Genomic DNA, 362453 nt, shown 5'->3' with positions numbered 1-362453 from the left:
GCCCACCCGCCCACTGACCGGAGCGGGCCAGCACAAGCGCGTCGGGCTGATCGCCCGGCCCGGTCCAATGCCCACGCAGGAACGGGTGATTGCCGGCCATCAGAAGAAGGTGGATGTGCACGCCGAGGGCGAAGAGATCAGATGGCTTGTCCCGCGCGGTGGTCGACAGATTCACTCCGGCCAATTCTGGAGCGGTGAATTCGGGACGCCCGACTCCACACAGGTACTGGTGCCCGTTCTGATCCGCGAACTGGATGGAGTCACAGTCGACAAGGGTCACTCGGGTGGTGTCATTGACCAGGATGTTGCGTTCTTGAAAGTCCCCGATGACCGCATCGACTTGATGCACCGCCTCCACCGCCACACAGAGATTCGCGGCCACGGTGATGAGGTGGTGCCAACTGGCGTGCGGCGTCCACTGGGGTGCTGAGGGAAGGGGCTTCATTCGGTCAGCCGGGTTGCTCAACGTGTGGATTTCCACCGCGTTGGTGGTGTCGATCCGCGCCATGACGTAACCCACCGTGCCGTCGTCCCCACTGACGAGGTGCCGGGGCCACGTCAGTACGACGAATCCGTCTGCCTGCACCGCCCCGGGAGGAGGCGATGCAGTCATCGCGGCGACTTTGGCACGCTTGGCGGCAAGATCTTTCAGGTCGGTGTGGAACACCTTGACCACCCACTCGGGGTGACCAAGGACCTCGCAGATCACGCCCTCGCCTGCTCGGGCCAGGACCGCCCCCAACGTGAGCACCGAGCCGTCCTCGAGCCGCAGCACTGCCATCGCACCCCTACCCGTCCAGCCGCACCGCGACGGTCCGGGCTGTTGCGTCCTTCCTCACCGACACGGGAGGCCCGTGCGCCCGGAAGCGTAGTACCCCGAGTCGATCTTGCCGGTGAAGTCGGGACCCGGCAGCCTCCATAGGAACGCGCACACGAAATTCATACGTTCGGCCGACAAGCTTCGGGCACCCGCCTTCGCGACTTCCATGGCCGCCCGACGCCCCGCCACTTGACTACGAGGTCATCCGTTCCGGTGAAGGCGCCGATCGAGGATCCCGATCTCGTTCTGCATAGACGAATGCAGCCCTCGTCAGCACGGAGGCGTCACCGAACTGAGAGTGCCGGTCTCGATGTCAACGTCGGCGATGTAATCGCCACTGGGAGTCCTGTACCAAAGGTCGTCGAAGCCACCTGGGATGTTGAAGCTGAAGAACCCCTTGACCGGCTGGCCATGAACCGAGCACTGAAGGTCCACATTGACTCCGGCCTCCCACCACTGTGGACTACCCGAAGTCGGACTGTACTGCGAGGCCAGATTCGGTGCAGTTGTGCGCTGGGTTCTCGTCTTGACCAGTCCGGTGTTCTGCGTTATCGGAGCAGACGCCTGCGGCGCGGGGGCCGCTTGCGGTGCGGGGGCCGGCTGCGGTGCCGGGGCTGCTTGAGGAGCCGGATCGGCCTCGACTCGACGGCAGTTCCACGACCAAGCCCACTTTGGATTACTGACATAAGCCTCGGCGGGCGCGCCATACTGCTGGACGCATACGGCGTTCATATCCACGCCGCCCCCATCCATGAGCAGCGGCGTGTGCCCACACCGCCACGAATAGGGATCGAAGGCGTTCGTTGGTTGTCCAGCGCCTAAGACGTTCAATCCCAACTTCGCGTTACACCACTTGATGACCACTTGCTGGTCGACGCCGCCGAGTTCAATCGTCTTGGCTGATGCCGGTTGGGCGGAAGCAACACCAATGGCCGTCAGCACACACAGCGTTGTCATTGATACACGCGCGGCAAACTTCAGCATGTGACCCTTTCGGTTGATCGTTGTCCAATGTGGCGGTCCAGGTGGTAAGCCCGTGACCAAGAAATGCCTCGACCCGACTCCTTTCGGTCTCCGTCACCACTCTGGGTGTTTTATATCCGACCACTTCGCAACCGGCTCGGGGAATCCTTAGAACATCACTGCGATGGTCTCGGTTTTCATATGAACGGACTACAGCAAGAGTCGATCAACCAATCGTTCGCGCCACGACCATCGTCGAGCCGAGGGGCCACGGTACGCACAGACTCCCCGAAAACGTGGCCGCGCAGCTTTCGTACGTTTGGGCGACACCATCTCAGCGGCGACTTCGTTACGGTCATCGGAAGCGCTTGCCTCCAATCGCGCTCACAAGTCAAACAATTCGGCTAAGGATGGGCAACATGTTGATCGAAATTGGTCAGGTGCGCGACAACTCAGTGGCCGGTCGCGCCCGCTCCTTACACCGAGTGTCGCTGCGCTCAGCGTTGATGGTCGGCGTCGCCGCGCTCGGGATTGTCGCCGCGCTCCCAGACGCGGTGGCCCCAACCCGATCGGAGTTGTCGGCGACGGCCGCAGCGAGTGTCGCTGCACCGCTGCGGGTTTCTTCCCATGACGTCGAATTGATGGCCTACATCCCGGGCTGGACCGACGCTATGATCGCAATCGACGAGATCTCGATCGCAGCGGAACCTGTCGTTACGAACACCGTAAATACTCTTGCGAGTATCGGCAATTCGATTCCGGTCGTCAATGTGTTTGCGCGGCAGGCATATATCATCTACAACTACGTGATCTGGCCCATCGTCTGGCTGCCGACGAGTTGCGGTGTGCTCTTCCTGGGGACATTGGACGTCGGCTACCTGAATCACTGGATATCCGTTACGGCACAACTGTTCGCGGGCTTCGTTCAGGCAGAAGCGAACTACTTCCTCTACGGCGGCTGGAACCCGTTTGCCGCGGCGGCAGCGTCAGCGTTGGTTAAGGCACGCACCGCCGCCGGCGACGAAACTGATTCCGGCAAGACCCCTAGCGGACACCAGGCGAAGCCGAGTGGGTCGGGTCTCGGCAAGTCACGTCGCGGTGCGGCGCCGATCAGCGATCTCAAAGATCCCTCGGAGTCGACGACGGACACCGGCACAGAGTCGACTAAAGTCGTTGCCGCAGAAGTTGGATCAAGCACCGCCGACGTATCAGGTGCAACCGGCGGTACGGCGCAGGTCGATAACCCAACGCAGACGAAGAACGCCGGCAGCTCCCGCGCCGCGTCGGGCAAGCGCGGTCCGGGCACGTCGTCATCTAGCGCCTCGTCCCACGTGGGAGGCCACAAGGCCGGTACCGGCCATCCTGCGCGGCGAAGCGGACCGGCCAACTAGGGCGCCGCGGGCCGATACTTTTCGTGCACGGCCTCACGCACGCAGGACCGCCAAACCCTCCTGAACGAGAGTTGCCGTCAGCACCTTTTGCGCGTCGTAGAGATTCAGCGCGACCAGCCCGCGGCCGCGCGCGGCGGCCGGAGAGCGCGATTCCAGCAGGTTCCACTCGCCGGCGTCGATCGGGCGGTGAAACCAGATCGACGAGTCGGTGGTGGCGGTGCGGTGGCTGCGGTCGGTCATCGTGTGGCCGTGTACCTGTAGCACCGGGTCGATGCCGTAGATGTCGGTGACATAGACCGCCGCGCACTGCTGCAGCCACTGCTGTGCGCCCAACGGGGCGGTGATCCGCCACCACAGTCGGCGGACGAATTCGCTTGTGCTCCAGTCATCCTCGTAACGGATGTCGATCTCGTCGAGTGGTAGCGACGGGGCGGGCCCAATCGGTCCGGTAGCCGGCAACTGGTCGGGTTCGTGCTGCGTTGTCGCGTGGGCGGCGTGTTCGGGCCCGTCGGCCGCGATGGAGAACGAGACGGTGGCGGTGGTCAGTAATCGTTTGTCTTGCCGCGCAAGTACCCGTCGCGAGGCCGCAGTGCGGCCGTCGTAGACCCGTTCGACGTCGTAGTGCACCGGCGAACCGGCGTCGCCGCCGCGCAGGAACTGTACGTGCAGACTCGTCGGCGACGCGCCGTTGTCGATGGTGTGGCAGGCCGCAGCCATGGCCTGCGCGGCGAGATGTCCGCCGTAGGCCCGCTTCTCGGCCGGTCCGCTCTCGGCGCCGACGAAGGCGCCGTTGGTATCGCGAGTGACGTCGAGCAGCCGGGCGAGCACGCTCATGGCTACTCGGTTCCCGTTGTGACAGTGCCCGATTCGACCAGCGCGGCGATCTCCTCGGCACTGAGGCCGAGTTCGGTCAACACGGCGGTGGTGTCGTCGCCGAGTGCGGGCGCCGGCTGGGCCCTGACGTGTTCGCCGTCCACCGACATCGGCAGCCCGGGTGCCAGGTAGCTGCCGATCCTGGGTTGGGTCAGCATCGTGAACAACGGGTTGGCCGTCACCCGGGGATCCTGCGCGACTTCGGCGAAATCCAGGTAGCGGTCCCACAGCACCGAGCTCTTCGACAGCGCGGCGGTCACCTCGTCGGCGGTGTGCCTGGCGAACCACGGCGCGAACAGCCCACTGAGCACGGCGCGATGCTCGTAGCGCTGGCCCTCGTTGTTGAAGTCGGCGCCCAGTGCTTCGGCAACGGCTGCAACGGCTTTGGTGGTTCCGGTGAGGTCGGCAAGGTCGCGGAAGTGCCGGTTGGTCAACGCCACCAGCATGAAGGTCGCGCCGTCGCTGCTGGTGTAGTCCTGACCGTACTGCCCGTAGATGGCGTTGCCCAGGCGCGGGCGCTGCGTGCCGTTGACCATCGGCTCGGTGATGAAACCGAGATTGGCAGCGGTGGCCAGCGCGACGTCGTCCAGCGGCAGCCGGATGCGGCTGCCCGCTCCGGTGGCGTCGCGGCGTCGCAGCGCCACCAGGATCGCCAGCGCCGCATACAGACCGCAGCTGACGTCCCAGGCCGGCAGCACGTGGTTCACCGGGCCGCTCTGCGCGGGTGAGCCGGTGATCAACGGAAATCCGGTGGCCGCGTTGACCGTATAGTCCACCCCGGTGGAGCCGTCCCCGCGACCGACCACCTCCAGGTGAATCAGGTCAGGGCACTGAGCACTCAGCTCGTCGTAGGAATGCCACTGCCGCCCAGCAACATTGGTGATCAGAACGCCGGCATCGGCGATCAGCCGGGCCACCAGCTGCTGGCCCTCCTCGGACCGCATGTCGGCAGCCACCGACCGCTTGCTCTTGTTGAGCCCGGCCCAATAGATGCTGGTCCCTGTTTCGGTCAGCGGCCAGCGCTTGTAGTCCGCGGCACCGCCGACCGGGTCGACCCGGATGACTTCGGCGCCGAGCTGCGCCAGCGTCATCCCGGCCAGCGGTACGGCCACGAAGCTGGAGATCTCGACGATGCGGACGCCGGTTAACGGCTGTTCAGGTGATGCGGTCACCCGAAGAGTATGGCGGGTGACCTGCTCACCACACTCCGACGGGCACGCCAAGACAGAACAAGAACAAGCCGAGCAGAATCCAGCCGGCAGCCTGCCAGATGGGCCAGACTCCCTCGGCACGCCAGACTCGGTAGGTCTGAACGAATGCCCCGATCCCGCCGAGGAACAACGTGACCGGCACCAGGATGCCCGCGATCAGCGAATGCCAGATCACGGTCGCGGCGAATGCCACTGCGGCGACCGCGACCACGGAAACCACATAGATCACCGCCGCGCGGAAGGCCGCCGGATCGTGCCAGCGCTTTTCCACATCGTTGCGGTCCATGGTCATATCGCCTCCATTCCCAGCCTAGGTGGAGATACCCATCGATTGAGCACTCACGCTCGATGATCAGGCGAAATATGCGGCGCCAGCGCTCAACCAACGCGCTTGGGATAATCAGCCTATGCGTCTGCTGCTGATGGCCGACACTCACATCCCGAAACGCGCCCGCGACCTGCCCGAACCGGTATGGCGTGAGGTCGAGCGCGCCGACGTCGTCATCCACGCCGGTGACTGGGTCGATGCCGGCCTGCTCGACACACTGTCGGCGCGAGCCAGCCGTCTGGTCGCGTGCTGGGGCAACAACGACGGCCCGGAGCTTCGGGCCCGGCTGCCCGAGCGCGCCGACGTGACGCTGGACGGCCTGCTCTTCACCGTCGTCCACGAGACCGGCGCCGCATCCGGGCGGGAAGCCCGGATGGCCCAGCAGTACCCGGGCACCGACGTGCTGGTGTTCGGCCACAGCCACATCCCATGGGACACCACCGCGCGGACCGGGCTGCGGCTGTTGAACCCGGGCTCGCCCACGGACCGGCGCCGCCAACCGTTCTGCACGTACATGACCGCGGTGACCCGGCCCGGAGTACTGGTCGACGTGCGACAACACCGAATCGAGAAGACTTAGCTCTGCAACAGAGCTAATCTGGCGGGGTGGACATTCGCACCGATCTCGTCGCCGAACTGTTCGGCACCGTCGGCAGGTTCCGTCGCACGGTCCGCAGAGTCGCCGGGATCTCGTTCGTCACCGCCGGGCTGACCGAGTCCCAGGCCGAACTGTTGCGACTGGTCGGCCGGCAGCCGGGCATCTCGGTCAGTGCGGCAGCCGCCGAACTCGGGCTGGCCGCCAACACCGCCTCCACGCTGGTGTCCAAACTGTCGGCCGACGGACTGCTAGTGCGCACACCGGACCCCGCCGATCGCCGGGTGGGCCGCCTCGAACTCACCGCACCCGCGCAGAAGATCGCCGACGAATCCCGGGCGGCCCGCCGAGCGGCGCTGGCCGAGGCGCTCGACGAACTCGCCGACGATGACGCCGAGGCGCTGGCCGCCGGGATGCGGGTGCTGCGCGAGGTCACCACCAAGCTGCGGGAGAAGAGGCCATGAGCGTGCCCGCGATCGACTGCCGGAACCTGACCCACCGCTATGGCGACTTCACCGCCGTCGACGATCTGACGCTGCACGTCGATACCGGGGAAACCCTTGGCCTGCTGGGTCCGAACGGCGCAGGCAAGACCACCGTGGTGCGGCTGTTGACCACGTTGGCCCCTATCCAGCACGGGCAGGTCCACATCTTCGGACTCGATGCGCGGCGCGACACCATGGACATCCGTTACAACCTCGGCTATGTGCCACAACAGCTTTCGATCGAACCGGCCCTGACCGGCAGACAGAACGTGGATTGGTTCGCCCGGCTTTACGACGTTCCGCGCTCAGCCCGCAAACAGCGGGTCGAGCAGGCGCTGGAGGCCATGCAACTGCTCGACGTCGCCGACCGGCTGGCCAGCACCTATTCCGGCGGGATGGTGCGCCGCCTCGAACTAGCCCAAGCGCTGGTCAACCAGCCGTCGCTGCTGATCCTCGACGAGCCCACCGTGGGCTTGGATCCCATTGCCCGCGACAGTGTCTGGTCGCAGGTGGCCAGCATGCAAGAGCAGTTCGGTATGACGGTGCTGCTGACCACCCACTACATGGAGGAAGCCGACGTGCTCTGCGACCGGGTCGCGCTGATGCACCGCGGCCGGTTGCGGGCGGTCGGCACCCCTACCGAACTCAAGACCAGGGTCGGCCCAGAAGCGAGCCTGGAAGACGTCTTTCGGCATTACGCCGGAAGCGGACTCGAGGAGGCGGCAGATCACAACGGTCTTGGCACGGTCCGCGCCGGAAGAAAGGCGGCGCGCGATGCCGGTTGAGTCCGCCGCCACACCTCGTCTGGTGCGGGCGCCCCGCGGCTGGCGACGGGTGCCCAGCCTGGCCGGCCGGATGGAGACGTTCGCGTGGGTCGAGCTGCAGAAGCTGCGCCACGACCGCACCGAGCTGCTCACCCGGATGGTGCAGCCGGCCCTGTGGCTGTTGATCTTTGGCACCACCTTCAATCGGTTGCACGTCATCGACACCGGTTCGGTTCCCTACCTTGCGTTCCTGGCACCGGGGATCATCGCGCAGTCGGCGCTGTTCATCTCGATCTTCTACGGTATCCAGATCGTCTGGGATCGCGACGCCGGCATCCTGGCCAAGCTCATGGTGACGCCGTCCCCGGCGTCGGCGTTGGTGACGGGCAAGTCGTTCGCCGCCGGCGTGCGCTCGGTCGCACAGGTGGTCGGCGTGCTGGTGCTGGCCTACATCATGGGTATCCACATGACGCACAACCCGTTACGCATTCTGGCGGCGATGGGTGTGGTGATGCTCGGGTCGGCATTCTTCGCCTGCCTGTCGATGGCGCTGGCCGGGATGGTGCGCAACCGCGACCGCCTGATGGGCATCGGCCAGGCGATCACGATGCCGTTGTTCTTCGCGTCTAACGCGCTGTACCCGGTATCGGTCATGCCCGAATGGCTGCGCTGGCTGTCCCGCGTGAATCCGCTGAGCTACGAAGTGGATTCCCTGCGGCTACTGCTGGTGGGAATCCCCTCGGCGCATCCATGGCTGGACCTGGGTGTGCTGGCCCTGTCGGCGGTTCTCGGCATCGCCGCCGCATCGGTGCTGCTGCGGCGGCTAGTGCGCTAGTTCGTCGAAGCGGAACACGGCGAGTCTGCCTGCCAGCGCCTCGAATTCATCGGGTGTGCCGTGGCGTACCAGGCCGGAGCGTTTGGCGAATGCGACACCGACGGGTACCGAGCCGGGGAAGGCGCGCAGCACCGGCTTGGATTCCTCGGCACTCAGCTCCACGATCGCGACCGCACGAGAACGCCTGCCGCGGCTCAATGTTCCGGCGCCGGCGGCCCTGGCATTGCTGGCCCAGTCCGAGCCCGGATAGCCGGCCACGGTGTAGAGCCCGCCGTCGTACTCGAACGGTGTCATCGGTGCGTGCCGCGGCTTGCCGGACTTGCGGCCGGGAACGGTCAGCACGTAGGCGGGTCCGGTGTGCAGGCCCAGTTTCTGCACGGCCATCATGAAGCGGTTCATCGGATTGAGCCAGCGGGGAGGACGAGGATCGGTCATCGTGCACCCTCGGCCGTGAACAGCTGAGTGTTCTCGTTGACCCACTGGGCGAATGACGTGGCGGGGCGATCGAGGATCTTCTCTACGTCGTGGGTCACCAGGGCAGGCGACGTCAGCGTCGCCGCCTGCATCGCGATATAGGAGTCGGCAAACTGTTCGGGAAACCCGTTGCCGATGAAGCGTTCCCGCACCAGCTCGACCGGCACCTCCTGATAGCGCAGGGGGCGGTGCAGCACCTCCCCGATGACCGCGACGAGTTCGACATTGGTGAGCGATTGCGGTCCGGTCAGTGGAACCCGCTGACCCACAAGGTCGTCAGTGAGCAGGGCGTGCGCGGCGACAGCGGCGATGTCCGATTCCACGATCGGCGCGGACGAAGCCTGCGCATACGGCCCGGCGATAACGTCACCGGCATGCATCTGCGCCGCCCACATCCCGGGGAAGTTCGTGGCGAACACCGACGGACGCAGGCTGACCCACCGCATGCCCGATCCGACAGCGAGTTGTTCGCACTCCCGGTTCCGGTCGCCCCGATACCGGGACGGCTGACGACTGTCGTCATCGTCAGCATTGATCGCTGACAGCGCCACCACCTTCGCAACACCGTGACGCCGGGCCGCCGTCACCACGTCGGCCAGTGCGGGGCCCAGCGCGCGGGAATTGAGGAACACCGACGACGCCCCCGCCAATGCATCGATCGCATCTGGCACTTCCTCGGCGCCCGGCGATAGTCCTCCCGGGCGCCTTGTGACTGCACGGACGTGAGCACCCGCCTTCACCAATAGGTCGACGAGCGGCCGGCCCACATTGCCGGTCGCTCCGGTTATCACGATGGCCATTTCAAATCCTTTCGGTCGATTACCAACAAGGACGGGATGGTCTTCTGGAAAGTGACGAGCGGCGGCGGTAACTTTTTTCCATGCCGATTCGTCGTAGATGACATGAACGATTCGATCGATGGCCTGCTGCGGGCCCATCGCCCGTATCTGATCAACCTCGCCTACCAGATGGTCGGCGATATCGGCGATGCGGAAGACCTTGTGCAGGAGGCCTTTCTACGGCTGTCGACGGCCGGCGCGGAGATCGACGACGCCCGCGGCTGGTTGACGGTGGTCACCAGCAGACTGTGCCTCGATCAGGTTCGCTCGGCCCGGCATCGGCGGGTGAGCACCGCTGAACCCGAACTGCTGGAACGCCGGCCGCCGGTCAACCACCGCGCGGCGCAGGATCCGAGTGAGCGGGTCACCCTCGACGACGAGGTGCACGACGCACTGTTCGAGGTTCTCGGCAGGCTCAGCGCCCCCGAGCGGGTGGCGTTCGTGCTCCACGACGTCTTCGCAGTGCCGTTCGACGAGATCGCCGAGACCGTCGGCCGGCCCACCGCGACCTGCCGTCAACTGGCCCGACGCGCACGCATGAAGATCCACGCCGCCGCACCCGTCACCGCCGTCGTCGACGAGACCGAGCATCATCTGGTCACCGAACGATTCATCGAGGCCTGCGCGGGTGGCGATCTCGAAGCCTTGACCGCGGTGCTGGCCCCCGACGTCTGGGGCGTGGGCACGGTCCTGGCCGATCCGGCACCGCCGCCGCAGATCAATCACGGGCGGAAGGCGGTGGGCACCAACCTGCTGCGCTACCTCACCGGTGCCACGCTGGTCAGCGGTCCGGTCGGGCGGCCCGTCGCGCTGGCATTCAGCGAGCGACGCCTGTTCGCCGTCGTGGTGCTGACGATCCAGGACGGTCTGGTCGTCAAGATCGAGGCCACCGCCGATCCGTCAGCGCGCTGATGTAATCCAAACGGGCGACGCGTTGTTCATCACCTGTGTCATGCATTTGGTCGGCAGACGTTCTTTCTCACCCGCCAGATAGTTGTCTCATGACCGAAGGCGGTCTGAAAGAGACACTGACACAGGAGAATTCACATGAACAACACTATCGGCCGCAGCCGTTCCTTCATCCTCGGATCGGTCGTCGCAGGCGCACTGACTGTCTCCGCGCTGGGCATGGCCGGCACGGCCGCCGCAGCACCCGGCGGCGGCTCCAACGCCCAGGACACCGTCGACCGCCTGAGCAGCCAGGGCTACAACGTCGCACTCAATCACAACGGCGGATTCTCGAACGTGCCGCTCTCCGAGTGTGTCGTCAACGGGATCCACGGCTTGATCAGCGGCGTGGCACAGGGTCAGCCGCTGCCGCCCGAACAGCAGGGCGCCCAGACCGTCTACGTCGACGTCAACTGCTCCACCAACGCATAGCCTGCACACGCCCAAGCGCCCGCCCGGAATCTCCGGCCGGGCGTGACGGCGTGCGCGTGTCAGTGCACAGCGCACACAAGACCGCCCTCCCGTTCTCCGGGAGGGCGGTCTGATGGGTTGTCGAACTAGACGCCGGGTTGCTGGAAGTTGGCGGCGGCCTTGGGATCCAGCAGCGACGGGTGGTGCCGGTGCCACCAGTAACCGGGGCTGGCCTCAGTGGCGGGCTTGGCGTGGACCTGCGGGGTGGCGACAATGCCCGGCTGCGGGGCGACCTCGGCCGCGCTGGCGGCGCCGGCCAGTCCGAGTGCTCCGCCGATGATGCCTGCGGACAGGATCGGCAGCGCCAGATAGCGTGCGACGGTGTTCTTCATAGTGAATTCTCCTGTGTGAGTGGATATTTCAGACCGTTTTCGGTCATGCGATAACTATCGCCGCGGGACAGCGCGCGGTCTGTCACGCAAAAGCACGTACGGGGGGATGAAGGTGGTGTCGTCCGTTTGGACGACACCGGCGCCGGGCTGGTTACACTCCCGGTGTGCGCGCACACGGCAGCCCGCCGAAGCGGCCAGGTCGCTTCTGGGTGAGCCTGGTCGTCCCGCCCATGCCCGCCGACGTCGGGACCAGCGAGGCTGTCCGCGCGATCTTCTTCAAGTTCGAGAGCCAGGCGCAGCGGTTGCGGGCGATCCTGCGGCTGCTGCTGGTGGCCGTCATGGTGCTGGTCGTCGTCTCCTCGACCCCGCGGTCGTCGTGGCCCGCGCAGCTGTCGTTGGTCACCGGCTATGCGGTGCTGGCCGTGCTGGCGGCTTGGGTCCGGCTGCAGCAGCATCCGCGCACCGCCCGGCTGCGCGCGCTGGAACCGATGATGCCGATCGACATCGCGGCGATCTGTGTGCTGCAGTTGCTCTCCCCCGGCAGCTATCTGATGCTGGGGCTGCTCGCGTTCCTGCCGTTCTTCATCGCCACCCAGGCCGGGCAACGCGCCGCGATCATGTCGGTCGCCGCGATCGTCGGCGCGGCGATCGCCGTGCTGGCCGATCCGCTGTTCCGCCGGCAGATGTCGGCACCGGAGATCGCCGCGCTTCTCGTCATGCTCGCGCTGCTGTGCCTGTGCTCGTACACGGTGTCGCGAGTGCAGCAGCGCCGGCTGGCCAGCATCGCCGAGCTGACCGCAAGCCGGGCGATGCTGCTGAACGACGTCATGACCGCTGAGGAGCGCGAACGCCGGCGGGTCGCCGAAGCCCTGCACGACGGCCCGCTGCAGACCCTGCTGGCCGCCCGCCAGGATCTGCGCGACGCGATCCGCCCGAACCCCGACCTGTCCGGGGTGGCGCGGGCCAGCGAGCTGCTCACCGACGTCGCGCGGGAACTACGGCAGACCACCCGCGAGTTGCATCCCTCGGTGCTCGAAGAGGGCGGGCTGGAACACGCCGTCCGCGGTCTGCTCGACGCGCTGGCCGAGCGGACCGGCGTCGTCGTCGACTGCTCGATCGACTATCCGCACCCCCACGCCGAGGACGCGATGGTCTACGGCGTCACCCGCGAGCTGCTCACCAACGTGGCCCGCCACGCGAACGCCGACCGGGTGTGGCTGACGTTGCGCGACGACGGCCACACGGTGACACTCGAGGTTCGCGACGACGGCGTCGGCATCGATCCGTCGGTGGTGTCGAGGCGCGTCGCCGAGGGGCACATCGGGCTTGCCTCGCAGCGCTCCCGTGTCGAGTCCCTGCGGGGCACTTGGGAATTCCGGCCCGTCGAGCGCGGCACCTGGGTGCGGGTGCGGTTGCCGCTACGCGATCACCAGGAGGTGCGGTGAGCAGTTCAGAGCGACGCATTCGGGTGGTGGTCGGCGACGACCACCCGGTCTATCGCGAGGGCATCGTGCGCGCGCTGAACAACAGCGGCCGCACCGAGGTCGTCGAGGCGGTCGGTGACGGGCAGGCCGCACTCGCCGCGATCCAGCAGCACCAGCCCGACGTCGCGCTGCTGGACTACAAGATGCCCGGCCTCGACGGCATCGCCGTCGCCCATGCGGTCACGCGAGACGGTCTGCCCACCCGGGTGCTGCTGCTGTCGGCGACCACCGACGGCCCGGTCGTCTACCGCGCGATCCAGGACGGCGCCGCCGGTTATCTGTCCAAGGAGTCCGACCGCGACGAGATCGTGGCCGCGGTCGCGGCCTGCGCCCGCGGCGAGAAGGTGCTGCCGCCGGAACTCGTCACCAGCCTGGCGACCCAGGTGCACCGGCAGGCCCAGTACCAGGGTCCCGTGCTCAGTGAGCGGGAGCGCGAGATCCTGCGATTGATCGCCGACGGCAAGTCGGTACCGGACATGGCCAAGGATCTGTTCCTCGCCCAGACCACGATCAAGACCCATATCCGGCGGCTCTACGAGAAGCTCGGGGTGTCCGACCGCGGCGCCGCCGTGGCCTACGCGATGCGGAATCAGCTGCTCGAATAACGCCCTGTCATCCATTCGTACGACAGCGATTCATCCGGCGGATAGCACGTTCGGGCGCTCCCGGGCGCCGGTGCCGCGAACCAGGCTGATCGTCATGACAACCACACTTCGCACCCCCGCAATCACCCACCTCACTCACCGCGCCAAGTACGTCACCGAAGCCGTCGGGACGTTCGTCCTGGTGTTCACCGTCGGAGCCAGCTCGCTGGGCGGCTCCCCGCTCGCACCGGTCGCCATCGGCGCCGCGCTGATGGCGATGATCTACGCCGGCGGGCACATCTCCGGCGCGCACTACAACCCGGCCGTCACGCTCGCTGTCCTGGTGCGTGGCCGGATCACCGCCCGCGAGGCGCTCGGCTACGTCGCTTCCCAGATCGTCGGCGGGATCGTCGCCGCCGCAGCCGTTACCGGCGTGATGCCTGCCGGGCCTGCGCATCCGCTGGCCTTGTCCGGACACGCCATGGTGGTGGCCGCCGTCGCCGAGCTGGTGTTCACCTTCGTGCTCTGCTACGTGGTGTTGAACGTCGCCACCAGCAAGGACCACCCCGACAATTCGTTCTACGGCCTGGCCATCGGCTTCACCGTGGCCGCCGGGGCCGTCGCGGTCGGCGCCCTCTCCGGCGGGGTGTTCAACCCCGCGGTCGGGATCGCCGGTCTGTGCCTCGGGATGTTCACCGGCCCAGTCGTGTTCGTCTACCTGGTCGTACAGCTCCTCGCGGCGGTGGCCGCGGGTACGGCCTTCCGCTTCCTCAACCCCTCAGATAAGTAACCGACCCTCCCCCGCGCCGGGCGTGACTCCAGAGTCACGCTCGGCACGCAACTTAAGTAGGCGACTACCCAGGCCGGGTTCGTTGCGCCGTGCTCCAATGCTCATCTGAACCAGTTATTGCTTTTTGGCGCGCCTACACCGCCTTCTGTGACGGTTGGCCTCACCGAGGAGAACATGATGAGTCCGGCACCCGCCCAGCTGAACTACAACCTGAACAGCACGTGGACGTGGGGATTCCCCTGCGACAACCCGACCAGGCATACCGCCATTTTCAAGCTGGGCAGAGGCTGGGTGTATGCCCCGAACATCAGCCCATACGCCGGTTGCCCGTGCATCAACTACAACGCCCCCGCGGGCACGATCACCAACGGCTACATCGTGGCGAAAGGGAATTACGTCAGGTGTGCCGGTCTTGACGGGCCTGAGAGGGCAGCCGGTGCAGGCGCGGTGACTGCTCCACCACCCGCCCAACTCACCTACGATCTGAACAGCACTTGGACCTGGGGCAAGCGCGAGGGCGACGCGACTTATGTCGCCGTTTTCAGGCTGGGCACCGCCTGGGTGTATGCCCCGAACATCAGCCCATACGCCGGTTGCCCGTGCATCAACTACAGCGCCCGGGCGGGCACGATCACCAACGGCTACATCGCGGCAAAAGGGAATTACGTCAGGTGTGCCGGTATCTGACGGGCCTGGCCTGACAGCGCGGCCAGGGAATCCCCATCGTCAATCCTGCAGTCGGCGGGACAGGCCGGTGGCGCGCGCCGCCCGGCGCGCAACGGCCGCACGCAGCTGATCGGCCGAGCCCACCACCCGGACCTTGGTCCTGGCCCTGGTCACCGCGGTGTACAGCAGTTCACGGGTGAGCAGCCGCGAATCCGTCGGCGGCAGAAGCACAGTCACCTCACCGACCTGGCTGCCCTGGCTTTTGTGAATGGTCATCGCGTGCATGGTCTCGATATCGGCCAGCCGGCTGGTCGCCAGCTCAGCCGGGCCATCAGCACCGGCCATCGCCGCCCGCAGCACCCCGTCGCGCAACACCGCCACCCCGATATCACCGTTGTAGAGCCGCAGCCCGTAGTCATTGGCCGTGACCAGCACCGGCCGACCCGCATACCACGAAGCCCACTGCGGCACATCGGTTTCCTCGGCCAGCCAGCGCTCGACCTGACGGTTCCAGTACGCCACGCCATGCGGGCCGCGGCGATGCGCACACAACAACCGGTGTTCCTCCAGCGTCGCCAGCGCAGCCGGCCCATCGCCGAGCACCGCAGCCTCCCGCAGGCGAAGCGCATGCGGCACAAGCACACTGCGCAGTGCCACAGCTGGGTCTTCGGTGTCGACCCACTCGATGTGCTCGCCACCGGCGTTCAGCACGTCGATGGCACGGGTGGCGTCGCCCACCCGGATCGCCGACGCCAGCGCACCGATCGAGGGACCGAACCGGTGCGCGCGAATGAGCTTGACCACCGGTGCATCCCCACGCGCACTCAGTCCCTCGACCAGATCGGCCAGCACCGCACCGGCCTCCACCGAGGCCAGTTGGTCGGCGTCTCCCACCGGAAGCAGCCGAGAATCCGGCCGGACGGCCTCGACCAGGCGGGCCATCATCGTCAGCGACACCATCGAGGTCTCGTCGACGACGATCACATCGTGCGGCAGCCGGTTGGCCCGGTGGTGCCGAAACCGGGCCGACGTCCGCGGCAACGGCCCGAGCAGCCGATGCAATGTGGTGGCGCGCAGGCCCTGCAGCCGCGCCTGGTCGACCGAATCCAGCTCATCGATTTCGGCTTGCACCGCCTCCTGGAGGCGGGCGGCAGCCTTGCCGGTCGGTGCGGCCAGCGCGATCCGCGGCCGTGGCTTGCCGGCCAGCTCAGCCTGTTCGGCCAACAGCGCCAGCAGCCGGGCCACCGTGGTGGTCTTGCCGGTGCCCGGTCCTCCGGTGAGGACCGTCAGCCCCTGGGACAGCGCGACCTCGGCTGCCCGGCGCTGTTCCTCGTAGCCGGACGGGAAAAGCCGTGCGATGTCGGGTAATCGGTGTTGCGGCCGGGCGGCGGCCAGAGCCAGCACGTCGGCGGCGACCTGTCGTTCCTCCAGCCAGTACCGGTCGAAGTAGAGCAGACCCTCCTCGAGATGCAGTACCGCCGGCGAGCTGAGCAGCGGGCTGGCCGCCACGGCCGCCAGCCATTCGTCCGGCGCCGGCCAGGGCAGGTCGTCGATCTCGACCTGGGTCGGCACCGCCGTCAGCTCCACGCACACCGATCCGCCCCGGACCGCGCGCACCACGAACGCGATCGCCAGGGCCACTCGCTCATCTGTCTCACTGCCCAGTGCTGTCAGTCGTTGCGCGACAAGAACATCGGCGGCTTCAATGGCACCGGCATCGTTGAAGATCCGCAGCAGGCCGGCAGCCTCCGCGCAACGGCGCCAATCGGCGGCGTCGACAACGTCTACCGTCACGCCGCCACCTGCCTACCGTCGAGCAGATCTGACACCGCCGCCACCAGGGCGGCCGGCGGACGCCAGCTGAATACCCCGGCAGGGTGACCGTCGGCGGTCGGGGTGTCCGGACCGCACATGCCGCGCACGAACAGGTACAGGATTCCGCCCAGATGCCTATCGGGGTCGTAACCGGGCTGACGCCACCGCAGGAACCGGTGCAGCACCACGCTGTAGAGCAGTGCCTGTAGCGGATAGTCCGAATGCAGCATGGCCTCGGCCATCCTGGCCCGGCCGTAATCGGCTGCCGAGAGCGGACGATCGCCCTCGCCGAGCCAGTTGGTCTTGTAGTCGACTACCAGGTAGCGATGCCCTGACGTCCTGTCGGGCACCCGCAGCACCACGTCGACCGAGCCGGAGAGATACCCGCGCAACGACTGGCCGCCCAGTGCACCACCGGTGAGCCGGTCGGCGTACGACGCCAGCGGGTCGTCGGGCGGGAGATGCTCACGCAGCAGCCGGCCGACGTCGGCCAGCCGGATCTGAGGCCGGCCGACCGCCATGTCACCACCGGCCAGCGGGAATTCGAAGTCCATCTCGCACAACCGGTCCCGTAACCCGATCTGGCGCAGGGTGATCCCGTCGGCCAGCGGGCCGAGCGACGTGTCGTGCATGGGTACCAGCGCGGCGGCCAGTTCCTCGGCCGCGACATCGACCGGCCACCACACCGCGTGCTGTTCGATGCGGGTCTGCAGTTCCCCGGCCAGATCGGCGGCCAGCGGGTCGGCGGTCTCCAGCACCGCGTGCACCAGGCTACCGAACGTGGCTCCCGTCGGGAGATCCGCCATCGGCGAGGGCACATCAGCTCCGGCCGGCGGTGCGCTCACCGCGATGTCGCCGACCTCGTCGTCGAGTTGGACGACCTCGGGCTCGCTGCTCACGCCGGCGGTCTCGGCCGCCCGGATCAACCCGGAGTACGACGTCCGCCGCCAGGTGGTGTCGATACTGCGGTGGAAATGCCTGGCGGCGAGGTCATCTCGACGTTCGATGCCGGCCAGCTCGGCCGCCGGGGCGATCACCGACTCTTCGAGCACAGGCCCGCCCGCTGTTTCCCATTCCCGAAGCAGCTCCACCGCGTCGGCGTCCTCGATCCGTTCCGGGTCGCATCGGTCCGGCACCGACGCCTGCCCCGGGCGGCGGCCGCGCAGCAGCCGCGACAGTCCCCCGTTCGGCTCGTCCCACGACGGTGCCCACCACGCCACCACCTGGGATTGGGCCCGGGTCATCGCGACGTAGGTGAGACGCGTCTCCTCGCCCGCGGCTTCCCGCCTGCCCAGGGTCTGCGCGGTCATCAGCTCGGAGCTCTGGTCACCGCCGACGTGCAGACAGCGCCGCTCCTCGACATGGAACCGGACCAGATCCTCGCTGCGCACATAGCGATTGAACGTGAAGGGTAGGTAGACGATCGGGAACTGCAGACCCTTGCTCACCCACACCGTCATGATCTGCACTGCCGCCGCGTCGCTGTCCAGGCGGCGGCTGCGTTCCGGGGCGCCGCTGCGTTCGTCGCGCTGGGTGCGCAGCCAGTCGCGCAATGCGGTGAGACTGAAGCGCTCCCGATGCGTCACATCGTGCAGGAGCTGGGTGACGTGCGCGAGATCGGTCATATTGCGTTCGCCGCCGGCCCACGACAGTACCCGCCGTCCCATCCCCGCCAGCTGCGCGGCCTCGAACACCGCCGCCACCCCGGCCTCCCGCGCGTGATCGGCCCACTGCCGCAAGGTGTCCGCGATCTGATCGGTGAGCGCATCGCCGCCGTCGGTAAGGTCTTCGGCGGTCTTCCCGAAGAACATCGTGGTGGCCGCGGCGCGCACCAGGCCGGGACGGTGCAGCTGGTCGAAGGCTTCCAACAGCGTCAGCCAGTCGTCGGCGGCCGCAGACTTGAGCACATCGGTGTCACCCGTGTAGACGGCGGGCACACCGGCGTTGGCCAGCGCGTCGAAGCAGGCGCGCGCATCGGCATGACTCTCGGTGATGACCGCGATGTGATGGGCCTGCAGTGGCTCGCCGTCGAACGTGGCGCTGCCGGCCAGCAGCCCGGAGATGTCGGTAGCCAGGTCGGCGGCGATGTGCTGGCGCAGCGTGTCCATCCGGATCGTCCGGGTTCCGCGCTGCCCGAACGTTTCCCGGCTGACCACCCGTAGCCGGAACGGCTCGTTGTGCGGTGCGCCCGCCAGCCGGTGACCGCGGTGATGGGCGTTGACGTCGAGGACCTTGATATCCGGGTGGCCGAGTTCGGCGCCGCCGAGCACGACCTGCAGGCGGTCGACCAATGCCGAATCGCTTCGCCAGTTGACGCCGAGGGTGTGTCGCTGCCCCGCGGTCTTTGCGGCGTGCAGGTAGGTGAAGATGTCGCCACCGCGGAACGCGTAGATCGCCTGTTTGGGATCACCGATGAGGATCAGCGTCGAGTTCCCGCTGAAGGCCCGTTCGATGACCTGCCATTGCACCGGGTCGGTGTCCTGGAACTCGTCGACCATCACCACCGACCACCGCTGATGCATCCGGGTGGCGGCCGGCGAGCCGGGCACCTCCAGCGCGTCGGCCAACCGGCTGAGCAGGTCGTCGTAGCTCAGGATCCCGCGCCGGCGTTTGCGCCGATCCAGCTCGGCCAGAACATCATTGGCGAACTCGACCCGTACAGCCGGCTGCGAGCCCGGCGGTGGATCCAGCGGCCGCAACTCGGTGCACGGGTTGGCGACGACCTCGCGGGCCAGCTTGAGCGCGTCGGAACGGCTGATCGGTGGCCGCTCGCGCTCCTGCCCGAAGTGCCGCAGGTACAGGTCGTCGACGATCTCGCCCACCAGGTCGTCGAGGCTTTCGGCCAACGTCACTTGGGAATCGGTATCCCCGGCGACTCCAAGGGATTTCAGTACCAGATGGCAGAACTGGTGGGTGGTGGCGATCGTCGCGGCATCGAAGCCGGCCAGCGCATCGCGCAACCGCCGCCGCCGTTCGGCAAGTTCGCCGGCGTCACCGGTGGTCAGCAGGCGCACGACATCGTTGTCGTCGGCCGGCCTCGGGTCGTCGAATCCGCGCAGGGCGAGCTGCAACGCCTCGCGGACCCGCTCCCGCAGTTCCTGAGTGGCCGCCCGGCTGAAGGTGATCAGCAGCATCTGGTCGAGACTCGCGCGGCCCTCGGCGATGTAGCGGGTCACCAGCGCGGCGAGGGTGAACGTCTTACCCGTCCCGGCGCTGGCCTCCAGCACTGTCGTCGTACCCGCGGCGGGAAGTGGTCCCAGTAGATCGAACTCGTGCATCAGGCACCGTCCTCTGCGCGCAGCAAGGGCGCCCACAGTCGCGCCGCGTATGCGCCCAGCCGGGTCGTCTCGCCATCGGCTTCCTCACCCGGCCGTACCGGCGTCAACAGCGGATCGAGATCCGGTTCACGGCCCCAGACCCGTTCGATGGCCCGGTCATCACGCTCGTAGCGCCACTTCGACCAGGCCTCGCTGCGCGGGTCCTGACCGCTGACCCTGGCCACCGCCCAGGCATGAGATGTCTTGATCGGCAACGGGATCGGCTCCCGGCGGCCGGCGTCGTAGACCGCCACCAGATCGCGAAGCACGGCGACCGGATCGTCCTGCGGCGAACCCAGCACCCGTTCGGCCACGGCGTTACGCCGCCGCTGGCGGCCGATGCACACCGCCAACCAGTGCCCGGGGAAGACCGCGGCCAGGGCCAGCATCGGGATCCAGGCGCGCAGCAGATGCTGGGCGTCGAGCTTGGAGAACGTGACCTCCACCAGGCGCTTGCCGAACACTTCGGGGACAGTTCCGGTGAGGCGACGACCCTCGCCCAGGTCGACGTCGACATCGAAGGCCTGCGGTGTGCCGATGCGGTAGGCCAGCGCTGCTCTGGCCAATTCGGTTGCCTGGTCGCGTAATTCACCGGCAGTTCGCCAGCCCAGCCGGCCCGGCGGCAGCGCGCCCCTGCGCCATTCCGCTTGGCCGGCGCGTTCGGGATCCATCCCCGCGAGCATGTCGGTGAGCATCCGCTGGCCCACCGTCCACTGCTGCAGGTTGTCGATCTCGACCGGCATGGCGTCCTCGACCCCTTCGACCTCCCACGGCAGGGTCACGTCGAGTGCGGTGAAGAAGCCCTTCACCGGGTTGGCGAAGAACTTCAGTAGATCAGCCAGCGTCACGTCGTCGGGTGGCGGGGCGGGCAGCGGCTTGGCCAGCAGGTCAGGTTGTTCCCGCCGCTGGCTGCCGGTGATCGAGGCAGCGGCAAGCACGCTCGAGTCGAACGTGAACGGCTCGCCGGGCACGCCGAGCGCGCCCGGCGTCACGTTGCGAACATCGAAGGGCTGCAACGGGTGCCGGACCAGGATCTCATCGCGGACGGGTTCCTCGGTGGTCCGGTCCAGGGCGTCGAGCAGCTCGGCCAGCGGCACCGCCGGCGGGCGGGGCTGACCGGAGTATTCGTTGGCGCCGGTGTAGGTGATGACGAGCTTGTCGGTGGCCGCACCGATCGCGTCGAGTAGCAACTGCCGATCTTCGGAGCGGATGTCACGCTCGCCGGTCATCGGGTCGCGGGCCAGCGCGTCATCACCGTCGACCACTCCGATTCTCGGGAACACGGTGTCGTCCAACCCGACCAGACACACCACCCGATGCGGCACCGAGCGCATCGGGACCATGGTGCACACCGTCAGCGTGCCGGTGCGGAAGTTGGCCCGGGTGGGGCGTCCGGACAGATGGCGACCCAGCAGGGCGGTGACGTCCGGCAGCCGCATTCCGACGTCGGCGCGCGGACCGGCCGTCGTCAGTACGTCGCCGAATTCGCGCTGCAGCTGGCTGGTCTGCCAGCCGTCGTCCCCGGCGGTCCGGGTCAACAGGCCGACGCCGTCCTGAAGTCCGGTCAGCCACTGCGCCAACGGTCGGACCCCGCTGAGGGATTCGACGGTGCGCGCAAGGCGCGCCACGTACTCGGCGAGCCGGCCGGCCAGCTCCACGCTGTTGCTGCCGACGTCGTCCAGCGGCAGGGTGACGCCCAGCCAGTCCTTCGAGTCGTCGGACATGGCGACCCCGGCCAGCACCCGGTCGAGGCCGAAGCGCCAGGTGTTCTGGATGAACGGGATCCCGAAGGGCGCGCGGTGCTCCTGGTCGAAACCCCACCGGATGTTCGACTGTTGCACCCAGCGGGTGATGGTCTCCAGATCGTCGTCACTGAACGCGAATCGCGCCCGGACCGGCTCCAGGTGGGCGAAGTCGAGGACTTCGGTGGCGGTGACCCGGCTGCCGGCCAGCGTCAGCAGTTTGGCCGCCACCTGCAGCAGCGGGTTGGTCTGGATCAGGGCTCGGTCGGCCAGCCGCACCCGCAGCTGGTGGGCCGGATGGGCGCCGGGTACGACATCGCCGAGTCCGAAGTCCGCCACGATCAGCGGGGCGTAGGTGTCGATATCGGGGCACATCACCAGGATGTCGCGGGGTTCCAGGGTGCGGTCCTCGGCGAGCAGACCGAGCAGCACCTCACGCAGGACGTCGACCTGACGCGCCGGTCCATGGCAGCTGTGCACCTGCACCGAGCGATCTGCAGGTGTATGCGAGCGCCCCTGTGGCCGTGTGGCATTCGCGGCGATGTCGGCTTGCAGCCAGCCGAGCAGCGTATCCGGCTGTTGGCCGGCACCGAGGAATTCGTCGGTGGCGACGTCGGTGGGCAGGCTTCGCTGGAGCTCGCGAACATCGCGGCCGAGGGTGGCCAGCAGCGGATGCACGGCCAGCCGATGGCTGGTGTCGTCGCGACGGGGGATCGTCCCGCGCAGATCGCGCAGCTCGGCCCACAGTGCAGCACTGGGGTGCGGCAGCCACAGATGCACGTCGTGGTGTCGGGCCAGCGCCCCGACGAGTTCGATCTCGGTGCTGGGCAATCGGGTGTGCCCGAACAACGATATCCGCACCGGCAGTCCGGTTCCCGATTCCCGCAGCCGGGCAAGGGTTTTAGCGTGCCGGATGTGCGGGGGATCGACGCCGATCGTATCGACCAGCACCCGCCATAGGTATGGCTGCCAGCGCAGGTCGTCGTCCAGGCCAGCTGGGTCACCGGCCAACCAGTCCTCGAGGAGCTGCGGACGCTGCCGCGCATAGGAGGAGAAGAGCCCGGCCAGCCGGCGGGCGACCGAGTAGCGCCTGCCCTGGCGAAGGTCCTTCTCCTCACCGTCCACAAAGTGGCCGAGGTGGGTGGCCAACGTGCGGCACCACGGCTCGTCGAGGCTGGCGTCGATGACCTCGAGCAGGGGCCACGCCATCGCGTCGGCCGACCACGGATCGTCGTCGCCGGTTCCGGCGATCTCACTGATGAGCGATGCCGGTGACCGGAACGACACCCCCGCGCAGACACCCCCGCCGGCGTCAGTGCCGCCGAGAATGTGCGAGAGCCGCTGGCTGAGCCAACGCTCGACCCCGCGGGCGGGCACCACGACGAGTTCGTCGGCGAACGGGTCGGATTGGGGGGTGGCCAGCAGCATGCCGAGACCGTCGGCGAGCAGGTCGGTGCGCTCGGCTCGGTGCAGGTGCAGGGCCATCGGGATTACCGTAGCCGCGCCGGCGGACATCGTGTGTCCAGCTCCTAGACGCCCCCGCGCGCTTTGTCCAGAGCATGGACACAGCAAAGAGAACTTTTGGCCGGTTTCTGCCGAAATGCGTGACATACGTGTCCCCTTCAGCAAAGCTGTGTTCTCTCACCGAGAAAGGGCAGAGCAATGAATGCTGCGGCAGGCCACAGCGGGGATGTGGCTACGGGCTCCCACGGCGGTACCCAGCGCGGAGGACGTCATCGCCGGCGCAGGCAACCCTACGGCTGGCTGGGCGTCAGTGCGCTCAGCCTGGGCGTCGGCGCAGCTCTGGCGACCGGCTCGGGCGTTGCACATGCCGATACCACCCCTGGCACTGGTGCCGGGCCCACCAGCGGCCAAGCTGGCGACCCCGCGCCCGGTAACTCGACTGCGAGCGGCCACACCGGTCGGCAGGCACAGAAGCCGGGCGTTGCCAACGGCTCCTCGATGAAGAGGCCGTCCGCTGGCTCACCTCGTGCGCTAACTGCCGCGGCCGCCACCCGGCCGACGCCTGGCAACAGGTTGTCGGTAGTGTACGGCTCCACACCGGCAGGGGTCATTCCCTCGGTCAGCAACACCTCGTCTGAATCGCCCACCCATTCCGACGGTCCGATCGCCGACCCGGTGAGCTCGCCCGCCGGCGCTCCTCCGGCAACGCAGGCCCTGGCCGCGGGGATCGCGAATCCCACGAAGACTCCAACGGCGGCGTCTGTCCCGCCGAACCTGATCCGCCTTCCGGCGCTTCCTACCCCGGCGCAGGTGTTGCGCGCATTGGGATTCGTGCCGGGTGGCCCGTCGGCACCGATTGGTAATCCGATCCAGGATCTGCTCTGGGGGTTATACCGGCAGATTCAGTCGCTGCTGGGACTCAGCACCCCACCCACCAGACCAAGTCTCTCGATCTCCGATACCACCGTCGCCGAGGGCAACGCCGGCACGAGCAGCGCCACCTTCACCGTCACCGTTTCCAAATCATCGACCACACCGGTCACCGTCAACTACGCCACCTCGAACGGCACCGCCACCGCCGGCGCCGACTTCACCACCGCCACCGGCACCCTGACCTTCAACCCCGGCGTCACCTCCCAATCCGTCACCGTCAAGATCACCGGCGACACCGCCGTCGAAGCAGCCGAAACCTTCACCGTCGCCCTGTCCAGTCCCACCGGGGCCACCATCGCCCGCGGCACCGCCACCGCCACCATCACCAACGACGACGTCGCAACGACCCCGGGACTCAGCATCTCCGACGGGTCGGCGACCGAGCCGGGTTCGACGGGCATAGCGGCGGGATTCCTGCATACCTCTGGCAACCAGATTCTGGATTCGCAGGGCCAGCCGGTGCAGATCTCCGGGGTCAACTGGTTCGGCGCTGAGGGCTCCAACGGCGTGCCGGACGGGCTGTGGACCCGCAACTACAAAGACATGATCGATCAGATGTCGGCCCAGGGATTCAACACGATTCGGATCCCGTATTCCAGCGAGATGCTGCACACCTCCGCGGCGCCGTCGGGCATCAACTACGCCTTGAACCCCGACCTGCAGGGACTGTCACGCATCGAGGTACTCGATGCGATCATCGACTACGCCGGACAAGACGGGATGCGGGTCATCCTCGACCATCACCGCAGTACCGCCGGCGCCGGCACGAGCGAGAACGGCCTTTGGTACAACAGTCAGTACTCCGAAGACCAGTGGGTCGCCGACTGGCAGATGCTGGCGAATCGCTACAAGGACAACCCGACGGTGATCGGTTTCGACCTGCACAACGAGCCCTACAACGGCACCTGGGGCGGCGGCGGTTCGAACGATTGGGCGCGCGCCGCGGAGCGGGCCGGAAACGCTGTGCTGCAGGAGAATCCGGATCTGTTGATCTTCGTCGAGGGCGTGGGTACCTATCAGGGACAAAGCTACTGGTGGGGCGGCAACCTGATGGGGGTCAAGGACCGGCCGATCGTGCTAGACGTACCCGGCCGGGTCGTCTACTCCCCGCACGACTATCCGAACTCCGTCTACGCCCAACCTTGGTTCCAGTCAGCCAACTTCGGCGCCAACCTGCCCAACGTGTTCCGCAACGCCTGGGGCTACATCTACGAGGACAACATCGCGCCGATCTACGTCGGCGAGTTCGGCACCAAACTCCAGGACCCCAAAGACGTGGTCTGGTTTGAGGCTCTCACGTCCTACCTGTCGGGCGATTTCGACAACAACGGCACGATCGACATCGCGGCCGGCACCGAGGACTTGAGCTGGACATTCTGGTCGTGGAACCCGAATTCCGGTGATACCGGCGGCATTCTGGCCGACGACTGGAAGACGATCAACCAGAACAAGATGGCCTACCTGACGCCGATCGAGTTCACCGGAGGAAGCGGCACATCGGTGGCGTCGTTCGTGGTGACGCTGGCCGCGCCGGCCGACCAGACAGTGACGGTGCACTATGCGACCTCAAACGACACTGCGACGGCAGGCCTTGACTACATCTCCGTAGCGGGCACTGTCACCTTTGCCCCGGGCGAAACCCAGAAGATCATCACGGTGCCCGTGAAAAGTGATTCGCTGGCGGAGAACAACGAGACCTTCCACATCATGCTGTCGAATCCGTCGGGAGCAACCCTCACCGACGCGATGGGCATGGGAACCATCCTCGACCGCCCGGTCGGCACGAGCACCGGCGGTGGTACGTCGACGCCGCCCACCGACCCGGACCCCGAGATGCCGATGCCCGATCCCACCGAGAGCGAATACACCGACATCATGACGTTCGGCATGTTCCACGGCAGCGACCACACCGGGATGAACGCGCTGGAGGGCGGCCGGACCGCCATCACCACCGAAGCACTGGTCGCCTACAACAACCAGCGCCAATTCGCCGGACTGGCGCCGGTGACCCTCGATGACGTCGGGAATTGGGCGTTCGCGAACAAGTTGACCAACAACGAGCAAGCGTGGAATCAAGATCTACAGGGCGTCGGGCTGTACTACGCGATGCAGGGCGCCAAAGTGGGGTGGATCGCCGACGACAAGTTCGACCCGCAGATCGTCGCCGACATCGAGCGAACGGCGCGCCTCGGCTCGGCAGCAGACGTCATGGCCATGGTGGCCGAATACGGTCATGACGGTTTCGCGCAGTACCTGATGGACACCGGTGGTGAGACGGCATTCATCGACACGTTGAAGATGGAGCCACATTACGGCGGATGGATGCACGACCGGGCCAACGGCCGGCTCGTCCTCGAGGTTTCGGCCACCGCCCATGACGTGAACCACCTCACGGTGCTCAGTCACGATCAGACGCAACCATTCATGAACGACACCTGGGACTGGCCGCAATGGCCGGCGCTCGATGTCTCGCACAAGCGGGTGATCGAGTACTTCCAGAGCATGGTCGCCCTCGGAGATCCGCTGGGGAACAACCTGACTGCGCTCGACGCAGTGCCTGCTGTGTCGCTCTGAGGTCGACCTCGCCGCGGATGAGCAGTCAGCGCAAAGGGCGCTACCCGACCAACCGTGCGATCGAGCGCATCGGAATATGCAGCCAGGTCGGCCGGTGCCGCGCCTCGTACGCCGCCTCGTACACCGCTTTGTCCAGCTCGTAGGCAGCGAGCACCGCAGCGGAATCGCGTGGGTCGGCCTCGGATTCGGCCGCGTACCCGTCGCAGAACGACGCGCAGTTGCGGTCGACCCACTCCTTGGCGCGGGCGGCAAGCTGCCGGTCGTCGGACTGGTCGATCAGCTGTTGATAGGCCGCGTATTCGAACGAGCGCAGCATGCCGGCGATATCGCGCAACGTGGAGTCGGGCTTTCGCCGCTCGTCCAGCGGCTGACCCGGCTCGCCCTCGAAGTCGATCAGCAGCCAACGGTCCGGCGTCCGCAGCGCCTGACCCAGATGCAGGTCTCCGTGCACGCGCTGCACGGTCACCGGCTCGTCGGCCAGCTTCGCGAAGCGCTCCTCGATGGCGGGCCGATACTCCTCGAGCTCGGGCACCGCGGCGGCGGCGGTCGCCAGCCGCTCCCGCATCACGTCGACGGGCAGCACCGCCGTCGAGGTGCCCAACTCCTGGGCCAGGGTGGCGTGCACCGACGCCACCGCCTCCCCCAATCGGTATGCCTCCCCGGCGAAGTCACCGCCGACCTCGTATGCGTACAGGTCACCCTCTGCATACAGGTCGCGGGTGCTCGCGGTGGCCATCTGCCAGCCCTCCGCCGAGTTCGCGGCGTAGGTCGTCACCATGCCGAGCGGGCACGGCTGGCCGCCTTCATCCGTCTCGAACGATCCGAGAAGCCTTGCCACGTGCGGGTTTCCGGCTCGTCCCAACGCCCGGTTGAGTTCGATGTCCGGGTTGATCCCGATCGAGACCCGGCGGAACAGTTTGAAGATCACCTGGTCGTCGAACACTACGCTGGTATTGCTCTGCTCGGCGCCGGAGACTCGCGGCGCAGCCTCGACCGGGAGCGTGACGTCGGGTTCCTTGGTGAACGTGATCCTGCCGATGGTCGCGCCCGAGTCGATCAGCGACAGCAGGAACTGCGCGGACGACGGGTCGTAGAGCCCGTCATAGGCGGTGTGGGCATCGTCGGACCCGATCGTGGCCACCGTGTCGTACTCCGCCACCGGCGCCGAATCCCATTGGACCACCACCTGATAGCGCTCCGCCGAACCGTCGGTGTAGGTGACGTCGAGCAAGACCAGATCCAGCTGCGGCCGCAGCGAAAACACCTCGGCGGTCTCGGCCGAGGACAGCGTGCGACTACGACCGGCGTACCACCGCTGGCTGGGTAACCATTCGGTCCACGGCAGGTTCACCGGTGAAGTCATTGCGTCTCCTCCGACGGGCTGAGCCTGAACCAGTAGAACCCGTGCCCCGGCAGCGTCAGCAGATAGGGCAGCTGGCCGATCCGCGGGAATGCCACGTGCCCCGTCAACTCCACCGGTGTGTAGGAGTTCCAATGCTGCAGATTCAACTCGATCGGCTGCGGAAAACGGGACAGATTGTTCACACACAGCATAGTGTCGCCGCCCTCGATCTCGCGCACATACGTCAAGACCGAGGGGTTGGAGCCGCTCAGTTCGCGGAACGTGCCGGTGGCGAATGCGTCGTAGCGCCGGCGTACCGCCAGCATGGTGCGCGTCCAGCTCAGCAGCGACGTCGAACTGTCGCGTTGCGCTTCGACGTTCACCGACTGGTAGCCATAGATCGCATCCTGGTTCGGCGGCAGGTACAGCCGGCCCGGGTTGGCGGTGGAGAATCCGGCGTTGCGATCCGGGGTCCACTGCATGGGTGTGCGGACGGCGTCGCGGTCGCCCAACCAGATGATGTCGCCCATCCCGATCTCGTCGCCGTAATACAGCACCGGCGAACCGGGCAGCGACAACAGCAACGCGGTGAACAACTCCATCTGGTTGCGGTCGTTCTCCAGCAGGGGTGCCAGCCGCCGCCGGATCCCCACATTCGCTTTCATCCGTGGGTCTTTGGCGTACTCGGCGTACATGTAGTCACGCTCTTCGTCGGTGACCATCTCCAGCGTCAGCTCATCATGGTTGCGCAGGAAAATGCCCCACTGCGCCATCTCGGGGATCTCCGGGGTCTGCGACAGGATCTCCGAGATGGGGAAGCGGGATTCGCGGCGCACCGCCATGAAGATGCGCGGCATCAGCGGGAAGTGGAATGCCATGTGGCATTCGTCCCCGCCGGTGGCCGGGTCGCCGAAGTACTCGACGACGTCGGCGGGCCACTGATTGGCCTCGGCCAACAGCACCCGGCCGGGATACTCGTCGTCGATCACCTTGCGGCAGTGCTTGAGGAACGCATGTGTCTCCGGCAGGTTCTCGCAGTTGGTGCCCTCCCGCGCGTAGAGATAGGGCACGGCGTCCAGCCGGAAACCGTCGATCCCGAGATCGAGCCAGAACCGGAGCACATCGATCATCGCCTCTTGGACAGCGGGGCTGTCGTAATTCAGGTCGGGCTGATGGCTGAAGAACCGGTGCCAGTAGAACTGTTTGCGCACCGGGTCGTAGGTCCAGTTGGACTCCTCGGTGTCGATGAAGATGATCCGCGCGTCGGAGTACTTGTCGTCGGTGTCGCTCCACATGTAGAAGTCGCCATACGGGCCGTCCGGATTGTGCCGCGACTCCTGAAACCATTCGTGGCTGTCGGAGGTGTGGTTCATCACCAGGTCGGTGATGACGCGAATGCCCCGGCGGTGCGCGGCGTCGAGCAGTGCGACGAAGTCGTCGACAGTACCGAACTCCGGCAGCACCTTGTAGAAGTCACGGATGTCGTAGCCGCCGTCGCGCAGCGGTGAATCGTAGAACGGCGGCAACCACAGGCAGTCCACACCGAGCCATTGCAGGTAGTCGAGCTGTTCGATCAGGCCGCGCAGATCGCCGATGCCATCGGAGTTCGAGTCGTAGAAAGCCCGGACCAGCACCTCGTAAAAGACCGCACTCTTGAACCAGACGCGATCGGCGGGCAGGGCGTGCGCCTGCCCGAAGTCCTCCGCGGAGGGGTGTTCGACGACACCGCCCTCGACGTGGCTGCCGTCTGTCGGATCGTTGCTCAACTCCATCTCAGTTCCACTACCCCACACTGGCCGAACCGAATCGTCACCCGACGTCTTTGTCGTCGCCAACCGTTGTAGTAGCCCCGTCGAGCGCAGGCAAGCTGACCGTCGAAAACGCTTGGAGCAGTGACGTTTTACTCCGTCCCCGTCTCGCGGACGCGGACGACGACCTTGCCCTTGGCGGTGCGATTCTCCAGCGAGGCGACGGCGGCAGCCGCCTGATCCAGCGGATAGACCTCGGGCTGCGGTGCCGCGAGCTTGCCGGAGGTGAGCAGTTCGGCCAGACCGGCCCATTGCTCGGTGAGCGCACCGGGATGTGACATCGTCCAGGCTCCCCAGCCGACCCCGACGACGTCGATGTTGTTCAGCAACAGCCGGTTGACCTTGACGGTCGGGATCTCACCGCCGGTGAAGCCGACGACCAGCAACCGGCCCGCCGGAGCCAGCGAGCGCAGCGAGTCGGTGAAGCGGTCGCCGCCGACCGGGTCCATCACGATGTCCACGCCCTTGCCACCGGTCAGCTCGGCGACCGCGTCCTTGAACCCGTCGGCCAGCACGACGTCGGTGGCACCGTTGGCCCGCGCGGTATCCGCCTTGTCCTGCGAACTCACCACTGCGATCACCCGGCTGGCCCCCAGTGCCGGGGCCAGCCGCAGGGTCGAGGTGCCGATCCCGCCGGCCGCGCCGTGCACCAGGATCGTCTCCCCGGCGGCCAGCCGAGCGCGCACGGTCAGCGCGAAATACACAGTCAGGTCGTTGAACAGCAGCCCGGCGCCGGCCTCGAAGCTCACATGGTCGGGCAGCGGGAACACCCGCTCTGCGGTGAGCTCGACGGTCTCGGCCATCGCGCCGGTGATCATGGTCAGGCCGACGACCCGGTCGCCCGCCTTGACCGGGGCGCCGGCGGGCGCCGAGCGCACAACGCCGGCAATCTCGGCGCCGAGGGTGAACGGCAACTCCGGCTTGTACTGGTAGAGCCCGCGGGTCAGCAGGGCATCGGGGAAGGCCACGCCGGCGGCGTGGACGTCGACCAGAATCGTCCCTTCACCTGATGGTTCGTCGATCTCGACCAGCTGCACCGACTCCGGGCCGGCCAGCTCGGTCACCCTTATCGCCCGCATCGCACCTCTATCGCTCGTTCGACATCACTCGTTCGGATAACTGATGGCGAGCAGCTCGACCTGCAGTTCGCCGCGTGGCGTCGAGTAGGTGACGATCTCGCCGGCTCGTCGCCCGAACAACGCTAAGCCCAGCGGACTGTCGGAGGTCAGGGTGGTGTCCTCTTCGCCGGCCGGAGTCTCCTCGAGGAAGTGGACGATCCGCATCTGGATCGGCGCGTCGCCGGGGAATCGCACCGTCACCGTCGTGCCATTGGGCAGCTGGCCCGGGCTGTCGGCATTGCCACCGGCCAGTAGCCAGGTCAGCCGGTTGATCTGCTCGTCGATACCGGCCAGATCCTCGGAGCGCTGCAATGCATCGGCGGCGTCCCCCCGATCGCCGACGGTGTCGGCGTCTCCCTGCAGTTCGGCACGCAGCTGGTCGGCGCGACGACGCAGGTCGGCCAGCTCCTCGGTGATCCGGTCGCGTTCCTCGCCGGTGAAATTCTTCGATCCGCTGTCCTCGCTCATGCCCGTCAAAGTACCTGTGTCCACCTTCCGACGGTTCAGAACTGGGAGCGCCGATCCCCCCGGCGACCTCGCTCTCATATCTGCCTCGATATGCGCTAGCCGACGAGCGACGGCACCACCAGCACTTCTGTCTGCTCGATGCCGACAGCCACCCGAACGCCGGGTGACAGGTCGGCGGCATGCACGCTGGGGCTCTGTGCGATCAGCCGGGTTCCGTCGTCAAAGATGCAGTGCACCAACGAGATCGCGCCGAGAAAGGATACCGATACGACGCCGGCGGTACCATCGGGATCGGCGGTCACTCGCACCGACTCCGGACGAACCAGGGCGACACCCGCGCCCGTGGCAATCGATCCTGACGCCGTCGGCAGTGAGGTGCCGATGCCCTGGAGCGCTGCACGCCCGCCGGCCACCTGTGCGGCCACTTTGTTGTTCAGGCCCACGAACTCGGCGACGAACGGGGTGGCGGGATGGGCGTAGACGTCGGCGGGGGCGGCAATCTGTTCCAGACGGCCCTGATTCATCACGCCGACCCGGTCGGCGACCGCCAGCGCCTCCTCCTGGTCGTGGGTGACGAACAGCGTCGTCGTGCCGACTTCGAGTTGCACGCGCCGGATCTCGTCGCGCAGCTGTGCCCGCACCTTGGCGTCGAGCGCGCTCAACGGCTCATCGAGCAGCAGCACGCGGGGCGCGATGGCCAACGCACGGGCCAACGCCACCCGCTGCTGCTGACCGCCGGAGAGCTGGCTGGCGTACTTCTGCTTATGCGCCGACAACCCCACCAGATCCAGCATGTCGGCGGCCAGCGCAGTGCGGCCGGCCTTGCTCTTACCACGGATCTTGAGCCCGAATGCGACGTTGTCCAGAACCGTCAGATGCGGAAAGAGGCTGTACGCCTGGAACACCATGCCCATGTCGCGCTTGTTGGGTGGCACGTCGGTGATGTCGTTGCCGCCGACAGCGACCCGCCCCGAAGTCGGGTCGTCCAGTCCCGCCAGAATGCGCAGCGCGGTGGTCTTGCCACAGCCCGACGGGCCGAGCAGGGCGACCATCTCACCGGGCTGCAGGTGTAGCGTCAGCCCGTCCAGGGCCCGAACCGTTCCGTAAACCCTTGTCACATCGGCGAAATCCACGGCCACTCCGGTCATGAGCGCGCCCTTCGGCGGGTCACCAGCGCGAGGACGAGCAGCAGCACGAAGCCGAAAACCAGGGTCGCCAGCGATGCCGCCACCGACGTCGGGCCGTCACTCTTGCCGATCGCGACGATCACCACCTGCAGGTTCTGATATCCGCTCAGCGACGCGACGGTGTACTCGCCGAGCACCACGGCGATCGAGATGAACGCCGCCGACAGGATGCCCGACCAGATGTTGGGCACCACGACCCGCAGGATCGTCGTAATCCAGCCCGCACCGAGCGAACGCGCCGCCTCGGCAAGGGTTTTCAGGTCGATGGCGGACAGCGCACCGTCGATCGACCGGTAGGCGAACGGCAACACCAACACCACGTAGACGAACGTCAGGGTCAGTGCGGACTCGCCGAGGAGGTACACCACCCACAGATAGACGTTGCGCAGCCCGACGACGATCACCAGCGCGGGAATGGTAAGCGGCAGCAGGCAGAGGAATTCGACCGGGCGCCTGCCCCAGGGGGCGCGCAGCCGGACCCAGATCATCGTCGGGACCAGGATCGCCAGCATCAGCGCGACGGTGAACACCGCCAGCAACAGCGAGACGACAATCGCCTGATACAACGTCTCGTTGGCCACCAGGTTCTTCCACGCCGCCGCGGTGCGCCCGCCGTGGATCAGGTCTCGGGTGCTGAAGTCGGCCATCGCGTACAACGGGAAGAGAAAGAACACCCCGAACAAGGCCAGCAGCAGCCCGCGCCCGACCCGCGTGACTTTCACTGCAGCCACCTCGACGTCCGCCGCACCAACAGGTTGTAGGCGACCATCACGACGGCGACCACGACCACCATCTCCAGCGCCAGCGCGTAAGCGAACCCGGACTGGCCGAGCACCACCTCAGAGGTCAGTGCCGTGCGGATCAGCAGCGGTACGATCGGGCTGCCCTGACTGATCAGTGCGGCGGCAGTGGCATAGGCGGCAAATGCGTTGGCGAACAACAGCAATGCTGAACCGAGGAACGCGGGCGTCAACAGCGGAGCGCCCACCTCGCGCCAGTAGGCCCAGCGGGAGGCGCCCAGACTGACTGCGGCCTCCCGCCATTCCGCACGCAGGCCTTCCAGCGCCGGGGTGAACACGATCACCATCAGCGGGATCTGGAAGTAGGTGTAGACCAGGATCAGACCGCGCAGCGAGTAGAGCCAGCCGTCGCCGGCCAGGTTGAACCCGAACCGATCGGACACCCAGAGGGTGAGCACGCCGTTGAGACCGATGGTGGCCAGGAATGCGAATGCCAAAGCAACCCCACCGAATTGGGCCAGTACGCTGCACAGCGCGAGCACCATCCGGCGCAGCGGCGAGGTGGGCGCACTGGTGACCACCAGCCAGGCCAGCACCGCACCGAGGATTGCGCCGATCACGGCGGTGCTCGCCGACAGCAGCACGCTCTTGCCCAGCGCAGTCAATGCGGTTTCGGAGAACAACAGCCCGATGCGCTGCAGTGAGAACACCCCGTCGAGATAGAACGCGGACACCACCACCGTCACCGTCGGGATGATCAGGAAGATCGTGACGAACACTGCGAAAGGGAGCAGCGGAAGGCTTTCGCGCACACGCCGGCCCACGGTGCCTGCCGCCACGACGTCAGCCGATCGCCTTGGCCCAGTTCTCGGCCAGATACTTGGTGGCGGCGTCCGTCTGCGCCTGGGTCAAGATGACCGGCGTTCCGCTCACCGGAGGTAGCTTCTCGTAGGCGGCGGCGTCGATGGTGCCGGCCTTGACCATCGCATCAGCGCGCACTGGCCGCGCACCGCCGGCCAGGAACAGGTTCTGCCCCTGGTCGCTGAACAAGAACTCCTGCCACAGCCGCGCTGCCGCCGGGTGCGGGGCATCTTTGTTGATCGCCTGGAAGTAGTAGCCGCCCAATACCGCGCCCTGCGGCACGAACACCTTCCAGCTCGGCAGCTTCTTGGTCTCAGCGGCGTTTAGGTAATCCCAGTCGATGACGACGGGAGTCTGGCCGGACTCGATGGTTGCCGGCGTCGGGTCGACGGGAAGGAAATTCCCGGCCTGCTTGAGCTTGGTGAAGAACGCGACACCGGGAGCGACGTCGTCGGCCGAGCCGCCCTGGGACAACGCCACCATCGCCACACCGGAGAACGCGGCGCCGGCCTGGGTGGGATCGCCGTTGAGCGCCACTTTGCCCTTGTACTCCGGCTTCAGCAGGTCGTTGACGGAGCTCATGTCGGGGACCTTGGCCGAGTCGTAGCCGATTGACATGTACCCGCCGTAATCGTTGACCCAGGTGCCGTTCGGGTCCTTCATGGCGTCCGGGATGCCCTCGAAGGTCGCGACCTTGTACGGCGCGAACATCGCCTGATTGGCCAATGCGACCGACTGCCCCAGATCGAAGACATCGGGTGCGGTGCTGCGGCCCTTCTGCTGATTGGCGGCGTTGATCTCGTCCTGGCTGGCGGCGTCGGGTTGGGCCGAGTTGACCTTGATGCCGTACTTGTCGCCGAACGCCTTGATGATGGCACCGTAGTTGGCCCAGTCCGGTGGCAGCGCGATGACGTTGAGTTCGCCTTCCTTCTTGGCCGCGGCGATCAGCCCGTCCATGCCGCCGAAGTCCGTCGCGGATGTCGCCGAGGCGGCTGCCACTCCGGAGCCGGTCTTGGTGTCGCCGCTGTTCTTCTCCGGCGGTGCGCAGGCGGCGGCGACCACGGCGACGGTCGCGACGGCGGCGATCAGGCGTGCGTTCTTCATGACCGAAACCTTCTTATGCACAGGAAGCGATGCGGTAGCGCCGCGGCGACCACGGCGTTTCGCGAAGGTGAACGGGATCGTCACGATGCTGCGACATTACCGCCGGGTTGATCCCGATTTCGACCCATTGAGCGGATTCGGCAATGTCACTTGCGATCTCGTCCGAGGTAGTGTCCACCCGTGGTATCCCGCGATCATGGTGACCCGGGCGATGCGCCCTCGGTTCCGCCGCCGCTGACCGACATCGCCGACGCGACCCGCCCCTCGGCGGCCGAGGAGGCACGCAGCATCGCCGCGTCGACCAACACCGCGACGCTGGCCTCCCTGACCGCCACCGGCGATCCGTGGGCCTCGTTCGTCACCTACGGACTGCTCGGCGGAGCGCCGGTGCTCTGCGTCTCCAACATGGCCGAGCACGGCCGCAACCTGGCCGGCGATCCCCGCGCCAGCCTGGCCATCGTCGCGCCGACCACCGAGTCCGACCCGCTGGCCAGCGGACGGATCACACTGGCCGGGGTCGCCGAGCACCCGACCGGCGACGAGCTGGCTGCGGCACGCGACGCCCACCTGGCAGCCGTGACGGCCGCGAAGTACTACATCGACTACTCCGACTTCACCGTGTGGGTGCTGCGCGTGCACCGGGTGCGCTGGGTGGGCGGCTACGGCCGGATGGATTCGGCGACCGCGGCCGACTACACCGCGGCCGCACCGGACCCGGTTCGCCCGAACGCCGCCGGCGCGCTCGCGCATCTCAACGCCGATCACGCCGATTCCCTGGTGGGGATGGCCCGGTCGCTGGGCGGTTACCCCGATACGACGGCAGCGGTGTGCACCGGCATCGATCGCTACGGGCTCGACCTTCGCGTCGAGACTCCACGCGGCATGGGCTACACCCGAGTCGGCTTCGGCGCGCCGCTGTCATCGGCCGACGAATTGCGCGCGGCTTCAGTCGATCTGGTCGAGCGGGCCCGGGCTCGTCTGGGCTAGCCGCCGAGCTCGGCGACGGCCATGTCGAGGGCGGCGGCCTGTTCGACCAGTTCACGATCCGACAGCTGTTCTCTGCCGGCTTGTTCGATCAGTTCCTCTCGGGTGATGACCTGCAGCGCCCCGCGATAGTCGTCGGTGTCCAACGCGGCCGGGTCGATGACGTCGACGCGCCCTTCGATAAGGACCAATACCGTGTCGATCTCGCTGTCGAGCAGTTGGCGGACGTTGTCGGCGGTGATCATCGGGTTCCTCCGTTCGGCGGGCTGGAGCGTAGCGACTCGGGGATCGATTCTGCCCACGTCTCTACCCATCATGCGGGCAGATTTCGGTTCACCGCCAGGCCGAGGAACGCCGCGATCGTGACCATCAGGACCGCGAGGCGCAGCCAAGCCGTGCCTGCCGGTGCGCTCACCGTCTGATACCCGACCTGCTGCAGCACCGACCCATAGCTTCGATTGAGCTCATCGATATTGGTGGCGGTGTAGCTCTGTCCCCCGGACAGCTCGGCGATCCGCTTCATCTGGCGGTCATCCGACGGCACCGGGATGGCGTCGTCTTTCAGCGTGACGACCCCGGCCTTCGTGCCGAACGTGATGGTCGAGATCGGTACGCCTTGGTCCTTGGCGGCCCGCGCCGCGGTGAACGCCCCGCGTGGATTGTCGGGGTTGGCCGGCTTGTTCTCCCCGCCGTCGGACAGCAGGACGATCCGCGCCGGCGGCGGGGTGGCATCACCGGCGGTGAGCACAGTGGTGACGGTCTGGATGGACTCGAGTGCGGTGAACAGGGCCTCGCCGGTGGCGGTGGAGTTGTCCGGCTGGAGTTTGTCCAGCGCGGTGACGGTGGCGCCGTGATCCGGCGTCGGCGAGACCAGAAGGTTCACATTGCCGCCGAACGACACCAGGCCCAGGTTCACCCCAGGGGTCAGCTGCTGGGCGAACGTCTTGGCCGCATCCTGTGCGGCCCGTAACCGGGTCGGCGAAACATCCTTGGCCTGCATGGATTGTGAGACGTCGATGACCAGCATCACCACCGCGCGGTTGCGAGGGATGTGCACCTGGTGGGTCGGGCCGGCCAGCGCGAAGACCAGGAGCACCAGAGCGACGGCGGCGAACGCAGTCGGCAAGTGCCGCAAGCGATGTGGACGCTTCGGCGCGAGGCCGCCAAGGGCGGCGGGACCGCTGAATTGGCGCAGCCTGCGCCGGCGCTGAATCTGCACGAGCGCGTACAGCGCGATCAACGCGACAGGCACCAACGTCAGCACCAGCAGGTCCGGACGCGCCAGACCGGCCAGAGTCAACGACCCGACGCCGGGCACTGTCATCAGGCTCAAGCCTTTCCTCAGGAACTCTGGTTAACGTGACCTTTGTACCGGCGGAAGTTGAGAGGAGACCGCACCGGCTGTGAGTTCGCTGTCACTTTCCGGCTTCACCACCCCGTGGTTGTTCTTGTACCTGTTGATCATTGGCGTGGCCATAGTGGTCTACGTCCTGCTCCGGCGGGTGCGAACCAGGCGGGTGCTGCGCTTCGCCAACATGGCGCTGCTGGAACAGGTTGCCGCCGGCCGGAAACCGCGCCGGTGGCGACACGTGCCGGCCGCCTTACTGGTGGCGGCACTGGCATTGTTGACCACCGCGATGGCGGGCCCGACCCGCGATGTGCGCATTCCCCGCAATCGCGCGGTGGTGATGCTGGTCGTCGACGTTTCGGAGTCGATGGCGGCAACGGATGTGGCGCCCAGCCGAATCGAGGCTGCCCGCGCGGCGGGCAAACACTTCGCCGAGCTGCTCACGCCGGGGATCAATCTCGGCCTGGTCAAGTTCTCTTCGGGCGCAACGCTATTGGTTGCACCCACGATCGACCACGACCAGGTCAAGCAGGCGATCGACAAGCTGGTGCCCGAACCGCGCACCGCCACCGGAGAGGGCATATTCACTGCGCTGCAGGCGATCGCCACCACCGGCGCGGTGATGGGCGGCGGAGACGGGCCGCCCCCGGCTCGCATCGTGCTCGAGTCCGACGGTAAGGAGACGGTGCCGCCCGACCTGGAGTCACCGCGGGGCGCTTTCACCGCCGCACGCGCGGCCAAAGAACAAGGCGTACCGATCTCGACGATTTCGTTCGGCACGCCGGACGGGATTGTCGAGGTGGACGGGCAGTCGATTCCAGTCCCGACCGACGACGCATCACTTGCCAGAATCGCCGATCTCAGTGGCGGACAGGCTTTCCGGGCCGAGAGCCTCGGCGAGCTGAACCGGGTGTACTCGACCCTCGACGAGCAGATCGGCTATCAGGTGGTCCGCGGTGACGCCAGCGCAGGTTGGGTGGCCCTCGGCGCGCTGGCCCTGGCGTTGTCGATCGGTGCCGGCATCCTGGTGAACCGACGGCTGCCCTCCTGACGCGATTCCAAGGACATTCCCAGGAGTCAACCAGCGGCGGCCTGGGTGCTGACCGAATCCACCGGCCGCGTCATCGTCGCGCGCCGGTGGACGACCGCAACGCCGCCGTCTGCAGGCGCGTTGGCGATCCCGCGCGAGTGATAGGCCTCGCCCGGTGCGCCGGTAGGCTCAAAGATGAACTCGCGCAGCAATGTTCGTAACGTGACTCGCATCTCCATATTGGCGAATGCGGCGCCGATGCACCGGCGGATGCCGCCACCGAAGGGGATCCAGGTGTAATTGTCCGGCGGGTTGTCGATGAACCGGTCCGGATCGAATACCGACGGGTTGTCGAACCGCTCGCGGTTCGAGTGCGCGGCGGCGATGCTGACGATGATCACGTGTTTCTCGGGAATCACCCACTCGCCCAGCCTCATTCGCTGCAGCGTCAGCCGGGACGTACCGTCGATGACGGGCCGCGCTCGCTGCACCTCCCAGATCGTCGCCTGCTGCAATTCGGAGCCGCCGGCGTCGACCTCCTCACTCAGCCGGGCCAGCAGCTGAGGATGCCGGCGGACCCGTTCGACCAGCCAGGCCAACGTGGTCGCAGTCGTCTCGTGGCCTGCGCTGAGCAGGGTCAGCAGCTCGTCGGCGATGTGACGGTCGGAGATCGCGGATCCATCTTCATAGCGCGCCCGCAGCATCAGCGAGAGCACATCTGGGCGCTCGTCGAATGCGGGGTCACTGCGGGCGTCGGCGATCAGTGAGTCGACGATCTCGTCGTAGCGGCGCCGATAGCGCGCCATCGTGCCGCCCGGGCTACGCGGACCGAAATCGCGCCGGAAGAACTTCGGCAGGACCGCCATCCGGGATCCGACCACCACCTGCTTGGGGAGCAGCTCGCGCAGTTCGTCGAATGCCGCACCCTCGGCACCGAACACCGCGCGCAGGATGGCATTGAGCGTGATGTGCATCATCGACGGCAGCGTCGGGAATTCGGCACCCTCTGGCCAGCCGGCGATCTCGCGCATCACCTCTTCTTCGACGATGGCCTCGTAGCCCTGCATGCGCTTGCCGTGAAAGGGCGGCACCAGTAGTTTGCGCCGCTCGCGATGTTCGTCGCCGTCGAGGCTGAACGTGGAGCCCGGGCCGAGCACCTCGCCCAGATTGGTCGCCCGGCCGACCAGATCGCCGCCGGTGGTGAAGAGATCCTTGACCAGGGACGGCTCGCTGATCAGCACGGCCTTGCCGAAGATCGGCAGGTTCAACGTCACCGCTGACCCATAGCGCCGGGTCAGACCGCCGACCGACGCCCGCCGGGAGGTGAAGAACTGCAGGCCCTGAATCAGCTTGGGGGTGCGCGGACCGGGTGGAAGTCGAATCGGATCGCTCGTCACCTGCGCCATCGTGCTCATCCCTTCGCTGCGGTACGCCGATGTACCGACCACGGTACGCCGATGTACCGAACGGCACAACGCCGGTCCGGAGGATCCGCCGCAGTACTGTTGGCTCATCAGGGCGCCATACCAATGCCCAAGAGGAGTGATCACTGATGTCTGGCACCGACGAGCGGCAGTCCCTTTCGGAGGCCGGTGAGGAGAAGGGCTGGCAGCGCCGGGAGAGCGACCGCGTCGACATCTACCTGCGTGACCGGTACCGCATCAGGGTGATCTGGCAGGGCTCCGACGCCATCAGCGGTGCGTCGTTCTTCGACAACGAGATGTACGAGGCCTACACCCGCGATCTGGCCAAAGTCCGCACCTGGCTCAAGAAGTAGCCGCACGCGGCGGCCCGAGAAGTGCGATGGCGCCGTCGACCGCCTCGTCGGTGACATCGCTCATCCGGCCACCGCTTTCGACCGTCACCGCCGTCAGCTCCCGCAATCCGCCGATCAGCATCAGCGCCCGCTGACGGGACACCATCGGGATGCCGGCGGCCCGAAGTTCCTCGGTATCGGACAGGGTCCGGACCATCGCGATGAACGCCTCGGTCACTTCCCGCTGCAACTCCCGGGCGGCCATCCCGAGCGCCGGGACGTCGCGGATCCAGCTCAACATCACCGCGGGCTGCGACTCCGCGTTGGCGACCCACGCCTGCACCGCCTGCCTGATCTGTGACTCCCACGGCGCCGCCGGGTCCACGGCCGACGAGATGGTCTCGACGGCGCGGCGGTTGGTGTCGGCGAGCAACGCCACCAGACACGCTTCCCGGTCGGAGAAGTACTCATAGAAAGTGCGCCGGGACGTCCTGGCGCGACGCACGATTTCGGCGACCGTGGTGGCGGAGTAGCCCACATCGGTGATCGATGCGGCCAGCGCGTCGACGAGTCGCTGGCGCGGGTCCGCAACCGGTGCCGTGGATGCCGCCGTCTCGGCCGACGCAGGCGACTTCACCGTTTGTACACCCCGCCTTCCCCTTCGCCTGCAGATGGTACTGCCGTACCTGGCACTAAAATCGAAGTTCATGTCGGACATCGGTTTCTCCCGGTTTGTCGCGATCGGCGACAGCCAGACCGAAGGCCTGTGGGACGGCGACGACACCGTCGGTGTGCTCGGATTCGCCGACCGGCTCGCGGCCCTTCTGGACTCCCGCTACCCCGGGTTGCTGTACGCCAACCTCGCCATCCGGGGCAAGCGCGTCATCGACGTTCTCGACAACCAGCTGCCCCGCGCACTGGCGATGGAACCCGATCTGGTCACGGTCTGCGTCGGCATGAACGACGTGACGCGGCCGGGCCGGACCTTCACCAAGGCGATGGCCGACCTCGAGACCGTCTACCAGCGGCTCGCGGATTCGGGCGCGACGGTGGTGACCACGACGTTTCCTGACGTCGCCAAGATGCTGCCGGTGGGTCGGCTGATCGGCTCGCGCATCCTGCAGGTCAACGCCGTCATCCAGGGTGCGGCGCAGCGACACGGCTTCGGGCTGGTCGACCTCTACAACGCCGAAGCGATGCGCGAGCCGTCGATCTGGAGTCACGACCGCATGCACGCCTCGACCACGGGCCACATCCTGTTCGCTGAGGCTGCCGCCGAGGCGCTGAAACTTCCCGGCAGCAACCATGATTGGGCGCAGCCCAGCGGCGAAGCGGTCCAGGACAGCTTCGCTGAGCGGATGTACGCACAAGCCCAGTGGACCCGGAGTCTGCTCATCCCCTGGATTTGGCGTCACGCGCGCGGCCGGTCGTCCGGTGATGGCAGGGAACCGAAAATCGGTGAATTGCAGCCGGTTTCGGAGCTCCTACGCGGAGCGCACCAAACCGCGTAAATCCCCCGCGGTGTGACCCCCGTCACGTGGCCTGCCGGGTCACGAGATCATCACTGTATCGATTGGTCTGAAAGCCCTGACGCCCTCGGCGTGCATGGGATAGTGGCAGCACGAACGACTGGCGATCTGCAGGTGAACTGCTGTCGGTGGAGGGAACGCCATGACCGGTGGGGCGGGGGCCTGATGAGTGACGATAAGTCCGCGCCGCCGAGCTGGTTCGAGACCAAGACCCGGCACTGGCAGTACGCGCCGCCGTTGAAGACGGCCTTCGCGGTGACAGCGGTCGTGGTCACAGTGATCGTGGTGGCCGTTTTGATGCAGTTCCGCGGCGATTTCACCCCCAAGACCCAGTTGACGCTGATCTCCCAGCGGGCCGGTTTGGTCATGGACCCCGGGTCGAAGGTGACCTACAACGGAGTGCAGATCGGCCGCGTCACCGGGGTCGACCCGATCGTCCGCGACGGCACGACCAAGGCCAAGCTGTCGCTGGACGTCGAACCCAAATACATCCCGCTGATTCCGGCCAACGCCATTGCGGAGGTCAAGGCCAGCACCGTGTTCGGCAACAAGTACGTGTCCTTCCGCAGCCCCCCGAATCCGACCGCGCAGCGCATCTCCAGTAAGGACGTGCTTGACGTATCGCACGTGACGACGGAGTTCAACACGTTGTTCGAGACATTGACGTCGATCTCGGAGAAGGTCGATCCGGTCAAGCTGAACCTGACGCTGTCCGCGGCGGCCGAGGCGCTCGACGGTCTGGGTACCAAGTTCGGGCAGTCGATCGTCAACGGCAATGCGGTCCTCGATGACATCAATCCGCAGATGCCGCAGATTCGCAGCAACATTCAGCAGCTCTCGAAGCTGGCCGATGTCTACACCAAGGCCAGCCCGGATCTGTGGGACTTCCTCGATCATGCGGTGACGACCGCGCGCACGTTGAACGAGCAGCAGAAGGATCTCGACGCCGCGCTGCTGGCCTCGACCGGGTTCGGCAATACCGGCGCCGACATCTTCGAGCGCGGTGGCCCCTACTTCGTGCGCGGCCAGGCCGACCTGATCCCCACCGCCAAACTGCTGGACACCTACAGCCCCGCAATCCTGTGCACCATCCGCAATTACGCGACCTCGAACGCCAAGGACAGCGCCGGCGGCAACGGCTACTCGATCGACTTCCACATCGGGCTGACGGGTGCACCCAATCCCTACGTGTATCCCGACAACCTGCCGCGGGTGAACGCCAAGGGCGGTCCGGGCGGCGCGCCCGGCTGCTGGCAGGAAGTCAACCGCAACTTCTGGCCGGCACCGTTCCTGGTGGCCGATTACGGCGCATCGCTGGCGCCGTACAACCACTTCGAGCTCGGCCAGCCGATCCTGACCGAGTACGTCTGGGGACGTCAGGTCGGCGAGAACACCATCAACCCCTGAGGTTCAGCACCCCGGCCAGTTCCCGCAGTGCCGGGCGGGGATCCCAGCTGGGATCGCCGTCGCCGAGTACCTGGACCACCACATGGTCGGCGCCGGCGTCCAAGTGCGCGGTCACCGCCGCGGCCGCCTGTTCGACCGAGCCCTGTCCGACGATGCGGCCGGCCAGCCGGTCCGAGCCGCCGCGCACCAGATCGGATTCGTCGAAGCCCTGCCGCAGCCAGGAGTTGCGGTAGTTCGGCAGTCCCGAATAGACCTCGAGATGCAGATGCGCGCGGCGAAGCTGTTCCTCGGCGCTCTCACCGACGACGACGGCCTGCTCGGACACGATCCACTTGTCCGGCCCCAGGATCTCCCGGGTGGTGGCGGTCTGTTCGGGCAGCACGAGATACGGATGGGCCCCGTCGGCGTGGGTGCCGGACAGCTCGATCATCTTGGGGCCGAGCGCGGCAAGCAGACGAGTGGGGCGCCCCGAACCCGGCTCCACGAACTCCGGCAGCCCGGCCATCCGGTCCAGGTAGCCGCGCATGGTGGCCAACGGCTTCTGGTAGGTCCCGCCGAGCATGTTCTCCACCAGCGGCCCGTGGCTGACGCCAAGACCGAGGACGAACCGGCCTGGGAAGCTGGCCGTCAGGCTGCGTCCGCCACCTTCGGCGATCGTCGCCAGCCGGGCATGGATATTCGCGATGCCGGTGCCCAGGACCAAGCGCTTCGTGCCGGCCAGGAAGATCGCCGACTGCACCATGGCGTCCTTGAGACCGACCTCGGGGATGAACAGCGAGCCGTAGCCGAGCTCTTCGATTTCCTGGGCGACCTCGACCGCCGCGGGCATCGGCCAACTCTCGCTGGCCCACCACACGCCGATACGGGACGGGAAGTCGACGGTCGGGCGCTCAGTCACGGGCCACTCCTGGTTCAGTCGTCAGCAAGCCATTCGATTCGCAATGTGTCACCTGTCAGCATGGCGATCGAACTTCGGAGCTGTTCCGGGGGGGTGGGTGGCGGCAGCGGCTCGTGCGGGCCGACGCGGAACGCGTCGACCATCAGCGCGGCGAATCTGCGCCACGCCTGGGGCGCATGTTCGCGGGTGGCCTCGAGCACGCCGGCGTCGGCCAGCAACATCACCACGATGTCGCCGACACCGATGTCCGGCCGCAGGGTGCCATCCTGTTGAGCGCGCACGATCACCCGGCCGAGCTTGTCGATCGCCTCGGTCGCGCGCTGCTCGATCACCGAGCTGGCCGGGAACGCGGTCGTGAGTAGGGCGCGCAACCCGGGGTCGGACGCCTGGAGTTCGCAGACCTCGTAGACGAGGTCACGGAAGCCGTCCCAAGCCACCGGGTTACCCAGGGCCTTGTCGACCGCGTCCTCATACGAGGTCATATTGCGTTCGAAGGCCGCGATGGCCAGGTCGGTGCGGGTCGGGAAACGCCGGTAGAGCGTCGCCACGCCGACGCCTGCCGCGCGGGCCACGTCTTCCAATGGGACGGACAAACCCTGCTCAGCAAACAGCCGAGCGGCCGCGGTCACGATCCGCTCCCGGTTGCGTTCAGCGTCGGCCCGCAGTGGCCTGGATCGCTCAGCACCCCGATGTGCGCCAGGAATCACCACCCCAGGGTACTCCCAGAAGTGGAGGGTTGCCACCAGTTCCGGTTAGGGTTGTGAGCAAGAAGTGGTGGAAATCCTCCACTTATCGAAAGGAGTCGAACCGTGGCCATCACCACAGTTCAGCGACCCGCGCACGCGCGTCACGCACGGCCGAAGCAGGGCATCCGCGGGAATCCGATGTGGATTCTCGCGGCCGTATCGGTCGGCGTCATCATGGTCGGCCTCGACGCATCCGTCGTCGCCATCGCCAATCCCCGCATCGCCACCGACCTCAACGCGTCGCTGTCGGACCTGCAGTGGATCACCGACGCCTATCTCCTTAGCTTGGCGTCGCTGTTGATTTTCGGCGGCAAACTCGGCGACATGTTCGGCCGGCGCCTGGTCTTCCTGGTGGGCGTGGTGGGCTTCGCGGTCACCTCGGTGGGAATCGGTGTCATCGGCACGGTCGCCGGGGTGATCACGATGCGCGCGCTGCAGGGGGTGTTCGGCGCGCTCCTGATGCCCAGCACGCTCGCGATCATCCGCGACGCCTTCCCGCCGCACAAGCTCAACACCGCGATCGGGATCTGGGGTGCCGCGACCGGAGTGTCCGTGGCCGCCGGGCCTGTCCTGGGCGGGGTTCTGGTCGAACACCTCAGCTGGGAGTCCGTCTTCTACATCAACGTGCCGATCGCGGTGGTCGCCGTGGTCATCGGCGCAGTCGCGATCGTCGAAAGCCGCAGCGACGAGCAGGGCCGGCTGGACGTGGGCGGCATCCTGACCCTGTCCGGCAGCCTGTTTCTTCTGGTGTACGGCCTGATCAAGGCTCCCGAGTGGGGCTGGCTGGACCCGCAGACCGTCGCCTTCCTGATCGGCGGCGCGGTGCTGATGGGTGCTTTCGTGATCGTCGAGCGGCACGCAAAAGACCCGATGCTGCCGCTGCGATTGTTTGCCAACCCGTCGCTGTCGATCGGCGCCGCCGTGGTCACCATCAACTTCTTCGCATTGTTTGGCGCCCTGTTCTTCATGACGCTGTACCTGCAGAATCTGCAGGGCTGGAGTCCGGTGGAAACCGGTGTCCGAACCCTGCCGCTGTCCGCGGCCATGATGGTGATGGCCCCGCTCTCGGGTGTCGTCACCGAGCGGTTCGGTCCGCGCCCGGCGATGGTCTCCGGGCTGCTGGGTGTCGCAGGCGGCCTGGCATTGCTGAGCCAGTTGCACGCCGATTCGGGGTACAGCGCGATGTGGCCGGCCTTCGCCTTGCTGGGCGCCGGCGTGGGCCTGGTGCTGACCGCGAGCTCGGAGGCCATCGTCGGCAACGCTCCGGTCGACGACGCCGGGGTGGCCGGCGGGGTGCAGAGCACGTCGGTTCAGCTGGGTGCCGTGCTGGGCACCACGATCCTGGGGTCGGTGCTGTCCAGCAAGGTCGGCTCCACCCTGGTCGACAAGCTGACTACCGCGGGCACTCCCGCGCCCGTCGCTGAAAAACTCACTCCAGCCAAGGAATTGGTGTCGAAGGGATTGGCTCCGTCGATCCCCGGCGCCCCGCCGCAGCTCACCGCCGCGATCGCCAGCGGCAGCCACGAGGCCTTCATGGCCGGCCTGCAGCTGTCGATGTGGGTGGGAGCCGGCGCTGCCGCCGTCGGCGCGGTGCTGGCGGTGTTCGTCCGACGAGGCGAGACATAGGCCAAACCGGCGGTTGGCGCCGTGGCAGACTAGAACGCGTTCTAGTTCAGGCCACGCAGAGGAGCGCCGATGAGCAGCGACGTCAGCTTCGACCTTTCGTCGGTGTTCCGTACCGTCGCGCAGACCCTGCCGGATCGCGAGGCGCTGATCTGGCGCGACCACCGCTGGACCTACGCGCAGTTGGATGCCCGAATCGACGGCGTCGCGCACTACCTGGTTTCACAGGGGCTGGGCTGCCACACCGAGCGTGACCAGCTCGCCCCGCACCAGTCCGGTCAGGATCACCTCGGCCTGTACCTGCGCAACGGCAACCAGTATCTCGAGGCGATGGTCGCCGGCTACCGGGCCCGAGTCGCGCCGTTCAACGTCAACTACCGGTACGTCGAGGAAGAGCTCCTCTACCTGTTGACCGATTCGGCGGCCAAGGCTCTGGTGTACGGCGCCGAGTTCGCCCCGTGCGTCGCCGCCATCCGCGACCGGCTGCCCGAGCTGCAGGTGCTGATCCAGGTCGCCGACGCGAGCGGCAACGAACTGCTGCCGGGTGCGGTGGACTACGAGTCGATCGTCACCACCGGAGCCCCGGCCGGCGGGATGCCCACCCCCAGTGGCGACGACCTCTACATCCTCTACACCGGCGGCACGACCGGCATGCCCAAGGGTGTGCTGTGGCGTCAGCACGACATCTTCATGTCGGCGATGGGCGGCCGGCCGTTCGGATCCGACACGTCGCTGGCGTCCTACGAGGAGCTGGCCGAGCAGGCCCGAACCAATGCCGGCTTCCGGTCGATCCTGATGATCCCGCCGCTGATGCACGGGGCAGCGCAGTGGGCCGCGTTCAACATGTTCAGCACCGGCGGCTGGATGGTGCTGCCCGACGACGTCGACCGCCTCAACGCCCCTGCGGTGATGAAGCTCGCCGAACGTGAACGGGTACTGAGCATTCCGGTGGTCGGCGATGCCATCGCCCGTCCGCTGCTCGACGAGATCGAGACCGGCAAGTACGACCTGTCCGGCTTGGTGACGATCACCAACGGTGGTGCACCGCTGTCGCCGACGGTGCGGGAGCGGCTGTTGGCCGCGCTGCCCAACCTGATGGTGCTCGACGCCGTCGGTGCCTCCGAGACGGGAATGCAGATGACGACGATGGCGGCCAAGGGCGTCGAGCAGAAGGCGGCGACCTTCACTCCTCAGCACGACACCGCCATCATCTCAGCGGATTTCAGCCAGGTCCTCCAACCCGGCGACGGCGAGGGCTGGCTGGCCCGGCGCGCGTACGTGCCGCTGGGTTACCTGGGCGATGCGGAGAAGTCGGCGCGTACCTTCCCGACGATCGACGGCGTCCGCTGGTCGGTGCCCGGTGACCGGGCCCGGTTCCTGGACGACGGCCAGATCGAGCTGCTGGGCCGCGATTCGGTGACGATCAACTCCGGCGGGGAGAAGATCTTCGCCGAAGAGGTCGAGCGCGCGGTCGCCAGCCACCCGGCGGTCTATGACGTGGTCGTGGCCGGGCGGCCGTCCGAACGGTGGGGCAGCGAGGTGGTGGCGATCGTGCAGTTCGCCGAGGGCCGCAGTGCCACCGACGATGAACTCACGGCCGCCTGCCGCGCCCACATCGCGCAGTACAAGCTGCCGAAGGCCTTCATCCGCACCGAGAAGGTCCTGCGCTCACCCGCGGGCAAGGCCGATTACCGCTGGGCCAAGGAGCTGGCCGTCGAAAGCCTTGGCGCACAAGGCTAGTCCCCGAGTCGCTGCGCTCTCCCCCTGGCCTGCGGCGGGGGGTGCCCCCAACCCGCCGGGCGCTAGACCTTCATGTAGCCCTTGTCGGCCGGGATCTGCGCGGCGGTCAACAGTGCCGAAGCGTCGCTGGCCAGGAACAGCACGACTTCGCTGACCTGATTCGGCGCGATCAGCGACTCGGTGGGCAGCGCACCCGGCGAGAAGCTGTACACGTAGTGCGGGTGCTTCTCGAACATCGAGTACATCGACAGGTCGTTGCCCAGCGCGGTGTCGACCCCGTAGGTGTGCACCGAGTTGACCCGGATGCCATACTCCCCAAGCTCCAGCGCCAACGAATTCGCCAGTCCCACAACGCCGAACTTGCTGGCGCAGTAGTGCCCCGCGCCGGGGACGGCTTTGATCCCGGCAGAGGAGCTGATCGCGATGATCGACCCGCCGTTGCCGGCTTCGATCATGGCCGGGACGCAGGCCTGCACGGTGTTGAAGAACCCGGTCAGGTTGATGTCGATGATCTCCTGCCACATCTCGGGAGCGATCTCCCAGGCGCGGCCCCAGCTCATCACCCCGGCATTGGCGACGACGACATCCAGGCGGCCGAATTGTTCGATGGCACTGGCTATTACCCGCCTCTGCCCGTCATGATCGCGCACGTCGACCCGCTCGGCGCTGATCTTGACCCCCTCGTCCTCGACCAGGCGGACCGTTTCGGCGAGGTCTTCCGGAGTCGCCGGTGCGTAGCCGATGTGGTTGCCCACCGGCCCGCACGCGTCGATGGTCACGATGTCGGCGCCGGCCCGGGCCAGCCGAACACAATGCGCACGGCCCTGCCCCCGGGCCCCGCCTGTCACGTACGCGACTTTGCCCGCCAGCGGGCGATCGTTGGTCACCGGCTCACCATACGTTCGCCCGGCTCGTGGATGGTCAGGAATGCGACAAGTCGATCAGGTCGGCCCGAACCGGGCCTCACCATCGGGTACGTGGTACCAGCCGGACGCGGCCTGCGTCCCGCCGTCGACATGCAGTGTCTGGCCGGTGATATAGCGGGACATGTCGGAGGCGAGAAAGACTGCCACCGAGGCGATTTCGTCGACATCGCCCAGGCGGCCCAGCGGGACGGCCTGGCTGAGCTCCGGGCTGATCCCGTCGGGTGACAGCGCCAACAGACCCTCGGTGACGGTGATGTCGGGGGCGATGGCGTTGACGCGAATGTTGTGCGGTGCCAACTCGAAGGCCGCGGTCCTGGTGTAGTTGATCACCCCGGCCTTCGCCGCGGAGTAGGCGGCGTAACCGGGTGCGGCGCGCACACCCTCGATCGAGGTCAGCGAGATGACGCTGCCGCCGCGCCCGTCGGCCACCAGCTGCCGGGCAACCCGCTGAGTGCACAGCAGCACATGGCGAAGGTTGGCCTTGTACAAGGCGTCCCAGCCGTTTTCGGTCGTGTCGAGTAGCGGCGAGGAGAACACCCCACCGGCATTGTTGACCAGGATGTCGACCGGACCGAGTTCGTCGCGGGTGCGCTCCAGCGCGGCGTCGACCTGCTCGCCGTCACGGACGTCGGCGACGATCCCGAGCACCCCGAGCTCGGCTGCAGTGGCCGCGCAGGTGGTCGCGTCACGCTCCCAGATCGCGACCTTCGCCCCGAATTGCGTGAGCCCCGCGGCAATTCCGCGCCCGATCCCGGTTCCGCCTCCGGTCACGACCGCCACCCGATCGGTCAGCAGGATGTCCGACGGCGCGATGGCCACTAGCCGGTCCGCGACGGGTTGAGCACGTCGTCGGCAAAGCGGGCTATGCCGTCCAGGGCTTCCCGGGTGCGCCGCCACGGCATGACGATCATCCGGTCGATACCCGCGTCGGCCGCACGGTGCACGTCCCCTGGCGAATCGGCGGGCGCCGACGTGGTGACCTCCGGCTTGCCGTCGCGGCCATGCTCGGCCCACAGCGCCGAGAGCTTCCGCACCGACCCGGGGATCTGATCGAGGGTGTGGTTCATCGGAATCCAGCCCACCCCGAAACGCGCCACCCGTCGCAACGCGGGCAGGCCGTCACCGCCGACGTGGATCGGTGGGCCACCCGGCTGAACGGGCTTGGGTTCGAAGGCGACGGCATCGAAGTCGAAGAAGCGGCCGTGGTGAGAAATGGTCGGCTCGGTCCACAACGCGCGACACACCTCGAGTGCCTCGTCGACACGGGCACCGCGGGTGCTGAAGTCCAACCCGGCGGCGTCCCACTCTTCACGCAGCCAGCTCGCGCCGATGCCGAAGTCGAACCGGCCGCCCGAAACGATGTCCAGCGTGGTGGCGGCGCGCGCGCTGACGAACGGATGCCGCAGCCCGATGTTGTAGACGTAGGTGCCCATCCGGATCGTGCTGGTCTGGCCGGCCAGGTACGACAGGTAGGCGATCGCGTCGTACATCGGCGTCTGCGACGGGATCGGCGGATGGCTGTCGCCGTGGTGGGGGCTGCCCGACATGTTGGCGGGCAGCACGAGGTGCTCGGGCAACCAGACCGACTCGTAGCCCAGCTCCTCGGCCCGGACGGTCAGTTCGCGCCATAGGCCGGGGTGAACGCCACCCAGCGGAATCCCGAACTTCACAGCGCGGATGTTACGCAGGCCGGGCCCCCTTCGAAAGTGCAACTCTCAATTTCGGAGAGCGTGATTCTGCGAGGGGGTCCCAGTAGCGTTTGGGCCTATGACGACGGCGAGCAGGTGGAAGATCCGCTACGCCTCCGCGCTCGTCTTGGCCCAGATCCTCGCGGCCGTCGAATTGACCGCGCTGGTGTTGCCGCTGCGCCATGATCTGGTCGACGCCGCCGAGACGGTGTTCGGGACCGACACCCTAGTCGCCGCCCTCATCCTGTCGGTCCTCGGTTTCGCCAGCACCATCGTCTATGCCGTCGTGGTCGTCGACCGCAAGCTGCGCTGGTTCACTGCCGGCGAGCAGCCCGACGCCGTCGACCTCCTGTTCGTGCGCCGGTTTCTGCGCAACCAGTCCGCGTTTCTGACGACCATCTGGGCGGTCAGCGGCACGGCACTGTTCGTCATCAACCGCGACGGCGGCGCGGTTGCCGCCTGGCTGATCGGGATGTCGGTGCTGTTGGGTGTCACCACGTCGACCGGCGCGGCGCTGCTGTTCATCCAGCGGCCGATGCGTCCGATCACCGCCGCGGCGACCGTCAACCTGACCGGCCGCGACACCGCACCGGGGGTGCTGTCGCGGCTGCTGCTGATGTGGCTGATGAGCAGCGCGCTGCCGACCATCGGCATCGCGGTCGTGGTCATCATGCGATCCAACGGCTGGATCATCCAGAAGTCCGCGTCGCTGGAGATCCCGGTGATCGTGCTGGCGGTGATCTCTATTTTCGTCGGACTGCGCGGGATGGCGATCGTCGCGGTGTCGATCTCCGATCCGGTCCACGATCTCGTCGCTGCCATGGCCGGAGTCGAGCGCGGCGACATGACCGCCCGGGTCGACGTCTACGAACGCTCCGAAATCGGTCGGCTGCAAAGCGGTTTCAATCGGATGGTCGCCGGGCTTGCCGAACGCGACCGGCTGCGCGATCTCTTCGGCCGCCACGTCGGGACGGACGTGGCCATCCGCGCCGTCAGCGACGCCGGCGCGCTCACCGGCGAGGTGCGCGAGGCCGCCGTCCTGTTCGTCGATCTCGTCGGCTCGACCCAGCTGGCCCAAAGCCGTTCCCCGGCTGAGGTGGCCGAGGTGCTCAACCACTTCTTCCAGATCGTGGTGGCCGCGGTAGACGAGCGCCACGGACTGATCAACAAGTTCCAGGGCGACGCGGTGCTGGCGGTCTTCGGTGCACCGCTGCCCAGTGCACACGCCGCGGCCGACGCACTGGCGACGGCCCGCGCGCTGACCGTCGCGTTGCGCCGGCTGCCCGTGGTGGACTTCGGGATCGGAGTGTCCGCCGGCCCGGTGTTCGCTGGGAACATCGGCGCCGAGCATCGCTACGAGTACACCGTCATCGGCGACGCGGTCAACGAGGCTGCGCGACTGGCGGATCGGGCCAAGAACTTCGACGCCAGGGCGCTCTGCTCGGAGGTGGCGCTGCGTAAAGCGGGCGCGGGCGAACGTGCGCACTGGACCGAATGTGCCTCGGAGGTGCTGCGCGGCCGGCTCGAGCCCACCCGGATGTCGGTGCCCACCAGCTGAATTCCACCGACCCCTTGTGCGCCTGCCGCGATTGGGTGAATTGTTGTCAGGCAGGAGGTCTGTCATGGCTGACAAGACAAACTCTTCAGTGGCCGCCCGCTCGGCTCCCCTCGCGGACAGTCCGGCCGCCATCCGCAACGTCGTGCTCGTCGGCCCGTCCGGCGCAGGTAAGACCACCCTTGTTGAGGGGCTCCTGGTCACCGCCGGAGTGCTGTCGCGACCGGGTTCGGTGGTCGACGGCACCACGGTGTGCGACTTCGACGACGCGGCCATCCGCCAACAACGGTCGGTCGGTCTCGCACTGGCGCCCATCCCGCACGACGGCATCAAGGTCAACCTGATCGACACCCCCGGCTACGCCGATTTCGTCGGCGAACTGCGCGCTGGGTTGCGGGCAGCCGAGTGCGCGCTGTTCGTCATCGCCGCCAACGAAGGCATCGACGAGGCGACCCGTGCGCTGTGGCACGAGTGCGACGACGTGGCAATGCCGCGGGCGGTGGCGATCACCAAACTCGATCATGCGCGCGCCAACTACCGCACCGCGCTTGCGGCCGCGCAGGAAGCATTCGGGGAGAAGGTGCTGCCGCTCTACCTGCCGACCGAGCACGGGTTGGTGGGGTTGCTGTCGGGCAGCCAGTACGACTACCGCGACAGCACCCGAACCGTGCATCCGCCGGACGACACCTACGCCGAGGCGATCGAGGAGCACCGGGGCGCCCTGATCGAAGGCATCATCGAGGAGTCCGAGGACGAATCCCTGATGGAGCGCTACCTCGGGGGCGAGGCGATCGACGAGGCCGCCCTCGTCGAGGACTTGGAGAAAGCCGTCGCGCGCGGCTCCTTCTTCCCCGTCATCCCGGTGTGCGCCGCCACCGGCGTCGGCACCTACGAACTGCTCGAGGTTGCGTCCCGCGGCTTCCCCTCACCGCCCGAACACGTTCTGCCCGAGGTCTACAACCCGCACGGCGTGGCTCGCCCCGGCTTGTCGTGCGATCCCGACGGCCCACTGCTCGCCGAGGTGGTCAAGACGACGTCGGACCCCTACGTCGGCAGGGTCAGCCTGGTCCGGGTGTTCTCCGGCACCATCAGGCCCGACACCACGGTCCATGTGTCGGGCCATTTTTCGGCCTTCTTCGAGGCGAATACCCATGCCGATCACGACGAGGACGAGCGCATCGGCACGCTGTCGTTCCCACTGGGCAAACAGCAGCGTCCCGCCGGCCAGGTGGTGGCCGGTGACATCTGCGCAATCGGCAAACTGAGTCACGCCGAGACCGGAGACACGTTGTCCGACAAGGCCGATCCGCTACTGCTCAAGCCATGGACCATGCCGGAGCCGCTGCTGCCGGTCGCGATCCAGGCCCGCGCCAAGACCGACGAGGACAAGCTGTCGGTCGGGTTGCAGCGGCTGGCGGCCGAGGACCCGACGCTGCGGATCGAACAGAACCCGGAGACCCACCAGATCGTGCTGTGGTGCATGGGCGAGGCGCATTCCGGTGTGGCTCTCGAGGCGCTGGCGAACCGCTACGGCGTCAACGTCGACACCGTCGAGGTGCGCATCCCGTTACGCGAGACGTTCGGCGGCTCGGCCAAAGGTCACGGGCGCCACGTCAAGCAGTCCGGCGGGCACGGCCAGTACGCGGTGTGCGATATCGAGGTGGAACCACTGCCGGAGGGTGGCGGCTTCGAGTTCGTCGACAAGGTCGTGGGCGGCGCCGTGCCCCGGCAGTTCATCCCCAGCGTCGAGAAGGGGGTGCGTGCCCAGATGGAGAAGGGCGTACACGCCGGCTATCCGGTCGTCGACATTCGGGTCACGCTGGTCGACGGCAAGGCGCACAGTGTGGACTCCTCCGACATGGCCTTCCAGATGGCCGGTGCCCTCGCGTTACGGGAGGCCGCCGCCGAGACCCGGATCAACCTGCTGGAGCCCGTCGACGAGGTCGTCATCGAGGTGCCCGACGATCTCGTCGGCGCGGTGATGGGTGACCTGTCCGGGCGCCGCGGCCGGGTACTGGGCACCGAGCAGGCCGGGGCGAACCACACTGTCATCCGGGCAGAGGTACCTCAGGTGGAGCTGACCCGGTACGCCATCGATCTGCGCAGCCTGACCCACGGCGCCGCGTCGTTCACCCGATCCTTCGCCCGCTACGAGGCGATGCCGGAGGCAGCCGCCGCGAAGGTGCAGGCCTGAAAGTCGACGGCCGCGCGGTAACGTCATTCTCATGACCGCGCCTCGCTCGCTTCGGGAGTTGTTCGACCAGCTCGGCCTGCAGGTGGTGGAGTCGACCGACGACACCGTCGTCATGGAAATGCCCGTGGACGAACGCACCACCAACACCGCCGGCGGGCTGCAGGGCGGGTTGATCGCCACCATGGCCGACGTGGCCGCGGGGCAACTCGCTTCCCGGGCCACCCCGTTCGGCTTCGGCATCGCCACCACCGACCTGTTCGTGCGCTACCTGCGGCCGATCAAGGTCGGCCCCGCCCGCGCGGTCGCCAAGATCCTGCGCACCGGCAAGCGCTCGGTGGTGGTGCAGGTGGACATCCACCGCGGCAACGACAACGAACTGGGCGCCACCGCGACGATCAACTTCGCCGCGGTCTGAGGCGCGCCGACTCAGGCGATACCCGCGCCGGGCCGGACCGTGAGACTCTGCGAGACCGCACCGATCGGGCCGGTCTCGTCGTGAATGATGCTGTGCGTCAATCCGATTCCGCTCGGACCGATCGAGACCGCGGTGTCGAAGCCCACCCACTCGCCGACCGGTTCGGCGAAGAAGTGCGCGGTGAGATCGAGGTTCGGGAACGCCACCTCGCGCGGATCCACCCGGACCGTCATGCCGTTGGCGATGTCCAGCAGCCCGGCAACTCGGGCCAGTGAGCTCACCGGTTCGCCGTCGAGCAGCGGCACCCCGCTGCGCACCCAGTAGACGGCCCGCCCCGGTTCGGTCTGGGCCCGCCGCACCTCGGCCGACGCGATGAACCCGCCCGGCCACACCGAACTCGGATTCCAGTCCGGCATGTCCTCGACCGGCGGGATCGGCACCAGGCCGCTGCCGTGCAACGCCGAGGTCTCGTACTGCTTCATCAGCCACGCCCGCGCCAGGACCACCGCTCGGCCCTGATGAGCCAGCGTGGCTTCGACGAGTTCGATCGTGCGCCCCGGCCGCAGCACCCGGACATCGACGTCCTCGACGACGTCGACCGGGACCGGACCCAGGATGTCGTAGCTGAGCCGCCCGATCACCAGATCCCCCTGGCCGCGGTTGTCGCGGTCGGTCTCGATGGCGTGCGCGAGCAGTCCGAAGGACGGTGCAATGTGCTGTTCGGCGAGGTTCCACGCGCCGCCGGCATGCTCGTTGGCCCGGAAGGAACGCTCGGACACCCGGCTGAAGTACGACATCCGCGCGACGGTACCGCCGGGTGGATTCAGCCCGGCCCTGGCGTCGGCCGATTATGTATGGTTGCATACATAGGCATGACGAGCCCTCGCGAGCGGATGGTCGCCTCAGCCGCCCTGTTGATCCGCGAACGCGGAGCGCAGTCGACGGCGATCGCGGACGTACTGGCCCACAGCGGGGCGCCGCGCGGCTCGGCCTATCACTATTTCCCCGGCGGCCGCACCCAGTTGGTGTGCGAGGCCGTCGACTACGTCGCCGACTTCGTCGCGGCCCGCTTGGCCAAAGCGGGCAACAGCGTCGAGATGCTCGACGGGTTGACCCGCTTCTACCGCAAGAACCTGATCGAGACCGACTACCGCGCCGGCTGTCCGGTCCTGGCCGTCGCCATCGAATCCGGCGACCCCGACAAGGCGAACCCGGCGATCGAGCGGGCTGCGTCGGCGTTCTCCCGCTGGAACGAGCTGATCGCGACCCAGCTGATGGCCGACGGAATCGCCAGGAACCGTGCCGAAGACCTCGCGGTGTCGGTGACCGCGGCCTTGGAGGGCGCGATCGTGCTCGCCCGCGCAACCCGCGACACCGAGCCGCTCGACGCCGTCCACCGACTGATGCGCGAGCTGCTCGAAACCGAATTGGCCGCCCAGGAAGGAAGTCCCGATGTCCGCTGACTGGCAACCCACCGCCTGCATCCTGTGCGAGTGCAACTGCGGAATCGTGGTGCAGACCGAGGGCAGGACGTTGGCCCGCATCCGCGGCGACAAGGACAACCCCGCCTCGCAGGGCTACACCTGCAACAAGGCGCTGCGTCTGGACCATTATCAGAACAACCGCGCCCGGCTCACCTCGCCGATGCGTCGCAGGTCCGACGGCAGCTACGAGGAAATCGACTGGGACACAGCGATAACCGAGATCGCGGCAGGTTTCCAGCGCATCGCCGACACCCATGGCGGGGAGAAGATCTTCTACTACGGCGGCGGCGGCCAGGGAAACCACCTCGGCGGCGCGTACAGCAGCTCCTTCCTCAAACTGCTCGGCTCGCGCTACCGGTCCAATGCGCTGGCCCAGGAGAAGACCGGCGAGAACTGGGTGGACGTCCAGTTGTACGGCGGGCATACCCGCGGCGAGTTCGAGCACGCCGAAGTGTCGGTGTTCGTCGGCAAGAACCCGTGGATGTCACAGAGCTTCCCGCGGGCCCGCACCGTGCTCAACGACATCGCCAAGGATCCCACCCGCTCGATGGTGGTCATCGACCCGGTGATCACCGACACCGCGAAGATGGCGGACTTCCACCTGCGGGTGAAACCGGGTACCGACGCCTGGTGCCTGGCCGCGCTGGCCGGCGTCCTCGTGCAGGAAAATCTTTGCAACGAAGCCTTTCTCGCCGATCACGTAGACGGCGCCGAGGTAGTCCGAGAGGTGCTGCAGACGATCCCGGTCGACGAGTACGCCCGTCGCAGCGGCATCGACGCAGAGTTGGTGCGCGCGGCCGCGCGACGCATCGCAGCCGCCGACTCCGTCGCGGTCTTCGAGGATCTCGGGGTGCAGCAGGCGCCGAACAGCACTCTGTGCTCGTACCTCAACAAGCTACTGTGGATCCTCACCGGAAGTTTCGCCAAACGTGGTGGGCAACATCTACATTCGTCGTTCGCGCCACTGTTCAGCCTCAGTGGCGTCGGACGCTCCCCGGTGACGGGCGCGCCGATCATCGCGGGCCTGGTGCCGTCCAACGTTGTGCCTCAAGAGATCCTGACCGATCACCCGGACCGGTTCCGGGCCATGCTCGTCGAAAGCGCCAACCCCGCCCACTCCGTCGCCGACTCCACGAACTGCCGCGCCGCGTTCGAGTCGCTGGAGCTGCTGGTGGTGATCGACGTGGCGATGACGGAGACGGCACGGCTGGCCCACTACGTGCTGCCCGCCGCAAGCCAGTTCGAGAAGCCAGAGGCGACGTTCTTCAATTTCGAGTTCCCGCGCAACGAGTTCCACTTGCGCCACCCGCTGTTCGAGCCGGTGGAAGGCACCCTGCCCGAGCCCGAGATCTGGGCGCGACTGGTGCGCGCGCTCGGAGTCATCAGCGATGACGACCTGCGTCCGCTGCGTGAGGCGGCCAAGCTGGGGCGCGAGGCCTACACGCAGGCGTTCTTCACCGAGCTGGCCGGTAACCCCGCGCTGGGCAAGGTGCTACCGCACGTGCTCTACGAGACGCTCGGCCCGACCCTGCCCGACCGGCTTGCCGGCGCGGCCGCGCTATGGGGACTGGCCCAGAAAGCCTTCGTCGCCTACCCGGACGCGGTACGCCGCGCCGGCCACGCCGACGGCAACGCGCTCTTCGACGCGATCCTGACCAGCAAGTCGGGGGTGACGTTCAGCGTGCACGAGTATGCCGACGACTGGGCGCTGATGGGTCACGCCGATCGCAAGATCAAGCTGGTGATCCCGGAGATGCTCGACGACATCCGAGCGCTCAGTGCGGCCGCGCCGGAACTGACCAGCCCGGAGTTCCCGATCGTGTTGTCCGCCGGGGAGCGGCGCGCCTTCACCGCCAACGACATCCTGCGGGATCCGTCGTGGCGCAAGCGTGACGCCGACGGCGCGCTGCGGGTCAGCGTCGAAGATGCCCAGACCCTCGGCCTCGTCGACGGCGGGCGCGCCCGAATCACGACGGCCGCGGGCAGCGCCGAGACCGTCGTCGAGGTCAGCGAGACCATGCTGCCGGGACACGCATCGCTGCCCAACGGTTTCGGTCTCGACTTCGTCGACGCCGACGGGCATACCCACATCCCCGGAATCGCGCCGAATACGCTGACCTCCACCGACTGGCGCGATCCCTACGCCGGGACGCCGTGGCACAAGCACGTCCCGGCGCGCATCGAGGCGGTGCAGGCGGAGCTCCTCACGACCGGCTGAGCCGTTGCCCGCCCAGCGGACAATCAAATAAATTGATTGATTTACTGCGTCCGGTGTTGTTCACTGAGACTTGTGACTGCGGCTGATACGTCGGATGTGCCCGAGTTCCCGATGAGTCGCGCTGCGGGGCTGCCGTTCGCGCCGCCGCCAGAGTCGTTGGCAGTCAACCAATCCGCCCAGATGGCCCGGGTGCGGATCTGGGATGGCAGCACGCCGTGGTTGATCACCGGATACGAGGCGATCCGCGCGTTGTTCGCCGACGGCCGGGCCAGCGTCGACGACCGCAAAGACGGCTATCCGCACTGGAACGAGGGGATGAAGTCGACGGTCCACCGACGTCCCCGTTCGGTGTTCACCTCCGATGCCGAGGAACACACCTTCTATCGCCGCATGCTGTCCAAGCCGTTCACGTTCCGGCGGGTCGAAGCCCTGCGCGAGGCCGTGCAGAAGATCACCGACGAGCACATCGACGCCATCCTGGCCGGACCACAGCCCGCCGATCTGGTCAGCGCGCTGGCTCTGCCGGTGCCGTCACTGGTGATCAGCCATCTGCTCGGGGTGCCCTACGAGGACGCGGACTTCTTCCAGGAGCAGTCCAACATGGGCATGGCCCGCGATGCCACCGCCGAGGACGCCGCGAAAGGTGCTGGCGCACTGGCGAGATACCTCAAGGCGCTGCTCGAGAAGAAGATGGACGATCCCGCCGAAGACCTGGTGTCCGACCTCGCCGAACGGGTGAAGGCCGAAGAGATCTCCCTGAAAGAGGCGGCCCAGCTCGCCACCGGAGTCTTGATCGCCGGGCACGAGACGACTGCCGGTCAGATTTCCGTCAGCATCGCGGCACTCTTCGACAACCCCGAGCAGTTGGCGATGCTGCGCGACACCGAGGACCCGAAGGTCGTCGCGGTCGCCGTCGAGGAACTGCTGCGGTACTGCAGCATCATCCAGACCGGCCAGCGGCGCATCGCGACCGAGGACATCGAGGTGGGCGGGGACCTCATCCGGGCCGGTGAAGGCATCATCCTCGATGTCGCGCCGGCCAACTGGGACCCGCGCCAGTTCCCGCAGCCCGACCAGCTCAAGCTCGATCGCGAGGACGGACCCAACGTCGCGCTCGGCTACGGCCGGCATTCGTGCGTCGGCGGCCAACTGGCCCGGATGGAACTGCAGATCGTGCTGCCCACGCTGTTCCGGCGCATCCCCACGCTGCAACCGGTGGGGCCGGTCGCCGAGTTGCCGTTCAAGCACGACGCGCTGGCCTACGGCATGCACGAACTGCCGGTGACGTGGTGAACCGCCCCGACCTGACGCTGGCGGTGCCGGACCTGTCCGGCAAGCACGTCGTCGTCACGGGGGCGAACAGCGGACTGGGCTTCGGGCTGGCGAAGCGGCTCGCGGCGGCGGGCGCCGACGTCGTGATGGCGGTGCGCAGCAGCACCAAGGGCGAAGCCGCGGCCGCTCAGATCCGGCAGGCGAACCCGGCGGCACGGCTGACCGTCGAGATGATCGACCTGGCCTCGCTGGCCAGTGTCGAAGCCTTCGCCGAGGGGCTGACCAGGCAGGGCAGGCCGATCGACGTGTTGATCGCCAACGCCGGTGTGATGACCCCGCCGACCCGCCAGGAGACCGGCGACGGGTTCGAATTACAGTTCGGCGCCAATCATTTGGGGCACTTCGCACTGACCGGACGGCTGCTGCCACTCTTGCGCGGCGGCCGTGTGGTGACGGTCAGCAGCATCGCGGCCACGCAGCGGAACCTACGCTTCGATGACGTCAATGCCACCGGTGGATACAAGGCGATGTACTCCTACGGGGTCGCGAAGCTCGCACAGTTGATGTTCGCCTTCGAGCTCGAACGGCGCAGCCGGGCCGGCGGGTGGGGGGTCACCTCCAATGCCGCCCATCCCGGCCTGAGTAAGACCAATCTGCTCAGCGGCGCATCATACGGCCTCGACAAGCCCACGCTGACCAGTAGGCTCACTCAGGCGACCTGGCGTCTGCTGCCGTTCATGTGGCTCGAGGTGGACGAGGGGATCAAGCCCACGCTCTACGCTGCGGTCTCGTCGGATGCTGCCGGGGCGACCTACTACGGGCCCCGCGGCCTGTACGAAACCGCCGGCGGCGGCGTCACCTTCGCCAAACTGAACAGACTCGCCCTCGATGTGGACGAGTGTGGTCGACTGTGGCAACAGTCGGAAAACCTCACCGGAGTGACCTATCCGGCCGTCGAGCCCGCATGTTGACCCGGTATCGCATGGCCGTGGTGTGCCAGACAGTCACCGAGGCCGTCGCACACGCCGGCGGATTGCTCTGCGATCGATCGCTAACCGGTTGGGATGTACGGGTTTTCGCGACACGCAACGACGATGGTATCGACAACGACCTCGCCTTACGGATCCTCGGCGCCGCACGCGCTGAGAGCCTGTCTGAAGAACCTGCCGCAGACACGTTGTTGCGCGCGATCGCGGTGTCAGAAAGCCTCTACCGTGACGACCCCGTGGTCCGACGCTGGGTCGACGAAGCCATCGGCGAGCCTCTCATCGAGGTGCTGGCGTGGGATAGCCGGGGGAAAGATATGCGGCACGTGAGTATCCCCGTCAGCCGCGCGGCTGTCGTCTTCGTCGATCACGCTCGTGCGGCAGTCGGCTGCGACACCGGGCCGTCAGCCTCAGAGCCGTACTGCCAGTGGCGGACCGGGCGGATTCGTCAACCATTGCCGCGACCGAATGTGCTCACCACGGTGAACGGGGGGTAGACCGTCATGGCTGGTCGGGTCGACGGAATGGTCGCATTCATCTCGGGGGCCGCCCGCGGGCAGGGCCGCAGCCACGCGGTGCGACTGGCCCAAGAAGGCGCCGACATCATCGCGATCGATATCTGCCGCGCGATCCCTGATGTGGTGTACCCGCCGTCGAGCCCGGCTGACCTGGCGCAGACCGCCGACCTCGTCCGGGGCCTGGGACGGCGGATCGTGACAGCCGAAGTGGACGTGCGCGACTACGACGCGCTGACGGCCGCCGTCGACACCGGCGTGGACCAGCTGGGCCGGCTGGACATCGTGGTGGCCAACGCGGGCATCGGCAACGCCGGAAACCGACTCCACAAGCTCGGAGAGCACATCTGGAAAGATATGATCGACATCAACCTGACCGGAGTCTGGCACACAGTGAAAGCCGCTGTACCCCACATTCTTTCCGGCGGACGTGGCGGGTCGATCATCCTGACCAGCTCGGTGGGGGGCATGAAAGCCATGGCACACACCGGGCACTACATCGCCGCTAAACACGGTGTCGTCGGCCTCATGCGCACCTTCGCGGTCGAACTCGGCCAGCACTCGATCCGAGTCAACTCAGTGCACCCCACGCAGGTGAACACCCCGATGGCGCTGAATGACGCCACCTTCCGGCTATTCGCGCCCCACAAGGAGAATCCAGGTCCGGAAGACTTTGCCCCGGTCTCCCAGATGATGCATACACTGCCCACGCCTTGGGTGGAGCCCGAGGACATCAGCAATGCCGTTCTGTTCCTCGCCAGTGCCGAATCTCGTTATGTCACAGGAGTTCAACTCCCCATTGACGCGGGCGCTTTACTCAAGTAACAAATCCATACATCAACCAATGAGGAGTGGTAATGCCTGAATTCGACTATGAAGAGATGAAAAGGGAAGCGGCGCAGTACATCAAGTTCGAAAAGGACCGTGAGAACCGGATCGCTTACATCACCTTCGATCGCCCGGATGCCCAGAACGCGACGTCGCTGGGCATGCGTCAGCTCTACGCCGACCTGATCCACAAGTGCAATGTCGACGACGACGTCAAGGTCGTCGTGATCCGCGGCGAGGGGCAGGATTTCGGTAGCGGCGGCGACCTGCCCGAGCAGCGGGGCATGATCGAGAACCCCAGCATGCCGCTGCTGCATGAACTGGCCATCAACGACGACGACGTCAAGTACCCACCCGGCGGGTCTTACCGCTACCTGTCCACGGTGACCGACTTCTACGCTAAAGCCCGCGCGGGCAACCGGCCGCTGCAGGAGCTGCGCAAGGTCAGCATCATCGAAGCCAAGGGCTACTGCTACGGCTGGCATTTCTACCAGGCCGGCGACGCCGACCTGGTGGTCTCCTCCGACGATGCGCTCTTCGGGCATCCCGCCTTCCGGTATGTGGGCTGGGGGCCGCGGCTGTGGTGGTGGGCCGAGACCATGGGCCTGCGCAAGTTCTCCGAAATGCTTTTCACCGGACGGCCGTTCAGCGCCAAGGAGATGTACGACTGTGGTTTCGTCAACAGCGTCGTGCCGCGCGAGGATCTGGAGGCCGAGACGCTCAAGTATGCGCTGGCCTGCTCGAAATCCAGGCCCACCGACACCGTCGCGGTGCAGAAGACGTTCTTGGAGCTGTACAAACAGCACAAAGGCGAGTACTTCGGCAGCCTGCTCACCGGCATGGTCGAGGGCATGCTGCCGATGATCACCAACGACGTGGCGAACACGGTCGACCTCACCGAGGGCACCTTCGAAAAGGGTCTGAACAATGTGGTGAAGGACAACGACATGAACTTCCCGCCGGAATGGCGGCTGAGCCGGTCCGGCCGCGCCAAGCCTTGACCGAGCAGGCTGACGTGTCGGCGCTGACCGGGTTCCGGATCATCGAACTGGCCGAGGGCGTGGCCGGCGAGTACTGCGGCAAGCTGCTCGCCGACCTCGGCGCCGAGGTGATCAAGGTGGAGCGGCCCGGGCGTGGTAGTCCCACCCGAGCCATGGCTCCCCTGCTGGACGTCGGGCCCGTTCCCGAACGCAGCGGGCTGTTCGCGTATCTGAACACCAACAAGCGTTCGGTCACCCCGGCCGCGCCGGCCGCGCGCAAGCTTGTGGCCGGTGCTGATGCCGTCATCGATGACCACGACCCGGTCACGGCCGAACAGCTCAGTGCCGACCATCCCGGCGTCGTGGTCTGCTCCATCACCCCGTTCGGCGCGGGAGCTCCTCCCGAACTGCAGAACAGTCGAAGCATCAATGTGTTCCAGGCCGGCGGCTGGGGTCATCACACGCCCAGCCATCCCGATCCGGCCAGGCCCCCGCTGAAAGGGCCGGGCCGCTACACCACCGACTACGAGGCCGGCTTGGATGCCGCGCTGTGCGTCATGTCAGCACTGTTTCGTCAAATGCACAGCGGTGACGGCGAATTCATCGACATCTCACAGCACGCCGTGCAGGTCGCCCGGGCGGACTGCATCCTGGGCCGGTTCATCACCGGTGAGGTGTCGCCGGAGAACACCCGCGACGACTACGACCAGCAGGGCCCCGCTTCGATGTTCGCCTGCGCCGACGGGTTCGTCTACCTCTACATGACCAGCCGCAGTCACTGGCTGGCACTCGAGGAGTTGCTCGGCCACGCCGACTGGCTCGACGCGTTCGAGGACGACTGGCTGGAATTCTCGGTCACCGCGGACAAGGTCGCGACGTTCCGACAGCACTTCGCCGCATGGGTTTCGGCGAAGCCGCGGGAAGCCACCGCGGAAGCCGCGCAGCGACTGGGCCTGCCCCTGGTTCCGGTCAACAACGCGTCCGATCTGCTGCGCTCACCGCAATACCGGCACCGCGGGTTCTTCACTGACGTGACCCACCCGGTGCTCGGCACTTCGGCCTACCCTGGGCCGCCGTACCTTCTCACTGCCTCGCCGGCTCAGATCGGCAGCCCCGCACCGAGACTCGGCGAGCACACCGCGGACGTTCTGGACATCATCGGGAAGTCGCGCGATCGCCTCGGCCGGCGAGCTTCACAGCTCAAGCCGCCGGCGAGGCGGAGAGGCGGCCCGCTCGAAGGCGTACGCGTGGTCGAACTGACGAAGGTCTGGGCCGGTCCCTATGCGGGAAAACTGTTGGCGCTGCTGGGCGCCGAGGTGATCAAGGTGGAGTGTGCCGCGCTTCCCGAAGAGATGCGGGCCTACGGCGGGACCGACATCAACCATGCGCCCTACTTCCTGAGCATCAACCCCGAAATCCTCAGCGTCGACCTCGACATCAAGACACCGGCCGGGATGGCCGCGATGCGGGATCTGGTGGCCGGCAGCGATATCGTGCTCAACAATCTGCGCCCCGGCGCCATGGAGCGACAGGGCTTGGGCTACTCCGACCTGGCGGCGATCAAGCCCGACATCATCTCGGTGTCGATCAAGATGTGGGGCAACGACGGCCCGTTGGGCTATCAGACCGGCTACGCGCCGTCATTCTCGTCGCTGGCGGGCTTGGCGGCACTGGTCGGGTACGCGGATGGTCCACCGCTGGGTGCCAACATGCGCTACGGCGACTCCACTGTCGGCGCCGCGGCCGCGGTCGGCGCGATTGCCGCGCTGTTGCACCGGGAGCGGACCGGTCAGGGCCAGTTCGTGGACGTCTCGGCGGTCGAGGTGCTCTCGTCGATGGTCGGTGACCGACTGGCCGAACACGCCATGACCGGTGCCCAACTAGCACCGGACGGCAATCGGCATCCTGATTTCGCGCCGCACGGCTGCTATCCGTGCGCTGAACAGCAGTGGATCAGCATCGCCGTCGGCACGGACGACGAATGGCACCGGTTGTGTCGGGAACTCGGTGCAACCGACCTCTCCGCCGACCCCCGCTACGCCACCGCCGACGACCGGCAGCTCAACCTCGACTCTCTCGACACCGCGATCGCAGCGTGCACCGTCAACCGGGAGGCCGACGAGTTGGCGCACCGGTTGCGGGCTGCGGGTGTCGCGGCCACCAAGAGCGCGTCGGCCGTGGAGGTCATCGGGGACGCACTGCTGTGGGAACGCGGCACCTACCGGTTCGTCTCCGACCATCTCGAAGGCCAGCGACCGATCCTCGGGGCGTCCTGGCGGCTGTCGCGGTCCCCGGTCACGGTCGAGCGCGGCGCACCGGATCTCGGCGAGGACAATGACTATGTGCTCAACGAGATCCTGGACGCCGGCCATCGAACGGCGCCCGCGACGTGACCGCCACGTTGGCAGGCACTGTGGCCTTGGTGACCGGCGCCAGCAGTGGCATCGGTGAGGCAACGGCGCGCGCGCTGGCCGCCGACGGCGCCAAGATCGCCCTGCTGGCGCGGCGAGCCGAGCGCCTCGAACAACTCCAGTCCGATATCCAGGCCGCCGGCGGTGAAGCGCTGGTGGTTGCCGCCGACGTAACCGTCGCCGATCAGGTGCAGCGGGCGGTCGATGCGACCGTTGCCGCGTGGGGCCGCCTCGACACACTGGTCAACAACGCCGGTCTGATGCGGATGGGCGAAGCCGTCGACGCACCGCTGGCGGACTGGGACGACCTGGTGTCGGTCAACATCCAGGGCGTCCTGTACACCACGCGCGCAGCCCTGCCGCACTTGGTGGCGGCGGCAGGCGATTCGCCTCGCGGGGTCGCCGACGTCGTCACCATCAGTTCGACGGCCGGCTGGGTGGCCCGTCCCGGCACGGCGGTCTACTCGTTGACGAAGTTCGGGGTCAACGCCTTCAGCGAGGGGCTGCGCCAGGAGTTGATCGACAAGCGGGTAAGGGTCGGGATCGTCGGACCGGGCACCGTCGACACCGAGATCGGTGACCACCTCCCGGCGTCGGACCGGGCCGCCATGGATGAACGGACCGCCGGCATGACGAAGCTGCGGTCCGAGGACATCGCCGATGCGGTGCACTACATGGTCACCCGCGACCGCCGGGTCGCCGTCAACCAGATCCTGGTACGCGCGGCCGAGCAGACCTGGTAGTGGCCGACCCGATCATCGGCGACGACACTGCCGTCGAGTTGCCCACGCATCCCACGGCATTCGCAGCCGCGGGCACTCGGTTCCTGACAACCGCGTTTCACGCCTACGGGTCCCTCTCGCCGGACAACATCGTCACCCGCGTCACCGAGTGGAACGAGGTGGGCGGCGGAAGCACCGGCCGCAAGGCACTGTTGTCCGTGGAGTACGCCCGGCCCGAACCAGCCTTGCCCGCCGACCTTTTCGTCAAATTCTCCCGCGACCTCGACGACCCGCTACGCGACGTCGGCCGCACCCAGATGCAGCCCGAGGTGCGCTTCGCCGAGCTCGCGCGCCACCCTGGCTTCCCCATCAGGGTGCCCGCCACCGTGTTCGCCGACTACCACTCCGGCACCGGCACCGGAGTCCTCATCACCGAACGAATCCCGTTCGGTACCAATGGCGTCGAGCCGCAGCACCACAAATGCCTGGACTACGAGATGCCCGCGGCGACAGAGCATTACCACACACTGGTGAGCTCACTGGCCGTGCTCGCCGGCTGGCATCGAGGCGGGGCAGCGGACGACGTGGCCGACCGGTTTCCGGTCGATCTGCAGGCCGCCACCGTCGGTGATCGGCCCCCGCTTCGGGAGGACAGGCTGGCTCGCCAGCTGACCCGACTCACCGAGTTCGCCGTTACCCACCCCGGCCTGCTGCCCGCCAATGTTCGCGCCCCAGAGTTTCTTTCCAGCCTCACCGGCCAGGTCCCGCTCATCGTCGCCAGTGAGTCCGTGCTGTGGCGCCGGTTGGCTGCCAGCGCGGACCACATCGCGCTGTGCCATTGGAACGCCAACGTCGACAATGCCTGGTTCTGGCGCGACGAGGCGGGCCGGCTACGGTGTGGCCTGCTGGACTGGGGCTGTGTCAGCCAGCTGAACGTCGCGATGGCATTGTGGGGTGCACTGTCGGCAGCCGAAACAAGGTTGTGGGACCAGTCTTTCGATGACCTGGTTGCCCTGTTCGCCCACGAATACCACGCGGCAGGCGGACCGTCGATCGACTGCGCCGAGCTGACTGCTCAGGTGCTGCAGTATGCGGCGATCATGGGCGCGACGTGGCTGTTCGACGTTCCCGGCCTGATCCGCGCCCGCCTCGGCGGCCCGGCCAGCACGATGACGCGATTCGACCCGGCCATCAAGGGAGACGAAATGATCCGGGCGCCGCTGCAGATGCTGACCAACGTGCTCAACCTGTGGCATACCCGCGACGTCGGCGCGCTACTGGCCGCCCTGCACTGAGGTCAGCACCACCGGCCCGTCTTCGGTGACATGCACGGCATCGCGGGTGAACACCGCCCCGACGCCTTCCTGCCACACGTAGCCGGTGACAGCGAGCACCATGCCCGCTTCCAGCGTCGCGGCGGCGACCGACCGGGCCAGGTCGGCGGACACAACCGGGGAGTCGAACCCCATGCCGAGGCCGTGCGCGACCGGCATCGGCGGCAGCGCCTCCCCGGCCTCTCGGTAAACGTCCAGCAGACCAGTCGCCGGTGCCCCCGGCCGGCAGGCGGCAAACAACCTTTCCGTCAACGACTTCGAGCGGCCGAACAGCGCGGCCGCACCGGATGGCTCGTCGCCGGCGACCGCGGTGCGACCGACCTCGCCGACGTAACCGCCGGCGAGCGCCCCGGCCGCAAAGGCCACCAGGTCGCCGGCTCGGATGCGGCCGTCGTCGGAGGCTTGGCGCCACGGGTGGTCGCGCGAGGTGACCCATGCCCCGTTCTGGGTGGCGGGTGTGCTGACCCCAACCATGGTCATGGCTTCCATCAGCGCGCCGACCAGCGACGGCTCGCGGCTACCGGGTGCGAGCTCACGCAGGGCCGCCGCCAGCGCGGTGCCTGCGACGTCGACGGCCAGCCGCAATGCGACGATCTCGTCGTCGGTCTTGATCCGACGGGCCGCGCGCATCGCCGGCTCGCCGTCCACCAGTTCGGCGTTCGGGAAGGCCTGCGGCAACAACTGGGCGAATGTCGGTGACAACGCATCGGTTCCGACCCGTCGTGCGCCAGCCGACGCGGGCAGACTTCTGAGCACATCGGTCAGGGTGAACGGGCTCCAGGACAGACCGTAGAGCCGGTCGCGGCCGATCTCGTCGGGCACACCCTCGTCCCACGTGCTGTTGAGGTGCACCTCACCGGTGGCCCGCTCCAGCACGCAGATCGGGCCGAACGGCCGTGTGCCGGCGACCCACAACTGCGGTGTGCCGCTCACGTACCGCACATTGGCCTGCCGGCCCAGCACCAGCAGGTCCAGGTCGTGTATTGCCATCTGCTCCAGCGCCCGCTCGCGCCGGGCGATGCGTAGTGCCCGATCGTCGGGCAGTGTCTCAGTCGCCATAGGGCGTGTACGGGTAGTCGGTCAACGATTGGTAACCGTCTTCGGTGATGATCACGATCTCCTCGCTGCGATAGCCGCCGGTGCCGTCTTGGTAGACCACCGGTTCGAGCACCAATATCATTCCCTCGGGGAACACAAAGTTGTCATCGAACTCCTCGCCGAGATCGGTTCCGATCATGGGTGTTTCGGCCGGGTAGGTGCCGATGCCGTGCCCCAGATAGAAATGCGGTAGCCACGGCTTGCTGCCGCCGTTGGCAGCGATGGCCGCGCGGGCCAGGTCGCCCGACGTGGCGCCGGCTCTGGTCACGGCCAGCACCGCGTCCAGGATGTGTCGCCACTGTCGGTACTGGTCCTGCTGTTGTGGCGTGGGTTGGTCGCCGACGATCCAGGTGCGGCCGAAGTCCGAGCAGTAGCCGCCGTAGGTGATGCTGACGTCCGTCCACAGCACATCCCCGAGTTCGAGCGCCCGTTCGGTGGGCAAGAGCGGCAGTGCCAGGTCGCCGTGGGTGGTCCATACGCCCTCGGCGCGAGTCATCGGCATGACCTGCCAGATCGCTTCCAGCATGTTGGAGGTCGCACCCAATTCAAAAGCGCGGCGGACGAATTCCGCGGACAGGTCGAGCTGGCGCACGCCGGGGGCCAGCGACTTCTGGACATCGACGACGGCTTCTTCGGTGATTCTGCAGGCCCGGCGAATGGACGCCATCTCATCGGGTGTCTTGACCAGTTGGGCACCGGCCAGCACCGCGGCAGCGTCGATCGAGGTGTTGGCGAACAGCCTGCTGCCGGATCCCCGCATCGCCCCGGTCAATTCGTCGACGGCGACGACGGCGCCGGGCGGGATCAGTCCTTCGACAGTCTTGACGAATCCTTCGACTCCGTCGTCGAATTCGAGATACGCCGCGCGATGGCGGTGGTCTGCGGGGACCTGAAACTCGGCGGAGGCACCCTCCCGGAACGGCAGAAACACGTGCGGGTGTTCATCGTCGACCAGCACGATCGCCACCGGTCGTTCGATGTGCGACAGCCCGGCGTCCAGCAGCGGCCAGCTAGCCCCGGTGGCGTAGCTGACGTGTCCGTTCATCAGCAGGACCAGCGCATCAACACCGTTGTCTGCCATGGCGGTACGGATGCGGGCACCGATCTCGCGGTACATCCGCCCGCGGTCGGGCTCGTCGGGGATGGTGAACCCGCTCATGCGACCCCCAGGAAGTTCTTGATGTTGCCGCTGACCACTTTGGCGGCATTCTCCGGCCCGAGCGCGGCCACCACAGCCGACAGGGACTGCTCGGAATAGCCGAACGTGCTCTCGTTGTGCGGGTAATCGCTGGACCACATCACCTTGTCCACACCGATCTCTTCGATCAGTCGCAGGCCAAGCGGGTCGACCATGAACGAGGCTGACATGTGGGCGTCCCAGTAGTGGCGGATGTCGTGGTGCGGTGGGTGATCGAGCATGTGCCGATAGGAGGCCAGCACGTGTTCGCCGTCCTGCAGCGCCGACGGTACCCAGGCGATGCCGCCCTCGAACCAGCCCACCTTCAGGCCGGGATGCTTGTCCAGGATGCCGGAGAAGATGTAGCGCGCGAACATGTCCCGAAACGAATCGATGTTGATCATCATCGCCACCGCGACGCTGCCGAACTCGCACGGGCTCTTCGGGGGCGTCTCGCCGATGTGGTGGGTGACCGGCAACCCGGCTTCCTCGATCGCGTCCCACACCGGGATCATCGCGGTCGAGCCGTAGTCGATCACCACGCCGTCGTCGTCCACGCCTGGGTAGAGCGGCATCAGAAACGTCTTGAGACCAAGGGCCTTCAGCTCGTCGAGCGTTCGCTTGGCACCGGCGGGATCCCACCAGTTGATCAGCCCGACCCCGTAGAAGTGGCCGTTCGAGCGCTCCTGAATGTCGGCCACGTACTCGTTGTAGATCCGGAAGATCCGTTCGCGCAGCACCTTGTCGGGGTAATGAAATAGGGCCAGCACAGCGTTCGGAAATGCCAGTTCCTTGTCCACACCGTCGTCGGCGAGTTCGTGGATCCTGGTGTCGATGTCGGCGGCACCGGTCGCCGCGCCGGGCAGGTCGTCGTATTGCATCAGCACCGCGCTGAAATCACCGACCACGAACGACTGGCCCTTGAGGCCCACCATGTAGGCGCCGTCCTCGTACCAGATCCGGGGCGCCTCGTCCTTCAGGTCGTCGGGGAACTTGTCGTAGAAGATGTCCGCCGCCACCGAGAGGTGATTGTCGGCGGAGAAGATCTCGGTGCCCGCGGGCAGCCCGATGTCTTCGCGGCTACCGCGGGCGTGGCCGCGGCGGTTCTTCGGCGCCCCGAATCCAGCCGGGGGGTAGTGCAGCTTCGTTGGTAGTGACATCGATGTCCCTTCGGGCTGATGTGCGGGCTAGAGAATGCCGAGCAATCTCATGTCGTCGACGTACTTGGCGATGAGTTCACGCGAGATGCTGGGGATCTGGTGCCCCGCGGATTCGACGGCGGCGCGGAACCGTGCGGCGGGCACCGGCGAGCCGGGGACCGCTGCAGCGGGGTGGCGGTACACGTCGAGCACCGTCAGAACCGATTGCTGCCTGGAGCGTTCGGGCAGCGCCTGCATGGCGGTCTCGAACCGGCTCAGCCATTCGGTGTAGTCGTCGATGCGGCGCACCGGGAATCCGCTGTCGGTGAGCCAGTCGACGAAGGTGTCCAGGGACACCCCGTCGTCATGCGGGTTGGTGGTGTTGTAGGTCTGGAACGCATCTCCGCCCAGGGTTCCCACCGCGGCGATCGCGCCGGCCAGGAAGTCGACCGGAAGTCCCTCATAGTGGGCGCGGGTGCCGCCGACGTAGAACGACGCCGGTGCGACACCGGTGGCGATCACGCTGTACAGCAGCCGGGTGAAGATGTCCGGCACATTCAGCTGGCCGTCGTAGCGACTGTCGGCCAGGATCATGCCCGGCCGGAAGACCGCGACGGGCAGGCGGCACAGGTCGTGGGCTTCCCGCAGCAACACCTCACTGGCCCACTTGCTGACGCCATAACCGTTGGCGTAGCCGTCACTCAGAGGCACCACCGGGACGTCGAGGCGAATATCGGCGTCCTCGCCGACAATGTGGTCGGTGACCGCCGTGACGCCCATCGTCGAGATGTAATGGATGGTCTTGAGTTTCGCGGTCAACGCCAGCCGGATCAGCTCGGCGGTGCCTGCCACGTTGGCGGCGAACAACTGGTCGTAGGGCAGCACGTGGTTGACGTGTGCGGCCGGATGCACGATCAGGTCGACGGATTCGGCCAGCCGCGCCCAGGTGGCGTCGTCGAGACCCCATCCCGGTTCACCGATGTCGGCGGCGATGACCTCCAGGTGACGGTCGGCCAGCGCGCGGAATCGTTGGAGCAGCACCGGATCGGATTCCAGCGCGGCTTCGACGCGGGCACGAGCACCCGCGGCATCGGCGCCGCGGGCCAGGTAGATCACTGTTCCGCCGGCGTCGACCATGCGCTGAAGCCATTCCAGGCCCAGGAATCGTCCGAGGAATCCCGTCACCCCGGTCACCAGGACGGACTGGATCTCCGCGGTCGGGCGCGGCAATGTGGTCGTCGCCGAGAGTATTTCGGCGTCGATGAATTTGTCCAGTGTCAGATCGGCGGCGCGGATCTCGCGGGCGCCCGCACCGTGCACCGAACCGAAGGTCATCTTCGAGTCGGAGTTGCGTTGCCGCTCGATGAATGCCGCCAGTCCGGTGAGGCTGCCGGTCGGATCGGTGACCACCCCGACCGGTATCTCGGCACCGACGATATCGGCCAGCAGGCGTGAGATCGCCAGCGCCGACAGGGAGTCACCGCCGAGGTCGATGAAACGAGCGTTCGGGTCGATGTCCTCGGGCGAGAGTCCCAAGGTGGCCTGCACCGCCCGCGCGACCACCTCGGAAACCGGTAGGGCGGAGCCTTCGGCCCGTAAGGCGCGTAGCTGCCGGGCCTGGTTGTCGGCCAACTCCGCGTAGCGCTGTTCCAGACGGGGCCCGTAGCGGTCTTTGAGCTTGGGCCGCAGGAACTTTCCGACTCCCGAGAGCAGTCCGTTCTCCAGGCTGAACGGCTCCGTCTCGATGAGGAAGTCCCGCGGGATCTCGTAGCTGTTCAGCTGGTTCTCGTGGGCGATCTCCAGCAGCGAGTCCGTGATCGCCGACGTCGACGATGCCGGGTCGGTCGGCACCACGATGCCGAGCAGGAAGGCGCGTTCACTGGTGCCGTAGAGGTAGATCTGCCGGACCAGTGGACTCTTGGTGTACAGCGCCTCGAGCCGGGCGACCGCGACGAATTCGCCCTGGGACAGTTTGATGACGTTGTTGCGCCGATCCACGAACCGCAGTTTGTCCGGCGCCACCTCGGCCATGATGTCGCCGGTCCGGTAATAGCCATCCGCGTCGTACATCGTGGCGGTCAGGTCGGGGCGTTTGTAGTAGCCGGCCATGAACCGTTCCGACTTCACCAGCAGTTCGCCTCGCGGAAAAGGCTTGTCGGTGTTGAAGTAGCCGAGTTCGGGCACGTCGTCGAGCTTGTAGTCGATGACCGGCGGACGCAGTACGTGCTCGTCGGCCAACAGCATGCCACCGGCGATCTCGGTCGAGGAGTAGCCGATCATCAGGTGCTGATCGAGCACGGACTCCATGAAGTCCTTGATCTCCGGGGACAGCGCGGCCGAGCCGCAGCCGCAGGCCAGCACCCGGCCGCCGAGGACTCGCTCGCGCAGGTCTGCACGCAGCCGCTCCCCTGCTTCGGCGGCGTCGGCACCGGCGATCGTCGCCTTGTCCAGCTCGCCGAGGTAGTGGTGGTAGAACATCTCGCACACCCGCGGCACCAGACTCAGGGTGGTCGGCCGGGCCGCGGCCAGGTCGTCGAACAGGGTGGACAGATCGCTGCTGGCGGCGAAGTAGCTCGTCCCACCGTTGGCCAGCGTCATCAGTACGTAGCCGTAGCCGATGAGGTGGCTCATCGGCATGTAGCTGAGTGTGATCACCGGCTGGTCCGATTGCGCCAACCAAGAACCGATACAGAGGCTTTCGGTCAGCATCGCACCCTTGGGAGTGCCGGTGGTGCCCGAGGTGTAGAACACCCACGCCAGCGGGTCGTCGCCATCCGCCGCGATGTGCAGTGGTGCCGGGGGTAGGTCAGCCGCGGCGTCGACGATGGTGTCGAGCACCTCGATCGTCAGCGCGCTGCCGGCGTCGGTCAGCCGCTGCGCGGACGCGTCGAAGCGGGCCCGATGGTTGTCATCGCGTGGCTCGTAGTCGAACACGATGAGCCGTTGCGGGGCGACCCCGGCCAGCAAGGCTTCCACCGCCGTATCCAGGGATTCGATGCTGGCCAACAGAATCCGTGGCCGTGTCTCGGTGAGGATCGGTGCATGCTGGGCGGCCGGCGCGCTGGTCTGCAGTGGTACCACCACCGCGCCGAGGTGGATGCAGGCCAGTTCGATGACCGCGTAGTCGATGCTGGCGAACCCGAGGACACAGACGAAATCCCCTGTCATCAAACGGTGTTCGCGGTGGTGGTACCAATCGGCGGCGACCGCACGAACGCGGTTCCACAACTGGCGGTAGCTCGTGGTGACGAAGTCGGGAAGGAAGCGCAAGCTGGTGTGCCCGGCTGCCGGGTCGGTGTGCAATTCCCTGGCGCGCGCACCCAGGGCAGGCCGGTCGGCGTAACCCTCCATGACGGTGGCCATCACCTGAGCGATCCGCAGACCCGGCTGGCGAGCGGCGGCGGCGACAGCGTCGTCGGGCTTGGTGGTGGCGAACCGAGTGTCGTCGGCGTAGAGCCGTTCACGCCTGCGGGCTATCCGATCCCACTGGTCCTGTTGCGCACCCGGATCCTTGACATCGCTGCGGCCGACGAAAGCCATGGCTTCACACCTTCATTGGATCGGCACCGAGGCGGATCGGTGGTCAGACGGTAATCGAGGCGTCCACATCGCGGTCCGGCCGCGTCGAGGCGGCACTGTCGAGCCGAGCCGGCGGCGCTTCCCACAGTCCGACGAGTGCGGTGATCAACTCCTCGGCGACCACCGACCAGTTCGAACTGACCGAGGGCTTGCCGACCGCCAGCTCACCCTCGATTTCGGCGCAGGTATGCATGAGCAGATTCGAAGCCATCATCCAGCGGCCCAGACGCACCCGTTTCGGTCGTTCCGGGAGGCACCGGTTGATGCCGCGGACCGTCTTGAGCATCAGCTCCGATGTCAACGCGCCGGCGACCACCAGATCCCGATAGGTAGGGTCGGCCATCGCCTGGGCTGCGAAACGCGCATACGACGTGGGCGTGCCGAGTGCCTCGAGATGTTCGGTGAAGGGATAGACCAGGACCCCGATCCAGTCCCGCAATTCCTTGGTCCCGGAGATCTCGGTCAACTTGCGCATCCGGATCTCGTCGATGGCGACGCGGTGCCTGGCCTCGATCGCGCGCAGCAGATCGGCACGGGAACCGAAGTGATAGCAGGCGGCCGCGTTGTTGCCCTGCCCGGCGGCCTCACTGATCTGGCGGTTCGACACCGCATGCATGCCGTGCTCGGCGAAGAGGCGCTCGGCGGCCACCAGCAGCGCGTCGCGCGTGACAGACGATCGGTCAGTGCGCTGGTCTTTGGCGGGGCTCACCGTTGTAAGTGAACACCACAGGTCAAAGTAAATCAAGGAATTTATTTAGATACCGGCCGCTCCGCGCCGCCGGTTGTGTCACCATCGCAATCGATGATGAGTTCACCTCAGCTCGACCACTCGGGAGAGCAGACCGTCGAGGTCTGCGGAGGCAACGTTGTCTATGAAATCATCGGATCCGCAGGTGATTTCATCGTCCTGACCCCTGGCGGTCGGTTCAGCAAGGACATCCCCGGGCTGCGCCCGCTGGCCGAGGCTCTGGCCGACGGTGGCTACCGGGTGCTGCTGTGGGACCGGCCGAACTGCGGGAAGTCCGACATTCAGCTGTTCGGCGAGTCCGAGTCGCATATGCGGGCGGCCGTCCTCAACGAGCTGATCACCGCACTGGGCATCGGTCCGTGCATCCTCGCCGGCGGATCGGGCGGGGCCCGCGATTCCATGGTGACCGCGATCCGCTATCCGAAGCAGGTGACCCGGCTGGTGCTGTGGAACATCGTCGGCGGGATCTTCGGCACGTTCGTCCTCGGTCACGTCTACGCCATGCCCAGCATCCTCGCCGTACGTGGTCGGGGCATGGCCGGCGTGCTGGATGTCAAGGACTGGCGAGAGTGCATCGCGGCCAATCCGGCCAACCGGGACCGGCTGCTGGCCTTCACCGCCGACGAGTTCGGAAACATCATGTTGCGCTGGCTGGGCGCGTTCATCACCAAGCCGGGGCAGACCATCCCCGGCGTCGACGACACTCTCTTCACCGATCTCGCCGTCCCGACCCTGATCATCCGCGGCGGGGAGAACGACCTCAACCACCCCAAACGCACATCCCTGGAAGTTCAGTGCCTGATCAGCGGATCCGAGCTGATCGACCCACCCTGGCCGGAGGACGCCTGGGAGCGGGCGTCGGAAGCCATGGCGCAGGGAAAGTCCCCGCGGTTCAACCTGTTCGACACCTGGGTGCAGGCAGCGCCCAGCATCCTGGAGTTTCTTGGAAGGCGCAGCACATGACGGACACCCTCGCCTACGACCCCTACGACGTCGCGCTCAATGCCGACCCCTATCCCACGTTCGCCAAGATCAGGGAAACCGCCCCGCTCTACTACAACGCCGTGCACGAGTTCTACGCCCTGAGCCGGTATGCCGATGTCGACGCCGCACTCCACGACCACGAGACGTTCAGTTCCGCCAGGGGCGCGATCCTGGAGATCATCAAGTCCGGCATGGAGATTCCGTCGGGCACGCTGATCTTCGAGGACCCGCCGATCCACAATATTCACCGAAAGCTGCTGTCCCGGATCTTCACCCCGCGCAAGGTCGCCGATCTCGAGCCCCGGATCCGGGAGTTCACCGCCCGCTGTCTGGATCCTCTGGTCGGCGCCGGACGCTTCGACTTCGTCAAGGATCTGGGCGCGCAGATGCCGATGCGGGTGATCGGCATGCTGCTCGGCATTCCCGAAGAAGAGCAGCAACACGTTGTGGATCATGGCGATTCGACTCTGCGGACCGAGCGCGGGCGCCCGATGACGGAGAACCCGAACGGGACCATCGCCACCGGCGAGGTGTTCGCCGAGTTCATCGACTGGCGCACCGAACATCCGTCCGACGACATCATGACCGATCTGCTGACCGCCGAGTTCGCCGACGAGACCGGCACCGTGCGACGCTTGCGGCGCGACGAGCTGCTGCTATACCTACAGGTGATCGCGACCGCGGGTGCGGAGACAACGACGCGGCTGATCGGCTGGGCGGGCAAGGTGCTCGCCGAGCATCCCGACCAGCGCCGTGACCTCGTCAACGACCGGACGCTGCTGCCCGCAGCCGTCGAAGAGCTGGTGCGCTGGGAGCCGCCCGCGCCCCACATCAGCCGGTACGTCACCCGCGACCTTGAGTACTACGGGCAGAAGGTGCCTGCCGGCAGCCCGATGATGCTCTTGATCGGTGCAGCCAACCGCGATCCGCGGACGTTCGGTCCGGACAGTGAATGCTTCAACGTGCATCGACCACAGCACCAACACCTGGGATTCGGCCTCGGCACCCACTTCTGCCTCGGCAATGCGCTCGCCAGGCTGGAGGGCCGGATTGCGCTCGACGAGATTCTCGACCGGTTTCCGGAATGGGACGTCGACCTCACCGAAGCCGAACTCAGCCCGACGTCGACAGTGCGTGGCTGGGAGTCCATGCCCGCGACAGTCGGCTGAGCTATACCTGAACCGGGATGTTGTTCCAGCCCCACTGAAAACTCGACGGTGGCCGGTGCGCCTCGTCGTCGAGGATGCGATAGTCAGGGACACGGCGCAGCCATTCCTGCAACATCACCGCGATCTCCAGCCGCGCCAAGTGATAGCCCAGGCAGAAATGCTGACCGCGGCCGAACGCGAGTGACCGCTGGATCGGTCGGTTCCAGATGAACGTCTCCGGCTCGGGAAACTCCCGCTCGTCGCGGTTGGCCGAGGCCAGAAGCGTGATGATCCGCTGACCCGGCTGGATCGTAGTTTCGTGAATGGTGAAGGGCTTGCGTACCGTTCGGGCAAACCACTGCGCCGGCGCGCAGTAGCGGATGATCTCCTCACGGACCACCGGAACATTGGCCGCCGGGTCCGCCCGCACCGCCGCCAGTTGCTCGGGGTTGCGGCTCAGCTCCCACAATCCGTGGGCGACGATCTTCGGCACGGTCTCCGTGCCGCCGATGAAGACACCCAGCATCTGGACGGCCACTTCACTGTCGGTCAGTGCCGACCCGTCGGGCAACCGGTAGGCCAGTAGGTTCTCGACGATCGGCAGCGGACCGGCGAACGTGCCCGCCCGCACCTGCTGCACGATCGGAATCAGGTACTCCAGGTAGCCGGGCCTGGCGTTGGCGACCTCGACTCCGCTGCCGGGCTCCGCCAGGCTGCCCGCGTTGACGGTGCCCAGCACGTCGGCGGCCGAATCGGTTGGCAAACCGACCAATTCGCACACCACCGAGGCCGCGACGATACCGCCGTACTCCTGGGTGAGGTCGAATGCGCCGCGGGGCAGCAGTTCGTCGAGGCGTTGGTTGGCCAGCTCGCGGATGCGGTCCTGCCAGCCACTGACCGATTTCGGCCGAAACTGGCTCGCCGTGCACCGCCGCACGTCGTCGTAGAGCGGGGCATCGAAGTTGGCGTGAAACGGCAACGGGTGCAACGGCGGGTCGGCGACCGGCCCGTCGTTGCGATGCGCCAGCACCGCGGCGGCAGGCAGTGTCCCTTCGGATGCGACGAAGGTGCCGTCATTGACGGCGAGCACTTGCCAGACGTCGTCGAACCGGGACAATGCGTAGGTGTCGAGTTCGTCGACGTAGTACACCGGGTGATGATCACGCAGCGTTTGGTAGAACGGCCGCGGGTCGGCCATCACCGCCGGATCGAACGGGCTATACGAAAAGTCTTGCATCACAACCATTATCGGAGCGGGGACGGCGGTAGAGCCTGCAGGATGGAGTCCTCCCAGCCGTCGCGCAGGGCCGGAGCGACGCTCATCCAGGTGACGATCTCGGCCGGCGGGCTGTCCTTCCACGACGGGTAGTGATTCTCGAAGCAGTCCCAGTCGCCGTCGAGCGCCCAGTAGTGGATGACCTCGTTGAAGCGGAACGTGGTGATGAACGACCCCAGCCAGCGCTTGCCCGTCGACTCCGACCACGGGACATACAGGCGTTCCAGCTCACGGATGTAGTCGTCCTGGCGGCCGGGTTTGGTCTGCATGATCTCCTGGATCACCAGTCCGGCACCGAATTTCGCGTCCTTCAGCTCGGCAAGCGTGCGGTTGCTGCGACCGGCGTACATGATCCGGCCCTCCCCCGATGCGCCGACTCCGGCGAGGTAGTCGGACCACCGCACGAACGCCTCTCGGTGGCTGCCGCCGGGGGCCTGCGCCTTCCCGATGCGGGCGTAGTCGGCGAAGGCGTCGATCTCCCAGATGATCGTGACCTGTGGCCAGTGACCGTTGTAGGGCGTGGTCTCCCAGATCGAGAACAGCCGCGCCCCAAGGTCTTCCATCATCGGGTGGTAGATGCTGGTGAACTGCTCGGTGAACGCCTCACTGCGTTCGGAGCCCAGCGAGATCGTCTCGTGCAAGTACAGCAGGGTGTGGCTGAAGAACTTCTTCACCGATCAGTCCTCGACCAAGCTCAGTGCCGCAGCAGGACATTGGGTGACCGCCTGCTGCATCCGCACCCGGTCCGACTCCGGACGTTCGTCACCGTGGATGCGGACGCTGCCGTCGTCGTCGACTTCGAACACATCCTCGGCGATGGTCTCGCAGATTCCGTGCCCGGTGCACTTGCCGAGATCTACTTCAATGCGCATGAACTGCCCCGAGCTCACCGGACGAACGCCGGGAGCCGCTTGATCCCGTGCACGAAACTGCTCAGCAGGTAGTCGGGCTCACCCAGCTCGACGTCGACCCGGAACAGCAGCTCGCGGAACAGATTCCGCAGTTCGGTGCGGGCGAGCTGGTTGCCGAGGCAGAAGTGCGGGCCACCACCGCCGAAGCCGAGGTGCGGGTTGGGCGTACGCCCCAGGTCGAACTTCTCCGGGTGGTCGAAGGCTTCTTCGTCCCGGTTGGCCGAGCAGTAGAACAGCCCGACCTTGTCCCCGGCCCCCAGCTGCTGGCCGGCCAGTTCGGTGTCTTCCTTGACCACCCGGGCGAACTGCAGCACCGGGGTGGCCCAGCGGATGAACTCCTCCACCGCAGGGCCGATCCGGCCGTCGAAGTCGGCCATCAGCCAGGCACGCTGCTCAGGGTTCGCGGCCAGGGCCAACATGGCGTGCGTCGTGGTCTGTTTGGTGGTGTCGTTGCCTGCCGACGCGAGCAGGATCAGGAACGCCCCGATCTCCTCGTCGGTGAGCCGGTGGCCGTCGATCTCGACGTTGACGATGCTGGTCATCAGATCGTCGCCGGGGTGGCGGCGGCGGAACTTGGCCAGCTCGATTCCGGTACCGGCGAGCAGGAACATCTCGTTGACGGTCGCCTCGGCCCGCTCCTCGATGGTGGCGTACTCGTCGTCGCTCATGGAAAAGAGCTTCTCGGCGGCCTTGGCCACGGCCTCGCGATCGGAGTTGGGCACCCCGAGCATTTCGGAGATAGTCATCATCGGTAGCCGCGCCGAGCACGCGGCGACGAAGTCCACCTCGCCGGCTCCGACAAGTTCGTCCACCACGGTGGCGGCGTTCTTGCTCACCTGTTCGTCGATCTGGGCGACGTGGCGCGGGGTGAACGCCGAACTGATCAGTCTGCGATACCTAGTGTGCTGGGGCGGGTCCATCATCAGGAAGAACGTCGCGATTCGCTGGATGTCGGCGGGCATCGGGTCCAGCGCGATGCCCTCGGCCGAGCTGAACAGCTCCGGGTGCAGGCTGGCGTGGACGATATCGGCCCGGCGGGTCAGTGCCCAGTAGCCAGGCTCTTCCATCGGGAACAGGGACGGAAACGGCTCGTGCCAGGTAAGCCCGTCGGTCGCCCGCAATGCGGCGAAGGTCTGGTCGCGGACGTCGAAGGGCTGGCCCCAGAATTGCCGCGACGTGATGTCGTGAGGGCTGTACTCACGTTGGTCCCCGGACACGTGCCCAGCGTGACACTTTGCCCAGAATTTGTAAAGACAGTGTTTTCGGTCTCTGATGTGTGAAGTCCGCGTGACACCCAGGCCCAGACCTGTAATCCTGTACACGTGAGCCAGGCGCCGGCAGGCAGTACCGCGATACCCGACGAGGACGAGTCCTCCTCGCGGCGCCGCATCCTCAACGCGACCGCCGAGGTGATGGCGCGGAACGGCCAGACCAAGCTCAGCCTCTCGGAGGTCGCTCTGCAGGCCGGCGTCTCCCGGCCCACGCTCTACCGCTGGTTCGCTTCCAAGACCGAGTTGCTCGATGCGTTCGGCGCCTACGAGCGCGAGATGTTCGACACCGGTATCAGCCGCGCCACGGCAGGGCTGCGCGGCACCGACAAGCTGGACGCCGCACTGCAGTTCATCGTCTCTTATCAGCAGACCTACTCCGGTGTACGGCTCATCGACATCGAGCCCGAGGTCGTACTCGCTCAGCTGTCGCGGATCCTGCCGCTCATGCGGTCGCGGCTGGAGCGGTTGTTGAGCGGGCCGAACGCCGAGATCAAGGCGGCCACCGCAATTCGGATCGCCGTGTCGCACTATGTGGTCCGCAGTGACGACGCCGACCAGTTTCTGGCGCAGCTGCGCCACGCCGTCGGCATCAAGCAGTGACCGTTCCCCTCGACATCGGGATCTACGTCCCGCAGATGGGCTTCAGCTTCGCCGAGGTGCTGCACCGCGCGCAGCGATGCGAGGAACTCGGCATCGGTTCGTTGTGGCTCTACGACCACATGTACGGTCCCGGCGTCCCGGGCATCGACTCGCTGGAAGCGTGGACGCTGGCTACTGCCGTGCTCAGCAGGACCGACCGGCTGCGCGTCGGACATATGGTGTTGTGCAACCAGTTCCGGCACCCGGCCGTGCTGGCCAAGATGGCGACGACGCTGGATCAGATCAGCGGCGGCCGGCTGGAGTTGGGCATCGGCAGCGGCTCGATCGAGGACGAGCACCAGCGGCTCGGATTGGACTGGGGCTCGTTCGCGGAGCGGTCGGAGCGGCTACGGGAAACGCTTCAGATCCTGACCCAGGCGTTCGCCGAGCAACGGATCGACTTCGCCGGAAAGCATTACACGATCCGCGACATGCCCATTCGGCCGGGGCCCGCGCAACAACCGCGACCGCCGCTCGTGGTCGGCGGTTCCGGGGAGAAGTACACGCTGCCGTTGGTGGCCCGGTACGCCGACGTGTGGAACGTGCCCACCTACGCGCTCGGCGAGATGGAGCACAAGCTGGCGGTGCTGCGCGCGCTCTGCGAGGACATCGGACGTGACCCGGCGACCATCGTGATGTCGGTGGAGGCCGTGCTGGCGATCGCTGCTGACGAAGCCGCCCTTGCCGACGTCCGGCGATTGGCCGAAAAGCGGTTCGGCGGACCCGGATTCGGTCTGCACGACGGTGGGCTGATCGGTACACCGCAGGCGATCGTCGATCGGCTCGGTCAGCTGCGCGAGATGGGCTTCGGCCAGGTGGTGCTGTTCACCCACGACCGGGCCTCGGATGCGTCGTTGGAGTTGCTCGCCGGCGAGGTTCTGCCGCAGCTCTGAGCCCCCGTCGCGCACAATGCTTTTCGAATATTCGACTGTTGACAGTGGTGGGCCGGCACCTTAGCGTGACCGTCATGAGCCACCCTCTGCAAGGGCGCCGTGCAGTGGTCACCGGTGCTGCCAGCGGTCTGGGCGCGGCAGCGGTGCGGGCGCTGTCCGGTGCGGGCGCTCAGGTAGTCGCCACCTATCACCAGACCGAGCCGACCGGCGAGTCAGAGGCGACCTGGGTTCAGTGCGACGCCCGGGATGCGGCCTCGGTCGAGGCGATGGTCGACACCGCGGTGGCGGCCATGGGCGGAGTGGACGTGCTGGTCAATGCGGCTGGGCTCTGGCAACAGGGCGTCCCCGGGAGCATCAGCGCCGACGACATCGACTTCCTGCTCGCCACCAACATCAAGACCACGATCCTGACCAACCAGGCCGCGCACGCGGTGATGCTCCAATCGGGTGGCCGCATCATCAACTTCGGTTCGGCCGAGGCGGTGATGGGCAGTCCGATCTCGGCGGTATACGCCGCGACCAAGGGTGCGGTGGCGGCCTGGACCCGCTCGGCGGCCAAGGCCTGGGCGTCCGACAACGTGACGGTCAATGCGCTGGCGCCGGCGATGCAGACCCGGGGCGCGGACCGGTTGCGCGAATTCCTCGGCCCTGACGCGGCGCCGTTCATCGATCAGCAGATCAAGGCCACCATCCCGCTGGGCGGCGCGCTCGGCGATCCCGACCGCGACCTCGGCCCGGTGCTGGTCTTCCTGGCCGGTGAGGGTTCGCACTTCATCACCGGTCAGCTGCTCGCCGTGGACGGCGGGCTGGTCATGCTCGGCGGCTAGGCAGCACCGGGCCGTCGTCGAGCTTCTCGGTGACACCGAGCTCGGCCAGCCCGAGCTGGGTGAGCGGCGAGATACCGTGCGCGTTGAGCACGAACCGCTCGTCGTCGCTCGCCCCGCTGTCGTAGAGCATCGACCCGATCAGGCAGATCACCGCCATCTTGAAGGCGTTCAGCGCCCGATACCACGGCCGGTTGCGCGGGATGATCCCGCTGGCGGCCTGGTAATGCGCCAGGAATTCGTCGATGCCGATCGCCGCGGGGTGGCTGGTGATCCCGACCGGCTGCATCCACAGCAGTTCCATCCAGCCGACGTCGGTCAGGGGGTCGCCGATATCGGTGAGTTCCCAGTCGAACAGCGCGCTGACCTCATCGCCGACGAATGCGAAGTTGCCAGGCTTCGCATCGCCGTGCACCAGCGTGACGGTCGGATATTGCTCGGGCTTGCCGGCCCGTAGCTCCGCGAGCAGGCGCTCCAGCGCGGGTAGCGGACCGCGCTGCACCCGGTGCATCTCGTCGGCCCAGTGCGCGATCTCGCGGTCGAGATGATCGCACCCGTCGCCCAGCCACTCCAGCCCGGCGGCCGCCAGGTCGACGGTGTGCACCGCGGCGAGCTGCTCGGCCATGCCTTCGCACATCCTTCGGATCCCGGCGTCGGTGACGCGCTCGGGCGCCTGCATCTCGTAGACATCGCCGGGCACCCGTCCCATGACGAGGAAGGGACGGCCGAGTACGTCGCCGGAGTCCTCCAGCCACAACACCTTCGGTGCGCGAACCGCGGTGCCGGACAGCGCCGACAAAATCCGGAACTGGCGCGGCAGATCGTACGGTTCCAGCAGCGCCGGCGGTCGCGGCCGCAGCCGCAGCACCACGTCGGTGGTTTCGGCGGCCACGATCGTGAAGGTCAGCATCTCGGCCGAGTGGCCGAAGTCGACGCGGTCGAGTCCCTCGACACGAACGTCGCCGGGGATCTGGGTGCACAGCCACGACGTCAGCCGCTCGGCCAGGTCGGGGATCGCGCTCGTCATCAGTTGTAGGAGACCTTGTGATCGGATTCGGCGGTCAGGCCCAACTCTGGCCACACCCCGCCGATAAGGCTCTCCATGATTCCGTAGCCGACGGCATCGCCGTCGCGAACCCGGATCGGAGTGTCGCGGAATTGGCCCAGCAGGCGCAGATTCTCGTCGGACCAGCAGTCCGCGATGTATTCACCGTCCACGTGCATCGGCCCCTTCCACGAGCCGTGCTTGTGGTCCTTCCAGGGGCCGTATCCTCCGGTCTTGAGGAAGAACCCCGACTCGCCGAGCGCCTCGACTTCGATGACACGCTCCGCACCGGATTCCATCGTCATCAACAGTTCGCCACCCGTGACGAAGCGCGTTCTGGTGTCGTAGTTGATCTTCGGGACCACCCGGCGAACTCGGGCCTGGGTGCCGTCGGCGTCGTTGAGGTAGGCGGAGCTGTACTCCCACGGACCTTCGACGATGAAAATTGCCGTCTCGTAGTAGGTTCCGTCCGGCCGTTGGAAGAACGCCGGCGACCACTTCATCCCGCCCCGGACGCCGGCGGGTGGCTTGGGCGACGGGATAAGGTCGTCCGACGGTGAGCCGATTGCCTGCCGGACGCCCCATGAGTGGTCACGCATGCCGAACCATTCGTCGGGCCGGATCTCGTGGGTCACCCCGTCGACGGTGACGGTGCCCGTCGCCCACCCGCCCTGGTGGTAGCGGATGACGTCGACGTCCACGCGGCCGGTGTTCCGGTTGCGCACCAGGTTGCGTTCCTCGAAGAACGGCGGCGTCACGCCGGAGAGCACGACATCGAACGAGATCGGTTGCACGTCGTTGGGTTCGAGCCGAAACCGCATCTGGCGCAACGGTTCGACGATTTCGAGGTGAATCGGGCCCACACCGAGTGCTTCTGGAGCGGATCGCAATTCGCGGCTACCCCGCACCGTCCATTGTTCGCGCCCACGGGAGACTCCGGCGAATCCGTCGATGATGCCGCGGTTCTGGTACTTGCCGAGCCCGAAGTCCAGCTGAAGTGAACCATCGGTGCGGGCGATCGACGCCCAGATCTTCTCGGTCCAGGCCAGGTCCGCCTGCGACAGCGTCGCGAACGTGTCGACGATCTGGTGATTGAGTCCCTCGTCGGCGCCCAACAGCGGGCCGATGTCCTTGATTGACACTGATTTACCTTCCTTGCGCTGGGCCGTACCATCTGCCGGATGGGGACAATGACTCGTCGGTGGGGCGGCGACCGGGCGCTGCTCGATGACGGCGAGGCCCGGCAGCGCTTGCTCGAATCCGCGAGCCGCTGCATCGTGCGCCGTGGCAACACTCAGATCCGGATGGCCGAGGTCGCTGAAGAGGCCGGGGTGGTCCGCTCCACGGTGTACCGCTACTTCGCGTCGCGCGACGACCTCCTGCTGGCGCTACTGCTCCAGCGGATCGACAGCGCGCTGGCCGACCATGTCGGCGCGCTGCAACGACCCGAGGACGCCACAGCGTCGCTTCAGGAACTGGTGCTGGCTCCGGTCCAATCGGTGGTCGGCGATCCACTGAACGAGGCGTTGATGTCCGGGGAGAGCACGGCGCTGACGACCGCGCTCGAGATCGGCTCCGAGCAGATCGTGGATGTGATCCTGCGGCACTACGGCCCGCTGTTCGAGCGCTGGCAGGGCGATGGACAGCTGCATGCCGACCTGGACCCGCGAGAGACCGCCCGCTGGCTGCACACGACGGCGTTGTTCCTGGTCGCGCCCACCTGGCGGCACCGGCCGGCGGACGCCAAACGCCGCTTCGTCGAGCAGTACCTGCTCCGCGCCCTCGTGCCATAGATCGGACAATAGTCGGGGATTGTCCGATCTGTGTTCGATGCGCTAACTTTCTCCCGATGAGCACCGGTGCCCTGACCATCCCCGCCGACGTCGGCGATCTGACGGCGTCGTGGTTCAGCCGGGCGCTCGGTGAATCGGTGGCCGCGGTCGACGTACTCGACGCCCATTCCGGCACCACCGGCCGAGCCCGCGTACGGCTGCAGAGCGACGCCCTGCCCCAGACACTGTTCGTCAAACTGCAGCCCTTCGCCCCCGAGCAACGGACCTTCCTGCGCCAGGTCGGGCTCGGTGTGGCCGAGGCACGTCTGTACGCCAACCTCGGAAGTGAACTGCCGGTGCGGATTCCACGGGTCTGGCACGCCGCCTACGACGGGGATGACGGCTCGTTCGTCATGGTGCTCGAAGACCTCGAAGCAGCCGGGTGCCGGTTTCCCAGTCCGGACGACGACGGCATCCTCGATGTCGCCCGGTCAGCGATGACCGAGATGGCCGTCCTGCACGCGACGTACCGGGGCCGCGAGATCCCTTGGCTGGCAACACCGGAAGGTATGCGGCGCAAGCCCGACGACCCCAAGACCGCCGCGCGGCGCACACACTTCATCCGGCTGGCGCTCGACCAGTTCGGCGACGAGATGGGGCCGGCATTCCGGCGCCTGGCGCAGCTGTACATCGAGCGGTCGGGCGACATCGTCGGGCTGTTCGGCGAAGGCGAGCTGACGCTGATTCACGGTGACACCCACAGCGGCAACCTGTTCGTCGACGACGGACGCACCGGCTTCTACGACTGGGCGGTCGTCGGCCGTGGACCCGGGATGCGGGATGTCGCGTACTTCCTGTGCAATTCGCTGCCCACCGAGGTCCGCCGAGCCGAGCAGGACGCCCTCCTGTCGCGCTACCGATCCGCACTGGCCGAGCGTGGGTGCGCACTCGACGAGCGCACGGCCGCCGATCAGTACCGGTTGTTCTCGGTGTACTCCTGGATCGCGGCGGTCTCGACCGCAGCGGTGGGATCGCAATGGCAGCCGATCGAGATCGCGCGCGCGGCAATGATTCTCACGACGACGGCGGTCGAAGACCTCGGCGCGGTGGAGCTGCTCGAGGAGCGACTGTAGACCGTCGAGTGTGCGCCCTGGTACGCCGCCGACGGCGTGTCGCGTACGAAACCGCACGCTCGGCGAATTCGGGCTAGCGCCGGGCGAAGTCCGGCGCGTGCTCTGGCCGCACGCCCACCCCGACCAGATAGGCCGGAATCACCGAGAGCACCGGCCATCGCTGGATCAACTTCGTTGCCGCTGCCGGCGGATTCGCGATCTCCCCGCGCAGGATCGGCGCCACCAGCTGACGGTGCAGCACCCGCTGCATCGCCTGGGTGATCGCGGCTGGGGGCAGTCGGCGCCTGCGCACTGCTGCCAGGTCGCGATCGGAGACGAGGCCGCGGCGCAGCGGGCCGGCCAACAGCGTCGCGGCGCCCACGGCATCCTGGACGGCGACGTTGATGCCGACGCCGCCGACCGGGGACATGGCGTGCGCGGCGTCGCCGATGCACAACAGGCCGTCGGAGTGCCAACGTTCCAGCCGGTTCAGCCGCACGTCGAGGAATTTCACGTCGTCGAGTGAGGTGAGGCTGTCGGTATCGGCTTCCGGAATCAGTTCGGCGAGTTCGGCTTTGAGGGCATCGAGGCCGCGCGCCCGAAGCTGTTGATCGGTGCCCTTCGGAATCAGGTAGCCGATCTGGAAGTAACCTTCCCTCGGAATCATGATCAGCATCCGGCCCGGGCCGGTCCGCGGAATCAGCGTGTACTGGCCGTCGGCTTCGCGCGGGAGCCGGAACCACCACACATCGAACGGCACCGGGAATTCCCGCGCGGTCAGACCGGCGCTCTGCCGCACGATGGACGACCGTCCGTCACACGCCACCGTGAGGTCCGCCCGCAGCTCGCCGTCCCCGTCCGGGGAGGTGTACCGCACGCCGCACACCCGCCCGCCGCTGCGCAGCAGCCCGGTCACCTCGTGACACATCCGTAGGCTGTACGTCGGCTCGGCCTGGCCCGCCTCGGCGAGCAGGTTCAGCAGATCCCACTGCGGCACCATCGCCACATACGGATGCGGCGTGCGCAACCGGCGGAAGTCGACCATCGTCACCTGGTGCCCGTCGATGGGGAATTCCGCGTGATCGACCTTGCTGTGCGACAACATCGCGAACCGCTGGCCCAAACCGAGTTCGTCGAGCAGTCGCAGCGTCGTGGGATGCACTGTGTCACCGCGGAAATCACGCAGGAAGTCACCGTGCTTCTCCAGCACCGTGACCTCGACACCGGCTCTGGCCAATAGCAATCCGAGCACCATGCCGGCGGGGCCGCCGCCGACGATCGCACATGTCGTGGAGTCGGTCATGGCCTCACCTTAGACCTGGATTCGCGATCCGATCAGGATCGTCTGGTCACCCGGTAGCCCGAAATACCCGACTGAGTCGGCAGCCATGAACGACGTCGCGATGAAGATCCGCTTGCGCCACGGCGCCATCGTCGGTTGGTCCCCCGGAATCAACTCGATCTTGGACAGGAAGTACGACAGGTTGGCGCAGTCGACCGGGCCGCCGATCCGCTCCGGGTCCACCATCCGCAGTGCGGCCGGAACATCCGGGCGCTCCATATAACCGAATTGGGCTGCCACATAGTAGATGCCGTCATCGGGGTCGCCGAGATCGTCGACGGTGATGCGTTCCTCGTCGGGCACGCGCGGCAGCGGTGGCACGACGATCGACAGGATGAGCACCCGCTCATGCACGACGTGGTTATGGTCGACATTGGCCCGCATCGACAACGGTGCCGTCTCGTTCTCCCGGTTGAGGAAAATCGCCGTCCCGGGGACGCGGGGATACGGCGGTTTGTGGGTGTTGATCTCCTCGATGAAGGGCAGTAGTGGCCCCTCGGCCTTGTTGCGCGCCGCGGACACGACCGCGCTGCCCCGCTGCCAGGTGATCAGCACCGTGAAGGTCACCAGCCCGATCAGCAGCGGCAGCCACGCCCCGTGGACGAGCTTGGTCAGGTTGGCGGCCAGGAACATCAGATCCACGGTCAGCAGCGCTCCCCCGCCGATGATCACCATCCACAACGGCCAGCGCCAGCGGGTGTGCGCGATGTACAGGAACAGCAGGGTGGTGATCGTGATCGTGCCGGTGACCGCCATTCCGTAGGCGTAACCCAGCGCCGCCGAACTGCGGAAGGCGAACACCAGGATCAGTACGGCCACCATCAGCATGCCGTTGATCCAGGGCACATAGATCTGGCCGATCGACGATGCCGAGGTGTGCGCGATCCGCAGCCGGGGCAGGTATCCGAGTTGGGCTGCCTGCGAGGCCACCGAGTAGGCGCCCGTGATGACCGCCTGGGAGGCGATCACCGTCGCCGCCATGGCCAGGATTGCCATCGGCAGTTCCCAGCCGGCCGGCACCAGCAGGAAGAACGGGGCGTTCACCACGCTCTGGTTGCCGAGCAGCAGGGCGCCCTGACCGAGGTAATTGAGCACCAGCGCGGGCAGTACCAGGCCGAGCCATCCCCAGGTGATCGCCTTGCGGCCGAAGTGGCCCATGTCGGCGTAAAGGGCCTCGGCGCCGGTGACCGACAGGACGACGGCGGCAAGCGCGAAGAATGCGATGTGGAAGTGGCTGAAGATGAATTCCAGTGCGTACGTCGGGGACAGCGCCTTGAGGATCTGCGGGTGGCCGATGATGCCGCGCACTCCGCAGGCGCCGATCACCACGAACCAGACGATCATCACCGGGCCGAAGAATTTCCCGACCGCGGCGGTCCCGCGGCGCTGCACGGCGAACAGGCCGACGATGATGACGGCCGTGATCGGCACCACCAGTTCCGACAGCGAGGGGTCGACGACTTTCAGGCCTTCCACCGCCGAGAGCACCGAGATGGCGGGTGTGATCATACTGTCACCGAAAAATAGTGCAGCACCCAGGATTCCGAGCGCCGATAGGGCGCTGATGACGCGCGGGCTGGACCGGCGGCCCAGCCGGCGCACCAGGGTGATGAGGGCCATGACGCCGCCCTCACCCTCGTTGTCGGCGCGCATGACCAGCGTGACGTAGGTCAGCGTGACGATGATCATCACCGACCAGAAGATCAGCGACACCACCCCGTAGACGTTGGCGCGACTGATCGGCACGGGGTGCGGGTCGCCGGGGTTGAACAGGGTCTGGACGGTGTAGATCGGGCTGGTACCGATATCGCCGAACACCACTCCGAGGGCACCGACGATCACCCCGGTTCGGGCTTTACTCGCCGCCGAGTGCACCGGCACTGCGAAGTCTGTGCTCACAGGTCAGTCCTTTTGATCGGTCCGCCCGGCGTCGATCCCCGGCGACGTGGAGGCCAATGGTAGCTGTCAGGATGCTGTGCCGACGTACGGTAGAGCCGATGCGCATAGCCCTGTTCGCGACCTGTTTGGCCGACGCGATGTTCCCTGCTGCCGCTATCGCGACCGTCGAGCTGCTGGAGCGGCTGGGCCACCACGTGGTCTTCCCGCCCGGGCAGACCTGCTGCGGCCAGATGCACGTCAACACCGGCTATCTCGGGCAGGCCACCGAGTTGGTGCGCCACCACGTGGACGTCTTCGAAGACAGCGGTTGCGACGTGGTCGTGGCACCGTCGGGCTCGTGTGTCGGCTCGGTGCGCCACCAGCATGCGATGGTGGCCCGCCGCGCCGGCGACGACGTGCTCGCCCAGCGCGCGGAGCTGATCGCGGCCCGCACCTACGAGCTGTCCGAACTGCTTGTGGACGTACTCGGCGTGACCGATGTCGGCGCCTACTACCCGCACCGGGTCACCTATCACCCCACCTGCCATTCGCTGCGACTGCTGCGGGTCGGGGACAAACCGCTGCAATTGCTGCGCCGGGTGCGGGGGCTGACGTTGGTGGAGCTGGTCGAGGCCGAAACGTGTTGCGGATTCGGCGGCACGTTCGCGATCAAGAACGCCGACACCTCCACGGCGATGCTGGCCGACAAGATGTCGGCGGTGATCGCCTCGCGCGCGGAAGTGTGCACCGCCGGGGACAGTTCGTGCCTGATGCACATCGGCGGCGGGCTGAGCCGCCTGCGCTCGGCGGTACGCACCGTGCACCTGGCCGAGATCCTCGCCTCGACCGAGGCACGCTGATGTCGGATCCATCCCCGGGCACCGGCAATCTGCGTGGCAGCCAATCGTTTCCAGAGGCGGCACGACGCGAACTGGCCAACGCCCAGATGCGCCGCAATGTCGGGCATGCCACCCGCACGATCCGCACCAAACGCCTTGCCGCAGTGGCTGAATGCGCGGACTGGGAGCAGCTGCGCGCCGCGGGCAGCGCACTCAAAGCCGATGTGATGGCCCGGCTCCCGGAGTTGCTCGAAGAGCTGGAAGCCAATGTGACCGCCCGCGGCGGGGTGGTGCACTGGGCGCGCGACGCGGGTGAGGCCAATCGGATCGTTGCCGGTTTGATCCGGGGCGCCGGCGCGGACGAGGTGGTCAAGGTCAAGTCGATGGCCACCCAGGAGATCGGCCTCAACGAGCATCTGGCGGCCGAGGGCATCGCGGCGATCGAGACCGATCTGGCCGAACTGATCGTCCAACTCGGCCACGACACCGGAAGCCACATTCTGGTGCCGGCCATCCACCGCAACCGGGCCGAGATTCGCGAGATCTTCGCCCGCGAGATGCCCGGCGCCGGCGAACTGACCGACGAGCCGCGGGTGCTGGCCATGGCGGCCCGCGCCCACCTGCGCCGAAAGTTCCTCTCCGCCAGGGTCGCAGTCAGCGGCGCCAACTTCGGTATCGCCGAAACCGGCACCCTGGCCGTCGTCGAATCCGAAGGCAACGGCCGGATGTGTGTGACGCTGCCGCAGACGTTGATCACGGTGATGGGCATCGAGAAAGTGGTGCCGCGATTCACCGATCTCGAGGTGTTCATGCAGCTGCTGCCGCGCTCGTCGACCGCCGAACGGATGAACCCGTACACCTCGATGTGGACCGGCGTGCACCCCGGCGACGGCCCGCAGGAATTCCATCTGGTGCTCCTGGACAACGGCCGCACCGCCGTACTCGGCGATCCGGTCGGCCGCGCTGCGCTGCACTGCATTCGGTGCAGCGCCTGCCTCAACGTGTGTCCGGTGTACGAACGCACCGGCGGGCACGCCTACGGCTCCACCTACCCGGGCCCGATCGGCGCGATCCTGAGCCCGCAGCTGACCGGGACGCACGGGCACGACGACCCCAACGCCTCACTGCCGTATGCCTCGTCGCTGTGCGGCGCGTGCTTCGATGCCTGCCCGGTACGCATCGACATCCCAGCGATTCTGGTGCACCTGCGCGCCGCCCAGGTGGACGCGCACCGGGCATGGGGCCAGGACCTGGCGATGCGGGCAGCCGCGTGGGCGATGGCCACGCCGGGCAGGTTCGGCGCCGCCGAGAAACTGCTGTCGATCGGCCGGCTGGCGGCCGGCGCCGACCACCGGATCACCGCGCTGCCCTGGCCCGCCTCGCGCTGGACCACCAGCCGCGACGTCCCGGCCCCGCCCGCGGAGACATTTCGGCAGTGGTGGGCGCGCACCCACGGCGAGGCATCCCGATGACTGAGACTCGGCGCATCGTCCTGGACCGGATCCGCGGGGCGCTGGCTGCCGCCCCGCCGGCGCCCCTTCATGTGCCCCGCGACTACGACCGCGCACCCGCACGCGGGCCCGGCGACCCCGAGCGCTTCGCTGAACGGGTGGCCGAATACCGGGCACGCGTGCTGCGCGTCGGCGACGACGACGCGATCGCGGCCACCATCGCCCCGCTGATCGATCCGGGCGCCAGGGTCGCAGTCCCGGCCGGCCTGCCCCGGCACTGGGTCCATGGAATCCGTACAGTCACCGACGATCCCGAAAACCCGTTGCCGGTAACCGAACTCGACCAGGCCGACGCCGTCGTCACCGGCTGCGCGCTGGGCATCGCCGTCACCGGCACGATCGTGCTCAACGCCGGCCCGACGCAAGGTCGGCGCGCGCTCACCCTCGTCCCCGACCACCACATCTGTGTGGTCTTCACCGACCAGATCGTCGACACCGTGCCCCAGGCATTCGCCGCGCTCGACCCGAGCCACCCGCTGACCTTCATCTCCGGACCGAGCGCCACCAGCGATATCGAACTCAACCGGGTCGAAGGCGTACACGGCCCGCGCACCCTCGACGTGCTACTGGTCAACGGATGACATTGCAGATTCCGCTCGATTCAGGTGACCACACCGCTTAGATTTTTGGTCGGAGTACCTCGATGACCCGGACGAAGGGAGCCCGCCCGTGCGGACGTTGGCGATAGGCGTTGCGCTCGCGGCGGCGGCGGTGACATTGGCTCCGCCCGCTTCCGCGGAATTGTGGCCAGGCAACTACAACTTCATCATCCCGGACCGCCGCGACTTTCACACGTGGGCCTGGGCGGCCAACCCCTGCCCCGGCGAGATCGTGTTCAACCCGACCTGCGTGCGCGTCTCGGCCAACCCGATGCCGATCGCCAAGGCCTATCCCTGGTACGGCATTGCGACGCTGAACAACGGGCAGTACACGATGACCGTCGACAATCCCGACGGCCTGCGCTGCGGCGACATCTACTACGGCCCGGTCATCCCGACCCGCGACGTCTTCACCTGGGATGCCAAGACGCTGTCGGGCACGATGCAGTCGTCATTCGACGCCGGTTGTGACGGAGCCCCCGGCGGCACGTTCACCTACCCGTTCTGGCTGACCCGGCTGTAGGGCTGGCTCAGCCGGTGATCAGCTGTCCGTACTGACCGACCAACTCTGCTGTGCGCCAGTAGATCAGCAGCGCGAACACCACCAGCACGGCCGCACAGACCCCGCCCTGCACCAGGTTGCGGCGCTCTCGCGGGGCGTAGACGAAGACCGCGGCAATCAGCGCGCCGGTGACCAGGCCGCCAATATGGCCCTGCCAACTGATCGACGGCACAGTGAACGTCAGGATCAGGTTGGCCACGATGATCGCAACGAGCCAGCGCATGTCCAGCCTGAGGTGCTTCGCCAGCACGAACGTCGCACCGAACAGGCCGAAGATCGCCCCGGAGGCTCCCGCCGTTGCGGCGCCGATCGGGGCAAGCCAGTACACCAGTACCGATCCGCCCAGCGCACTGAGCGCGTAGAGCGCACCGAATCGCAGCCGGCCCAGCCAGGACTCCAGCGGGGGTCCGATCACGTACAGCGCCCACATGTTGAACAGCAGATGCAGTGCGCCGTAGTGCATGAACGCCGACGTCACCAGGCGGTAGTACTCGCCGCCGGCAACGCCGGGCGCCCACAGCACGAGTTCGCGTTCCAGATTCTTCGACATCATCTGTAGCACGAACATCACCACGTTGATGGCGATCAGCCCGTAGGTGACCAGCGGCTGGCCGGAGCGGCTGACCCCACCGGCGGCGGTGCGGATCGGGCGCACACTCTGCGCACCCTGGGCCACACAGTCCACGCACTGATGGCCGACCGCGGCGCTGCGCATGCACTCGGGGCAGACGGGTCGCTGACAGCGAGCGCAACTCACGTACGTCGGCCGGTCGGGATGGCGGTAGCAGGTCGGTGTTCCCGCCGGAGTTTGCGGTGTGTAGGGAGTGCTCATAGTTCTGCCACCGAAGATACTGTGCCGCGCAAGCGGCACAGCGGTCAGCGCACGCCGCGCAGTACTTTGCCCGGACGTGCCCCGGTGTCGCCGCCGTGGCGGCGGGTGACGACACCGCTGACCACCGTCGCGTCATAACCGCTCGCACCCTGCATCAGCCGGTTCCCGCCGGCCGGCAGGTCGTAGGCCATCAGCGGCACGCCGAGGGTCAGCGCATCGAGGTCGATGACGTTGACGTCGGCCTTCTTGCCGACGCTGAGCACTCCCCGGTCGGTCAGGCCGAACAGGGTGGCGGTGTCGAGGGTCTGCTTGCGCACGACGTACTCGATCGGGAACTTCGGTCCGCGCCGGCGGTCCCGGGCCCAGTGGGTGAGCATGAACGTCGGATACGACGCGTCACAGATCAGTCCGCAGTGGGCACCGCCGTCGGACAGCCCGGACACCGCCGCGCGGTGCGTCATCATCTCGTAGATCGCGTCGTGGTTGCCCTCGACGTAGTTGAAGAACGGCATCATCAGCATCGCCGTGCCGTCGGACTCCAGCATCAGGTCGTACATCGTGGCCAGCGGATCCTCGCCGCGGGCTCGCGCGATCGCACCGACGGTCTTGTCCGGGGTCGGCTCGTAGTCCGGCGGGTCACCGATGGCGTAGATGCCGTCGGCGCTGTGCTGGATCATCGCGTAGAGCGCGTCGAACAGCGGAAGTGGCTGCGGCGGCAGGTCGATGTCGGCCAAGATCGCGGCCCGCACCGCCGGATCCGCGAGCCGGGCGCGCAGCTCCTGCGGATTCAGTTCCGCCTTCAACTTCCGGAATGTGGGCCGGTGGGTGAAGGCGTGATAGCCGGAGAACCCGAACAACATTCCGAACGGACGGGCGGCAAATTGGGGGTGCACACGGATTCCGTCGTCCAGCGCGTGCCCGGCGACGTCGAGCTGCTTTTTCCACAGATCCGGGGCTGACTGCGTCTGCACCATCGCGAATGACAGCGGCCGGTCGATCTCGGCCGCGAGCCGGACCATCCAGTCGAGTTCACGCATGGGGCCGTCGAGGCTTTCCCCCGCGGTTCCCGCGGGCGCCACCTCGAAGACGGCCTGTCCGCCACGGGCCATGGCCCGGCCCAGCGCGAACAGCTCGTCCTCGGCGGCATACGTGCCGGGTACCGGTTCGCCGTCAATGGCGCGGTGGGCCTCGGTCCGCGACGTCGAAAAGCCCAGCGCTCCCGCTTCGATCGCTTCCTGGACGATGCGCGCCATGGCGGCGATGTCATCGGCAGTGGCGGCCTCGTTGCGGGCGCCGCGGTCGCCCATCGCGTACCCGCGGACCGCGCCGTGGGCGATCTGGGTTCCGAAATCGACTGCGAGCGACTGCTTTTCGACGGCGTCGAGGTACTCCGGGAAACTCTCCCAGCCCCATTTGATGCCTTCGGTCAGTGCCGTGCCCGGGATGTCCTCGACACCCTCCATCAGCTCGATGAGCCATTGCTCGCGACCCGGCTGCACGGGCGCGAAGCCCACGCCGCAGTTGCCGCTGACGACGGTCGTCACACCGTGCTGGCTGCTCGGCTCGAGCAGACCGTCCCAGCTGATCTGCCCGTCGTAGTGAGTGTGGATGTCGACGAAACCGGGGGTGACCACCTTGCCGGTGGCGTCGATCGTCTCGGCGGACTCGCCCTGCAACCCGCTGTCGTCGCCGCCGCGGCGGCGGACCTCGACGATCTTGCCGTCCTTGATGCCGATATCGGCTCGGAAAGGCTTGTCGCCGGTGCCGTCTACGACAGTGCCACCAGTGATCGTCAGGTCGTACATGTGTCCTCCTCGACGGGCTAATCTCCCCGGGTCGCTGCGCTCCTGCCCCCAGATACGCCGTGAGTCAGAGTAATCCTGGTCACGCGCCACCGGTAGACACAATTTCAAAACTGTCTTCCGGGTGGTCCGAGAGTTGGCTGCGGATTCAATTGTTAGTGACGTAAATATTTGCCATATCTGCACGGCCGCGTCCCATTTCCGGGACAAGTGGATCGGGCTTGAAGTGCAGGTATAGGTCTTAGAAACAATTAATGGTCGCGCAACGAAATCCGTAGTAGATTTCCACCAGGTTGAGTTCACAGCCGCCCGGAGATGCCAATGCGCGAGGGCCATAGAACTCTCGCAGCGAAGTCTCGACTCGAACTTCAGCTTTGCACTCCGTCAGCACTGCAGAACCAAAAATCGACGAAGTGAGGCGCGATGTCTGTAGCCACCGCCGCGGCACCCCTGGCTCTGACCCGGTTGGGTCGTGACCGCACGGATCGGGGGCTGTTCCGGGCCAGAGAGCTCAGCGCAACCACCGTGCTCGTCGCCGCCGTCGGCGAGATCGATGCATCAAACTCCGGCGAACTGCTCGACTATGTCGACGCGCTCCTGCCGAGCTACGACCAGCTGGTCCTGGATCTGTCGCGGCTGAGCTTCTTCGGAACCGACGGCTACTCGACGCTGCACACCATCGCTGCGCGCTGCTCGCAGCGCGGAATCGACTGGGTGCTGGTCCCCGGCCCAGAAGTCACCCGGGCGCTGCGCGTCTGCGATCCCGACGGGCAGTTCAAGACCGAGAGCAACATCGTCTCGGCGACAGCCGCGCTGGCCCGCGGGCCACACACCCACCTGCAGCTTGCCCCGCTGCCCAAGTAGTCCCGGCGCCGGTTCCTAGACTGGCCGATATCGGTCAGTTCAATCGGAAGCGGGCAGCCAATGGCCACACACGGTCGCAATCTCAACGATCTCGTGACGCGGTTCTGGACCATCGCCGCACCGCTCTACGATCACCCCGGCCTTCAGCAGTGGGTCTACCGTCCCGCCCAGGACGAGGTGATCGACGAGCTGCGGGCGCACGGTGCCCGCAAGATCGCTGATATCGCATGTGGCACAGGCATTCTCGCGGCACGTATCGCCGAGGAACTCGAGCCGGACGAGGTATACGGCGTGGACATGTCCGATGGCATGCTGCGGCAGGCCGAGGCGCGCTCACCGCGGGTGGACTGGCGCAAGGGTCCGGCCGAACAACTGCCCTTCGACGACGGGGTCCTCGATGCCGTCGTCTCGACGTCGGCGTTCCACTTTTTCGACCAGCCGGCGGCCATGCGCGAGTTCCACCGGGTGCTGGCACCGGGCGGTCTGGCGGCGGTCGCGACGATCAGCCCGCCCCAGCTGCCGCTGCTGGGGCGGCTGACCAACTCCCCGTCCAGCGCCGCGCACAACCCGTCGGCGCAAGAGATGCGCACCCTGTTCACCGATGCCGGCTTCACTCTCGTCGACCAGCGCCGGGTGGACCGGCCGCTGTGGACCAAGGGCGTCTGGGACCTCATCACCATCGGGACAAAGCCCTAACCGGTCGACCGTGCGCCGATAGTCTTGGCCACCATGGCCATCGAGCTGCTCGCCCCCAGTGTCGAAATCGGTCTGGTCACCACCAACCTGGAACCGATGGTCGAGTTCTACGAGAACTTCCTCGGACTGCCGTTCCAGCTCGACCTCGATTTCCCCGGCGGCACGATGAAGCGCTACCTGATCGGCGACAACACCCTCAAGCTGGTCACCTACGACCAGCCGCCGCCCGCGCAGCTCACGCCTGGCGGCGGGCGGGCGCAGACCGGGGTGCGTTACCTGTCCCTGGTGGTCGCAAACGTCACAGACGCCGCCGAGCAGGTGCAAGCCGCCGGCTACGAGATCACCGAACCGCTCGTCGAATTCGCCGCGATGCCGGGGATCGGCTATTTCTTCGTCGCCGACCCCGACGGCAACTGGGTCGAACTCGCCGGACCGATCTGACCGATTACTCTTCGGTCGTCAGCCAACTCAGCGCGGAGGAGCCCCATGGCCATCGATCTACTCGCAAAGAACATCGAAGTCGGTTTGGTGACCACCAACCTCGATGCCATGGTCGAGTTCTACGAGAACTTCCTCGGCCTGCCCTTCACCGGCGACCTCGACTTCCCCGGCGGCACCATGAAGCGTTACGCGATCGGTGACAACGTGCTCAAGCTGATCACTCTCGACGAGCCCCCGGCCGCACCCGCGACGCCGGGCGGCGGACCCGCCGCGGCCGGTATCCGCTACTACACCGTTGTGGTGGCCAGCACGACCAAGGCCGCCGAGCAGGTGAAGGCCGCGGGGTACGAAATCGCGCAGGAACTGGCCGAGTTCGCGCCCGTCCCCGGCATGGGATGGATGTTCGTCGCCGACCCGGACGGCAACTGGGTCGAGCTCGTCGGACCGCTGTGATCCGCGGGAGTCGTACCCTGGGCTAGTGCCCGAGCTACATCCCGACGTCGCGGTCCTCGCTCCCCTGCTGGGCACCTGGGCCGGCGCCGGCGCCGGCGAGTACCCGACCATCGACTCGTTCGGCTACCGCGAGGAGATCACCCTCGGCCATGTCGGCAAACCGTTCCTGACCTATTCGCAGCGGACCCGCGCCAGCGACGACGGGCGGCCCCTGCACGCCGAGACCGGCTATCTGCGGGTGCCTTCGCCCGGGCGGATCGAACTGGTCGTGGCGCACCCCACCGGGGTCACCGAGATCGACGAGGGCACGCTGTCCGTCGAGCGCCACGGTCTGACCATAGAGGTGGCGTCGACGTCGATCGGGCTGACCGGCTCCGCGAAAAGCGTTACTGCCCTGAGCCGTTCATTCCGCCTGGACGGAGACCGGCTGACCTATAGCGTCTCGATGGCCGCGGTCGGCGTGCCCCTCACCCACCATCTCGCCGCGACGCTGCGCAGGCAGCTCGGGTGAACTACTCCCCCGCGCGCGAGGGACGCATCCGCGTCCCGACCGACCTCGATGCCGTCACCGATGTCGGCGCCGAAGACCATGGCGACTTCTCGGCGGTCACCGCCGAGCGGATCTGGCAGTCGGTGCGGCACTGGTACGCCGCGGGTATGCACCCGGCCATTCAGCTGTGCCTGCGGCACAACGGAAAAGTGGTGCTCAACCGCGCGATCGGCCACGGCTGGGGCAACGGACCCGCCGACCCCGACGACGCCGAGAAACTGCCCGTCACCGTTGCCACCCCGTTCTGCGTGTACTCCGCTGCCAAGGCGATCAGCACGACGGTGGTGCACATGCTCGTCGAGCAGGGCCACTTCTCACTCGACGACCGGGTCTGCGACTACCTGCCGAACTACACCAGCCACGGCAAGGACCGCACCACCATCCGGCACGTCATCACCCATAGCGCCGGGGTGCCGTTCGCGACGGGCCCGCGCCCGAATCTCAAGCGGATGAACGAAAGCGATTACGCCCGCGAGAAACTCGCTGAACTCAAGCCCATCCACCGACCCGGGTTGATGCACATCTACCACGGCCTGACCTGGGGACCGCTGGTCCGCGAGATCGTCTCGGCAGCCACCGGCCGCAACATCCGCGACATCCTGGCCCAGCAGATCCTCGATCCGCTCGAATTCCGGTGGACGAATTACGGTGTGGCCGAACAGGATGTGCCCCTCGTCGCGCCCAGCCATGTGACAGGCAAACCGCTGCCGGCTCCGCTGGCGGCTGCGTTCCGCACCGCCGTCGGCGGTACGCCTGCGCAGATCATCCCGTTCTCCAACACGCCGCTCTTCCTCACCGGCGTCATCCCGTCGTCCAGCACCGTCTCGACGGCGGACGAATTGTCCCGGTTTGCCGAAATCCTGCGCCGCGGTGGCGAACTCGACGGGGTCCGGATCATGCGGGAAGACACGCTGCGAGCGGCGGTGGCACCGGCCCGGCGCCTGCGCCCGGATGTCGCCACCGGGCTGGCACCGATCCGCTGGGGCACCGGGTACATGCTGGGCTCCACGCGGTTTGGGCCGTTCGGGCGCAACGCACCCGGCGCCTTCGGCCACACCGGGCTGACCAACGTCGTGGTGTGGGCGGATCCGGACCGGCAACTGTCGGTCGGACTGATCAGCAGCGGCAAGCCCGGAGCGCACCGGGAAGCCGGCCGCTACACCGCAGTGCTCGACCACATCAACGCTGAAATCCCGCGCACTCGAAGCTGAATTGTGCCCATCCGGCACGGCTGGGTGAATTGTGCCCGCCTCGCGGTGCGGATAGCGTAGCGGCCATGGGTGACTCGCTGCTTCAGCAGCAACTCGACGAGGTGCGCGCCCTGCTTCAGCGGGCGCGGGAGTTGTTCGGCACCAATCCTGTTGCACCACCGGAGGTCATCGCGCCCGAATCCACCGGGGATCGGTAGTCAGGCGCTTTCGGGCCGCAGCCGGTGGTGCGCCAGCGCCTCGGAGGCGAGCTTGAGCTCGCGGCTGCCGGCGATGTCATCCGACGGCGTGTGGCCGGCGGCCACGATTTCGGCGCGAACCTGCATCAACGCCTTGAGATACGACACGTCGGCGGTCAGCAGGATCGCCTGCGCCAAGGTCTGCGCATCGGCGTCCAGTGCCGGTTCGGCCAGCGTCACGCTGTGCAGGTATCCGCCCCGGCACGACCGGAACAGGATGTGCCCGCTGGGATGAACTGCGTCGAACTCCGGATCCGGTGCGGTCATGGACCGTCCTCGGTGATGCGGCCGAGCTCGGCGGCGGCGGCAGTGTCCTGGTGCTCCCAGATGTCGGCGGCGTGCCGCAGGTTGGTCGCGAGCGCGGCATGGGCAGCCGCCTGCTGCTCGTAGCACGCCCGGCGCTGGTCCAGAAGTTCACGCCCGGCGTCGCGGAGCTCGCCGAAGATAGGGCCGAGCGAGTCGAGGCTGGCCAGGATGTCGCCGTGCCGGGACGGGACCGTGCTGAGCTGCTCGGCGGTGTCCTGGTGGTCGCGCGCCGCCCTGCGCAGTTCGTCGGGCACCACGTGGATGCGCTCGGCCATATCACTCTCCTATCGGCGGGTCGGCCGTTACCGCGGGCCGGGTCGGTGTCGGTTGGTCTGTGTTCGGTGTCGTCGTAGCGGTGCCCGGTTCCGGCGGATGCTCCCACCCTAGGAAGCTCGGCCCGGTGACGCTGGCAATGGGTTGGATCTGATTGTTGAACACGGCTTTACCGTTGCCCAGCGCCAGCGCGTGCCGATCGGTCAGCATCCCGATATCGCCGGGGATGAGCCGGGTGGACTCGACGGGGTGCGGTACCGCGCTGCCGGGCGCCGGAATCGTGATGCCCTGCTGCCGGAACGCCTCGGGGATGGGTGTGCCGGCGACCGCGGCGGTGATCGCGGCGGCCAGCCGGGGACTCGGCGCGGTCACGGTTTCTCCGTTGGGTAAGTGCACGACCGTCGAATCCGCCGAGGTCAGGGCGGTGGGCTCCGCCTCCGCGCGGCCATCCTTGTCTTCGACGTCCGGCTCTTCCCCGATCTCGTCGAGAGGTTCGTCGAGCAGCGGGTCGTCGAACAGGTCGTCACCGGTGGGTAGCCGTGGCGGTGTCGGGTTGTCGGCCGTCGGCGGCGCCGGCGCCGGGCCCGGCAGCGGACTGCTGCCGGGTGGGGGCATCGCGGCCATCGGCGGGATCACGGGTGCGGGCATGGGTTGGCCGCCCGAACTCGGGTCCGGCGGCAGTGCGTCGAGATCGTCGGACAGCAGCGCATCGTCGAGAGGGTCGAACCCGACATCGGCCGCAGCGGCGATCGCGGGCGGTCGCGCCTGGGCGGGCGGCGCGACCGGCTTCGGGCCGGCGACTTGTTCGTCGGTGGTGTCCGGGGTGGCACCCCCGTACAGCGATGCCAGGGCGGCGGCCAGCGAGGCCTTCGATGTGTCGTCCAGGCCCGCGGTTTCCACCACGTCCTTGATATCGCGGAGCTTCCCGATCAAAAAGCGCTGGAACGCGCGTGCGCCGGCCGGGGTGTCGAGATCGGTGCGGGTGGCGACGGCCGTCTCGATATCGTCTTGCAGGGCGTCGAGCGCCGCGGCGCCGGCGGCGTGTGTGGTGTGCGCGTTGAGCACCGCGGTGATGACCTGCAGGTCGAGCTGTGCGCTCACCGAATTCTGCAGGGCCAGAGAGGTTTCTGCGGTGCGAATGGCCTCGGCCGCACGCCCCTCCCCCACTCCCGGGCTCGGCGCCGGATCGAACGCCTGACGGTGCTGAGCGCGAATCTTGGCCACCACGTTGTCGATTGCGTTCGTCGAGATGACAGTGACCGGGCTGGTGACGGTCGCGAGATCCGCGTCGGACAGCCCGGCCATCCACGCCCGGGTGTCGCCGGTGGCGGCGCCGACGCGCGCTATCGCGTCGAGCAAGTCTTGGTAGCTTGCCACCGGTGCCCTTTCATGCCGGCGACTGTATCCAGTCAGTCCAACGCCCGACAATTCACCTCGTCACGGCGATGTGGACGGCGCCCGGTATCGGCCCAGAAGTTGCTGTAGTACAGCCACTTTCGCGTCGGCATCGGCGCGTGCTGTCGTCAGGATGTCGCTGATCTCTTGTTGCTTGGCGAGCAGGAACCGGGCGAACTCACGCCCTTCGGACGGTGCCGTTATGGTGCGCGCAGCGACGGCGGCGTCGATCTCGGCGCGGACGGCGTCGAGCTTGCGAATGGCCTCCGCTGCGCAAGCGTGTGCACTCGCGACGACCCCGGCGAGTTCGGCGTCGGCCTCGGCGAGTTCACGATCGCGGGTGGCGAGCAGAGCCCGGGCGGACGCCACCCCCAACGCTCCCGCGGACTCGGTCATGCGTCGACGGTACTCAGCGGAAATTCGGCGAACAACTCACTACGCGGGTCGGCGGATGGCGACTTGGTCGCCCATCCGGCTGATCTGCACGTTGGCCCCGGCGTTCGGGGCTTCCACGACCATGCCGTTGCCGATCGCCATCTGGACATGTCCCGCGTGCGGGAACACCAGATCGCCGGGCCGTACCTGCGACCGCGACACCGGCACGCCGTCGTTGATCTGGTCGTAGGTGGTGCGATCCAGATGCACACCGGCCTGCGCATAAGCCCACTGCACCAGGCCTGAGCAGTCGAAACGATCCGGTCCGGTGGCGCCCCACACGTAGGGGCAGCCCAACCGGGACAACGCGGCCCGCACTGCGAGAGCCGCGCGCGAATTCGGCGCCGGTACCCGTCGGCGACCTCGGCGATACCGCAACGCACGCAACAGTGCCAGCCGTCGCCGCGCCCGCCGGCGGGCGGCGAGAACGTGTGCGTGCTGAGCCCGCAACCGCGCGGCCCGCCGGCGCATCAGCTCGCGCTGGGCCACCGGATTGTCTGGAGCCGAAGCGGCATCGGCACGGGCGGCGTCGAGCACCGCGAGAGTCTGCCCGTGCGCGTCGCGGTGATCACGCTGGGCACGGGCCAGGATCGCCGACAGCTCGGCGTCGACGCGGCGAGCGGCTCCGAGATCCTCGCTGTGCCGCCCGGCGGCCTGGCGGTACGTCGCGGGCAGCCCGTCGTTCTGAACCGGCGACGGCGCGGAAGTCGTTTCCAGCACCGGCATTTCGCGCAGCCCACTGAACAGTGCGTGAGCACGGCTCAGAATGTCGAGGTCGGAGGCGGTCACGATTGATCCTCGACGAATGCCCGGACCCGCGGCAGCGCGCCGGGTGGAATGGCCCCGCGATTGCGGATGTCCCAGATCTGCTCGACCCCGACGCCGAGCATTGTCGCGATCACCGATTCCGGGAGATCCGAGCGCGCGCACGCCTGGTCGAAGCGGGCGCTGATGCTGCCGGGCATTCGGGCCAGCAGACCGGTGCGGATTGCTTCCAGCGATTTCAGGTGGGTCATCAGGCGGTCCGCTGATTCGGCGCCGGCGTTGACTGCGACGCGCCACGAGTTGGCGGCCAGCAGTTCCGCCTTCACGCATTGCTCGATCACGGATTGAATATACGTTTCATATTCGTTTGACGTCTCCGCTGGCAGCCGGGCTATCAACGAGTTCAGCGATTCCAGGTGCGCCTCGGCGTGCGCTTCGAGGACATCGGCATCGCTGTGGCGGTTGACGACGATGCCGGCCGCGGCTCGTGGCCGGGCTGACTCGGTCGGCGCGGTGGCCAGGATCTGGGCGATTTCGGCGTTCGGATCGTCGGAGACGACGAGCCTTGAGTACGTCCCCGGCGGCAGTCCGAGCCCGTTTTCAACCTTCTGAACAGTGCCTTTGTGGGGCTTGCGGGCGCCGCGCTCGAGAAAACTCAAGCCCATGATGCTGACGCCGGTGTTCGCGGCCAGATCGGCCAGTGACCAGTCCCGAGCCTCACGCAATGTCCGGATGGCTGCGCCTGCCGCCTCGCGACTCACCAACGGCTCCCAGCCATATACGGAGCGTACACAGCATCGCCTGTTTATACGTTTTCTTCTACGTTTCTCTTGCGATCGCCCCTCGTCGGATATACGCTTTCGTCATTGAATCCCGCCAAGGAGGCCCCGATGAACCACCGCCCTTGCTCGCTCGAGCCTGATCTCTGGTTCGGCTACGCAGACGACGACGCCAGTGACGGCGCGGCCAAGGCCCGCGTCTACGAGCAATCCGCCACCCGCGCCAGGACGATCTGCCTGCGCCGGTGCCCGCTGGCCCAGCAACGCGCGTGCGCGCGGGCCGCGGTCGAAGGTGGCGAGGAGTACGGCGTGTGGGCCGGCGTGAAGCTGCCCGGGGGTCAGTACCGCAAGCGGCACCAACTGGCCCGCGCCCACGAAGTCCTACAGCGCATTGCCGACGGCGAGCTCAATCCGCGCGAGCTCCCGGAGAGCGCCGAACTACTGGCCCGCAGCGAAGCGCTGCCCACTCAGGTGGCCACCGTCGTCCACCTTCCGCTCGGCCGGCCGCGCAACGCGGCCTGACCCGCTAGCCCGCTTCAGCGTCTATCCGGCCGAGCCGGATATGCTTGCAGCAGCTCGTTTTTGGAGGTTTTCGTCCACCTCACGCTGCCAGATGTCGTAGGCGTGCGTGGTGTCGACCTCCAGCTCGAACCGGTTGGTCATATCCGGGGTGACGTCGGCGACGTCGACGTAGAACTGTTCGTACCAACGCCGGTACTGGTACAACGCGCCGTCTTCCTCGCACAGCAGCGGGTTTTCGATCCGCGTTTTGTGCTTCCAGATCTCGACGTCCTGCAGGAAGCCGACTTCGTAGATCTTCGAATACGATTGGGCGAGCTTGGCCGCCTTCTCCTCTGACAATCCGGGCATATTCTGCACCGAGACGCCGAACTGCAGCATGAACGAGTTCTGGCTGATCGGGTAGTGGCAGTTGATCAGCACCGACTCCACGGTGAAATCCGGTCCGAGGTCGTTGTGCAACCAGTTGATCATGTACGACGGCCCGAAGTAGGTGGCCTCGGAGCGCAGCTTGGTGCCCTCCCACAAGCGCTCGGGATGCTCGGTGAAGTCTTGGCGGCCTTTGGATTCCATGAACTGGCTGGCGGTGTGGCCTTCGAAGACGTTCTTGAAGTAAGTGGGGTAGGCGTAGTGGATGTAGAAGAAGTGGGCCATGTCGACGTTGTTGTCGACGATCTCGCGGCAGTGCGCCCCCTCGATGATCATCGAGTTCCACGCCCACTTCGACCACTGCCCCTCGTCGTACCCCTCGATCGTCGGCGGCGTGAGTTCCGGTGTCGGCTCACCCCTTTCGGGGTCGTGCCACACCAGCAGCTGTCCGTTGACCTCGATGGTCTGCCACTTGCGGGTCCGCGCGAGTTTGGGAACCCGGCGGGCGTAGGGGATTTCGACGCAGCGTCCGGTCGCGCCGTTCCAGCGCCAGTCGTGGAACGCGCAGGCCAGGTTGTCGCCCTTGATCGTGCCCATCGCCAGGTCGGCGCCCAGATGCCGGCAGTAGCCGTCGAGCACCTGGATGTCGCCGCTGGAATCGGCGTAGACCACGAGCTTGCTGCCGAACGCTTCGATGCCGTGCGGCTTGCCGTCACGGAAATCGTCGGCCAGGCCCAGGCAGTGCCAACCGCGTGCGAAGCGAGTCATCGGCGTGCCGGGGTCGATCTCCCGGATATCGGTCATGTGGCGCATCCTTTTCGCTCTGGACTGCGGGGCACCCAGCACCAATTTAAGCACGAGTGCTTAAATCTGCCTAGCGTCCATCTAGAATTGTCGCCGTGGACCGCGGCGCTCGAGCTCGAGAAGAGCTGCTCGACGCCGCCGAGCGGCTGATCGCCGAACACGGCTTCGAGGTGCCACTGCGCGACATTGCCAAGGCGGCCGGGCAACGCAACAACTCGGCGGTCAACTATTACTTCCGCACCCGGCAAGACCTCATCGACGCCGTGGTGGCCCGCCGCCTGGTCCCGATGGAAGTCGAGCGACAGGCCCTGCTGGACCGCATGTCCGACGAGCAGATGGCCGACGCCCACGCGGTACTGCGGATCCTGGTCGGACCGTTCTTCCACAGCGAGGGCACCCACTACGCCCGGTTCCTCGAAGTGGTGCGGATCCGGCTGAACAGGGAGCCCCAGAGCCCCGCGGAGTCGGCCTGGCCGAGCATCCTCGACGCGCTGGCCAGGCTGGTTCCCCTCAAAGAGCGCAGTGCCAGGGAGAATCGGGTCAGCGCCGTCGCCACCACGATGTTCGCGCTACTGGCCGACCATGAGCGGCAGGTCGAGGCCCGCGAGGGTCTTCCTCGGCAGGACAGCCGCGACGAGATCGTGACCATGTTGGCCGCGATGCTGACCGCCGCGCCGGTGGCTGCGGCGGCGACTCGCTGACTGCGGCAATTGCCGTCGGGGGAGTGGCAGCCGGGTATAGAACTGTGTCCGTGAAGATCGTCGTCGTGGTCGCCATTGTCGGGCTGATCACGCTTCTGGTGGCGATCCTGACCGACAACACGTTCGTGGCGGCGGGCGTCGTCGTGTTGGCGGCCTTGGGCATCCTGTTGCTGCTGCGCGACTGGCGCGCCGATCGCCGGCCGGCCGAGGCTCCGCCCGAGCCCGTCGAGGTTGCCGAGCCCGAGGCGGAGACCATCGCCATCCCCATCAGCCCGGAGCTGTTCGCGCCGGACATCTCCACCGACGGCCGCGGCCCGTCGTCGGACGCGCGCGCGGACTAGCTGTATTCGAATGTCGGACCCCCGACCTAGCGTGGGTCCATGACGACGTACTGGATCAACACCGTCAGCGCCGACCACGTGCAGCGTGGTGTCGCCGGCGGCTTCACTCAGGCCAATCATGGTAAGCCGCACATGCTGCGCAAGATGGCCCGTGGCGACTGGATCGTTTTCTACTCGCCGAAAACCGCTCTCGAACACGGAGAGTCCCTGCAGGCGTTCACCGCGATCGGCCGGGTCACCGACGACGAGCCGTACCAGGATGATCCCTCGGGCCCGTCGCGTCGCAGGATGGAATTCCTGCCCTGTACGGCGACACCCATCCGGCCCTTGCTCGATCAACTGGAGTTCATCGTCGACCCGCGGCACTGGGGCTACAAGTTCCGCTTCGGTGTGTTCCGCATCGAAGAGCGGGACTTCCTGCTCATCCGCTCGGCGATGACTCAGCCGCTCGCAGCCTGAGGTACAGGCTGGGCGAGTATGCTCGGGGATGGTGAGTAACCTCGAAGCCTCCCCGCGCGAAGTTGCCTGTGGTGCAACGACATTCGACGATGTCGAGGTGCTATCGCCTCGGGAGGTGCCGCTGGGCGGCCCGCGTGCCCTCCCGGTCCGGCGGACGTTGCCGCAGCATCAGCGCTCACTGATCGGCGCCTGGTGTTTCGCCGACCACTACGGCCCTCAGGACCTGCGTCAGTCCGCGGGCATGGATGTGCCGCCGCACCCGCACACCGGTCTGCAGACCGTCAGCTGGTTGTTCCGCGGCCAGATCGAGCACCGCGACAGCGCGGGCGTGCACCAGCTGATCGACCCCGGAGAGCTGAACCTGATGACCGCCGGAGCTGGTATCTGCCACTCGGAGGTGTCGACATCACAGACCACCGTCCTGCACGGCGTGCAGCTGTGGGTGGCCCTGCCGGATTCCGACCGCAACACTGCGCGCAACTTCGATCATTATGTGCCCGAGCCGATTTCGCGCGGCGACGCCACTGTCCGGGTGTTTCTCGGTGAACTGGCCGGCGACCGCTCGCCGGTGCACACCTTCACGCCGCTGCTGGGCGCCCAGGTCGATCTGGCGGCGGGGTGCACGTTGGAGCTCGACGTTGATCGTGGTTTCGAGCACGGGGTGTTGCTGGATCTCGGCCGGGTCGAAGCGGCGGGCCGGACGCTGGCCCCCGGTGAGCTGGCTTATCTGGGGCCTGGGGCGTCATCCCTGTGCTTGCGCAACCCAACCGGGATGGCGGCCCGGGTAGTGCTGCTCGGCGGGGCGCCGTTCGCCGAGGAACTGCTGATGTGGTGGAACTTCGTCGGCCGCAGCCACGACGAGATCGTCACCTACCGCCAATTGTGGCAGGACAGCGATGCCCGGTTCGGCGCTGTCAGTGGGTACACCGGTTCCGTGCCGCGGTTACCGGCACCCGCCATGCCCGCCACCCGACTGCGGCCCCGCCGCCGAACCTGAAGGAGTTCAGATGGCCACCGACAAGACCGGCGCACCGGCCACCGTCACCGCAGGCACAGACCAGTTCACGATCGCTGTCGACGGCAACCAGGTGGGTCTGGTGGACTTCGTCGATCACGACGGTCAACGGATCTTTCTGCACACCGAGGTCGACGACGCCTACGAGGGGCGTGGATTGGCCGGCATTCTGGTGTCCGAGGCGCTGGCCGCGACCCGTGCCGCCGGGTTACGCATCGTCGCGGTGTGCCCGATGATCGCCGGCTACCTCGACAAACACCACGACTTCGACGACATCCTCGATCCGCTCACCTCCGACACCAAGCGTTTCCTGCAGACGGTGCAAGACGGATAGCTCACCTAACATCCGCTATCGTGTGGGCTCGTGACACGTCCGGCGTATCTGGTCTCCGACGGCGACGTGCTGTTGCCCAGCGCGACGTGTCAAGGCCCGTGGGGCGCGACGATCAGCGGGCACGTCGTCGGCGGCATCCTGGCCCGCTCACTGGAGCAGGTGGGCAGCGGCTCCGAGCTCGTGCCGGCCCGCTTGACGGTCGACCTGCTGCGGCCCACTGCCATCGCACCGCTGCACGTCCGCACCACCGTGCGGCGCGACGGCCGCCGTATCCGGCTGGTGGATGCCGAACTCATGCAGAACGACGTCGTCGTATCCCGGGCCAGTGCGGTGTTCCTGCGCCGCGGCGAGCACCCGGCCGGTGACATCTGGTCGTCGCCGGTTGCGATGCCGCCGTTGCCGGCGGATCCCGGTCCGCTGCCCGAAGACTTGATGATGTTCGTCTGGGGCTATGGGGGAGACGGCGGATCCACTGGCGCGATGGCCTTCGCCGAATGGGGTGACGCCGCCGGCCCCAAATACGCCTGGATCCGGCAGGTGCGCCCGCTTGTCGAAGGTGAGGTCACCAGCCCGTTCGTCACCGTGGCGATGGCAGCCGACGCTGCCAGTGCGACATCCCATTGGGGCACAGGCGGTTTGCGCTACATCAACGCCGACTACACCCTGACGCTGGTCCGCGAGCCGGTCGGGGAGTACATCGGTTTGGCGGCGACGAGTCATACCAGTCAGGACGGCGTGGCCGCCGGAGCGGCAACGGTCTTCGACGCGCAGGGACCGATCGGCAACGCCACCACCGTCGGCTTGGCCAACCCCGTGGAGTCGTTCCGTCCCAGGGCGTAGAAAGGTCCGATGAGAAGGTTCGTCGACATCTCGGTCCCGCTGCAGGCCGGCATCGCCTCGGATCCGCCCGGCCACCTGCCGGAGATCGACTACTACGACCACAAGCAGACCGCCGCCGAAGTGGTTTCGTTCTTCCCCGGCGCGACCGTCGACGATCTCCCCGACGGCGAGGGGTGGGCCATCGAGCGGGTGCGGATCACCACCCACAACGGCACACATCTCGATGCCCCGTACCACTATGCGTCGACGATGGACGGTGGCAGGCGCGCCATCACCATCGACGAGGTCCCGCTGGAGTGGTGCCTGCAACCGGCGGTCAAACTCGACTTCCGCCACTTCCCGGACGGCTACGTGGTGACCGCCGCCGACGTCGAAGCCGAACTCGCCCGCATCGGACATACGCTGGCCCCGTTGGAGATCGTGCTCGTCAACACAAGTGCGGGCACCCGCTACGGGCAGCCCGACTACGTCGGCACGGGCTGCGGCATGGGCCGCGACGCCACGCTGTACCTGCTCGAGCAGGGTGTACGGCTCACCGGCACCGACGCCTGGAGCTGGGATGCGCCGTTCTCCTACACCGCGCAGCGATACGCGCAAGACCACGACCCGTCGATCATCTGGGAAGGCCATCGAGCCGGCCGCACCATCGGCTACTCACACATCGAAAAATTGCACAACCTGGAATCGTTGCCGGCCAACGGATTCGAGGTGTCCTGCTTTCCCGTGAAGGTTCACGCCGCGTCGGCCGGGTGGACGCGCGCGGTCGCGATCTTCGACGACTAGGGCCAGGGCCCGCCCACCGGCGGACCGCCGCCGCGCGGCGACTGGTTCTGCAGGATGCCCAGGCAGGTGCCCATCGATTTGCCCGGGATACACGGGATTCCGCCGACGCTCGGCACACCGTTGGCCACAAAGCACTGGCCGGTGATGGGGTCGGATAGATGCCCGATCGGGCAAGCGCTCGCGGGGGCGGCCACAACCACCGGGGCGGCCACGAAGAGCGCGCCACACGCCGCGGCCAGCAACACCCTGGCAATGCCCACCATGGCTGTGAGCTTACTGCGAGCCGCCGGGTCAGGCGACCACGATCGGCCGCCCGAAGGTGGTTCGCATGCCGGGGGAGTAGAGCACCCGCAGCAGTTCCCCGGCGGTGCCTACGCCGGCGGCGGCGACCAGCTCGTCGTCGAGATCGAGGAGCTGTGCCGACCGAAGCGGCCACGGATCGTGCTCGTTGGGCATCCACAGCGTCCGGCCCGCCCGGCGAGTGTGGGCACCCCAGCGAGCGGTCAGCCAGGTCTCCAACGGAGTCGGCGCCACGGGCTCGCCGATCCGGACGGTGACCCGGCTGCGCAATCCACGCTGCGGCCAGCGCCGCACGCTGGCGTAGCTGATCACATCGCCCGAGCGGGTGACCCGCATCCGCGCCCACGTGTAGGGCACACCGATGGTGAGCCGGACGGCCGGCACCACCGCCAGCCGTGCGGTTTCCAGCGATCGGAACAGCACGCCGTGGCGGCCCGCCGCGTCGACGGAATACAGCCGCACGTTGGTCTCGGCGAAAGCGCCGAAGTAGGGCAGCGCCGGAGTGGTGCCCACCTTCGTGTGGCCCATCCGGAACGGGATCAGCCCCACGTAGGTCACACCGTCGAAGACATCCGGGCGGGTGCCGGGCGGGTACAGGTGCGCGACGTCATCGGGACGCACCGGCCAGTGCAGGAACGTCAGATCCAACCAGCGCTGGTCGAACCAGACCGGCCCGCCCAGCGGTGGGGCGGCAACGGGGAAGCCTGCCAGCGGATCCGCGCCTTGCGGACTCATTCGTATTCCAGGTCCAATACCGGCGTGGGCCGCCGGAATCCGCGGGTGACCACCAGCAGCCAGACGAATCCGATTGCCAGCCAGATCAATCCGATGGTCAGCGCTGTCCCCGATAGGCTCGTCCACAGCCACGCGGTGAGCAGGAATCCGATCAGCGGCGCGATCAGGTTGAGCAGGATGTTCCGTTCCCGCATGTCGACGAAATAGTGCTTGATCACCGACAGGTTCACCACCGAGAAAGCCACCAGGGCACCGAAACTGACGACCGACGCGAGGATCGCCAGATCGATCCAGATGGCGAGCAGCGAGATTACGCTGACCGTGAGAATGGCGTACACCGGGGTGCTGTATTTGGCGGACACGTGCCCGAACACCTTGCGTGGCAGGATGCCGTCGCGGCCCATCGCGTAGAGGATGCGCGCCACCGAAGCCTGCGAAGTCAGTGCCGAACCGAGGGCGCCGGCCACATAGGCCGCGGTGAAGAACGTGTTGACGAACGCTCCGCCCGCGGCCAGCATCACGTCGGTGGAACCTGTGTCCACGTCGGCGAATTTGTTGGACGGGAAGACCAGCTGCGAGACATAGGACAGCAGGATGAAGATGATCCCCGAGACGATGGTTGCGATCATGATCGCTTGCGGCACCGTGCGTTTGGCGTCGCGTGCCTCCTCGGACAGCGTGGAGACCGCGTCGAAACCGAGGAACGACAGACACAGGATTGCCGCGCCGGCCAGGATCGGATTCATGCCGCCCGCGGTGCCGTCGCCGGTGAAGGGCGCCAGCAGGTCGACGGTGCCGTAGCCGGTGGTCTTGGCGATTGCGAGCGCGACGAACACCACGATGAAGATCGCCTGGATGGCAATGATGAGGAAGTTGGCCCGCGCGACGGACACGATGCCGACGATGTTGAGCACCGTGACGATCGCTATCGAGACGACGACGATCACCCATGCGGGCAGCGCGGGCAGCGCCGCATTCAGGTAGAGCCCGATGACCAGGTAGTTCAGCATCGGCAGGAACAGGTAGTCCAGCAGCAGCGACCACCCGGCCAGGAAGCCGACCGGTGCCCCGAACGTGCGCTGCGTGTAGGTGTATGCCGAGCCGGCAACCGGGATGGCGGCCGCCATCCGCGCGTAGGACAGCGCGGTGAACACCATGGTGATGAGCGTGACGATATAGGCCAGCGGCAGCCGGCCGCCCGAGGTTTCGGTGACGATGCCGTAGGTGGTGAACACCGTCAACGGCACCATGTAGACCAACCCGAACAGCACCAGCGACGGCAGGCCCAGCGCTCGTTTCAAGTGCCCCTCGTGCGGGCCGGTGATGTACTCCGCGGTCATGAACGTACCCTTCCGTCGTCGGCTCGGTAGGCCTGCGCACCGAGCAGGTAGGTGGCGCGGATGCCCACGCCCGGCAGGTCCAGCGCCGGTGTGTTCCGCGGATCGTGCTGCAGCCAGACAAAGTCGGCACTGGCGCCGGGAGTGATTTTCCCCCAGCTATTTTCGGCGAAAGCCTGATAGGCGACGGCGGCGGTGTACGACGACAGCGCACGCTCGATCGGCACGATCTCGTGCGGTGTCCAGCCGCCTTCGGGGTCCCCATCGGCGGTGCGCCGTGACGTCGCCACCGCGATACCGTCCAACGGCGCGCCCGAGGACACCGGCCAGTCCGACCCGAAGGCCAGCGCGGCGCCGGAGCTGTTCAGGGTTTGCATCTGGTATTGCCGGTCGGCGCGTTCGGCGCCGAGCCGGGGGATGGTCAGCACCGTCATCAGCGCATCCATCTGAGCCCACAGCGGCTGCATATTGGGGATGACGTCGAGCGCGGCGAACCGCCCGATGTCGGTGTCGTCCACCAACTGTACGTGCGCGATCACCGGCCGACGGTCCCGAGTTCCGTTGCGCTGCTGCGCATATTCGATCGCGTCAAGCGCCTGGCGGACGGCGGCGTCACCGATGGCGTGGATGTGGATCTGCAGCCCGAGCTCGTCGACCCGGCGGACCGCTTCGGCCAGCGAGTCCCCCTCCCAGTTGCGCATGCCCAGGTTGTCCCCCGAGTCGCTTCGCTCCTGCCCCCTGGAGTGTGAGTGCAGCCCTGAGCAATACGGGGCCAGCAGCGCCCCGGTCTCGTTCTCGACGACGCCGTCGGCGAAGAACTTGACGGTCTGCGCGGTCAGCAGGGGTGAGCCGGCTTCCTCGACCAATCGCCGCGATGCCGCGAATTGCGCCATCTGCGTGTCGAAATGGCGGGGATCGGCGTACAGCGCGAGGTTGAACCGCATTCGCAGGGCGCCCTGGCGTGCCGCCGCGACATAGGTGGCGACGTCATCGGGTTCGACCCAGGCGTCCTGCACCCACGTCACGCCGCGGGCCAGGTAGTAGTCGGCCGCGGTACCGAGCGCGGCGATGCGCTGGCTCTCGTCGCGGGGCGGCATCACCGCCATCACCAGATCGGTTGCGCCCCATTCCCGTAACGTGCCCAGCACGGACCCATCGGGCCGGTGCGGGATCTCACCGAGTACCGGGTCCGGGGTGTCGGGGGTGATGCCGGCGCGCTCGATGGCGGCGGTGTTGCACCACAGGGTGTGGTAGTCCCAGGCCCGCAGCACCACGGGCCGGTCCGGCACTGCCGCATCCAGCCAGCGGGCGTCGAACAGCCCGCCGGGCGCCAGGCTGCCGTCATACGAGGCACCGACGATCCACTCCTCGTCGGGATGCTCCTCGGCGTACACCTTGACCGCCGTGACGATTTCGTCGATCGTGCCGCACCCGCGGACCCGGGGTCCGACGGACTCGAGTCCGCCGTAGAGCGGATGGGCGTGGCCGTCGCCGAACGAGGGCATCAGGAAGCCGCCGTCGAGATCGACCAGCTCGCAATCCATTCCGGCGGCCAGCTCCCGGGCCTGCGCGCCCAACGCACGCACCGCGCCGTCGATGACCAGAACCGCGTCCGAGTCGCTGCCCGTGCCGGTCCAGATCACACCGCCGGTGAACAACGTCGCGCTCATTTGACGACCGCCGTGGCTGCGTGGCCGGCGCCGTAGGGCTCGTCGATGACGACCGGGCGGGTGAGCGTCCCGTAGGTGTCCGGACGGCGGGTCAGCAGGAAGGGAAACAGCTCCAGCCAGTCGCGGCGCTGGTCGAGGTCGAGATCGGCGACCAGGACGGCTTCTTCGTCGCGCGGAGCCTGGACGAGCACCCTGCCGTAGGGGTCGGAGATGAACGACGAGCCGTAGAATGTCACCTTGCCCTCGTCGCCAACTCGGTTGGGCACCACCATGAACAGGCCGCTGTTGATGCCGTTGGCGACGATGACCTGTTGCCACAGCGGGCGGGTGTCGAAATCGGGAAACACGGGTTCGGAGCCGATGGCGGTCGGGTAGACGACGAGCTCGGCGCCGGCCAGCGAGTAGCTGCGGGCGACCTCGGGGAACCATTCGTCCCAGCAGGTCGGCATGCCGAGGCGGACGTCGAGGCCGTCGGGTGCGTAGACGGGGTACGGGTCGGTGCCCGGCCCGGGCCGGAAATAGGTGTCCTCGTAGTAGCCCGCCGAGATCGGGATGTGCAGCTTGCGGGTGCGTCCGACGAGTTCGCCTGCGGGGGAGACCAGGATCGCGGTGTTGTAGCCCAGGCCGTCGGCCTGGTCGGGCGTCTTCTCGTAGAGCGAGGCGTGCACGAAGATGCCGTTGTCCCGCGCGGCAGTGGCCGCCAGTTCGAACGTGGGGCCGTTGTCCAGCTCTTCGGCCAGCGCGCTCGGGTTGGCCCCGGCCGGGGTGTCCGCGGGGTAGCGCAGCAGGGTGATCTCGGGCAGGAATACCACGGACGCGCCCGCCCCGGCGGCGCTGTCGATTCCGGCCTTCAGCGCGCCGACGAGCTCGCCGCGGTCGGGGCGCCACCGGTGCTGGACCAGTCCCACCCGCAGCGGCGGGCGGCGAGAGGGGCCCGAGCGGGACAGCGGCTCGGGCGCCGGCGCGGTCAGGGTGATCATCGAACTCCTAAAACGAATCTGTTTCGTTTTAGTGTGAACTGGCTCATACTTCTTCGCAAGAGGAGAGGGGACATTCATGGGCCGTCCGCCGACGCCGCTACTGTCCACCGACCGGATCGCGTCTGCCGCGATGGAGCTCGTGGTCGCCACCGGCGGCTTCACCATGCCGGATTTGGCAAGGAAACTGCAGGTCAGTCCGTCTTCGTTGTACAACCACGTGACCGGGCGCGACCAGATCGTCGAGCTCCTGCGCGAACGCGCGATGTCCGAAGTCCAGTTGCCGGACGACGAACCCGACCGTCCGTGGGCCGACGTGGTCGCCGACATCCTGCGCTCGTACCGGCGCAGCTACGCCCGCTATCCGCGGCTCATCCCGCTGCTGACGGCGTATCCGGTGAACAGCACCCACGCGATCCACATGTACAACGTTCTCGCAGCGACGTTGAAGCGGGCTGGCTTCGGCGCGGCCGACATGTTGCGGGTGATCACGTTGATGGACTGCTTCGTGCTCGGGTCCGCGTTGGACGTGGCCGCCCCCGAAGAACCGTGGCAAGCCGGCGACGAGGTGGGCCCGGAGTTCGCAGCAGCGCTGGCGACCGGAGTCGGTAAGGCGGACCGAGCCGACGACGCCTTCGAATTCGGGTTGGCCGTGCTGCTGCGCGGTCTCAGATGAGGTAGATCACCAACACCGACGCGACGAGCAACCCCAGCCAGGCGTCCGTGGCCAGCTTGAGCCAGCGCGGCGCGTTGCGGACCTCCATGAAGGTCCGGATGATCAAGCGGGCCTTGATGACTGCCAGCCCCAGCACCACACACGTGACAGCGATGCTGGCCGAGGCGACGCCCCGGGAATGCGCGGGGGCCAGCCACCATGACCCCAGGGTGATGGCCACCAGGACCAGCCAGGTCCGCGTGATCGTCCGCTCGTTGGTCACCTCACGTCACCTCATCACATACAGCAGGGCGAAGATGATCACCCACAGCAGATCGACCATGTGCCAATACGTCGCGCCGGACTCCACCATCCACGCCCGGCGCCGCCCCGGCGCGCGCAGTTCACGCACCAGCACACCCAGCACGATGAGTCCGATCATGACGTGGACCAGGTGTACGCCGGTGATGACGTAGTAGAACGAGTAGAACATGTCCGAATTGGTCTGCCCTGCAACGATTTCGCGGTACCACTCCGAGCACTTCAACACCATGAAGGCGGTCCCGCAGGCGGCCCCGCCCCACAGTAGCCGGACCGCCCTGTCGTGATCACCGGCACGCACGCACAACACCGCCCGCGCCACGAACCACGAACTGGTCAGCAGGATCACGGTGTTGACGACACCGATCGTGATGTGGAGATGCTGCTGGGCGGCCAGGAACGCCGTCGGGTTCATCGTGCGGTAGATCATGAACACGATGAAGTAGCCGCCGAAGATGACGAGGTCACCGAGGACCATCACCCACATGTGCCCGTCACCGGGCAGGTGGGCCTCGCGCTGCGGCGCCTGTTCCGAAACCGTCACGCCAACTCCTAGTCCAACGCCGGCTCGTCGGCGGGCTCAGCGTCAGCTGCTTTGCGCAGCAAGATGATCAGTGCGACCAGCCAGACGGAGAACACCACCACCGCCCACCAGAATGCGATCGAGCCGTTCCACGCGAACGGCCCCGACGAGAAGACGAACATCTGAGTGGCGATCACCTCCGTGATGATCTGCCAGATCGAGACGTAGGCAAACCAGGTGGGGAAGATCCTGTTGCGGTCGTAGAGAATGGCGATCGACAGCACGAGGTAGGCCGCCGAGAAGCAGCCCAAAGAGCCGTTGTACGAGAGCATTCCGACGTCGTAGAGCAGGCTGATCAGCTCGGGGTCGCGGTCGGGCCGGAACGCCGCGGTCAGGAAGCACACCGTTACCAACAGGAATCCGGGCAGCGCTCCGACGGCCATTCCGCCGAGGTAGCCGTAGGCGAACACCGAGCCCACCGACATGCGCTTCATTTGGTAGACCACCAGCCCGTTGGTCATCGCGGCGCCGCCGAGCAGGACCAGCAGGACCGCGAATCCGATCTGGATGGTCAGATGATGCTCGGTGAAGAAGGCGACCTTGCCCGCGGCGGTGACGTCGGGCCGCGGCGGCGGCGTGACCCGGGTCAGCAGGCAGATGATGATCCCGAACACCGAGTACCAAGCCGGGAAGAACCACGTCATCCACCGGACGTCGCGCTTGCCGCCGTCGGCGGTCGTCGGTGAAAACTGTCCGGGGGTAAGGACACTCACGCCGCCACTACTCCGTCGTCGACAGCCTGCCGGTATACCGCCCTGCGCAACACGAAGAACATCACGATGACGAACGCCGCGTACGCGCCGTTGCGCACCCAGAACGACCACCACCCGTCCCAGGCCAGCGGGCCGGTCTGGAAGACCGCCGCTCCCGCGGCGGGCGCCATCACCACGGCGATGACCAATGACATATGTCCGACCCACCGAGGGAAGACCGGATCGGTGCGGTCATCGAAGTACACCGCCACAGCCAGCAAGACGAACTGCGAGACGACCATGCCGACCGGCGCGATGAACACTATCCAGGCGAGATCGTTGAGCAGCTGGATGAGTTCAGGATCGCGCTCGGGCCGGAACGCCGCGACCAGAAAGAAGACGTTGGACAGCGCGAAGATCGTGGCACCGCTGACGACCGCCGTCAGAAAGCAGTAGGCGAAGACGTGACTTTGGCCCTTCATCCGTTTCATCTGCACGACGATCACCATGAGCAGCGGCACGATCATGATGCCGCACAGGTTGAATGTCACCTGGCTCAGCCGGATCCAGGCGGTGTGGTCGGCGTAGAAGGACGCCACTTGTTCGGCGTCCATCGTCGGGGACGTCGGCGGCCAGAAACCGGGAAAGACCAGGGCCGCGATCAGGAGAACGACGCCAGCCGCCGGTCCGGTCCACAGACTCACCCACTGCGCCTTGATGTTTCCGGCCTTCGGCAGGTCTTGTGCCTGCTCGAGGATCTGCATGGTCCGTCCTCCGAACTGAGTCAACTCAGATATCTGCCACACGCTAACATTATTTGAGTGGAGTCAGTTTTGTGTTGACGGACAAGCCGGCCCGCAAGGGCGTACAGACGCGCGAGCGGCTACTCGAGGCCGCGTTGGTCGAGTTCAAACGCGCCGGAATGGCGGCGGCGGACACCGGAGCGATCGCGTCGGCCGCGGGTGTCGCTCATGGCACCTTCTTCTTCCACTTCCCTACCAAAGAACACGTTCTGCTCGAGCTGGAGAAGCGCGAGGAGGACCGGATGGCCGCCGAGCTCACCCGTTCGTTCGGCAAGCCGCACACCGTGCGGGACACCCTCGCCGAGTGCTTCCGGGTACTGGAGAAGTTGGAGCGTCGGCTCGGTAACCGCTTGTTCAAAGATTTTCTGGCCCTGCACTTCTCGACGAGCCGCCCGCCGGCGGAGGAATCCCAGAATCACCCGGTGATCGTCGCCGTGGTCTCCGAACTCGGGCGCGCACGAGATCGTGGTGAGATCCCCGCCGACGTCGACGTCATGCACAACGGGGTGTCGTTCCTCGTCGGCCTGTACGCGCTGCTGATCACGATGCCCGGCGCCCGGCAGATTCGCCGGCCGGTCATCGATGAATACCTCACGACCTACATGTACGGGTTGCGGGCCACCTAGGCCTTGCCGTTGCGTTCCCTGTGCTTGCACCCGGGCCAGCAGCACGGGCGGCGCATGCCGTCCTCCAGCTCTTCCTGCGTGCGGCGGATGCGGCGCTCCCGGGTCTTCTCCTGCTTGGCATCTTCGACCCAGCAGATGAACTCGTTGCGGGCCAGGGGAGTGATGTCCTTCCACGCGGCGAGCGCGGTGTCGTTGCCGAGCAGCGCCGTGCGCAAATCTGTCGGCAGCTTGTGCACCACCCCACCGGGGACCGATTGCGTGCTCATGCAAACAGGTTAGCCAGTCCTACCTCGCAGCGGTCTACCCCGGGCTGCACCACAGGTTTTAAGCTGGATTTATTTTCGCCCGGCGTCGATGTTTCGCCCCCCTGCCGATTTGCTCCGGCTACGGTGAACCAGGTGCGGGGAGGGGCGGCGCGGTGACCGACGCGCGGGCTTCCGGCCAGGGCAACCTGGCCGGCGGACCGTTCGCGCGATGGTGGCGGCTGCCGGATCAATTCGAGTGGCTATCCGGATACTTGAGGGCTCGTGGCTTGGAGTTACCAACCCGAGTGCTGATGGGGCTCATCTCGGCGGCCTTGATTCTGATGGGTGCGGCCACGCCGACGATGCGCAACGTCCCGCCGGTGTGGGCGTGGACGTTCGGCGGCGCGGCAGTGCTCACCGGCATCACCTACAGCGCGCTGTGGCTGCGCGGGTGGCCGAGCCGGGGTCAATCACTGAGGATGGCGGTCCTCGGCAGCATGCTCATCGGTGTCGGCTGCGTGATGCAGACCTACCCGATGGTCGCGTTGATGGGCTGCACCGGCATGGCCGTCATTGGCGGCTACGCCGCGTTCTTCCACAACTCCAAGGCGATTACGTTCACCGTCGTCATCGGTATCGCCGTCGGCGCTTTCTGTGCCTCCCGGGTGATCCACGACTACGGCTGGGCGGTTGCCAGCGCCGGCTGGTGGTTGGTCGTCGAGCTCAACCTCGCCGTCCCGCTGGCGATCCAAGCGGTGATGCGCACCATGGGCGCCGATGTGGTGCGCTCCGACCAAGACCCACTGACCGGTGTCCTGAACCGGCGGGCCTTCTACGAGCGGGCAACGACGTTGTTGACGTCACCGGGCCACGACTTACACCTCACCGTCGTGATGATCGACCTCGACAAGTTCAAGAAACTCAACGACGTATACGGCCACCTCGCCGGCGATCAGGCATTGACCGCAGTGGGCTGGGCGCTACGCGAGACCAGTACCAGTTCAGCCATCATCGGGCGCTTCGGCGGCGAGGAGTTCATCGTCATCGACGCCGTTCCCGCCGAGCTCGCCGAACGGCTGCCGTCACAACTGTGCACGGCGATCGCCGCGCTGCCGCATCCGGTCACCGCGAGCGTCGGCGCGGCGGTCGTCCGGTGGGGCTGCGGTTCGGCGATGGATGATCTGATCCGGTCGGCCGATGCCGCCATGTACGCGGCGAAGCGCGCCGGCGGCAATCAAACCCGGATCTGCCGACCCGCCAGAATCGACCGCTGAGCGGTCTCAACATGCGCAGTCGGCGGACATGGCCGATTCTTGGTAAGCATGTCGGCTCCGACCACGAAGAAACAGCACACGCGAGCACATGCCGTCGACGAGGTGCTGCCCATCCCGAAACTGGCCACCTACGGCTTCCAGCACGTGGTGGCCTTCTACGCCGGCGCGGTGTTGGTCCCGATCATCATCGCCGGCGCGATCAAGTTGCCCCAGGAGGAGCTGGTCAAGCTCATCACGGCCGACCTGTTCACCTGCGGAATCGCCTCGATCATTCAGGCTGTCGGGTTCTGGAAGGTGGGTGTGCGGCTTCCCCTGCTGCAAGGTGTCACGTTCGCCGGGGTGTCGCCGATCATCGCGATCGGTCTGGCCCACGGCGGCGGCTCGGCCAGCCTGCTCTACGTCTATGGCGCGGTGATCGTGGCCGGCGTGTTCACGTTCCTCATCGCGCCGATCTTCATCAAGCTGCTGCGCTTCTTCCCACCGGTGGTCACCGGGACGCTGATCACGATCATCGGGTTGTGTCTGGTTCCGGTCGGTGCCGGTGACGCGGTGACCAACCCGCACACCGGCGAACACGACCCCACCAATATTCGATGGTTCCTCTACGCGCTGGGCACGATTGCCATCATCGTGGCGATCCAGCGCCTATTCCGCGGCTTCGTGGCGACGATCGCCGTGTTGCTCGGACTCGTGATCGGCTGCGCAGTGGCCTATGCGCTCGGCGATATGAATTTCGGCAAAGTGGGCCAGGCCGAGGTCGTCGGCTTCACCCAGCCGTTCCTGTTCGGGATGCCCAAGTTCGACATCGTCGCGTGCCTGACGATGATCATCGTGCTGCTCATCACCGCGGTCGAATCGACCGGATCGACCATCGCAACCGGCGAGATCGTCGGCAAGCGGATCAAGGCCTCCGACATCGGCAACGTGCTGCGGGCCGACGGCCTCGCCACGGTGATCGGCGGCATCTTCAACTCGTTTCCCTACACCGCGTTCTCGGAGAATGTCGGTCTGGTCCGGCTGACCGGCGTCAAGAGCCGGTGGGTGGTGGCCGCCGCCGGGGTCATCATGATCATCCTGGGCTTCCTGCCGAAGGTCGCCGCCATCGTCTCCTCGATCCCCAACCCGGTTCTGGGCGGCGCAGCGCTGACGCTGTTCGCCACCGTCGCCGTCGTCGGCATCCAAACCCTCGGCAAGGTGGACTTCACCGACCATCGCAACCTGATCATCGTGACCACCAGCCTCGCGCTGGCATTGTGGGTGACGTCGTATCCCGATATCGCCAAGGCCATGCCCCAGGGGATTGACCTGATCTTCGGCAGCGGTATCAGCATCGGCGCCGTCGCCGCGATTCTGCTCAATGTTGTGTTCTTCCATACCGGTTCGCGTGGCCCGCGAGTCGCAGGTGGCGGCTCGATAACCCTGGACGAGGTGAACACGATGACCAAGGAACGGTTCACCGAGGTGTTCGGTCACGTCGTTCAGGATGTGCCGTGGGCAATCGAGCGCGCGTTTGAACAGCGACCGTTTGCCGACACCAAAGCCCTGCGCGAGGCGTTCCAGGACGCGGTGCTGACCGGTTCCTCAGAACAGCAGCTCGAATTACTCAACAACTTCAACGATCTGGGCGCCGAGGACGAAAGCGGGCATGCACTCGCCGTCGACCACGTGGCTCTGTCGAACCTCGATGAGGACGACCACAACGATGTCGTCGAGCTGGCGACCGCCTACCGCGACCATTTCGGCTTCCCGCTCATCATCTGCGCGCGGGAAACCGAGCACTTCGACCGGGTGCTGCGCAACGGCTGGTCCCGGATGGACAACTCCGATGCCGCCGAAAAGGCCTTTGCACTGATCGAAGTCGCCAAAATCGCCAACTATCGGTTCACCGACCTGGTGGCCGATGCCAACCCGATAGCCGCAGCCCGGTTCAGCCGGCTCGACGAACTTACGTGAGGGCAATCGGGCTCGAAGGCTTCAACCGGGCTTCCGAGCGCCAGCAGATGCACCTGTTGTTCGAGGTGTGCACCTCGCCCATCTGGGCGCGACGGGTCTTGGCCGGCTCCCCGTTCCCCGATGTCGACGCGCTCCTGGATCGCGCCGACCGGGTGCTGGCCGAACTGCCCGATGCCGAGATCGACGCCGCACTCGACGGCCATCCGCGGATCGGCGCCCGGCCTGACAATCCGTCTTCAGCGCGCGAGCAGGCGGCGGTCGCCACCGCGGGCGACGACATCCGGGCCGAATTGGCCACGCGGAATGCCGAATACGAGGACCGCTTCGGTTACGTCTATCTCGTCTGCGCCAGTGGCCGCTCGGCCGAGGAGCTGCTGGCCATTCTCACCGAGCGACTCCAGAATGACCCGGACACCGAGCGCCGGGTCATGCGCAGCGAACTCGGCAAGATCAACCGACTGCGGCTGCAGCGGTTGTTGAGCGAGCCTGCCGAATAATGAGCTCATGAGCCTTTCCACGCATGTCCTCAACGCTGTCACCGGAACACCCGCGGTCGCCGTCGACGTGACGCTCACCGATGCCCATGGTGCCGTGCTGGCATCGGGGCGCACCGACGACGACGGCCGGATCGATTCGCTCGGAGGAGAATTGGGCGAAGGCTGCTATCGAATCAGCTTCGACACCGGCAGCTACTTCGCGGCTGACGGAATCACCACGTTCTACCCCGAGGTCACCGTCGCCTTCGAGATCAGGGATGCCGCGGCGCACCATCACGTCCCCTTGTTGCTGTCGCCGTACTCCTACTCAACCTATCGAGGGAGCTGAACAGTGAAGGTGGTCGTCATCGGCGCCGGAATGGGCGGCATGAGTGCGGCAATCGCATTGCGCCAGATCGGGATCGAGACCGAAGTCTATGAGCGCGTCACCGAGAACAAACCGGTGGGTGCGGCGATCTCGGTGTGGTCCAATGGCGTCAAATGCCTCAATTACCTGGGGCTGGAACAGCAGACCGCGCGACTCGGCGGAATCGTCGACACGATGAGTTACGTCGAGGCCCGCACTGGCGAGACGATGTGCCGCTTCTCGATGCAACCGCTGATCGACCAGGTGGGCCAGCGGCCCTATCCGATCGCACGCGCGGAACTGCAGTCAATGCTGATGGAGGCTTACGGCATCGACGAGATCAACTTCGGCATGAAGATGGTCAGCATCGCCGACGGTGTGGACGCCGCAACCGCGACCTTCGCCGACGGGACCACGGTCAGCGCCGACATCATCATCGGTGCCGACGGCGCCAGCTCCATCACCCGCGAATACGTTCTGGGTGGGCCCGTCACCCGGCGCTACGCCGGTTACGTCAACTACAACGGTCTCGTTGACATCGACGAGCGGATCAGTCCCGCCACCGAGTGGACCGTCTATGTCGGTGACGGAAAACGGGTGTCGGCGATGCCGGTGGCCGACGGACGGTTCTACTTCTTCTTCGACGTCGTCGAACCACAGGGCGTCTCGTACGAAAAGGGCAGTGCGCGTGAGGTTCTACGATCACATTTCGCGGACTGGGCCCCCGGCGTGCAGGTCCTGATCGACCAGCTCGACCCGATGACGACCAACCGGGTGGAGATCTTGGATCTCGACCCGTTCGACACGTGGGTCAAAGGCCGGGTGGCCCTGCTCGGCGACGCCGCACACAACACGACCCCCGACATCGGCCAGGGCGGGTGTTCGGCCATGGAAGACGCCATCGCTCTGCAATGGGCGCTGCGCGACCTCCCCGACGATGTCCACGGCGCGCTGGCGGCCTATGCAAAGGCGCGGGTCGAACGGGCCGGCGACCTGGTGCTGCGGGCTCGCAAACGGTGCGACCTGATGCACGCCAAAGATCCTGCGGCGACCGCGGCCTGGTATTCCGATCTGCGAAAAGAGGATGGCACCAACGTTATTCGCGGGATTGTCGGCAACATCCTCGGTGGCCCACTCACTCCTGCGAGTTGACCCGCCGACCGCGCACATAGACCTCGGTGATCGACGCCTCGCGCATGCCGGTCAGCAGTGTGAACGCCAGCCGCTCCGCATCATGGGGATCGATGGCGGCCAACACGCCCGGCAACACGACCTGTTGTTGAGGATCGACCACCAGGAAGTCGGCCTCCTTACCGGCGTCCAGGTTGCCGGTCCGGTCCTCCAGACCCAGTGCCCGTGCCCCGGCGAGGGTCGCGGTGAACAACAGCTCTGCTGCAGGTACCGACAATCCGGCGTCACCGGGCTCGGAGATGTGCACCTTGAAACAGTCGTTGGCGACCCGGGAGATCAGCCATTCGTCGCCGCCGGAGACATCGGTACCCAATGCGACGGTCACCCCACTACCGGTCGTGCGTCGCCACGGCATGGTGCCCGATCCGAGGAACAACTGGGACGTCGGGCAATGCGCGATGGACGTTTCGGTTTGGGCCATCCGGGCCAACTCCTCGTCGGTGCAGTGCACGGCGTGTGCAAGGACACTGCGGGGACCCAGCAGTGACTTGCCTGCCGGTGTCGGCCCCGTCCCGAACCGGCCGTCATAGGTGTCGAGGTAGGAACGCACGCCGTAGGCAGTCCGCACCGCCGCGACTTCATCGACGTTCTCCGAAATATGGGTGTGGAAGTACACGCCGCGCCCACGCACCGAGTCGTAGAGCTCGCCGAGCGAATGCAACGTGCGGGCCGTCACCGACAGCGCGAATCGGGGAACCACGGCCACATGAACCAGCGCGGTCGAGGGGTCACCGGTGTCGCACGCATGCCAACGGGCTATTTCGGCTTCTGTCAAGGCAATCGCGGCGTGCTCATCGGTGATCAGCTCGATCGCCGAATCCGGACCCACGGTCTGGATTCCACGGCCCGAGACGGTACGTAATCCGACACGCAACGACTCCTCGAAGAGCGCGTCCTGAGCGTGTGGAAACGCCGAGCCGAAGACCATCGCGGCGGTGGTGCCGACATCGATTCTGCGCCGACAGAAGTCGCGCGCCGCTGTCACTGCGTGGTCCGGATCCGAGAGCCGACTTTCGGCGGGGAAGACACAGCGCTCCAGCCAGTCGAGGAGTTGGCCACCACCATGCGCATTGGTGCAATAGGTCTGGGGGAAGTGGATGTGGGTGTCGACAAATCCAGGCAGCAGAAAGCCGGGCCGGCAGTCCACTACCTCGGCTCCTGCTGGCATACCGGAGAATTCGCCGCTGTACACGATCCGGCCGTCGGCATCGACCACCAGTACGCCGTCCGGGTGACTCACCAGATGATCACGTGCCTGGGCCAGTCGCGGTGCACCGCCGATGTGGAGCAGATGTCCCCGAAATGCGCGCATCAGCAATTGTCACCGCTGCCGGCGTGCAGCGCAGTGCGTGAACGTGCGCGACGCCCGCGCGGAGATTACGGTCGTTTGATGGACCTGATCAGCGTCGAGACGGTGAGCATTCCTGCCAGCCGTGCTGACCTGTCGGCCTTGCAGCGTGGCGACGCGATCCTGGCCGGGGGAACCTGGCTGTTCTCCCAGCCACAGCCGCACGTTCGCCGCCTGGTGGACATCACGCGCCTCGGCTGGGAGCCAATCGCTCTGAGTGACAGCGGGATCGAGCTCGCCGCAACATGCACATTATCTGAAATCTCGGCATTGTCCGACCAGCTTGCTCGCAGCCATCCCGACTGGGTGGCAGCGCCGCTGCTACATCAATGCTGTTCTGCGTTGCTGGCTTCGTTCAAGATCTGGCGGATCGCGACGATCGGCGGAAACATCTGTCTGTCGTTTCCAGCCGGCGCGATGATCTCGCTGGTATCCGCGCTGGACGGCACCTTGACCGTGTGGCGGCCCGACGGGAGCGAATACCAGCTTGCCATAACCGAATTCGTCACCGGCTCGGCGGACAACGTGCTCGCTCCCGGCGAGGTCTTGCGCGCTGTCCGGCTGCCCGGTTCCGCACTGCGAGGCCGCACCGCGTTTCGCAAGATCGCGCCGTCGTCTCTGGGCCGGTCCAGCGTCGTAGTTATCGGCAGACGCGACGCTGAGCAGGACGGTGGCGCGTTTGTCCTGTCCGTCACGGCCGCTACCGTTCGGCCCTTCGTGTTCGAGTTTCCCGGCGTCCCCGACGCGGAAACTGTTGGCGCCGCGTGCGCGGCCATTCCCGACGATGCGTGGACCAGCGATGTTCACGGCGACCCCGACTGGCGAGCCGCAGTCACCTCGGTGCTGGCTGAGCAAGTGCGAAACGAACTGTCATGAAGTTCACCGTCAACGATCGCGAATACTCCGACGACCCCACACCTGGCCAGTGCCTTCGTACCTATCTGCGGGAGCGCGGCCACTTCGAGGTCAAGAAGGGTTGCGACGCCGGCGACTGCGGCGCCTGCACCGTGCTTCTCGACGGAGACGCGGTGCATTCGTGCGTGTATCCGGCCTTCCGCGCGGCGGGCCGTACCGTCACCACCGCCGCCGGGCTGGGCACACCCGACAACCTGCATCCAACGCAACGCGCCTTCGTCGAATCCGCCGGTTTCCAGTGCGGGTTCTGCACGGCCGGCATGGTCACCACTGCCTCGACGCTGACTGAAGACCAGCTCGCGGAGCTGCCCCAGCATCTGAAAGGCAACCTGTGCCGCTGTACCGGCTATCGCGCAATCACCGATGCGCTGGCGGGCAAGGTCAACATCGACAAACCGGACGGGGGTGACGCCGGCCGTTCCATCGGCGCTCCCGCCGGGCCGCGCGTGGTGACCGGAACCGAGCAGTACACCATGGACTTTGCGCCAGAAGGTCTGCTGCACATCGCCGTACTCGGGAGCCCGGTGGCGCACGCCCGGATCGTGGCGATCGACACCACCGCCGCGTCGGCTATACCCGGCGTGCACCTGGTCCTCACCCATCTGGACAGCCCCGAGGTGGCGTTCTCGGTTGCCCGGCACGAATCCCGTACCGACGATCCCGACGACACCTACGTCCTCGACGATGTCGTCCGATTCGTCGGCCAGCGGGTGGCCGCCGTGGTCGCTGACAGCGCAGCAATCGCTGAAAAGGCCTGCGGTGCAATTATTGTCGACTATCAAGAGTTGCCGGCGGTTTTCGATCCCGAAGAGGCTCGCGCACCGGGAGCGCCGTTGGTGCACGGCGAGAAGGGCAGTCAAGCGCGCATCGCCGACCCGTCCCGCAATGTTGTCGCCGAGTTGCACGGCGGCACCGGCGATGTCGATGCCGGGGTGGCGGCAGCGATTGCATCGGGTGGCGCGGTGGTGCGGGGGAGATGGCGCACCCAGCGAGTCCAGCACGCCCACCTCGAAACCCACGGCTGCACCGGCTGGCGTGATGACCAGGGCCGCTTGGTGATTCGGACCAGTTCCCAGGTGCCATTCCTGGTTCGCGACGAGCTGTGCCATGTCTTCGGCCTGGACCGCGCGTCGGTGCATGTACTGACCAAGCGGGTCGGAGGCGGCTTCGGCGCCAAGCAGGAGATGTTGTGCGAGGACATCGTCGCACTGGCGGTGTTGCGACTGGGGCGGCCCGTGCGTTATGAGTTCAGCCGGTCCGACCAGTTCACCATGGCACCCTGCCGGCACCCCTTCCGGGTCGACGTGACCGTCGCGGCCGACGCGGCCGGACGGCTGACAGCGCTGGGGATCGACGTGCTGACCGACGCCGGGGCGTACGGGAACCACAGCCCCGGCTCGATGTTCCACGGCTGTAGTGAATCGGTCTCGGTCTATCGGTGTGCGAACAAGCGAGTGGACGCCCAGTCGGTGTACACCAACAACCTTCCCTCGGGTGCCTTCCGCGGATACGGGCTCGGCCAGGTGATCTTCGCGGTGGAGTCGGCCCTCGACATGCTCGCCCGCCGGTTGGGCGTCGACGCCTTCGAACTCCGTCGCCGCAACGTGGTGGTGCCCGGCGACCCCTTCGTGGATGCCCACGATCACAACGACGACCTCGTCTTCGGCAGCTACGGGCTGGATCAGTGCCTCGACCTCGCACAGGGGGCCCTCTCGAGCACCGGCGGTCTGGAGCCTCCGGAGGGCAGCCAGTGGCGGGTCGGCGAGGGTATGGCACTGGCGATGATCGCTACGCTCCCGCCGCGTGGCCACTTCGCCGAAGCCGAGATCTCCGTTGACCCCGACGGCGTCTACACCCTGGCCGTGGGAACCGCCGAGTTCGGCAACGGCACGACCACGGTGCACGCCCAACTCGCGGCGGCCGCACTGAGCACCGCCGCCGACCGCGTCGTCATCCGCCAATCCGACACCGACGCAGTCGGTTACGACACCGGGGCGTTCGGCTCCGCCGGCACCGTCGTAGCCGGGCGGGCTGTTCTCGACGCCTGCGAGGACTTGCGCGCCTTGTTGATCTCGGCCGCGGCGGAGTTGACCGGCGCCCCCAGGGCCTCGTGCACTCTGAGCCAGCACGGAGTCCAGTGCGGCGACGAGTTCGTGGACTTCGCCCGCCTGCCGGCCGGCCTGACCGGGCGCGGCCGTCATGACGGGGATCCGCGCTCGGTGGCGTTCAACGTCCAGGCCTTCCGGGTGGCAGTGAACATCCAGACGGGCCAGGTTGTGATTCTGCGCTCGATACAGGCGGCCGACGCCGGGGTGGTGTTGAACGCCGAGCAGTGCCGCGGCCAGGTGGAAGGCGGCGTGGCACAGGCCATCGGGTCGTCCCTCTACGAAGAGGTTCAGATCGGACCCGACGGCGCCGTCGTCAACCCGGCACTGCGTGACTACCACATCCCACAGCTGGCCGACGTGCCGGTCACCGAGGTCCTTTTCGCCGACACCTACGACGAACTCGGGCCGATGGGCGCGAAGTCGATGAGCGAGTCTCCGTACAACCCGGTGGCACCGGCACTGGCCAATGCGATCGCGGACGCCTGCGGGGCGCGGTTGTACCGGCTGCCGATGACGCCGGCTCGGGTCTGGCGGGCAATCGCCGGACGGGACGTGGATTAAGCGCCCTGGGCAGACACCGGTGACCTAATCTTCAAGGCTGTGGCTGGTTCGAGCGAACGGCGGCTGTCGCTTCGGACACTGATCTTCTGTTGTGTCGGGGTCATCGCGCTGGTTTTCGTCGCGACGATGGCCGCCTCGATAGAGGGCCGGATGTCCGTCGCGCGCGCCGTCCACAACTTGAGCGATCGGCTCATCCCGATCCGGTCTCAGACCGCTGAATTGAGCCGCGCGTACGTCGACCAAGAAACCGGGCAGCGGGCATTTCTGCTGACCGGCAACACGGTCGCGCTCGAACTGTACGAGGCGGGTGCCGCCACCGCGAATCGCCTTGTCCCCGAACTTCATCGAGAGCTTGCCGGGATGCCCGCTGCCGACCGGCTCCTCACCCTGTACGAGGACGAGCTGGCCGCCGCAGCGCTCTGGAACACTCGGGCGGCCGCCCCTCAGATCGCCGCGCTCCGCGCCGGGCAGGTCGCGCGCGCCCAACTCGATCAGATGGTGCTCGAGGCGAAGATCCTGTTCGACAAGCTCCGCGAACGGTTCCGCGCTCTCAATGCTCAGATCGACATCCTGATCGACGCGGAAATTCGACACATCCATTCGGTGCTGCGGACCGCGAACATCAGCCAGTACGTGGCGATAGGCCTTCTGGCGGCCGCGGTGATCGGCTCCGTCATCACCGTACGGCGGATGCTCACCCAACCGGTGTCCCGACTGGTCGACACCGTCCGCGCGGTGGCCGACGGTGACTACGACCAACCCATCAGCCGCGGCGGTCCCCGGGAGATCGCGGAAATCTCGGCCGCCGTGGACGACATGCGCAACCGGCTGAGAGAACTCGCGCGGTTCGACAGCGTGACAGGTCTGGTCAACCGCGCCGAGACATTGGCGCGTTTGGACGCGGCGCTGAACTCCCCCCGGTCGCCCGGATCCATGGTGGGCGTTCTGTATTGCGACATCGATCACTTCAAACAGATCAACGACACCTGCGGGCATGCCGTCGGCGACGCCGTGCTGTCGACGATCGCCGCCCGGATGCGCGAGTGCGTCCACCTGGACGACACGGTCGGGCGCATCGGCGGTGACGAACTGCTGATCGTGTTGCCGAGCGCGCGCAGTCCCGAAGAGGTCGTCGAGATCGGCGAACGGATCCGCCGGCTGGCCGCCGAACCGATCCATCAGTTCGGTCTGACGGTGCAGACGACGCTGAGCATCGGAGCCACCTCATCGGTTCCGGGCGAGGCGAGCGTCGCGGTCATGGCCCGAGCCGACGCGGCGATGTACCAGGCCAAGCAAGCCGGTCGCAATGCCGTCGCGGCTCCCGACGCCGACCGCGAACTGGGCTCAGCCACCCACCGCTGAGCGTCTGCCGTCCGGGCTCGGCAAAATTGGTACTGCAAGTTACGGAACGACGTCCCGAGGGAACGGGGTTCACACATGCTTCGGTGGGGAGCGCTGCCAACCCGGCACGCCGACCAATACGACTGGATCAGCGTCTATCTGCATGAACGGAACCAGCAGGGGCTCTGGCGCACGCTGATCGTCACGGCGACATTCGCTCTGGCCGGGTCGACCGCGTCGATGATCAAGAGCCCGGAAGGGCCGAGCGGGCGGATACCGGTCACCGTCTGTGTCGTCGCAGCCGCGTTGGCGGTCGCGGCTGTGGTGCCGTTCCTGCTTCGTTGGCCGACGCGCCGGCAGTCGCTGCTGTTCTCCTTCATCTGTAGCGCGACCATTGCCGCCGCCGCGCTGTCCTACTCGAACGCCTACGTCGGGCTGATGGGGTGCGCGACGTTCGCCGTGATCGGTGGCTTCGTCGCCTATTTCCACACCGCCCATGAGGTGATGGCCAATGGTGCGGTAGCCGCGGTCTGCGCGGTGGTCCTGGCTGCCCGCCTCGTCGTCTCGACGGGCGACCTCTATTTGACGGCCGCTGCGGTGTCGATCGTGGCAACGCTCAACGTCGGCCTGCCGTTCGGTGTCTTGTCACTGGCCCAGACGCTGCGCGTCGATCTGCGCAGTTCTGGCCGCGATCCCCTGACCGGCTTACACAATCGGCGGTCGTTCCAACAATCGGCCTACGAGCTGATCATGCGTCCCGCGACCGACGGCAGCCGGCTGATGGTCATCGTGATCGACCTGGACAGCTTCAAGAAGCTGAACGACACCGAGGGCCACGCGGCCGGCGACGCGGCGCTGATCCAAATCAGCGAAGCTCTTGCCGACAACTGTGGGCTCTCCGCCATCATCGGCAGGTCCGGCGGAGAGGAATTTGTCATCGTCGACGTCGGCCACCCCGACCCGCCGGAAGTCGTCGCGGAACGGCTGCGGCATGCGATCGCCGAGCTGCCGGTGCCGGTGACCGCCAGCGTCGGCACCGCCTGCGCCCCGCTGGACAACGGCTCCCAGCCGAACCTGCGGCTGCTCGACGAGCTCATCGAGGCCGCCGATGCCGCGATGTACCGGGCGAAACGCGCCGGCGGGAACCAGGTGTCGCACTCCGCCGATATCCGATGACAGCCGGACCTACTGGCACAACGAACAGAAAAACCCCGGCCAATGACCGGGGTGATCTGTCGCAATTGTGGGCGGATCTCAACTCCAGGTCAGAGTGCCAATCCGGTGCCGGGGTCGTCCATCCGCTGCTTCGGGCTCCCGCGGACCATGCCAACGAACATTGCACGACACGATTGCCGCACTTCATAACTTTCAAAAGTTATGATTCCGTCGCATACAAGGCACTTGCTGCCCATAGTTATGCATAATCGTGGGGTGGACACGCGCGCCATACTCGCCGGCGGCGAGAGCCTGACAATCGAATTCAAGTCGGACATCAACGATAGAGATCTAGCGAAGGCGGTCGCCTGCCTCGCAAACGGTGACGGCGGCGTACTCATTGTCGGTGTCGAAGATGACGGGACTGTGGTCGGCGCTGCCCCGCGGCATGGCACCAACACCGATCCCGCCCGAGTCGCCGCGTACATACAAGCCAATACCGAGCCCGCGCTTGCCGTCGATGTCAGCGTCGAGCTTGTCGACAACCGCGAGATCATTCGCATCGACATCCCCCGCGCGGACCCGGGCCCGATCGGCACCAAGCTCGGCGTCTTCACCAGGCGAGTGATCGATACGACCGGGAAGCCAGCCTGCGTCCCGATGACAGCACATGAGATCGTCAGTATGGGCATGGTGATGCGTGGGCAGGACTTCGCCGCAGCAGTGGCGCGCGGTGCGGTCTTCAACGACTTGGACTCCAACGAATTTGACCGCTTCCGCAGGCTTTGTCATGCCGCCGGTGACGACCTGGGTGAACTTTCTGACGTCGACATACTGCGAGCACTCGGTCTCGTTCCGCTCAACGATCCGCTGAGCCTGGGAGCGGTTCTGTTGTTCGGAACCGAAGATGCCGTACGCCGTTGGGTGCCCAACGCGGAGTTTCTATTTCAGGATCTACGCCCCGGCAATAGTTCTGCCAACGTCCGCATTGTTGCTCCGCTGCTACGAGCGGCCGAAGCCTTGCGAGACCTCATCGATCAGCGCAACAGCGTCACCGAACTCATGGCGGGCATACATCGCGTAGAGATTTCGCTCATCCCCTCCGTGACACGCCGGGAAGCGGTCGCGAATGCTCTGGTGCACCGCGACTACGCGGCGCTCGGGCCTACCGTTGTGCAAGTCACGGCCACTGAGTTCGTCGTGTCGAATCCCGGTGGCTTCCCTCCCGGCGTCACTATCGCGAACATCCTTGACCAGTCCCGCCCCCGCAGTCCGCTACTCGCTGCCGCATTCAAGCGAGCCGGCCTAGTCGAACGCCGAGGCAAGGGCGTCAATGACATGTTTGAGCAACAACTGCGTGCCGGCCGCGACGTCCCCGATTACTCGCGAAGCAATGCCGAGTCAGTCGTAGTCACGGTGCCTCTCGGACATGCCGACCTCGACTTGGTGAGATTTCTCCTGTCCTGGGAAAACCAGCGCCAGCAGCCGCTGAGTCTGGATGAGCTGCGCATAGTCCACGAGGTGAAGTCGTCGGGGTCTGCCACGAGCCCCGAGGTCGCCGAGGCCCTCAATTTGATTCCGGCGACGGCGAAGAGCCTCTTCGGCCGGCTCGTCGAAGCTGGAATCCTGGAAGCTCGTGGGGTGGGACGAAGCCGCCGGTTCCACCTCACTGCACGCTTCTACGACTTGGCGCAGGACCGCAATGCCTACGTTCGTGTCAAAGGGGCTGACCCCCTGCAACAGGAGCGGATGGTCCTCGATTACGTCAGCGCGTACGGATCGATCAATCGGAGCCAAGCCGCCCTGCTCTGCCAGACGACTCCGGTACAAGCGCGCGCAACGTTGAAGCGACTGGTCGACGACGGGCGCCTAACTCTCCGGGGCGAACGCCGCGGGGCTCGCTACGTTCTGACCGACTCACAAGGCTCTTGACCCGAGAACTGGTCTGAGTTGTCAGGGATTTGCCGACAGAAGGTCCCCTACGCCCTGCTGAATCCACATCACTTCGGCCAACCCCACCAAACACGAAGGTCACGAACCAAATCTGGTTCGTGACCTCATGCGTCGCAGTTCGTAGAACCACACATTGTGGGCGAAGGGGGACTTGAACCCCCACGTCCCGAAGGACACTGGCACCTGAAGCCAGCGCGTCTGCCATTCCGCCACTCGCCCGAAACAACCGGGGGAGCGTATCACGGCCCGGGGGGTGCACCCCAACTCGCGACCGCGGCCCCGACCAGGGGAGCGACCGTCGTCACACCCCTGCCGCCGAGGCCCTGACCAGGTGTAACGGGATTCTCAGAATCTTCATGGTGACGGGGCGACGACCTGGGCCGATACCATCAGGGGACGGCATGCGCCGCCACGACACGCGGCGGACTCGAGGTAGGCGGTGAGATGAGTAACCAGAGAGGTCTGGTTCAACGCATCGAGCGCAGACTCGAGAACACCGTGGGCGACGCCTTCGCCCGGGTGTTCGGCGGATCAATCGCACCTGCGGAGGTAGAAGCCGCCTTGCGGCGGGAAGCCTCCGCTGGTGTACAGACGCTCTCCCGCGAACGTTTTTTGGCCCCCAATGAATACGTCATTACGCTCAGTGCATCTGACTTCGAGAAGGTCAGCGCCGATCGCGATCTCACCACGGACACTTTTGCCAAACACTTGGGCGGATACATCCGAGATCAGGGGTGGCAAACGTATGGTGATGTGGTTGTCAGGTTCGAGCAGTCGCCGAGCCTGCACACCGGCCAATACCGTGCGCGCGGCGTCGTCAATCCTGACGCCGACCCCCACCCGTTCCACGCCAGCACCGCCCCGCCACAATCGAACCAGGCGTACACCGCAGAACCAGGAGTACCAGCGATGAGCGACAACCCCACCTACCGCGGCGACCAGGGTCAGGGGCGGCCCGGCGACGACTATTACGACGACCGCTACCCGCGCCCGGACGAGCAGCGCCCCGCCGCCCCCGAGGGGCGCGGCCCCTATCCACCTGAGCAAGGCGGCTATCCCGACCAGGGCGGCTACGGCCAGCGCCAGGGCTACCCCGATCAGGGCGGCTACGCCTACGGCGCCGGTTACGAACAGCGCCCGCCGGCCGACCGCGGCTACGGCCAACCTCCCGGCGGCCAGGGTCAGGGCTACGACCAGGGCTACCGTCAGGGTCCGCCCCCCGGATACGGCGGCGGCTACGGTCCGCCGCAAGGCGGCGGCTATCCGCCCCAAGCCCCGCCGTCCAGCGATTACGACTACGGCCGCGGACCGGGCCGGCACGAGGACGCCGGCTACGGCCGGCCCGAGCCCCGGCCCGGCTACCCCGAACAGGGCGGCTACGAGCAAGGCGGCTACGGCCAGCCTGCCGGCGGCTACGGCCGTCCGGACTATGGCCAGCCCGACTACGGCCGCGGCTACGAGCAGGGCGGCTACGCCGAGCCTGCCGGCCGCGACTACGACTACGGCCAGCCCGCCGGCGGTGGCTACGGCGGATACGCCCAGCCGCCGGCGCAGGGCGAGTACCCGTCGACCGGGCATGCCGTCACCCTGCAACTCGACGACGGCAGCGGCCGGACCTACCAGCTGCGCGAAGGCGCCAACGTCATCGGCCGCGGCCAGGATGCCCAGTTCCGGTTGCCCGACACCGGCGTCTCGCGCCGGCATCTGGAGATCCGGTGGGACGGCCAGGTCGCACTGCTGTCCGACCTGAATTCCACCAACGGAACCACGGTGAACAATGCACCGGTGCAGGAGTGGCAGCTGGCCGACGGGGATGTCATCCGGCTGGGTCATTCCGAGATCATCGTCCGCGTTCACTGAGGTCGGCGGGGCCGCAGCTTGGTTGAGGCGGGAGTGGCTTCACCCGCACACCTACCGGCGTCCAAGTATCGTGACGGTGCCGAAGTCGGCCCGGTGCCTGCTGGTATCGCGGGAACGGTAAGCGGGGCACGAGGACGGAGAGGACGCCGGATGCAGGGACTGGTACTGCAGCTGACGCGCGCCGGCTTCCTGCTGTTGCTGTGGCTGTTCATCTGGTCTGTGCTGCGCATCCTGCGCAACGACATCTATGCGCCCACCGGCGCCGTGATGGTGCGCCGGGGCCTGGCGCTGCGCGGCACACTACTGCCGTCGCGCCAGCAGCGGCACGCCGCGCGCTACCTGGTCGTCACCGACGGAGCTCTGGCCGGCACCCGAATCACCCTGGGTAGCCAGCCGGTGCTGATCGGCCGCGCCGATGACTCGACGCTGGTGCTCACCGACGATTACGCCTCCACCCGCCACGCCCGGCTCTCCCAGCGCGGTTCCGACTGGTACGTGGAAGACCTAGGATCGACCAACGGCACATACCTCGACAGGGCGAAGGTGACAACGGCAGTACGCGTTCCGATCGGCACGCCGGTGCACATCGGCAAGACGGTAATCGAGCTGCGCCCGTGACCCTTGTCCTGCGTTACGCCGCCCGCAGCGACCGCGGCCTGGTGCGCGCCAACAACGAAGACTCGGTCTACGCCGGCGCGCGACTGCTCGCACTGGCCGACGGCATGGGCGGGCACGCCGCCGGTGAGGTGGCCTCCCAGCTGGTGATCGCCGCGTTGGCCCATCTCGACGACGACGAGCCCGGCGGCGACCTGTTGAGCAAGCTCGACGGGGCGGTGCGCGAAGGCAACTCGGCCATCGCCGCGCACGTCGAGCTGGAGCCCGAGCTTGAGGGTATGGGCACCACGCTGACCGCAATCCTGTTCGCGGGCAACAGACTTGGGCTTGTCCACATCGGCGACTCGCGCGGCTATCTGTTGCGCGACGGCGAACTCTCGCAGATCACCAAGGACGACACCTTTGTGCAGACCCTCGTCGACGAGGGCCGCATCACCGCCGAGGAAGCGCACAGCCACCCGCAGCGCTCGCTGATCATGCGGGCGCTGACCGGGCATGAGGTGGAGCCGACGCTGATCATGCGGGAAGCCAAAGAAGGCGACCGCTATCTGCTGTGCTCCGACGGGCTGTCCGATCCGGTCAGCCAGGAGACCATCCTGGAGGCCCTGCAGATCCCGGATGTCGCCGAGAGCGCCGACCGGCTGATCGAGCTGGCCCTTCGCGGCGGCGGCCCGGACAACGTGACCGTGGTGGTCGCCGACGTCGTCGACCACGACTACGGCGGCCAGACGCAGCCGATCCTGGCCGGGGCGGTCTCCGGGGACGACGACAACGCCGCACCGCCGAACACCGCGGCTGGTCGTGCGTCGGCCATCACGGCACGGCCCCCGGCCGCCAAACGCGTAGTGGCCGAACCCGAACCGCCGGCCAAGCCGCGCTCACGCCGGCGGATGATCATCGCCGCCGCGGTGATCCTGTTGTTGGCGCTGGCCGGGCTGGCGGTCGGCCGCCAGATCATTCGCAGCAACTATTACGTCAGTGCCCATGACGGCACGGTGGCGATCATGCGCGGTATCGAGGGTTCGATCCTGAGCATCCCGCTGCAGGAGCCGTACCTGCTGGGCTGCCTCAACGACCGCAACGAGCTGTCCCAGATCAGCTACGGCCAGCCCACCGAATCGCTGGGCTGCCAATTGATGCGGCTGCAGGACCTGCGTCCTTCCGAACGCGCGCAAGTGACGGCGGGGCTTCCGGCCGGCAGCCTCGACGACGCGATCGGACAGCTGCGCGAGCTCGCCCACAGCTCGCTACTGCCACCGTGCGCGCCGCCGCCGACGAGCACACCGGCCCCCACCCCGGCACCGACGCCCACTCCGACCGCGGCTCCGAGCGCACCTCCCGCGCCGGGGCCGTCGCCCACCTCGGCCCAGACCTCGGTCCCACCGGTTCCGCCGGTCGTGAGCGCCAAGCCGCCCTCGGCCCCTGCCCCGACTCCGAGTGAAAGTGGCACCGCCACAACCGCACCCACGGTCACGCAACTGCCCGCAGCGCCGCAGAAGCCGGGCACCGACTGCCGGGCGGCGGCATGAGCGACGCTTGCGGAGCGAATCGATGGCAGGCATGCCGTGGCCGAGCCTGCGAGGAAACGGCGTGAGCACCCAACCGCAGGCACCCGTCACGCTGGTACCGGCAATGCCGACCCGCCGCAATGCCGAGCTGCTGCTGCTCTGCTTCGCCACCCTGATCACCGTCGTCGCGCTGCTGATCGTCGAGGCGAACCAAGAGCAGGGCATCAGCTGGGATCTGGCGAGCTCCACGCTGGCCTTCCTCACCCTGTTCGTCTGCGCACACCTGGCCATCCGGCGCTTCGCGCCCTACGCCGACCCGGTACTGCTACCGGTTGTCGCGCTGCTCAACGGCCTTGGCCTGGTGATGATTCACCGCCTCGACCTGATCGGCGGCGCGCTGACGTCACAGCGGGGCCCCAGCGAAGAACAGCAGATGCTGTGGACGCTCGTCGGCGTCGTCGGCTTCTCACTGGTCGTGGTGTTCCTCAAGGACCACCGCATCCTGGCCCGCTACGGGTACACCTTCGGGTTGGCCGGCCTTGTGCTGCTGGCGATTCCGGCTCTGCTGCCTGCTCGCTTCTCCGAGACCAACGGCGCCAAGATCTGGATTCGCTTCCCGGGCTTCAGCATTCAGCCCGCCGAGTTCTCCAAGATCCTGCTGCTGATCTTCTTCGCTGCCGTGCTGGTTGCCAAGCGCAATGTGTTCACCAGCGCCGGCAAGCACGTCCTCGGCGCGGACCTGCCGCGGCCCCGGGACCTGGCGCCGCTGCTGGCGGCCTGGATCATCTCCATCGGCGTCATGGTGTTCGAGAAGGATCTGGGTACCTCGCTGCTGCTGTACTCCTCGTTCCTGGTGATGGTCTACATCGCCACCGACCGGTTCAGCTGGGTGGTGATCGGCCTGAGCCTGTTCGCCGCGGGCAGCGTGGCGGCCTACTACCTGTTCGATCACGTCCAGGTCCGGGTGCAGACCTGGCTGGACCCGTTCGGCGACCCCGAGGGCGCCGGCTATCAAATGGTGCAGTCCCAGTTCAGCTTTGCCACCGGCGGCATCTTCGGCACCGGCCTGGGCAACGGGCAACCGGGAACCGTGCCCGCGGCCTCCACCGACTTCATCACCGCCGCGGTCGGTGAGGAGCTGGGGCTGGTCGGGTTGGCCGGCGTGCTCATGCTGTACACCATCGTGATCGTGCGGGGCCTGCGCACCGCGATCGCGGTGCGGGACAGCTTCGGCAAGCTGCTGGCCGCCGGGCTCGCCTCGACACTGGCGATCCAGTTGTTCATCGTCGTCGGCGGCGTCACCGGGCTGATCCCGCTGACCGGCCTGACCACCCCGTGGATGTCCTATGGCGGCTCGTCACTGGTGGCGAACTATCTGCTGCTGGCCATCCTGGTCAAGATCTCGCACGCCGCCCGGCGCCCGATCATGGCCAGCCCGCACACATCGATCGCGGCCTCCAGCACCGAGGTGATCGAGCGGGTATGAACACCTCACTGCGCCGTATATCGGTGATGATCATGGCGTTGATCGTGCTGCTGTTGCTCAACGCGACGATCACCCAGGTCTTCCGCGCCGACGGTCTGCGCGCCGACCCGCGCAACCAGCGCGTCCTGCTCGACGAGTACTCGCGCCAGCGGGGCCAGATCACCGCGGGCGGACAGCTGCTGGCGTATTCGGTGTCCACCAACGGGCACTACCGGTTCCTCCGGGTATACCCGAATCCCTATGTCTACGCACCGATTACGGGCTTCTACTCGCTGCGCTACTCGAGCACCGGCCTCGAGCGCGCCGAGGACGGCATCCTCAACGGCTCGGATCAGCGCCTGTTCGGGCGACGGCTGGCCGACTTCTTCACCGGCCGCGACCCGCGTGGCGGCAACGTCGACACGACGATCGTGCCGCGGATTCAGCAGGCCGCCTGGGAGGCGATGCAGCAGGGCTGCACCGGCGGTTGCCGCGGTTCGGTGGTGGCACTGGAGCCGTCCACCGGCAAGGTCCTGGCGATGGTGTCCTCCCCGTCGTACGACCCCAACCTGCTGGCCACCCACGACACCGAGGAGCAGGGCACCGCCTGGCAGCAGCTGCGCGACGATCCGGCCTCGCCACTGACCAACCGGGCCATCTCCGAGACGTTCCCGCCGGGGTCCACCTTCAAGGTCATCACCACCGCGGCGGCACTGCAGTCCGGGGTGACCGATACCGATCAGCTCACCAGTGCGCCGCAGATCCAACTGCCGAACAGCACGGCCACCCTGGAGAACTACGGCGGAACACCGTGCGGCAGCGGCCCGACCGCCACACTGCGGGAGGCCTTCGCCCGCTCGTGCAATACAGCTTTCGTCGAACTGGGTATCCGGGTCGGTGCCGACGCCCTGCGCAGCGCCGCGCAGGCGTTCGGGTTCGACAGCCCGCCGGCACCGATCCCGCTGCAGGTCGCGGAGTCGACGATCGGCCCGGTGTCCGACGCCGCCGCGCTGGGAATGTCGAGCATGGGTCAGAAAGACGTGGCGGTGACACCCTTGCAGAACGCGTTGGTCGCGGCGGCGATCGCCAACTCCGGTGTGATGATGCAGCCGTATCTGGTGGACAGCCTCAAGGGGCCGGATTTGTCCAACATCAGCACCACGGCCCCGCAGGAGCAGCGGCGCGCCGTCTCTGCGCAGGTCGCGGCTAAACTGACAGATTTGATGGTCGGCGCCGAGCAGATGACCCAGCAGAAAGGGGCGATTCCCGGCGTGCAGATCGCATCGAAGACGGGTACCGCCGAGCACGGTACCGACCCACGAAACACCCCTCCACATGCCTGGTACATCGCATTCGCACCCGCACAGAGCCCCAAGGTGGCGGTGTCGGTGCTGATCGAGAACGGCGGCGACCGGCTCTCGGCCACCGGCGGTGCGCTGGCGGCCCCGGTGGGGCGGGCAACCATCGCGGCGGCTCTGCAGGGGGCGGCATGAAGGCCCCGCAGGCGAGCGAAGCGAGGCAAGCCATGAGCCCCCGCAGGCGAGCGAAGCGAGGCAAGCCATGAGCCCCCGCGTAGGAGTGACGCTGTCGGGCCGGTACCGGCTGCAGCGACTGATCGCCACCGGCGGTATGGGCCAGGTGTGGGAAGCCGTCGACAGTCGGCTGGGGCGCCGGGTCGCCGTCAAGGTGCTCAAGCAGGAGTTCACCTCCGACCCCGAGTTCGTCGAACGGTTCCGGGCCGAGGCCCGCACCGTCGCCATGCTCAACCACCCCGGCATCGCCGCCGTGCACGACTACGGCGAAACCGAGATGGAGGGCGAGGGCCGTACCGCCTACCTGGTGATGGAACTGGTCAACGGCGAGCCGCTGAACTCGGTGATCAAGCGGACCGGCCGGTTGTCGTTGCGGCACGCGCTGGACATGCTCGAGCAGACCGGCCGCGCACTGCAGGTGGCCCACGCCGCCGGCCTGGTGCACCGCGACGTCAAGCCCGGCAACATCCTCATCACGCCGGCCGGTCAGGTGAAGCTCACCGACTTCGGCATCGCCAAGGCCGTCGACGCCGCCCCCGTCACACAGACCGGAATGGTGATGGGCACCGCCCAGTACATCGCCCCCGAGCAGGCCCTCGGTCACGACGCCACCGCCGCCAGTGACGTCTACTCGCTGGGAGTTGTTGGCTACGAAGCGGTTTCGGGCAAGCGGCCGTTCATCGGCGACGGCGCCCTGACCGTGGCCATGAAGCACATCAAGGAGACCCCGGCGCCGCTGCCTGCCGACCTGCCACCCAACGTGCGCGAACTCATCGAGATCACCCTGGTGAAGAACCCGGGCATGCGGTACCGCAACGGCGGCCAGTTCGCCGACGCGACCGCAGCGGTGCGCGCCGGGCGCCGCCCGCCACGGCCCAATTCCGCACCGACCATCCGCGCGACACCGGCCGCGATCCCGGGCAGTTCGCCCCGGATGCCGGCCGCTCCCGCCACCGGGACGCGCCCCCGCGCCAACACCGGCAGCCATCGCCCGCCGGCACCGCGGCGCACGTTCTCCTCGGGTCAGCGTGCGCTGCTGTGGGCCGCCGGCGTGCTGGGTGCGCTGGCGATCATCAGCGCCATCCTGATCGTGCTCGCGGACAAGGACCGCAAGGACAACAAACCCGTCGAGCAGACCGTCACCGACACGGTCACCCCGCCGAGCCAGGTCGCTCCGAGCGGTTGGACGGAAGGCCCGCTCGCCGGTAATCCTGGAGGACAGATCGGTCCAATCCGATTCACGTCGGCCAGCGTGGCTATTGCTCCTCTGACCGAGCCGGATCGACACGACGAGAAACCGCGATGACCACCCCACAGCACCTGTCAGACCGCTATGAGCTGGGCGAGATCCTCGGCTTCGGTGGCATGTCCGAGGTACACATGGCCCGCGACACCCGGCTGCACCGGGACGTCGCGGTCAAGGTGCTGCGCGCCGATCTGGCCCGGGATCCGAGCTTCTATCTGCGGTTTCGCCGGGAGGCACAGAATGCCGCGGCGCTGAATCATCCCGCCATCGTCGCCGTCTACGACACCGGTGAGGCCGATACCGGTAACGGTCCGTTGCCCTACATCGTGATGGAGTACGTCGACGGGGTCACACTGCGCGACATCGTGCACACCGACGGTCCCATGCCGTACCGCCGGGCCATCGAGGTCATCGCCGACGCTTGCCAGGCGCTGAACTTCAGCCACCAGCACGGCATCATCCACCGCGACGTCAAACCGGCGAACATCATGATCTCCAAGACCGGCGCAGTGAAGGTGATGGACTTCGGTATCGCCCGCGCGCTCGCCGACGCCAACAACGTCACGCAGACCGCGGCGGTGATCGGCACCGCGCAATACCTGTCCCCGGAGCAGGCGCGCGGCGAAAAGGTCGATGCCCGCTCGGATGTCTATTCGCTGGGCTGCGTGCTCTACGAACTGCTGACCGGCGAGCCGCCGTTCGTGGGCGATTCACCGGTGGCGGTGGCGTATCAGCATGTCCGCGAAGACCCGGTGCCGCCCTCACAGAAGCATTCGGGCATCTCACCGGAGCTCGACGCCGTCGTGCTCAAGGCGCTGGCCAAGAACCCGGACAACCGCTACCAGACGGCCGCCGAGATGCGTACGGATTTGGTCCGGGTGCACAACGGGGAAGCCCCCGAGGCGCCCAAGGTGCTCAGCGCCGCCGAGCGGACCTCGATGCTCAATGCGCCGGTGGCACCGTCGCGCGGCGACGACACCGACGAGATCCCGCGGCCTGGCCGCATGGTCGAGAGCGATCGAGCGGCCGGCGGGTCGATCGGCCGGTGGCTGATCGCGGTCGCCATCCTGGCCATCCTGACCGTGGTGGTGACGATCGGGATCAACATGGTCAGCGGAAACCCCCGCAATGTGCAGATCCCCGACGTGCGCGGGCAGGCACAGGCCGACGCGATCGCCGCCCTGCAGAACAAGGGTTTCAAAATTCACACTGTCCAAAAGCCCGACAACACCGTGCTGCCGGACAAAGTCATCGACACCGATCCGCCGGCCGACTCGATGGCCGCTGCCGGTGACGACATCGCGATCAATGTGTCGACCGGCCCCAAGCAGGTGGAGGTGCCGGACTGCACGGCGTTGTCGGCCGCCGATTGCACCCAGAAGCTCAAGGACGCCGGATTCACCAAGTTCAAGCAGGCCAACTCGCCCTCCAAGCCCGAGGACAAGGACCGAGTGATGTCCACCGTTCCGCCGGCCAACCAGCTGTCGGCGGTCACGAACGAGATCACGATCGTCATCGGGTCCGGGCCGCAGAACGCCGAGGTTCCGGTGGTCGCCGGGCAGACCATCGACGTGGCGCAGAAGATTCTCACCGCGTCCGGCTTCCTGAACACCGTGCCGGTGCCCACCGACAGCCCCGAGCCGGCTGGTCAGGTGGTCGGCACCGATCCGGCCAACGGGCAGACCGTGCCCCAGGACACCCCGATCCAGATCAAGGTGTCCAAGGGCAACCAGTTCGTCATGCCCGACCTGCGGGGGATGTTCTGGGACGCGGCCGAGCCGCGCTTGCGCGGGCTGGGCTGGACCGGTGTGCTCGACAAGGGCGGCGATGTGCAGAACAGCGGTCAGCGGTCCAATGCGGTCGTGAGCCAGAGCCCCTCGCCGGGCAGCGGTGTGGACTTCGGGGCGACGATCACGCTCAGCTTTGCGTCGTAGTGCTCAGCGCGGGCTCGCTGCGGTCCTGCCCGCCGAGTGCGTGCCTCACCGTGTCGGCGACCTCCTGCTCGAGCCGACGCACCAGGGCTTCCTCGGGCGCCTGTCCGCAGTAGCCGAGCCAGTTGGCCAGCATCCGGTGGCCGCCCTCGGTCAGGATCGACTCCGGGTGGAACTGCACACCGTGGATGGGCAGCTCGACGTGGCGGACGGCCATGATGACGCCGCTCTTGGTGCGTCCGGTCACCTCGAGCTCGGCCGGTACCGTCTCGGGCAGGATCGTCAGCGAGTGGTAGCGAGTCGCCGTGAAGGGATTCGGAAGTCCTTGTAGCACACCATCATTCGTGTGATACACGGTGCTGGTCTTGCCGTGCAACAGCTCTGGCGCACGGTCGACCGTCCCGCCGAAAGCCACGCCGATCGCCTGGTGGCCCAGGCATACGCCCAGCAGTGGCGTGGCCGCGGCGGCGCAGGCACGGACCAGCGGGATCGAGGCGCCCGCCCGCTCCGGTGTGCCCGGGCCCGGGCTCAGCAGTACCCCGTCGAATTCGGCGGCGACAGCGTTGATCTCGGCCTCTCCGCCTAAACGTGCGTCGTCGTTGCGCCAGACCTGCGCGTCCACCCCAAGCTGGCCCAAGTACTGGACCAGGTTGAACACAAAGCTGTCGTAATTGTCGACGACCAAGACTTTCACCAGGTCAGGTTACCTGGGGCGGGTCAGCTCAGTAACCGACCGGACCGACCGGCTGGGCGTAGCGCATCCGCACCGGCCCGGTGTAGCCGGCGACCGTGATGTCGTCGTGGGCTTGCTCGCTGTAGCCCAGCCCGAACCGCACGACGTACTGCTTGTACAAGGTGACCAGGGGAGCGGCGGCCAGGGCCGCCCGCATGGCGTTGGCGTCGCCGATGGCGGTGACGGTGTACGGCGGGCTGTAAGTGCGCCCGTTGAGCAGCAGGGTGTTGCCGACACAGCGGGGTGCCGAAGTCCCGATGATGCGTTGGTCTTGCATCTGGATCGCCTCGGCTCCGGCGCTCCACAGCGCGTTGAGGACGGCCTGGATGTCTTGCTGGTGGACCACCAGATCGTCGGGGGAGGCGTCGCGGGGGAAGCGCCCGTTGGCGTCGCGCTGGGCGTCCGACAGCGTGACTATGAGCCCGGCGCCATGCACCGGCTCCAGTCCGGCCTCACCGGCGAGCTCATCGGCTCGGGCCAGCATGGCGGCCAATGCGGGACCGGCCGCGGCGCCGTGGGTGGAGTCGACCTGAGCGGCCAGCCCGTCCCGCTGTGCGTTGAGGCGGTCGACGGAGTTCTGGGCGTCGTGGACAAGGTCGACGAGTCGCGGTGAGTCGGCTCGCCGGATCTCGCTGCCACCGGAAACACCGTGGGTGGCGGCCAACAGGACGCCCGCCGACAGGCACACGATCGGGACGCCGAACCGCCACGGCGAGCGCCTGGCGCCCGTCGTCGCTGGTGCCGGAGTTGTCGGGTCGCGGCGCCGCTGCGTTAATCTCATAGTCGATCTGCGCACCATCGTCGCAGAAGATCCCGGCCCGAAGGTACCCATGCCCAAGTCCAAGGTTCGCAAGAAGACCGACTTCACCGTCAACCCGGTGAGCCGCACTCCGGTCAAGGTGAAGGCCGGACCGTCGAGCGTGTGGTTCGTCGTGCTGTTCATCAGCCTGATGCTGATCGGGCTGGCATGGCTTCTGGTGTTCCAGCTGGCCGCCTCCGGATTGGACGTTCCCACCGCGCTGGAGTGGATGGCCAAGCTGGGCCCGTGGAACTATGCGATCGCCTTCGCGTTCATGATCACCGGATTGTTGCTGACCATGCGGTGGCGTTGATCGCGGCGAATGCCTTGGCAGATTCGTGCTGTGCGTACACCGTTTCAAGTCTGGCAACCTTCTGGTCACCCAATCACACGCGTGTGATTCATCCCCATTGTTGATAGCGCTTGTGGATAACTGCATCGGCCACGGTAGACGCCCCCGGGGACGCCGTGCAGCAAACTAGTTGGGGCCCCAAAATCGGGGCCGTCGCAGGTCTTGGCATCGTCGGCATCGTGATGGCTATCGGATGTGTGACCGTGGTCACAGACCCGCCCGGCCGATTCCTCACCGGGATTGCTGCGGTGGGACTGTTGGCCTTCGCATTCGGATCATGGCGAGCCAGACCCAAGCTGGCTATCGCCGGTGACGCGCTGGTGTATCGCGGGTGGTTCGGGTCGCAGACGTTGCAGCGCCCCGACATCGCGCTGATCCGGATCACCGAGTTCCGCCGCATCGGCCGCAAGACGCGATTATTGGAGATCGAAACGACCACCGACCGGCTGATCGTGCTCAGCAGGTGGGACCTGGGCACCGACCCGCTCAGTGTTCTGGACGCGCTGACCGCGGCAGGATTCGCAGGTCGCTGATCGGGAGAACCGAGAGCGAAATCCCGGCGGAGTTTCCGCTCTCGGTTCTGACTCGAAGCTAGGAGATGGTGACGGATTCGATGACGACGGCGTCGTTGGGACGGTCGTTGCGATCGGTGGCCGTGGTGGCGATCGCGTCGACGACCTTCTGCGACTCCGGGTCGACGACCTCACCGAAAATGGTGTGCCGGCGATTCAGGTGCGGAGTCTTGCCGACGGTGATGAAGAACTGGGAGCCGTTGGTGCCGGGGCCGGCGTTGGCCATGGCCAGCAGGTAGGGCTTGTCGAACTGGAGCTCCGGGTGGAACTCGTCGGCGAACTTGTAGCCCGGTCCACCGCGGCCGGTGCCTGTCGGGTCGCCGCCCTGGATCATGAAGCCGTCGATGACGCGGTGGAAGACAGCGCCGTCGTAGAACGGTCCGGAGGTGCTGCCCGAAGCGTTCTGCGTCGAGTACTCCTTGGTGCCCTGAGCCAGGCCGACGAAGTTGGCGACGGTCTTGGGGGCGTGGTTACCGAACAGCGCGATCTTGATGTCGCCGCGGTTGGTGTGCAGGGTCGCGGTCCCGGTTGCAATGGAGCTAGTCACGGGATCTGAGTCTGCCATCACCGTCGAGTGCCCCAACTCGCGGCCACCCCCCGGGGCGCTGTGGCAGTGTTGATGCCACCACTAACTGCCGGTGTCGGGAGGACCCAGATGGCCCGCAGGACTGAATCCAAACTCACGTCACGCGAACGACTTAACCGCGGACTGCACTACACGGCGGTCGGCCCGGTGGATATCACCCGGGGCGCGGTCGGTGTCAGCGCGCATGGCGTCGAATCGGCGGCGAGCGCGATCAAGCGGCGTGCGCACGAGGCGCGCGCCCTGCAACGCGAACTCGGCACCGAGGCTGAGGCGGTCAAGCAGGTCGTCGCGGAACTGCCCCACCTCATGCACGAGGCCCGCAAGTCTGCGCATCGGCGTCGCCGCCGGCTGTTCGTGTTCGGCTTCCTCGGTCTCACCGTGGTCGGCGGGGCCGTCGCGGTGGTGCTCGCGCGGCGCAACCGCACCCCGGAGCCGTCGGCGTTGCCGCCCAGCGTCGACGTCACGCCCAAGATCTAGCTGTACGTAGCCCCGGGGCCCCGGCAGCCTCCAACAGCGCCTGTTTGCGACGACGTCGGGCTCGAGGTTGCTGATTACGCAAATATCCCAGGAATCGGGCTGTCATTTGGCCCTGCAAGAGCCCACCCGCAGTGCATCATGTTTGTCATGAGTTGGGGGGGCCTGTCACGCCGCAAAGTGAAGTGCGGGATTTGTAGTCACGAGCAGACGATTTTTGTCGACCGGGAGACCTTCACCTGTCGGCGGTGCAAGAAGACGTTGCCCCGCCGCCTCGCGGTGCCCGCCACTCACTGACGCGCGCGACGCGCTGATTGTGGAGCCTAGGAGATTCGAACTCCTGACATCTGCCTTGCAAAGGCAGCGCTCTACCAACTGAGCTAAGGCCCCTCGTGTCTAGTCGAGGGTGTGCCAGACTTCGCCGCGGCGGCGCAGAATGACCGCGGCGCCCGCGACCAACACCGCCAGCAGCAGTGCAATCCGCACGGGCGCCCTTCCCGTCGACCAGGACATCGTGGGCCTAGGAGGACTCGAACCTCCGACCTCTTCGTTATCAGCGAAGCGCTCTAACCGCCTGAGCTATAGGCCCGTATTCGCATACGACCGAGCGACGAGATTACCGCACGGGAGGCACTGCACCCAAACCGGTGAACGCAGCGCTAGTCCCGGTCGGCCAGCGTGACCTCGATACCGCCGACGATGTCGGTGGACAGGTTGTAGACGAACGCACCGACGGTCGCCATCGCCGTCAGCAGCACGATGTTCACCAGACCGATCAGCGCCGCTCCGCCGAAGATCGTCCCGCTGGACACCAGCTCGCCGCCACCACCGCTGGTGGCCAGCACCAGGTCGCCCACGTTGCTGTTGAGCTTGGTCCACACGCCCATCATGCCGAGCACCAGATACAGAATGGCCACCGCGACCATCCACACGAAGAACAGTGCCACCGACAGCAGCAGCGACACTTTCAGGGCACTCCACGGATCGATGTGGCGGATCTGCATACTGGCCCGCACCGGACCGCGAGATCGGTTGGCGGCCACCTGAACCCGCCCCATCGCCCCGGCCGGGCGGGCCGGCTGCTCCGGGGCGGCGGGGGTGCGTGGCTTCTGCACCGTCGGCTTGGGCGGCGCCGACCCCGAGAGGTCGGGGAGCTCACTGGCGTATGCCTCCGGGCGCGCGCCCTCCGTGCGTTGCTCGGTGCGTTGCTCGGTGCGTTGCTCCGGACGATTCTGTGGCGCTTCGCTGTCGGGTCGCGGCGGCGGCGGTCCGGGTACGCCCGACATATCGGGCGCGGCCGAGCCGGTGATGAACCGGTTCACCCGGGCCTCGACACTCGACGACGAACCTGCCGGCGGACGGGCCTGCCCTTCGCCGGCCGGTCGTTGTGGCGCACCGCCTTGTCGCGCCCGTGTCGCACCGCGCTGCCAGGGCGGAACCTCGCCGGATCCACCGTTAGCACCCGGTCCGGGTTGGCCCGGCTCGTTCGGTGCGCTCACCGCCACTCCTTAACTGTCCGCGTCGCCGCTCGACTCGTCGGATGCAGCGTCCAGCTCGGCCACTTCCTCCGTGCTGTCCTGCTCCTCGGCATTGCGGGCAATGGCTAACAGTGTGTCGCCCTCGCCCAGGTTCATCAAGCGAACGCCCTTTGTCTGGCGCCCGGCCTTGCGGACCTGTCGAGCAGCGGTGCGGATGACGCCGCCGCTCGAGGTGATGGCATACAGCTCACTGTCTTCATCGACCACCAATGCGCCAACAAGACTGCCACGCCGCCGGTCGTATTGAATGGTCAGGATGCCTTTACCGCCGCGGCCCTGAGTCGTGTACTCCTCGATGGCGGTGCGTTTGGCATAACCGCCCGCGGTCGCCACCAGCAGATACGTCCCCTCACGCACGACGTTGAGCGACAACAGCCGGTCGTCCTCGTTGAACCGCATACCCTGCACGCCCGAGGTGGCCCGGCCCATCGGCCGCAACGCCTCGTCGGTGGCCGAGAACCGGATGGACTGGCCGTTGGCCGAAACCAGCAGCAGATCCTCCTCGGCCGAGCACAGCACCGCGCCGACCAACTCGTCGCCTTCGCGCAGGTTCACCGCGACGATGCCGCCCGAGCGGTTCGAGTCGAAGTCGGTCAGCCTGGACTTCTTGACCAGGCCGTTCTTGGTGGCCAACACCAGATACGGCGCATCCTCGTAGCTCTTGATCTGAATGACCTGGGCGATGCGCTCTTCGGGTTGGAACGCCAGCAGGTTGGCGACGTGCTGACCGCGCGCCGTCCGCGACGCCTCCGGCAGCTCGTAGGCCTTGGCCCGATAGACCCGTCCCTGTGTGGTGAAGAACAGGATCCAGTCGTGCGTGGACGAGACGAAGAAGTGCGCGACGATGTCGTCCTGCTTGAGGCCGGCGCCCTGCACACCCTTACCGCCGCGCTTCTGGCTGCGGTACAGGTCGGTCTTGGTCCGCTTGGCGTAACCGGTTTCGGTGATCGTGACGACGACGTCCTCGCGGGCGATCAGGTCTTCATCGGACACCTCGCCGTCGGAGGCAACGATCCGGGTGCGCCGGTCGTCGCCGTACTTGTCGGCGAGCTCCTTGAGCTCGTCGCGCACGATCGCGCGCTGACGTTCCGGCTTGGCCAGGATGTCTTCCAGGTCCGCGATCTCGGCTTCGATTTTGGCCAGGTCGTCGACGATGCGCTGACGCTCCAGGGCGGCCAGCCGGCGCAGCTGCATGTCGAGGATGGCCTGGGCCTGGATCTCGTCGACGTCGAGCAACTCCATCAAGCCCACCCGGGCGACGTCAGCACTCTCCGAGGCCCGGATCAAAGCGATGACCTCGTCGAGGGCGTCGAGGGCCTTGACCAGACCGCGCAGGATGTGGGCCCGCTCGTTGGCCTTGCGCAACCGGTAGGTGGTGCGCCGGACGATCACGTCGAGTTGGTGGGCGACGTAGTAGCGGATCATCTGGTCCAGGCGCAGCGTCCTGGGCACGCCGTCGACGATCGACAGCATGTTCGCGCCGAAGCTGGTCTGCAGCTGGGTGTGCTTGTAGAGGTTGTTCAGCACCACCTTGGCCACGGCGTCGCGCTTGATCTCGACGACGATGCGCAGACCCACCCGGTCACTGGACTGGTCCTCGATGTTGCTGATGCCGGTGAGCTTGCCGTCGCGAACCTGCTCGGCGATCGAGGTGATGAAGTTGTCGTGGTTGACCTGATAGGGCAACTCGGTGATGACGATCGACGTGCGGCCCCGCGAATCTTCTTCGATCTCAACCACACCGCGCATCCGGATCGAACCGCGGCCGGTGGTGTAGGCGTCGTGGATGCCGGAGGATCCGACGATCAGACCCGAGGTGGGGAAGTCCGGACCCTTGACCCGCTCGCAGACCGCGGCCAGCGTGGTCTCTTCGTCGGCCTCGTGGTTCTCCAGGCACCAATAGACGGCCTCGGCCAGCTCCCGCAGGTTGTGTGGCGGGATGTTGGTGGCCATACCGACGGCGATACCGCCCGAACCGTTGGCCAGCAGGTTGGGGAAACGGCTGGGCAGAACGGTCGGTTCTTGCACACGGCCGTCGTAGTTCGGAATGAAATCGACTGTCTCCTCGTCGATTTCGCGCAGCATCTCCATGGCCAGCGGGGTCAGCCGGGCCTCGGTGTACCTCATGGCGGCCGCCGGGTCGTTACCCGGCGAGCCGAAGTTGCCCTGGCCGTCGACCAGGGGGTACCGCAGCGACCACGGCTGGGCCATGCGCACCAGGGTGTCGTAGATCGACGAGTCACCGTGCGGGTGATAGTTACCCATCGTCTCGGCAACGGAGCGTGCCGATTTCGCGTGCCCGCGATCCGGGCGGAAGCCGGAGTCGAACATCGCGTAGAGCACGCGGCGGTGCACCGGCTTGAGACCGTCGCGCACCTCCGGCAGCGCGCGCCCGACGATCACGCTCATCGCGTAATCGATGTAGCTGCGCTGCATCTCCTGCTGGATGTCGACCGGTTCGATCCGGTCGCCGGCTTCATCGCCTGGGGGCAACGTGGTATCAGTCATGCGATTCCTCTTTGTGCTTAGGCGAGGTTAAACGTCAAGAAAGCGAACGTCTTTGGCGTTTCGGGTAATGAAGCTGCGGCGAGCTTCGACGTCTTCGCCCATCAGGATCGAGAACAGCTCGTCGGCCGCCGCGGCGTCGTCCAGCGTGACCTGCCGGAGCACCCGGACCGAGGGATCCATGGTGGTTTCCCACAGCTCCTTGGCGTCCATCTCACCCAGACCCTTGTAACGCTGGATACCGTCGTCGACGTTGATTCGCTTGCCGGCCGCCTTACCCGCTTCGAGCAGGCCGTCGCGTTCCCGATCGGAGTAGGCGAATTCGGGATCGCTGCGCTGCCACTTCAGCTTGTACAGCGGGGGCTGCGCCAAGAAGATGTGTCCGTTCTCGACCAACGGCTTCATGAACCGGAACAACAGGGTCAACAGCAGTGTCGAAATATGTTGTCCGTCAACGTCGGCGTCGGCCATCAGCACGATCTTGTGATAGCGCAGCTTCTCGATGTCGAACTCGTCGTGAATCCCTGTTCCCAGCGCGGTGATGATCGCCTGCACTTCGGTGTTCTTCAGAACCCGGTCGATCCGGGCCTTCTCGACGTTGATGATCTTGCCGCGCAACGGCAGGATCGCCTGGAACATCGAGTCGCGGCCGCTCTTCGCCGAGCCACCAGCCGAATCACCCTCCACCACATACAGTTCGGACAGTCGCGGATCTGTGGAGCGGCAGTCGGCGAGCTTGCCGGGCAGACCGCCGATGTCCGTTGCACTCTTGCGCCGCACCAGTTCTCGGGCCTTGCGCGCGGCGATGCGGGCCTGCGCCGACGACACCGCCTTGTTCACGACGGTCTTGGCCTCGGTCGGGTTCGCCTCGAACCAGTGCGTGAGCTGTTCGTTGCAGATCTTCTGCACGAACGACTTCACTTCGGTATTACCGAGTTTGGTCTTGGTCTGACCCTCGAACTGCGGCTGGGAGACCTTCACCGAGATCACCGCGGCCAAGCCCTCGCGGATGTCGTCGCCGGTGAGGTTCGCATCCTTTTCCTTGAGCAGCTTCTTGTCCTTGGCGTACTTGTTGACCACCGTGGTCAGCGCGGCGCGGAAGCCTTCTTCGTGAGTGCCGCCCTCGTGGGTGTTGATCGTGTTTGCGAACGTGTGCACCGATTCCGAGTAGCCGGCGTTCCACTGCATCGCAATCTCGACCTCGTGGCCCTCACCCTTGCCGTCGAAGTCGATGACGCTGGGCTGGATCGCATTCTTCGTGCGGTTGATGTGCTTGACGAAATCGACAAGGCCGCCGGGGTAGTGGAACACCCGGTGCTTGACCTTGTGGGTTCCCGCAGCGGTCTCGGCCGCCTTCTCTTCTGCGGACTTCGGCGCTTCGGCGGTGTCGCTGACGACCTCGTCCACCACCTGTTCGGCGGTGACGCGCTCGTCGGTCAACTCGATCGTGAGGCCCTTGTTGAGGAAGGCCATCTCCTGCAGCCGGCGGGCGATCGTCTCGAAGTCATAGGTCGTCGTCTCGAAGATGTCGGGATCAGCCCAGAACCGGATGGTGGTGCCGGTCTTCTTCGTCTTCTCGCCCTGGCGCAGGGTGCCTGGCACCGACTTGTCGTAGGTCTGGAACCACTCGTAACCGTCGGTGCGGACGTCGGCTTCGAGCCGGCTGGAAAGCGCGTTGACCACCGAGACACCCACGCCGTGCAGACCGCCCGACACCTGGTAGGCGCCCTCTTCGAACTTTCCGCCGGCGTGCAGCACCGTCATGACCACATCGATGGTCGGGATCCCGGTGGAGTGCATGGCGACCGGGATACCGCGCCCGTCGTCGGTCACCTCGACTCCGCCGTCTTCGAGGATGCGCACTGACACGGTGGTGGCAAAACCCGCCATCGCCTCGTCGACCGAGTTGTCGACGACCTCCCAGACCAGGTGGTGAAGTCCTCGTTCACCGGTCGAGCCGATATACATGCCCGGGCGTTTGCGAACCGCCTCCAGGCCTTCGAGGACTTTGATCGAGTCGGCACCGTACTGTTCGTTGGCAGCCACTAGCGGGACGCTCTCCTTGGGATTCGCAAGCACACGATTCGTGACCGCGCGCGGGGTTCGATTCAGTCTACCGGTTGGTGCTCTTCGGACTGATTCTGTAGCCGCGTTTCTACACAGCTAGTTGCGCCGTGCACGGAATTTCTCGGATCGGCATACGTCCTGACGCTCGGCACCCAAATCAGCGGGCGTCTCGTGGCCGTCAGCCGACTGTGGTAAAGGGGCCTCAGCCGTAGGTGTCGCGCGGGCCCCGCCCAGAGATATGTAGTGGACCCTTGCGCCACGACGGTGCCACCGGCCCGGTGATCCTCAACGACTTCACGACGCCGTCACCGACCGCGGCGGCGATCTTGGCCAGCAGTTGCGACTGAACCATCCGCAGTTGGGTCGCCCAGGCCGTCGATTCGGCCGCCACACTCAGCACGCCATCCCGCAGGGCGGTCGGCTCGGCATGTTCGGCGATCTGCTCGCCGACCACCGTCGCCCACTGCGCGAACACCGCACCCTCGGCAACCTTGCTCGTCCAGCCGCGGGACTTGGCCAGGTCGTTGGCGGCGGTCCCGAAGGTCTGGGGGTCGCGACGATCCGGGCCCGGCCCAGACCAGGTGCGGCGGCTGCCCCGATCCGCACCGTGGCGCGCGCCGGGGGAGCGACGGCCCCGGCCTACTTCTTTACCCTGACTGCGCGCCGCACCGCGGGCTTCTTCAAGGGTGCGACGGACCAGGTCCATTCCGGTCAGACCGGCCAGGTGTTCCGGTGGCCCGGTCGGTTCGACGTCTTCGTCCTGGGGGTCGGTCATGAGGTCACCTCCGACATCCGGCCGTTGTCGTCATCACGCAGCGTAATCCCGATCCGGGTGGCATCCCAGTCTGTCGGGATGTCCTCTGCGACCGCGGCGGTGATCAGCACCTGCTCGGCATCGGCGGCCACACCGGCCAGCGCTCGGCGGCGAGCGTTGTCCAATTCGGCGAACACGTCGTCGAGGATCAACACCGGCTCACTGCCCTCGGTACGTAACAGTTCATAGGACGCCAACCGCAATGCCAGTGCCATGGACCATGATTCGCCGTGACTGGCGAACCCCTTGGCCGGCTGGTCACCGAGCCTCAATTCCACATCATCGCGATGCGGCCCGACCAGGCACACGCCCCGTTCCAGTTCCGCGGACCGCCGCGCGGCCAGTCCCGCCAGCAGCGCTGCCTCCAGATACTCGACGTCCTGGCCGGCGTCGGCGCCCAGGTCGACGCTACTGCGGTAGGCAATCGCCGCCGGCCTCGATGCGGGCGCTAGCAATTGATATGCCTTCTCCACTTCCGGAGCCAGCAGATTGGTGAGTTCGATGCGGGCGGCCATCAACTCCGCGCCGTGCGCGGCCAGGTGACCGTCCCACACGTCGAGGGTCTCGAGTACACCGACATCACCCCGAAACCGTGCTCCGGCAGCAGATTTCAATAGAGCAGTGCGTTGCTTGAGCACCTTTTCGTAGTCCGCACGAATCGCGGCGACTCGGGGCCTGCGCACCGACGCCAGCTCATCGAGATACCGGCGCCGTTCCCCTGGATCGCCACGCACCAGCGCAAGGTCCTCGGGTGCGAACAGCACCGCGCGCACCGCGCCGAGCACCTCCCGGGTACTGCGGACCGGAGACCGGTTCAGCCGCGCCTTGTTGGCTCGTCCCGCCGCGATCTCGATATCGACCGCGAGCTCGCGTCCCTCATTGACCACGATCGTCGAGATCACGGCACGCTCGGCACCGGCTCGGATCAGCGGGGCATCGGTAGCCACCCGGTGCGACCCGAGCGTCGCGCAATACCACAGCGCCTCAACAAGATTCGTTTTGCCGAAGCCGTTCTGTCCGACGAAGACCGTCCGGCCCGGGGCCAACTCGAGTTCGACGTGTTGCCACGACCGAAAGTCGCGTAGCGCCAAGTGCCGAACGTACATCGAGCCTCGTTATCCAGACACCGAAACCCGCTTGACGGCGTGTCCACCAAACTGGTTGCGCAATGCCGAGACGGCTTTCATCGTCGGCGAATCTTCTTGCCGCGAAGCGAACCTCGCGAACAACGACGCGGCGATCACCGGCATCGGAACCCGGTGGCGAATCGCCTCCTCGACGGTCCAGCGACCCTCTCCGGAGTCCTCGGTGTAACCCGAGATCGCGTCGAAGGACGGGTCTTCGGCCAACGCCTTGGCCAACAGCTGCTGTAGCCACGACCGCACCACGGTGCCGTTGGTCCACGCCTGGATGACGGCCTGGGTGTCCTTGATCAGAGGTTCGGCGGCGAGCAATTCGTAGCCTTCAGCGTAGGCCATCATCAGTCCGTACTCGATGCCGTTGTGCACCATCTTGGCGTAATGGCCGGCACCGACCGGGCCCGCGTGGACGAAACCGTCGGCCAGATCACCGGCGGGACGCAGCGTCTCGAAGATCGGCATCACCCGGGCGACGTCCTCGTCGCTACCGCCGACCATCAGGCCATAGCCCTCCGTCAGGCCCCAGATTCCGCCGGAGACACCCGCGTCGACAAATGAAATCCCTTTTGCAGCAAGCATTTCGGCGTGCTTACCGTCTTCGGTGTACTTCGAGTTACCACCGTCGACCACCAGATCACCGGGACTGAGCACCTCGGCCAGCTCGGTGATCGTGTCGTCGGTGATCGGGCCGGAGGGCACCATGACCCACACCACGCGGGGAGCGCTCAGCGCCTCGGCCAGGCCGGCCAGGCTGGGTACGTCGGTGACCTCTGGTCTGGGGTCATACCCGACGACGTCATGATCACCCTGGCGCAGCCGTTCGCGCATGTTGAAGCCCATTTTTCCAAGACCGACCAAACCCAACTGCATGTGTGCCTCTCTAGGTCTGCGGTCCGGATCAACCGGGTAGCCGGACCGGCATCAACAGATATACGTAGTCGGTCTGAACGGCAGGGAACGGCCCGGTGCCTTCTACCTGTTCTTCGCCATTGGCCGGCCGCAGCACCGCGGGCCGGCTCGGGGTGGTGAAACCGAACGTCACGCGATCGGAATGCAGCGAGCCGAGGCCATCGGTCAGATACGTGGGATTGAAGGCGATCGTCAGCGGTTCGCCGGCGAATTCGACCGGCAGGTCTTCCTCGGCGCGGCCGACATCGTCGGCACCTGCCGACAGTTTCAGCGCCCCGTCACCGAACTCCATCCGCACCTGGGCACCACGATCGGCGACAAGCGCCACACGTTTGATCGCATCGGTCAGTTCGGCCACGCCCATGGTCGCCACGGCCGTGTGCTCGGCGGGCAGCAGCTGACGGAATTTCGGAAACTCCGCGTCGAGCAGGCGCGTGGTGCTGCGCTTGCCGCCGCTGCGGATACCGAGCAAGCCCTCTTTACCGACCGCCGATCCGGCGCCGAGCGCCAGGTGCACCTCGGCACCGGACGTGCCGGCCTTCGCGGCTTCGGCCAAGGTTTTGGCCGGCACCAGCACCGCGGCTTCCAGGCTCGGCGATGACGTGGACCACGTCAGCTCACGCACCGCCAACCGGAACCGGTCGGTGGCCGCCAAAACCACTGTCTCACCGGAAATCTCCACCCGAATCCCGGTCAGCATCGGCAAGGTGTCATCACGTCCGGCTGCCACGGCGACCTGGCCGATGGCCTCGCCGAACAGGTCGGCCGAGATGACACCGGTTTCCTCGGGCAACTCCGGCAACGCCGGATAATCCTCGACCGCCATGGTCGGCAGCGAGAATCGGGCGCTTCCGCACGTCAGCGCCACCCGGGTGCCCTCGACGCTGACATCGACCGGCTTGGCGGGAAGCGCCCTGGTGATATCGGACAACAGCCGTCCGGACACCAAAACGCTTCCCGGAGAGGCTATTTCAGCAGGGACACGCACTTCGGCCGAGACTTCGTAATCGAAGCCGGAGATGGTCAAACCTTCATCAGAGCCGGTGAGCAACACGCCGGCCAGCACCGGCACGGTCGGGCGAGTCGGCAGATTACGAGCAACCCAGGCCACCGCATCGGCGAAGTCCTCCCGCACCAGGCGGAACTTCAAGTCGGAGCCAACCGTCGTAGTTGCCACGTGCACACAGTCCCTTCATCACCCAATAACTCCGACCAGCGTCCACCCCGTGGGTACAGCACGGGCCGGCGTGATCTGTGAGCGACAGCCGCAGAACGGCAGTCAGAAGAACAACCGTAGAGCGTCGGGCGCCATCTTGAAAGCTAATCGATCGGGGTGACAACAGCACCGCGACACCGAGCCTGACGTCCTGTGAACCGGCTGCTCCCCAATGCTGTCTTCAAAGAAGAAATGGAAGAGAGATAACGGCAACAGTAATAGGGCCTGTGCAACCTGTGCACCGACCGGTCGATCGCCTGCTCCGGTGCGGTGACGGCATGTGCATCAGTTGTGTATGACTGTCGGCGAATCACAGGGCGCGTGTGCACAGCCGCGAGTTGTTGTTTGTCATTCGGGTACTTCGGCGGAGTTGGCCGGTGTTGTCCACAACGGTGTGCACAAGCCGGGAGTGTGACCACTGGTACGACAGTGACCAAAGTTTTTTTGGGGAGATGACCGAAAAAGTGGGATTTCAGCGCTTGGAACGCTGGCGGATCCGGGTCGTGAGCTCCTTGACGTGATCGAAGACCTCACGCCGATGGGCCATTTCGCCACGAATCTTCTTCTCGGCGTACATGACTGTGGTGTGGTCACGGCCGAACGCCTGCCCGATCTTGGGCAGCGACAGATCAGTGAGCTCGCGGCACAGATACATGGCGATCTGCCGGGACTGGGCCAGTGCGCGGGTTTTTCCGGGCCCTCGCAGTTCCTCGACGGTGGTGTCGAAGTACTCGGCGGTGGCGGCCATGATGGCCGCGGTGCTGATCTGCATGGTGCCGGCGTCGGCGATGAGATCCCGCAGCACGATCTCGGCGAGCGCTTTGTCGATCGGAGTCTTGTTCAGCGAGGCGAAGGCGGTGACGCGGATCAGCGCGCCCTCGAGCTCGCGGATATTGCGCTCGATACTGCTGGCGATGAGTTCCAGAACATCGTCGGGAACATCGAGGCGCTCCATCTGAGCCTTCTTACGAAGGATGGCGATGCGCGTCTCCAACTCCGGCGGCTGTACGTCGGTGATCAATCCCCATTCGAACCTGGTGCGCAACCGGTCTTCAAGTGTCGCCAGCTGTTTCGGCGGCCGGTCGGAGGAGATGACGATCTGCTTGTTGGCGTTGTGCAACGTGTTGAAGGTATGGAAGAACTCTTCCTGGATACCTTCTTTGCCTTCGATGAACTGGATGTCGTCGACCAGCAGCACGTCGATGTCGCGGTAGCTGCGCTTGAACGCCACCTTGCGGTCGTCGCGCAGCGAGTTGATGAAGTCGTTGGTGAACTCTTCGGTCGAGACGTACTTCACCCGCATCCCGGGGAACAGCCGCTGGGCGTAATTGCCGGCCGCGTGGAGCAGGTGGGTCTTACCCAGACCGGATTCGCCCCAGATGAACAACGGGTTGTAGGCACGCGCCGGCGCTTCGGCGATCGCGAGTGCGGCGGCGTGCGCGAACCGGTTGGACGCGCCGATGACGAAGGTGTCAAAGGTGTAGCGCCGATTGAGACTGATGCCCGGCGCCTCAGCGGACGGGTTGCTGCGCGGACGTTCGATGAAATAGCTCGGCCAGGTTTCGTGCGCACTGGCCAACGCTTCGCGGTCCTCGTCGACCTCGTCCAGGTCGGCGTCGACAGCCGGCACCTCCGGGGCCGCGATGTCCTCTTCTGCTTCCAGATCGGGCGGGGCGATCCGTACACCGAGTTCGACCCGCTGCCCGAGCCGGCGGCTGAGGGCGTCGACGATCTGGGTCCGCAGGTGCCGTTCGATCTCATTCTGGACGAAACTGCTCGGCACCGACAGCAGGGCGAAACCCTCGGCGATGGTGAGCGGCTGGACCAGTTTGAGCCAGGCGCGTTGTTGCGGAGTCAGCGGTGCATCGCCGCCAGTGCCATTACTGAGGCGTGAGTCCGCAGTTCCGTCGCCGTTCAGCTCGGCGACCACCGAGCTCCACACCGTGGCGAACGCTGAACCGGGATCTTCGGTCAACGACAGATCCCCCTGGTCCGATCGGGCAAATTCCAAAAAGCAAAGAAGACGACGACAGATCTGTCCACATAGTTATCCACAGGTGTGGACAGGACAGTCGTCCTCGTCTTGCAGCTTATCGGCGCAGGAACTCGGGCCGGCAGTTAATCCGAGCAATCGGTGTCGTCTGGACTTCCGCCGGCCTGTGCCCCCGCTAGTTGATTGGCGCGCCGCCCGGTACTGAAGCGGCTTTGGCAGAAGCTAACAGTTTTCCGGGCGGGTGCCAACCGTTCTGCAACATTCCGATCACGTTGGTATAACGGCGCGGGAGCCGACGGTGACGGTTGTGACGGCTGTGTCTTGGTTGTCCTGGAACCGGCGTGATCCGGGCGGTGATCGAGCGCACGACAAGGCGGTTTGACCAGGGGAAGTGAGGTCAGTACCCTCGAACAGTCGCCCGTACGTGGCGATACGGCTGCGACCGGGATTCGGGACCGCGCCGGTTTCGAGCGAGACCAGAGCTTACCAACGGCAGTCGCGCTCGTCTGGGTACACACGCAAGCGTGTACACCGGACGGCGACCGCCATACGACGAGGAGATATAGCCGTGGCCAAGGGCAAGCGGACCTTCCAGCCGAACAACCGGCGCCGGGCGCGGGTTCATGGCTTCCGTCTGCGTATGCGCACCCGTGCCGGGCGCGCGATCGTGACGGGCCGGCGCCGCAAGGGGCGCCGTTCACTGACTGCCTGATCCACGAGATCAGGCGGCGTGCTCCCGGCTCAGTTCCGGATGACACGGTCTGCGGAGTTCGGCGCCACCATCAAGCACGGGGTGCGAGCGGCGCAGCCGGACATCGTCGTGCACGCGCGGCGTGAGTCCGACGGTGGCCCCCGGATCGGTCTGGTCGTCGCCAAATCCGTCGGCAACGCCGTGCAACGGCATCAGGTGTCCCGACGGCTTCGGCATGTGGCCAGGGCGGTCCTCCCGGAACTCACTTCTGCCGACCGGGTGGTGATCCGTGCGTTGCCCACCAGTCGGCACGCGGTTTCGGCCCGGCTCGAACAGCAGCTGCGAACCGGCGTTCGTCGCGCCCACGATTTGATGGAGAAGGCTCGGTGACCCACCTTCCGGTCCGGGCGCTGGTCTTCCTCATCGAGCTCTATCGCCACACCATCTCGCCACTGCGATTGCCGACGTGCCGGTTCACCCCGACGTGTAGTCAGTACGCCGTGGATGCGTTGACCGAGTACGGGTTGATCCGGGGGAGTTGGCTCACCCTGATCCGGCTGGGGAAGTGCGGACCGTGGCATCGGGGAGGATGGGATCCAATACCTGAGCGGTGCCCGCAGGCGCCCGGGGCCGATGTCGAATACGACAGCAGGAGCATGAATGTTTAACTGGTTCAGCCTGGACGTCATCTACTACCCGGTGTCGGGGATCATGTGGCTCTGGTACAAGCTGTTCGCGTCGTTCCTCGGCCCGAGTAATTTCTTCGCCTGGGCGCTGTCGGTGATGTTCCTGGTGTTCAGCCTCCGCGCACTGCTCTACAAGCCGTTCGTCCGCCAGATCCGGACCACCCGGCAGATGCAGGAGCTGCAGCCACAGATCAAGGCGCTGCAGAAGAAGTACGGCAAGGACCGCCAGCGGATGGCGCTGGAGATGCAGAAGCTTCAGCGCGAGCACGGGTTCAACCCGATCCTCGGCTGTCTGCCGATGCTGGCGCAGATCCCGGTGTTCCTCGGGCTGTTCCACGTGCTGCGGTCGTTCAACCGGACGCAGGGCGGCTTCGGTCAGATCCAGCTGAGTGTCGAGCAGAACCGCGCCACCGGCAACTACTTCTTCAGTCCGACCGATGTGGCGAACTTCCTCGACGCCCACCTGTTTGGAGCGCCACTGGGCGCGACCATGATCCAGCAACACGGGCTCGACGCGTTCACCGAATTCAACCGCGGCGCCGTCATCGCGGTCGGCGTGCCGATCATGATCCTGGCCGGCATCGCGACCTACTTCAACAGCCGCGCGTCGGTCGCGCGCCAGAGCCCAGAGGCCGCAGCCAACCCGCAGACCGCGATGATGAACAAGCTCGCGCTGTACGTCTTCCCGCTCGGCGTGGTGGTTGGTGGACCGTTCCTGCCGCTCGCGATCATCATGTACTGGCTTGCCAACAACATCTGGACCTTCGGTCAGCAGCACTACGTGTTCGGCAAGATCGAGAAGGAAGAAGAGGCGAAGAAGGAGGAGGCGCTGGCTCGCCGTGCGGCGAACGCACCGGCGCCGGGCGCCAAGCCGACCAAGCCGAAGAAGACTGCCGCGCCGGCCACCAACGGGTCGTCGGCTGCCGACGAGGACGACGCGGTTATTGCCGACGCGGACACCGGTTCCGATTCGGGGTCGGAGAAGCCAGCCGATGGCGGCACGGCGAACCGCACACCGCGCCCGGGAGCGCGGCCCAAGAAACGTAGGCGTTGACCGGAGATCGCTCCGGCGAAAGAGGGAGAGACACATGGCGGAAGCAGATATCACCGACGTGACGGAATCTGACGTAGAGGTCCGTGAGGGCGTGGACGGCCAGTCGGAAAAGGGTGACGACTTGGAGGAGCGCCTCGTCGCCGAGGGCGAGATCGCCGGCGACTACCTGGAGGAGCTGCTCGACCTGTTGGACTTCGATGGCGACATCGATCTCGACGTCGAGGGCAACCGCGCGATCGTGAGCATCGACGGTGGCGAGGACCTGTCGAAGTTGGTCGGACGTAAGGGCGAGGTCCTCGACGCGTTGCAGGAGCTGACCCGGCTGGCCGTGCACCAGAAGACGGGGGAGCGCAGTCGGCTGATGCTGGACATCGCGAACTGGCGGCGTCGTCGTCGCGAGGAACTGAGCGCGCTGGGTGAAAAGGTGGCCCACCGCGTGCTCGAGACTGGCGATCGTGAAGAGTTGGCACCGATGACGCCGTTCGAGCGCAAGATCGTGCACGACGCCGTTGCGGGTGTCGAAGGCGTGCACAGCGAGAGTGAGGGTGTGGAGCCCTCACGCCGCGTCGTCGTCCTGAAGGGCTGAAGTTACATCGATGTAGTTCTAGCTTCGGCGGCCGAGAAGACCGGAGGATGTTTCACGTGAAACATGGCGTTGCGCCCCCACCTCCGACGGCCGCCGAAGTCGTTTTCGGAGACCGGGTCAGCCTGGCTCAGCGCTACGCGGATCTACTCGCCGGCCCGGGTGTCGAGCGGGGATTGATCGGTCCACGCGAAGTAGACCGGTTGTGGGAGCGGCACATCCTCAACAGCGCTGCGGTGGCGGAACTCATCGAACCGGACGAGCGGGTCCTCGATATCGGGAGTGGGGCCGGCCTACCCGGCTTGCCGATCGCGATCGCCCGCCCCGATGTCCAGGTTGTCCTCATTGAGCCGATGCTCCGCCGGACCGAGTTCCTCGAGGAGACGGTGACGGCGCTCGGCCTCCCGGTGGAGATTGTCCGGGGCCGGGCAGAGGAGCCGGATGTTCGCTCTCGAGCTGGGGGAGCGGACGTGGTCGTCTCCCGGGCAGTCGCTTCGCTCGACAAGCTGACCCGGTGGAGCCTCCCACTGCTTCGTCCAGGCGGTCGCATGCTTGCCATGAAGGGCGAGCGGGCCGAGGACGAAGTAGTCGAGGGGCGGCGCGGCATGGCGTCGTTAGGCGCAACCGATGTGAGGGTGATGAGATGTGGCGAGAGCTATTCGGAACCACCCGTGACCGTGGTGATCGCGGTGCGGGGGGAGCGAGCGCCAGGCGGGAAACGGGCCACGCGAACGTCCGAGAAAAGAGGATCATGACTGTCCCACTGAACCCCGATTCTGCCGGGACCGCGGACGCCGATGTTTCACGTGAAACATGGAACACGCCCGATGACTTCGAGACACCGATCGGCGCCGCGGCTGAACGCGCGATGCAGGTTCTCCACACGGTCGCCGGTCAGCTGCCTCGACCGGGCCGCCGCCGCGTGTTCACGGTCGCCAACCAGAAGGGCGGCGTGGGGAAGACGACGACCGCGGTGAACCTCGCCGCCGCCCTCGCGGTTCAAGGACTGAAGACCTTGGTGATCGATCTCGATCCGCAGGGCAATGCCAGCACCGCACTCGGGATCGCCGATCGGCAGTCCGGCACGCCGTCGTCGTACGAAGTTCTCCTCGGCGAGATTCCGCTACAGGCCGCGATTCGGCAGAGCCCACACAGTCCTCGGCTGTTCTGCGTGCCGGCGACGATCGACCTGGCCGGCGCAGAGATCGAACTCGTCAGCATGGTCGCCCGAGAGAACCGGTTGCGCAACGCGCTGGCCGCACTCGATGACTCCGACTTCGACTACGTTTTCATCGACTGCCCGCCGTCACTGGGACTGCTCACCATCAACGCGCTCGTCGCGGCGCCCGAGGTGTTGATCCCGATCCAGTGCGAGTACTACGCGCTCGAGGGTGTTTCACAGTTGATGAGGAACATCGAGATGGTGCGTGCCCACCTCAACCCGCAACTGACCGTGTCGACCGTTGTCCTCACGATGTACGACGGCCGGACAAAGCTGGCCGACCAGGTCGCCTCCGAGGTGCGCCGGTTCTTCGGTGACAAAGTGTTGGGGACCGTGATCCCGCGAAGCGTCAAGGTGTCGGAAGCGCCCGGCTACAGCATGACAATCATCGATTACGATCCCGGCTCACGCGGTGCGATGAGCTATATCGACGCCAGTAAAGAGCTCGCGCAGCGGGCGACCCCGGCATAAGTGGAGGCACACATGTCATCGAAGAGCAAAGGCGGCCTCGGTCGCGGGCTGGCATCGCTGATCCCGACCGGGCCCGCGGACGGCGGTCCGCGGCTGGGTGACGCGGCGGCCGACGTGGTGATCGGAGGAGCCCCGCTGAACGTCGACGGCGTGGGAGCGATCTACCGGGAGATCGACCCCTCGGCCATCGAGCCGAATCCGCGGCAGCCGCGCCAGGTCTTCGATGAGGAGGCACTCGCCGAACTCGTGCACTCCATTCGCGAGTTCGGCCTCATGCAGCCGATCGTCGTGCGCGCGGTTCCGAAGTCGGCCCCGGGAGCGCCCACGCGCTACCAACTGGTGATGGGGGAGCGGCGCTGGCGCGCTGCCCAGGAGGCAGGTCTGGCGACCATCCCGGCGATCGTGCGGGAGACCGCCGAGGACAACCTGTTGCGTGACGCACTGCTGGAGAACATCCACCGAGTTCAGCTGAACCCGTTGGAAGAAGCGGCCGCCTACCAACAGCTGCTCGAAGAGTTCGAAGTCACCCACGATGAACTGGCTGCGCGCATCGGCCGGTCACGTCCGGTCATCACCAACATGATTCGGTTGCTGCGGTTACCGATCGCCGTACAGCGGCGGGTGGCTGCCGGCGTGCTCTCGGCCGGGCATGCGCGGGCACTCTTGTCCCTCGAGGGCGGGCCGGAAGCTCAGGAGGAGCTGGCCGCGCGCATCATCGCGGAGGGGTTGTCGGTGCGGGCCACCGAGGAGGCGGTCACCCTCGCGAATCGGTCGGAGGCCAAGGCGCCGACGGCCCCCCGCCGCAAGCCGATTCAGATGCCCGGGCTCCAGGATGTCGCCGAGCGGCTGTCGAGCACCTTCGACACTCGGGTGACGGTGAGCCTCGGCAAGCGTAAAGGCAAGATCGTCGTCGAGTTTGGCTCCGTCGACGATCTACAGCGCATTGTCGACATGATGAACCGGCCTGGAGCCTGAAAATCTAGGTGCGGCGATACCGGCTAGTTCCGTCACTGTGACGCCAACCTCGGCCCGCGTTCGCTGCCGAATCCGTCGAGCGAGGAATCACCCAGTGCACCAACACTTTTCGCTAGTCAGGGGCTGCGACCCCGGTAGCCGGGGCACCACTGGCACGTTCGGTGTCGGCTCTCCTATTCTGGAGGGGCTGTTGTGCGCGTTTGCACCGTGTGAAAGCCGGGGAGGCTAGTGTCCGTTCGCATCATGCCGCTGCGGCTCGAGGCGTTCGAGCAATTGCCGAAGCATGCCCGCCGGTGTGTGTTCTGGGAACTCGACCCCGCGACGCTCAGCGCCGGGGATTACCTTCCCGACCCCGAGTTCGAGAAGGAAGCGTGGCTGTCGATGGTCATGCTGGAGTGGGGCTCCTGCGGTCAGGTCGCCACCAAGGCGCCGGCCGACGGAACGGAGTCCGATGACGAGGAACCGTGCCTCGGCTACGTGCTCTATGCGCCCCCGCGTGCGGTACCGCGTGCGGGCCGCTTCCCGACCGGACCGGTCAGTGCGGACGCAGTGCTGCTGACGTCGATGGGCATCGAGCCCGGCCAGAGCGACGGGCTGACGCACTCCTTGATCAGCCAAGTGGTCACCGAACTCGTCCGCCGCGGTGTGCGGGCGTTGGAGGCGTTCGGCCGCACCGCCGACGCCACCGAACTACTCGATGTCGATGCCGCTGATCCCGAGATGCGCCAGGCCATCGAAGCGCTGGGGGACTGCTCCTTCGACCAGTGCATGATCGGTGCCGACTTTCTGATCGACGTGGGGTTCACCGTCGTCGCCCCGCACCAGTACTTCCCCCGTTTGCGGCTCGAACTCGACAAGGGACTGGGCTGGAAGGCCGAAGTCGAAGCAGCGTTGGAGAGGTTGCTCAAGAGCGCCCAGCTGCAAGAGCCGGTTGGCGCCGGCGCGGAGGTTCGGAGCTGACGATCTAGAGAGCTGGACGGGCCTGTTCTACCGACAGCTCGTGGGCCAGCAGTTCAGCGAAGGTGAAAGTGCCTGTGGGGCGGTCGTTCTTGCCCAACAGATAGAGGCGCTTGACGGCGGCCAGGATGCCCTCGGCAATGGAGTCGCGAGCCTGGTTGGTCACGAGCATCGAGCGGTCCCGTGGGTTGGTGATATAGCCGACGTCGACCTGAACGGTGGGCATTCTGGTCAGCCGCAACAGGTCCCAGGTTCGGCCGTGGGTGCGGCAATCACGTAAGCCGGTGCGCGCCACCACTTCTCGCTGAATAAAGTCGGCGAGGTTGCGGCCTATCGTGGACACCGAGCCGTGCGAGCTGCCGAAGTAGAACGACGCCACGCCGTTGGCCGATGCACTGGGCTGGGTCTCACAGCGCAGGCTGATCATCAGATCCGCGCCGACGGTGTTGGCGGTGGCAGCACGCTCGGCGTCCAGCGGGCTGCGACTGGCCGGCCGGGACAGGAAGGTCTCCATGCCGATCGCCGTCATCCGGCCTTCCAGCCGACTTGCCAAGTCCCACAGGATGTCTGCTTCACTGATCGGTCCGCCGGGGCCGTTGGTGATCAGCCCGTGGTCGTCGCCGCCGCGGCCCGGATCGATGATGATCCGCTTCCCCGAGAGCCGGGGTCCCGAACGGCGGACCAACTCTTCTTCGCGGATGGCGTGCAGCGAGCCGCCGGTGACCCGCGAACCGAGAAAATACAAGGAGCGCAACGTCTCCGGGCCACAGATGCCGTCGGCGGCCATTCCGTACTCGCGCTGGTAGGACATCAGCGCGTTGTGCGTCTGCAAGCCGAAGTAACCGTCCACCAACGCGGTGTAGAAGCCGAGTTCCTGCAGCTTGGACTGCAGCGTGGCCACATCGTCGCCGTACATGGGGGCACCGAACTGATGAACCAGGGTTCGGGCCCCGAGCCGGTAGGAAGCTTCCTTCAGAGCACGGTAGGTGGCCTCGCCGACGATCCCGTCGACGAGCAGCCCGCGACGCTGTTGAAAGTCGCGTACCGCGTGGTCGAGGTCGGCGTCGAACAGGTCGGCCGCCACGTGCCTTCCGGTGGTGAAATTCTCGTCGGGGTTGTCCACCAGGCCCAGGGCAGCCAACGCAGCGCGGATTTCGACGACGGCGCTGCTGCGGTCACCGCGGCGCAAGACATCATCTCGGCCGCTCCGGTTCCAGGAGGCATCGCCCCCGGCACCGTGGCGAAGACTCGACATACAGGGCCCTTCGGTCACCGTTTGTCAGCTAGCTATCTCAAGCCCTGACGATTGCACACAGGCTAGGAGGCATTCTCTCAGAAGCCTGCCGCATTCCGGAAAACGGCAGGCGACGCCGCCTGTAACGGAATCGTCTCGGTCCGGTCGGCTCGACGATGCCGCCGAGGAGCGAGGCGGGGGGAGGACCGAGACAATTGGTCGGGGCTAGACGATGTCGGCGATCTCGCGCAGCAGGGCCGCCTTGCCCTTGGCGCCGACGATCCGCTTCACCGGCTGACCGTCCTTGAACAGGATCATCGTCGGAATCGAGACCACCTGGAAGTCGCGGGCGGTCGCCGGGTTGGCGTCGACGTCGAGCTTGGCCACCGTCAGTGCGCCGGCCTTTTCGGTGGCGATCTCCTCGAGGACGGGGGCGACCATGCGGCACGGGCCGCACCAGGTGGCCCAAAAGTCAACGAGCACAGGGGTATTGCTGGAAAGGACGTCCTGGCTGAAGGAATCGTCGGAGACCGTTACGGTCGCGCCGCCGTCGCTCATTGATGTGCTCCAATCATCTCGGTGTTTGCAGTGTCGTCGGCATCGGCCAGCCAGCGCTCGGCATCGATCGCGGCCGAACAGCCCATTCCCGCGGCGGTGATGGCCTGCCGGTAGGTGTGGTCCACCAGATCGCCGGCGGCGAACACACCGTCCAGCGACGTCGCCGTGGTGCGGTCGCGAACCAGCACGTAACCCTCCGGATCGAGGTCCACGGCACCGCGCACCAGCTCGGAGCGTGGATCGTGGCCGATCGCGACGAACACACCCGTCACTGGCAGGGTGGATTCCTCGCCGGTGAGCACGTTGTGCACGCGCAGGCCCGACACGGTGGTGTCGCCTTCGACGGCGTCGACGGCGGTGTTGGTCAGGAAGGTGATCTTCTCGTTCTCGCGGGCGCGCTCGAGCATGATCTTTGAGGCCCGGAACTCGTCGCGGCGGTGCACCAGGGTGACGCTGCGGGCGAAGCGAGTAAGGAACGTCGCCTCTTCCATGGCCGAGTCGCCACCGCCGATGACGGCGATGTCCTGGTCTTTGAAGAAGAAGCCGTCGCAGGTCGCACAGGCGCTGACACCGCGGCCCAGCAGCTCCTGCTCGCCGGGAACACCGAGGTAGCGGGCCGCGGCACCCATCGCGAGGATGATCGAACGGGCGAGGTAAGTCTCGCCGTCGCCGGTCACCACCTTCTTGACGGGGCCGTCCAGCTCGACCGACTCGACGTCTTCCATCCGCAGGTCGGCACCGAAGCGCAGGGCCTGCTCGCGCATCTCGTCCATCAATTCCGGACCGGTGATGCCCGAACGGAAGCCGGGAAAGTTCTCCACCTCGGTGGTGGTCATCAACGCGCCGCCGAAGGAGGTGCCTTCGAAGACCAGGGGATTCAGCTGTGCGCGGGCGGTGTAGATGGCCGCGGTGTAGCCGGCGGGGCCTGATCCGATGACGATGACGTCATGAACTGGGTTGGCGCTCATACCAGCCTTTCTGCCCGGTCCCGGGCTGCAGGCAAATCACCTGCACGTCGGGTGCCTTATGGGCACCAGGTCAAACAACAGGGTAGGCCGCGCTGTTCCCGGCCGTGCACTATGGGCGGCGCACGGTCGTGTCGGCGATCAAACCGGTGTTCACCGAGCTGCATGTTGCAGCGACGGTCACCCCGATGATCACGTCGGGTTCGTCGCCGGGCAACACCAGGACGACGGCCGGCACGCCGTCGACCTGCAGCGTCGTGGCGCCCAGCACTTGCAGCGAACCGGGATAGCCCAGCGCGCTCAGGCATGCGGCCCGGCGTTTGGGGTCGGCGAGTGGACCGAAGTCCGGGCTGCGGGCGATCAGGCCGTTGAGCTCGCGGCTGGATATCGGCATCTTGGGCGTGACGGTGATCATGCTGGCGCTGGTCAGGGTGCTGGTGGTGGGGCCGGACGACCCGAGCAGCGCCGCGGTCCCGACGCCGACGGCCGTCAGGACGGCCGCGGCGCCGACAGCGGCCGCGATGAGGCGGCCTCGCCGGATGCCTGGGTGTCGGGAGTGGGCGGCCGGGCCGGTGGACGCCGGGTCGACGGTATGCGATGGCTCCACCCGACCAGTGTGCCCCCCGGGGAGTATCAGGCCAGTAGCCCGGCCAGCCGGGCCCGGCCACGCGCGCAGCGGCTCTTGACAGTGCCCTCGGCTACACCGAGCAGTGCCGCGGCGTCGGCCACCGAATAACCGTGCATATCGACCGCCAGCACCGCCGCCCGCTGCTCGGCGGGCAGTCGCATCAACGCGCGGCGCACCACCAGCACGGTGTCCACCTGAGATGTCCGATCCGCGACCGCGGTGTCGTCGCTGAGCGGCGTCGTCGGTTGTGTGCGGCGCAGCCGGTCCAGGCAGGCGTTGATGACGATGCGGTGCAGCCAGCTGCCCACGGCGGCGTCGTGCCGGAACGAGGCGGCTCCGCGGTGCGCGGCCAGCATGGCGTCCTGCATCGCGTCGGCGGCGTCTTCCGGGTTGCGGGTGGTTCGGCGCGCCAGCCGGTACAGCCGGCGCTCGTGGCGGCCGATCAACTCCTCGAATGCGTAGCGGTCGCCGGCGACGTGGGCGGCCAGCAGATCGGCGTCGCTGCGAACGACGGTCGGACCGAGAAAGCTGAGCATGGCCGCACGGTATTGAAACCGCCGTATCCAGGCACTTCACCCGGAGCGAACCCTGTTGAGAACCTAGGAGGCGGCCTTGACGGTCAGCCCAGAGATCTCGGTCTTGTTCTTGCCGTCGGTGGTGCCCATCGTGGAGATCCACACGACCAGATACGAGGTCGGCTCCTTGGCATTGACCTGAATCGTGTTGGCGCCCGGCTGCAGTGAGGTGGCCTGGGCCAGCACCGTGGTGTCGTCGAGGGTGGTCGGATTGGCGGACGACGCTGAGCGGATCTGCACCTGGGTGCCGGTGCTGGGCACGGTCAGCGACACGCTGCCGACGGTGGTCGGCTGCGGCAGCTGCAACAGCAATCCGACCCCGTTCTTGAAGTTGGGGAACGGATTGGGGTCGGTGTAGGTGTCCGTCGGCCAGCCGGTACCGGGGCCACCACTGACAGCCAGGTCCGCCTTGTCCGGGTTATCGGCACCGCCGCCCGGTGAAAAGACGGTCACCCTAACGGGTTTGACGGTACTACCGCTGGCCGCGCTGTCCTGAGTCTGCGATGTCGACGGGTTCAGGCCGAGCTGATCACCCTTGAGGCCGCCGCCCACGTCACCGAAGATGCTGCTGAGCACGGAAGCCAGCACGATCAGGGCGATCACCAGGATGCCGGCGCCGACCCCCACGCCGATCAGCAGATTGCGCTTGCGCCGAGCCGCCGCTTCGGCGTCGGGTGCGGCCTCGGCCGCAGTTGGCAGCGGGCCGACGGGTTCGACGGGCTCGATCAGGTCGGTGCGATCGGCCACCGCAGTGGCCTGTTGCAACAGATTCAAAAGTGTTGGGGCCGAGCGGATACCGCCACCAGCCTGCACCGAGCGGGCAGCCGCAGCCGAGATCTGGAAGGGGATCGCGCCGTCGACCGCGCGAGGCTCCAGCGGAACACCGGCGGGGTCGGTTTCGGCCGGCTGCAACCCGCTGGGCGCGCCCTTCTCCGGCAGCGGCCAGCGATCGACCAGCAGGGCATACAACGCCGCACCGATCCCGCGGATGTCGTCCTCGGGGGTGGCGTTGGGCATCGTCGCGGGAAACGCCAGCGCGACATCACCTTCGATGCTGACTCGCACCCGGCTCGGGTGGTCGATGGACAGCGCCACGCCCTGGCTGTGGGCGGCATCGGCGGCGGCGGCCAGCGATTGGACAGCCCGTGCGCCGCCGATGGCCGACGGCGAGGTGTCGGCCACCTCCTTCAACGACCCGCCGCGGATCCACTCCGAGACCACCAAGCCACCGGAACCGGTGTTGGCGACATCGAGCACCCTGGCGATGCCCGGCCGCTCGACACGGCTGAGTTTCAGTGTGCGGGAAAGGATTTCCTGCACCTGCTCGTCAGTCATGGTGCGGTCGGGATCGACGAACGTCAGTGCGACCTGCCGGTCCAGCGCGGTGTCCAGCGCCTGCCAGAACTGCAGCCCGGGCGGGCCGCCGTGGGAGACCAGCAGCCGGTAACGCCCGCCGGCGATGCTGGCGCCGGGAATGAGGTGGCTCTCGTCATCGTCGGCGGTGGATTCCAGGGCCGCTTCGGTCCCGCCCTCAGCCGGCGGAACCGCCGGTGCGACCGTGCCGACCTGGACCTCGGCGGGCACATCTGGCTGGAAGTCGCCGGCTGCCTGGCGAGGGATCTTCGTGGTCGCGTCGCCGGTGTGATCGGCGGGAGGCATGCCCGAGGGTCGGTCGTCCACCTCCGGTCCTTTCCCCGTCGCGTCCGCGGTTCCATACGAATTGCTGTGCTCAGGGTACGTGACCGGGGTCCGGACCTGCGGCCGGTCGAGCGCAGCGACGGCTGTGGCGACAACCGGCGGGGTCCGGGTGATGCGGCGTTTGACCGCGCCCCAGGCGGCGATCGCGTCCGGAACCCGCGCGGCCAGCATCACTGCGCCGAGGATCGGCAGCATGATCAGGCCGAGTACCAGCAGCCGCAGCAGCGATCCGACGCCGCCGCCATGCTCGGTCAGTGCCCGCAGGCCCAGCAGTCGGTCGACGACGTAGGCGATCAACCCGGCGAGCAGCGATGCGGCCGTGGTGACCAGGATCGTGCGACTCACCTCGAGGTCGAGCAGTGTGCCCCGCGGCGGCTTGAGTGCCCGGTGCAGGAGCAGATAACCCAGAATCGCTCCGGCCAGGAATCCGATGCCGTTGGCCAGGCCCAGGTAGCCGGCGACCAGTTCCTTGTCTTCGGTCAGATGCGGTGCCACCAACGATGCCGCGATCTTGACGGCGGTGATCGCAATGATGATGACGATGGGCGTCCACGGTTGTTCGCGGGCGTAGAACACCCGCAGCTGCAGCAGCACCAGCGCGTAGGGGATCAGCGTGAACGCCGAGAGGCTGATTGCTATCCCGAGGTAGTTCGCGTCGACCTCGCCGAACTTGCCGTAGGCGAACAACGCGCTACCCATCGCCGGGCCGCCGACCGTCATGAACGCCACGATCGGAATGAGCGTCACCATCGTCAGCCGCGTGGCCAGTGACAGGTCGGCCAGCACCGCCGGACCGTTGTCGGCGGCCGCGTTGCGGCTCAGTCGCGGCATCACGACCGTCAGCACGGTGACGCCGATGATGCCGAACGGCAGCATCAGCACCAGCCAGGTGTAGTTGTAGATCGCCGGGCCCGACGCGGCCGCCGTACTGGCGATCTGGTTGACCACCACCAGGCCGATCTGGCTGATCAGCACGTAGAGCACCATGGCGCCGGCCATGGTGCCGAACCGCTTGAGCCGATCGTCGATGCCCCACAGCGGACGCAGGCTGATCCGTTCGGCGCGGATCGCGACCAGCAGCACCGCCGCCTGGGCCACCACGCCCAGCGTCGTCCCGATCCCCAGGACCAGTAGCTTGGCGTTGCCCATTTCGACCGGATCGACCGAGAGCGGGCCCGGCACAAGGAGATACAGGCCGAGTGTGGCGATTGCGACGACGTTGTTGACCACCGGAGCCCAGGCCGGCGGCCCGAACACGTTGCGGTTGTTCAGGATCGCCATGAAAACCGAGGACAGCCCGTAGAAGATCACTTGCGGCAGAAGCAAATACGCGAACGCGGTGGTCAGTGGCTGGTTCACTTGCGGGTCGTGGCCGAGCATCAACCGCACGAGCAACGGCGCCGCGGCCACCGACACGATGGTGGCCACCAGCAGCAGCGTGGTGGCCAGCGTGACCAGTCGCCGTACGAAGGCCTCGCCGCCGTCGGCGTCGTCGCGTTCGGCGCGGGCCAGTACCGGGACGAAGATCGCGGTGAACGTCGCCTCCAGCACCAGGGCCGCAATCAGGTTCGGCAGCTGATTGGCCACCGTGAACGCACTGGACAGGGCGGCGCCCAGAATCGCGGCCAGCAGCACGATCCGGGTGAATCCGGTGATGCGGCTGACGAGGGTGGCCAATGCCATCCCCCAGGAGCGCGAGACCACCGCGGCGTCGGAAAGCTCGGCGACGGGCCGCCGCGGCGGCGTCATCCGCGACCCTCGGCGCGGGCCCGCCGGGGGCGGTCGAGGTCGGCAGGGTCGGGCTGGCCGCGGAACCGGTGGTAGAGCCGGCGTCCGACGAGCAGCGCCAGCACCGTGCCACCGACCAGGGTGATCGCGAACAACACCTTGCCGTAGGCGTTGGAATGCACCGAGAGGCGAACCGGCTCACCGAGCTGGAGCCCGTCGGGGGTGCGCAGGGTGACGTCGACGGCGACCCGCTGCGTGAAGTGCACCTCGATGGGAACCCGCAGCGGGAGGTAGCCCGGAGGCACCTCCTGCTCGCCGAGATCGGTCACCGTCATTCCCGGTGGAGCGTCGACCTGCAGGCGCACCCGGATCGGCACGGCCAGGTCGTTGCGCACCGCCAGCGGCAGCGGGCTGTGCTCGGTGGCCAGCGTGTAGGAGCCGCCGGGGTTGACGATCGTCACGGCCCCGAACAGGTCGTTGATGGTGGCGCCGACCGCCCCGAGGCGATGCCGGGCCAGATCGTTGCGCTCCTCGGGCGGCTCGGTCTGGCTCAGCGCGCGGAGCATGTCCTCACGCAGCGGGGCCGTGTACTGCTGGCCGGTCAGGCCGGTGCGCGGGTCGGTGGTCAGCGCGGCGGTCAGGCCCCACAGCCGGCCGACCTGGCCGGCGATCGTCGTGATGACATCGTCGTCGAACTGGCCGCGGCCGGCACCGGACAGTTCGGCGCCGGGACTAGCGGGGGCCACCGCCGTCGACTGCGCGATCAGCGCATCCAACGGGCGGGCCACGGCCAGCCCGGAGCGGATCGTGGTGGCCAGTGCGGTGAGCATCGACTGCGCGTCGCTGGGCTGCGGGCTCCACTTCAACGGCGGCAGCAGGATCTGGTCGCGCGGTTCTGCCTCCGGCTGCAGCGCCCGCCACAGCATCGACGAGACGGCATCCTGGCGCCGGGCGACCGTCGAGTCGTGATCGACCGGAACGTCGAGCGACGAATCCAGATAGGTGGGCAGGTCGGGATCGGTGCCGACGGCGGCCAGCGCGGCGCCCACGGCCGGATCGAACGGCGCCATCACCACCTGCGGTGACAACCGGCGCGGTGTCACGTCGGCGATCATCGGCTCTCCGGTCGAGGAGTCCTGCGCGGAGCAGTCAGCGGCCGCGATCGCCACCGTCGGACCCTGGGCGTTGAGCAGGTCCACCGCGGGTGCGGTCAACGGCCCGTTACCCAGGATCGTCGCGCCGCGGAGGGACGTCACGCCCAGGATCTGATCGACGATGTCGCCGGCGGTGCCGGTCGCCGCGGATTTGAGCCCGGCGTCACCGACCCGCTCGAGCGCGCCGAGATCGGCCTGCGCGTAGGGGGTGGCGGCAACGCACATCCGCTGGGCCATCCCGCGAAGCTTGTCCAGCCAGGCCACCGCGGCGGCCTGCCCGGTGCCAGGGTGGGCGGCAGCGCCCAACCCGTCGGGTGCGTCGGCGACGACGTAGCCAGCGGTCATCGCGTTGACCGTCACCAACAGGTCGGGGTCGACGGCCAGGCACAGCGCGCGGGCGGTGTCACCGCCGGGATCCACGGCGGGGCTGGTGGCGAACTCGACCGCCGACAGCAGGGTGTCCAGCCGGCCCCCCGGGGCCAGTGACACCGCCAGGTCGTCGTTCATCAGCCGAACCGGCGTGGTGCCGCCGGGGACCCCGGGCGCCAGCCGCGGCTTGTCGGCCAGCGGCCAGAGCATCGTCACCTGGACCGGTTTGGTGGTGTCGGGGGGCACGACGTCGGCCACGGTGTCGGCCGCCGGGTCGGCCGCCTCGGGCGGAACCCCGAGAACCGGCAGCAGGAACCGGGCGTCGTCGAGCCGGGCGGCGTCGCCGTAGTCCGGTGTGCCGTTGATGTTCACCAACAGCGGGTACACCCCGGGCCGGTCGATGCCCAGTGATGGCGTGGTGCGCGAGCGGATCGGATAACTGAAGCTGAACCCGACGGCTTGGCCGCGCTGCATCTCGGGGGCGACCTGGTTGAATTCGCCGACGGGCTGGAACTGGTCGTTGGCGCCGTCGAGATTGGTGCGCAGTCCCGCCGAGGAGGTCACCGCACCGGCGTGTTCGAGGCGCGCGACGACGTCGCGCACCGGTCGGTCACCGACGTTGGTGACGGTGCCGGTGACGGTCACGGTCGGCTCACTGGTGGTGGTGATCAGGTCCGGCGACACGCTGTCGATGCGGACCTGAAGGAACGGCGTCGACCCGGGTTCGCCCGCGGCAGCGGGCGCGATCGTTGGCATCGCGAGCAAGGCAAGCACACCGAGGATCACCAGGACCCGGGGCAGAATGCCGACCCGCCTCGGCATGGTCACGTTCCCGGTCCGCAGCCGTTCGTCCGCGGGCCGGATTGACGCGGCCCGGCGTCGTCGGAACGACGGTTGCGGGTGTGCGAATGCGTTTGGGGGCGGCGGCGCGGTGACGTGCGCGGCAGTGGCGGCAGTGCGGCGACACCGTCGGACTGCAGCAGTTGGATCAGCTCCCCGGCGACCTCGGCGAGGCGGCGTTCGTCGGCGTAGGCCAGCCGCTTCGCGAGTTCCCCGACGGGCACCCAGGCCACCTCGGTGACTTCGACGTCTTCGTCGCACAGTTCACCGCCGGAGAACTGCATGAGGTAGTGGTGCACGGTCTTGTGCACGCGGCGGCCCTCGGTGACGAACCAGTAGTCGATGCTGCCGAGCGCGGCCAGAACCTGACCGCGGATACCGGTTTCCTCGGCGACCTCGCGGATGGCGGTTTCTTCCGCCGTCTCACCTTGTTCGATGTGTCCCTTGGGCAGTGACCACAACATCCGGCCCCGCCGGTCGACCCGGCCGATCAATGCGGCGACCTGAGATTCGGGCGGGCCATCGATACCGTCGATGACGAGGCCGCCCGCGGAGGTCTCGTGCACGGTACGCAGCCGGGCCGGTGCGCGCCGCGACGATCGGGGCCGCCCGGGTTTGCCCGGCCGCGGCTGGCCGTTGCCGCTGTTGGCGGCCGGGGGAGGGACTGCAGTGCCGGCGGTTTCGGTGGTGGCGGTCTCCGCTGCGGCGGGATTTGCCGGACCAGCCGCGCGACGGCCGCGGCGCCGGCCCCGGCGCCGTCGTGGTTTGGCCTGTTCGCCGTCCGACACCCAAGCGATAGTAGCTGGCACGGGATGGCCCACCGGCCACACTCGCCGGTAGCGGCTCGCTTGTCTGCCGCCGGGGACGACTAGGCTCACCCCACGTGTCCGAAGCCACGCACGACGTCGAGCTGCTCGCCCGGGCGCTCGTCGCCCTCAACCGACACGGTGAGGTGCTGCGCGGAATCGGTGGCCTGTTCGCTGCCGCGGGACACGAGCTCTACCTCGTCGGCGGCAGTGTGCGCGACGCCGTCCTCGGCAGGCTCACCGCCGACCTCGACTTCACCACCGACGCCCGGCCCGATGTCGTCCAGCGCATCGTGCGGTCCTGGGCCGACGCGCTATGGGACACCGGCATCGATTTCGGCACGATTGGCGTCGGCAAGGGCAACGACCGCCTCGAGATCACCACCTTCCGCGCCGACAGCTACGACCAGGTGTCGCGCAACCCACAGGTGAAATACGGCGACCGGCTCGAGGACGATCTGGTGCGCCGCGATTTCACCGTCAACGCGATGGCGGTGCGCATCTCCGCCGACGGCCCCGGCGACTTCATCGACCCGCTCGGTGGTCTCACCGCGTTGCGGCAGCGCGTCCTCGATACCCCGGCCGCGCCCGAGGTGTCGTTCGGTGACGACCCGCTGCGGATGCTGCGCGCCGCACGTTTCGTCTCTCAGTTGCAGTTCGACGTGTCCGACCGGGTGCGCCGCGCGATCGTCGAGATGGCCCCGCAACTGGAGCGGATCACCGTCGAGCGGGTGGCCGTCGAGCTCGACAAGCTGCTGCTGGGTGTCGACCCGGTGGCCGGTCTCGACCTGATGGTGCAGACCGGTATGGGTGACGTGGTGCTGCCCGAGATCGGCGGCATGCAGATGGCGATCGACGAACACCATCAGCACAAGGACGTCTACCAGCATTCCCTGACGGTGCTGCGGCAGGCCATGGCCTTGGAGGAGCAGCCGGATCTCGTCCTGCGGTGGGCGGCGCTGCTGCACGACATCGGCAAGCCCGCCACCCGCCGCCACGAGGCGGACGGCGGCGTGAGCTTTCACCACCACGAGGTGGTCGGCGCCAAGATGGTCCGTAAGCGGATGCGGGCACTGAAGTACTCCAAGCAGATGGTCGACGACGTCTCGCAGCTGGTGTATCTGCATCTGCGGTTCCACGGATACGGCGACGGCAAGTGGACCGATTCGGCGGTGCGGCGCTACGTCGCCGACGCCGGACCGCTACTTCCCAAGCTGCACAAGCTCGTTCGCGCCGATTGCACAACACGCAACAAGCGGCGGGCGGCCCGGCTGCAGGCCAATTACGACCAGCTCGAGACACGCATCGCCGAGCTGGCCGCCAAGGAGGACCTGGCTCGGGTTCGCCCGGATCTCGACGGCAACGAGATCATGCGGCTGCTCGGTATCCCGGCCGGTCCACAAGTCGGACAGGCCTGGAATTTCCTCAAGGAGCTGCGGCTGGACCGCGGGCCGCTGTCCCACGACGAGGCCGTTGCCGAATTGCTCGCCTGGTGGAACGCGAAGGACGACCCGAACGTCTAAGCCGGGTATGGATTATTGCCTGGGATCCGGCGACGGAACGGCGACGATGTTCAGCGGCCACGCGAGCGTGGACATCGACGGCGACGGAGAGCTCGACGGGGTGCGCCTCGACATCGACGGGGACGGCGTCATCGATGATGCACTGGCCGATTTCGACGACGACGGCCTGGCCGACCATGCCGCTTTCGATCTCGACGACGACGGCACGGCCGAAGCCCTGTACACCGACGACGGATCCGGCTCTTGGGCGCTGACGCCCGCTGGCCCGGGCGGGCCGCTGCGCTGGTTCGGCCTCGACGGTATCGAGCACACCGCAAGTGGCGCAATCGATTTCGACGGTGACGGTCGGACCGACCGGCTGGTGGACGTCGACCGCGATGGGTTGGCCGACCGGGCGTTGCACGCCGCTCCAGACGGCAGCTACGACGCCGGCTACGTCGACACCGACGGCGACGGCAGCTGGGACGTCACCTTGGTCGACACCGACGGTGACGGTGCTTCCGACGACGCCGGCCCGGTGTGATCGCCGACCGCCGGAACGATACAAACCCCACCGGATTCGAGGAGTTCACGCGCGGCTTCCCACCGCAGCGGCTGGTGGTAGAGGAAGCCCTGGCCCACGTGCGCCCCGAGATCCAGGAGGGTGTCGCGTTCGGCCATCGTCTCGATACCTTCCACGACGAGGTCGAGGGCCAGCGCGCTGGCCAACGACACCACCGACTGCACGACGGCGCGTTGTTTGGCGTCGCCTTCGTCGAGAGCCGCGGCGAACGAGCGGTCGAGTTTGATCTGGTCGACCGGCAGGGTGCGCAGCTGGGTCAGCGACGAGTAGCCGGTGCCGAAGTCGTCGAGGGACACGCTCACCCCGGCGTCCCGGAGCCGGGCCAGGGTGGGATGGGCCACCCGCAGGTCGACGAGCGCGTGCTCGGTGAGTTCGATGATCAGCGATTGCGGTGGCAGCCCGGCAGTTTCGAGCAGATGCAGGACCTCCTCGGCGAACCCGGGTTCACGCACCTGGCGGGGTGACACGTTGACCGCCATCGTCAGGTCGAGCGCCAAGCCGTCGGCCCGCCACCGGGCCAGGGTCTGGATGGTCTCCCGCAGCACCCATCGGCCGATCTCGACGATCATGCCGTTGTCTTCGGCCAGCGGAATGAACGCACCGGGAGACAGCACCGGCAGTCCGGGACGGTGCCACTGCAACAGCATCTCGAAGCCGATCACGATGCCGCTGTCGAGCATGACGATCGGCTGGGCACGCAACCGCAACTGGTCGCGTTCCACCGCGTGCCGCAGCGCCGAGTCGAGGTCGAGGCGCTGGGCGACCTCGGCTTCGAGACTGGAATCGAAGACGTTGATGTGGCTGCCGTCGGTGAGCTTCGCCCGGTACATGGCCACGTCGGCTTCGCGCATCAGCTCGGCGCCCGACACCGTCGATTCGTCGGCGAACGTGATCCCGATGCTGGCGTCGACGAACGCCTCCTTGCCATCGATCGTGTACGGCGCACTGAGCGTGGCGCGGATTCGCTCGGCCAGTGCGATGGCCTGAGCCCGGTCGGGCAGTTCGGGGCAGAGCACCACGAACTCGTCGCCGCCGAGGCGGGCCACCGTGTCGGTGTCCCTGATCGTTCCTGACAAGCGCCGCGCCGCCTCGATGAGCAACTCGTCACCACCGGCGTGACCGATGGAGTCGTTGACCATCTTGAAGCGGTCGAGGTCGCAGAACAGCAGTGCCAGCGGTGTGCCGCGGCGGCGGGCCAGCAGCAGGCTCTGCGACAGCCGGGTCAGCAGCAGGCTGCGGTTGGCCAGCCCGGTCAGCGCATCATGGCTGGCCTGGTAGGACAGCCGCCGCGCGGAGGCATCGCGCTCGAGTGCCAGCGTCACCAGATCGCGGCAGCGCACCAGGGCGGTATGGGCAAGGTCGTCGAGGGACTGTGGATCCCCGAACACCTCGAGCATCCCGGCGGCGTCCGCGGTGTCGTTGACCGCGGCGGTCCAGGCGGGCGCCGCCGATACGTCCGCACCCATCGGGTAGACGACAGACCGCGGGCCCAGCGCGATGCGGACGGCTGGAGCCCCGGAGACTTCGGCGGCCAGCTGGACGATCTGGCGCAGCACCGACGGCACCGGATCGGCGGTGGCGATCCGCTCGAGGATGCGGGCCTGCCCGCGTTCGAGTGCGGAGACCCGGTCGAGGCGGTCTTCGGTCTTGCGCAGCGCTTCCCGCTCCTCGTCGAAAGCCTTTCGGGCGGTGCGATATTGGCGTACCACGTTGGCCGCGACCCACCACAGCAAGGCCGCGGCGAGCACCAGCGCGGCGATGAGCATGGTCAGCTGGACGACCCCGCCACGGAGCAGCCCCTGTTCGGCGAGGCGATCGACACGGTGCAGTCCGGTCGGACTGCCCGCGGCCAGTGCGTGGGTCGCCTCGGAGAGCACCTCGGCCTTGGGCAGGATGGCGTCGGTCCACTGCGCCCGCTCGCCGGGGGGCAGCACACCCGATGGCGCCTCCGCGACCACACTGTCCAATGCGGTTAGCGCCCAACGGTATTCGGGCGTGGTGGCGTCGGCCGCGCTCATTCCGTTGGCGGCGATCACGCCGAGGCGCTGCGCGAGCAGGGCACGGGCCACCTGTACATCACGCCGGGGGACGACGCCGAGCAGGTACTGCTGGGCTTGTTCGACATAGGTGAGCGAATCGCGCACGGTGAAGAACGTGTTGGTGCTGACGGCTTCGCTGCGCGCGCTGGGGTCGGTCAATGCGCGCTGCTGCGCCGAGGATTGGATTCCGACCACCACCAACGCCATCAGCAGCAGTACGAGGACTCCGGCCACGACCTGTTGACCGCGGTTGAGGGTGAGCCGCGGACTGGGCGGGCTGAGCCACTGGTCGCTGATCACGAACCGGGCCCGGCCGGCGCCTTGACGATGATCGAGGCGAGGCTCCAGTTCCACGCGTCGAGGACCGACGACAGCGGGGTGTCGTCGGGGAAGACGATCCGGATCGGCCCGCCCTGGTCGTAGGGGATCGGTGCGCCGTTGCGGTCGGTGGCGATCAGCGCGCGCGACTCGATCATCGGCTTGGCGGTGCTGATGTAGTGGTAGTCGTCGAGCCCGACGGTATCGATGGTGGCGGTGTCCGGAATTCCGGCCTTGCTCAGAACGGCGGCCAGGGGAACGCCACTGTAGGTCTCCCGCCGTTTGACGAAGGGTTCGTCGAGGGTGACGGTGGCGCTGCCAAGGGCGTTGAGCGTGTCGAGGGTCAGCGACAGCGGCGTACTACCGCCGGTGACCGTGAGGACCGGCTCGAGTGCTGTGGGAGGGTCGATCGCTCCGATGCCGTACGGGTTGGGTGTCGGCGACGCTGCGGCACTCGGCACGGGGGCAGGGGCGGGGGCGGATGTGCAGGCGGCCGGTCCCAGGAGGCTCACCGTCCCCGCCGCGACGGCGGCAAGGAGGCGGGTGCGCATGAAGGGCGATGATACTGCCCAGGGCAACCTTTTTCCGCCTTCGTCAAAATGCGTTGGACACGCTCAATGGCACGCGACGCCAACCAATAGCAAATAACTAAGTAGATCTAGGTGTTATGTCTGGGGTGCGTTATCTACCCCGGCCGGGTGGCCCGGCGAAAGCTTGAGCGATTTCCAGCCACTTCGCGGCGTCGGCGCCGGTACCGACGACGTCGAGTTCAGCAAGGGGGCGTCGCTGCGTGACCAGGAAACAGAAGTCGAGTGCCGAGCCGGTGACCCGCTGGGCGGCGTCGCCGGGTCCCCACGTCCAGTGGCTGCCGTCAGGCGCGGTCAGGTCGACGTAGAACGGTTCGGCAGGCGGGGTCAGCTCGTGCACGGTGAACGCGAAGTCGCGGGTGCGCACACCCAGATGGGCGATCGACTTGAGCCGGGCCGACGGTGCAATCGGTGCCCCGAGTGCGTCGGCGACGTCGAGACCGTGCGCCCAGGTCTCCATCAACCGCGCGGTCGCCATGGATGCCGCACTCATCGGCGGCCCGAACCACACCAGCTTGCGCCCTTCGGCCACCCCGCGCAGTGCGGAGTGCAGGTGTGTGCGCGTCTCGCGCCACTGTGCGAGCAGCTGATCGGGCGGGGTGAGCGCCAACTCCTCGGCTGCTTTGTCGACGAAGCCCAGCGGGTCGGCGGCCGCGGCGGTGAGTTGTTCGCCGAAGGCCGCCTCGTCGGTGATCGACATCAGCGAGGCTCGGTCGGTCCACATCAGGTGGGCGATCTGGTGGGCGATGGTCCAGCCGGGCGCCGGGGTGGGCCGGGCCCAGCCGGCCGGGTCCAGCGGCGCGACCAGGGCGTCGAGGGCGTCGCTTTCGTCGCGCAGGTCGTCGACGATCGGGTCTGCGGCAGTCATGAATTGAACCTAGAGGGTCGGCCTGCGGCGACCGACCATGGCGTGCGCGGCCAGCCCGAGCAGATAGATCGCCGAGCCGGCCAATGCCAGGGCCGGTGAGTGGCCGTCGGCGGGGATCACCAAAGCCGACACCATGGTCGCCACGATGAATGACACCCAGAACACCGAGTCCTGCGCGGCGAAGACGTGCCCGCGCAGGGCGTCGTCGACGTCGATCTGCATCGCGACGTCGGCACACAGCTTGACCATCTGCCCGGCCAGCCCCACCAGGAATCCGCACACGATCATCACCGCCAACTGCAGTGTCGCGCCGGCCAATTGGACGATCGCCGCGCACACCAGAGCGCCGTTGGCGGTTGCGTAACGGCCCCACCGCTTGATCGACAGCGGGGCGAGGATGTTGGCCAGGAACGCGCCGCTGCCGGTGGCGGCGACGAAGACGACGGCGGTGCCCAGGCTCCCGACGGCCGGACTATCGCTGTGCCGCACGATCACCAGTACCAGCAGCGTGTTGATCCCGAACACCATGCGGTGGCTGGCAAGGCCGGACAACGTGGCCGCGACGGTCGGTGTGTTCAACACGGTGCGGGCGCCGTACAACCACCCGGTGGCCACCGTGTAGAACACCGAGCCGTGCACGGCGCGTGCGGTGTCGTCGGGTCCCAACTGATGCGGGGGAAAGCGCAACGACAGCACGAACGAGATCGCGACGGGAACGGCCACCAGGAGCATGATCGTCGCGGCGCCGGTGTCACCGGAACCGAAGAGCCAGCGGGGCAGCAGCATGAAATTCGCACCGAGGAAGGTGGCGGTGGCTCCGGTCGCGGTGGCGACCGAGTTCATCGTCACGACCTGGTGACGCGGCACGACGTGCGGCAGCGCCGCCGAGAGCCCGGAAGTCACGAACCGGCTGAATCCGTTGACGATCAGGGCGCCGCACAGCACCGTCAAATCGGTGGCCCCGACGGCGAGCAGCACCGCGACCCCGATCACCAGCACCAGCCGCGCGAGGTTGGCCACGACGAGCACCGCTCGGCGGTCCCAGCGGTCGAGCAGCGCGCCGGCGAACGGGCCGACGAGTGAGTACGGCAGGAACAGCACAGCGAATGAGGCCGCCACCGCCCACGGGCTGGCGGCGCGCTCGGGGTTGAACAGCAGGCCACCGGCCAAGCCCGCCTGAAACAGCCCGTCACCGAACTGACTGGCGGTCCGGAGCTCCAGCAGCCGCCAAAACTCCGGCAGGCTGCGCACCGATCGCCATAGCGAACCAGGTGCGCGGCTGTCGACCATCGGACCAACAGTACAAATATCCAGACGTGCCTGTTACCGCAGCAATACCTCCGTGATGCCATGATGGTGGGGTGTCACAGCACGAGGACCCCGAAGACTTCGTCGCGCCCGCGGCGAACCGGGTGCGACCGGGAACCCTGCTGTTGGCCAACACCGATCTGCTGGAGCCGACGTTTCGGCGCAGCGTGATTTATGTCGTCGAGCACAACGACGGCGGCACGCTGGGTGTGGTGCTCAACCGACCGAGCGAGACCGCCGTCTACAACGTGTTGCCGCAGTGGGCGAAGCTCGCGGCCAAGCCCAAGACCATGTTCATCGGCGGCCCGGTCAAGCGAGATGCCGCGCTGTGCCTGGGCACGCTGCGGGTGGGCACCGATCCGCAGGGCATGCCCGGGCTGCGCCACGTGGCGGGCCGGATGGTGATGGTGGACCTGGACGCCGACCCGGATCTGATCGCCCCCGCTGTCGAGGGAGTGCGCATCTTCGCCGGCTACTCGGGCTGGACCATCGGTCAGTTGGAGGGCGAGATCGAACGCGACGACTGGATCGTGTTGTCCGCGTTGCCTTCTGACGTTCTGGTCGAGCAGCGGGTAGATCTGTGGTCGCGGGTCCTGCGCCGCCAGCCGCTCCCGCTGTCGCTGCTGGCGACCCACCCGATCGACGTCAGCCGGAACTGATCTGCGGGGCGGCGGGCGGGTCGGCCGGCGACAGCACCCGCCCTCGTCAGGTCGTCGCGAGGCTCACTTGCAGGACAACGTGCAGCTGGCGCAGCTCCCCGCGCAGCTGGCTTCGGCTTCCCGCCGAGCCGCATAGCGAGCGCCCTGCCAGGAGCCGGCGGCGACGGTTCCCACCGCCCCGAGCACGCAGACGATCACGACGGTCAGCGCGGTGTGCGCCGGTGCGGCCAGAGCGGCCGACCCGCCCGCGGCCAGCATCACGGCCGCGGCCAGTTGGGTCGGCGCTACCGCCCGGAGCACCTGTCCGGTGACGTCGGCAGCGGGCGGCCGGGTCAGCGTCCAGACTCCCGAGCCACCGATCAGGACGGCCATACCCAGGCACACCACACCGACGACGAGCATGGGGCCACAATACGAGCCCGGGTTCAGCGCTGCTGAGCGGGCACCGCGCCGAGGGGAGTGGCGGCGGGCACCGCGGCCGGCACCGATGCGTCGGCGGGCGGTGCTGCCGCGGGTGCGGGTGCGGGAGCCGGCGCAGGTGCGGCGGTCGGGGACGAGACCCGGAAGCCGTTGACGATCGCGTCGGTTGCGTCGGCGGTGGCGACGACCTGGTTGGCCGCGGTGGTCACATACAGCGACACCAGGTAGTGGTCGGGTCCGGACGCGACGATGACGTGGCGGCGCGAGGTGTTCAGCGTCATGTCGTTCTCGCGGTAGGTGCCCTCGATGAGCGACGACGGGAAGCCGCCGAAGTCTGCCATCGAAGCGTCGGTCGCCTGCCAGTTGAACAGCTCCTGGCTATCCAGATAGCCGTGCGTGATCGCTTCCTTCGGGTCGAACTCGCCGACGAGCTGGTAGACCTTCAACTGGGCGTTGGAGGTATACAGCCCATCGCCGCCGAGGCGATCGGCCAGCACGGTGAACGCGTCGGGAACGTTCGGGTCGGGGACCACGCTCCAGCCACGCGGCATCGGCAGCACGAGGTTGAGCGCAGTGAAGCCGGCCGCCTTCTGCGGCTCCATCTTGACGCCCTTGTCCTTGAAGTAGTCGGCCAGCGTGCCGGACGCGGCAGGCACCAGGGTCTCCGGGGCGGCGGCCGGGACAGCCGGGGCCACGGCCTGCGGGACCGCGGCAACCTGGCCGGCCACCGGTACGGACGCGGGCTGGGCGGCCGGGGCGGCGTTGGCGGCGGCGGCCTCGGGGGCCACGGTGACGGTCTGGGTGATGGTGACGGGGGTCGGCGGCATCGGCAGTACGGGATCGGCGGACGCGCTGGCGCCGGTCAAGCCCGTGAACCCGAGTACGGCCGCCGTACCTGCGGCCACACCACCAATAGCCACCCGCCAGTTACGGGCATTCGTCATCATCGCAGCTGTCCTTCTCCACACGGTCGGGCCAGGTGAGACCCCTCGATAGGCGCCGACTGTAAGCACGCGCCGAGGGTCGTGGATAGGTCTGGAACCGAGCTGGAATCAACCTTCGACAGGACTGCAACGGAACCGATACCGGGCCGTTGTCTGTGGTGCGACGGGGGTCACACACCGCCATCGCCGGGGCGGCGGCCAGAGTGGCCCTTATACCCTGTTTGACGTGACCGAATCGCCGACCGCCGCAGCCACGGGCCCCGACGGCTCCGACAGCGACGTGCCGCGGCACCGCTACACCGCCGAGCTGGCCGGGCGGATCGAGCGGGACTGGCAGCAGAACTGGCAGCAGTGGGGCACCTTCAACGTGCCCAACCCGGTCGGCTCGCTGGCGCCGACCGACGGCTCGGCGGTCCCCGAGGACAAGATGTTCGTCCAGGACATGTTCCCCTACCCGTCGGGGGAGGGCCTGCACGTCGGGCACCCGCTGGGCTACATCGCCACTGACGTCTACGCGCGCTACTTCCGGATGACCGGCCGTAATGTGCTGCACGCGTTGGGCTTCGACGCGTTCGGATTGCCCGCCGAGCAATACGCCATTCAGACAGGCACGCACCCGCGCACCCGCACCGAAGCCAATATCGTCAACTTTCGCCGCCAGCTGGGCCGGCTGGGTCTCGGGCATGACCAGCGGCGCAGCTTCTCGACCACGGATGTCGACTTCTACAAGTGGACGCAGTGGATCTTCCTGCAGATCTACAACGCCTGGTTCGACATCGAGCAGAACAAGGCGCGGCCGATCGCCGAGCTGGTGGCCGAATTCGACTCCCGCGCGCGCACTCTCGACGACGGCCGGGATTGGTCGACGTTGTCGGCGCAGGAGCGGGCCGACGTCGTCGACGGCTATCGCCTGGTATACCTGTCCGATTCGCTGGTGAACTGGTGTCCAGGGCTGGGCACGGTGCTGGCCAACGAGGAGGTCACCTCCGAGGGCCGCAGCGAGCGGGGCAACTTCCCGGTGTTCCGCAAACGGTTGCGGCAGTGGATGATGCGTATCACCGCCTACTCCGACCGGTTGCTCGACGACCTGGATATGCTGGACTGGCCGGACAAGGTCAAGGCCATGCAGCGCAACTGGATCGGCCGCTCCACCGGTGCGTCGGTGCTCTTCGGCGTCAACGGTACCGACATCGAGGTCTTCACCACCCGGCCCGACACCCTCTTCGGCGCCACCTATCTGGTGCTGGCCCCCGAACACGAACTGGTCGACACCCTGGTCGCCGAGCAGTGGCCCGATGGTGTGGACGCGCGGTGGACCTTCGGTGCGGCAACTCCGGCCGAGGCGGTGGCGGCCTACCGTCGCTCGATCGCGGCGAAGTCCGACCTGGAGCGCCAGGAGAACAAGACGAAGACCGGGGTGTTCCTCGGGACGTTTGCCACCAATCCGGCCAACGGACAACAGGTCCCGGTCTTCATCGCGGACTACGTTCTGGCCGGTTACGGTACCGGCGCGATCATGGCGGTTCCCGGGCACGACCAGCGGGACTGGGAGTTCGCGACGGAGTTCGGGCTGCCGATTGTGGAAGTTATTCGGCGGGCAGGAGCGCAGCGACCGGGGGATGACACAGTCGGCGGCGATATCTCGGAGGCCGCCTACTCCGGTGACGGTGCGCTGGTGAACTCGCAATACCTCGACGGGTTGGGCGTTGCCGACGCCAAGAAGGCGATCACCGAACGGCTGGAGGCCGACGGCCGTGGCCGCGCCCGTGTCGAATACAAGCTTCGGGACTGGCTTTTCGCGCGGCAGCGGTATTGGGGCGAACCGTTCCCGATCGTCTATGACGCCGACGGCCGTGCCCACCCGTTGCCCGACGCCGCGCTGCCGGTCGAACTGCCCGACGTGGCTGACTACGCGCCGGTGGTGGTCGACCCCGAGGATGCCGACAGCGAGCCGTCGCCGCCGCTGAACAAGGCGACCGAGTGGGTGCACGTCGAGCTGGACCTCGGCGACGGCCTGCGACCCTACACCCGGGACACGAACGTGATGCCGCAGTGGGCGGGGAGCTCTTGGTACGAGTTGCGCTACACCGACCCGCACAACTCAGAAGAGTTCTGCGCCAAGGAGAATGAGGCGTACTGGATGGGCCCGCGCCCGGCTGAGCATGGTGCGGCCGATCCCGGTGGCGTCGACCTCTACGTCGGTGGTGTCGAGCACGCGGTGTTGCATCTGCTGTATTGCCGGTTCTGGCACAAGGTTCTTCACGACCTCGGCCACGTCTCCTCGCGGGAGCCGTACCGCCGCTTGGTGAATCAGGGCTACATCCAGGCGTTCGCCTACACCGACTCCCGCGGCGCCTACGTCCCTGCGGCCGAGGTGGTCGAGCGCGACGGAAAGTTCTTCCTGCCGGGCGCCGACGGCGAGATAGAGGTGTTCCAGGAGTTCGGCAAGATCGGAAAGAGCCTGAAGAACTCGATCTCCCCGGACGAGATCTGCGACAGCTACGGTGCCGACACGCTGCGGGTCTACGAGATGTCGATGGGACCACTGGACGCCTCGCGGCCGTGGGCGACCAAGGACGTCGTCGGCGCGCATCGGTTCCTGCAGCGGGTGTGGCGGCTGGTGGTCGACGAATCCACCGGCGAGGCAAGGGTTTCCGAGCCCGAAGCCCTCGACGAGGAGACGCTGCGGGTATTGCACCGCACGATCGCCGGGGTGTCGGACGACTACGCGAGCCTGCGGAACAACACTGCTGCCGCCAAGCTGATCGAGTACACCAACCATCTCACCAAGGAAGGCATCAGCGCCCGCGCGGCGCTGGAACCACTGGTGCTGATGGTGGCGCCGCTTTCGCCGCACCTTGCCGAGGAGTTGTGGAAGCGGCTCGGCCACCCGAAGTCGTTGGCGCACGGGCCATTCCCGGTGGCCGACCCGCAGTATCTGGTGACCGACACCGTCGAGTATCCGGTGCAGGTCAACGGCAAGGTGCGCGGCAAGATCACGGTTGCGGCCGACGCCGACAAAGCGGCGCTGGAGGCAAGCGCGCTGGCCGACGAGAAGGTGCAGGCGTTCCTGGCCGGTGCCACCCCGAAGAAGGTCATCGTGGTGCCCGGCCGCCTGGTCAACCTCGTCGTCTAGCGATCTCGGCGCGAAAACGGCCGCTGAGCGAACGAAAACGCGCCGAAATCACTGCCCGCGGGGCCGGACCACCACCTGGTGGGTGTGTGCGTCGGGCGGGGTGGCGATCACGTCGGCGACGACGCGGGCCACCGTCGAGGCCTTGAGGTACTTCGCGGGGTCGTACTCGCCGCCTTCGTAGGCGACCAGGTCTTCCTGCATCTCGGTGGCGACCCGACCGGGGTGCACGCTGGTGACCCGAAGGAGCGGTTCGTCGGCGCGCAGTGAGTCGGCGAACGCGCGCTGGGCGAACTTGCTCGCGGAGTACGCCGCCAGCCCGGGCGACGCGTTCAGTCCGGCGCCGGAGTTGATGAAGACGACGTGTCCGCGGGCCGCCCGCAGCGCGGGCAACAACGCCAGCGTGAGCGCGACGGGGCCGGTCACGTTCACCTCGAAGCAGGCCCGCCACTGTTCGGGTATCGACTCGTCGAACCGCCCGGGATGCGAGACGCCCGCGTTGTGGACCAGCACATCCAGCTCGGTCAACGGCTCGGCGGCGGCCTCGATCGCCTCCGGGTCGGTGAGATCCAAGGGCCAGGTGGGCGCGCCGAGGCGGGCGGCGAGAGCGTCGAGCCGGGTGGACGGCCGGCCCGCCAGCAGCAGCGTGTGGGTCGGCGCCAGAGCCTCGGCGATAGCGGATCCGATGCCGCCGGCGGCGCCGGTGATCAGTGCTGTTGGCATCTGGCTTACCTTACCGACCTGCGATTCTCACCTTCACGCCGCAGAATGAACGCGTGGCATTCGACCCGAGTTTCGGCCCGACGCAGCTGGCGGCCCGCGCGGCCTACCTGCTGCGCGGCAACGACCTGGGCGTGATGACCTCCGCGGCCCCCCTGCTCTACCCGCATATGTGGAGCTGGGACGCCGCGTTCGTCGCCGTCGGTCTGGCCCCGCTGAGTGTGGAGCGCGCGGTCGTCGAGCTCGACACGCTGCTGTCGGCGCAGTGGATCAACGGGATGATCCCGCACATCGTCTTCGCCAACGGGGTCGACGGGTACTTCCCGGGCCCGGCCCGCTGGGCCACCTCGGCGCTGGCGGCCAACGCCCCGCGCACCCGGCACACCTCGGGCATCACGCAGCCGCCGGTGCATGCGATCGCGGTGCAGCGCATCCTCGATCGGGCGCGCACCAGGGGCCGCTCGACCCGGGCTGTCGCCGAAGCATTTCTGGACCGGCGGTGGGCGGATCTGGTGCGCTGGCATCGCTGGCTGGCCGAGGCCCGCGATCAGGACCAGCACGGGCGCATCACGCTCTATCACGGCTGGGAGTCCGGGATGGACAACTCCCCGCGGTGGGATTCGGCCTATGCCAACGTGATTCCCGGCGTCATCCCGGAGTACCAACGCGAGGACAACCACATCGTCACCGACGCCAGCCAGCGTCCGTCCGACACCGAGTACGACCGGTATCTGTGGCTGCTCGAAGAGATGAAATCGGTTCGCTACGACGATGATCTGCTGCCGAAGGTGATGAGCTTCGCGGTCGAGGACGTGTTCGTGTCGGCAATTTTCTCGGTGGCGTGCGATGTGCTGGCCAATATCGGCGAGGACTACAAGCGGCCGCATGCCGATGTGCGCGACCTGTATTCGTGGGCCGAACGGTTCCGTGCCGGAGTCGTCGAGACGACGGACGGAAGAACAGGTGCGGCACGGGATTTCGATGTCAGAGCAGACAAGTGGATTGCGACGGAGACGGCCGCACAGTTCGCACCGCTGTTGTGCGGCGGCCTGCCGCACGATCGCGAACGGGCGCTGCTGCGCATCCTGGAGGGTCCGCGGTTCTGCGGGCATCCCGATCTGAAGTACTCGGTGATCCCGTCGACGTCACCGGTTTCCAAGGACTTCCGGCCCCGCGAGTACTGGCGCGGTCCGGTCTGGCCGGTGCTGACGTGGTTGTTCTCGTGGGCGTTCGCCCGGCGCGGATGGTCGGAGCGGTCTCTGCTGCTTCGCCAGGAGGGTCTGCGGCAGGCCAGCGACGGCACCTTCGCCGAGTATTACGAACCGTTCACCGGCGAGCCACTCGGCAGCATGCAACAGTCCTGGACCGCTGCCGCGGTCCTGGACTGGCTCGGATAGTCCCGGGTCGCTTGGCTCCGGCTAGCTCTCGGCCTGCTCCGCCAACCGCTCCAGCGGTCCCAGCGCGGTGGCCAACGTCTGTCGCTCTTCGTCGGTCAGCTTCGACAGCAGCGCCGCAAGATTCGCCCGCCGCACGGCCAGCGCTTCGCGGTGCTGCACCAAGCCCTGCGGGGTGACCTCGACCAGGACGGCGCGCAGGTCTGAAGGGTCCCGCGAACGCTTGACCAGGCCGAGCTTCTCCAGGCGACGGATCGCCACGGTGGTGGTGGGGGTGCGCACCCGTTCCCGCGCCGCCAGCTCGGTCATCCGGATCGGACCCTGATCCAGCAGGGTCAACAGGATGGACAGCTGGGCGAGCGTGAGGTCCGCGCCGGCAGTGGTGGCCTTGGTGTCGCCGCGGCGCAGGACCGAAAACAGCTTCGAAAGGACCCGTTGCAGGTCACCGGACAGGTCGGTGACCTGCGGCTCGGCCTCAATCATAGTTCGCTAGTCTAACCTGTGCGTGCCTGTCAACCACGCGATACGCCGTTTTCGCGAACGCAATTACAGAACTTGCGACAGGAAGCGCTGTAGCCGATCGGTTTCGGCGGCGGCGAAGATCTTCTCCGGTGGCCCGGATTCGACGACCTTGCCGTGGTCCATGAACACGACGGCATCCGCCGTCGATTGCGCGAAGCCCATCTCATGGGTGACCACCACCATCGTCATCCCGTCCGATCCGAGTTCGGCGATGAGCGCCAGGATTCCCTTGACCAGTTCGGGATCCAGCGCCGAGGTGGCCTCGTCGAAGAACATCACCTGCGGAGCCATCGCCAGTGCCCGGGCGATCGCGACCCGCTGCTGCTGGCCGCCGGACAGCGTCGCCGGCCGGACGTCGGCCTTGTGCCGCAAGCCGACCCGTTCGAGTTGGGCCAGTGCCAGCTCCCGGGATTCCTCGCTCCCCAACCCTTTGAGCTTGCGGGGTGCCAGCGCGACGTTGTCGACCACGCTGCGATGCGGGAAAAGGTTGAACTGCTGGAACACCATGCCGATGCGCTGACGAAGCTGGTCGGGATCGTCGCGCAGCACCGACTTTCCGTCGAGAAGGATGTCGCCGCGATCGGGTTCGTAAAGCCGGTTCAGAGTGCGCAGCAGCGTCGACTTGCCCGATCCGGACGGGCCGATCACCGCCGACGTGCTACCGGCAGGCACGTCGAGGTCGACCCCGCGCAGCACCGCGTTGCCCCCCAGGGTCAGGTGAATATCGTTGGCCGCCAACGAGACCGACGCCATCACACCATCTCCTGGCTCGTGGTGCCGGGCTCCAGCGGGTCCTCGTCGGCGACAGTGCGCCCTCGGCGCAGCCGGGCGTCGATGAAGTTCACCAGGTGCGTCAGCGGGATCGTCAGCAACAGGTAGAACAGTCCGGCGGCCACCAACGGCGACAGGTTTCCGGTCTGGGCGTTGAGATCCCGGCCGACCTGGAACAGTTCGCGCTGGCTGGCTACCAGTCCGAGGAAGTACACCAGCGACGAGGCTTTCAGCAGCGAGATGAATTGATTCACCAACGCGGGCAGCACTCGTCGGACGCCCTGCGGTATGACCACCAACCGCATCGAGGAGGAGTAGCTGAACCCCAGTGCGCGGGAGGCTTCCATCTGCCCGGCGTCCACACTCTGGATGCCGGAACGGAAGATCTCGCCGATGTAGGCCGCCGCCATCAGCCCGAGCGCGGCGATGCCCAGTGGATACGGGTCGTTTCCGGTCAGCTGACCGACCACCGGCCCGATGCCCAGACCGATCAGCAGGATGATGACGACTTCCGGCAGCCCGCGGAAGATGTCGGTGTAGACCCGGGCCGGCCAGCGCAGCCAGCGCGAGCGCGAGATCCCGGCCACGGCCAGTCCCATGCCGAGCACCAGCCCGATGACGGCGGCACTGACCGTCAGCAGCAGCGTGTTGGGCAGCCCCGTGGTCAGCAGATAGGGGATGGCTTTCTTGTACAGCTCCCAATCCAGGAAGGACTCGCGCAGCTGGGTCAGAACCGATTTCGGTTCCCGGGCCGGTTCGGCGGGTTCCTCGTGGGCGGCGGCGATCGCGGCGAAGTCGGGCAGCTGCGGTAGCGGTGCGGCTTTGGATCCCGGCTTCCAGCCCGGCGGCAACGCCCGCGGCACCCACTCGGAGTACAGCCGCGACCAGGTGCCGTCGGCGATCACGGCGTCCAGGCCGGCGTTGAGCGCGTCGATCAGCGGCTTGTTCTCGTTCGCGACGGCGTAAGCGACGAAATTGTCCAAACTGAAAGTGTTTTCGACAATCTGCGCGGGATCGCCAGGGCGCACGGTGCCCAGCGCCTGCTGTGACGGAGCCACCCACGCGTCGATCTGGCGGGTCTTCAGGCTGGCGTAGACGGTGTTGTAGTCGGGGAACTTCACCGGCTGCAGATGCAGCGTGTCGATCAGATAGGCCTCCTGCACGGTGCCCTGCACGACGCCGATGCGTTGGCCGGGTCCGAGTTTGTCGAATCCGGTGATCGCCGAGCCGGACGGTACGACCAACGAGAAGTAGCCGAAGTCGTAGCCGTTGGTGAAGCCGACGGTTTTGCGGCGCGCATCCGTGGTGGTGATCGATGACGACCCGACGTCGAAGCGTCGCGACGCCACCTGGGCCAGCAGCCCGGAGAATTCGGTGCCGACGAACGTGATCTTCAGGCCGAGCTTGTCGGCGATCGCGCGAAGGAGTTCGTTGTCGAATCCGGTGAACTGGCCTCCTGCGTCGATGCAGATGCTGGGCGGCGCATCGGACAGTGTGCCGACGGTCAGTGTGCCCGGCGTGATCAGCCCGAGCGCATCGCGGTTGATCGCGGTCAGCGGTTCGGTGGTGGCCGTGGTGTATTTGTCCTCTGCCGGCCCTTTGGCGGCGGCCGCCAAGTTGGTGGGCAAGGCGCTGGCCGACTCGACTCCCGGTGGTGCGCACTGGTCGGCGCCCGCGGGCGCAGCGGCCACCAGACCGGCGAGCATCAGCAGGACCGCGAACAGCGCCGCCAGCCGACCCGAATGAAAAGTCATCACTAGCAAGGTACTGCGGACAGCGCGCCGGGCACGGCTTGCGATCAAACGGAATCCAACTCGGCGAACACTCCGCGGCGGCGTAGCTCCAGGGTCAGCACGTCGGCCATCAGGTCGGTGCGGTCCAGGCAGGTTTGGCGTGCGGCGGCGGGGTGGCGGCCGCAGATCGCGGCGTACTCGTTCTCGGCGAGCGGCATCAATTGGGCCGGAGCGTCCGGATGGGTGGCCCAGAACTCTTGCGGCATGAAGCTGCGCGATGCGCTGACCGCCGCCTTCAGGCGCGGGCCGGCGTATTCGTCGACGACGATGTCCCGAAACAGGTTGGCGCTCTCGAGGTAGTCCCGTGGGCTGGTCGCACCGCGCATCATCGCCATCGTCTGATCGAGGGCTTCCAGAACCGGGGGCCGAGGAGTGGTCGCAGCCCGGGCGGACACCGCACCGGTCAACAGACCGTGTACTTCGTGGTGCTCGCGCAGGACATCGGCATCGAAGCGGTGGACGAACGCACCACGGTGGTAGCGCGTCTCCAGGATCCCGTCGTGTTCGAGCTGCACCAGGGCTTCCTGCACGGGGACCCGGCTCAAACCGAGGGTGGCCGCAATCCCATTACGGTCCACTCGATCACCGGACCGCAGTCGGCCGGTGAGAAGCAGGTCGAGCACATGTGCGACGACCAGATCCTTCTCTTTGACCCCATAGCGTTTGGGCATCGTTCTCTCCGCGCCGTCTCGGACACGCATTTGGTGGGTAATCCTCCACGGTTTCCGGCGGAGATCTCGCCGAATCTCCCGTAACGAGACTGTGAGTCTCGTTACGCTCCGGAGATGACGACGACGGAACTGCCCGAGACGTATTACGCGGACACCCCGATGCTGAGTGGGCGTGCCGCGGCCGTGGAGTATCTGCGCACTCCGGGACCGGTCTACAAGGTCGGCTCCATGTGGTTGATCACCAGTTATGAGGGCGTGCGGTACGCGCAGAAGCATCCCGACCTGTTCTCGTCGGCGAGAGCTTTCGACGGGATCGTCAACGCGATCCAGATGATTCCGATCGCGATCGATCCACCCAAGCACGCCGACTACCGGCGGGTGCTCGACCCGATGTTCGGACCCAAACGGATGGAGGCGATGGACGCCGACCTGCGCGCGCAGTTGCGGGGGCACATCGATGCGTTCGCTCCGCTGGGCCGCTGCGACGTGGTGGCGGACCTGTCCTACAAATTCCCCACCCAGGCGATCCTGACCCTGTTCGGGCTGCCGCTGGAGCACTTGCCGAAGTTCCTCGAATGGGTGACCGGCATCATCAAGGGCTCCGATATCGCGTCATTGGGCCAGAACCAGCCGCAGCACGTGATCGATTGCGCCATGGGCCTTTTCGGTTTCCTCGCCGAGCAGATCGAGATCAAACGCAGCCACCGCGGCGACGACATGCTCAGCAATATCCTGGCACTCGACGGTGACGACGCCTGGACTGACGCCGAGCTTCTGGGGTTGTGCTTCTTGATCATCCTGGCCGGGCTGGACACCGTCACCGGGGCCATCGGCTTCTCGTTGCTCACCCTGGCCAACGACCCGGCGCTGCGCCACCGGTTGATCGATGATCCGGCACTGGTCCCGCCGTTCGTCGAAGAGATGCTCCGCCTGGAAGGTCCGGTGCCCGGCGTACCGCGCGTCACCACCGCCGACGTCGAGGTCGAGGGCGTGACGATCCCGGCGAACTCGCAAGTCATGCTGATGCTGTTCACCGCCAATCGGGAGGGTCCGCACGCACACGAGATGGACCTGACCGCGAAGGCCACCCACCTCGGATTCGGTGGTGGTATCCACCGCTGCCTGGGCTCGCACCTGGCCCGCCGTGAACTGCGGTTGACCATCGAGGAGTTCCACGCCCGCATCCCGGACTACCGGCAGGCCGGCGAAGCCACCGTGCTGTGGCCCGCCGGCACTTTCGGCCTCGAGTCGCTGCCGCTGGAGTTCGATCCCTGCTAGCCCGCCGTCAGCGGTTGTCGCGCCATCCGATCAGCGCCTCGGCTGCGGCGAGGTTGTAGTCGGGGCCGTCGCAACCGACGGTCAACAGGGTCACGCCCAACCCGGCCAGCGCCTCGGCATTGGCGACGATCGTGGCGGCGTCGCGGCCTTCCACTCCCGAGGACCGTTCGATCTGCCCCGGCTCGCGCCCGACATCCTTGCAGTGCCGGTCGAGCACCTCGGCCTTACCGGGGTACGTCTCGGCGTTGGTGAATCCGTGCCAGATGTCGCCGTGCTCGGCGACCAGGCGCAAGGTCTTCTTCTCACCCTGACCGCCGATCAGGATCGGGATGTCGCGCGTCGGCGCCGGATTCAGCTTGGCGAGGCGGGATTTGATGCGCGGCAGCGCCGCGGCGAGATCGTCGAGGCGGCTCCCCACAGTGCCGAAGTCGTAGCCGTACTCGTCGTAGTCCTTCTGCTTCCAGCCCGAGCCGATGCCGAGGATCAGCCGGCCGCCCGAGATGTGGTCGACGGTGCGGGCCATATCGGCCAGCAACTCCGGATTGCGGTACGAGTTACAGGAGACCAGGGCGCCGATCTCGACGCGGGACGTCTGCTCGGCCCAGGCGCCCAGCATGGTCCAGCACTCGTAGTGCGCACCTTCGGGGTCACCGTAGAGCGGGAAGAAGTGGTCCCAGTTGAAGACGACGTCGACGCCGATGTCTTCACAGCGACGCACGGCGTCGCGCATCTGGTGGTAATCAGTCGAATGCTGCGGCTGCAGTTGCACGCCGATGCGAATGGGAAAGGTCACGCCTCAACCGTACGTCGGTGGGCCAATTGCCTCACTCCTCCTCCGTCTCGTTCCTCGACGGCATCGTCGATTCGGCGGCTAGACGCCGATATTCCCGCCGTCCTTCCACACCGCCACGATCGACGGGCGCGCGGTGCCGTTGCCGCCCGCCGGCCAGTGGGACAGCGGGTCGTCGATGCTGTTGTCGTCGTGCTCACCGGGGTGCTGCACCGAGACGGTGACGAGGTCGTCGAGCACGATCGGCCCACAGGTTTCCGCTCCGATCGGGACCGTCAGGAACTGCCGTGTCTCGCCACGATTGGGCCCGTCGAGCGCGACGGCGAACAGTCCGTCGTTGGAGGACAGGGCATTTCCGTCGGTGGAGATCCACAGGTTGCCGTGCTTGTCGAAGGCGAGGTTGTCCGGGCAGGAAATCGGGCTGACCTTCGATTTGTCGAAGCCGCCGAAGTAGGTGTCGGCGGCCGCGGGATCCCCGCAGACCAGCAGCAGGTCCCAGGTGAAGGTGGTGCCGGCATGGTCGTCGGTGATCTCGAGGACCTGCCCGTTCTTGTTGTCGTTGCGGGGATTGGCTGCGTCGGCAGCAGGCTTGCCGGCGGCTCCGCGCTCGTTGTTGTTGGTCAGCGCGACGTAGAGCTTGCCGCTGCTGGGGTTGGCCTCGAAATCTTCTGGCCGGTCCATCTTGGTCGCGCCGGCCTTGTCGGCGGCGAACCGGGTGAACACCGCGACCTCCTGTGGCGTCATACCGTCGACCAACGACTCCGCCGCCCCGCCCGGCCCCGAGCGCAGCAGCGGGAGCCAGGTCCCCGAGCCGCGGAATCCACCGTCTGGCAGCGTGCCCGAACCGTCGATCTTGCCGGCCGGGATGTCGGTGGCGAGCTTGGCGACGTAGAGCGTGCCCTCGTCGAGGATCGTCATGTTGGCGGCCATCGCGGCCGCGTCCCGACCGGGCTGAATCTTCTTGGCCGACACGAACTTGTACATGTAGTCGAAGCGTTCGTCGTCGCCGCTGTAGGCCACCACTGTTCCGTCAGGTGTGACGTAGATGTTGGCGGCCTCGTGTTTGAACCGGCCCATCGCGGAGTGCTTGACTGCCGCCGACTGCGGATCCCACGGGTTGATTTCGACGACGTAGCCGAAGCGGTTGACCTCGTTGGGGCTCTTGGTGGGGTCCCAGCGCGGGTCGAATGTCTCCCAAAGCCGCTCGCTGGGTTTGGTTTTGATGCCGTAACGCTTCCACCGGTCGGCGTCGATCGGGGTCGGGGCCTGCGCGCCGTCGGCCGATCCGAAGTAGGAGTTGAAGTTCTCTTCTCCGGAAAGCACTGTGCCCCAGGGTGTGACGCCGCCGGAGCAGTTGTTGATGGTGCCGAGAACAGTCCGCCCGGTCGGGTCGGCGGCGGTCTTGACGAACTCGCTGCCCGCGGCAGGCCCGACGAGGGTGAACGGTGAGTCGGCGGTGAGTCGGCGGTTGTAGGCGCCCAGCACCGGCTTGAGTCCCTCGGCAGTGCGTTCGACCTCGACGACGGTCAGACCGTGCGCGGCGACGGCGGTGTCGAACTGTTCACGGGTGGGGTGCTTTTCGTCGTAGCCGGGGAACATGAACCGCTCGGTGGTGTACTCGTGGTTGACGACGAGCAGGTAGTGGCCCGGTTTCCCGTCGATCGGCAGCAGGCCGGCGAAGTCGTTGTTGAAGCCGAATTGCTGACGCTGTGCCGCGGCGGTCTGCTTGGCGACGTCGAAGGCGGGGGCGCCGGGCAGGACCGGGTCACCCCAGCTGATCACCACGGCCTGTTGGTAGCCCTGCGGGATGACGACGGCGTCCTCGATATTGGGTGCGACGGCGGTGAAATTCATGCCTGTCGGCGGTGTTGACGGCGCCGCCGACGTCGTGGACGAGGCAGTGGGCTTGGTGTCACCGGCGCAGGCCGCCAATGTCGAGCCGGCGCCGACCGCCAGTACCGCCACGCCCGCGGCCTTTAGCGCCGAGCGCCGCGATACCGCCTCGCGGACAAGGTCGCCGAAGTATTCGTTGTCGCTGGTGTTGGGTGCTGGGTGCGCGCAGGCGTCACCGCATCGGTAGCGGCAGGTGATCCGTTGCCGCGCGGAGCGTCCGTCGTGATTGATCAACAAATTGAGCGAAACCAGGGCCATGCGGCGAAAATATGGCAGCCCGGGAATCAGCTGTGAATCGTCTGGGAATCAGCCGATGAACAACAGGCAAACTCAGCCGCCGAGCACGTCGCGCAGGATCTGGACCAGCGCGCGGGGCTGGTCGCCCTGGACCGAGTGACCGGAGTCGGGCACCACGATCACTCGCTGGAAACCCGGTGCCGTGCGGGCGAATTCGTCGGCGTCGTCATCGTTGACGAAGAACGAGTTGGCGCCGCGCACCAGCGTCGTGGGAACCGCCAGGCCCGGCACGTCGTCCCACAGGCCTTCGAAGCCGTCGCCCTTGCGGAAAGTGTCGTACCGCCACGTCCAGGTGCCGTCGTCGAGCTGCTTGGAGTTGTGGAATACACCGCGGCGCAAGGAGTCTCGGTCACGGTGTGGCGCGGCGGCGATGGTCACGTCGAGCATGGCCTGAAAGCTCGGGAAGGTGCGGTCGCCCTGGACCAGCGCGACGGTGCCCATCTGCGCCTTGGTCATCTCTTCGTGCCGTTCGGGCGCGGACGGGGTGACGTCGACCAGGACCAGCTTGCGGACCAGATCGGGCGCGGTCGTCGCGAGTCGCAACGCCGTCAGCCCGCCCAGTGACATGCCGACCACCAGGTCGGCGTCGCTCGCGAGCTCGCGCACCACCGGTTCGATCAACTCGGCGCCCCGCTTAGGGCCGTAGTCGCCGTCTTCCCGCCAGGCCGAGCGGCCATGCCCGGGCAGGTCGACCGCGAGCGCGGGTACGCCGAGGCCGAGGATGACGGTGTCCCAGGTGTGTGCGTTCTGGCCGCCGCCGTGCAGGAACACCACTCGCACGGGATCGACACCCCAGCGCACTGCGCTGACGGGCCCGCGCTCGATGCGCTCCACCGTGGGCAGCGAATCGCTCACTCCGGCTTGGGCGGCGTTCTCGGGGAGCAGCGCGAACTCGTCAAGTCCGATCAGTTGTTCGTCGGAGATCACGCCGTCCATCTAACGCGAAAGTGCGGCCAGATCGCGATGGGGCGTCCCATTCGGATCTGACCGCACTCTCCATGCGGCAATTACTCGCCGGCGATGAACTCCTCGAGCTGCGTCCGGGCGATGTCGTCGGGCAGCTGCTTGGGCGGGCTCTTCATCAGGTAGGCCGAGGCCGGGATGATCGGGCCGCCGATGCCGCGGTCCTTGGCGATCTTGGCCGCACGCACGGCGTCGATGATGATGCCTGCCGAGTTCGGCGAATCCCACACCTCGAGCTTGTATTCCAGGTTCAGTGGCACGTCGCCGAAGGCGCGGCCTTCGAGGCGGACGTAGGCCCACTTGCGGTCGTCGAGCCACGCGACGTGATCCGACGGGCCGATGTGGACGTTCTTGTCCTCGACCTTGCCGGCCAGCGAGCCGGTGAGGTTGGACGTGACGGCCTGGGTCTTGGAAACCTTCTTGGACTCCAGGCGCTCGCGCTCGAGCATGTTCTTGAAGTCCATGTTGCCGCCGACGTTCAGCTGGTAGGTGCGGTCGAGCGTGACGCCGCGGTCCTCGAACAGCTTGGCCATCACGCGGTGGGTGATGGTCGCACCGACCTGGCTCTTGATGTCGTCGCCGACGATCGGCACACCGGCGTCGGTGAACTTCTTGGCCCACACCGGATCCGAGGCGATGAACACCGGCAGCGCGTTGACGAACGCGACCTTGGCGTCGATGGCGCACTGGGCGTAGAACTTGTCGGCTTCATCGGAGCCCACCGGCAGGTAGGAGACCAGCACGTCGACCTTGTTGTCTTTCAGGATCTTGACCACGTCGACCGGCTGTTCGTCAGAGATCTCGATGGTCTCGGCGTAGTACTTGCCGATGCCGTCCAGGGTCGGGCCGCGCTGCACGACGACATCGGTCGGCGGCACGTCGGCGATCTTGATCGTGTTGTTCTCGGAAGCGAAGATCGCCTCGGACAGGTCGAACCCGACCTTCTTGGCGTCGACGTCGAAGGCGGCGACGAACTTCACGTCGCGCACGTGGTACGGGCCGAGCTTCACGTGCATCAGGCCGGGAACGGTGGCGTTGGCGTCGGCGTCCTTGTAGTACTGCACGCCCTGGACCAGTGAGGACGCGCAGTTGCCGACACCGACGATGGCGACCCGCACATCTGTCGACGCTCCGTTGTGCTCCGTCATGGACGTTCTCCTAACTCCGTACTTCTGCTGGCTGTTGTTCAGGTACTTCGGTGGCCGCGTCAGGCCTGGTCTGGGTGACTCTGGGCCACCCGCTCAGCGGCGATGAGCTCGTTGAGCCACTTGACTTCCCGCTCGCTGGACTCCAGGCCCAGCTGATGCAGTTGTTTGGTGTAGCGATCGAACGAATTGCTCGCTCGGGCGATGGCCTCCCGAAGACCCTCGCGACGCTCTTCCACCTGGCGGCGGCGGCCTTCCAGGATCCGCATCCGTGCCTCGGCCGGTGTGCGGTTGAAGAACGCAAGATGCACACCGAAGCCGTCGTCGGTGTAGTTCTGCGGACCGGTGTCGGCCACCAGCTCGGCGAAGCGCTGACGCCCGGCATCGGTCAGTTGGTACACCCGGCGGGCGCGGCGCAACACCGTCGTCCCTGCGGGCGCGGTGTCCTCGACGATCAACCCGTCGGTCTGCATCCGGCGCAACGCCGGGTACAGCGAGCCATAAGAAAAGGCGCGAAATGCCCCCAACAGACCCGTCAGTCGTTTGCGCAGTTCGTAGCCGTGCATCGGCGACTCGAGCAGAAGGCCCAAGATGGCTAGCTCCAACATCGGGTCACCTCCTTTGCTCGACCGTCACAGCGCTTCGACACCTCCAGCGATAGTATCGGAGCGATATATTCAGCGCTACTTGGACGCCGACGATCCAGGTGATTGCCGCTGGGGCACCCGCCGCGAAACCCGCAGGCTACGGGTAGTTGATCTGCTTGACCGAGCCGTCGGGATAGAGCTGGATGTAGCCGCTGCCATAGTCGCTCGAGACGTAGATCTCGGCGGTGACCGTGCCGGCGGCCGTCGGGTCGCGGCTGGGCTCGATGATCAGATAGGTGCTCTTGACGTCGCCGGGCTTCATGTTCAGCGTCTCCGGCGCCCCCCGCAGCACGCCGACGACGGCCTTGGCGTCGAACTTGCTCAGATCCACCAGCGTGACGTCGGACCCGGCCGCCGAGGTGGACGGATCGCCCCAGCCGCCGCGGTAGGTGTAGTTGAGCTCCCGACGCTCGTCGCTGGGATCGGGTCGGGTCAACGACGCGTACTCGGGGTAGATGACCAGCCGGTTGCCATCTGTGTCGCCGAACTTCTTCTTCATCTGCTCGAGCAGTCCGGTCAGCCCGCCCAGCGAGTGCAGCTGCCGCGGCGGGGTCAGCACGACGGGTGCCACGCCGTCGGGTTTGGCGCCCGGGTCCGAGGTGAAATTCAGCGGCGATGGTGTGTTGCCGTACAGCCCCCAGCCGATACCGATACCCAGGACGATCAGCACACCCATGATGGCCAGCCGGATACCCCAGCTGCCCCCTGCGCCGGCCGACTGCAGCCGCGGCTTCTTCAGCGTGGGCAGCTGCACCGGCGCGTTGGCGGTCTGCAGATCCCCGACCAGGGAACGCAGATCACCCAGCGTCGTCGCGGTGGTCGCGGCCTTCACCCGCTGCTGGTGCTCGCTCATCGACAGTTGCCCCTCGGACAGCGCGGTGTCCAGGATCTGGCAGGTGTCGTTGCGGTCAGAGTCCTTGGCACGCGTGCTGGCCGTCTGGGAAGTCGCCACGGCGATGATCGTAAGAGTTCGATGCCCAACGGCGCAGACCAGGCGCACAATCTGCTCCACGCGCCAGGCGGTTGACCGCCGGGTCCCACATCGCCGACGTACTCTGGTGATCGTGCGATTGCAGCGACAGGTGGTGGACTACGCCCTCCGGCGACGCTCCCTGCTGGCCGAGGTGTACTCGGGCCGGACCGGCGTGACCGAGGTCTGTGACGCCAATCCCTATCTGTTGCGCGCCGCGAAATTTCACGGCAAACCCAGTTCGGTGATGTGCCCGATCTGCCGCAAGGAGCCGCTGACATTGGTGTCCTGGGTGTTCGGCGATCACCTCGGCGCGGTGTCCGGCTCGGCCCGCACCGCCGAGGAGCTGGTGCTGCTGGCAACCAAATTCGACGAATTTTCGGTACACGTGGTGGAGGTATGTCGCACCTGCGAATGGAATCACTTGGTCAAGTCCTATGTGCTCGGAGCGCCGCGTCCCACCAACGGGACGCGCGGTCGCCGGGGCACCCAGTCGGCGCGCTCGGGCGCGCGTACGGCCAGTGAATAGCGAAGGGCGTCACGACCGGCCTGGCACTGACAACCGCACGGGATCAGGGCGTGCTGATGCGTCCGATCATCCCGAGTCGCCGACGACCAAGTTTCCGGTGGCCAGGCCCGCTGATTCCGCCGGTCCGACCCGGAGCGCACCGCGCCGACAGGTGCCCCCGGACGACAGGCTGACGTCGATCATCGAGCCGGTGCGTGACGACACCGTGCCGCTGCGCGACCCGATCGACGTGGTCAAGGCCGCCCTCGAAGGCACAGCCCCGCCGAAGCTTCCGCCGCCGCCACCACGACCGCCGCGCACCGGCGGACCGGCCGGCCCGCCGCCGAAGCCGCCGACCTTCTCCCAGCAGATCAGCTGGAAGTGGGTGCGCCGTTCGCTGTACCTCGCGGTGGTCCTGATGGTGGTGCTGCCGCTGATCACCTTCGGCATGGCGTACCTGATCGTCAAGGTGCCTCAGCCCGGCGACCTGCGGACCAACCAGGTGTCGACAATCCTGGCCAGCGACGGCTCGGAGCTCGCGAAAATCGTTCCGCCGGAAGGTAACCGGGTCGACGTCAACATCGACCAGATACCGGTACAGGTGCGCAACGCGGTGATGGCCGCCGAGGACCGCGATTTCTACAGCAACCCGGGGTTTTCACTCTCGGGCTTCGCCCGTGCGCTGAAGAACAATCTCACCGGGGGCGACTTGCAGGGCGCCTCGACGATCACCCAGCAGTACGTGAAGAACGCCCTCGTCGGCGATGCCCGCTCGGGTATCGGCGGTGTGGTGCGTAAGGCCAAGGAGCTGGTCATCTCGACGAAGATGTCCAGTGAGTGGTCCAAAGACCAAGTGCTGCAGGCATATCTGAACATCATCTATTTCGGTCGCGGGGCGTACGGCATCTCGGCGGCGTCGAAGGCCTACTTCGACAAGCCGGTCGAGCAGTTGAACGTTGCCGAGGGCGCATTGCTGGCGGCGCTGATCCAGCGGCCGTCGACGCTGGATCCGGCCGTCGATCCCGAGGGTGCGGTCAGCCGGTGGAACTGGGTGCTCGACGGCATGGTGTCGATCGGTGCGCTGTCCAAAGAGGAACGCGCAGCACAGGTCTTCCCGGCGACGGTGCCACCCGATCAGGCCCGCGCGGCCAGCGTCACCACCGGGCCCAACGGATTGATCGAACGCCAGGTCACCAAGGAACTGCTCGATCTGTTCAACATCGACGAGCAGACGCTGAACACCCAGGGCCTGCAGATCACCACGACGATCGACCCGCAGGCGCAGCAAGCCGCCGAGGACGCGGTGTCGAAGTATCTCGACGGGCAGATGCCGGATATGCGGTCAGCGGTGGTGTCGATCGACCCGAAGACCGGTGGTGTGAAGGCCTACTACGGCGGATCCGACGCCCAGGGCTTCGATTTCGCTCAGGCCGGGTTGCCGACGGGGTCGTCGTTCAAGGTGTTCGCGTTGGTGGCGGCCCTCGAACAGGGCATCGGGCTTGGCTATCAGGTGGACAGCTCCCCGGTCACGCTCAACGGCATCACGATCACCAACGTCGAGGGCGAGGGTTGCGGCGTCTGCAATATCGCCGAGGCTCTCAAACGATCGCTGAACACGTCGTATTACCGGCTGATGCTCAAGCTGGAGAACGGCCCGAGCGACGTCGCCGATGCCGCGCACAGCGCGGGAATCGCGGAGAGCTTCCCGGGCGTGGACCACACCCTGTCCGAAGACGGCAAGGGCGGACCGCCGAATAACGGTATTGTGCTGGGCCAGTACCAGTCTCGGGTCTTGGACATGGCCTCGGCGTACGCGACCCTGGCGAACTCCGGTGTCTACCACAAGCCGCATTTCGTGCAGAAGGTCGTGAACTCGCGCGGCGAGGTGCTCTTCGATGCCAGTACCTCGGACGACAGCGGAGAGCAGCGCATCCCGAAAGCGGTGGCCGACAACGTGACTGCGGCCATGCAGCCGATCGCGGGCTGGTCCAACGGGCACAACCTGGCCGGCGGGCGCGCATCGGCGGCCAAGACCGGAACCAACCAGCTCGGTGACACCGGCGCCAACCGGGACGCGTGGATGGTCGGTTACACCCCGTCGTTGTCGACGGCCGTGTGGGTCGGCACCACCGACGGCACCCAGCCCCTGGTGAACAAGGGCGGTGGGCCGGTGTACGGCTCGGGCATTCCGTCCGACATCTGGAAAGCGACGATGGACGGCGCCCTCAAGGGCACTGACAACGAGACGTTCCCCAAGCCGACCGAGATCGGCGGCTACGCCGGTGTGCCGGCCGCCCCACCCCCTCCGCCGAAGCCGTCGACGACCGAGACGGTCATCCAGCCGAGTATCGAAGTCGCGCCGGGCATCACGATTCCGCTCGGCCCGCCGACGACGATCACCGTGCCCGTCGGGCCGCCGCCTCCTCCCGGGGTACCGGGTGCGCCGGAGCAGCCGCTGCCGGTCGGTGGTGACGCAGGCGCACCCCTCCCGCCGCCACCTCCGCCGCCGTGATCGACGGCGAGAGCCATGATCCTTCGGCCGACCGGCCGGCCAGCGCGCCGGCCGGCGGTTTCTTAGTGGGCTCGGGTCGCGCCACCATCTCGCCGCAACCGCTGGCAGACGACCTTCGCAGTGCCGACGACCGCGACAAGCCCAGCCGCAACGACGCTTTGGGCGCTGCGCTCTCGGAGGTGGTTGGCGGACCGGTGGGCCGGCACGCGCTGATCGGCCGTACCCGGGTGTTCACCCCGCTGCGGGTGATGTTCCTGATGGCACTGGTGGTGCTGGCGCTGGGGTGGTCCACCAAGGCGCCGTGTTTGCAGACCGTCGGGAGCGGGCCGCCCGATCAACGGGTGGCGAATTGGCAGAACCAACGCGCCTATTTCGAACTGTGCTACTCCGACACCGTGCCGCTCTACGGTGCGGAGCTGTTGAGCCAGGGGCGTTTTCCGTACAAGTCGAGCTGGATCGAGACGGACTCCAGCGGCCGGCCGCAGTTCCGCTACGACGGCAAGCCCGCGATTCGCTACATGGAATATCCGGTACTGACCGGGGTCTACCAGTACGTGTCGATGGCGCTGGCCAAGACCTACACCGCGGCGGCCAAGATGATGTCGCTGCCGGTGATCGCCGAAGTGGTGATGTTCTTCAACTTCGCGGCGTTCGGCCTCGCCCTGGCCTGGCTGACGACGGTGTGGGCGACCTCGTGGCTGGCGGGCCGACGGGTCTGGGACGCCGCGCTGGTGGCGGCGTCACCGGTGCTGGTCTTCCAGATCTTCACCAATTTCGACGCGCTGGCAACGGCTTTGGCGATCGGCGGCCTGCTGGCCTGGGCGCGACGAAGGCCGGTACTGGCCGGAATTCTGATCGGCCTCGGGGTGGCCGCCAAGCTGTATCCCGCACTGTTGTTGCTGCCGATCGTGGTGCTCGCAATCCGTAGCGACCGGATGCCCGAGGCCGCCAAGACAGTGGTGGCCGCGGTCGGCGCGTGGTTCGCCGTCAATCTGCCGGTGATGGCGTTGTTCCCGCGCGGGTGGTCGGAGTTCTTCCGGCTCAACTCCCGTCGCGGTGACGACATGGACTCGCTGTACAACGTGGTGAAGTCGTTCACCGGCTGGGACGGCTTCGACAAGAATCTCGGATTCTGGGAGCCGCCGGTGATCCTCAACATCGTCGTCGCGGTGCTGTTCCTGTTGTGCTGCGCGGCGATCGCCTACATCGCCCTGACCGCACCGCAGCGGCCGCGGGTGGCGCAACTGGCGTTCCTGACGGTGGCGGCGTTCCTGTTGGTGAACAAGGTGTGGAGCCCCCAGTTCTCGCTGTGGCTGGTGCCGCTGGCGGTGCTCGCTTTGCCGCACCGCCGAATCTTGTTGGCGTGGATGACCGTTGACATGCTGGTGTGGGTGCCGCGGATGTACTACCTGTACGGCGAGGCGAACAAGGGCCTGCCCGAGCAGTGGTTCACCGCGACGGTGTTGCTGCGCGATATCGCGGTGATCGGGCTGATCGTGTTGGTGGTGCGCCAGATCTACCGGCCCGACCTGGATCTGGTGCGCTGGAACGGCCGGGTGGACGATCCGGCCGGGGGAGTGTTCGACCGCGCTGAAGATGCTCCCCCGCAATGGTTTCCGCGATGGCTGCGCCCGCGGGTGGCGGCTCTCGATCCGCCCGAACAGCAAGAGGCACCGGATGCAAGTCGCGATAGCACTGTTCCCGCGTAACACCGCACTGGACGCGATCGGCCCCTACGAGGTGCTGCAGCGGGTCCCGTCCATTGACGTCGTATTCGTCGGGCATCAGCGCGGGGAGGTCCGCAGCGACAACGGCATGCTCGGGCTGACCTGCGACGCCACCTTCGACGAGGTCACCACACCGGATGTCCTGGTCTTCCCGGGCGGGATCGGCACCCGCACTCTCGTCGAGGACACCGCCGTGCTCGACTGGATTCGCCAGGTGCACCGCCACACCGTGTTCACCACGTCGGTGTGCACCGGCAGCCTGCTGCTCGCCGCGGCGGGCCTGCTGACCGGGCTGACCGCCGCCACCCATTGGCGCGCCACCGAACTGCTGGAATCGTTCGGCGCGGTCTACACCCCGGACCGGGTCGTCGAGCACCTGCCGGAGCGCATCATCACCGCAGCGGGGGTGTCCAGCGGCATCGACATGGCATTGCGACTGGTCGAGCTACTGGTGGGGCCTGAGGCCGCGCAGGCCAGCCAGCTGATGATCGAGTACGACCCCCAGCCGCCGTTCGACGCGGGAGATCTGAGCAAAGCCTCTGCTGCGACCGTGCAGCTGGCCTTGGAGTACTACGGCCAGCGGAGCTGATTTCGCTGTTCAGCCTGTGCTCCGGTAACCTAGCCGGGTTGCCGACGCAGGCGACCCTTCTGCCACGGATACGCCGTGGCCGCTACGACCATAGGAGGTGATGAGGTTCCCATGCGTCCATACGAAATCATGGTCATCCTTGACCCCACTCTCGACGAGCGCACCGTAGCTCCGTCCCTGGATACGTTCTTGAACGTCGTCCGCACTGACGGCGGTTCGGTCGACAAGGTCGACATCTGGGGTAGGCGCCGCCTGGCGTACGAGATCGCCAAGCATGCCGAGGGCATTTATGCCGTCGTCGATGTGAAGGCCGAACCGGCCACCGTGTCCGAGCTCGACCGTCAGCTCAACCTGAACGAGTCGGTGCTGCGGACCAAGGTGATGCGGACCGATAAGCACTAAGCCACACCCGTGGATAAAGCTCGCCGCGCGTCGGAGCTGTTACGTAGGCTCGCGGTGAATCCATCCGCCTATGCCAGGAGGACCTTGTGGCCGGTGACACGACCATCACCGTCGTCGGAAATCTGACCGCCGACCCCGAACTTCGGTTCACCCCGTCCGGTGCTGCCGTCGCCAACTTCACGGTGGCGTCGACACCGCGCACGTTCGACCGTCAGACCAACGAGTGGAAAGACGGCGAGGCGCTGTTCCTGCGCTGCAACATCTGGCGTGAGGCGGCCGAGAACGTGGCCGAGAGCCTCACCCGGGGTTCTCGGGTGATCGTTCAGGGCCGGCTCAAGCAGCGGTCCTTCGAAACCCGCGAGGGTGAGAAGCGCACCGTCGTGGAGCTCGAGGTCGACGAGATCGGCCCGTCGCTGCGGTATGCCACCGCCAAGGTCAACAAGGCCTCGCGCAGTGGTGGCGGGGGCGGCGGCTTCGGCGGCGGCAGTGGTGGCGGCGGCGGGAATTCCCGGCCGGCGGCGGCCAGCGAGTCGGGCAACGACGATCCGTGGGGCAGTGCCCCGGCGTCGGGGTCGTTCGCCGGCGGCGACGACGAACCGCCTTTCTGAGATAGAAACCTTTGTGCGCCAATGGCGCGCCATCTGAAGAACGAAAGAGATTGACCCATGGCCAAGACCAACAAGCGGCGTCCGGCACCGGAAAAGCCGGTCAAGACCCGCAAGTGCGTGTTCTGCTCCAAGAAGGGGCAGGACATCGACTACAAGGACACCCAGCTGCTGCGTACCTACATCAGCGAGCGCGGCAAGATCCGTGCCCGCCGGGTGACCGGTAACTGCGTGCAGCACCAGCGCGACATCGCGATCGCGGTCAAGAACGCGCGTGAGGTTGCCCTGCTTCCGTTCACGTCGGCGGCACGGTAGAGAACGGACGTATCGAGATGAAGCTGATCCTGACCGCTGAGGTCGACCACCTCGGCGCTGCCGGTGACACCGTCGAGGTGAAGGACGGGTACGGCCGCAACTACCTGCTGCCTCGCGGCCTGGCCATCACGGCCTCGCGCGGTGCGCAGAAGCAAGCCGACGAGATCCGCCGTGCCCGCGAGATCAAGACCGTGCGTGACCGCGAGCACGCTGACGAGATCAAGGCCGCGATCGCGGGCCTGGGCTCGATCCAGCTGCCGGTGAAGTCCTCCACGGAGGGCAAGCTGTTCGGCTCGGTGACCGCCAACGACATCGTCACGGCGATCAAGAAGGCCGGCGGCCCCAACTTGGACAAGCGCACCGTGCAGCTGCCCAAGGCTCACATCAAGGCGACCGGTGCCCACACCGTCGGCGTGCAGCTGCACCCCGAGGTGAAGGTCGACGTGACCGTCGACGTCGTCGCACAAAGTTAGCCATACGCGTCAATTCCCCGGGTGGCGACCTTTCGAGGTCGCTCCCGGGGAATTGCTGCATTTCTGGCGAACACATTCCGGTGGGCCCGGCTCAGCTAATCTAACCAGCCGTTAACCTTGTGCATAACCTCCGGCAACACAACACGCCCGAGATCGCAACCGGGGCCGACACGCCGGGGAACTTGCCATCCACAACACCCACCAGGGCCTATCCTGCTCTCAGCTGGGCAGATGGCACCAAATTGATCCATGATCCACAGGTTTTCCCCAAGGCCTCAACACCACCTTCCCCAGCTATCCACAAACCACTAACAGGTTGATGAACAGGCTCGGTTTGCGAGGGCTCCAGCAACGTCTAGCGTGAGCCGTCGGCGGTGCTGGTCATCACCGTCGCGGCGAGTACTTGTCGGGGGTGTGGGGTAGACCTCCGACTAAGCGTCGAACTGACGTTCGACAGTTATCAGGCGGAGGTGGGGATTACCCGATGGCGGTCGTTGACGATCTCGGACAGACCGGGATGGATAGTCCTCCTCCTTCGGAGGACTTCGGTCGCCAGCCTCCGCAAGACCTTGCTGCCGAGCAGTCGGTGTTGGGCGGCATGCTGCTGTCCAAGGACGCCATCGCCGACGTCCTGGAGCGGCTGCGCCCGGGCGACTTCTACCGGCCCGCCCACCAGAACGTCTACGACGCGATCTTGGACCTCTACGGCCGCGGGGAGCCCGCGGACGCGGTCACCGTGGCGGCCGAGCTGGACCGGCGCGGTCTGTTGCGCCGCATCGGCGGGGCACCGTATCTGCACACGCTGATCTCGACGGTGCCCACGGCGGCCAATGCCGGGTACTACGCGGGCATCGTCGCCGAGAAGGCGCTGCTGCGTCGGCTGGTGGAGGCCGGCACGCGGGTGGTGCAGTACGGCTATGCCGGGGCTGAGGGCGCCGACGTCAACGAGATCGTGGACCGCGCGCAGTCGGAGATCTACGACGTCACCGAGCGACGGACGGCCGAGGATTTCCTTCCGCTGGAAGATCTGCTCCAGCCGACGATGGACGAGATCGACGCGATCGCGTCGCAGGGCGGCATCTCTAAGGGTGTGCCGACGGGTTTCACCGAACTCGACGAGCTGACCAATGGCCTGCATCCCGGTCAGATGATCGTGGTGGCGGCCAGGCCGGGTATGGGCAAGGCGCTGGGTCTGGACACGCCGCTGCCGACGCCGACGGGCTGGACCACGATGGGCGAGGTCAAGGTCGGCGACTACCTGATGGACGCCGAGGGGTGCCCCACGCGGGTGGTTGCGGCGACGGATGTCATGGTCGGCCGACCGTGCTATGAGGTCGAATTCTCCGACGGCACAGTGCTGATCGCGGATGCCGAGCACCAGTGGCCGACTGCCCGCGGGATCTGCACCACCATGACATTGTGCGCGGGCGCGGATGTGGTGACGGCGGCTGCGGCGCGGCAGCTTGTCGGAGCCGGCGGTCCGGTACGTGCTGCGTTCGGAGTTGCAGACGTTCGTCGCATCGACAGCGTGCCCGTGCGGTGCGTGGAAGTCGACAACGAGGACCACCTATATCTGGCCGGGCACGCGATGATCCCGACCCACAACTCCACGCTTGGGCTCGACTTCATGCGGTCGTGCTCGATCAAGCACCGACTGCCCAGCATCGTGTTCTCGCTGGAAATGAGCAAGTCCGAGATCGTCATGCGGCTGCTCTCGGCAGAGGCGAAGATCAAGCTGGCTGACATGCGGTCGGGCCGGATGACCGACGACGACTGGACACGGTTGGCGCGCCGGATGAGCGAAATCAGCGAAGCGCCTTTGTATATCGACGATTCGCCGAACCTGACGATGATGGAGATCCGCGCGAAGGCTCGCCGGCTGCATCAGAAGGCGGGCCTGCGTCTGATCGTGCTCGACTACCTGCAGCTGATGACGTCCGGTAAGAAAGTCGAGTCACGGCAGCAGGAAGTGTCCGAATTCTCCAGGCAGATCAAGCTTTTGGCGAAAGAGCTGGAAGTCCCGGTGGTCGCGATGAGCCAGCTGAACCGCGGTCCTGAGCAGCGAACCGACAAGAAGCCAATGTTAGCTGATCTAAGGGAAAGCGGTTCAATAGAGCAAGATGCGGACATGGTGATTTTGCTGCATCGGCCCGATGCCTTCGAGACCGACGACCCGCGCGGTGGTGAAGCCGACCTGATTGTCGCGAAACACCGTGCAGGGCCGACGCGTACTGTGACCGTCGCGCACCAACTGCATTTGTCGCGGTTCACGAACATGGCGCGCTAGCTGGCGGCAGGTATTCGCGCTGGGGCCCACGGAATATGTCGACAGAGCCTCGATCCGGAGATATCCGGCGGTCCGGACTCCTAAGATCCGATCCGAGGGAATCTGATGTGCCATTGGGCGATTCAGCCCGACTACGCCTCGCCCAAACTCGGCCGGTAGTCAGCCACCTCGGCCTCGGCGGCAAGCAACGCGCCCAGCTCACCCTCCTGCTGGGCAACGAATACGCCGATTACCTGCCGGCATACCTCCGGCACGCTCACCCCACGCATATCCGCAATGCGTTTCAGCCCGACCAGCATTGACGTAGACACGTGAAACTGCACAGTGAACTGACCGCACGAACCATCCTCAGGCGGCAGCCCCGGGCCCACGACCACAGGTTCATCCACCCCGTACTCGCCCAGCTCAGCACCCCGAGCTCGCTCAACAACCCCACCACCACCACCAACGCCGTCGGCCGGCTCCGGGAACTCCTCATGACTGAACAAACCCATTCCGCCCACGCTAGACCTCGCAGCATTCCCAGGTCGCCAACTAAGCGGCTAGTCTCGCCGCGATAACGCTGACGTCAGCGCCCATGGGGCTGGCCGCGCGTTGTCAGTGGCATGGCGTTTCAGGCGCGGGTGATTCACCAGGGGCACGAGACGTGAGAGTCACAGGCCGAGTTCAGACAAGCTCGGATGATCCGCTGGCCGTGGCGCATTCGTGTCCCAGAAGAACTTGCGTTGTCCCTCCTCGATCCGCACATCATTGATGCTGGCGTGGCGGTGTGTCATCAGGCCGTGCTCGTTGTATAGCCAATTCTCGTTGCCGTAGGCGCGGAACCATTGACCCGAGTCGTCGTGGTACTCGTAGGCGAAGCGGACCGCAATGCGGTCTTCGCTGTGCGCCCACAGTTCCTTGATGAGGCGGTACTCGTGTTCACGGTCCCACTTGTCGCTCAAGAATTCGATGATCTGTGCACGGCCTGTCACGAACACCGATCGGTTGCGCCAGACGCTGTCGGCCGAATAGCCCTGTGCTACGCGCTGGGGGTCGCGGCTATTCCAGGCATCTTCAGCCAGCCTGGCCTTCAGCGCAGCTGTTTCGTCAGTGAACGGCGGAACTGGAGGTTTGACGTCGATTGCAGAAGGCATGGTCATCGTCGTTGTCTTTCTCTCGGAGAGCGGATCGGTCGCCGACGTCGGCGTCGACGCCGAACCTATGTAGACGGGTCTGTCTACATAGACGGTAAGGTAGCGCATGTGGACAGACCTGTCCACTCAGGGTTGGGCACGGGTGGACAGAGTTGTCTACGATGATGGTGTGAGCATCGCCCAGACTCTGGATCCGCAGATCGACGTGCCGAACCTCCCGGCCCGGGAACGGATACTGGCCACCGCGTACCGGCTCTTCTACCGCGAGGGAATTCGCGCCACGGGCGTCGACAAGGTGATAGCCGAAGCCGGTGTCACCAAGGTGACGTTCTATCGTCACTTTCCCAGCAAAGACGCACTAATCCTGGAGTTCTTGGACGTGCGGCACCGGCGCTGGATGGACTGGTTTGTCGACGCGCTCGATCGCCATGCTGCCGGCAATCGTCGCCGGCCGGCGGTGGTATCGGCGATCGAAGAATGGCTGACCTCGGACTCGTTTCGTGGATGCGCGTTCATCAACAGTGTCAACGAGATTGGCGCCGAGCTGCCCGTTGTCCACGCCATCACGGCTCGGCATAAGGCCGATATGGTCGCGGCCATCAAGGCGACACTTCCGCCCGGTGCGGGCCGAATACGCACGGCACAAGCGCTCGGCCTGGCGATCGATGGCGCCATCGTGCAAGCGCAGTATCAGCGCGATGCCACATCCGCGGTGAAAGCACTCGCCACAATCGCGTCAACGCTGCTGCCGCCGAATGACTAACGCACCGGTTTGATCGGTCCGCGCAACGATGCCGGCTGCGGGTACTGAGCAGTCGTCAGCCGGGCATGGTTCCGAATCCCTGCATCCCCCTTGTGAACTCGAACGGCTCGTCATCGGCAAAGGTATCGGTCGAGAAGTTGCACCAGATCTCCACAGAACGTTCTGTTCACACCGCTGAGCGCATGGCCATGTACGGCACGGGGAAGGTACTTCGGAAGTGGGCATGACCGTGAGGATTTCGAGCATGGACATGGCGTGAGAACGGCGCCATCAACGCAGTTCAGTGGTGTGCGAGTGGACACGAACGTTGAGAAGCCACCGGCCGGCCGCGCAGTCATTGCGCGAAAGTTGGCTGCGTCACCGACGCGATGAGAAGCTGCGATCGGGTCAGTCCAGCAACGCAAGCCCAATGTCCCACAGTCGTGCAGCGTTGTTGCGGTCAAGGGCGTACGGAGCAACGCCGCCGCTGAAGTCACTCGGTCGCTCCACGACGACGGGTGCCTCGTTGCAGTCTTCGAAGTAGCGACCACTGATCCCGTCGAGCAGCGGTGACGCCGCCAACAGTACTGAGGTTGCAGCACCCTGCTCGACGGTCTTACGGCGGTCGACGGGGGTCTGCAAGCCACCGGTGTGCTTCTGTAGGTTGGTCGCGATCGCACCGGGATTGAGTGCGTTGGCGACAATCTGGTCGTCTGCCCAGCGTTCGGTCAAACCGACCGCGAGGAGCACGTCAGCCGTCTTGGACTGTCCGTATGCCGTCCACGGGTCGTAGGGCCTGAAGCGGTAGTCGAGATCATCGAAGACCACCGGTGAGAACAAGTGTCCGCTGGAGCTGACCGATACGACACGCGCGCCGCCAGCCGATCTCAGCGCGGGGTACAGCAGCAGTGTCAGTGCGAAATGACCGAGATAGTTGGTGGCGAACTGCAGTTCGCGACCCTCCGGTGTCCGGTTCAGTTCAGGTAGCGCCATGATGCCGGCGTTGTTGATCAACATGTGAACTGGTTCGGGTGCGAATCGGTCGGCGAAATTGCTGACGGACTGGGGATCGGCGATGTCGAGGAGCGCCGGTATGACCGCGTCGTTTCCGGTGGACGCGGCGATCTGGGCGGCGATCCGACGGCCGGCATCGATCCGGCGGGCGCCGAGGACGACGGTGGCACCGGCCGCTGCCAGGGCGCGCGCTGTCTCCACGCCGATGCCGGAGGTGGCGCCGGTGACGATGGCACGGCGCCCGGCGAGGTCGAGTTCCGCGAGGACCTCGGCGGCGGTCGAGCTGAACCCGAACGGAGTAGATAGCAGTGTCATCGAGCCTCGCTGTCACTCGCCGGTGGAGTTGCGCTGCGCATCGACGCGACGACATCGTCGGTCCAGACGACTCCGTGGGCAAGGAAGGCGTAGTTGACGAGTGCGGCCTGGTAGCCGTCGCCCCATTCGGGGTGGCGAGGGCCCGCGATGGCGTCGCGGACGACGTACACCTCAAAGCCTTGCTCGAGGAGGTCGCGGAGGTGCGATTCGACGCACATGTTGGCGAGCATCCCGCCCAGGAGGACCTTGTTGATGCGTCTCTTCCGGAGCTGCAGGACGAGGTCGTTGGTCTGCGGTCCGAAGACCTTGTGCGGGCTCACGACGACCGTACGGGGGTCCTCGATGTAGGGCTTGAACTCGTCGAGCCAGTCGGCTCCGGAACCGACGAGCCCGTCCAGGTTCAGTGGGCCTGGTCGGTCGAAGGTGCCGGTGCGCAGTTCGTCGGCCTCCAGCGCACCGTTGAACAGCCAGCGGTGATCGGTGGGGTAGAAGTAGTGCGGTGAGATGAACATCCCGAATGACGAGGCTCGCGCGGCTTCGAAGATGGCGAGCATGTGCGCGACCGTGTCGTTCTCGGTGACACTGGCTCCCGTTGCCGCCCAGTTGATTCCGCTTGGACTCAGGACGTCGTTCTGCGGATCGATGAATACCACGGCGGTGTCGGCTGGGTTCCAGTTCATCGGAATGTCCTTCTTCGTGCGTCGGGGAGCGGGCGTCGGTGTGATCGATGATCCCGCTGACGGCTGCTGGTGTCGTCAGGGTCACCTGCCAACGTGGAGTCCGGATGCCCTGCGTGCTCGATACCTGCTAGCCGGTAAACACCGTGCTCGCCGGGCGGGTAGCACGGCTGGCTAGTGGCCTGGCAGCACAATGACTTTCCCGGTGGAGGTGCCGTTCTCGACGAGCGCGTAGGCGTCGTTGACCTCGTCGAGGGGGAAGGTGGCCGAATGCAGTCGCGGGGTCAGCTTTCCGCTGTCGGCCAGCGCGGCGGCGTGCGCGAGAATGTGGCCGTGGTGCTCGCGGCCACGCCCTGTCAACAACGGCAACAGCGTGAACACGCCGGAATAGGTGGCGCCCCGGAAAGACAAGGGAGCCAAGCTGTGTGCGCCCCAGCCCAGTGCGCTGACGACATGGCCGGTGTAGCGCTTGACGGCTGTGAACGAGGCATCCAGTGTGGCACCGCCGACGTTGTCGACGATGATGTCGAAGCCTTCGCCGCCGGTGTACTCCTCGACGTACTGATCAACGGTGCGATCCGTGTAGTCGATGGCCGTTGCTCCTGTCCGACGGATCGTCTCCAGGCTGGCGGGGTTGCCGCCCGTGGCGAAGACATGTGCGCCGCGCGCGAGGGCGAGCTGCACGGCGAGGAAACCGACTCCGCCCGCACCCCCATGGATGAGCACTTGCTGGTCGGTGGTGACGCCGGCGCGGTCGACGAGTCCTTCCCAGGACGTGATGAAACCCAGCGGTAGGGCAGCGGCCTGCTCCATGGTCAGATTCGCGGGTTTGTGCGCGATCAACCGTGGATCGACTGCGACGAGTTCGGCCAGCGACCCCGGCACGCCACCGACTCCGCCGGTCATGCCGAACACTTCGTCGCCGACTCGGAACTGGTCGACCTCGCCCCCGACGGCCTCGACGACGCCGGCCATGTCGATACCGAGAACTGCTGGTGGCGTCATCTTGGCGTGTGCGCCGTCCCCGCGGCGGATCTTGGTATCGAGCGGGTTGACCCCACTTGCTTCGACCCGGATCAGGACCTCGCCGGGCCCGGGCGCGGGGTCGGGGAGTTCGTCGATATGTAACGGAGTGTTGTAAGCGGTCAGGACTGCTGCGCGCATGATGTCTCCTCGGATTCAGCTGTCATCTTCACCCCGGCGATGCCGACTCCGATGGGATTCATTCGGTGATCTCCTCGTCGTCGTGGAAAGTCAGGACGAGGCGGCCACGGACGCCGCCCCGTTCGATGGCGCGGTGTGCCTCGGCGGCCTCGGCAGCGCGATAGGTTCGTGCCACCCGCAGGGTGACCTTGTTCTGCTCGGCCAATGCCCGCAGGCTGTCGAGCTTGTCGGTCGCATGGGTGTAGTCGGGCACCCACACATCTTGGATGGTGATGCCCCGCTCGGGATGCAGTGCGGAGGTGCCACGTTCACCGGGGCGACGGACGATCGCGATCTGGCCGCGATCGCGCAGCGCCGGGAGAACCTCGTCGCCCTGCAGAGCGGTGTCGACGACCGCGGCCACCCCTTCGGGGTGCCGCTGTCGGATGCGTTGTCCGACACCGGGCCCGCGCGCGACGATCTCGTCGGCGCCGAGGGTGGTGATGAGTTGCTCGTCGGCCGGTGCGGCATCGGCGATGATGTGTAGCCCGTCGGCCTTGGCGAGTTGGACGACGTAGCCGCCGACGGCACCCGCGGCACCGGTGACGGCAAGGGTCTGACCGGGTTGAAGACCCAACACGTCGAGAGCACGGCGGGCGGTCAGACCATTCATCGGCAGCGTCGCGGCCTCGACATGGCTGGATCCGGCGGGCGCGGTGGTGGCCTGGTCCGCGTCGACGACGACGAACCCGGCGTAGGCACCGCCGGATGCATCGATCGGCATCATGATCGCCATGACCCGGTCACCGATGGCGAGTCCTGTCGAGGTGTCGGGACCGATCTCGTCGACCAACCCGGCGACCTCCATGCCCGGTCGGTACGGCGGGGACAACGTGCTCGAACGTAAGGCCTCGTCGATGTCGCCGACCCGCAGCAGTACATCGGCCGGGTTGACCGTCGCCGCGTACACCCTGATGCGGATCTGACCGGGGCCGGCGTGGGGTTCGTCCATGTCCACTTCTCGAAGAACCTCTGGACCGCCGTATTCGGTGACCACCACTGCCTGCATCGCCACTCCCTTGATCTGGGGATACATCCCCACTTAATGCAACGTAGCATCAAACGGGGATGCATCCCCAGATATTCCGCGTCCTACCGAAGGAGGCCCGGTGCGTGCTGACGCCGAACGCAATCGTGCTGCCGCATTGGCGGCCGCCGAAGCCGCATATGCCGAGGACGGGATCAACGTTGCGCTGAATGAGATCGCGAGACGCGCCAATATCGGCAATGCCACGTTGTACCGGCACTTTCCGACCCGCGAGGCGCTGCTGGCGGAGGTCTACAGCTCCCACCTGGAGCGTTACTGCGCGTTGGCTGAAGAGGCCGCTCAAGCGGAGGATCCGGTGATTGCCCTGCGGGACTGCATCGTCGCGACCTGCGCGCTGCAAGCTGAAAACCGGGGCCTGGCGGATCTGCTGGCATCGCTGCAGCCGGTGTCCCCACACGTCGAACAACTCCGGGCCCGCCACTGCCGCGCCGTCGCCGCGCTGTTTGAACGTGCGGTCGGCAGCGGGAAGATCCGGGCCGATGCGGGGCCATCCGATCTGGCGGTGCTCTTGATCGCCAACGCAGGATTGATCCATCGCACCGTCGAACATGCTCCACGGTCCAGTGCCCGGTTGGTGGCTCTCTGGTTGGGCGGCATCCTGTGTGGGGCAGTCCCGGTACCGACGCCAGCGGCCCCTTCGGACCCCGAGATCCGCCGAGCGCTCCACGATTGAGAGGCAGCGGGTTCCGCCGAGGCAACCGCACCCCACTGGGGCTGGCGGCGGATCAGGGCTCAGAACGCCCGCAGGTTGTCCCGCAGCAGCGCGTGTGAGTAGCTCGTCCGGGTCAGACCCCTCGCCTGCAGTGCTGGCACGAGTCCGTCGCAGATCTCGATGATCCGGTGACGCGTCAGCGAGCCGCCATCCCCTGGGATCAGGAAGCCGTCGCCGCCGACCTCCTCCATCGCCGCCGCCATGATGTCGGCAACCTGGTCCGGCGTACCGACGGCCTCGAACGAGGTGGCGCCGCCGCCCGATTGTGCCTCCATGCACTGGCGCAGCGTCTTGCCGGTTCCCCACTGGGCAAACCCAGCGAGTGATCCCTGTTCGCCGCGCGTGACGAAGTAAGGGACCGGCTGGTCGAGATCCATCTTGGTGAAGTCCGCGTAGAAGTTCGAGCTCAATGCCTTGAGCCGTGCCGGGATCTCCTCCTCGCTCATGGGTTTGATCTTGGCTCGTGCCTCCGCCTCGGTCTCGCCGAGGATCGGGGAGAACAGGAACATCACCTTGACGTCGTCAGGATCGCGCCCAGCGGCGGCGGCCTGCTTGCGGATGTCCGCCCGGTACTCCTTCATCCCCTCGACTCCGGTCGCCCAGGCGATGATCGCATCAGCGTGCTTGGCGGCGAAGGCACGTCCCGCGGGGGACCCACCGGCTTGCAGATAGACGGGGCGCCCCTGCGGTGAGCGGACGCACGTCAGGGGACCGCGCGATTTGAAGTGCTTGCCCACGAAGTCGACATCATGGACCTTGCTGGGATCGATGTAGATCCCCTTCTCGCGATCGCGCACGATCGCTCCCGGTTCCCAGCTGTCGCACAGAGCGTTCACGAGTTCTACGAACTCATCGGCGATCTCATAGCGTAAGTCGTGCTCCGGCATCTCATCGAGGCCGTAGTTTTGGGCCGCTTCGTCCTTGGCGCTGGTGACCACGTTCCAGCCGAAGCGCCCACTTGTGAGCGAGTCCATGGTGGAGGCCAGGCGCGCCAGCGCATACGGGTGGTAGAACGTCGTGGACATGGTCGCGACGATGCCCAGTTGCCGGGTGAGCGCGCCGACCTTCGCGGCCAGCGGCACCGGATCCTGCTTCGGACAGGAGTCTCCGTTCTCCAGGGCGCGAGCCGTGGTGCCTTCCAGGCCGCGCGGGATCCCGACGGTGTCTTCCAGCATCAGGAAGTCGAAGCAGGCCCGCTCGAGCGCCTGGGCCAGTTCGACGTAGAAGTCCCCGGTGAACGGAACCCCCTCCGAGAGCGTGTAGGGAGTCTTCCACTCGTTGGCCTGGAATGTCTGGAACCATCCGAGGTGGAACGGTTTTGCTGGCATCTGTCCTCATTAGCGCGATGGAACTGTCAGCGAAATCCAATCGCGGCGGCGTGTCCGCCGTGTTTCCCCCGCGTCTCGCTCGAATTAGGCGGATAGGTCGCAAGTCGGGCCGCAGACAATCTCAGAGCATGCTTGAGGACCGCCGGCGGCGGGTCGATTGTCCCGACTGTGACGAGCTCGACACACCGCGGTCTGCGCAGTCGCCGACTTACCGTTGCCTCCGAGATCGTGAGTAACGGAGTGGATTTCGTCGGTTCGAGCCGAGCGGACGCCATCGTAGTGAGATTTGTCGGCGTCGACGCCGAGTGCTGGCGGAATCGCCTTCTGCTTCAGCGCGTCCGGCACGCCAGGAGTGGCTGAGGCGGGGCCCGACGGTTGACCGCCCCTCTGGCCGCGCTCGTCGCCTATGGGTGGGGCCTCGATTGGGGCGACCGTCTAATCGGGGAAGTCAGCTCCGCGAGAGAGGGTCTCGTTGGCCCGAATATCGACCAAGGTCCGTTCGAGCTCATCGATCACGGCCCCGTAGCCGCCGTTGCCCAAAACGAGTCGTCGGGGAGACGGATCTTGGGCCATCGCCCGGTTGTACCCGTCCATCTCGACGAATGCGGAACGGACCTCCGGCAGCATGTCGTGGTACTCCGGAAGCGGCTCTGCGACAGGCTCGTTGGGCGGCGACCTCGGCGCGCAGCGTCTGGGTGACGGCAGCCGTTCGTTGGGCAGCGCAAAGGACACCGCGGTATTGCGGCCCAACAGACGCCCACTTCTCGGAGTGCTCATCGGACCGGTGATTGCGAACCGGATACACGAAGTCGCCCTGAACTGCCACCGATAAATCCCGATGTCATCGCAAGCCTCGTCCGCCAACAGGCACGATGGAGGACGTGGACGTCTTGGTGGTCGGTGCGGGACCCGCCGGTATGGCGTTGGCATCGGCGTGCGGTCAGCTCGGGATGACGGTCGGTCTAGTGGATCCGAATCCTGAGCGTCCATGGGTGGCGACGTACGGGATGTGGGCTCAGGAGCTGCCCGCCGGCCTGCCGGGGTCGGTGGTTGCCGCGCGGGCCGCAGGCGGGGCCATCGCGCTCACCGCGCACCGCCTGGGGTGGGAGTACGTGATCCTCGATGTCGACGCGCTACGCGCGCACTTCCACGACCGGTCCATCGGGGTCACCACCTACACCGGGCGCGCCGTCCAATCGCCGGAGCGCGGTGTGGTGGTGCTGGCCGACGGTTCGTCCCTGCGCGCTTCGGTCGTCGTCGATGCGGCGGGCCGCTGGCGCCCGTTGGATCCTCGCCAGACCGGCCGCGCATCTGCCGAGCAGACGGCCTATGGCGTGATCCTTGATGCGGAGTCGGTGTCCCCGCTGGTGGCCCCCGGGGAGGCGTTGTTCATGGACTGGCGCGCACACCACGGCGAGGCAGGGTGGCCGACGTTCGTCTACGTTGTTCCGCTGGGCGGCGGCAGGGTGCTGGTGGAAGAGACCTCACTGGCGCGCCGGCCCGGACTGCCGCTGGCCACCCTGCGCCGCCGGCTTCACGCGAGACTCGCCCACCACGGCATCACGGCACCGAAAGACGCACTCACGGAGAAGGTTTCATTCCCGGTCGACCAGCCCCGGCACGCCGGACAAGGCGTACTCGGGTTCGGCGCGGCCGCGCCGTTGATACATCCGGCAAGCGGATTCAGCGTGGCCGCGTCGCTACAGCTGGCGCCCCAGGTGGCGCGCGCGCTCGCAGAGCATCTCCCGGCCCATCCGGATCGAGCGCTCAGGGCCGCACAGGAAGCAGTCTGGCCGGCCGCCGCACGGGTGATTCACCGTGTCCGACGCATCGGCTTGGAGGCGCTCTTGCGTATGCCCGCCGCCGAGGTGCCCGGTTTCTTCGAACAATTCTTCGCGCTGCCAGACTCGCACCGATGGGCCTATCTCACTGGCCGCGACGACATCGGCGGCACCGTTGCGGCAATGACAAGCCTGTTTCGTGAATCGGACTGGCGAATGCGGCGGCACCTTGTCCTTCCCGCACTCATGCGTCCGCTGACAACGAATGACCCGTCGCCAAACTGACAACGGACGTTGCCAGAAAGTCCCCACCCGCGATAACGTCGCCTCATGACGGTGACCGGCGAGCGTCCAGAGATCCTCCTCGAGGAGGTCGACTTCAATCGGCGCGACCACCCCGACCGGCCGTTGCGGCCCATCCCACCTGGTCGCGACCACTTCGCCGACCAATGGCGCTACATGCGCGAGTTCATCTTCGGCGAGTGGATCGACATCGAGAAGGAACTCGAACCCAGCGACCTCACGCGCATCCGCGACGACTACTTCTGGCAGCGCGACGACCTCATGGACGGCGCTGTCGACGCGTTCGAGCGCCTCGGCCACGAGCAGGGTCGCGCGCTCTTCGAACAGGCGTTGACCCACGGCATCGACACACTCGAGGATCCCCCGATCGAGTTCGTCGAGCTCTTCGAGCATCTGGACAACCTGCCCGCCCAGTTCGACCTCGTTGCCGCCGAACGCGGCCGCATGCTGGCGATGTCGAGCACGTTTGCCGCCACAACCATCATCCGCGGATGGGCGTTCTACGAGACCGCGATGACCGGCGACATCTCCGCGGCCACCGGCGCCACCGGACGATTCGCCGACGACGGCCCCCGCCGCTTCATCGAAACCGCAAGGGTATTCGCCGAATTCACGCTCCCAGAGATCTTCGACCGCCGATCGGACGCGTTCCAGGACGTGGTACGGGTGCGGCTGATGCACGCACTGGCCAGTAAAGGATTGCGGAAGAAGTGGGGCGACGAGGTCTACCTCAAGTTCGGCGAACCCATCCCCGTCACGTCGCTGCTGGGGTTCGGCAGCGGGATGCTGCTCGGCCGCCTCGTCGACCACGCCTTCGGGCGCAAGCTCACGAAACAACAGCTCGAGGACCTCGCCGAGTACTCGTCCTTTTCCGGACGGCTCTGGGGAGCCCCCGAAGCGCTGCACTCGGCCAACGGCATCGAGCTGATCAAGTCGTTGAATTATGTTCTCGCCAGGGGCGGCAACCCGTCCCCGTGGCGGGCCCAACTCGTCGACGCCATTGCCGGTCCCGTGCACCTGACCACCCTGACGGACGCGCTTCCGGCCCCGATAAAGAAAGTGGTCGCCCGGCACGTCAACCAGATCACGGCCAGCGTCGCCCTAGCGCCGGCGGGAGTCGTGTTCGGGTACCAGCAGATCGAGGCCATGGTGGCAGGCACGCTGTTCGAGCCCCTCGGATACAACTTCGAACGCCGGGTGCGAATCTTCACCAACCTCACCAAAATCAACGTCGGCATCGCCAGGGTTGCCGACCGGCTGCCGTGGTCCAACCCCATCCGCGAACGCCGGAAGAAGAGCGGCGCGGCCGCGCGCGAGCGGGTCGCGATGCTGAACAAGATCGCGCGCGGCAAGCACATCCCGCTGACCTTCAGCCACCACGACCGCTCGACAGCGGGCGAGGGCTTCACCGGCTAGCCTTCCGGCGTCGCGCCCGTCCTGGCCCGTACTACGATCGAGAAACATGACGGACGGAGCATCCCAACCTGCGTCGGCGCAGGGGCAGGTCGGCGAGATTCCCCCGCTCGATCCGGTTGGCTCTGGAATTCTTCCCCCGGTCGAGGACCGGGTGCGCCGGCGATTTTCGTTGCTCGAGCGGTTCGCACCCTGGTTGGGATCACGGTGGGCAGTCGAATTATGGTGCACCCCACCGGTTCTCGAGTCGAGCTTGCGTATGCCACCCGGTGTGTCTCCAGGCAGGCCGATAGAAGCCTATTGGGACGGGCATCGGGTCGTTGGTGAGGAGTGGGGCCAGGGCCCGCCGATATATCTGGTGCACGGCTGGGGCGGGCAGCGCCCGCATTTGGCGATGTTCGTCAAACCGCTGGTAGAGGCCGGGTATCGGGTCGTCGCGTTCGACTTGCCCAGCCACAACGAATCCGATCCAGGTGAGCTCGCTCCCGGGCGCACCACAGCCACCGAGTGTGCCGACGCGATTGCGGCCATGATCGACACCCATGGGCCCGCCCATGCGGTCGTCGCTCACTCACTTGGCGCGAACGCGACGGCATTGGCGGCCGCAGACGGCGCACCGGTGGGACGCCTGGTCTTCTTCGCGCCCATGGCCGATTTTCCGCTCTATCTTGACCTGTTCGCCGCGCGTCATGGCTTCGGCCGCCGTATTCGCGCGGGCCTACACCGTCGCCTGGAAAAACGCATCGCCATGCCGCTGCATGAGACCAATATGACCCGAGTCGGTCGGCGAGCCAACTACCCCCCGCTGCTTCTCATCCACGACCCCGACGACCCGGACAGCCCGTATGCCGCCACTGCACAACTGGCCGCGTCATGGCGAGGCGCACGACTACTGACCACCAAAGGACTCGGCCGGCTGGCGCATTACCGAGTCCTGCGCCACCGCCCTGCGATCAGCGCCGGGGTGGAATTCATCGGCGACCAACCGGCCAAGTAGACATCGACGGACACAGTTCGTAGCCTGTCGAGGGCCCGTAAGGCCATATCAGACCTCCCGACAGCAAGGATCGCGGTGCGCCACACACTCCGGCGAACAGCGGTCAGTGTCGCGACCGGACTCATGGTGCTAGCCGCCTCGATAGTGCAGCCGGTCTGGGCCGACCCGGCGTCTGATGCATTGGCCCAGCTCAACGAGCTGTCCCGTGAGGCGGTGCAGACGCGCGAGGCCGTGACCGCTGCGCAGCGCGATGTCGACCGCACGCTGGCCGACCAGGCCGCGGCCGAGGAGCGCCATCTCGGGGATCTGACAGCCTTCGGCGCGGCGAACGCCGAGCTTGCGCCGCATCAAGCGGTGCTCGATCGACTCGCGGCGAGCACGTACATGAGTGGAGGTACCGGCCAGTTCGTCGCGGTGCTGACCGCAGCCTCTCCGCAAGATCTGATCGACCGGCTGTCATTGCAGAATGCGATCGCCGGTATGACGGCCGATCAGATGAAAGTCGTCAGGGCGGCGAGAGATCGTGCCGCTGCCGCCGCCGAGGTATCAGAGGCATCGGCTGCCGAGGCTCGTGCCGCGGCCGAGCGGGCTGCATCGGTACGCGCAGATCTGCAGGCCAAATGGAGGGACTTGCAGCGCCAGATCCTCGCCGCCGAGGCGCAGTACGCGGCGCTGACACCGCAGCAGCAGGCGATGGTCGACACCGCGGCGGCAGCTGTCCAGGCGGCACAACCGCTCGGCGACGTAGCCCCTCCTCCTCCCGCGGCGATGCCTGTCGACATCCCGGAGGCATTGCCGGTCGGAGTCGCGAATGAGGCTGGGCTGCAAGCCAACACCGTCACTGCGGCCCGCGCCATCAGTGCGCAGTTCCCCCAGATCGCCGAGATCGATGGTGTCCGGCCCGATCCGAAACCGTGGCATCCGAGAGGCCTGGCGATCGATGTGATGATCCCGAATCCCGGTACCCCCGAAGGGATAGCGCTCGGGGATGCGATTCTCGCGTTCGTCATGAGCAACGCGGGCAGATTCGGCTTGCAGGATGCGATCTGGCGCGGCACGTACTACACGCCGGGTGGGCCCGCAGGATCGGGCTACGGTCACTTCGACCACGTGCACGTCACCACGACGCCACGGGGCTGACCGACCAACCGGCTAGACCGCCGGGGTCACGTCGCTCCCGGAGCCCTTGATCGATGCCTTCGCGCGGCTTTCGGCACGCACGGACCGCTTGCCGCGCACGTAGCCCGTCGCGGAGATCGCCGCCGATACCAGGGTGTTCTCGCCCTTGACGAACGGGTGGAAGCCGACGCCAGCTCCGCCCCGGCCCTTAACCGGGATATCGGCGACTTCGGTTACCTTCCAACCCTTTTCGGACACCGACAGGATGGCCTCGCCGTTGCCGCACGACACCGGCAGCGCGGCGACCACCTCATCACCGTCGCCGGCGAGCTTCACGCCGGCCACCCCGTTGCCCGCCGCGCCCTGCGGGTTCACCGCAGCCGGGTCGATCCGCAGAATCTTGCCGCGCCGCGTCACCAGCGCCAGGTGGTAGCCGGCCGGGAGTACCCCCGATCTCAGGAGCCCGGTGATGTCCGGTGCCACCGGAATGTCGCGGGTCTTGTACGGCAGGCCGCTTCCGGTGGTGAACTTCACCCGCCCGTCGGTCCACACCGCCCAACCGAGTCCGGAGGTGAGCAGTTCGCCGTGGCTGTCGGAGAACACCCCACGATCGTCCAGGCGCCAGGCGGCGTTGACTTTTCGTTCACGCGGGCCATCCTCGTCCGCGCTCGACGTCACCGGAACCGCCTCGGCGTCCAGCACGGTCCGCCGATCGAACTCCGGCCCCTTGAACAGCTTCGCGGTCTCGACGAGTTCGGAGTCGATCACCTTCCGGCGTGCGTCCGGATTGGACACCAGCTCGGTCAATTCGGCGAACTCGGCGTCGAGCTTCTCGGCTTCGGCGCGCAGCTCGATCACATCGAGCTTGGTGAGTCGCCGAAGCTGCAGTGCCAGAACGTAATCGGCCTGAACGGCGTCGATCGCGAACCGATCCTGCAATCCCTGGCGCGCTTCGTCGACGGTGTCGGAACTCCGGATGACGGCAACCGCCGCGTCGATATCGAGGTGGATGGTCATCAGGCCGGCGACCAGATGCCGGCGCGCGGTGACCTTCTCCAACCGATACTCACTGCGGTGCAACACCACCGAGTCCCGCAGATGCAGGAAGGCCGATATCAGCTCGCGTACCGACCACCAGCGCGGCACCCGGTTCTCGTCGAGCGCGACCAGGCTGGCCGCGAATGTCGATTCCAGCGGAGTCAGCGCCAGCAGCTGCTCGCGGATCTGATCGGCACTGTGACCACGTTTGGCGGTCACCACGATGCGCAGCCCGTTGCGGCGGTCGGTGAGGTCCGACATATCCGCGACACCGGACATTTCACCGGACTCCACCAGGGCCCGGATCCGTTCCTGCACAGTATTGCTCGCGACACCGGGCGGCAATTCGGTGATGACACAGTTCTTGCCGTCGACGGTCACCGTGCCGCGCACCGTGAAGGCGCCCCGGCCGGTGGTGATGTAGTCCCGCAGCCCGGCGGTGCCGACCACGGTGGCTCCGCATCCCCAGTCGGGGCCGGGGATCAGTTTCACCAGCCTGTCGTCGGTCATGTTCGGCGTCTTCAGCAGCGCCCGGCAGGCGGCCATGATCTCGCGGGGGTTGTGCGCGGGGACCTTCGTGGCCCATCCCTCGGCGATGCCGACCGCGCCGTTGCACAACAGCACCGGCCACTGCGCCGGCAGCATGGTCGGCTCGGTCCATTCGCCGTCGAACGTCGCCACCATCGGCACGGCGTGGTCGTCGAGTTCGGCGGTCAGTGCCGCACCGGGCGCCGACAGCCGCATCTCGGTATAGCGGTCGGCGGCCGGGATGTCGCCTTGAATGCGGGGGAACGCCCCTTGTCCGTCAATGACTTTCACGCGCTGGAACTCGGCAGCCATCAGCGCCGCGGCCCCGTACATGGACGCACCGCCGTGGGGGTGCAGGTTGCCGGTGACCGCCGAGCAGACCTTCGAAGACTTCTGCGGCTTGTTGCCCGGCAGCAGCCTCGAGTCGTGCATCTGGTAGAGCAGACGCCGCTGGCCCGGCTTGAGGCCGTCGAACGCCGACGGTATGGCGCGGTCGCTGACGCTGTAGAGCGCGAACGTCAGCTGGTAGTGGTTCCAGTAGTCGTCGGCGCTCTGATCGAGGACCAGATCGGCGTTCTGCTCTGGAATGTCCAGGGTGGCGGTCACGTGATACTCCTAGTCGAGGTCCAGCGCAGAGGTGTCAACACGGGAGGCCACATCGGCCATCCACGTGCGACGGCCCTCGGGCGGTCCGCCGAACAACGTGTGGTGCAGCTTCTTCTCGTCGTCGTCGAGATGGACCCGAATCACGGTGCGGCGCTGAGGATCCAGCACGGTGTTCCAGAAGTCGTCGGCATCCATCTCACCGAGACCCTTGTTGCGCTGCACCTCGACCCGCTTCTTGGAAGTCGCCTTCAGCTGCGCGACGGCGGCGTCGCGCTCGGACTCGTCCTGACAGTAGATCCGCTCGTCACCGTTCTTCACCACGAACAGCGGCGGCAGCGTCACATAGACCATCCCCGCTTCGACCAGCGGGCGGTAGAAGTCCAGGAACATCGAGATCAGGCTCGAGTTGATGTTGCCGCCGTCGGGGTCGGCGTCGGAGGCGAACAAGATCCGGTCGTAACGGCACAACTCGGGATCGCAGTGATCGCGCACACCGCATCCCAGGATGCGTTCGATGGAATCGAATTCGTCCTTGGCCCGCGCCTTGCTCAGGGCGAAGCCATAGACATTGGGCGGCTTGCCTTTCAGCGGGAAAGCGGCCTGGAATGTGGCGTCGCGCGCCGCTTTGATGGTGCCGAGCGCCGAGTCGCCCTCGCACAGGAACAGCTCTGCTCCGGAGCCACGCCCGGTTTCCCTGCTGGGCAGCAGTTTGGGGGGTAGCGACAGATTCGTGCCGAGCCCCTTGGCCTTGGATGCCGCCCGCGACCGCGCTTTGGCGCCTTCGGCGCTGCGCCGCGCCCTGGCGAACTCGAGTGCCAGCTTCGTCCACAGCGACACGGCATCGCCGTTGGCCGGGTTGGCCGCCCAGACGGTGACGCTGCGTGCCACGTCCGGCGCCATCGCCATGTTCAGCGACCGTGACGACACCGCCGTTTTGGCCTGGGAGTCCCACGACACATCGGGGGCGCGGGTGTCGACCGCCAGTGCGGTGACTGCCGCGAAATCCTGTGGCTCGGGCCCTTCTTCGCCTTTGGCCAGGCCCAGGTCGCGGATGCGGGAGGCGCGGTCGGCGAGCGCGTCGGACAATCCCTTGACCGCTGCGGTCAGATGAGACCCTCCGCCCGGGGTGCGCACGGTGTTGCAGAACGCGGCCACCGTCGCGGGCTCGGCCGGCCCCGCCGTCAGCGACCACCGGAACGGGGTGGGGCCGCGGCCGGTGGTGTACTCGCCGCGACCCTCCACGACAGCCCGCGCGACGGGCACCGGCGTGTCGGCCGCGGTGCACATGAGCTCCAGCAGTGCCTCGGTGCCCCAGGGACCCGTGAACGGGGTGAGCAACGCCGGCGGAATCTCGTCGCCGGGCCAGCCGTCGTCGACGACGATCAGGTGCACACCGGGAGACATCCGCGCCGCCGCATGGGCTCGAAGCAGCACCTCGCCGATGTCCACAGTGGAGTCCGGCACGACGGCCGGGTCGAACAGGATGCGCACTTCTGTGCCGTGCGCGTCGGGCTTGCGGTTCCCGGTGCCGCGCAGCTTCTGCGCGTCGTTGCGGGTGAAGGGTGCGTTGGGGTCGAAGTCCTTGCCCTCGAACACGCCGGGATAGCCGCCGCCGAAGCTCTGCAGATAGGTCTTCCCGTCCCGGTGCACCGAGACGTCGGTACGGGCGGAGATGAAGACCGCGGCCGCAGCCCCGATTCCGTTCAGTCCGGCCCCGGTGCTGGCGGCGTCGGTGTGTGCGGAGAACTTGCCGCCGGCCCGCGCGGTACCCAGCGTCTTGACGATGCCGTTCTTCCCGGTCGCCGCATCGGTGTCGACTGGCAGGCCACGACCGTCGTCGGCAACGCTGACCGAGCCGTCGGAGTGCAGCGTGATGGTGACGCATGACCCGCCGTGGCTGGGATCGGCCACCTCTTCCACGGCGTTGTCGATCAGCTCGCGCAGGGCGGTGTTCAGGATGTCCAGGCCGAGGTTCACCGCTGGCCGCAGGCGGGTGTGCTGGACATCGTCGAGTTCGGTGATGTCAGCGGCCGTGTAACTCACGTCTCGTCCTTTCCATCGGATTGGGCGCCGGTGGAATGGTAGTCCGTCGGTCCGACTTTCTGGTGTAGCCGCAGGTGGGAGCCCGTTGTCCCTGAACGCCGTGTCGCGCGGCAAGGCGGGATGCGAATGCTGTTTCCCGCCAATGGCTACCCGTGTCGTATCGAGTACCCCACCAGCGCCGCTGCGCGCATTTGGAGTACTCAACTACGTGCTATTCCACGCACCGTCCGAATTAGCCTCGAATCAGCTCCGTCACGAACGGACGCTGGTTGGGGATGATGAGCATGACGAGCGCCACGCCGAACGACTTGATCTGTCCCGTCCGTGAGACGCCCGAGGACGACGGCCGCACCCCGGAGCAGGGCATCGCGCTGTGCCTCTCGGGCGGCGGTTACCGGGCGATGGTCTTCCACGTCGGGGTGCTCTGGCGGCTCAACGAGGTCGGCATGCTGCCCAAGCTGGACCGGATCTCCTCGGTCTCCGGCGGGTCGATCACCGCGGGCGTGCTCGCGAAGAACTGGGACAAGCTGGCGTGGGAAGGCAACGTCGCCAGCAACTTTGACGAACTCGTCGTCGCCCCCGTCCGCCGGATGAGCAAGACAGGCATCGACGTCAAGGCGGTTCTGGAGGGAATCCTGCACTTTGGTGATTCCGTCTCCGACCGCGTCGCCGCCGCCTACCGCAAGCACCTGTTCGGAAACACCAGTCTGCAGCAACTGCCGGACAAACCGCGGTTCATCTTCAACTCGACCAACCTGGAATCCGGTGTCCTGCTGCGATTCAGCAAGCCCTATCTCGGCGACTACCGCGTCGGCCGGATCATGAACCCCGACCTGCAGCTGGCGGTCGCGGTAGCAGCATCGTCGGCATTTCCGCCGGTCCTCTCGCCGTGCACGCTGAACCTCAAGGGCCAGGTCTGGAACGACCAGGACGACAACGAACTCACCAAGCCGGGTTTCCGCGACGAGATCAAGGTGACCGACGGCGGCGTCTACGACAACCTCGGTCTGGAGACCGCGTGGAAGAGGTATACGACGATCATCGTGAGCGACGCCGGCGGCCAACTCGCCGACGACGAGGATCCGCCGTCCGACCCTCTGCGCCAGACCGCACGCGTGCTCAATCTCATCGACAACCAGGTGCGCGCGCTGCGCAAACGCCAGGTCGTCGAATCCTTCAAATCCGGTCTGCGACAAGGCATGTACATCGGCATCCGCAGCCGGGTCGCCAAGTTCTCCGGTGCCGTGCTTCCTGCAGACCCCGAACGGACCGACAAACTTGCCGAGGTCAAGACTCGTCTTGCCCCGATGTCCGATGCGGTTCAAGAGCGAATGATCAACTGGGGCTACCTCATCTGTGATGCGGGCCTTCGGACACACATGCCCAGCGAACTGACCGATCCGACGGAAACCAAGGTTCCCTATCCCAACGAGGGGGTGTGACGTGCCCGGGGACACGTTGCAAGCCGAAGAGATTCCGCAGGCGTTGGTCGAGTACATCTTGTTGGGCAGCGGCGATAGCCGGCGCCACATGCAGGATTCGCCGATCTTGGGTGACGTGTGGATCGCCTATGCCCAACACCCCAATGAACCGATCGACCTGCTCATCACCTCGCACAAAGACACGACGGCCAATGACCTTGCCGCGGAGATATTCCGTCAGCTGCGCGGCACCCGCCAGGCGGCGGGCCGCAACGACCCGAGGGTGGCGGCGGTACAGAACTATGTGGCCGCCCGGCTGTACTTCGATGAAGTGATTCGCATCCTCATGCCGATGACCAAGTGGTGGCTGGAACCTCGCACGCTCAGCGAGCGTGACGAGTACCTGGAACCGGACAAGACGGAGGGTGATCGGGGACGAAAGAAAATCGAGAAGACCGTCGATGATGTTCGCGCGCTGGTCAAGGCGTGGGCCCTGAATTCGCGATCGGGCCTCGCGCGTAATCGCCGGACTGCGTTCGAACGCTTTGTCGCCCTGTGTGTTCTGGTCCTGATGGTGCAGCAGCCGCCACGAGCGACCCAGCGCACGTCGATGGCGCTGATGCACGCGCAAGCGACCTGGGCCAGAGTCCAGGCCAGGAGCACCAAGGCAGAGCTTGCAGACACCAGCGAAGCCGAACTGGAAGACCTCGTGCTCGACTTGCTCCGGTTCATGGAACCCGCGAACGAACCGAAGGTTTGGCAGATCGCACTGAACCGACCGGCGTCCACGGCGATCGCCAAGTCGGTCCCGGCGGTCAAGGCCGACGCGGCGCGGCGGGTATTCGACATCGACTGTGGTGCCATCAGTTGGGCCGTCATCGACGCGGGTATCGATACCGACCACGCGGCGTTCGACAAGAAGAAGATTCTCAGGACCTACGACTTCACCTACTACCGTGAGATCGTCGACCTCGGCAACGTCGATGACGCGGTGCGGAAAGACAATCTGGCGGCCATCAAGCTCGCCCGGGGAAATACGCTGCCTGCCGGCGCCGACAACATGCTCAAACAGATCGCCAAGGCGGCCGAGAAGGGCGAGCCGTCTCGCCGTGACCTGATCAAGAGGTTCCTGGATCTCGGGGACGAGCCACCGGAGCCCACCAGTGAGCACGGGACGCACGTTGCCGGCATCATCGGCGCCGTCGACGACACGGTCGAACCCAACGTCACCGGTATGTGCCCGGGCATCGGCCTGTACGACTTCCGCATCATCGGATCCGACAAGGAGGACACCGAATTCGCGGTCATCGCGGCACTCCAGTTCATCCGGCTCACCAATGAGGCCGCGGGTGACATGCAGATCCACGGCGTCAACATGAGCCTGTCGATCGAGCAGGACGTCCGCAACTACGCATGCGGGGCGACGCCGGTGTGCATGGAAGCCGAACGGCTCGTCGATAGCGGCGTGGTGGTCGTCGCGGCCGCCGGAAATCTGGGTTATCAGAACATCGTCCTTGCAGATCAGCGCTTGATGAACTACATGGCGTTCAGCATCACCGATCCGGGCAACGCGGATCGCGTGATCACCGTCGGATCCACCCATCACTATGCGCCGTTCACCTATGGAGTCAGCTACTTCTCCAGCCGCGGACCCACCGGCGACGGGCGGCTCAAACCGGATCTCGTCGCACCCGGCGAGCGCATCTACGCCCCGGTGCTGGGTGGCTATTGGGATTATCTGGACGGCACAAGCATGGCCGCACCCCACGTCAGCGGCGCGGCCGCGCTGCTCATGGCGCGCTATCCAGAGCTCATCGGGAAACCGGACAAGATCAAGAAGATTCTGTGCGAGACGGCAACGGATCTCGGACGCGAGCGCAACTTCCAAGGTCACGGACTGCTCGATGTGCTTCGTGCACTACAAAGCCAATGAGGGTGAATTCACATGGCCAACCACGTTTTCAGCCTTGAGGTCCTGCCCGCCAAGAAGGGCGACTGCCTGCTTCTGAGATATGGACCCAAGGCCAACGGTAAGCAGAAGCTGGCGTTGATCGACGGCGGCCCCGGCGGCGTCTACACCCAGCACCTGGGCCCCCGGCTCGAGGCCCTGCGCGGCGAGCGGGGTATCCGCGACGACGAGCCGATGGTGCTCGATTGGGTCATGCTCAGTCACGTTGACGATGACCACGCCAACGGGCTGGTGAAATTCACCGAAGAACTCAAAGTGCTCAACCCCAACCACTTCGTCAAGCCAGTCCAGTTATTTCACAACGCATTTGACAAGATCATCGGCAACGATGCGGCCGAGCTGAAGCGACTGACGCGCAGCGGTTTCGGCACGGCGGCAATCAGCGGCGACATCCCCGTCGACGTCGTTCCGGAGGACGCCAAGGTGAGTGCCGCGACCTTCACCGACGCACTGATGGTGCTCGCGGGTATCGAACAGGGCATCAACCTGGCCGACAATGCGAAGGTGCTCAAGATCAAGCACAACGTCGACGGCAAGGGCGGCCTGATCGTCGCGAAGTCTGACGGCAAGGCGATCGAACTCGACGGTGGACTGACCCTGAGCGTCATCGGCCCGATGATCGAAGACGTCGAGGCGCTGCAGGCTGAGTATCGAAAGTGGCTGGAAGAGCAGAAGAAGAAGCCGAAGCCGCCGTCGGCGGCACTGGCCGCATATGTCGACGAATCGGTGCCGAATCTGTCCAGCATCGTGGTGCTCGCCGAGTTTGGGGGCAAGAAGATCCTGTTCACCGGCGACGCCCGCGGTGACAAGATCCTCGAAGGTATGAAGCTCGTCGGAATGGGCGACACGCTGCACGTCGATGTGCTCAAAGGACAGCACCACGGCAGCGAAAACAACGTCACCCAAGAGTTTTTCGAGCGCATCACCGCCGACCACTACGTGTTCTCCGGAAACGGCGAACACGGCAATCCCGAGCGGGAGACCCTCGACATGTTGCGTCAGGCTCGACCGGGCGCCGACTACAAGATCTATCTCACCTACGAGATCGAGGAGATAGACGCCGGCCGCAAGAAGGACTGGGAGACCAAGCAGAAGCGGGCGAAGAGCGCCGGCCGCAATCCCGGACCCAACTGGTCAGCGGCCAAACAGGGCCTCGTCTCGTTCTTCGAAAAGCACCCCGACATGGCTAAGCGGGTCGTCCCGTTGCAGGGTGACGCGCCGCGGCACCGGATTGATCTACTGGCAGCTCTCTGAGCGGCCGTCACGGGCCCCCGTAGGTGAACGGACAAGGGTCGGGCCCGCACTTGTGATACGCCGGGTTCGTCCTGTCCGAGGCGAGTACCAGAAACACTGCGACGACTGCCACGAAGATCGCCGCGACGACACCCAGCACGATCCAATCGCCGGGGGTCAGGGGCCGCTTCTTCATCTATGGAATTGTGTCGCGCCGACGGTGCGCAGTCCAGAACGCACAGCGCAGGGCATGGAATCCTGCGTATTGCGGTTGTCTCCGCCTGGCTGATCGACGGCTTCGCGTCGTGATCCAGGCGGTAGGTTGGTTCGGTGGCATTCGTGCACCGCGGCGCAACACTTCGCCCGACAAAGCCGGAGATCGTCCGTCAGTGGCTCGCGGGAGCCGACTGGTTCGATGGCGAACCCGAGACAGACTCGGCGGCCCCGCCGCTCTCGTACAGATTTGACGATCCCGCTGGAAAAGTCGGCATCGAGGCGCTGCTCGTCCCATACGCGGGGCGCTACATCCACCTGCCGCTGACCTATCGTGAAGCGCCGCTGGCGGGTGCCGAGGGCTGGCTGATCACCACAATGGAACACTCCGCGCTGGGCCGGCGGTGGATCTATGACGGAGTGGGGGATCCGGTACTGGCCGCGGCGTTCGTCAACTCGATCGTCGGCGGCACATCCTCTGCCACGCTGGAATTCGATACCGGCGACGAAAGACAGACCGCTTCGACCTCAGTTCACGCGCAGGGAACGGGATCTGGGCCGATACCAACGCGTTCAGATGTGCTGTCCGTCGAGCGGTCCGGACCCATCTCGACGGTGCACACCACCGCGGGCGTCCTGCGCATTCCGCATCTCCTTGACCCGTCTGCGCGAGTTTCGTCGATGTCTTTGGTGGGTGATGGTGACGCGTTGGGCACCGACCTGCTTCTGGCCGAGTTCCTTCCAGGCTGACGGCCGGCCGTCAACACAACCTCTGCGTCGAGGAGACCGATGAGTGCGACAACCCAGGTGAGGCAGAAGCTGCAACGAGTCGGCGAAGCCGGCCGCGCGATCAAGCGGCTGATCGACACCGGCTTCCTCGATCTGACCGACCTGAAATCCTTGGTCGAGGTCGCCAAGTATTCACGGATCTACGGCCCTCAGGCCACGATGGCGATCCTGGGTCGTCGCCGGTACGCGAGCCTGCCCGCGATCGTTGACGAGCGCGGTTCGCTGACCTACGAGCAGGTCGACGACCAGTCGTGGGCGCTGGCACACGGGCTGCGGAAGTTAGGTGTCAGCCAAGGCGCAGTGGTCGGTGTGCTGTGTCGGGACCACCGAGGTCTGGTCTTGGCGATGGCGGCCTGCGGCAAGCTCGGCGCGCGAATGGTGCTGATGAACACCGGCTTCGCCAAACCGCAGTTCGCCGAGGTCTGCGAACGCGAGAAGGTCACCGTCGTCCTCCACGACAGCGAGTTCCTCGGCCTGCTCGACGCATTACCCGCCGAGCTTCCCCGCGTGCTGACCTGGGTCGACGACGGCACCGAATTACCCGCCCATGCGCACACCCTGGACGACATCGTGGCGACGAACTCGTCTGAACCGCTGCCGCCCCCGAGCAAATCTGGCGGATCGGTCATCCTGACCAGTGGGACCACCGGTCTGCCCAAGGGCGCCCCGCGCGACTCGGTGAAGCCACTGGCGACCGCGCAGATCATTGATCGAATCCCCTTCCCGCGCAAGGGAACCATGGCCGTCATGTCGCCGATTTTTCACAGCACGGGGTGGGCCACGTACACGGTGGGCGCCGCCCTGGGCAACCAGATCGTCACCACCCGACGGTTCAACGCGGAGCGCACCCTGGCGCTGATCGCTGATCACCGGGCCGACATGCTCGTCGCGGTCCCGACGATGCTGCACCGCATCGTCGAACTCGGTGCCGACGTGATCGCGAAGTACGACACATCTTCTTTGAAGGTGATCCTGGTCGCGGGGTCGGCGCTGAGCCCCGATCTGTCGGAACGGGTGCAGAACGTGTTCGGCGACGTGCTCTACAACATGTACGGCTCCACCGAGTGCGCGATCGCCTCAGTGGCTACCCCCCGAGAACTGCGCGCCGCACCGGGAACCGCAGGCCGTGCGCCGGTGACCTGCGAGGTGGTGCTCTACGACGAGCATGATCAGCGGGTGACGGGCAGCAACCGGCGCGGGCGGATCTTCGTGCGCAACGGCGCACCGTTCGCCGGCTATACCGACGGCCGGCACAAACAGATCATCGACGGCTACATGTCCACCGGCGACATGGGTCATTTCACCGACGACGGACTGTTGTTCGTCGACGGCCGCGACGACGACATGATCGTGTCTGGCGGCGAGAACGTATTCCCTCAGGAGGTGGAGAACCTGCTGGAGTCCCGGGACGACGTCGCCGAAGTCGCGGTGGTTGGAGTGGATGACGACGAGTTTGGAAAACGGCTGCGCGCCTTCATCGTTCCCGAGCCGGGCGCCGAACTCGACGCGGCGGGAATCAAGGAGTTCGTCAAGCACAACCTGGCGCGCCACAAGGTGCCTCGTGATGTGGTCTTCGTCGACGATCTGCCGCGCAACGCGACCGGCAAGCTGCTCCGGCGGGTGTTGGTGGAGATGACCGTCGAGCCCTGATCCGGCAAGGCCCCGATTGTGGGCAGGCTCTCGACGGCCTCGGGTGAAAAGGTCGCCAAGTATCGCGACTGAACGCCCAGCTAAGTGTTGTAGAGTCCGGTCCGGTACCGTACGGTCAACTAAGTTGATAAGCCGACCTAGGAAAATGGCACGACCGTCAGCGCCTGTCGCCGCTCACGAAAGGGTCACGGATGCAGCGGGTTTCGATCGGACGTCGACTGAGCAAGCGCTGGATGCTGCTGGTGGCCCTGGTGGTGGTAGCCGTGGCGGGTTTCGCCGTCTACCGCCTGCACGGGATCTTCGGCTCCCACGACGTCACCTCGACACCCAGCGGCGCCGGCAACGACATCGTCCCGTTCAACCCGAAGCACGTGGTCATGGAGGTTTTCGGGCCGCCGGGGACGGTCGCGACGATCACCTACACCGACGTTGACGCTCAACCCCAGCGCGCGGACAACGTCACCCTGCCGTGGGCCTACGACACCACCACCACGCAACCGGCGGTCTTCGTCAACGTCTCCGCCCAGGGCGACAGTGACTCGATCGGCTGCCGCATCAAGATCGACGACGTCGTCAAGGACGAACGCACGGTGAACACCCTGAACGCCTTCACCTACTGTCTGGACAAGTCCGGATGACCCAGCGAGTCGCGGACTTCATCCGCCGATTTTCGGTCGTCATCGCGCTGTTCTGGCTGGGCCTCGCGGTCGTCACCAACGTGTTCGTGCCGCAGTTGGAGACTGTCGCCGAAAAGCACAACGTGTCACTGAGTCCGCAGGATTCGCCGTCGTTGCAGGCCGCCAAACGGATCGGCAAGGTGTTCGGCGAGTTCGACTCCGACAGTTCGGCGATGATTGTCCTGGAAGGTGACCAGCCGCTCGGCGCGCAGGCCCACCACTACTACGACGGCCTGATCAAGAAGCTTCAGCAGGACACCGCACACGTCCAGCACATCCAGGATTTCTGGGGCGACCCCCTCACCGCCGCGGGCTCACAGAGTGCCGACGGCAAGGCGGCCCTGGTGCAGCTGTACCTGGCAGGCAACCAAGGTGAGTCGCTGGCCAACGAGTCGGTCGACTCGGTGCGCGACATCGTCAACAGCAACCCGCCGCCGCCCGGCCTCAAGGCCTACGTCACCGGCGCGGCGCCCCTGGTCACCGATCAGTTCGAGGTCGGCCGCCACGGCACCCTGAAAACCACCCTGATCACCATCGGCGTCATCGCGGTGATGTTGTTCTTCCTCTACCGCCGGCTCACCACCGTCTTCTTCGTCATCTTTACCGTGATGATCGAGCTGACCGCGTCGCGAGGGTCGGTCGCCGTGCTCGCCAACGCCGGCGTCATCGAGCTGTCGACGTATTCGACGAACTTGTTGACGCTCTTGGTGATCGCCGCCGGAACCGACTATGCGATATTCCTTCTCGGGCGCTTCCACGAAGCCCGCTACGCCGGGCGGGACCGGGTATCGGCGTACTACACGATGTATCACGGCACCTCGCACATCATTCTGGGCTCGGGCCTGACGATCGCCGGTGCGGTGTTGTGTCTGATGTTCACCCGGCTGCCGTACTTCAACAGCCTGGGTGTGCCGGCAGGTATCGGCGTCTTGGTCGCCGTCGTCGCGGCGCTGAGCCTGGCGCCGGCCTTGTTGCTCATCGGCCGCCACTTCGGATTGTTCGAACCCGCGCGCCCCATGCGGACCCAGGGCTGGCGGCGCATCGGCACAGCCATCGTGCGCTGGCCCGGGCCCATCCTGGTGGTGACCGTCGCCATCGCCCTGATCGGTTTGATTGCCCTGCCGGCCTACAAGACCAGTTACGACGCCCGCGGGTATATGCCGGCCAACGCTCCGGCCAACGTCGGCTACACCGCGGCCGAACGGCACTTCTCGCAGGCCCGGCTCAATCCCGAACTGCTGATGATCGAAACCGACCACGACCTGCGCAACTCCACCGACATGATCCTGCTCGAGCGAGTCGCAAAAGCCGTGTTCCACAGCGACGGCATTGCGCAGGTGCAGTCGATCACCCGGCCGCTGGGCACCCCGTTGGACCACACCTCGATACCGTTCCAGGTCAGCGCGGGCAGCCTCGGGCAGATCAACAATCTGCCATTCCAGCAGGCCCGCAGCGCGGATCTGCTCAAGCAGGTCGGCGTCATCAACACCTCGATCGACGTTCTGCGCCAGCAGTATGCGCTGCAGCAACAGTCCGGCGAAGTCACCGACGAACAGACCAAAGCGTTCCAGGCCACCGTCGCCACCGCCCAGGACCTGCGCGACAAGATCGCCAACTTCGACGACTTCTTCCGGCCGCTGCGCAACTACTTCTATTGGGAACCGCACTGCTACGACATTCCCGTCTGCGCGGCGTTGCGCTCGCTGTTCGACGCTCTCGACGGTATCGACGCGCTGACCGATCAGCTCGGCAACGTCGCGGGCAGCATCGCGAAACTCGATGCACTGCAACCGAAGCTGCTCGCCTTGATCCCGCCACAGATCCAGACTCAAGAGACCAACCGAGACCTGACGCTGACCAACTACGCCACCAACTCGGGCATCAACGACCAGGCACAGGCGGCGCTGCAGAATTCGACCGCCCTGGGCCAGGCGTACGACGCGTCGAAGACCGACGACACGTTCTACCTACCGCCCGAGGCGTTCACCAATCCTGAATTCCAGCGTGGGCTCAAGCTATTCCTCTCACCAGACGGCAAAGCCGCCCGGATGATCATCACCCATGACGGCGACCCCGCTACGCCCGAAGGCATCTCGCATATCGACTCGATCCGTCATGCCGCACAGGAAGCCGTCAAGGGCACGCCGCTCGCCGGGTCCAAGATCTATCTGGCCGGAACCGCGGCCACCTACAAGGACATTCAAGACGGGGCCAAATACGACCTGATGATCGCCGGGATCGCGGCGCTCAGCCTGATCCTGCTCGTCATGATGTTCATCACCCGTAGCATCGTCGCCGCCTTCGTGATCGTCGGCACCGTGGCACTGTCGTTGGGTGCGTCGTTCGGGCTGTCCGTCCTGATCTGGCAGGACATTTTTGGCATTCATCTGTTCTGGATTGTGTTGGCGCTGGCCATCATTCTGTTGCTCGCCGTGGGATCGGATTACAACCTGCTGTTGATATCCCGATTCCAGGAGGAGATCCACGCCGGGTTGAACACCGGCATCATCCGGGCGATGGCCGGTTCCGGAGCGGTGGTGACGGCGGCCGGGCTGGTGTTCGCGGCGACGATGGCATCGTTCATCTTCGCCGACTTGCGGATTCTCGGTCAGATCGGCACGACGATCGCCCTCGGTCTGCTGTTCGACACCCTCATCGTTCGGTCGTTCATGACCCCGGCAGTCGCAGCCCTACTCGGCCGGTGGTTCTGGTGGCCGCTCAAGGTGCGGCCCCGCCCCGCCAGTTCGATGCTTCGTCCGTATGGAACACGGCAATCCGTGCGTCAGTTACTGCTATGGGAAGACGGCGACGCGATCGCCAAAACACAAACGGGAGGAGAGACCACGTGAATCTCGGCCCTTGGGGTGATCTCACGATTCTGGCTGCCGTCATGGCGATCGTCTTTGCCGCGTGCGTCTTCGTCTACATCAGCAGGCTGGAGCGACGGGCCTCCCACCCGCTGGGCGACCAAGTAGGCGCACACAAGGCTGTTCTGGCGAAAGTCCGTAAGCGCGAACCACTTACGCGAGACGAATTCGACTATGCCAGCGAGCTGGTAGCCGATGCGCGGTCGCCACTGGCTTACGCGATTCCTGCGGCCCTGTTCACCATGGGGTTCTTCTACGTGGTGGGCTGCCTGTTCATGCTGCACCTCGACGGCGGCAACCCATCGTTTCGGACCTTCATCGGCGGCATCCCGATGCTCACTTCGATGAACATGGCCGCTCAGCTGCGTCGTGTTGCGAGCATGAAGCGCAAGCTGCAGGAGATCCCCGTGCTGGATGACGAGTCGACGGACCAGCTCACTACCGTTGGTAGCGCATGACTTTCGTCGCCACTGCTGGCTAGAGCCGGTCGTATCGGTGTTGCCGGATCTCGTACATGGCGCGGTCTGCGAGGTCGAGCACCGTGTCGACCGTGCGCCCGTCGCCGGGGCGGTGGGCTGCGCGGCCGATCGTCAGGCCGACCGAGACCTGGGTACCCTCGCCGAGGGTGACGGGCTTGCGGTCGAGGTCATGCGTGATCTGGTCAGCCAGGCGCGTCAGCTCCGACTCGTCGACCGACTCGGTGATGACCAGGAATTCGTCGCCGCCCCACCGGGCGACCATGTTCCCGTCACCGACGGCTTCGCGCAGGCGGCAGGCCACCTCGACCAGCAATCGATCCCCCGCGCGGTGTCCGTGCTGATCGTTGACGGCTTTGAATCGCTCGATATCGCAGAACAAGATCCCGTAGCCCGCGTCACTCGCTTCGAGCTGTTCGAGGCGGTTCCAGCCCGCCGACCGGTTGGCGATCGCGGTGAGTGGATCGGTGGTCGCTTGACGGGCCAGGTCGGCCTCCCGGATCCGGTCGGCGGTCACATCGACGATCTGAGAGACGAAGTAGCGCGGCCGGTCTCGCGGGGCGTGCACGATGACGACGGTGAGGGCACCCCACACGATGCTGCCGTCCGACGCGATGTATCGCTTGTCGATTCGGTAGGAGCGCCGGCGGCCTTCCACGCATTCCCGCAGCAGGGCCACGTCGGCGTCCAGATCGTCCGGATGGGTGATCTCCTGAAATGTGAGTTCGGCCAACTCCCATTTGCTGTATCCGAGCATGGCACGCAACGCTCGATTGGTGCGCAGGAACGACCCGTCGAGTCCGACGACGGCCATACCGATGGGCGAGTGGGCAAGGGCCAGCTCGAATCGCCGCTCTCCGAGCAGGTCCACTTCGGTGCGAAGCAGGTCGGCAGGCTCAGCGGTGAATTCGGCAGGCGCGAACCCGTGGCCGAGGGGCCGTGGGCGACTGAGGTAGAAACCTTGAACTGCCGTGATCCCGACGGCGCCGACGGTGTCGAGTTCGCCTTGGCTCTCAACGCCTTCGGCGATCACGGTGGCGCCCATCTGCCCTGCAAGCTCGGCGATGGCATGCGCCAGCCGCCGCCGGGCATCGTCGACGTCGATGTGGCGGGTGATCGACTGGTCGATCTTGACGAACTCGGGGCTCAACTCGAGAACATGTGAGAACGAGGAGAATCCGGCACCGACGTCGTCGACGGCGATCCGGACACCCCGTGACCGGCATGGCTCCAGCGCTTCCTCGAGTGCGCCGTAATCCAGGACGGCGTCATGCTCGGTGAGTTCCAGCACGATTCGGGATGCGTCGACGTCGGCGAGCATCTGGGCCCACGGAGCCACCAGCGCCGCGCCCGGCGAGAGGTTCATCGCGACGAAGATGTCCTCCGGGAGCCGCGGCACCAGCGAGATGACCCGGGCCAGGATGGCCGTCTCGAGCTCGATTCCCAAACCCAACAACGCCGCCTGTGCCAGGAACGCGTCGGGACGGAAGGGTGCGTGCGGAAAGCGGGCGAGCGCTTCGACACCCATCACCTTGCCGGACGTTATGTCGTGGACAGGTTGGAATACCACTTCGAAGTCGCGCTGATACACCACCTTTCGGATCGCCGCGCGCTGCGCCGCCGTGGTGTCGGGCCCCTTGTCCGGGGATGCGATAAGTGTCCCGATCAGTTCGGCGATCTGCTTGACGACGCGCAGGTCGATGTCGGCAAGATAGGGCTTGGCGTGACGGCTGACCGCGCATACCATCCCGATCGTCGCACCGGCGGGGCTGAGCACCGGCACACCCACATAGGCACCGAGATTCCAATCGCCGGTGACCGGCAGTGCGGCGGTTGTCTGATTGGCCGCCGTGTCCGGAATGATCGCGGGAAGCCGGCCGTCGATGACCCGCACGCAATACGAGCCCGACAGCGAGGATCGGTCACCCGTCGAGAGATTCACCGCCTGGGTATCGCCGTCGAGAATCTCCATCGTTTGCATGCCGTCGCGAAAGGAGGACAGCCACGCGGTATCGAGCCCCAGCCGCGTCCGCAGCAGGCTCAGCAGGGTGCCGATGAGCTCGACGGGAATCTCCGCCCCGTCGTCTGAGGCAGGCTCGCCGTCCCCCTCGAACCGCATAGCCACTAGTAGACCGCACGGCCAGCCACTCTGCACTGGAATGCCGGGGCCGGTGCGACTGTTGGGTGCTAGGCGACTTTCGCCGACTTGGTGGCAACGATCCATGGAGGGTGTGCGCGAGCGGTCCTCGGCTGCTTTTCGCCACCGGTTGGGCGGCGAACCATTTCACGGCGCTCCTCCCGGTGCTGGCGCGAAGCGAAGGGTTGGGAAGGGCCTCGCTCGACGGTGCATTCGGCGTCGGTGTGGGGGTGGCGATGAGCGCGGGTGCCGCATGGCGCGCCGATCTCGGTGGCGGATCCGGTTCGGTATTGGCCGGTGTCTCACTGAGTGCCGGATTCGGTTGTGGCCCTGTCGTTTCTGCGCTCATCGCGCAGTTCAGCCCGGCCCCGGTCCAGGTGCCAGCGGTCCACTGCCCGGGGCCGCCGGCGCGCTGGCCGCGGCAATCGGATTCGGTACTGTCACCTACCCGGCTGCGCGGCACGCTGACCAGCGTCTTCTGGGCCGGCACCTAGCTGGGTTTCGGTCTGCCCGTGCTGTTGGTCACGATCGAGCCCGACGTCGGCATCACCGCACCGATGGTCGTGCTCGGGCCGCGGCGGCCGCGGTCGCCGTCCCGCGCGCAATCACAGCGAAACACGCTGCTGCACAGACTGTTCCGGAGCGTGCCACTGACCACGCGCAGCGAAGAAAGACGCTCCCCGAAGAGGGCACGCCCGTGCTGCACATCAAGTACAGGCAGGAAGGACGCTACGATCCCTCGATTGCTGAATTCGCGAACTTCGCGATCGGCGTCCTCAGGAGGGCTGACCGAGCGCACAATTGTGGGACAAACTGGTTCACGGGGATCCAGGGGGGGTGGAAGTCGGCGTGCTTGTTCCGGACGAGGCGGGGGAGCTATCAGTGGACCCCGCAGTGGGCGATGATGTCGAGCCGGCGCCCACGGCAGCTGACAGCAAACAAACCGTCTTGGTTGTCGACGACGATGCGCGGCTGCGCGACCTGCTGTGCACGGTCCTGACCCCGCTGGATTGCGACCTCATGCAGGCTGGTTCGGGCGAAGAAGCGCTCACCACGCTGCTGCAGTGCAAAGTCGCCGTGATCGTTCTGGACATCAATATGCCCGGGATGGGGGGATTCGAGACCGCGCAGCTCATCCGGGAAGCAGATGAACTGGCGTCGACGCCCATCATCTTTCTCACCGGTCAGGCGGACGATAAGGATCTCAATCGCGGCTACGACCTCGGAGCTGTCGACTATCTGCTCAAGCCGGTCTCCTCGGCGGTGCTGTACGCGAAAGTCAAAGCATTGTTGGAGCTGGACCGGTCCTTCGCCCGCCTGCGCACCGAGGCTGCGCGTCTGCACGAGCAGCAGCTGCAGATTGCCCGGGCCGCCGAGAGCCGCCAGCGAGATGAGCTGGCATTCACCCGGCGGAGGGAACGGCTGACCAACATCTTCTCCGAGGCCAGCATCGACCTGGTGTCCCTGGAGAAGACGATCGTCACCGAGCTGGGCCAGATGTTCGATGCGGAGTGCCTCTTGCGTCTACCCGGTCCAAACGGTGACTGGCATGACTCGTTCTCCTACACAGAGCCGGGCCGACGGTCAGAGCTGATGCAGGCATGGCTTGTCGAGCAGGCGACCGGCACGGTACAAACTCCGATGCCTGGCGAGGCCATCCTGGTCCAGGAGTTGACGGCCCGCAGTGAACGCGTCGGCATTCTGTGCCTCGGCCGGCCCGATGGCCCCGCCTTCTCGGAGGTCGACTCCGCCAGATTCCGCGGCACGTCTGTGGCAGCCGCACTCGCAATCTCCAATGCGACGCTATACCGGCTCCAGACCGAGTATGCCGCCGTCATGCAGGCCACCGGTGACGCGATCCTCGCCGTCGATGTCTCAGGTGCCATCCGCAGTTGCAACAAGGCCGCAACCGCCCTGTTCAGTGGGCACTCCGACACGTTGATCGGCCGGTCGATCCTGGATTTTGCCGTCGACGCTCACCGAGAGCGGTTGCACGGGCAGCTGGCCGTCACCCTGGCAACCCAGCAGGAAGTGTCGCTCGAGATGACATTCGCCGCCGGCACTCGCCGTCCGGTGGATGTCGCGATCACGTTGTCGCCGATCGGCGACTCCGTCGATTTGCACGTCGCGGTGGTGGTTCACGACTTGACGGAGATCAAGCAAGCCCAGCTGGTGATCAGTCATCTGGCCAGCCACGACCCGCTCACCGATCTGGCCAATCGGCGCCAGCTCAACGAGCGACTCGCGCTGCTCTCCCGTCAGCAGGACGGGAAACTCGCGGCGCTGCTGTACATGGATGTCAACAGGTTCAAGGCGGTCAACGACACCTACGGTCACGACACCGGGGATGAACTGCTCGTCGAAATTGCGACCCGCCTTCGGTCGGCGGCCGGCAATGACGCGCTGGTCTGCCGAATCGGCGGCGACGAGTTCATCGTCCTGCTCGAAGACGTGCCGTCGACCGGCGCCGCCGTCGCGGCAGGCAACCGGATCCTCGACCGGGTACAGGAAGCACCGGTGCGATGTAAGAACGTCACCCTGAATCCGTCTTTGAGCATGGGTATTTCGTGTCTTGGCGCGAGCGCTCGTTCGCCCGAGGAGTTGTTGTCGCAGGCAGATATGGCCATGTTCGAGTCGAAGAAGAATCGACTGGATACGGGTGTGCTCTACACCGATCTGATCGGGTCGCGGCATCAGGGCGAGGTGGATCTGCGATCGGAGGTGGCCGGCGCCATCACGCGATCCGAGTTCCGGATGGCGTATCAGCCGATCGTAAACTCGGCCACCGGAGCACTTTTCGGCCTTGAAGCACTGGTGCGCTGGCGGGTCGGCGACGAAGAGATGCCTGCAACGGACATCATCGCGTTGGCCGAGAGCGCTGGACAGATCGGTGCGCTGAGCCGATGGATCATTGCTCGCAGTTTTGCCGACTTTGCCTCATTGGGTAGAAGTGACCTGAAGCTCCATGTGAACGTATCGCCGGATCACGTACTCGACGAGCGCTTCCTCCAAGACTTGATCGATGCTCAGGAAAGCAGTGAGATACCCGCGGAGAACATCTGTCTGGAACTCACCGAGCGGACGTTCTATGGCGATCCCGCCGCGGCGCGGTCGGCGTTGCGCCGTGCCAGGGGCATCGGATTCAATCTGGCGATAGACGATTTCGGTATCGACCACGCCAGCATGACGAATCTGCTTCACACCCCGGTCGATTGGTTGAAGATCGATCGTACATTTGTCGCCGAAGTACACGACGACCAACGCGTACAGCGACTGGTGCGTAGCCAGATTGCTCTGGCGTCGTATATGCAGGTCGACCTGATTGCCGAGGGCGTGGAGAATCAGAAGCAGGCCGAATGGCTCCGTGAAGCGGGATGCCCGCTACAGCAAGGATTCTCGTACGCGCATCCGATCGAGGCGGTGGATCTGGCTGCAGAGGTGAAGAACTGGGCGGTGGTCTTGGCAACCAGCGGTGATACCGGCAAAGGCTAGGGTGATATGAAGCTCATGACTCGATTGGCGGCCGGGGGCGGGGCCGCCATCCTTGCGGTCATCTTGGCGAACACGCTCTACACCGTGCAACTCGCCCGGATAACCTCGCTCTACGAGGAACGTTCTGAGGCGAGGAATGCCCAAGTTGCGGCACTCGACACCCAGCGGGATCTCCAGGCATTGCTCGTGGCGCACGACCGCTACGTGTTCTCGACCGATCCCGCTCGGCGGGGCGAGCTCAGAGCCACGCTGGACGAACGCGACAAGGCTGTCGATACCGAACTTCGGTCGGGTGCCGAAGTAGAGACAGACGGTGGCGTCCGGCTGCAGTACCAGCAGGCGTTGGCAACCTGGACCGCCTTCCAGGCGAACTATCGAGCAGAACTGCAGAACGTCCAGAATGCCGAGCAGGCAGCGGCTTCCGCAAGGGATCTCGCAGGACAGGTGGCGGTGCTGGAAGATCAATTGCGCCAGATCGAACAGGCGACGGTCAAGGCCGTCGACGACGCCAACAACAGGGCGGGCGCGGCCATCCGATTCACCCGCGGGGTGCTGTGGATCTTCGCGAGTGCCATCGTCTTGGTGCTCGGCATCGTGATGTTCTTCATGGCTCGCAACATCCACCGCGCCGTGACAGGTGCGGCGGAGGCCAACGAAAAGGCGCGACGTTCCAAGGAAATTCAGGCCGATCTGATGACCGAGGTGCAGGGCGCCACCGATCTCGCCACCGCGGGCGTGACGATCGTCTCGCGCACCGCAGAGGCTCTCGGCGCCAAACATGGAGCACTCTATCTGCGGCAGTCCGATGACGACCAATTCGCTTTGATCGCCTCATACGCGTTCCACCGTCGTAAGGATCTGCCCACCTCCTTCGGAATGGGTGATGGTCTGGTCGGCCAATGTGCCTTGGAAGGCAACAGGATCGAGGTCAGTGCTCCAGGGGACTATGTCGAGATCGTCTCCGGCCTGGGCAAGACCGAACCGGTGTCCTTGATTCTGATGCCGATCAAGTTCGAGTCCGAAGTGCACGGCGTTCTGGAGCTGGCCGCCCTCAAGGAGTTCACCGCCGACGACATCGAGCTGCTGGAGAGTATCGCCGTCGGGGCCGGTGTTGCGATCAGCGCCATTGAGTCGGCCGAGAAGACTCGCGAGTTGCTTCAACTATCTCAGGCCCAGACCGAGGAGTTGCAGGCCCAGGAAGAAGAGCTGCGGACGGCCAACGAACAGCTGGTCCGCCGTGAGGATCAGCTGTCGGCGCAGAACGCCGAGCTCGAAGCGACCACTGAGGAACTGCGCTCACAACAGGAAGAGCTGCGGGCCAGCTCGGAGCGGCTCGAGTCGCAGGCGCAGACCCTGGAGCACAAGAACTCCGAACTGCACCGCCTCAGTCAGACTCTGGAAGCCAAGGCCGAAGAACTCGCTGTCTCGTCACGGTACAAGTCGGAGTTCCTGGCCAACATGTCGCACGAGCTGCGTACCCCGCTGAACAGCATCCTGATCCTGGCGGGACTCTTGGCTGACTCGGACGATCAGCTCACCGCCAAGCAGCAAGAGTTCGCCGAAACGATTCAGCAATCCGGCAAGGACCTGCTGAATCTCATCGACGAGGTGCTCGACCTGGCGAAGGTGGAATCCGGATCGCTGCGCCTCGAGCGGGAGGTGATCGACGTGGGTGAGTTGGTCGAGTTTCTGGATCGCACCTTCGGCCCGATCGCCGAACACAAGGGGATCGGTTATCGAGTTCTGTTGGCAGACAACGCCCCACGACAACTCACCAGTGACTACACGAGGGTCAAACAGATCGCGAAGAATCTGGTCGCGAATGCCATAAAATTCACCGATTCGGGAACGGTGAGCGTCGAGCTTTCCGCAGCCGGCGACGAGCACGGCGCAGCGGGCGACGGCTATCTGGCGCTGGCGGTTGTGGATACCGGAATCGGCATCGACCCCGAGGACCACCACCTGATCTTCGAGTCTTTCCAGCAGGCCGGCAAGGGATCGGCACGACAATACGGTGGTACCGGTCTGGGGCTGGCGATCAGCCGAGAACTCGCACGCAACCTCGGGGGCGAGATCACGCTTCGCAGTGCTCCCGGCGAGGGATCGACGTTCACCTGTTACCTGCCGGTCGACGCTGCGCCGTCCGAGAGCGCCGAGCGGGCCACGGTACCGAGTCACTCGGCGGCGCCGCCCCCCTCGGGGTCGAACGGCGAGCGGCCAAGCGCGGAAGGACCTTCGGAGAACCCGGCCGCTCTCGGGCGCATCGAGGATGTCGATACCTCAGCGGTCGTCTGGCCGCAGGGAACCAAACCCGTGCTCTTGGTGGTCGAGGACGATCCGGTCTTTGCGGGCATGCTGGCCGAGCTGGCCAAGGAAGCGGGATTCGACGCGGTCATCACGCCCAGCGGTCGGATGGCGCTCGCGTTGGCGAAGGAACACAAACCCGCCGCCATCACCTTGGACATCGGCCTGCCGGATATGGCCGGCTGGGTGGTGCTCGATGTCCTCAAGCATGACCTCGCGACGCGCCACATCCCGGTCAATGTCATTTCCGGCTCGAACGACGACGGGCGAGGGCGCCGAATGGGCGCGATTCACACCGTGAACAAGCCCGCCGACATCGGCGAACTCCGTTCGATGTTCACGGCCGTCGCCGACTTCCTGAAACCGGGACCCAGGCACGTGCTGGTGGCTGAGGACGATGCCAGCCAGCGCCAGGTCGTCAAGCACATGATCGAGAGCGACGACATCGCGATCACATGTGTGGGTACCGGCCAGCAAGTGCTGGCCGAGCTCGCCGGCGCAACCTCTTACGATTGTCTCGTCCTGGATCTCGGGCTGCCCGACATCGACGGCATCGACCTCATCGAGCGGATCAAAGGCCAGCTCCAGGAGAAGAGTCTGCCCGTGATCGTCCACACGGGACGAGAACTGACCACCGCTGAAACGCAGCGCCTGGAGGTTCTGGCGTCGGCCATCGTCCTGAAGAACGCGAAATCGCCCGAACGGCTGTTGGATGAGACCGCCCTGTTCCTGCACCGCGTCGCCAACGACATGCCGGACTCGGCGCGTGAAATCCTCTCCAACCCAAGGCGTATCGACGAGTCGCTGGAGGGCAATACGGTTCTGCTCGTCGACGATGACGTCCGGAACGTGTTCTCACTCGGCAGCGCCTTGAAGCGCTACGGCATCAAAGTGATACCCGCGAGCAATGGGCAGGAGGGGATCGACAGCCTCGCCGCTCATCCGGAGGTCGGACTGGTCCTGATGGACATCATGATGCCGGTCATGGACGGTTACGAAGCGATGCGGCGGATCCGGGCCGAGACCCGCTGGCGCAGCCTGCCCATCGTCGCGCTCACAGCGAAAGCGATGAAGGGCGATCGGCAGAAGTGCCTCGACGCGGGCGCATCGGACTACGTCACCAAACCGGTCGACATGGATCAACTCACCTCGGTGCTCAGGGTCTGGCTGGCCAGCCGGCCCCGCAGAGAGCAGAAAACGTCAAGCGCCAGTGAGTAATCCGGCCGAAATGTCTGATCGGGATCGATCCCGGGAGCTTACTGCGATCGAGGCAGAGGCATTCTTCTACACGGTGTTCGAGCATCTCGGCTACGACTTTCGACACTACAGCGACGCTTCGCGGAACCGAAGGTTGATGGCCTTCGTCGACAAACACGCGCTGGGCACAATCTCCGAGGCGCAGAGCCGGGTCCTTCGCGATCCGACGCTGTTGGCGTCGTTTCTGTCGACGATGACAGTGAACGTCACCGAGATGTTCCGGGATCCATCGGTATTCGCAAGGATTCGCACCGATTTGTTGCCCAGGCTGGCAACCTATCCGAGCATCCGGATCTGGATCGCAGGGTGCGCGACGGGGGAGGAAGCGTATTCCGTAGCGATCCTGCTCGACGAGGCCGGCTTGTTGGATCGGACGACCATCTACGCCACCGATATCGACAGCGACTCGTTGCGCGTCGCCGCGTCGGCAATCTACCCGGCGGATGTGATGGCCGGTGCCACCCGTAATTACCAGGCCAGCGGTGGCCAAAGGCCGTTCTCCGACTGGTATATCGCGAAGTACGACCGATGCATTCTCAGTCCGGCCCTGCGATCACGGCTCGAGTTCTTTTCGCATAATCTCGCCACCGACAGCACATTCGGCGAATTCCACCTGATCATGTGCAGAAATGTCTTCATCTATTTCGAAGAGGCACTTCAACGCCGCGTCGAGCAGATCTTCGCCGAAAGCCTCATTCCCTTCGGCAATCTCATCATCGGGCCGCGTGAAGGTCTGACCGGAGACGGCGCGCGATTGTTCAAACCCCAGGATCGTCGCCTGGGGATCTACGTCAAGAGCCAGTTTCTGCATGCCCGGGGGTGATGTCATCGTCATCGGCGGCAGCGCGGGCGGAATATCCGCGCTGCGAGGCATTTTCGAGACACTCGAGCACATCCGTGACAGGTTCGTATTCGTGGTGCTGCACCGCGCGCCGCAATACGGGGGGCTTGCTGAAGTGCTCCAGGGGTTCACCCCGATTCCGATTCACGAGCCGAGCACCAGCCCATGGGCCTGCACCCCGGGCGAAGTGACCCTCGCCCCGGCCGGCTATCACCTGCTGGCCGGCAATGATCGAACGCGGTCGAGCGATCCGCACACGCCAATCGCCCAGTACGACACCGGTGCGGGTGTGCGCGCCCACCTGACGTTGGATGCGCCGGTGCTCTGCTCGCGCCCTTCCCTCGACGTGTTGTTCGCGAGCGCCGCTCAACTGGTCAATTCGGTGACGGCCGTTCTGCTTTCCTGCGCGAGCGAGGACGGTGCCGAGGGCTGCGAAATCGTGAAAGCGGCCGGTGGCCGAGTCGTGCTCCAGGATCCGGACAGCTGCGAGGCGGCGGTCGCCGTCAATGCGGCACTGCGACACGTAGCGCCCGACTACGTCGCGGATCCCAACGGGATCGGACGTTGGCTCTCAGCGGAACCGCACGTTCATCGTCGCTAGGCCGAAGATTTTGCGCCCGTCGGATTTTGCGGCGATCAGTACGACACCCGAACGGGTCTCCGGGTCCAGCGATTTGATCTTGCCGCTGAATTCGATGTCCGCACCCTCTTTGGCCGATACGACCGCGGGCTGGGACAGCCGCACCGCGAATTTGGTGACCGCACCGGGGTCTCCCGACCAGGCGGAGTGGAAACCGGCGCCCAGACCCATGGTGAGCATGCCGTGGGCGATCACGTCTGGCAGCCCGGCCAGTTTGGCGATGTCTTCGTCCCAGTGAATCGGGTTGGCGTCACCGGCCACTCCGGCGTAGTTCACCAGGTCGCCGCGGGACAGCCGGGTGTGGTGCACCGCGAGCTCGTCGCCGGCACGTACGTCATCGAAGGACGGCGTCCCCGGTGTCCGGGTCAGTCCGCCCTGCGATATCCGGATCTCGCCCGCGGGGCGGACCTCCTTGTCGTACTCGGCATCCGAGCCGGGGATGTCGAGGATGTTCATGTCGTGCATCATCGCCTTCTGCACGGCCGCCTTGACTCCGGCGTCGATGTCCTCCCCGGTCACCCCGACGACGGTGGTGTGCAGGGTGTGCACCCGTTCGCCGCCGGCGTCGGTGAAGGTGTTCGTCACGGTGATGAAATCTCGGCCGGCCGTCCGGCGGACCGACGTCAGCTCGACGTCGATGACCAGTTCGTCACCGGCCACGATCGGACGGTGTTGCTCGAAGACCTCTTCGGTCTGAAGGTAGGTGTCGTAGCCGACGACGATCTCCTCGAACATGCGGCGGTTGCATTGCATACCCGGCGCCGAGGTGAAGGTCAACGGCGCAATCACATCCGAATAGCCCAGCTCAGCGGCGGCGGCGACGTTCCAGTGCGCGGGGTGGTAGTCCTGCACCGCTCGCGCGTATTCACGCAGCTTCTCGCGGCCGACGAGGTAGGTGCCGTCCATCTGGTAGTAGGCGCCGACCCGCGCTTCAAGCGGCGACGTTTCTGCTGGTGCAGTCATGAATTGCTCAACTTTTCTTCTCGCGAGTTCGCTGAAGCTGACCAAAGCACACTAACGCGCGCACACCGGGGCAATACACGCCGATACGATTCGGCTGTCTAGGAGATCCGAACGTACCGCGGTTGGGGTGAGCCATGACCGGAGCGCCGACGGCCTGTCCCTATTGCGGGGCCGACCTCGACGTCACTGGCACCTGTGCGCGCTGCGGCGGGGTGACGACCGCTGCTGCATTGACCGGCTGGCGGCCCGATCCGACCGCCCGCTATGAGGGGCGCTATTACGTCGCGGGCCGGCCGACCCAGCGGGTGCGCAACGGTAGGTCGCAAGCCAGCGACCCAGCAGGTGGTCAGATGTTGCCCGCCTATGTCGAGGTCCCGGCCGCGCGGTCCAGCATTCGGTCGACGTGGCTGGCGACCGGGGTGACGACGGCGGTGATCGTCATGGTGGGTGCGGTGGTCGGCGCACTGCTGTGGGCACGGCATCGCCCGGCGCAGCCGCCGGAGATCGACTACGTCCAGGCGCTCGAAACCGCGGGGTTGATGAATCAGTTCAACTCGGAGGCCAATGCCGTCGCGCATGGCCACGACGTGTGTGATCAGCTGGAACACGGCGGGCCACAACAGGGCCAGCTGGCCGACAAGATTGCCGTCGACTCGTTCTGCCCGCAATTCAACCAAGGTTTTCGCATCCTCGAATCAGCAAAGATTTCAGGGGTTTTCGTGCTGACCGATTCCCTTGGCACGGGCTCGATCGAGACCGACGGGCAGACCTGCCATGGCATAGACGGCTACGCCGACGTCGGTCGCAGCACTCCGGTGACCGTCAAGAACGGCAAGGGCGAAGTCCTCACCTCGACCTCGCTCGGTCCCGGGACCGGAAACACCGCAACGTGCACGTTTTCGTTCACCTTCCCCATCACCGAGGGACAGGATCGCTATGTCGTGTCCATCGGGCGCAGAGGTGAATTCAGCTACAGCTTCGAACAACTTCGAGGCCGCGGTGTGCAGATCAAACTGGGCCGCTGAGTATGGTGAAATAAACTCAGCAGATTTCGATGTTGTCGCCGTCAGGACTTCGGAAAAGGAGCGCTGGAAATGACAGAGCAGATCACCGCATTGGTAACCGGTGCCAACCGTGGGCTGGGGCGGCAGCTGGCCGCCGAACTGCTGGCACGCGGCGCCAAGGTCTATGCGGCTGCCCGCCGGCCGGAGACCGTCGATCTGCCGGGCGTGGTGCCGATCCAGCTGGACATCACCGACCCGGCGTCGGTTCGCGCGGCGGCCGCCATCGCCGGCGACGTCACCGTGCTGGTGAACAACGCCGGTGTCTCGACGCAGGCTGCCCTGCTCACCGGACCGATCGAGGACATCCGGTTGGAGATGGAAACGCACTACTTCGGCACGCTGAACGTCAGCCGAGAGTTCGTGCCGATCATCGAGAAGAACGGCGGCGGCGCTGTCCTCAACGTGCTGTCCGTCCTCGCCTGGTATCACCCGCCGACCTCGGGTGCCTATTCGGCAGCAAAGGCCGCCGCCTGGGCGTTGACCGATGCGCTGCGAACTGAGCTCGCGCCGAAGGGAATTCACGTCTCCGCCCTGCACGTCGGCTACATGGACACCGATATGGTCAGCTACATCCCGGCCGAGCAGAAGATCGATCCCGCGCTGGTGGCAAGGCAGGCCATCGACGGACTGCTGGGCGGCCAGGCCGAGATCATCGCCGACGAACTGTCCCGGCAGGTGAAGGCCGGGCTGTCGACCGCGAACAGCTAGCTCAGTCGTCTCCCGCGGCGACCAGCGGACGCAACCGCACGTCGGGGTTGTCCTCCTGGAAACCCTGCAGCCGCCACTTGGTGGTGAACAACGCCAGCATGACGCCGTCGGTACGGGTGAGGACTTCCATCGACACCTGCTTCTCGGCGAACGCTGCGTCGTCGGGGTGGATCGCGCGGGCGACCGTGTAGGGCAAACCCTCCAGCGAGATGGGCGCATTGAATTCCGTGGCCATCCGGTGGCTGGTGACCTCGAACTGCAGCGGGCCGACGGCCGCGAGCACCGGTGCCTGTTCGCCGCGGCGATCCGATCGCAGAACCTGCACCACACCCTCCTGTTCCAGCTGCTCGATGCCCTTCCGGAACTGCTTGTGCTTGCTCGGATCAGTGCCACGCGCAACGGAGAAGTGTTCGGGGGAGAAGCTCGGTATCGGCGGGAACTGCACGGGCACGTCCCGGAAGAGGGTGTCCCCGGGACGGAGCGCGGCGGCGTTGGCCAGGCCGATCACGTCGCCGGGCCATGCGTTGTCCAGAGTCGAGCGCTGCTGGCCGAACACCGACTGGGCGTACTTGGTCACGAACGGCTTGCCGGTGGCGGCGTGGGTGAGCACATCGCCGCGCTCGAACGTCCCCGAGCACACCCGGGCGTAGGCGATGCGGTCGCGGTGCGCGGAATCCATGCCCGCCTGAACCTTGAAGACGAAGGCGCTGAACGGCGCGTCGACCGGCCGCACGTTGCCGTCGACATCGGCCTGGCCGCTGGGCGCGGGTGCCAGCCGCGTCAGGTTGTCCAGCAGCTGGTTCACCCCGAAGTTCAGCGCGGCCGAGGTGAACAGGACGGGCGTCGTGATGCCTTGCAGGAATGCTTCCTGGTCGTGATCGCCGTCATCGGCGGAAAGCAGTTCGCACTCTTCGACCGCGTTGTCCCAGTCGACACCCGCGGCGTCGTGGGCGCGCTCAGGCGCGATGTGCTCCTCCGGTGCGGCGGTGGCACCGCCCGCGGTCCGGGTGAACCGAATGAAGTTTCCGGTACGGCGGTCCAGAACGCCCTTGAAGTCGCCCGCGATCCCGACCGGCCACGTCAACGGGGTGGGCTTGAGTCCGATGCGCTCTCCGATTTCGTCGAGCAGCTCCAGTGCGTGGCGGCCCGGCCGGTCCCACTTGTTGATCACGGTCAGGATCGGCAGGCCGCGGTGCTTGCACACCTGAAACAGCTTGAGGGTCTGCGGTTCCAGCCCCTTGGCGGCGTCGATCAGCATGACCGCGCAATCGACGGCGGACAGCACCCGGTAGGTGTCTTCGGAGAAGTCGGCGTGCCCCGGGGTGTCGAGCAGGTTGATGACACAGTCCTGCCCCTCCGGCGAGTGGTAGGGGAACTGCAGCGCCGTCGAGGTGATGGAGATGCCCCTGGCCTGCTCCATCTCCATCCAGTCCGACACCGTGGCGCGGCGTCCGGCTTTGCCGTGGATGGCGCCGGCCTGGGTGATCACCCTGGCGTGCAGGACCAGCGCCTCGGTGAGTGTTGATTTACCGGCGTCGGGGTGGCTGATGACGGCGAAGGTCCGCCGTCGGCCGGCTTCAGCCACCAGCCGGTTCGCTGCGGCGGAACCGGTGGGTGCCGTACGGATATCCAGGTCTTGATCACTCATTGCGTGGTCGATCGTATTTGCCGACGACGCAAAACCTCTAATCGCGCGGGCGTGCTGCTCAGGCCGCGATCGTGGATTCCTGTGCCGGAGTCACGTAGGCGGTGATGGTCTGGTAGTCGTTGGCCGCCCAGGAACTCATGAACACGTCCATCTTCATGGCGATGCCCGGGTTGTTGAATGCGCTGTCGTTGACGTACACGATGTTGTTGATCGTGTCGATGCCCAGCACGGTGATCGCGTGATTGGCGGTGACGGCGTCGCCCGGCGCGGCTCGGCCCCAGGCGATATTGGCGTTGACCGTCACGATCACCGAGTCTCCTGCCGTCAGGGCGGCCTTGACGTTGTTGATCGCGTTTGTGCCCTGCCCCTTGGAGTACTGGGTCGACGTCGCGGTGATGCCGTGATTCTCCAGCAGTTGCAAGGCGTCGGCGTAGGCGACGTACGTGTCCGCGACCGGGTCGTAGATGTTCTTGCCGGGGTTGACGGTGCTCGGGGTTGTGGCGGCCTCGTCGGTGATCTGCTGCGCGGTGGGCATCTTGTCCGCACCGAGCAATTGTCCGATCACCATGCCCGTCGACATCAGGACACACCTGTTGGTTTGGCCCTGATACAGGAACAGTCCTTCTTTGGCGGCCGGATTGCCGATCAGCCCGGGCGTATCGTCCGACGGGATGTCCGGGGTCACCGGCGGCCGGTACGGGCCGACGATGGCCTCGAGGTCGTAGCGCAGCGTGGTCAGGTTGTCCCGGATGCCCTCGATCTGATGCTTGACCAGCAGCTCGATGTTCTTGCGCAGGGTGTCCAGGTCGCGGCGCGCGGCGTCCAGACCGGCCACGATCGCCTGCTGCACCTCGACCGGGGTCGGAAGCCGTTGGGCGCGAGTCTGTTTGGTCGACGCGACGGACTTGCTGACGGTTTCACTGCTCACCGAGCTCATCGGGGAGGCACTGACCGCGGTCGTCGTCCGCTTGACGGGCAGCTGCACCACCGGCGCCGAGGAGGGCTTGGGCTTCGCCGATGCGCGTGCGGCGGCCGGCTTGTGCGTGCGGGCGCTCGATGCCGAGGAACTGCTCGTCGAGCTCTGCCCGGAGTCGTCCGGGGCGGCCGCGGCCACCGCGGCGCCAGCACCGGAGGCGATCGCCAAACCCGCCCCGATCGCGAATGCGAAGGTCGTGATTCGCCCTGCCCGATGCCTGGAAGTCATGCTTGGCCCCCGCCCGCAACACGATGGATGAGAATGATGGCGATCATGCGGCGTTCGCCTCCCGGGTGGTTTGCGCTGTGGCAGGCGCCAATTCGGCGATGATCGCGGTGTAGCGGCTGGCTTGCCAGGCGTCCAGGAAGTCTTCGATCGACATGGTCAGGTTCTGGCCCTGCGGATTTGCGCCGTCGTTGAGGTAGACCAGATTCTTCGTGATGTTGATCCCGAGAAGCACCGCCTGGTGCTCGGTCGTCCACTGTTCCTGACTGCTGGTGTTGCTCGAGACGACCGTGCCGTTGATGCTCACGATCACCGACTTGCCTTGTGAGAGTGCGGTTTCAACCGTATTCAGGGCCCGCTGCTCCTGGGACTTGGTGTAGTAGACCGTCGTCACCTTGACACCGTGGTTCTCCATGAGCTGGACGGCATCGGTCGCCCACACCCAGTCGTAGGTGTTGGTGCCCAGGTACATCGCCCGGCCGGGCCTCGCGACGCTGTCGGTGTTCATCGCTTCGTCGATGATGTTCTGTGCGGTGACGGTCTGACCGGTGATTGCGCTGATCACCATGGCCGCAGCCATCAGATTCGAGGTCTGCGCACCCCCGGCCGCCCAGTACTGGGCATTGGCCAGGTTGCCGTAGATGATCTGCTTGTTGGGGTTGAAGACCCGCTCCAGATCGATGCGCAGCGTGACCAGATTGTCTTGGAGGCCGATGATCTGATTCGCTACGAGCGTCTCGATCTTCTGGCGCAGGTCGTCGAGCCTGCGACGAGCCGAGTCAAGCCCCGCCACGATGGTCTGCTGGACCTGGCCCGGAGTCGGCAGTGCGGAAGCGCGTTTGACGGTCGCTTGCTTGGTGGACATGGCGGGTGCGGCTGCAGCCGCACTGACCTGAGCCGACGAGCGCTTGGTGTGCAGCGCCACCACCGGCGCCGAAACGTCACTGCTGCTGACCGAACGGGGCGGCTTGGGTTTGGCCGTCGGACCGGCGCAGGGGCGGGCCGATCGGGCCGAAGACGACGAACTGCTGGTCGACGCATGGCCGGAATCATCCGGTGCGGCGGAGGCCACTGCGGCACCGGCGCCGGAGGCGACCAGCAGGCCGGCGCCTACTGCGAAGCCGAATGTAGTGAGTCGTCCAGCCCGCTTGATGGAAGTCATTCGGCCCCCGCTCCGTCCATTCTGGTCAACACCCTCAGGCCGCGAGGGTGGCTTGCGCGGATGCCGCGGCGACGGCGGTGATGGTCGTGTACGAGTCTGCCGCCCAACCGCTCAGGAACACCTTCATGGGCAGTGCCATGCCCATGCCCTTGCTTTGCTCCCAGGCGCTGTCATTGACGTAGACGACGTTCTTGTTCATGTCGATTCCCAGCACGGTGATCAGGTGGTCACCCGTGTACGCCGTGTCAGGCGCGTCGTTCCCCCAGATGATGTCGGCTTTGACCGACACGGCGATCGCGTCGCCCCGAGTCAGCGCCGCCTTGAGATTGGTCAGTGCGAGATCTCCTTGGCCCCTGGTGTATTCGGTCGACTTCGGGGTGACCCCGTGGGTCTGCAGCAGCTGGAGCACATCGGTGGTGCTCACGAAGGTGTCGTTCACGCGGTCGTAGATCGGCTTGCCCGGCTTGGTATAGCTCGGCGTGGTGGCTGCCTCGTTGACGATCTGCTCCCAGGTCGGCATCGCGTCTCGACCGTACAGCTGCCCGATGAGCATCGCGGCTGTGGACAGAGCGCACGTGTTGGTCTGCCCCTGATAGATGAAGTAGCCCTCCCGGCTGCGCGGTGTGCCGATGACACCCGGCGTTTCATCCGCTGGGATGTCGGGGTTGGTCGGGCGCCGGCCCGGAGCGAAGATCGCGGCGAGGTCGGACCGAAGAGCGGCCAAGTTTTGGCGCAAGTCGTCGATTTGGTGCCGGATCAACAGCTCGATATTGCGGCGCAGGGTGTTGAGATCCCTGGCGATGTCCAGGGCCGCCCGCTGCGCCCGGGCTGTGGTCAGAACCCGTTGAGCCGCTGCTTGTTTGAATGCTGGAGCGGTCGCCGAGGTAAGCTCGTCGGACGCCGGAGCCGGCTTCGTGCTCACCGCCGTGGCGGCCGGCGCGGGCTTGCGGGTCTGCAGTTTCACCACCGGAGCCGACGTGTCGCTACCGGCGCTCACCATGCGTGTTGGCTTGGGCTTGCCGGCCGCGCCGGTCGAGGGCCGAGCTGATCGCGCCGAGGACGCTGAACTACTCGACGCCGTGGAGGTGGCTGCCCCGGTGTGCCCGGAGTCCTCGGGCGCTGCACTCGCGACCGCCGAACCGGCACCCGCTGCGATCAGCAGACCTGCCCCGACCGCGAACCCGAATGTCGTGATTCGCCCTGCCCGCTTGCTGGATTTCATGTTGGCCCCCGCCGAATCACCCTGAATGAGAACTGTTGAGGCCGCTCGGTTGATGATCATGCGGCGATGGCTTCGGTCGCAGGCGACACCGTCTGTGGCGTGACTGGTGCCGCCACTGCGAAGGTTGCGTTGTAGAACGAGGTGCGCCAGGTGTCGATGAACTTGTCGAGTGGCATCGTCCGTTGTTGGCCACCCTGCGGCAACGCGCCATCGTTGAAATAGACCACGTCGTTGGTGATGTCGATCGCGAGCACCACCACGGGATGCTCTCTGATCTCCTCTTGTCCGGGATCTGCGAGCGAGACGGCCGGACCGTTGACGGTCACGATGACCGACTTGCCCTCAGCCAGCGCGGTTTCCAGGGCCGCGAGTGCGCGGCGCCCTTGGGTGCGGCTGTACGACGTCGTGGTCACGCTGACGCCGTGGTTCTCCATGAGCTGGTATGCGTCGGCTGGCCAAACATAGTCCGGTGTGGTCGGACCGAGGTACATCTTGCGGTTCGGCCGAGTGGTGCTGTTGGTCGCCATCGCCTCTGTCACGAGGGAATCCGCAGTCACCGTCGCGCCGGTGAGCCGGTTGATCACCATTGCCGCGGCCATCAGATAGGCGGTCTCGTCCGCTTGCGCCACCCAATACTGGGAATTGGCGGGATCGCCGTAGATGAGCGGCTTGTTGCTGAAGACTCGCCGGAGGTCGATCTGTAGGTCCAGCAGGCTGTTCTGGAATCCGACGATCTGGTTCTGGACCAGCGTCTCGATCTTTCCGCGCAGGTCGTCGAGGCCGTGCCGCACGGAGCCGAGACCGTCGATGATGGTCTGCTGGAACTCGGCCGGAGTCGGTAGTCCGGGAACACGTCTAGGCGCCGCCTGTTTGGCCGCTGCGGGAACAGAGATCGAGTTCTCGGTGGTCGGCGAAACCGCGGCCGCGTTGGACGGGGCCGATGATCGCTTCGTTTGCAGCTGGATGACCGGCGCCGAGAAATCGGTGCGCGTGCTCGCGGTGCGGGCCGGTTTGGGCTTGCCCGCTGTACTCGTCGAGGTACGGGCCGATCGGGCAGATGACGCCGAACTGCTCGATACCGAGGAAGCCCCGCTCGACGCGTGGCCGGAATCATCGGGTGCAGCGGCAGCCACCGCGGCACCAGCCCCAGAAGCGATCAGCAAACCACTGCCGATTACGAATCCGAATGTCGCTATTCGCCCAGCCCGCTTGATGGAAGTCACATCGGCCCCCGCCCACATCACTGCGAATGAATTTATCGGCGCTGACAATAGCGGCAATCCTGGACGACCGTCCTGGGTTTCTCGTTTGCCACCCACCCCGACTACCCGCCGCTAGTTAACATTTCAATGACGCCGAGATGTCCCGTCATCGACGCGATGACGAGGTTGTGACCGCTGACATCCGGACTCGACAGCAGCGCTATGAGGTCGTCCAATGGTTGGGGGCGTATCTGGCGAGGATTTGAGGCAGCGTGTCGGACGGGCGGAAGGCCGCAGGCAAGGTGGTCGAGCCTTGTGATGGCCGGCTGCTGGTGCCGGGGCAAACCTGCTGGCGTACCGCGGTGGCGACCAAGTTCGCCCCGGTCATCGACGGTGCGGACTACCTCGCACATGTCAAAACCGCGATGCTGCACGCCCGGCGGCGAGTGATGATCATCGGCTGGGATCTCGATTCCCGGATGACGTTCGAGGCCGGCGAATCAACCTTGGCCGGGCCTAATCACCTAGGGCTGTTCTTGCACTGGCTGTTATGGGGCCGTCCCGAGTTGAAGGTGTATCTGCTGAAGTCCAACCTGCGCCTCCTGCCGGCGTTCGACGGGTTCTGGTTCGGCGTCACGCCGGTTGAGCTGGTCAACCAAATGACTTCGCGGAGGCTGCGTTTGGCCGTCGACGGGGCCCACCCGACCGGCGCGGTGCATCACCAGAAGATCGTGGTGGTCGACGATACGGTCGCCTTCTGCGGCGGCATCGATCTCACGCTTGGGCGCTGGGATACCCGCGCACACCTTCCCGACGACCCGCGTAGGCAGGCGGCCGGACAGCCCTATGGACCGCGGCACGAGGTGGCCGCGGTGGTCGAGGGTGCGGCCGCGGAATTACTCGCCGAGCAGGCGCGTGACCGGTGGAAGGCCGCGACCGGTGAAGCGTTGCCCCCGCTCACGTGCGAGGAGTCGGCCTGGCCGCGGGAACTGCAACCAGCGCTGCGCGATGTCGAGGTGGGGGTCGCCCGGACGCTGCCGACACTGCCCGACCGTGAGGAAGTCCGCGAGGTCGAGGCCCTGAACCTGGCCGCGATCGCGGCCGCCCGCGATGTCATCTACCTGGAGAACCAGTATCTTGCGGCCCGCAGTCTGGCCGAGGCACTCGCAGACCGGCTGCGAGAGCGCGACGGTCCCGAGGTGGTGATCGTGCTGCCGCGCAGCTCCGAAAGCCGACTCGAACAGCAGTCGATGGACAGCGCCCGCGAGCGTCTCATCCGCGTGTTGTGGGATGCCGACGAGCACGGCAGGCTGGGCGTCTTCTGGCCCGCGGTCAAGGGCGGAACCTCGGTATACGTGCACGCGAAGGTCATGGTGGTCGATGACCGACTGCTGCGGATCGGTTCGTCGAATCTCAACAACCGGTCCCTGGGCTTTGACAGCGAGTGCGACATCGCCCTGGAAGCGGTCGACACGGACCACGATGACGTGCGGCAGCTCATCCTCGCGACCCGCGATGGCCTGGTGGCCGAGCACCTGGGTGTGCCGGCCGACACCTTCCAGCGGGAGGTGTTGCGGCACAACTCATTCCTGCACGCAACCAATTCGCTACGGGGAACCGGACGCTCCCTGCGCAAGTTCACCGCGTTCATGGTGTCGGCCGACGCGAGCCCGTTGGCCGAGAACGAACTGATGGACCCCGATCAGGTGCCACCGTCGATCGGTCAGAGCGTATGGAATCTGGTCAGTGGTGTGGCCACGTGGCCACTGGAACGCGCTTCCACGCTCTGGGGCTTCCGGCGAATTCCCGACGAGCCGGCACCGACTCGCACAAAAATGAACTGACTAGCCCTTGGCCGCGACTGCGACGCGGGGCTTGACGCGCGGTGCGGGAGTGGCTGCCGCACTGGGGGAATGACGCGCCAGACGACGATCGTGACGCGCAATCCTGCGGTCGAGAACGCGCAGTTCGCGGTCGGTCAGCGAGCGGTTCCGGCGGACCAACCGGTCGAGCTGTTCCCAGCTCAATCCGTCCAGGTCGCCGTCGGCATCATGGGTGGCGACGACGACCGATCCCGGCAGCAAAGGCACCGACTTTGCATTGAAACTCGTTGTCGCGAGGAGCAGTTCAGTGGCGCGCACGTTGGCCCGGCGCTGGCATGCCGCGGTCGACGGGCTGAACCAGAAATCGAACTGGCGATCGGCACTGGTCAGGCAGTGCAGTTGGTGATTCTCGATGAGGTGGGTGATGTCGGCCTTGGTGTAGGCGCGGGTTTCATAAACGGGGCCGCGGGTGCTGAGGTAAAGGACTGTGTTCATAGCGGTAATCCATTCGGCTCTTTCTTCGCTGGTCAGGACGGCGCCATCATCATCGGCACCTGTTACTAAAGTTACCCATGTTGCAAATGGGATAAACCGTGATATCGATAGAGAAACGGTGTGCTTTCGCTGACAATCACATGCCGGCTCGACGGCTACACGCGTTCGTCGTCTTCCCACAGCAGGAGCTGGCGCACGGATTCGCGGGTTCCGTAGGGGCGGAGCATGGCGCTGGCGGGGCGCGGACGCACCCGCAGCGGCCACCAGAACCAACGCCCCAGCAGCGCGGCGATCGAGGGTGTCATGAACGACCGCACGATCAGGGTGTCGAACAGCAGCCCCAGGCCGATGGTCGTGCCGATCTGACCCAGTACCAGAAGGTCGCTGAAGACGAAGGACGCCATGGTGAAGGCGAACACCAAACCGGCGGCGGTGACAACGCCACCGGTACTGGCCATCGCGCGGATGATGCCGGTGTTGAGCCCGGCGCCGATCTCCTCTTTGAACCGCGATATCAGCAACAGGTTGTAGTCCGATCCCACTGCGAGTAGCAGGATCACCGCCAACGCCAACACGACCCAGTACAGCGGCATGCCGAACAGATACTGCCACACCAGGACTGAGAGCCCGAACGAGGCACCCAGCGATAGCGCGACCGTACCCACGATCACCAACGCGGCGACGATGCTCCTCGTGATGAACATCATGATGAGCAGGATCAAGCTGAGCGCTGCGATCCCGGCAATCATCAAGTCGTACTTGGCCATCTCAGAGATGTCTTTGTAGGTCGCCGCCGTGCCGCCGATGTAGATGCTCGAGCCTGCCAGCGGAGTGCCCTTGATCGCCTCCTGCGCCGAATGCCGGATCGCGGCGATGTGCGAAAGACCTTCTGGTGTTGCCGGATCGACGTCGTGGGTGACGATCATCCGGGCCGCTTTGCCGTCGGGAGACAGGAACAGCTTGAGGCCGCGTTGAAACTCGGAGTTACTGAACGCCTCTGGCGGAATATAGAAGGAGTCGTCGGTCTTGGCGGCGTCGAACGCGGCGCCCAGCGCCGTCGAGTTCTCCAGCGCCGCCGCAGCCTGGTCGTAGAGACCCGACTGGGTGGCGTAGTTCGTCATCGTCAGGTCGCGATTGGCCTGTTGGGTGTCGATGTTCTGCGGAATGAGGGACAGCAGCTTGGGCTGCAGCGCATCCAACTTGTCCAAACTCGCTGTGACGTTGGCCAATTGGTCAGTCAGTGCGTCGATGCCGTCCAGCGCGTCGAAGACCGACCGGAAGGCAGCACAGATCGGGATGTCGAAACAGTGCGGCTCCCAGTAGAAATAGTTGCGCAGCGGCCGGAAGAAGTCGTCGAAGTTGGCGATCTTGTTGCGGAGATCCTGAGCTACCTCGACGGTCTTGTGGAAGGCCTCGACCTGTTCGTGGGTGGCGGCAGAACTCTGCTGCTGCAGTTCGTACTGCTGACGCAGGATATTGATCGACTTGTCGATCTCGCTCACCTGCTTGACCAGGTCGGCGGCGCGGGCCTGCTGGAACGGCAGGTTGTTGATCTGGCTGAGGCTGCCCGCGCTGATCTGAAATGCCAATGAGGTGTGGTCCAACGGCGTTCCCAATGGGCGCGTGATGGATTGGACCATCGCGATACCAGGCGTGTGGAAGACAGCTTTGGCGACTCGCTCCAACAGGATCATGTCGGTGGGGTTGCGCAAGTCGTGATCGGTTTCGATCATCAAGAGCTCAGGGTTGAGCCGGGCCTTGGAGAAGTGCCGCTCGGCGGCGGTGTAGCCCTCGTTGGACGGGGCATCGGCGGGCATGTAGGCGCCGACGTCATAGCTGGTCTTGTAGCCGGGCAAGGCCAGTAGACCGATCAGCGCGATCGCCAGGGAGACGACCAGGATTGGTCCGGGCCAGCGGACGATGGCCGTGCCGATGCGGCGCCAGCCGCTGGTCTTCGCGCGGCGCTTGGGGTCCATCAACCCGAAGTGACTGGCGAGGGTCAACACTGCGGGGGCCAACGTCACTGCGGCGATGAGCGCGATGAGAACACCGATGGCGGCTGGCGTGCCGAGGCTCTGAAAGTAGGGGTTGCGGGTGAAATTCAAGCACGCGACCGCGCCGACGATCGTCAGCCCCGAACCCAGAATGACGTGTGAGGTGCCACGGTAGGTGTCGTAGAACGCGGTCTGCCGGTCGATGCCGGCCGACCGCTCTTCGTGATAGCGGCCGACGAGGAAGATCGCGTAGTCGGTGCCGGCGGCGATGACCAAGAGTGTGAGGATGTTGGTCGAGTACGTCGAGAGTCCGATGAATCCGGAGTCGGCCAGCCACGCCACTATCCCTCGGGCCGCGGCCATTTCGATGAGCACGATGATCAACATCAGGATCATCGTGACCAGCGAGCGGTAGACGATCAGCAACATGATCGCGATGACCCCGATGGTCAGCAGCGTGACCTTCGTGGTGCCCTTGTCACCGGTCTCGAATTGGTCGGCCACCTGTGCTGCCGCGCCGGTGACGTATGCCTTGACGCCGGGCGGCGCCGGTGTGTGGTCGACGATGTCGCGGACCGCGTCGACCGACGCCAGCGACAGCGCTTCCCCCTGATTGCCGGCCAGGAACACCTGAACGTAGGCGGCCTTGCCGTCAGAACTCTGAGATCCCGCAGCCGTCAGCGGGTCTCCCCAGAAGTCCTGGACGTGCTGGACGTGTGTGGGGTCGGCTTCCAGACGCCGGATCAGCTCGTCGTAGTACGCGTGCGCGTCGGCCCCCAACGGTTGGTCGCCCTCCAGCACGATCATTGCCGCGCTGTCGGAATCGAACTCGCCGAAGACCTTCCCGATGCGCTGGAAGGCCTGCAGCGACGGCGCGTCGGGTGAGCTCAGTGCCACGTTGTGTTCTTCACCGACGACCTCGAGCTGCGGAACCAGCGCATTGGACACTGCCGCGATCGCGAGCCAGACCAACAGAATCGGTGCGGCAAGCACCCGGCACAGGTGCGCTGCCCTGTGCGTGAACGACCGGTCGGCAACCTGCTGTTCGGTCATCCGGACTTGTCCAGGCAGTAGGTGAAGGCGTTCAACGTGTTGACCGTTCTTTCATCTTTCACCACGTCGTCGATCTTGATGCGGCAGCCGAGTGAATCACTGTCGCCCTGGGCGGAGACGTTGACGAAGACCGCGGGCTGGGTGGTGGTGGTGTCGTACGACCAGGGCAGCGAAACCGCGTCGGCGCGCTGTGGTTGGGCATTGACGTCGGTATAGGTGATCGTCGCGAGGGTGCCGGGCGGGCCGAAGACTTCCATGACCACGCGCTTGGGATTGAACGGGACGATGTCGTTGCCGGAGCCGCTCGGGGTGGAGGTGACGTCATGCGCGCCGAAGATCCCGTGCAGCCGGTCGACAGCGAATCCCGCGGTCACCACCACTGCCACCGCGACCAGCAGCATCCAACTCCGGCGGGCCAGCGCTCCGATCGGAAACCTGTGCACCCGTAGGCCTTTCGATATCCGGCGACACGAACACTGGGCGGGGGAGGGTCGATTCCCGGGCAGTCGGCTCCGATTGCCCTAGGCGGTACGGTACGGTACTGGATCTAGTGGTGCAAGACTGCCGTTACGCCAGGGGTCTGGTGAGGCTCGGGATGAGGACGTTGTCGACGAAGATTCGCACGGTCTCTGCGGTCAGCGGCCGGTTCGGGACGATCGACCGGAAGATCAGGTAGCCGGGCAGGAGATCCCAGAGTTCGTCGCTGACTGCCTCGCCCTGGATCTCACCCCGGTCGACGGCATTCTGTAGCACCGATTCGATCAGTGCCTTCCGGCCGTCGAGGAATTGATGCTGCATTGCTTCTCGCAGCGCAGGGTCGCGAGACACTTCGACCATGACCGCGCGGATGGTGGCGGAGTGCCGGGTGGCGTGCTCGGTGATCGCCTCGCCGAGCCGGAGCAGGTCGCCTCGCAGTGTGCCCGTGTCGGGCAGGACCGCCACCTGGCGGCACCCCTCGATGAAGGCGGCCAGGACAAGTTCGCCTTTCGAGGGCCAGCGCCGGTACACCGTGGCCTTGCTGGCTTTCGCGGTCGCGGCGACCGCGTCCACAGTCAGCCGCTCGTACCCGTGCTGCTGCAACAGCTGCAGCGTGGCAGCCAGCAATTCGGCTTCACGCGGCGACCAGGGAGAAGGCTCCGTGGTGCTGTCGGCAATCGAGGTCACAGGGCCACCATAGAGCCGAAGTGGCGGTACGGTCCAGGACAGTACTGCGATGGGTGCGCGGTTACGCGTTGCGATTCGGTGTCCAGCCGGTACGGCTGTCCCGCAGGACGGCGAACGCCTGCTTGATCAGATCGACCTCGCCGGCGCGGGCGGCTGGGCTTTGGCCGAGTTGCCAATACCTGATTCCCGCGCTGCGCAGAGCGGCCACCGCGCAGCGGGCCAGGACCTGGATTGCGAATTGTTCACCCGGATCGAGATCCCCGGATCGTGGGATCCGGTCGGCCAGCGCGTCGATGATCTCCTGCTCGAACTGCAACAACAAGCCGGGCGTCGACTTCGCCAGTTTGGGGCCCGGGGGTCCGTCGTGAAACAGCCACGACAGGTTGGGGCGGGACTTCTGCATCCGATCGAACAAGCTCACGAACGAATTCTCGACCGCCTCCAGCGGGTGTTCGCCCGCTGGCCGCCGCCTGATCGCCGCACCCAGAATCGGCAGCATCTCCTCGATGTCGCGTACCAGCAGGGCTTCTTTGCTGGCGAAGTAGCGGAAGAACGTCCGCTCGGTCACGCCCGCGGCCTCGGTGATGTCCCTGATCGTGGTATCCGCATAACCGCGCGAGTCGAACAGGGCATCGGCGGCGGATTGGATGGCGCGACGCGTCGCGAGTTTGTGTTCCTCACGCTTGCCGAGACCGGTCGTCATGGAGGAACTATCGCACCGAAGAGTTGTCAGGACTGACACCTTCCCATAATCTGTCAGTTATGACAGTTTTCGGCATCCGGATTCCGCGAGACGCACTGATCCGCGTCGCGTACCTGGCCGTCGGTATCAAATTCGGCGCGATCTGGCTGGTGCAGGGCGACAGCTCGCCATGGGAGCACGCACTGAATCTGATCGCGCTGATGGCCGTCGTCATGGCCGTGGCAGCGGCCGTACGGTGGTGGGCGGCGCGTCGGGGCCGATCCGTCGCCCACCATCCGATCGGCAGGTTTCTGATGGCGAAAACGGCACTCGTGGCCATGGCTGTGGCGGCCGGCCTCGCGCTGGAGAGCTCGGTCTCCAACGTCGATCTCTGGGTCGGTTTGGGCATTGCGGCTGTGGTTGGCCTGGTCGGACCGGCCATCCACCCCTGGCTGACGAAAGCGGCCCCAGCCGAACTCGAAACCACCGACGCCGCGGTCGCGGGCGTCTGAAGCAGGAGGAGATCGCCGTGGAATTCCAGGGGAAGATCGCCGAGGACATCCGCGATTCGATTCCGGACTGGCGGCCGTACCGGGGTGCATCGGCGCCCGAGGGCGCGCCGAACGTCCTCTACCTCTTGTGGGACGACACCGGCATCGCGACCTGGGATTGCTTCGGCGGCCTGGTCGACATGCCCAACATGAGGCGCATCGCCGACCACGGCATTCGGCTGACCCAATTCCACACGACAGCGCTGTGTTCTCCCACGCGGGCGGCGCTACTGACCGGGCGCAACCCCACCACTGTCGGGGTGTCCTCCGTGGTGAACCTGGCCGAAGGCTATCCCGGCCAGAACGGTCGCATTCCCGCACAGACCGCACTGATGTCGGAAGTCCTGGCCGAACGAGGGTGGTCGACGTACGCCGTGGGCAAGTGGCATCTGGCTCCCCCCGAGGATTGCCACGCCGCGGGGTCCCGACGGTATTGGCCGCTGGGCCGGGGGTTCGACCGCTACTACGGATTCCTGGACGGCATGACTGACCAGTGGTACCCGAGCCTGGTTAGCGACAGCCGCCCAATCGACCCGCCTGAGACACCGGAACAGGGTTATCACCTATCAAAAGACCTGGCCGACAACGCGATCGAGTTTCTGCGTGACCACCGGGCGTTCGCCCCGGACAAGCCGTGGTTCATGTACCTGTGTCCCGGCGCCGGCCACTCACCCCATCAGGTCCCGACCGAATGGGCAGACAGATACCGGGGCCGGTTCGACATGGGGTACGAGCGCTACCGCGAAATCGCCCTGGCCAACCAGAAGGCACTCGGCCTGCTCCCCGAGGACACCGAACTGTCGCCGATGAACCCGTATGCGGACTGCACCAGCGCCGACGGGCTGCCGTGGCCCGAACACGACACCGTCATCCCCTGGGATTCGCTCTCCGACGACCAGAAGCGAGTGTCCAGCCGGATGGCCGAGGTGTTCGCCGGATTCCTCAGCTACACCGACGCGCAGATCGGCCGGATCCTGGACTATCTGGAGGCTACCGAGCAGCTGGACAACACCATCGTCATCGCGATGTCGGACAACGGCGCCAGCGGTGAGGGCGGACCGTCGGGCACCCTCGACGAATTCACCCCGATGCGTGGTGGTGTGGACGCTCCCCCGTCCCTGGACCGGTACGACGAATTCGGCGGCCCGGGCACGAAGATGAATTACTCCAACGGATGGGCGATGGCGTTCAACACGCCCTACAAATTGTTCAAGCGCTACGCCTCCCATGAGGGCGGCATCGCCGACCCGTGCGTGCTTGCCTGGCCGCGGGGACTGAGTTCGCGCGGCGAGGTGCGCGACCACTACGTTCACGTCAGCGATATCACGCCGACGGTCTACGACCTACTGGGTATCGATCCGCCAGAGCTAGTCAAGGGCATCGTCCAGAAGCCATTGGATGGCGTGAGCTGTGCTGCAGCGCTGCGGGATTCGGATTCATCCAGCGACAAGCACGTCCAGTTCTATTCCATGATGGGCACCCGCGGTATCTGGCACGACGGTTGGTTCGCCAGCGCCGTGCACCCGCCGACCTCGGCATCGGCGGGCCGCCCGGGCTGGTCGAAGTTCAGTGAGGATCGGTGGGAGTTGTTCCGCATCGACACCGACCGCAGCCAGATCCGTGACCTCGCCGACGACCATCCCGACAAACTCGACGAACTCAAGGCGCTCTGGCACGCCGAGGCCCTGCGCTACAACGGATATCCGCTCAATGACTTGAGCGTGGCCGAGCTTGTCACCCGAGGGCTGGCCAACGCGGCGGATGCGCCGCGGCATGTTCAGCTCTACCCCGACACGCCTGCCGGTCGCACCCCGATGAGCGGACTGTTCGGCGGCCGCAGCTTCACGCTGCGTGCGCCGGTGACGATCGAAAGCCCCGAGGCCAAGGGGGTGATCTTCGCTCAGGGCGACCGAGCGGGCGGTCATGCGCTCTACATCGCCGATGGCCGACTGCACTACGTCGCCAACATCGGCGGACAGGAGCAGGTCCTCGGGTCGGACGAGCCGATTCCGATGGGACGGTGCGTGTTCGGTGTCGAGTTCACCGCGACCGGCGCGGCACCCCAGCCGCTCGAGGTCGTCGGTGATGTCGTCCTGACCATCGATGATCGCCTGTTCGCAATGTATTCCGGCATGCGGATGCCGGTCCTCGATCCGCTACAGGCGTTGTCAGCCGGGCGCGGCGTCACGTACTCGGTCTCCGCCGACTACGTCTCGCCCAATCCCCTTCGCGGCGCGGTGCTCGAGTACGTGGCGATCGAGTTCTCCGCCGCCGGTGAGCACCATCACGACGTCGTCGTCGAATTGGGATACAGCCACGACTGAGGCACTTCCGTTACCCGAACTGTCTGCTCGGTGCGGTTACCATGAACCTATTTTCAGCCGAGTCCGACATCTGAGGTGCCCTGTGAAGTCGTTCAAGACGTTGGCGAGCATCGGTGCGGTGCTGATGAGCGTGCCCCTGGCCGCACCGGCCGCCGCTGAGCCCGCCGTCGCGACCTCGCAGTGGATCGTCGTCGGCGTCCCCGCCGCAAGCGCCACCAGCGGTACGTTGACAGCCTTCCAGAAGGTGGGCCAGGAGTGGAAGGTGGTACTGGGCCCCACGCCGGCGAAGGTCGGTGAGCTCGGCGTCGGTGCTCCGGCGGACGGCGTCTACCGAACACCCGTCGGGACGTTCACCTTCGACCAGGCTTTCGGCCGCGAGCCGAACCCCGGCACAAAGATGCCGTACTTCCAGGCCACCAACCAGGACTGGTGGGACGAGGACGGTAAATCGCCGACCTACAACACTCACGTGCGCAGCTCGTCGCAGCCATCGGGCATTGCCGAGAATCTCTACGATTCCGGACCGGTCTACGACTATGCGGTGAACATCGCGTCTAATCCCCAGCGCATTCCCGGCAAAGTGGCCGGGATCTTCCTGCACGTGACCAACGGCGCTCCGACATGGGGATGTGTCGCGATCGGGCGCGAGGAGATGAAGTCGGTCCTGAATTGGCTTGACCCGGCGGCGAACCCACAGATCACCATCGGAGTCGGTGACCCGTCGCTGATCCCGGCCCAGCAGTGACACCGGTGGCGTCACGACGCGATGTCGTCAAGTACGCCCTGGGCGCATTCGCCGGCGCCGCTATGTTCGGAGCCCCGAAGGCATCAGCAGATGGGTTGCGGCTCATCGATTTCGCGGTCCGGCTGGTCTCGCCGGAACAGATCAAAGCGGCGGGCTATAACGGGGCGCTGGTGTACGTATCGGAGTTACGTCCCGGTGCCACCTTCGATTTCAAGCCGGTCACCCGGGAGTACACCGACGGGCTGATCGCGAACGGCCTGCATGTCGTCAGCTGCTACCAGTTCGGCAAGCCAGGCTGGCCGACCCCGTCGGACTTCACCCGCGGCTACGAAGGGGGCGTGGCCGACGCGCAGACAGCGCTGCGCCTCCATGGTGCGGCAGGCGGCCCGGATTCCGCGCCGATCTTCTTCAGTGTCGATGAGGACATCAATGCCGACACGTGGAAAAGCACTGCGAGCCAGTGGTTTCGCGGGATCAACTCTGTGCTCGGCGTACCCCGCACCGGCATCTACGGCGGCGCCCGCCAATGCCGGTGGGCCATCGATGGCGGAGTCGTCGGGCAGTCCAGCACTGCGGGTTATCGCTGGGCGTGGCAGACCCGGGCCTGGTCGGGCGGTGTGCGGGAGCCCGCCGCCGTGCTGTTCCAGCGTGAGGTGGTCACCGCGTCGGACCCGGGCGCGATCATCGACGGTGTCAGTGTCGACGTAGACGACGTGCTGGCGCCCGACTTCGGACAATGGGACCTCGCCCGTTGATCAGCTGTCCTTGAAGACGAAGTTGTCGTCGAGCGGATTGCGCGGCACCGTCAGCTGATTGCAGGCGAACTCCGGATCGGGGTAGCCGATCGACACCCCACACAGGATGCGCATGTCCTCGCCGATATCGAGGTGTTCACGCAGCACCTCGGGGTAGCCGGCCACGGACACCTGCACGCAGCTGCCCAGTCCGCGCGCGGTGAGCGCGAGCAGGAACGTCTGCAGAAACATCCCGACTCCGACCGCGTCGACATATCCCAGGTCCTTGTGCATGCACACCACTCCGGCCAGTGGGGCGCGGAAGAACTCCCAGTTGCGCAGTACCGCAAGGCGTCTGGCCTCCGCGTCGTGCCGCGCGATACCCATCGTGCCATAGACCAGGGCGCCCAGCTCGCTACGCAGGTGGGCGAACGACTCCGGTAGCGCGGGCACGTGCGGGGCGGCGATATCGGCTTGCTCGAGCAGTGCCTCGGCCAGCCGGTCGCGGGCCGGACCGGATGCGAAGACCACGTGCCAGGGCTGCACGTTGGAGTTGGAGGGCGCTCGAATCGCCAGTTCCAACGACTCCAGCACGAGTTCCCTTGGCACCGGTCTGTCCCGGAGGAACAACCTGATGGACCGGCGATCGGTGATCGTCTTCTCGAGGTCGTGCATCGCTTCCCCGCTTTCGTCAGCGTCCGTGATGGAAAAGTGCCGGCAAGCGCGGATTCATCCCGGCGCTACAGGGTCGTGACGTAACCGCCGTCGATGCGGATGTCGGAACCGGTGATGTTGGTGGAGCGTTCGCCGGCGAGGAAGACGGCGAGGTCGGCCACTTCCTGCGGCGTGGTGAACCGGCCCGTCGCCGAACCCGCGACCACCGAGTCCACCACCTGATCAGGGGTGACTCCGCTGGCGGCGGCGAACTGCTGGGCGATCCCGTCCTCGGCCAGCCACAATGGGGTGGCCACCGGGCCGGGGCTGATCGTGTTGACACGGATTCCGTTGTGGCCGAATTCCTTCGAGACACTCTTGGCGAAGTTGGCCAGCGCGGCTTTGGTCGCGCTGTAGTCGACGATGTTCCATTCGGGCAGTGCCGCGTTGACCGAGCCGATCATCACGATCGAGCCGCCACCGCGAGCGAGCATGTGCGGAAGGGCCTCTCGGGTGGTCCGCACGGCGGATAGGAAATTCACCGACAGCGAGGCCAGCCAGTCGTCGTCGGACACCGACAGGATCCCGTCGAAACGCGGGGTCACCGCGCCGGCGTTGTTGACCAGGATGTCGATTCCGCCGCGTTGTGTGGCAGCGGCGACCAACGCCTTGGGACCATCGGCGGTCGCGACATCGGCGGCGACGAAGGTGGCCGCGCCGGCCGCTTCCAGAGCCGCGAGCTCCTCGCTGTTGTGTCGCGCACCGGCGATGACGTGGGCGCCGGCGGCGACCAGCGCCTGGGCGGTGGCCAGGCCGATTCCCTTGCTCGCGCCGGTGACCACGGCGATCTTGTCGGTGAGACTGGTATCCATACCGGATACCTTGCCTCACGGTCGGGTGGGCCGGCGCTCAGACGGTGTGGTTGGGTGCCGGTGGCGCAGCGGAAATGGCGTTGACGGCGAAGTCGGCCGCTTGATCTGCCATGCCGTTGCTCTTGTACGCGCTGTGCGCGGACCGGTCCAGGCCGCCGGGGGAGCACACCGGATCACCGGGAGCACACAACTCGAGGGTCTTCGGCGCGTACAACCCACCAATGTTGATCGGTGGGGCATCGTGATCGGCCAGGCCGACCACCCAATCCGCCGGTGTCCCGAACAGCACCACCGCTGCGACGTGGGTGGCGACGGCCGGCGGCATCGGCCCACTGATGCCGGTCGGCAGAACGAAACCGGCAGGGACCGTTTCGGTGGTGGTGTAGCCCGCGACAGCGGCGCCCTGTGAATAGCCGCCCAACACGATCTTGGTGCCCGGGCAGCTCGCCGTCAGGGACTGGATTTCGTTGCTTGCGTCGGCGACACCTTCGGCCGCTTGCGAGAAATCCAGTGACGCCGGGTAGTTGACCGGATAGACACCGACGGTGGCCTTGCCGTTCAAACGGGCACTCAGCGCATCGACGAAGGCCTGGCCCGTGCCGCCGATCCCGGGTGCCTCGAAAGTTCCGCGGGCGAACACGACCTCGACATCCGGACATGAATTATCCGCGGCGGCAACAGCTGTCGCCTGCGGACCCATGAGAGCTGCGACTGATATTCCTGCGGCGGCCAGACTGGTGAGCTTCATGATCGGTCCTCCCGGGAGATGTCTTGTGTTGTCACACAGAATCCCGCGGCCGGGCGGCTCGGCACATCGGCGCTGCCCGCCAATCGGTGTACCGGCTAGCCGGTATTGCTCAGATGAACTGCTGCCCGCCGTCGATGTCGTAAGTGGCACCGGTCAGCGCGCCGTTGACCATGAGATGCACCGCCAGCGCGGCGACATCCTCGGGGCCGACGACCCGCCCGATGGGAAGGGCGTTGCGCAGCTCGTCGCGTCGGGGGTCGAGCTGGTCGCCGAGGAGCGCCGCCGACAGCGGGGTATCGACGAACCCCGCCGCGATCAGATTGACGCGGATCGGGGCGACTTCGAGCGCGAGTGCCGCGGTGAACGGTGGCAGCGCGGCGGTGGCGGCCGGGACGATACCGAGCCGGTGGTCGATCCGGCGGCCGCCGGTCCCGCCCATGAACACCAGGGAGCCGCCCGGTCTCATCTTGGGTTGGGCATTGCGCGCCACCTCGAGGCCGAGAACCACATGCGAGCTCAGCGCCTCGCGGATATCGTCGGCAGTCATCTCGAGCATCGGCCGGTAGCTTGGGCCGCCCGCGGTGACCAGCACGTGATCGATCTGGCCGGGCAACTCGGCGAAAAACCGTGCCAGGGCGCTGGAGTCGGTGGCGTCGAACGCCGCGGTGGACGCCGCACCGACCTCGTCGGCGGCCGCCTGCAGCCGCTCCCGATTGCGTCCGGTGAGGATGACCACCGCGCCCTCTGCCCGAGCCCGTCGCGCGGTTGCCAGGCCGATACCCGCACTGCCACCGATGAGGACGACCGTCTGTCCTTGTAGCTCCATGGTCACCAGGGTCCGCCGAACGTGCGGGTCATGGTCGATTGTCGGCGAAAAATTCACCGACAGCCCCCACACTCGGCGAACGCATCAGGCCAGCCAGCGATCGACCAGATCCGCCCAGCGCCGCGAGATGGCCTTGTCCAATTCGTCGCGCCGGCGCCGGGTGTTCACGTCCTCGGGTTCGATCGCGCCGATCGTCATGCGCGCCACCTCGTCGAGCTGCTCACGTTCCAGCCCGAACGTGAGCAGGATGTCGAGATCGGTATCGGTGTCCAGCTCGTCGGGCAGCGTCGAGCGAGCGAGCAGAACGGCGGCGTTCTCCTCACCGGCCTCCAGCAACATGGCGACCAGACCGGCCTTTGCGACCTTCACGGCGGCGAACTACACCGGTCGGCGGACCGACAGCTCGATACCGTTGTCCCGCATGACCTTGCGGCACTGCTCGGGCGTGTAGTCGAAGTTCTGAAGGTCCTTGATGTACGACGCCGGCTCGGCCAGGCCTTCGACGTGGGGGTAGTCCGATCCCATGAGGATGTGGTCGTCACCCATCAGCTTGAGCAGGCTGGCGAGCTCGTCCTCGTAGAACGGTGACACCCACACGTGGCGCCGGAAGGTCTCTCGAGGATCCTCCTGGTAGATGAACGGGATCTGGCCCCACGACTTGGTCAGTTTCTCGAACAGGTGGAACACCCACGTCGAACCGCTCTCGATACACGCCATCCGCAGATTCGGGAATCGCAGAAAGAGCCCGTTGTGCAGATGGTTGGCGAAGGTGTCCTGGATCGCGTCCCCGCTGAACAGGCTCCGGAAGCCCAGCAGCGCGTTGAACGACATCATGTAATCCGACTCGCCCCACGCCGGCATGAACTTCGAGTAGTAGGTCTCACCCGAGTGGTAGCACACCGTGATGCCGGAATCGTTTGCCAGCTGCCAGAACTCGTCGAACATCGGATCACCGGGCGGACGCATGCCGATGTCGGTGGTGATCGGTCCGGGGATCATGACGATGAAGCGGGCGTCGCGCTCCAGCGCCCACTCGAGCTCGCGCACCGCCTCGGCCGGCCGGCACATCGTGATGTAGGGAGCGGTGAAAATCCGCTCCTGATAGGCGAACCCCCAGTCGTCGTCCAGCCAGCGGTTGAACGCCTTGAACGTCGCGACCGTCGCGTCGAAGTCAGGTAGGAGTGCCTGCTCCATCCCGACTCCGAGGGTCGGCAGCATGATGCAACCCTGCATGCCCTGTGCGTCCATGGCCGCGAGCCGTGCGTCGCGGTTGCGGTATTCGGGCCGGATTGGCTCCAGCTCACCGAACAGCGAATTCAGGTCGGAGCCATGCGGATTGCGGCCGCGGAAGTACTCGTCGAGTGCGCCGGGCTTACCGACCGGGTCGAACGTCGGGTTCGGGATGAACCGGTTGACTCTGCCGCCCACCATCAGTCGCTGCCGGCCGTCGAGCTGCGCCCACTGGATTGCCCGCTTCTTGAGCTTCGGATCGATATAGCGAGTGAACGCGTCCTCGGCCTCGTAATAGTGGTTGTCGCAGTCGAAGAACTTGAACGGAAGCTCAGTGGTCGTCATCGCGGCGGTGTCCTTTCCGGCTATTTCCGTGGCAGGCCCAGAATCATCGACGCGATGATCGTCAACTGGATCTCTGCCGTCCCGCCGCCGATGAGCTCGGACGGCATGTCGAAGTAGGGAGCGATCACCGCGGGATCCGAATCCTCCAGCATCCCAAGGCGTCCGGTGAGTCCCAGCGTCGCGGTCGAGGCGCGGCGCAACAGCAGCACCATGGCGTACTTGGCGATGCTCGACGTCGGCCCGGGCCCCTGCCCCTGAACCAGGCGCAGGGTCTCGCGTAGCACCATCGCCTTGATGGCTGTGGTGTGTGCCTCGATCTCGCCGAGCGCCTGCAGGGTCGAGTCGTGGTCGGGTCCGTCCATATCGGCCATCCGGCGAAGCGCTTCGGAGCGGTCGATCGTGACGTAGTTGCTGATCGCCGTCCGTTCGACGGCCATGGTTGCCACAGCCAGGTCCCAGCCGTGCCCGGGCTCCCCGACCAGCATGTCGTCTCCGACGAAGACGTCGGTCAGGAAGACCTCGTTGAAATCGAAATGCCCGCTGGCCTGCTTGATCGGGCTGATCTCGATGCCGGGTGAGGACATGTCGACCAGGAAGTAGCTGATACCGCGGTGTTTCGGTGCATCGGGGTCGGTGCGGGCCAGCATGGCGCCGAACTGGGCGACGTGCGCCGACGACGTCCAGATCTTGTGACCGTTGACCAGCCAGCCACCGTCGACCTTCTGGGCGCGAGTGACCAGCGACGCGAGATCCGAGCCGGCACCGGGCTCGCTGAACAGCTGGCACCACCGCTTGGTGCCCCGCAGCATGTCCCAGGCGAACCGTTCACGTTGCGAATCGGTTCCGCTGTTGAGGATTGTCGGCAAGATCCACTCGGCGATACCGAGCGACGGCCGGACCAGGGTGGGACGTTTGTCGAACTCCTCGGTGATGATCACCTGCTGTACCGACGAGGCGCCCACACCCCACGGCGCGGGCAGATGCGGCGCGACCAGGCCGGCTTTGGCCAGCAGGTCACGCTGCGACCCGTACGCCAGACCGGGTGCCCGAGTGTCGTCGGTGGGTGTCTCGTTCGGCAACGCGGCGGCTTCGTCGAGGATCTTGGCCAGCTCTGCCCGGAATTCCGATTCGACGTCACCGAGATTGATTGCGGTGGAACGCTTCAGGGTCCTGGCCAGTTCACCGGCTTCGCGCGCCCACCGGGTGGTGGACCCTAGCGATGCCGCCAGACTGGTGGCCCGCCGCCAGTACAGATGGGTGTCGTGTTCCCAGGTGTAGCCGATCGCCCCGAACATCAACAGTGCATCGAGCATCAGGTCCGGTCCGGCGCAGACGGCCATGAGCGCGGCCGACGACGCCGCAAGCCGGTGCTGCTCGATGCTCTCGTCGATGGCGCGCACACCATCCCAGGCTGACGCGGATGCCAGCTCGGCGTTCACCAGAAGCACAGCGGCCTTGTGTTGCAGCGCCTGGAACGATCCGACCGGCTTGCCGAACTGCTCGCGCGTGCGGATGTAGTTCACCGCGGTCTCGACGCCCTTACGCACTGTCCCGGCCGACGCGCACGCTGTCAACGCCGCCACCACGCAGCGAGCCCGCTCGGTGTCGATCCCGGTTACTGTGGCATCGGCCGGGTAGTCGTCGAGCGTGAGCACACCGACATCGGTGCTCAGGTCGGTGCCGCGCTGCTGCTCGATCGTCATCCCCGCAGCTGCGGAACCGATATTCAGCACGAACCACAGATCAGTGCCGTCATCGTCATGGGCGGCTACCAGGACCCGCTGCGCCGCAATGAGACCCAGAGTGCTGCCGATCGAGCCGGTCAGGCGCCATCGCGCCCCGTCGCGCACCGCCTGCACCGTGGAGTCCTCCGGGAGGACGACGGCAGCCGTCGTCCCGGAGGCGATGTCGGCGATCAGCGTCGCTGCCGAGTCGCCGCCCAGGACGGCGACGGCGCCGGCGGTCGCGGTGCTCAGCAGCGGCCCGGGCAGCAACGCGGCCGCGGCCGCCTCGATGACGCAGGCCATGTCGGCCAGCGTGCCGCCCTGGCCACCGGCCTCCTCGGGAAGGTGCACCGCGTGGAAACCGTTGGCGGTGAATTCCTCCCACCACGTGGGTAATTCGCCGGCGGCGATCGAGTCAAGGGCGGCCCGCGTCTTGTCGATCGGGGCGTGCCGGGCCGCGAACTGGGTCACAGCCTCCGCGAGCTGCTCCTGCTCGATCGTGATCGCTAACGCCATGGGGTGTTAGTTCTCCAGTCCTAGAATTCGGGCGGCATTGCCGTACAAGAACTTCGGCCATACCTCGTCCTTGAACGGCACGTTGGGCATATCGCTGAAGATGCGTTCCAGAGACAGCCCCATCGGGAAGTACCCGGCGTAGATGATCTTGTCTGCGCCACGGGTGTTGGCGTAGTCGATGATCTCCCTGGGGTAGTACTTGGGCGCGAACGCCGACGTCGAGTAGTAGAGGTTGGGCCACTTGAGCATCAGTTTGACCGCGAGATCCTGCCACGGTTCGCAGCCGTGCCGGGTGACGAACACCAGGTCGGGGAAGTCGAACATCACGATGTCGATCCGCGAAACTTCCTGCGGCGCCATCGGAATCCGAGGTCCGGGAACGCCGGCGCAACAGAAGATCGGGATGCCGAGGTCGACGCACGTCGCGTAGACGGGGTACATCTTCGGGTCGTCGATCGGCACCTGGGGGAACGTGCCTGACGGGAAGCACGACACCGCACGGATTCCGTAGGTTTCGTACTCGCGGCGGATGGTGTTCACCGTCCCCATCACGTCGTTGGGGTCAGCGACGTTGCCCGACGGGATGAAGCGGTCGGGGAACATCTTGAGCGCGAGCTCCGCCGAGGAGCCCTCGCTCACGCCGATCATCGACTTCTCGATGCCGAACCGGTCCATCTGCTGCAGGAGCAGCGAGACGGGGTCGTCGGTGGGCAGGCCTTTGGGGACGTCTTTGAACATGTACTCGACCGGGAAGTCGAAGTCCTCTTTGGACTCGCGGTCCTTCGTCTGCTTGCGGATGAAGTCGTACTGAGCGGTTCCCTCGTGGGGAAAACCGATCATCGTGTCGATCACCGGCAGGCCAACCGGTCCGGCCATCGTGTCCTCCCATCGCCACGACGGACGCCGTCGCGAACTCTATCCTGAAACACGGTTCTACTTGATGTCAAGATTGGGATGGCCTTCTAGCTGGTGTAACCCCCATGTCATGGGGCATGATGTCGTAACATCGCAGAAGGCTGTTCTCGATAGGGAGGTGGCATCGTCAATACGCCAGTCTCCGATCTGGCATCGTCGAGCGGGCGCGTGTTCGCGCTCTCGGACATGACCAGCGGCCAATTGGCCCGCCGAGCCAAGATCATCGAAGAAGTGATCGGCCTGATCGGTGAGGTCGGCGCCGACGCCGTTCAGATGCGTGACGTGGCCCAGCGCTCTGAGGTGGCACTGGCGACTCTCTACCGCTACTTCAGTTCGAAAGAGAACCTTCTGGCCGCCGCGTTGGCCGATTGGCAGAAACGGTTGACCCGGCGGATTCTGGCCGGCGGCAGTGCCGCCGACAGCGACCCGTTACCCGGCGTCTTGGACTACCTGCGGCGTGCGCAGCGGGCCTTCAACCGCAATCCCGAGATGACGGCGCTGATGCTCCAGATGATGCGATCGACCGATCCGGAGGTGAAGGCGGCGATCGACGAGATGGAACGCACGAACGTCGAACTGTTCAACCGGCTGTTGACCGGCATTGCGCCCGAGCTCATTCCGAAGGTGAGCTTCGGCCTCAACGCCGCGCTGAGCGCCGCGCTCGCGGGGTTCCGCGCCAAAAGGTTGACCCTGGATGAATCGCTGGATCACGTCGAGTGGGTTGCCCGTGTGCTGCTGGCGGGGGCTCAGCCCGATTAGGCTCGGCAGACATGTCGCTGTCTGCTCAGCTGTGGTCCGATAATTCCGATCTGGCCGACGAGGTGTTGACACATCCCTTTGTCTGCGGTCTGGGCGATGGCTCGCTGCCCAGAGAGCGATTCGCGGGCTACCTCGCCCAGGACGCGTTCTTCCTCGAATCCTTCGCCCGTGCTTATGCTTTGGCGTTGTCGCGAAGTCCCGACACGCCGACATTACTGGTCCTGGCGGATCTGATCGCTGGTGTCCGGGAGGAGCTGGGACTGCACGCCTCCTACGCCGATTCGTGGGGTATCGAGATGTCCGACGTGAGGCCGCTGGCGGCAACATCGGCGTACACCGAATTCCTGCTGGCGACCGCGGCGACGCAGCAGGTCGGCGTCATCTATGCGGCCATGGCACCGTGTATGCGGTTGTATGCCTGGCTTGGTCAGTCACTCGACGCGGGCCGGGCCGGGCCGTACACCCAATGGGTACAGACGTATGCCGATCCGGAGTTCGAGGGCATCGCGCGGCTGCTTGAAGGTCTGCTCGATTCCCAAGCCGACGACACCCCCGTCGTGCGCAACGCCTACCGGCGCGCGATGCGATTGGAACTCGCGTTCTTCGAAGCGGCGTTTCACGGCGCCTAGAAGTCGGCGGGATCTTGCGTCTGGAGCAATCGAGGAGCTGGTTCCCCCGCTGCAGCCCGGCGAGGTGGTCGAATCAACCGGGGATCTCCGCGAACTCATCGACGGCGAGACCGTCGACTTGGAATGGGAGAGCCCAGGACAAGACGGCTATGACTTCCGTGCTGTGACGGTGCGGCCCCACGGGCGGACGCCGCCCCGGCGGATAGTCCGCCGTTACATGTCGTGAGGGCGATGGCGGGGGAACAACTCCCTGCCACCTTCAACATATAGCGCACAGGGGGGCTTGCGGCAAGACCCCGGGTGTGGCGCAAAATCGCTGCCCTGAGCCGAAATTCACTGCAAGGGGGCATGCGAGTGCGTCAATTGGAACGACAACACGCCGTGATCATCGCCGGGGGCGGGCCGACGGGACTGATGCTGGCCGGCGAGCTGGCGTTGGCCGGAGTGGACGTTGTCATCGTCGAGCGCCGCACGAGCCAAGATGTGCTCGGGCAGCGGGCCGGCGGCCTGCACAGCCGCACTATCGAGGTACTCGACCAGCGGGGGATCGCTGACCGGTTCCTGGCGGCTGGGCAGGCATTGCAAGTTGCCGGGTTCGCCCAGATCCGGCTGGACATCAGCGACTTTCCCACCCCGCACCCCTATGGGCTTGCGTTGTGGCAGAACGACATCGAACGGCTGCTCGCCGACTGGGCGGGTGAACGGGCGGTACCGATCTACCGTGGCCTCGAGGTGAGCGGCTTCGCCCAGGACTCCGACGGCGTTGACGTCGAACTTTCCGACGGTCGGACACTGCGGGCCCGGTATCTGGTCGGCTGCGACGGCGGACGAAGCCGAGTGCGCAAGGCCGCGGGTATCGACTTTCCCGGCTGGGACCCCACGACAAGCTATCTCATCGCACAGGTCGAAGTGCGTGACGAACCGCCCTTCGGTATCCGGCGCGATGCCATCGGCATTCACGGCCTCGACCGGCAGGGCGACGGCGAACCGGTGCGGGTCATGGTGACCGAACAGCAGTTGGGTCCGGCTACCGAACCCACACTGGACGATCTGAGCCGAGGCCTCATCGCGGTCTACGGAACCGACTTCGGGATACACAGTCCCACTTCGATTGCCAGGTTCACCGACGTCACGCGCCAAGCAGCGGCCTATCGCGATGGACGGGTCCTGCTGGCCGGCGATGCCGCTCACATCCATCACCCGGCGGGTGGGCAAGGCCTCAACACCGGTGTGCAGGATTCGGCGAACCTTGGCTGGAAGCTGGCTCAGGTGGTCAACGGCACTGCACCCGAGACCCTGTTGGACACCTACCATGCCGAACGGCACCCGGTGGCTGCGCGGGTACTGCAGACCACCATGGCACAGGTCGCGCTGCTGCGTACCGACGACCGATCAACGGCGTTGCACGCCAACGTCGCCGAACTGCTGAGCATGGAAGAGCCCCGAAAGTCGGTCGCGGCCCGGATGTCCGGTCTGGACATCCGCTACGACCTGGGCGACGGGCATCCGTTGCTCGGCAGGCGGATGCCCGATCTCGAATTGCGCACCGCCACGGGGCCGATTCGGGTCTTCACACTTCTACGCGACGCCCGTCCGGTGCTGATCGACCTCGGGGTGCCGGGAGGAGTCGATCTGACGGGCTGGACAGATCGAATTCGTTTGGTGCAGGCCGAATACGGCGGCAGCTGGGAGCTACCGGTGTCCGGCGTGGTGCAGGCCCCGACCGCAGTGCTGATCCGGCCCGACGGACACGTCGCCTGGGTGGGAGATGGATCTGCCGACGGGCTCGCTGACGCGTTCACCAGGTGGTTTGGCCCGCCCGCGGTGGCGGCGTAACGCAACGAGGGTCTCCGGGCGATCAACACTCTGACAAGTGTGGAGGGAAATTCGTTGTGACTGGGCGTGTGGGATCGGTCGTGCTGGCGGCAGGTATCGGACTGGCCGGGCTGGCCACCGGCACCGCATCGGCAGCGCCTGGTTGCGCCGACTTTCACTGGATCGGTGCGGCGGGATCCGGTCAACGGGATGCGGCGGGCCTGACCGCCAACGGCGGCATGGGCTCCGTGGTGTACCAGTCCTACCAACAGCTGAAAGCCCAGCTGGCGGCCGACGGCCACACGATCGACGCCGAAGCTGTGCAGTACCCCGCGGCGCCGGTCCCGCTGGAGGGTGGCGGGCTGAGCGGATGGCTGGGCTTCCTCGACAGCGTCGGTGACGGCACCGATGCCACCGCCGAGCAGTACACCGCCTACACCGAGCGCTGCCCCGACAGCAAGGTCGTGCTCGCCGGTTACTCGCAGGGTGCGATGGTCGTACACCGCAACCTGTACAAGCTCGCCGACGATCCGCGACTGGCGGCCGCGCTGTTGATCGCCGACGGCGACCGGCTGCCGACCGACACCACGATCAAACTGGGGTCGACCGCCGTCAGTCAGGGCCTCGGCGAGGGTGTCGCCCAGGAGCACTCGTTCCTGGCTTCGACCAACACCTCGCCGCTGCCGCCGTCGATCGGTACCCGCACCATCAGCGTCTGCGATGTCGGCGACCCGGTCTGCGATTACGACCCCGACAGCAAGGTGACTGCGGCGGCCATTGACATTCATACCGCGTACGCGCCCGCCCTCGGGGGTCCGCACGCCTGGGGCACTCCGCTCTACAGCCTCGTGACGGCCGCGCCGACGGAATCGGCGGTACAGCTGACTGCCAACACCGCCACTGGATGAGTTTCTGAGGACCGAGCCGTTCTGGCCGTCAGGGAGCTGACCAGCGCCCGCACGCCAGAAGGGACTCATCATGAAAATCGTCGTCATCGGTGGTACCGGCCTGATCGGATCGAAATTGGTGGCCGCCTTGTCCGCCCGCGGTCACGATGCCGTCGCCGCGGCCCCCTCGACCGGAGTGAACACGATCACCGGTGAGGGGCTCGCCGAGGTGATGTCGGGCGCCTCGGTCGTCGTCGACGTCTCCAATTCACCGGCGCTGGACGATTCGGCGATCGAATTCTTCCGCGCCGCCACGAACAACGTACTGGCCGCCGAGAAGAACGCCGGCGTGGGCCACCACGTTGTCCTGTCGGTGGTGGGCACCGCCGAGCTGGCCCGCCAGAGCGGGTACTTCCAGGCAAAGCTCTTGCAGGAGAAGCTGATCGGCGAAGGACCGATCCCGTTCTCGATCGTGCACGCCACCCAGTTCTTCGAGTTCGTCGACACCCTGGCCGATGCCGCGACCGTGGGCGACACCGTCGTGTACCCGCCCGCGTACTTCCAGCCGATGGCCGCGGCCGATGTGGCCGAAGGGGTGGCGATCACCGCCGTCGGCGACCCTGTGAACGGCGTCGTCGAGATCGGCGGCCCCGAAGCGGTCCTGCTTCCCGATCTCATCCGGACCGCGCTGACCGCCCGCGGGGACAGCCGCACCGTCGTGACCGATCCTGCCGCCCAGTACTGGGGGATCGACATCGGCGAGCGCACCCTGGTTCCAGGGACGGACGCCAGGCTCTTCGACACCCGGTTCGAGGATTGGCTGCTTGAAGCGGCCGCCAAGTCCTAGAACCGTCTCGGCGCGCTAGCCGGTACTGAGCACCGGTTAGCGCGCCGAGTTCGTGGCGTAGGAGGGACTACGGGTTTTCCAGGGTCCGCTCCGAGGCTGCCCCGGCGAGGCTGATTTCACCAGCCACCGCACCCGAGGAGACTTCTCATGACCGTCACTTCCGTTCCCCGGAAAACCGACCCAGAGGCGGCCGCGCGCTTCGCCCGCGATTCACAACCGCTGTTCGCCGCCCTGCTGCGCCGGGCCCGCGGGCTGACCAAGACCAGTGCGGACGCCGAGGATCTGGTGCAGGACACCCTGCTGCACGCGTTCATGGGCTACCACACGTTTCGGGCCGGAACCGACTTCAAGGCCTGGTTGTTCCGGATCCTCTACAACCGCTGGGTGAGCACCTACCGCGCCAGGCAGTGCAGGCCCGCGGAGGTGCCGGTCGACGAGATCACCGAGGGCGACCTGGCCGGCAGCGCGGCGCGATCGTCCACCGCGTCGCGGTCGGCGGAGGCAGAGGCGATGACCCGGCTGCCCGACCACGAGATCCGCTCGGCGATGGCCACCTTGCCGGCGACCTTCCGTACCGCCCTGTTCTACACCGAGGTCCAGGGCCACACCTACGCCGAGACCGCCACGATCCTCGAGGTCCCGCGCGGCACCGTGATGTCGCGGGTCTCCCGCGGCAGACAGCGGCTGCGCGTCGCGCTGGCCGAATCGGCGCACGCACCGATTGCCCAAATCGCATGACCGCCGCTACGACTGAGCTGACCGGACTGACCGCCCTGGTCACCGGTGGCACCGCAGGCATCGGGCTGGCCTGCGCGCGGCTGCTCGCGGGGGCCGGCGCCGCGGTGATCGTCACCGGCAGAGACCGGCGCCGAGGCGAGCTCGCTGTCGAACGCATCCCGGGCAGCCGGTTCATTGCGGCCGACCTCTCCGACTCGTCCTCGGTGGCCGCGCTTGTCGAACAAGCCGGCGACGTCGACATCCTGATCAACAACGCCGCGAGCTTTCCCGGGGCGGTGACCGTCGAACAGGATCTGGCGACTTTCGAGACGACGTTCGACACCAACGTGCGAGGCACCTACTTCCTGACCGCCGGGCTGGTTCCCGGGATGCTGCAACGGCGGCGGGGAAGCATCGTCAACGTCACGTCGATGGTGGCATCCAAGGGTGTCGGCGGAGCGTCCACCTATGGCGCATCCAAAGCTGCGGTGGAGTCGCTGACCCGTTCGTGGGCAGCCGAATTCGGACCACACGGCGTCCGTGTCAACAGTGTCGCGCCCGGACCCACGAGAACCGAAGGTGTCGAGGCCCAATGGGGCGACACCAATGCCGAGCTCTGCCGGGCGTTGCCGCTCGGCCGTACCGCCGACCCCGAGGAGATCGCCCAGGCGGTGCTCTTCCTCGCCTCACCACGAGCGAGCTTCATCACCGGCTCGACGCTGCACGCCGACGGCGGCGGAACCGCCGTCTGAGTCCGAAGGAGATCCGCCATGTCCAATGCCCATGACCCGCAGTGGGAGAACGCCCTGACCGTCGTGCAGGAGGTACACCTGCCGTTCATCCCGGACGGAGCCGACGTGATGACCGTCGTCATCGAATACCCGCCGGGCAGCGCCGGTGCGCCGCCACATCGCCATCCCAGCGGTCCCGCGTTCGGCTACATGCTGGAAGGCGAGATGCTCTTTGAACTCGAAGGGCAGCCGCCTCGTGTCATCTGCGCGGGCGAAGCGTTCTGGGAGCCCGGTGGCGACGTCATCCACTACTCGGACGCCAACAACCGGGACGACGTCAAGAGCCGGTTCGTCGTCACGATGGTGTGCGTCCCCGGCCGGCCCATGCTCGAACTCGTCGACGAGAAGGAACTGGCCGCTCGCAGCCATCTGCGGGTGCCGGCCACGGGAAGGGACTGAAATCCGATGTCGCGCATTCTGCTCCAGACCACGATCACCGCACACCCCGATGACTGGGATATCGCCCGCTTCTCGCTGCTGGCCGCCGAGCTGCGCGCCGCCGGGCACGACGTGGTCGCCCGCAATCGTGCCCGTGACGGCGACGACCCGGTGCTCAGCCACCTCGACGACGGGCCCTTCGACCAGCTGTGGCTGATGGCGGTCGACACCGGCGACGGACTGACCGACAACGAGGCAGAGGCCATCACGCGGTTTCGCCGGGCCGGCGGCGGCGTGCTGACCGCCCGCGACCACCAGGACCTGGGTTGCTGCCTGACCCGGCTGGGATCAGTGGGACAGCTCAACGAGTTTCAGGACGTCACCGTCGACCAGAGCCACCTCTGCGACGACCAGGACACCCCGACGATCTCGTGGCCCAATTACCACTCCGGGGCCAACGGCGACTGCCAGCCGGTATTCGCGCAGGCGCCGGTACACCCGCTGCTGCGTACGGCGCGGACGACCAGCGGCCGGATCGAATGGTTTCCCGCTCATCCCCACGAGGGTGCGGTCCTGGCGAACGGTCCGTGTGCCACGGTCGTGGCCCAGGGGCGGAGCAGTGCCAGTGGTCGGTACTTCAACCTCGCCGTCGCGATCGAGGACGAGACCGCATCCGACGGCACCCCGATGGGCCGGGTGGTGGCTGAATCGACATTCCACCATTTCGCCGACTACAACTGGGATTTGACCAGTGGTGCACCCTCATTCGTCAGTGAGCCGCCGGGCGCTCAGATCCAGGACGATCCGGACCGACTGGTGGTCTTCAAGGATTACGTCCGCAATCTCGCCGATTGGTTGCATCCGAATACCCGGACCTGTCTCGACGTGGAGCAGTTGGCTCCGGCCGCCCTGTCGTAGGGTGACGTCTGGGTGCTTCAGACACAGGAGGCAATAGTGAGCGACCACGAAGTCAAGATGATCATCCTGTCCACCGACAACTTGGATGAGTCGATCAAGTTCTACGGCGACACCCTGGGCATGGGAGTGAAATTCAGCGACGGCACCCATTTCGCCGCACTGGACGGCGGTCCGATCACCCTCGCGCTGGCGACCGAGATCGACCACCCGATCCCCGGACAGGTCGTCGTCGGGATCAAGACCGCCGATGTCGATGCGGCGGCCAAAGCGGTCGAGGCGGCCGGCGGCGGGATCGTGAAGGGCCCGTACGACGACGCGCACGAGCGCCGCGCCGTGGTCTACGACCCCAAGGGCAACGGGCTCGTCTTCTACAGCCCGCTCGCGCCCAAGTAAGCATGAGCGAGCTGCAGGACCGCCAGGACATCTCGGACCTTCTGATCCGCTACGCCACGGGTATCGACCGCCGCGACTGGGATCTGTTCCGCACCGTGTTCACCCCTGATTGCCGGCTCGACTACGGCGAGATCGGGGTGTGGGACGGCGTCGAGGCGGTCACCGAGTTCATGGATGTCGCGCACCGCGAAGCCGGCTATCTGATGCATCGCATCAGCAACATCGTGATCGACGTGCAGGGCGACCGGGCAGTGACCCGCTGCTACGTCGATGCGTGGATCATGGCTGCCGACAACAAGTCCGGCGTGAATGCCAGAGGCTTCTACGACGACGAGATCGTCCGCAGCGACGCCGGCTGGCGCATTGCGCGGCGTACGTTCACCACGGTGCAGGTGGTGTACTGATGAGCGAGGACTTCTCGGGCAGGTACGGCCCCTGGGCGCTGATCGCCGGCGCGTCGGACGGTGTGGGTGCGGCCTTCGCCGACGCCCTGGGCTCGCGCGGGGTGAACGTGGTGCTACTCGCGCGGCGCCAAGCGGTTCTCGATCAGGTCGCAGCTGGCATCCGTGACCGCCATGGTGTCGAAACCAGAACGCTCGCAGTGGATCTCGCTGCTCCTGGGGCAGCGTTGGCGGTCGCCGACGGCACCGCGGATCTGGAGGTCGGGTTCCTGGTGTACTGCGCCGGTGCCGACCCGGACTTCCGGCACTTCCTGTCCAACTCGATTGGCGCCGCAGAGTCGATGGTGCAACGCAATTGTGTTGTCCCCATGCAGCTATGCCATCACTTCGCCGCCGGAATGGTCGAGCGAGGCCGGGGCGGCATCGTGATCTTCGGCTCCGGCGCGGGTTTTATCGGCGGCCCCAACATGGTGGCCTACGGGGCATCGAAGGCCTTCGACATGGTGTTCGCCGAGGCTTTGTGGAGCGAACTGCACAGCAAGGGCGTCGATGTGATCGGGCTGATCCTCGGCAAGACCGACACCCCCGCGCTACGCAAGCTCGAACACCAGCGTGGCACGCTCGGTTCCGAAGACGAGTCTCCGGCTGACGCGGTACCGGTCAGTGACGTGGTAGCCGAGGCGTTCGCCAATCTCACGAACGGGCCGACAGTGCTCGTCGGTGAGCAGATACGCGGAGTCTCCCAACTTCTGGCCTCGATGAGCCGCAACGACGCCGCCCGGCTGATGGCCGAGATGATCTCTCGGGCAATGGGTGCGGACTAACCCGAGACGGTGACATCTGACCTGATCAATACGTCAGAGGTTTATCGATTGCGGATCTGGATAGCTATTAGCCGTACCAGGCACATGGTCATCGAAGCACGACCACCGCAACGATTGGAGCACCAAGTCATGAGGTTGACTCACATTGTCGCCGGAGCCGCTGTCACCGGTGGATTGGCCGCCAGCGCACTGGGATTGAGCGCAGCAACCGCGGCCGCCGATCCGGGGTGGATGCCGCCGCCAGGGCCTGTTCAGCCCGCGCTCCCGCCGGCCGGACCCGATGCCGGAACACCGCCGGCGTGGGCACCGCCGAAGCCTGTTGATCCGACCTGGGCCGCAGGTAACAAGCAGGTGTGGGACGAGGGTTGGAACCACTGGGGCGTGTGGGTGAACAACGTCTTCATTCCCACCTACTGATCTCTGCGCGACGCCGCGGGGGATGCCATCTGATCGCCTGGGTGTTGGCACCCCGCGGCGCTCGTAATCGCGCAGTATCTAGGGTCGAAGGGTGACGATCACCTATGACGATGCGCTGCGGGATCAGATCCGCGGTCACCTGAGGGCTCACGACCGCCGTGCGGTGACCGATCCCACGAAGCGGCACGCCGCCGTCGCGGTGGTACTCGTCGACTCGGAAGCGGGAGAGGACCGGGTCGATCCGGCGCCCGTCGACGACTGGATCGCGGGCCGGCCGATGGAACCGGGACTCGACGGCCGCATGATCGGCGTATCCGGAGGTGCGGCATTCCTGCTGTGCCGCAGAGCGTCTCGCCTGAACGCTCATGCCGCCCAGTGGGCGCTTCCCGGCGGCCGGCTTGATCCAGGGGAGACCGCCGTTGACGCAGCACTGCGGGAACTCGACGAAGAGGTGGGTGTCCGTTTGCCGGAGTCGTCGGTGCTGGGCTTGCTCGACGACTATCCGACCCGCTCGGGCTACCTCATCACGCCGGTGGTCGTCTGGGGTGGCGGGCGGCTTGATCCTCGGCCGGCTCCCGACGAGGTGGTCGCGGTCTACCGGGTGGGGCTGCACCAGCTGCAGCGGCCGGACTCGCCGCGATTCATCACGATTCCGGAAAGCCCGCGCCCGGTGGTCCAAATGCCGCTGGGCAACGACCTCATTCATGCGCCGACGGGAGCTGTACTGCTCCAGCTGCGATGGCTGTGCCTGGAAGGTCGCCACGACCCGGTCGACGAACTCGAGCAGCCGCTGTTCGCCTGGAAATAGGGCCGCAAGACAGAAGTACCGCGCGGCCACAGGTGACCGCGCGGTACTGGGAACGAGTCGTCAGGCGGGCGGGTAAACGCCCATGTCCTTGGCCTTCTCGGTCTTCCAGAAGATCTCGGAGATCTTGTCGATGGTCGCGAGCAGCTTTTCGGCCTCGGCGACGTCGGTCGACTTCTTGACCTCGCCGGCACCGTGGATGCCGTCCCAGAACAGCTGGTGCAGCTCCGGGAATTCCTTGAAGTGCGCCGGACCGAAGAAGTCGGCCCACAGCACCATCAGGTGATGCTTGACCTCTTCGGCGCGCTGCTCCTTGATGATGATGGCGCGTGTCCGGAAGTGGTCGTCGTCGGAGTCGTTGTACTTCTTGAGTGTCTTGAGGCACGACAGCGCCTCGATCTTGGCCTGGGCGGGGTCGTAGACGCCGCAATACAGGTCGCAGTGAGCGTGGGCAGGGGTGGCGTTGGCGAAGAGTCTCTGCAGCATGGCCCTAACTTACCCTTTCAAGATGGGCGAAAACCATGGGCTCCGGTCCTGGCCGTTGCGCCGTTTTCTGGTAGTCGAGGACTCCATGCGCCCGACGCTTCGCCCAGGTGACGGGCTGTTGTCGGTGCGGGGCGGGAATCCCCGTCCGGGCCAGCTCCGGGTCTTCCGCGATCCCACGTTGTCGACCCGGTGGCTCGTCAAGCGTGTCGGTGAGGTGCGCGGCCGCGGCGCCGCCGCCACGTTCCAAGCGTGCTCGGACAATCCCCGAGCACCCGGTGTCGTCGACTCGCGCCAATTCGGCTGGGTTCCGGCGGCCGGCTCCTATCGCGTGGTCTGGACGGTCCGCGGGCGGGAACGTTGAGGTGCGTTTCGCTTGCGGGATACCGAGGTACATAGACGCATGGGTATCTCAGACAAGATCAGCAATAAGGTCGACGACGTTGCCGGTAAGGCGAAAGAGGGCGTCGGCAAGGCCACCGGCGACAAGAGCACCGAAAACGAAGGCAAGATCGACCAGGCCAAGTCCAGCCTCAAGGACGCCGGCGAGAAGATCAAAGACGCCTTCAAGAACTGATCGTGGAGCTGAGTAATCAGCCTCCGGCCACGCCGGTGGACGCCAGGAAAGCGAGCGAAGAGCAGCGCATCCTGTCCGAACAGCTCGATCACCAGGACGACGATCCTGCGGGTCCCGGCAAGGTCGACAGACACCAGATCGCCGACGAGACGTAGCTCGTCAGTCAGACTGGGCGCGTGCCCATCGGACTGATCTGCGCCATCCCGCAAGAACTCGCGCACCTGCGCACGCTGCTGCTCGATGCGGCCCCGGTGCAGTCGGCTCACACCGAGTTCGTCACCGGAACGCTGGACGGTTATGACGTCGTGCTGGCCGGTTCGGGCATGGGCAAGGTCAACAGCGCGCTCGTCGCGACCGTGCTGGCAGACCGATTCGGCTGCGGCACAATAGTTTTCTCTGGTGTCGCAGGTGGTCTCGACCCTGAGCTGAAGGTCGGCGACGTGGTGATCGCCGACCGGGTGATCCAGCACGACGCCGGGCTGATCGAAGACGACCGGCTGCAGACCTACCAGCCCGGGCATGTGCCGTTCATCAACCCCACCGATCGGCTCGGCCATCCGGTCGACGACGATCTGCTGGCACGAGTTCGCGAACGGCTCCGCGGCTTCACGCTGCCGACGGCGGCCATTCGGTTCGGCACCGTGTTGTCGGGCGATCAGTATCTGCACTGCGAGGTGACCAGGGAGCGGTTGCAGCGCGACTTCGGCGGCCTTGCCGTGGAGATGGAGGGCGGCGCCGTCGCTCAGGTCGCCGACGCGTTCGGGGTGCCCTGGCTGGTCATCCGGGCGCTCTCGGATCTGGCCGGCCACGATTCGCGCTTCGACTTCCTCGCGTTTGTCGACGACGTCGCCGCGACTTCGGTGGCGATCCTGCGCCGCCTGCTGCCCGTGCTCTAGGGGCCGTCAGTCCATCCGCCCGGCGTCGACCAGTCGCAGGACCGCGACCCCCTGTTCATCCGAGGCGCGTAGGTCCACTTCGACGTCGAAGCCCCAGTCGTGGTCGCCGGCCGGATCGTCGAGGATCTGGCGTACCCGCCAGACATCGGGCTGGCGGTCGATGACCAGAAGGGCGGGACCGCGGGCGTCGGCACCTGTGCCCAGGTCGTCGTGCTCGGCGAAGTAGTCGTCGATGACGTCCGCCCAGCGCTGCGCCGTCCATCCGGATCCGGCATCCAGTTCCCCGAGTTCGTGCCAGCGGCGCCGGGCGAACAGTTCTACCCGCCGGAACAACGCATTGCGGACCATCGCGGTGAACGCCCGGGTGTTGCCGGTCAGCGGGCGTGGGGGAGCCGGGACTGCCACCGCCTCGTGTGGCTGATCGGGACTGGTGAGCTCTTCCCACTCGTCCAGCAGACTCGAATCCACCTGTCGCACAAGCTCTCCGAGCCACTCCACGATATCGGTGAAGTCTTCGGTCCGTGCGGCGGCGGGGACCCCGGACCGCAGCGCCTTGAAGGCGTCCGAAAGATAACGCAGGACAGCTCCCTCGGAGCGGTTCAGGCCGTAGGCGCTGACGAATTCCCGGAAGCTCAACGCCCGCTCCCACATCTCGCGCACCACCGACTTCGGTGAGAGCCGGCCGTCCGCGGCCCAGGGGTTGGTTTGCAGGTACGTCTCGAAGGTCTGCTGGATCAGCTCGTCGAGCGGCTTCGGATAGGTGATCTCGTCCAGCAGGGCGATCCGCTCGTCGTATTCGATGCCCTGGGCCTTCATCTCGGCGACGGCTTCGCCTCTGGCCTTTTTCAGCTGGGCGGCCAGGATCTGGCGCGGGTCCTCCAGGGTGGCTTCGATGACGGAAACGACGTCCAGGGCAAACGTTTCGCTATCCGGATCCAGAACCTCGATCGCGGCAAGGGCGAACGTGGACAGCGGTTGATTCAGTGCGAAGTCCGCGGGTAGGTCCACGGTCAGCCGGTAGCGGCGCCCGTCGGTCTCGGGTTCGTCCAACCGCTCGAGCACGCCGGCCTGTAGAAGCGAGCGAGCGATGCCGACCGCCTCGCGGATGTGCCGGAGCTGTCGTTTGCGTGGTTCGTGGTTGTCGGTCAGCAGCCGGCGCATCGCGAGAAACGGATCACCGGGCCGGTCGACGACGTCGAGGATCATGGCCGTCGTGACCCGCATGTTGCTCGTCAGCGGCTCGGGCGAGGCCGGGACCAACCTGTCGAGTGTGGCCTCGCTCCACGGCACCATCCCCTCGGGTGCCTTGCGGCGCACCAGTTTTCGTCGCTTCTTGGGATCGTCGGCCACTTTGGCGAACTGCTTGAGATTCTCCACCTCGTGGTCGGGCGCCTGCACGACGACGGTGCCTGCGGTGTCGTAGCTGGCCCGACCGGCCCGTCCGGCGATCTGGTGGAACTCGCGGGCGCTGAGCAGGCGGCTGCGGGTCCCGTCGTACTTCGACAGCGCCGAGAAGACGACGGTCCGGATCGGTACGTTGATGCCCACGCCGAGGGTGTCGGTGCCGCAGATGACCTTTAACAGCCCGGCTTGGGCGAGCTGTTCCACCAAGCGCCGGTACTTGGGCAGCATCCCGGCATGGTGGACACCGATCCCGTGCCGGACCAGCCGCGACAGTGTGGTACCGAAGGCCGTGGTGAACCGGAACCCGCCGATCATGTCGGCGATCGCGGCTTTGTCTTCCTTGGAGCTCACGTTGACGCTCATCAATGCCTGCGCCCGCTCGAGCGCCGATGCCTGGGTGAAATGGACGACGTAGATCGGCGCCCGTTTGGTGTCGAGGAGGTCCTGGATCGTCTCGTGCATCGGGGTGGTCGCATAGGAGTAAAACAGCGGGACTGGGCGTTCGGCATTCGCGACCAGCGCCGTGGCGCGCCCGGTGCGGCGGGTCAGGTCCTCGCGCAGCGCTGTCACGTCACCGAGAGTGGCTGACATCAGCAGGAATTGGGCGTTCGGCAGTTCCAGCAGCGGTACCTGCCAGGCCCAGCCGCGGTCGGGATCACCGTAGAAATGGAATTCGTCCATGACCACGAAACCGATGTCGGCGTGTTCGCCTTCGCGCAGCGCGATGTTGGCCAGGATCTCGGCGGTGCAGGCGATGACCGGAGCGCCGGCGTTGACCGCCGCATCGCCGGTGAGCATCCCGACATTGGCGGGCCCGAAGACATCGCAGAGCGCGAAGAACTTCTCGCTGACGAGCGCCTTGATCGGAGCGGTGTAGTAGCTGCGAGTTCCGGCCGCGAGCGCCGCGTAGATCGCACCGGTGGCCACCAGCGACTTGCCCGAGCCGGTCGGCGTGGCCAGTACGACGTTGGCGCCGCTGACCAGTTCGATCAGCGCCTCTTCTTGCGCCGGGTACAGCGCGGTGCCGCTGGCCTGGGACCACGCCGCGAACGACGCGAACACCTCATCGGGGTCGTCGCCCAGTCCCCGCAGGATGGACAGGTCGCTCGGATCGTCGATCAGGGCGGGGCCACGCTCCGTCACTGCGGGTGCGACGCCAGATATTCGCCGACCGGGATCGGCGCCTCGGCGACATAGCCGATCGGCAGGACGACGTCGCCGTCGACGGTCACGCAATACACGTCCCAACGGTAGAACCCGGCGAACGAGGCGGGATCGTCGGCCAGCACCGCCGCATAGTCGTTGACGGCTGCCACGTACTGGTCGGCGTGGTTGTAGCGGTAGATCGCGTGATCGGGATCGGCGGCGAAGTTGTTGGCGGCCAGGTAGCGCCCGGCGGCCATGATGCTGTCGCGCGGCGAGCGGATGTCCCCGCCGTCGCCGTAGGCGGCGAAGGTCGACGGGAGGAACTGCATGGGGCCGTCGGCACCGGCGGTGCTCAGGCCCACGATGCTGCCGAAGCGGGTCTCGATCAGATTGATCGCGGCCAGGTAGTTCCAGCCGACGCCGCTGGCCGCTTCGGCCTCCCGGTAATAGCCCAGCAGCTCGTCAGCCGGGGCCGGCACCACGATGCGCCAGGCCGGCAGGGTGTCGCGCAGGTGCGCCATCGCGGCGAGCTGACGCCGGGCGTCGACGTTGCGGTCGTAGGCCGGGGTCAGTGCGGCCGGAATCTTCGGGCGGATGATGCCGTCCCATTCGGGATGGCGACCGATCGCGCGATAGGCGACCTGCTGGCGTCGGGCGGCGGCCACCAGCGCCGGCTCGGGCGTCGACGGGTCGCGGATTGCCAATTCGTCGGCGATCAGATCGTCGGCGACCTGTGCCGGATCGGATGCCAGCCGGGGTTGGGCGCCGACGGGCACCGCGTCGGCGGCGGGCTGACTCGGCGAGTCGAGCGCCACGGCCGGCACCGACGACGTGGGCGAGTGGGGTGCCGTCGAGGCCACCGGAGGTGCCGGTGAGGGTGCGCAGGCAGCCACAGCCAGCAGGGCCGTGGCGGTCACGAGAATCCGGAGGCGGGTGCGCACTGCTGCAGTCTGTCGTACTGCGACGACCAGGACAACGGATTGGGTCTGCGATGATGGGGAGATCATGCGATTGGAATTCAGCGTCGTCACGGCCGGAATCCTGGGCGTGGCCACGACAGCGGCGATTGCATCGGGCGCGGCCGGTCTGCCGGTCCGGGAGCCGCGAATCTCGTTGGCCGACAACACCGTCAGCGTCGATCCGCCGGCCGTCGCCGCCGGTGACGGTTCGCTTGCCGACGGTCAGAACCTCACGCCGTTCGACGTGCAGAACCCCGCTGTCGGACGCCTTGATCCGCAGCTGCTGACCGCGATCCAGCAGGCCGCCACCGCGGCGTCGGCCGACGGCATCACGATGACGATCACCTCGGGATGGCGCTCGCCGGAGTTCCAGCAGCGTCTGCTCGACAGCGCCATCGCGCAGTACGGCAGCTTCGCCGCCGCGCGCCAATTTGTGCAGACCCCCGAGGCGTCCAAACATGTCATCGGCGAGGCGGTGGACGTCGGCGGTGTGGGTGCTGACCAGTGGCTGATGGCCAACGGTGCGCGGTTCGGGCTGTGCCGGATCTATGCCAACGAGGTCTGGCATTTCGAGCTGGCCACCGACACCGCAGGCAATTGCCCGCCGCTACTACCCGACGCCGCGGGTTAGCACCTGAACTCGTTCGCGTCGTTATTGCGGTGGGCCGACCCAGTCCGTGATCAGCGCATTGACACGCGCCGGGTCCTCGAGGTGCATGAAGTGGCCAACGCCGGCAATGCGTTCGTAGCGCGAGCCGGCGGGCAGCGTCGCCGGGTAGGCATCGGCGATCGCGGCTTGCATGCAGCCGTCGTCGTCGCCGTGCAGATACAGGGCCGGTGCTTTCGGGGCGATCGTGAAGGTGTCAATCAGGCCGCGCCGGAGATTGTCGCGGTAGTAACGCAACGCAGCGCGCCGCCGAGCCGGATCCGGCAGGGCGCGGAAGACGTGCGCGATGTCTTCGCTGGCGTCGTAGCCCGGTGACCAGTCGCGCCAGAGCTTCGGGATCACGCGCCCCAGCCCGCGCTCAGAACCGGGTAGCTGGTTGTAGAGGAAGTACCAGCTCATGCGCGACTGGCGGAGGCCGATCGGGAGAGTGCTCAACTTTGTGAAGAGTTTGACCAACGCCGCCGTCGGCGGAACCGCCAGGCAGACATAGCTACGGAAGCGGTCGGGCGCGCGGTCGGTGACCGCCCATGTCGCCACCGCGCCCCAGTCGTGACCGATGAGGATGGAATCGTCACTGCCGCCGAGTGCGGTGTGCAGTGCAAGGATGTCGGCGGCCTGGTCGGCGACGAGGTAGGAGTCGTTCGGCGCGAAGTCCGTCGGTGCATACCCGCGCGTGAAAGGCGCTACAGCGCGGTAGCCCATGGCGGCCAGCTTCGGTCCGAGATGGCGCCAGGTGTGCGCGGTATCGGGATAACCATGCACCAGCAATGCAAGCGGCGCATCGCGATCACCCCATGCGAAGGCGGTGAAACCCAGGCCGTTTGCGTCTATCCGCAGCTGCTCCATGAGTTGAGATTACCGTTCTCAAAATCTGGGGCCGGGAGTGGTTGTCCGACCGCCGCGGGCTGAATAACTCCCGATCAGGCCCCGGCTGCCCGCCGCACGTAGTTGGATCGGAACCATGAGGAGTCTGGACGAAATCCGCGCCGCCCTGGAGGCCTGCTACACCGCGATCGAGGGACTGTGCGCCGACCTGAGCGACACCGACTGGAAGGCGCAGTCGCTGTGCCCGGACTGGGACATGCGCGGAGTGGTCCAGCACGTCACCAGCATCGAAGCGGTCATGGCCGGGTGGCTGCCACAGGACGACAAGACGCCGCCGCCGTTCGAGCGGGCGGCTGAATTCCTGGCCGGCACTGACGATCCGGCGGTTCTGACGCGAAAGGTGCACGCCGTCTTCGCCGACCGGCGCCGCGATCTGAGCGCGCTGACCGCGGCCGACCTGGACCGTCCGTCGTGGATGCCCGTCGGCCCCGGCACCTACGGGCGGTTCCTGGAGATCCGGGTCTTCGATTTCTGGGTCCACGTTCGCGACGTCACGATTCCGCTGGGTCAGGAGACCGACGACGGCGGGCTGACCGCGGAGCTGGCGCTGGCAGAGGTGGAAAGCTCGATCGGCTACATCGCGGGTAAGAAGATCGGCGTTCCTGACGGCAGCAGCATCGCCTTCCAGCTGACCGGCCCGCTGGTTCGCGAGATCGACGTCGTCGTCAATGGCCGTGCCAAAAAGGTTGACCACCTTGACAATCCGACGGCCACACTGACCACGGATTCCACCACGTTCATCATGCTCGCCTGCGGACGCATCGATCCGCAGGCCCAGATCGACTCCGGTGCGGTCAGCTGGTCCGGGGACGCCGAGCTCGGTGAGCGCGCCGCCCGCAACCTGAGGTTCACGATGTGACCAAGCTCGAGTCCGTCGATTTCCACTTCGACATCATGTGCCCGTACGCCTACCAGACATCGCGCTGGATCCGAGAGGTGCGCGACCGCACCGGGCTGGTGGTGAACTGGCGGTTCTTCAGCCTCGAGGAGATCAACCGCCAGGAAGGTAAGAAGCACCCGTGGGAGCGGGAATGGTCCTACGGCTGGTCGATGATGCGGATCGGGGCCCTGTTGCGGCGCCAGTCGATGGCCGACGTGGAAGCCTGGTACCAATGCGCGGGCCAGGCCCTCCACGTCGACGGGCACAAGCCGCACGACCCCGCGGTGGCCCGACATCTCCTCGCCGAGCTCGGCTTCGACCCGGCTCTGGTCGACCAGGCGATCGCCGACCCCAGCACTGGTGACGAGGTACTCGCCGACCACCAACGCGTGGTGGCGGCCGACGGCTACGGCGTACCGACGCTGTTCTTTCCTGACGGGCAATGCCTTTTCGGGCCGGTGCTCATCGACCCGCCGACCGGGGACGCAGCGGTGCGGCTGTGGGACGCCGTCGTGGCGTGGACTGAGTTTCCGCATCTGTACGAGCTTCAGCGGCCCAAGACCTCAGCCGACGAACAGGCGATCGGCGAGACGTTCCGCCCGTACCTGGAAGCGCGCGACTGGGTATCGATCAACCGCGGTGAGGTCATCAGCTTCGGGGATTAGGGCCGCCCAGTTCGGTCGAGTTCCGTTCCAGGCGAACACGTTATCCCCAGTCTCGGGTTCATCCCCAGGCTGGCTCTGCGCCGATTTTTCTGTCGGCGGCGGGAAGTAGTGTTTCGAACATGGGTTCGATCAATGTGGCGTTAGATGCGCTCGACGCCGCGGTCGAACTCGTGGCTGCCGCGGATATCGAGGAGCTGCCCGCCCCGGAACGCTTCGCCGCCCTCGAGCGGCTGGAAAGCGCGGTGCGCCGCCAGGTCGCGGTCTCCCATGAGCAGATCACCCATCTCGAGCGCTATGAGGGCTGCCCGCCGATCTCGTTCGTGCTGGCCGATGTGTTGCGGATCAGCCGCACCGCCGCCAAGCGCCGCATCCGCGATGCCGAACAACTCTCGCCACGGACCACGTTGACCGGCGAGCCGCTGGCACCGTTGCTGCCCGAGACGGGGAAGGCCTGGAATGCCGGCCTTCTCGACGCTGAGCATGTGCGGGTGATTCAGAAGTTCTTCCGGGAGCTGCCCGATCACGTCGGGCCGGTCGAGGCGGAGAAGGCCGAACGCACCCTGGCCCAGCACGCCCAGAGCATGCGGCCCGATCAGTTGGAAAAGATCGCCGATCGACTCGCGACGCACCTCAACCCCGACGGGAAGTTCTCCGAGGAAGACCGGGCCCGCAAGCGCGGCTTCTTGTGGACCGGCGGGCAGCGCCCGGACGGGATGAGTGTGGGGAAGGTGGTGGCCACCCCGCAATTGCGCGCCGAGCTGGATGCCGTGTTCGCCAAACTCGCCGCCCCCGAGCCCGACGACCTCCGTAGCCACAGCCAACGCCAACACGATGCCCTCTCCCAGCTGGTGCGTGACCGTCTGGGGGATCCGAAACTCGGCCAGCACAACGGCCTTCCGGTCACGATGATTGTCACCACCACCCTGCAAGACCTCCAGAAGGGTGCCGGCCACGCGGTGACCGCGGGTGGGACGTTGATCCCGATCTCGGATCTGATCCGGATGAACGCTCCGGCGAACAAGTATCTGGCGGTGTTCGACGGTGTCACCGGGCGATCACTGTGGCTGGGCCGGTCCAAGCGGCTGGCGTCGGCTGATCAGCGGATCATGCTGCTGGCCAAATATCGGGGCTGCACCGCACCGGGTTGCACGGTCAACGGCTACAACAGCCAGGTCCACCACGCCACACAAGACTGGAAAGACGGCGGCACCACCGACATCGACCACCTCACCCTGGCTTGCAAATGCGACAACCTGCTGATCGAGAACCACGGCTGGGAAACCCACCAACTGCCCAATGGTCAAACCCACTGGAGCCCACCACCCGACGTGCCGCTGCGCGGTGGCACCAACGACTTCCATCATCCTGAGCGCTTCCTGCCGGAAGATGACGAAAAAGATTAGTCGTCGTTCTCATTCGACGGATCCGACAGCGACAACCGGAAGATCAACGACAACAACCACAAGATGATCACCGCGGAGATGATGTCGAACCATTTGAACGGGTAGAACGCGCCGTCGATCGACAGCACCAGGACGACCTCGACCAACCCGAACACCGCCAGGAATGCACCGATCCGCCAGCGACTCAAGCCTCGATGTCGTTGTGTGCGGCGCAATTCCACCGCGAGGGTGAGCAGAAGGAGCGGCATCACCTGCGCCAGCGTGGCCGCGGTTCTGCTGTCCACCAGAACAATTGTCATGGGATGCGCCATGCGTCCGCCTCCTGTCAGTGGCAGTGTGCCATGCATGCGTATCAACCGGATCATCGCCGACCTGGTGGTCACCGACCTCGAGGCGGCCAAGAGCTTCTACACCGATTACCTGGGGCTCACAGACGAAGAGTTCAACCTCGGCTGGGTGGCCCGTTACACCTCTCCCGAGACGGGCGCCAATGTGCAGCTGCTCACCAGAGACGAGACCGCGCCCGAGGTGCCGGTCGTCTCGGTGCTGACCCAGGATGTCGACGAGGCCTACGAACAAGCTTGTGCGCGTGGCTACGAGATCGTTCACCCGCTGACGACGGAGTCGTGGGGAGTGCGGCGGTTCTTCGTGCGCGATCCGGGCGGCAACGTGCTCAACGTGGTGGGGCACCCGGACTGAGTGCGGGCTAAGCGGTCGGCGTTGCGCCCAGCACCCGCTGCAGGTCACCCTTCATCGCTTGCAGCTGTGCGCCCCAGTAGCCCCAGCTATGGGTTCCGCTTGGCGGGAAATTGAACACCGCATTGCGCCCGCCGGCGGCCAGATACTTGCGCTGGAATTCCTTGTTGGTGTCCAGGGTGATGTTCTCGAGGTAACCCGCGGTGAACAGCCCGCCGAAGGTGGGGTCGTCGGTGTTGTCCAACTCGGACGGTGCGCCGGTGCCGCAGTAGATCCACACCGCGGTGCCGTTGGCCACGAGTCGTCCGACGTTGACCATCGGGTCGTTGCGTTGCCAGGCCGGATCGTTCCTCGGGCCCCACATGTCGGTGGACCGATACCCACCGCCGTCCTTCATGGCCAGGCCGATCAGTGTCGGCCACAGGCCCAGTGACGGGTTGAGGAACCCGGAAAGCGAAGCGGCGAAGATGAATTGCTGAGGATGCCAAATGGCCAGCGTCAGAGCGGCACTGCCCGACATCGACAGGCCGACGACCGCGTTGTTGATCGGAGTGATCGCCTTGTTGAGCGCCAGCCACGCCGGCAGCTCCTGCGTCAGAAAGGTCTCCCATTTGAAGGTGAGCGTCCCGTTGGAGCCAGCCGCGGGCTGGTACCAGTCGCTGTAGAAGCTCGATTGGCCGCCGACGGGCATCACCAGCGACAGCCCGGATTGGTAGTACCACTCGAAGGCCGCGGTGTTGATGTCCCAGCCGTTCTCGTCGTCGCGGGCGCGCAGGCCGTCCAGCAGGTACACCGCGTGCGCGCCGCCGCCCTGGAACTGGATACGGATATTGCGGCCCATCGACGGTGACGGCACGTCGAGGGCCTCGACCGGCAGGCCCGCGCGCGAGTAGCCGCCGGCCGGTGCCGTCTGGCCGGCAAGGCCCGCCGCCCCGGGAATCAGCAGCCCCACCGTCGTGACAACCGCGAGCCGCTGCATCCAGCGGACCGCAGCTCGCACCGAGGTCATCACGCCAGCAAGGTAGCAGCGCAACCGCTTTCGTCCTGGTCTGGCACACCTGCCGTAATGGCTTTGTGATCAGGCGGCCCGAGCGCGCACCCCCAACACCGGTTGGCGACTCTCGCGGTCGCAGAAGTCGGCGGCCCATGGCCAGCGACCGCGGCCGTCCGCCCATACCAGTTGCAACGCACGAATGGGGCCGTACAAGGCGACCGCGAACCCCATGTGCGCGTCGGGATGCTCGACCTCGACGACCTCCAGCATCGGACAGCCGCAGAGAGTGAACTGTTGCCCGGCGGTGAGCTGCACGCCCCGGAGCAGATGTTCGGCCGACCCGTTGAGCACCCGAAGGGCACGTTGCGGTGAGACGTTGGTGATCAGCAGCTCGGGAACGCCGTAGTCGGTCAATCCAATCGTGTACGCGAACGGCAGTTGTGGGGACTCGACGTATTGCACGGTCCAGCCACGCCGCTGGATCTTTCCGCGCACCTCGTCGAGGTAGTCGGCGATGGTGCGGTCCGGATGGTCGCATATCCAGCACATGGCGTGGCCCCTTTCGTTGCGTACCGACACCATGCACCGAGGGTCCGACAGAATTCTCGAACACACGTTCCCCGACTCAGCGGGGGACCCACGCACCGTTGTGCAGGACGTCGGTCACCATCAGGTCGGCATCGAGCGCGACGAGGTCGGCGCATCCGCCTGCGGTCAGCTCGGGGGATGGAAGGCCAAGGGCGCGAGCCGGATTCATCGACGACTGGAGCACCGCGACCGCCAGCCCCTCATCCGGGGGCAGCCCGCTGTGGGCCACGGCGAACCGGAGCACACGGTCCATCGTCGCGGTGCTGCCCGCGATCGTCGCGGTGCCGGCCAGGTTCGCGACCCCGCCGGCGACCTCGACGTCCATTCGGCCGATCTGATAGCGCCCGTCACTCGCGCCGGTCGCTGCCATCGCATCGGTGATCAATGACAGCCGATCGGGCCCGACGGCCCGGCTCACGTGCCGGTACAGAGCGCCGTCCACGTGCACCCCGTCGGCAATCATCTCCACCGTCACCCGGGGGTCTTCCATCAGTGCGATCACCGGCCCGGGCTCGCGGTGGTGGATCGGGCGCATCGCATTGAACAGATGAGTCCCCACCGTCGCCCCGGCGGCGATGGCCGCTCGGGTCTGTTCGTACGTGGCCTCCGTGTGGCCGACCGCGGCCACCACGCCGGCCGAGACGATCCGCTCGATCGCGGCAATGCCACCGCGCCGCTCCGGTGCCAGGGTGACCATCCGGATCGTCCCGTCACCGGCAGTCAGCACCTCGCCGAGCTCACCGGGATCCGGATCACGCAGCAGGACGGGGTCGTGTGCCCCACAGCGCCGGACGGACAGCCAAGGCCCTTCCAGATGGACACCGGCGATCAGCCCGTCGCGCACATGGCCGGCCAATACTTCCACCTGGTGGATCAGGTCGGCAGCCCCGGCCGACACCAGTGAGGCGACCAGCGTGGTGGTCCCGTGCCTGCGATGCAGATCGACTGCCGCCACGGTGTCGGCTCGGGTCGCAGCCGAGAAATCCGAACCGCCACCACCATGCACGTGGGTGTCGACGAACCCGGGCACAACCGTGTCCAGCGCTCGGTCCGCGGCCCGAGGCGGTGCTCCGGTCCCGAGCGCCAGCACCTTCGTGCCGGACACCTCGATCCAGCCCGGCCGCAACAACTCTCGGCCGGTCAGCAACCTCTGGGCGGTGAGCAGCACTCAGATGCCCTGCCACTGCGGTTTGGATGAGTAGGTCTCGCGGTAGTAGTCGGCCAGCTGCAGGCGGCGGGCCGCGCCACCGTCGAGGAGGACCGTGACATGACGGTGGTGCTGCAGGATGGTGGCCGGCCACATGGCGCTGACCGGTCCCTCCACAAGCTGGTGCACCGCTTCGGCTTTGGTGCGGCCGGTGGCCACCAGGATCACGTGCCGGGCCGCCATGATGGTGCCCAGCCCCTGGGTCAGGCAGTGCGTCGGCACGCGGTCGACGTCATCGTCGAAGAAGCGGGCGTTGTCGATACGGGTCTGGCGCGTCAGCGTTTTGATCCGGGTGCGCGACGCCAGCGACGATCCTGGCTCGTTGAAGCCGATGTGGCCGTCTGTGCCGATCCCCAGGATCTGCAAGTCGACCCCGCCCGCCGCGTCGATCGCCTGCTCGTAGCTCGCACAGGCTGCCGGAATGTCGGTGGCGAGGCCGTCCGGACCGGCCACCGCGCCCGGGGCGAAGTCGACGCGCGAGACGAACACCGTGTCAATCACGTTGCGGTACCGCTCAGGATGGTCGGCGGGCAACCCGACGTATTCGTCGAGGGTGAAGCCGCGGCTCTCACGAAACGAGAGTCGGCCCGCCTCGTACCGCGCGGCAAGTTCGTCATAGATCGACAGCGGCGACGAACCGGTGGCCAGCCCGAGCACCGCCGTCGGCTTGCGGGTCAGGAGCGCCTCGACCGCATCGGCCGCGATGGCGCCGATCTGCCGGGCGTCCTCGAGAATAATGACTTCCATGGGGGACTTATTTGCTCGCGGTGAAAAGTGCTGAGCCCGAAGTAATTCCAGCGCTTGTGGCGACGGCGTCGCCGACCGTCACATTCCCCGGCTCTCGCTCGTCCATGACCACCACCGGAACGATGGGGTTCAGTCCCGCGGCCACGACCGACGGCACGTCATAGGTGATCACCGGCTGGCCGGCCGTCACGGTGTCGCCCTCGGCGACAAGGGCGCTGAAGCCGGCACCTTTCAGTGCCACGGTGTCGAGCCCGAGATGGACCAGAACGCCGACGTTCTCACTCGTCATGACGATGTAGGCGTGCGGCATCAACTTGATGATCCGCCCGCTGACCGGTGCCACGGCGTCGATCACTTCGCGCGGCGGGTCGACCGCGGCGCCATAGCCCACCATGCCCTGAGAGAAAACCGGATCGGGCACATCGGCGAGGGCGACGGCGCGGCCGGATACCGGCGCGTGAACTGCTGTAGTGCTCATAGTCTCCAGAGAATAGAGAGTTGGCCCGCCCAGCCGTGGTGGAAACAACGTCCCAGGTGCGCCCGCTTGTCTAAGCTTCGGCTGTGCTGCGACAACGGGAGGCTGGCCGGTCATGAGCGACAACACCAAAAACTCAGGCACACAGCAAAAGTCGGGACTGCGGATACCGGGCTTCGCGCAGCTGCAACGGCTCGGCAAGAGTTTGATGCTGCCGATCGCCGTCCTCCCGGCGGCGGGCATCCTGTTGCGACTGGGTCAAGACGACCTGTTGGGCCGGATCAAGGCGCCGGTGATCGGACCGTTCTTCCAGGCGATGAGTGCCGCGGGCGGGGCGCTGTTCACCAACCTGGCTCTGTTGTTCGCCGTCGGCGTCGCGATCGGATTCGCCCGCAAGGCCGATGGCTCGACCGCGCTGTCGGCCGTCGTCGGATACCTGGTGATGCAGGCGGTGTTCAAGACGATGTCGCCGTTCGTGCTCGCCGGTCAGCTCGACAAGGCGGGTGAACAGGCGCAGATCAATTACAGCGTGTTCGGCGGCATCGTCGTCGGCCTGCTCACCGCGTGGCTGTTCGACCGCTATCACACCATCCAATTGCCGCCGTATTTAGGCTTCTTCGGCGGTCGGCGCTTCGTGCCGATCGTCGTGTCGCTGGCGAGCTTGGTCGTGAGCTTCGCGATGAGTTACTTCTACCCGATCTTCGACGCGGGGCTCACCGGGCTCGGTCACTTCATCGGCGGTGCCGGTGCGCTCGGCGCATTCGTCTATGGTTTTGCCAACCGCATGCTGATACCCCTGGGCCTGCATCACATCCTGAACTCCTACGTGTGGTTCATCTACGGCAGCTACCCGACCGGTGACGGCCACATCGCCACCGGTGAACTGAGCCGGTTCGCCGCGGGCGACCCGAGCGCCGGTCTGCTCACGTCGGGCTTCTACCCGATCCTGATGTTCGGCCTGCCGGGCGCAGCGCTGGCGATGATCCACGTCGCGAACAAGAAACAACGCACGGTCGCGTTCGGCATCCTGTCGGCCGCCGCGCTCACCGCGTTCCTCACCGGCGTGACCGAGCCGCTGGAGTTCGCCTTCATGTTCGTGGCGTTCCCGCTCTACATCGTGCACGCCGTTCTGACCGGACTGTCGCTGGCGATCGCCTATCTGTTGGACATTCATCTCGGGTTCTCGTTCTCGGCGGGCCTGATCGATCTGCTGCTGTACGGCACCGCGCCGGCAGCCAAGAACATCCCGTTGCTGATCGTGATGGGCGTGGTCTTCTTCGCGGTGTACTACCTGCTGTTCCGCTTTGCGATCACGAAGTGGAACATGCGTACCCCCGGGCGCGAGCCGGAGGCGGAGTTCGAGGCAGAGGAACAGGCCAATCTCGGTGAGGGTGCCGAATCGGTCACGGCCGTCGACAGCAAGGCCGAACAGCTCATCGCGGCCTTCGGCGGCCGGGACAACCTGCGCAGCGTCGACGCCTGCATCACCCGCCTGCGGATGGAAGTCGTCGACACCGGCAAAGTCGACCAGGAGCGGCTGCGCAGCCTTGGCGCCGCGGGCGTGATCGAAGTCGGCAACAGTGTCCAGGCCGTGTTCGGCACCCAGGCCGAGGCGCTGAAGAACGAGATCACCGACGCTTTATGACCGCTAACACTTGTGGCCGGGGTGCCGATAACGTGGTTAAGTAAGTGCGACCGCGGACTTCTCTAGGCGGAATCAGGTGACTGTGAAGCGACTTCTCATCGGTGCGTCTGCCGTGGTGCTGACCTCGGGCTCGCTGGTTTTCGCCGCCCCGGCCTCGGCCGACTGCCCGAGCGGAACGGTCCAGAGCCGATTCCCCGGCGTGTGCGTCGCGGGCCAGTCCGGTGGGCAGATCCCGCAGGCGATCGGTCCGGACAATGTGACGACGAACATCCAGCCGGGCCAGATCCCCACGATGAACGGCATCCCCTGCAATCTGTGGCACTCGACCACCTGCTGGGGGATGGCGCAGAACGCCGGCTAGGCCTAACCGCGTAACGCGTCGATGCCTTCGTCGAGCGCTGCTTCCAAAAACGTCAGATCGCCGGTGGCCAGCATGATCCCGACCCCGCCCTGAATCCCGGCCAACAGTGCCGCTGCTGCCCGCTCGGCATCCACCGAGTCAGGCACCTTGCCCTGCGCCTGCATCGCTCGAATGCCCGTCGCGATGGCTGCGCGCCACCTGGCGATCAACTCGGCGGTGACCGCCTCGGCGCCCGGGGTGGTACGGCCGATCTCGGACATCAGCACCGCGATCGGGCAGTTCTGGCCCTGCCGGCGATAACGGTCGACCACTGAGTCACGCCAGCGCTGCCAGGCCGCCCACGAAGTCAGCGCACCGAGGAAGGGCTGCTGGTCATCGAGCACCATCTGCGATTCGAACACCGCGACGGCCAGCAGGAGCTGCTCCTTACCGGCCGGAAAATAGTGGAAGAGCTGGCTTTTCGACGTGCTGGTGCGACTCATGACATCTTCGAGCGTGGTCAGGGCCACACCACGGGAACGGATCTCGGCGGCGGCACCCTCGATGATCCGCTGCCGGGTAGCCCGTCCCTTCGCCGTCAATTTCTGGACTTGCAGGTCCATTTTTGCAGGCGAAGCATATGGACTCATGAGTCCAAAAGATACCCGGTTCGCCGGGCGCAGAGCGCTGGTCACCGGTTCCACAGGCGGCCTGGGAGTGGCAATAGCCACGGCATTGGCGGCGCAGGGAGCCTTCGTCGTCGTCAGCGGACGGGACACGACCCGCGGCGATGCCGTCGTCGCCGACATCCGTGCCGCAGGAGGCCGCGCCGCCTTCGTAGCCGCCGATCTGGGAGCCGGAGCCGATGCAGCCCGCCAGGTCGCAGACGCCGCGGCCGCAGCGGCGGACGGTTCGATCGACATTCTGGTGAACAACGCAGCCACCCTGCTGTTCCCTACCCCGACGGCGGACATCACCGATCAGACGCTGCGTGATGCGTTCACCGTCAACGTGTTCGCACCGTTCCTACTGACCGGTGTGCTCGGATCGCGGATGGCTGACCTGGGCCACGGTGCGATCGTCAACATCGGCTCGATCGCCGGTTTACGCGGGTCCAGCGGGTCGGCGCTGTACAGCGCGACCAAGGCCACGGTCCATTCGTTGACGAAGTCCTGGGCCGATGAGTACGGCCCATGCGGTGTGCGAGTCAATGCCGTGGCTCCCGGGCCGATCGGCACCGAGCGGCAGGCGGAGTTCGCCGATCACATTGCCCCGGTTCTGAACCGACTGCCGTCCCGGCGGATGAGTACCCCCGATGAGGTGGCTGCCGCGGTGACGTTCCTGGCCAGCGACGACGCCGCCAACATTCACGGCGCCGTGCTCAGCGTCGACGGTGGTTGGGCCGCAACCTGATCGGTGTCAGGACAGCGGAACCAGTCCGGCCGCCTCCTCGAGTTGTTCGAGGGCGGGCAACAGGCCATCGGTGAATTCGTCTATGTCATGCCCGATTTCGGGGGTCGTCGACACCCCAAAGTCGAGCGATCCGCAATAGCTCAGGCAAGTGATGTTCAAGCCGACGTCGAGCATCAACGGTCCCATCGGCACCAGTGTCTCGACCCGTGCGCCCGCCAGGTACAGCGGAAAGTCCGGCCCCGGCACATTGGAGACCACCAGGTTGATCGGCGCTACCCGGTCACCGAGATTGGCCGCCGAGTAGGCCCGCACCGCCAGGCCCAGCAGCCCCGGCGGCGTGGTCTCCGTCAGGCCGACGAGTTGATGATCGGACAGTGTCTTGGCCATCTGTTTGGCGCCCCGTGAACTTTGGTAGATCGCGGTGAGCCGTTCGACGGGGTCGGCGATATCGGTGGCCAGCCGAACCGTCGTCGACGTCATCTGGTTGCCGGCAGTGGAGGCCTCGGAGTGAGTGGATACCGGGACCTGGGCCACCAGTGGCCGGTCGGGAAGCTCGTTACGGGTGTGCAGGTAATCCCGCAGGGCCGCCGAAATGATCGCCAGCACAACGTCGTTGACCTTGACGCCGAAGGCGTTCTTGACGGCGACCACACGATCGAGGGACAAGCTGGTCGACGCCACGCGGCGCTGCATGCTCAGCTGAGTGTTGAACCTGGTGGCCGGCGCGTCGAAGAAGTTCGGCGGCTTGTTCTCCACCGATCGCGCGGCCAGCTGCTGAGTCACCGTCTGTTGCAGCACACGCATCACCCGGTAGGGGGTCATCACCGTGATGTTGAACAGCGCGCCGAGGGCCCGGCGCTCGAGGCGGGGCAGCCGCGCACCGGTATCGGGTACCCGGGCAGGCGGCCGTGGTTCGGCGGTGACATCGAGCAGGATCGAGCTGAGCCCCGCACCGGAGACGCCGTCGACGACGGCGTGATGAATCTTCGTCAGATAGGCGATGCGCCCACCCTCCAAGCCCTCGATGAACCACATCTCCCACAGGGGGCGGTCGCGGTCCAGCGAGTAGGACATCAATCGTCCGACCAGCGCTTCGAGCTCGCGCTTCCCGCCTGGGCTGGGCAGGGCGACATGTCTGATGTGATAGCCGAGGTCTAACCCGGTGTCTTCGACGAGCCAGGGCCGGTCCAGGCCGTGCCGGGCACCGGCAACGCGATGGCGAAGGATCGGCAGCTCGGGCAGCCGGGCAGCGATCAGCTCCCGGACCGCCTCGAAGCCGAAGCCGGGAACACCGGAGGGATCGCAGATCCCGAGGGCGCCGATGTGCATCGGGCACGATTGCGTGTCGGCCCACCAGAACGCGGCATCAAGACCGGAGAGGCGCTGCGCCGCGTGCGGGTAGAGCGACATCATCATGGGAACCTTCTTCGCGGCTTCGTCGAAACCGAGAACTGACCCACTGCGGATAACCAGCGTGGTCTTGTGGCAAACGCGCGCCTGATCACCGAATCCAGCAACCACACAGCATTTCTAATCAGGATCGGCGGTCGCTGCGCTGCTACGCTGCCAACGTCGCCGGTGCCGAGATCCCGGGGGACGTGGGGTCGGGCCCGTCTGACGTGGTGGCGTCGAAACGTAACGGTTGAGTCGGAAATGAGTGTCGTGCGTACCGGAGAAATCAGAGCTCTGACCGGTCTTCGCATCGTCGCCGCCATGTGGGTGGTGCTGTTTCATTTCCGGCCGCTGATCTGGGAAGCCTCCCCGCGCCTCAAAGACGATCTCGCGCCGCTGTTCAACGCCGGGGCCCAGGGTGTCGACCTGTTTTTCATCCTCAGCGGCTTCGTGCTGACGTGGAACTATCTCGACCGGATGGGCTCCCATTGGAACGGTCGGGCCACCCTGCATTTCCTGTGGCTGCGGCTGTCCAGGGTCTGGCCGGTGTACCTGGTCACGATGCACATCGCCGCCGCGTGGATCATCTTCACGCTGCACGTGGGCACCGTTCCGTCTCCGGATGTCGAGAAACTCACCGCCATCAGCTATGTGCGCCAGCTGTTCATGGTGCAGCTGTGGTACGAACCGTTCTTCGACGGCACCAGCTGGGACGGGCCGGCCTGGTCGATCAGCGCGGAATGGCTGGCCTACCTCTTGTTCGGCGGCGTCATCCTGGTGATCTTCCGGATGGCGCGGGTGACCCGCGCGCGCACCCTGCTGCTGCTGGCGTTCGCCGCCGCGCTGCCCCCGACGGTCCTGCTGCTGGCCAGCGGCCACTTCTACACGCCGTGGAGCTGGCTACCGCGCATCGTGGCGCAGTTCCTGGCAGGCGCGCTGGCCTGCGCCGCCGTACGCCGCCTGCAGCTCGGTCCGCGCGCCCAGCGCCTCTCCGGCATCGCAGCGATCCTGCTGACTGCCGCGATCGTCGGCATCCTCTACTACTACGACGCGAACCCGGTTGCCGGGATGGTCGACCCCGGCGGTGTGGTCGATCTGTTGTTCATGCCGCTGGTGGTCACGCTGGCAATCGGCGTGGGCAGCCTGCCCGCGTTGCTGTCCACCCGGCTGCTGGTCTACGGCGGGCAGATCTCGTTCAGTCTCTACATGGTCCATGAGATCGTGCACACCGCGTGGAACTGGGCGGTGCAGGAATACCAACTCGACCTGCCGAAGTCGGTGCAGAAGATCGTCGTGGTGGGCCTTCTCGTCGCAGCGATCGCCTTTGCGATGCTGTTGTATCACGCGGTCGAGGAACCCGCCCGCCGCTGGATGCGCAGAATGATCGATTTCCGCGACGTCAAACACGACAAGCACACCGGGCCGCCGGGGGCGGAGGGTGGCCAGCTGACCTCAATCGACCAAGCCCGCGACCATCGTCCGCCGCCGTCTTCGGCGCGCGCCGGATAGAGTCGGGCCCAGCCACGGTGTGCGACAACACCTTCCGTGCCTGTAGTCTGCCTGGGTCGGGCGCGAATTCAGTGAGGTGTCATTGACCCGCAGGGAACGTCTGCTGCGCGTCACCACGGCGGGTCTGTCGGCCGTCGTGGTGCTGGCCGGGATTCTCGGCTACTCCACGCCGTCCTTCGGCTATGCCTTGACCACCCGCGGCTCGGAGTTCACCCGGATCGCGGTGATCGGCGACTCGTACACGACCGGCACCGATGAGGGTGGGCAGGGCCCGCAATCCTGGACCTCGCGAGCCTGGCTGTTATTAGCCGGCCAGGGCGCCAGGGTCGACGCCGACGTGGCCGCCGAAGGCGGCGCCGGCTACGGGATCCGCGGCAACCACGGCAGTCTGTTCGAAGACCTCACCGTCCGGGCCGTCGACCGCGACGACGCCCTCGTGGTGTTCTTCGGATCCCGCAACGACCAGCCCGTCGACTTGCATCAGTACCCGATGCTCGTGGGGGACACGTTTCAGGCCGCGCGCCGGATGGCGCCCAGGGCCAAGTTCCTGGTGATCGGACCGCCGTGGCCGACAGCCGACCCGCCGCGTGAGGTGTTCGCCCTGCGCGACATCGTGCGCGCGCAGGCCAAGTCGGTGGGCGCAGTGTTCATCGACCCGATCGCCGAGGGATGGTTCGTCGGGCGCCCGGACCTGATCGGTCCCGACGGGGTGCACCCCACCGACGCAGGCCACGCCTACATGGCGGAGAAGATCGCTCCGCTGATCCGTAGCCAGCTGACTATCCCGCTGTAGGCCTCAGGGCGCTATCCACGGCTGGTTGTCGCCGAGATTGTTGGAATCGACCTGGTAGCACTGCTGCGGGGTGTTGAACCCGAACGCACCCCCGGTCTCACAGCGTTGAAAGAAACCATTGGGATCGATAGGCCCGTCGCAGCGCTGACCGCCCACCCCACGGTGTCCACAAGCCCTGGCATCCCGCGCTCGCCGTCGGCGCGCTGACCAGGCCGATACCGATGACGGTGGCCGCGCCGGCCACCAGCGAAGTGAGTTTGTTCATCGTCCACCTCCTGTCCGTTTATCGAGGAGGCGCCCGCGGGCGTTATCGCCACCATTGCGCCCGAACGCGCCATCGCGTCCTCCGCTGTGACTCCCGCGTCGATATGGGATCGTTCTCGTGATGCTGAGACGCTTGTGGCAACGGCGTCGCCGGGGACGCCCGCTGACACCGGCTGTGGCTGCGATGGTGGTGGCCATGGCGGTGTTTGCCGCCGACCGTCCGACACCGCCGCTGCCCTACGACCTGATCGCGGGTCCGTTCGCGCGGTTGCTCGCCCAGGCCGTCGATCTCGGACCCGCCCGCACCGATCGCGTCCAGCTGACCGCCGAACTGCAGACGCCCGCCGAGCCGGTGGCTTTGGACACGTGGGCCAGCGCGAACGGACTGACGGTGCGGTGGCGTGACGGCGACCCCTGGGCGATCGTGGAAGGTGCACCGCGGGCGATGGCCCGCGCATTCGACATCGCGGTACATGACTATCGCCGTACGAGCGGGCGGATCTTCTACGCCTCCCCGCAGCAGCCGATGGTCCCGCAGCAGCTCAGCGGCGAAGTCGCCGGGATGGGGCGAATCCTCGGCTACACGCCGTATCACGAAGGCACGCCGCCCAGCCTGCCGCTCGACGTCCCCGACGGGGGGCTGGCGCCCACCGAGCTGCTCTCCGCCTACAACGCGAACTTGTTGGGCGCTGCCGGATACAACGGCAAGGGACAGACCGTCGTCGTCTTCGCCTTCGACGGGGTCGACCAGCATGACCTGGACAAGTTCTCCGAATGGTTCACGGTGCCGAAGTTCAGTCTGGACGTGATGGGCGGGATGCCGGCCGAGCGGCACGGTGAGGCGACCATGGACGTGCAGTTGATCCACGCGATCGCACCGCTCGCACGAATCGTTCTGGTCAACGCCCGCCCCACCGCCGAAGGGGATGGAGCCTACGTCAAACTCGGCAAGCTGATGGAGGACGTGGACCGCAGCTATCCGGGTGCGGTGTGGAGCTTCTCGATCGGCTTCGGCTGCGACCGCCTGCTCTCCAGGGCGGATCTGGCGCCGGTGCGGTCGGCTCTGGCCCGCGCCCACCGCAACGGCACGACGGCGTTCGTCGCCAGCGGTGACCTCGCCGGCCTGGAATGCAAAGGCGGACACGACTGGTCGGATCCGCCGAGCCCTGACGATTACGGCGTCGACGTGCTGGCCTCGTTGCCGGAGGTGACCGGTGTCGGTGGGACGACGTTGTCCACCGACTCTCAGGGCCAATGGCTGGCCGAACAAGGCTGGTATGACGTCCCGCTGACGCAGGGCAGCGGCGGCGGCGCCTCGGTGTTGTTCGCCCGCCCGTCGTGGCAGGAAACCGAAGTGCATTCCGGCCCGCGCGACAAACGCCTCGTCCCCGATATCGCAGCGGTGGCCGACCCGTTCACCGGTGTGAAGTTCGTCAACAACGGACAGATCCAGGTCGGCGGCGGCACTTCGCAAGCCGCACCGATCTGGGCGGGCCTCGCCGCGGTGATCAACCAGTTCCTCACCGCCCGCCAGCTGCCTGCGCTCGGCGACTTCAATCCGCTGCTCTACGAGATCGCCACCGCGTCCGAAGTGCCCGCCTTCCGCGACATCTACCTCGGCGCCAATGCCGTCACGCCCGTCGTTCCGGGCTACGACATGATCACCGGATTGGGCACTCCCAACGTCGACAACCTGAGCAAAGCCATCCTCGTACTGAAGTCGTTGCACCAATGACAGATTCGGCAGAACTGCGCGAAGACGACGGCTCGTTCGCAGGCTACGCGCTACCGGCCGGAAGTTACCGTGCCAGCGAGCAGCGCGGCCCCGGATACTTTGTGACGATCGGGCTTTTCGTCATCGTGTTGGTGGTCGCGATGATGGCCTTGAGCATTGTGGCGACCCGAATCAGTGCGGCGCCAACGAAATACCACTGCCCGCCGGACTGCGGGCGCCCCCCGACGGGGCTTCCGGTGTCGACCAATCCCCGCTTCTTCGCATCCGACGGATCGTTCTCGGTGTCCTATCCGGCCCCGGGCACCGCCTACGAGGTCACCATGGAACCCAACGGAGTGCGGGCAGACTTGAACATCGGTGACGGCGGGACGTTGCGGTTGTTCAGCCAGCCGGCGCAGGGCCGCGATGCCCGCCGGGTGGCCGACGACCTGCTCGCGCAGATGTTTCCCGATGCGGTGAAGTCCTACGAACTTCCCAACGCGATTCTGGGGTACCAGCCCGGCTACGGCGAGGTCGCCGATGACTGGCCGAAGGGGACGGCGACCGATTCGCAGCATTTGCGGGTCATCATCGTCGTCGCGGTGAAGAACGACCTCGCGCTCGTGGCCGGCGCGGTCGGGCCGTTCCACCAATTCGGTCCCGAGGACGGACCGGGGCCGCCGTCGCCGGCGAATCTCGATATCGCCAAGGACATGGGCAAGTACGTCAACAGTTTCATGTGGCGAGGCGATCCTCCTCGATAGTCGTTAGTCCTGAACGGCTTTGGCGACCGCGATGCAGGTCGTGAGCCAGCCGGGCTCTGCTCTTTCGGTGCTGAATCCCCGAGTCGCTTCGCTCTCCCCCTCGCCTTCGGCCGGGCGGTACCCCCAGCCCGCCGAGTCCTCGATGGCCCACATCGCATTGATCACCATCCGCACCACCACCCAGGCCCGCGCTCGGTCCTCGTCGAACTCGGCGGCATCGACCAGCGTGTAGAACCGTCGGCGGACGCCCTCGCGGAGATCGCCGGCCAACTCGTCGATGCGGTTCCACAACATCGGGGCGATCTCGTAGTGCGGGTCGCCGTTGACCGGTTTGGGGTCGATGACGAGCCACGGCTGGCGTTCGCCGGTGAGCACGTTCTGGTAATGCAGGTCGCAGTGGATGACCCGCGCGGTGGCGTCTCGGTCTGCTCTCAGCTCGGCGTACTGGCTCAGCGCCTGTTCCACGAGCCGGTGCGGGATCGGGGCGTTGCGCGGGAGCTCGGCCAGTTCGGTGATCCAGCGGTCGACGTAGAACGTCAGCGGTCGAAGTTGCGGGAGGGCGGGGATGTGGATCTGCCGGTACAAGTCGGCGACGATCCGGCATGCCTCGAGGTCGGGGACTCCGGTCAGGTCGGCGTCACCGAGCCGTTCGAGCAGCAGCGCGCGGTGGTGCGGGTCGGCGCTGAGCAGGCGGACGGCGCCGTCGCCACCCCAGCGCCGCAACGCCAGATGCTCGTGCTCGGATTCGTCGTCGGGGAAGCTGAGCTTGAGCACGGCGGGCGTGCCGTCCGAGGAGCGGACCGGCAGCACCAGCGAGCAGTGACCGTGCGTGGCCGGGCCGTCGGGTCGAAGCCGCCACTGCGCGAAGAGGTCACGGGTCATGCGGGGCAGCGAATCGATCCATGCCGCCCATTGCGGTCCGCGTCCGGCCATCGCCCGCACCCCGGCGGGGAGGTCGGTCACGTGTCGGGTTCGTCGGGATGCTCGGTGGGGGGCTCGTTGGGTGGGGCAGGCTTGTTGAGCCAGTCCTTGAGCCGAAACAGCTGGCTGGCCACGGTACCGAGGCCCACCAGCAGCAGGCCGACGACGATCCAAATGGTCATCACCGTCGAGCCTACGCACGCGTGTGGCCGCTGAGCGGATCAGCGGCCTATTGTGGCCCGAGTGTCCGAGCCGTCCGTCGCCCAGGTGCGCGCGCTGCGCGCCCGCCTCGACGCACTGACGATCCGCGATGCCAGCCGGTTGGGGCGACGGCTGAAGTCGCTGCGCGGGGATGTCGCGGCAGGCACGTTGGGCAAGCTCGCCGAGGAGTTCGGCACCGCCGAGGCGCTGATCGCCACCCGCACCGCGGCCGTTCCGGCGATCAGCTACCCCGACCTCCCGGTCAGCGATCGCCGAACCGAGATCGCCGCGGCCATCAGCGAGAACCAGGTTGTGGTCATCGCCGGCGAGACCGGCTCGGGCAAAACCACGCAGTTGCCCAAGATCTGTCTGGAACTCGGTCGCGGAATCCGGGGGACCATCGGCCACACCCAGCCGCGCCGGCTGGCGGCACGCACGGTGGCCCAGCGCATCGCCGACGAACTGGGCAGCCCGCTGGGTGACACGATCGGCTACACGGTGCGCTTCACCGATCAGGCCAGCGACCGCACGCTGGTCAAACTGATGACCGACGGCATCCTGCTCGCCGAGATCCAGCGCGACCGGCGGCTGCTGCGCTACGACACGCTGATCCTCGACGAGGCGCATGAGCGCAGCCTCAACATCGACTTCCTGCTCGGTTGTCTGCGCGAATTGTTGCCTCGCCGGCCTGACCTCAAGGTGATCGTCACCTCTGCGACGATCGAGCCGCAGCGGTTCGCCGCACACTTCGGCGGCGCGCCCATCGTCGAGGTGTCCGGGCGCACGTATCCGGTGGAGATCCGGTACCGGCCGCTGGAAGTACCTGTGGTGGAAGAAGATGCGGAGGATCCCGACGACCCTGACCACGAGATCGTCCGCACCGAGATCCGCGATCAGACCGAGGCGATCGTCGATGCTGTCCGCGAACTGGAGGCCGAACCGCCCGGCGACGTGCTGGTGTTCCTGTCCGGAGAGCGCGAGATCAGGGACACGGCCGAAGCCCTGCGCGATCTGAAGAACACCGAAGTGCTTCCGCTGTATGCGCGGCTGCCGACAGCCGAGCAGCAGCGAGTCTTCCAGCCCTCGCGCACCGCGCGGCGAATCGTGTTGGCCACCAACGTTGCCGAGACGTCGCTGACCGTACCGGGGATCCGGTATGTCGTCGATCCCGGCACCGCGAGGATCTCGCGCTACAGCCGGCGGACCAAGGTGCAGCGACTGCCGATCGAACCCATCTCGCAGGCCTCGGCGGCACAGCGGGCCGGCCGGTCTGGACGCACCGCCCCCGGGGTGTGCATCCGGCTGTACTCCGAGGAGGACTTCGCGGCGCGGCCGCGCTACACCGACCCCGAAATCCTGCGCACCAACCTGGCTGCGGTGATCCTGCAGATGGCGGCGCTGCAACTCGGTGACATCGAAAGCTTCCCGTTTCTCGATCCGCCCGAACAGCGCAGCATCCGCGACGGCATACAGCTGCTGCAGGAATTGGGTGCCTTCGACTCCGCGGGCGTGATCACCGACATCGGCCGCCGGCTGGCGCAGTTGCCGGTCGATCCACGGTTGGCCCGGATGATCGTGCAGGCCGACACCGAGGGTTGCGTGCGCGAGGTGCTGGTCCTGGCTGCGGCGTTGTCGATTCCCGACCCCCGCGAGCGCCCCGTCGATCGGGAGGAAGCTGCCCGGCAGAAGCACGCCAGGTTCGCCGATGAGCACTCGGACTTCGTGTCGTTCCTCAATCTATGGCAGTACCTCCGGGAGGAGCGGAAAGCCCGATCCGGCAGCGCTTTCCGGCGTATGTGCCGCGAGGAGTTCCTGCACTACCTGCGCATCCGGGAATGGCAGGACCTGACGGGCCAGCTGCGCAGCATCGCCCGCGATATCGGAATCCGGGAATCCGACGACCCCGAACCTGCCGATCCGGCCCGGGTACACGCTGCTCTGGTCGCCGGGCTGCTGTCGCATGTCGGTCTGCGGGAAGGGGATTCGCGAGACTACACCGGTGCGCGCAACTCCAAGTTCGTGCTCGCGCCGGGGTCGGTACTGACCAAACGGCCGCCGCGCTGGATCGTGGTCGCCGACCTGGTGGAGACCAGCAGGCTGTACGGGCGCATCGCGGCCCGCGTGGAGCCCGAGATGGTCGAGCGGGTGGCCGGGCATCTGGTGGCGCGCAGCTACAGTGAGCCGCACTGGGATGCCAAGCGCGGCGCGGTCATGGCTTTCGAGCGGGTGACGCTCTACGGGCTGCCATTGGTGCCGCGGCGGCGGGTCGGGTATGCCACCGTCGACCCGGTGGTGTCTCGGGAGTTGTTCATCCGTCATGCGCTGGTGCAGGGGGAGTGGCAGACGCGCCACCACTTCTTCGCCGACAATGCGCGGCTGCGCGACGAGTTGGCGGAATTGGAGGAGCGGGCCCGCCGCCGCGACCTGCTCGTCGGTGACGATGAGATCTATGCGTGGTACGACAACAGGATTCCGGCGCAGGTGGTTTCGGCGCGCCACTTCGACGGGTGGTGGAAGAAACAGCGGCACCGCACGCCGGAGTTGCTGACGTTCACGCGCGAGGATCTGCTTCGTGTCGACGACGAGGGTGCCGAGCGGCCGGACAGCTGGCAGGCCGGGGACCTGTCCTTGCCGCTGACCTACCGATTCGAGCCCGGTGCGTCCGACGACGGGGTGACCGTGCACATTCCCGTGGGGGTGCTGGCCCGCCTCGGCGGTGACGAGTTCGGCTGGCAGGTACCGGCATTGCGCGAGGAGTTGGTGACCGCGTTGATCCGGTCGCTGCCGAAGGACCTGCGGCGCAACTTCGTTCCCGCTCCTGATACCGCCCGGGCGGTGCTCGCTGATATCCCCGCGGGCCGTGAGCCACTCCTGGAAGCACTGCAGCGCGAATTACACAGGCGTACCGGTATTTTGGTGCCGATCACTGCGTTCGCGTTGGACAAGCTGCCTGCCCACCTGCGGGTGACTTTCGCCGTCGAAGCGGCGGACGGCACCGAGGTGGCTCGCGGCAAAGACCTCGAAGTGCTGCAGCGCCAACTGGCCGGCTCGGCGCGGCAGGCGGTGGCCGACGCGGTTGCCGGCGACGTGGAACGCAGCGGTCTTCGCGCCTGGCCCGACGATCTGGACCGGCTGCCGAACAGCGTAGAACGCACCGTGAGCGGCCATCTCGTCCGGGGTTACCCGGCTTTCGTGGACACCGGACCGGGAGTGGATGTGCGCGTGTTCGCCACCACCGCCGAACGTGATGCGACGATGAAGGCCGGGATCAGACGCCTGCTGAGGCTGGCGGTGCCGTCCCCGGTGAAATCGCTGGAGAAGGCGCTGGATCCGCGTACGCGCTTGGTCTTGGGGGCAAACCCGGACGGGTCGCTGGCCGCGCTGTTGGACGACTGCGCCGATGCGGCGGTGGACTTCCTGACGGCGCAACCGGTGTGGACCAAAACGGAATTCGCGGCGCTGCGGGACCGGGTGGCTGCGGCGCTGCCGTCGACCACGCGCGACATCGTAGGCCGCGTGCAGAAGGTTCTGGAAGCCCTGCAGGAGGTGGAGTTGGCCCTGCCGGGCAGGCCGTCGGCAGCGCAGGCCGACGCGGTCGCCGATATCCGCGAGCAGCTGCGAAATCTCGTCCCCAGCCAGTTCGTCACTGTGACCGGTGCCACGCGTCTGGCGGACCTGACCCGGTACCTGACCGCGATCAGCCGTCGGCTCGACCGGCTGGCGCAGGCCCCGCAGGCTGACCGCGAACGGATGCAGCGGGTGCGCGCCGTCGAGGATGCCTATGCCGAGCTGCTGCACGCGCTGTCGACCACCCGCGCCGCCGCAGCCGATGTGCGCGATATCGCATGGCAGATCGAAGAATTCCGGGTCAGCCTGTGGGCTCAGCAACTGGGTACTCCCAGGCCGGTCAGCGAACAGCGCATCTACCGCGCAATCGACACCGTTCTGTCCTGAACGCGAAATGCAAGAGGGGCACCCGAATCGGGTGCCCCTCCGATGGAGTCCGTTGGGGATCAGCGGCTTCCATGCACGGTGGTGTCTACCTGCGGCGCTGTCGCCGTCGGGTGAATGTTGTTCACCCAGTCGTTGTGACCGAGGTCGGCCTGCGCGGGTGCGGCAAGGCCGAGAACCGCGGCGGTCATAGCGCCTGCGATAGCGGTGGTGATGGCGTACGTCTTCATGTCCAATTCCCTCTTCCTCAACGGCCGGAATGGATTTCCGTGCCGCTGACATGTCCCAACGCCGTCAGGGGGCCGGGTAATTCCGCTGGCAGCAGATGATCGCCGGTTGGCAGGAATTGAGCTGTGTCCACCGATCGGGGGACATCGATTTCCACCCGGTCATCCACCGGCTGCCGGACATACATCGACCCGCAGATGCGAGATCGTTTAACCACTGGCGAAGCGTGAAGGCCCGAACAGACAAGTCACAGACGACAAAGAGGAAATGACCACCATGACCACCATGACCTGGATGAAGCGACTGGCCGCCGGTAGCGCACTCGCCGCGGGCTCCGCACTCTTCGCCTTCGGTTCGGCCGCCGACGCCCTCGCCGAGACCAGCCCGTTCAGCGGCGGACCCAACTTCCATCAGCCCACCCAGCATCAGACCTTCCCCGGTCAGAACAACTTCCCGGTGCCGGGCTCGATCGCGCACCACCATCACCAGTGGCACCGCGCCGGATAGACCCCGCAGACCCCCCAACCTCGGGCGGAGAAGCTTCGGCTTCTCCGCCCGACGGTTGCGTCAGGTGGGGCTCCTAGCATGGGGCGATGCCCACGCCGAAGACGAAGCCCGTCGACCTGGTCCTTGCCGGCGGCGGAGTGAAAGGCATCGGCTTGGCCGGTGCCGTGGTCAAGCTGATGGAGGCCGGGTACCGGGCCTACCGCGTCGCCGGTTCGTCAGCAGGCTCGATCGTCGGCTCGATCGTCGCGGCGGCCGCCAAGAACGACCAGATGACCCCGGCAGAGGTTCGGGATCTCGCCCTCAGCATCGACTACCGCAAGTTCTTGGACCCCGGCCCGGTCGAACGCCTCCCGCTGCTCGGGCCCTCGTGGGCGATCCTGCAGGGCACCGGCATCTACCAGGGTGACTACGCCCACGATTTCATCGCCGATCAGCTGGCCGATCTCGGGGTCAGCACCTTCGGGGATCTGCGGCTCGATGACGACGAACTGCCCCCCGAGCAGCGCTACCGGCTGGTGGTGACCGCCGCCGATGTGACGACCGGCCAATTGGTCCGGCTGCCGTGGGATTACCGCAGGCTCTACGGGCTGAATCCCGACGAGCAGCCGGTGGCCGACGCGGTGCGCGCATCGATGTCGATTCCGTTCTTCTTCCGGCCGGTCACGCTGACCAGCGCGACCGGCCGTGAGTCGACGCTCGTCGACGGAGGATTGCTGTCGAACTACCCGATCGAGTCGCTGGATCGCGCCGACGGCAGGAAGCCGCGCTGGCCGACGTTCGGCGTGACGCTGTTACCCGACCTGCCCGCGAACAACGACAAGGTGATCCCCGCGCTGGCCCCGCTGCGGCATTTCGGCGGACCCAGCCTGCTCGAGGACGTCATCACCACGATCCTGGTCGGCCGCGATCAGGCCTACCTGAACCTGCCGTGGGTGAGCTGCCGGACCATCCGGGTGGACTCGAGGAATGTCGGGGTGCTGGATTTCCAGATCAACCAGCGCGAGATCGACGCCCTGTACGCAACGGGTTACGCCGCCGCCACGACGTTTTTGGCGACGTTCAGCGAGCGGGATTGCCTCGAACGATTCCGTCGACCGTCCTAGGCTCAGGCAGGTGTCGCCCGACGATTCCGACCGCCTGTCCGCCGATGACGCGCGCATCCTGGGCCTTGAGTCGGCATCGATCACCGGCCACACCCTGAAACTCGTCGTCCTCGAGCCCGGTGCGGAGCTGGACGTCGATGCCTTACGGGCCGCGGTCACCGAGCGGCTACCCAGCCAGCCGCGGGCCACCCATCGGGTCGACACCTCGGGGCCGGATCCGCGGTGGGCGCCCGCCGGCGACTTCGACATCCGCGAACATGTGCGGCGGCGCGAAGAGGCGCAGTGTCTGACGACCACCGATCTCTGGCGGGCGGTCAGCGGATTGATGTCTCAGCATCTCGACCGCAGCAGGCCGTTGTGGTCGTTCGACCTCATCGGGCCCCTGGCCGACGGACGTGAAGCCATCGCGGCGCGCATCCACCACGCGATGGCCGACGGGATTGCCGGGGTGCGCTTTCTGAATTCGGTGCTGTTCGATCCCGCTGGGGAGGCCGATCAACGGCCGGTAAGCAGTCCAGGACAACATGATTCACCGAGACTGACGCCGCTGGAGGAAGCATGGCGGATGCCGGCGGCACTGATGCGCGAACTGGGCCACCCCGATGGATACGCACCGTTCGATCGGCCCGTCACGATTGCCCGCGAGCTGGCATTCGCCGTAGCCCCGCTGGCCGAGTTCAAAGCGATCGGAGCGTCGCGACCCAACGCCGCCACCGTGAACGACGTTCTGCTCGCGGTGGTCGCCGGTGGACTGCGTCGCTGGCTGGGTGCGGACGGCGCGCGTGATCTGCGCGCACAAATCCCGGTGAGTCTGCATCACCGCGATGAGGCCGCCGGGGATCTGTCCAACCGGGATTCCTTTCTCAACATCGATCTGCCACTGGCAGAGGCTGATCCGCTGCGGCGGCTGGACCGGATCAGTACCGAAACGCGTGAGCGCAAGCGCCTCGATGACGCCGACGAAATATACGACCTGTTCCACGCACTCGGCTGCGTCAAGCGCATCGGAGCGCTGGCCCAGCGGCTGGCGGGGAGCTCACACGAGTTCAGCCTGTCGATCTCCAACGTTCCCGGACCGCGTGAACCGGTTCAGGTCGCCGGCCGTCGGGTGCAGCACCTGTTCTCCTCGTCGGAGCCGGCCGCGCATCACGCTCTTCGGATCTCGGCGATCTCCTGCGCAGGCGACATCGGCATCGGCCTGTGTACCGATCCGACCGCACTGCCGGATATCGCCTCGCTGGCCGGCTGCGTGGAGGCCTCCTACGACGAATTGCGCTCGGCAGCAGGGATCTGACGGCAGGCGCCCAGGAGGGCGCGAAAGCTGTCGTCGTCTGTTTCGTCGGCGGGCACCGGCAAGTTGATGCCGGTGCACAGCCCCGAGTACCACCGCGACAGCACCTCGGGGATCTCATCGTAGGTGCCCTGCGGCACAAGCTGATTCATGACCTCGTCGGTGAGAACTGTTGGTAAATCGTCCCATTCTGAGCGGTGCGCCATCGCGCTGAGCGCCGCGCCGACGCCGGACAGGCCGAAATCTTCCAGCTGCCGTCGGTATGCCGGTGTGCTGTAAAGGAATGCCAGCTCTGATCGCCGCTGTTCGCGCAACGCGTCGACGGCGTCACGGGTGGCGGCCGTCATGACATGAGGGTTCGCGACGACGGCCGGTTGTCCGCGGCCGATGCGTGCGGCGCCCTCGGCCAGGGCGGGCAGGGTCCGCGATCTCAGCACGACGGGGTGTGAGTTGGTCGGATGGCAGACGAAGCCGTCAGCCAGTTCGCCTGCCATCGCGCACATCCGCGCGTTCACGGCGCCGGTCCAGATCTGCGGGGCCGGATGATCGAGCGGTCCCGGGTTGAAATAGGGCTGGAGTCGTTCGAATCGATAGTGCGGCCCGGTGTAGTCGAGCTTGGCACCGCTCTGGAAGCACGCGAAGATCGCGCGCAGCGCGCGGATGTAGTCGGCGAGGCGGGCCACCGGCTCCGACCACTGGGCGGAGAACCGGCCGACGATGTTGCCGCGCACCTGCGAGGCGATCCCGAGCTGAAACCGACCACCGGAATACTTCGCCAGATCCCATGCCGCGTAAGCGGTGATCATCGGGCTCCGCGGAAAGGCCAGCACCATGGAAGTGCGCACGGTCACCCGCTCGGTGCTCTGCAGGGCCAGCGCGGCAACGGTGAAGGGATCGTGGATGGTCTCGGAGATGTGGATGACGTCGAACCCGAGACGTTCGGCTCGGGCCGCCCACGGACCGATTTCGCCGGGGCCCATCGTGGCGGGTGCGGAGGTCACCAGTTCCATCGTGCTCATCGCGCCAGCCCGTCGACGATCAATGAGGTGGCTTGCTCGACCCACCGCTGATCGAGTTGACGTTCGTTGGCCAAGGCCATCATGACTGTGCCGCCGATGGTGTCCAACAGGATTCGTGCGTCGACTCTGGGGGCCGCACGTCCAGCTGCGGCGGCCTCGTCGAGAAACTGTTGCAGCCGAACGTAAGTACTGCCCTGAAGCCGGCCGAGCAGTCGTGCCGAGAGGCCCGGTTCGGCAGGCAGCTCGGCCATCAGCCCGGACATCGCCGTGTGGACGGCCGGGCTGCTGAACAGCTCGATGCTGGATTGCAGGAGTCCACGGATCGCAGATGCGACGTCACCGGTCAGCGGAAGCTCGGCCCCGGGCGGCGTCGGGAACACCGCCTCATAGACGAGTTCCAATTTGGTGGGGAACCGCCGGTACACCGCGGGCGGGTTGGCGCCCGCGCGCGCGGCGACCAGCGGAATGGTCAGCCGGGCATAGCCGATCTCGTCCAGCAGCTCGACTGTGGCGCGCAGGACCGCATCGTCGATACGGCTGTCCCGGGGCCGCCCTTGCGGGCGTAGCTTCTTCGTTGACTCCATTACGTTAAGACCGTAACGTAATCCGACGTTCGGGGCCATCCTTCCCCGCGCCGGGAGGTGGCCAGCATCGCAATCGAGACACCGCCTCGGCCGGCGCCGATCCGGGCCATGAATGCGGCCTACCGCGGCGCCCGGCGCCTCGGCCGCCGCCCATTGACGCTGCGCAAGGCCGCGTTGATGGACCGCGCGGTGCGCAAGGCGGGGGGCCCGACCGATTTCGGCGACCCCCGTTTCGAAGCGGGCCTTGATCGTCTGATCGCCTCGTTGGAAGACGAGGACCGGCTCAACGGCTTCGGCCGAGTACTGGCCGGCGCCCACCTGTCCAACCTGCTTCGGCAGCGGCTGCTGTTGACCCAACATGTCCGCCAGCACCCGGAGATTCGCGAAGAGAAGATCGAGCGCCCGATCTTCATCATCGGAGCGCCGCGCACCGGCACCACGGTCACCCACCATCTACTCAGCCAGGACAGCGGATTCCGCTACCCGCTCACCTGGGAATGCGACGAACTGCACCCACCGCTGGACCCGGCGACCATGGATCATGACCCCCGAATCACGCGCAGCGAAAAGCAGATTCGCCGCGCTATGGCCATGGCGCCCAACCTGGATGCCGCCCATCCGGTCGGCGCCTGGGAGGCCCAGGAGTGCGCGCTGCTGCATGCCTATGCCTTCCACAGCGACACCTTCCATGTGATGTTCAACTGCCAGGGCTATGCGCGCTGGCTGACCGAGCAAGACCTGCGCTGGGTGTACGAAGAACAGAAGCTGTTGCTGCAATACATGCAGAGCGGCGGGCTTCGGCCGACGACCAGCTGGTTGCTCAAGACGCCGCCGCACATGGAGAACATCCACAACATCCTGGCGGTGTTTCCCGACGCCCGGTTCGTCACCACCTACCGCGAACCCACCGAGATCGTCGCCTCCGGCTGCAGCCTGGCCGGCACGGTCTTCCACATGGCTGTCGACGACCCCGACTGGCACGACCATGGCCGCTTCATGCGCTGGCGAACCATCAGGATGCTCGAACGTAACGTCGCATTACGCAGCCAGTACGCCGATCTCGCTGACCGATTCGTCGATTTCCCGATGCAACGCATGGTGACCGATCCGCTGGCATGCGTCGAGGAGATCTACGACCGCTTCGGGATCGAGCTCACCGAATACAACCGGGCCAAGATGAGCCGATTCGTCGACGAGCGAGGAATGGCCAGGCGCAAACCCCATGTCTATCGCGCCGAGGACTACGGGCTCGACATCGCGGAACTTTGGCCGCAACTGCAGTTCTATCGTGACTTCTACGGATTCGAGGATGCCCGACCGTGACAACGAACGACGGCGACCGGCTACGGCGCGTGTGGCAGAAGTTCAACGCCCTCAACGGCGAACTGCTCGAACTGGCCGTGGCCGAAGGCGACCTCGACGCGGGTTCGGCAGCCACGCTGTTGGCCCGGCTGGTCGGGCACATCCAGTACATGGGACTGCTCCTGAGCAGCGACCCGGCCCGGCCGACGTTGATCAATACCCAATACTCGCCGTGGAATTGGGGCCACTCGAATCCCGACACCCTCTACCTGTCGGCGCGCATCGATGACATCCACGACTATCGGGTGTTCGGCACCTTGGGGTCGGTGTCCCAGACCACCTTCGGCGTCTACACCGGCAAGGACGATCAGGGCACCGCGGTCAAGGTGCTCGCCGACGACCTCGAGGTCGCCGACGACGGCACCTTCGAGATCTTCTTCGGCCGAGAACCCAGCGGCACCAACTGGTTCGAACTGCCGCACGGCGCCGACTCGTTCTGCGCCTACCAGACCTACGGCGACTGGGACCGCGAAGCCAAAGGCACGATTCGCATCGAATGCCTCGGCGACGTCCCGTCCCCCGAGCCGGCATCGCTGGGCGCCGCGGTCGATGCATTCGACGCACACCTCGACGCGTCACGGGAGCTGTTCACCATGTGGGTCAAGGACATTCCGTCGCGGGTGTTCGGGGCGCTGCCGAAGAATGTCGCGATCCCACCGATGCAGCCGCCCTCGGCGATGGCCGGCGCATGGTTTGTGCCGGTCGCCTGGGAGCTTGCCGAGGATCAGGCGCTGGTGATCGATTACCAGATCCCCGACGGCAGTCCGTATGTCGGCATCTGCCTGACCGACCGGTGGAGCGCGATGATCGACATCGAGACCCGCCAGACGAGTCTGAACATCGGCCAGTCGGAAATCACCGACGGACACGTCCGGATTCTGCTGTCCACTAAAGACTTCGGCGTCCCCAACTGGCTCGATGCTCGTGGTTACCGCAGTGGAGTGGTCACCTGGCGAGCGACCACAACGACCCAGCCGGCTGCGCCGGTCATCACCGTGATCGGCACCGACGAGATCGACCGGCACTTCGACCCGGCGTACCGCCTGACCCCGGCCGAACGTGCCGTCGCCCTGGCCAAACGGCACGCGCATTTCGCCGACCGCAACACGCCCTGAGGCATTCTCAAATCACCAGGGCCGCAGGCGAATGTCGATCACGCAAGCGGGGCAGATCCTGTCCGCTGGTCAGGCAGCGTTCGGAAATTCGATGTCGATATGTAGTTGGTTGTCCTGCGGACGGCCTGGCGCGGGCTTCCATCCGACGTACGTCAGGTACACCCCAATGAGGGCCATCACGACGAAGCCGGCGGTCCAAGCGGCGGTCGCCCCGATCATCCGATCAGCCAGGGAGGCGAAGACATCTGGAAAGGCGATGAGAACGAGTCCGCGTACCACCAGCAGCCACCCGAGCACCGAGATGACGATTGCAGCGAGCCCACGCCAGATTTGGTGGAATGCAACGATGGCGATTCCACCGGCCAGGATAAAGGCCCCCGTCACCCACGGCCATACGGCACTCGCCGTGAACTCCGACAACAATTGCGGCATCTCCGCAGCGCGCGCCAAGCCTGCGACCGGGATGAGTGTGAAGAACGGCCCCAGAACCCGGGCGAACATCCGGGTGCGGTGTTGAGGTTGGGTGTTCATGAATTTTTTCTCGATCCATGATTCGACGATCATGAGATCCACTGATCTCATGATCAATAGGGCCACAACGCAAGCGCAAACGACATAGGCCAAAGGTCCGCTGGTCGCGGCCGAAAGTCCTCAGCGGCCGACGGTGTCCCCCGATCGGCGGACACCGGATTCATCAGGGCCATGGCCCAGTCACCCGACAGACGTCGAGCCCCACGTGCGCGATTCTTGTCTCACCCGGCAAACCGGGTGAAGCACGAAGAGAACGAGCACGTCATCATGACCATCACGACCACCAACACCTCGACCACAATCTGGTTCAAGCGCATTGCCGCAGGCGCAATCCTGGCCACCGGTTCCGCGCTGATCGCCCTGGGAGGGGCACCGATGAGCTACGCGGGTCCCAGCGGACCCAACATGAGCCATCCGGAGCCGCACCCGGTGTTCCCGCACCAGACCAATCAGCCCCAGCCGGGGACCTCGATCCATCACCACCACCAGTGGAATCGCCATCGCGGCTGACGAGCCAGGCGCACCACGGAAACCGTTCGGGTGCGAGAAGTTCTCAGAACTTCTCGCACCCGAACGTTTCTGTTATGGCCAGTCTTCAGACCGGCAGGCCGTCGGCCACCCTCGGGCCGCCATCGGCGCTCGCTTCGTCCAGAACGAGATCGGCGATCCGGGACCGGTGCTGTTCGGCGGTGCCCAACAGCGCCGCATCGGTCGCGGCACGCTTGAAGTACAAGTGCGCCTGGTGTTCCCAGGTGAATCCGATGCCGCCGTGCACCTGGATGGTGTCGGCAGCGATGTGGCTCAGTGCCGCCGAGGCGGTGGCCTGGGCGATGCTGGCGGCAAGTGCGGGGTCGTCGGAGCCGTCGGTCAGCGCCCACACCGCGTGATACGCCGTGGAACGGGCGTGCTCGAGGTCGACCAGCATGTCGGCCAGCTTGTGCTTGATCGCCTGGAATGACCCGATCTGCCGACCGAACTGCAACCGGGACTTGGCATACTCGACGGCCAGGTCCAGCAGATGCTGTGCGGCACCGACCTGTTCGACGGCCAGTAGCGCCGAGCCCACCTGCAGCGCGTGGGTGATCACCCGCTGCGCTTCCTCAGGGCCGGCCAGCAGCCGGGCCGGGGAATCGGAGAAGGTGATCGTGGCCTGCGGGCGGGTCAGGTCCAGGGTCATCAGCGCCGTGCGCCGGGTGTCCTTGGCGTCCACCGCGTAGAGCCTGATCCCGTCGGAACCGGTTGCCGCAACCAGGATTTCGTCGGCCGCAGCACCGTCAACCACCCGCTCGACGGTACCGGTGACGGTGTCACCGTCGGCGGTCACCGTCACGGTCGCCGGATCGAACGCGCCGGCCGTGTCGGTGACGGCGAACGCCGCGGTGCGGGTGCCCTCCACCAGCTGGGTCAGCAGCTCGTCGCGAGCCGGGCCGCCGGGGCTGGCCACCAGCGCGGGAACGGCCAGATATACGGTGCCGAACAGCGGGCCACAGGCCAGGATGGCGCCGAACTGCTCCACCGCGACAGCCTGGTCGACCAGCGAGCCACCCACACCACCGTCGGCCTCGGGCACGGACAACCCGAGCACGCCGAGTTCAGCGCCGAGCCGGTTCCACACCGCGGTGTCGAACGGGACCGGGGACTCCATCAACCGGCGGACCGTCGCCTCGTCGAAGTTGTCGGCGCAGAACTTGCGGACCGCAGCCCGCAATTGCTGCTGTTCCTCGGTGAATGTGAACTCACTAGCCACGGGGGATCTCCTTCCAGGGCATGCCCGCGTCGGCGCGCAGATCGCCGGGCAGGCCCAGTACCCGCTCGCCGAGGATGTTGCGCATCACCTCGGTGGTGCCGCCCTCGATGGTGTTGGCGCGGCTGCGCAAGTACCGCTGCTGGACCGGCCCCCGCCAGTCGCCGGCGTCGCCGGAACCGTCGGTCAATGCGTAGCTGTCGTACAGAATGCCTTCGGGCCCAAGTAGATCCATGCACCATTCGTAGATGTGCTGGTTGAGCAGGGCGCCGACCAGCTTTCCGACCGAGGCCTCGGGACCAGGGCCGCCGGAGGTGGCCGAGGCGCGGGAGCGCTCCGAGGTCAGTCGCTGGGCTTCCGAACGTAACCACAACTGCGCCAACCGATCCCGAAGTACCGGGGTGTGCAGATCGGGGCGTGAGGCCCACAGCGTCGTGGCGTCCTTGATGGTGCCGCTGCCGCGGCGGCTGCCGCTGGCACCAAGGGCGCTGCGCTCGTTCATCAGCGTGGTCATCGCCACGCCCCAGCCGTTGCCGACCGCGCCGAGGCGGTGGCTGTCGGGAATGCGGGCGTCGGTGATGTAGACCTCGTTGAACTCGGCCTGCCCGGTCATCTGCCGCAGCGGGCGGGTCTCGACGCCGGGGGCGTGCATATCGAGCACGAAGTAGGTCAGGCCCTTGTGCTTGGCGATATCGGGGTTGGTGCGCGCGAGCAGTAGACCCCAGCGGGCCCGGTGCGCCAGGCTGGTCCACACCTTCTGGCCGTTGATCACCCACTCGTCGCCGTCGGGCACCGCGCTGGTCGCCAGGCCCGCCAAATCCGAGCCGGCTCCCGGCTCGGAGAACAGCTGGCACCAGATGTCCTCGGTGGTGGCCAGCGGGCGCAGCAGCGCCTTCTTCAGCTCGTCGGATTGGGCGTGTTCCCGCACGGTCGGGGCGGCCATGCCGTAACCCATCGGGTTGAGGCCCAGTGGTACCGGGCCGCCGGCACCCTGCAGGATCCGATCGGCGACGGCCTGCACACCGCGGGACAGGCCAAGCCCACCCAAGCCCTCGGGAAAGTGCACCCAGGACAAGCCGGCGTCGTAACAGGCGCCAAGGAATTCCGGAATCGGGACGTTCTTCGGATCGTGGTCTGCCACGACCCGCCGGGCCAGGTCTTCGACCCGCTCGGCATCAGCGACGGTGCTCATTCCGACACGATATGAAACCCGTTGTTGTCAGTTGTTGGCAGGTGTCAAGTTCCTGGCCGGATCGACGAACGTGAGCCGTGGCGGGGCGAGGCCTCCGCCGTGTCGCAAAGGCCGGGTGGTGTGCCTGAATGCTTTGTCGCGAAGTCGCGTCGTCGCTGGTCAGCCGTGTTAGTCTGCGCGAAGCCGTGAATCGTGGGCAAGTGCTGGATGAGGCCGCGATATGCGGAATGAGCTAGTAGCAAAGCACGGTTTCGACGACTTTGGCCGGGGGATGCCATGGTGCGCGAGTCTGACGCACACGACCAGTTCGCCAGCGGTACTCGACACCATCGCGGTCGACACCGGGCCCGCCGACGGGTGCCCTATGAGTGGTTGGGCGCGGGCGCCCTGGCTCTGGGCCTGGGCACGGCGATGGCCGGCGGCACCGGGGTGGCCCACGCGGATGCCGGCGGGAATCAGACGTCGTCGGCCGGTCAGTCCGGTCACTCCGGCCGGCCCGCACCGTCGGTGCGGCACGGTTCGGCATCCGGCCCCACCCGGCGCGCCGCGGTCACGACCTCACGAACGGATCGGGCACCGGTCACCGTCGACAATTCCGTCACCGAGGCGTCGGGCCGTATCTCCTTGGGGCGCCGGGAACCTGGCCCGAGCACACCGCCGGCGCCGGGTGGTCCGCTGTTCGCCGCGGTCCTGGGTGCGGTCCGGGAAGTCGAGCTGGCCGTGCATCGCCGGGTGGCTTTCGGTCCGGTGACCACCACATCGCTTGTCGAGCACGGCATGTCGAGCACCTCCGCCACGGCGGTGGCGCGCACCGCCACCGCCGGTGCTGCCGACGCCGCCTCTCCGACCGAGGCGGAGCGTGAGCAGAGCGTCGCCGAGCTCAACATGTCGGTCGGCTGGATTCCTGGTGTGGGCACGGTGCTCAACGGACTCAGCCTGGTATCGGACTTTCTCGACTTCACCATCGCGGCGCTGCGCGGCGACACCGCCGACATGGGTGACGAAGTCGCGGACATGACCGTCGACGTCATCGGCATGATCCCGATCGTCGGCGCGCCACTGGCGGGGACCATTGCGCGCCTGCGGGTACCCGACCCGGCCCCTGGCGACCACGCGCCGAGCCCCGGCACGGACAACTTCACGACCGATGAAGACACCCCGCTGCTCGACAATGTGCTGAGCAACGACACCGACGCCGACGGCGACATCCTGACCGCCACCCTGAAGAAGGCTCCGGCCCACGGCGTGGTCTCGCTGGCCGCCGACGGCTCGTTCACCTACACCCCGACGGCCGACTACAACGGCGCCGATGTGTTCACCTACACCGTCAGCGACGGGCCGAAGAGCAAGACGGGCACGGTCAAGATTACGGTCAACGCGGTCAACGACGCTCCGGTCGCCGGCGATGACGCCGCGACCCTCGACGAAGACACCTCGGCGGTGATCGCGGTGCTGAGCAATGACACTGATGCCGATCGCGATCCGCTGAGCGTCGTGGAGGCCACCGCCCCCGGCCACGGGTCCATCAGCCTGGGTGTCAATGGCGCGATCACCTACACCCCGACCGCCAACTACAACGGCAGCGACAGCTTCGACTACACCGTCAGCGATGGGCACGGCGGAACGGCCACTGCGACATTGCATCTGACGATCAATCCGGTCAGCGATGTCGCGGTCGACGTGACCACCGACCCCGCGACCGGGGTGGCCACCGGTACGGCGGTCAGCACCGATCCGGAGGCGGGCCCGCTGACCTACAGCGGATCGACGACGACAGCCAAGGGCACCGTGGTCGTGGCCGCCGACGGCAGCTTCACCTACACCCCGACCGCCACGGCGCGCCACGAGTCCGCGCGGGTGGGGGCGGGCAGCGCCCAAACCACCGACACGTTCACGATCACCGCCACCGACACCGCCGGCGCCACCACCATCGCGGTCAGCGTCGAGATCGCACCCGCGAACTCGGCGCCGGTGATCGGCACCGCGACCGCCGGCACGCCGAACACCTCCACCGGGGTCGTCACCGGCACCGTCACCGCCACCGACCCGGACGGGGACGTCCTGATGTACAGCACGCCGCGCAGCACCGCGTTGGGCAGCGTCGTGATCAACGCCGGCACAGGGGTATTCACCTACACCCCGACCGACGCCGCCCGGCGCGCGGCCACCGCGTCGACCACCGACAGCTTCACCGTCACCGTCGACGACGGATATGGCGGCGTGTCGACGACGACCGTGACGGTGTCGGTCGCACCGGTCGACTCCGGCGGCGGCACCGGCGGCACTGCTCCCGGCCCCTACACCGCGACCCGCGCTTTCGGTCCGTTCACGATGGGCCAGTCGAACAGCTTTCAGGACAGTCTGGCGGTCGGCCCGGACGGTCAGGTGTACGTGGTCGCCAATGGCGGCCTGACGGTGATCGATCCCAGCGACGGCTCGAAGAAGGTGTTCGCCAATCCGAACTACGCGTCGGTCGCGGTGGCGCCCGACGGGCGAATCTTCGTGCTCGACAACTCCGACGGCAGCGTCGACGTCATCAGTGCCGATCACAAATCCATTCGGCACGTGAAGATCGGGGCCAATTGGTCGGCCAACATCGAGATGGGGCCTGACGGTCGCGCGTACGTGCTGGGGTCCACGGGCATCACGGTGATCAATCGAAACCTCACCACCGGCACGATCAGCCTGGGCGGCAACGCCGTCAGGAAAATTGCCGTGGGAGCCGACGGATATATCTGGGGCTACTCCACAGACACCAACTTCTTCAGCCCAACGTACGGCGAATCGGTCGTGTTGATCAATCCGACCAGCCATGCGACCTCGACGGTCTACCTCGGCTACGACAGGGACAGCACCGACATCGACGTGGGCCCCGACGGTCGGGCGTACGTCACCGACCCGCAGACCGGAACCGTCACGGTGGTGCACCACGACGGCAACACTCTTGGTGTCGACGAGACCATTGACGTCGGGTACGGCGGGGCCGCCGCTTTCACCCGGTATGGCGACCTCGTCGTGAACAGCGGGGACGGCTTGACGGTGGTCAGCCCGGGCACCGGGGGTGCCGCAGCCACAGTGCGCACCGTCGACATCGGAGCCAGCCCAAGCGATCTCGCGGTGGGACCGGACGGGCGTATCTACGTCACGTCGACGCAGTCCTGGGATGACACCTCGGTCATCGAGGTCGGGTTCCGGCAGGCCGGCGACCCGGAAGCGCATTTCGCGCGCACGGATGCGGCACGGCTCTACAACAACCTCCGGGATCGCACCGACATCACCGCCGACGCCGATGGCATCATCATCGACAAGGTCGTCGGTCGGGACAACCAGACCCGACTCATCGTCTACATCGGCGGCACCATACCGAGCTCCTCAGGTAACCAGCCCGTGATCGACAACGTTTACGGATTGAACGGTTGGCTCAAGGAGAATCAGACCACCGTGATCCAGCAGGCGTTGGACGCCAACCCCGGAGCAGAGATCATGCTGGTGGGGTACAGCCAGGGCGGGATGGACGCACAGGTCATCGCGGCCAAGACCGGGTTCCCGGTGACGACCCTCATCACCTACGGTTCGCCGATCGTGCAACCACCCGTTGCGGGTGTCCACACCGTCCATTTCGCCGATGCCGACGATCCAGTGGTGAATTTTGGCAACGGATTTCATCCGGACTACGCGCAGGCCAATGTCGACGCCGGCTATGTGCTCACCCTGTCGGCAGGGACCGAGAATTCTCCCCTCGACCCGTTGAACGTGCACACCAATCGGCAGACCTATACGCAGATCGGAAACGCGTTCAGCCAGTATCGTTTTGACCCCACTTCGAACTTCGGCAAGGTGCAAGCCGACCTGCAGCGATTCGAGGGAGTCGTCACCTACACGTACGGGGCTGATCAGTCGGCGGTGGCGACGTCCGTCTAGTCGTTCCGGATCATCTTCGAGCACCGCTCGTCAACAGAGGGTCATCCGCCTCGGTAAACTAGAACGTGTTACAGTTCGGCCGCGGTAGGAGGGTGCATGACTGTGACGCCGAACCGGGCCGGTTCCTTTTATCTGGTCACGCTGGCCTACGTCCTGGCGGTCGGGGCCGGCGCGGCCTGGCTGCTCTGGGGTCCGTCGGCGACCGGCAAGCTGTGGCTGGACGCGCTGATTGCCGACGTCATCGCCACGCTGGTGGTGTTCGTCTTCTCCCGCGCCTACCGCAACTCCAGCTTCTATGACGCCTTCTGGAGCGTGATCCCGCCGCTGCTGCTGATCTACTGGTGGGCCGCGGGCCCCCTTGGCCTGGATTCGCTGCGCTGCTGGCTGATCCTCATCGTGGTCATGTACTGGGCGGTGCGGCTGACCGGCAACTGGGCCTACAGCTTCCCCGGCCTGCACCACGAGGACTGGCGTTACCCGCTGCTGCGGGAGAGCGCCGGACGGTGGGAGTTCCTCGCCGATCTGTTCGGTATCCACCTCGTCCCCACCCTGCAGGTGTTCCTCGGGATGCTGCCGGTCTACGTCGCGGTCACCACCCCCGGCGCCGGCCTGGTGTGGCTGAGCTGGATCGCGTTCGCCCTCGGCATCGCCGCGGTCACCCTGGAATTGGTCGCCGACACCCAGATGCACCGCTTCGTGCGCGACAAGAGGCCCGGCGCGGTGATGGACCGCGGGCTATGGTCGTGGTCGCGGCACCCGAACTACTTCGGGGAGATCAGCTTCTGGTTCGCTCTGGCGCTGTTCGGGGTGGCCGCCGCCCCGGCGTCGGCATGGTGGCTGTTCGTCGGGGTGATCGCGATGGTGGCGATGTTCTTGGGAGCCAGCATCCCGATGATGGAGAAGCGCAGTCTGGCCAGACGCCCGCAGTATCAGGCCGTCATCGACCGGGTGCCGATGCTCGTTCCCCGCCCACCTCGGAAGGCCACCGTATGAGCGTTAAGCCCAAGGTCGTGATCGCGGGGTTCGGTGACAGCGGGCTGCTCACCGCGATCAAACTGGGTCACGATGTCGACATCGTCGGCATCTCGGCGAAGCCCGCACTGCTCAGCGGTCAGGAGCTGGGGCTGCGGCTGGCTCGCCCGAAGGACTGGGCCAGGGACAATTGGGTTCCGTTCGACAGGTACCGCGCGCTTGATCGGGTGCGCACCGTGCAAGCCACTCTCACGGGTCTGGATTTGGAGAACCGCATCGTCCACGGCACCGCGCCCGATGGGTCGCCCGTCGCCGAACACTATGACGTGCTGGTCATCTCGACCGGAGTGCGCAACGGATTTTGGCGCCAGCCGTCGCTGCAGACCCCCGACGAGATCGCCGCCGACCTGACCGCCGTCCACGACCGGCTGGCAGCGGCGGGCTCGGTGATCATCGTCGGCGGTGGTGCCGCGGCGGTCAGTGCCGCCGCCAACATCGCGACTGCCTGGCCGGGCAAGAAGGTCGATCTGTACTTCCCCGGCGAACGGGCACTGACCGAGCATCATCCGCGAGCGTGGGAGAAGTTGCAGGGCAAGCTGATTGGACTTGGTGTCGGCCTGCATCCGGGACATCGTGCGGTGCTGCCCGACGGTTTCGACGGAGACGAGATCACCGATGCGCCGGTGGCTTGGAGCACCGGGCAACCGCCGGCCCAGGCCGACGCCGTGCTGTGGGCGATCGGGCGGGTCAAGCCGAACACCGAATGGCTGCCCCCCGAACTGCTCGACGAGCACGGCTTCGTGAAGGTCACCCCGCAGCTGCAACTGTGCGGCCACCACCACGTCTTCGCGATCGGCGACGTGGCCGCCACCGATCCGCTGCGGGCCTCGGCGCGGGCGCGGGCCGACTCACTGTTGGCCCACAACATCAAGGCCACCCTGGCCGACCGTCCGCTGAAGCGGTACCGGGCGCCGCGGCGGCGGTGGGGGTCGATCGTCGGGATCCAGGCCGACGGGCTGGAAGTGTTCGCGCCCAACGGCACCGCATACCGATTCCCGGCCTGGTCGATCGACCGCTTGCTGATGCCGTGGATCGTGCGCCGCGGCATCTACAAGGGCGTGCGAAAAAACCAGCCGCTGGGCTGAAAGGCCTGGTGCGGGTGGTCCCCGCCGAACTGACAGCGCACCGATCGACGGTAGGCTCCTTCCAGTGGCGATCTTCGGCCGGAACACGGCGCGTCAGCGTCTGAAGAGGGCAACCCAGCGTGCCCTCTCCCAGCCGACGTTCGATTCACCCCCGGACTGCACACCGTGGGTGATCGGCGGGCTGTGGCCCTCGGAGCTGGCGACGGTCACGCGAGAGACCGCGGCCGTGGCCGACCATCTGAAGAACGATCTGCAGCGCATTGCGGACTCGGCCAATGAGCGACTGCGAGCGCTGCGTCACGCTGATCTTCCGGACTTTGCCCGCCGCGCCGAGGAAGTCCGGATCATCGACGTGGCCAGGTCCTACGCGGTGCAGCGCGTGGAGTCGACGATCCGCCAATTACGGGCTACGGCAGCAGAATTCGATACCGATCCGGCCATGCCCAGAGTCTGCGCGGATGTCGAGCCGGTGATCCCCGACGAATCACCCGAGCCCGAGCCCGAGCTCGAGCCCGCGCCCGAGTCCGAACCCGACAGCCGTCGGCTGGAACGACTTCTGGAATTCGTGGCCCGCCAGGAGCCGGGATTGCGATGGTCCATCGGGGAGCGCGGCGACGGCACGACCCTGCTGGTGACCGACCTGGCACACGGCTGGATCCCGTCGGGTGTCACGCTGCCGGCCGGCGTCGAGTTGCTCGCGCCGGCCCGACGTCGCGGCCGGATCAGCGAGCTGCTCGGCGACGTGGTGCGATCGGCGACCTACCACCCGGGTGACCCCTTCGTCCCGGGTCGCGTCGAGGCGCCCGCGACGTCCGCCGAGGCCCGCGGGCTGCCCCGTGTCGACGACATGGGGTGGAAACTCGTCGAGGCGACCCACTGGCGCGACGGGTTGCCGAGGATGGTGCACACCCTGGCGAAGGCCGGCGCGGCGCGCACCGGAGTTCTCGACGCCGAGGTCGACGTCCTACGCGTGCATTCCGACACCGCGCGCTATCAGCTGATGGCCCAGTACCCGGACGTTGATTCAGCGCTGCTGAGCAACTGTCTATTGCTCGCCGCTACCGAGGCGATCGCCGTCGGAGACGAGCTGGCCGCCAACTATCACTTCGCCTGGTTCGAAGCGCTGAACTCGCCGGAGCCGACGAACTGGAGTGGCGCGCCGTAAGTCAACCTATGGCGCGACGTTGCTGGGGGAATTTCCAGTGCTGGAGACCGTGATCCCCGCAGAGGTGAATTGACGCAGGTAGCGACGCTCGACATACTAGTCACGTGGCGGGATCCGGCAGTGATCGCGAGGTTAGCGACAGGGATCTCGTCGACGCGGTCCTACGCGAGTTGAGCGAAGCTGCCGAGCGGTGGGAGGCGCTTGTCGCGCAGGCCGAGACCATCACCTACAGCGTCGATCTGGGGGACATACACGCGGTGGCAAACTCCGACGGCAAACTCATCGACCTCACCTTGCACCCTGCGGTCGTGAACGACTACAGCCACGGTGAGCTCAGCGATCGGCTCAACCTGGCGTTCGCAGCGCTGCGCGAGGAGGCCGAGACCGACAACCAGGCCCGCTACGGCGGCGGGTTGAGGTGACCCGGTGCCGCTGAATCTGGTGAACCAGCTGCTGGTCGCACTGGAGGTACACCGCTTCGACTTCTGCTTCATCGGGGCGGGCTATGAGAAGGAAGTCGACGAATTCCTCACGGTGAACCCCGGTTTGGCGGGTCGGTTCAACCGCAAGCTGCGGTTCGAGTCCTACAGCCCGGATGAGTTGGTCGAGATCGCGATCCGCTACGGCGGGCCGCGCGCCACGGTGATCGAACCGGCGGCGCAAGAGGCGCTCAATGCGGCCTGCCGCAAGCTGCGGGCCTATCTCGCACCGGATGGGACCCACGGTATCGACGTGATGCAGAACGGCCGATTCGCCCGCAACGTCGTCGAGCGCGCCGAACGGTTGCGTGACTCCCGGGTGGCCGCGCAGAACCGCACCGACCGCGGGTCGGTGACGGTCGAGGACCTCGAGACGCTCCGCACGCAGGATCTGCTCGCGGCGGTCGCCGCTGCGTGCGCTGAAAAACACGTGCCCGTGCAGCTTTGAGGTGTCGCCGGCTCCCCGCCGGGAGGGGAAGCCAACAACGCCGATCATCGAACAGCCCGCGACCAGATGCCCTAGCGTCGAGCGATGGCAGTGTTGCCCGCCGGCGATCGCGTCGCAGAACAGCTCAGGCACGTCGCGGTCCCACTCATGGCCGTGGTATTGGTCGCGACGGCGTGTGGTACGACGACCGATACGACATCAGGGCCGCCGGACGGCCGTCCATGCGATGTCGTCGCCAACGGGACACCGACGCCCAAGACGCCGGTGGCTGCGCCGTCGAATCGGGATATCGGCGCCGCACCGGAGATCGCGACCGGCTACCGCAGCGAGATGACAGCGGTGCGCACCCGCAGCTTCGCGGCGGCAACCGCTAACCCCCTCGCGACACAAGCGGCATGCCGGGTGCTGAAAGACGGCGGCAGTGCGGTGGACGCGGTCGTCGCTGCCCAAGCAGTGCTTGGGCTGGCTGAGCCGCAATCGTCGGGCATCGGCGGCGGCGGCTTCCTGCTCTACTATGACGCCTCATCGGGCGCGGTGCAGGCCTATGACGGCCGGGAGACCGCCCCGGCGGCGGCAACCGAGAACTACCTGCGCTGGATTTCCGATGCTGACCGAAATCAACCGAGTCCCGACACCCGCGCATCCGGCCGCTCGATCGGTGTCCCCGGTCTGGTGCGGATGCTTGCCGCCGCACACGAGGACCACGGCCGGACACCCTGGCGGGACCTATTCGCCGACGCGATCAGCTTGGCTGACAACGGCTTTGAGATAAGCCCACGATTGGCCGCCGCAATTGAGAAGGACGCGGCGCGGCTGGCGCTTGATCCGGCCAGCACCGACTACTTTCTCAACCCGGACCGTACCCCCAAGGCCGTCAAAGCCATCCTGACCAACCCGGTCTACGCCAAGACGCTCGGCGCGATCGCGTCTGACCCGGCCGACTTCTACCGCGGTGCGATCGCCGAAGACATCGTCGAAGCGACTGTTGACACGTCAGGCGGGCGTACTCCCGGGGCTATCACGACCGAGGACTTGGCCGATTACCGCTCAAAGATCCGGGAGCCGCTGTGTATCAGCTACCGGGACAAACAGATCTGCGGTGTCCCCCCGCCCTCAGCGGGCGGTATCGCGGTCGCTCAGATCCTGGGCGTGCTGGAGTTCTCCGATATGTCTCGGCACCGGCCGACCGACGTCGACCGCAACGGCGGCCGGCCCACGGTGGAAGGTGTGCATCTGGTTGCCGAAGCCGAACGCCTGGCGTACGCCGACCGCGACCGCTACGTGGCCGACACCGATTTCGTCCCACTGCCGGGCGGGTCCCCACAGGCACTGCTCGGCGGTGACTACCTCGCCGGGCGCGCCGCGCTGATCTCGCCGCAACGCAGCATGGGCACTGCGAAGCCCGGCGACTTCGGGCCCCCGGCCGTGCCCGCGCCGCAGCAGCCAGAGCACGGCACCACTCAGGTCAGTGTGATCGACAAGGATGGCAACGCGGCGTCGTTCACCTCCAGCATCGAAGCGGCGTTCGGGTCGTTCCACATGGTTGACGGATTCCTGCTCAACAATCAGTTGACCGACTTCTCCGCCGACCCCGTTGGTCTCGACGGGGTTCCGGTTGCCAACCGCGTGCAGCCAGGCAAACGCCCCCGCAGTTCCATGGCACCCACCCTGGTCTTCGACCAGAAGCCGAACGGTGACCGGGGAGCCCTCTTTGCGGTCGTGGGCTCGCCCGGCGGCTCGACGATCATCCAGTACGTCACCAAAACGCTTGTGGGAGTCCTCGACTGGGGCCTGGACCCACAGCAGGCGGTGTCGATGGTCGACTTCGGCGCGGCCAACACCCCCAAAACGAACGTCGGCGGCGAACACCCGGTCATCGACACCACCGACAACGGCGTCCACGACCCCTTGGTCGAGGGGCTGCGCAAGCTGGGCCATGACGTCAACCTGGCGGACCAGTCCAGTGGACTCTCGGCCGTCGTGCGCGAACCGCTCGGTGGCTGGATTGGCGGAGCCGACCCACGCCGGGAGGGTGCGGTGATGGGCGACACCGGGTAGGTCAGCCGCTGCCCGGCTGTGCTCGCAGGGCGAGCGCGGCCTGCGCCAACTCCCCGGCACTGGGATGGCGCGCCGCGGGATTCTTGGCCAGCGCGGTCGCCACCAACTCGTCGGCAACCGCCGGGAGCCACGGCGCGTACTGCGTGACACTCGGTGCCGACCGATACAGATGCGCGTGCACCACAGCATCTTTGGAGCCTGCATCGAAGAAGGGCGGCTTGCCGGTGAGCAACCGGAACAGCGAGCAGCCCAACGCGTAGACGTCGGCGGCCGGCCCGAGCGGCTCGCCGCGTAGTACCTCCGGGGCGGCGTATGCGGCCGAGGCGAGCACCGCCCCGTCCGGCGCCGACGGCGCAGACTCACCGATGTGTCGTGCCACCCCAAAATCGGCGAGCATGGCCCGGTCATCGTCGGCGAGGAGAAAATTCGACGGCTTGACGTCGCCGTGGACGATGTCGCGGGAATGGGCGTGATCGAGTGCGCCGGCCACCTCGGTAACGATTCGCAGTGCTCGCTCGGGAGGCATCCGGCCCGCCCGCAACTCGGTGTCAGCATCCGCCGTGGACACGTAACTCATTGCCAACCAACGGATTCCGGCTGGGCCCTGGCCCTGCTCGAAAGTGGGAACGATGTTCGGATGGTGTAGGGCCACGGCCAGCGGTGCGGGGGAGTCGGGGCGCAGTACCTTCAGGGCGAACTGATGCGTGAAGCCCGCGGCATGAGCCAGATAGACGGTGCCCATCGCACCCGAACCGAGAACCGCATCGACGGTGTACCGGCCGATCACGGTCCCTGGCGGCAGCGGGTCAGCGGGGGTGTGGTCCACGGCCGGGGATCGTCGCGAAGAACTGCGAAATGACCGCCGCCACTTCGACGAAGGCCCGCCGGGTGGGCACCGACATCTCGCCGGTGTTGTTGATCACCCCGCCGGGCCGCAGGCCCGGGTCGAACGGCACCTCCACCACCGCCTGACGGCGCGCGCGGAATTGGTCGGCCAGCACGCCGCGGGTGCTCTTGTCGGAATGCCCGTCGGAATCGTTCAGCACGATCACCGAGCGTTGCATCAGCCCCGTTTTGCCGTGGGCGGCAAGCCATTCCATCGTCTGCGCGGCCGCCGACGCGCCATCCGGCCACGGCGAGGACACCACGATCAGCGCGTCCATGTCGCGCATCGCCTCCTGGGTGACCGGGGCGTCCATCGTCGACCCGCAGTCCACGATCGAGATCGTGAAATGCCGGTCCAGGCGCATGGAGGCCTCGCGGTAGATCGCCGGATCCAGAAGCCCGCGGCGGCTGCCGTTCTCCCCGGCCAGCACGAACAACCCGGAGGAGTTGCTGCCCATCCGGGTGAGTACCTCGGCGAAGGACTGCAGGTTCTTGTTCTTGGCCAGCTCCCAGTAGGAGCCGCCGGCTCGGGGGTCGATCCGGCTGCCGAGCCGGCCGAACGCGGTGTCGGCGTCGACCGCCACCACCCGATCCCCGCGGCGCAGCTCGGCCAGCACACATCCGACGCTGGCCGCCACTGTCGTCTTGCCGACCCCGCCCTTGCCGAGCACGCCGATCTTGTAGTGGCCGCGCAACGGGGCGGCCACCATGGCCTCCATCGCCGCCTGGCGCTGCTCCTGACGCGACGGGCCGAGGTTCACCAGCCCGAACGTCGCCGCGTGAACAGTGCGGCGCCACCCGCTGGCCGGCTTGGGCTTCGGCGGGCGGGCAGGCGCGGTAGCCGGCATCGGCAGCGGGGGATAGGGCAGCTGGGCGGGCGTGGGCTGCGGCGGTAGCGGCAGCTCGATGCGGGGGATCCGCTCCGTGGGTGGCCCAGCCGAATACCCCGGCGGCGGCCGCCGGTAGCGGTCGCGCTGGAAGTCGTCACGGTCGGTCATCGTGACCAGTATCGCTGTATTCGCAATTTCCCTGGTCGCCGGCCGGGCGGCAACCGGTCTCTAAGAATCCGACCAGAGTTTGCGCAAAGTCCCAGGCCGGCCGTTGACCCAGGTCGCGGTGACGGCGATCCGTGGTGATGTGAGGTATCCCGCACCTGGCGCCTCACTGGGGTACGCCTTCAGCAAACAGCCCAAAACCGCTCCGGCGGACCACTCCGTCCGAACCGGGGCGCCCAAACGAGCGATCGCGACGCCAAAAGGGGGCACTGACAACGGATTCCGCAGCTGAGCCCCTTCAGCTCCAGATGCTCGGCGCGAGGCAGGAGAGCAACCGACTTAGCCTAGACTAAGTTGGCATGTCAGCGGGGGTTTGACATATCGTTTTACGACTTGTTGACACCACAGTGGAGCCCCGTTCAGTGACGCACGGAGGAATCCCTGGCGGGGCGCGGTGACGTCGACGAACCACCGCGCAAAAAAGCTTGTGAAGGGTCAGGTGCGAATGCCCAGGAGTGTCGGGCTGTACAACCCCGCATTTGAGCACGACGCGTGTGGCGTCGCCATGGTCGCGGACATGCATGGCCGCCGCAGCCGCGACATCGTCGACAAGGCCATCACGGCGCTGCTGAACATGGAGCACCGCGGCGCCCAGGGCGCAGAGCCGAACACCGGCGACGGTGCGGGCATCTTGTTGCAGGTTCCCGACGCCTTCCTGCGCGCCGTGGTCGACTTCGAGTTGCCCGAGGAGGGCAGCTACGCCACCGGCATCGCCTTCCTGCCGCAGTCGTCGCGCGACGCCGCTGCGGCGTGCGAGTCCGTCGGCAAGATCGTCGAGGCCGAAGGCCTGACGCTGCTCGGCTGGCGCGACGTGCCGACCGACGATTCGTCCCTCGGCGCGCTGGCCCGCGATGCGATGCCGACGTTCCGGCAGGTGTTCATCGGGGGCGCCTCCGGGATGGAACTGGAACGCCGCGCCTACGTCGTACGCAAGCGCGCCGAGCACGAACTGGGCACCAAGGGTCCGGGCCAGGACGGTCCCGGACGCGAAACCGTCTATTTCCCAAGTCTTTCCGGTCAGACGTTCTGTTACAAGGGCATGCTGACCACCCCGCAGCTCAAGGCGTTCTACCTCGATCTGCAGGACGAGCGGCTCACCAGCGCGCTCGGCATCGTGCACTCGCGCTTCTCGACCAACACGTTCCCGTCCTGGCCGCTGGCGCACCCGTTCCGCCGGGTCGCCCACAACGGCGAGATCAACACCGTCACCGGCAACGAGAACTGGATGAGGGCCCGCGAGGCGCTCATCAACAGCGACGTTTTCGGCTCGGCGCAGGACCTCGACAAGATCTTCCCGGTCTGCACGCCGGGGGCTTCGGATACCGCGCGTTTCGACGAGGTGCTCGAGCTGCTCCACCTCGGCGGGCGCAGCCTTGCCCACTCGATGCTGATGATGATCCCGGAGGCCTGGGAGCGCCACGAGTCGATGGATCCGGCGCGGCGCGCCTTCTACGCCTACCACTCGTCGCTCATGGAGCCGTGGGACGGCCCCGCCTCGGTGTGCTTCACCGATGGCACCGTGATCGGCGCCGTCCTCGACCGCAACGGGCTGCGCCCGTCCCGGGTCTGGGTCACCGAGGACGGGCTCGTCGTCCTCGCATCCGAGGCCGGCGTGCTGAACCTCGACCCGTCGACTGTGGTGCGCAAGATGCGCCTGCAGCCCGGCCGCATGTTCCTGGTGGACACCGCGCAGGGCCGCATCGTCTCCGACGAGGAGATCAAGGCCGAGCTCGCCGCGGCCGAGCCGTACCAGGAGTGGCTCGACGCCGGCCAGTTCCATCTCGACGACCTGCCGCCCGGTGACTACGTCCGCATGCCGCACCACCGCGTGGTGCTGCGGCAGCAGGCCTTCGGTTTCACCTACGAGGAGCTCAACCTCCTGGTCGCGCCCATGGCGCGCACCGGAGCCGAAGCGCTCGGCTCGATGGGTACCGACACCCCGGTCGCCGTGCTGTCGGCGCGTCCACGCATGCTGTTCGACTACTTCCAGCAGTTGTTCGCCCAGGTGACCAACCCGCCGCTGGACGCCATCCGCGAGGAGGTCGTCACCAGCCTGCAGGGGACCGTCGGCCCGGAGAGTGACCTGCTCAACCCCACCGCGGACTCGTGTCGGCAGATCATCCTGCCCAATCCGATCCTGCGCAACGCCGACCTCTCGAAGCTGATGTGTGTCGACCCCGATCACGAGATCCGCGGTCACAAGCACGGCCTGCGTGCCGCCGTCATCCGCTGCCTCTACCCGGTCGCCCGCGGGGGCCAGGGGCTCAAGGAGGCGCTCGACGACGTCCGCGCCAAGGTCTCGCAGGCCATCCGCAACGGTGCTCGCATCATCGTGCTCTCCGACCGTGAGTCCAACGAATCGCTGGCCCCGATCCCGTCACTGCTGAGCGTGTCTGCCGTGCACCACCATCTGGTGCGCGACCGCACTCGCACCCACGTCGGACTCGTCGTCGAGGCCGGCGACGCCCGCGAGGTGCACCACATGGCCGCCCTGCTCGGGTTCGGCGCCGCCGCGATCAATCCGTACATGGCGTTCGAGTCCATCGAGGACATGTGCGACCGCGGCGTGATCGCCGATATCAGCAGCGACAAGGCCAAGGCCAACTACGTCAAGGCCGCAGGCAAGGGCGTTCTGAAGGTGATGTCCAAGATGGGCATCTCGACGCTGGCGTCCTACACCGGCGCCCAGTTGTTCCAGGCGATCGGCATCAGCCAGCAGGTGCTCGACGACTACTTCACCGGGCTGTCCTGTCCGGTTGGCGGCATCGACCTCGAGGACATCGCCGCTGACGTCGCCGCCCGTCACGCTCTGGCCTACCTGGATCGTCCCGACGAGCGCGCGCACCGCGAGCTCGAGGTCGGTGGCGAGTACCAGTGGCGTCGCGAAGGCGAATACCACCTCTTCAACCCCGATACCGTCTTCAAACTGCAGCACGCCACCCGCACCGGCCAGTACTCGATCTTCAAGGAGTACACCAAACTGGTCGACGACCAGAGTGAGCGGCTCGCCTCGCTGCGCGGCCTCCTCAAGTTCCGCACCGGCGAGGATGCCGTCCGCCCACCCATTTCCATCGACGAGGTGGAACCGGCCAGCGAGATCGTGAAGCGATTCTCCACCGGCGCAATGAGTTACGGCTCGATCTCGGCGGAGGCGCACGAGACGCTCGCGATCGCGATGAACCGCCTCGGGGCACGGTCGAACTCGGGCGAGGGTGGCGAGGCCACCAGCCGTTTCGAGCATGACGCCAACGGTGACTGGCGGCGCAGCGCGATCAAGCAGGTGGCCTCCGGCCGCTTCGGTGTGACATCGCACTACCTGACCAACTGCACCGACATCCAGATCAAGATGGCCCAGGGTGCGAAACCCGGTGAGGGCGGCCAGCTTCCGGGTAAGAAGGTATACCCGTGGGTGGCCGAGGTGCGGCATTCGACGCCCGGCGTCGGCCTGATCTCGCCGCCGCCGCATCACGACATCTATTCGATCGAGGATCTGGCGCAGCTGATCCACGACCTGAAGAACGCCAACCCACAGGCCCGTGTGCACGTGAAGCTGGTCAGCGAGAACGGTGTCGGTACCGTCGCCGCCGGCGTATCGAAGGCGCACGCCGACGTCGTGCTCATCTCCGGTCACGACGGCGGCACCGGAGCAACGCCGCTCACCTCGCAGAAGCACGCGGGCGCACCGTGGGAGCTCGGTCTTGCCGAGACCCAACAGACGTTGCTGCTCAACGGACTTCGCGACCGTATCGTCGTGCAGGTCGACGGCCAGCTCAAAACGGGCCGCGACGTCGTCATTGCCGCGCTGCTCGGCGGCGAGGAGTTCGGCTTCGCCACGGCCCCACTGGTGGTGGCAGGCTGCATCATGATGCGGGTATGTCATCTCGACACCTGTCCTGTCGGCGTTGCCACCCAGAATCCGCTGCTGCGTGAGCGTTTCACGGGCAAGCCCGAGTTCGTCGAGAACTTCTTCCTCTTCATCGCCGAAGAGGTTCGGGAGCTGATGGCGCAGTTGGGTTTTCGCACCGTCAACGAGATGGTCGGCCAGGTGGGAGCGCTGGACACTGCGCAGGCCGCGGAGCACTGGAAGGCCCACAAGCTGGACCTCTCTCCGGTGCTGCACGAGCCCGATTCGGCGTTCATGAACCAGGACCTGTACTGCAGCTCGCGCCAGGACCACGGTCTCGACAAGGCGCTCGACCAGCAGCTGATCACCCAGAGCCGCGAGGCGATCGATTCCGGCACACCGGTCCGCTTCTCGACCACGATCGCCAACGTCAATCGAACCGTCGGCACCATGCTCGGCCACGAGTTGACCAAGGTGCATGGGGGACAAGGGCTTCCGGACGGCACCATCGACATCACGTTCGACGGGTCGGCGGGCAACAGCTTCGGCGCCTTCGTCCCCAAGGGCATCACGCTGCGTGTCTACGGAGATGCCAACGACTACGTCGGCAAGGGGCTGTCTGGCGGCCGAATCGTGGTGCGCCCGTCCGAGAACGCACCGAGTGACTTTGTCGCCGAGGACAACATCATCGCGGGCAACGTGATCCTGTTCGGCGCGACCAGCGGGCAGGCGTTCCTGCGCGGTCAGGTCGGCGAGCGGTTCGCGGTGCGAAACTCGGGCGCCCACGCCGTGGTCGAAGGCGTTGGCGACCACGGCTGCGAGTACATGACCGGTGGCAAGGTGGCGATCCTCGGACCTACCGGCCGTAACTTCGCCGCGGGCATGTCCGGCGGCATCGCCTACGTCTACGACGAGCATGGCCATCTCGGCGACAACCTCAACACCGAGATGGTGGATCTGGAGCGATTGGACGGCGAGGACATCGAATGGTTGCGCGACATGCTCGTCGCTCACGTCGATGCTACTGATTCGGCTGTGGGACAACGTATTTTGTCGGACTGGGAGTCTCAACTGAAGCACTTCGTGAAGGTGATGCCGCGCGATTACCGGTCGGTTCTGACCGCCATCGCCGAGGCCGAGCGCAAGGGCGAGAACGTCGACGACGCGATCATGGCGGCAGCCAATGGCTGATCCGCGCGGCTTCCTGAAGTACACCCACCGTGAGACGCCGGTGCGCCGGCCGGTCGACCTGCGGCTGAAGGACTGGAAAGAGGTCTACGAAGAAGGCTTCTCCCACGAGACCCTCGAGGCCCAGGCCTCGCGCTGCATGGATTGCGGTATCCCGTTCTGCCACAACGGTTGCCCGCTGGGGAATCTGATTCCCGAGTGGAACGATCTGGTCTACCGGGAAAGGTGGCGCGACGCGATCGAGCGGTTGCACGCCACCAACAACTTCCCGGAGTTCACCGGACGGCTCTGCCCCGCGCCGTGCGAGGCATCCTGTGTGCTGGGCATCAACCAGGATCCGGTGACCATCAAGCAGGTCGAGGTCGAGATCATCGACAATGCCTTCGCCGAGGGCTGGGTCGTGCCGATGATGCCGGACAAGATGACCGGCAAGAAGGTCGCGGTCGTCGGGTCGGGTCCCGCGGGCCTGGCCGCCGCGCAACAGCTGACCAGGGCCGGGCACCAGGTGACGGTCTTCGAGCGCGCCGACCGCATCGGCGGCCTGCTGCGCTACGGCATCCCCGAGTTCAAGATGGAGAAGCGCCACATCGACCGCCGGCTCGAGCAGATGGAGGCCGAGGGCACGCAGTTCCGCACCGGAGTCAATGTCGGCGTCGACCTCACGGTCGCTCAGCTGCGGCTCAATTACGACGCCGTGGTGCTCAGCGGGGGTGCGACCGATTGGCGCGACCTGCCGGTTCCCGGACGCGAGCTCGACGGCATCCACCAGGCCATGGAGTACCTGCCGTGGGCCAACAAGGTTCAGCAGGGTGATCCGGTGGTCGACGAGAACGGCGAGCCGCCGATCACCGCCAAGGGCAAGAAGGTCGTCATCATCGGTGGCGGCGACACCGGCGCCGACTGCCTGGGCACCGCCCACCGGCAGGGTGCGGTGAGCGTCCACCAGTTCGAGATCATGCCGCGCCCGCCGGAGACCCGGGCCGACTCGACCCCATGGCCGACGTACCCGCTGATGTTCCGGGTGGCCTCGGCGCACGAAGAGGGCGGCGAGCGCCTGTTCGCGGTGAACACCGAGAAGTTCATCGGTTCCGACGGCAAGGTCACCGGGCTGCGTGCACACGAAGTGGTGATGAAGAACGGCAAGTTCGAGAAGGTGGACGGCACCGATTTCGAGCTCGAGGCCGACCTGGTGCTGCTGGCGATGGGCTTCGTCGGACCGGAGAAGCCGGGCCTGCTCACCGACCTGGGTGTCGAGCTCAACGAGCGCGGCAACGTCAGCCGCGACAAGGACTTCGCCACCTCGGTGCCGGGCGTCTTCGTCGCCGGCGACATGGGCCGTGGCCAGTCGCTGATCGTGTGGGCGATCGCCGAGGGCCGCGCCGCGGCCGCGGGAGTCGATCGCTACCTGATGGGGCACTCTGCGCTGCCGGCGCCGATCAAACCGACGGCCGCTCCGCAGCGCTGAGCGGACCCGATCCGTTCGGGTCCCAGCAGTCACTGCTGCCACAGGCGAATCATCGGATTATTTACCGGCGCGCCTATTGCGGTTTGCGGTGTGATCTGTGTCTAATTGCTGGAGCGGGTGCTGCGGTAAAGTGGTGACCCGGTAAGACCGAGATTCGACCACAGGAGTGATCCTTGTGTACCTCAACCCGATATCTCGCACGCGGGTCGGGCGTATCGCCTGGTCCTTCTTCCGCCACCCGGTGAAGAGTCGCGAGTTCCCGGCCAAGCACGAGCGCCTGGTCACTCGCGCCGAACTCCTGCACTACGGGTTCTAGCAACTGATTTCCGGCGCGCTTGGCGCCGATTCAGCTTTGCCCGTCGTTACCAAGCTGTTATCTACAGATCTGGATCACGTCGCATTCCCAGTGCGCCCGAGCAGCTCGCGTTCGACGAGGTCGGCCCCGCGTGGGGCCCCTCCGGTATTGACGAATCCTTCTGCCACCTTCTCGACGCCGGCCGTCATCTCCATGGCTTGCCGGATCTTCCGCCGCAGCCGCGGCGGCGACAGCTTTCCTGCTGCCAGACGCGTCCCGCAACGCGCCACCTGGACCCGCCGGGCGACCTCGAGTTGGTCCCGGCCGAACGGCACGACGCACACGGGCACGCCGAAGGCCAGAGCCTTCTGCGTCGCGCCCATGCCGCCGTGGGTTACCGCACAGACAGCCCGCTCGAGAACCCGGCTGTGGGAGATGAATTCGCAGACCGTCACGTGTGGCCCGGCCGCCACCTCATCGGCGCCGCCGGCCGGCATCGTGGCCACGACGTGTACGGGCTCCTCGGCGAGTGCGGCGATCGCCGTCTGGACGAGAACGACATCGTCCTGCTTCTCCGACGAGGTGGTCACCAGCACGATCGGGCGTTCGATCGCCGTCAGCCAGTCGGGCGCCGCTTCCGGCTGCGGGTCAAAGGCACACGGCCCGATCATCTGCACACCGGGGCCCCACTGCGTCTGCGGATATTGAAATGGCTTGCCGCTGGCGACAAGCGTGAAGGGGGCACGGCGAAGAAACTCGTCCATCGAGTCGACGGGGGCCAGACCGACGCCATGCCGGACCGAGTTGATCGGCGGCAGCATGATCCGCTCGAGGGAACGCGTGACCACCGCCCCGACCGCTGCGTCCCGTGCCCTGCCGAGGATCCCGGGAAGTGGCCGCAAGCCGAGACCGAAGGGCGGAACACCCGGTGAGCGCAGCGCAGGGGTGTAGGGCGTGAAGCAGGTCCATGGAATGGGGCCGGCCTCGGCCGCACTCAAGGCGCCCCAGCAATTGACGTCGATCACCAGGGCGTCCGGACCGAAGTCGGCAACGGCACCGGCCAGGTCGGCCACCTCGTAGCCTGCCCGCCGGCCGAATGCCTGAACCCCCAGCCGCAGAGCCGAACGCGGACTGGCCGCCTGCCAGTCGTCGAGTTCGATCGCCTCGATGCGCGGATCGATCGCCGACGCCTCGAATCCCAACTGCGTTGCCATCTCCACTGAGGTGGAAAGCGTCCGCAGATGGATCCGGTGCCCCCGGCTGGCCAACTCCGTCAGCAGCGAGCTGATCGGCAACATGTGACCGAGTGCCGGGGAGGTGTAGGCCAGGATTTTCGCCATCGCGGTTACCGTGGCGCCGTCTTCACGCCGGCCTCGGCGGCGAGGCGCTGGGCATCGTCGAGCCTGCCGATGGCGCTCAGCTGTTCGCAGAGCGCGAGATAGTCGCCGGCGCAGCGGTGGAAGGCGGTGGCGTCTCCGTGTGCCCGGGCGATGAGCGCCTGCGCTCGTGACGACCAGAGTCGCAGGCTGGGGATGTCGAATCCGCATTCATGCCAACGAGCAAGAACCCGGTCCGCCTCGGCGAGGTCCCCTGGTGACCCGCGCCCGACCAATAACTCGACCAGCGCCTCGCCGGGGAAGGCCGCGAACGTGGGGAAGCCGGACAAGAACCGTTCGAAGCTCGCGCGCAGTTCCCTGATCGCGTCCTCGAGGTGACCGTTGCGCGCCGCATCGAGTGCGAGATCGGTCGAGATCGTGGCCAGGGAGCACGCGCCCAATCGATGCTCGTCGGCCGTGGCCCGCGCGCGTCGGAGAAGACCAAGGGCCTCCTCGTCGCGTGGATCTGACGTGCGCAACAGAATCGTGCCGTAGGTCCAGCCCGCCATGATCGTCCCGCAGATATCGCCGAACGACTCGGCGCGCTGCCAGGCCTCGTGGGCACCGCTGAGCAGCTCACCGGGGTCGACGAGGCCCAATGCCGCGACCAGCGCCGAATACAGCTGCACCGAAGCCACGATCACGGGGTGGAGCGAACGTACCCGTTCGAGCGCGACCCGGAGGTTGCGCAGGCCGGGCGTTACGTCGCCCAAGCATGTCTGAACCAGTCCGAGAAGCGCCTGCGCGGGAGCGATCTCGGTCACCGGACACTCGGGTGCCAAGCGGAGGATCTCCTCCGCGACCGCGCGCGCAGAGCGGAACTCCCCGTTGGCGAACTCGGTGAACGCTACAGAGTTCAGCATCAGCGCCTTGGTCGCTGCATCGCAGCGGATCTCGGTGGACAAGACGTAGAGCTCGGACGCCAACGGCTTGGCATCCGAGGCCCGACTGTCGTTGACCGACATCGAGAAAATTCGCCCAGCCATCCCGACCGCCAACGACGTTGTGTCCCCGGTTCGCATCGCCAGCTCGCGGAGTTCTCGATAGGTGTCGTCGGTGGCGAACTCGTCGCGGACGTACAGGGTGGTCGAGACGAGCATTGTTCGTGGCGAGATGCGCCTCTGCAGCGTCTCTGAATCGCTGTCGGGCAATCCATCCGCGATCCGGCGTGCGCTGTCCCACTGGGACCGCGCGGCGGCAAGATCCCTGGGGCGAAGCCATGCGGCCGCACGCATGCGCCACAGGTAGGCATCCGAGCGCTGGCCGGCGGCCTCCAAATGTGCTGCGACCATGGCGGCGCTCTCGTCTGAGAAACTCGGCCGCCGCTGGATCGCCTCGGCCACCGCGTTGTGCGTGCGGGCTCGGGTGGCATGCAGCTGCGAGTCGTAGGCCACTGTGCGGACCAGTGGATGGTGAAAGCAGAAGCGTTGTGCGGGAACGAACTCCGTCTGGTCGATCAGTTGGGCCGCAACCAGCTCTGCCATCGAGTTGGGTGTGGTCTGCGGCTGGACCGTCTGCAATGTGTCGACGTCGAATCGCGAGCCGATCACGGCCGCGGCGTTGAGGATCGACTTCGTCTCGGGACGAAGTCGATCGATCCGCGCCGCCAGAACCGCTTGGACCGTCGCCGGCACAAAGATGTGGTCGACCGTTCCGGACACTCGGTAGCCGCCGCGATTTCCCTTGAGCACCCCGCGGCCCGCGAGGTCGCGGACGATTTCTTCGGCGAAGAAGGGATTGCCGGCAGCGGCCTGCGCGATTTGTTGACCGAGCTGCACGGTCGACGGGTCGTTGCCCAGTATCTGGGCCACTGCCTGCTCGGCGGCCGCGTTCGAGAGAGTGCCCAATTCGATGGTGTGGGTCGAACTCCGGTGCAGGGCGCCGCGAAACTCGGGCCGATATGTCGTGACGAACATGGCGCCGGTCTCGGCGACGGCGGTCGCGAAGGCAGCGATCACGTCATCGCTGGGGCCGTCGATCCAATGTGCGTCCTCCAGGACGAAGACGGTGCGCCGGCCTTGGGCGCGTATCACGCCGGTCATCATCTCCACCAGCCGGTGTCGACGGCCGTCGACACTGAATTGCGGTGGAGCATCACCTTCTGCGATGCCCATCGCGTCGAAAAGCATTGGGATGTCGGTCGATTCAGAGGGCAATGCGTCACAGTGCGCGGCGACCCGGGCGCGCGCTTCCGGCGGAGCCAGGCCGTCGACGTCGAAGAGCGCCCGTAAAGTGCGTGCCAGTGCCCGGAACGCGACTCCGGTGGTGTGGGCTTCGCAACGCGCAACCACGACTCTGGCGTCGCGGGCTGCCGCGTATTCCGCGAACTGGTGCGTTAGTAAGGTCTTGCCCAGCCCGGGTGCTCCGACGACGCGCACCGTGCCGCCCTGGCCCGCGTCGAACATGCCGGTGAGATCACCGAACTCGGCATCGCGTCCGACGAGTTGACTCTCGCTGCGGCCCAACACCATTCGATCCAGCCGCACTTCGAGCAGCTGTGCGGCGGGGACCGGTTCGTCGGAGCCCTTGATGCGGACGTTGGTCAGTGGCCCCAATGTGGCCGATCCTTCGACCAGGCGAGCTGTCGACTCGGAGCAGAGAACACCGTCCGGTGGTGCTGCGCTCTCCATCCGCTGAGCCATCCCGACCGGGTGGCCGACAGCGGTATAGGTGCCGCGGCCCGAACCGACTTCGCCCGCCACCACCTCACCCGAGTTGAGTCCGATCCGAAGCTTCAGGTCGATACCGTCGGCGCGAAGCAGCTCCGCAGCGAACTGTTTGGTGACCGATTGGATCTCCAGAGCGGAGATGCAGGCACGCAGCGCGTGGTCTTCCAGGGCCAGGGGCGCACCGAACAGCGCCATCAGACCGTCACCGGTGAACATTGCGACGGTGCCCTGGAAGCGTTGGATGACCGCCGCGGTGCGGTTGAACAACTCGTGCATCACCGCTTGGAGCTGCTCGGGACGCAATGAGGCCGCCAGTCGCATGGAACCGACAACATCGGCGAACAGGACGGTCACCTGTTTGTATTCGCCTCGTACCGACTGCCAGACCACAGCCGAGCCGCACACGTCGCAGAACTGCGCTCTGGCGCGAAGGTCGTTACCGCACGACCCACACGTATTGACGGATTCCTCGCCCGCGCCGACCATCTCCCCGATTTCCCCAGCGTCGCCGTGGTGGCGAGTTGATGATGGCGCATCGGCGGCGCATCGCGCACCCTAACTGTGAAGAACCCTGCGAACTGCAGCCAGAGATCAGGCGATGGTGTCGGTCAGCCCCGAATCGCGAATCGCTTCGGCGAGCGGTTCCAGCACTGCCGGAGTGTGCGGCGGGGGCAGGTAGATGATCGCCAGATCCAGTCCCGCGGCAGCCAGCGCCGCGGCTTCGTCGATCGCCTTCGCGTAGTCGTGGTCCTCGCTCAGCCGGACATGGGCTGAGAGCATGATCTCGCTCGGGTCGCGGCCGATGTCGGCGCAATGGGCGGCCAGAACGTCGCGCTTATGGGCGAACTCCTCGGGAGTACCGCCGGCGAAATTCCAGTGCTGGGCATACTTGGCGACGATGCGCAGCGTCCGCTTCTCCCCGCTGCCGCCGATGCAGATCGGCGGGTGCGGCCGCTGCGGACCCTTGGGCTCGTTGCGCGCGTTCTCGAGCCGGTAGTAGGTCCCGGCGAAGGTGGTTGTCTCCTGGCTGAGCAGGCCGATCAGCACCTGGACGCCTTCTTCGAAGCGGTCGAGGCGCTCCTTGATGCTGCCCAGCTCGATGCCGTAGGCGCCGGATTCCTCCTCGTTCCACCCCGCGCCGATGCCCAGCTCCAGGCGACCCCCGGAGATGATGTCGACCGAAGCGACCATATTCGCCAGCACCGCGGGATGGCGGTAATGGATGCCGGTGACCAGGTTGCCCAAGCGCAGTCGAGTGGTCGCCTGTGCCAGCGCGGTCAACGTCGTCCAGCCCTCCAGACACGGGCCGGTGGAGTCGGAGAAGATCGGATAGAAGTGGTCGAATGTCCAGCCGGAGTGGTAGATGTCGATCTCGTCGGCAGCCTGCCAAACCGCCAGCATGTCGGCCCACGTGGTGTTCTGCGGTGAGGTTTTGAAGGCGAATTGCACTGGGCCGAGCCTAGTCCGATTACCTGTGAGTGCTACGTGGCGTTGACCTTCGGCGAGCCGTAGTAGACGACCGCGCTGTTACGTTCGGGCTGCTTGCGTAGTGTCCTGGCGATCGCGTAGACGAGCAGCCATTGGGCGAATCCCGCGAGTACCAGCGGCCACACCGCACCGGCCAGGAGGGCCGGAATAGCGGCCGCACGCACCGACTGCTGAGTCTTGTGTGACCAGGCGGCGAACACCATGGCGCCACCGGTCACCAGCGCTGCGATGCTGAGGTACGTGATCACCCAATGGAGAGCCGACATGAGGATTTTTGTACCCGGCAGTTTCTACGGGTAAACAGCGCCCGACACGTGTGAGCGCGCATGCGCGATGGCGTCGTCGAGTGAATCGATCAGATGGTTCTCGTGGCGCAACGCGTCCACGATGCCCATATTGGCAAGCAACGCCATGTGCTCGGGCTGAACTCCCTTGATGATGACGGTGATGCCTCGCGCCTCCAGATCTTCGGCGATCTCGGCCAGCGTGTGGGCGCCGGTCGCGTCGAGCATGCCGAGTTGCGACATCCGGATGATCACGACCGATACGTCGGGGTGTGTGGTGATCGCAGTGGACAGCCGCTCGGCCGCGCCGAAGAACATGGCGCCGTCCAACCGCAATAGAGCGATCCGCTCATCGCCGGGCTGATGCGGGCCGGGTAGGTCCTCGCGGACCACGCTGCTGCGTCGCGCCACCGTGCGCAGCGCGAAGAACGCCGCGATGAGGATCCCGATCTCCACCGCCTCGATCAGGTCGAAGCACACCGTGACCACAGCGGTGAGTACGAACGCTAGGGCATCCGAGCGGGTCGAGCGGAGGATCTTGTGGATGGTGCCCGCCGAGATCATCCGAAAGGACGTCACCATCAACACACCGGCCAAGGCGGACAACGGAATTGCCGCCACAGGTCCGGTGGCCAGATATACCACCCCGAGTAGCAGCACCGAGTGCACGATGGCCGCCAACCGGGTCCGGGCACCGGATCGGACGTTGACCGCGGTGCGCGCGATCGCACCGGTGGCGGGCATGCCACCGAAGAGGCCCGACGCCATCGACGCCAGACCCTGCCCCACGAGTTCGCGGTCGGGATCGTACGGGCCGGTCGGCGACATGGTCGCCGCTACCCGCGCCGACAGCAGCGATTCGATGGCGGCCAGCGCGGCGATGGCCACCGCGGCGCCCAGCAGGGTACGCAGCGCGCCCGGGTCGGCGTGCGGCATGAGCGGTGCCGGCAGATGTGACGGCAGGTTCCCGATCGTGCCCACCGGGACGTGGAACGCCACCACGATGACGGTGGCCGCGACGACTGCGGTCAGCGACTCGGGAATCCCCCGGTGTAGCCGCGGCAGACCGACCATGAGCAGGGCGACGAGGCCGACGATCGCCAGTGTTCGCCAGGCCGACGTCCAGTCGGTGTGGGAGACAACCCGCCAGGACGCGGGCAGGGTGCGCTCTCCGGCCGGCGCGGCGACGCCGAACGCGGCAGGGACCTGCTGCAGGAAGATGATCGCCGCGATACCGAGCGTGAAACCCTCGATGACGGGCCACGGGATGAACGTCACGGCGCGGCCAAGGCCGGTGATGCCCGCCGCCAGCACAATGACCCCGGCCAGGACTGTGACCAGTGCGATGCTGCCGATGCCGTGCTGGGCCACGATCGGGGCGAGCACCACCGCCATCGCGCCCGTCGGTCCGGACACCTGGACGTGCGAGCCGCCGAACACCGCGGCGACCAGGCCCGCAACGACTGCGGTGATCAAACCGGCAGCCGCGCCGACCCCCGAGCTGATGCCGAACGCCAGCGCCAGTGGAAGAGCCACCACACCGACCGTGACGCCGGCGAGGATGTCGCGACGCCACGACCGGCGCAGGCCGGTGTAGTCGGACAGACGGGGCAGCAGCCGCGACAGCTGGCCGGCCGCCGTGGCGATCATCGCGGATTTCCGACCGGGGGGAGGGCGTCGAATGCCTCGAGCTGCTGGTGTCGGGCCTTGAGGGTGTCGGCCAGGAAACTTCGCGCAGTCACCAGCAGGTCCCGGATGGAGGGGTGGGTGAGTTGGTAGAAGACGGCGTTGCCGACGCGTTCGGCCGTCACGACGTGGTGGCGTTTGAGGACGCCCAGGTGCTGGGACAGCAGCGTCGGCTCGATCTCGGTGGCGACCAGGATCTCGCTCACGGCGGTGGGTTCGTCGCCGGCCGACAGGATCTCGAGGATCCGGATACGAGCCGGGTTCGCGAGTGCCTTGAACAGGTTCGCTTTGATTTCGTAGAGCGGCCGATCGGCGCCGCCGGGGAAGCTGGAGGGCACCGCGATCCTCGGATTGAGTAGTTGATGGATTGAATAAAACCGCAATCAATGTAGCCGGAACTGCCCTGCCCGGCCAAATCGGCGTTGCGGGGCACACTGGAGCCATGGACCCGGTAGCCGCGCTGCGTGAGATCGCGTACTACAAGGACCGCGCGCGCGAGGACTCCCGGCGGGTGATGGCCTACCGCAAGGCCGCCGACGTCGTCGAGGCGCTGGACGAATCGACCCGCGAGCGGCACGGCCGTGCCAACAGCTGGCAATCGCTCCCCGGCATAGGTCCGAAGACAGCCAAGGTCATCGCTCAGGCCTGGGCAGGCCATGAACCGGATGCGCTCGTCGAATTGCGGAGCGCCGCAGCTGATCTCGGTGGCGGCGAAATACGGGCAGCGTTGCGCGGCGATCTGCATCTGCATTCGAACTGGTCGGACGGATCGGCCCAGATCCGTGAAATGCTCGCGACCGCGGCCGCCCTGGGTCACGAATACTGCGCGCTCACCGACCACTCGCCCCGACTGACCATCGCCAACGGGCTCTCCGCCGACCGGCTGCGCCGGCAGCTCGACGTCATCGATGAGCTGCGCGACGAATTGGCGCCGCTGAAGATCCTCACCGGCATCGAGGTCGACATCCTCGAGGACGGCACCCTCGACCAAGAGCCTGAACTGCTGGAACGCCTCGACATCGTCGTCGCGAGTGTGCATTCCAAGCTGGCGATGGATGAGCCGGCGATGACCCGGCGGATGGTGCGCGCGGTGTCCAACTCGCGGGTCAACGTGCTGGGCCACTGCACCGGCCGGCTGGTGACCGGCAACCGCGGCGTTCGGGCGGAATCGAAGTTCGACGCCGAGAAGGTGTTCACCGCGTGCCGGGACAACAACACCGCCGTGGAGATCAACTCGCGCCCAGAGCGCCGTGACCCACCGACCCGGCTGCTCAAGCTGGCGCTGGAGATCGGTTGCGACTTCTCGATCGACACCGACGCCCACGCCCCGGGCCAGCTCGACTTCCTCGGTTACGGCGCGCAGCGGGCGCTCGACAACGGCGTTCCGGTCGAGCGGATCGTGACCACCTGGCCCGTCGACAAACTGGTGAGCTGGGCCGGTTAGCTGCCAACCGGTGTCAGGACACGCTCACGGCTCGGCCACCAGAACCAGCGACCGAGAAGTGCTGCCCGCGAAGGAGTTAGCAGCGAGCGCACCACCAGCGTGTCGAACAGCAGGCCGGCCGATGTCACGACCGATCCGGCACCCGCGACGATCTGAATGCCGGCTAATCCGGCAGGTGCGGCATCTCCAAACCGGGATCTCGCCCGACCAGCACGCCGCGGGTGAGCACCGCATTTCCATAGCGGCGGCGGACCTCATCGACGGCGGAATCCAAGTCCACGGTGGCGGGGCATCGACCGTCCAGCGGTAGCTCCAATTGCTGGGCACCGTCGGGGTCGATGTTGGACACCGCGAACCCGATCAACGTGATGCCCCGCTGGGCAATCAAGGGTTCGGCTGCGGCGACCAGCCCACGCGCGGCGGCCAGAATCGGTTCCGTCGCCCCGGTGGCCCTGGCCATCGTATGTGAGCGGGTGGCACGGGTGAAATCCTCAAAGCGCAAGCGCAACAACACAGTTCGGCCAGTACGCTGCGCCGAACGCATGCGGCGGGTGATCCGGTCGATCAGGCCGATCACGACGGCATCCAGCTCGGCAGACGTTCTGCGCTGACGGCCCAACGCGCGCTGTGCGCCCACCGAGCGGCGGCGGTGGGTGGTGCTCACCGCGCGCCGGTCGATATTGCGCGACAGGCAGTAGAGCTGCCGGCCCATCGCGGGGCCGACCATGGACCCCAGCGCCGACTCGCTGAGCTCGGCAACCTGGGCGACCGTGTGGATTCCGTGCGAGCCGAGCTTGTCGGCGGTTTTGGGACCCACGCCCCACAGTCGGCGCACCGGAAGGGGATGCAGGAACGTCAGCTCACCGCTCGGCGGAACGAGCAGCAGACCGTCCGGCTTGGCTTCCTGGCTGGCGACCTTGGCCAGGAACTTGGTGCGGGCGATGCCCACCGTGATGGGCAGCCCGACCCGGTCGCGAACCTCTTGGCGCAGGCGCGCCCCGATCGTGACCGGATCGCCCGACAGACGCTGCAGCCCGGCCACATCCAGGAACGCTTCGTCCACCGAGAGCGGCTCGACCAGCGGGGTGGTGTCGCGAAAGACCGCGAACACGTCGTCGCTGGCCTGGCTGTAGGCCGACATCCGCGGTGGGACGACCACCGCAGCCGGGCACAGCCGGCGAGCCTGGTGGCCGCCCATCGCGGTGCGCACCCCGTAGGCCTTGGCCTCGTAGCTGGCGGCCAGCACCACACCGGCCCCAACGATCACCGGACGGCCTCGCAGCGTCGGGTCGTCGCGCTGCTCGACCGAGGCGTAGAACGAGTCGAGGTCAGCGTGCAGGATGGTCGCCCGATCGCCGAACACGAACATATGTTCGCATGCGGCTCCGACACCGCTACGGCGGTGGAGGCGCGTCCGGAGGTGGCGGAGGCGGTGGCTCGGGTGCCGGCGGAGGTGGCGGCGGCGGTTCGGGTGCCGGTGGTGG

Annotated in this window: 339 protein-coding genes, 3 tRNA genes and 2 pseudogenes; 180 read left to right on the top strand and 164 right to left on the bottom strand. The window is 66.5% G+C overall.

Annotation, left to right across the window (positions count from 1 at the left end; all coding sequences use genetic code 11):
- Together HPC46_RS03630 and HPC46_RS03625 are read right to left on the bottom strand one after the other, a co-directional pair.
- Positions 1-781 (bottom strand): protein kinase domain-containing protein (locus HPC46_RS03630; RefSeq protein WP_407665461.1); only part of this gene is annotated, 781 nt, incomplete at its 3' end.
- A 309-nt stretch (positions 782-1090) separates the two neighbouring features.
- A complete protein-coding gene (locus HPC46_RS03625) occupies positions 1091-1804 on the bottom strand; it encodes a hypothetical protein (RefSeq protein ID WP_179466855.1) in 714 nt (237 codons plus the stop codon).
- A gap of 389 nt (positions 1805-2193) precedes the next feature.
- Here HPC46_RS03625 and HPC46_RS03620 point away from each other — a divergent pair, with 389 nt between their 5' ends.
- Positions 2194-3174 (top strand): hypothetical protein, encoded by a 981-nt coding sequence (locus tag HPC46_RS03620; RefSeq protein ID WP_179466853.1) that lies wholly within the window; start codon positions 2194-2196, stop codon positions 3172-3174.
- Between the two features lie 33 nt (positions 3175-3207).
- On the opposite strand, the gene HPC46_RS03615 is transcribed toward HPC46_RS03620, so the two are convergent.
- From HPC46_RS03615 to HPC46_RS03605, 3 genes are read right to left on the bottom strand one after another with little or no spacing between them, the layout of a single operon-like run.
- Entirely contained in the window at positions 3208-4008 is an 801-nt protein-coding gene (locus tag HPC46_RS03615; RefSeq protein ID WP_179466851.1) for an acyl-CoA thioesterase, read from the bottom strand.
- Between the two features lie 2 nt (positions 4009-4010).
- On the bottom strand, positions 4011-5219 hold the full coding sequence (locus tag HPC46_RS03610) for a CoA transferase (RefSeq protein WP_179466849.1): 1209 nt from the start codon (positions 5217-5219) through the stop codon (positions 4011-4013).
- 25 nt (positions 5220-5244) lie between these two features.
- Positions 5245-5550, bottom strand: coding sequence for a hypothetical protein (locus HPC46_RS03605; protein ID WP_005142452.1), 306 nt, complete (start codon positions 5548-5550; stop codon positions 5245-5247).
- Between the two features lie 115 nt (positions 5551-5665).
- Between HPC46_RS03605 and HPC46_RS03600 the strand changes: the two genes are divergently transcribed.
- The 4 genes from HPC46_RS03600 to HPC46_RS03585 are packed head-to-tail and all read left to right on the top strand — an operon-like array spanning position 5666 to position 8265.
- Complete coding sequence (locus HPC46_RS03600; RefSeq protein WP_179466847.1) at positions 5666-6166, top strand: metallophosphoesterase family protein; 501 nt, start codon at positions 5666-5668, stop codon at positions 6164-6166.
- Positions 6167-6192: 26 nt separating this feature from the next.
- The gene (locus HPC46_RS03595; protein ID WP_179466845.1) at positions 6193-6645 is read left to right on the top strand and encodes a MarR family winged helix-turn-helix transcriptional regulator; all 453 of its coding nucleotides are present in this window, start codon (positions 6193-6195) and stop codon (positions 6643-6645) included.
- Positions 6642-7451 carry an ATP-binding cassette domain-containing protein gene (locus HPC46_RS03590; protein ID WP_179466843.1) on the top strand — a complete coding sequence of 270 codons (810 nt, stop codon included), beginning with the start codon at positions 6642-6644 and terminating at the stop codon, positions 7449-7451. Before HPC46_RS03595 ends, HPC46_RS03590 begins: the two co-directional genes overlap by 4 nt.
- On the top strand, positions 7441-8265 hold the full coding sequence (locus HPC46_RS03585; RefSeq protein ID WP_179466841.1) for an ABC transporter permease: 825 nt from the start codon (positions 7441-7443) through the stop codon (positions 8263-8265). The genes HPC46_RS03590 and HPC46_RS03585 overlap by 11 nt, the downstream gene beginning before the upstream one ends.
- Here HPC46_RS03585 and HPC46_RS03580 read toward each other — a convergent pair.
- Both HPC46_RS03580 and HPC46_RS03575 read right to left on the bottom strand, forming a co-directional pair.
- Positions 8254-8700 (bottom strand): nitroreductase family deazaflavin-dependent oxidoreductase, encoded by a 447-nt coding sequence (locus tag HPC46_RS03580; protein ID WP_179466839.1) that lies wholly within the window; start codon positions 8698-8700, stop codon positions 8254-8256. The genes HPC46_RS03585 and HPC46_RS03580 overlap by 12 nt on opposite strands.
- On the bottom strand, positions 8697-9539 hold the full coding sequence (locus tag HPC46_RS03575) for an NmrA family NAD(P)-binding protein (RefSeq protein ID WP_179466837.1): 843 nt from the start codon (positions 9537-9539) through the stop codon (positions 8697-8699). The genes HPC46_RS03580 and HPC46_RS03575 overlap by 4 nt, the downstream gene beginning before the upstream one ends.
- A 36-nt stretch (positions 9540-9575) precedes the next feature.
- On the opposite strand from HPC46_RS03575, the gene sigI reads away from it, so the two are divergent.
- Positions 9576-10490: an RNA polymerase sigma factor SigI gene (sigI, locus tag HPC46_RS03570; protein WP_407665460.1), complete on the top strand. Its 915-nt coding sequence runs from the start codon at positions 9576-9578 to the stop codon at positions 10488-10490.
- Positions 10491-10625: 135 nt separating this feature from the next.
- On the top strand, positions 10626-10958 hold the full coding sequence (locus HPC46_RS03565) for a hypothetical protein (protein ID WP_179466833.1): 333 nt from the start codon (positions 10626-10628) through the stop codon (positions 10956-10958).
- A 125-nt stretch (positions 10959-11083) separates the two neighbouring features.
- On the opposite strand, the gene HPC46_RS03560 is transcribed toward HPC46_RS03565, so the two are convergent.
- Positions 11084-11329 (bottom strand): hypothetical protein, encoded by a 246-nt coding sequence (locus tag HPC46_RS03560; RefSeq protein WP_179466831.1) that lies wholly within the window; start codon positions 11327-11329, stop codon positions 11084-11086.
- A gap of 164 nt (positions 11330-11493) precedes the next feature.
- Here HPC46_RS03560 and HPC46_RS35700 point away from each other — a divergent pair, with 164 nt between their 5' ends.
- From HPC46_RS35700 to HPC46_RS03540, 4 genes are all read left to right on the top strand, one after another.
- Positions 11494-12774, top strand: a complete 1281-nt coding sequence (locus tag HPC46_RS35700) for a sensor histidine kinase (RefSeq protein ID WP_179466828.1) — start codon at positions 11494-11496, stop codon at positions 12772-12774.
- Positions 12771-13418, top strand: a complete 648-nt coding sequence (locus HPC46_RS03550) for a response regulator (RefSeq protein WP_179466826.1) — start codon at positions 12771-12773, stop codon at positions 13416-13418. Before HPC46_RS35700 ends, HPC46_RS03550 begins: the two co-directional genes overlap by 4 nt.
- Positions 13419-13512: 94 nt before the next feature.
- On the top strand, positions 13513-14187 hold the full coding sequence (locus HPC46_RS03545) for an MIP/aquaporin family protein (RefSeq protein ID WP_179466824.1): 675 nt from the start codon (positions 13513-13515) through the stop codon (positions 14185-14187).
- A gap of 147 nt (positions 14188-14334) precedes the next feature.
- Positions 14335-14874, top strand: coding sequence for a hypothetical protein (locus tag HPC46_RS03540; RefSeq protein WP_179466822.1), 540 nt, complete (start codon positions 14335-14337; stop codon positions 14872-14874).
- A gap of 39 nt (positions 14875-14913) precedes the next feature.
- On the opposite strand, the gene recD is transcribed toward HPC46_RS03540, so the two are convergent.
- From recD to recC, 3 genes are read right to left on the bottom strand one after another with little or no spacing between them, the layout of a single operon-like run.
- Positions 14914-16647 (bottom strand): exodeoxyribonuclease V subunit alpha, encoded by a 1734-nt coding sequence (gene recD / locus HPC46_RS03535; protein ID WP_179466820.1) that lies wholly within the window; start codon positions 16645-16647, stop codon positions 14914-14916.
- Positions 16644-19946 (bottom strand): exodeoxyribonuclease V subunit beta, encoded by a 3303-nt coding sequence (recB, locus tag HPC46_RS03530; protein ID WP_179466818.1) that lies wholly within the window; start codon positions 19944-19946, stop codon positions 16644-16646. Before recB ends, recD begins: the two co-directional genes overlap by 4 nt.
- Positions 19946-23212, bottom strand: coding sequence for an exodeoxyribonuclease V subunit gamma (gene recC, locus HPC46_RS03525; RefSeq protein WP_179466816.1), 3267 nt, complete (start codon positions 23210-23212; stop codon positions 19946-19948). The genes recB and recC overlap by 1 nt, the downstream gene beginning before the upstream one ends.
- Positions 23213-23773: 561 nt before the next feature.
- Between recC and HPC46_RS03520 the strand changes: the two genes are divergently transcribed.
- Positions 23774-26698, top strand: coding sequence for a cellulase family glycosylhydrolase (locus HPC46_RS03520; protein WP_325096553.1), 2925 nt, complete (start codon positions 23774-23776; stop codon positions 26696-26698).
- A gap of 40 nt (positions 26699-26738) precedes the next feature.
- On the opposite strand, the gene HPC46_RS03515 is transcribed toward HPC46_RS03520, so the two are convergent.
- From HPC46_RS03515 to HPC46_RS03480, 8 genes are all read right to left on the bottom strand, one after another.
- Positions 26739-28061: a maltokinase N-terminal cap-like domain-containing protein gene (locus HPC46_RS03515; RefSeq protein WP_179466812.1), complete on the bottom strand. Its 1323-nt coding sequence runs from the start codon at positions 28059-28061 to the stop codon at positions 26739-26741.
- Positions 28058-29812, bottom strand: a complete 1755-nt coding sequence (gene treS, locus HPC46_RS03510) for a maltose alpha-D-glucosyltransferase (protein WP_179466810.1) — start codon at positions 29810-29812, stop codon at positions 28058-28060. The genes HPC46_RS03515 and treS overlap by 4 nt, the downstream gene beginning before the upstream one ends.
- Before the next feature lie 128 nt (positions 29813-29940).
- Complete coding sequence (locus HPC46_RS03505) at positions 29941-30927, bottom strand: NADPH:quinone oxidoreductase family protein (protein WP_179466808.1); 987 nt, start codon at positions 30925-30927, stop codon at positions 29941-29943.
- 24 nt (positions 30928-30951) lie between these two features.
- The gene (locus HPC46_RS03500) at positions 30952-31434 is read right to left on the bottom strand and encodes a GreA/GreB family elongation factor (protein WP_179466806.1); all 483 of its coding nucleotides are present in this window, start codon (positions 31432-31434) and stop codon (positions 30952-30954) included.
- Between the two features lie 95 nt (positions 31435-31529).
- Entirely contained in the window at positions 31530-32582 is a 1053-nt protein-coding gene (locus HPC46_RS03495) for an ABC transporter ATP-binding protein (RefSeq protein WP_179466804.1), read from the bottom strand.
- Entirely contained in the window at positions 32579-33268 is a 690-nt protein-coding gene (locus HPC46_RS03490; RefSeq protein ID WP_233716198.1) for an ABC transporter permease, read from the bottom strand. Before HPC46_RS03490 ends, HPC46_RS03495 begins: the two co-directional genes overlap by 4 nt.
- A gap of 71 nt (positions 33269-33339) precedes the next feature.
- Positions 33340-34185, bottom strand: coding sequence for an ABC transporter permease (locus HPC46_RS03485; RefSeq protein ID WP_179466903.1), 846 nt, complete (start codon positions 34183-34185; stop codon positions 33340-33342).
- Between the two features lie 19 nt (positions 34186-34204).
- Entirely contained in the window at positions 34205-35326 is a 1122-nt protein-coding gene (locus tag HPC46_RS03480) for an ABC transporter substrate-binding protein (protein ID WP_179466800.1), read from the bottom strand.
- Between the two features lie 180 nt (positions 35327-35506).
- On the opposite strand from HPC46_RS03480, the gene HPC46_RS03475 reads away from it, so the two are divergent.
- Positions 35507-36313, top strand: coding sequence for a HugZ family pyridoxamine 5'-phosphate oxidase (locus tag HPC46_RS03475; RefSeq protein WP_179466799.1), 807 nt, complete (start codon positions 35507-35509; stop codon positions 36311-36313).
- Here HPC46_RS03475 and HPC46_RS03470 read toward each other — a convergent pair.
- Positions 36310-36555, bottom strand: a complete 246-nt coding sequence (locus HPC46_RS03470; RefSeq protein ID WP_179466798.1) for a hypothetical protein — start codon at positions 36553-36555, stop codon at positions 36310-36312. The two genes, HPC46_RS03475 and HPC46_RS03470, sit on opposite strands and share 4 nt — an antisense overlap.
- Positions 36556-36623: 68 nt before the next feature.
- Positions 36624-37634 carry a VWA domain-containing protein gene (locus HPC46_RS03465; RefSeq protein WP_179466797.1) on the bottom strand — a complete coding sequence of 337 codons (1011 nt, stop codon included), beginning with the start codon at positions 37632-37634 and terminating at the stop codon, positions 36624-36626.
- Positions 37635-37713: 79 nt separating this feature from the next.
- Between HPC46_RS03465 and HPC46_RS03460 the strand changes: the two genes are divergently transcribed.
- Complete coding sequence (locus tag HPC46_RS03460; RefSeq protein ID WP_179466796.1) at positions 37714-38709, top strand: VWA domain-containing protein; 996 nt, start codon at positions 37714-37716, stop codon at positions 38707-38709.
- 26 nt (positions 38710-38735) lie between these two features.
- On the opposite strand, the gene HPC46_RS03455 is transcribed toward HPC46_RS03460, so the two are convergent.
- A complete protein-coding gene (locus tag HPC46_RS03455) occupies positions 38736-40094 on the bottom strand; it encodes a cytochrome P450 (protein WP_179466901.1) in 1359 nt (452 codons plus the stop codon).
- A 146-nt stretch (positions 40095-40240) separates the two neighbouring features.
- On the opposite strand from HPC46_RS03455, the gene HPC46_RS03450 reads away from it, so the two are divergent.
- Positions 40241-40465: a hypothetical protein gene (locus HPC46_RS03450; protein ID WP_179466795.1), complete on the top strand. Its 225-nt coding sequence runs from the start codon at positions 40241-40243 to the stop codon at positions 40463-40465.
- Here HPC46_RS03450 and HPC46_RS03445 read toward each other — a convergent pair.
- On the bottom strand, positions 40455-41081 hold the full coding sequence (locus tag HPC46_RS03445; RefSeq protein WP_179466794.1) for a TetR/AcrR family transcriptional regulator: 627 nt from the start codon (positions 41079-41081) through the stop codon (positions 40455-40457). The genes HPC46_RS03450 and HPC46_RS03445 overlap by 11 nt on opposite strands.
- A gap of 70 nt (positions 41082-41151) precedes the next feature.
- Here HPC46_RS03445 and HPC46_RS03440 point away from each other — a divergent pair, with 70 nt between their 5' ends.
- Together HPC46_RS03440 and HPC46_RS03435 are read left to right on the top strand one after the other, a co-directional pair.
- Entirely contained in the window at positions 41152-41955 is an 804-nt protein-coding gene (locus HPC46_RS03440) for an SGNH/GDSL hydrolase family protein (protein WP_233716175.1), read from the top strand.
- Between the two features lie 183 nt (positions 41956-42138).
- Positions 42139-43380 carry an MCE family protein gene (locus HPC46_RS03435; protein WP_179466792.1) on the top strand — a complete coding sequence of 414 codons (1242 nt, stop codon included), beginning with the start codon at positions 42139-42141 and terminating at the stop codon, positions 43378-43380.
- On the opposite strand, the gene HPC46_RS03430 is transcribed toward HPC46_RS03435, so the two are convergent.
- The gene (locus tag HPC46_RS03430) at positions 43370-44278 is read right to left on the bottom strand and encodes an LLM class F420-dependent oxidoreductase (protein ID WP_179466791.1); all 909 of its coding nucleotides are present in this window, start codon (positions 44276-44278) and stop codon (positions 43370-43372) included. The genes HPC46_RS03435 and HPC46_RS03430 overlap by 11 nt on opposite strands.
- Positions 44279-44292: 14 nt before the next feature.
- A complete protein-coding gene (locus HPC46_RS03425; RefSeq protein ID WP_325096551.1) occupies positions 44293-45021 on the bottom strand; it encodes a TetR/AcrR family transcriptional regulator in 729 nt (242 codons plus the stop codon).
- A 66-nt stretch (positions 45022-45087) separates the two neighbouring features.
- On the opposite strand from HPC46_RS03425, the gene HPC46_RS03420 reads away from it, so the two are divergent.
- Both HPC46_RS03420 and HPC46_RS03415 read left to right on the top strand, forming a co-directional pair.
- Positions 45088-46650, top strand: coding sequence for an MFS transporter (locus HPC46_RS03420; RefSeq protein ID WP_179466790.1), 1563 nt, complete (start codon positions 45088-45090; stop codon positions 46648-46650).
- A 69-nt stretch (positions 46651-46719) separates the two neighbouring features.
- Entirely contained in the window at positions 46720-48387 is a 1668-nt protein-coding gene (locus HPC46_RS03415) for an acyl-CoA synthetase (protein ID WP_179466789.1), read from the top strand.
- A 62-nt stretch (positions 48388-48449) separates the two neighbouring features.
- Here HPC46_RS03415 and HPC46_RS03410 read toward each other — a convergent pair whose 3' ends face one another.
- The 3 genes from HPC46_RS03410 to HPC46_RS03400 are packed head-to-tail and all read right to left on the bottom strand — an operon-like array spanning position 48450 to position 50983.
- On the bottom strand, positions 48450-49274 hold the full coding sequence (locus HPC46_RS03410; protein WP_179466788.1) for a mycofactocin-coupled SDR family oxidoreductase: 825 nt from the start codon (positions 49272-49274) through the stop codon (positions 48450-48452).
- A 54-nt stretch (positions 49275-49328) separates the two neighbouring features.
- Positions 49329-50132: an SDR family NAD(P)-dependent oxidoreductase gene (locus HPC46_RS03405; protein WP_179466787.1), complete on the bottom strand. Its 804-nt coding sequence runs from the start codon at positions 50130-50132 to the stop codon at positions 49329-49331.
- Positions 50132-50983, bottom strand: a complete 852-nt coding sequence (locus HPC46_RS03400; protein WP_179466786.1) for an LLM class F420-dependent oxidoreductase — start codon at positions 50981-50983, stop codon at positions 50132-50134. Before HPC46_RS03400 ends, HPC46_RS03405 begins: the two co-directional genes overlap by 1 nt.
- A 97-nt stretch (positions 50984-51080) precedes the next feature.
- Between HPC46_RS03400 and HPC46_RS03395 the strand changes: the two genes are divergently transcribed.
- The 3 genes from HPC46_RS03395 (at position 51081) to HPC46_RS03385 (ending at position 55165) form a co-directional block, all read left to right on the top strand.
- Positions 51081-52559: an adenylate/guanylate cyclase domain-containing protein gene (locus HPC46_RS03395; protein WP_179466785.1), complete on the top strand. Its 1479-nt coding sequence runs from the start codon at positions 51081-51083 to the stop codon at positions 52557-52559.
- Positions 52560-52623: 64 nt separating this feature from the next.
- Positions 52624-54750 carry an elongation factor G-like protein EF-G2 gene (locus HPC46_RS03390; RefSeq protein ID WP_179466784.1) on the top strand — a complete coding sequence of 709 codons (2127 nt, stop codon included), beginning with the start codon at positions 52624-52626 and terminating at the stop codon, positions 54748-54750.
- A 31-nt stretch (positions 54751-54781) separates the two neighbouring features.
- Positions 54782-55165, top strand: coding sequence for a PaaI family thioesterase (locus HPC46_RS03385; protein WP_179466783.1), 384 nt, complete (start codon positions 54782-54784; stop codon positions 55163-55165).
- A gap of 11 nt (positions 55166-55176) precedes the next feature.
- Here the strand turns inward: HPC46_RS03385 and HPC46_RS03380 are convergent, their stop codons facing one another.
- Entirely contained in the window at positions 55177-55962 is a 786-nt protein-coding gene (locus HPC46_RS03380; protein WP_179466782.1) for a thioesterase family protein, read from the bottom strand.
- A 75-nt stretch (positions 55963-56037) separates the two neighbouring features.
- On the opposite strand from HPC46_RS03380, the gene HPC46_RS03375 reads away from it, so the two are divergent.
- The 10 genes from HPC46_RS03375 (at position 56038) to HPC46_RS03330 (ending at position 67876) form a co-directional block, all read left to right on the top strand.
- A complete protein-coding gene (locus HPC46_RS03375) occupies positions 56038-56628 on the top strand; it encodes a TetR/AcrR family transcriptional regulator (protein WP_179466781.1) in 591 nt (196 codons plus the stop codon).
- Positions 56618-58867 (top strand): molybdopterin-dependent oxidoreductase, encoded by a 2250-nt coding sequence (locus HPC46_RS03370; RefSeq protein WP_179466780.1) that lies wholly within the window; start codon positions 56618-56620, stop codon positions 58865-58867. The genes HPC46_RS03375 and HPC46_RS03370 overlap by 11 nt, the downstream gene beginning before the upstream one ends.
- A gap of 111 nt (positions 58868-58978) precedes the next feature.
- The gene (locus HPC46_RS03365; protein ID WP_179466897.1) at positions 58979-60160 is read left to right on the top strand and encodes a cytochrome P450; all 1182 of its coding nucleotides are present in this window, start codon (positions 58979-58981) and stop codon (positions 60158-60160) included.
- On the top strand, positions 60157-61110 hold the full coding sequence (locus HPC46_RS03360) for an SDR family oxidoreductase (RefSeq protein WP_179466779.1): 954 nt from the start codon (positions 60157-60159) through the stop codon (positions 61108-61110). The genes HPC46_RS03365 and HPC46_RS03360 overlap by 4 nt, the downstream gene beginning before the upstream one ends.
- Positions 61104-61622 carry a hypothetical protein gene (locus HPC46_RS03355; protein ID WP_179466778.1) on the top strand — a complete coding sequence of 173 codons (519 nt, stop codon included), beginning with the start codon at positions 61104-61106 and terminating at the stop codon, positions 61620-61622. The genes HPC46_RS03360 and HPC46_RS03355 overlap by 7 nt, the downstream gene beginning before the upstream one ends.
- 6 nt (positions 61623-61628) lie before the next feature.
- Entirely contained in the window at positions 61629-62465 is an 837-nt protein-coding gene (locus HPC46_RS03350) for a mycofactocin-coupled SDR family oxidoreductase (RefSeq protein WP_179466777.1), read from the top strand.
- Positions 62466-62497: 32 nt separating this feature from the next.
- Positions 62498-63469 carry an enoyl-CoA hydratase/isomerase family protein gene (locus HPC46_RS03345; protein ID WP_179466776.1) on the top strand — a complete coding sequence of 324 codons (972 nt, stop codon included), beginning with the start codon at positions 62498-62500 and terminating at the stop codon, positions 63467-63469.
- A 14-nt stretch (positions 63470-63483) separates the two neighbouring features.
- On the top strand, positions 63484-65841 hold the full coding sequence (locus tag HPC46_RS03340; RefSeq protein WP_179466895.1) for a CaiB/BaiF CoA transferase family protein: 2358 nt from the start codon (positions 63484-63486) through the stop codon (positions 65839-65841).
- Positions 65838-66602 carry an SDR family NAD(P)-dependent oxidoreductase gene (locus HPC46_RS03335; RefSeq protein WP_179466775.1) on the top strand — a complete coding sequence of 255 codons (765 nt, stop codon included), beginning with the start codon at positions 65838-65840 and terminating at the stop codon, positions 66600-66602. Before HPC46_RS03340 ends, HPC46_RS03335 begins: the two co-directional genes overlap by 4 nt.
- A complete protein-coding gene (locus HPC46_RS03330; RefSeq protein ID WP_179466893.1) occupies positions 66596-67876 on the top strand; it encodes a hypothetical protein in 1281 nt (426 codons plus the stop codon). Before HPC46_RS03335 ends, HPC46_RS03330 begins: the two co-directional genes overlap by 7 nt.
- Here HPC46_RS03330 and HPC46_RS03325 read toward each other — a convergent pair.
- Genes HPC46_RS03325 through HPC46_RS03305 form a run of 5 tightly spaced genes read right to left on the bottom strand, consistent with a single transcriptional unit; the run spans position 67856 to position 75617 of the window.
- Positions 67856-68974: a M24 family metallopeptidase gene (locus HPC46_RS03325; RefSeq protein ID WP_179466774.1), complete on the bottom strand. Its 1119-nt coding sequence runs from the start codon at positions 68972-68974 to the stop codon at positions 67856-67858. The genes HPC46_RS03330 and HPC46_RS03325 overlap by 21 nt on opposite strands.
- The gene (locus HPC46_RS03320) at positions 68964-70172 is read right to left on the bottom strand and encodes a M24 family metallopeptidase (RefSeq protein WP_233716173.1); all 1209 of its coding nucleotides are present in this window, start codon (positions 70170-70172) and stop codon (positions 68964-68966) included. Before HPC46_RS03320 ends, HPC46_RS03325 begins: the two co-directional genes overlap by 11 nt.
- Positions 70169-71350 (bottom strand): amidohydrolase family protein, encoded by a 1182-nt coding sequence (locus HPC46_RS03315; RefSeq protein WP_179466773.1) that lies wholly within the window; start codon positions 71348-71350, stop codon positions 70169-70171. Before HPC46_RS03315 ends, HPC46_RS03320 begins: the two co-directional genes overlap by 4 nt.
- Before the next feature lie 27 nt (positions 71351-71377).
- Positions 71378-74869, bottom strand: coding sequence for a carboxylic acid reductase (gene car / locus HPC46_RS03310; protein WP_179466772.1), 3492 nt, complete (start codon positions 74867-74869; stop codon positions 71378-71380).
- A 43-nt stretch (positions 74870-74912) separates the two neighbouring features.
- Complete coding sequence (locus HPC46_RS03305; protein ID WP_325096549.1) at positions 74913-75617, bottom strand: TetR/AcrR family transcriptional regulator; 705 nt, start codon at positions 75615-75617, stop codon at positions 74913-74915.
- 96 nt (positions 75618-75713) lie between these two features.
- On the opposite strand from HPC46_RS03305, the gene HPC46_RS03300 reads away from it, so the two are divergent.
- Together HPC46_RS03300 and HPC46_RS03295 are read left to right on the top strand one after the other, a co-directional pair.
- On the top strand, positions 75714-76619 hold the full coding sequence (locus tag HPC46_RS03300) for an alpha/beta fold hydrolase (RefSeq protein WP_179466887.1): 906 nt from the start codon (positions 75714-75716) through the stop codon (positions 76617-76619).
- On the top strand, positions 76616-77809 hold the full coding sequence (locus HPC46_RS03295) for a cytochrome P450 (RefSeq protein ID WP_179466771.1): 1194 nt from the start codon (positions 76616-76618) through the stop codon (positions 77807-77809). The genes HPC46_RS03300 and HPC46_RS03295 overlap by 4 nt, the downstream gene beginning before the upstream one ends.
- A 1-nt stretch (position 77810) precedes the next feature.
- Here the strand turns inward: HPC46_RS03295 and HPC46_RS03290 are convergent, their stop codons facing one another.
- From HPC46_RS03290 to HPC46_RS03275, 4 genes are read right to left on the bottom strand one after another with little or no spacing between them, the layout of a single operon-like run.
- On the bottom strand, positions 77811-79034 hold the full coding sequence (locus tag HPC46_RS03290) for a cytochrome P450 (RefSeq protein WP_179466770.1): 1224 nt from the start codon (positions 79032-79034) through the stop codon (positions 77811-77813).
- Positions 79034-79738 (bottom strand): NIPSNAP family protein, encoded by a 705-nt coding sequence (locus HPC46_RS03285; RefSeq protein WP_179466769.1) that lies wholly within the window; start codon positions 79736-79738, stop codon positions 79034-79036. Before HPC46_RS03285 ends, HPC46_RS03290 begins: the two co-directional genes overlap by 1 nt.
- A gap of 3 nt (positions 79739-79741) precedes the next feature.
- Positions 79742-79936: a ferredoxin gene (locus HPC46_RS03280; protein ID WP_179466768.1), complete on the bottom strand. Its 195-nt coding sequence runs from the start codon at positions 79934-79936 to the stop codon at positions 79742-79744.
- 14 nt (positions 79937-79950) lie between these two features.
- Positions 79951-81192: a cytochrome P450 gene (locus HPC46_RS03275; RefSeq protein ID WP_179466767.1), complete on the bottom strand. Its 1242-nt coding sequence runs from the start codon at positions 81190-81192 to the stop codon at positions 79951-79953.
- Between the two features lie 105 nt (positions 81193-81297).
- Between HPC46_RS03275 and HPC46_RS03270 the strand changes: the two genes are divergently transcribed.
- The 3 genes from HPC46_RS03270 (at position 81298) to HPC46_RS03260 (ending at position 83605) form a co-directional block, all read left to right on the top strand.
- Entirely contained in the window at positions 81298-81846 is a 549-nt protein-coding gene (locus HPC46_RS03270) for a TetR/AcrR family transcriptional regulator (RefSeq protein ID WP_179466766.1), read from the top strand.
- A 35-nt stretch (positions 81847-81881) separates the two neighbouring features.
- Complete coding sequence (locus tag HPC46_RS03265) at positions 81882-82778, top strand: LLM class flavin-dependent oxidoreductase (RefSeq protein ID WP_218893679.1); 897 nt, start codon at positions 81882-81884, stop codon at positions 82776-82778.
- Between the two features lie 74 nt (positions 82779-82852).
- Positions 82853-83605 (top strand): SDR family NAD(P)-dependent oxidoreductase, encoded by a 753-nt coding sequence (locus HPC46_RS03260; RefSeq protein ID WP_179466764.1) that lies wholly within the window; start codon positions 82853-82855, stop codon positions 83603-83605.
- On the opposite strand, the gene HPC46_RS03255 is transcribed toward HPC46_RS03260, so the two are convergent.
- Positions 83589-84629 carry a phosphotransferase family protein gene (locus HPC46_RS03255; RefSeq protein WP_179466763.1) on the bottom strand — a complete coding sequence of 347 codons (1041 nt, stop codon included), beginning with the start codon at positions 84627-84629 and terminating at the stop codon, positions 83589-83591. The genes HPC46_RS03260 and HPC46_RS03255 overlap by 17 nt on opposite strands.
- Positions 84629-85789, bottom strand: coding sequence for an Rv3169 family protein (locus HPC46_RS03250; RefSeq protein ID WP_179466762.1), 1161 nt, complete (start codon positions 85787-85789; stop codon positions 84629-84631). Before HPC46_RS03250 ends, HPC46_RS03255 begins: the two co-directional genes overlap by 1 nt.
- A gap of 39 nt (positions 85790-85828) precedes the next feature.
- Between HPC46_RS03250 and HPC46_RS03245 the strand changes: the two genes are divergently transcribed.
- Together HPC46_RS03245 and HPC46_RS03240 are read left to right on the top strand one after the other, a co-directional pair.
- Positions 85829-86440 (top strand): TetR/AcrR family transcriptional regulator, encoded by a 612-nt coding sequence (locus HPC46_RS03245; RefSeq protein ID WP_233716172.1) that lies wholly within the window; start codon positions 85829-85831, stop codon positions 86438-86440.
- A 56-nt stretch (positions 86441-86496) separates the two neighbouring features.
- On the top strand, positions 86497-87552 hold the full coding sequence (locus HPC46_RS03240; RefSeq protein ID WP_179466761.1) for a phosphotransferase: 1056 nt from the start codon (positions 86497-86499) through the stop codon (positions 87550-87552).
- Positions 87553-87625: 73 nt separating this feature from the next.
- Here the strand turns inward: HPC46_RS03240 and HPC46_RS03235 are convergent, their stop codons facing one another.
- Positions 87626-88834 carry an FAD-dependent oxidoreductase gene (locus tag HPC46_RS03235; RefSeq protein ID WP_179466760.1) on the bottom strand — a complete coding sequence of 403 codons (1209 nt, stop codon included), beginning with the start codon at positions 88832-88834 and terminating at the stop codon, positions 87626-87628.
- Between the two features lie 9 nt (positions 88835-88843).
- Positions 88844-90772 carry a potassium transporter Kup gene (locus HPC46_RS03230; RefSeq protein WP_179466759.1) on the bottom strand — a complete coding sequence of 643 codons (1929 nt, stop codon included), beginning with the start codon at positions 90770-90772 and terminating at the stop codon, positions 88844-88846.
- Positions 90773-90870: 98 nt separating this feature from the next.
- Here HPC46_RS03230 and HPC46_RS03225 point away from each other — a divergent pair, with 98 nt between their 5' ends.
- From HPC46_RS03225 to HPC46_RS03210, 4 genes are all read left to right on the top strand, one after another.
- Positions 90871-91611 carry a (Fe-S)-binding protein gene (locus HPC46_RS03225; RefSeq protein ID WP_179466758.1) on the top strand — a complete coding sequence of 247 codons (741 nt, stop codon included), beginning with the start codon at positions 90871-90873 and terminating at the stop codon, positions 91609-91611.
- Positions 91611-93062: a lactate utilization protein B gene (locus tag HPC46_RS03220; RefSeq protein ID WP_179466757.1), complete on the top strand. Its 1452-nt coding sequence runs from the start codon at positions 91611-91613 to the stop codon at positions 93060-93062. Before HPC46_RS03225 ends, HPC46_RS03220 begins: the two co-directional genes overlap by 1 nt.
- Positions 93059-93682 (top strand): LutC/YkgG family protein, encoded by a 624-nt coding sequence (locus HPC46_RS03215; protein WP_179466756.1) that lies wholly within the window; start codon positions 93059-93061, stop codon positions 93680-93682. The genes HPC46_RS03220 and HPC46_RS03215 overlap by 4 nt, the downstream gene beginning before the upstream one ends.
- Positions 93683-93770: 88 nt before the next feature.
- The gene (locus HPC46_RS03210; protein ID WP_179466755.1) at positions 93771-94223 is read left to right on the top strand and encodes a hypothetical protein; all 453 of its coding nucleotides are present in this window, start codon (positions 93771-93773) and stop codon (positions 94221-94223) included.
- Between the two features lie 7 nt (positions 94224-94230).
- Here HPC46_RS03210 and HPC46_RS03205 read toward each other — a convergent pair whose 3' ends face one another.
- Positions 94231-95094 (bottom strand): rhomboid family intramembrane serine protease, encoded by an 864-nt coding sequence (locus HPC46_RS03205; protein ID WP_179466754.1) that lies wholly within the window; start codon positions 95092-95094, stop codon positions 94231-94233.
- Between the two features lie 44 nt (positions 95095-95138).
- Positions 95139-96899, bottom strand: coding sequence for an N-acyl-D-amino-acid deacylase family protein (locus HPC46_RS03200; RefSeq protein ID WP_179466753.1), 1761 nt, complete (start codon positions 96897-96899; stop codon positions 95139-95141).
- 420 nt (positions 96900-97319) lie between these two features.
- On the opposite strand from HPC46_RS03200, the gene HPC46_RS03195 reads away from it, so the two are divergent.
- From HPC46_RS03195 to HPC46_RS35470, 7 genes are all read left to right on the top strand, one after another.
- Positions 97320-97760, top strand: a complete 441-nt coding sequence (locus HPC46_RS03195) for an STAS domain-containing protein (RefSeq protein WP_179466752.1) — start codon at positions 97320-97322, stop codon at positions 97758-97760.
- A 60-nt stretch (positions 97761-97820) separates the two neighbouring features.
- Complete coding sequence (locus HPC46_RS03190; RefSeq protein ID WP_179466751.1) at positions 97821-98456, top strand: class I SAM-dependent methyltransferase; 636 nt, start codon at positions 97821-97823, stop codon at positions 98454-98456.
- A gap of 33 nt (positions 98457-98489) precedes the next feature.
- The gene (locus HPC46_RS03185; RefSeq protein ID WP_179466750.1) at positions 98490-98897 is read left to right on the top strand and encodes a VOC family protein; all 408 of its coding nucleotides are present in this window, start codon (positions 98490-98492) and stop codon (positions 98895-98897) included.
- Between the two features lie 45 nt (positions 98898-98942).
- A complete protein-coding gene (locus HPC46_RS03180) occupies positions 98943-99350 on the top strand; it encodes a VOC family protein (protein WP_179466749.1) in 408 nt (135 codons plus the stop codon).
- Between the two features lie 25 nt (positions 99351-99375).
- The gene (locus HPC46_RS03175; RefSeq protein ID WP_179466748.1) at positions 99376-99861 is read left to right on the top strand and encodes a peroxynitrite isomerase; all 486 of its coding nucleotides are present in this window, start codon (positions 99376-99378) and stop codon (positions 99859-99861) included.
- Positions 99858-101111, top strand: a complete 1254-nt coding sequence (gene lipE, locus HPC46_RS03170; protein WP_179466747.1) for a lipase LipE — start codon at positions 99858-99860, stop codon at positions 101109-101111. Before HPC46_RS03175 ends, lipE begins: the two co-directional genes overlap by 4 nt.
- Positions 101112-101176: 65 nt before the next feature.
- On the top strand, positions 101177-101308 hold the full coding sequence (locus tag HPC46_RS35470) for a hypothetical protein (RefSeq protein ID WP_267909802.1): 132 nt from the start codon (positions 101177-101179) through the stop codon (positions 101306-101308).
- On the opposite strand, the gene HPC46_RS03165 is transcribed toward HPC46_RS35470, so the two are convergent.
- From HPC46_RS03165 to HPC46_RS03140, 6 genes are read right to left on the bottom strand one after another with little or no spacing between them, the layout of a single operon-like run.
- On the bottom strand, positions 101309-101614 hold the full coding sequence (locus tag HPC46_RS03165) for a DUF2694 family protein (RefSeq protein WP_179466746.1): 306 nt from the start codon (positions 101612-101614) through the stop codon (positions 101309-101311).
- Positions 101611-101928, bottom strand: coding sequence for an ESX-1 secretion-associated protein (locus HPC46_RS03160; RefSeq protein ID WP_179466745.1), 318 nt, complete (start codon positions 101926-101928; stop codon positions 101611-101613). Before HPC46_RS03160 ends, HPC46_RS03165 begins: the two co-directional genes overlap by 4 nt.
- A gap of 1 nt (position 101929) precedes the next feature.
- Positions 101930-103303 carry a DUF4226 domain-containing protein gene (locus HPC46_RS03155; RefSeq protein ID WP_179466744.1) on the bottom strand — a complete coding sequence of 458 codons (1374 nt, stop codon included), beginning with the start codon at positions 103301-103303 and terminating at the stop codon, positions 101930-101932.
- Between the two features lie 60 nt (positions 103304-103363).
- Positions 103364-103717, bottom strand: a complete 354-nt coding sequence (locus HPC46_RS03150) for a DUF4226 domain-containing protein (RefSeq protein WP_179466743.1) — start codon at positions 103715-103717, stop codon at positions 103364-103366.
- Positions 103718-103756: 39 nt separating this feature from the next.
- Positions 103757-104545 carry a C40 family peptidase gene (locus HPC46_RS03145; protein ID WP_179466742.1) on the bottom strand — a complete coding sequence of 263 codons (789 nt, stop codon included), beginning with the start codon at positions 104543-104545 and terminating at the stop codon, positions 103757-103759.
- On the bottom strand, positions 104542-105282 hold the full coding sequence (locus tag HPC46_RS03140) for a helix-turn-helix domain-containing protein (protein ID WP_179466741.1): 741 nt from the start codon (positions 105280-105282) through the stop codon (positions 104542-104544). The genes HPC46_RS03145 and HPC46_RS03140 overlap by 4 nt, the downstream gene beginning before the upstream one ends.
- A gap of 129 nt (positions 105283-105411) precedes the next feature.
- Here HPC46_RS03140 and HPC46_RS03135 point away from each other — a divergent pair, with 129 nt between their 5' ends.
- Positions 105412-105822 carry a WhiB family transcriptional regulator gene (locus HPC46_RS03135; RefSeq protein ID WP_179466740.1) on the top strand — a complete coding sequence of 137 codons (411 nt, stop codon included), beginning with the start codon at positions 105412-105414 and terminating at the stop codon, positions 105820-105822.
- Between the two features lie 21 nt (positions 105823-105843).
- Here the strand turns inward: HPC46_RS03135 and HPC46_RS03130 are convergent, their stop codons facing one another.
- Positions 105844-106992, bottom strand: coding sequence for a 3-ketosteroid-9-alpha-monooxygenase, oxygenase component (locus HPC46_RS03130; RefSeq protein ID WP_179466739.1), 1149 nt, complete (start codon positions 106990-106992; stop codon positions 105844-105846).
- Positions 106993-107087: 95 nt separating this feature from the next.
- On the opposite strand from HPC46_RS03130, the gene HPC46_RS03125 reads away from it, so the two are divergent.
- The 7 genes from HPC46_RS03125 to HPC46_RS03095 are packed head-to-tail and all read left to right on the top strand — an operon-like array spanning position 107088 to position 111465.
- A complete protein-coding gene (locus tag HPC46_RS03125) occupies positions 107088-107693 on the top strand; it encodes a TetR/AcrR family transcriptional regulator (protein WP_179466738.1) in 606 nt (201 codons plus the stop codon).
- 50 nt (positions 107694-107743) lie between these two features.
- Positions 107744-108034 (top strand): hypothetical protein, encoded by a 291-nt coding sequence (locus tag HPC46_RS03120; RefSeq protein WP_179466737.1) that lies wholly within the window; start codon positions 107744-107746, stop codon positions 108032-108034.
- 39 nt (positions 108035-108073) lie between these two features.
- The gene (locus HPC46_RS03115; protein WP_179466736.1) at positions 108074-108493 is read left to right on the top strand and encodes an EVE domain-containing protein; all 420 of its coding nucleotides are present in this window, start codon (positions 108074-108076) and stop codon (positions 108491-108493) included.
- Between the two features lie 31 nt (positions 108494-108524).
- On the top strand, positions 108525-109490 hold the full coding sequence (locus HPC46_RS03110) for a pirin family protein (protein ID WP_179466735.1): 966 nt from the start codon (positions 108525-108527) through the stop codon (positions 109488-109490).
- Positions 109491-109500: 10 nt separating this feature from the next.
- On the top strand, positions 109501-109842 hold the full coding sequence (locus HPC46_RS03105) for a GNAT family N-acetyltransferase (RefSeq protein ID WP_179466734.1): 342 nt from the start codon (positions 109501-109503) through the stop codon (positions 109840-109842).
- Between the two features lie 30 nt (positions 109843-109872).
- A complete protein-coding gene (locus HPC46_RS03100) occupies positions 109873-110682 on the top strand; it encodes an acyl-CoA thioesterase domain-containing protein (RefSeq protein ID WP_179466733.1) in 810 nt (269 codons plus the stop codon).
- 9 nt (positions 110683-110691) lie between these two features.
- Positions 110692-111465, top strand: coding sequence for a cyclase family protein (locus HPC46_RS03095; RefSeq protein ID WP_179466732.1), 774 nt, complete (start codon positions 110692-110694; stop codon positions 111463-111465).
- Here HPC46_RS03095 and HPC46_RS03090 read toward each other — a convergent pair.
- The 5 genes from HPC46_RS03090 to HPC46_RS03070 are packed head-to-tail and all read right to left on the bottom strand — an operon-like array spanning position 111462 to position 116487.
- On the bottom strand, positions 111462-111728 hold the full coding sequence (locus tag HPC46_RS03090; protein WP_005142344.1) for a hypothetical protein: 267 nt from the start codon (positions 111726-111728) through the stop codon (positions 111462-111464). The two genes, HPC46_RS03095 and HPC46_RS03090, sit on opposite strands and share 4 nt — an antisense overlap.
- Positions 111729-111756: 28 nt before the next feature.
- Positions 111757-112500 (bottom strand): YqjF family protein, encoded by a 744-nt coding sequence (locus HPC46_RS03085; protein WP_179466731.1) that lies wholly within the window; start codon positions 112498-112500, stop codon positions 111757-111759.
- Entirely contained in the window at positions 112497-113840 is a 1344-nt protein-coding gene (locus HPC46_RS03080; RefSeq protein ID WP_179466730.1) for an APC family permease, read from the bottom strand. Before HPC46_RS03080 ends, HPC46_RS03085 begins: the two co-directional genes overlap by 4 nt.
- A complete protein-coding gene (locus tag HPC46_RS03075; RefSeq protein ID WP_179466729.1) occupies positions 113837-115507 on the bottom strand; it encodes an amidohydrolase in 1671 nt (556 codons plus the stop codon). Before HPC46_RS03075 ends, HPC46_RS03080 begins: the two co-directional genes overlap by 4 nt.
- Positions 115504-116487 (bottom strand): nitrilase-related carbon-nitrogen hydrolase, encoded by a 984-nt coding sequence (locus HPC46_RS03070; protein ID WP_179466728.1) that lies wholly within the window; start codon positions 116485-116487, stop codon positions 115504-115506. The genes HPC46_RS03075 and HPC46_RS03070 overlap by 4 nt, the downstream gene beginning before the upstream one ends.
- 76 nt (positions 116488-116563) lie before the next feature.
- Here HPC46_RS03070 and HPC46_RS03065 point away from each other — a divergent pair, with 76 nt between their 5' ends.
- Complete coding sequence (locus tag HPC46_RS03065; RefSeq protein WP_179466727.1) at positions 116564-117160, top strand: TetR/AcrR family transcriptional regulator C-terminal domain-containing protein; 597 nt, start codon at positions 116564-116566, stop codon at positions 117158-117160.
- Here the strand turns inward: HPC46_RS03065 and HPC46_RS03060 are convergent.
- From HPC46_RS03060 to HPC46_RS03045, 4 genes are all read right to left on the bottom strand, one after another.
- Positions 117153-117422 carry a cytochrome C oxidase subunit IV family protein gene (locus HPC46_RS03060; protein WP_179466726.1) on the bottom strand — a complete coding sequence of 90 codons (270 nt, stop codon included), beginning with the start codon at positions 117420-117422 and terminating at the stop codon, positions 117153-117155. The genes HPC46_RS03065 and HPC46_RS03060 overlap by 8 nt on opposite strands.
- Positions 117423-117428: 6 nt before the next feature.
- Complete coding sequence (locus HPC46_RS03055) at positions 117429-117947, bottom strand: cytochrome c oxidase subunit 3 (protein ID WP_233716192.1); 519 nt, start codon at positions 117945-117947, stop codon at positions 117429-117431.
- Between the two features lie 65 nt (positions 117948-118012).
- On the bottom strand, positions 118013-118756 hold the full coding sequence (locus HPC46_RS03050) for a hypothetical protein (RefSeq protein ID WP_179466724.1): 744 nt from the start codon (positions 118754-118756) through the stop codon (positions 118013-118015).
- Positions 118753-119499, bottom strand: a complete 747-nt coding sequence (locus tag HPC46_RS03045) for a hypothetical protein (RefSeq protein ID WP_179466723.1) — start codon at positions 119497-119499, stop codon at positions 118753-118755. The genes HPC46_RS03050 and HPC46_RS03045 overlap by 4 nt, the downstream gene beginning before the upstream one ends.
- Before the next feature lie 71 nt (positions 119500-119570).
- Between HPC46_RS03045 and HPC46_RS03040 the strand changes: the two genes are divergently transcribed.
- Entirely contained in the window at positions 119571-120164 is a 594-nt protein-coding gene (locus HPC46_RS03040) for a TetR/AcrR family transcriptional regulator (RefSeq protein WP_179466722.1), read from the top strand.
- Here HPC46_RS03040 and HPC46_RS03035 read toward each other — a convergent pair.
- Positions 120161-120430, bottom strand: a complete 270-nt coding sequence (locus HPC46_RS03035; RefSeq protein ID WP_179466721.1) for a YdeI/OmpD-associated family protein — start codon at positions 120428-120430, stop codon at positions 120161-120163. The two genes, HPC46_RS03040 and HPC46_RS03035, sit on opposite strands and share 4 nt — an antisense overlap.
- Before the next feature lie 152 nt (positions 120431-120582).
- Here HPC46_RS03035 and HPC46_RS03030 point away from each other — a divergent pair, with 152 nt between their 5' ends.
- Genes HPC46_RS03030 through hpxO form a run of 5 tightly spaced genes read left to right on the top strand, consistent with a single transcriptional unit; the run spans position 120583 to position 125631 of the window.
- On the top strand, positions 120583-121683 hold the full coding sequence (locus HPC46_RS03030) for a GGDEF domain-containing protein (protein WP_179466720.1): 1101 nt from the start codon (positions 120583-120585) through the stop codon (positions 121681-121683).
- A 48-nt stretch (positions 121684-121731) separates the two neighbouring features.
- Positions 121732-123636 carry a PbuX/PucJ/PucK family nucleobase permease gene (locus HPC46_RS03025; protein ID WP_179466719.1) on the top strand — a complete coding sequence of 635 codons (1905 nt, stop codon included), beginning with the start codon at positions 121732-121734 and terminating at the stop codon, positions 123634-123636.
- Positions 123633-124133, top strand: a complete 501-nt coding sequence (gene uraD / locus HPC46_RS03020; protein WP_179466718.1) for a 2-oxo-4-hydroxy-4-carboxy-5-ureidoimidazoline decarboxylase — start codon at positions 123633-123635, stop codon at positions 124131-124133. Before HPC46_RS03025 ends, uraD begins: the two co-directional genes overlap by 4 nt.
- 7 nt (positions 124134-124140) lie before the next feature.
- Complete coding sequence (uraH, locus tag HPC46_RS03015) at positions 124141-124461, top strand: hydroxyisourate hydrolase (protein WP_179466717.1); 321 nt, start codon at positions 124141-124143, stop codon at positions 124459-124461.
- 3 nt (positions 124462-124464) lie between these two features.
- Positions 124465-125631, top strand: coding sequence for an FAD-dependent urate hydroxylase HpxO (gene hpxO / locus HPC46_RS03010; protein WP_179466716.1), 1167 nt, complete (start codon positions 124465-124467; stop codon positions 125629-125631).
- Here hpxO and HPC46_RS03005 read toward each other — a convergent pair.
- On the bottom strand, positions 125615-126982 hold the full coding sequence (locus HPC46_RS03005; RefSeq protein WP_179466715.1) for an amidohydrolase family protein: 1368 nt from the start codon (positions 126980-126982) through the stop codon (positions 125615-125617). The genes hpxO and HPC46_RS03005 overlap by 17 nt on opposite strands.
- A gap of 78 nt (positions 126983-127060) precedes the next feature.
- Here HPC46_RS03005 and HPC46_RS03000 point away from each other — a divergent pair, with 78 nt between their 5' ends.
- The 5 genes from HPC46_RS03000 to HPC46_RS02975 all read left to right on the top strand — a co-directional run bounded on the left by HPC46_RS03000 (position 127061) and on the right by HPC46_RS02975 (position 135030).
- Entirely contained in the window at positions 127061-127894 is an 834-nt protein-coding gene (locus tag HPC46_RS03000) for an FAD binding domain-containing protein (RefSeq protein ID WP_179466714.1), read from the top strand.
- Positions 127891-130602: a molybdopterin-dependent oxidoreductase gene (locus HPC46_RS02995; protein ID WP_179466713.1), complete on the top strand. Its 2712-nt coding sequence runs from the start codon at positions 127891-127893 to the stop codon at positions 130600-130602. The genes HPC46_RS03000 and HPC46_RS02995 overlap by 4 nt, the downstream gene beginning before the upstream one ends.
- A 39-nt stretch (positions 130603-130641) precedes the next feature.
- Positions 130642-131964, top strand: coding sequence for a diguanylate cyclase domain-containing protein (locus HPC46_RS02985; protein ID WP_325096548.1), 1323 nt, complete (start codon positions 130642-130644; stop codon positions 131962-131964).
- A gap of 75 nt (positions 131965-132039) precedes the next feature.
- A complete protein-coding gene (locus tag HPC46_RS02980) occupies positions 132040-133119 on the top strand; it encodes a GGDEF domain-containing protein (RefSeq protein ID WP_179466712.1) in 1080 nt (359 codons plus the stop codon).
- A gap of 255 nt (positions 133120-133374) precedes the next feature.
- Entirely contained in the window at positions 133375-135030 is a 1656-nt protein-coding gene (locus HPC46_RS02975) for an RNA-binding domain-containing protein (RefSeq protein ID WP_179466711.1), read from the top strand.
- Positions 135031-135187: 157 nt separating this feature from the next.
- Here HPC46_RS02975 and HPC46_RS02970 read toward each other — a convergent pair.
- A tRNA-Leu gene (locus HPC46_RS02970) sits at positions 135188-135270 on the bottom strand.
- Positions 135271-135495: 225 nt separating this feature from the next.
- On the opposite strand from HPC46_RS02970, the gene HPC46_RS02965 reads away from it, so the two are divergent.
- From HPC46_RS02965 to pknB, 7 genes are all read left to right on the top strand, one after another.
- Positions 135496-136911 (top strand): FHA domain-containing protein, encoded by a 1416-nt coding sequence (locus HPC46_RS02965; protein WP_179466710.1) that lies wholly within the window; start codon positions 135496-135498, stop codon positions 136909-136911.
- A gap of 150 nt (positions 136912-137061) precedes the next feature.
- On the top strand, positions 137062-137529 hold the full coding sequence (locus HPC46_RS02960; protein ID WP_005142297.1) for an FHA domain-containing protein FhaB/FipA: 468 nt from the start codon (positions 137062-137064) through the stop codon (positions 137527-137529).
- Positions 137526-139055, top strand: coding sequence for a PP2C family protein-serine/threonine phosphatase (locus HPC46_RS02955; protein WP_179466709.1), 1530 nt, complete (start codon positions 137526-137528; stop codon positions 139053-139055). Before HPC46_RS02960 ends, HPC46_RS02955 begins: the two co-directional genes overlap by 4 nt.
- A gap of 61 nt (positions 139056-139116) precedes the next feature.
- Positions 139117-140520 (top strand): peptidoglycan glycosyltransferase RodA, encoded by a 1404-nt coding sequence (locus tag HPC46_RS02950; protein WP_179466708.1) that lies wholly within the window; start codon positions 139117-139119, stop codon positions 140518-140520.
- Complete coding sequence (gene pbpA, locus HPC46_RS02945; RefSeq protein WP_179466707.1) at positions 140517-141992, top strand: D,D-transpeptidase PbpA; 1476 nt, start codon at positions 140517-140519, stop codon at positions 141990-141992. The genes HPC46_RS02950 and pbpA overlap by 4 nt, the downstream gene beginning before the upstream one ends.
- Before the next feature lie 67 nt (positions 141993-142059).
- The gene (locus HPC46_RS02940) at positions 142060-143337 is read left to right on the top strand and encodes a serine/threonine-protein kinase (protein ID WP_179466706.1); all 1278 of its coding nucleotides are present in this window, start codon (positions 142060-142062) and stop codon (positions 143335-143337) included.
- Complete coding sequence (gene pknB, locus HPC46_RS02935; protein WP_179466705.1) at positions 143334-145211, top strand: Stk1 family PASTA domain-containing Ser/Thr kinase; 1878 nt, start codon at positions 143334-143336, stop codon at positions 145209-145211. Before HPC46_RS02940 ends, pknB begins: the two co-directional genes overlap by 4 nt.
- Here pknB and HPC46_RS02930 read toward each other — a convergent pair.
- Both HPC46_RS02930 and HPC46_RS02925 read right to left on the bottom strand, forming a co-directional pair.
- Positions 145195-145902 (bottom strand): aminodeoxychorismate/anthranilate synthase component II, encoded by a 708-nt coding sequence (locus HPC46_RS02930; RefSeq protein WP_179466704.1) that lies wholly within the window; start codon positions 145900-145902, stop codon positions 145195-145197. The two genes, pknB and HPC46_RS02930, sit on opposite strands and share 17 nt — an antisense overlap.
- Positions 145903-145930: 28 nt before the next feature.
- Complete coding sequence (locus HPC46_RS02925) at positions 145931-146722, bottom strand: DUF881 domain-containing protein (protein ID WP_179466703.1); 792 nt, start codon at positions 146720-146722, stop codon at positions 145931-145933.
- Positions 146723-146771: 49 nt separating this feature from the next.
- Between HPC46_RS02925 and crgA the strand changes: the two genes are divergently transcribed.
- A complete protein-coding gene (gene crgA, locus HPC46_RS02920) occupies positions 146772-147053 on the top strand; it encodes a cell division protein CrgA (protein ID WP_005142288.1) in 282 nt (93 codons plus the stop codon).
- 155 nt (positions 147054-147208) lie between these two features.
- Positions 147209-147625, top strand: coding sequence for a PH domain-containing protein (locus tag HPC46_RS02915; RefSeq protein ID WP_179466702.1), 417 nt, complete (start codon positions 147209-147211; stop codon positions 147623-147625).
- Between the two features lie 58 nt (positions 147626-147683).
- Here the strand turns inward: HPC46_RS02915 and HPC46_RS02910 are convergent, their stop codons facing one another.
- Positions 147684-148229, bottom strand: coding sequence for a peptidylprolyl isomerase (locus tag HPC46_RS02910; RefSeq protein ID WP_179466701.1), 546 nt, complete (start codon positions 148227-148229; stop codon positions 147684-147686).
- A gap of 90 nt (positions 148230-148319) precedes the next feature.
- Between HPC46_RS02910 and cwsA the strand changes: the two genes are divergently transcribed.
- Positions 148320-148727 carry a cell wall synthesis protein CwsA gene (cwsA, locus tag HPC46_RS02905; protein ID WP_179466700.1) on the top strand — a complete coding sequence of 136 codons (408 nt, stop codon included), beginning with the start codon at positions 148320-148322 and terminating at the stop codon, positions 148725-148727.
- A gap of 314 nt (positions 148728-149041) precedes the next feature.
- On the opposite strand, the gene HPC46_RS02900 is transcribed toward cwsA, so the two are convergent.
- The 10 genes from HPC46_RS02900 to dnaA all read right to left on the bottom strand — a co-directional run bounded on the left by HPC46_RS02900 (position 149042) and on the right by dnaA (position 160887).
- Positions 149042-149114 (bottom strand) — tRNA-Ala (locus tag HPC46_RS02900).
- A gap of 125 nt (positions 149115-149239) precedes the next feature.
- Positions 149240-149313: transfer RNA gene (locus HPC46_RS02895), tRNA-Ile, on the bottom strand.
- A gap of 70 nt (positions 149314-149383) precedes the next feature.
- Entirely contained in the window at positions 149384-150223 is an 840-nt protein-coding gene (locus HPC46_RS02890) for a DUF3566 domain-containing protein (RefSeq protein WP_179466699.1), read from the bottom strand.
- 9 nt (positions 150224-150232) lie between these two features.
- Positions 150233-152770, bottom strand: coding sequence for a DNA gyrase subunit A (gene gyrA, locus HPC46_RS02885; protein WP_179466698.1), 2538 nt, complete (start codon positions 152768-152770; stop codon positions 150233-150235).
- Between the two features lie 27 nt (positions 152771-152797).
- Positions 152798-154813, bottom strand: a complete 2016-nt coding sequence (gene gyrB / locus HPC46_RS02880; protein WP_179466697.1) for a DNA topoisomerase (ATP-hydrolyzing) subunit B — start codon at positions 154811-154813, stop codon at positions 152798-152800.
- A 223-nt stretch (positions 154814-155036) separates the two neighbouring features.
- Positions 155037-155609 (bottom strand): DUF721 family protein, encoded by a 573-nt coding sequence (locus tag HPC46_RS02875; RefSeq protein WP_179466696.1) that lies wholly within the window; start codon positions 155607-155609, stop codon positions 155037-155039.
- Positions 155606-156754: a DNA replication/repair protein RecF gene (gene recF, locus HPC46_RS02870; RefSeq protein ID WP_179466695.1), complete on the bottom strand. Its 1149-nt coding sequence runs from the start codon at positions 156752-156754 to the stop codon at positions 155606-155608. The genes HPC46_RS02875 and recF overlap by 4 nt, the downstream gene beginning before the upstream one ends.
- Positions 156755-156763: 9 nt before the next feature.
- A complete protein-coding gene (gnd, locus tag HPC46_RS02865) occupies positions 156764-157657 on the bottom strand; it encodes a phosphogluconate dehydrogenase (NAD(+)-dependent, decarboxylating) (RefSeq protein ID WP_179466694.1) in 894 nt (297 codons plus the stop codon).
- 28 nt (positions 157658-157685) lie between these two features.
- A complete protein-coding gene (dnaN, locus tag HPC46_RS02860; protein ID WP_179466693.1) occupies positions 157686-158873 on the bottom strand; it encodes a DNA polymerase III subunit beta in 1188 nt (395 codons plus the stop codon).
- A gap of 511 nt (positions 158874-159384) precedes the next feature.
- Positions 159385-160887: a chromosomal replication initiator protein DnaA gene (gene dnaA / locus HPC46_RS02855; RefSeq protein WP_179466692.1), complete on the bottom strand. Its 1503-nt coding sequence runs from the start codon at positions 160885-160887 to the stop codon at positions 159385-159387.
- Between the two features lie 586 nt (positions 160888-161473).
- Between dnaA and rpmH the strand changes: the two genes are divergently transcribed.
- From rpmH to HPC46_RS02815, 9 genes are all read left to right on the top strand, one after another.
- Complete coding sequence (rpmH, locus tag HPC46_RS02850; RefSeq protein WP_005142265.1) at positions 161474-161617, top strand: 50S ribosomal protein L34; 144 nt, start codon at positions 161474-161476, stop codon at positions 161615-161617.
- A gap of 18 nt (positions 161618-161635) precedes the next feature.
- On the top strand, positions 161636-161986 hold the full coding sequence (gene rnpA / locus HPC46_RS34695; RefSeq protein ID WP_325096547.1) for a ribonuclease P protein component: 351 nt from the start codon (positions 161636-161638) through the stop codon (positions 161984-161986).
- A complete protein-coding gene (gene yidD, locus HPC46_RS34690; RefSeq protein ID WP_005142254.1) occupies positions 161983-162264 on the top strand; it encodes a membrane protein insertion efficiency factor YidD in 282 nt (93 codons plus the stop codon). Before rnpA ends, yidD begins: the two co-directional genes overlap by 4 nt.
- Positions 162257-163336, top strand: coding sequence for a membrane protein insertase YidC (yidC, locus tag HPC46_RS02840; RefSeq protein WP_179466691.1), 1080 nt, complete (start codon positions 162257-162259; stop codon positions 163334-163336). Before yidD ends, yidC begins: the two co-directional genes overlap by 8 nt.
- A 34-nt stretch (positions 163337-163370) precedes the next feature.
- A complete protein-coding gene (locus HPC46_RS02835; RefSeq protein WP_179466690.1) occupies positions 163371-163922 on the top strand; it encodes a Jag family protein in 552 nt (183 codons plus the stop codon).
- 47 nt (positions 163923-163969) lie between these two features.
- On the top strand, positions 163970-164674 hold the full coding sequence (gene rsmG / locus HPC46_RS02830; RefSeq protein ID WP_179466689.1) for a 16S rRNA (guanine(527)-N(7))-methyltransferase RsmG: 705 nt from the start codon (positions 163970-163972) through the stop codon (positions 164672-164674).
- Positions 164563-165612: a ParA family protein gene (locus HPC46_RS02825; protein WP_407665459.1), complete on the top strand. Its 1050-nt coding sequence runs from the start codon at positions 164563-164565 to the stop codon at positions 165610-165612. The genes rsmG and HPC46_RS02825 overlap by 112 nt, the downstream gene beginning before the upstream one ends.
- Before the next feature lie 12 nt (positions 165613-165624).
- Entirely contained in the window at positions 165625-166587 is a 963-nt protein-coding gene (locus tag HPC46_RS02820) for a ParB/RepB/Spo0J family partition protein (RefSeq protein WP_179466688.1), read from the top strand.
- Positions 166588-166815: 228 nt separating this feature from the next.
- Positions 166816-167547: an acetyltransferase gene (locus tag HPC46_RS02815; protein WP_179466687.1), complete on the top strand. Its 732-nt coding sequence runs from the start codon at positions 166816-166818 to the stop codon at positions 167545-167547.
- Between the two features lie 4 nt (positions 167548-167551).
- Here the strand turns inward: HPC46_RS02815 and HPC46_RS02810 are convergent, their stop codons facing one another.
- From HPC46_RS02810 to HPC46_RS02775, 8 genes are all read right to left on the bottom strand, one after another.
- A complete protein-coding gene (locus HPC46_RS02810) occupies positions 167552-168799 on the bottom strand; it encodes an N-acetylmuramoyl-L-alanine amidase (protein WP_179466686.1) in 1248 nt (415 codons plus the stop codon).
- 204 nt (positions 168800-169003) lie between these two features.
- The gene (trxA, locus tag HPC46_RS02805) at positions 169004-169336 is read right to left on the bottom strand and encodes a thioredoxin (RefSeq protein WP_179466685.1); all 333 of its coding nucleotides are present in this window, start codon (positions 169334-169336) and stop codon (positions 169004-169006) included.
- The gene (trxB, locus tag HPC46_RS02800; protein WP_179466684.1) at positions 169333-170304 is read right to left on the bottom strand and encodes a thioredoxin-disulfide reductase; all 972 of its coding nucleotides are present in this window, start codon (positions 170302-170304) and stop codon (positions 169333-169335) included. The genes trxA and trxB overlap by 4 nt, the downstream gene beginning before the upstream one ends.
- A gap of 109 nt (positions 170305-170413) precedes the next feature.
- Positions 170414-170908: an RsmA family anti-sigma factor gene (locus HPC46_RS02795; protein WP_179466683.1), complete on the bottom strand. Its 495-nt coding sequence runs from the start codon at positions 170906-170908 to the stop codon at positions 170414-170416.
- A gap of 26 nt (positions 170909-170934) precedes the next feature.
- Positions 170935-171465, bottom strand: a complete 531-nt coding sequence (gene sigM, locus HPC46_RS02790; RefSeq protein ID WP_179466682.1) for an RNA polymerase sigma factor SigM — start codon at positions 171463-171465, stop codon at positions 170935-170937.
- 63 nt (positions 171466-171528) lie between these two features.
- The gene (murJ, locus tag HPC46_RS02785; protein ID WP_179466681.1) at positions 171529-174951 is read right to left on the bottom strand and encodes a murein biosynthesis integral membrane protein MurJ; all 3423 of its coding nucleotides are present in this window, start codon (positions 174949-174951) and stop codon (positions 171529-171531) included.
- A complete protein-coding gene (locus HPC46_RS02780; RefSeq protein ID WP_218893656.1) occupies positions 174948-177275 on the bottom strand; it encodes a DUF6049 family protein in 2328 nt (775 codons plus the stop codon). The genes murJ and HPC46_RS02780 overlap by 4 nt, the downstream gene beginning before the upstream one ends.
- A gap of 2 nt (positions 177276-177277) precedes the next feature.
- A complete protein-coding gene (locus tag HPC46_RS02775) occupies positions 177278-178081 on the bottom strand; it encodes an NUDIX hydrolase (RefSeq protein WP_179466679.1) in 804 nt (267 codons plus the stop codon).
- A 95-nt stretch (positions 178082-178176) separates the two neighbouring features.
- On the opposite strand from HPC46_RS02775, the gene HPC46_RS02770 reads away from it, so the two are divergent.
- Entirely contained in the window at positions 178177-179622 is a 1446-nt protein-coding gene (locus HPC46_RS02770; RefSeq protein ID WP_179466678.1) for a CCA tRNA nucleotidyltransferase, read from the top strand.
- A 7-nt stretch (positions 179623-179629) separates the two neighbouring features.
- Positions 179630-180145 carry a pullulanase gene (locus HPC46_RS02765; protein WP_179466677.1) on the top strand — a complete coding sequence of 172 codons (516 nt, stop codon included), beginning with the start codon at positions 179630-179632 and terminating at the stop codon, positions 180143-180145.
- Here HPC46_RS02765 and HPC46_RS02760 read toward each other — a convergent pair.
- From HPC46_RS02760 to HPC46_RS02745, 4 genes are all read right to left on the bottom strand, one after another.
- On the bottom strand, positions 180055-182577 hold the full coding sequence (locus HPC46_RS02760) for a putative bifunctional diguanylate cyclase/phosphodiesterase (RefSeq protein WP_179466676.1): 2523 nt from the start codon (positions 182575-182577) through the stop codon (positions 180055-180057). The genes HPC46_RS02765 and HPC46_RS02760 overlap by 91 nt on opposite strands.
- Positions 182520-183092: a molybdopterin-dependent oxidoreductase gene (locus HPC46_RS02755; protein ID WP_179466675.1), complete on the bottom strand. Its 573-nt coding sequence runs from the start codon at positions 183090-183092 to the stop codon at positions 182520-182522. The genes HPC46_RS02760 and HPC46_RS02755 overlap by 58 nt, the downstream gene beginning before the upstream one ends.
- A gap of 130 nt (positions 183093-183222) precedes the next feature.
- Positions 183223-183996 carry a TIGR03084 family metal-binding protein gene (locus HPC46_RS02750; protein WP_179466674.1) on the bottom strand — a complete coding sequence of 258 codons (774 nt, stop codon included), beginning with the start codon at positions 183994-183996 and terminating at the stop codon, positions 183223-183225.
- A gap of 9 nt (positions 183997-184005) precedes the next feature.
- Positions 184006-185286: an MFS transporter gene (locus HPC46_RS02745; RefSeq protein WP_179466673.1), complete on the bottom strand. Its 1281-nt coding sequence runs from the start codon at positions 185284-185286 to the stop codon at positions 184006-184008.
- Positions 185287-185357: 71 nt separating this feature from the next.
- Between HPC46_RS02745 and HPC46_RS02740 the strand changes: the two genes are divergently transcribed.
- Positions 185358-185963, top strand: a complete 606-nt coding sequence (locus HPC46_RS02740; protein WP_005142223.1) for a YqgE/AlgH family protein — start codon at positions 185358-185360, stop codon at positions 185961-185963.
- Positions 185964-186026: 63 nt separating this feature from the next.
- On the opposite strand, the gene HPC46_RS02735 is transcribed toward HPC46_RS02740, so the two are convergent.
- Positions 186027-186365, bottom strand: a complete 339-nt coding sequence (locus HPC46_RS02735; RefSeq protein ID WP_179466672.1) for a hypothetical protein — start codon at positions 186363-186365, stop codon at positions 186027-186029.
- A 23-nt stretch (positions 186366-186388) separates the two neighbouring features.
- The gene (locus tag HPC46_RS02730; protein WP_179466671.1) at positions 186389-187330 is read right to left on the bottom strand and encodes an LpqN/LpqT family lipoprotein; all 942 of its coding nucleotides are present in this window, start codon (positions 187328-187330) and stop codon (positions 186389-186391) included.
- Positions 187331-187553: 223 nt separating this feature from the next.
- Here HPC46_RS02730 and leuS point away from each other — a divergent pair, with 223 nt between their 5' ends.
- Positions 187554-190463 (top strand): leucine--tRNA ligase, encoded by a 2910-nt coding sequence (leuS, locus tag HPC46_RS02725; RefSeq protein ID WP_179466670.1) that lies wholly within the window; start codon positions 187554-187556, stop codon positions 190461-190463.
- A 48-nt stretch (positions 190464-190511) separates the two neighbouring features.
- Here leuS and HPC46_RS02720 read toward each other — a convergent pair whose 3' ends face one another.
- Positions 190512-191183, bottom strand: coding sequence for an SDR family oxidoreductase (locus HPC46_RS02720; protein ID WP_179466669.1), 672 nt, complete (start codon positions 191181-191183; stop codon positions 190512-190514).
- A 53-nt stretch (positions 191184-191236) separates the two neighbouring features.
- Here HPC46_RS02720 and ggh point away from each other — a divergent pair, with 53 nt between their 5' ends.
- Positions 191237-192577, top strand: a complete 1341-nt coding sequence (gene ggh / locus HPC46_RS02715) for a glucosylglycerate hydrolase (protein ID WP_179466668.1) — start codon at positions 191237-191239, stop codon at positions 192575-192577.
- Positions 192578-192598: 21 nt separating this feature from the next.
- On the opposite strand, the gene HPC46_RS02710 is transcribed toward ggh, so the two are convergent.
- The 4 genes from HPC46_RS02710 to HPC46_RS02695 all read right to left on the bottom strand — a co-directional run bounded on the left by HPC46_RS02710 (position 192599) and on the right by HPC46_RS02695 (position 196331).
- A complete protein-coding gene (locus tag HPC46_RS02710) occupies positions 192599-193057 on the bottom strand; it encodes a MarR family winged helix-turn-helix transcriptional regulator (protein ID WP_179466667.1) in 459 nt (152 codons plus the stop codon).
- Positions 193058-193120: 63 nt separating this feature from the next.
- Positions 193121-193849 carry an amino acid ABC transporter ATP-binding protein gene (locus HPC46_RS02705; protein WP_179466666.1) on the bottom strand — a complete coding sequence of 243 codons (729 nt, stop codon included), beginning with the start codon at positions 193847-193849 and terminating at the stop codon, positions 193121-193123.
- On the bottom strand, positions 193849-195621 hold the full coding sequence (locus HPC46_RS02700; RefSeq protein ID WP_179466665.1) for an ABC transporter substrate-binding protein/permease: 1773 nt from the start codon (positions 195619-195621) through the stop codon (positions 193849-193851). The genes HPC46_RS02705 and HPC46_RS02700 overlap by 1 nt, the downstream gene beginning before the upstream one ends.
- Before the next feature lie 44 nt (positions 195622-195665).
- The gene (locus HPC46_RS02695) at positions 195666-196331 is read right to left on the bottom strand and encodes a GntR family transcriptional regulator (RefSeq protein ID WP_179466664.1); all 666 of its coding nucleotides are present in this window, start codon (positions 196329-196331) and stop codon (positions 195666-195668) included.
- A gap of 114 nt (positions 196332-196445) precedes the next feature.
- Between HPC46_RS02695 and HPC46_RS02690 the strand changes: the two genes are divergently transcribed.
- Positions 196446-197609 (top strand): cytochrome P450, encoded by a 1164-nt coding sequence (locus tag HPC46_RS02690; protein WP_179466663.1) that lies wholly within the window; start codon positions 196446-196448, stop codon positions 197607-197609.
- Positions 197610-197616: 7 nt separating this feature from the next.
- Here the strand turns inward: HPC46_RS02690 and HPC46_RS02685 are convergent, their stop codons facing one another.
- The 6 genes from HPC46_RS02685 to HPC46_RS02660 form a co-directional block, all read right to left on the bottom strand.
- Complete coding sequence (locus HPC46_RS02685; protein WP_179466662.1) at positions 197617-198402, bottom strand: LLM class F420-dependent oxidoreductase; 786 nt, start codon at positions 198400-198402, stop codon at positions 197617-197619.
- 78 nt (positions 198403-198480) lie between these two features.
- Positions 198481-200550, bottom strand: coding sequence for a PhoX family protein (locus tag HPC46_RS02680; protein ID WP_179466661.1), 2070 nt, complete (start codon positions 200548-200550; stop codon positions 198481-198483).
- A gap of 72 nt (positions 200551-200622) precedes the next feature.
- Positions 200623-201525, bottom strand: coding sequence for an Rv0045c family esterase (locus HPC46_RS02675; RefSeq protein ID WP_179466660.1), 903 nt, complete (start codon positions 201523-201525; stop codon positions 200623-200625).
- 71 nt (positions 201526-201596) lie between these two features.
- Positions 201597-202700, bottom strand: coding sequence for an inositol-3-phosphate synthase (locus HPC46_RS02670; protein WP_179466659.1), 1104 nt, complete (start codon positions 202698-202700; stop codon positions 201597-201599).
- Positions 202701-202759: 59 nt separating this feature from the next.
- Complete coding sequence (locus HPC46_RS02665) at positions 202760-203305, bottom strand: PadR family transcriptional regulator (RefSeq protein WP_005142205.1); 546 nt, start codon at positions 203303-203305, stop codon at positions 202760-202762.
- A gap of 136 nt (positions 203306-203441) precedes the next feature.
- Positions 203442-204296 carry a DUF1707 SHOCT-like domain-containing protein gene (locus HPC46_RS02660; protein WP_179466658.1) on the bottom strand — a complete coding sequence of 285 codons (855 nt, stop codon included), beginning with the start codon at positions 204294-204296 and terminating at the stop codon, positions 203442-203444.
- 112 nt (positions 204297-204408) lie between these two features.
- Between HPC46_RS02660 and HPC46_RS02655 the strand changes: the two genes are divergently transcribed.
- The 9 genes from HPC46_RS02655 (at position 204409) to dnaB (ending at position 213732) form a co-directional block, all read left to right on the top strand.
- A complete protein-coding gene (locus HPC46_RS02655; RefSeq protein WP_036422227.1) occupies positions 204409-204843 on the top strand; it encodes a DUF5318 domain-containing protein in 435 nt (144 codons plus the stop codon).
- Between the two features lie 151 nt (positions 204844-204994).
- Complete coding sequence (locus tag HPC46_RS02650) at positions 204995-207334, top strand: transglycosylase domain-containing protein (protein ID WP_179466657.1); 2340 nt, start codon at positions 204995-204997, stop codon at positions 207332-207334.
- Positions 207335-207399: 65 nt separating this feature from the next.
- Positions 207400-209043: a glycosyltransferase family 87 protein gene (locus HPC46_RS02645; protein WP_325096557.1), complete on the top strand. Its 1644-nt coding sequence runs from the start codon at positions 207400-207402 to the stop codon at positions 209041-209043.
- Positions 209012-209650 (top strand): DJ-1/PfpI family protein, encoded by a 639-nt coding sequence (locus tag HPC46_RS02640; protein ID WP_179466655.1) that lies wholly within the window; start codon positions 209012-209014, stop codon positions 209648-209650. The genes HPC46_RS02645 and HPC46_RS02640 overlap by 32 nt, the downstream gene beginning before the upstream one ends.
- 111 nt (positions 209651-209761) lie before the next feature.
- A complete protein-coding gene (rpsF, locus tag HPC46_RS02635; RefSeq protein ID WP_005142199.1) occupies positions 209762-210052 on the top strand; it encodes a 30S ribosomal protein S6 in 291 nt (96 codons plus the stop codon).
- 86 nt (positions 210053-210138) lie between these two features.
- Positions 210139-210660 carry a single-stranded DNA-binding protein gene (locus HPC46_RS02630; RefSeq protein ID WP_005142198.1) on the top strand — a complete coding sequence of 174 codons (522 nt, stop codon included), beginning with the start codon at positions 210139-210141 and terminating at the stop codon, positions 210658-210660.
- Positions 210661-210717: 57 nt separating this feature from the next.
- Complete coding sequence (rpsR, locus tag HPC46_RS02625; RefSeq protein WP_005142196.1) at positions 210718-210972, top strand: 30S ribosomal protein S18; 255 nt, start codon at positions 210718-210720, stop codon at positions 210970-210972.
- Between the two features lie 17 nt (positions 210973-210989).
- Positions 210990-211445: a 50S ribosomal protein L9 gene (gene rplI / locus HPC46_RS02620; protein ID WP_179466654.1), complete on the top strand. Its 456-nt coding sequence runs from the start codon at positions 210990-210992 to the stop codon at positions 211443-211445.
- Between the two features lie 484 nt (positions 211446-211929).
- The gene (gene dnaB, locus HPC46_RS02615) at positions 211930-213732 is read left to right on the top strand and encodes a replicative DNA helicase (RefSeq protein WP_179466653.1); all 1803 of its coding nucleotides are present in this window, start codon (positions 211930-211932) and stop codon (positions 213730-213732) included.
- A gap of 131 nt (positions 213733-213863) precedes the next feature.
- Here dnaB and HPC46_RS02610 read toward each other — a convergent pair whose 3' ends face one another.
- Entirely contained in the window at positions 213864-214226 is a 363-nt protein-coding gene (locus tag HPC46_RS02610; RefSeq protein ID WP_218893613.1) for a hypothetical protein, read from the bottom strand.
- A 159-nt stretch (positions 214227-214385) separates the two neighbouring features.
- On the bottom strand, positions 214386-214874 hold the full coding sequence (locus tag HPC46_RS02605; protein ID WP_218893645.1) for a nuclear transport factor 2 family protein: 489 nt from the start codon (positions 214872-214874) through the stop codon (positions 214386-214388).
- 163 nt (positions 214875-215037) lie between these two features.
- Between HPC46_RS02605 and HPC46_RS02600 the strand changes: the two genes are divergently transcribed.
- On the top strand, positions 215038-215631 hold the full coding sequence (locus tag HPC46_RS02600; RefSeq protein ID WP_179466651.1) for a TetR/AcrR family transcriptional regulator: 594 nt from the start codon (positions 215038-215040) through the stop codon (positions 215629-215631).
- Between the two features lie 387 nt (positions 215632-216018).
- Here the strand turns inward: HPC46_RS02600 and HPC46_RS02595 are convergent, their stop codons facing one another.
- The 4 genes from HPC46_RS02595 to HPC46_RS02580 all read right to left on the bottom strand — a co-directional run bounded on the left by HPC46_RS02595 (position 216019) and on the right by HPC46_RS02580 (position 219828).
- The gene (locus HPC46_RS02595) at positions 216019-216939 is read right to left on the bottom strand and encodes an SDR family NAD(P)-dependent oxidoreductase (RefSeq protein ID WP_179466650.1); all 921 of its coding nucleotides are present in this window, start codon (positions 216937-216939) and stop codon (positions 216019-216021) included.
- Positions 216936-217619 carry an isochorismatase family protein gene (locus HPC46_RS02590; RefSeq protein WP_179466649.1) on the bottom strand — a complete coding sequence of 228 codons (684 nt, stop codon included), beginning with the start codon at positions 217617-217619 and terminating at the stop codon, positions 216936-216938. The genes HPC46_RS02595 and HPC46_RS02590 overlap by 4 nt, the downstream gene beginning before the upstream one ends.
- 171 nt (positions 217620-217790) lie before the next feature.
- Positions 217791-218780, bottom strand: coding sequence for a zinc-dependent alcohol dehydrogenase family protein (locus HPC46_RS02585; protein WP_179466648.1), 990 nt, complete (start codon positions 218778-218780; stop codon positions 217791-217793).
- A 58-nt stretch (positions 218781-218838) separates the two neighbouring features.
- A complete protein-coding gene (locus HPC46_RS02580) occupies positions 218839-219828 on the bottom strand; it encodes an NADP-dependent oxidoreductase (protein ID WP_179466875.1) in 990 nt (329 codons plus the stop codon).
- A gap of 100 nt (positions 219829-219928) precedes the next feature.
- Between HPC46_RS02580 and HPC46_RS02575 the strand changes: the two genes are divergently transcribed.
- On the top strand, positions 219929-220540 hold the full coding sequence (locus HPC46_RS02575) for a TetR/AcrR family transcriptional regulator (protein WP_179466647.1): 612 nt from the start codon (positions 219929-219931) through the stop codon (positions 220538-220540).
- Positions 220541-220599: 59 nt separating this feature from the next.
- Here the strand turns inward: HPC46_RS02575 and HPC46_RS02570 are convergent, their stop codons facing one another.
- Both HPC46_RS02570 and HPC46_RS02565 read right to left on the bottom strand, forming a co-directional pair.
- Positions 220600-221907, bottom strand: a complete 1308-nt coding sequence (locus tag HPC46_RS02570; protein ID WP_179466646.1) for an NtaA/DmoA family FMN-dependent monooxygenase — start codon at positions 221905-221907, stop codon at positions 220600-220602.
- Positions 221908-222342: 435 nt separating this feature from the next.
- A complete protein-coding gene (locus HPC46_RS02565; RefSeq protein ID WP_325096546.1) occupies positions 222343-222684 on the bottom strand; it encodes a Rossmann-fold NAD(P)-binding domain-containing protein in 342 nt (113 codons plus the stop codon).
- A 95-nt stretch (positions 222685-222779) separates the two neighbouring features.
- Between HPC46_RS02565 and HPC46_RS02560 the strand changes: the two genes are divergently transcribed.
- From HPC46_RS02560 to HPC46_RS02545, 4 genes are all read left to right on the top strand, one after another.
- The gene (locus HPC46_RS02560) at positions 222780-223973 is read left to right on the top strand and encodes a lycopene cyclase family protein (RefSeq protein WP_179466645.1); all 1194 of its coding nucleotides are present in this window, start codon (positions 222780-222782) and stop codon (positions 223971-223973) included.
- Positions 223974-224018: 45 nt separating this feature from the next.
- The gene (locus HPC46_RS02555; protein WP_179466644.1) at positions 224019-225407 is read left to right on the top strand and encodes an oxygenase MpaB family protein; all 1389 of its coding nucleotides are present in this window, start codon (positions 224019-224021) and stop codon (positions 225405-225407) included.
- Positions 225408-225453: 46 nt separating this feature from the next.
- Complete coding sequence (locus tag HPC46_RS02550; RefSeq protein ID WP_179466643.1) at positions 225454-226401, top strand: alpha/beta fold hydrolase; 948 nt, start codon at positions 225454-225456, stop codon at positions 226399-226401.
- A gap of 123 nt (positions 226402-226524) precedes the next feature.
- A complete protein-coding gene (locus tag HPC46_RS02545) occupies positions 226525-227541 on the top strand; it encodes a coiled-coil domain-containing protein (protein WP_179466873.1) in 1017 nt (338 codons plus the stop codon).
- Positions 227542-227553: 12 nt separating this feature from the next.
- Here the strand turns inward: HPC46_RS02545 and HPC46_RS02540 are convergent, their stop codons facing one another.
- Both HPC46_RS02540 and HPC46_RS02535 read right to left on the bottom strand, forming a co-directional pair.
- On the bottom strand, positions 227554-229692 hold the full coding sequence (locus tag HPC46_RS02540) for a DNA gyrase subunit A (RefSeq protein WP_179466642.1): 2139 nt from the start codon (positions 229690-229692) through the stop codon (positions 227554-227556).
- 9 nt (positions 229693-229701) lie between these two features.
- Positions 229702-231735, bottom strand: a complete 2034-nt coding sequence (locus HPC46_RS02535) for a toprim domain-containing protein (RefSeq protein ID WP_179466641.1) — start codon at positions 231733-231735, stop codon at positions 229702-229704.
- A gap of 284 nt (positions 231736-232019) precedes the next feature.
- Here HPC46_RS02535 and HPC46_RS02530 point away from each other — a divergent pair, with 284 nt between their 5' ends.
- From HPC46_RS02530 to HPC46_RS02520, 3 genes are read left to right on the top strand one after another with little or no spacing between them, the layout of a single operon-like run.
- Positions 232020-233177 (top strand): patatin-like phospholipase family protein, encoded by a 1158-nt coding sequence (locus tag HPC46_RS02530; protein WP_179466640.1) that lies wholly within the window; start codon positions 232020-232022, stop codon positions 233175-233177.
- Position 233178: 1 nt separating this feature from the next.
- Positions 233179-235089 (top strand): S8 family peptidase, encoded by a 1911-nt coding sequence (locus HPC46_RS35695; RefSeq protein WP_218893612.1) that lies wholly within the window; start codon positions 233179-233181, stop codon positions 235087-235089.
- 12 nt (positions 235090-235101) lie between these two features.
- The gene (locus HPC46_RS02520; protein WP_179466639.1) at positions 235102-236379 is read left to right on the top strand and encodes a ComEC/Rec2 family competence protein; all 1278 of its coding nucleotides are present in this window, start codon (positions 235102-235104) and stop codon (positions 236377-236379) included.
- Between the two features lie 7 nt (positions 236380-236386).
- Here the strand turns inward: HPC46_RS02520 and HPC46_RS02515 are convergent, their stop codons facing one another.
- The gene (locus HPC46_RS02515; protein WP_179466638.1) at positions 236387-236554 is read right to left on the bottom strand and encodes a hypothetical protein; all 168 of its coding nucleotides are present in this window, start codon (positions 236552-236554) and stop codon (positions 236387-236389) included.
- Positions 236555-236688: 134 nt separating this feature from the next.
- Between HPC46_RS02515 and HPC46_RS02510 the strand changes: the two genes are divergently transcribed.
- The 5 genes from HPC46_RS02510 (at position 236689) to HPC46_RS02490 (ending at position 243012) form a co-directional block, all read left to right on the top strand.
- The gene (locus HPC46_RS02510; RefSeq protein ID WP_179466637.1) at positions 236689-237321 is read left to right on the top strand and encodes a maltokinase N-terminal cap-like domain-containing protein; all 633 of its coding nucleotides are present in this window, start codon (positions 236689-236691) and stop codon (positions 237319-237321) included.
- Between the two features lie 39 nt (positions 237322-237360).
- Positions 237361-239010, top strand: coding sequence for an acyl-CoA synthetase (locus tag HPC46_RS02505; protein ID WP_179466636.1), 1650 nt, complete (start codon positions 237361-237363; stop codon positions 239008-239010).
- Between the two features lie 191 nt (positions 239011-239201).
- Positions 239202-239648, top strand: a complete 447-nt coding sequence (locus HPC46_RS02500) for an MmpS family transport accessory protein (RefSeq protein WP_179466635.1) — start codon at positions 239202-239204, stop codon at positions 239646-239648.
- Entirely contained in the window at positions 239645-242536 is a 2892-nt protein-coding gene (locus tag HPC46_RS02495) for an MMPL/RND family transporter (protein ID WP_179466634.1), read from the top strand. The genes HPC46_RS02500 and HPC46_RS02495 overlap by 4 nt, the downstream gene beginning before the upstream one ends.
- Positions 242533-243012, top strand: coding sequence for a hypothetical protein (locus tag HPC46_RS02490; protein ID WP_179466633.1), 480 nt, complete (start codon positions 242533-242535; stop codon positions 243010-243012). The genes HPC46_RS02495 and HPC46_RS02490 overlap by 4 nt, the downstream gene beginning before the upstream one ends.
- A 19-nt stretch (positions 243013-243031) precedes the next feature.
- On the opposite strand, the gene HPC46_RS02485 is transcribed toward HPC46_RS02490, so the two are convergent.
- On the bottom strand, positions 243032-245149 hold the full coding sequence (locus tag HPC46_RS02485) for an EAL domain-containing protein (protein ID WP_179466632.1): 2118 nt from the start codon (positions 245147-245149) through the stop codon (positions 243032-243034).
- Positions 245150-245331: 182 nt separating this feature from the next.
- Here HPC46_RS02485 and HPC46_RS02480 point away from each other — a divergent pair, with 182 nt between their 5' ends.
- The 5 genes from HPC46_RS02480 to HPC46_RS02460 all read left to right on the top strand — a co-directional run bounded on the left by HPC46_RS02480 (position 245332) and on the right by HPC46_RS02460 (position 253662).
- Positions 245332-245661, top strand: coding sequence for a hypothetical protein (locus HPC46_RS02480; protein ID WP_179466631.1), 330 nt, complete (start codon positions 245332-245334; stop codon positions 245659-245661).
- A gap of 388 nt (positions 245662-246049) precedes the next feature.
- Positions 246050-248659 carry a two-component system response regulator gene (locus HPC46_RS02475; protein WP_325096545.1) on the top strand — a complete coding sequence of 870 codons (2610 nt, stop codon included), beginning with the start codon at positions 246050-246052 and terminating at the stop codon, positions 248657-248659.
- Between the two features lie 15 nt (positions 248660-248674).
- Positions 248675-252181, top strand: coding sequence for a response regulator (locus HPC46_RS02470; protein ID WP_233716169.1), 3507 nt, complete (start codon positions 248675-248677; stop codon positions 252179-252181).
- Between the two features lie 238 nt (positions 252182-252419).
- On the top strand, positions 252420-253043 hold the full coding sequence (locus tag HPC46_RS02465; protein WP_325096544.1) for a CheR family methyltransferase: 624 nt from the start codon (positions 252420-252422) through the stop codon (positions 253041-253043).
- Positions 253030-253662 carry a chemotaxis protein CheB gene (locus HPC46_RS02460; protein WP_179466627.1) on the top strand — a complete coding sequence of 211 codons (633 nt, stop codon included), beginning with the start codon at positions 253030-253032 and terminating at the stop codon, positions 253660-253662. Before HPC46_RS02465 ends, HPC46_RS02460 begins: the two co-directional genes overlap by 14 nt.
- Here the strand turns inward: HPC46_RS02460 and HPC46_RS02455 are convergent.
- A complete protein-coding gene (locus HPC46_RS02455; protein WP_179466626.1) occupies positions 253633-254664 on the bottom strand; it encodes a fused (3R)-hydroxyacyl-ACP dehydratase subunits HadA/HadB in 1032 nt (343 codons plus the stop codon). The genes HPC46_RS02460 and HPC46_RS02455 overlap by 30 nt on opposite strands.
- A gap of 134 nt (positions 254665-254798) precedes the next feature.
- On the opposite strand from HPC46_RS02455, the gene HPC46_RS02450 reads away from it, so the two are divergent.
- Positions 254799-255689, top strand: coding sequence for a DUF732 domain-containing protein (locus tag HPC46_RS02450; RefSeq protein ID WP_179466625.1), 891 nt, complete (start codon positions 254799-254801; stop codon positions 255687-255689).
- Between the two features lie 69 nt (positions 255690-255758).
- Positions 255759-256436, top strand: a complete 678-nt coding sequence (locus tag HPC46_RS02445) for an SDR family oxidoreductase (protein WP_179466624.1) — start codon at positions 255759-255761, stop codon at positions 256434-256436.
- Between the two features lies 1 nt (position 256437).
- Here HPC46_RS02445 and HPC46_RS02440 read toward each other — a convergent pair whose 3' ends face one another.
- Positions 256438-258084 carry a peptide chain release factor 3 gene (locus HPC46_RS02440; RefSeq protein ID WP_179466623.1) on the bottom strand — a complete coding sequence of 549 codons (1647 nt, stop codon included), beginning with the start codon at positions 258082-258084 and terminating at the stop codon, positions 256438-256440.
- Positions 258085-258142: 58 nt separating this feature from the next.
- Positions 258143-259012 carry a C39 family peptidase gene (locus tag HPC46_RS35465; protein ID WP_325096543.1) on the bottom strand — a complete coding sequence of 290 codons (870 nt, stop codon included), beginning with the start codon at positions 259010-259012 and terminating at the stop codon, positions 258143-258145.
- On the opposite strand from HPC46_RS35465, the gene HPC46_RS34810 reads away from it, so the two are divergent.
- Positions 258990-259319, top strand: a complete 330-nt coding sequence (locus HPC46_RS34810; RefSeq protein WP_233716168.1) for a hypothetical protein — start codon at positions 258990-258992, stop codon at positions 259317-259319. The two genes, HPC46_RS35465 and HPC46_RS34810, sit on opposite strands and share 23 nt — an antisense overlap.
- Before the next feature lie 12 nt (positions 259320-259331).
- Here HPC46_RS34810 and HPC46_RS02430 read toward each other — a convergent pair whose 3' ends face one another.
- Genes HPC46_RS02430 through HPC46_RS34805 form a run of 3 tightly spaced genes read right to left on the bottom strand, consistent with a single transcriptional unit; the run spans position 259332 to position 262460 of the window.
- Positions 259332-260447, bottom strand: coding sequence for a C39 family peptidase (locus HPC46_RS02430; protein ID WP_179466621.1), 1116 nt, complete (start codon positions 260445-260447; stop codon positions 259332-259334).
- Between the two features lie 34 nt (positions 260448-260481).
- Complete coding sequence (locus HPC46_RS02425; protein ID WP_233716167.1) at positions 260482-261669, bottom strand: C39 family peptidase; 1188 nt, start codon at positions 261667-261669, stop codon at positions 260482-260484.
- Between the two features lie 56 nt (positions 261670-261725).
- Complete coding sequence (locus HPC46_RS34805) at positions 261726-262460, bottom strand: C39 family peptidase (protein WP_325096542.1); 735 nt, start codon at positions 262458-262460, stop codon at positions 261726-261728.
- Positions 262461-262539: 79 nt separating this feature from the next.
- On the opposite strand from HPC46_RS34805, the gene HPC46_RS34800 reads away from it, so the two are divergent.
- Positions 262540-263007, top strand: a complete 468-nt coding sequence (locus HPC46_RS34800) for a hypothetical protein (protein WP_233716166.1) — start codon at positions 262540-262542, stop codon at positions 263005-263007.
- A 136-nt stretch (positions 263008-263143) separates the two neighbouring features.
- Positions 263144-264715, top strand: coding sequence for a phospholipase D-like domain-containing protein (locus HPC46_RS02415; protein WP_179466618.1), 1572 nt, complete (start codon positions 263144-263146; stop codon positions 264713-264715).
- Here the strand turns inward: HPC46_RS02415 and HPC46_RS02410 are convergent, their stop codons facing one another.
- From HPC46_RS02410 to HPC46_RS02390, 5 genes are all read right to left on the bottom strand, one after another.
- Positions 264716-265189 carry a hypothetical protein gene (locus HPC46_RS02410; protein ID WP_179466617.1) on the bottom strand — a complete coding sequence of 158 codons (474 nt, stop codon included), beginning with the start codon at positions 265187-265189 and terminating at the stop codon, positions 264716-264718.
- Between the two features lie 155 nt (positions 265190-265344).
- Positions 265345-268236, bottom strand: coding sequence for an MMPL/RND family transporter (locus tag HPC46_RS02405; protein ID WP_179466616.1), 2892 nt, complete (start codon positions 268234-268236; stop codon positions 265345-265347).
- A complete protein-coding gene (locus HPC46_RS02400) occupies positions 268233-268637 on the bottom strand; it encodes an MmpS family transport accessory protein (protein WP_179466869.1) in 405 nt (134 codons plus the stop codon). Before HPC46_RS02400 ends, HPC46_RS02405 begins: the two co-directional genes overlap by 4 nt.
- 166 nt (positions 268638-268803) lie before the next feature.
- Positions 268804-269400 (bottom strand): TetR-like C-terminal domain-containing protein, encoded by a 597-nt coding sequence (locus HPC46_RS02395; RefSeq protein WP_179466615.1) that lies wholly within the window; start codon positions 269398-269400, stop codon positions 268804-268806.
- A 61-nt stretch (positions 269401-269461) separates the two neighbouring features.
- Positions 269462-270103, bottom strand: coding sequence for a TetR/AcrR family transcriptional regulator (locus HPC46_RS02390; RefSeq protein WP_179466614.1), 642 nt, complete (start codon positions 270101-270103; stop codon positions 269462-269464).
- Positions 270104-270162: 59 nt separating this feature from the next.
- Between HPC46_RS02390 and HPC46_RS02385 the strand changes: the two genes are divergently transcribed.
- The 4 genes from HPC46_RS02385 to HPC46_RS02370 all read left to right on the top strand — a co-directional run bounded on the left by HPC46_RS02385 (position 270163) and on the right by HPC46_RS02370 (position 274457).
- A complete protein-coding gene (locus HPC46_RS02385; protein ID WP_179466613.1) occupies positions 270163-270594 on the top strand; it encodes a hypothetical protein in 432 nt (143 codons plus the stop codon).
- Between the two features lie 11 nt (positions 270595-270605).
- Positions 270606-272957, top strand: a complete 2352-nt coding sequence (locus HPC46_RS02380; RefSeq protein ID WP_325096555.1) for an arylsulfatase — start codon at positions 270606-270608, stop codon at positions 272955-272957.
- Between the two features lie 82 nt (positions 272958-273039).
- On the top strand, positions 273040-273702 hold the full coding sequence (locus HPC46_RS02375) for a L,D-transpeptidase family protein (protein ID WP_325096541.1): 663 nt from the start codon (positions 273040-273042) through the stop codon (positions 273700-273702).
- Between the two features lie 62 nt (positions 273703-273764).
- Positions 273765-274457 carry a DUF1906 domain-containing protein gene (locus HPC46_RS02370; protein ID WP_218893636.1) on the top strand — a complete coding sequence of 231 codons (693 nt, stop codon included), beginning with the start codon at positions 273765-273767 and terminating at the stop codon, positions 274455-274457.
- Here the strand turns inward: HPC46_RS02370 and HPC46_RS02365 are convergent, their stop codons facing one another.
- From HPC46_RS02365 to HPC46_RS02330, 8 genes are all read right to left on the bottom strand, one after another.
- Positions 274458-275111 carry a nitroreductase gene (locus HPC46_RS02365; protein WP_179466610.1) on the bottom strand — a complete coding sequence of 218 codons (654 nt, stop codon included), beginning with the start codon at positions 275109-275111 and terminating at the stop codon, positions 274458-274460.
- 65 nt (positions 275112-275176) lie between these two features.
- Positions 275177-275962 carry an SDR family NAD(P)-dependent oxidoreductase gene (locus tag HPC46_RS02360; RefSeq protein WP_179466609.1) on the bottom strand — a complete coding sequence of 262 codons (786 nt, stop codon included), beginning with the start codon at positions 275960-275962 and terminating at the stop codon, positions 275177-275179.
- Positions 275963-275999: 37 nt separating this feature from the next.
- Entirely contained in the window at positions 276000-276710 is a 711-nt protein-coding gene (locus tag HPC46_RS02355) for a cutinase family protein (protein WP_179466608.1), read from the bottom strand.
- Positions 276711-276819: 109 nt separating this feature from the next.
- Entirely contained in the window at positions 276820-277536 is a 717-nt protein-coding gene (locus tag HPC46_RS02350; protein ID WP_179466607.1) for an SDR family oxidoreductase, read from the bottom strand.
- A gap of 84 nt (positions 277537-277620) precedes the next feature.
- Positions 277621-277905, bottom strand: a complete 285-nt coding sequence (locus tag HPC46_RS02345; RefSeq protein WP_179466606.1) for a hypothetical protein — start codon at positions 277903-277905, stop codon at positions 277621-277623.
- Between the two features lie 9 nt (positions 277906-277914).
- On the bottom strand, positions 277915-279111 hold the full coding sequence (locus HPC46_RS02340; RefSeq protein WP_179466605.1) for an amidohydrolase family protein: 1197 nt from the start codon (positions 279109-279111) through the stop codon (positions 277915-277917).
- 20 nt (positions 279112-279131) lie between these two features.
- On the bottom strand, positions 279132-281351 hold the full coding sequence (locus tag HPC46_RS02335; RefSeq protein WP_179466604.1) for an acyl-CoA dehydrogenase family protein: 2220 nt from the start codon (positions 281349-281351) through the stop codon (positions 279132-279134).
- A 6-nt stretch (positions 281352-281357) separates the two neighbouring features.
- Entirely contained in the window at positions 281358-282227 is an 870-nt protein-coding gene (locus HPC46_RS02330; protein WP_179466603.1) for an amidohydrolase family protein, read from the bottom strand.
- A 225-nt stretch (positions 282228-282452) separates the two neighbouring features.
- Here HPC46_RS02330 and HPC46_RS02325 point away from each other — a divergent pair, with 225 nt between their 5' ends.
- The 14 genes from HPC46_RS02325 (at position 282453) to HPC46_RS02260 (ending at position 292850) form a co-directional block, all read left to right on the top strand.
- On the top strand, positions 282453-283025 hold the full coding sequence (locus HPC46_RS02325; RefSeq protein WP_179466602.1) for a TetR family transcriptional regulator: 573 nt from the start codon (positions 282453-282455) through the stop codon (positions 283023-283025).
- Positions 283026-283036: 11 nt separating this feature from the next.
- On the top strand, positions 283037-283654 hold the full coding sequence (locus HPC46_RS02320) for a TenA family protein (protein ID WP_179466601.1): 618 nt from the start codon (positions 283037-283039) through the stop codon (positions 283652-283654).
- Positions 283655-284008: 354 nt separating this feature from the next.
- Positions 284009-285490: an FAD-dependent monooxygenase gene (locus tag HPC46_RS02315; RefSeq protein ID WP_325096540.1), complete on the top strand. Its 1482-nt coding sequence runs from the start codon at positions 284009-284011 to the stop codon at positions 285488-285490.
- Positions 285491-285546: 56 nt separating this feature from the next.
- The gene (locus tag HPC46_RS02310; protein WP_179466599.1) at positions 285547-286377 is read left to right on the top strand and encodes a cutinase family protein; all 831 of its coding nucleotides are present in this window, start codon (positions 285547-285549) and stop codon (positions 286375-286377) included.
- Between the two features lie 70 nt (positions 286378-286447).
- Positions 286448-287203: an SDR family oxidoreductase gene (locus tag HPC46_RS02305; protein ID WP_179466598.1), complete on the top strand. Its 756-nt coding sequence runs from the start codon at positions 286448-286450 to the stop codon at positions 287201-287203.
- 147 nt (positions 287204-287350) lie between these two features.
- Entirely contained in the window at positions 287351-287941 is a 591-nt protein-coding gene (locus HPC46_RS02300) for a sigma-70 family RNA polymerase sigma factor (RefSeq protein WP_179466597.1), read from the top strand.
- The gene (locus HPC46_RS02295; RefSeq protein WP_179466596.1) at positions 287938-288672 is read left to right on the top strand and encodes an SDR family NAD(P)-dependent oxidoreductase; all 735 of its coding nucleotides are present in this window, start codon (positions 287938-287940) and stop codon (positions 288670-288672) included. The genes HPC46_RS02300 and HPC46_RS02295 overlap by 4 nt, the downstream gene beginning before the upstream one ends.
- 18 nt (positions 288673-288690) lie before the next feature.
- Positions 288691-289110, top strand: coding sequence for a cupin domain-containing protein (locus HPC46_RS02290; RefSeq protein WP_179466595.1), 420 nt, complete (start codon positions 288691-288693; stop codon positions 289108-289110).
- A gap of 6 nt (positions 289111-289116) precedes the next feature.
- Positions 289117-290007, top strand: coding sequence for a hypothetical protein (locus HPC46_RS02285; RefSeq protein WP_179466594.1), 891 nt, complete (start codon positions 289117-289119; stop codon positions 290005-290007).
- Between the two features lie 36 nt (positions 290008-290043).
- Positions 290044-290400, top strand: coding sequence for a VOC family protein (locus HPC46_RS02280; protein WP_005142101.1), 357 nt, complete (start codon positions 290044-290046; stop codon positions 290398-290400).
- A 2-nt stretch (positions 290401-290402) separates the two neighbouring features.
- Complete coding sequence (locus tag HPC46_RS02275; protein ID WP_179466593.1) at positions 290403-290804, top strand: nuclear transport factor 2 family protein; 402 nt, start codon at positions 290403-290405, stop codon at positions 290802-290804.
- Positions 290804-291625 (top strand): SDR family NAD(P)-dependent oxidoreductase, encoded by an 822-nt coding sequence (locus HPC46_RS02270; RefSeq protein ID WP_179466592.1) that lies wholly within the window; start codon positions 290804-290806, stop codon positions 291623-291625. The genes HPC46_RS02275 and HPC46_RS02270 overlap by 1 nt, the downstream gene beginning before the upstream one ends.
- Before the next feature lie 129 nt (positions 291626-291754).
- Positions 291755-292042: a hypothetical protein gene (locus tag HPC46_RS02265; RefSeq protein ID WP_179466591.1), complete on the top strand. Its 288-nt coding sequence runs from the start codon at positions 291755-291757 to the stop codon at positions 292040-292042.
- Positions 292043-292133: 91 nt separating this feature from the next.
- Entirely contained in the window at positions 292134-292850 is a 717-nt protein-coding gene (locus HPC46_RS02260) for an NUDIX hydrolase (RefSeq protein WP_179466590.1), read from the top strand.
- Positions 292851-292910: 60 nt separating this feature from the next.
- On the opposite strand, the gene sodN is transcribed toward HPC46_RS02260, so the two are convergent.
- Positions 292911-293333 carry a superoxide dismutase, Ni gene (sodN, locus tag HPC46_RS02255; protein WP_005142095.1) on the bottom strand — a complete coding sequence of 141 codons (423 nt, stop codon included), beginning with the start codon at positions 293331-293333 and terminating at the stop codon, positions 292911-292913.
- Positions 293334-293418: 85 nt separating this feature from the next.
- Here sodN and HPC46_RS02250 point away from each other — a divergent pair, with 85 nt between their 5' ends.
- The 4 genes from HPC46_RS02250 to HPC46_RS02235 are packed head-to-tail and all read left to right on the top strand — an operon-like array spanning position 293419 to position 294803.
- On the top strand, positions 293419-293694 hold the full coding sequence (locus HPC46_RS02250) for a S26 family signal peptidase (RefSeq protein WP_179466865.1): 276 nt from the start codon (positions 293419-293421) through the stop codon (positions 293692-293694).
- 39 nt (positions 293695-293733) lie between these two features.
- Positions 293734-293907, top strand: a complete 174-nt coding sequence (locus HPC46_RS02245; RefSeq protein WP_179466589.1) for a CsbD family protein — start codon at positions 293734-293736, stop codon at positions 293905-293907.
- Between the two features lie 2 nt (positions 293908-293909).
- Positions 293910-294062, top strand: coding sequence for a hypothetical protein (locus tag HPC46_RS02240; protein ID WP_179466588.1), 153 nt, complete (start codon positions 293910-293912; stop codon positions 294060-294062).
- A 21-nt stretch (positions 294063-294083) separates the two neighbouring features.
- Positions 294084-294803, top strand: coding sequence for a 5'-methylthioadenosine/adenosylhomocysteine nucleosidase (locus tag HPC46_RS02235; RefSeq protein ID WP_179466587.1), 720 nt, complete (start codon positions 294084-294086; stop codon positions 294801-294803).
- A gap of 6 nt (positions 294804-294809) precedes the next feature.
- On the opposite strand, the gene HPC46_RS02230 is transcribed toward HPC46_RS02235, so the two are convergent.
- Both HPC46_RS02230 and HPC46_RS02225 read right to left on the bottom strand, forming a co-directional pair.
- A complete protein-coding gene (locus tag HPC46_RS02230) occupies positions 294810-297350 on the bottom strand; it encodes a DEAD/DEAH box helicase (protein ID WP_179466586.1) in 2541 nt (846 codons plus the stop codon).
- Entirely contained in the window at positions 297347-298294 is a 948-nt protein-coding gene (locus HPC46_RS02225) for a lytic transglycosylase domain-containing protein (protein WP_179466585.1), read from the bottom strand. Before HPC46_RS02225 ends, HPC46_RS02230 begins: the two co-directional genes overlap by 4 nt.
- A gap of 64 nt (positions 298295-298358) precedes the next feature.
- Between HPC46_RS02225 and HPC46_RS02220 the strand changes: the two genes are divergently transcribed.
- Positions 298359-298943, top strand: a complete 585-nt coding sequence (locus tag HPC46_RS02220) for a M15 family metallopeptidase (protein ID WP_179466584.1) — start codon at positions 298359-298361, stop codon at positions 298941-298943.
- A gap of 21 nt (positions 298944-298964) precedes the next feature.
- On the opposite strand, the gene HPC46_RS02215 is transcribed toward HPC46_RS02220, so the two are convergent.
- The gene (locus HPC46_RS02215; RefSeq protein ID WP_179466583.1) at positions 298965-299825 is read right to left on the bottom strand and encodes an alpha/beta fold hydrolase; all 861 of its coding nucleotides are present in this window, start codon (positions 299823-299825) and stop codon (positions 298965-298967) included.
- A 115-nt stretch (positions 299826-299940) separates the two neighbouring features.
- Between HPC46_RS02215 and HPC46_RS02210 the strand changes: the two genes are divergently transcribed.
- The 3 genes from HPC46_RS02210 (at position 299941) to HPC46_RS02200 (ending at position 302812) form a co-directional block, all read left to right on the top strand.
- Positions 299941-300723: a maleylpyruvate isomerase N-terminal domain-containing protein gene (locus HPC46_RS02210; protein WP_179466582.1), complete on the top strand. Its 783-nt coding sequence runs from the start codon at positions 299941-299943 to the stop codon at positions 300721-300723.
- Positions 300720-301409: a mycothiol-dependent nitroreductase Rv2466c family protein gene (locus HPC46_RS02205; RefSeq protein WP_179466581.1), complete on the top strand. Its 690-nt coding sequence runs from the start codon at positions 300720-300722 to the stop codon at positions 301407-301409. Before HPC46_RS02210 ends, HPC46_RS02205 begins: the two co-directional genes overlap by 4 nt.
- A 119-nt stretch (positions 301410-301528) precedes the next feature.
- Positions 301529-302812, top strand: a complete 1284-nt coding sequence (locus HPC46_RS02200; protein ID WP_179466580.1) for an HNH endonuclease signature motif containing protein — start codon at positions 301529-301531, stop codon at positions 302810-302812.
- Here HPC46_RS02200 and HPC46_RS02195 read toward each other — a convergent pair.
- A complete protein-coding gene (locus tag HPC46_RS02195) occupies positions 302809-303111 on the bottom strand; it encodes a hypothetical protein (protein WP_233716165.1) in 303 nt (100 codons plus the stop codon). The genes HPC46_RS02200 and HPC46_RS02195 overlap by 4 nt on opposite strands.
- Positions 303112-303157: 46 nt before the next feature.
- Here HPC46_RS02195 and HPC46_RS02190 point away from each other — a divergent pair, with 46 nt between their 5' ends.
- Positions 303158-303511 (top strand): VOC family protein, encoded by a 354-nt coding sequence (locus HPC46_RS02190; protein WP_179466578.1) that lies wholly within the window; start codon positions 303158-303160, stop codon positions 303509-303511.
- A 7-nt stretch (positions 303512-303518) separates the two neighbouring features.
- On the opposite strand, the gene HPC46_RS02185 is transcribed toward HPC46_RS02190, so the two are convergent.
- The 5 genes from HPC46_RS02185 to HPC46_RS02165 form a co-directional block, all read right to left on the bottom strand.
- Complete coding sequence (locus tag HPC46_RS02185; RefSeq protein WP_179466577.1) at positions 303519-304517, bottom strand: esterase family protein; 999 nt, start codon at positions 304515-304517, stop codon at positions 303519-303521.
- Between the two features lie 69 nt (positions 304518-304586).
- Positions 304587-305084 (bottom strand): DUF4262 domain-containing protein, encoded by a 498-nt coding sequence (locus HPC46_RS02180; protein ID WP_233716164.1) that lies wholly within the window; start codon positions 305082-305084, stop codon positions 304587-304589.
- Between the two features lie 43 nt (positions 305085-305127).
- Positions 305128-306258, bottom strand: a complete 1131-nt coding sequence (gene nagA, locus HPC46_RS02175; protein WP_179466576.1) for an N-acetylglucosamine-6-phosphate deacetylase — start codon at positions 306256-306258, stop codon at positions 305128-305130.
- Positions 306259-307044, bottom strand: a complete 786-nt coding sequence (nagB, locus tag HPC46_RS02170) for a glucosamine-6-phosphate deaminase (protein ID WP_179466575.1) — start codon at positions 307042-307044, stop codon at positions 306259-306261. It abuts the gene before it with no gap.
- A 7-nt stretch (positions 307045-307051) separates the two neighbouring features.
- Positions 307052-307522 carry a PTS sugar transporter subunit IIA gene (locus HPC46_RS02165; RefSeq protein WP_179466574.1) on the bottom strand — a complete coding sequence of 157 codons (471 nt, stop codon included), beginning with the start codon at positions 307520-307522 and terminating at the stop codon, positions 307052-307054.
- A 112-nt stretch (positions 307523-307634) separates the two neighbouring features.
- Here HPC46_RS02165 and HPC46_RS02160 point away from each other — a divergent pair, with 112 nt between their 5' ends.
- Both HPC46_RS02160 and HPC46_RS02155 read left to right on the top strand, forming a co-directional pair.
- Positions 307635-309164: a PTS transporter subunit EIIC gene (locus tag HPC46_RS02160; protein ID WP_179466573.1), complete on the top strand. Its 1530-nt coding sequence runs from the start codon at positions 307635-307637 to the stop codon at positions 309162-309164.
- Between the two features lie 76 nt (positions 309165-309240).
- The gene (locus HPC46_RS02155) at positions 309241-309525 is read left to right on the top strand and encodes a hypothetical protein (protein WP_179466572.1); all 285 of its coding nucleotides are present in this window, start codon (positions 309241-309243) and stop codon (positions 309523-309525) included.
- A gap of 2 nt (positions 309526-309527) precedes the next feature.
- Here HPC46_RS02155 and HPC46_RS02150 read toward each other — a convergent pair whose 3' ends face one another.
- Positions 309528-310127, bottom strand: a complete 600-nt coding sequence (locus HPC46_RS02150; RefSeq protein WP_179466571.1) for a TetR/AcrR family transcriptional regulator — start codon at positions 310125-310127, stop codon at positions 309528-309530.
- 25 nt (positions 310128-310152) lie between these two features.
- Here HPC46_RS02150 and HPC46_RS02145 point away from each other — a divergent pair, with 25 nt between their 5' ends.
- Entirely contained in the window at positions 310153-310917 is a 765-nt protein-coding gene (locus tag HPC46_RS02145) for an SDR family NAD(P)-dependent oxidoreductase (RefSeq protein ID WP_179466570.1), read from the top strand.
- 6 nt (positions 310918-310923) lie between these two features.
- On the opposite strand, the gene HPC46_RS02140 is transcribed toward HPC46_RS02145, so the two are convergent.
- Positions 310924-312327: a WS/DGAT/MGAT family O-acyltransferase gene (locus tag HPC46_RS02140; protein WP_179466861.1), complete on the bottom strand. Its 1404-nt coding sequence runs from the start codon at positions 312325-312327 to the stop codon at positions 310924-310926.
- Positions 312328-312570: 243 nt separating this feature from the next.
- Between HPC46_RS02140 and HPC46_RS02135 the strand changes: the two genes are divergently transcribed.
- Together HPC46_RS02135 and HPC46_RS02130 are read left to right on the top strand one after the other, a co-directional pair.
- Complete coding sequence (locus HPC46_RS02135; protein WP_179466569.1) at positions 312571-313818, top strand: acyltransferase family protein; 1248 nt, start codon at positions 312571-312573, stop codon at positions 313816-313818.
- Positions 313819-313942: 124 nt separating this feature from the next.
- Positions 313943-314611 carry an Rv0518 family GDSL lipase gene (locus tag HPC46_RS02130; protein ID WP_407665462.1) on the top strand — a complete coding sequence of 223 codons (669 nt, stop codon included), beginning with the start codon at positions 313943-313945 and terminating at the stop codon, positions 314609-314611.
- Between the two features lie 3 nt (positions 314612-314614).
- Here the strand turns inward: HPC46_RS02130 and HPC46_RS36040 are convergent, their stop codons facing one another.
- Entirely contained in the window at positions 314615-314767 is a 153-nt protein-coding gene (locus tag HPC46_RS36040) for a CDGP domain-containing protein (protein WP_456320160.1), read from the bottom strand.
- Positions 314709-314876 (bottom strand): hypothetical protein, encoded by a 168-nt coding sequence (locus HPC46_RS34790; RefSeq protein WP_233716163.1) that lies wholly within the window; start codon positions 314874-314876, stop codon positions 314709-314711. The genes HPC46_RS36040 and HPC46_RS34790 overlap by 59 nt, the downstream gene beginning before the upstream one ends.
- 120 nt (positions 314877-314996) lie before the next feature.
- On the opposite strand from HPC46_RS34790, the gene HPC46_RS02120 reads away from it, so the two are divergent.
- Both HPC46_RS02120 and HPC46_RS02115 read left to right on the top strand, forming a co-directional pair.
- A complete protein-coding gene (locus tag HPC46_RS02120; protein WP_179466567.1) occupies positions 314997-316610 on the top strand; it encodes a S53 family peptidase in 1614 nt (537 codons plus the stop codon).
- Positions 316607-317353 carry a hypothetical protein gene (locus tag HPC46_RS02115; protein WP_179466566.1) on the top strand — a complete coding sequence of 249 codons (747 nt, stop codon included), beginning with the start codon at positions 316607-316609 and terminating at the stop codon, positions 317351-317353. Before HPC46_RS02120 ends, HPC46_RS02115 begins: the two co-directional genes overlap by 4 nt.
- A 3-nt stretch (positions 317354-317356) precedes the next feature.
- Here the strand turns inward: HPC46_RS02115 and HPC46_RS02110 are convergent, their stop codons facing one another.
- Positions 317357-318316 (bottom strand): aminoglycoside phosphotransferase family protein, encoded by a 960-nt coding sequence (locus HPC46_RS02110; protein WP_179466565.1) that lies wholly within the window; start codon positions 318314-318316, stop codon positions 317357-317359.
- Positions 318313-318456, bottom strand: a complete 144-nt coding sequence (locus tag HPC46_RS02105) for a hypothetical protein (RefSeq protein WP_179466564.1) — start codon at positions 318454-318456, stop codon at positions 318313-318315. Before HPC46_RS02105 ends, HPC46_RS02110 begins: the two co-directional genes overlap by 4 nt.
- A 61-nt stretch (positions 318457-318517) precedes the next feature.
- Between HPC46_RS02105 and hrpA the strand changes: the two genes are divergently transcribed.
- Positions 318518-322429 carry an ATP-dependent RNA helicase HrpA gene (gene hrpA / locus HPC46_RS02100; protein ID WP_179466563.1) on the top strand — a complete coding sequence of 1304 codons (3912 nt, stop codon included), beginning with the start codon at positions 318518-318520 and terminating at the stop codon, positions 322427-322429.
- 59 nt (positions 322430-322488) lie between these two features.
- Here the strand turns inward: hrpA and HPC46_RS02095 are convergent, their stop codons facing one another.
- Positions 322489-322656 carry a hypothetical protein gene (locus HPC46_RS02095; protein WP_179466562.1) on the bottom strand — a complete coding sequence of 56 codons (168 nt, stop codon included), beginning with the start codon at positions 322654-322656 and terminating at the stop codon, positions 322489-322491.
- 274 nt (positions 322657-322930) lie between these two features.
- Between HPC46_RS02095 and HPC46_RS02090 the strand changes: the two genes are divergently transcribed.
- The 3 genes from HPC46_RS02090 to HPC46_RS02080 all read left to right on the top strand — a co-directional run bounded on the left by HPC46_RS02090 (position 322931) and on the right by HPC46_RS02080 (position 325558).
- Entirely contained in the window at positions 322931-323161 is a 231-nt protein-coding gene (locus tag HPC46_RS02090) for a hypothetical protein (protein ID WP_179466561.1), read from the top strand.
- Positions 323162-323247: 86 nt separating this feature from the next.
- Positions 323248-324264, top strand: coding sequence for a patatin-like phospholipase family protein (locus tag HPC46_RS02085; protein ID WP_179466560.1), 1017 nt, complete (start codon positions 323248-323250; stop codon positions 324262-324264).
- Positions 324265-324274: 10 nt separating this feature from the next.
- A complete protein-coding gene (locus tag HPC46_RS02080; protein ID WP_179466559.1) occupies positions 324275-325558 on the top strand; it encodes a wax ester/triacylglycerol synthase domain-containing protein in 1284 nt (427 codons plus the stop codon).
- On the opposite strand, the gene HPC46_RS02075 is transcribed toward HPC46_RS02080, so the two are convergent.
- Together HPC46_RS02075 and HPC46_RS02070 are read right to left on the bottom strand one after the other, a co-directional pair.
- Positions 325525-326565, bottom strand: a complete 1041-nt coding sequence (locus HPC46_RS02075; protein WP_179466859.1) for a TIGR03617 family F420-dependent LLM class oxidoreductase — start codon at positions 326563-326565, stop codon at positions 325525-325527. The genes HPC46_RS02080 and HPC46_RS02075 overlap by 34 nt on opposite strands.
- 5 nt (positions 326566-326570) lie before the next feature.
- Positions 326571-327158: a TetR/AcrR family transcriptional regulator gene (locus tag HPC46_RS02070; protein ID WP_179466558.1), complete on the bottom strand. Its 588-nt coding sequence runs from the start codon at positions 327156-327158 to the stop codon at positions 326571-326573.
- 108 nt (positions 327159-327266) lie between these two features.
- Between HPC46_RS02070 and HPC46_RS02065 the strand changes: the two genes are divergently transcribed.
- On the top strand, positions 327267-328481 hold the full coding sequence (locus HPC46_RS02065; RefSeq protein ID WP_179466557.1) for a sulfotransferase family protein: 1215 nt from the start codon (positions 327267-327269) through the stop codon (positions 328479-328481).
- On the top strand, positions 328478-329635 hold the full coding sequence (locus HPC46_RS02060) for a hypothetical protein (RefSeq protein ID WP_179466556.1): 1158 nt from the start codon (positions 328478-328480) through the stop codon (positions 329633-329635). The genes HPC46_RS02065 and HPC46_RS02060 overlap by 4 nt, the downstream gene beginning before the upstream one ends.
- 69 nt (positions 329636-329704) lie before the next feature.
- On the opposite strand, the gene HPC46_RS02055 is transcribed toward HPC46_RS02060, so the two are convergent.
- Positions 329705-330166 (bottom strand): hypothetical protein, encoded by a 462-nt coding sequence (locus HPC46_RS02055; RefSeq protein WP_179466857.1) that lies wholly within the window; start codon positions 330164-330166, stop codon positions 329705-329707.
- 267 nt (positions 330167-330433) lie between these two features.
- On the opposite strand from HPC46_RS02055, the gene HPC46_RS02050 reads away from it, so the two are divergent.
- On the top strand, positions 330434-330676 hold the full coding sequence (locus HPC46_RS02050) for a hypothetical protein (RefSeq protein ID WP_179466555.1): 243 nt from the start codon (positions 330434-330436) through the stop codon (positions 330674-330676).
- Positions 330677-330761: 85 nt separating this feature from the next.
- On the opposite strand, the gene HPC46_RS02045 is transcribed toward HPC46_RS02050, so the two are convergent.
- Positions 330762-331913 (bottom strand): acyl-CoA dehydrogenase family protein, encoded by a 1152-nt coding sequence (locus HPC46_RS02045; RefSeq protein WP_179466554.1) that lies wholly within the window; start codon positions 331911-331913, stop codon positions 330762-330764.
- Complete coding sequence (locus tag HPC46_RS02040; RefSeq protein WP_179466553.1) at positions 331906-333102, bottom strand: acyl-CoA dehydrogenase family protein; 1197 nt, start codon at positions 333100-333102, stop codon at positions 331906-331908. Before HPC46_RS02040 ends, HPC46_RS02045 begins: the two co-directional genes overlap by 8 nt.
- A 276-nt stretch (positions 333103-333378) precedes the next feature.
- On the opposite strand from HPC46_RS02040, the gene HPC46_RS02035 reads away from it, so the two are divergent.
- From HPC46_RS02035 to HPC46_RS02005, 7 genes and pseudogenes are all read left to right on the top strand, one after another.
- Positions 333379-337023: a cadherin-like domain-containing protein gene (locus HPC46_RS02035; RefSeq protein WP_179466552.1), complete on the top strand. Its 3645-nt coding sequence runs from the start codon at positions 333379-333381 to the stop codon at positions 337021-337023.
- Positions 337024-337119: 96 nt separating this feature from the next.
- The gene (locus tag HPC46_RS02030; protein ID WP_179466551.1) at positions 337120-338016 is read left to right on the top strand and encodes a DUF1295 domain-containing protein; all 897 of its coding nucleotides are present in this window, start codon (positions 337120-337122) and stop codon (positions 338014-338016) included.
- Positions 338013-339140, top strand: coding sequence for an FAD-dependent oxidoreductase (locus tag HPC46_RS02025; protein ID WP_179466550.1), 1128 nt, complete (start codon positions 338013-338015; stop codon positions 339138-339140). Before HPC46_RS02030 ends, HPC46_RS02025 begins: the two co-directional genes overlap by 4 nt.
- A 64-nt stretch (positions 339141-339204) precedes the next feature.
- Positions 339205-340305, top strand: a complete 1101-nt coding sequence (locus HPC46_RS02020; protein WP_179466549.1) for a DUF5631 domain-containing protein — start codon at positions 339205-339207, stop codon at positions 340303-340305.
- A 104-nt stretch (positions 340306-340409) separates the two neighbouring features.
- Positions 340410-340727 carry a DUF2710 family protein gene (locus HPC46_RS02015; protein WP_179466548.1) on the top strand — a complete coding sequence of 106 codons (318 nt, stop codon included), beginning with the start codon at positions 340410-340412 and terminating at the stop codon, positions 340725-340727.
- A pseudogene (locus tag HPC46_RS02010) lies at positions 340726-341232 on the top strand (type VII secretion AAA-ATPase EccA); the annotation flags it as partial. The gene HPC46_RS02015 and the pseudogene HPC46_RS02010, both read left to right, overlap by 2 nt.
- Before the next feature lie 84 nt (positions 341233-341316).
- Complete coding sequence (locus HPC46_RS02005; RefSeq protein ID WP_179466547.1) at positions 341317-343290, top strand: gamma-glutamyltransferase family protein; 1974 nt, start codon at positions 341317-341319, stop codon at positions 343288-343290.
- A gap of 1 nt (position 343291) precedes the next feature.
- On the opposite strand, the gene HPC46_RS02000 is transcribed toward HPC46_RS02005, so the two are convergent.
- Together HPC46_RS02000 and HPC46_RS01995 are read right to left on the bottom strand one after the other, a co-directional pair.
- Positions 343292-344116 carry a serine/threonine-protein kinase gene (locus HPC46_RS02000; RefSeq protein WP_179466546.1) on the bottom strand — a complete coding sequence of 275 codons (825 nt, stop codon included), beginning with the start codon at positions 344114-344116 and terminating at the stop codon, positions 343292-343294.
- Entirely contained in the window at positions 344097-345173 is a 1077-nt protein-coding gene (locus tag HPC46_RS01995; RefSeq protein ID WP_179466545.1) for a MinD/ParA family ATP-binding protein, read from the bottom strand. Before HPC46_RS01995 ends, HPC46_RS02000 begins: the two co-directional genes overlap by 20 nt.
- 502 nt (positions 345174-345675) lie before the next feature.
- Here HPC46_RS01995 and gltB point away from each other — a divergent pair.
- From gltB to HPC46_RS01980, 3 genes are all read left to right on the top strand, one after another.
- Positions 345676-350265 (top strand): glutamate synthase large subunit, encoded by a 4590-nt coding sequence (gene gltB, locus HPC46_RS01990; RefSeq protein ID WP_179466544.1) that lies wholly within the window; start codon positions 345676-345678, stop codon positions 350263-350265.
- Positions 350258-351727 carry a glutamate synthase subunit beta gene (locus tag HPC46_RS01985; RefSeq protein ID WP_179466543.1) on the top strand — a complete coding sequence of 490 codons (1470 nt, stop codon included), beginning with the start codon at positions 350258-350260 and terminating at the stop codon, positions 351725-351727. Before gltB ends, HPC46_RS01985 begins: the two co-directional genes overlap by 8 nt.
- A gap of 166 nt (positions 351728-351893) precedes the next feature.
- Positions 351894-352043, top strand: a complete 150-nt coding sequence (locus HPC46_RS01980) for a hypothetical protein (protein ID WP_171819876.1) — start codon at positions 351894-351896, stop codon at positions 352041-352043.
- 74 nt (positions 352044-352117) lie between these two features.
- Here HPC46_RS01980 and HPC46_RS01975 read toward each other — a convergent pair whose 3' ends face one another.
- From HPC46_RS01975 to HPC46_RS01950, 6 genes are all read right to left on the bottom strand, one after another.
- Positions 352118-353362, bottom strand: coding sequence for a glycosyltransferase (locus HPC46_RS01975; protein ID WP_179466542.1), 1245 nt, complete (start codon positions 353360-353362; stop codon positions 352118-352120).
- A 5-nt stretch (positions 353363-353367) separates the two neighbouring features.
- The gene (locus HPC46_RS01970; protein WP_325096538.1) at positions 353368-356421 is read right to left on the bottom strand and encodes an ATP-binding protein; all 3054 of its coding nucleotides are present in this window, start codon (positions 356419-356421) and stop codon (positions 353368-353370) included.
- A gap of 237 nt (positions 356422-356658) precedes the next feature.
- Positions 356659-357516, bottom strand: coding sequence for an LLM class F420-dependent oxidoreductase (locus tag HPC46_RS01965; RefSeq protein WP_179466540.1), 858 nt, complete (start codon positions 357514-357516; stop codon positions 356659-356661).
- 32 nt (positions 357517-357548) lie between these two features.
- Complete coding sequence (locus HPC46_RS01960) at positions 357549-357821, bottom strand: hypothetical protein (RefSeq protein ID WP_179466539.1); 273 nt, start codon at positions 357819-357821, stop codon at positions 357549-357551.
- Positions 357822-357845: 24 nt separating this feature from the next.
- Entirely contained in the window at positions 357846-359489 is a 1644-nt protein-coding gene (locus HPC46_RS01955) for a SulP family inorganic anion transporter (RefSeq protein ID WP_179466538.1), read from the bottom strand.
- Positions 359486-359863, bottom strand: a complete 378-nt coding sequence (locus tag HPC46_RS01950) for an ArsR/SmtB family transcription factor (RefSeq protein ID WP_179466537.1) — start codon at positions 359861-359863, stop codon at positions 359486-359488. The genes HPC46_RS01955 and HPC46_RS01950 overlap by 4 nt, the downstream gene beginning before the upstream one ends.
- Before the next feature lie 104 nt (positions 359864-359967).
- On the opposite strand from HPC46_RS01950, the gene HPC46_RS01945 reads away from it, so the two are divergent.
- Positions 359968-360969 (top strand): PHP domain-containing protein, encoded by a 1002-nt coding sequence (locus HPC46_RS01945; protein WP_179466536.1) that lies wholly within the window; start codon positions 359968-359970, stop codon positions 360967-360969.
- Here the strand turns inward: HPC46_RS01945 and HPC46_RS01940 are convergent.
- Positions 360966-361166, bottom strand: a pseudogene (locus tag HPC46_RS01940) (MMPL family transporter); the annotation flags it as partial. The gene HPC46_RS01945 and the pseudogene HPC46_RS01940 overlap by 4 nt on opposite strands.
- Positions 361133-362338: a DNA polymerase IV gene (gene dinB / locus HPC46_RS01935; protein ID WP_179466535.1), complete on the bottom strand. Its 1206-nt coding sequence runs from the start codon at positions 362336-362338 to the stop codon at positions 361133-361135. The gene dinB and the pseudogene HPC46_RS01940, both read right to left, overlap by 34 nt.
- Positions 362339-362453: the final 115 nt, after the last annotated feature.

It is taken from the genome of Mycolicibacterium vinylchloridicum (genome assembly GCF_013404075.1).
GTDB classification, from domain to species: domain Bacteria; phylum Actinomycetota; class Actinomycetes; order Mycobacteriales; family Mycobacteriaceae; genus Mycobacterium; species Mycobacterium vinylchloridicum.
Note: the sequence above shows the minus strand (reverse complement) of the source record. Positions and strands in the feature narration are given on the sequence as shown.

What these genes read in the sequence shown, in the direction of transcription:
- HPC46_RS03625 (WP_179466855.1), bottom strand. Translation starts at nt 1,804, where the DNA reads ATGCTGAAGTTTGCCGCGCGTGTATCAATGACAACGCTGTGTGTGCTG.
- HPC46_RS03620 (WP_179466853.1), top strand. Translation starts at nt 2,194, where the DNA reads ATGGGCAACATGTTGATCGAAATTGGTCAGGTGCGCGACAACTCAGTG.
- HPC46_RS03615 (WP_179466851.1), bottom strand. Translation starts at nt 4,008, where the DNA reads ATGAGCGTGCTCGCCCGGCTGCTCGACGTCACTCGCGATACCAACGGC.
- HPC46_RS03605 (WP_005142452.1), bottom strand. Translation starts at nt 5,550, where the DNA reads ATGACCATGGACCGCAACGATGTGGAAAAGCGCTGGCACGATCCGGCG.
- HPC46_RS03600 (WP_179466847.1), top strand. Translation starts at nt 5,666, where the DNA reads ATGCGTCTGCTGCTGATGGCCGACACTCACATCCCGAAACGCGCCCGC.
- HPC46_RS03590 (WP_179466843.1), top strand. Translation starts at nt 6,642, where the DNA reads ATGAGCGTGCCCGCGATCGACTGCCGGAACCTGACCCACCGCTATGGC.
- HPC46_RS03585 (WP_179466841.1), top strand. Translation starts at nt 7,441, where the DNA reads ATGCCGGTTGAGTCCGCCGCCACACCTCGTCTGGTGCGGGCGCCCCGC.
- HPC46_RS03580 (WP_179466839.1), bottom strand. Translation starts at nt 8,700, where the DNA reads ATGACCGATCCTCGTCCTCCCCGCTGGCTCAATCCGATGAACCGCTTC.
- HPC46_RS03575 (WP_179466837.1), bottom strand. Translation starts at nt 9,539, where the DNA reads ATGGCCATCGTGATAACCGGAGCGACCGGCAATGTGGGCCGGCCGCTC.
- sigI (WP_407665460.1), top strand. Translation starts at nt 9,576, where the DNA reads ATGGTCTTCTGGAAAGTGACGAGCGGCGGCGGTAACTTTTTTCCATGC.
- HPC46_RS03565 (WP_179466833.1), top strand. Translation starts at nt 10,626, where the DNA reads ATGAACAACACTATCGGCCGCAGCCGTTCCTTCATCCTCGGATCGGTC.
- HPC46_RS03560 (WP_179466831.1), bottom strand. Translation starts at nt 11,329, where the DNA reads ATGAAGAACACCGTCGCACGCTATCTGGCGCTGCCGATCCTGTCCGCA.
- HPC46_RS03545 (WP_179466824.1), top strand. Translation starts at nt 13,513, where the DNA reads ATGACAACCACACTTCGCACCCCCGCAATCACCCACCTCACTCACCGC.
- recB (WP_179466818.1), bottom strand. Translation starts at nt 19,946, where the DNA reads ATGCACGAGTTCGATCTACTGGGACCACTTCCCGCCGCGGGTACGACG.
- recC (WP_179466816.1), bottom strand. Translation starts at nt 23,212, where the DNA reads ATGGCCCTGCACCTGCACCGAGCCGAGCGCACCGACCTGCTCGCCGAC.
- HPC46_RS03515 (WP_179466812.1), bottom strand. Translation starts at nt 28,061, where the DNA reads ATGACTTCACCGGTGAACCTGCCGTGGACCGAATGGTTACCCAGCCAG.
- treS (WP_179466810.1), bottom strand. Translation starts at nt 29,812, where the DNA reads ATGGAGTTGAGCAACGATCCGACAGACGGCAGCCACGTCGAGGGCGGT.
- HPC46_RS03505 (WP_179466808.1), bottom strand. Translation starts at nt 30,927, where the DNA reads ATGCGGGCGATAAGGGTGACCGAGCTGGCCGGCCCGGAGTCGGTGCAG.
- HPC46_RS03500 (WP_179466806.1), bottom strand. Translation starts at nt 31,434, where the DNA reads ATGAGCGAGGACAGCGGATCGAAGAATTTCACCGGCGAGGAACGCGAC.
- HPC46_RS03495 (WP_179466804.1), bottom strand. Translation starts at nt 32,582, where the DNA reads ATGACCGGAGTGGCCGTGGATTTCGCCGATGTGACAAGGGTTTACGGA.
- HPC46_RS03490 (WP_233716198.1), bottom strand. Translation starts at nt 33,268, where the DNA reads ATGGCCGACTTCAGCACCCGAGACCTGATCCACGGCGGGCGCACCGCG.
- HPC46_RS03480 (WP_179466800.1), bottom strand. Translation starts at nt 35,326, where the DNA reads ATGAAGAACGCACGCCTGATCGCCGCCGTCGCGACCGTCGCCGTGGTC.
- HPC46_RS03470 (WP_179466798.1), bottom strand. Translation starts at nt 36,555, where the DNA reads ATGATCACCGCCGACAACGTCCGCCAACTGCTCGACAGCGAGATCGAC.
- HPC46_RS03465 (WP_179466797.1), bottom strand. Translation starts at nt 37,634, where the DNA reads ATGACAGTGCCCGGCGTCGGGTCGTTGACTCTGGCCGGTCTGGCGCGT.
- HPC46_RS03455 (WP_179466901.1), bottom strand. Translation starts at nt 40,094, where the DNA reads ATGGCGCAGGTGACGAGCGATCCGATTCGACTTCCACCCGGTCCGCGC.
- HPC46_RS03450 (WP_179466795.1), top strand. Translation starts at nt 40,241, where the DNA reads ATGTCTGGCACCGACGAGCGGCAGTCCCTTTCGGAGGCCGGTGAGGAG.
- HPC46_RS03440 (WP_233716175.1), top strand. Translation starts at nt 41,152, where the DNA reads ATGTCGGACATCGGTTTCTCCCGGTTTGTCGCGATCGGCGACAGCCAG.
- HPC46_RS03435 (WP_179466792.1), top strand. Translation starts at nt 42,139, where the DNA reads ATGAGTGACGATAAGTCCGCGCCGCCGAGCTGGTTCGAGACCAAGACC.
- HPC46_RS03415 (WP_179466789.1), top strand. Translation starts at nt 46,720, where the DNA reads ATGAGCAGCGACGTCAGCTTCGACCTTTCGTCGGTGTTCCGTACCGTC.
- HPC46_RS03395 (WP_179466785.1), top strand. Translation starts at nt 51,081, where the DNA reads ATGACGACGGCGAGCAGGTGGAAGATCCGCTACGCCTCCGCGCTCGTC.
- HPC46_RS03390 (WP_179466784.1), top strand. Translation starts at nt 52,624, where the DNA reads ATGGCTGACAAGACAAACTCTTCAGTGGCCGCCCGCTCGGCTCCCCTC.
- HPC46_RS03385 (WP_179466783.1), top strand. Translation starts at nt 54,782, where the DNA reads ATGACCGCGCCTCGCTCGCTTCGGGAGTTGTTCGACCAGCTCGGCCTG.
- HPC46_RS03380 (WP_179466782.1), bottom strand. Translation starts at nt 55,962, where the DNA reads ATGTCGTACTTCAGCCGGGTGTCCGAGCGTTCCTTCCGGGCCAACGAG.
- HPC46_RS03375 (WP_179466781.1), top strand. Translation starts at nt 56,038, where the DNA reads ATGACGAGCCCTCGCGAGCGGATGGTCGCCTCAGCCGCCCTGTTGATC.
- HPC46_RS03370 (WP_179466780.1), top strand. Translation starts at nt 56,618, where the DNA reads ATGTCCGCTGACTGGCAACCCACCGCCTGCATCCTGTGCGAGTGCAAC.
- HPC46_RS03365 (WP_179466897.1), top strand. Translation starts at nt 58,979, where the DNA reads ATGAGTCGCGCTGCGGGGCTGCCGTTCGCGCCGCCGCCAGAGTCGTTG.
- HPC46_RS03355 (WP_179466778.1), top strand. Translation starts at nt 61,104, where the DNA reads ATGTTGACCCGGTATCGCATGGCCGTGGTGTGCCAGACAGTCACCGAG.
- HPC46_RS03350 (WP_179466777.1), top strand. Translation starts at nt 61,629, where the DNA reads ATGGCTGGTCGGGTCGACGGAATGGTCGCATTCATCTCGGGGGCCGCC.
- HPC46_RS03345 (WP_179466776.1), top strand. Translation starts at nt 62,498, where the DNA reads ATGCCTGAATTCGACTATGAAGAGATGAAAAGGGAAGCGGCGCAGTAC.
- HPC46_RS03325 (WP_179466774.1), bottom strand. Translation starts at nt 68,974, where the DNA reads ATGGCGACTGAGACACTGCCCGACGATCGGGCACTACGCATCGCCCGG.
- HPC46_RS03320 (WP_233716173.1), bottom strand. Translation starts at nt 70,172, where the DNA reads ATGAGCGGGTTCACCATCCCCGACGAGCCCGACCGCGGGCGGATGTAC.
- HPC46_RS03315 (WP_179466773.1), bottom strand. Translation starts at nt 71,350, where the DNA reads ATGTCACTACCAACGAAGCTGCACTACCCCCCGGCTGGATTCGGGGCG.
- car (WP_179466772.1), bottom strand. Translation starts at nt 74,869, where the DNA reads ATGGCTTTCGTCGGCCGCAGCGATGTCAAGGATCCGGGTGCGCAACAG.
- HPC46_RS03300 (WP_179466887.1), top strand. Translation starts at nt 75,714, where the DNA reads ATGAGTTCACCTCAGCTCGACCACTCGGGAGAGCAGACCGTCGAGGTC.
- HPC46_RS03295 (WP_179466771.1), top strand. Translation starts at nt 76,616, where the DNA reads ATGACGGACACCCTCGCCTACGACCCCTACGACGTCGCGCTCAATGCC.
- HPC46_RS03290 (WP_179466770.1), bottom strand. Translation starts at nt 79,034, where the DNA reads ATGGTTGTGATGCAAGACTTTTCGTATAGCCCGTTCGATCCGGCGGTG.
- HPC46_RS03280 (WP_179466768.1), bottom strand. Translation starts at nt 79,936, where the DNA reads ATGCGCATTGAAGTAGATCTCGGCAAGTGCACCGGGCACGGAATCTGC.
- HPC46_RS03265 (WP_218893679.1), top strand. Translation starts at nt 81,882, where the DNA reads ATGGGCTTCAGCTTCGCCGAGGTGCTGCACCGCGCGCAGCGATGCGAG.
- HPC46_RS03260 (WP_179466764.1), top strand. Translation starts at nt 82,853, where the DNA reads ATGAGCCACCCTCTGCAAGGGCGCCGTGCAGTGGTCACCGGTGCTGCC.
- HPC46_RS03255 (WP_179466763.1), bottom strand. Translation starts at nt 84,629, where the DNA reads ATGACGAGCGCGATCCCCGACCTGGCCGAGCGGCTGACGTCGTGGCTG.
- HPC46_RS03245 (WP_233716172.1), top strand. Translation starts at nt 85,829, where the DNA reads ATGGGGACAATGACTCGTCGGTGGGGCGGCGACCGGGCGCTGCTCGAT.
- HPC46_RS03240 (WP_179466761.1), top strand. Translation starts at nt 86,497, where the DNA reads ATGAGCACCGGTGCCCTGACCATCCCCGCCGACGTCGGCGATCTGACG.
- HPC46_RS03235 (WP_179466760.1), bottom strand. Translation starts at nt 88,834, where the DNA reads ATGACCGACTCCACGACATGTGCGATCGTCGGCGGCGGCCCCGCCGGC.
- HPC46_RS03225 (WP_179466758.1), top strand. Translation starts at nt 90,871, where the DNA reads ATGCGCATAGCCCTGTTCGCGACCTGTTTGGCCGACGCGATGTTCCCT.
- HPC46_RS03220 (WP_179466757.1), top strand. Translation starts at nt 91,611, where the DNA reads ATGTCGGATCCATCCCCGGGCACCGGCAATCTGCGTGGCAGCCAATCG.
- HPC46_RS03215 (WP_179466756.1), top strand. Translation starts at nt 93,059, where the DNA reads ATGACTGAGACTCGGCGCATCGTCCTGGACCGGATCCGCGGGGCGCTG.
- HPC46_RS03205 (WP_179466754.1), bottom strand. Translation starts at nt 95,094, where the DNA reads ATGAGCACTCCCTACACACCGCAAACTCCGGCGGGAACACCGACCTGC.
- HPC46_RS03200 (WP_179466753.1), bottom strand. Translation starts at nt 96,899, where the DNA reads ATGTACGACCTGACGATCACTGGTGGCACTGTCGTAGACGGCACCGGC.
- HPC46_RS03195 (WP_179466752.1), top strand. Translation starts at nt 97,320, where the DNA reads ATGTCTGTAGCCACCGCCGCGGCACCCCTGGCTCTGACCCGGTTGGGT.
- HPC46_RS03190 (WP_179466751.1), top strand. Translation starts at nt 97,821, where the DNA reads ATGGCCACACACGGTCGCAATCTCAACGATCTCGTGACGCGGTTCTGG.
- HPC46_RS03185 (WP_179466750.1), top strand. Translation starts at nt 98,490, where the DNA reads ATGGCCATCGAGCTGCTCGCCCCCAGTGTCGAAATCGGTCTGGTCACC.
- HPC46_RS03180 (WP_179466749.1), top strand. Translation starts at nt 98,943, where the DNA reads ATGGCCATCGATCTACTCGCAAAGAACATCGAAGTCGGTTTGGTGACC.
- HPC46_RS35470 (WP_267909802.1), top strand. Translation starts at nt 101,177, where the DNA reads ATGGGTGACTCGCTGCTTCAGCAGCAACTCGACGAGGTGCGCGCCCTG.
- HPC46_RS03165 (WP_179466746.1), bottom strand. Translation starts at nt 101,614, where the DNA reads ATGACCGCACCGGATCCGGAGTTCGACGCAGTTCATCCCAGCGGGCAC.
- HPC46_RS03160 (WP_179466745.1), bottom strand. Translation starts at nt 101,928, where the DNA reads ATGGCCGAGCGCATCCACGTGGTGCCCGACGAACTGCGCAGGGCGGCG.
- HPC46_RS03150 (WP_179466743.1), bottom strand. Translation starts at nt 103,717, where the DNA reads ATGACCGAGTCCGCGGGAGCGTTGGGGGTGGCGTCCGCCCGGGCTCTG.
- HPC46_RS03135 (WP_179466740.1), top strand. Translation starts at nt 105,412, where the DNA reads ATGAACCACCGCCCTTGCTCGCTCGAGCCTGATCTCTGGTTCGGCTAC.
- HPC46_RS03130 (WP_179466739.1), bottom strand. Translation starts at nt 106,992, where the DNA reads ATGACCGATATCCGGGAGATCGACCCCGGCACGCCGATGACTCGCTTC.
- HPC46_RS03115 (WP_179466736.1), top strand. Translation starts at nt 108,074, where the DNA reads ATGACGACGTACTGGATCAACACCGTCAGCGCCGACCACGTGCAGCGT.
- HPC46_RS03105 (WP_179466734.1), top strand. Translation starts at nt 109,501, where the DNA reads ATGGCCACCGACAAGACCGGCGCACCGGCCACCGTCACCGCAGGCACA.
- HPC46_RS03095 (WP_179466732.1), top strand. Translation starts at nt 110,692, where the DNA reads ATGAGAAGGTTCGTCGACATCTCGGTCCCGCTGCAGGCCGGCATCGCC.
- HPC46_RS03090 (WP_005142344.1), bottom strand. Translation starts at nt 111,728, where the DNA reads ATGGTGGGCATTGCCAGGGTGTTGCTGGCCGCGGCGTGTGGCGCGCTC.
- HPC46_RS03085 (WP_179466731.1), bottom strand. Translation starts at nt 112,500, where the DNA reads ATGAGTCCGCAAGGCGCGGATCCGCTGGCAGGCTTCCCCGTTGCCGCC.
- HPC46_RS03080 (WP_179466730.1), bottom strand. Translation starts at nt 113,840, where the DNA reads ATGACCGCGGAGTACATCACCGGCCCGCACGAGGGGCACTTGAAACGA.
- HPC46_RS03075 (WP_179466729.1), bottom strand. Translation starts at nt 115,507, where the DNA reads ATGAGCGCGACGTTGTTCACCGGCGGTGTGATCTGGACCGGCACGGGC.
- HPC46_RS03070 (WP_179466728.1), bottom strand. Translation starts at nt 116,487, where the DNA reads ATGATCACCCTGACCGCGCCGGCGCCCGAGCCGCTGTCCCGCTCGGGC.
- HPC46_RS03065 (WP_179466727.1), top strand. Translation starts at nt 116,564, where the DNA reads ATGGGCCGTCCGCCGACGCCGCTACTGTCCACCGACCGGATCGCGTCT.
- HPC46_RS03055 (WP_233716192.1), bottom strand. Translation starts at nt 117,947, where the DNA reads ATGTGGGTGATGGTCCTCGGTGACCTCGTCATCTTCGGCGGCTACTTC.
- HPC46_RS03045 (WP_179466723.1), bottom strand. Translation starts at nt 119,499, where the DNA reads ATGCAGATCCTCGAGCAGGCACAAGACCTGCCGAAGGCCGGAAACATC.
- HPC46_RS03035 (WP_179466721.1), bottom strand. Translation starts at nt 120,430, where the DNA reads ATGAGCACGCAATCGGTCCCCGGTGGGGTGGTGCACAAGCTGCCGACA.
- HPC46_RS03025 (WP_179466719.1), top strand. Translation starts at nt 121,732, where the DNA reads ATGTCGGCTCCGACCACGAAGAAACAGCACACGCGAGCACATGCCGTC.
- uraH (WP_179466717.1), top strand. Translation starts at nt 124,141, where the DNA reads ATGAGCCTTTCCACGCATGTCCTCAACGCTGTCACCGGAACACCCGCG.
- HPC46_RS03005 (WP_179466715.1), bottom strand. Translation starts at nt 126,982, where the DNA reads ATGCGCGCATTTCGGGGACATCTGCTCCACATCGGCGGTGCACCGCGA.
- HPC46_RS03000 (WP_179466714.1), top strand. Translation starts at nt 127,061, where the DNA reads ATGGACCTGATCAGCGTCGAGACGGTGAGCATTCCTGCCAGCCGTGCT.
- HPC46_RS02995 (WP_179466713.1), top strand. Translation starts at nt 127,891, where the DNA reads ATGAAGTTCACCGTCAACGATCGCGAATACTCCGACGACCCCACACCT.
- HPC46_RS02980 (WP_179466712.1), top strand. Translation starts at nt 132,040, where the DNA reads ATGCTTCGGTGGGGAGCGCTGCCAACCCGGCACGCCGACCAATACGAC.
- HPC46_RS02965 (WP_179466710.1), top strand. Translation starts at nt 135,496, where the DNA reads ATGAGTAACCAGAGAGGTCTGGTTCAACGCATCGAGCGCAGACTCGAG.
- HPC46_RS02960 (WP_005142297.1), top strand. Translation starts at nt 137,062, where the DNA reads ATGCAGGGACTGGTACTGCAGCTGACGCGCGCCGGCTTCCTGCTGTTG.
- pbpA (WP_179466707.1), top strand. Translation starts at nt 140,517, where the DNA reads ATGAACACCTCACTGCGCCGTATATCGGTGATGATCATGGCGTTGATC.
- HPC46_RS02940 (WP_179466706.1), top strand. Translation starts at nt 142,060, where the DNA reads ATGAGCCCCCGCGTAGGAGTGACGCTGTCGGGCCGGTACCGGCTGCAG.
- pknB (WP_179466705.1), top strand. Translation starts at nt 143,334, where the DNA reads ATGACCACCCCACAGCACCTGTCAGACCGCTATGAGCTGGGCGAGATC.
- HPC46_RS02925 (WP_179466703.1), bottom strand. Translation starts at nt 146,722, where the DNA reads ATGAGATTAACGCAGCGGCGCCGCGACCCGACAACTCCGGCACCAGCG.
- crgA (WP_005142288.1), top strand. Translation starts at nt 146,772, where the DNA reads ATGCCCAAGTCCAAGGTTCGCAAGAAGACCGACTTCACCGTCAACCCG.
- HPC46_RS02910 (WP_179466701.1), bottom strand. Translation starts at nt 148,229, where the DNA reads ATGGCAGACTCAGATCCCGTGACTAGCTCCATTGCAACCGGGACCGCG.
- cwsA (WP_179466700.1), top strand. Translation starts at nt 148,320, where the DNA reads ATGGCCCGCAGGACTGAATCCAAACTCACGTCACGCGAACGACTTAAC.
- gyrA (WP_179466698.1), bottom strand. Translation starts at nt 152,770, where the DNA reads ATGACTGATACCACGTTGCCCCCAGGCGATGAAGCCGGCGACCGGATC.
- HPC46_RS02875 (WP_179466696.1), bottom strand. Translation starts at nt 155,609, where the DNA reads ATGACCGACCCCCAGGACGAAGACGTCGAACCGACCGGGCCACCGGAA.
- recF (WP_179466695.1), bottom strand. Translation starts at nt 156,754, where the DNA reads ATGTACGTTCGGCACTTGGCGCTACGCGACTTTCGGTCGTGGCAACAC.
- gnd (WP_179466694.1), bottom strand. Translation starts at nt 157,657, where the DNA reads ATGCAGTTGGGTTTGGTCGGTCTTGGAAAAATGGGCTTCAACATGCGC.
- yidC (WP_179466691.1), top strand. Translation starts at nt 162,257, where the DNA reads ATGTTTAACTGGTTCAGCCTGGACGTCATCTACTACCCGGTGTCGGGG.
- HPC46_RS02835 (WP_179466690.1), top strand. Translation starts at nt 163,371, where the DNA reads ATGGCGGAAGCAGATATCACCGACGTGACGGAATCTGACGTAGAGGTC.
- rsmG (WP_179466689.1), top strand. Translation starts at nt 163,970, where the DNA reads ATGTTTCACGTGAAACATGGCGTTGCGCCCCCACCTCCGACGGCCGCC.
- HPC46_RS02825 (WP_407665459.1), top strand. Translation starts at nt 164,563, where the DNA reads ATGTGGCGAGAGCTATTCGGAACCACCCGTGACCGTGGTGATCGCGGT.
- HPC46_RS02820 (WP_179466688.1), top strand. Translation starts at nt 165,625, where the DNA reads ATGTCATCGAAGAGCAAAGGCGGCCTCGGTCGCGGGCTGGCATCGCTG.
- HPC46_RS02810 (WP_179466686.1), bottom strand. Translation starts at nt 168,799, where the DNA reads ATGTCGAGTCTTCGCCACGGTGCCGGGGGCGATGCCTCCTGGAACCGG.
- trxA (WP_179466685.1), bottom strand. Translation starts at nt 169,336, where the DNA reads ATGAGCGACGGCGGCGCGACCGTAACGGTCTCCGACGATTCCTTCAGC.
- trxB (WP_179466684.1), bottom strand. Translation starts at nt 170,304, where the DNA reads ATGAGCGCCAACCCAGTTCATGACGTCATCGTCATCGGATCAGGCCCC.
- sigM (WP_179466682.1), bottom strand. Translation starts at nt 171,465, where the DNA reads ATGCTCAGCTTTCTCGGTCCGACCGTCGTTCGCAGCGACGCCGATCTG.
- murJ (WP_179466681.1), bottom strand. Translation starts at nt 174,951, where the DNA reads ATGACGCCGCCGCGGCGGCCCGTCGCCGAGCTTTCCGACGCCGCGGTG.
- HPC46_RS02780 (WP_218893656.1), bottom strand. Translation starts at nt 177,275, where the DNA reads ATGCCGAGGCGGGTCGGCATTCTGCCCCGGGTCCTGGTGATCCTCGGT.
- HPC46_RS02765 (WP_179466677.1), top strand. Translation starts at nt 179,630, where the DNA reads ATGGATTATTGCCTGGGATCCGGCGACGGAACGGCGACGATGTTCAGC.
- HPC46_RS02755 (WP_179466675.1), bottom strand. Translation starts at nt 183,092, where the DNA reads ATGCGCACCCGCCTCCTTGCCGCCGTCGCGGCGGGGACGGTGAGCCTC.
- HPC46_RS02750 (WP_179466674.1), bottom strand. Translation starts at nt 183,996, where the DNA reads ATGACTGCCGCAGACCCGATCGTCGACGACCTGCGCGACGAAAGCGAC.
- HPC46_RS02745 (WP_179466673.1), bottom strand. Translation starts at nt 185,286, where the DNA reads ATGGTCGACAGCCGCGCACCTGGTTCGCTATGGCGATCGGTGCGCAGC.
- HPC46_RS02735 (WP_179466672.1), bottom strand. Translation starts at nt 186,365, where the DNA reads ATGCTCGTCGTCGGTGTGGTGTGCCTGGGTATGGCCGTCCTGATCGGT.
- HPC46_RS02730 (WP_179466671.1), bottom strand. Translation starts at nt 187,330, where the DNA reads ATGATGACGAATGCCCGTAACTGGCGGGTGGCTATTGGTGGTGTGGCC.
- HPC46_RS02720 (WP_179466669.1), bottom strand. Translation starts at nt 191,183, where the DNA reads ATGCCAACAGCACTGATCACCGGCGCCGCCGGCGGCATCGGATCCGCT.
- HPC46_RS02710 (WP_179466667.1), bottom strand. Translation starts at nt 193,057, where the DNA reads ATGATTGAGGCCGAGCCGCAGGTCACCGACCTGTCCGGTGACCTGCAA.
- HPC46_RS02705 (WP_179466666.1), bottom strand. Translation starts at nt 193,849, where the DNA reads ATGGCGTCGGTCTCGTTGGCGGCCAACGATATTCACCTGACCCTGGGG.
- HPC46_RS02700 (WP_179466665.1), bottom strand. Translation starts at nt 195,621, where the DNA reads ATGACTTTTCATTCGGGTCGGCTGGCGGCGCTGTTCGCGGTCCTGCTG.
- HPC46_RS02695 (WP_179466664.1), bottom strand. Translation starts at nt 196,331, where the DNA reads ATGCCCAAACGCTATGGGGTCAAAGAGAAGGATCTGGTCGTCGCACAT.
- HPC46_RS02690 (WP_179466663.1), top strand. Translation starts at nt 196,446, where the DNA reads ATGACGACGACGGAACTGCCCGAGACGTATTACGCGGACACCCCGATG.
- HPC46_RS02680 (WP_179466661.1), bottom strand. Translation starts at nt 200,550, where the DNA reads ATGGCCCTGGTTTCGCTCAATTTGTTGATCAATCACGACGGACGCTCC.
- HPC46_RS02675 (WP_179466660.1), bottom strand. Translation starts at nt 201,525, where the DNA reads ATGGACGGCGTGATCTCCGACGAACAACTGATCGGACTTGACGAGTTC.
- HPC46_RS02670 (WP_179466659.1), bottom strand. Translation starts at nt 202,700, where the DNA reads ATGACGGAGCACAACGGAGCGTCGACAGATGTGCGGGTCGCCATCGTC.
- HPC46_RS02665 (WP_005142205.1), bottom strand. Translation starts at nt 203,305, where the DNA reads ATGTTGGAGCTAGCCATCTTGGGCCTTCTGCTCGAGTCGCCGATGCAC.
- HPC46_RS02640 (WP_179466655.1), top strand. Translation starts at nt 209,012, where the DNA reads ATGCAAGTCGCGATAGCACTGTTCCCGCGTAACACCGCACTGGACGCG.
- rpsF (WP_005142199.1), top strand. Translation starts at nt 209,762, where the DNA reads ATGCGTCCATACGAAATCATGGTCATCCTTGACCCCACTCTCGACGAG.
- rpsR (WP_005142196.1), top strand. Translation starts at nt 210,718, where the DNA reads ATGGCCAAGACCAACAAGCGGCGTCCGGCACCGGAAAAGCCGGTCAAG.
- rplI (WP_179466654.1), top strand. Translation starts at nt 210,990, where the DNA reads ATGAAGCTGATCCTGACCGCTGAGGTCGACCACCTCGGCGCTGCCGGT.
- dnaB (WP_179466653.1), top strand. Translation starts at nt 211,930, where the DNA reads ATGGCGGTCGTTGACGATCTCGGACAGACCGGGATGGATAGTCCTCCT.
- HPC46_RS02610 (WP_218893613.1), bottom strand. Translation starts at nt 214,226, where the DNA reads ATGGGTTTGTTCAGTCATGAGGAGTTCCCGGAGCCGGCCGACGGCGTT.
- HPC46_RS02605 (WP_218893645.1), bottom strand. Translation starts at nt 214,874, where the DNA reads ATGACCATGCCTTCTGCAATCGACGTCAAACCTCCAGTTCCGCCGTTC.
- HPC46_RS02595 (WP_179466650.1), bottom strand. Translation starts at nt 216,939, where the DNA reads ATGACACTGCTATCTACTCCGTTCGGGTTCAGCTCGACCGCCGCCGAG.
- HPC46_RS02590 (WP_179466649.1), bottom strand. Translation starts at nt 217,619, where the DNA reads ATGAACTGGAACCCAGCCGACACCGCCGTGGTATTCATCGATCCGCAG.
- HPC46_RS02585 (WP_179466648.1), bottom strand. Translation starts at nt 218,780, where the DNA reads ATGCGCGCAGCAGTCCTGACCGCTTACAACACTCCGTTACATATCGAC.
- HPC46_RS02580 (WP_179466875.1), bottom strand. Translation starts at nt 219,828, where the DNA reads ATGCAGGCAGTGGTGGTCACCGAATACGGCGGTCCAGAGGTTCTTCGA.
- HPC46_RS02570 (WP_179466646.1), bottom strand. Translation starts at nt 221,907, where the DNA reads ATGCCAGCAAAACCGTTCCACCTCGGATGGTTCCAGACATTCCAGGCC.
- HPC46_RS02565 (WP_325096546.1), bottom strand. Translation starts at nt 222,684, where the DNA reads ATGAGCACTCCGAGAAGTGGGCGTCTGTTGGGCCGCAATACCGCGGTG.
- HPC46_RS02560 (WP_179466645.1), top strand. Translation starts at nt 222,780, where the DNA reads ATGGAGGACGTGGACGTCTTGGTGGTCGGTGCGGGACCCGCCGGTATG.
- HPC46_RS02555 (WP_179466644.1), top strand. Translation starts at nt 224,019, where the DNA reads ATGACGGTGACCGGCGAGCGTCCAGAGATCCTCCTCGAGGAGGTCGAC.
- HPC46_RS02550 (WP_179466643.1), top strand. Translation starts at nt 225,454, where the DNA reads ATGACGGACGGAGCATCCCAACCTGCGTCGGCGCAGGGGCAGGTCGGC.
- HPC46_RS02545 (WP_179466873.1), top strand. Translation starts at nt 226,525, where the DNA reads ATGGTGCTAGCCGCCTCGATAGTGCAGCCGGTCTGGGCCGACCCGGCG.
- HPC46_RS02530 (WP_179466640.1), top strand. Translation starts at nt 232,020, where the DNA reads ATGACGAGCGCCACGCCGAACGACTTGATCTGTCCCGTCCGTGAGACG.
- HPC46_RS02520 (WP_179466639.1), top strand. Translation starts at nt 235,102, where the DNA reads ATGGCCAACCACGTTTTCAGCCTTGAGGTCCTGCCCGCCAAGAAGGGC.
- HPC46_RS02515 (WP_179466638.1), bottom strand. Translation starts at nt 236,554, where the DNA reads ATGAAGAAGCGGCCCCTGACCCCCGGCGATTGGATCGTGCTGGGTGTC.
- HPC46_RS02505 (WP_179466636.1), top strand. Translation starts at nt 237,361, where the DNA reads ATGAGTGCGACAACCCAGGTGAGGCAGAAGCTGCAACGAGTCGGCGAA.
- HPC46_RS02500 (WP_179466635.1), top strand. Translation starts at nt 239,202, where the DNA reads ATGCAGCGGGTTTCGATCGGACGTCGACTGAGCAAGCGCTGGATGCTG.
- HPC46_RS02495 (WP_179466634.1), top strand. Translation starts at nt 239,645, where the DNA reads ATGACCCAGCGAGTCGCGGACTTCATCCGCCGATTTTCGGTCGTCATC.
- HPC46_RS02485 (WP_179466632.1), bottom strand. Translation starts at nt 245,149, where the DNA reads ATGCGGTTCGAGGGGGACGGCGAGCCTGCCTCAGACGACGGGGCGGAG.
- HPC46_RS02470 (WP_233716169.1), top strand. Translation starts at nt 248,675, where the DNA reads ATGACTCGATTGGCGGCCGGGGGCGGGGCCGCCATCCTTGCGGTCATC.
- HPC46_RS02460 (WP_179466627.1), top strand. Translation starts at nt 253,030, where the DNA reads ATGCCCGGGGGTGATGTCATCGTCATCGGCGGCAGCGCGGGCGGAATA.
- HPC46_RS02455 (WP_179466626.1), bottom strand. Translation starts at nt 254,664, where the DNA reads ATGACTGCACCAGCAGAAACGTCGCCGCTTGAAGCGCGGGTCGGCGCC.
- HPC46_RS02450 (WP_179466625.1), top strand. Translation starts at nt 254,799, where the DNA reads ATGACCGGAGCGCCGACGGCCTGTCCCTATTGCGGGGCCGACCTCGAC.
- HPC46_RS02445 (WP_179466624.1), top strand. Translation starts at nt 255,759, where the DNA reads ATGACAGAGCAGATCACCGCATTGGTAACCGGTGCCAACCGTGGGCTG.
- HPC46_RS02440 (WP_179466623.1), bottom strand. Translation starts at nt 258,084, where the DNA reads ATGAGTGATCAAGACCTGGATATCCGTACGGCACCCACCGGTTCCGCC.
- HPC46_RS02430 (WP_179466621.1), bottom strand. Translation starts at nt 260,447, where the DNA reads ATGACTTCCATCAAGCGGGCTGGACGACTCACTACATTCGGCTTCGCA.
- HPC46_RS02425 (WP_233716167.1), bottom strand. Translation starts at nt 261,669, where the DNA reads ATGAAATCCAGCAAGCGGGCAGGGCGAATCACGACATTCGGGTTCGCG.
- HPC46_RS02410 (WP_179466617.1), bottom strand. Translation starts at nt 265,189, where the DNA reads ATGAACACAGTCCTTTACCTCAGCACCCGCGGCCCCGTTTATGAAACC.
- HPC46_RS02405 (WP_179466616.1), bottom strand. Translation starts at nt 268,236, where the DNA reads ATGACCGAACAGCAGGTTGCCGACCGGTCGTTCACGCACAGGGCAGCG.
- HPC46_RS02400 (WP_179466869.1), bottom strand. Translation starts at nt 268,637, where the DNA reads ATGCTGCTGGTCGCGGTGGCAGTGGTGGTGACCGCGGGATTCGCTGTC.
- HPC46_RS02390 (WP_179466614.1), bottom strand. Translation starts at nt 270,103, where the DNA reads ATGACGACCGGTCTCGGCAAGCGTGAGGAACACAAACTCGCGACGCGT.
- HPC46_RS02385 (WP_179466613.1), top strand. Translation starts at nt 270,163, where the DNA reads ATGACAGTTTTCGGCATCCGGATTCCGCGAGACGCACTGATCCGCGTC.
- HPC46_RS02370 (WP_218893636.1), top strand. Translation starts at nt 273,765, where the DNA reads ATGTTCGGAGCCCCGAAGGCATCAGCAGATGGGTTGCGGCTCATCGAT.
- HPC46_RS02365 (WP_179466610.1), bottom strand. Translation starts at nt 275,111, where the DNA reads ATGCACGACCTCGAGAAGACGATCACCGATCGCCGGTCCATCAGGTTG.
- HPC46_RS02360 (WP_179466609.1), bottom strand. Translation starts at nt 275,962, where the DNA reads ATGGATACCAGTCTCACCGACAAGATCGCCGTGGTCACCGGCGCGAGC.
- HPC46_RS02355 (WP_179466608.1), bottom strand. Translation starts at nt 276,710, where the DNA reads ATGAAGCTCACCAGTCTGGCCGCCGCAGGAATATCAGTCGCAGCTCTC.
- HPC46_RS02350 (WP_179466607.1), bottom strand. Translation starts at nt 277,536, where the DNA reads ATGGAGCTACAAGGACAGACGGTCGTCCTCATCGGTGGCAGTGCGGGT.
- HPC46_RS02340 (WP_179466605.1), bottom strand. Translation starts at nt 279,111, where the DNA reads ATGACGACCACTGAGCTTCCGTTCAAGTTCTTCGACTGCGACAACCAC.
- HPC46_RS02335 (WP_179466604.1), bottom strand. Translation starts at nt 281,351, where the DNA reads ATGGCGTTAGCGATCACGATCGAGCAGGAGCAGCTCGCGGAGGCTGTG.
- HPC46_RS02330 (WP_179466603.1), bottom strand. Translation starts at nt 282,227, where the DNA reads ATGGCCGGACCGGTTGGCCTGCCGGTGATCGACACGATGATCGGTTTT.
- HPC46_RS02325 (WP_179466602.1), top strand. Translation starts at nt 282,453, where the DNA reads ATGACCAGCGGCCAATTGGCCCGCCGAGCCAAGATCATCGAAGAAGTG.
- HPC46_RS02320 (WP_179466601.1), top strand. Translation starts at nt 283,037, where the DNA reads ATGTCGCTGTCTGCTCAGCTGTGGTCCGATAATTCCGATCTGGCCGAC.
- HPC46_RS02305 (WP_179466598.1), top strand. Translation starts at nt 286,448, where the DNA reads ATGAAAATCGTCGTCATCGGTGGTACCGGCCTGATCGGATCGAAATTG.
- HPC46_RS02300 (WP_179466597.1), top strand. Translation starts at nt 287,351, where the DNA reads ATGACCGTCACTTCCGTTCCCCGGAAAACCGACCCAGAGGCGGCCGCG.
- HPC46_RS02295 (WP_179466596.1), top strand. Translation starts at nt 287,938, where the DNA reads ATGACCGCCGCTACGACTGAGCTGACCGGACTGACCGCCCTGGTCACC.
- HPC46_RS02290 (WP_179466595.1), top strand. Translation starts at nt 288,691, where the DNA reads ATGTCCAATGCCCATGACCCGCAGTGGGAGAACGCCCTGACCGTCGTG.
- HPC46_RS02285 (WP_179466594.1), top strand. Translation starts at nt 289,117, where the DNA reads ATGTCGCGCATTCTGCTCCAGACCACGATCACCGCACACCCCGATGAC.
- HPC46_RS02275 (WP_179466593.1), top strand. Translation starts at nt 290,403, where the DNA reads ATGAGCGAGCTGCAGGACCGCCAGGACATCTCGGACCTTCTGATCCGC.
- HPC46_RS02270 (WP_179466592.1), top strand. Translation starts at nt 290,804, where the DNA reads ATGAGCGAGGACTTCTCGGGCAGGTACGGCCCCTGGGCGCTGATCGCC.
- HPC46_RS02265 (WP_179466591.1), top strand. Translation starts at nt 291,755, where the DNA reads ATGAGGTTGACTCACATTGTCGCCGGAGCCGCTGTCACCGGTGGATTG.
- sodN (WP_005142095.1), bottom strand. Translation starts at nt 293,333, where the DNA reads ATGCTGCAGAGACTCTTCGCCAACGCCACCCCTGCCCACGCTCACTGC.
- HPC46_RS02250 (WP_179466865.1), top strand. Translation starts at nt 293,419, where the DNA reads ATGCGCCCGACGCTTCGCCCAGGTGACGGGCTGTTGTCGGTGCGGGGC.
- HPC46_RS02245 (WP_179466589.1), top strand. Translation starts at nt 293,734, where the DNA reads ATGGGTATCTCAGACAAGATCAGCAATAAGGTCGACGACGTTGCCGGT.
- HPC46_RS02220 (WP_179466584.1), top strand. Translation starts at nt 298,359, where the DNA reads ATGCGATTGGAATTCAGCGTCGTCACGGCCGGAATCCTGGGCGTGGCC.
- HPC46_RS02215 (WP_179466583.1), bottom strand. Translation starts at nt 299,825, where the DNA reads ATGGAGCAGCTGCGGATAGACGCAAACGGCCTGGGTTTCACCGCCTTC.
- HPC46_RS02210 (WP_179466582.1), top strand. Translation starts at nt 299,941, where the DNA reads ATGAGGAGTCTGGACGAAATCCGCGCCGCCCTGGAGGCCTGCTACACC.
- HPC46_RS02200 (WP_179466580.1), top strand. Translation starts at nt 301,529, where the DNA reads ATGGGTTCGATCAATGTGGCGTTAGATGCGCTCGACGCCGCGGTCGAA.
- HPC46_RS02195 (WP_233716165.1), bottom strand. Translation starts at nt 303,111, where the DNA reads ATGACAATTGTTCTGGTGGACAGCAGAACCGCGGCCACGCTGGCGCAG.
- HPC46_RS02190 (WP_179466578.1), top strand. Translation starts at nt 303,158, where the DNA reads ATGCGTATCAACCGGATCATCGCCGACCTGGTGGTCACCGACCTCGAG.
- HPC46_RS02185 (WP_179466577.1), bottom strand. Translation starts at nt 304,517, where the DNA reads ATGACCTCGGTGCGAGCTGCGGTCCGCTGGATGCAGCGGCTCGCGGTT.
- HPC46_RS02180 (WP_233716164.1), bottom strand. Translation starts at nt 305,084, where the DNA reads ATGGTGTCGGTACGCAACGAAAGGGGCCACGCCATGTGCTGGATATGC.
- nagB (WP_179466575.1), bottom strand. Translation starts at nt 307,044, where the DNA reads ATGGAAGTCATTATTCTCGAGGACGCCCGGCAGATCGGCGCCATCGCG.
- HPC46_RS02165 (WP_179466574.1), bottom strand. Translation starts at nt 307,522, where the DNA reads ATGAGCACTACAGCAGTTCACGCGCCGGTATCCGGCCGCGCCGTCGCC.
- HPC46_RS02160 (WP_179466573.1), top strand. Translation starts at nt 307,635, where the DNA reads ATGAGCGACAACACCAAAAACTCAGGCACACAGCAAAAGTCGGGACTG.
- HPC46_RS02150 (WP_179466571.1), bottom strand. Translation starts at nt 310,127, where the DNA reads ATGGACCTGCAAGTCCAGAAATTGACGGCGAAGGGACGGGCTACCCGG.
- HPC46_RS02145 (WP_179466570.1), top strand. Translation starts at nt 310,153, where the DNA reads ATGAGTCCAAAAGATACCCGGTTCGCCGGGCGCAGAGCGCTGGTCACC.
- HPC46_RS02140 (WP_179466861.1), bottom strand. Translation starts at nt 312,327, where the DNA reads ATGTCGCTCTACCCGCACGCGGCGCAGCGCCTCTCCGGTCTTGATGCC.
- HPC46_RS02135 (WP_179466569.1), top strand. Translation starts at nt 312,571, where the DNA reads ATGAGTGTCGTGCGTACCGGAGAAATCAGAGCTCTGACCGGTCTTCGC.
- HPC46_RS34790 (WP_233716163.1), bottom strand. Translation starts at nt 314,876, where the DNA reads ATGAACAAACTCACTTCGCTGGTGGCCGGCGCGGCCACCGTCATCGGT.
- HPC46_RS02120 (WP_179466567.1), top strand. Translation starts at nt 314,997, where the DNA reads ATGCTGAGACGCTTGTGGCAACGGCGTCGCCGGGGACGCCCGCTGACA.
- HPC46_RS02115 (WP_179466566.1), top strand. Translation starts at nt 316,607, where the DNA reads ATGACAGATTCGGCAGAACTGCGCGAAGACGACGGCTCGTTCGCAGGC.
- HPC46_RS02105 (WP_179466564.1), bottom strand. Translation starts at nt 318,456, where the DNA reads ATGACCATTTGGATCGTCGTCGGCCTGCTGCTGGTGGGCCTCGGTACC.
- HPC46_RS02095 (WP_179466562.1), bottom strand. Translation starts at nt 322,656, where the DNA reads ATGAAGACGTACGCCATCACCACCGCTATCGCAGGCGCTATGACCGCC.
- HPC46_RS02090 (WP_179466561.1), top strand. Translation starts at nt 322,931, where the DNA reads ATGACCACCATGACCTGGATGAAGCGACTGGCCGCCGGTAGCGCACTC.
- HPC46_RS02085 (WP_179466560.1), top strand. Translation starts at nt 323,248, where the DNA reads ATGCCCACGCCGAAGACGAAGCCCGTCGACCTGGTCCTTGCCGGCGGC.
- HPC46_RS02075 (WP_179466859.1), bottom strand. Translation starts at nt 326,565, where the DNA reads ATGGAACTGGTGACCTCCGCACCCGCCACGATGGGCCCCGGCGAAATC.
- HPC46_RS02070 (WP_179466558.1), bottom strand. Translation starts at nt 327,158, where the DNA reads ATGGAGTCAACGAAGAAGCTACGCCCGCAAGGGCGGCCCCGGGACAGC.
- HPC46_RS02065 (WP_179466557.1), top strand. Translation starts at nt 327,267, where the DNA reads ATGAATGCGGCCTACCGCGGCGCCCGGCGCCTCGGCCGCCGCCCATTG.
- HPC46_RS02055 (WP_179466857.1), bottom strand. Translation starts at nt 330,166, where the DNA reads ATGAACACCCAACCTCAACACCGCACCCGGATGTTCGCCCGGGTTCTG.
- HPC46_RS02050 (WP_179466555.1), top strand. Translation starts at nt 330,434, where the DNA reads ATGACCATCACGACCACCAACACCTCGACCACAATCTGGTTCAAGCGC.
- HPC46_RS02040 (WP_179466553.1), bottom strand. Translation starts at nt 333,102, where the DNA reads ATGAGCACCGTCGCTGATGCCGAGCGGGTCGAAGACCTGGCCCGGCGG.
- HPC46_RS02035 (WP_179466552.1), top strand. Translation starts at nt 333,379, where the DNA reads ATGGTGCGCGAGTCTGACGCACACGACCAGTTCGCCAGCGGTACTCGA.
- HPC46_RS02030 (WP_179466551.1), top strand. Translation starts at nt 337,120, where the DNA reads ATGACTGTGACGCCGAACCGGGCCGGTTCCTTTTATCTGGTCACGCTG.
- HPC46_RS02025 (WP_179466550.1), top strand. Translation starts at nt 338,013, where the DNA reads ATGAGCGTTAAGCCCAAGGTCGTGATCGCGGGGTTCGGTGACAGCGGG.
- HPC46_RS02005 (WP_179466547.1), top strand. Translation starts at nt 341,317, where the DNA reads ATGGCAGTGTTGCCCGCCGGCGATCGCGTCGCAGAACAGCTCAGGCAC.
- HPC46_RS01995 (WP_179466545.1), bottom strand. Translation starts at nt 345,173, where the DNA reads ATGACCGACCGTGACGACTTCCAGCGCGACCGCTACCGGCGGCCGCCG.
- gltB (WP_179466544.1), top strand. Translation starts at nt 345,676, where the DNA reads ATGCCCAGGAGTGTCGGGCTGTACAACCCCGCATTTGAGCACGACGCG.
- HPC46_RS01985 (WP_179466543.1), top strand. Translation starts at nt 350,258, where the DNA reads ATGGCTGATCCGCGCGGCTTCCTGAAGTACACCCACCGTGAGACGCCG.
- HPC46_RS01975 (WP_179466542.1), bottom strand. Translation starts at nt 353,362, where the DNA reads ATGGCGAAAATCCTGGCCTACACCTCCCCGGCACTCGGTCACATGTTG.
- HPC46_RS01960 (WP_179466539.1), bottom strand. Translation starts at nt 357,821, where the DNA reads ATGTCGGCTCTCCATTGGGTGATCACGTACCTCAGCATCGCAGCGCTG.
- HPC46_RS01955 (WP_179466538.1), bottom strand. Translation starts at nt 359,489, where the DNA reads ATGATCGCCACGGCGGCCGGCCAGCTGTCGCGGCTGCTGCCCCGTCTG.
- HPC46_RS01945 (WP_179466536.1), top strand. Translation starts at nt 359,968, where the DNA reads ATGGACCCGGTAGCCGCGCTGCGTGAGATCGCGTACTACAAGGACCGC.
- dinB (WP_179466535.1), bottom strand. Translation starts at nt 362,338, where the DNA reads ATGTTCGTGTTCGGCGATCGGGCGACCATCCTGCACGCTGACCTCGAC.